The organism is Klebsiella sp. MISC125, from assembly GCF_051131775.1.
In the GTDB taxonomy this organism is placed as follows: Bacteria; Pseudomonadota; Gammaproteobacteria; order Enterobacterales; family Enterobacteriaceae; genus Klebsiella.
The window spans coordinates 970261-1431633 of sequence record NZ_CP180448.1 but is presented as its reverse complement, the minus strand read 5'-3'; the positions used below and the strand labels follow the sequence as shown (position 1 = coordinate 1431633).

The window sequence follows — 461373 nt, the reverse complement described above, 5'->3', positions numbered from 1 at the left end:
GCGCTGCTCAAGCAGTTGGTGAGTTAGCCTGTATGGACTGACGTTATCCCCGGAGGCGGCGCGTTGCGCCTGTCCGGGCTACCCCACCGTACGATTCCTCTGCTCCGGTAGCCGTTGGGATTTGGTAGATACTGTGAGCATCGGCAACCATTTTTAGTTGCGGGGCTCTCTCCGGTTTCTGGATGACAGACACACCACCGACAGCACCCTCTGGGTGCTGTTTTTCTATTCCCGCAGTCTTTTCGTCCCTACGCTACCGCTATTCCATGTTGTGACGCATCGAACGGCTCCCCTGACTTCAGCACTCCGTACGCCACCTGCGCCAGCTTGCGCATCATCGCCCCTATGATAACTTTCGCGCGTTTGCCATTCCCTTCCAGTCTCTTTCTGAACGCTTTTCCCCACGCCGTGTGATACAGCGCTGATATTGCTGGCATATATAATGCTCTGCGCAACTGAACCGGACCCGCTTTACTCATCCGGCTCGCCCGCATCACGCTACTGCCTGACTCATGCTGCACCGGCGTCAGCCCTGCATACGCGGCGAACTGCCGCGCTGTGGCAAACCTCAGCTTCAGTCCCGTATACGCCAGCAGGACCGCCGCCGTTTTCTCGCCGATACCCGGGATGCTGTTCAGCAGCTTCCGCCGTTGCTTCATATCCGGGTCGTTGTCCGTCAGGTCTTTTATCTGTTTTTCGATACGTTTCAGTTCAGCACTCAGGCACTCCAGGAGCACATCGATGCTCGCTAACTGGACCTCCGGGGCTGTTTCCTGACGGTTTTTCTCCTGCGTCTGCATCTCTGTCAGCGCCTGATGCCGTAACACCAGCGCTTTCAGGGCTCGCTCTGTCGGGTGCGGTGCCTCCCATGCTGACGGACGTTTCTCCCGGCAGAAGTGCGCCAGCATACGGGCATCGACTTTGTCGGTTTTACTGCGCAACCCTTCACTACGGGCGAAGGCGGCACTCAGGGCGGGGTTGATAATGGAGACGGTATAACCGGCATCACTCAGATACGCGGCAGCCTCTTCCATGTAGGTACTGGTGGACTCCATGCAGACATGGGCATGGTTCACATCATGGCTGCGAAGCCAGCGGACAAGCGCTTCATGTCCGGAGGGCGTATTTTCGAATTTTTTACCGCGATGCCGACCATCAGGGCGCAGGATATCAACATCGAGCTTAGCTTTGGCTACATCAATGCCGATGAAGTACAGTTTATTTTCCATAGTGAAACCAACCTTGCGAATACGGGTTACCGGTGAAAGCCGGTCCATGATACTGTCCGGTTTATCACATGAGAAAGAACGGCAGTCCGGTGCAAAGATCTACGGAACAGGCGCGAAAGCCTAAGCCCGGACACGGCATCCGGACCGCCATCAGAGAGAACTGGCCGGTTCTTTCTGATGGAGTCATCATACAAGCCCGGACAGATGCGCAGCATCGCCTCCGGGACAATATTCCGCACCGCTGCCCTGGTAGCCCAGCTAAGCGCAGCGCAAGCCGGGGATCCCAGAAAAGACATCTTACGTTAACCTTGTGGGATGCTATTATCCATATGTTGGGTGATGTCAAATAAAAGGACAGCTAAATCAATATGGAATTTAAAAAAAATAAAGTCATAATTTTCAATCTATTGCTCGCTTTGCTCAGTTGCGCCGTTATTATTTTAATCCACAATGCAGGATATGAATGGTATATCGCACACTTCCATCCCCGCAGTAGAGGTGTTGGTTTAGTTTTTGTCAGGTTTTATATCCTGGGAATAATCATTCCGGCAGTTTTCATATCTGTATTTATTAGAATGAAATGGTCATTAATTATGATGGCGGCAATATTTGGCTATATGTTTATCACCTGGTACAGTGGCAACCCACTAAGAGTCATATTGATGTCTATCTCCGCCTGCGCAGGGTATGGAGTCGTTATATCAGGAATGCTTTTAAAACGGAGTTTCAGGTCGTTAACCTGATATATCCGGCTGATGCTTCATCCCGGGTCGCGGCGTAAACGCCTTACCCGGGCTACTCAACCGCACGATTCCTCTGCCTGGTAGCCGTTGGGGTTTGGTAGCCCGGACAGATGCGCAGCATCGCCTCCGGGACAATATTCCGCAATGCTGCCCTGGTAGCCCGGCTAAGCGCAGCGCGAGCCGGGAAAAACGCCAACCTACCGCGCCAGATTATCGTACCCGCGCCAGCGGTAGTTGAGCACCGACAGCACCCAGCAGGCAACAAACAGCCCGACCACCACAAAACCAGCGTTGCCAAGATTGTCGTTCAACGCGCCAACCCAGCGCCAGACCCCACCGCTCAGAGAAAACTTATCCATCAACAGCCCCAGCGCTTCCAGCCCGCCGATAAACAGCGCCACCACCACCGACGTCTCGGTAATGGTCATATTGTAATAGAGCTTGCGCTGCGGCTTGCTGAACGCCCAACCGTAAGCGCCGACCATCAGCACGTTATCGAGCGTATCCACCAGCGCCATGCCGCTGGCAAACAGCGCCGGAAAAACCATAATCGACCAGATTGACATCCCGCTCGATGCGCTGGCAGCGGAGATCCCCAATACGCCAATCTCCGTCGCCGTATCAAAGCCGAGACCAAACAGAAAGCCCACCAGGTACATCTGCCAGCTACGGCTAATCAGGCGGAAGGTCTTACCAAACAGCCAGCTCATCATGCCGCCGCCGGTCGCCATCTCATCACTCACCTTTTCACCCTGCTTCCACGCCTGAAAGCTGCGCCAGACGCTGCGCAAAATCACCAGGTTGATAAACGCCATCGCCAGCAAAAATAGCGCCGACACGGCGGTGCCGATCACGCTGCCGGTATCGTGAAACCAACTCATCTGTTGACCAAACGCGGTGGCGGTCGCGGCAATCGCCGCCGAAGCGAGCACCACAATTGACGAGTGGCCCAGCGAAAACCACGCGCCAACACCGAAAGGCCGTCGCCCCTGCTGCATCATTTTGCGGGTCACGTTATCAATTGCTGCGATATGATCGGCATCCACCGCATGGCGCAGGCCGTAACCCCAGGCCAGCAGGCTGGCAGCCATTAGCGCGCCGCTGCCGCCGAACGCGACAAACGCCCAGCCCCAGGCCAGCAAATTGGCCGCAATTAATGCCAGCACCAGCGCCGCTGCGCGCGGCTGCTGGCGCAAAATCATCATTATCATATTGGTGTCCTTTAAGCCTGAAGACGGGCCGCAGCGATAACCGCCTGGCCGAGGGCGAGCGCCCCATCGCCTGCGGGTAGTTGCTGCGGAAACAACAGAGTAAAATCATGAAGATAAAAGGCTAATCGCGCCGCCAGCAGCCGGTTATGCAGTACTCCGCCACCAAAAGCCAGGGTGTGAATGTCCCGCGCGTTCGCACAATCACGCATCATCGCCGCCAGCCCGCAGGCCAGAGCATCGTGAAAAGCCCAGGCTTTTTGCGCCGGATTGGCCTGCCAGCCGAGCCACTGCTGCCAGAACATCGCCAGGTCCAGCGCGCCGTCGCGCCACGGTAACATCACCGGGTGATCAACGCTCTCGCAGGTTGCCGCCAGCGCCTCCAGTCGACAGGCCGCCTCGCCCTCATAGCTCAGGGTTTGCGGCGCGCAGCCCAACGCGCAGGCGACGGCGTCAAACAGACGTCCGCACGACGACGCTTTAGGCACATTAATGCCGCGCTCAATGGCCCGCGCCAGCAGTGGCCAGTTTTGCTGACGCAGCACGGCGGTTTCGACATAGCTCTGCCAGTCAGACACAAACGCCAGGCACTGAGCGAGCAGATTGCGCCACGGCTGACGGGCGGCGAAGTCACCGCCGGGCAGCGCCACCGCGGGCAAACCGCCAAGCCGTTCGCACTCGCGATAATTAACCCGCAGGCACTCGCCGCCCCACAGTTCGCCATTCTCCCCCATCCCGATGCCGTCGAGCGTCAGGGCAATCACGTCGCCGCCGTCCAGCGGCCAGCGATGCTCGGCCAGGCACGCGGCAGCGTGGGCATGATGATGCAACACCCGCTCAACCGGCAGCATAAGCGACGCCGCCCACTGCGAGGCGCGATAGCCGGGATGGGCATCAGCCACCACCCGCTGCGGCGTAAAAGCGTAGATCTCCTGCATCAAATGCAGCGCCTGTCGCCACTGCCCTTCTACGCCTTCCTCACCGAGGTCGCCAAAATGCTGACTGAGCACCGCTTCATCGCCGCGCAGCAGGCAAAAGGTATTTTTCATATCCGCGCCGAGGGCCAGCAGCGGCGGTACATCGTGGAATCCCGGCGGAAGCGGCAGCGCGTCCGGCACATAGCCGCGAGCGCGGCGCAGCATCTCGCCGCTTTGCCGCACCACGGAATCATCCATCCGCTGCACAATCTCGCGATTATGCAGCAGAAAACCGTCGGCAATCCCGGCGAGATCCGCCAGCGCCTGGTCGTTGGTCAACGCGGGCGGGCGACCGCTAAGGTTACCAGAGGTCATCACTAAAGGACGCGCCAGCGCCTGCGAAAGTAAATGCTGCAATGGATTAGACGGCAACATCCCCCCTACTTCCGCAAGCCCTGGCGCAATTTGGTCGCACAGGCCAGCAACCTGCGCTTTATTCAGCAGCACGATCGGCGCGGCGGGGGATGTCAGCAGCTTAAGCGCCTGTTCGGGCAGTCCCGTCGTTGTCGCCAGCATCACCGCCAGCGGTTTTGCCGGACGATGCTTGCGCGCCCGCAGCGTCGCCACCGCATCACGATTTCCGGCATCGCATACCAGATGAAAACCGCCCAGCCCTTTCACCGCCACGATGTCCCCCGCCATCAGACGGGCAATTGCCGTTTCTAAAGCGGCATCGCCAAGCAGGTTCTCCGCCGCGCCACGCCATTCCAGCTGCGGCCCGCACTCGGCGCAGGCCACCGGCTGAGCATGAAAACGGCGATCGGCAGGATTACCGTACTCCGCCGCACAGGACGAACAAAGAGGAAACGGAGACATGGAGGTCAGCGGGCGGTCATAGGGCATGGCGCGAATAATAGTAAAGCGCGGCCCGCAGTGGGTGCAGTTGATAAACGGGTAGCGGTAGCGGCGCTCCTGCGGGTTATTCATCTCCGCAAGGCACGCCGGGCAGGTGGCGGCATCGGGCACAATCTGCGTACGCATGCTCCCGGCTCCGCTTTGTCGGATGGTGAAACCCGACGGCGCGATGGCCCAGGCAAACGGCTGACCTTGCGTGCTGTCGATCCGCGCCAGCGGCGGGCAGCGCTGGGTTAAAGCGGCGAGGAACGCCGCATCACCGCCACCAAGCCGCACCAGTACGCCATCGCCGTCGTTGCATACGTCGCCACATAGCCCCAGCTCCTGCGCCAGCTGCCAGACAAAGGGGCGGAATCCCACCCCCTGCACTTTACCGCGAATGCGAATTTGCACCCCGTTCATCGCGCGGCCAAATTACCAGGCCAGCGCCGTGCGGCGGCGTTTTTCGATATTCATCTGTTCGAGCTTGTTACGGTCGACGCAAATCAGCGCGTGAGTTGGGCAGGCATCCATACAGGCCGGGCCTTCCTCACGGTGATAGCACAGGTCGCACTTATTAGCTTCGGCTTTTTCCGCCAGCACGTTCAGACCCGCGCCGCTGTTGCGGATAACCGGGCGCACTACCACTTCCATCGCGCCATACGGGCAGGCCACCACGCAGGTTTTACAGCCAATACAGCGTTCTTGCATCACGTGGACAAAACCCTTTTCGCGGCTGATTGCGCCGTTCGGGCAGACGTTAGCGCACGGCGCGTCTTCGCACTGACGACAGGCGGTGGCCGTCGACACATTGACGCCTTTAATCACGTGAATACGCGGTAAAAAGTTTTTTGGCGTCAGCGCGGCGCAGTCCTGATGTTCCTGATGAGAGACCACGCAGGCCACTTCACAGGTGCGGCAGCCGATGCATTTGCTCGCGTCGGCGATAATGAAACGGTTCATCCATTTCTCCAGCTGTAAGAAGGTTATGCGCCGGAGTATGCATAATACGTTCCAATTTTTATTGCATTGATAATAAAGGGAATAAATAACAGGAACAATGTCATCGTCACAACTGACGATGACAGATGACGACGTCAGGCATGCGGGCCGGGAACCATCGAGTCGCGTTCAATCAGCTCGCCGGGGAAGGTTTGCTGATATTTTAAATCACCGCCGTCGAGCATAAAAATCAGCCGGTTAATGCTCTCTTTGATCATCTCCGTGACCGGTACTTTCACGCTGGAGAGCGATGGCACCATATAGGGTGCCAGCACAATATCATCAAAACCGACTACCGATACCTGCTCCGGCACCTTAACACCGTGCAGATGCAGCTGCTTCATCGCACCGATCGCCATATCGTCGTTGCTCGCCACCAGCGCGCTGTAGCGGGCGTTACGCTGGCGCAGCGTCTCCACCCCGGCGGCACCGGTTTCCGGCGTCCACCTTCCTTCAACAATCAAATCGTTGTTCAGGTCGATGCCGTGGCGAGACAACGCATCTTTATAGCCCGAGAGACGCTCAACGCCGGTTGGCGAATCCAGCGAACCGGTAATAAAGGCGATGTCGCGATGACCCAGTTCAATGAGCTTTTCCACCGTCATCATCGCTGAGGCCTTTTGATCGGACCAGACGCAATGGCTGGCGTTGCGGCGCAGGCGGCGGTTGAGCACCATAATCGGCTGCTCATGGCTCTCGATAATCTCATCCATCTCATCAACGCTAAGAAAGCGCGGATAGATAATAATCGCGTCGCAGCGCAGGTCGAGCAGATACTGAATCGCCTCGCGCTCTTCCTCCGCGCTGTGTTTGCCGTCGGCGAGGATCAGCTGCCGCCCTTTGTCTTCGGTCATCCGCGCCACGTGATAGAGCAACTCGCTGAAGTAGACGCCGTGATAGAGGGTATTGGTCACCACCAGCCCAAGGGTCTGCGTCTTTTTGGTCGCCAGGTTACGCGCCAGCAGATTAGGCCGATAGCCGCTTTCAGCCACCGCCTGGAACACGCGGTCTTTGGTCTCCTGACTGACATAGCCGTTCCCCGACAGCACCCGCGAAACGGTGGCTTTCGACACCCCCGCGCGCTTCGCGACCTCCAGCATTGTTGCCATGTGGTTATTCCTGTTGCCAATGTTGCCCGCAGTGTACTGCACGCGCGGCGCTTTTTCAGCATTTGCACACATCTCTCCCTTTGCTGACAAAGCGATCAAAATCACAAAATTCAGATCTTAATTTTTTATATCTTGTAACTACAAATGAAACTATTGATGATTATGTGGAACCGGTTTCCTATGTATGCATGATACCGCTCCGTTTACGGCGCGATGACAAGCCAGTACCCCATTGATAAACAGGATAAAATCCGATGTCTAAAAACTATGCAGCCCTGGCGCAGCAGATCATCACGGCGATAGGTGGCGTAGATAACGTCGCCGCCATTACTCACTGTATGACACGCCTGCGTTTCGTGGTCAAAGACAGCGAGCAGGTTGATAGCGCCACTTTGAAAGGGCTAAAAGGCGTACTCGGCGTGGTGCGTAGCGACAACCAGTGTCAGGTGATCATCGGTAATACCGTCTCCCAGGCGTATCGCGAGGTGGTAGCCCTGCTGCCGGGGGATCTGCGCCCTGCCGAACCGCAAGGGAAACCGCCTATCACCTTAAAACGCATCGGAGCAGGGATCCTTGATGCGCTGATCGGCACCATGTCGCCGCTGATCCCGGCGATTATCGGCGGATCGATGGTTAAGCTGCTGGCGATGATCCTCGAGATGACCGGCGTGCTGCCCAAAGGGGCGCCAACGCTGACCATTTTGACGGTAATCGGCGACGGCGCGTTCTTCTTCCTGCCACTAATGGTGGCAGCTTCCGCGGCGGTGAAATTCAAAACCAATATGTCGCTGGCGATTGCAATTGCCGGGGTGCTGGTGCACCCGAGCTTTATCGAGCTGATGGCGAAAGCCGCTCAGGGCGAGCACGTTGAGTTCGCTTTTATTCCGGTGACGGCGGTGAAATACACCTATACCGTGATCCCGGCGCTGGTGATGACCTGGTGTCTCTCTTATATCGAACGCTGGGTCGACCGTATCACCCCGGCGGTCACCAAAAACTTCCTTAAACCCATGCTCATCGTGCTGATTGCCGCCCCGTTGTCGATTCTGCTGATTGGCCCGCTCGGCATCTGGATTGGTAGCGCCATTTCCGCGCTGGTTTATACCATTCATAGCTACCTGGGCTGGCTGTCGGTGGCGATTATGGGCGCACTGTGGCCACTGCTGGTGATGACCGGAATGCACCGCGTCTTTACCCCGACCATCATTCAAACCATTGCCGAAACCGGCAAAGAGGGCATGGTCATGCCGTCTGAAATCGGCGCGAACCTGTCGCTGGGTGGCTCATCGCTGGCGGTGGCGTGGAAAACCAAAAACCCGGAATTGCGCCAGACGGCGCTGGCGGCCGCGGCTTCTGCCATTCTGGCGGGGATTTCCGAACCCGCGCTGTACGGCGTGGCGGTGCGCCTGAAGCGACCGCTGATTGCCAGCCTGATCAGCGGCTTTATCTGCGGCGCGGTGGCCGGGATTGCCGGGCTCGCCAGCCACTCAATGGCGGCGCCGGGCCTGTTTACCAGCGTCCAGTTCTTCGACCCGGCTAATCCGATGACTATCGTCTGGGTCTTTGGCGTCATGGCGCTGGCGGTAGTGCTGTCGTTTGTCCTGACCCTGCTGCTCGGCTTTGAAGATATTCCAGTTGAAGAGGCCGCTGCTGACGCCAGACAGCGCCAGGCCACGGCTCAAACATCACACGCCTGAACACAATTTTGATAATGAGGTAACGCATGGCGACTTTTCCACAGGGATTTTTATGGGGCGGCGCACTGGCCGCCAACCAGTCCGAAGGGGCATATCTGGAGGGCGGTAAAGGGCTGACCACCGTCGATACCATTCCCCACGGCGCTCACCGCCTGCCGGTCAAGCTGGGGCTGGAAAAGCGTTTTGAGCTGCGCGACGATGAATTTTACCCGAGCCACGAGGCCATCGATTTTTATCATCGTTATAAAGAAGATATCGCCCTGATGGCGGAGATGGGTTTTAGCGTATTTCGCACCTCTATCGCCTGGAGCCGCCTGTTTCCGAAAGGTGATGAACAAGAGCCGAATCAAGAAGGGATCGCCTTCTACCGTTCGCTGTTCGAGGAGTGCAAAAAGCACCATATCGAGCCGCTGGTGACGCTGTGCCATTTCGACGTGCCGATGCATCTGGTGACGGAATATGGCTCCTGGCGCAATCGTAAAATGGTGGAATTTTTCACCCGCTATGCCCGCACCTGCTTTGAAGCTTTTGATGGTTTAGTGAAATACTGGCTCACCTTCAATGAAATCAATATTATGCTGCATAGCCCGTTCTCCGGAGCCGGGCTGGTGTTTGAAGAGGGCGAGAATCAGGATCAGGTGAAATACCAGGCCGCGCATCATGAACTGATAGCCAGCGCCTTAGCCACCAAAATCGCCCATGAGGTAAACCCGCAAAATCAGGTCGGCTGTATGCTGGCGGGCGGCAATTTCTATCCTTACTCCTGTAAGCCGCAAGACGTGTGGATGGCGTTAGAGAAAGACCGCGAGAATCTGTTCTTTATCGATGTGCAGGCGCGCGGTGCGTATCCGGTATGGGCCGCACGGGTATTTCGCGAGAAAGGCGTGACGGTTGTGAAAGAAGCGGGTGATGATGAAATCCTGCAAAATACCGTCGATTTCGTCTCTTTTAGCTACTACGCCTCGCGTTGCGCCTCGGCGGAGATGAACGCCAATAACACCAATGCCGCCAATATCGTTAAGTCGCTGAAGAATCCGCATATTCAGGCCAGCGAATGGGGCTGGGGTATCGACCCGCTCGGCCTGCGCATCACCATGAATATGATGTATGACCGCTATCAGAAGCCGCTGTTCCTGGTGGAGAACGGCCTCGGCGCGCGCGATGAGATTGACGCCAACGGCGAGATTAACGACGACTATCGTATTAGCTATCTGCGCGAGCATATTAAAGCGATGGGCGACGCCATCGAAGACGGCATTCCGGTGATGGGTTACACCAGTTGGGGCTGTATCGATCTGGTTTCTGCTTCTACCGGCGAGATGAGTAAGCGCTACGGCTTTGTCTACGTTGACCGCGACGACGCAGGCCACGGCACGCTGGCGCGCAAACGCAAAAAATCGTTCTGGTGGTATAAAAAGGTAATAGCCAGCAACGGAGAAGATTTGGCGTAGTTTGCCCCACAGGCTGAGGGATCCTCAGCCTCACAAACACCTGCAACACGGAAATTTTCCCGGCTCGCGCTGCGCTTGTTCATCAACGTCTGCGGGCCGGTAGCCCGAACAGATGCACAGCATCGCCTCCGGGAATGGCACCCGGCAGCCCCAATATTCCATACAGAATATTTTACACGACCCATTTCACGTCACTATTATTACCCTGAATAAAACAACCTAAAAAATCTTATTCGAGTTAGTCATAACCTAATATTTCCAGTTTCATTTTTTGCATTTTATTTTGTCGAGCTTGCCTCCAGTTTCAGGTTTGCCATTCTGTTTTTTTACTGGCATTTTATTCAGTAGTTTTTAAACGCAAAATAGAGTTTCACAACATATCGCTTGCCCAGTGACAAATAAATAAAATGTGGAGAAAACCATGACAGAAGAAAACAATAAAACGGAGTCGCTTATTACCAGGCCCTTTCGTCATTTAAAAGTGGGTTATATCAGGCGCAAAACCCGGCAAAGTCAACGCGGTCAGCAGCATTCATCGTTGAATCTCAATGGCGACTGGCTGGAAGCGGCGGGATTTCCTATAGGTACGACGGTAAAGGTATTGGTGATGCAAGGGAAGTTAATTATCCAGGCTGAAGGTTGAATTGAATAATTGCGGCGCTCTGGCTTTGCTGAGGCCGGGCGCACTGCTGACAAATCCTTCAGTGAAGCTCAGTACACCAGTCTGCTATCTCATTTTCATCTATTCCGTCCAGTATTTCAGATACCGAACGGCAACCCCGTGCGCGGTGTTTTATCAGGGTCATACATACCGTATCGCCGTCTGCTTTAACGCTCAGCGGTGGTCCCACTCTCCAGCCCATCATTGATGCAATCTTTCCAGGTATAGTCACGACTACCGCCCCTCCCCCTGCTGTCAAAGTTTAGTGAATGGCATATATTCTCCGATAAGTGTAACAATGCCTCACCAGAGTATAGTGCGAATTTATTTACTCTATCCTAATTATTATTTTATTTTTCCATTTTCATTGTTTGCATTTTATTTTGTGGAGCATCATTCCAGTTTTCGGTTGGCATTTTTTATTTTATTCTGGCAATTTACTCATCAGAAAAGAAGATTTAGCTCCCCAAGTAATAAAACTCAAGGATTGGAGGTGAATTTGTATCACTGGACCTGGCATGATTTTGAAGATCAAACAGAAGCGAATAACACTAGTGAGGATGACCCTTATGATTTCTCTACAGGAAATAAAAATTTCGAATATATAACCAGAGATTTTTGGGCAGGATCGCTCAGGAATGGTTACCGCTATACCATCGGTTTTCTACGCATGACTGGTCAATCAACTCTGGAAGGTATGGTCGGTACTTTGGTGCACGATGGAAATCCAGTTACGCTTCCTGATAGTGGAGGATGGATAGTGAGCTTTGACCTTTCCGAGGATCGAAATGAGTTTGAGCATGTCAGGCTCAATCATCGAGCAAGCAGAGAATTATGCGCCGCTGTTTCCAGTGCAATATACGACCATTACAATATTTCTAAAGCAGGTATATATTGTTGGTATGCTGCCCGCCCCAGATTACTGGGTTTGTATGACAGGGCATTAGGCTTTACCGTTGATGTAGAACTTAAACAAAAAGTTATTCCATTAACAACTAATTATAATCGCTCGGGCGATACAGGGAGGGGCTATGCCATCATCACGCAATACTATTCATATTCTAACCGGCGATCAGATATCAGCCGTACTGGATCGTAAGTTAAAACAAGCCGCCAAAAATACCGCAGAACGCAAACTCGCTACCGGGGAATATGTGATGTATGAAGGCAGGGTTGTGCCAGCCAGTATGCTGGCCGAAGCACAAACCAGACAGAAGCGTCGATAACGTTATTCCAGCCTGGCTTTTTGAAGCGAATCTTGCCGGAGAGTATCGGCTCTCCGACATTAATCTTACTCTTCCACCGCCTCCAACTGCGAAAACCCACCGCTCCCCTGCCAGCCGTTCAGCTTTTGATATACCACCTCGACCGCATCCTTAATCGGCTGGGTCATTGGATAGTAGAAGCCGACGATATCCGGCTGAATGCCTAAGAAGATCACCTCGCCGATATCCTCTTTCAGCTGATCGATAAGATAGTTAAGCGGCATATTGTGGGTGGTCATCATAAACATCTCGGCGATATCGTCCGGGTCGACGATGCGGATTTCGCCTGGATTGAGCCCCATATCGGTGGCATCGACGATCAGCAGCCGGTCGGGGCGCAGTTCACGAATAGCGACGATGTCGTTTTCCGGGGCGCTGCCGCCGTCAATCACTACCCAATCGCCAACCGGATTAGCGGTGCACATCTCCGCCAGCAGCGGGCCTGCGCCGTCGTCACCCATCATGCTGTTGCCAACACAGAGTAAAACGTCAGTCACGGAGTCTCCTTACCATCAGGTAGATGGCGCTTTCCTGGTGAATATCATGCAGCATGCTGAGCATAATTTTGCTCCACGCCTGCTGCTCAGGGGTTTGCCCGGCCTGCGCTTTATCGAAGGCGTTGGCGAGCATGGCCACGTGATTGCTGTCGATGACAATCTCGCCGTATTTCGGCACGCCTTCCATTTTGCGCCGCGCGGTACTGCCCTCTTCGAGGGTGGCAATCCACGCCAGATACGCCTCCCACGGACAGCTCAGCGCCGCCTCCAGGCAGTCGATCACGCCGAGGTGGTGGCCAATCGCCAGGCTGTAATAGACCACCTGCTGCGCCTGATCGGGCGTGGCATCGTTCTCATCAATAAATTTACGGCTCAGCTGACTGAACACCACCGTTTCGCTCATCGGATACGCGCTCCCTCTACCACCTGGTTAAGATGGGTGACGATCTCGGTCAGACGCGGATCTTTCTCCGCCTCCAGCCAGCGAACCACCTGATTATCGCCCTGTCCGAGCAGGCGCATATAGTCGTCGGCAATCTGGCGACCGTAGCGATAGCCCGCCAGGCGGCGCGCTTCGCGGTCGATACGTACGCGCAGCGGCTGCACCATGTCCGGGTGAAGAATCTCAGCCGCTTGTTCGTCCTGTTCGCCAGGCAGGCGAGCGTGGATTTTCTGCTCCAGCAGGCCCAGCGCCATGGCGAAGCCGTACAGCGTCGCGGCTGGCGTCGGCGGGCAGCCGGGAATATAAACATCTACCGGCACGATTTTGTCGGTCCCGCCCCACACGCAGTAGAGGTCATGGAAGATGCCGCCGCTGTTGCCGCATGCGCCGTAGGAGATACAAATTTTCGGGTCCGGCGCAGACTGCCAGGCGCGTAATGCAGGCGAACGCATCGCGCGGGTCACCGCCCCGGTAAACAGCAGAATATCGGCATGTCGCGGCGAAGGGACCACTTTGATCCCAAAACGCTCGGCATCAAACAGCGGCGACAGGGTGGCGAAAATCTCGATTTCGCAGCCGTTACAACCGCCGCAGTCCACGCGGTAGACATAGGCGGAGCGCTTAATTTTCTTCAGCAACGCGGTTTTCATGCTGGCGATGGATTCATCCACCGTCATCGGCACCGGGATGCCGTTGTCGTCGCGCGGGCCTAATAAATTGCTCATCAGCTGGCCTCTCTCATATGGCGAGTCAGTTCAATACGATCGGACGGCACCAGACATTTCTGGCGTTTGCACTCCGGGCAGGTCTCAAAGCTTTCGCGATGCAGCTCGGCACGGGTGTCGCCGTTGTGCTTAAGCAGCGCGATGGCGTAGTCGATCTCTTTTTGCACGGCGAACGGGCGTTCGCACACCCGGCAGTGGCAGATGTCGAAACGCGATTGCTGGAGAAAATCCTCTTTCTTCCACACCGCCAGCTCGTACTCCTGAGAGAGCTTGATTGCCGCCGTCGGGCAAACTTCTTCACAGCGTCCGCAGAAAATGCAGCGCCCAAGGTTGAACTGCCACGCCAGCTGGTTGGTGCTCAGATCGGTCTCGACCGTCAAGGCGTTCGATGGGCAGGCGTTAACGCAGGCCGCACAACCAATGCACTGCTGCGGATTGTGCTCCGGCTTGCCGCGGAAATTTTTATCCACCGGCATCGGCTCCAGCGGGTATGAATGCGTCGCGGTGCCGGTCTTAATAACTTTTTTAATAAAGGTAAACATTAATTAGTTGCTCCCAGCTTACGTGCGGTGTTTTTACCCTCACCCCGGCCCTCTTCCCAAAGGGAGAGGGAGAAGTACAGACGGCGTTCGGACTTGCCCACAGCGCCAATCTGTCCCCTCATCCTCCCAGGGAGAGGGTGAGGGTCGGAAAACCCCACGCAATGGCTCAATTATTTCAGCGGCGAGTTCTTACGCTCGATGCTGTAGCGCTCCAGCTCTTTGTACGGCACCACTTTGCTCTTCTTCTTGCGCACATCGACCACGGTCATGCGGTCAGTACAGGAGTAGCAAGGGTCGAGGCTACCGATAATCAGCGGCGCATCGGACACGGTGTTGCCGCGCAGCATATAGCGCAGAGTCGGCCAGTTGGCGTAGGTCGCCGCCCGGCAGCGCCAGCGGTATAGCTTCTGGTTGTCGCCGGTCATGCTCCAGTGGATATCATCCCCGCGCGGCGCTTCCGAGAAACCCAGCGCGAAGCGGTGCGGAATATAGGTGAAACCTTCTACCGCTAGTGGGCCGCCCGGCAAGTTATCGAGGCCGAAGTCGATCATGTTTAGCGCGGTATAGACTTCGTTGATGCGCACCTTCAGGCGCGAAATCACGTCGCAGCCCTGCTCGCTGTGCACTTCCATCGGCAGCAGGCCGTAACCGACAAACGGGTGATCGGCGCGGGTGTCGCGGGCATGACCGCTGGCACGCACCATCGGGCCGACGTTGCTGAAATCGCGGGCGATCTGTGGGTCGAGACGACCAATGCCCACAGTGCGCTGTTCCATATTCGGCGTGCTGAGCAGCATATCCACCAGCTCCTGCACGTCGCGGCGCATCTGCTGCGCCAGCTGACGGGTCTGGATCATGTCCTCTTTCAGCAGGTCGCGACGGATGCCGCCAATCAGGTTCAGGCCGTAGGTTTTGCGCGCCCCGGTGAGAATTTCCGCCATCTTCATCGACGTTTCGCGAACGCGGAAGAACTGCATAAACCCGGAGTCGAAGCCGGTGAAGTGGCAGGCCAGGCCGAGGTTGAGCAGGTGCGAGTGCAGACGCTCAACTTCCAGCAGAATGGCGCGGATCATCTGCGCACGTTCCGGCACCACGATGCCCATCGCGTTCTCGACGGAGGTGGTGTAGGCGGTACTGTGGGCAAAGCCGCAGATGCCGCACACGCGATCCGACAGGAAGGTGACTTCGTTGTAGCCCATGCGGGTTTCCGCCAGCTTTTCCATACCGCGATGGACGTAGAACAGGCGATAGTCGGCGTCGATAATATTTTCGCCGTCAACGAACAGGCGGAAGTGGCCCGGTTCATCGGAAGTCACGTGCAGCGGGCCAATCGGCACCACGTTGTTCTTTTTCGTACCCAGTTCATTAATGAATTCATAGGTTTCAGCATCGGTGGTCGGTGCCGGGCGCTGACGGTAATCCATGCTGTCTTTACGCAGCGGATACAGCTCATCCGGCCAATCGTCCGGCAGCACCAGGCGACGTTCGTCCGGCAGCCCCACCGGCACCAGGCCGTACATATCGCGCACTTCGCGCTCGCCCCAAACGGCGGCGGGCACGCGCGGCGTGACGGACGGATATTCCGGCTTATTGGCATCCACTTCCACGCGCACGGTGATCCAGCACTTCGTCCCCTGCTCCATCGACAGCACGTAGTAGACGGCGTAGTGGCCGTTCAGCTTGCGTTCGTCGTTGCCAAACAGCACCGACAGCCAGCCGCCCTGCTTGTAGTAAAGGAACTCGACCACTTCCGGTAAATAGTTGACCTTCACCGTCACGGTAAGCTGGTCTTTGGTCTGCCAGGCTTCATCCAGCACCACGCCCGGAAAGGCCTGATGCAGTGCGGCGAGATAGTGTTGACCGATTTTTTCTTCAGACATGCTCAAACTCTCTTAAATCACGCCACCAGCAAGGAGACGAAGGCTAAAAAGGCTAAACCGAACCCGGCCCAGGTAATGCGCCCGGTGATATCCAGGCGCAGACGCGCCATGCTGTTTTCGAACAGGGCGATAATCAGTACGCCAGCCACCAGCTTGACGACGGCAACCACTAACGCCAGCAGCAGACCGCCGACGCTAAAACTGGTCATCTGCCCCCACGGGATAAACACGCCGACAAACATCTGCAACACCACCAGCTGTTTAAGGCTGATGCCCCACTTCAGCACGCCGAAGCCGCTTCCGCTGTATTCTGAGAGCGGGCCTTCCTGAAGCTCCTGCTCCGCTTCTGCCAGGTCGAACGGCAACTTGCCCATTTCGATAAAGGTGGCGAAGGCGCAGGCGCACAGCGCCAGAATCAGCGGAATGCTGCGCGCGGCAGGCCAGTGGTAAATGGTGTCGGTGATGCTGCTGATATGGGTAGAACCCGCGACCTGCGCCGCAACCCACAGGCCGAGCAGCAGAATCGGCTCCACCAGCACGCCGAGCATCGCCTCGCGGCTGGCTCCGATAGCGGTAAACGGGCTGCCGGTATCCAGGCCGGAAATGGCAAAGAAGAAGCGGGCGATGGCGAACAGGTAGATCAGGGTAATCAGGTCACCCAACCCCGTCATTGGCGAGTCAACGGTCACCACCGGCAGCGCGGTGGCGATGGTCAGCATCACGCCGACCATCACGTACGGCGTCAGGCGGAACACCCAGCCGGAGGCATCAGGGCCAATGCTCTGACGGCCCAGCAGTTTGATGATGTCGCGATACTCCTGCAACACGCCGGGACCACGGCGGTTATGCAGACGCGCGCGCGCAACGCGAGTGATCCCGGACAACAGCGGCGCGGCGGCAAACAACACCAGCGCCTGCAACAATGCAATTAATACGCTCATTCTCAGGCTCCTCGCGAAATCACAATCACCACCAGCACCGCCAGCTCAACCAGCGCCACGCCGCGAAACAGCGCGGGTGCAGAAGCGCTCTGCCAGCCGGGGACCAGGCGCACCGGATTCAGCCAGTGGCGCAGCTTCAGCATCGGCGCAAAGGCTTCTTTCACCGGCATGGCGAAACCGTGGGCGGTGATGACCATTGATTTTTCATGGTCGTAGCCGCAGACCCAGGCCGCGCCGCGAGAGCGCGCTGGCAGGCGGTCGCCTTTGAAGAAGATCATCAGCAGCAGCGGCAGCAGCGGGCAGGCAATCAGCAGAATGGCGATCAGCGGCTGGGAGACAACGCTGGAAACTTCCGCCTGAACCGGGAACGCCCCGCTCACCAGCGGCAGCAACCACGGCGCGGCAATCCCGCCAATCACGCAGCAGACCGCAGCCAGCACCACGCTAAAGGTCATCAGCCACGGCGCGCAGGTGGCATTTTCCGCCTCTTTGCTGCGCGGTGCGCCAAGGAAGGTGACGCCGTAGACTTTCGCCATGCACATCACCGCCAGCGCGCCGGTAATCGCCAGCCCCACCGCCAGCAGTGGCCCCAGCAGACGACCAATAAAGGCATCGCCAGTACTTAGCTTGAAGAAGGATTGATAGATAACCCACTCCCCAGCAAAACCGTTCAGCGGCGGCAGCGCGGCCATCGCCATCAGCCCCACCAGCATAGAGAGCGAAATCAGCGGCATTTTTTTGCCAATTCCGCCGAGTTTCTCGATATCACGATGACCGGTGCGGAACCACACCGCCCCCGCGCCGAGAAACAGCGTAGTTTTAAACAAACTATGGTTGATCAGGTGATACATGCCGCCGATAAATCCCAGCACCATCAGGGTCGGGTTATGGGTAGCGACGCCGGTGACGAACGCCCCGAGACCGAGCAGAATAATGCCGATGTTTTCCAGGGTGTGGTACGCCAGCAGGCGCTGAATATTGTGCTCCATCAGCGCGTACAATCCGCCGATAAACGCGGTGATCATCCCCAGCACCAGCAGCATTACGCCCCACCACAGCGGCGGTACGCTTCCGGCCAGCGACACCGTCAGGATGCCGTAGAGACCGACCTTCATCACCACCGTCGAGAACAGCGCGGCAGCCGGAGCGCCCGCGCCCGCGTGAGCCTGCGGTGCCCAGCCGTGCAGCGGGATAACCCCGGCCAGCAGCGCAAAACCCACCAGACCCGGCAACCACAGCAGCGCGTTTTGCGGCGCTTCCATCGCCAGTTGGGTAATCTGCGCCAGCTCAAGGGTGCCGTAGAACGACCACACCAGCCAGCAGCTCCATGCCATCAGCAGCGTGCCGAGACGTCCCAGCGCAAACCACAGCTTGCCGGACTGCGCGCAGCCGGTAAGAAAGGCGGCGCAGAGCGCCATAATCTCCGCCATCACCACCAGCGCGCCGAAGTTCGTCACCACCACCGCGCAGGTCGCAGCGGCCAGCAACAGGTTCACCAGCAGGCCGTTCGCTTTGACCTGCGGATGGCGATGCCAGGAAATATTGAACAGTGAAATCGGCAGCGCCGACAAGCCAATCGCCAGCAGCCACAGCGCGTTAACGCCGCCAACCCGCATGGTCAAATGCAGCATCTGCAACATGCCGCCGCTGATGCGTTCCGGCATCAGTAGCGCCGTTCCGCCCGCCAGCACCAGCATTACGCTGGCGACTGCGCCGCCAATCCCGGCAATCGCCCCGCTCAGCGGTTTACGCATGGTGAACAGAAATGCCAGCACCGCGCTGGCGGCGTACCAGACCACCGCCTGATTCACTAATGAAATCACACTCATTTCACGTCCCCTTGTTGCGCCTGAAACAGCGACAGATCGCCGAGGTCGGTATTAAAAGTCAGCTGTCGCTTACGCTTGCTGGCCTGGGCGATGTCGCGGATATCCACCAGCAGCAGCGCTTTGGTCGGACAGGTACGCACGCACGCCGGCCCCTGTTCGTCGAAGTAACACAGGTCGCATTTGACGGCGATAGCGCGCACGCCGGGTACCCAGTCGAGCAGCGAGCTGACGCGGGCCGGGGCCGGTGGCGCAGCGGGTGCCAGCGGCGTATTGGCGTTGGCCGGAATATCCAGTGGACGGCTGCCGGAAAACTCAATCGCGCCGAACGGACAGGCGATGCCGCACAATTTGCAGCTTACGCACAGGCTCTCGTTGAGCTGCACTGCGCCATCGACGCGATTAATCGCATTAACCGGGCAGACGGCGGCGCAGGGGGCGTCTTCGCAGTGGTGGCACATTTGCGGCGCGGATTCTTTTTCATTGCGCATTAATTGCAGCCGGGGCATAGATTGCAGGCCCTGCTGGCGGTGAGTCTCAGCGCAGGCGGCTTCGCAGGTGCGACAGCCGATACAGACGGTGGAGTCAGCAATTACAAAACGGTTCACCGGGTCATCCTCGGGTGAAAGTCATTTTTGACGAAAACAGGTTGCGCAGGTGTCAGCTTCGACACTTGTCGACACCTGACGATTAACGGGCCTGCGTCAGGTGGTTTAAATCCACCGGCAGGCCTTGTTCCATAGCTTCATACAGGCGGTCATACACGGTGGCGATGGCCGCCAGATAGTGCTCGAGAACCTGCTCGCGGTCGCGGTTGCTAATACGGCCATCAATGGTGCCGTCTGAACCCAGCGTTGCCTGCGCAATCAAGCGCTTATCGTCACCCGTTTTGGTTTCGACGTAATATTCAATGGTATGGCTGTTAAAGCCTTCTGCCAGCGCGACGTAGACCTGAAAATGGCCAAACAGGACGAAGCACAACTCTTTGTCCGGCGCACAGCTCATGGCGTGATGCAGACGCGCTTTCGACAGCGTTATCCCCTGAACCAGCGAGTTGCAGTAGGTGTGCCACTGCTCCTGATGCTGGCGGTGACGATCGGCGATGTAGTCCGCCTTTTCACTTAATTCCCAAATAGTCATCCCGGCTCCCCCGTTGTATGAGATGCACCGTTTAAGCATTTTCCGTGCCAAACTTTAATTAATTGATATTTAACGAATTTAATATAAACAAACCGTTAAAATGACATGTCGATGACGATGTCAGACGGCTGTCATCGTCATTTATCCGACATTAGCTATGACCTGGCATCGTTATTGCATTAATGGGCCATCGCGATACGGAGGCACCATGCACGAAATCACTCTTAGCCAGCGGGCGCTGGAAATTATCGAACAGCAGGCGCAGCAGGCCGGCGCGCGTCGGGTCACCGGCGTGTGGTTGAAGGTCGGGGCGTTCTCCTGCGTGGAAGCCAGCGCGTTGACCTTCTGCTTTGAACTGGTGTGCCGCGGCACGCTGGCGGAAGGCTGCGAACTGCATATCGCCGAACAACAGGCTGAATGCTGGTGTGAAACCTGCCAGCAGTACGTGCATCTTATCTCACAGCACGTGCGCCGCTGCCCGCAGTGTCAGAGCGACCAGCTACAGATCGTGGCGGACGATGGCTTACAGATTCAGCGAATAGAAGTAGATCAGGAGTAAATTATGTGTACAACCTGCGGCTGCGGCGAAGGCAACCTTTATATAGAAGGCGACGAACATAACCCGCATTCGGCGTTTCGCAGCGCCCCCTTCGCGCCAGCCCCGCGCCCGATGATGAACATTACCGGCGTCAAAACCGATAACTTCGCCCCAACCCGCTCGGAGGCTGGCGACCTGCACTACGGTCACGGCGAAGCGGGAACCCATGCGCCGGGCCAGAGCCAGCGGCGGATGTTAGAAGTCGAAATCGACGTGCTGGATAAAAACAACCGTCTGGCCGCCCGCAACCGCGCGCGCTTCGCCGCCAAAGGCCAGCTGGTGCTCAACCTGGTCTCCAGCCCCGGCTCCGGCAAAACCACCCTGTTAACCGAAACCCTGGTGCGGCTGAAAGAGAAAACTGCCTGCGCGGTGATCGAAGGCGATCAGCAGACGGTGAACGATGCCGCGCGCATTCGCGCCACCGGTACCCCGGCGATTCAGGTCAACACCGGTAAGGGTTGCCACCTCGACGCGCAGATGATTGCCGACGCCGCCCCGCGCCTGCCGCTTGCCGACAACGGCATTCTGTTTATTGAAAATGTCGGCAACCTGGTGTGCCCGGCGAGCTTCGACCTCGGCGAGCGCCATAAAGTGGCGGTGCTGTCGGTGACCGAAGGCGAAGACAAACCACTGAAGTACCCGCACATGTTCGCCGCCGCCAGCCTGATGCTGCTCAACAAAGTTGACCTGCTGCCGTATCTCAACTTTGACGTTGAACAGTGCCTCGCCTGCGCCCGCGAGGTGAACCCGAATATTGAAATCATCCTGCTTTCCGCCACCAGCGGCGAAGGCATGGACCAGTGGCTTAACTGGCTGGAGGCGCAGCAATGTGCATAGGCATTCCAGGACAAATCTGCGCCATTGACGGCAATCTGGCGAAGGTCGAAGTGTGCGGCATTCAGCGCGAAGTCGATCTCACCTTAGTCGGCGCGGTCGACGACCAGGGCCAGCCGCGCCTGGGCCAGTGGGTGCTGGTGCACGTCGGCTTCGCCATGAGCATCATTAATGAAGCCGAGGCCCGCGACACCCTGGAGGCGCTACAAAATATGTTTGAAGTCGAGCCGGACGTCGGTGCGCTGCTGTACGGCGAGGAGCGGTAATGCGTTTTGTTGATGAATACCGCGCCCCGGAACAGGTGATGCAGCTGGTGGAGCACCTCCAGCAGCGGGCGCACCTGTTGCCGCATACCGCCGAGCGTCCCCTGCGCATAATGGAAGTGTGCGGTGGCCATACTCACGCCATTTTTAAGTTTGGCCTCGACCAGCTGCTGCCGGAAAATATCGAGTTTATTCACGGCCCCGGTTGCCCGGTGTGCGTCTTGCCGATGGGACGCATCGACGCCTGCATCGATATCGCCAGCCGCCCGGGGGTGATTTTCTGTACCTTCGGCGACGCCATGCGCGTGCCGGGGAAAAACGGTTCGCTGCTGCAGGCAAAATCGCGCGGGGCCGACGTGCGGATTGTCTATTCACCAATGGACGCCCTGAAGCTGGCGCAGCAGAACCCTGAGCGTGAAGTGGTGTTCTTTGGTCTCGGCTTCGAAACCACCATGCCCGCCACCGCCCTGACCCTGCGTCAGGCCCGCGAGCGCGGCGTATCCAACTTCTACTTTTTCTGCCAGCACATCACCCTGCTGCCGACCCTGCGCAGCCTGCTCGATCAACCGAATAACGGGATCGACGCCTTTCTCGCCCCCGGTCACGTCAGCATGGTCATCGGTACCGAAGCCTACGGATTTATCGCCAGCGACTATCATCGTCCATTAGTGGTGGCAGGATTCGAACCGCTTGATCTACTGCAAGGCGCGGTGATGCTGGTTGAGCAGACAATAGCGCGGCACAGCGAGGTGGAGAATCAGTACCGCCGGGTGGTGCCCGATGAAGGCAACCCGCTGGCGCAGTCAGCCATCGCCGACGTTTTCTGCCTCAGCGGCGACAGCGAGTGGCGCGGTCTGGGGGTGATTAGCGATTCCGGCGTGCATCTGACGCCCGCTTATCAACGCTTTGACGCCGAGGCACATTTCCGCCCGGCACCGCAGCGCGTTTGCGACGATCCGCGCGCCCGCTGCGGCGAGGTGCTGACCGGTCGTTGTAAACCTCATCAGTGCCCGCTGTTCGGCAATACCTGCAACCCGCAAAGCGCGTTCGGCGCGCTGATGGTCTCATCGGAAGGCGCTTGCGCCGCCTGGTATCAATATCGCAGTCAGGAAATCGAAGCATGAAAAGCGTCCAGTTAGCCCACGGTAGCGGCGGTCAGGCGATGCAACAGTTGATCGGCTCCCTGTTTATGCAGGCTTTCGCCAATCCCTGGCTGGCGGAGCAGGAGGATCAGGCGCGTCTCGATCTCGCTCAACTTACCGCTCAGGGCGACAGGCTCGCCTTCTCCACCGACAGCTACGTCATCGATCCGCTATTTTTCCCCGGCGGCAATATCGGCAAGCTGGCGGTCTGCGGCACCGCCAACGATGTGGCGGTGAGCGGCGCGATCCCACGCTATCTCTCCTGCGGATTTATTCTTGAAGAGGGGCTGGAGATGGCCACTCTCGAAGCGGTGGTGAGTAGCATGGCGCAGACCGCGCGGGAAGCGGGTATCGCTATTGTCACCGGCGATACCAAAGTGGTACCGCGCGGGGCGGCGGATAAGCTGTTTATTAACACCGCCGGGATCGGCGTCATCCCCACCGGTATTCGCTGGGGGGCGCAACAGATTAGCGCCGGCGATGTCCTGCTGGTCAGCGGCACGCTTGGCGATCATGGCGCGACGATTCTCAACCTGCGCGAGCAGATGGGGCTGGACGGCGCGCTGTCCAGCGACTGCGCGGTGTTGACGCCATTAATTCAGGCCCTACGCGATGTGCCTGGCGTCAAAGCGTTGCGCGATGCGACCCGCGGCGGAGTAAACGCGGTGGCCCATGAGTTCGCCGCCGCCAGCGGCTGCGGGATTGAGCTGCACGAACAGAAGCTGCCGGTTAACGATACCGTGCGCGGGGTGTGCGAGCTGCTCGGGCTGGACGCGCTAAATTTTGCCAATGAAGGTAAGCTGGTCATTGCCGTCACCCGCGAGGCGGCGGAAAGCGTACTTGCGCATTTACGGTCTCACCCGTTAGGGCGAGATGCGGCGATAATTGGCGACGTTGTTGAGCGCCGGGGAGTGCGATCCATTGGCCTGTACGGCGTGAAGCGCACGCTCGACCTTCCCCACGCCGAGCCGCTGCCGCGCATTTGTTAACGGAGTACGGGAGAGTTCCCGGAGGCGGCGCGTTGCGCCTGTCCGGGCTACAAAACCCAGACCGGTAGCCCGGACAGATGCGCAGCATCGCCTCCGGGGAAAACATCGGGCCACTACGGATGGCTAACAGCGGCAACAACCGCTTTATTAACATACTATTATTTGTGTCATCACTTTCTTCTGCGCCGCGTTGTGGTGCTTTTTGGACTTAAGCAATGTCGTATACACCGATGGGCGATCTTGGGCAGCAGGGTCTGTTCGATATCACCCGTATTTTATTACAGCAGCCGGACCTGGCCGCGCTGAGCGAAACGCTGACCCGCCTGGTGCAGCAATCCGCGCTCGCCGACCGGGCAGCAATTATTCTGTGGCAAGCGGGTAACCATCGCGCAGTCCGCCACGCCTGCGATGACACAGGCCATCCGGTCAGTTACGAAGATGAAACCGTCCTCGCTAACGGCCCGGTACGACGCCTGCTGTCGCGCCCGGACGCGCTGCATTGCGATAGCACCACCTTCGCCGAAACCTGGCCGCAGCTCGCCAAAAGCGGGCTCTATCCCGCTTTTGGCTACTACTGCCTGCTGCCGCTGGCGGCAGAAGGCCGCATCTTCGGCGGCTGCGAGTTTATTCGCGATGACAACCGTCCGTGGACGGAAAAAGAGTACCAACGGCTGCATACCTTCACGCAAATCGTTGCCGTAGTGACCGAGCAGATCCAAAGCCGGGTCAGCAATAACGTTGACTACGACCTGCTGTGCCACGAGCGCGATAATTTCCGTATTCTGGTGGCCATCACCAACGCAGTACTCTCGCGGCTGGATATCGACGAGCTGGTCAGCGAAGTGGCAAAAGAGATCCACCGCTACTTCCGCATTGACGCTATCAGCGTGGTGCTGCGCAGCAACCGCAAGGGCAAGCTCAACATCTATTCCACCCACTATCTCGACGCCAGCCATCCGGTGCACGACCAGAGCGAAGTGGACGAGGCCGGCACCCTGACCGAGCGGGTGTTCAAAAGCAAAGAGATGCTGCTGCTTAACCTGCACGAACATGACCCGCTGGCGCCGTACGAAAAAATGCTCTTCGAGATGTGGGATAACAAAATTCAGACCCTGTGCCTGCTGCCGTTGATGTCCGGCAATACCCTGCTTGGCGTGCTGAAGCTGGCGCAGTGCGATGAAAAAGTGTTTACCACCACCAACCTTAAGCTGCTGCGGCAAATCGCCGAGCGCGTATCGATTGCCGTCGATAACGCCCTCGCTTATCGCGAAATCCAGCGTCTGAAGGAGCGTCTGGTCGATGAAAACCTCGCCCTGACCGAACAGCTCAATAACGTTGAAAGCGAGTTTGGTGAAATCATCGGACGCAGCGAAGCGATGAACAGCGTGCTCAAGCAGGTCGAAATGGTGGCGCACAGCGACAGCACCGTGCTGATCCTCGGCGAAACCGGCACCGGTAAAGAACTAATTGCCCGCGCCATTCATAACCTCAGCGGGCGCAATAGCCGTCGGATGGTCAAAATGAACTGCGCGGCAATGCCCGCCGGGCTGCTGGAAAGCGACCTCTTTGGTCACGAACGCGGTGCCTTCACCGGTGCCAGCGCCCAGCGTATCGGCCGCTTCGAACTGGCGGACAAAAGTTCGCTGTTCCTTGATGAAGTGGGCGACATGCCGGTAGAGCTGCAGCCGAAGCTGCTGCGCGTGTTGCAGGAGCAGGAGTTCGAGCGCCTCGGCAGCAATAAGTTGATTCACACCGACGTACGCCTGATCGCCGCGACCAACCGCGATCTTAAGCAGATGGTCGCCGATCGCGAATTCCGTAGCGATCTCTACTACCGCCTGAACGTCTTCCCGATCCACTTGCCGCCGCTGCGCGAGCGCCCGGACGATATTCCGCTGCTGGTAAAAGCCTTCACCTTTAAAATCGCCCGTCGTCTGGGACGTAATATTGACAGCATTCCGGCAGAAACCCTGCGCACCCTCAGCCGCATGGAGTGGCCAGGTAACGTACGCGAACTGGAGAACGTCATTGAGCGTGCGGTGCTGCTGACCCGCGGCAACGTGCTGCAACTATCACTGCCGGAAATGAGTATCGAGCAGGAACCGCTGGCCGCAGAAGTGCTGCCGGAAGACGGCGAAGATGAATACCAGCTGATTATCCGGGTACTGAAAGAGAGCAATGGCGTGGTCGCCGGACCGAAAGGCGCGGCCCAGCGGCTGGGGCTAAAGCGCACAACATTGCTTTCAAGAATGAAACGGCTGGGTATTAACAAAGACGATCTGCTATAACCATTGGAGTCATTAATAACACATTGAATGGAGGCATTATGGCGGTATCAGCACGTAACCAACTCATCGGCACGGTCAGCGCAGTCGCAACCGGCGCGGTCAACGATGAAATCGAACTGACGTTAGCGGGCGGCGCAAAGCTGGTAGCAATCGTTACTCACAGCAGTAAGGAAGCTCTGGGGCTGGCGACCGATAAAGAAGCCATTGCGCTGATTAAAGCACCGTGGGTCACTCTGGCGACGGAAGATTGCGGTCTGAAGTTCTCCGCCCGCAACCAGTTTGCCGGTAGCGTAAGCCGGGTGACTGAAGGCGCGGTAAACGCCACCGTACATATTCAGGCCGACGCGGGCTTTGAAATCATTGCCGTCGTCACCAATGAAAGCCAGGAAGAGATGAAGCTGGCACAGGGCAGCCGCGTGATTGCGCTCGTTAAGGCTTCCGCCATTCTTATCGCCACCCGCGCTTAAGCGATGGGCCACGCAGCTCGCGTGGGATGTGACTTCCCGGAGGCGATGCTGCGCATCTGTCCGGGCTACAAATTCGTGCGGTTTGGTAGCCCGGACAGGCGCGTCAAGCGCCGCCTCCGGGGGATTTTGCGAAGCTATTTATCAGAACTGAAGCCGTTGCTGGTCGCCAGTTCGGCAAACCACAGCGCGTTGCGTTTTATCTGCCGCTCGCCGGTTTGCAGGTTGAGCCGCCAGAAACCATAGCGCCGCTTGAACGAGTTAATCCACGACCAGTTATCGATAAAGGTCCACTGGTGCACGCCAAAGCAGTTGGCACCGTCGGCAATGGCGCGATGCAGCTGCACTAGATGCTCTTCCATCAGGCTGATACGGAACGAATCATCAATCACTCCATCTTCACCCGGCTCGCCTTCCGACTCAATATCCATCGCGATACCAATCTCGGCGAGGAACCACTTTATATTGCCGTAGTTATCGCGAATATTGGCGGCAATGTCGTAAATCGCCTGCGGCAGAATTTCATTGTTATCGCGATACGGGTTAAAGCGCCCTTCTGGATTCACGTAGTTTTCGAAGTAAAACTCTGGCGTGAAATAGTCCAGCGTATAGTCGCTTTCGCGCGCCTTCACCCGCCGCGGCACGTAGTAGTTGACGCCAAGAAAGTCGACGTGCGAGCCGGTAATGAGCTCAACATCGGCTTTCGTCACCACCGGCAGGCAATCGTGAACGGCCAGAATTTCGCACAGCTCTTTCGGGAACTGATGTTTCACCAGCGGGTCGAGGAAGCTGCGGTTAAAAAACAGATCCGCATACCACGCCGCCTTTTTGTCCTCCGCGCTGTCGTTGCGGGTATAGGACGGCGTCAGGTTCAGCACCACGCCAATCTCGCTTTTCAGCGCCAACGCACGAAACTCGCGGACCGCTTTGGCGTGGGCCAACATAATGTTGAACGCCACCTGCGCCGCCAGCTTGCCGTCTTTTTTACACGGATAGTGGAAGTCATACAGATAGCCCCCCTCTACCGGCACAATCGGCTCGTTGAAGGTAATCCAGTATTTCACCTTGTGGCCAAATAGCTCAAAAGCGGTGCGGGCGAAACGAGCGAAAAGATCCGTCACATGCGCCGACTCAAAGCCGCCGTACTGCTTTTGCAGGGCTTCCGGCATGTCGAAATGATAGAGGTTGATCATCGGCTCAATGCCGTTTTCAATCATTTCATCCAGGTAATCGTTATAGAAACGCACCGCGTCCGCATTGGGCGCGCCGGTTTCGAAGTCGTCAATGAGCCGCGACCATTGAATCGATGTCCGAAAGGAGTTGAAGCCGGTCTGCTTCATCAACGCCACATCCTGCGGATATTGATGATAAGTGTCGCAGACGGTTTGCGGCCCAATCTGCTGATAAAAACGCTCCGGCTGTTCGGCAAACCAGCTATCCCAAATTGAACGGTGCGGCTTGTTGCTTATGCCCTCCGTTTGCGGGCCTGATGCCGCCGCGCCCCAAAAAAAGCCTTCCGGAAACTGATACCGGGTCATAACGCCTCCTGTAAGTTAAAAAAGGCTGCACCCAACGAGCGCAGCCAATAAGCACTACTCTGCAACCACTTCAATTGACTTGATAAACATATAGCCCCAGTCACCGGCGAATTTACCGAAGTCGACGCGGTTATCACCGGCCTTCAGCTCAACGGGCACCAGCAGCTGCTGGCCCTGCTCATCGGTCTGCGGGAATTCCACCGCGATTGGCGCGCCGCCGTTAACGATAAACGAGTTTTTCTTACCGCCCCATTTGCCGTTGAACGTCACCCGCAGCTGATACTTTCCGGCCCACGGCGCGGCAACCTGCCAGCTCACCTTATCGCCATCGTTGGCGAACGGTCCGAGGAAGCCATCGTCGCCCAACGTCAGCGCATCTTTCTCGCTTTTAGCCGCCTCAATCTTGCCCTGGCTAACGTTAAACACCCCACCGCCAAAACGGCAGTAATCGGCAGGCGCTTTACCAACAGCTTGCGTCACCGTCACCTTGACGGTTTTGCTGCTTTTGAGCAGGCCGTCATCGGCTGTAAAGGTCAGGTCATATTCACCGGGCGCGCTAAACCAGGCGCGGGTTTCGGCTTTATCCGTGGCACAAAAATGGGCCTGCGCGTTGCCGCCATTGCTCCAGCCCACCTTCACGTTACGGTCCGGTAACGCATCATCGCGCCAGCTCGCGGTTAATTGCACGCCCTGATCCTGAGTCGTGGTGAGCTTATCGACCAGCGTTACCACCGGAGCCTGATTCTGCTGGATATGCTTGACGCTAATCACGTTCGAAGGCACCGAACTACCGCTCTCGTTTTTGGCGATGGCGCGGTAATAATACGTATTCCCCAGCTGCAGACTGCGATAGTCATCGCGGAACAGATCCATCGTCTGCGGGTTCCACTCGTTAACGCCGTCGGAGATATCGCGCCCCACCACTTTCCACGGCCCTTTTGCCGAATCAGCGCGCTCCACGTCATAAGTGCGTCCTACCGCCGCCCCCAGCCAGTTGATGGCAAACGGCGAATCCGTTTCCCGCAGCTTCGGCGCGTCCGGCTTCGGCAGCGGCGGCGCTTTCTCCTGGCCGTTCATCTGCGCCGCCGCGGTCCGCACCAGGTCAACCACGTCTATTTCCTGGTTGGCTTTACCCTCTACCGGAAAGCCCGGCAAGTGGTAGCTGTAGTGGCCAGTGGACTCTTTATGCCAGTAGAAACCACCCTCGTGACGATGGCCACGGAAGCCCCAAATCAGCCCGCCCGCCGCCTGCGCGCCTTTGACCTCGCTATGCACAATCGACTGCATAATGGCGTTGAGCTGCTTCGCGTCCAGCAGACCGAATTCGCCCACCATGTACACTTTCTTGCCCGCAGCCGCCGTCAGATCTTTTTTTACCTGATCGGGATGGTTGTTATCGGCATTGGTGTAGTAGTGGTTGCTGACGATATCGACGTTCGGATCGTTGAGTGCAAACGCATTGATTTTCTTATAGGTGCCGTCAATCACCAGCTGATGCGGCGCCCACTTTTTGATCCACGCGGCGGTCTGCTGAAGGAATGCGGCATTGGTATCCTCCAGCTCGTTGCCGGTCTCCCAGGCCATAATCGCTTTTTCGTCATAATACGGGCGACCGGTCACGCTGTTGGTGCGGGTGATCACCTGGCGAATCACGTCGAGATAGGCCTTGAAGGTTTTGCTGCCGGTCCGATAAAAATCCTCCGGCTTTTCATGATAGAACGCCGCCAACTGCTCGCGGCCGCCCCACCACCACCAGTGATCGATAAACGGCAGGATCAGGCGCAGTCCCTGTTTGTCCGCCTCGGCGATCATATTGTCGTAAACCCGCATCGCCTTTTCGTTGAGGCGCGGCATGCCGTCGGCGCTTTCCGGGGCCAGAATATGGGTTTCGCGACCGCAGGCCTGGTCAAACTCCTGCTGCACCGAGAGCACATACACTCGCTGCGCTTTGGCTCCGGTTTGCACCTGCGCCTTAATCCAGTTTTCCTGTTCGTCCGCCGTCGGCCAGCGGAAGTATTGCCCCCAACCGCGCGAGTCGGCTTTGCAGGTGCCGCGCGCATCGTCTTCAATACGGTGCAGCTCCGGCGCGTGGATGCCCGCAAAGCGGAAGACCTTGTCGCCGTCTTTTAGCATTGCGCCGTCGCGGGTAATAAAGTGTTCAAAGTGCGACTGCTCTGCGGCCATCGCCCCTGCGCTTCCCAGCGCCGAAAGCAGCGCCACGAGCATCAGTTTTTTTACCGGCTTGATCATTGTTATCTCTCCTTAGAACCAGACTTCGGCCTGCACGCCAAAGTTCAGCGTGTCGGTGTCACCGCTACGCGAGTAGCCGCCTGCGGAAATGGTATTGGTGCTCCAGTCGTAGTTGCCATCCAGCGCATCGGAGACACCTTTGTCCCACTTGGCGTAGGTAACGAAGAAGCGCAGCTGTGGGCGAGTCCAGAAGCCGGAGTCAAAGGTCAGGGTCGGCGCAACGGTGATTTTGGTCAGACCGCCTTTGCCTTTGCCGTCTACGCCTTTGTAGTTTTTATCGTCGAGATATTCGTAGCCCAGTTCATACTGCATGGCGAAGTTTTTGGTGATCTGCTGGTACGGACGGATCCCGGCCACCCAGCTGGAGCGTCCCCAGCCGTCGGCATCTTCCGTCCACCAGCGGTAGTTTTTGTCTTTCTGGTAATAAGCGAAAGTCGATATTTCCCAGTCGCCCAGGGAAGCCATGTTGTCCAGCACCACGCGCCAGGATTGGGTGTCTTCGAGGTTAGCCCAACCCCAGCCGTTTTTACCCAGCGAGTCCCCTGCCGCCAGGCCGCGCCCGTACTGGAAGACCACGCGAGAGTAGCCGCCGGTCAGGCCGTAAAAACCGTCAAAGTTGTAGACCCCGGTCACGCCGTAGCCCTTTTCCGCCGAGGTCGGGTGATTCTCGTTGCGGTTCATGTGGTGACCAATCAGCTCCAGATCGAAGCCGGTGCCGCCGATCTTTTTCAACCACAGGTTGAGCGAGTAGTCATCCGGATAACCCTGATCGCCTTTATCGACCGGGTAGGCTTTGGTTTCGTCCGTCGGCGAGAAGGCGTAAACCCCGGCGTCGAAGCGGGCGAAGCCGAGATCCATGTTATCGAAGCCGCCGCCGGTACCGTTGTACTGAATGTACTCCCAGTCAAACTGGTGGCTGGAGGTGTTAGAGCTGCTGTAGCGCTTACCGGCCCAGAAGGTCATTTCCGGGGCGAAGTCGAGATTCGACAGCTCGGCAAAGCCTTCGCGGAACTGAACATCATGCCCGTCATCATCCTGACAGTTCCAGTCAGAGGTACATTTTGACTGGTGGGTGATGTTGGCCTGGACTTTCGCCACTACGCCGCTGTCTGAGGTTAACGTCACCGTCGGGATCAGTTCGATCTTGGTGTCCTCTTCGTTGCCCAGACGCCATTTGCCGTCCGGCATCAGGCCAACGGAGTCGGCGCGGTTGCCATCGGAGTTAGCGAGGATCCCCGAACGGATATAGCCATGGAGCATGAAATCGTATTTCTGCTCGGCGCTGGCGCAGTCGCTCATCACCATGAGGGCGAGTAAAGACAGAGGTATTGAATGATTTAGCCTGATCATTTTTTTTCCTTGGTTATTTTTTTATTAACACTGCCTGAGAACGGAAGGAAATTTACGGATCAAAAACGGAAATGTACATCCATTAACGGAAAGCGCTTTCCGTAATTGCCGGATGAGTTCACAAATTTGACGATAGAGGGCAAATATTCGTGATGAAGTTCACATAACCAGGCGGAAATAAAAAAGCCCGCACGCGGCGGGCCGATTCAGGCAGGGGAAAAGCTTAGCGTTCGGCGTCGGCGAGCTGGCGTTCGTAGACTTTGAAGAACGGGCGATAGAGCATCCACGCGTTAAAAATAGCGAACAGGCACATACATAAATTTTTCCAGCTACCGTTGGCTGACCAGGCCGCGCCGAGCGGCGACGGCATCGACCACGGCAGCATCGCCACCGCCCGGTCGAGAATCCCAAGCTGAGTTAAATACCAGGCGATACAGGCATTTATCAGCGGAACAAAAATAAACGGCAGCAGAAAAACCGGGTTCATGATGATGGGGAAGCCAAATAATATCGGCTCGTTGATATTAAAAAGCGAAGGCAACAGGCCAATTTTTCCCACGCTTTTTAGCTGCCGCGAACGGCTGCGCATCGCCATAAAGACCAGCGGCAGGGTGGAGCCGATACCGCCAATCAGCAAGTAAAAATCCCAGAATCCCTGGAGGTAGATATGCGGCAGAGTGGCGGAACCGGTGGCCAGCGCCTGCTGGTTTTCAAACAGATAGGTCATCCAGAACGGGTTCATAATCCCGGTGATAATCAGCGCGCCGTGAATACCAACAAACCAAAGTAAATTACAGATAAATAACGAGATTAATACCGCTGTTAGCGTATCGGAGGCCACCACCAGCGGGCGTACCGCTTCGCTAATCAGTTCCGGTAAAATGCGCCCGGTGCTTTGCAACAGTAACGCATTGATAACGCTGATAGAGAGCATTACCACCAGCAGCGGGATCAGCAGTTGGAAACCGTTGCGGGTCATCACCGGCACCTCTTCCGGCAGACGGATACACCAGCCTTTCTTGTAGAAAAAACGGATAATTTCAATCGAGTAGGTGCTTGAAATCAGCGCGGTAAAAATCCCCATCCCGCCGAGAAAAATATTAGTCGCCCCGTTATCACGAAAGCCGATAAACAGCAAAAAAGCCAGACAGCCGGTTAACCCGCAGAGCCGCTCCGGCAGCCGGTACTGCTTGGCAAGGCTGGCGCTGGCACCGAAGGCCACAATCAGCGCCACCAGCCCGATGGTGAGTTCGAAGGTCGGCAGCAGAATGGGCCGCAGCTGGAGATAGAACTGGCCGAAAGCCGATGCGCCGTCAATGGAAACGGGCGGAAACAAAATTGGCACCAGCAAACTTCCGACAATCACAAACGGCATCGCCAGCGCAAAGCTGTCGCGCATCGCCGTAATGTGGTTATTGCGCGTCAGAACGTTGGCCAGCGGCGCCAGCCGCTGTTCGATGATATCGACGACAACATTCATCAACTGAATGTTCATAGTCCTGCCTTATAGGAATAGTTTTATCGCCGGGATGATCGCGCACTCCTGAGTAAAGTAAAAGCCCGCCATAGGTGATCGTGGTCACAATAAATAAATCCACAAACGGAAAGCGCTTTCCGTTTTATATCCACTATGACTATAGTCGGCACATCCAACTCATCAGGAGCGGTTTATGAAAAAGATAATGTTGTGTTGTTCTGCGGGCATGTCCACCAGCCTGCTGGTGAAAAAAATGGTCGCCGAAGCCGAGCAGCGCGGGCTGCCGGTAGAGATCAACGCCTTTGGCGTCGCGGAATTCGATCAGCAGGTCGGTCATTACCAGGTGGTACTGCTGGGACCGCAGGTGAAATACATGCAGAAAGACCTGCAAAAACAGGCCGATAAATACGGGATCCGCGTGGAACCCATCAACATGATGGATTACGGCATGCAAAAAGGCGGTGCCGTACTGGATTTCGCGCTTTCCCTTATTGATAACAAAAACTAAGGAAAGATCATGAGCTCTCTGTACGCTAAGTTGATCACCGTAATTGAACAGAAGATCACCCCCATGGCGGGGGCGATCGGCCAGCAAAAATATGTCACCTCGATCCGCGACGGCTTTATTACCGCCCTGCCCTTTATGATCGTCGGCTCGTTTTTACTGGTATTCATCTTCCCGCCGTTTTCCCCGGATACCACCTGGGGCTTTGCCCGCGCCTGGCTGCAATTTTCTCTCGATCATCGCGACGCGCTGATGCTGCCGTTTAATTTCAGCATGGGGGTGATGACGCTGTTTATCGCCGTCGGAATCGCCGCGAGCCTGGCGAAGCACCACAATCTGGACCCGCTAACCGCCGGGATGCTGTCGCTGATGTCGTTTCTGCTGGTGGCCGCGCCGCTGAAAGATGGGCAGATCTCCACTGCCTATTTCTCCGGTCAGGGGATCTTCACCGCCATTCTGGTGGCGATTTACTCCACCGAACTGTACGCCTTTCTCAAGCGTCACAACATTACCATTCGTCTGCCGCCGGAAGTGCCGGCTGGCGTGGCGCGCTCGTTTGAAATCCTGATTCCGGTGTTGGCGATCGTGCTGACGCTGCACCCGTTGAACCTGTTTATTGAAGCGCAACTGGGGATGATCATTCCGGAAGCGATCATGTCGCTGGTGAAACCGCTGGTGGCGGCCTCCGATACCTTACCAGCGATCCTGCTGTCGGTACTGGTGTGCCAGGTGTTGTGGTTTGCCGGGATCCACGGAGCGCTGATCGTCACCGGGATTATGAACCCGTTCTGGATGGCTAACCTGTCGATCAACCAGGCGGCGATGGCCGCAGGGACGGCGATCCCGCATATCTACGTGCAGGGTTTCTGGGATCACTATCTGCTGATTGGCGGCGTTGGCTCCACGCTGCCGCTGGCGCTAATGCTGATGCGCAGCAAGGCTATTCACCTGCGCACTATTGGCCGTATGGGCGTGGTACCAGGCGTATTTAACATCAACGAACCGATTCTGTTCGGCGCGCCAATCATTATGAACCCGCTGTTCTTCCTGCCGTTTGTACTGGTACCGATGATCAACGCAACGCTGGCGTACTTCGCGCTGAAGCTGGATCTGGTGAGCCGCGTGGTGTCGATGACGCCGTGGACGACTCCGGCCCCTATTGGTGCCTCCTGGGCGGCGAACTGGAGCTTTAGCCCGGTGATCATGTGCCTGATTTGTATGGCGACTGCGATGGTGATGTATCTGCCGTTCCTCAAAGCCTACGAAAAACAGCTGCTGGAGCAAGAACACGCTAACGCCGTTGCGCAGGCCGAAGGCGCGCCGCAATCCGCATAATTCATACTATTCAGAGGTTTGTCATGGAATTAGAAGACCAGGTGATGGGTATCATCATCAACGCCGGGCAGTCACGTAGCCTGTGCTACGAAGCGCTGAGCTGCGCGAAAGAGGGCGATTTCGCCGCCGCCGACGAGAAGATGAAAGAAGCGGCGCATTTTGCCCGCGAGGCGCATCTGGTGCAGACGCAGCTGATTGAAGCCGACGAGGGCGAGGGAAAGACCAAAATGACGCTGGTGATGGTTCACGCCCAGGATCATTTGATGACTTCGATTCTGGCGAAAGAGCTGATCGGCGAGCTGATTGCGATTTACCGCTCGCGACCGCTGCACGTGTAGAGCTGCCCCCTCACCCCGGCCCTCTCCCCAAAAGGGAGAGGGAGAAAAGCAGGCGACCGCTGCACGTGTAGAGCTACCCCCTCACCCCGGCCCTCTCCCCAAAAGGGAGAGGGAGAAAAGCAGGCGGTGGCGCGGGCTGATTGCCAGTTCTGGCAAGCGCTGAAGGCCGCTGGCGATAGACACTTTTTTCAGCAGATATGCTAAGCTAGGCGAAAATATTCAGACAGAAAATGCCATGCCAACCATTGATGATGTTTCAAGATTAGCGAATGTCTCCCGAGCGACGGTATCCCGCGTGCTGACCGGCACACGTGGCGTGCGCGAAGAGAGCCGCGAGGCCGTTTTACGGGCAGTAGAAGAACTCAACTACCGCCCGAGCTTTGCCGCGCAAAACCTCGCCAGTCAGACATCCAATCACGTGGGGCTGGTGATTCCGGCGAACGACGAAAGCAGCGGCGCACGCCTGCTGCCGATGCTGTCATTAGCGCTGAAGGGGCTGAACAAAAACCTGATCGTGCAGTACGTGACGGATGCGGCTGAACAGGCGGCGGTGGTTGATGATTTACAGCGTCAGTGCGTCGCGGTAGTGGTGCTCGGCGCCGTCGCTGCCGATACCCCACGCAACGTTATCTCCTTCGACAGGTTTAGCGTCGCCGGGGTGAATAATCAGGGCTACGACTACGCATTTGCCACCGAGAGCGCCTGCCGCTACGTGATTGGCAAAGGCCACCGCAATATCGCCCTGCTGACCGATAACGACGGCGATGACGCCAGCCGCCAGATGCTCGAAGGCTATCGCAACGTTCTGCAAAACTACTCTATCCCGTTTAACCGACAGCTGATGCTGGCGGCCAACGATAACGTCGAGCAGGCGCTGCTGACGCTGATTAATAGCTTCAGCAAATATTCGGTGATTATCGTTAAACGCGACCGCTACGCTGCGGAAGCGATGCGTCTGCTGCGCGAATTTAACGTCGCCGTGCCGCAGGAGGTCTCGCTGCTAAGCCTTGAGGATTCTCCCCTCGCCTCGCTGCTGAACCCGCCGCTGACGTGCATTTCCTGGCCGCTGGAGCAGTTGATGGAAAACTGCATTCAGCGCATCCGCAGCCTGATCGATGAGCGGCCTACCTTCTCCTTCGAAGGACGCACGCTGACGGGTCGCCTGATCCCACGCCAGTCGGTGGCTGATTTATCTTAATCTTTGCCCCGGTCTCTCTTCTGACCGGGTCTTCCTCCCATATCGCTTTATTCCCATGCTAATCATTTCCCTCACATCTAAATAAGAATTATTTTCATTTATAAATAGCTTGTGCTATATAACATAGCAATGGCTATAAATGATGATTAATTAACCACAACATTATGAGGGACCTTATGCTGCATCTGCCACCTCTGAAGCACCTGATGTTTGCCGCGACTCTGGCTCTGCTTGCCATCGCCCCGGCGCAGGCGAAAGACAAATTCAAAGTCATCACCACCTTCACCGTGATCGCCGATATGGCGCAGAACATCGCGGGTGACGCCGCCGACGTCAGCTCAATTACCAAACCGGGAGCCGAAATTCATGAATATCAGCCTACTCCCGGCGATATTAAACGCGCACAGGGCGCTCAGTTGATCCTCACCAACGGCCTGAACCTTGAGCTGTGGTTTGCCCGTTTTTATCAACACCTGAACGGTGTGCCGGAAGTGGTGGTCAGCAGCGGGATTCAGCCGATGGGCATCAGTGATGGCCCGTATAACGGCAAGCCTAACCCGCACGCCTGGATGTCGGCGGATAACGCGCTGATCTATGTTGATAATATTCGCGACGCGCTGGTGAAATACGATCCTGTCAATGCCGATACCTATCGCCAGAACGCCGAAGCCTACAAACAGAAGATCCGCCAGACCATGGCGCCGCTGAAGGCGGAACTGGCGAAGCTGCCGCAGGATAAGCGCTGGCTGGTGACTAGCGAAGGTGCGTTCTCCTATCTGGCCCGCGATAACGGCCTGCAGGAACTCTATCTGTGGCCGATCAACGCCGACCAGCAGGGCACGCCGCAGCAGGTGCGCAAAACCATCGACACCATGAAGAAAGAGCGTATCCCGACTATCTTTAGCGAAAGCACCATCTCCGATAAACCCGCACGTCAGGTGGCACGGGAAGCGGGTGCCCACTATGGCGGCGTCCTGTACGTCGACTCCCTGAGCGCCGCCGACGGTCCGGTTCCAACCTACCTCGACCTGCTGCGCGTCACCACAGAAACCATCGTCCAGGGTATCAATGACGGACTAAGGAAACAGGCATGAGTCACGAGCTGCCGGGCCTCGCGGTCAATAACGTCAGCGTAACCTATCGCAACGGGCATACCGCCCTGCGCGATGCTTCATTTAGCGTCCCGCGCAGCTCAATTGCCGCGCTGGTCGGGGTGAACGGTTCGGGAAAATCGACGCTGTTTAAAGCGCTGATGGGCTTCGTGCGCGTGGGCCGTGGCGATATCGCCATTCTTGGTCAACCGGTTAACCGCGCCCTGCGCCAGAACCTCGTGGCCTATGTTCCGCAGTCAGAAGAGGTGGACTGGTCCTTCCCGGTGCTGGTGGAAGATGTGGTGATGATGGGCCGCTACGGCCATATGGGCTGGCTGCGGCGGGCCAAACCACGCGACCATGAGATTGTCGATGCCGCGCTGGAGCGGGTCGGCATGAGCGAGTATCGCCATCGGCAGATAGGCGAACTCTCCGGAGGACAGAAAAAGCGCGTGTTTCTCGCCCGCGCTATCGCCCAACAGGGGAAAGTCATTCTGCTGGATGAGCCCTTTACCGGCGTCGATGTACAGACCGAAGCGCGCATTATCACCTTGCTGCGGGAGCTACGCGACGAAGGTTGCACCATGCTGGTTTCAACGCATAACCTCGGTTCGGTAAGCGAGTTCTGCGACTACACGGTGATGGTAAAAGGCACCGTGCTGGCTAGCGGCCCGACGGAAACCACCTTTACCGCCGAAAACCTCGAACTCGCCTTTAGCGGCGTGCTGCGCCACGTGGTGCTGAGCGGGGCGGAAGAGAGGATCATTACCGACGATGAGCGCCCGTTTATCAGCCGCCGGGCGGCGGGAGGCGAAAGATGAGCTGGCTGCTGGAGCCGTTTGGTTATCAATACATGCTCAATGCGATGTGGGTTTCGGCGCTGGTGGGCGGGGTGTGCGCATTTCTCTCCTGCTATCTGATGCTCAAGGGCTGGTCGCTGATTGGCGATGCCCTCTCCCACTCCATCGTACCCGGCGTGGCGGGCGCTTATATGCTCGGCCTGCCCTTCGCGCTGGGGGCGTTTCTTTCCGGCGGGCTGGCGGCAGGCAGCATGCTGTTTCTTAACCAGCGCTCGAAGCTGAAGGAAGACGCGATTATCGGCCTGATCTTCTCTTCATTTTTCGGTATCGGCCTGTTTATGGTGTCGCTTAACCCGACCTCGGTGAATATCCAGACCATTATTCTTGGCAATATTTTGGCCATTGCCCCGGAGGATATTATTCAGCTGGCAGCAATTGGCTTTATTTCGATGGCGATTCTGCTGCTGAAGTGGAAAGACCTGATGGTGACCTTTTTCGATGAGAACCACGCCCGCTCGATTGGCCTGAACACCACCGGGCTGAAGCTGCTGTTTTTCACCCTGCTGGCGGCCTGTACCGTCGCGGCATTGCAAACCGTCGGCGCATTTCTGGTGATTTGCCTGGTCGTCACGCCCGGCGCCACTGCCTGGCTGCTGACCGACCGCTTTCCGCGCCTGCTGGCGATCGCCGTGGCTATCGGCAGCCTGACCAGCTTTTTCGGCGCGTGGCTGAGTTACTATCTGGACGGGGCAACCGGCGGGATTATCGTTGTGGCCCAGACGCTGCTGTTTTTAGTCGCTTTCGTTTTCGCGCCGAAGCACGGCCTGCTCGCCAGCCGTCGCCGCGCCAGGGAGGCCACATGCTGACCGCTCTGCTCGAACCGTTCCAGTTCTCTTTTATGATTAACGCCATGCTGGTGGCGATTATCGTTGCCATTCCCTGCGCGCTGCTGTCGGTATTTTTGGTGTTAAAAGGCTGGGCGCTGATGGGCGACGCCATGAGTCACGCGGTTTTTCCGGGCGTGGTGGTGGCGTATATCATCGGCATCCCGTTCGCTATCGGCGCGTTTATCGCCGGGCTATTCTGCGCCATCGCCACCGGTTATCTCGACGATAACAGCCGCATCAAGCGCGATACGATTATGGGGATTGTGTTTTCCGGGATGTTTGGCGCAGGGCTGGTGCTGTACGTGTCGATTCAGTCGGAGGTGCATCTCGACCATATTCTGTTTGGCGACATGCTGGGTATTTCCGCCAGCGACATTGTGCAAACGTCGCTGATTGCGCTGGCGATCGCGCTGATTATCGGCCTGAAGTGGCGCGATTTTCTGCTGCACGCCTTCGACCCGAACCAGGCGAAAGCCAGCGGTTTGCGCTGCGGGCTGCTGCATTACGGGCTGCTGTGCATGATTGCGCTGACCATTGTGGCGACGCTAAAAGCTGTGGGGATTATTTTGTCGATTTCGCTGCTAATAGCCCCGGGGGCGATCGCGCTGCTGCTGACGCGGCGGTTTGTCAGCGCCCTGCTGCTGGCGGTGGCGATTGCGGTGAGCTGTTCGCTGGGCGGCGTGTGGTTGTCGTTTTATCTCGACAGCGCCCCGGCACCGACCATCGTAGTGTTGTTTACCCTGTTGTTTATTATCGCGTTTGTCTGTACATCGGTTCGCGATAGTCAAACCCAAGCCGATTCCGACGAGGCCCCGGGTCGCGGCTAGCGCCTTACTCGGGCTACCTGGCTGGCATTCTTCCCGGAGGCGGCGCGTTGCGCCTGTCCGGGCTACCTCTACCCCAGGACGTAGCCCGGACAGATGCGCAGCATCGCCTCCGGGGAAAAGTCGCTATTTTTTGGGTCGGTATTTTTCCGGTAACTCCGGCACCGGGCGCCTGTCATCAATCAAATGGCGAATGGTCAAAATCGGGTGCCGCCAGAGCATCCGTGGCCCCGCCCAGCGCATAATCTGCTTCATCTCTTCGCGTTTGGCTGCCTGGTAGCAGTGCACCGGACACTGCTTGCAGGCGGGCTTTTCTTCACCAAATACGCACTTATCCAGGCGCTTATCGGCGTAGGCGTTAAGCGCCTGATAATGTTCCGCATCTTCATGAGCATCCGGGCAGCGGCGCTGGTAGAGCGTAATCATGCTGCTAATGGTCTTTTTTTCCCGCGCAATACGTTTGCCCGCCATCGCCTGTTCCTCATCGATAAAGATGCGTTAATAATACACCTTTAAAGAGTGCGGCGCAGCCGGTTACCTCCTGAGGATTATGCCGGCTTGTCCACGTGCCCCAGAGGTTTCTCCGGGAAGCAAACGTCGCGAACCCGACGCTTCAGCTCCGCCGCATCGGGGAAACCACCATCCTGCTTGCGCTCCCAAATTTGCACATCGTCAACGGTCACCACGAAGATCCCCCCGGTTCCCGGCACCAGGGTCACTGAGCCAATATCGGTGCTGAAACTATGCAGTAGTTCCTGGGCCATCCAGCTGGCGCGCAGCATCCAGTTGCACTGCGAACAGTAGGTAATGGTAATAGCGGCTTTGTGACTCATCGGTTTCTCACTGTCAATAAAAGGATGAATTGTAAACAACTTGCAGATTAATTGAGGAATAAATGATTATTTTGTTGCAAACGATAATACCTATCATTACCATTCGCAATCAATAAGCATGGAGTAAAAAACGTCCAGTAACGGAATAACGGGACACACCTGCACTCTGGAAGTAACGCGTGAGCCGATACTAATAATTATCAAGGCGTGGCTACTATGTATAACTCCACTCAATCAACAGCATGGTTCAAGAAAAGCCTGCTGGTGACTTCTTTGCTTGCAGCAATCTATCAGACCTCCGCCGGGGCGGCTGATACCACCAACAATTCATCATCCGACGATAGTTCAGAACAGATGACCGTGACCGCGCCAGCCCCCGTGCTGAAAGCGGGCAGCGAGCATTCCATCAGCGCTCAGGAACTACAGGATAAAGGGGCCAACGACTTTGGCTCCATCATGCGCTACGAACCGTTGATTGGCGCGACTGGCGCCAGCGGCGGTTCCGGCAACGGCAAAAGCGGCTTCGACCGGGGCGGCTATACCGGCTACAACATTCGCGGCATGGAGAGCAACCGCGTCGGTATCGACGTCGACGGCATCGCTCAGCCGAACGCCACCGGGCGCAGCTACGCCAGCCGCGCGGGACTCAATACTTTCGGTATGGGCCGCGACTATATTGACCCGTACATGTACGGCAGCATCGATATTCAGTCCGGGGCCACCTCGACCGAAACCGCCAACAGCTCCATCGGCGGTAACGTCTCCTTCCGTCCTAAATCCGCAGATGACTATCTGCACCCGGGCAAAACCAGCGCCTTCGGCTACCGCAGCGGCTATGATTCCTCGAACCGCAGCTGGCACAACGGCGTCACCGTCGCCGGCGGCGACGAAACCCTGCGCGGGATCTTCGTCTACAGCCGCCGTGACGGCCAGGAAACGGAAAATAACAGCGGGACCGTCGATTCATACCCGGCCAACTGGCACTCCGACGCCTTTTTGGCCTCCGGGATCTGGCAGCCGAATGACGAACATAAGCTGACCAGCACCTTCGATTATTACCATAAAACTAATCACACCCATTACGACGCCTGGGACACCAGCGGCAACAGCGTTATCGGCACCTCTAACCAGACCAGCCAGACCCGCCGCTGGGGCCTGAGCCTGAAAGATGACTGGACACCGATGAACGACTATATCGACAGCGTGTCGACCAAAGTCTACTACCAGCACACTGAGTCCCATGACTGGACTTATATGCCGGACAGCATCACCCGCGCGATGCAAACGGTAAGCTCCGACTACGATACCGATACCTGGGGTATTCAGAGTACGCTGGCGAAATCCATTGGCCGCCACGACCTGAGCGCCGGCTTTAACGCCAGCACCACCAAAACCCAGCGGCCATTAACCCAGTCGCCAACCCCGAGTGCCTTTAGCGAAATCATGCAGCCGGACGCCGACAGCCGAGGCTATATCGTTGCAGGCTTCATGCAGGACAAGATTAACTTTGACCTCGACAGCCATAACTTCGCGGTGATCCCGGGCATTCGCGTGGTGCATCAGTCGACCAAGCCGGAGAGCGTCTCCGACCTGGCCAACAACAGCAGCGTGCTGACCGGCTCTGCCGTCTCTAATCTGTACGGTAAGAACTCCGATACCCAGGCGCTGCCGTCGCTGGCCTTCCAGTACGACATCACTCCGCGCCTGATGACTTACCTGCAGTACCAGCGCGGGGCGCAGTTCCCGAACGCCAGCCAGCTGTATGGATCCTGGAACCTCGGTTCAAGCTATGCCGGACGCCAACAGTACGCGCTGATCGGCAACACCGATCTGAAAACCGAAACCAGCGATAACTTCGAGTGGGGGATGAAGGGCGAAGTGACGGAAGGCATCACTATGCGCACCGCCCTGTTCTACAACAGCTACAAGAATTTTATCGCCTATACCCGCTACACTCGCGCCAATAATCCGGTTCAGTTCGCTAACGTACCGTCGAACATCTATACCATTTACCAAGCGGAGAACCGCGATAAAGCCTATATCTACGGCGGCGAAATCAGCGCCAAATTCAACTTTGGCACCTGGTTTGAAGAGGTTAACGGCCTGAGTGCCACCCTCGCCTACGGCTATAGCGAAGGGCAATCGAAATCCAGCTACAGCGGCGACAAGTACGTCGACCTCGATAGCGTCGCGCCAATGAAGGCTATCGTCGGCGTGGCATGGGACGATCCGGCCAAAGTGTACGGTACCGCGCTGACCGCCACCTTTGTTAAGGGCAAACGTGCGACCACCACCAACCGCGAAAGCTACACCAACACCGGCTCGGCGATTACCGATTCGACCAGCGAATATATGCGCGTTCCGGGCTACGGCATGCTGGACTGGACCGCTTACTGGCAGGTGGCGAAGAACGTGCGCGTGAACGGCGGCGTGTACAACATCACCGACCGTAAATACTGGGATTATCTGAGCAGCCGTAATATCGAAACGGCAACCAATCAGGATGCCAACGATAAAGCGCTGTCAGTGATGCCTGGGCGTACCTGGCAATTAGGCGTTAACGTCGATTTCTGATAGGCCAAATAATAAGAAACCTGCTCCCCGGCCGCACGCCGGGGATACTCATCGTCGAGAAGGATGTGAATTATGCAAAACACCCAACCGCAACATGCTCCGCTGTGGCAACGCTATCTGACCACAAAAGCGCAATCTTCCGCAAAATACGCCCGCGATATCGCCGCCGAAATGGGGATTAGCGAAGCTGAGCTGACCGAAGCTCGCCTCGGCCACGATGCCGTACGTCTGATTGACGATGCGCGCGCCATTCTGGCGGCGCTGGAAGCCGTGGGCGAAACCAAATGTATCTGCCGCAACGAATACGCGGTGCATGAACAGGTCGGCGAATTTACCCACCAGCATCTGAGCGGCCACGCCGGGCTGGTACTCAACCCGCGCGCCCTCGACCTGCGCCTGTTCCTCAGCCAGTGGGCCAGCGCCTTCCGCCTGACCGATAACGGCCGCCAGAGCATTCAGTTCTTCGACCCGCACGGCGATGCGCTGCTCAAGGTTTACACCACCGGGAACACGGACATGGCAGTCTGGGATACGCTGATCGCCGAACATACGCAAGATTCCCCCGCTCCGCTGACCGTTCGCCCGGCCGATCCGGTGAAATATGCCGATTCTGCCGACGGCGCGACGCTGGAAAACGAATGGCGCGCCATGACCGACGTCCACCAGTTCTTTGGCCTGTTGAGAAAACATAACCTGTCGCGCCAGCAGGCGTTCCGTCTGGTCAGCGACGACCTCGCCTGCCGTATCGAGAAAGAGGCGCTGCCGGGCCTGCTGGATACTATTCATCAGGATGGCAACGAGATCATGATTTTCGTCGGCAACCGCGGCTGCGTGCAGATCTTCACCGGCGCGCTGGAAAAAGTTGCGCCGATGCGCGGCTGGCTGAATATCTTCAACACCGCCTTTACCCTGCATCTGCGCGAGGACAGCGTGGATGAGATTTGGGTCACCCGTAAACCGACCTCAGACGGTCACGTCACCAGCGTCGAGCTGTTTGCCAAAGACGGCACGCAGATTGCCCAGCTGTACGGTCAACGTACCGAAGGCCACCCGGAGCAGGCGCAGTGGCGCGCGCAGGTCGACCGTTTGACCACCGAAGGGCTGATCGCATGAAACGTTGGCTGATGTTACTCATGGCGTTTCCGCTGTTTGCCAGCGCCGCCGCCGAGCGGATTGTCTCTCTCGGCGGCGACGTCACGGAAGTGGTTTATGCGCTTGATGCCCAGCAGCAACTGGTGGCGAAAGACAGCACCAGTACCTGGCCTGCCGCCGCGCAGAACCTGCCGGATGTCGGCTATATCCGCCAGCTAAACGCTGAAGGGATCCTTTCTCTACGCCCGACGCTGGTGCTGGCCAGCGCCCAGGCGCAGCCTTCGCTGGTGCTGAAAAAGGTCGAAGAGAACAAGGTTAAGGTGGTCAACGTACCGGGCGGCTACGACTTTCCGGCAATCGAGAAAAAGATTGGCGTGATTGCCGCTGCCCTCGGTAAACAGAGTGAAGGTGAAGCCCTGCGCCAGAAGGTCCACCAGCAGATCGCGCAAATCCCTTCGCAACCCATTAACAAGCGAGTACTGTTTATCCTCAGCCACGGCGGTATGAACACCATGGTGGCCGGTAAGCAAACGGCGGCGGATGGAGCCATCCGAGCCGCCGGATTGCAGAATGCGATGCAGGACTTCGACCATTATCGCAGCATGTCCCAGGAAGGCGTTATCGCAAGCCGACCGGACCTGGTGGTGATCTCCGCCGATGGCCTGAAAGGTATGGGTGGTGAAGCCGGACTGTGGAAGCTACCGGGACTGGCGCAGACGCCCGCAGGGCGCAATAAGCAGGTGCAGGTTATTGATGATATGGCTCTGCTCGGCTTTGGCCCGCGCACGCCGCAGGCGGTACTCGCGCTACGGCAAAAAGCGGAGTTACTGCCCTGATGCGTTGCCACCTTACTCGTCATCTGTGGTTAATGACGCTGCTGTTGGTCATCCTGACGCTACTTGCTACTACCCTTGGGGCGATGCGCCTGCCGCTGGCCAGCCTGCTGCCTTCCGGCGATGAGATCCTGAGAAACATCTGGCTGACCATTCGCCTGCCGCGGGTGCTGCTGGCGCTGCTGGTCGGCGCTGCTCTGGCGCTCTCCGGCTGCGTGATGCAGGGGCTGTTTCGCAATCCGCTCGCTGACCCAGGGCTTTTAGGTATCAGTAGCGGTGCGGCGCTGGCGGTAGCCTGCTGGCTGGTGCTGCCGCTGTCGGTACCGGTTCTTGTGGCGCTGTACGCCCCGATGCTGGCAGCGTTTATCGGTAGTATGGCGGTGATGGTGGTGATTTTTATCCTCAGCCGGGCGGGAGACGCTTCGCTCTCGCGCCTGCTGCTGGTCGGCATCGCGATTAACGCCCTTTGCAGCGCGCTGGTCGGGGTGCTGGCGTGGATAAGCAACGATGCCCAATTGCGCCAGCTTTCCTTGTGGGGCATGGGCAGCCTCGGCCAGGCGGAGTGGTCCACCCTGCTGGTGGCGGCCACGCTGATAATCCCGGCTTCTATCTTGATATGGGCGATGGCTTCACGCCTTAATCTGCTGCAATTGGGTGATGAAGAGGCGCATTACCTCGGCGTTAACGTTCGTGCGCTGCAGCGGCTATTGCTGCTGTGCAGCGCCCTACTGGTGGCGTCGGCTGTGGCGATCAGCGGCATTATTGGTTTTATTGGCCTGGTGGTACCACATCTGATGCGAATGTGGCTGGGGCCGGACCATCGCGGTCTGATCCCCGGTTCGCTGCTGTGTGGCGCAATTTTGCTGCTGCTGGCCGATACGCTGGCACGCACCGTCGCCGCACCCGCCGAGATGCCGGTTGGTCTGTTGACCAGCGTCCTCGGCGCGCCGTGGTTCCTGTGGCTAATTTTCCGCCGGGAGAGAGAAACGCATGGATAACCGCTATAGCGCGCGTTCGCTTTCGCTGCGCATGGGCAAGCGCCAGATTATTAATGATGTCTCTCTCCAGTTGCGCGGCGGCGAGATGACGGCGCTGATTGGCCCCAACGGCGCGGGTAAATCGACCCTGTTGCGCCTGTTAACCGGTTTTTTAACGCCGGACAGCGGCGAACGGTTGGTGGAAGGCCGTCCGCTGGAAGCCTGGTCAGCAGACGCACTCTCCCGCCGCCGGGCGGTGATGCTGCAACGCACCCAGCTTCATGCCGACTGGCCGATTGAAACGGTGATCGCCATGGGCCGTTCGCCGTGGGGCAGCACGCCGAACGCGGAGATGATCCGTCAGGTCATGGAGGAGACCGGCTGCGATCATCTGGCCGGGAGACGCTACCCTTCCCTCTCCGGCGGCGAACAGCAGCGGGTTCAATTGGCACGCTGTCTGGCGCAGCTGTGGCGCGATGGCGCGCCTGAGGGCTGGCTGTTTCTCGACGAGCCTACGTCGGCGCTGGATTTGTACTACCAGCAGCACCTTCTGCGCCTGCTCAAGCGCCTGACCCGCAGCAGCCAGCTGCACGTCTGCGTGGTGCTGCATGACCTGAACCTCGCAGCGCTGTGGGCCGATCGCATTCTGCTGTTGCATCAGGGAAAGCTGGTGGCGCAGGGCACGCCGCAGGAGGTGGTTCAGCAGCCAATTATTAGCCGCTGGTACGGCGCGGAAGTAAGAATGGGCGAGCACCCGGATACCGCCGCCCCGCAGGTGTATTTGGTGCCATAATTCGTACGGTCTGACGATTTCCCCGGAGGCGATGTTGCGCATCTGTCCGGGCTACTGATTCATCTGCTCAGGTAGCCCGGGTAAGGCGTTAGCCGCGACCCGGGGATTACAAGCGGGCGCTCGTAGTCAGCAAGACGTTTACGCCCTTTTAGTGGGTACTAGCCACTTACGGTCTTGAAGCGGTGCCATCCGGTGTCCGCGCCATTGTCCAGGATGGGATCCCACCTTCGCACGGATACTTCGCCGCTTTGGCTTCATCGATATCAATACCCAACCCTGGCTTATCGTTCAGATACGCATAACCGTGGTCTATTTCCGGGCAACCCGGGAAGACGTCGCGCAGTGCGTCATTCATCGGCGTGTACTCCTGAATACCGAAGTTTGGCGAACTCAGGTCAAGATGCATATTCGCGCAGACGCCGACCGGTGAGATATCGCCAGGCCCGTGCCATGCGGTACGCACGCCGTTCAGCTCGCTGTAAACCGCCAGTTTCTTCGCTGGCGTAATACCGCCGATGGTACTGACGTGGCAGCGAATGTAATCGATAAGCTTGTTGTCGATCAGCGGTTTCCACTCATTTACATTCACAAACAGTTCCCCCATGGAGATCGGCGTGGAGGATTGTTGGCGAAGCATTTTAAGCCAGTCGATATTTTCCGGTGCCACCGGATCTTCAAGATAAAAGAGCTGATATTGCTCAAGCGTTTTGGCCAGGTTAATCGCGGTGACCGGGGTTACGCGTTCATGCACGTCATGAATGAACTCAATGCCAAATCCCAGCTTGTTGCGAAGATGATCAAACAGGCGGGGAACGCTTTTCGCATAGGCGTCGGGGTCAAAATAGATCCCCGGCGTTTTGCTCCGTGGAGAACGTTTGGGCTGGATATTCTTCGCCCGCGCCAGTTGGGTCGCAATCAGTTTGAGATCATCAGTACCTGCACCGCCGTACATCCCCATCTGACAGCGTACGTACTGGTATCCCTCCTCCATTCGGGCGCGGATATTGTCCTCAACTTCCACTTCGTCGCCACCATCGGTATGGCAATACAAAGGAATACCGTCGCGGCATTTACCGCCCAGTAAATCATAAACCGGCATCCCCGCCAGCTTACCTTTGATATCCCACAGCGCCATATCAACGCCCGATAGCGCGTTGTTCATAATCGGCCCATTACGCCAGTAGCCGCTGACCGCGCCAGACTGCCAAATATCTTCAATACGCGTCGGGTCTTTGCCAATGAGAAAAGGTGCCATGTACTCATCAATGGCGCTTTTAACCGCGAAGATACGCTGTGTAAATGTCGCACAGCCCAGACCGTACAGCCCTGGCTCATTGGTTTCGACCTTCACCACGGCCAGATCAATGCCACCCGGTGCCGTCAGAATCGTTTTCACATTAGTGATTTTCAGGTTACTCACTTTAACTCCTCAGTTTTGCGAACTAACTGCCTGCCATGCTGCAAGCGAATGACGATTCATAATTTGTAGGTTGTCCTACAACTTTGCGATGTTATATCACGCTTAATCCGTGAGCGTCTCTGGAATATTACATTCTGTGATCGCGATCAAGCCAGCGAAGCCAAACACAATAAAAACAAATAAATACAATCACATATAAACATAACAATATGATCAACTCCTTGTATTTGTGATCCGTATTGCAAATTTATTTTTAGGATGTTGCTTTTTATCATTCAAAAAATCAACCTTAAATAAGACAGTCGTCATACAAATTAAACCACTGAGGAAATGAAATGAGCGCATTATTCGATTTAACGGGGAAAACGGCACTGGTCACCGGATCGGCACGTGGGTTGGGATTTGCCTATGCCGAAGGGCTCGCCGCTGCGGGTGCCAGGGTCGTTCTGAACGACATTCGCGACACGCTGCTGGCCGAGTCCGTAAATGCGTTGGCAAGTAAAGGGTATCGCGCACACGGCGTGGCATTTGACGTGACAAACGAGGAGGCGATTGAAAAAGCCTTTGCAGAGCTTGATGCACAGGGTATCTACGTCGACATTTTGATAAACAACGCCGGTATTCAGTACCGTAAGCCGATGGTGGATCTGGAGCTGGAAAAGTGGCAAAAGGTGATTGATACCAACCTCACCAGCGCTTTCCTCGTTTCTCGTGCCGCCGCAAAACGGATGATTGCACGCAACTCCGGGGGCAAAATTATCAATATCGGTTCGCTGACCAGTCAGGCAGCCCGACCAACCGTGGCCCCCTACACGGCGGCAAAAGGCGGGATCAAAATGCTCACCTGCTCCATGGCAGCCGAATGGGCGCAATTTAATATCCAGAGCAACGCCATTGGGCCTGGCTACATTCTGACCGATATGAATACTGCGCTGATTGAAGATAAGCAGTTCGACAACTGGGTAAAAAGCAGCAATCCATCACAGCGCTGGGGCCGTCCGGATGAATTAATTGGCACCGCGGTCTTTCTGTCATCAAAAGCCTCTGACTATATCAACGGACAGATTATTTACGTCGATGGTGGTTGGCTGGCAGTGCTGTGATTCAATTCAATAACCGTCAGAAGATGCATAAAAAACCTACTCTGGAATAGAGATTATGATTGATAAAATACAAAGAAAACTGGCCCCTTTACGCTGGAAAAAACTTATTCCCCTGGCATTTATCACTTACAGCTTGGCCTATCTGGATCGTGCTAACTATGGATTTGGTGCCGCATCGGGTTTGGCAGAAGACCTCAATATTACCCCAGGAATATCATCGTTACTTGGCGCTTTATTCTTCCTGGGTTACTTTTTCTTTCAAGTTCCAGGAGGTATTTACGCTGAAAAACGTAGTGCGAAGAAATTGATATTCTGGAGTCTTATCCTGTGGGGTATTTTAGCAACAGCGACTGGCATGGTACATGATGTAAAAACGCTGGCGGTGATACGTTTTCTTCTTGGTGTCGCCGAAAGTGTCGTTATGCCCGCAATGCTTGTCTTCCTAAGTCACTGGTTTACTAAGAAAGAACGTTCAAAAGCCAATACATTTCTGTTCCTTGGTAACCCTATTACCGTATTGTGGATGTCCGTTCTGTCAGGTTATCTTGTTGATGCGTTCGGCTGGCGTGGAATGTTCATCATTGAAGGCGTACCCGCAATTATTTGGGCGGCAATATGGTGGTTTGTTTTTGTTGATCGCCCTGCTGATGCAAAATGGTTAACGCCACAAGAAAAAATCGATATTGAAGCTGCACTTGCCGCTGAGCAAACTAATATAAAAGAAATTAAAAACTACAGTGAGGCTTTTCGTTCAGGTAAAGTACTTTCCCTTTCCTTTATCCATTTTTTCTGGAATATCGGAATGTATGGTTTCATTATGTGGCTTCCGTCTATTTTAAAATCAGCATCAGGGCTAAGTATTGTCGCAACAGGTTGGTTATCCGCAGCACCTTATCTGCTCGCCGTTCCACTAATGTTGGGTGCTTCCTGGTATTCAGATAAATTTCTGAATCGTAAAATCATTGTTCTTCTCTTCTTAGGGCTTGGCGCGATCTGCTTTATCGGTTCCTTTACCATCGGTACCTCCAACTTCTGGTTATCCTATGTGCTACTGATGATTGCGGGTGGGGCGATGTATACGCCATACGGTCCATTTTTTGCAGCAATACCTGACATGATCCCAAGGAATGTGATGGCTGGAGCGATGGCGTTTATCGTCAGTTTCGGTGCGCTTGGCTCGTTCGTTGGTTCATGGATTGTCGGCTACCTCAATGGTTTGACCGGTGGTCCAGGCGCCTCTTACATTTTTATGGGCAGCTCGCTTGTCCTGGCAGTTTTACTGACATCAGTCACGGCTTTCACCAGTAAAGAGTCCAGCAGCACAAAAGTTCAGACCTGTTAATATTAGGCGCCCGAACGGGCGCTTTGTTTTTAAAAATGGTATATTGGCTGACGCTTTATAACTCACACGGACAGCGATCTTGAGCATAAAATCCATTCAAAAACAGAATGTTGTAAATGAAATTTATGATCAGATTAGCGCAAAGCTGCTGGATGGTAGCTGGCCGCCGGGTAGCCGCCTGCCATCTGAAGCGGAGCTGAGCACGTCCTTTAACGTTAGCCGGGTCAGCGTGCGCAGTGCGGTCCAGCGCTTTCGCGATCTCGGCATTGTCGTCACCCGCCAGGGGAGCGGCAGCTACGTTAGCGATCACTTCACACCGCAGATGCTGAGCAACGATCCTCGCCCTATCATGCATCTTAGCCGCGAAGAATTTCACGATATGATGATCTTCCGCCAGACCGTGGAGTTCAAATGCGTGGAGTTGGCCGTCACTCATGCCACCGATGAAGATATCCTCCAGCTTGAGCAAGCGCTCAACAATATGCTCATCAACAAGGGTGACTACAAAAAATATTCTGAAGCGGATTACGCGTTCCATTTGGCGATTGTCAGGGCATCGCACAATAGCGTCTTTTATAACGTAATGAATTCCATCAAAGATATTTATTACTACTACCTTGAAGAACTTAACCGCGCGCTGGGTATTACCCTTGAGAGCGTGGAAGCCCATATCAAAGTCTATATGTCGATTAAAAATCGCGATGCCAGCACGGCGGTGAAGGTCCTTAATGAAGCGATGTCGGAAAACGTCACCGCCATTGACAAGATTAAAGCTAAAACAGATAGAGATTGATGTCTGGGTGTAAACGAGTGCGGATATAGCGCACACGCCCAGCCTAAATAACACCGTAGCCTATAGAGAGTTCTACCGGCTACGGTTGAGATTGCTACCTTAGAAAATCGCCCGATACAGCGCTTTAATCTCTTCCAGATTCGTATCGCGCGGGTTACCGCCAGTGCACACATCCGCCAGCGCGGCGGCGGCGAGGGCATCGATATCCTCCTCTTTCATCCCCACATCGCGCAGACGCGCCGGGATATTAACGTCGCGGTTAAGCTGCGCCACGGCCTCAACGGCTGCCTTACGCGCTTCGGCAATCGGTAGGGTCGCCGCCTGTTTATTTCCCAGAGCCACCGCAATGTCGCGATACTTCTCACCGGTAAATTCAGCGTTGTAAGCCATAAGATGTGGCAACAGCACTGCGTTGGCGACACCATGCGGTGTACCGTAGAAAGCGCCCAACGGGTGCGCCATGCCGTGAACCAGCCCCAGTCCGACGTTAGAGAAGCCCATTCCGGCAATATATTGCCCCAGCGCCATTCCTTCCGCGCCCTGAGCATCGCCCTGCACTGAGGCGCGCAGCGAGCGGCCAATCACTTCGATAGCCTTCAGATGCAGCATGTCGGTTAATTCCCATGCGCCTTTAGTGATATAACCTTCGATCGCGTGAGTCAGCGCATCGACGCCGGTCGCCGCCTTCAGGCTGGCAGGCATGCTGGCCATCATTTCGGCATCGATAATCGCCACAACCGGGATATCGTGCGGGTCATAGCAAACAAACTTGCGGCGATTTTGTACGTCAGTGATGACGTAGTTGATGGTCACTTCAGCAGCCGTACCGGCGGTGGTTGGGATCGCAATCATCGGCACTGCGGCATTTTTGGTGTCGGCTCCTCCCTCCAGGCTACGAACATCGGCGAATTCAGGGTTATTAATGATAATCCCTACTGCCTTGCAGGTATCCTGCGGGGAACCGCCGCCGATGGCGATCAGATAATCTGCACCCGATTGTTTAAACGCTTCAACGCCCTGCTGTACAACTTCAATGGTCGGGTTAGGAATCACGCTATCAAAGACGCTGTAGGCCAGGCCAGCGCTGTCGAGGATATCGAATACCTTTGTCGCGACCTTAAAGCGGATCAGATCTTTATCAGTAACCACCAGCGCTTTTTTAAAGCCGCGCTTTTTGACTTCATCGACAATGCAGCTAATCGATCCCGCACCAAAATAAGAGGTTTCGTTTAAAATCATTCTGTAAGCCATTTTGTGCTCCCTTCAAGCTGAGTGTTTGATAACCATAATATTTGGCCCCACAGTAACGTGACTGATACGGACTTTTTATTATTTCATATCAAATAACACCTCAATTGCCCTGCACTCTGGCTCAGTTAACTAACGTACCTCCCATAATATGGGAATTTAGTCCAGTATACTGGACACCAGTCATCACCGTGCTTTACGCATGCTCATACGCAACGGTATCCAATATAAGCAGTCGGGAAATATTTATCTCACATAAGATATTATTGAACTGGATCACACTATTTTCTCTTTTATGGAAAACTCCAGGCAGGGAGTGCTAAAGCGAACATGATAGCGTCAGTGAACTGAAGTGGGTACGGAATAACAATGGCCTTAGATAATATTGCATTCTTTTTCTTATGCGACTTCTTAGCCAAATTACCCCTCGACGTTGATTGAATCAGATTGCCACGCCACAAAAGCAACAACTTAGAAACAAAAGCATCATTTCATCAACAAAACGATCGAGCGCTCGCCTGCCACCGCTTGCCGGATAAAATTAACGAATGAGAATTACCCAACATTAGTGATAAATACTTATCAACATATGAAATGCAAAACGCTCTATTTAAGAAGTGGTATATCACTTCGTTAAGAATATTCTCCATTATTTGCGAGATATTAATTCTAAAAAAACATTAAAAGATTGAAAAAGGCATCTAAAAGGCCTGTGTTTATTGCAAATTTACAGGCCTCTTGTTAGTATGACTCTCAATCAATATGTTTATTATAAATATACCACTTATGATGTTTTTTGATTTTTATTCTGTTCACCTGACCATACTTCTCCAAAGGCAGCAACAAATGTCTGACTTTATATATTGACATTTCACATCTGTCAGCTAATTCACGAGTAAGTAGCCCCTCAGGCTCATGTTCTTTTAATACAAAAAGAATATACTCCTGCTCTGGAACGTTCACTCCAGAGAATTTATTGATACCCATGGCGGTCATCAATGACCTTAAGCTTTCAACAGCAGCGCCAGAACCATGATGTAAATCAGGGATACGGGATGAAGTTACAATCTTCATGAGTCAGTTCCTTCTGTCATTCAATGAACTAGCAGTATGGATTGACCACACTAAAACGGCAACATTAGCTTTAAATTTCAATTTAAACAGTACATTTATCTGAAATTCACTTTTTTTTATGATAAAACTCCTGATATAAAGAGTGAATTTTTAATTCCGTGTGGAGATAAAAATGCGGTTCGATATAGAGGGATTTATTACTTTTGACACTGAGGAGGCCTCTCTGGTCAACTTGTTGACTGGCGATTGTATTGAACTATCAGCCACATCCACTCGCCTTCTTAGCTGTCTGCTGCAATATCGGGGAGATATTATCTCGCGTGTTGATATTTTTCAGACGGTATTTGAAAAATATGGTGCCAGACCTTCTAATAGTAATCTGAATCAATATATATCCACACTGCGTCGTAGCTTGTCTGACCTTGGCATTGAGAAAAATGTGATTATTACGGTGCCGCGAATCGGCTTTAAGATTTCTAATGAAATTATTATTACCACCGATAGTGATTATCACACATCTTTCTCTCTCCCGACTCTTTCCCCTGAAACCCCTAAGCCTATGACGATTGGGCAACATCGCAAAGCGATCATTTTATTTATCCTGATTGCTGCCGGCCTCATGCTCCTCTCTTACTTTTTTATCCATAAAAAACAATCACCTGGCATTCTCCTCACTCAAGATAAATGTACCATTTACGGCACAGGCAGCATACCTGCAACAGAAATACTCAGGAATCAAAAACTGCTCCCCTCCGGGCTCGATTGTTCTACGCCAAAGAAAATATACTTTTTCAATCGGCAGATGAGCGAAGAACAGGACTTAGGCATTTATATGGATATATTCATACTGGAATGCGATCTTAAGTACCAAAAATGCCATAGTTACTACTATAAGGAAATAAAAAATGCGTAAATATGTCTTAATATTTTCGATCTGTATACCAGCACTGATAGCATTATTAATTTTTTATATTCGCCTCAACAGTCATCCGCCTTTTTCCTGTGAGTCACAATACGATCTGACGGAGAACACCAATGAGAGTATTCTACGCTCACAAGGCTTGCTATCTGTAGAATATTCAAACGGTCGGTTTTTAATCAGCGTTGAAGGATTACTCACCAGTGATGGGGATAAATATATCATCTCACGCAGCATCACCTACACATTAAAAAAACATTCTGCCAGCAGCTCTCTTTTTCATATTGCTGATGCCAGGATAATTCGTCACAGCGCCGATAATACACCGGAAAACATTGCACAACAGACTCTCTTTGGCGGCCAAACTAATGATAGAATCATCTATATAAATCGAGTCAATGATGATACTATTTTATTCGGCAACCAAACGTTCCCGCAATATGGCTGCGAGCGCAAATAATAATCGACCGAGATTTGTCTCATAAATTGCATATTATAACGATATCATGAAGATACATTTACTTCCTACATTAGCCAGCATCGCAAATACCATTGATATGATTAATCCTAAGCTGAATCTGCATCATGTCAGAACTGCTTTTATCGTATCGCACCTGGCTAATTTAGTTCATTTCTCTTCGGCTCAGCGTCGTAAAACCGTTCTTGCGGCCCTCATCCATGATATCGGCGGATTGAATGAAAAATCGCGTCTTGAACCGCTTAGTTACATTGATGATGAACATAACAACCACGCACTTATTGGCAGCGAATTACTCAGCAGAATTCCTCTATTTCGCCCATTGAACAGGATTGTTCGCTATCACCACACCCATTGGCGAAAAGGCCTGGGGCATTACATCGAAGGGGAGCTGGTCCCCGAAGAAAGCCATCTGCTATTCTTTGCCGATCGACTGGATGTCCTTTATTGCCAGCACCGCACCAGTCATGTGCCCTTCTTAGGCAAGAAACTCCTCGAAATCGTGACTGCCGGGGCAAATATTCTCTATAAAGAAGAGTACATTCAGGCCTTCAGAACCCTCTCCAGCAATGAACACTTTTGGTCGGTGATGGCCTCCTCTGACTATCGGGATTACATTCAAGAAATCCCAAGAATTCATAACGATACTATTTCTTTACACAACCTACGTGATATTGCCGAATTGCTCTCGTTTATTATCGATCAGTTCAGCCAGCAGACACCATGGCACTCCTCTGCTGTCGGACATATTGCCGGTTATCTGGCGACAAAAATGGACATGAGCGCGATGCAAAGCCTAAAAGTTGAGATTGGTGGGTTATTGCATAATATTGCGTGTCTTGATCATAGCCCGCCGCATGAGGGTTCGGCTTCACCAGATAAAGCGCTGCATTCACGCGATCCAATTGAAGAAATTGATGATATTGCTGAGTGGGGTATCCTGCAAGATAGCCCCAATCCGTATGCGGCACTTATCGCAGTCAGTCGTCAGGTGGTCCATGCGCTAACCAACTCACGGGCAGAAGAGAAATCGCTGGCTCGCTTAATTAAACATAACCAGGGGGATGAAATACATCAGTTGGTTGTATCTCTGGTCGCACAAAACTCTTCGCAGATTATTCAAATTTATCGCGCGACCGCAACAGAGATAAAAGAGCTAGTGACGCGTATCGAACAACTCACGCCCCGCACTTAAGATCAGGCCAGCCGATCGTCCGGCCCGATCATATTCAGGCACTCAGTCCGCCGTCCAGCACCAGGGTCTGCCCGGTGATATATTGACTCCCCTCACCGATTAAAAACGCCACCGCCTGAAGCACATCATCCGTTTCACCCAATCTGCGCAGCGGTATCGACTGGCGCATCTCTTTTAATTTTTGTGCCGGGATCTCTTCAAGCATTTCAGTACGAATCAAGCCCGGCGCCAGGCAGTTCACCCGGATACCAAAACGCCCGACCTCCAGCGCCAGTGAACGCGCCATACCGCCCATCGCCGCTTTGCTGGCAGCATAGGCCGTCTGACCGACGTTGCCCTTGAGCGCACTGACTGAAGACATCATCACGATAGAACCACATCGTTGCATCAGCATCGCCGGCAGCAGAACCCGGTTCCAGTTCATCATTGCGATAACGTTGGTCTCCAGCACCTCGCGCCAGATTGCCGCATTCTGATGAATATGCAGGCCATCACGGGCCATCCCGGCATTGTGGATAATCGCCTCCGGTGCCCCCCACTCAGCCAGCAGCGACTGCGCAAGCTGTTCAACCCGCGCTTCGTCGTTGCCATCGCAGGCGTAACCTCGCACCCAATGGGATGAATCGTCTCCGCTCGCCTGCGCCTGGATGTCGTTGATCGCCGCTTCGTTGCGACCGGTAAACACCACATTCCAGCTTTGCGCCAGGCCCATCACCAGCGCCCGACCGATGCCGCGACTACCGCCGGTAACCAGTATCCATTTCTGCGCCATATCAGTTACCTGACTCTTTGCTGATGTGCTGGCACAGCTCGCCGAGAGTGATCCCCGGATTGTGAATAAACCAGTCCGCCTCCAGCGTGATGTTGAATTCACGTTTTGCCAGTACCATCAGCTCGACGTAGTCGAGGCTATCTAATTTCAGCTGCACAAGGGGCGTATTCTCATCGACCTCATCGGGCTCCAGGTCTTTGGCATCACAGATCATTTCACAGACTTTTTGCAGAACCTCATCATACTGAATCATAAAATTATCCTTAATTATCAATTATTAATTGGGCCAACTTTCAGCGTAATCACATTGGTCATAATCTGGTCATTGAGCTGTGCCGCTGCCGCGATACGCACCAGCGCACCCTGTTCAACCTGTCCGACCACCAGCGAAGGTAGCAGCCAGAGCGACAGGGATTCAGGCCAGATCGGTGCTCCTTTATCCGCAAATCGGGCATCGAAAATCACCTCCTGATGAGTTTGCAATACCGGATAGCGGGTAAAAATTTGCTGTAACGAGGTTTCCCCCTGGTCGAGCAGGGCCGCAATGTTCTCCTGATTCAGCAGCGCTTTATCGCTAATCAGCTGACGAAAGAGCAGTGCATCAAGAAATTGCCACTGCGCCAGGTCGGGCCAGGCGCTGTTGAAGTAGGATTGCAAAGCAAGCAGCGTCTTAGAATCAAGTTCGCTGGGCTGTTTCCCCACTAGCGATTCAGCTTCAGTCGCCAGGCTCATCTGGCATGACAGGCAGACTTCATCACTCTGTGGATGCATGACCGACGCGGCGGATAACACGCGGTTTTTTGCCGGTCCCGGCGTTAACAGCCAGTCGGCTTCGCACCACAGCGGCCTGCGCAGGCGTACCTGACATTTCAGATAACCTTCAGCGCGGGATGACGGATACACCAGCCGCGACTGAACATCACGTTTAACATCCAGCAGCGCGCGCATCCCGTGGACGCTCAACTGGCTCCCCCCCATCGCACGCGCAGCCGAAAGATCGAAGTGAATGGGGTTGTCATCGCCAGAAAATGCTGCCCACTGATGAGCATCGGCAAGGGTATAGCGCAGCCGCGTCACGCGTGTTTCTCCAGCACCAGCGCGGCGTTCGCGCCGCCAAAACCAAAGCTCAGATTCAACGCCCGGCGAATCTCTCCCTGACGATGCCCTTCGGCGATATAGTCGAGATCGCACAGCGGGTCGGGTTGGGTTAAATGCGCCGTGGCGGGCATAATCCCGGCCGCCATCGCCTGCAGGCAGACAATGGTCTCGAAGCTTCCCGCCGCCGCGATCAGATGCCCGGAGTAGGCTTTGGTGCTGGAAACCGGGATTCGATACGCCTCGTCACCCAGCGCCTTTTTCAGCGACTGCGTTTCGTTAATATCATTAAGCGGCGTGGAGGTGCCGTGGGCATTGATATAGTCGAGATCGGCGGGCTGGAGCTCCGCGCTGCGCAGCGCCCAGCGGATAGTCTGCTCGCGGGCCACGCAATCCTCCGCCGGGGAGGTAAAGTCCACCGCGTCGGAGAAATTGGCATAACCGGTGACTTCCGCGAGGATCGTCGCCCCACGTGCGATGGCATGCTCGCGCTCTTCCAGGCACAGCACCGCGCCCCCTTCCGAAAGCACAAACCCGCTGCGCTGCTGGCTGAACGGGCAGCTGGCCCGCTCCGGCGATTCCGTTTCCCGGCTCAGCGCCCCGAGCACATCGATATTCCAGATAGCGCAGACGCTATTTAACGCCTCCCCGGCGCCGGCAAGCATCATACTGGCGCGGCCAAAGCGAATCGCATCATAGGCCTCGCCGATAGCAATAGTGCCAGTAGCGCAGGCGGCAACAGGGGTATTTTGATATCCACGTAAATTCCACAGCTGGCTACAGGCTGCGGTAGTCACGTTCGGCATCGAAAAGAAGCAGCTAAAAGGTGAAGAGACGCCTTTTTTCTCAAACTCCGGCACCGCCAGGTAACTCTCATCCAGCCCCGCCCAGCCGGTGCCAATAATCGCACCGCACATCAGCGGATCGTAGAACGCGGCAGGCGATTCGCCGGCAAAGGCCATCGCCATGGCTTCACGCGCGGCGGCCAGCGCCAGGCGCGCATGGCGCGGCAGACGCCGACGGATAGCGGCAGGAACGCCCTTAAGGCTGGGTTCATTCTCCACCTGGCCAATAAAATGGGTGTGGATACCGTTAGCCGAGAGATCGACATAGCGGTAGCCGTGTCGATAATCCATGATCGCCTGCCAGCTTTCGGCGGCGCTGTCGCCAAGGGGAGTCACCGCGCCATAGCCGGTAATTACCACGCGATAAGGGGGTTTACTGTGACTCATTTTGGGATGTCCTCTGTTGCGGGTTACTGCCACCCTGCGCCAGCCAGAGCTGCAAAGTGGCATAAAGATAGTCGTACTGGTTTTGCGCAAGACTGTTCTGCACATCAAGCAGCGCATCCTGGGCGTTCAGCAGGGTCTGATAATCCACCGCGCCTGCACGATAGCGGCTTCCGGTGAGCGTCAGGCGCTGCTGGCCCAGTTGCAGAGATTGCAGCAAGCGATCGCGCTGCTCGTCGGCGTTTAGCCGCTTCTCCATGGCGTTGTCCACTTCCGACAGCGCGGTATAGGCCGTGCGGCGGAAGTTCACCGCCTCCTGCTGCACCTTTACGCTGGCCTGTTCCACGGTGAGCTGCACCGTATTCCACTGGATAAAGGGCGCACTCACGCTGCCGCCGACGGTCCGGAGCGGATCGTTAAACCATTGGTGAAAAATCTGGCTTCCGGCGCTAAGCGTTCCCTGCAACGAAAGCGTGGGATAGAAGCTCAGCCGCGCAGCATCTGAGCCCGCCAGCGCCGCACGCAGGCGTGATTCCGCGGCCTGAAGATCCGGACGGCTGGCGAGCGCGGCCAGCGGCGTGGCGTTGGCAATGGCGACGTGCTGGCGAACATCCAGCACATGGGCCTCATCGGTATGCTGCGACGGTGGGCGGTTGAGCAGCAGCGCCAGCGCGTTGCGCGAAATCGCTCGCTGCTGCTTCAGGGCGAGCAGCTGATTCTGGCGGCTGATAACCGTCTGCCGGGCCTGTAGAACATCAAGTAGTCCAACTTTCCCCGCCCGCTGCCAGGACTCAATCTGCGCTAGCGTCTGCCTGGCAATATCGAAACTCACCTCTTGATAAGCCATTTGCTGATTTAGCAGGGCGATGTTCCAGTAGAGCTGCGCGGTGGTATCAATCGTCGACAGGATCGTCGCGTGATAATCCTGCTCGCTGGCAACCGCTTCCCACTCACTTTGTTCGCGAATACGCGCCAGCTTGCCCCAGAGATCCAGTTCATAGCTCAGCGACAACGAGGTGCTGTAGCTCTCCTGCGAACGCCCGCTGTTTAACGGCTTCGAATTGCTGCCGGAGCCGTTGAGCGTCGCGTCGGGACTGATATTGGTCTGGGTTAGCCCGGCAGAAATGCGTGCCTGCTTGAGAGTTAATGCGGCAGCGGCCAGATCGTTATTGCTTTCCAGCACCTGACCTATCACGCGCGACAAACGCTCGTCGCCGAAGCGATCCCACCAGCGGCCGCTTTCCACCTGCGAAGGGGCGATATTCTGCCCTTCTGTTCGCTGCCAGTTTTCCGGCACCGACAACAGCGGCCGCTGATAATCGCTGCGGGTCAGGTTACCGCAGCCCGTGAGCAGCAGGATCAGCGGTATAAAAGTACCTAATTTCATTCGCGGGCCAGCGCCTCCGTCGGGTTGAGTCGCGCCGCTCGCCGCGCCGGGAAATAGCCGAACGTCAGGCCAATCAGAGCGGAAAAGCCGCAGGCCATCGCCACCGGGAGCCACGTAAAGACCATCGAGAACTCCTGCGTCAGCAGAGCAAACAGGTTCCCGGCGGCCCAGGAGCCAATGACCCCCGTCAGCCCGCCGAGCGCGCAGATCATCACCGCCTCAATCAAAAACTGATGCATGATGTCGGATGGACGCGCGCCGACCGAGAGTCGGATACCGATCTCATGGGTTCGCTCGGTAACGGAAACCAGCATGATATTCATCACCCCAACGCCGCCGACCAGTAGTGAAATAGCGGCAATCGCGGTGATCAGCAGCGACATTGAATCGGAGGTTTTTTGCAGCGCTTTGGCGAGCTGTTCATCGGTCTGGACAAAGAAATCTTTTTTGCCGTGCTCGCGAATAAGATGCCTTTCCGCACGCTGCGCGGCCTCTCTCGGCGACAGCGTCTCCTGAAAGCGCAGCGTTAGCGCCTCCAGCGGCTTATCGCCGGAAATCCGCTGTAATAGCGAGGTATAGGGGATCCACGCCGACATAAACCCGCTGACCACTTTCGGCCCCGGCTTGCTGGCAACGCCGATCACCCGCCACGGTGCACCGGCGATTTGCACGATTTTATCCAGCGGATCTTCATTACCGGGAAACAACGTCTCTTTACTGGTTTCATCCAGCACCAGTACCGGCTCCCGGTCGTTGACGTCGCGCAGGGTAAAGCCGTTGCCCTGAATAAAGCGAATCCCCTGCAACGAGAAATAGTCGGCGGAAACGCCGGAGAGGATCATCGAGGAATCCAGGCCCTGGCGCACTGCGGTGGTCATACTGGAGACAATCGGCGACACCCCCAGCACCCAGGGCTGCTTGCTAAGGCTGGTGATATCCTCCAGCGACAGCGCGCGCTCCATATCCGGGCGCTTGCTACCCCAACCGGTACCGGGGCGAATTTCGAGCGTGGTATTACCCAGTTTACCAATCTCGTTCATGATGGTCTGCCGGGCGCCTTCGCCTACCGCCATCGAAGAAACCACCGATGAGATACCGATGATAATCCCCAGCATCGACAGAAAGGCGCGCATCCGATGGCCCAGCAGCGCACGCCATGCCATTCGTACCGACTCGCCTACGCTGCGCGACAGCGAAGCCCGACCGTTATCCTGTACCGTCGGCAGCCGCTGAATATCACGTTTGTCCTGAGCACAATTCGTGCGATCGGCAACAATCTGCCCATCGCTGATCTCGACGATCCGCTGCGCCTGCTGCGCCACCTCGCGGTCATGGGTCACGATAATCACCGTGTGGCCATCAGCGTTCAACTGGTGCAGAACATCCATCAGCGCCCTGCCGCTGGCGCTATCCAGCGCCCCGGTGGGTTCATCAGCAAGAATAATCTGCGCGCCGTTGATCAGCGCCCGGCACACGCTGACCCGCTGCTGCTGCCCGCCGGAGAGCTGCGCGGGTTTATGCCCTAAACGCGTATCAATGCCCAACTTTCCCGCCAACAGCGCGATTCGCGCCTGACGTTCAATTGCAGGCATCGCGGTATATAAGGCGGGAATGGCGATGTTCTCTTCCGCCGTTAAATAAGGCATCAGGTGATAGCGCTGAAAAATAAACCCTAACCAGCGGCTACGCAGTTCGGCAAGCGCCGCGCTATCGGCCAGATGGGTAGCAATGCCGTTGATATAAACCTCGCCGCTGCTGGGTTTGTCCAGGCAGCCGATAATGTTCATCAACGTCGATTTACCCGAGCCGGAAGCGCCCATTATCGCCACCATTTCGCCGGGCATAATGGTCAGGGACACCGATTTCAGCACCGGTATCGTCTGCGTTCCGGCGATAAAAGAGCGGGTGACGTTATTAAGCTGGATTAACGGCTTCGCCATCAGATTGACCCTGCATCTTGCGGGATCACCACCCGCTCGCCGGGCTGCAAGCCTTCAAGGACCTGTGCGTACTGGCGGTCGTTAATGCCGATACGAACGGTGCGCTCCTCGCTGCCGTTCGCCTTCTGCACCACCACCCGATAGCGTTCATTGCCCAGCGAACGCCCCAGCGCAGCAACTGGAACCCGCAGCGCGTCTTTGGCCTGCGCAATGCGGATAAACACCTGCGCGGTCATCGAGGTTTTCAGCAGTCGCTGGCGGTTATCCACCTCAAAGGTGCCGTTGTAGTAAATGGCTGTGCTTTGCTGATTGCTGGCGGAAGCCCCGGAGTTTTGCTCTTCCAGCGCCTCCTGCGGCGCGGGCTGGACATAGCCAAGCTCCCCCTCATAACGCGTCTGCGGGTCGGCAATCACGTAAAACCACAGCGGCTGTCCGGGATGGATTTTCTGGATATCGGCTTCGGAAATGCGCGTTTGCACCTGCATTTTATCGAGATCAGCAAGCACCAGAATAGTCGGCGCGATTTGTGAGGAGACGATGGTTTGCCCTTCACGGGTGACAATACCCAGCACTTCGCCGTCCATAGGGGCGAGAATGCGCGTATAGCCGAGGTTGGCGTTGGCAGTTTGCACGCTCATTTCCGCTTGTACAATCTGCGCCTCATTGACTGCAATCTGCTGAACCTGCGCGGCATATTGCGCCTGCGCCTGTTCAAGGTCGCTGTTCACACCAGAGCCGTCGCGATTCATGGCCTGCTCGCGGGTCAGCGCTTTGCGGTACTGCACCAGCGTCGCTTCAGAGGCTAACTTCTGCGCTCTGGCGCTGGCCAACTGCGCGGTGGCGTTACGTAAGTCTGAAAGCTGTAAAGTCGGGTCGATTTCGGCCAGCAGTTGCCCTTTTTGCACCCGCTCCCCTTGACGAACAAACAGCTTGCGCAACTGCCCGCTGACCTGAGCGCCAACGCTCACCTGGACAGCTGGTTTGATGATACCGCTCGCCAGCACCACTTTTTCGATATCTCCACGCTCCAGGGCGACGGTATAGAGCGATTCGGCCTGTGCCGGCAGCGCGCGCTGATAAAAAACGGCGACGATGATGGCCACGATCGCGATCAGCGCAAACAACCACGTTTTGCGCTGGCGTAATAATCCTCGCATCATGAGTCCGGCGCTCCCTGCCCGATATCGCGCAGCTCGCCTTCGTTCAGGCGATATACTCGCGCAAAGTGGTTCACAATCAGCTCACTGTGGGTCACGACAATCAGCGTCTTGCCCTGTTCACGACAGTGCTGACACAGCGCGGCGATCACCGTCTCTGCGGTTTCATCATCAAGATTGGCGGTTGGCTCATCGAACAGTAAAATCGGCCGGGTACTGTAGAGCGCCCTCGCCAGCATCAGCCGCTGGCGCTGGCCTAAAGAGAGCGCGGAGTGGCTTTCGCGAATTAGCGCTTCCATTCCCCCAGGCAGCGCCTGTACCACCGGCCCCAGCGCCATTTTATCGATCAGCGCTTCCACTCGCCCACGGTCGCTGTCGCTGTACCACGGGTCAAACAGGGTGATGTTTTGCAGCACCGAGGCGTTAAACAGGATGTCTTCCTGACTTTGCAACCACACCTGCGAGGTCAGTTGTTGAGCACTCGCTTCAGCATTGTTCAGCAAAATTCGCCCATCCTGCGCGGAAAAAAGTCCGGTCATCAGCCGCAGCAAGGTGCTCTTTCCGGCTCCGGAATCGCCGACAATGGCTATCTGATCGCCAGGCTCAAGTACGAGATCCACCGCGTTTAATACTGGCCTTTGCGGGTTGTAATGAAAACTCACCCGCTCGAACGCCAGTCGCGGAACCGCTGTTCCGCTGAGCGGAGAAATCAGGGGAGAAGCAAGCTCATGCTTCGTAAACAATCCCTGCGCGCGGGTATCAATGACATGCAGTTGCGATTTACGGATAACGGCATAGAACATCCGCGTGACGTAGGAGGTAAAAATTTGCCGCAAAAAGCTGTAGGCAAAGAAGTCGCCCAGGGAGATCTGTTTTGCATGTACCAGCGGCAGCACTACCAGCATAAAAACCACCATTTCGAGGCTGCCGGTCAGTTGATACAGCCCTTCTTTCACCTGCTGATACACTTTCTGCCGTTGCAGGCAGGTAAAAAGGTCATGCGACAGGCGGGCAAACTGCGCTTTGCGCTGGGTTTCCAGCCCGGCGGTTTTAATGGTTAATACCCCCTGAAGGGTCTCCATAAAAAAGTCATTTAGCACCGCGCTCTTGAGCTGAAGCTGCTGCGTATACCAGCGGTCGCGAAATATCGCCCAGACGCTAATTAACCCCATCACCACAATGCCCACGGCGGAAATCAGCGCCAGCACCGGGGAGATCCAGAACATGATGCCGATGGCGATAACGCAAATAATCCAGTCCGAGCGCAGGCCGTTATCCAGCTCAATTTTTTGCAGCATGCCGCTCTGCCAGGCAATAAAGCGGCTGAAAACATCCCCCGGCGCGCGTTTTTCAAAAAAGCGCAGGGGATTATTCAGTAATCGCGAAAAACCAATATCGCTATTAAGCAACACAAAGCGGCGGATGAAACGCTCGCTAATCACCCGGACGCCCAGCGCTAACAGCGTGGAGACCACAAAGGCGAGGATGAACCACAGATATGGAAAATCCGTATTCTGCGCATCTGAGAACGCCTGATTAATCGCGCGGCTGACCATCGTCGGCATTAAAAACAGCGTTAACGCCACCAGGAATGTTAATAGCATCAGCTTGTAAATGCCCGGAACCGCCGCCGTCTCCTTCAGGCTCATAGCCCGCGGCATCTCCTGCTGCGCTTCGGCGATAACAGGGTTGGGGATGACTCCTGATGAGGGGGATTCTTCAAGGATCAGCGCATAGCCGCTGATCTCTTTTTTTAACGCTGAGAACGGCAACCACTGCTGACCAATTGCCGGGTTCATCACGCAGACGTAGTCCCCCTTGCGCCACGCCAGCAGGACATAGTGACTGGCACCGTAGTGCAAAATGGAGGGGAACGGCAGCCCATGTAGCTCGTCGTGATCGAAGAGCACTGGAGCAGTGGCAATGCCAACCTGTTGCAGGATGACGGATAAATCGCTCAACGATGTCCCATGATCGGACGCCGGGAAAATCTCCCGCAATGCCGGAAGAGAGCACTGAATATTCTGGGTTTGCGCCAGCATCGCAATACAGGAGAGGCCGCACTCATTGGTCTCTTCCTGAAAAACCATATCAGGGATAATATTTTTCATATTGATGCATCAGTGATTAATAAAATAGAGCGAATGGCTGTGCCACAAAAGCCAATCCTGCGGATAATCACGCAGGGTGTTTTCAATAATCGTCGGCAACGTTGCCGCGATCTCTTTTGGCGACAGCGGGGAATAGATTTTTATTTTTATCCCTTGCTGATAATAGAGGTGATAAAAAACCACCTGCGCCGACACGATGCGCGAAAACCGCTGTACGCCGTTGTGTAGTTTTGCCGGACGGCCAAATAGCCGACAGCTTATTTTTCCGGACTGTGCTTCATGGGTCTGAACGGTGTAATCGGCTGGAATATCGGGGAAAATAATCATATTTTCCCGCCCTTCAGAGACGTTAGTCATTAGCGCCATCAGCTCGCTGGCCAGCGACGTATTATCCTGGTGGATGGAGCAGTAGGAGAGCGCGACGCCGCCCATTGCGCGACTGGCTACGGTGTAGCTTTCCGCGCTGGATGAGACCACCACGCTGGCTTTGCCCGGCGTCACGCCGGCCCCGACCATCGCGGCTAAAATATCGGAAACGCAGTGCAGCGGCGCGAGGACCACCGGCGTCTTTTGCGCCACCAGTGGCGCAACCACCGCATCAAGCTCTTGCGTGCACACCTGCATTTGGCGCAACGTTGCTGGGTGCTGACCCCAGGTCGCGCCCATCTCCAGCAGCTGGCGGCGCATGGCGATCCACGCGGCGTCAACTCGTCCATCGCCACCAGTCAGGCAGCGATAGTTCTGCGTCGCCACGGCGGTACGCCCGCGATATTGTCTGCCCAACAGCCGCAGCGTGCACAGCGCGCGAACGGTTAGCAACAGCAGCGACATAGGGGTATAACGCATCGCTGCCCGCACCGCCTTTTGCCCATGGCCGGTAAAAGGACGGTGTCGCCAGGCAAGCTGCGCGGACCATTTTCTTACGCTAAAAACGCCCCAGACGATCAGAAAGCGCGTCACGCTTACTCCTTGTCCTGAGCTAACAGCTGACGCATATAGTCGGCAAATTCAGGAAATTGACGATCCTTCGCCACGACGTATTTTTTATTAACAATAAACAACGGCGTCGCGTTAATGTCATAGAGCTCGGTGATTTTCGCCATATATTCCAGCCGTTCGGCAACGGCTTTGCTTTGGCGTACCTGATGATATTTCGCCACATCAATATCGTTCTTTTTCAGCCAGGCATTCAGCGCTTCATCATCAGCTAAATTAATACCGCGAACCATTACCGCGTTAAATGCCGAGTCGCGCGTCTGACGCTCAAGGCCCATCACTTCAAGCGTCGCAAAAACCGGTGCATAAACCGCCAGACCATTTCTTTCAGCGGTGATATGGATAACTTCGAAGGTGCTATCTACCGGTAAGGTGGCGGCAAATTTTTCGATATCTTCCTCATTCGACGCGCAGTAGTGGCAGCCATAGGACAGCACTTCAATAATACTGCTCTCATGTTTTATTGGGCTACTGGCAACAATTGCCTCATCAATTTTCCGTAGCGCCGAAGGCTTACTGCTATCTAATGAAAAAGTATTAAATACAAAGATGTGATAACACAGAACAGTTATCAGCGACGAAATTAACGCCACCAGAAACGTGTAGCCAACAGCGGTAATAGGTTTTATTTTCATTTCGATACCAGGCTCGCGAAAAAGGCGTAAAAATATATGGAGGGTTTCCCCTCCATATACCACTGCAGAAATTACTGGCGAATGCGGTTCGGTACTACGCACATACCATCAGCAGCATCTTTCATGCTAACGGTTGAGTTGCCATGCTTATCTGTGCAGGTGGTTACTTCTTTACAAGAAGAAACACCGCCAACAACCACAGTTTCGTAAGAGCTGGTGCAAGTTTCCTTACAGGTCCCGCCAATAATACCCGCTGCTTCAATCATGCTTAATTTTTGCATTTGTTAGTTCCTTAACTATTTATATTGAAATGTATTTTCTTACACTTACCTACTGGCTTAGATACCTGCCAGTAATTTTGTCGATGTCATACGTTGCACGCTGCTATATGCAAGGCGTGGCGACGATACACTTGAAAATATTAAAAAGCTCAACGTTATTTTTGGCATTTAATTTTTTCATCAGCCCTCGTTTACTGCGGCTTAAGCGACGAACATCAATTTGTTGCTCAGAGGAAATTTGCGAAAGCGACTTTCCTTTGAATATTTCTTCCATTAACCACCAGTCATCACTGGAGATGCTGTTATTAAAATCTCTTGCCAACCATTTTTGCCGTGTGTAGTTAATCAACGAACGGCTAAAGAATATTTTTTTTGCTACTAATGCCTGAGAATCTTCGATAAAGCTAGAAAAGTTGCTCAGTGATTCATTCTTTAATAACCAACTGGCTTCCGGGAGAAGCGAATGCAGTGCAAAAAAAAGAGCGAGATTATTGCTATCTAACAAAATAACCAGTTGCTGATTTTCCCGGCAATAATGTTCTTTAATGGTATACAACGCATTAAAGCGTTCATCCGGTAAGCTGTCGACATCACAGAGGATCCAATGCAGCTCATTTCTCTTTTTTGGTGAACGCAGCGTGCTAATCAGCTGCGAAAAATGTTCGATCTTTGAGAAAGAGCAGTCCGGCTCGCGGGCAGTAAGATCGGCAACTGCGGAACGCACACCTTCAGAGAAAAAAATATTTTTATCGTAGAGAAAGAAATGGCGGCTCATTTTTAATCATCCTTGATCGGTTCTACTGGTAGTTTAGGGTGTAATTTGCCGTGGCCTGAAAGGCACCGGTTTGCAAGGTTTCGTTACTCAAGGCATCCGGTTCCCCTTCCACAAAAGCTTTAAAATTTAACTGCATGGTGACATCGGAAATGGCAACCGCGGTCGTCGGCGTATTCAGTGAAATAGCCGTACCGTTACTCTCTTCAAAGCCAATACCAATCCCGCTGGCGGAATTGGGCGCTACCGGCGTAATCGCCAGGCGATCGCTCATATTGGCATTTTCCGTCCCGCTAAAGGTCACAGTGACGGAATTAAAGACATCGGTACTGCAATCCTTTAACTCAATAACAAACGCTTTGGGCTGCGATTTCCCTTCGGCATACAGCGAGCGGGTTGAAATCTGGCCAAAATCCACGGCGATGTTTTTTGACGAAGGGACGATACTGCAGCCCTGGGCAACAACGGTTCCTTTGAAGTTTAAATCGCCGCCGATCAGCTCCCCGATGGCATACGCCGGGGTGACTGCCGGTAGCGAACATATGAGTATCATTGATGCGATTAATTGACGCATGCTGTCCCCTTACTGAAACTCAGCGACCACGGTGGCCGATGCCTGGAAATCCCCTTCAAGTACGTTGGTCCCGGCATTGGCAATCGGTGCGGCGGTCAGATTCCAGGTTCCCTGGTTATTATTAAAACCCGGGACGTCATAAAACTTATTCGCGGCCACTAAATTGCCGCCGGAATCCTTCAAGATAATGCCAAGGTTGGAGCGGTCGACGGCCCCGGTGGTACCTAAATAATCGCTATTGAAACTGGCGGTATTAGCCTGCTGAATTCCCAGGCGTATATTCAAGTTACCGGTCGCAAAACTTCCCCCTTCACACTTCACCTGAATCGGCACAGACTGGCTGTAGTTGTTGCCGTTAAGCAGTGATCCAGAGCTGGGGATAGTGTTAAAATCAACAGTGATCGGCGAGCCGGAGTTGACGATACATTTGTCCGGAACGGTAATAACTCCAGAGTTAATAGAGACAATAGACATTGGCGTGGTCCCCATCCCGGCGCTGTAATTGCCCAGGCGACCGTAAAGTTTAGCTATTTCGGTACCCAACAGGTTTACGCCGTTAACAATCGGCTTGGTGATCATGAACGTCACCCTCCCCTGAGCGCCGGACTCAAAGTTATTAAACTGAGTGGTTGGTGGTACGCATTTGTTCTGAAAAGCCTCGTTTGACTCATTATTAAAAGGGACCGGAAGATAGGCCATGCGCTGACCGCGAATGTAAATTTCAATTTTCACATCCATATAGTCATTGAGTTTTAAATACCCTGCCGAACTACCCTGCTGAAGTAACGAGGCAGTAGCAGAATAATAGATGGCCTGATTTTCCATGGTGATAGTACAGCTGGCTACACCAGAGTATTGGCCGCCTAATGCAAAAGTATAAGGAATGGTCGCCCCGATACTGTTGTTGGTAATATCCTGGTTGGCGACGTCAATATTATACATTTTAGGTCCGCCAACCGGCGTAATTTCCCCTTCAACTGCCGCTGCGGTTTCCCAGGACAGCAGGCCACCGCATAGCAAAATAGCGACGCGGGTTTTACGCCAGATAACCATAGCAGCCATTACAGATACTCCATTTTTAAACGCAGCAGTCCGCTAAAATTACCGGCGGTCACGTTTCGGCCGGTAGACTCCAGTACCGCAATAAACGTCAGGCTGCTGTCGCCGGTTTTCACAATAAACGGCGGCTGGGTTTGATTGATATCCAGCGCGCGCTCTTTGATATCCAGCAGACGAATACCGGCTCCGGAGGTGCTGCCAGTCAGGCGTAACAGTTGACGATTATTCTCGTCCGACTCGCCGATAAACGTCATCTGCACCGCCTGCTCGCCAGTGGTATAGAGGTGCTTGCTATTTCCCGTAGTCCTTGATGCAATGCTGTCTCGCGCCTGTGACGCCCCTTTCAGGCAATCTCGCAGTTCAACGCGAACCAGTACCGGTTGGCTACGATCGCCCGCCTGATGAAAACGGCGGGCGCTAATTTCACCCAGTTCGATGATTTGCAGACGGCTCTGCGGGGCAAGGACGCACGGCGAGGCGTAAACGGAGCCCTGAAATATCACGTTACCGCCATCTTCCCCCTGATGATCCTGGTTATAGTGCTGCGGCTGTAGCGGAATATCAGCGTCGGCCAGCGCTGGCATGCTGAGACCGAATACAAACAGTGCGAATAGCGATAAACGCGTTTTCATCATCAGGTTCCTCTCAATTACCCTTGCTGCGACGGCGGCAGAGCTTTACAGGTATTTCCCGCACAGCGATATTTCAGTTCCGGATGGCCGCCATAGTCATTCACGTACATCATGGAAAAATCACTAATTCCGCCATCTGTTACGCTGAACTCCAGACTGGATTTCGGTGCAATCATAATTCCCGGAAATTTCGTTATTTTTTCACCCTTCGTCCGCGACAGGCTAATAATGGTGATGTAATAAGGCGTCGGGTTTTGCGCGCTCATTTTATTGCCGCTTTTTTGAAAGACGACCTGATCCTGCCAAATCTCGCTTTTGCTTTTTGGGATAATGGCGGTTGGGCGGAAAAATAATTTAATCCGCGACTGCATCGCTAATTGCAGGACATTCGCTTTATCCGGCTTAGGCGGAATTTCACGCACGCTTAAATAAAACAGGCTTTCACGATCCTGCGGCAGCTGATTGATGCCATCAGTCTTGGTCACGCGCGCGACGCCTTTTTGCCCGCCGTTAATTCGCTGCAAAGGCGGCAGCACCACCAGCGGAGAGGTGATTTTATTGCCTTTGCTGTCCTCGACCCAGGACTGCGCCAGAAACGGAATATCCGGGCTGGTGTTGGTCAAATTCGCGCTTGCCGAGCTATCTTTACCGGTGATAATCAAGCGAGTGCGATCCAGTGAAACGCCCGCCTGAGCGGTACTGCTTACCGCTGTCAGCATCAGGGCGCCCATCCAGCAGAGTTTGTTACTTGTCATGCTCATTTTTGGCCTTTTATTACTGTCACTGTCATTTACACGGCAATAGCGCGGCTGTCGAACGACGCTCTATAGATGGCGGAATGGTTATCTGACACTGCTTTTTCCCGCTCCACATCACGCTTAGCGCCTCTTGTGGGTTCACCCCCGCCAGCCATCCCTGTCCGCCTTCCATAATCATCGACACGCTAACGCCATCGCCGTTAATAACCTCGGCGCCAAACGGAGGATAGGTACCGTCAGCCAGGCGAATAATGCCCATCATCTTCTCGCCCTTCGCCATGCCGAAGGTCTGATAGCCGATAGCGCCTTCGGTGAGCGTGGCGGTGCTGATGGCTTTTGCCGGTTCAATCGATTCCGACATCGCATCGACATCAACCCGGGTATCAAAGCTGTTGTAGCTCACGATGTCCGGAATCACGGCGATGCCGAAATTGTTAGTTCTTGATTTCCCGTCATTTAGCGGGACGTCGCCGATGCCGTTGGTATTCACCATCACGCGAGCGGTGTTGAGCGTCGCGCCGCTGTTGTGGATCGCCGCGCCATGTCGGGTGGCGGTAAAGCCGCCGCGCAGAGTGCTGCTCAGAGAGATATAGTGATCCTGCTGATAGCTGGCGTTGCTGTTGATTTCGGCATACTGCGAGCGGCGCTGATAATAGCCGTCGACGTTGGCATAACCGCTCTGGCTCGCCCCTGCACGCAGTCGCCACAGGTTGTTGTAGTCGCTGCTATCGGTATATGAGAGCATCGGGCTGGTTTTGCCGTTATTGGTCTGCACGTCCAGACCACTCCATTTGCTATCGCCAACCGGAACAGAAAGCGAAATAGCGATCGAGTCGTCTTTACGTCCTTCATAATCAGAACGATATGCTGAAATATTGGTGGTGATCCCGCGAATATTACCGACGTTAAACGAGCGCCCTAAAGAGATGCCGTAGCGATCCTGACTGCTGCGATTCCAGTAATTCTGGTGGGTATAGGTCAGGAATACGGTGGTCGCCTTGCCCGGCTCATCGGCCCAGAACGTTTTATTCCCGGTAATGGTATAAACTTCTTTTTCGCGCCCAAGGCTGTCATATCCCTCATAACGCTCGTTGAGATATTGCGAGAAAGAGCGGAAATCTTCCTGAGAAAAGCGATATCCGGCGAAGGTAATTGAACTGTTATATTCGTCGAAGGTTTTCGCATAGCTCAGCTTAAATGAGGTGCCTTTAAGTCGTTTCTTATTCGACTGCTGACTATAAGATTCTGTGGCATCCAGCGAGAGCGCGCCAAGAACGCTTAAATCACGACCAATACCAGCGGAAACCGCAGTATATTCAGCCCCCGCGCTTTGCAGCCCACCATATAGCGACCAGGCGTTGCTTATCCCCCAGGAGAAGTCGCCAGAAGCGAATCCCGGTCCCTGAATTTTATGGCTGTAGCGGGATGGCGCACCGATCGCCACGTTGTAGCGCACATAGCCCGGACGCGTGAGATAAGGAATATTGGCGGTGTTGACCTGGAAAGTGGAGATTGAACCATCCTGCTCTTCCACCTGTACATCCAGCGTACCGCGCACAGAACTACGTAAGTCCTGGATATTAAATGGCCCGGCAGGGACCGTGGTTTCATAAATAATGCGCCCGCTCTGCTTCACCGTCACTTTGGCGTTAGTCTTGGCCAGACCGCGAATTTCTGGCGCATAACCTTGCAAGTTCGGCGGCAATTGGCGCTCATCGCTGGCGAGATTAAGCCCGGTAAAACGTACGGTGTCGAAGACCTGAGAATCGAGGTAGATCTCCCCTGCCGTCAATTTTGCCGCCAGCATTGGCAGCGGACGATAGGCGTAGACCTGATTCATGTCGAAATCGAACTGGTGCGTCGAGCTGTAATAGCTGGTCTGGTATTCACCACGCAAACGCCAGCCACCGAGGTTGACCCCAGTCTGACCATAGCCGCTTAAGGTGCTGTAATCTTCGTGCATATCAAGCTGGCGGGTATATTGCCCGGTCAGGCTGTAGTCGAGTAGAAACCCACCAATTCCCTGGTCCCAACGCTCTGGTGGCACCCAGTTTGGATCATTGTATTTCATCCATGCCTGCGGGACGGTGATGTCCAGCACCCCGGCATAGTTACTCAGCGTGGCGCCGGGAAGACTCAGCAGGTCATAGCAATCCGCAAACGGCTGTGCAACCTTCTGTTGCGCTTCCTCTTTCAACGCTAATCTTGAGAGAATTTCGCCGTTAATACAGGCCTGGGTATGTTTCTCGTCTTTGGAGGCCAGATAACGAACTTTTTGCTGCCCCACTGCCTGGCCATTAATTTTAATGTCTAAGAGATATTCGCTTGGCGGAACATAGTTATCGGTAGCAAAACGGGTTAAATCAATATTGCCGCGGTCGGCGGCATCCAGTACGTCGGTATTGAATTCTACATCCGAGGAAGCGCAAGCCATAGAAGTGCAGCAGAAGAAAAGTATCTGAGAGAGGATTACGTTTATTTTTATTTTTTGTTCTGCTGACATGACTATTCATCCCGAATCATTCAGTAAAATATCGTGCGCGACAAACAAGCTAAAACAAGAATAACTGGCTTGTTTCTAGTTATAATCCATAAAGAAACGAGTGACGGCGTAGAAATCCCCTGCCTTAATATGTTGCTGAACCGGAACCAGTGAAGCGGTGAATTTCAGCGTATTATTCTCATCACTCAAAAGATATCCCGAAGAGGGTTCCCCAAAGGTTAAAACCTCTCCATGGCGATCGCGGATCTGTATACCAAACCCTTTTCCTTCGCCATCAGGTATTAATACCGTTGAATCTTGCGAAGAGGCGTTTCCTGTAAAGGTAATCGTGGCAAAAGCGCCTGGACTTGACTGATTATCACTGCCGAAAGACTCGCAGCCGATTAAGCGCACCAGAAAAGGCCGGGTAAGCTTGCCCTCTTGATCCATATTAATATCGCGAGCGGATATATTGCCAAAATCCACCCATAGCTCTCGCGAGTCAGGATCAATATCACATGCGGCGGCAACCAGCTCGCCAGAAAGCTCTAACTTTCCTGGGGTAAAATTAGTACTCAAAGCATGTCCGGAAAAGAGCAATACAGATACGAATAACCCTACCAGTCTCTTTTTCTCTGTATCCTTTACCATACTCAGAATTCCATATTATCTGGTATATAGCCAAATATCGCGGGGAGAAATCTCCCCGCGAACGATAACTCAAAATCGATTATTGATAATCGATAGTGAAATTGATCGTTGACTGGAATGCACCAGCGGTCACGGTAGTTGTAGAACCGGTTGCTGCTGCTTCTGCTTTCAGGAAGGCCACGAAAGGAATGGTGTTAGTTCCATCAACCAGAGTTACCGGAGTAGTCTGCGCGCCCCAGGTAACAGTCTGGCTAGCACTGTCTTTCAGGCCGATACCCGCACCAGATGCGGAACCAGAAGTGAATGCTGCCAGAGTAGGATCGTTCGGGTTAACCGAAGTCGGAGTGTAGGAAACAACGGCACTGCTGGCAATGGTGGTATCGCAGTACTGCAGTTCGATGTTTTTGGTTTCAGTTGCCTGACCACCGCCTTGCAGCAGGGAAACAGGAACCTGACCAAAATCAACGGTTACCGGGCTGGACGACGGGGCTAAACCGCAAGCGGTGTTGACCAGCTCACCCTGAAGTTCAATCTGACCGTTAGTTGTATCAGCCAGAGCAGACATAGAACCGAGAGCAGCAGTTAATGCCACAGCCATAGCAACTTTATTCAGTTTCATAGAAAATTCCTGCGTTATAAATTTTTATCCTAAAAAGTAAAGAGCGATAAAGTCGTGGTATTATATTTGCCCAACGACCTGCTGCCCTCCGCATTACCGAAAAATCCGTTTTAATAATTAAACCGCCACAATAAGATTTAATTACAGCCAGATCCCCTGGTCGACAAAAATATTATCAAATCATTTTCCATGTAAAAAGTAATACATTGAACAGGTAATTAAAAAAACATTTAACCTCGCGAACATTGTTAGCCCAGGAAATTAACTCGCAGAGCATTGAGATACATCCTAAAAACAAATTACGAAAGGTTATTAATAGATTAAAAACTATAAAAAGCCATCGTTGAATAATTGTAAATTATATTACATTTAATTAACATTAAAATAAATCCAATCCATGTCATGATAGAAAATCGCAAAACATATTGAAGAAACAATATGTTTCATGGCGTTTCTGAGACAGATAGCAGACATCGAACAAAGCTCGCCGCTACGCTGCCATAAGCACGCTATTCCTCATCTTTAACTTCACCATGCCACCCACTCTGGCCCCACCTCTTCCTTCTTGTTTTCCTGACATTCAGACTCCGTTATCATGCTGCCTATGTGCAGATGAAAAGAAATGCAGAGTTTCACAGGAACCAATGAGGCGGAGTGCGACGTAATGAGAACAATAAGCTCCGCTAACTCATTAAAACTTAAGAAAATGGACATCATAAACTGATGAGTACACTAGAGAATCTTGACGCCCATACCCCTATGATGCAGCAGTATCTCAAGCTGAAAGCCCAGCACCCGGAGATCCTGCTGTTTTACCGGATGGGGGACTTTTACGAGCTGTTCTATGATGATGCTAAACGCGCATCACAACTGCTTGATATCTCGCTGACCAAACGCGGAGCGTCGGCGGGCGAGCCGATCCCGATGGCCGGGATCCCGCACCACGCGGTGGAAAACTATCTCGCCAAGCTGGTTAATCAGGGTGAATCGGTCGCCATTTGCGAACAGATTGGCGACCCGGCCACCACCAAAGGGCCGGTCGAGCGTAAAGTGGTGCGCATTGTTACGCCCGGCACCATCAGCGATGAAGCGCTATTGCAGGAGCGTCAGGATAACCTGCTGGCCGCCATCTGGCAGGACAGCAAAGGCTTTGGCTATGCCACGCTGGATATCAGCTCCGGGCGTTTTCGCCTGAGCGAACCGGCTGACCGGGAAACCATGGCGGCAGAACTTCAGCGCACCAATCCCGCCGAACTGCTGTACGCTGAAGACTTCGCCGAATCCTCACTGATCGAAGGTCGCCGCGGACTACGCCGCCGCCCGCTGTGGGAGTTTGAAATCGACACTGCGCGCCAGCAGCTCAATATGCAATTCGGCACCCGCGATCTCATCGGCTTTGGTGTAGAAAATGCGCCACGCGGACTGTGTGCTGCTGGCTGTTTACTGCAATATGTCAAAGATACCCAACGTACCTCGCTGCCGCATATCCGCTCCATCACCATGGAGCGCCAGCAGGACAGCATCATTATGGATGCCGCCACTCGCCGTAATCTGGAGATCACCCAGAACCTGGCTGGCGGCATTGATAACACGCTAGCCGCGGTGCTCGACTGCACCGTCACCCCAATGGGCAGCCGTATGCTTAAGCGCTGGCTGCATATGCCAGCGCGTGATACCGATGTGCTGGTAGAACGCCAACAGACCATCGGCGCGCTGCAGGAACGTTACACTGAACTGCAGCCGATACTGCGCCAGGTTGGCGATCTCGAACGTATTCTGGCGCGTCTGGCCCTGCGCACCGCCCGTCCGCGCGACTTAGCACGTATGCGCCACGCGTTCCAACAACTGCCGGAACTACGCGCTATGCTGGCCGATGTTGACTGCGCACCGGTGCAACAGCTACGTGAGAAGATGGGCGAGTTTACCGAACTGCGCGAACTGCTGGAGCGGGCGATTATCGATGCGCCGCCGGTGCTGGTTCGCGACGGCGGCGTTATCGCTCCCGGCTACCATGAAGAACTCGACGAGTGGCGGGCGCTGGCTGATGGCGCGACGGACTACCTCGACAAGCTGGAGATCCGCGAACGCGAGCGCCTGGGGCTGGATACGCTGAAAGTAGGCTACAACGCCATTCACGGCTATTACATCCAGATTAGTCGCGGTCAGAGCCAGCATGCGCCGATTCACTACGTCCGTCGTCAAACCCTCAAGAACGCCGAGCGCTACATTATTCCTGAGCTGAAGGAGTATGAAGACAAGGTACTGACGTCGAAAGGGAAAGCCCTGGCACTGGAAAAACAGCTGTACGATCAATTATTCGATATGCTGCTGCCGCATCTTGGCGACCTGCAACAGAGCGCCAGCGCGCTGGCGGAGCTTGATGTGCTGGTTAACCTTGCCGAGCGCGCGGAAACCCTCAACTACTGTCGCCCAACCTTTAGCGATAAACCGGGTATTCGTATCAGTGAAGGCCGCCACCCGGTGGTTGAACAAGTGCTGAAAGAGCCGTTTATCGCTAACCCGCTAAACCTGACGCCACAGCGCCGAATGTTAATTATCACCGGTCCGAACATGGGCGGTAAAAGTACCTATATGCGCCAGACTGCGCTGATTGCGCTGCTGGCCTATATTGGCAGCTACGTCCCGGCACAAAAGGTCGAAATTGGCCCTATCGACCGTATCTTCACCCGCGTTGGCGCGGCGGATGACCTTGCCAGCGGTCGCTCGACCTTTATGGTAGAAATGACCGAAACCGCCAATATTTTGCATAACGCCACCGAGCACAGCCTGGTGCTGATGGATGAAATTGGCCGCGGTACTTCAACCTACGATGGCCTATCGCTGGCGTGGGCCTGTGCGGAAAATCTGGCGAACAAAATTAAAGCATTGACCCTGTTCGCTACCCACTACTTCGAGCTGACCCAACTGCCGGAAAAAATGGAAGGCGTCGCCAACGTCCATCTTGATGCGCTGGAGCATGGCGATACCATCGCCTTTATGCACAGCGTGCAGGATGGCGCGGCCAGCAAGAGCTACGGTCTGGCCGTCGCAGCACTGGCCGGAGTACCGAAAGAGGTGATTAAGCGCGCGCGACAGAAACTGCGCGAGCTGGAAAGCATTGCCCCGAGTACCGCCGCCACTCAAGTAGATGGTACGCAGATGTCGCTGCTTTCCGCTCCGGAAGAAACGTCGCCTGCGGTTGAGGCGCTGGAAAATCTCGACCCGGACTCACTGACCCCACGTCAGGCGCTGGAGTGGATTTATCGGCTGAAAAATCTGGTGTAGTTGATGTAGTCGTCTATACGGGTAGCTTCGGTTGCCCGTATAATGACAACCTCCATAAACAAAAACGATTAACGCCATATATATTGATATGGTGAACAACATCCTGACAATGAAAAAGAAATATTTATATATATTATTAATATGCATTGCGACATTAGTTATGTATATACTCCAACCAGCAGAAACCACTCGTCATGATAAAGCCACGTTAAATTATTTCGTTAGATTAATTAAATCCCCCTCCGTTGATAAAGGTATAAACACGCCAGGCATGTTTTTGGAAATTTCCGCGATTCGCGATGATCCAAAGTCCCAATATAAGCTCGGCGCATATTATCTGGAAAAGAAAGCGGGAAATATTTATGACCCGCAAACAGGGGAAAAATGGATGCGGCTGGCCGCCGGGCAAAACTACGCTCCAGCCCAGCTCTGGTTAGGCAATATGTACCATCTGGGCTATAGCGTAGCGAAAAATACCCGGGAGGCAGCTCTCTGGTATCTGAAAGCGGCAAACAACGGCAACTCCACCGCGCAAAGCAATCTTGGCGTCTTGTATATGACCGGAGATGGCGTCAAGCAAGACGTACAACAGGCGGTCAGTTGGTATAAGAAATCTGCGGCGCAGGGAGATGCAGCAGGTCAGCAAAATTTAGGCCGCAGTTATGAAAGAGGCATCGGTATCGCCCCTGATATTGAGCGAGCTATCTATTGGTATAAAAAATCGGCGGCGCAAAACTCTGCTTCCGCGCAGTTCGCCCTCGGCCAGCTCTATTACTTCGGTCAATACGTTCCGCAAAATTATGCTTTAGCCTGGGAGTGGTTTATGAAGGCGGCAAAACAGAACGATGTTAACGCCCTGTTTAATTTAGGCGTAATGTACAACGATGGTAACGGCGTAACAAAAAGCAAAGCGCAGGCCTTATCCTGGTTTCGCAAAGCCGCCGAACAAAATGATTCCGAGTCACAATATATTGTCGGAGAAATATACGACGAAGGAGATGGCGTTCCGGTAGATAAAAAACAGGCCGTATATTGGTATCAGCTCGCTGCCAATAATGGTCACCAGCAAGCCAAAAAAGCGCTGGAGAAATAGCGCGGCTGAAAGAATGGGTGCATGAGAATGAAACCTGACAACCAGTACGCGGGGTTACCCCCGCGTTGTTGCTACTTCTTCGATTCGTAAGCGAGAACAGCTTTAAACTCCATACTACGCTCTTTGATACTTAGCTCGCATAGCGAGTTACGTACCATCAGCGTAAATCCCAGCGCTGTGATACACAGCACAATGATTGCCACAAGGGCATATTTTGTCAGCATGTCTTGCCTCCCTGCAAAGAAGAGACTAACATCTGAATTGTCGATGTTCATACGCTAGCCTCAGTTGATAGAAATATCTCCTGGGGCTTTCGTCTATCTGAAATCTCACAAATGCTCAAAGCCAGATAGCCTCAAGCACCCGCGCTTATTCTATACCCGGCTGGCGTGATGTTTGCAAATGAAAAAAGAGTTTTACAGATATTTATTATAACTTGCGAGCACGCTCGTAGAACGCATATTACCTTACAGAGATAATTGCATTTTAAAATAGTAAACACACACTCACTTATCCGGAGTGAAAATGACGACAACGCGCTATTAAAAATAGAATCTCACCGTTACAATCATATATGGATGGCTGGAGATATTCATGGCTGTTATTCTTTTCTCAATCATCGACTAAAAGAGCTTTTTTCGTTATTTCGCACATGATAATCCGCCGAGGTAGATATAAAATGGGTGCTAGAGGATACGTCCTGACAACCAGTACGCGGGGTCGCCCCCGCGTTGTTGCTACTTCTTCGATTCGTAAGCGAGAACAGCTTTAAACTCCATACTACGCTCTTTGATACTTAGCTCGCATAGCGAGTTACGTACCATCAGCGTAAATCCCAGCGCTGTGATGCACAGCACAATGATTGCCACAAGGGCATATTTTGTCAGCATGTCTTGCCTCCCTGCAAAGAAGAGACTAACATCTGAATTGTCTAGGTTCATCCGTTAGCCTCAGTTGATAGAAATATCTCCTGGGGCTTTCGTCTATCTGGAACCTCAAAAATGCTCAAAGCCAGATAGCCTCAAGCACCCGCGTTTATTCTATACCCGCTGATGACGAAAATTACCTTGAGTAAGTTGAATTCCATCTTTTTATTGCAGGTTGCGATAATGCTCGCAAGAATTTATATCTATTAGTCCCAGCTTTAATTTATAAATCAAATATAAAACGGGCCCGACTTAGCGGGCCCGTTTCTTTTAGCGCTTATCTTCCGCCAGCAGCGGCGGAATACTCGGCACCATTGGCGATTCATCAATATCCTTCTGCGTCATGCGAAACGCTTCCGGATAGTGCTCGCGGCTGGTGCGGCGTAGCGGCTCGGTATCACGCCAGGTGTAGAAACAGTGTTGGCACTGAAATACCGTCCAGACATCTTTTACCGGCGACTTCGCCAGCACTTCAATATGTTCATCGACGCAACGTGGACAAATCATCTTTATCTCCTTATTAACGGTTGGCCAGCATGGCGGTCAGTTTTTCAACCCAGGCTTTGGTTTCAGGGAGGTCCTGTACCGGCTGGCTGTAGTGACCACGAAGATCCGGCGCAACCGGCGTAGTCGCGTCGATAACCAATTTGTCAGTGATCCCCGCCGGGCTTGAGCCTGGGTCAAGTTCCAGCACGGACATATTCGGCAACTGGACCAAATCCCCCGCCGGGTTCACTTTCGAAGACAGCGCCCACATCACCTGTGGCAGGTTGAACGGATCAACGTCCTCATCAACCATAATCACCATCTTCACATAGCCCAGACCGTGTGGCGTGGTCATCGCCCGCAGGCCAACCGCACGGGCAAATCCGCCGTAGCGTTTTTTAGTGGAGATAATCGCCAGCAGGCCGTGAGTGTACATGGCGTTGACGGCCTGCACTTCTGGGAATTCCGCTTTCAACTGCTGGTACAGCGGCACGCAGGTCGCCGGCCCCATCAGGTAGTCGATTTCTGTCCACGGCATACCGAGGTAGAGAGATTCAAAAATCGGTTTAGTGCGATAAGAGACTTTATCGATCCGCACCACCGTCATATTGCGCCCACCGGAGTAGTGACCGGTGAATTCACCAAACGGCCCTTCGATCTCGCGCTTGCGGCTCTCAATAACGCCCTCAAGAATCACTTCCGAGCCCCACGGCACGTCAAATCCGGTCAGCGGTGCGGTGGCAATCGGGTACGGACTTTCGCGCAGCGCGCCCGCCATCTCATATTCCGACTGATCGTACTTCAGCGGCGTGGCGCCCATCAGGGTGATAACCGGGTCATTACCGAGGGTGATAGCGATCGGCAGGTCTTCGCCGCGCTCTTCGGCTTTGTGCAGATGCAGTGCGATGTCATGCATGGGGATAGGTTGCAGGCCCAGCTTACGCTTGCCCTTCACTTCCATGCGATAGATACCAACGTTCTGCTTGCCAAAATTGTCCGGGTCCAGCGGATCGCGAGAAACCACGCAGGCTTTGTCGAGATAAAAACCGCCATCGCCATCGTTCAGACGAAACAGCGGCAGAATATCAAACAGATTAATGTCTTCACCGTCGACGGTATTTTCTGCCCACGCCGGGTTTGCCCGACGCTCCGGCGTTACCGGGAATTTATCCCAGCGACGAATAAACTCATCAATCTGTTTTCTCACCGGCGTGTTCGGCGGCAAACCCATCGAAATAGCGTGGTTCTGCCACGAACCGATAGTATTCATCGTCACACGGGCATCGATAAAACCACGAATATTGTCGAACCACAGCGCCGGTGCACCATCGCCAATACGTCCGGTGGCGTTAGCGGCGGCAGCAAGATCCGGCTCCGCGTTAACTTCTTCGCTAATTTTCAGCAGTTGCCCCTGGTCGTCCAGCGCCTGCAAGAAGCTGCGCAAATCATCAAAAGCCATTATTCATTCTCCTGTGAAAAATTCTCTTCCGTCCGTAACCCATTCCAGCGACGTGCTTTGTGATAATCCAGACCAAACTGATCCAGCACCCGCGCGACAACATGGTCAGTGACGTCTTCAATGGTTTCAGGGTGGTTGTAATAAGCGGGCATGGGCGGCACCATCGCAACGCCCATGCGGGACAGAGCCAGCATGTTTTCCAGATGGATGGTGCTCAGCGGCATTTCGCGCGCGACCAGCACCAGCTTGCGGCCCTCTTTCAGCACTACGTCAGCCGCTCGACCAACTAACCCTTCGGCATATCCAGCACGAATACCGGCCAGCGTCTTCATACTGCAAGGGATGACAATCATGCCGTCGGTACGAAATGAACCAGATGAGATGATGGCGGCCTGGTCGGCAGGGCTATGCGAGAAATCAGCCAGTTCAGACACTTCGCGCGCACTGTACGGCGTCTCCAGTTCTATCGTGGTTTTGGCCCATTTCGACATCACCAAATGGGTTTCCACTTCCGGCATCTCACGAAGCGCCTTAAGCAGCGCCACGCCCAGCGGAGCGCCCGTCGCCCCGGTCATCCCAACAATTAACTTCATCATCACCTCACATATTGTTCGTACACGAACATTTTTATTAACCCTACGCTTGCAAGGCCATCTACGCAAGGTTGTTTATATACGTCCGCATTTTTAATCAAAACAGGAAAAATGCGCAAAAGCGCTGCGAACGGCTATCATAGAGTCGACTGTTTTATTACGGAGTTGTCATGGAGTTAAGAAACGAGGCGTTCCATCTATTGCGCCAGCTTTTTCAACGGCACACCGCCCGCTGGCAGCACGAACTGCCGGATCTCACCAAACCACAGTATGCGGTGATGCGCTCGATTGCGGAGCATCCGGGCATTGAACAGGTGACGCTAACGGAGGCAGCGGTCAGCACCAAAGCGACTCTGGCGGAAATGCTGAGCCGCATGGAGAGCCGGGGACTGGTGCGTCGTGAGCACGATCCAGCCGACAAACGCCGCCGTTTTGTCTATTTAACCGAGGAAGGCCAGGCGTTGTTGGCAAACTCCATGCCGCTGGGAAACGCTGTTGATGAAGAGTTTTTGGGTCGTCTGAGCGACGAAGAGCGCCAGCAGTTTTCACATATTATCCATAAGCTGATCGCGCAAGAATAAAAAGATTAACCCTGGCGTTCGCGTAAAAAATCAATAAACGCCCGGACCTTAGTGGGTACATGCTGCGCATCCGGGTAGACCGCGAACACACCCTGATGCGGAAAAGTAAATTCCGGCACCACCTGAACCAGTTTTTGCTCTCTTAGCGCAGTCGCCACCAGCCACTCGGGTAACAATGCAACACCGCTACCCGCCAGCGCAAATGCCATCAGCGCACTGGCGCTGTCTGCCGACAGACGCGGTACCTTTTTAATGTCAAAAGCGATGCTCTCATTGCGCGGCCCAGTGAGCTGCCAGCGTAGCGGTGCGGACAGGCGCTCATGAATAATCCAATCCGCCTGAGCCAGCGCCTCAAGGGTTTTCAAAGGATGCTCAGCCAGCCATGCCGGGGCAGCTACCGGGATAATGGCAAAGCGGGATATCAACGCCGCCCGGTAACGTGAATCCGCCAGCGTTCCGAGACGAATCGCCACATCAAAACGTCCGGAGATTAAATCCGCGTGATGCGAAGAGGAAACGTGGCGCACGCGCAGCGCCGGGTGCCGCGCACTGAACTCCGCCAGCGCAGGAATAATCACCTGCGCACCATATTCTGGCGTCGTGGTCATCCGCAGTTCGCCGCTCAACCCCGAGTGGCTGGCCCGCACCTCATCTTGCAGGTTTTCAGCCGTTTTCAGTAACGCAACGCCGCGATGATAAAACAGCGAACCGGCCTCAGTCAGCGTCAGCCTGCGCGTGGATCGCAACAACAGCGTGACGCCAAGTTCGCTCTCCAGCTGTCGGACGTTAAAGCTGATCACCGCTTTGGTTTGCCCAAGCGCCGCTGCCGCAGCGGTAAAACTGCCGCTATCCACCACCGCCACAAACATGGTCATTCGCTGTAGATTCAGCATGCCATCACTTATTGTCAAAAAATTTTAGACAGTATATCCCCGAATGTCGCGTTTATCCGCCCCACCGACGAGGTTTAGAGTAGCGGCCTTCAGGGGGGATTTAAAATGACGTATCGCAGCAAGGTCGCAACCGTTTTTCTGCTTGGCTTCTTTCTCGACTTAATCAATATGTTTATCGCCAGCGTCGCCTTTCCAGCGATGAGTCAGGCGCTGCACGCATCGCTGGGCGAACTGGCGTGGGTGAGCAATGGCTATATCGCCGGACTCACCCTGGTACTGCCTTTCAGCGCCTGGCTCAGCCAGCGATTTGGTGCCCGGCGCATCTTTTTGCTTTCACTGGGCCTGTTCAGCGTCGGGGCGCTGGCCTCAGGACAGGCTGATTCACTAACAAGCCTCATTTTGTGGCGCGCGTTGCAGGGGATGGGCGGCGGGCTGTTGATTCCAATAGGTCAGGCGCTAACATGGCAGCAGTTTAAGCCTCACGAGCGGGCTAAACTCTCCGCCGCGGTGATGATGGTCGGCTTGTTGGCTCCGGCATGTTCTCCGGCCCTGGGCGGAGTATTAGTCCAATCACTTAGCTGGCGGTGGGTTTTCTTTGTCAGCCTGCCGCTCGCATTCATCACGCTTGGCCTGGCCGCACTGTGGCTGAAGGATGAGAACAACACCCCGCGAACGCGTCGTTTCCTGCATCTCCCTTTATTGCGCGATCCGCTGCTGCGTTTTTCAATGCTGGTGTATCTCTGCGTACCGGGGACGTTTATTGGCATTAACGTCGTCGGGATGTTTTATTTGCAAAACGTCACCGGATTGTCACCTTCCGCCATCGGCTCTCTGATGCTGCCGTGGTCGCTTGCCTCGTTTGCAGCTATCTCGGTAACCGGTCGTTATTTTAATCGTCTAGGACCGAGCCCGTTAATTGCTACGGGCTGCCTGCTACAGGCCGCAGGGATCTTCATATTGGTCGGCGTGGATTCACATACCGCCGGCAGTACGCTAATACTGGCATTTACCTTAATGGGCGCAGGCGGCAGCCTGTGCAGCAGTTCGGCGCAGAGCAGCGCGTTTCTTAACGTGGCGAACCCTGATATGCCGGACGCCAGCGCGCTGTGGAATATCAATCGCCAGCTTAGCTTTCTGATTGGCTCAGCAGTACTGGCTGCGTTGCTTAGCGCCCTTCTGCGTTACTACCCAACGGCGCTGGCCTGGCGCGGCGTATTTATCACCGCCGCCATGGTTACCCTCGTGCCGCTACTGAGCTGCCTGAGGTTTAATAACCGGGCGATAGTCATGCACCTACAGAGCAAAATGGAGAACCAATGAATCGCTATATCCAGGAAGTACTCGACGCGCACGTAGTCATCGAAAACTGGCTAAGTCAGGGCGAAGGGAGCATAGAGGCGTTAATGCTCCGTTTTAGCGCCGATTTTACGATGATCCCAACAAGCGGAATTCGGATGAACCGTCAGGAAGTTAGCGCCTTTTTCAAGAGTGCTCGCGCCAGACGACCGGGTTTAAAGATTGTCGTTGATAGTGCCGCCCTGCTCGCCGAATGGCACGATGGCGCAGCGGTTGAGTATCGTGAAACCCAATATCTACCGGGTAAAGAGAAGGCTGTGCGCTGGTCGACGGTTATCTTGCGCCTGCAAGAGGAGAAGGTTATCTGGCTGCGTCTGCACGAAACGGCTCAGGGGTAGCGGGCCGCTAAAAAGAAAAAGGCTCAATCAGATGATTGAGCCTTTTTTAGGAAAGGTATCTTACTCGCGGAATAGCGCTTCGATGTTCAGCCCCTGGCCTTGCAGAATTTCCCGCAGACGGCGCAGACCCTCAACCTGGATTTGACGCACGCGTTCGCGGGTCAGACCAATTTCACGGCCCACATCCTCAAGCGTTGCGGCTTCATAACCCAGCAGACCAAAGCGACGAGCCAGCACTTCACGCTGCTTGGCGTTCAGTTCGAACAGCCATTTGACGATGGATTGTTTCATGTCATCGTCCTGCGTGGTGTCTTCCGGGCCGTTGTCTTTTTCATCGGCCAGGATATCCAGCAGCGCTTTCTCCGAGTCACCACCCAGCGGCGTATCCACCGAGGTAATGCGCTCGTTCAGACGCAGCATCCTGCTCACGTCATCAACCGGCTTATCCAGCTGTTCGGCAATCTCTTCCGCGCTTGGCTCGTGGTCCAGCTTATGGGACAACTCGCGTGCGGTACGCAGATAGACGTTCAGCTCTTTAACAATATGGATAGGCAAGCGAATGGTACGGGTTTGGTTCATTATCGCCCGTTCAATCGTTTGACGAATCCACCAGGTCGCATAAGTCGAAAAACGGAACCCACGTTCCGGGTCAAACTTCTCAACTGCGCGAATCAGCCCCAGGTTACCTTCTTCAATCAGATCCAGCAGAGCTAAACCACGATTGCCGTAACGACGGGCTATCTTGACGACCAGACGCAGGTTACTTTCAATCATCCGGCGGCGTGACGCAACGTCACCACGCAGCGCGCGACGAGCAAAATAAACCTCTTCTTCGGCGGTCAGCAGTGGGGAATAACCAATCTCACCAAGGTAGAGTTGCGTCGCATCAAGCACCCGTTGGGTTGCTCCCTGCGAAAGAAGCTCTTCTTCAGCCAGATCGCTATCACTGGGTTCCTCTTCAACTAAGGCTTTCTCGTCAAAAACCTCGACTCCGTTCTCATCAAATTCCGCGTCTTCATTTAAATCATGAACTTTCAGCGTATTCTGACTCATAAAGATGGCTCCTACCCGTGATCCCTGAGCAAAGCACCTTCGCTAAACATCATTCAAACGACGCCCGGACGGTAATCTTTATATCTCCCGCCCTGACGCCTTTTCACTGATGCTACGCTTATGCGTACTTCGCCAAATTATCGCTGCGGTAAATACTGCAGCGGGTTGACGGATTTCCCCTTGTAACGAATTTCAAAATGCAAACGTGTCGAACTTGTACCTGTGCTACCCATGGTAGCGATTTTCTGCCCCGCTTTGATATCTTGTTGCTCTTTTACCAGCATCGTATCGTTATGAGCGTAGGCGCTCAGGTAATCATCGTTGTGTTTGATGATAATAAGATTACCGTAACCGCGCAGTGCGTTACCGGCATAGACGACGCGCCCATCTGCGGTCGCGACAATAGCCTGTCCTTTACTGCCTGCAATATCGATACCTTTGTTGCCTCCTTCGGAGCCACTAAAGTTCTCGATAACTTTGCCATCAGTCGGCCAGCGCCATGAAGAGATCGGCGAACTGGTTGACGTACTGCTTGCAGTCGATTGGGTTGTGCTGACAGCTGGAGCCGTAACTGGCGCGACGGTTGTAGTCGTCGTCGCAGGCTTGTTGTTCGGCAACATCTTATTAGCACTCTGTTCACCTGAAGATTCAGAATACGTAATAGTTGGTTGTGACGCAACCACCGCGGTCGATTTTTGTGCAGAATTTGCGGTCAGCATCCCACCGCTGCTGGCCTGCGCGCTAGCCTGGGCAACAGCGTTATCGCCGGTGATCGGCTGGCCTGACGCGTTGCCAACCTGAAGCGTCTGACCGACGTTCAAACCGTACGGTGCCGGGATATTATTACGCTGAGCCAGGTCGCGGAAGTCGTTCCCGGTGACCCATGCAATATAGAACAGCGTATCGCCGCGTTTAACCGTATAGGTACTGCCTCCGGTGTAGCTACCTTTAGGAATATCGCCATATTTTCGGTTGTAGACAATCTTGCCATCAACCGTTTGTACCGGCTGCTGGGCCATCGGCTGAATCTGGGTAGGCTGCGTCTGTACCGGTTGAGTTTGTACCGGGCGCGCCTGTGGAACGGTGGAAGAGCCAGTATTTGACGGCGGCGTGATCAGCATTCCGGAATTGGTACTGGAAGATGAAGCACCGCCAGCCGAACTAACCGGCGCTGGCGCATTATTGGAGCTGCTACAGCCTGCTAGCCAGAGTGACACCAGTGATAAAGCCGCAATGCGACTTAAGGTAAATTTTGGGCTTCCCGCGCTCATTTATCCCCCAGGAATATGTTAACTGCCAATATCTTGCTCACCGGGCAGCGCCCGGCCAGGACACGAAAAATGCGTCCACCCTATGCCTAAACTTAAGCAAAAAAACCTGGAATAATCCGGGTTCAGGCCAACTCCCCTTTGACAAGAGGAACAAAGCGCACGGCTTCGACAGTATCAATCACAAACTCGTTGCCGCGTCGACGGATCCGCTTCAGGAACTGATGCTCTTCGCCCACTGGCAAAACCAGCACGCCGCCATCATCCAGTTGCGCCAGCAGTGCGGCCGGAATTTCCGGCGGCGCAGCGGTAACGATAATCGCGTCGAACGGCGCACGCGCGTGCCAACCCTGCCACCCATCGCCGTGACGGGTTGAAACATTATGTAAATCAAGTTGTTTCAGGCGGCGGCGCGCATGCCACTGTAAACTCTTAATCCGCTCAACCGAGCAGACATGGTGCACCAAATGCGCCAGTATTGCCGTTTGATAGCCTGAACCAGTGCCAATCTCCAGCACCCTTGAGTCCGGCGTTAGCGTCAGAAGCTCGGTCATCCGCGCTACCATATAGGGTTGCGAGATAGTTTGCCCCTGACCAATCGGCAATGCCGTGTTTTCCCACGCTTTATGTTCAAAGGCTTCATCAACAAACTTTTCTCGCGGCACCTGAGCGATAGCGTCCAGTACGCGCTCGTCGACAATGCCCTGAGTGCGAAGCTGATTGAGAAGACTTTCAACACGTTTACTTACCATTGCGTATCAACCCCGACGCGTTCCAACCAGCCGCTAACCACTTCATGTGCGCTATGGGCGGTTAAATCAACATGCAGCGGAGTAACGGAAACGTAGCCTTCATCCACGGCCGCAAAGTCGGTATCCGGCCCGGCATCGTACTTTTCGCCTGGCGGACCAATCCAATACAACGTATTGCCGCGCGGATCTTTCTGCGGAATCACCTGATCGGAAGGATGACGACTGCCGCAGCGGGTCACGCGGATACCTTTAATCTGCTCAAGAGGCAGATCCGGTACGTTGATATTGAGAATGCGCCCGGTGCGCAACGGCTCGCGGCTTAATGCACGCAGAATAGAGCAGGTGACCGCGGCGGCGGTGTCATAATGCTGATAGCCGTTTAGCGACACGGCCAGCGCCGGAAAGCCCAGATGGCGGCCTTCCATTGCAGCGGCTACGGTACCGGAGTAAATAACGTCGTCGCCGAGGTTAGGCCCGGCGTTAATACCGGAAACGACGATATCCGGACGCGGGCGCATCAGGGCGTTAACGCCGAGATAAACGCAGTCCGTCGGCGTGCCCATTTGCACGGCGATATCGCCATTATCGAAAGTGAAGGTGCGTAGTGAGGATTCCAGCGTCAGGGAGTTCGATGCTCCGCTGCGGTTACGATCGGGTGCAACTATCTGAACCTCAGCGAATTCCCGTAAGGCCTTCGCCAGGGTCTGAATCCCTGGCGCATGAATCCCGTCATCGTTACTCAGCAATATTCGCATAATCACCCGTTGTATTGATAAGCTCCCTTACCACGCTGGTAGCGAAGCTGCCTGCTGGCAGCCAGAAACGCAGTTCCACGGTGACGTCATCCCACCAGTTCCAGCTCATCTGCTGCGGGTAGAGCAGCATCGCCCGGCGAGCCGCTTCCACTTTTTCACGCACCAGAAGCGCCTGTAACTGCGTCTCTTCGGCTACTGCCGCCTGCTCGGCGGCCAGCGCATCCCGTTGGCTTCCCCAATCGCCGCTACCCACAAGCGCAGCAGTGATCATCAGTTCACGGTTATCAACCCGTACCTGGAGTTCCGCGAATTCTTCAGAGGTCGCAACGAACCAGCTTCCGCGCCCCGCTAATTGTAGCGCATCGCCATCAACAACCTGATTAAATTCCGGTTTTTTTAATCTAATACCAACCTGTTGATTAAACAATGCACTGCGGGCCGCCGACAACCAAAAACTGCGTTTATTGCGATCGCGCACCGGCGCACCGCTCTCTGCCCAGCGCAGGGCGCCTTGCAAATTGCTACCGCCGATACCAAAGCGCTGAGCGCCAAAATAGTTCGGAACGCCCTGATCAGCAATCGCCTGCAGGCGCTTTTCGACATCATCACGAGCGCTAACTTCACGCAGCACCAGAGTGAACTGGTTGCCTTTCAGTGCCCCCAGACGCAGCTTGCGCTTGTGGCGCGCGTATTCGAGAACCTGGCAGCCTTCGAGCTGAAATTTGCTCAGGTCAGGCATCTCTTTACCCGGCACTCGGGCACACAGCCACTGCTCGGTGACCGCGTGTTTGTCCTTCTGTCCGGCAAAGCTCACTTCACGCGCATGAATTTTAAGGAATTTTGCCAGAGCTTCAGCAACAAAACGCGTATTGCAGCCATTTTTCAGAATCCGCACCAACACGTGCTCGCCTTCACCGTCAGGCTCAAAGCCGAGATCCTCAACCACCACAAAGTCTTCCGGGTTCGCTTTTAGCAGCCCCTGAGCCAGCGGTTTTCCATGCAGATAAGTGAGTTCGTCAAACGCAATCATTTGTCAGCCTTACGCAATAGCGCCACCGCTTCACAAGCGATGCCTTCGCCGCGCCCGGTAAAGCCCAGCTTTTCGGTCGTCGTGGCTTTGACGTTAACATCGTCCATATGGCAACCCAGATCTTCTGCGATAAAGACGCGCATCTGCGGGATATGCGGCAGCATTTTCGGTGCCTGGGCGATGATGGTGACGTCGACGTTGCCAAGGCTATAGCCCTTCGCCTGAATCCGCCGCCACGCTTCGCGCAGCAGCTCGCGGCTATCGGCCCCTTTAAAAGCCGGGTCAGTGTCCGGGAAGAGCTTGCCAATATCGCCTAGCGCAGCCGCGCCCAGTAGCGCGTCGGTCAGCGCATGCAGCGCCACATCGCCATCGGAATGTGCCAGCAGCCCTTTTTCATAAGGCACGCGCACGCCACCGATAATGATTGGGCCTTCACCGCCAAAAGCGTGTACGTCAAAACCATGTCCAATTCGCATTAAGCCTTCTCCTGGTGTCGGGAACGGGTAAGGTAAAATTCGGCCAGCGCCAGGTCTTCCGGGCGCGTCACTTTAATATTATCAGCTCGTCCGGCAACCAGTTCAGGATGGAAGCCGCAGTACTCCAGCGCCGAGGCTTCATCAGTAATGGTCGCCCCTTCATTGAGCGCGCGCGTCAGGCAATCAACAAGCAGCTCACGAGGGAAAAATTGCGGCGTCAGCGCATGCCATAAATCGTTGCGCTCGACGGTATGGGCGATAGCGACTTTGCCCGGCTCCGCGCGCTTCATGGTATCGCGAACCGGAGCGGCCAGAATGCCACCCACTCGGCTGGTTTCACACAGCTGAAGCAGGCGGCTGAGGTCGTCCTGATGCAGACAGGGGCGCGCGGCATCGTGCACCAGCACCCAATCGGCCTCATCCAGCGCCTTCAGGCCCGCGAGGACGGAGTCCGCGCGCTCGGTGCCGCCATCAACGACGGTAATTTGTGGGTGATTCGCTAACGGAAGTTGGCTAAAACGCACATCGCCGGGGCTGACGGCGATGACCACCCGCTGCACGCGCGGGTTCGCCAACAGCGCAGCAACCGCGTGTTCGAGAATCGTTTTGTTACCGATTGAGAGATATTGTTTCGGGCATTCCGTTTGCATGCGGCGGCCAAAACCGGCTGCCGGCACCACGGCGCAAACGCCCGGAAAAGTGGCTGCCATGTCGTAATCCTGGGCCTGTCTATCGATTATTCTGCTGTTGTCCCGCCGCCTGGTTGCGTTTTGACGCATCCGGCACCAGACGATAAAACGTTTCGCCCGGGCGGGTCATACTGAGTTCATTGCGCGCACGTTCTTCGATAGCTTCCTGGCCGCCATTGAGGTCGTCAATTTCGGCGAACAGCTGATCGTTGCGTGCTTTTAATTTGGCATTGGTTGCCTGCTGAGCGGAGACATCGTCATTAACCCGGCTATAGTCGTGCAGACCATTTTTGCCGAACCAAAGCGAGTACTGCAGCCAGACCAGCAAAGCCAATAATAGCAGCGTTAATTTACCCATCCTGCCCCCTGAAAAACGGCATCATCATCCCATAACTCGCCCGAGTACTCTACTCTGGCGCGCGGACGACGCCGCGTAACGCGGGGACTGTACCACATTTTTACCGTTGATACCCAGGCTAGATTCATTCGTAAAAAGGACTATCCCAGCAGCCAGAGGAACAGCAGACCGAACATCAGTCCGACGGTCAAAATCGTCGCACCAACGCTGTAGCGAAGTTTACCGTCCAATAGGGAATGCAGCGCGATCCCGACCACCACGGCAACCGGCATGATTGCCAGGAAGAAGGGCCAGGTATAGAGGAGGAAAAATAGCGTGTTACCGCCATAGATAAGGAAGGGAATACCCAGCGCCAGCAGCCATGAAATAAAGCCCACGGCAGCACCTGACAGAGACCAGGTGGTCTCGTCATTAGCCACGGGGGGCGGTTCTGAACGAAAAATAGTAATGTTCTGGGTATTACGCATATCGAATCCTGTTGACCGGGCGACCGGCACCCATCGATGCCGTCGCCGTTTCAGGATCTGATAATATCGCTCTGTCGGAGCAGGTCTAATAGTTGGTGCACCAAATTTGTTACCAATTGTTCACCGTCGAGATGGATTTCCGCTCTCTCCGGGGATTCATATACTGAATCAATCCCGGTAAAATTACGCAATTCCCCCGCCCGCGCCTTCTTGTATAAGCCTTTCGGGTCCCGCGCTTCGCAGATAGCCAGCGGCGTATCGACAAAAATCTCGATAAAGCGCCCTTCGCCTAGCCGCTCTCGCACCATTTGCCGCTCCGCACGATGCGGAGATATAAATGCCGTCAATACAACCAGCCCGGCATCGACCATCAGCTTCGCCACTTCACCCACGCGACGAATGTTTTCTTTGCGGTCATCATCGCTGAATCCAAGGTCGCTACACAGGCCATGACGCACGTTATCGCCATCCAGCAAATAAGTGCTCACACCAAGCTGATGCAGCGCCTCTTCCAGCGCACCGGCAACGGTGGATTTCCCCGAGCCCGAAAGCCCGGTGAACCACAGCACCACGCCGCGATGGCCGTGATGCTGCTCGCGCTGCTCCTGGGTCACCGGATGCGCATGCCAGACGACGTTTTCGTCATGCTGGGCCATTATTTGCCTCCCAGCAGGTCGCGAGCGTCCCAGTGCGGGAAGTGCTTGCGAACAAGCTGGTTCAGCTCAAGCTCAAACGCGCTGTACTGCGAAGCGCCCGTTTGCGCCTGCTCGTTCGGTTCGCGTACCATGCCCGCGCCAACGGTGACGTTAGTCAGACGGTCGATAAAGATAAGCCCTCCGGTCACCGGGTTATCCTGGTATTTATCCAGCACCAGCGGTTCGTCAAAGGTCAAATCCACCAGGCCAATACCGTTCAGCGGCAGCGATTCCACTTCTCGCTGGGTCAGGTTATTGATATCCGCCTGATAGCGAACGCCATCGATACGCGCGCGGGTTTTCTTACCGGCGATTTTAATGTCGTAGCTCTGGCCTGGGGTCAACGCTTGTTCCGCCATCCAAACCACGTCGATGCTGGCACTCTGCACCGCAGGCAGAGAGACCGCTGCATCAACCAGCAGATCGCCACGACTAATATCGATTTCGTCTTTCAGCACAATCGTGATCGCTTCCCCGGCACCCGCTTGCGGCAGGTCACCGTCAAAGGTGACGATACGCGCGACGCTGGATTCCACGCCCGACGGCAGCACCTTCAGGCGCTGACCGAGCGTCACGGTGCCGGACGCCACGGTACCAGAAAAGCCGCGGAAATCGAGGTTCGGACGGTTAACATACTGTACCGGGAAGCGCAGCGGCTGATTTTCGACCGCACGCTGAATTTCAACGGTTTCCAGCACCTCCAGCAGCGTCGGGCCGCTGTACCAGCGCATTTTGTCGCTCTGGTTGGCAACATTGTCCCCATCCAGGGCTGACAGCGGCACAAAGCGAATATCCAGATTGCCCGGCAGCTGTTCGGCGAAAGTCAGATACTCTTCGCGAATGCGGTTAAAGGTCTCTTCGCTAAAATCGACGAGATCCATTTTGTTCACCGCCACCACCAGGTGCTTGATCCCCAGCAGCGTAGAGATAAAACTGTGGCGACGGGTCTGATCCAGCACGCCTTTACGCGCGTCGATCAGCAAGATCGCCAGGTCGCAAGTCGATGCGCCGGTCGCCATATTACGGGTGTACTGCTCATGCCCCGGGGTGTCGGCGATAATAAATTTGCGCTTCTCGGTGGAGAAATAGCGGTAGGCCACGTCAATAGTAATGCCCTGCTCGCGCTCGGCTTGTAAGCCATCTACCAGCAACGCCAGATCGAGCTTCTCGCCCTGAGTACCGTGACGTTTGCTGTCATTGTGCAGCGAAGAGAGCTGATCTTCGTAAATTTGTCGGGTATCGTGCAGCAGCCGGCCAATCAGCGTACTTTTACCGTCATCGACGCTGCCGCAGGTCAGAAAACGCAGCAGGCTTTTGTGCTGCTGGGCATGCAGGTAGGCTTCGACTCCGCCTTCATCGGCAATTTGTTGTGCAATAGTGGTATTCATGGCGGCTCCTTAGAAATAACCCTGACGTTTCTTCAGCTCCATGGAGCCTGACTGGTCGCGGTCAATCACGCGCCCTTGTCGTTCGCTGGTGGTGGAGACCAGCATCTCTTCGATGATCTCCGGCAGCGTTTGCGCGTTGGATTCCACCGCGCCGGTCAGCGGCCAGCAGCCGAGGGTACGAAAGCGCACCATCTGTTTTTTGATCATCTCGCCGGGCTGTAAATTAATACGATCGTCGTCGATCATCATCAGCATGCCGTCACGTTCCAGCACCGGACGCTCTGCCGCCAGGTACAGCGGAACGATTTCAATATTTTCCAGATAGATGTACTGCCAGATATCCAGCTCGGTCCAGTTGGAGAGCGGGAACACGCGGATGCTTTCGCCTTTGTTAATCTGGCCGTTATAGTTATGCCACAGCTCCGGACGCTGGTTTTTCGGGTCCCAGCGGTGGAAACGATCGCGGAAAGAGTAGATACGCTCTTTAGCGCGGGATTTCTCTTCATCACGACGCGCGCCGCCGAATGCGGCATCAAAGCCGTATTTGTTCAGCGCCTGCTTAAGACCTTCGGTTTTCATAATGTCGGTGTGCTTAGCGCTGCCGTGCACGAATGGGCTAATGCCCATTGCTACCCCTTCCGGGTTTTTATGTACCAGCAGCTCACAGCCGTAGGCTTTAGCCGTACGATCGCGGAATTCGTACATCTCACGGAATTTCCAGCCGGTATCGACGTGCAGCAGCGGGAACGGCAGAGTGCCGGGATAAAACGCTTTACGCGCCAGATGCAGCATCACGCTGGAGTCTTTGCCGATGGAGTACATCATCACCGGGTTAGAGAATTCGGCGGCCACCTCACGAATGATATGGATGCTTTCCGCCTCCAGTTGCCGCAGGTGAGTGAGTCGTTTTTGGTCCATAACCGTTCCTTAAGCCAGATTTACCACAGAAGAGTTAAACCCCTCTGCTGTCGTTGTGTGTTGAAACCAGGCGAGCTGTTGATGTAATTGCACCACTTCACCCACCACCAACAGCGCGGGCATCGGGGCGTCTTTCGCCAGGTTTTCGAGTTGTTGTAATGTGCCGGTCTTCACTTGCTGATCGGCGCGAGTCCCGCGAGAGATGACCGCTACCGGAGTGTCGTGGTCGCGACCATGGGCGATCAACTGAGCGCTAATTTCCGCCGCCTTCAGGCTGCCCATATAAATCGCCAGAGTCTGACCGCTTTGCGCTAACTGCGCCCAGTCGAGCGGAGAGTTTTCCGCGTTGAAGTGTCCGGTGACGAAGGTCACGCTCTGGGCATAATCCCGATGAGTCAGCGGGATACCGGCATAGGCCGTTGCGCCCGCTGCCGCCGTGACGCCAGGAACGACCTGAAACGGAATGCCAGCTTCGGTCGCGGCCTGCAGCTCTTCGCCGCCGCGGCCAAAAATAAACGGGTCGCCGCCCTTCAGGCGAATCACCGTTTTGCCCTCTTTTGCCGCGTCCACCAGCATGCGGTTAATTTCCGGCTGGAGCACAGAATTGCCAGCAGCGCTTTTGCCAACGCAAATTAGCTCCGCATCGCGTCGCACCAGCTCGCGCACTTCCGGAGTAACCAGGTTGTCGTAAAACACCACATCAGCCTGCTGAATCGCCTGCAAACCACGCAGGGTTAACAGTCCGGCATCGCCCGGCCCTGCCCCAACAAGAATAATTTCTCCAGTGCGCTTTTCCGGCTGTTTAAGTTCTTCTTCCAGCGCCTTTTCCGCTTCGGCTTTGTTGCCTGCCAGCATCAGGCTGGCAAAACGGCCGGTAAACACGCGCTCCCAAAAACGGCGGCGTTCGGCGGTGGTTTTAAGGTGAGTTTTGATATGGTGACGCCAGTAGCTTGCCGCTTCCGCCATCCGCCCCAGGTTAGTCGGCAGCAGCGCCTCAATTTTTTCGCGCAAAATGCGCGACAGCACCGGCGCTTTCCCGCTCGAAGAGATAGCCACCATCAGCGGGGAGCGGTCGACGATTGATGGGAATACAAACGAGCACAGCGCCTGATTATCCACCACGTTGACCAGCCGATAGCGTGCGTTAGCCGCCGCAAAAACGCGCTGGTTCAGCTCGTCGTCTTCGGTTGCGGCAATCACCAGGAAAACATCATCAAGCTGCTGCTCTGCAAATTCGGTTGCCCGCCACTGGATTTCCTGGTGCTCAACCTTCCCGGCAAGTTCCGGTATCAGCGCTTCGGCGACAATCTGCACCTTCGCTGCGGCGCGCAGCAGGAAAGTAATCTTGCGTGCGGCAATCTCGCCACCGCCGATAACCAGTACGGGTCTGTCTTTCAATTCGGCAAATATCGGCAAGTAGTCCACAGCGCAACAACTCTCTTACAATCAGTCATAGAGCGACTATAGGGTGCGGGTTAGAGCAAATGAAATTACGAAATGGAATGAGTTGTTACTCAAAGGAATAACGCCCTGGAAAAGCAAATATCAAAAAGTGCTTAACACGCGGTTTTTCCGGGATTTAAGAGCGATTGAAATTGTTTAACCTCGGTCACAGTTTCATACTACGCGGGTAAAATTGTTTTGATCGTGTAAGGACCCCCTATGTTTTCCGCATTGTGCCGTCGCCTGCTTCCTCTGGCGTTGGGCGCAGGTTTTGTCTTCTCCGCCGCCCCGGCATTGAGCGCCCTGGGCGACACCGCCAATGCGCAGGCTCGTCACATCGCTACCGTTTTTCCCGGAAGAATGACCGGCTCGCCCGCCGAAATGCTGTCGGCAGATTATCTGCGCCAGCAGTTCACACAAATGGGCTATAAAAGCGATATTCGCAGCTTTAACACCCGGTACATTTACACCAACAACGATCAGCGCAAAAACTGGCAAAACGTTACCGGCAGCACGGTTATTGCCGCGCATGAAGGTAAAGATCGCCAACAGATTATTATCATGGCGCACCTTGATACCTACGCACCGCAGACCGATGCCGACGTCGAAAATAACCTTGGCGGCCTGACGTTGCAGGGTATCGATGATAACGCGCTGGGGCTGGGCATCATGCTGGAACTTGCCGAGCAGTTAAAGAACGTCCCTACCCGTTATGGGATCCGCTTCGTTGCGACCAGCGGCGAAGAAGAAGGTCGTCTCGGGGCGCAGAATATGCTCAAACGCATGAGCGAAGCCGAAAAGAAAAATACTCTGCTGGTGATTAATCTTGATAACCTGGTCGTCGGCGACAAACTCTATTTTAATAGCGGTCGCAGCACGCCAGCCTCGGTACGTAAACTAACCCGCGACCGGGCATTGACCATCGCCCGTAGCAAAGGGATTACCGCATCCAGCAATCCCGGTAAGAATCCGGACTATCCGCAGGGAACCGGCTGCTGTAATGATGCCAGCGTGTTTGATGAGGCGGGGATCCCGGTGCTATCCGTGGAAGCCACCAACTGGTCTCTTGGGCGCAAAGATGGCTACCAGCAGCGCGCGAAATCCCGTTCGTTCCCCGACGGCACCAGTTGGCACAACGTGCAACTGGATAACCAGCAATATATTGATAAAGCCCTGCCGGGCCGGATTGCGCAGCGCAGTCGCGATGTGATGAAGATTATGCTGCCGCTGGTTAAAGAGCTGGCGAAGGCGGAGAAGAAACTTCAATCAAAATAGGCTGTTATTAAAGCCAGGCCACAAGGATTGTCGCCATGATGCACGCTCGTTTTTTCATGCTGTTGTTTCTTTTACTGGCTGTCAGCGGGCATTCTGTTGCCGACAGCCAGGTCTATATCTGGCAGCGGGTCTGGAACGTCGGGCATGAAACGGCGTTGCGCCAAAGCCACGATCTTTTTTCCACTTTGCGCGTACTGGGGCTGCAAATCCATCCCCAGGAAGGTTCGCGCATTGCCCGGGTCGACACACCATTATTACAGCAGGATGGCCGCCCAGTGTGGCTGGTGGTTCGCCTCGACGGTAGCCTGACGCAGTTGGATGCGGTGGCGATTTTGCCGCAGATTCAAAGCATCATCACCCGCTGGCGCAGCGCTAGCGTGAACCTCACCGCGATAGAAATAGATTACGATGCGCCCACCTCGCGCCTCGTCGAATACCAGCGTCTACTTGCTGCATTACGCCAGGCGCTGCCTCCAGAGATGGCGCTCAGCGTGACCGCGCTGCCGACATGGCTCTCTTCGCCACAACTTCCTGCGCTACTGGCAACGGTCGACTGTTCCGTGCTGCAACTGCACAGCGTGCTGTCGCCGCAGCAGGGTTTGTTTGACCCGGTGCAAGCGCTGCGCTGGAGCGGACAATATGCACTGATCTCCCCACATCCGTACTACCTGGCGCTCCCGGCCTATGGTTCTGCGCTGGTTTCCACGCCCGGACAGCCCGCTCGGGTAGAAAGCGAGTCGCCGCTGGGCATCGCGGGCGAGAAACAAGAACTTAGCGTATCGCCGCCCCAAATCGACGCCTTTACCCGCGAACTCGAACAGCATCCGCCCAAAAACTTTGCGGGCATCGCCTGGTTCCGCCTGCCGCTGGAGAGCGACAGCCGCGCCTGGTCGCTTTCCACCCTGGAAGCGGTTATCCACCACCGGCCATTAAGCTCCCGCTGGCAGTGGCTGGCGGTTCCTGACAAAACGAGCGCCAGCGCAGACTCCACGCTCTACGAACTGGCGATAAAAAATGCGGGCGATATTGATGCGCAGCTCCCGGCAAGCATTACGTTACAGACTGAAGATTGCCTCGCCGCGGACGGTGTGGGCAGCTACCGCTTTGACGAGCAGACATTTTACCTGACCTCCCCGGCACTGCTGCGCGCCGGGCAGACGCGGGCCATCGGCTGGGCAAGATGCCCATCGCCACCACAAGGAGAGTTTCATGTTAACCCGTAAATTACCTCTGGCCGTGCTCCTGACCACCGCGCTGGCCGCCATCAATAGCCATGCCTGTGGGCCGTACTTCCCCAACTATTTACTGCAAAACCGTAACGCCAATCTGCTTTATCTCCCGGAGGGGAGCTTTGATTTAGAGAGTAGCCGCCTGGTGCCTGCCGATCCGCGTCTGCCGCAATGGCGTGATACGTCTGGCGATAAACCCGCACCGCCTTCCGCGCAGGACGTTTTAATCAAAGAGATCCGCGCCAGTGGCTCAGTAGACGCGGCAGAAAAGTTGGCAGTCAGCCTGCCGACAGCAGCACGTCTGTATGTGCTCGGGGCGGTAGCCTTTGCCACTTACGATAATCGGGCGCGCGACTACTTTCGCCAGGTGATAGCGCTTCCTGTAGATCAGCAGGGTGAATGGGGGCTAAAAGCGCGCTACTCGCTGGCCCGCGATTTAATGGGTGACTATCCTGCGCCTCGCTCTGAGAGCGGATATCCGCTTTCCAGCAAAGATAATTCTCATGGTAACGAGCAGGAGCTGCGTGAAGCTTTCGAGCTTTATCAGCAAATTATCGACGCTGTGCGCAATGGACAAGAAGACCCGGAGCTGCTCTCGCTGGCAAGCCTCGGTCAGCAGGGACGCATCAAACACTGGCAGAGCGAACCGCTTGCCGCGGCCCACCTCTACGCCCAGCAAGCGGCTCAGGGTTCGCCCACCGGCAGCCTCTCCTTACGCTATACCGCCGATATTCTGAGCCATCCGGAAAACGAGAACTTCCTGCAACCGGGCATTGACGATCCGGTTATTCAGCAACTGCTTATTGTGAGTTTTTTCACGCGCTCTTCCAATTCCTTGTTCGAGCCAGAACCCAGGCCCAATAACGAGAAAGAGATCAAAAATTACCATAATGAGGTGATAGCGAAGCTGGCGCAGAAAATAAAATACGACATGCCCGGCAGCGATCGTCTGATCGCCCTTGCCTACCGCAATGGTCAGTATCCTCTGGTGACCCTGCTGCTGAAAAATGCTAAAGAAAATGGGCTAACCGCATGGGTGCAAGCCAAAATGGCGCTGCGAGAGGGAGATGTAAAAGCCGCGACCGCATGGTATGCAAAAGCCGCCGCATCGTTTCCGGTAAACGAAGTATGGGGTCCCCAGCCTGATAATAGTGAGATTGTTGGCGATGAGTTTGTTATTCCGTCCTGTCGTATCAATGCCGAGCAGGCGATCCTGGCGTTAAACCGCAACGACTATCTGGAGGCGATGCGCTTAATGTACAAAGCCAAAGACAGCTACTGGCCGGACTTAGCGCAGATTGCCGAACAGGTGCTGACGGTAAAGGAGCTTATCGCGTTTGTGGATAAATATGTCCCCGCGCCGAATCCTCCTTTACTCAATCAGCCGGAAAATACCGTGCGCTATAGCGCTGACGTCAGGCTGCGCGCCCTGCTCGCCCGCCGTCTGATGCGTGAAGGTCAGTATCAAAAAGCGCTGACTTATTTTGCCATTCCCGAGGATCGAGAAAGGGCTCTCTCATTTATTAATACCGTGCCAAAAAAAGGGCAAGAAATAGCGACAGCGCAGGCCTGGTGGCAGGCCGCGCTAGTTCTACGCAATCAAGGAATGTGGCTGACTGGCTATGAGATGGCCCCGGATTTTGCACTCTTCGACGGCGGGTATTCCTGGCCATATTACGACTGGGGCCCGGAAGAAAATCCGGCGACCAAATCGTGGATTAGCGCTGGTGAGCGCTATCGCGTTCAGCTCTCGCAGCCCAAACAGGATAATCATTTTATGCACTATCGCTGGCAGGCGGTGAAGCTTGCAGAGAAAGCCGCCGATTTATTGCCGCGCAAATCACAGGCCTATGCCGCCGTACTGTGCAATGCGACAGGCTGGATATGGGCTCAGGACCCCCAATCAGCACGACGTCTGTACAAGCACTACGTGAAAAACGGCGCACCGTTCCCGTGGGCAGAAAATTTTGGTCAGAATTGCCCGAAGCCGGATTTTACCGCACTCAACAATAACGAAAAAATTTAGAAAGGCACCGAATAACTCATTAATCGTTTACGTAAAAAAATCCCGGCAGCGCCGGGATTCATATTAATCTTTCAACCTTCGTGCAACCCGCACTCTCTTTTCAACCCAAAGAACCGCGTTTCTTCTTCCGCCATTCCCGGTTCCCATTTGCGGGTGGTATGGGTATCTCCCACCGACAAATAACCCTGATCCCACAGCGGGTGGTATTTCAGGCCGTGTTTTTGCAGATACTGATAGACGGTGCGGTTGTCCCAGTCGATGATCGGCAGAATCTTAAATACGCCGCGTTGGATTGCCAGCACTGGTAAATGTGCGCGGCTACCGGACTGCTCGCGGCGCAGGCCCGCAAACCAGGTTTGCGCGTTCAGCTCTTCCAACGCCCGGTTCATCGGCTCAACCTTGTTGATGTCATTGTATTTCTCAATGCCTTCAACGCCCTGCTCCCACAGCTTGCCGTAGCGCGCTTCCTGCCAGGCGGCGCTCTCCTTTGCCCGGTAGACCTTCAGGTTCAGATTGAGTTTGTCCGTTAACTCGTCGATAAACTGGTAGGTTTCCGGGAACAGGTAGCCAGTGTCGGTCAGAATGACCGGAATATCCGGGCGAACCTGATTGACCAGATGCAGGCTTACCGCCGCCTGAATACCAAAGCTCGAAGAGAGCACGTATTCGCCCGGCAGGTTTTCCAGCGCCCACGCAACACGCTCTTCCGCGCTCAGCTTTTCCAGCTGGCTGTTGGTTTCCGCCAGTTGCAAAACGCGATCGACCTTCGGTAATTCGTTAAGCACGTTTAGATCGAGTACGGACATAAAGACCTCATTTGTTTGTTCCCCTCACCCCGGCCCTCTCCCCAAAGGGGCGAGGGAGAAAAGACGGCTCCGGTGGCCTACTAGCCCCGTAGGAACGGGGAGAGAAAAGACGGCACCGAACTATCCCCTCTCCCCCACGGAGAGAGGGTTGGGGTGAGGGGTGACGGTGTTATTCCCAGAAATCCCGGGCTGGGTCGAGCACCGGGCGAATGATGCCCGCACGCACCGTAAAGTCGCCGAAGCCTTCACCCGCTTCGCGCTCTTTCGCCCAGCGCCCTACCAGTTCGTCAAGGGAGTCGAGAATTTCCGACTCGGTAATATTTTCCCGATACATGCGCGGAATACGCGTCCCGCTGCGGTTGCCGCCAAGATGCAGGTTGTAGCGGCCCGGCGCTTTACCCACCAGACCCACCTCCGCCAGCATCGCGCGGCCGCAGCCGTTCGGGCAGCCGGTCACGCGGGTGACGATATGCTCATCAGCGACGCCATGCTTGCTCATCACTCCCTCAACTTTATCGGTGAACGATGGCAAGAAGCGTTCGGCTTCGGCCATCGCCAGCGGACAGGTCGGAAACGACACGCAGGCCATGGAGTTTTCACGCTGCGGCGTGACGGCATTCATCAGACCGTGATCGCGGGCCAGCTTCTCGATCTTCGCCTTCTGATCGTCAGGAACACCGGCAATGATCAGGTTCTGGTTGGCCGTAATGCGGAATTCACCTTTATGGATCTTCGCAATCTTCAACAGGCCGGTTTTCAACGGACGCCCCGGGTAATCAAGGATACGACCGTTTTCAATAAACAGCGTCAGGTGCCAGTTATTGTCGATACCTTTTACCCAACCGATGCGATCGCCGCGGCCGGTAAACTCGTACGGGCGAATCGGCTCAAACTTGATACCCGCCCGGCGTTCAACTTCCGCCTTAAAGGTCTCAACGCCAACGCGTTCCAGAGTATATTTGGTTTTCGCATTTTTACGGTCGGTACGGTTGCCCCAATCGCGCTGGGTGGTCACCACCGCTTCCGCCACCGCCAGAGTGTGCTCAATCGGCAGATAGCCGAATTCGCTCGCCGTGCGGGCGTAGGTTTTCTTGTTGCCGTGCTCGATGGATAAACCGCCGCCAACCAGCAGATTAAAGCCCACCAGCTTGCCGTTTTCGGCAATCGCTACGAAGTTCATATCGTTAGCGTGCAGATCGATATCGTTCTGCGGCGGGATCACCACGGTCGTTTTGAACTTACGCGGCAGATAGGTCTGACCGAGGATCGGCTCTTCATCGGTGGTGGCGACCTTCTTCTGATCCAACCAGATCTCTGCATAAGCGCGAGTACGCGGCAGCAGGTGCTCGGAGATCTTCTTCGCCCATTCATAGGCTTCAGCATGAAGCTGAGACTCGTTCGGGTTAGAGGTACACAGCACGTTACGGTTCATATCGTTGGCGGTCGCCAGCGCATCCAGCCCGACCGAATGCAGCATCTGGTGCACCGGCTTGACGTTCTTCTTCAGAATGCCGTGGAACTGGAAGGTCTGACGGTTGGTCAGACGGATGCTGCCATAAATAGTGTTATCGGCGGCGAATTTGTCAATCGCCTGCCACTGTTTAGTGGTGATCACCCCGCCCGGCAGACGGCAGCGCAGCAGCATCGCATGGCGCGGTTCCAGCTTCTGTGCCGCACGCTCGGCGCGAATATCGCGATCATCCTGCTGATACATGCCGTGAAAGCGGATCAGCAGGAAGTTATCGCCTTTAAAACCGCCGGTCAGACCGTCGTTCAGATCTTCCGCAATGGTGCCGCGCAGGTAGTTACTTTCGATCTTCATGCGCTCGGCATCGACCAGTTTACCTTCGACCACCAGCGGGCCTGGATGTTTTTCGCTCATTAGTAGACATCTCGCTGATAACGGCGCTCAACGCGCAGCTCACTTAAAAATTCGTCCGCCGCTTCGGCGTCCATCGCGCCAAATTCGGCAATCACTTCCAGCAACGTCTGCTCAACGTCTTTTGCCATACGATTGGCATCGCCGCAGACATAAATATGGGCACCGTCGTTAATCCAGCGCCACAGCTCTGCGCCCTGTTCGCGCAGTTTGTCTTGTACGTATACTTTTTCTTTTTGGTCGCGAGACCAGGCCAGGTCGATGCGGCTCAGTACGCCCTCTTTGACGTAGCTCTGCCACTCCACCTGGTAGAGGAAATCTTCGGTAAAGTGCGGGTTGCCGAAGAACAGCCAGTTCTTGCCTTCTGCGCCTTCTGCCGCGCGCTGCTGCATAAAGGCGCGGAACGGCGCGATGCCGGTACCCGGGCCAATCATGATAACTGGCGTCTCTGGGTTAGCAGGCAGACGGAAGTTATCGTTATGCTCGATAAAGACGCGAACTTCGCCATCTTCTTCGACGCGGTCGGCAAGGAAGCTGGAAGCGCCGCCGGTGCGGGCGCGGCCTTCGATGTCATAGCGGACAACGCCGACGGTGACGTGCACTTCGTTTTCGGTTTCCGCCTGTGACGAAGCGATAGAGTACAGGCGCGGCGTCAGCGGGCGCAGCAGGTCAATCACTACCTGAGCATCCAGTTGCGCCGGAGAGAAACGCACCATGTCGACGATCGGCGTGGTCGCGGCGTAATGCTGGAGCTGTGCCTTATCGCCCACCATCGGCAGCAGAGATTCGCTGCGGGTTAAGGTGGCGTAGTTCTCAACGATATTGCCGGTGTTAACCGTCAGCTCGAAGTGCCACTCCAGCGCTTCAGCAAGCGGCAGGGTTTTACCGTCAACCGTCACCGGTTCCGTGCCCTGCAGCCACAGCAGCTCCACCAGTTCTTTGACCAGAGCAGGGTCGTTCTGGTACCAAACGCCCAGCGCATCGCCCGGCTGATAGCGCAGGCCAGAGTCGCCGAGGTCAATTTCAATATGGCGCACATCTTTTTCTGAATCACGACCGGTGATTTTTTGATTCGCGGCGAGCGTCGCGGTCAGCGGCGCTTCTTTGGTATACGGGCTGGTGTGAATCTCATTCACCGCACCGCTGGTCACCAGTTGGGACGGCGCGGCAGCAGGCGCGCGGGCTTTCAGCGCCTCAACCACGCGGGCACGCCATTCAGCGGCGGCACCCTGGTATTCCACATCAGAGTCAACCCGGTCGAGCAGGCGTTCACCGCCCAGTTCGGCCAGTTTGTTATCAAAATCTTTACCGGACTGGCAGAAGAATTCATAGGAGGTATCGCCAAGGCCAAATACGGCAAACGCAGTATCGGTCAGCTTCGGCGCTTTTTTCGAAAACAGGAACTTATGCAGCGCGACGGCTTCTTCCGGCGGCTCACCTTCGCCTTGCGTTGACGTCACGACAACCAGCAGTTTCTCGGAGGCAATTTGTTTGAATTTATAGTCGCCTGCGTTAACCAGCTTCACGTTCAGTTGCGCGGCCTGCAAATCGTCACGCAGCGCTTCAGCGACGCGGCGGGCGTTGCCGGTTTGCGATGCCGAAATAAGGGTAATGGAAGGGACTTCAACTGCCTGGGCTGGAGCGACAACCGCCGCGCCGGGCTGCTGGTTCAGCACGCCCCAGAAATAGCCGGAAACCCAGGCCAGCTGGGTTGGCGTGAAGTCAGTCGTGGCCGCCTGAAGGCGCGCCATTTGCTCCGGGTTAAGCGGTAGCAAATTAGAAGGTGGGGCCTGTGTCGTCATGCGTCGTTATGTTCCAGTAAGCAAAGCTGTTAGTCGCAGCCTGTCAGCGCGATAAAACAAAAGAGAATGTGTTCACTCTAAATAATTCGAGTTGCAGGCAGGCGGCGACGCAGCGAATCCCCGGGAGCTTACATAAGTAAGTGACTGGGGTGAGCGAGTAAAGCCAACGCACATGCGGCTCGAAGTATGACGAGTGATAAGGGTAACGGTGCAGATAGTAACAATTAAAGAAGGGATGGAAATAACAAATAACCAAATGGACTAACCTGTTTTAGTTATAGTTATTAACAACAAAATCGATTAAATAACCCCATGATATATAATAATTTAATCCCAATAAACCAGATGAATATGTCCATTTTCTGTTCAGGGCCGTTTTAGTTAATGCGAAAAAAGGTGCTTTCCGGTACCCTACGGCGGTTTTTTTGCCATATTGAGAATAAAAGATGTCCACCACGCTGTTTAAAGATTTCACCTTCGAAGCCGCTCACCACCTGCCGCATGTACCGCAAGGGCATAAGTGCGGTCGCCTGCACGGTCACTCTTTTATGGTGCGCCTGGAGATTACCGGTGAAGTCGATCCCCATACCGGGTGGATCATGGATTTTGCCGAGCTTAAGGCCGCATTTAAGCCGACTTACGACAGGCTGGATCACTACTATCTGAACGATATTCCGGGACTAGAAAATCCTACCAGCGAAGTGCTGGCAAAATGGATTTGGGATCAGATGAAACCTCTGGTTCCGCTACTGAGCGCGGTGATGATTAAAGAGACCTGCACGGCGGGCTGCGTCTATCGCGGCGAGTGATTAAAGCGTTTGTGTCGACGGTCAATATTCCTTAAATAACGTCATGTTAGCTTATGCGCTCTGGATATCTGGGGCGCAATATGGCTGACGATTTTGATATTATTATCATTGGTGCAGGGATAGCTGGCACCGCTTGTGCTTTACGCTGTGCGCGGGCAGGACTTTCCGTTCTGTTGCTTGAACGCGGCGAACTTCCCGGCAGTAAAAATCTTTCCGGCGGGCGGCTGTATTGCCATGCGCTTGCCGAACTCCTTCCTCATTTTCAGCAATCCGCTCCGCTTGAACGCCGCATTACCCAGGAAAGTCTGGCCCTGATGACCGCAAACGGCGCAACGACATATTCCAGCCTGCAACCCAACGGCGACTCCTGGAGTCTCCTGCGCGCCCGCTTCGATCCGTGGTTTGTCGGCCAGGCCGAAGATGAAGGCGTCCAGTGTATTACCGGGGCGACGGTCGAGGCGCTGTATCGCGAAAATGGTCGGGTCTGCGGCGTTATTTGCGATAATGAAACCCTGCGCGCTCGCTATGTCGTACTGGCTGAAGGGGCTAACAGCGAGCTGGCGGAGCGGCATGGTTTAGTGCCTCGCCCTTCCCCATCGTCAATGGCGTTAGGGATTAAAGCGGTGCTGGCGCTGGAGCAAAAAACGCTGGAAGATCGCTTTCGCCTGGAAGGTAACGAGGGGGCGGCGATGCTCTTCACCGGCGGCGTCTGCGGGGATTTGCCCGGCGGCGCGTTTCTTTATACCAATCAGGATACCCTCTCATTCGGCATTGTTTGCCCGCTCTCCTCGCTGGGAAAAGGCGCGGCTCCGGCCTCTGAACTGCTGGATAATCTCAAATCACATCCGGCCCTGCGCCCTTTGCTACGAGGGAGTGAAACGCTGGAGTATGGTGCGCATCTGGTGCCCGAAGGCGGTCTGCATAGCATGCCCGTGCAGTACGGCGGAGACGGCTGGCTACTGGTTGGCGATGCGCTACGCACCTGTATCAATACCGGCTTTACCGTGCGCGGGATGGATATGGCGCTCATCGGTGCTCAGGCGGCAGCGCAAACGTTGATTCGAGCCTGTCAGCAAAGCGCGCCGCAAAACCTGTTTGCACAATATCACCAGGACGTTGAACGCAGCCTGCTGTGGGAGATTCTTCAGCGCTATCAGCATATGCCCACACTGCTGCAACGCCCCGGCTGGTATCGCCAGTGGCCTGCGTTAATGGAAGACATTTCCCGCGAACTTTGGCTGCAGGGCGCGAGCCCGGTTCCGCCGCTGCGCCAGATAGTCTGGCGTCAGCTTCGCCGTCACGGCCTGCGCCATCTGGCAGGCGATCTTGTCAGGAGTTTACGATGTCTGTAGCCCGCAACGTCTGGCGTCCCGCCGACAGCCCACATATTGTTCCATCCGCTTCACCGACTCCGGAAATCGCCGAGTTGCTGATTCAATCCTGCCCCGCCGGGATTTTCTCACGCACGGCGGAAGGTGAGCTGCGGGTCGACTATCGCGGCTGTCTGGAATGCGGCACCTGCCGGTTGTTATGCGATGAGGCAACGCTGAAAGAATGGCGCTATCCTGACTCTGGTTTTGGTATTACATTCCGTTTTGGGTAATAAAGCTGAAAGGCTAATACATTGTTATGTAATAAAAAACGCCAGCAGAACGGTCCCCTCTCCCCTTCGGGGAGAGGGAGAAAACCGTACCAGCAGCTTGAAGTATGACGAATAAAATACAAAGGACACACCATGCCCCTGCTACACCTGCTCCGACAAAATCCGGTTATTGCGGCCGTCAAAGATAACGCCAGCCTGCAATTAGCCATCGATTCCGAATGCCAGTTTATCTCCGTGCTGTACGGCAATATCTGCACCATCAGCAACATCGTCAAGAAGATCAAAAACGCCGGTAAATATGCGTTTATTCATGTCGACCTGCTGGAGGGAGCGTCTAATAAAGAGGTGGTGATTCAGTTTTTGAAGTTGGTTACCGAGGCGGACGGCATCATCAGCACCAAAGCGCCGATGCTCAAAGCGGCCAGAGCGGAAGGCTTCTTCTGCATTCATCGTCTGTTTATCGTCGACTCTATTTCCTTTCACAATATTGATAAGCAGGTGGCGCAGTCTAATCCGGATTGCATTGAAATCCTGCCGGGCTGTATGCCGAAAGTCCTGGGATGGGTAACGGAGAAAATTCGCCAGCCGCTGATCGCCGGGGGATTGGTTTGCGATGAGGAAGATGCGCGCAATGCGATGAAAGCGGGCGTCGCGGCTCTTTCAACCACCAATACCAACGTCTGGAAATTAGCAAAACAGCTTAATTAATTTATCGGCTTTGTTCCCGGGTCGCGGCGTAAACGCCTTACCCGGGCTACCGGACCTGTTTTAGATATTGTGCTCGCGTCTTTGCCGGGCGGCCACTATGCTTCTACGCAGGCGACCAGTTCCTCAAGCACCGGTAGCCAATCGTCAACAATACCAACATCCGCCTGAGAGAATACCGGCGCGCTGGCATCATGATTGATCGCCACAATAAACCGGCTATCCCGAACGCCTGCCATCAGCGCCGCCGCGCCCGATGCGCCCGCCACAATGCAGACATCCGCCGCCAGCAGATGACCGGAGATGCCAATCAGGCGATCGGCATCATAGCCGCCGTTCATCACCCGCGCACGGCTGTATCCCGCTTCCGCCCCCAGACGTTGCGCGATAGCCGCTATTTTTTCGGCATCAACGACCTCACCGCCCTGCCCGACAACCAGCACCTGATTCGCCTCCTGCAAGGGATGATCTCCCGAGCGCTCCACGCTTTCAACACTGATTAACCAGTTGGGTAAAACCGTCGGCGCAATATGGCGTGTCGTCAGATCGGCGGGAAAATCACCAGTCACGCTACCGCCGGCTTGCCGCGCCAGAGACAGGCACAGCGGTCGGGCGCTAAACCCCAGGGTAGCCGTCAATGCATTGCCCCAATGAGATTTGGTCACTCTACCCTCTTGCGCATTGACTGACAGCACCTGACATACGCTGCCGCCTTGTAAACGCCAGGCCAGCCTTGTTGCCAGCTCATCGCCCAAAATCCCGGCTGGAAATATCAACATATCGACCGGCGTCTGCCGCCACTGGACGACCAGCGCATCAAGAAGCTGCTCAGCAACTTCCGGTTCGGCATCAATAATCCAGCGTTCCACCTCCGCCTGACCAGGCTCATTTGTCGCCAGCCAGTGTCCCATCGCGGCGCGATCACCCGCTGTCATCACCATCGCTATCTTCATGGCTGTATCCTCTGACGTAGATAACTCTCCCATAGCATCCTGGCTTTCTCCTGCGCCGTTGCCCCGTCGACAATAACCGCGCTGCGCCGCGGTTCCGGGCGAGTCAGACGCAAGCACTGAACGGCGGGCATCACCTCAGCGCTGACCGCCTGACGCACGATATCCGCCTTTGCCGCCGCCAGACGTTGGCGCATACCGGGCACCGCAAGCGCTACCTCACCGCACTGCCTGACGGCAATGACCACCGGTAGCCGCACCTTGCAACGGCGGATACCGTGGGTTGTTCGCTGCTCGATAACGATAAAAGGCGGCTCAAGGGTAAAGCGCTCGACCTGGGTGAAACAGGGCCAGTCCAGCATTTCCGCCAGCAGAAACGGCGTCTGGCCATTCTGCCCTTCGCTGCTCTGACAGCCGGTGACGATCAGCTCAGCACCGTGGCTGCGCTGCCAGTCGGCAATTTGCCCGGCAATAAACGATGGCGCAAAGCGTAAATCCGCAGCCACCTCCAGCAGCACCCGCTGATCAAATCCCAGCGCTGCGAAGTAGCGCAGCCAGTGCAGCGCGCGTTCATCGCCAATGCTTAAGGCGGTCAGGTTCATCTCGCAGCCTGCATTGCGCTGGGCCAACAACAGCGCAGCCGCGGCCTGTTCATCGGCACCGATAGTGCAACGCAATAGCGAGACATCAGGGCCGCAGGTATCCCGCCCGGCGGCCTGCCAGTCCTTTTCAGCCAGCATGCTGGCATCAGGTTCCGGCTTAAACGCCAATAGAATGTTCATTTTTACCTCCTTGTCTTTGGTCGCCGCTTCCGGCCGCCACCAGCGGCAGCGCTTTGGTTTCAGGCGCCCACAGCCAGGTCACCACGAAGCCAACCAGCAATACCCCGGCCAATAGCAGCAGCGTCACCGTCATCCCCCATTGCGCCAGGGTCCAGGGCAGCAGGCCGGTGCTGATTGCGGCGCCAAGTCGGCTCATAGCGGTGGCGAATCCAACGCCCAGCGAGCGAATATCCGTCGGAAAACTTTCTGCGGGTAAAATCCCTACCAGGTTACTCACCGCCGAAATCGTGGTGCTGAATAAGACAAAAAGCAGCAACGTCCAGTGGCTGCCTTGAGGTAAGCAGGCCATCACGATTAATGTCGCCGCAAGCAGCAGAAAGCTGCCGAGCAGGAAATGGCGATGGGCCAGCAGATGGGTCAATACCAGGCCCAGCAGCGCGCCAACGATCAGCAGCGCATTTAGCATCAGGCTGGCGGTCAATGCATCTTCAAGGCCGATGGTTTCAGCAATGGTGGGAAGCCAGGTGTAGATAACGAACCATGGGATCACCAGACAGACAAAAAAGATGCTATTAAAAGCCGTGCGCCGCCAGTAGCGGGATGAGAACAGGGTTAGGATATGTTTATTCGTCTCTTTCGTTACCTCATCGCCCAGTTGTACGTGCATACCAAAACAGCGATGCACCACGGCATGGGCTTCAGCGAACCGCCCCTGACGCATCAACCAGCGTGGGGATTCCGGCGTTCCCCAGCGCAACAGTGTGATGAGCAGCGCTGGCAGGGCTGACGATGCCAGCAGCCAGCGCCATGCATCCGGGTTTTCACTAATAAAATGATGCCCGGCAAGGCTTGCCAGGACGTAACCGACGGTCCATACCACGCTAAACGAACCGAGCAAAATCCCTCGGTGTTTGCGCGGCGAGAACTCGGCCAGCAACGTGTGGCCCACGGAGTAATCTCCGCCGAGGCCGATCCCTATCAGGACTCGCAAACCAATCAGCTGTTCGGGCGTGGTAGCAAAAAATTGCAGAAATGAAGCGACGGTAATCAGCACAAAGCTGAAGTTGAAAATTTTTTGGCGGCCAATATGATCCGAAACCCATCCCAGAACCAGGCTGCCGATAAAAAGCCCAAGCAGCGCCGCCCCGCCAATCATCCCGGCCATAAAAGGCGTCAGATGCATAGCAGGGGTCAGTTGAATAATGGCGTAACCGATAACGCCCAGGACATAGCCGTCAACCAGATGTGCGCCGAAGGTCAGCGCGGCAATGCGGCAGTGAAAACCGTTAAGCGGTAAATCGTCCATTCGCACCGGTGAAGTATTCATTTCTATCCCTTCATGGTCCGATAAAAACGGCTTCCCGGTTGAGAAGCCGTGTCACTCTTATTTTTCAATCGGATAAATCGTTCCGGTATTCATGATACCGTTTGGATCAAACTGCTTCTTCAGCCCTTCCAGCAGCGGCCAGGCGCTACCGTGTTCCAGCTTGCTCCAGTGAACGCGATGTTTACCAATCCCGTGGTGATGCACCATCGAACCGCCGAGACGAATCGTCTCTTCGCAGATAATCTTGTTCAGCGGGTTGTGGTACTTATCGATTTCCTCTTCCGGCTTGCAGTCCACCACGTTGTAGTCGTAGACGAAGTACATGTTGGTGCCGTTCATGTAGCTATGTGAAGAGTGGCCGCCCAGCATGGTGATATCGTCCGCGTGAGGAAATTCGGTGCGGATGCGGTTGATCACGCTTTCATAGATTTCATGGATGCAGCTCCAGCAGCCGGAAACCTCGGTAGTGAAGCCCATATTGCCGGTTTTGAGGATCTGCACACGTTCAGCAGCCACTTTTTCCGGGCCCCAGTTCAGGTGATTAAACCAGGCTTCGATCAGCTTGCTGTCCACGCGCTGGCACTGTGGATAGCGCGCAACCACTTCCGCAATCCCTTCACCGGTCGCTTTCGCCATCAGCGGGTTGCCTTCCGCCATAAAGATCAGAACGCATTTGCCGTCGGCAAAATGGGTAAAGTGTTGGGTGCCATCTTCTGCATCGTAAAGGCGAGCAATTGACGGGCGATACCCTTCCACCATCACTTCGCGCAGGATATTGAACCCAACCTTCATGTCATCCAGGATATAGCCATAGAACAGGTTATTTTCCGGGGTAAACTTGAAGATTTTCACTGTGACTTCAGTGATATAGCACAGCGCACCTTCGTTGCCGATAATGATGTGGCGAATGTCCGGGCCGGCAGCACGACGCGGGACGTTTTTGATGCGGGTGACGGTGCCGTCCGGCAGCACGGCTTCCAGCCCGACCACCATATCTTCAATCGCCCCGTACAGCGTGGAAAACTGGCCGATACTGCGGGTTGCCACCAGGCCGCCCATCTGTGCCAGCGGTTTAGACTGCGGTGAGTGTCCGGTGGTATAGCCTTTAGCCCGCAGCGCGTTTTCCAGAATTTCGAGCGGTACGCCACACTGCGCGGTCGCCTGCATATTCTCAATATCAATATTGAGGATTTGGTTCATTCCAGCGCCGTCCAGCACCACGGAATTTTCCACCACGGTTTCCAGGCCGCCTTCGGTCGCGGATGCACCGGTACGCGGAACGCCGTTGATTTTATGCTGGTTCATAAACGCCAGCACGTTGGAAACCTGTTCGGTCGAGCCTAACTTAACCACTGCGGCAGGCAGCGGCAGTGTAAAAACGCCATGGATGTCCGCATATTTACGAAAACGGTCAATACTATTTCGCTTTAAAACGGTTTCATCAGTAATAACGCGATCGGAGCCAACAATTTCTTTTAATTGGTCAACAATCGCTTCACGGGATAGAGACATAGTAATTCCTTCCTGATAATTAATTCGGAATATACACGTCATCCTTCAAACTGCCTCTTTGTTGGCTGCGCTCATAAACCCCAGTCACATAGTCATCTATGCTCCTGGGGATTTAATTCCCTTGCCGCCTCGATGCATCTTGAATGATTTTGTGTAATATAATAAATGGAAACAGAAACCACCGGTTACAAATTAACGCACCAGATAACCACCATCGACGACCAACAGATGACCGTTAACATAATTTGATGCCTGACTGGCTAAAAATACGGCAGCCCCCATTAAGTCCTGAGTATCACCCCAGCGATTTGCCGGGATATGATCGAGCACCCGTTGATTAGTTTCAGGATTGCTACGGGTAGCCAGAGTAATATCGGTAGCGTAATAACCCGGAGCGATACCATTAACCTGAATATTATACTGCCCTAATTCATCACAATATGCTTTTGTGAAACCGGCAAGCGCATGTTTAGTTGCTGAATAAGCCGGAGACCACTGTCCGCCAAGGTAAGAGAATAAAGAACAAATATTGATTATTTTTCCGCTGTTTTGCGGAATCATAATTTTTGCCGCTTCATAGCTCAGCTCAAATGGCGCCGTCAGGTTAACGTCAATCATCGGATCCCAATCCGCACGACCGAAGTCCAGGACCTTGTTCAGCTTACAAATCCCGGCGTTGTTGACCAGGATATCTACCGTGCCAAAGCGCTCGCAACAGGCGGCGATGATCTGCTGCGGGGCACCTTTAGCGGTGATATCCACTTGCATGAATTCAACCTCAACACCCTGTTTTTCAATCATTTCTTTTGTTTCACCGTTATCCTTCACAAAGCTTGGGATAAACAGATTTGCTCCGGCTTTCGCCAGCGCCATGGCAAAGGCCTGACCCAGCCCGCTATTGCCGCCAGTGACAATCGCCGTTTTACCTTTCAGTGAGAAGAAATCCATTGAGAATGCATTAAGAGATTCGATCGACATAGTTAAGCTCCAAATTCCTTTAGGCAAAAAAAAAGAAAGGCAACTTCCCCCGCAAGAGGGAAGTCACCTTTCTCATTATCTCTGGTAACTGGGGTAAATTTTTAACACAACGCTTAAGCATCTAATGTGATCGTAATCACAGATAAATCTTTCACTTCACAATCGAGCGTAAAACTACGAATCGTGATTATTCTCACACTAAATGTCACGCTGACATGCTATTTCTAGTCACAATTACTAGAGACCTGAGAAAAGTAATCCACCTGAACAAGGCGGGTTTACTTTTCTCTTTTTTTCGTCTATACAAAATGAGATTACGATATGCAACAAACCTCATATCGCCGTTGGATAACGCTTGCCATTATTAGTTTCAGCGGTGGCGTCAGTTTCGACCTTGCCTATTTACGCTATATCTATCAAATTCCAATGGCTAAGTTTATGGGATTTAGCAATACCGAGATCGGCTTAATAATGAGCACATTCGGTATTGCCGCCATTATTCTTTACGCGCCCAGCGGGGTTATTGCCGATAAATTCTCCCATCGCAAAATGATTACTTCAGCGATGATTGTTACCGGACTACTGGGTTTATTAATGGCGACTTATCCGCCGCTGTGGGTCATGCTTTGTATTCAGGTCGCCTTTGCTATAACCACTATTCTGATGCTGTGGTCAGTGTCAATTAAAGCGGCCTCTCTGCTTGGCGATCATAGCGAGCAGGGGAAAATCATGGGCTGGATGGAGGGGCTGCGCGGCGTCGGCGTGATGTCGCTGGCGGTATTTACCATGTGGGCATTTTCCCGCTTCGAGCCTGATGACAGCAACAGCCTGAAGACGGTCATCATCATCTACAGCGTGGTCTATATCCTGTTGGGAATATTGTGCTGGTTCTTCGTTAGTGACGCTCCTCAGCACAGCAATGCGGAAAAAGAAGAGAAAAAAGCGTTCCAGCTCAGCGATATTCTCGCCGTTCTGCGTATTAGCACCACCTGGTACTGCAGCATGGTGATTTTTGGCGTCTTTACTATCTACGCCATTCTCAGCTACTCCACCAACTATCTGACGGAAATGTACGGTATGTCGCTGGTGGCCGCGAGCTATATGGGAATTGTGATCAACAAGATCTTCCGCGCCTTCTGCGGCCCGCTGGGCGGCATTATCACGACTTATAGCAAAGTAAAATCGCCGACCCGGGTCATTCAATTACTGTCAATTGTTGGAGTCGTAGCGCTGATCGCGCTGTTGGCAACCAACTCAAACCCACAATCCGTTGCCATGGGTATCGGCCTGATTCTGCTGCTGGGCTTCACCTGCTATGCCTCACGCGGACTCTATTGGGCCTGCCCTGGCGAAGCGAGAACGCCAAATTACATCATGGGAACCACCGTCGGTATCTGCTCGGTCATTGGCTTCCTGCCCGATGTTTTTGTCTATCCGATTATCGGCCACTGGCAGGACACCCTGCCCCCGACAGAAGCCTACCGCAATATGTGGTTGATGGGCTTAGTCGCACTATGCATGGTGATCCTCTTTACCTTCCTGTTGTTCAGAAAAATACGTAGCGCCGATGCCACACCAGAAAACGAAACATCGCTGGCCGCTAACGCTACTGGCGAGTGATGGTGAAAATTTAAAGGAGAATAATAATGTCAAAGAAATACATCATTGGAATTGATGGCGGAAGCCAGAGTACCAAGGTCGTGATGTACGATCTGCAGGGAAACGTGGTCTGCGAGGGAAAAGGCTTGTTGCAGCCGATGCACACCCCGGATGCCGATACGGCTGAGCACCCTGACGACGATTTATGGACCTCTTTATGTTTCGCCGGAAAGGAATTGATGAGTCAGTTCGCCGGTCATAAAGAAGATATTGTCGGCATCGGCCTGGGTTCTATTCGCTGCTGCCGCGCGTTACTGAAAGCCGACGGCACGCCCGCCGAGCCGCTTATTAGCTGGCAGGACGCCCGCGTCACCCGGCCCTATGAGCATACCAATCCCGATGTTGCCTGGGTTACTTCGTTTTCAGGCTATTTGTCGCACCGCTTAACCGGCGAGTTCAAAGACAACATCGCTAACTACTTTGGTCAATGGCCGGTGGATTATAAAACCTGGGCGTGGAGCGACGACGACGAGGTGGTGAAGAAGTTTAATATTCCGCGCAAGATGCTGTTCGATGTGCAGATGCCGGGCACCATCTTAGGCCATCTTACCGAGCAGGCTGCTCTCTCCACCGGCTTCCCGGCTGGGCTGCCGGTTATCTGCACTACCAGCGACAAACCGGTTGAAGCGCTCGGTGCAGGGTTACTGGATGACGAAACGGCGGTGATCTCATTGGGTACCTATATCGCCCTAATGATGAACGGCAAAGCGTTGCCGAAAGACCCCGTCGCCTATTGGCCAATTATGTCCTCCATCCCAGAGACTCTGCTGTACGAAGGATATGGCATTCGCAAGGGGATGTGGACGGTTAGCTGGCTACGGGACATGCTGGGTGAGTCCTTAATCCAGGATGCTCAAGCGCAGGGTCTGTCGCCGGAAGACTTGCTCAATAAAAAAGCCTCCGTCGTGCCTCCGGGCTGCAACGGTCTGATGACCGTGCTGGACTGGCTGACCAATCCCTGGGAGCCCTACAAACGCGGCATCATGATCGGCTTTGACTCCAGCATGGATTACGCGTGGATTTACCGCTCTATTCTGGAGAGCGTTGCTCTGACGTTGAAAAATAACTACGACAATATGTGCAATGAAATGAACCACTTCGCCAAACATATCATCATTACCGGCGGTGGTTCGAACAGCGACCTGTTTATGCAAATCTTTGCCGATGTGTTCAACCTGCCGGCCAGACGCAACGCCATTAACGGCTGCGCGAGCCTGGGGGCGGCAATCAACACGGCGGTTGCACTGGGCTTATATCCCTCTTATGAGAAGGCGATTGAAAACATGGTCCGGGTAAAAGATGTGTTTATGCCGATTGAGAACAATGCCAGCCGGTACGAGGCATTGAATAAGGGGATCTTCAGGGATTTAACTCAACACACCGATGTGATTTTGAAAAAATCATACGAAGTTACCCATGGCAATCTGGATAACGTCGACGCGATTCAAAGCTGGTCGAACGCGTAATGAGTACGCCGGGCGGATGATATCTACCCGGCGAAATATCTAAGCAATATTCAAATACTTATGCGTCTGCATGGAGAGACGCCAGTTGCGGGCGATACAGGTCTCAATGCACAACCGCGTCGCATCGTCTTTTTGGCTGATGGGCTGTAGCGCAATAATCCGCGGTTTGTCGTCAGCCAGCGTTTCCAGCAGTTCATCCAGCGCTTCGATATCGCGTACGCGCCCAACCGGATGTTTAATTTCATCCGCTCGCTGTAGCGCCTGAGACAGCACATCATAGCCACCGCGCATATTCACCTTTGGCGATACCGTCACCCAGGTATGGGGCGTACAGCGCACCTCGTGCGTGCCGCTGGTTTCTATCTGACAGCTAAACCCGTTTTGCTCCAGCAGCAAGGTTAATGGCGTTAAATCATGAATGCAGGGCTCACCGCCCGTAATCACCACGTGGCGGGCAGTCCAGCCCTGACGCCCGATGATCGCCAGCAGATCCTCGCCGCTTGCCGGACCCCACTTATCGCTCTCTTTGGTTTTTGCCAGAATGCTGAACAGCGACACTTCCCGATCGGCAAGCTTATCCCAGGTATGTTTGGTATCGCACCAGGCGCAACCTACCGGACATCCCTGTAGACGAATAAAAATGGCGGGAACGCCGGTGAAGTAACCCTCGCCTTGCAAGGTCTGGAACATCTCGTTAATCGGGTACTGCATAATCGTCTCTGTCTGGGGTTATGAGCGCGCATTATCGCAGATCGCGGATAGTCAGGCAAAACTGCTTTGCTTTGCCTCTGATACGCTCAGTATCTTTACAGATACATTTATTTGGACAATTACTCGCTAAAATTCAGAAAATAATTAGATAAAATTATAACCACCGCGCTTAATATAGTTTTACGGAGCAATAACTCAAAAGGATATGACATGCTCAGAATATTCGTTGTTTTTATATTTATAGTGAACTTATCCGGCTGCGGCTATAACGACATCCAGGCCTATGATGAACAAACCAACTCAGCCTGGTCGGAGGTTCTTAACCAGTATCAGCGCCGCGCAGACCTTATCCCCAACCTTGTTGCCAGCGTTAAGGGTTACGCCAGCCATGAAAGTGAGGTACTGGAGGCGGTTACGCTGGCTCGCGCTCAGGCCAATCTCGCCAGCGGAAAATTACAGCAGGCCCCCGACGACGCACAAAAATTAGCAGACTGGCAGCAGGCGCAAAGACAATTAACCCGCTCGCTTGGGCAATTAACCATTATCAGCGAACGTTATCCTGAATTAAAAGCACAAGAGTTATATAAGGATCTGATGACTCAACTGGAAGGCAGCGAAAACCGCATTGTTGTCGCCCGCGGTCGTTATATTAAAGCGATTGAAAAATATAACGTCACCATCCGCCAATTCCCTGCCGTCATGACGGCGAAGGTTATGGATTACCAGCCGAAGAAGAATTATCTGCCGGATGACGTTGTGACCATCAGCAAAGCGCCGACTGTTGATTTCAGCCAGCATTAACAGGAGGTTAAGCCGTGCGCGTCATCGTATTTTTATTGATTTTCTTTAGCTTTCAATCACTCGCTGTTCCTGTTCCGGAGCTGCGCTATCAGGTGACGGATTTAACCCACACGCTCAGCGAGGCGCAGACCAACGCTCTGACACAAGAGGTCCACGCGATACCCGGCCAGGTGGCCATTCTGGTGGTACCGACCAGCGGCGAAGAAACGATTGAGCAATATACCACGCGGGTTTTTGACGCCTGGAAACTGGGCGACCAAAAGCGCGATGACGGTATTTTACTGCTGGTCGCATGGCAGGATCATACGGTCCGTATCGAAGTGGGATACGGGTTGGAAGGCACCCTGACCGATGCGCAGGCTGGGCAAATCATCCGTCAGAAGATTATTCCGGCGTTTAAAAACGGCGACCTGATGGTGGGGCTGCAGCAAGGGGTTGCCGCTATTGGGGAACGTCTCGCCAACGGCGAACAGCCGCCGGTATCAACAAGTGCGCCAATGCCGTTCAGCGGGGGCTGGGCGCTACTAATTTGGGCGGTAGTGCTGTTATTCATTGCCATCAGAGGCGGGCTCAAAACGCTGGGGGTCATTTGTACGGTTGCCATTATTCTGGCGTTTGCGCTGCCCATTTCAGGTCATACCGCTGGCTGGGGAAAACTGTTCGCCCTGCTTAGCTTCGCCACGCCGTTTATCGTGTTTTTGATTCTTATGCTGACGCCGACCACCGCCGGAAAAGCCTTCAGGAAAATAGTACGGGCATCAAACACCGCGAAAGAACAAAAGAACGGTAGATCTTCAGGCCGTAGCGGCGTTCGTACCGGCCGCTCATCGCGTGATAATTTTCGCGGCGGCGGCGGGTCTTCAGGCGGCGGTGGCGCGTCCGGGCGCTGGTAACATTACTCCACGCAAGGGAATCATAATGCGTATTCTTCTTTTATTGCTGGCGCTGTGCGGATTGCCTGCGTTTGCTGACCAAACGCCGCCAATTTCCGATCTCACCAGTACGTTGGCGGCGGCAGAACAAATGCCCACTCGCCAGACTGAGATCGGGGGCGACATCTTTGAAGCATTAGCAGATCATTTGCTCGCTAAGCCGAAGCTGACCCTCCCCTGCTTCACCTTCACGCTGCTGATGATGGTTATCATCGTCGCCTTGTACCGATTCGGCTGTAGCAAAACGATTATTGCCGTGGTTTCACTGGTCACAATGTGTATGTGGTCCTTCGTTCTTCGAGAAGACGCTATCATGCGACAGATTGGGAACATTAGTTTCAGCCTGTTGATATTTATGCCATTGTTATCGCGTCTACATAATATTTTCGTTAACGGCCGCATAATAATCGCGTCAATAAGCGATGTCGTGAAGGGCAAAAAAAAGAAGAACCCCTCCAGGGCAGGAAAAAAATCTCATGCATCGTCACCCACTTCCGATTTAATTGAAAAGTCCAAAAGCAGAAAAAAAATAGCGGGCGTCGTGCTATTCATCGTAGTCGCATTAATTATCCTTGCCCTCTACCTGGATACCGAATGGTTAGCAAATGCCGCGAGTCGGTTCGTAGAATTTATCATCGCAGTCCTGGCGATTGTCGTCATTGTTCTCGGCGGTGGCTTTAAATCCGGAGGGGGCGGAGGCTCATCGTCCGGCGGTAGTTTTCGCGGTGGCGGCGGCTCTTCAGGGGGAGGCGGTGCATCCGGGCGCTGGTAGTCATGTCTTATTCAGGAGCAACAAATGCATATTAATCATTTTTTAGCCCAGCACCCCAGGCTATGTAAGTTTATTTTCGGTACACTCTATTTTGCTGCCAGTATTTTTCTGATCAAGGATATGGGCGCGAATCATTGGGGAACGCCTGTTCTGGCGATGCTGATATCGCTTATCGCTTTTGATGTACTTATTTACTTTTGTATTTATAGCTTAATCAACCCCACTCCCGAGAGAAAGGATCTCCGATGGGATTATAAGGTCTGGCAGCGAAAACGTATGAGCTTTCGCAATGTATCTCTCGACGACTTTGTCTCATATGTTACAAACGGTAGAAAATTCATCAGGATAATGATTATTGTGGGAATGGTGGTAATGAATATCGTGGTACTACGCGACCTGATGAAACAGTCCTTTTAATACCCGGGTATGCTGCTACCCCACTAAATATGACACCCCGCTGGCGCGGGGAACACCTAAATATATACCCTTTTTTATAATACTATTTTTACAAGACAACACTCTACCAACGTAATCATTACAAACATGCATTATTGAATAGCATCTAACCACATTATTTTAAATGATAAAAAATCAGACACTCATATTCTCGTGAAGTTTACCAAAATAGTGTACTTTCTGTACCAAAGTTGAAATTTCTGCATATCATCGGATAACAACAAAAGATACAAAAAATACGCCGAACCACCAGGGAGGATTTCCACGATATCGGTGTGCGCCTTCCAGAAGAAACGTTGTCATACATTACTCATACATTTAAGGAAAGGCAGTAGAAACATGTTAAATGCATTGCATGGTTAATCCAGACCCTAATTAGCTGAGTAATAGTTATTCTGACAACAAATTTAATATAGTTTTATTTTTGATGTAACAAAATATTAAAAAAAACAGAAATAGAAATAAATACCTCAAAAATAAAAAAGCTTACATATCACTATTATACAAATTGATACATGAAATTATGAATTTATTGTCATTACCCGAAGTCCAACTTGATCCACTGAATCACGCAAGCTTAAGATAACCTTAACAAACTGAAAAACATCTAATTTTTCATTTACCTTCCGTTTAATCCCCTGCACCTAGAATCCGTAAACCAACCATGACGAGATTGAACTCATGAATACATTGTTAATCACAGGCGTGACCGGATTTCTGGGCGGGGCAGTTTTAGAAAATATTCTTAATCAGGAAAATAGATTTAATCTGCTACTGCTTGTTCGCGCCAATGATGATGCAGCCGCACTTGAACGGGTAAAGGAAAACCTGCGTAAATTCAATATTGCAGAAGAGAAGCTGGCAGCACTGAATTCACGGAGCATTCTGCTGGGTGATTTGGCGGATCCGGAAGTATTTCTTACCGACCCTCGCCTGGATCAGGTCACTCACGTTATCAACTGCGCCGCCGTCGCCTCCTTTGGCAACAACCCGCTCATCTGGAAAGTGAATGTCGAGGGAACGCTTAAGTTTGTCCGGAGAATGGCGCAGGTCATCAGCCTTCAGCGCTTCCTGCATGTAGGCACGGCAATGTCGTGTTCACCTGAACAGGATTCACTGGTGTCGGAAAACGTAGAGTTCCGTGAACGCGCCGAGCATCTGGTCGAGTACACCCACTCTAAATCAACCATAGAACGCCTGATGCAGCAGGAGTGCCCAACGCTGCCACTGGTTATTGCCCGCCCCTCGATTGTGGTTGGTCACACTCATCACGGCTGTCAGCCTTCCAGCAGCATCTTCTGGGTATTCAGCATGGGTCTGATGCTACAAAAATTTATGTGTTCGATGGAAGACCGCATTGACGTTATCCCCGTCGATTACTGCGCCGATGCGCTGCTGATGCTTCTCAACAGCCCGCTTGCTCGCGGAGAGATAGTGCACATTTCGGCAGGTGAAGAAAATAGCGTGAGATTTGCGGATATCGACAGCGCTATGGCATCGGCGTTGGAACAGGCTCCGGTTGGCAATAAATACGCCCAGGTCAGCTATGAGACGCTGGTTAAAATGCGCCGCGAGCTGAAGGATATCTTTGGCCCCTGCAACGAGCGTCTGATGCTAAAAGCTATGCGCCTGTATGGTGCGTTCGCCACGCTTAACGTGCGATTCAGTAACGACAAGCTGCTGAGTATGGGGATGCCAAAACCGCCGCGCTTTACCGATTATATCGACCGCTGCGTGCAGACCACGCGCGGGCTTTCTATTCCGCAGCAAATGGCGGTAGATTTTAAGTAGCTGCTTTTGTAAAGGCAAAAAAATGCCAGCCCGAAGGCTGGCATTTTCATATCAGATAAAGACAGGCTTATGCCTGGCCTTTGATCTCTTTACGACCATTGTACGGTGCTTTTTCGCCCAGAGCTTCTTCGATACGAATCAGCTGGTTGTATTTAGCAACGCGGTCAGAACGGCTCATAGAACCGGTTTTGATCTGGCCTGCAGCGGTACCAACAGCCAGGTCAGCAATGGTAGCGTCTTCAGTTTCGCCTGAACGGTGAGAGATAACGGCAGTGTAGCCAGCGTCTTTCGCCATTTTGATCGCAGCCAGAGTTTCGGTCAGAGAACCGATCTGGTTGAATTTGATCAGGATGGAGTTAACGATGCCTTTGTCGATACCTTCTTTCAGGATCTTGGTGTTGGTTACGAACAGATCGTCACCAACCAGCTGGATTTTGTCGCCCAGTACTTTAGTCTGGTATGCGAAACCATCCCAATCAGATTCGTCCAGACCGTCTTCGATAGACACGATCGGATACTGTTTGGTCAGGTCTTCCAGGAAGTGAGTGAATTCTTCAGAGGTGAACGCTTTGTTACCTTCGCCAGCCAGAACGTATTTACCGTCTTTGTAGAATTCGGAAGCTGCACAGTCCATCGCCAGGGTGATGTCGGTGCCCAGCTCGTAGCCAGCAGCTTTAACAGCTTCAGCGATAACAGCCAGTGCTTCAGCGTTGGAACCCAGGTTCGGCGCGTAGCCGCCTTCGTCACCAACTGCAGTGTTCATACCTTTAGCTTTCAGAACTTTAGCCAGGTTGTGGAACACTTCAGAACCCATACGTACGGCTTCTTTCAGGGATTTAGCACCAACTGGCTGAATCATAAATTCCTGGATGTCGACGTTGTTGTCTGCGTGCTCGCCACCGTTGATGATGTTCATCATCGGAACCGGCATGGAGTATTTGCCCGGGGTGCCGTTCAGTTCAGCGATGTGCTCATACAGCGGCTGACCTTTAGAAGCAGCAGCGGCTTTGGCGTTAGCCAGAGATACGGCCAGGATTGCGTTCGCACCGAAGTTAGATTTGTTTTCAGTACCGTCCAGGTCGATCATGATTTTGTCGATGCCAGCCTGATCTTTGGCGTCTTTGCCAAGGATTGCCTGAGCGATCGGGCCGTTAACCGCGCCAACAGCTTTCAGTACGCCTTTACCCATGAAACGGGATTTGTCGCCATCACGCAGTTCCAGCGCTTCGCGGGAACCAGTAGAAGCACCTGACGGAGCAGCTGCCATACCGACGAAACCACCTTCCAGGTGTACTTCAGCTTCAACAGTCGGGTTACCACGGGAGTCGATGATTTCACGACCGATGACTTTAACGATTTTGGACATTAGGTTTTCCTCAGTACAAGTTAAACTAAAACTCCAGACAAACAATGCACCCGGATGGGTGCATTGCCGTTCTAACTCTTTTACTTCGCCTGACGCTTCTGGTACTCGGCTGCGGCTTTCACAAAGCCAGCAAACAGTGGGTGACCATCACGCGGCGTCGAAGTAAACTCCGGATGGAACTGACAGGCAACAAACCACGGATGATTCGGCACCTCGATGATCTCGACCAACTGATCATCCCCGGAACGTCCCGCAATACGCAGGCCCGCATTTTCAATCGGTTTCAACAGCATGTTGTTGACTTCATAGCGGTGGCGATGGCGTTCGGTAATGGTTGGTTCGCCGTACAGCTGGCGCACCAGACTATCGTCACCCAGTTGGCACTGCTGCGCTCCAAGGCGCATCGTGCCGCCGAGGTCGCTCTTATCAGAACGGACTTCGACATTACCTTCTTCATCACGCCATTCGGTAATAAGGGCCACAACCGGGTACTTACAGTCTGGCACAAATTCCGTGGAGTTGGCGTTTTCCATCCCCGCTACGTTGCGCGCGAACTCAATCAGCGCAACCTGCATACCCAGGCAAATTCCCAGATATGGAATATTGTTTTCACGTGCATAGCGCGCAGTGGCAATCTTACCTTCAACCCCGCGATAGCCGAAGCCACCAGGAATCAGGATAGCATCTAAATTTTTCAGAATTTCGACGCCGCGCGTTTCTACATCTTGCGAATCGATCAGCTTGATGTTGACGGTAACGCGGTTTTTCAGACCACCGTGCTTCAGCGCTTCAATCACCGATTTGTAGGCATCCGGCAGTTCAATGTACTTGCCGACCATACCAATGGTGACTTCACCTGCCGGATTGGCTTCTTCGTAAATAACCTGTTCCCATTCGGCCAGGTTCGCTTCCGGACAGCTTAAGCTGAATCGTTTACAAATATAATCGTCCAGCCCCTGAGATTTCAACAGGCCTGGAATTTTATAAATAGAATCGACGTCTTTCATCGAAATAACGGCTTTTTCTGGCACATTGCAGAACAATGCAATTTTGGCACGTTCGTTCGCCGGAATGGCGCGATCGGAACGGCAGACCAGAATATCAGGCTGAATACCGATGGAGAGCAGTTCTTTAACGGAGTGCTGGGTCGGCTTGGTTTTGACTTCACCCGCAGCGGCCAGGTACGGCACCAGAGTCAAATGCATAAACAGTGCGTTTTCACGACCGATATCCACCGCCAGCTGGCGAATCGCTTCGAGGAACGGCAGCGACTCGATATCGCCGACGGTACCACCAATTTCAACCAGCACCACATCATGGCCTTCGCCGCCCGCCAGCACGCGCTCTTTGATAGCGTTGGTGATATGCGGAATAACCTGTACGGTTGCGCCCAGATAATCGCCACGGCGCTCTTTACGCAGAACGTCGGAGTAGATACGACCCGTAGTGAAGTTGTTACGGCGGCTCATTTTGGTGCGAATGAAACGCTCATAGTGGCCAAGGTCCAGATCGGTTTCAGCGCCGTCTTCAGTAACGAACACTTCCCCGTGTTGGATTGGGCTCATGGTGCCCGGATCGACGTTGATGTACGGATCCAGTTTCATCATGGTCACGTTAAGCCCACGGGCTTCAAGAATGGCTGCCAGGGAAGCTGCGGCAATGCCTTTACCCAGAGAGGATACGACCCCGCCGGTCACAAAAATATAGTTCGTTGTCATGCTGAACCTGAGAAGTTAGGTTTAAAAGACGATGGAATAACCAAGACGGGAAAGCAGTATACCCGATCATGACTAACGCCACAAACTTTCATTATCCCTCCTTTTCATCAGGCCCACACAACGCAGGGAGTGAGAAAATAGCCGCTTTCGGCGAAATGTTTTTGACGTAAATCAAGCGCTTGTTATTTAAAAAATCACACAAATAGCGCTTGATCACGAAAACCCTTTAGAGATCAGTTTCCTGGCGTTTTACCTCTTGCCACACATCTTCCATGGTATCGAGGTCAACACCGGTCATTTCCAGGCCCCGCGCGGCGACAATCCGCTCAACTTCACGGAAACGGCGCTCAAACTTGAGGTTCGCTTTTTGCAGCGCAACTTCGGCTTTCACCCCTAAATGGCGGGATAAGTTGACCGTCGCGAACAGCAGGTCGCCGACTTCCTCCTCCAGTTTAGCTTCATCAATCACCGCCTGCTGCGCCTCGTGCATGACTTCATCAATCTCTTCGTGCACTTTGTCCAAAACCGGGCCAAGCGAAGTCCAGTCAAAACCTACTGCCGAGCAGCGTCGCTGGATTTTATGCGCGCGCATCAGCGCGGGCAGGCTATGCGGAATATCGTCCAGTGCAGAGTGCTGGGACTTTTCGGCTCTCTCTGCGCTTTTAATTTGTTCCCAACGCGCCAGTACTTCGCTGCTGTTACCCGCTGAAGCATCGCCGAAAATATGCGGGTGACGGCGCTCCAGCTTGTCGCTGATGGCGGCGCAAACATCATTAAAATCAAAACGCCCCTCTTCCTGTGCCATCTGAGCATAGAACACGACCTGGAATAGCAGATCGCCCAGCTCGCCGCGCAGATCGTCGAAATCTTCCCGGGCAATAGCATCAAGTACTTCATAGGTTTCTTCGAGGGTATAGGGGGCGATGGTGGCAAAAGTCTGCTCTTTGTCCCACGGGCAGCCGCTTTCCGGGTCGCGCAGGCGCTGCATTATGCCAAGCAGCCGGGTCATCTCATTGTTAACTATCGTATTCATCATTCTGAACTCTTTACATTATCAGTCGCGCCATTCGCGTCTGGGTTTCGGCAAGCCGCCGTGTATTACGAAAACATAAACTATGCCATGTAACAGTACAAACATCAGCGCCAGCATGCGTACCACGTCATCAATGTAGCGGGTTTGCGACACGAGGATGCCAAAAGGAAACTCTCCAGAGACTGCCACGAAAAACTGAAAAAATACTGCGAAGGCATTTCCAGCACGACAAATCAGATGAGAAACCAACGACCCGGCAGGTGAATAAACAACAAAAAATAGCCAGATTTGCACGGCGATCAGCGTGAGGGAGGAGAGGAGATAAAGCACGAAAAAACTGAAGCTCAGGTTCATCAATGAACGTCCCGTACACGGGCATCCCGCCAGTGCGCAATATTAAGGTAGCGATGTCTGCGCACAATGATAAAAAAACACGGGTCAAATTGCACCCGCGCTTTTTTTACCTGCTATACCAACGACAACATAGCGACGTCATTGATGCTCCACAACAATCGTCGCCGTGGCGGATAACGTCCCCGAGCGACTCTTATTTGGGTCGAAGACAAAGTACTTCGCACGAACAGGGATTTGCAGCGTTGCCGAAAGCGTGGCGGTTGTACTCTTCGGGATAATAGCCAGCTTAGTGACCGCTTCATTGATGGCATCGCCAGCACGAGCGAGAACAATGCGCTGCCCGGAGCCGTTTTCAAGGATAAACCCAACACCGTTATTCGCGTTGGCCTGCAGTATCGAAGGATCGCTGTCCAGTAAAGTGCTGCTTTTCAGATACACCGTCGCCGTGCGGTTCGCTTTCTGATTGGTCTGGCTGGCGTTGCAGTTCAGGGTGATATTACCCGCAGCGCTGCCCTCGCCGACCACGCCGTAAGTGCGAACTTTGCCAACAGGAATCGCCGTGAGATCCAGCTGTAGGTTTTCTGGTTTACAGGTCGTAGCGATACGGTTGTAGGTCACCACCAAATCGGAAGAAAACGCGCCGCCTGCTTTATACAGAGCCTGACTAAACCGTTCCCGACATGTTCCCCACTGCGAGGGGTTAAATATACACAAGAAAAAGGCAGTCCAGGCGCTATTGTAATCGCTGTTCGAGGCCGTCGAGGCCAACATCGCCCCCGGAATCGTCACGGTATTACCACTACTTGTATAGGTCGCGGTTCCAGTATCTCGAGTCGCCGACACGGTAAAGCCGATGTTAATGCTGTTATTGCTTGATTGCAGCGAACCGGGGTTGCCACTTTGCCAGGCGAATTTCAGTTTAAATTTATCCTCACCACCATTAAAACCAATGACCACATCGCTAAAACTGGGGTAGTTGACGGTGGTATTGTTGGTACATGACAGCCCGGAAAAATTGACCTGAATCGCCGATTGCGTCGTTGAGCCATCCACGTTGATCGTGAAATGGCTAGTTTGCGAAGCAGGCGAGTTGCAGGTTGCAAAAGACATTCCTGAAAAGAGAAGCAGCACGCCGCCAAATATATTTAAAACTCTGATCATGTCCCTATCCTCTTATCGGCAGACGTAAACACGTCCATCTTCCAGATGCTTCTCAAGAGCGATGGTGCAAAACTGCTGCAGCGCCTTATCCAGCTCAACGCGAATCTGCGGTGGAATTTCGTTCGCACGCATAAATAAAAGGCTTCCCTGCCCCACCAGGCCAATATACTCCCCGGCCTCATTCATCACTTCGTGACCAAAAGGCAACGGATCGCCGTTAGCCTGCTCGGCGCGCAAATACCACGGCTTACGGCTATCGGTTTCAAATTCCGTCAGCACAACCGCCCCACGATACGGTGCCAGCGACCGCCGATTGCCTAATAGCGACACATCGCTATCAGTATGCGAAAGATCAAGGGTCAGCGAGTTTTCCCGGTAAGGCGTTAAGCCGCTGTAAATCGCTTTGCCCTGGTTATCGGTCGTCAGATAACGATGGCCCTGCACCGCTGCGCCTTTTAACCCCGGAGCACGTACAATGGCAAAGGTATCGGAAAGCTGATTGCTCAGTTCAATCCCGCCGGACCAGGCAACGATTCCCCCCTGCATACTGGCGCTGGCCTGGTTATATTTATTCGACTGACTGAGGCTGCCGTTCAGGGTGGTAAATGGCGTGCGCCAGCCCAGATTGCCGCCAACAGCAGTTTCATGTCCCTGTTGTTGCTGGCTAAAATTAACGCCATAGCTGAACTGATCCCGGTTGCCGACAATCCCGCTAAGACTGGTGTTATTCGATTGATATTTATCTTCAAAGGTCGTTGAGTTAGTTAGCGATAAATGTCGACGTGGCGTGGTAATTCCGTCTCCCCAGTTGAAAGGGATAGAGAAAAACAGGTTGAGGCGATTGTCATGATTGCCATCATCATTCTGCGTACGGCTGGCCGAAAGGGTATAGCTTATTTGCCGCCAGCTATTGCTGTAGCTAAACTGATAGTCTTTTCCAGTGCCGCTGCGTTGCCAGTAATCGCGCCACAAGCCGCTCAGCGCCAAAGATCCCCAGGTATCCGGCAGCGTTTGACTCACATTGACTGAGAAACTGTTTTTACGGCCAAAATCCTCAGCGTAATAATCACCAATATCGTAGACATCATTGATATCCCGCTGGTATTCCTGCTTGTTATTCGCCCAGATATAATCATTAAAGGTACGAAACCCACGCGAAGAGTAGCGCCAGGCCGCCAGTGCAAAATGGGTGCCAGTAGCCTGCATATATTTATTCCAGGCGATTTGATAGCTCTGCCCATCAAAGACATCACCATTATCCTGTTTGCTATGGGAAAATGTGGCGTCAAATGACACTGCGCCAATCGGCGTATTCCAGCCGGTGCCAATAACTTCAGAATGATAACGATCCGCCGCCATCACCCCGCCATATAAGGTCAGAACGTTATTCAGACCATACTGATAGCTGGTCTGTAAAAAATCAGCCTGATTACTGGCGCCTTCTACATGGCTACGCCCAGCAACAAAATCGTACTTCGTGACCCCTGGCTGCAACATATTCGGCACCGAAGAATAGGGGACCAAATAATGACTGGTCGAGCCATCCGCTTCTTTTACCGTGACGTCGAGATCGGCTCCGCCGCCGGACAGATGCAGATCCTGAATCGCAAAAGGACCGGGAGGCACCTCTTTTTGATAAACGACAAACCCATTTTGCTCGATGGTGACCAGGGCGTTACTCTGCGCAATACCGCGCACCACTGGCGTAAAATTTTGCTGTGAATCCGGCAACATTTGCATATCACGAAACCAGCGCACGCCGCGAAAACGTAAAGAATCGAACATATCGGAAGAGGTATACATATCTCCCGCGCGAAATGTGCCAAGAACTTCCGCGATACCGCGCTCCAGATAGACTGTGTTGCTATGCCACTGCCCTGCACCATCGTTAGCCTGGGTAAAATTGGTCGTTGCCCGTAGCTGCCAGTCCAATAGATTCAGCCCGCTATTAAAGTTGAGATAACTATTTTTACTGTAACCGCCGTTTTTATAATCGCTGTAGTACTGGCTGGCATAATAAGATGTAAACAATGCATTAACGCCCCGATCCCAACTTTCCGGCGGCATATAGCCTGCTTCATATTCCCGGACATAGATCTGCGGCACGCTCAGAAAAAGATTAAACTGGCCAATATCATAATGTACTGAGCCACCCTGTACCGCTATCGTTAATGGCAGACAATCCTGTTTTTTTGCTGCCGAAATATTTTTAGTAATAATCCCCATCACCTCTATTTGCGCCAGGGACAAACAGGTCGCATCAACATCATCTTTTATATGAATCTCATAACGCCCGCGAAACTGATCGTTTAAGTAAACATCCAACTCATAATCGCCAGGCAAAGGTTTGGTTTCATCAAACCAGTATTCATCAACCTTTTCACCATTAAACCCACCAATCATAAAATGGGTATCAAAGCTTTCTTTTTCAGAATATGCTGGCCCGGCAGCAAGCGCAAAAAGAATAGCCATCGCGAGGATATTTATCTTTAACATAATCAGTCCTTGAGCTATTTTCTTACGTCAACCTTCTCACTCAAATAATTCCCATGGTCGTCAATCAGCGTCACGGTATAGCGGCTGACGAATGTTTTCACGGCAATCAATTGCTCTGAGCGCGGTGCCAATAATAAGGTTTGATTGTTTATCTTTCCGCCACCTTCGATAGTGGGGATAACTATCCAGTTGGCTGATTCATTTTTCACCTTTATACCGCCAGCTGTCGAATTCAGCTTAAGTCGTGAAAAAGATTTTTTGTCTACCCCGCTAATACCCTGCGGCCGATAAATGAGTTTAATCCGATTTTGCATCGCAAATTTAATACGATTTTTACCCTCACCCTCTGCAGAGTTCGGCGGTATATCAAGGACGTTAAGATAGAACAGGCTTTCACGATCGGTCGCCAGATGATTAACCAGACTCTTAATTTTCAGCTGTTGTCCGGCCCCCCCAGCTACGCGGACAACCGGAGGCGTGAGCATAAATGGAACCTTGATTTTTTCAGGCGGAATGCTGACATCGCCATCATCAATCCATGCCTGTACCAGCGAACTGCGTGAATCATCATTTAGTATCTGAACCGTAATATCCTTTTTCTGTGCGGGATAAATCACCCGTGTGCCGTAAATAATAATGCCGCCCCAGGCAGGCATAATCATACTTGCCAGTAATAATGCGATTAGACGTTTCATGGTGAGATTCCTGCGGGGGAAATGAGCCGACGGCCAGGCCGTCGGCTCAATTATTTAATCGGTGTTAACCTGCATAACAACGGTAGAATTCACGTTACCAGCCTGTATATTACCCGGCGCGGTAGTAATTGCATATTGTGCGGAGAAATTAAGATCATACTCCCCGGCCGTATTAGCCGTTAATTTTACACCCTCTCTTGGATTAACCGAATTACCATTCAGCTTCAACGTATAACCAACACCGCTTGCCCCGCCGGTTGCCGCAGTAATTGTTGGGTGGGTATCATCAAATCCGGTAGTGACAAATGAAATATGAGGAACTTTATCGCCTTCACACTTCAGCTTTAATTCCTGGTTCGCATCATTTGAATACCCGACATAGGACTGCCCGGCCGTTAATCCCGCAAACTGTGCTTTACCTACAGGGGCCATAGTAATTGTTGCCTAAGAATTCCCATCAACAAATTTACAGGTTGTCGGCAAAACAACGCCGTTAATTTGTAATGTTCCTTCTTCAGTATCAGCAGCTAAAGCATATTGCGCAGTAAACAGTGAAGACAGGACGACGGCTGCAATCATTGACTTTTTCATAAGATATTCCTTTATTAAATAATTCTAATTGTGTACTGGTGTTAGTCATTTCGTGAAAATGAAAATACATCAACAAAAACGTTGCCACAATGTAATAAAATGGTTTTATTGATTTAACTCAATTTAAAATAATTAACATAGCATCAGTAGATCTTTCAATTGAAATACATTCACCTGATAGATCAATAATGATTTTAATTCGACCACAAACATTCAACATGAATATATTTATAGGCAAATGATCGAAATTAAGAATAAATACAAAAATACCTGAATGTAAAAAGTAGATTAATTATTGCAGTGAACATATCGTTACCGTCGGCAAGGCAAAAAAAACCGCTGCGTTGGAATCCAACGCAGCGGTTTACGGCTACAGGAAGGGGAATTTACCCGCCGTGAAGACGACGGGCGTCAATCACATCCGGTACCTGATTCAACCGGCCAAGCACACGGCCCAGCACCTGCAGGTTGTAGATCTCAATGGTCATATCGATTGTGGCAAGCTGCTGTTTGGTATCACTGCGGCTGGCAACGCCCAGCACGTTGACCTTCTCGTTGGCAAGAATGGTGGTGATATCGCGCAGCAGGCCGCTACGATCGTTAGCCTGAACACGCACGACCAACGAGTAGCCCGCCGAGTAGCTTTCGCCCCACACCGCGTCCACAATGCGCTCCGGGGCATGTGATTGTAATTCCGCAAGCTGATCGCAATCCGCACGATGCACCGAGATCCCACGTCCCTGAGTAATAAAACCGACAATCTCATCGCCAGGAATCGGCTGACAGCAGCGCGCAATATGGTGCATCAGGTTACCAACGCCCTCAACCACCACCCGGCCGTTATCTTTGCTGCGGTTATTCTGTGGCGTATAGGTTTTCTGCTGCAGCTGTTTCAGCGCGGCGGCATCCTGCTCCTCGGCGCTCGGTTTATTGAACTGCGCTTGCAGGAAGTTGACCATTTGGTTAAGACGAATATCACCGCCGCCAATCGCTGCCAGCAGTTCGTCCTGCTCATTAAAGTTATAGCGCGGCAACAGATGTTTTTCCGCATCCTTCAGGCTGATACCCAGATGCTCGAGCTCGTCGTCGAGGATCTGCCGCCCGGCAAGAATATTCTTATCGCGATCCTGCTTGCGGAACCAGGCATGAATTTTGGAACGCCCACGGCTGGTCGTGACGTAGCCAAGGTTCGGGTTCAGCCAGTCGCGGCTCGGGTTCGGCTGTTTCTGGGTGATGATTTCAATCTGGTCGCCCATTTGCAGCTGATAGGTAAAAGGTACGATGCGCCCGCTGATTTTCGCCCCAATGCAGCGGTGTCCGACATCGCTGTGAATATGGTAGGCAAAATCAAGCGGCGTTGAGCCAGCAGGTAAATCCACAACGTCGCCCTTTGGCGTAAAGACGTAAACCCGGTCATCAAAGACCTGGCTGCGAACCTCATCCAGCATTTCGCCGGAATCCGCCATCTCTTCTTGCCAGGCGATCAGCTTACGCAGCCAGGCAATGCGATCTTCGTAACCGCGCGCGCCGCTGGCCCCCGCGCTGGCCCCCGCGCTGGCGCCCTCTTTATACTTCCAGTGCGCAGCCACGCCCAGCTCAGCATCTTCATGCATCTGTTTAGTACGAATTTGAATTTCTATCGTTTTGCCGCCGGGACCCAGCACCACAGTGTGAATCGACTGATAGCCATTGGGCTTAGGATTGGCAACATAGTCGTCAAACTCATCCGGCAGATGACGGTAGTGAGTATGTACAATGCCCAGCGCGGCATAACAATCCTGCAAACGCTCGGCGACAATGCGCACCGCGCGCACATCAAACAGCTCGTCAAATGCGAGGTGCTTTTTCTGCATTTTGCGCCAGATGCTATAGATATGTTTTGGTCGCCCGTACACTTCGGCTTTGACGCCCTCGGTTTTCATTTCCGAGCGTAAATGGCCCACAAACTCGTCGATGTAATGTTCACGATCGATACGCCGTTCATGCAGCAACTTAGCAATGCGTTTGTATTCCGCCGGATGCAGATAGCGGAAGCAGTAATCTTCCAGCTCCCACTTGAGCTGACCGATCCCCAGGCGGTTAGCCAGCGGCGCGTAGATATTGGTACACTCTTTCGCCGCCAGCACGCGCTCATCTTCCGGCGCATCTTTCACTTCGCGCAGATGGGCAATCCGCTCGGCAAGTTTGATAACCACGCAGCGGAAATCATCGACCATCGCCAGCAGCATGCGGCGAATGTTGTCCACCTGTTCAGAAGAGACCGAGTCGGTATGGGTGGCTTTAAGCTGGCGTATGGCGGCCATATCCCGCACGCCGTGAATGAGGGTAACGACGGATTTACCTACGCTCTCCTGCATGACTTCTTCGCTGACGACGTTGCCGTCCGCCAGCGGGAAAAGCAACGCAGCCCGCAGCGTGTCGATATCCATGCTGAGCATGGAGAGAATCTCCACCATCTCCACACCGCGCCACAGCAGCAGATCCGCCTGCGGGTGTCCCTGCGTTTTCTCTCGACAGTAATCCCAGGTTTCGGCTAAGCGTTCACACGACTGCTGGCTGGAAATTCCCAGACTCGCGATCCATTTCTTCGGGTCAAATTCACCAGCTTTATTTAGATGTGCACTTCTTACCGCAACCATTGTCCTCTCCTTAAGGGACCGGCCTGCCGAAGTCGGCAAGCCTCAACTAATCTTTATGCTCAAACAACACCATTGATTCCAGATGCCCGGTATGGGGGAACATATCCAGCATCGCCAGGCGTTGAATGGTATATCCCGCCTGTAATAAAACGTCGCTATCGCGCGCCAGCGTCGCCGGGTTACAAGAAACATACACCACCCGGCGCGGGGCTAACTTTATAATATGTAACATTACACCCGCAGCACCGGCTCGCGCCGGGTCGAGCAAAATTTTATCAAAACCGTGTTTCGCCCAGTCCTGGCGGGTGACATCCTCTTCCAGGTTTTCATGAAAGAACGTCACGTTGTGCAACCCGTTAAGCGCTGCGTTTTCACGGCCCTTTTCCACCAGCGCAGGAACCCCCTCAACGCCGACGACCTGCGCCGCGCGTTTCGCCAGCGGCAGAGTAAAGTTGCCCATTCCGCAAAACAGGTCCAGCACCCGGTCCTCTGGCTGAAGATCCAGCCACTCCAGCGCCGTGCGCACCATTAACTGGTTCACACCGTCGTTCACCTGGATGAAATCGCGCGGACTGAACACTAAGCGTAGACCGTCAGATGTGTACCAGGGAGATTCCCCGCTAATATGCTCCAGTATCTCGCTTTGCGGTGCCAGATACAGGGAAAGACCGTGAGATTGCGAAAAGCGTTCCAGTTTTTCTTTATCTGCCGCAGAAAAGGCGGCGGTGTGGCGCAATACCATCAGCGGGCCGTTATCCGCCAGCACCAGTTCGACATGACCAAGCTGACGAGCCGCCTTCAGCCCCGACAAACACTCACGGACGGCAGGCAATAACGCACCAAGATCGGGCACCAAAACAGGGCACTGCACCACATCGACAATTTCGTTAGAATTAGCCTTCCGGAAGCCTATCTGTAATTGTTGGGTCTTTGGCTGATAATTCAAGCTCAGCCGCGCCCGGCGACGGTAGCCCCAGGGTGAAGCGGCTATAATGTCATCGACATCGCGTTTCATTAGCCTGGCAAGTGCAGCACGTTTACTCTGCTGCTGCAGGTCGATGCTGGCGTGCTGTTGCTGGCATCCTCCGCAGACGCCAAAATGCGGGCAGCGCGGTGTTTGTCGTTGCGGGCTGTCGCTAAGACGGCGTTTAACCTGCGCGCGGGCATACTGTTTTTTATCTTCGACCAGGACAACTTCCGCCTGCTCTTGCGGTAATAAGCCGCTGACAAACAGCGCTTTACCCTGATGACGCGCAACGCCTTGACCAAAAGGGTCAAGGTCATTGACTGTAACGGTTATGATCTGGCGCGTCGTCACACGCCGTTTTGCAGAGTAGAATTGCGCCATCGTAGAGATTTGTCTCAATTAAATATAACGAGATCGTTCAGAGATGCGTCGGCGGCAAGCAAGTGCAGCCGACATGAAAGCAGCCTGAAGGATAATTTATATATTCTCCCATAATGGAACCGCATGACCAACTACAGCCTTCGTGCTCGCATGATGATTCTAATTCTGGCGCCCACCGTTCTGATCGGTTTGTTGCTCAGCATTTTCTTCGTCGCACACCGCTATAACGACCTTCAGCGCCAGCTGGAAGATGCTGGAGCCAGTATTATTGAGCCGCTGGCGGTTTCCAGTGAATATGGCATGAATCTGCAAAACCGCGAGTCAATCAGGCAGCTTATTAGCGTTTTGCACCGCCGCCATTCCGATATCGTGCGCGCAATTTCTATCTACGACTCGCATAACAAGCTGTTTGTCACCTCCAACTTTCAGCTTGATCCCGGCGAACTTCAGCTTCCCAAAGGGGCTCCTTTCCCTCGGCGCTTAAGCGTGATTCGCAATGGTGACTTGATGATTTTGCGCACCCCGATCGTCTCGGAAAGCTATTCACCAGATGAATCACCGGGAACTGACGCCAAAATGCCGGACAACATGCTGGGCTACGTGGCCCTTGAGCTGGATCTCAAATCGGTGCGATTGCAGCAGTACAAAGAGATTTTCATCTCCAGCGTGATGATGCTGTTCTGTATTGGTATTGCGTTAATTTTCGGCTGGCGTCTGATGCGCGATGTCACCGGCCCGATTCGCAATATGGTGAACACCGTCGACCGCATTCGCCGCGGTCAGCTTGATAGCCGCGTCGAGGGCTTTATGCTCGGCGAACTGGATATGCTCAAAAATGGCATTAACTCGATGGCCATGTCGCTGGCGGCCTATCATGAAGAGATGCAGCATAACGTCGATCAGGCCACGTCCGACCTACGTGAAACGCTTGAGCAGATGGAGATTCAGAACGTCGAACTGGACCTGGCGAAAAAGCGTGCTCAAGAAGCCGCGCGAATTAAATCCGAGTTTTTGGCCAATATGTCCCACGAGCTGCGCACCCCGCTCAACGGCGTAATCGGCTTCACGCGCCTGACGCTGAAAACCAACTTAAATACTACCCAGCGCGATCACCTGACCACTATTGAGCGTTCAGCCAACAATCTGCTGGCGATCATTAACGATGTTCTGGACTTCTCTAAGCTCGAAGCGGGCAAGCTGATTCTGGAAAGTATCCCATTCCTGCTGCGCAACTCGTTGGATGAAGTGGTCACATTATTGGCCCATTCGGCGCATGATAAAGGCCTGGAGCTGACGCTGAACATCAAAAATGATGTTCCGGATAACGTGATTGGCGACCCGCTGCGCCTGCAGCAAATTGTGACTAATCTGATGGGTAACGCCATTAAATTCACCGAGCACGGCAATATCGACGTCCTGGTGGAACAGCGCGCAATCAGCAACTCCAGAGTGCAGATTGAGGTACAAATTCACGATACCGGTATTGGTATTCCTGAGCGCGATCAATCACGCTTGTTCCAGGCTTTCCGTCAGGCCGACGCCAGTATTTCACGCCGCCACGGCGGCACCGGGTTGGGACTTGTCATCACCCAGCGCCTGGTGAAGGAGATGGGCGGCGATATTTCATTCCACAGCCAGCCGAATCGCGGCTCAACGTTCTGGTTCCATATCAGCCTCGATCTTAACCCCAACGCCGTCCCCGATAGCGTGTCAACCGACTGTCTGACAGGCAAAAAGCTGGCCTATATTGAAGCTAACGCCACGGCGTCGCAGTGCACCATGGAACTGCTGGCAACAACGCCGTTAGAGGTGGTCTATAGCCCAACCATGTCCGCTCTGCCTGATGCACATTACGATATCCTGTTGGTCGGAACCCCAGTGTCGGTGCGTGACCTGGGACTACATCGAGATAAACTTGCAAGGGCCTGCAAACTTGCGGATCACCTGCTGCTGGCGCTGCCGTGCCACGCCCAGGTCAGCGCCGAAGCGCTGAAACAAGATGGCATTACGGCCTGCCTACTCAAGCCGCTAACCTCAACGCGCTTGCTCCCCGCGCTGACGGCCACCTGTCAGGCGCAACCCACTATGTTACCGGCGTATTCAGACAGTAAAAAACTGCCGATGACGGTGATGGCGGTCGATGATAACCCGGCAAACCTGAAGCTCATCGGCGCGCTACTGGAAGACCTGGTTCAGCACGTCATCCTTTGCGACAGCGGCCAGCATGCCGTCGAAGAGGCTAAAGAAAAGCAGCAGGATCTGATTCTGATGGATATTCAGATGCCAGAAATGGACGGTATTCGCGCCTGCGAACTGATTCGCCAGCTTCCTCATCAACAGCAAACTCCAGTCATTGCCGTGACCGCGCACGCGCTGGAAGGCCAACGCGAAAAGCTCCTGAGCGCAGGAATGAATGATTATCTGGCGAAACCGATTGAAGAAGACAAGCTCTATAGCCTGCTGCTGCGCTATCAGCCGGGCAAGCATGTTGCACCGCTCGCGGTAAAAGAGCCTGACGAACTGCCGATCGATCATAACGTCACCCTGAACTGGCAGTTAGCGCTACGCCAGGCGGCAATGAAGCCAGATCTGGCGCAGGAAATGCTGCAAATGCTGATCGCCTTTATGCCGGAAGTTCGTAATAGAGTGGAAGAGCAACTGGTCGGCGAGCAGCCGGAAGGGTTGCTGGATTTGATTCATAAACTCCACGGCAGCTGTAGCTACAGCGGCGTTCCTCGCTTGAAGAAATTGTGTCAGACCATCGAAAGCCAGCTACGGGCGGGCACCGTCGCCGAGGAGCTGGAGCCGGAGTTTCTGGAACTGCTGGATGAAATGGATAACGTCGCACGCGAAGCGTGCAAGCTGATGGGCATTTAAAACGTTATCCCCGGTCTGCGCTGCACGACCGGGGATAACTTATATCACTTGCCCCATTTTCAGCACCGCGGCGACGTTTCTCGCCGTCATGCGCACGTTTTCAGCGGCATTTTCAAGTGCCTCATCAAGCGTGCAAATGGAATAAATCACGCTGAATACCGCATCCAGACCATGATCGTGCACCACGCCAACGTCCGCCGTCAGGCTGCCAGCAATGCCAATCACCGGAAGATTGTAACGTTTAGCCACCCTCGCCACGCCAACCGGCACTTTACCGTGAATCGTCTGGCTGTCGATACGCCCTTCACCGGTAATCACCAGGTCCGCATCCGCTACGATATCGGCAAGATGCAACGCATCGGTGACAATCTCAATTCCTGGTCGCAGCTTCGCACCGCAAAAGGCGTACAAGCCTGCGCCCATACCGCCCGCCGCGCCGCCACCTTCAAGGTTCAGCACGTCGAGATCTAAATCGCGGTGAATAATCCCGGCAAAATGGGCCAGCGCCTTATCCAGGCTGACAATCATTTCCGCCGTCGCCCCTTTCTGCGGACCAAATACCGCCGTTGCCCCTTGCGGGCCAGTCAGCGGATTAGTCACATCGCAGGCGACATCAATACGGCATTTAGCCAGACGTTCATCAAGCTCGCTGATGTCAATACGCGCCAGGCTATCCAGCGCACCGCCGCCGAGCGCAATCTGCTGGTTGTCGTGGGTCAGAAGCTTCGCCCCCAGCGCCTGTACCATTCCGGCTCCGCCATCGTTAGTGGCGCTGCCGCCGATGCCGATAATAATCTGCTTCACGCCTGCGTCCAGCGCATGACGAATAAGCTCTCCCGTCCCCCATGACGTAGTCAACAGGGGGTTACGTCGCGCCGACGGCACGCTCTCCAGACCGCTCGCCGCCGCCATTTCGATAAAAGCGCACTGCTTGTCGCCTGAAAGTCCGTAAAAAGCCGCGACAGGTTCACCAAGCGGCCCGGTGACGGTGACCTCAACCTGATACCCCTGAGTCGCTGCAACCATCGCTTCGACGGTTCCTTCACCACCGTCCGCAACCGGCAGTTTGACATACTCCGCGTCCGGATAAATTTCCCGAAAACCCTGCTCTATCGCGGTTGCAACATCCAGCGCACTCAGGCTCTCCTTGTATGAATCCGGTGCGATCACTATCTTCATAAGCTGTCCTTAAAATGAGCATTTACCCGGTAACGCGAAATAAGCCGGTCCCCGCAGGAACCGGCGTTTTCTTAGCGCACCATGCACGGACGCTTGTTGTCAAACGTCCAGTTTGGGATCAGATACTGCATCCCCATGGCGTCATCGCGCGCGCCCAGACCGTGTTTCTGATACAGCTCGTGGGCTTTCATCACCTGATCCATATCGAGCTCTACGCCCAGACCCGGTTTCGCCGGTACCTGCACCATGCCGCCTTTGATTTCAAACGGCTCTTTGGTCAGGCGTTGGTTGCCTTCCTGCCAAATCCAGTGGGTATCAATGGCGGTGATCTTACCCGGTGCCGCAGCCGCGACATGGGTGAACATCGCCAGCGAAATATCAAAGTGGTTGTTAGAATGCGAGCCCCAGGTCAAGCCGAACTCATGGCACATCTGCGCCACGCGAACTGAGCCCTGCATGGTCCAGAAGTGCGGGTCCGCCAGCGGGATATCAACCGATTGCAGCGACAGGGTATGCCCCATCTGACGCCAGTCGGTGGCGATCATATTGGTCGCGGTCGGCAGGCCGGTAGCACGACGGAATTCCGCCATCACTTCACGTCCGGAGAAGCCCTGCTCTGCACCACACGGATCTTCTGCGTAAGCCAGAGAGCCTTTCAGGTACTTACCAATTTTGATCGCTTCATTGAGCGACCACGCGCCGTTTGGATCCAGCGTCACACGCGCCTGTGGGAAGCGTTTCGCCAGCGCAACAATGGATTCCGCCTCTTCTTCCCCAGCCAACACACCGCCTTTCAGTTTAAAGTCGTTGAAACCATATTTCTCATACGCCGCTTCCGCCAGGCGCACCACCGAATCCGGGGTCATCGCTTCATCATGACGCAGGCGATACCAGTCACATTTCTCATCCGGCTGGCTCTGATACGGTAGCGGCGTCGCTTTGCGGTTGCCGACGAAGAACAGATAACCGAGCATTTCGACTTCGTTACGCTGCTGACCATCGCCCAACAGAGAAGCGACGTTTACGCCCAGATGCTGGCCGAGCAGGTCAAGCATTGCGGCTTCAATGCCAGTGACCACATGAATAGTGGTACGCAGATCGAAGGTCTGCAAACCGCGCCCACCGGCATCGCGATCGGCAAACTGGTTACGTACCGCGTTCAGCACATTTTTATATTCACCAAGCGTTTTACCCACTACCAGCGGAATCGCATCTTCCAGGGTCTGGCGAATTTTCTCGCCCCCGGGGATTTCGCCGACGCCGGTGTGCCCGGAGTTATCTTTGATAATCACAATATTACGCGTGAAGAACGGGGCATGTGCGCCGCTCAGGTTCATCAGCATACTGTCGTGGCCCGCAACGGGGATCACCTGCATCGCGGTAACAACTGGAGTCGTAAATTGAGTGCTCATAATTCAATCCTTATTGCGTAATCAGTGACGGCCGAAAACAGGGCGTTTACGGTCAAAAGTCCATCCAGGGATCAGATACTGCATCGGGCCCGCGTCATTACGCGCGCCGCCGGGCAGTCTCTTGTAGGCTTCATGAGCCTTGTTAATCTGATCCCAGTCCAGCTCCACGCCCAGTCCAGGCGCATCCGGAACAGCAATTTTCCCGTTCTTAATCTCCAGCGGATTTTTGGTCAGGCGGCAATCGCCCTCCTGCCAGATCCAGTGGGTATCGATAGCCGTAGGCTTACCGGGCGCTGCTGCACCAACATGGGTAAACATCGCCAGCGAAATATCAAAGTGGTTGTTCGAGTGGCAGCCCCAGGTCAGGCCCCAGTCATCGCACAACTGCGCCACGCGCACTGCGCCGGAAAGCGTCCAGAAGTGCGGATCGGCCAGCGGAATATCCACCGAGTTAAGCATCACCGCATGACCCATTTCGCGCCAGTTTGTGGCAATCATGTTGGTCGCCACGGGCAAACCGGTCGCACGGCGGAACTCCGCCATCACTTCGCGACCAGAGAAACCTTGTTCGGCACCGCAAGGATCTTCGGCGTAGGTCAGCACATCGTTTAGCCCTTTACACAGTGCGATAGCTTCATCCAGCAGCCAGGCGCCGTTGGGGTCAACCGTAATACGCGCGTCCGGGAAGCGTTTTTTCAGCGCACGGGCGGTTTCAATTTCCTGCTCGCCGGGCAGCACGCCGCCCTTGAGTTTGAAGTCTTTAAAGCCATAGCGATCCTGCGAGGCTTCCGCCAGACGCACTACCGCCTCGCTGTTCATCGCTTGCTGATGGCGCAGGTGATACCAGTCATGGTTGCCCGGCGTCGTCTCCAGATAAGGCAAATCAGTCTTCGTGCGATCGCCTACGTAGAACAGATAGCCCAGCACGGTGACCGCATCGCGCTGCTTGCCCGGCCCTAGCAGTTCGCAAACTGGCACGTTGAGCGCTTTGCCCAGCAGGTCGAGCAGCGCCGCTTCCAAAGCGGCTACCGCGTTCACCCGAAGCTCAAAGGTCCAGGCACCTTTGCCAAAGGTATCAAAGTCAGCGGCCTGATTACCTTTATGCACCTGCTGTACCACCTTATTCAGGCGGGCGACTTCCTGGCCTAATACCATCGGGATAGCATCAACTAGCGTCTGATAAATCACTTCACCGCCCGGCGCTTCACCGACGCCGGTATTCCCGGAATTATCGGTAAGTACCACGATATTGCGGGTAAAGTACGCGTTATGCGCGCCGCCGATGTTGAGCAACATGCTGTCATGCCCGGCCACCGGGATAACCTTCATGTCGGTGATAACGGGGCTCGATTGTGTTGTCATGATGATTGTCCTGCGACAGGTTTCAGTTCGATACGCTTAATATCGCCCACCAGCACCAGATAGCTCAGCACCGCAACCAGCGCATGGACACCGACGTAGATCAGCGCGCCGTTGAACGAACCGGTGGTGCCAACGATGTAGCCGATGGCAATCGGCGTGACGATACCGGAAATGTTACCGAACATATTGAACAGACCGCCGCTGAGGCCGCTGATCTCTTTCGGCGCGGTATCCGCCATGACTGCCCAGCCCAGCGCACCAATGCCTTTACCAAAGAAGGCCAGTGCCATAAAACCGATGATCATCCACTCCACGTTGACGTAGTTACAGAACACCATCACCATCGACAACAGCATCCCCATGACGATTGGCGTTTTACGCGCAATATTCAGCGAGCCGGTACGACGCATCAGCCAGTCGGAAATAATTCCGCCAAGCACGCCGCCGACGAAGCCACAGATAGCCGGCACCGAAGCGACAAAACCCGCTTTCAAAATCGACATCCCGCGCGCCTGCACCAGGTAGACCGGGAACCAGGTGATAAAGAAGTAGGTCAGAGCGTTAATACAGTACTGGCCGATATACACGCCAATCATCATGCGTGAACCCAGCAGTTGTTTGATTTGTCCCCACTTCACGCTAAACGGTACTTTGGCTTTGGCTGCAGCCTGATCCATGTTGATCAGCGCGCCGCCTGCAGCGATGTAATCCAGCTCTTTTTGGTTTACGCCTGGATGCTGGTTCGGTTCATGAATCACCTTCAGCCAGACAAAGCTGATAATGATCCCGAGGCCACCCATAAAGAAGAACACGTGCGACCAGCCCACTTCGTGAGTCAGCCAACCCATGATTGGCGCAAAGATAACGGTGGCAAAGTACTGAGCAGAGTTAAAAATCGATACCGCCGTGCCCCTCTCCTGTGCCGGGAACCACGCCGCGACTATGCGACTGTTGCCGGGGAAGGAAGGTGCTTCAGCTAAACCGACAAGGAATCGCAACGTAAACAGCGCGATGATAATGCCAAAGCCGCTAAAGATATCGACGAAGCCTTGCAGCAGGGTAAACATGGACCAAATAAAGATGGACCAGAAGTAGACGCGTTTTGAACCAAAGCGGTCGAGCAACCAGCCGCCGGGGATCTGGCCGATAACATAAGCCCATGAGAACGCAGAGAAAACGTACCCCATACCGACAGCATCAAGGCCAATATCTTTGGCCATCTCCGAACCGGCAATAGATAAGGTGGCGCGGTCACCGTAGTTGAAGGATGTGACGATAAACAGCATCACCACTATCCAGTAGCGAGCATTGGTGCGCTTTTCAGCGCCGCTCGCCGCCTGACTTAATGAACTCATTGTTGCACTCCTGAATCATAGCGTTAGCTACGTTCATTCTGAACAGCACAACCTGTAGGGTACTCAGAATGACGTGTTAGTGTTTTTTCATAATTGTCGTTATATCTGGCACTGCATTTGTAACTGGCAGGAAAAGTATAAAAAGAGGGGGTGACGGGCTCACCGTGCAAATACACAGCTTTCATCGCAGTAGTAAATCTGATTTGTGGCTTATGCCTAACGGGATGGGGGATAGTTCACGGAAATGAAAAGCAAAGCCTGTTCTGAAGGGGAAATAGCGGCACAAAAGACAGGAGTGTGAATCAACTCTCTTGACCCCGTGAAATAGCCCGGTAAAGACCCTGGTATGGTAGAGGTTTTAAGGCAAATGCCCGAAGCCGGAACGGCAGAGAATTGTTACGATCTTTTTGGCCGTTAATCCGGCACTGGCATTGAAAATAAGTAAAAAGGGACGCCCTCTGCGTAGGGAGAGGGCGAAACTTTTCAATCCAGCAGCGTCGCCCACTGCTCTACCCAAGGGTTAGAGACGCTTTCGGGCTCAGGATCTTCACTGGCATCAATCATTAGCATCTCGCCAATTCGCTTACCGCCCTGCTCCTGTAATAACGCATCAAACTTCATACCGCCGCCGCAAAAGTTGGCGTAGGTGCTATCGCCCAACGCGATAATTCCATAGCGCAAATGCGGCTGATACATGTCTTTGATGCCTTCGTACAATTGCACAATATTATCCGGTAAATCACCCTGCCCAGTGGTCGATGTCACAACCAGCGCGTATTTCCCGGTATATGATTCCCAGTCTTTGACCTCTGGATCTTCAAACACTTTTGCTTGATGCCCCAGTCCGCTCAGAATGGCCTGCGCCTCTTCAGCGACCAGGAGTGAATTTCCATACATCGTGCCGACAAAAATTCCGACTTCCGCCATGACTATCTCCCTGGATTATCCTCAACACTCTCATCCTGACCGCTGTCGTCGGCAAACTCAACCCTTTCATTTAGCGGGAGAAGGCCGCGCCAGCCAAACTGCGACAGCGCGCGCATCCAGACGTCGTCCAGACCAGCGCGAATCACCAGCGGCTCGCCGGTAAAGGGATGCGTTAACGATAGCTGGCTGGCGTGCAGCATCAGCCGTTCGCAGCCAAAATGCTCCGCCGCGCTGCGATTTTGCCGCAGATCGCCATGTTTACTATCGCCGATAATCGGATGGCGAAGATGGGAGAGGTGGCGGCGTAACTGGTGTTTACGCCCGGTTTTCGGTTCAAGCTCTACCAGACTATAGCGAGTCGTGGGATAGCGCCCGGTTGCCACCGGCATTTCTACCGTCGCCAGGCCACGATAATGTGTCACCGCTGGCTGCGGGTCTTTATTTTCGCGGGCGAATTTGTCGGCAATTTTATCCAGTTCCTCGACCAGCGGGTAATCAAGCACCGCTTCTTCACTCAGCCAGCCGCGAACTATCGCATGATAGCGTTTCTGCATTTGATGCTGCTCGAATTGCTGCGACAACAATCTTCCCGCTTCGCTCGATAGCCCCATCAGCAGCACGCCGGAGGTGGGTCGGTCGAGGCGGTGTGCGGTAAACACGTGCTGGCCTATCTGATCGCGCACGGTTTGCATCACCACCACTTTTTCATCGCGATCCAGCCAGCTACGATGCACCAGCCAGCCTGAAGGTTTGTTCACAGCCACCAGCCACTGGTCCTGATAGACGATCTCCAGCATCAGGCCTCACCGCCCGCAAACAGCATATCCAGCTGGACCAGTTCCGCCAGTACCTGCTCACGTACCGGATGGGCATTATCCAGAGCCATCTCATAATAGGGGGCGACGGCGAAATTCTGCGGTAGCGGCATCTCGCTTTCCAGAAGCTGATGCATACGCGGGATTAATACCCACTGCAACCACTCCAGCGGTTCCATGGTATCAAGGCAGAATGGTTGATCGCTGGCGAACGCACGGCTCTCTGGCGCATTTTCCTGCCAGTGTTCCGTTTCGCGCAGCAGCGCTTCAATGGCGAGCAGGCGCTCACGCACGCGATGGTGAAGAGTCATGGGGAACCTCAGTGAGTTGTAAACCGGCGCAGAATAGCAAATTCAGAAGAGAAATAAAAAAAGGGAGCACTGTATAAACAGTGCTCCCGGTTCGTTTTGCAGCAATCCAGCTACATTGGTGCTCCCTGCTCGTCCTTGAAAACTTTTCCTGAGGTCTCCTGACCATGTTCATCCGTAAACTGTTGCATCCTGCTTTCACACCACCCCGATGTGAAATAACTCATCCGTAAGTCTATCCTGATCTTCCTGATCCACCGAACATCCCGACCGGCTCTCGTTCTCCATCCTGGAGGTGTCCCTTTACGCTATCCTGCGTTATCCTGTGCTTCATCCTGAAGCCTGTCCTTGCTACGCCATCCCGGCGGGTCCTGTAGAAGTGTCATCATCCTGATGTTCACTTCATCTCTCGACTCCCTGTCGATGTGTATAGAATCCCTGATTCCGCCTCGTCTTACAACCCTTCTTGAGACAATATCTTAAGATTTATCGCTATTAGCAAGAATCAAAAAATCTATAATCACTTGAATAATATTGCTTTTATCAAAACAAGGGTGGTAACGGATCGGCTTAAATGATGACGATCTCTTACAGGTCTTGTAAGAGATCTCTCACAAAGTTTTGGGTAGTTTGGATTACAGACCAGGCTTAAGGGAATTAAGGAAACTCGCAAGCGAGGGAGAAAGGGTGGTCCGTTTACGGGTTCCGAGCGTTTCTTTGATCACTTCACCGCTCATATTACAAACCGAAATCACATCCAGTTCGCTGTCCAGCGTGGCGATAAACAATGTGGGCGACAGCTTCAAACGCTTTTGCACCAGCAGATGACCAATTAAATTCTCCTGCACCCGCTGGAAGTCATCCGGGCTCCAGGTTTGCAGCAGCGTCATGGCCTCATCGGCAAAGCGCGCCGTCATATCACCCGCAAACTGAGTGGTATAATAAGCATGAAGCGGCTGTTGTACCATAATATCCAGCGCCCGTTCAACTGCGCTAATGTTAGGCTCTAAAGAAAACGGCTGCGGCTGCCAGAAAACGCCGTCATCATCCGTCGCGCTAATGCACGGCGACGGGATGCCGTAAAGCTCCTCGCTACGCGGCAGGCTGGAATATTGCTGCTGCCACGCATCGCAATAACGTTGAGTAAATGCTTGCAGCGCTTCTGCGGTTTGATAGTCCACCGGTTTCTCTCTTCACGTTAGACAGGATACACTTGGCATATAGTGTAACCGCTTTAACTATGGTGAAACATGTCTTCTTACGATAATCATCAGGCGCTGGCTGGCCTGACGCTCGGTAAATCAACTGATTACCGCGATACCTACGACGCCAGCCTGCTTCAGGGCGTCCCGCGCAGCCTGAACCGCGATCCACTGGATCTGCACGCCGATAACCTGCCGTTTCACGGTGCCGATATCTGGACGCTGTATGAACTCTCCTGGCTGAACGCCAAAGGTCTGCCGCAGGTCGCCGTGGGCCACGTTGAGCTGAACGACACCACCGTGAATCTGGTGGAATCAAAGAGTTTTAAGCTTTATCTCAACAGCTTTAACCAGACCCGCTTCGCCGACTGGCAGGAAGTACAGGCGACGCTGGCGCGCGATCTTAGTGCCTGCGCACAGGGCGAAGTAAAGGTGTCGCTGTATCGCCTTGATGAACTCGAAGGCCAGCCGGTGGCGCATCTGCACGGCACCTGCATCGACAGTCAGGATATTGAAATCGACAACTACCAGTTTAACGCCGACTATCTACAGGGCGCGGCTTCCGGAAAAGTGGTCGAAGAGACGCTGGTTAGCCATCTGCTGAAGTCCAACTGCCTGATTACTCACCAGCCGGATTGGGGCTCGGTGCAGATTCAGTATCGTGGGGCGAAAATCGATCGCGAAAAGCTGCTGCGCTACCTGGTGTCATTCCGCCACCACAACGAGTTCCACGAGCAGTGCGTTGAGCGCATTTTCAACGATATTCAGCGTTTCTGCCAGCCGGAATCCCTTTCCGTTTATGCTCGCTACACGCGACGTGGTGGTCTGGATATCAACCCGTGGCGCAGCAATAGCGAATTTGTCCCGGCCATCGCTCGCCTCGCCCGTCAATAGTAAACATTTTCACAATTTGCGTGCGTTAACGCGCGCGCAAGGTTGTGAAAACGCCGTCAGCAGGGCTATTGTAATCACAGGAAGACGATAATCGTCCTGTAAGGAGTTCACTTGATTACACATGTTAGCCCGCTTGGTTCAATGGATATGCTGTCGCAGCTGGAAGTGGATATGCTTAAACGCACCGCCAGCAGTGACCTGTATCAACTCTTTCGCAACTGCTCGCTTGCTGTGCTCAACTCGGGGAGCCTGACCGATAACAGCAAAGAGCTCCTGTCTCGTTTTGAAAACTTCGATATTAACGTGCTGCGTCGCGAACGCGGCGTGAAGCTGGAACTGATCAACCCGCCGGAAGACGCTTTCGTTGACGGACGTATTATTCGTTCCCTGCAGGCCAACCTGTTTGCCGTACTGCGCGATATCCTGTTCGTCTACGGCCAAATCCACAACACCGTGCGCTTCCCAAATCTTGATCTGGAAAGCTCGGTGCATATCACCAACCTGGTCTTTTCTATTCTGCGTAACGCCCGTGCCCTGCACGTCGGCGAAGCGCCAAATATGATTGTCTGCTGGGGCGGCCACTCGATTAACGAAAATGAGTATCTGTACGCCCGCCGCGTCGGCACACAGCTGGGTCTGCGCGAGCTGAACATCTGCACCGGCTGCGGGCCGGGCGCGATGGAAGCGCCAATGAAAGGCGCCGCCGTCGGCCACGCACAGCAACGTTACAGAGACAGCCGCTTTATCGGCATGACCGAGCCGTCTATTATCGCCGCCGAGCCGCCGAACCCGCTGGTCAACGAGCTGATCATCATGCCGGATATCGAAAAACGCCTTGAGGCGTTCGTGCGTATCGCCCACGGCATCATCATCTTCCCGGGCGGTGTGGGGACGGCGGAAGAGCTGCTCTATCTACTCGGCATTTTGATGCATCCGTCGAACAAGTCGCAGGTGCTACCGTTGATCCTTACTGGACCAAAAGAGAGCGCCGATTATTTCCGCGTGCTGGATGAGTTTATCGTGCATACGCTGGGCGAATCCGCGCGCCGTCACTATCGCATTATCATTGACGACGCCGCAGAAGTGGCGCGGCAGATGAAAAAAGCGATGCCAATGGTGAAAGAGAATCGCCGCGAAACCGGCGATGCCTACAGCTTCAACTGGTCTATCCGCATCGCCCCGGATCTGCAAATGCCGTTCGAACCGACGCATGAAAACATGGCCAATCTCAAGCTCTACCCGGATCAGCCGGTGGAAGTGCTGGCCGCCGATCTCCGTCGTGCCTTCTCCGGTATCGTCGCCGGTAACGTAAAAGAAGTGGGCATTCAGGCTATCGAGAAGTTCGGTCCGTATAAAATTCATGGCGATCAGGCGATGATGCGCCGCATGGATGACCTGCTGCAGGGCTTTGTTGCTCAGCATCGTATGAAACTGCCTGGCGGTACCGCCTACATCCCCTGCTACGAAATCTGCTCCTGAGTTCTTTTATCCCGGACAGCGGCTAACGCCTTGTCCGGGCTAGCTTCCAGTAGATGGCTGTAAACCTGTAGTCCGGCTAAGCGCAGCGCGAGCCGGGAAGAAGCCGCGGTGATGTCTCAGGTCCGGCACATTTCCCGGAGGCGATGCTGCGCATCTGTCCGGGCTACCAGTCCGCAGACGCCGGTAGACCCGTAGCACCTGTAGCCTGGGCAGGCGCATCGCGCCGCCCCCGGGAGCAGAGCGCAGAGGGGCTGAGTTTCCCGAAGGTATCCGGGCTACCCTTCCTCACAAACCGGTAAAGCCTCACTCTGCACAAAAGCCCTGTTCTCTCGTCCATTAATCAGTCCGCATGCTTTCCAATAAATTCTATTTCTTTATGAATCTTTTAAAACATTTTTGCATAGCCAATCGTTTGCGTTTCCAAAAAAAGCAATAAATATCACTATAAAAAATACTTTTTAACGCAAAAACGTCGAGAACATCGTGTTTCCACAGTAAAAACCTCGTTATTACGCAAGCCTACTATTATCTCATATGCTGAAAATGATAGCCTCCGCGCCACAAATAACTAGCTGACAACCACAAACAGGCTGTTGAACTAAAAATACGCACATTAAAAGTGGATTATTGCATTTGGGATCGCGATCACTGATGAATTCACCATATAAATGTATCTTCCCGCACCAATTGTTACGGAGAAAATGCCTAAAAAACCGTAAACAAACGAATTTCATATTATTCAGTCGTTTTTCTTCATTAGATTTTGTTGCTTCCTCCAGGAGATACAGATGGAAACCACTCAAACCAGCACCATCGTTTCGGATGCTACCCGTAGCGGTTGGCGTAAAACGGACACCATGTGGATGCTGGGCCTGTACGGCACGGCTATCGGCGCGGGCGTACTTTTCCTGCCGATCAACGCGGGCGTAGGCGGTTTGATCCCGCTGATCATTATGGCGATTCTGGCCTTTCCGATGACCTTCTTCGCCCACCGCGGTATGACTCGTTTTGTGCTGTCCGGTAAAAATCCGGGTGAAGACATCACCGAAGTGGTCGAAGAGCACTTCGGCGTCGGCGCAGGCAAGCTGATTACCCTGCTCTACTTCTTCGCTATCTACCCGATTCTGCTGGTGTATAGCGTGGCGATCACCAATACCGTCGAGAGCTTTATGCTGCACCAGCTGCACATAACGCCGCCGCCGCGCGCCATTCTTTCCCTGATTCTGATTGTCGGCATGATGACCATTGTGCGCTTCGGCGAACATATGATCGTCAAAGCGATGAGCGTGCTGGTGTTCCCGTTCGTGGTGGCGCTGATGATTCTGGCTCTGTACCTGATCCCTCAGTGGAACGGCTCTGCGCTGGAAACTTTGTCCTTGAGTAGTGCAGCCTCTACCGGCAACGGTCTGTGGATGACCTTGTGGCTGGCGATTCCGGTGATGGTGTTCTCCTTTAACCACTCGCCGATCATCTCCTCCTTCGCCGTGGCAAAACGCGAAGAGTACGGCCAGGGCGCAGAGAAAAAATGTTCAAGCATTCTGGCGCGCGCGCACATCATGATGGTGCTGACCGTGATGTTCTTCGTCTTCAGCTGCGTACTGAGCCTCTCTCCGGCAGACCTGGCGGCAGCGAAAGATCAGAACATCTCCATCCTCTCTTACCTGGCAAACCACTTTAACGCGCCGGTTATCGCCTGGATGGCCCCGATCATTGCGATGATTGCTATCACCAAATCCTTCCTCGGCCACTATCTGGGCGCTCGTGAAGGCTTTAACGGCATGGTGATTAAATCCCTGCGCGGTAAAGGAAAATCCATCGAAATCACCAAACTGAACAAGATCACTGCTCTGTTCATGCTGGTTACCACCTGGATTGTGGCGACCCTGAACCCGAGCATCCTCGGGATGATCGAAACCCTTGGCGGCCCGATTATTGCGATGATTCTGTTCCTGATGCCGATGTACGCCATCCAGAAAGTCCCGGCAATGCGCAAATACAGCGGCCACATCAGTAACGTCTTCGTAGTGCTGATGGGCCTGATTGCTATCTCCGCGATTTTCTACTCCCTGTTTAGCTAATATCCCCTCGCGCCGCCTAACGGCGGCGCAGACAGCACTGGATGCATCATGATCAGCGTATTCGATATTTTTAAAATCGGCATTGGCCCTTCCAGCTCCCACACCGTTGGACCGATGAAAGCGGGCAAACAATTCACGGACGATCTTATTGAGCGCGGGCTACTTCCCGAGGTAACCAAAGTCATCGTCGACGTCTACGGCTCCCTTTCCCTGACCGGTAAAGGCCACCACACCGACATCGCGATTATTATGGGCCTGGCGGGCAACCTGCCGGATACCGTCGACATCGACGCTATCCCTGGCTTTATCCAGGACGTCAACACCCATGGCCGTCTGATGCTGGCAAACGGCCAGCAGGAAGTCGCGTTTCCGGTCGATCAATGCATGAATTTCCATGCCGACAACCTGTCGCTGCATGAGAACGGCATGCGGATTACCGCCCTGGGCGGCGACCAGGTTCTCTACAGCCAGACTTACTACTCTATCGGCGGCGGCTTTATCGTCGACGAAGACCATTTCGGCCTGACCAACGACGCGTCGGTCGCCGTCCCTTATCCCTACAAAAACGCCGCCGATTTACAGCGCCATTGCCAGGAAAGCGGGCTGTCGCTTTCTGGACTGATGATGCAAAACGAGCTGGCGCTGCACAGTAAAGAAGAGCTGGAACAGCACTTCACTGCGGTCTGGGAAGTGATGAGCGGCGGGATTGAACGCGGAATCACCACCGAAGGCGTCCTGCCGGGCAAGCTGCGCGTACCGCGTCGTGCCGCCGCGCTGCGCCGGATGCTGGTAAGTCAGGACAACACCAATAGCGACCCAATGGCGGTGGTGGACTGGATCAACATGTTCGCCCTGGCGGTCAACGAAGAGAACGCCGCCGGTGGCCGCGTGGTGACCGCGCCGACCAACGGTGCCTGCGGCATCGTGCCTGCGGTGCTGGCCTACTACGACAAGTTTATCCGCAAAGTGAATGCCAACTCGCTGGCGCGCTATCTACTGGTTACCAGCGCCATTGGCTCACTGTATAAAATGAACGCATCGATCTCCGGCGCTGAAGTAGGCTGCCAGGGTGAAGTCGGCGTGGCCTGCTCAATGGCTGCGGCCGGTCTGACCGAACTGCTGGGCGGCAGCCCCGGTCAGGTGTGCATCGCCGCAGAAATCGGCATGGAACACAACCTCGGCCTGACCTGCGACCCGGTGGCCGGGCAGGTGCAGGTGCCGTGCATCGAGCGTAACGCTATCGCTGCGGTTAAAGCCGTCAACGCCGCGCGTATGGCCCTGCGCCGCACCAGCGAGCCGCGCGTGTGCCTCGATAAAGTCATCGAAACCATGTACGAAACCGGCAAAGATATGAATGCCAAATACCGCGAAACCTCTCGCGGCGGCCTGGCGATGAAGATTGTCGCCTGCGATTAACGCTCACGCCCGGTATGCTGCAGCATACCGGGCCTCTCTCCTTCATTTACGTTATATAAATGAAAATTTAGTTATTTATTGGTTATAAAGACGATTTGTTACCTTACGCAAAACCGCTTAAGGAGAACGAATCATGCTCAAACTATCTCGCCCGGCCCTGCTGCTACTGCTTGCTGGCTTATCCACTTCCACGCTGGCGAAAACGCCGGAAACCGTCAATATCGGCTACCAGAAAGCCAATATCTTCGCCCTGCTGAAATACCGCGGCACTCTTGATGAGAACTTTAAAAAGCAGGGGATCGCCGTGCGCTGGATAGAGTTCCCGGCTGGGCCACAAATGCTCGAAGGGCTGAACGTCGGCAGCATCGACCTCGCCGCGACCGGTGATGCGCCACCGGCCTTCGCCCAGGCCGCACAGGCAGATCTGGTCTATCTGGCCCATTCACCGGCGAACCCGAAAACAGAAGCCATTGTGGTGGCGGAAAACTCAGCGATTAAGACTGTCGCCGATCTTAAAGGCAAGCGCGTGGGGTTAAACAAAGGCTCCGACGTGAACTACCTGCTGGTGGCCGCACTAGAAAAAGCCGGACTGAGCTATAAAGATATCACCCCGGTCTACCTACCGCCTGCCGACGCCCGCGCCGCCTTCCAGCGTGGTGCCATTGACGCGTGGGTTATCTGGGATCCGTTCCTGGCGGAAGTGGAAACCAATGCTAAAGCCCGACAGATCCGCAACGCCGAAGGGCTGGTGCCGCACTACACCTTCTATCTGGCAAGCCGTAAATTTGCCGATACTTATCCGGATACTGCGAAGCAAGTGGTTGATGAACTGGATAAACTCAGCGAATGGGCCAATAGCCATCAGGATGATGCCGCCGGGATCCTTTCCACCTCAACCGGGCTGGATAAGGCCATCTGGCTGAAGACGCTGGCCCGCCTGCCCTACGGTGCCGAGCGCATGACGCCAGCGGTCTACAACGAACAGCAGGCGCTGGCGGACACCTTCACCCGCATCGGCCTGCTGCCGGTGAAAGTCGATGTTCGCAGCGCCACCTGGTCGCTGGATAAACAGTAACTTAGCCTCCCATCCCCGGGTGGCGGCGCAAGCGCCTTACCCGGGCTACGAAACCGCAGACTGCACGGATCGGTAGCCCGGACAGGCGCGTCAAGCGCCACCTCCGGGAAAGCGCTCCGGCCCCACAAACCGCACGAGCCAGTCCCCCGCCCCTTTGGGGAGAGGGTTAGGGTGAGGGGAACCAACTGCACCATCTGTACTGGCCTGGTAAAACTCAACCCACCTTCTCTTCGCTCCCGACCGCGACCGGTGCGCCGTGGCGATAGCTGGCCCCCGGATGCGGCGCTGTCAGCCGTGGACCTGCGCCAAACAGCTTTTCACGCAGGGTTCCTTCGCGATACTCCTGCTTGAACACACCGCGCTTTTGCAGTTCAGGGATCAGCAGGTCGACCACGTCGCGGAAGGTTTCGTGCGTCACCGCATAGGCGAGGTTGAAGCCATCGACATCGGTCTCCTCCACCCAGGACTGCAATTCATCGGCAACCGTCTGCGGGCTACCGACCACCAGCGGGCCGAAGCCGCCGATCCCCGCCCAGTCCGCCAACTTCTGCACCGTCCACTGGCTATTCGGGTCAGCGGTAGAAAACGCCTCCACCATTGACTGAATCGCATTGGTATGCAGATACTCCAGAACCTGATCTGGCTGATACTGACCGAGGTCGATTCCGGTCCAGCCCGAGAGCAGCGCCAGCGCCCCTTCGTAGCTGACGTACGGTTTATACTCCTGCCATTTCGCCTGCGCTTCGCTGTCGGTCTCACCGACGATGACCGTCTGCATATTGAAGATCAGGATGCTGCGCGGATCGCGTCCGGCCTCTTCGGCACGACGGCGAATATCCGCCACCGTCTTTTTCAGCAACACTTTTGACGGCGCGCCAACGAACACGCACTCCGCATGCCCGGCGGCAAACTGCTTACCGCGGCTGGAAGCACCCGCCTGATAGAGCACCGGCGTGCGCTGCGGCGACGGTTCACATAGATGGATCCCCGGTACCGAAAAAAAGTTGCCCTGATGGTTGATCGGGTGAATTTTTCGCGGATCGCTGAAGATCTTACGCTCCCTGTCGCGCAGCACCGCACCATCTTCCCAGCTCCCCTCCAGCAGCTTATAGACCACCTCCAGATACTCATCGGCATAGTCGTAGCGGGCGTCGTGATCGGTCTGCGCTTTCTGGCCAATATTGCGCGCACCGCTCTCAAGGTATGAAGTCACAATATTCCAGCCGACCCGCCCTTTGGTCAGATGGTCGAGAGTCGACAGACGACGGGCAAACGGATACGGATGTTCAAAGGAGAGCGAAGCGGTCAGGCCGAATCCCAGATGCTCCGTCACCAGCGCCATCGGCGTAATCAGGGCCAGCGGATCGTTAACCGGCACCTGTGCCGCCTGGCGAAGCGCCGCATCGCTATTACCGTTCAGCACATCGTAAACGCCGAGCACATCGGCAATAAACAGGCCATCAAACTTACCGCGCTCCAGCAGTCGCGCCAGATCGACCCAATACTCAAGGTCTTTATACTGCCAGGAGCGGTCGCGCGGATGGGCCCATAGCCCCGGCGACTGGTGGCCGACGCAGTTCATATCAAAAGCATTCAGGCGGATTTCACGTTGTGATGACATAGCACTTCTCCACGGCGCGCCCCGGCAGCGGGACGCGCGCATAATCATTAAGGGAATCAGGGATAAAGGACGTTCAGAACGCCGGACATCGGGTGGCTTGTTTGATGCCCAGGATTAGCAGAGCTTCGGCGGCGACGTCGGCGGCATGGTCAGCCACCTGCGGCAGTCCCATCAGTTCACCAAAGAACCCCCGTGCGGCAGGCCCGGAGATCAGCAAGTTGGGCACGGCACGGCCCTCCCGATCAACGGCGCGGGAGCGCTCATCAACATCCAGCCCCAGCCCAAGGGCATCGGCACAAATCAGCCCGCGCTGGCTCAGTTGGCGCAGCAGCGGCTGGCTGTCGGTCAACGCGCCGTGCGCCGGGCCGGTGGTTAAAATGAAATGATCAACGCTCACTCGTTGCGGTTCACCGCGCCGAGGCGACAGGGTTAGCGTCAGCTTTTGCGCGTCGGCTTCCAGCGCCGTCAATCTCGCGGCCTGTACGCTCAGGTTGCCATCACGCTGGCGCTGTTCAAGCACCTCAGCCACCTGCGGGGCGATACGGTAGCGGTGAACATCCCAGTAGCTGCGCAAATGGCGCAGAAAGCGCTGACGATCGGCAACCGTCAGTCCCCGCCAAATGCGTTGCCCCTGGTTGCGCACCGCGTCCAGTACCACCTGCCAGGCCAATCCCTGCTCCGCTGCGCAGTCGATATCCTTGCGGATCTTCCGCAGCCGCTGGCGCAGCGAACCCTCGCCGTATTCAGCGGGCCAGCTCGCGCTGTTGCCGCTCAGGTTGCTGCGGGATAACAGCCCACGGCGTGAAAACGCGGTAATCGGCCCCCGATGACCCAGGCGCGTTAGGGTGGCAACGGTGTCCGCCATCGTCAGGCCAGTCCCCATAACCGCCACGCTCGCCTCTGGTGCGATATTTTCCAGAGCGCCCGCTCGCCAGGGGTTAGCGATTAACGCCGGATGTTTCTCAAACGGTTTAGCCAGCAGCGGTAAAGAAGGCGGCGGATGGCTTATCGCCAGTACCAGCAGATCGGCTGATAACCGACGACCACCGTCGGTGACCACCTCGCCATCATTAAAGCTCAGCGCCTGTTCGCGCAGATGTACCAGCCGTCCTTCGCTGGCACGCGCCGCCCCGGCAAAACGCTCAGCAACGTAACGGCCAAACTGCCCGCGCTGCGGATAAACCGTGCCGTCCGCAAGCTGGGCCTGCGGGTCGTCAGTACACGCTGGCTGGCGGCGGTACCAGCTATCGAACGCGCCCTCCTCTTCACCCTCAAGCTGCATCCGCGCGGCAGGAACGTTGATCCGATGGCTCGGCTCCGTCGTGGAATAGGCCACGCCCGCGCCGGGGATCTCGCGCGGTTCCAGTAGCGTCACCCGCACGCCAACCGGGGCCAGTCGCAGTAGATGAATAGCCACCGCCGCGCCGCTAAATCCGCCGCCGACAATCACCACATGGGGTTCAGTTTGCATAGTCCAGCGCCTTCAACATTTGGCCTCCTCTCAGCTTGCGCTGACCTGTTTTACCGGGCGCTTATCGCCGCCGATGGTTTCGCCAAACGGACCGGTATTCACGCTACGCGCTTTCGGCTGATCATGGCCAGCCAGCGGCAGTAGCGGCATTACCAGGTCTGCGAAGCGATGCGCCTCTTCCAGATGCGGATAGCCGGAGAAGATAAAGTTGGTGATACCGAGCGCCTGATATTCACGAATGCGTTCCGCCACCTGTTGTGGGTTGCCAACCAGCGCCGTCCCTGCCCCGCCTCGTACCAGCCCTACGCCCGCCCACAGGTTTGGCGCAATGCGCAGATTGTCGCGCGAACCTTTGTGCAGCGCGCTCATCCGCGACTGTCCGGTGGAGTCCATGCGGGCAAAAATTTTCTGCGCCTGGGCGATAGTCTCGTCATCAAGATGAGAAATCAGGCGATCGGCAGCTGCCCACGCTTCCTCTTCGGTTTCACGAACAATCACGTGCAGACGAATACCGTATTGCAACGTGCGTCCACGGGCGGCTGCGCGCTCGCGCACTACGGTCAGCTTTTCGGCCACCAGCGCGGGCGGCTCACCCCAGGTCAGGTAAGTATCGATTTGGCCAGCGGCAACTTCGATGGCATCTTCAGAAGAACCGCCAAAATAGAGCGGCGGGCCATTTTCCTGCACCGGGGGAAACAGTACTTCCGCGCCCTCAACATGGATATGCTCGCCGTGATAGTCCACCTTTTCACCTTTCAGTAGGCGCGAGTAAACGTCGAGAAATTCGCGGGTCACCTGATAGCGTTCGCCGTGGCTAAGGAAAATGCCGTCGCCTTTGTTCTCCACCGGATCGCCGCCGGTGACGACGTTAATCAGCAGCCGACCGCCAGACAGGCGATCGAGCGTCGCCGCCATTCTCGCCGCCAGCGTCGGCGGTTGCAGGCCTGGACGGACGGCGACCAGGTAGCGCAGACGGCGGGTCAGCGGCGCCAGCGCCGAGGCCACCAGCCAGGAATCTTCACAGCTTTTCCCGGTGGGGATCAGCACGCCGTAGTAGCCAAGGCTATCGGCCGCCAGCGCCACCTGCTGCAGGTAAGGCAAATCAACCGGGCGTCCCCCCTCTGCGGTGCCCAGGTAGCGGCCATCACCGTGGGTAGGCAGGAACCAGAACACATTGATTTTCTCGTCGGCTTTTTGCGTCATTATCTCTTTCCTATATAACCATATTCGATATTTATCGAAGTGTTGTTTTAATTTAGTTATATGAGTGTTAGCGATAATCATGCCAATGGTAAATAAAAAATTAACCAAACAAATTCAGTGTGTTGGCAGAGATTAAATTTCACCTTGCTGTTGCAAATGCGCCAGCCAATGCGACCAGACTGTCGCTTTTGCAACAGTCCGGCGAGTTTACCCTCTGGTTTCCGCCGTCGGCACAGGATAAGTTCAGGGCATCAACTACCGGAGATCCGCCATGCTGAACCCTGAATTCCCATCCGCTACGCCCGTACTAATCGACCCGGCGTCAAAAGCGTTTCAGAGTCTGCTGGATAAACTGGCCCCCACCGAAGCGACGGTGCTGATCATCGGCGAAACCGGCACCGGTAAAGAGGTTGTCGCCCGCTACCTGCATCACCACAGCCCGCGCCGTCACCGGCCGTTTCTGGCGGTCAACTGCGGCGCGCTCAGCGAAAGCCTGGCGGAAGCGGAGCTGTTTGGTCATGAAAAAGGGGCCTTTACCGGCGCGATACAAAGCCATCCTGGCTGGTTCGAGGCAGCGCAAGGCGGCACGCTGCTGCTCGATGAAATCGGCGAGCTGAGCCTGTCGCTACAGGTCAAGCTGCTGCGCGTCCTGCAGGAGCGCGAAATCACCCGCGTCGGCTCACGCAAAGCGATCAAGGTCGATGTGCGGGTGATCGCCGCCACCCACGTTGATCTGATGCAGGCCATCCGCGAACGTCGTTTCCGCGAAGACCTCTACTACCGGTTGAATATCGCCATCGTGCCGCTGCCACCATTGCGCCAGCGCCGTCAGGATATTCCCGTGCTGGCGGACCATTTCCTCTCGCTCTACGCCCATCGTCTGGGTCGCCCGGTTTGCCGTCTGGCCCCGGAAACCCTTGCAAGGCTGATGGATTACCCCTGGCCGGGCAATATCCGCGAGCTGGAGAACACCCTGCATAACGCGGTGCTACTCAGTAAAGAAGAGGTCATTAGCCCTGCCCAGCTACGGTTGACGACCCTAAGCAGTGCGCTACCGGCAGCCAGCGATAATGAACTGGACGACTTTATTCACCACCAGCTCTCCCTCCCGGGCGAGCCGCTGTGGGAGCGGGTCACCGGGGCGTTGATTCGCGGCGCGATGGCCCACTGCGACGATAACCAAAGCCAGGCCGCGGCGTTGCTGGGCATTAGTCGCCACACGCTGCGCACGCAGCTGGCGAATTTTGGCATGATTAAAGGCCGCCGCAGGCTGGAGCCGACTTATCGTCCGGCGGTAAATAGTGACAGTCATGACCGGGAACTGCGCATCGGTTTTCAGCGTTTCGGCAACCTCGGTATCCTGAAAGCGCGGCAAAGTCTGGAGAAAGCCTTTGCCAGCCACGGCGTCAGCGTGCTGTGGAGCGAGTTCCCCGCCGGGCCACAGTTGCTGCACGCGCTGGCCTGCGATGAGATAGATTTCGGTACCACTGGCGAAGCGCCTCCGGTCTTCGCTCAGGCCAACAACAGCGATCTGGTCTACGTCGCCTGGGAGCCGCCCGCACCGCAAAGCGTGGCGATGGTCGTCCCGCAGCACAGCGATATCCACACCATTGCCGACCTGCGCGGCAAGCGCATCGCGCTGAATAAAGGCTCTAACGTTCACTGGCTGCTGCTGCATATTCTGGAAGAGGCCGGGCTAGAGTTGAATGACGTCAAAGTGGTCTACATTCCACCGAAATACCCGCTAACCGCCAGCGATTATCTAACAGTTGATGCGTGGATGATGTGGGATCCGCTACTCAGCGATGCGGAATATAGCGGTGAATTACGGGTCGTCACCAGCGGCGAGGGGCGCGTCAACAACCACCATTTCTACCTCTCGCGCCGCGACTACGCCATCCGCAATAACGATATTATGCAGCGCCTGGTAGCCGAATTAACGCAGACCGGGCAGTTTATCGACCGGCACCGTGATGAAGCTGCAAACCTGCTCTCTGCGGAGCTGGGGATTAACGCCGCTTCGCTGACCCGAGCATTAGGCCGCCGCAGCCATCGTACACGCCCGATGGAACTCAACGTGATTCGCGCCCAGCAAAGTATCGCCGATCGTTTTTACGCCTTGGGGCTTATCAACAAACCGATTTCGGTGCGCGAAGCGGTCTGGTACGTCGACGCCACTAATAGCGAACCCAGCCTGCTGATGCACGTCGATTAGGTCGAAACTGCGAGTCATCTTCCTGATTCTCCTGGTGCCAATAGCCTCACCCGCGCGGCGATGTTACCCTAAAAGGCATTAAGAACAGGAGCCTATCTATGGGGACATCCGTGGCCGTTCATCTACTCATCGTCGACGCACTTAATCTCATTCGCCGCATCCACGCGGTGCAGGGGTCGCCCTGCGCCGATACCTGCCTGCACGCGCTTGAACAACTGGTTGTCCATAGCCAGCCGACTCACGTCGTGGCGGTGTTTGATGATGAAGACCGCGCTCACGGCTGGCGACATCAGCGCCTGCCGGACTATAAAGCCGGACGCGCACCGATGCCGGAAACCCTCGAAGCGGAGATGCCAGCACTGCGAGCGGCGTTCGAGCAGCGTGGGTTCCGCTGCTGGGCGATCTCCGGCAGCGAGGCCGACGACCTTGCCGCCACTCTGGCGGTGAAAGTGGCGCAGGCCGGGCATCAGGCCACCATTGTTTCCACCGATAAAGGCTACTGCCAGCTGCTGTCGCCAACTATCCGCATTCGCGATTATTTCCAGAAACGCTGGCTGGATGCGCCGTTTATCGCCAAAGAGTTCGGCGTCACGCCCGAGCAACTGCCTGATTACTGGGGGCTGGCGGGCATCAGCAGCTCAAAGGTTCCCGGCGTGGCGGGGATTGGGCCGAAAAGCGCCGCCCAACTGTTAACCGATTTTCAGGATCTTGAAGGGATCTACGCGCGACTGGCGGAAGTGCCGGATAAGTGGCGTAAGAAGCTGGAAGAACATAAAGAGATGGCGTTTACCTGCCGTGAGATTGCACGCCTGCAAACCGATTTGCAGCTGGATGGCAACCTGCAACAGCTGCGTCTGGCACGGTAGCGCTATCCGGCCCGCAGACGATGGTAAACCCGTTGCCCGGATGGCGCATCCTGCCCACAGACGGCGGCTACCCCGTAGCCCGGGCAGGCGCTTTGCGCCGCCCCCGGGAGCAGAGTGCAGAGGGGCAGAATTTCCCGGAGGCGATGCTGCGCATCTGTCCGGGCTACCATCCCGCAGACGGCGGTAAACCTGTTGCATCCTGCCCACAAAGCGGCATCAAACACAGGCTGGATAAGGCGATACGCCGCCAGCCGCCCCCGGGGAGAACACGTTCTCTTACAGCTTTATTCTTCGATACGTAATCCGTAGGTTTTGAATTTTTCCAGCACGATAGCGATCGCCTCGTCATCAAGCACCGGAACCGGATCGACAATAGCCAGCGTGCTGAGGTAGAGCTGCGCCAGCACTTCCACCTCATGCGCCAGCCACAGTGCTTTTTCCAGATTCGCTTCGCAGGCGATCAGGCCATGGTGCTGCAACAACGTCGCTTTACGGTTTTTAAGGGCTACGGCCACATATTCAGACAGCTCGCGGGTCCCAAAAGTGGCGTATGGCGCGCAGGGGATAGAATTACCGCCCGCCGCCGCAATCATGTAGTGAATAGCCGGAATAGGACGGTTGAGGATCGAAACCGCCGTGCAGTGAACCGCATGGTTATGCACCACCGCGTTAGCGTCAGAACGCGTCTGATAAGCCGCCATATGAAAACGCCACTCGCTGGACGGCAGTTTGCCCTGTTCATGCTGACCGTCGGCATCAATATAAACAATGTGCGCTTCGGTCAGTTTTTCATAAGCGATGCCCGTAGGCGTTATGAGCATTCCCCCTTGATAACGCACGCTCACATTACCTGCGGTTCCCTGGTTTAATCCCAGGCGGGTCATTTCCAGGCAGGTATCAATAATCTGCCGGGCCAGTCTATTTCGTTCCATTTCTTACCTCTCTTTATGATGCTCAATACGACAACAGACGACTCACCTGGCATGACGCCCTGGCGCTGTTGAATAATGCGAATAATTGTTCACCATCATCATCCTGAATAATGAGAAAGGAATTTACATCACCACGTTCTGTGATACCCCTCACTTATTTAAAGCTAAAAAAAACAGATAACTCATTTTAAATTTCTCAAAAATGCCCGTTATTACTGATACATTAAAAAACGGGCATTTTAGCGATAATTGTAACAACTGCCCGTTTTCCACATTATAAATTTAATCGGTCATTCTCTTTGTGGGTTTTAGAATTAACATTCTCAAACGGTCATGTTTTCCTGATTATTAAAGTGATGATAATCACATAAAATCACTCAATAGATGCTAAGTGTGACCACCATCATATTAAAAGACGTTTTTTATTTGAAAATGCATTCATGAGTTCATTCCGTGATGTTTATTTCACTGTTTACACCGTCACCGGAACTCCCCTGATTTTTGCGGTCTGGTGGGTATAACCAACCACACTTTAATGCTGCTGAACACGCTTCTGAACCAATGAGGATGCTATGGGAAACACAACAATACAAACGCAGAGTTTTCGTGCGGTAGATACAGGGCAAAGCAAGCGCTACATTATTCCCTTCGCCTTACTGTGCTCGCTATTTTTCCTTTGGGCGGTCGCCAATAACCTGAATGACATCTTATTACCCCAATTTCAACAAGCTTTTACGCTAACTAATTTTCAGGCCGGACTAATCCAATCCGCTTTTTATTTTGGCTACTTCGTCATTCCTATCCCTGCGGGGATTTTGATGAAAAAATTAAGTTACAAAGCAGGAATTATTACCGGATTATTCTTATATGCTTTAGGCGCAGCATTATTCTGGCCAGCCGCCGAAGTGATGAACTACACCTTATTCCTGATTGGATTATTTATTATCGCTGCAGGTTTAGGTTGTCTGGAAACGGCGGCGAATCCTTTTGTTACCGTTTTAGGGCCTGAAAGTGGTGGACACTTCCGACTTAATCTGGCGCAAACTTTTAACTCTTTTGGTGCCATTATTGCCGTCGTCTTTGGGCAAAGTCTTATTTTGTCTAACGTGCCGCATCAATCTCAGGAAGTGCTCGATAAAATGGCGCCCGAACAGCTCAGCGCCTATAAGCACAGCCTGGTGTTATCGGTACAAACCCCTTATATGATCATCGTCGCGGTCGTCTTACTGGTCGCTCTGCTGATTATGTTGACCAAATTCCCAGCCCTGCAAAGTGATGATCATAGTGATGTCGGACAGAGTTCATTTTCAGCATCGTTTTCCCGCCTGGTGCACATTCGCCACTGGCGCTGGGCGGTACTGGCGCAGTTCTGCTACGTCGGCGCGCAAACCGCCTGCTGGAGCTATCTGATTCGCTACGCTATCGAAGAGATCCCCGGTATGACCCCAGGCTTTGCCGCCAACTATCTGACCGGCACCATGGTGTGCTTCTTTATCGGTCGCTTCACCGGCACCTGGCTTGTCAGCCGCTTCGCGCCGCATAAAGTCCTGGCAGCCTACGCCCTGCTTGCCATGATCCTGTGCCTGATTTCAGCCTTCACGGGCGGCCAAATCGGCCTGTTGGCCCTGACGCTGTGCAGCGCATTTATGTCGATTCAGTATCCGACCATCTTCTCGCTGGGTATCAAAAATCTGGGACAGGACACCAAATACGGCTCCTCTTTCATCGTCATGACCATCATTGGCGGCGGCATCGTTACCCCGGTCATGGGTTTTGTCAGCGACGCCGCTGGCAGTATTACGACCGCAGAGCTCATCCCGGCGCTGTGCTTTGCCATCATCTTCATCTTTGCCCGTTTCCGTTCACAAACGGCAGCTAACTAAACATTTATCCGAATAACGTGAGGAATCTGTAATGAAAAAAATCAGCTTACCGAAAATTGGTATTCGCCCGGTGATTGATGGACGTCGCATGGGAGTGCGCGAGTCGCTGGAAGAGCAAACCATGAATATGGCGAAAGCCACCGCCGCGCTTATCACCGAGAAACTCCGCCACGCCTGCGGCGCACAAATTGAATGCGTGATCGCCGATAGCTGTATCGCGGGAATGGCCGAATCCGCCGCCTGTGAAGAGAAATTCAGCAGCCAAAACGTCGGCGTCACCATTACCGTCACTCCATGCTGGTGCTACGGCAGCGAGACGATCGACATGGACCCGCTGCGCCCGAAAGCCATCTGGGGCTTTAACGGCACCGAGCGCCCTGGCGCGGTGTATCTTGCGGCAGCGCTGGCGGCGCACAGCCAGAAAGGCATTCCGGCATTCTCCATTTACGGCCATGACGTGCAGGATGCCGATGACACCTCCATTCCGGCAGATGTCGAAGAAAAACTGCTGCGCTTTGCCCGCGCCGGTTTAGCGGTCGCCAGCATGAAAGGCAAAAGCTATCTTTCCGTCGGCGGCGTGTCGATGGGGATCGCCGGTTCCATTGTCGATCACAACTTCTTCGAATCCTGGCTGGGCATGAAGGTGCAAGCGGTGGATATGACCGAACTGCGCCGCCGTATCGATCAGAAAATCTATGACGAAGCCGAGCTGGAAATGGCGCTGGCGTGGGCGGATAAAAACTTCCGCTATGGCGAAGACCAGAACGCGCAGCAGTATAAGCGTAATGAAGAGCAGAGCCGCGCGGTGCTCAAAGAGAGCCTGCTGATGGCGATGTGCATCCGCGACATGATGCAGGGCAACAAGAAGCTGGCGGAAAAAGGGCTGGTGGAAGAGTCGCTGGGCTATAACGCCATCGCCGCCGGCTTCCAGGGCCAGCGTCACTGGACCGATCAATACCCCAACGGCGATACCGCCGAAGCGCTGCTCAATAGTTCATTCGACTGGAACGGCGTACGTGAGCCGTTTGTCGTCGCCACCGAGAATGACAGCCTCAACGGCGTGGCGATGCTGATGGGACATCAGCTAACCGGTACCGCTCAAGTGTTTGCCGACGTCCGCACCTACTGGTCGCCGGAAGCGGTAGAACGCGTCACCGGAAAACCGCTGACCGGGCTGGCTGAGCACGGCATCATCCACCTGATCAACTCCGGCTCGGCGGCGCTGGATGGATCTTGTAAACAGCGAGATGACAACGGCAAACCGACCATGAAACCACACTGGGAAATCAGCCAACAGGAGGCCGATGCCTGCCTGGCAGCCACCGAGTGGTGCCCGGCGATTCATGAATATTTCCGCGGCGGCGGCTTCTCTTCCCGCTTCCTGACCGAAGGCGGCGTGCCGTTCACTATGACCCGCGTGAATATCATCAAAGGCATTGGTCCGGTACTGCAAATCGCCGAAGGCTGGAGCGTTGAGCTGCCGAAAGAGATGCACGACCAGCTTGATGCCCGCACCAACTCCACCTGGCCTACCACGTGGTTTGCACCGCGCCTGACCGGTAAAGGCCCGTTCTCCGACGTCTATTCAGTGATGGCGAACTGGGGCGCTAACCACGGCGTGCTGACCATCGGCCACGTTGGCGCCGACTTTATCACCCTGGCGTCTATGCTGCGTATTCCGGTGTGCATGCATAACGTCGAAGAGGCGAAAATTTATCGCCCTTCCACCTGGTCTGCGCACGGCATGGACACAGAAGGCCAGGATTACCGCGCCTGCCAGAACTATGGCCCGCTGTATAAACGTTAATGCGGCTTTGCCCGGTGGCGCAAGCTTACCGGGCCTACGGGCGCGTGAACCGTAGGCCGGATAAGCGCAGCGCCATCCGGCGACGTTTATGGAGTTATATATGAAACAAGACGTCATCCTGGTCCTCGACTGCGGCGCCACCAACGTACGGGCGATTGCCGTTGACCGACAAGGGAAAATTATTGCCCGTGCCGCCACCGCAAACGCCAGCGATATTGCCGTGGAGAACAGCGCCTGGCACCAGTGGTCGCTGGAGGCCATTGTGCAACGCTTCGCACAGTGCTGTCGGCAGATTCGCAGCGAACTGTCCTCCTGTCGGGTTCGCGGCATCACGGTCACCACCTTCGGCGTCGATGGCGCGCTGGTTGATGAACACGGCGAGCTGCTCTATCCGGTGATCAGCTGGAAATGCCCGCGCACCGCGGCCGTTATGGAAAGTATCAGCCGTTTTATGCCCCCGCAGCAGCTCCAGCAAATCTCCGGCGTCGGCGCGTTTAGCTTCAACACCTTGTACAAGCTGATATGGCTGAAAGAGAACCACCCGCAGTTGCTGGAGCAGGCCCACGCCTGGCTGTTTATTTCCTCGCTCATCAACCACCGGCTGACCGGGGAATTCACCACCGATATCACGATGGCGGGCACCAGCCAGATGCTGGACATCCACCAGCGGGATTTCAGCACGGAAATCTTACAAGCCACCGGCCTGCCGCGCCGCCTCTTCCCCCGCCTGGTCGAAGCGGGCGAGAAAATAGGCACGTTGCAATCTGATGCCGCGAACTTACTGGGCTTACCCGCCGGTATTCCGGTTATCTCCGCCGGACACGACACGCAGTTTGCGCTGTTTGGCGCGGGCGCAGAGCAGGATGAACCGGTACTCTCATCCGGCACCTGGGAAATTCTGATGGTGCGCAGCGCCCAGGTCAACACGCCGCTGCTTAGCCACTACGCCGGCTCCACCTGCGAGCTGGATAGCCAGGTAGATCTCTATAATCCAGGCATGCAATGGCTGGCTTCCGGCGTGCTCGAATGGGTGCGCAAGCTGCTGTGGACGTCGGAAACGCCGTGGCAGACGCTGATTGAAGAGGCGCGAGTTATTCCTGAGGGTGCTGAAGGCGTGAAGATGCAATGCGACCTGCTCGCCTGCCAAAACGCGGGGTGGCAGGGCGTGACGCTCAACACCACTCGCGGTCATTTCTATCGCGCTGCGCTGGAAGGGTTAACGGAACAGCTTGCGCGCAACCTGCAAACGCTACAAAAAATTGGCCACTTTAAAGCGACCGAACTGCTGCTGGTCGGCGGCGGCAGCCGTAACGCGCTGTGGAATCAGATCAAAGCCAATATGCTCGATATTCCGATTAAGGTGCTGGATGATGCCGAAACCACCGTGGCCGGAGCGGCAATGTTCGGCTGGTACGGCGTCGGTGAATTTACCAGCCCGGAACGGGCCAGAGCGCAGGTGAGCTACGAATACCGTTATTTTTATCCGCAAACCGAACCCGAACTGATTGAGGGAATTTGAGATGCTAAAGACTATTTCACCGTTAATCTCCCCAGAACTGCTGAAAGTGCTGGCGGAAATGGGGCATGGGGATGAGATTATTTTTTCCGATGCCCACTTCCCGGCGCACAGCATGGGGCCGCAGGTGATTCGCGCCGACGGGCTGTTAGTTAGCGATCTGTTGAAAGCCATTATTCCGTTATTTGAACTCGACAGCTACGCCCCGCCGCTGGTGATGATGGCTGCGGTAGAAGGCGATACGCTCGACCCGCAGGTTGAAACGCGCTATCGCGATGCGCTTTCAGGCTCTGCACCCTGCCCGGATATCACCCGCATCGACCGCTTTGCCTTCTACGAGCGGGCGCAAAAAGCCTTTGCGATCGTTATCACAGGTGAGCGAGCCAAGTACGGGAATATTCTTTTAAAAAAAGGGGTAACGCCGTAATCTCATGCCGCAGCGCCCGACCAATGCGGGCGCTCATCGAACGCCAGGGTGAGAAAAATGAAAGCGGCACGACAGCAAGCGATTCTAGACCTGCTCATGAACCATACCAGCCTGACCACCGAAGTCTTATCGCTACAGCTTAACGTCAGCCGGGAAACCATTCGTCGCGACCTCAGCGAACTCCAGTCCCAGGGGAAAGTGCTGCGCAACCATGGTCGGGCAAAAGTGATTCATCGGGAAAACCAGGACAGCGGCGACCCTTTTCACATCCGTCTTAAAAGCCATTACGCCCACAAGGCAGATATCGCGCGTGAAGCCCTTGCGTGGATAGAAGAAGGGATGGTTATCGCCCTTGATGCCAGCTCAACCTGCTGGTATCTAGCCCGTCAACTGCCGGATATCGACCTTCATGTGTTTACCAATAGCCAGCCGATTTGCCAGGAATTGAGCAAGCGCGAAAATATTCAGCTCACCTGCTCCGGCGGTACGCTCCAGCGCAAATATGGCTGTTACGTCAGCTCGTCGCTTATCTCGCAGCTCAAATCGCTGGAAATCGACCTGTTTATTTTTTCGTGTGAAGGCATCGATAGCGACGGCGCGCTTTGGGACTCGAATACGGTCAATGCCGATTTTAAATCGCTGCTGCTGAAGCGGGCTTCGCAATCGTTACTGCTGATTGATAAGAGCAAATTTAATCGTTCGGGGGAGGCGCGGATCGGCCATCTGAATGATGTGACGCATATTGTTTCTGATGTATCGCAGTCATAACGGCTATTTGCAGCGCCGGATGGCGACTTAACGCTTTATCCGGCGTGCAAAATCGACAAAACTAGCGTTCGTCGCGACGACCACCGACGGCAGCCCACAGGCGGCGCACGTGAACGGTCACTTCTTCGCGATCGTGATACAGCTGGCGTGCCTGGATTTGCGCGTTAATGCCGTGCTCGTCCAGTTGCTCCTGAATATAAGCCAGGTTGCGCGATAGCTCTTCATAGCGTTTTTTCATCGGCAGCTTAAGGTTAAAGATAGTTTCACGACACCAGCCATTCACCAGCCACTGCGCCATTAGCGCCGACACTTTCGCCGGTTTTTCCACCATATCGCACACCATCCATGAGATGTTGTTGCGCGTCGGACGATATTTGAAGCCATCTTCACGCAGCCAGGTCACCTGCCCGGTATCCATCAGGCTTTGCGCCATCGGGCCGTTATCCACCGAGGAGACCCACATGTTGCGCTGCACCAGCTGATAGGTCCAGCCGCCGGGACAAGCCCCGAGATCTACCGCGTACATGCCGTTCGCCAGACGCTCATCCCACTCATCTGCCGGAATAAAGGTATGAAACGCCTCTTCCAGCTTGAGGGTTGAACGGCTCGGCGCGTCAGACGGGAATTTAAGGCGCGGAATACCCATATAGAACGGCGAGTTGTTATTGGACAACGAATAGCCGGTATAGCAGCAGCCGGGGGCGATAAAGAACACATGCACCACCGGGCGTTTCGGCGTTTCATAGTTGGTCAACACCCCCGCCTCGCGCAGCGCCGCACGCAGCGGTACTGTAAACTTACGGCAGAACTTCATCAGCTCTTTGCTTTCGTTGGTATCAGCGACCTCAACGCGCAGATCGCCGCCTTTTTCGACCACGCCCTGCAGCATCCCGACAATCGGAGTGATCCTGTCTTCCGGCGGCAGGTCGCGCAGCAGCTCGCTGACAACAAACATCTGACGAGCAAACACCAGCGAACTGAACGGCAGTTCACGCACCAGCTTTTCGCCGTCTTCAGCCTGATAGCACTCAAAAATTACATAGCCGGAGTCGTCTTTGACTCGGGCAAAACCAAATACCTCAAGGCGGCCAGCCTTATCGGTAATTTCTGCTGCGCACTCTTTCTCAAACCCAGGGCGACAATAGAGGACAACTTTATTCATGAACAACGCCCTTACGTTTCAGACGAATTGCACCAATTAACATTAATACCCAACCGGCAAGGAAGCAGACGCCTCCCACCGGCGTAACGAACGCCCACAGGCGTAAATGCGATAGCGCCAGACAGTACAGGCTGCCGCTAAAAAGAACGGTACCGAGCGCCATAAACACGCTGCTCCAGTAAAACCAGATGCTGATACGGCGCTGCATCGCCACCGCCAGACCAAAAATTGCCAGCGTGTGGAAAGCCTGATATTGCAGGCCGGTATGGATCCAGCCCATTTCCACAACGCCCATCGTTTTACTTAAAACATGCGCACCAAAAGCGCCCAGAGCCACAAAGATAAAACCGCTTATCGCGGCGAATATCAGCATAAAACGGCTGGTCATGTGATTACCCTACAATGATTTATTGTTCGTAACGAAAGCGAAATTTTTCTTGTTCATTAGCCGCTTTTGCCAGAATCCACTGGCGGAAGGCAGCTATTTTACCCAGTTCAGCCTGACTGTCATGACAAACGAGATAAAACGCATTCTTGCTGACCAGAACATCATTAAACGGGCAGACCAAACGGCCTGCCTCAATCTCGGACTGCGCCATCACGTTGTTGGCCAGAGCGACACCTTGTCCATGGATTGCGGCCTGCAGCACCATTGCGCTGTGGCTAAAAATCGGTCCCTGTTGCACATTAATATGGTTTAGACCCAACTGGCGGGTATAAGTTTGCCAGTCGCGACGGGAAGCATCGTGTAACAGCGTATGTTGCGCCAGATCGGCAGGTGTTTTCAACGCTTTGTCACCGGTAAGCAACAATGGCGAGCAAACCGGGAGCAGATATTCGGCGTATAATTTTTCAACGCGCAGCCCCGGCCAGTTGCCGCGGCCATAAAAAATCGCCACATCGACATCATCCGCCAGCTTGTCTTCCTGACGGTCTACCGCCTGGATTCTGACATCGATTCCCGGATAAGCTGAGTTAAAGCTTGTGAGTCTCGGCACCAGCCACTGTATGGCAAAACTGGGCAGCATACTGACGGTCAACGCCCCTTTTGCACTTCGTGCCTGAAGCTTGCGAGTCGCCTCGGTGAGCTGGGAAAAAATATCTTTAATATCCTGAAAATAGCTCTGTCCCTCTTCCGTCAAAAGAAGAGAACGATTGCGTCGACGGAACAGCTTGAGGCCGAGGAAATCCTCCAGGGACTTGATTTGGTGGCTGACTGCGGCCTGGGTCACAAAAAGCTCATCGGCGGCGCGAGTGAAGCTAAGATGACGTGCGGCTGCATCAAAAACACGTAATGCATTCAGAGGTGGCAAACGCTTTGACATAGTTATTCTGGCTTAGATGTTAAGGCAATTTAACAAACAGGAAACAACAGTTAACCTATTAGTTTTTTTTATCTGAGCCATTATAATTTGTCCGTTGAGGTTCTACCAGCAAATACCTATAGTGGCGGCACTTCCTGAGCCGGAACGAAGAGCTTTTTTTGGAATGCGTGTTCCAACAAGCTTTTGGCTTACGGTTGTGATGTTGTGTTGTTGTGTTTGCAATTGGTCTGTGTGTGCGGACCATGGTAGCTAAGCTACCCCTTTTTCACTTCCTGTACATTTACCCTGTCTGTCCATAGTGATTTAATGTAGCACCGCAATGCGCGGTGCTTTTTTTTGCCTGCTAAATGTCAATCACTTATCCAGTTCGCCCAACTGTTTTACATCTGAGCGATTAATCTGCTGCTTATTGCCCCAGGCATCTTTGTAGGAAATCATCCCGGTATCATTGTCCGTTTGCGGTTTCCCGTCCGTCACAATGGTGCGCCCGTCATTAGTGTGCATCACGTAGTTGGAAGAACAGGCGCTCAGACCGAAGGTCAGCACACAGGCAGAAATAATGGCGGCAGTCTTATTCATTTTCATCTTTCTCTCCTTACGACTATTTATACTGTTTATGATTCATTCATCACCAGGTTAAAACGCAAACCCAACACTATTTAGCATAACCATCTTTTACACCACCGAAGTCACATTCAGAAAATTCCACTCGTTAGCAGAAACCTTGTATCGCCAGCCGATTTGCGCGACGATCGCCGAATCAAAATGAGGAGCTCATGAACGCATTCAACCCCGTCCAATTTCGCGCCCAGTTTCCGGCGCTGGCCGATGCTGGCGTCTATCTTGATAGCGCAGCAACGGCGCTTAAGCCGCTGGCGGTGATCGAGGCCAGCGACCAGTTTTATCGGCTCAGCGCGGGTAACGTCCATCGCAGCCAGTTCGCCGCTGCCCAACGCTTAACCAAACGCTATGAAGACGCGCGCGAACGCGTGGCAGCGCTGCTTAACGCCCCTTCCGGCAAAGATATTGTCTGGACGCGCGGCACCACTGAGGCCATCAATATGGTGGCGCAGAGCTACGTCCGTCCGCGTCTGAAGCCGGGCGATGAAATTATCGTCAGCGAAGCTGAGCATCACGCCAATCTGGTTCCGTGGCTGATGGCCGCAGAGCAGACCGGAGCCCGGGTGGTGAAGCTTCCGCTTGCGGCCAATCGCCTGCCGGATGTGGCTCAACTGAGTTCCCTGATTACGCCGCGCAGCCGGGTGCTGGCTATCGGCCAGATGTCCAACGTCACCGGCGGCTGTCCGGATCTGGCGTTGGCGATTGGTCTGGCCCATGCTGCCGATATGGTAGTGATGGTGGATGGCGCACAGGGCGCGGTGCATTTCCCGGCGGACGTGCAGGCGCTAGATATCGACTTTTATGCCTTCTCGGGTCATAAGCTTTACGGGCCAACCGGTGTCGGCGCGCTGTATGGCAAAAGCGAACTGCTGGCTGAGATGTCGCCCTGGCTCGGCGGCGGGAAAATGATTACTGAAGTCACCTTCGACGGCTTCAAAACCCAGCCTGCGCCTTACCGCTTCGAAGCAGGAACGCCAAATATCGCCGGAGTAATTGGCCTGAGCGCGGCGCTGGAATGGCTGGAAGAAACCGATATTGCCCAGGCGGAAAACTGGAGCCGCAGCCTGGCAACGCTGGCGGAAGAGGAGCTGGCAAAGCGTCCGGGCTTCCGTTCCTTCCGCTGCCAGGACTCCAGCCTGCTGGCGTTTGATTTTGACGGCGTGCACCATAGCGACATGGTCACGCTACTGGCGGAGTCCGGCATCGCGCTGCGCGCCGGTCAACACTGTGCTCAGCCGCTGCTGGCGGCGCTCGGCGTCAGCGGTACCCTGCGGGCCTCGTTCGCGCCTTATAATACGCAAGACGATGTTTATGCGCTGGTGCACGCCGTTGACCGCGCCCTGCAAATACTGGTGGATTGATGACGACTTCTCACCCTTTTGGTACCCGCATTACTGAAGAGGTCTTGCGCCAGACCTTCGCTCCACTCACCCAGTGGGAGGATAAATACCGCCAGCTGATTTTACTCGGTAAGCAGCTTCCGGCGCTGCCGGACGATCTGAAAGCCCGTGCCAAAGAGATTGCCGGGTGTGAAAACCGCGTCTGGCTGGGCTATTTCATTGATGCCGAGGGCAAACTGCATTTCTACGGCGATAGCGAAGGCCGCATTGTGCGCGGCATGCTGGCGGTGTTATTAACCGCCATTGAGGGGAAAAACGCCGGGGAACTGCTGGCACGGGACCCGCTGACGCTGTTTGATGAGCTGGGACTACGCGGTCAGCTCAGCGCCTCGCGCAGCCAGGGGCTGAATGCGCTGAGCGAGGCGGTTCTCACCGCCGCCCGCGAGAGTTAATCTCCCTTATGGTTTTGTAGCCCGGACAGGTGCGCAGCACCGCCTCCGGGAATTTACGCCGTCAGCCGCGCCGCCTTCGCCAGCATTTTCTTCAATGCATGGGACACGGCGACAAAACCAAAGGTCGCGGTCACCATCGTTGCCGCGCCAAATCCGGATGCGCAATCCATCCGTTTTGGACCCTCGGCGGTGCTTTTCATCGCGCACACGCTGCCGTCTGCCTGCGGATACACCAGCGCTTCGGTGGAAAAGACGCAATCAATGCCCAGTTTACCTTTACTGTTCTTCACCACCCCAAACTGGCTTTTTAGCCGCTCGCGCAGCTTGGCTGCAAGCGGGTCCTGGATGGTTTTAGCCAGATCGGCGACCTGAATTTGCGTTGGGTCGATTTGCCCTCCCGCGCCACCGGTAGTCACCAGCGGCACCTTATTGCGGCGGCAGTAAGCGATCAACGCCGCTTTCGGGCGCACGCTGTCGATGGCGTCAATCACGTAGCTAAAGCCGACGCCGAGATACTCCGCGACGTTTTCCGGGGTGACAAAATCGTCCACCACCGTCACCCGACACTCGGGGTTGATCAGACGAATGCGTTCCGCCATCACTTCCGCTTTCGCCAGACCGACGTTACCGTCGAGCGCATGAACCTGGCGGTTAGTGTTGGTCACGCAGACATCATCCATATCGATAAGGGTAATCGCGCCAATCCCGGTTCTCGCCAGCGCTTCCGCCGCCCAGGAACCCACACCGCCGATGCCGACCACACAGACATGCGCATCGGCAAAACACTGCAGCGCTTTTTCACCATATAAACGCGCCGTACCGCCAAAACGCTGACGCCAGGCATCGCTGATTACAACAGACATAAAACCTCAGAATTAGTGGGCATTCCCGGGTCGCGGCGCAAGCGCCTTACCCGGGCTACAAAATATCGACCAGGTGCGCGTTAACCGCTAAAGACGTTGCCAGCGCCCGGCGCGTTTTTCAGCACCCATACGCGACCATAGTGGTTATACCAACCGGCACGATGCCCGGCATCTGCGCCAATGCCCTGGTAAATATCAAAGTGCTGACCCTTAATCGCACCGCCAACGTCCAGAGCAACCATTAAGCGTAGCTCGTACTGGCCGTTAAACTTACCGTTATTATCCAGTAGCGGCACTTCCGCCAGCAGCGTGGTTCCCGCAGGAATAATCGAACGGTCGGAGGCCACCGATGCACGACCAATCAACGGCACCGCGCTGGCGCCTTTCACCGGTGCGAAAGACTGCGGCTTAAAGAAGACGAACGACGGGTTCTGCTCCAGCAGTTCACGAACTTCCGCCTCGCTGTGCTTTTCACCCCATTCGCGGATCGCCTGCATCGACATATCTTCACGCTTCACTTCGCCGCGATCGATAAGCACCTTCCCGATGCTGTAATAGGACCAGCCGTTTTTCCCGGCATAGCTAAAGAAGTTCAGCGGCGAGCCGTCGCCAAAATCAATATAGCCGCTGCCCTGCACGTCCATTATAAAGTTGTCCATAAGCGAGTTGCTGTAGGCGAGGATGTAGTTGTCGCTCAGAGCGCCCGCGTAAATGCTGGCGCGGGACGGCAGCTTACCGCGCTTGGGCGGCATACGGTAAATCGGATACTGGAACTCGCCCTGGCGAGTATGGCGCGCCTGCACCACCGGCGTGTAGTAGCCAGTAAACTGGACGTTACCGTAGTTGTCCGTCCCCTGCATCTGCCAGGCATCGATACCAAACTGGCTCAGCGTGCGGGTATCACCGCCGGAGCGCAGCCAATCCTGCAACGCGTTGTAGACGTTGCTCTGACTATTATAGAGGCGCGGCGAGGCGCTACGGATTTTGCTCACCTGCTCGGAGAAGTCACCAGCGTTAATCGGTGAGCCGACCGCATCAGGTTGGTTAACCAATGAAAACGGCTGGGTGAGTTTGCCTTCATTATACTGCTGACCGCGATCGGTCGGTTTTGAGGAACAGGCGGCCAGCATTGCCAGCATTGCCCCTGTTACTGCGTATTTTGCCCAACGTCCTTTCATGGTATCTCTTCTTTATGCAACTAAGCCCGGGTGCGTGATGAAGATAACAAACCCCCAGGGCTAATGAAATGCGCTTAGGCACGGCAAAGACAGTTTTGCGCAAAAAACAGACTAACAATGCTTCCATATGCATCAATTCTTACAAAATTGACGATTTCTATCAAAAAGGGTTGCATCAAAACGTTAGCAGAGTATAGTGCGCTTCCACGGACGCGGGGTGGAGCAGCCTGGTAGCTCGTCGGGCTCATAACCCGAAGGTCGTCAGTTCAAATCTGGCCCCCGCAACCAATTAAAATCAGAGAAGTAACGTTACTCGATGGAAGAGTAATGACGGACGCGGGGTGGAGCAGCCTGGTAGCTCGTCGGGCTCATAACCCGAAGGTCGTCGGTTCAAATCCGGCCCCCGCAACCAATTAAAATCTGATGCAAGTTTACTCGATGAAGAGTAAAGACGGACGCGGGGTGGAGCAGCCTGGTAGCTCGTCGGGCTCATAACCCGAAGGTCGTCGGTTCAAATCCGGCCCCCGCAACCAACATCATAAACACCCTCAAGGGTGTTTTTTTGTTTCTGCGTTCCGCAAATCCCAGACCTTTCACGGGAACGGCTTAGCACCGTCCCCCGCAAATCTCCTCAGCCTTTTGGCAACACAATATTGCTCGCCGCCAGCATGCCCATATCGTGGTACATCGCACAGGCCGCTTCGACAATTGGCATGGCCAGCGCCGCGCCGCTGCCTTCTCCCAGGCGCATACCCATATTGAGATACGGATCCAGCTCCAGGTGCATCAGCGCCGTGCGTGCGCCCTTCTCTGCCGAATAGTGCGACGGTATCAGGTAGGGTTTCACTTCCGGCGCAATCCGACACGCTGCCAGCGCCGCCGCGTAAGACAGGAAGCCATCGAGCAGTACCGGCAACCCACAGGAAGCCGCGCCCAGCATCACGCCCGCCATCCCCAATAAATCAAAACCGCCTACTTTCGCCAGCACGTCCAGACCATCATTCGCGTCAGGCTGGTTAACGGCGATAGCTCGACGCACCACTTCCACTTTGTTACCGACTTTGGTCAGCGGTAAATTCGCGCCAATCCCCACCACCTCTTGCGCATCGCTACCGGTCAGAACGCTGACAATCGCCGCCGCCGGGGTAGTATTCGCCATCCCCAACTCACCAACGCCAAACAGCGTGACGCCATCTTCCGCCAGCCCACGGGTATAGCGAATCACCTCCAACAGCAGCTCTTCGGCCTGACCACGGCTCATTGCCGGGCCGACGGCGATATTTCCGCAACCACGCGCCACGCGCATATTGATAACGCCAGGAATCAGCTCGGCATCAATCCCGACGTCAATCACATGCATTTCCGCCCCTGCTTGCGCCGCCAGCACGCAAACGCCGGTCTTGCCCAGCGTCATATTCGCCGCCTGAATCGCAGTCACCACTTTGGGCGAAATCGCCACCCCTTCATCCCAAACGCCGTGGTCGGCACACATCACCAGCAGCGCCTTTTTTTTCACCTGCGGCACACCTTCAAGACCGGGCATTCCCGCGAGCTGAACGGCCAGGTCTTCAAGGCGTCCAAGGCTTCCCGGCGGCTTAAGTAGGCCATCAATATGGAGTTGCGCGCGCGCCATCGCATTTTCATCAAGCGCAGGGATCGCGCCCAGTAGAGAGGTTAAGCTTTGCATTGAAATTCTCGTCATGTTGGCTGGCTCATGGCAGAGCCAGCAGGAAGAATAACTCCCGGTACGGAGCGCCTGATTTATTTGATTTTTACGCCGATGCCCGACACCACCAGCCAGACTTCGTCCGCCGCCGCCGCAAGGCGCTGATTCACCCGCCCGGCGATATCGCGGAAATGGCGGGCCAGACGGTTTTCCGGCACGATCCCCATCCCCACCTCGTTGGTTACCAGCACCACGTGAGCCGGACAGCGCTGACAGGCGGCAATCAGCACGACGATTTCGGCGTCAATAGCCCGCTCCATCGCCGCGTAATCCCAGCCGTCCGGCGAACTGTCGCCGCCCAGCGCAAACAGCAAATTGGTGACCATGGTGGTAATACATTCCAACAAGATCGCTTCTTCGGGATGGTTATCCGGCGTTATCAGCTCATCAAGCTGCTGCCAGCGCTCAGCCGTGCGCCAGTGCGCGGGCCTGCCGTCGCGGTGGTGCTGGATCCGCGCCGCCATCTCATCATCAAAAATCTGCGAAGTGGCGATGTACAGCACCTGCGGCGAGTTGGCGATCAGCGCTTCGGCGTGACGACTTTTACCGCTGCGCGCCCCGCCGGTGACTAAAGTCAGCATACGGGCTCCTGATGCTGGCGCATGATGGCGTAGATTTTTTCGATATCAATATTCTGGCGCATCGCGTCGGCCAGTAGATCGAACTGCTGGGATTTGTACTGCGCATACTGGAAGTCACTATCGAGCGCCGCCAGACCTTTACGCTGGCGCAGGCCGTTGACCAGCGCGCGGGTGAATTCATCGCTATCAAACAAGCCGTGAAGATAGGTACCAAACGCCAGACCATCGTCGCTCACCGCGCCGTCCGCCACGCTCAGCCCGTTTTTATGTAATTGCATCAGTGAACGGCAGCCGTCGTGCAGCTCGGTCTCGCCCATATGAATTTCATAGCCGCGTACGGCAAGCCCTGCCGTTGCCGCCAGCCACTCCGGCAGCGCTGGAGCCAGTGTCGCCGTGACCTGAGTGGTGGTTTTGCGCTGTGCGAAGTGGGTCACGGTATTGAGCAACCCTAGCCCGGGCTGGGTGCCAAGTCCCGATTCCACCTCATCAATAATGGTTTCGCCGAGCATCTGGTAGCCGCCGCAAATCCCCAGCACCGGCACGCCCTGACGCCGGGCCTGCAGCACCGCGTGCGCCATCCCGCTTTCGCGCAGCCAGGCCAGATCGCCGAGCGTATTTTTGCTGCCCGGCAGGATCACCATATCAACCCCCGCCAGCTCCTGCGGCTGGCGAACATAGCGCACGCGAACGTCCGGCTGCGCCGCCAGCGCGTTGAAGTCGGTAAAGTTGGAAATATGCGGTACCTGGACCACGGCAATCTCAATATCACGCTTGTCGGTGCGCAGGTATTTGCCTTTTTGCAGCGCCACGCCGTCTTCGTCTTCGAGATCAACATCCAGCCACGGCATCACGCCGATCACCGGGACGTTGGTCAGCGCTTCTATCTGCTCGATACCCGAGTAAAGCAGCGTCACGTCGCCGCGAAATTTGTTAATGATCACCCCTTTGACCCGCGCGCGTTCGTGGTCGTGCAGCAGTGCGAGGGTGCCGTAAATGGAGGCGAAGACGCCACCGCGGTCGATATCCGCCACGAGGATCACCGGGCACTGCGCCATTTCGGCCATGCCCATATTGACGATGTCGCGGTCGCGCAGATTGATCTCCGCCGGGCTGCCCGCCCCTTCCAGCACCAGCACATCATGCTCGGCTGCCAGGCTGTTATAGACCGAAAGGATCTGCTCGCGCAGTCGCGGCTTGTATTCGTGATAGCTCACCGCGTCCATATCGGTCGCCACCTTGCCCATCACCACCACCTGGGCTTTGCGGTCGCTGGTCGGCTTGAGCAGCACCGGGTTCATACGCACATCCGGGGCAATGCCCGCTGCTTCAGCCTGGAAAATCTGCGCACGCCCCATCTCTTTGCCATCCGGCGTGATACCGGAATTGAGTGCCATATTCTGCGATTTAAACGGCGCGGTACGCTGCCCGTCCTGATAAAAAATACGGCACAGCCCCGCCACCAGCACGCTTTTACCGACGTCAGAAGCGGTACCCTGTAACATAATTGCCAGCGTCATGACGCCTCCTTCATTGCATGATTTCGCATCCGCTCAAAAAACTCGTCTTCGGTTTTGCACAACGGCAGCCCGAGCTGCGCATGCAGCTTCACCAGCCACGGTTGGGCGAGTCCAGCTTGCGTCATTAACTCGCTGCGGGAAAATACCTCGCCGGGTTCACCGTGCGCCAGCACTTCGCCACGGCGCAAAACGTAAACCGCATCGCTGACTTCATAAATCAGATCGATATCGTGGCTGGAGATCACCACGTGGTTGCCTTGATCGACAATGCGCTTAATGATGTCGATCATCTGCGCGCGCCCGGAGGGATCGAGGCCCGCCGTGGGTTCATCAAGCAGTAAATAGCGTGCCTGCAGCACCAGCGCTCCGGCAATCGCCACGCGCTTTTTCTGCCCGTGGCTCAGGCACTGAATCGGCTGCTGGCGAAAAGACTGCGCATCAACCAGGGTCAGCGCATCGTCCACCCGACGAGCGATTTCATCTTCCGCGACGCCCAGGTTACGCAGGCTAAAGGCGATATCACTGTCGATATCGGTATAAAAGATCTGCTGATCCGGATCCTGAAATACGGTCGCCACCTGTTGACGCAGCGCCAGCAGGCCGCGCTTGCCGTAATCCAGCGGCTTCCCTTGCCACAACACCGCCCCTTTTTGCGGGCGCAGCAGGCCGCTCAGGTTCATAAAAAGCGTGGATTTTCCGCAGCCGTTTGCCCCCACCAACCCGGTCACGGAGTGGTGAGAAAAATCCAGCGTCAGCCCCTTCAGCACCGGCTCATCCTGATAGCGAAACCAGAGATCGGTCGTGGCAAGCATACTTATCCTTAGAGGTGAAAATCACCCTGGTACAGTTTGATATCCAGCGTGGTGCTCATTTGTTGGTAGCGGATCATCACCCGGGTAAACAGCAACCCCACCAGCATCGCCAGCGAGCGATAACCTTTCGGCACGCTACGGTAGCCAAAACGCAAAGTTTGCGCACGGTGAATCGCCAGCGCTTCGTCCAACAGAATAAAAATAAAGCGCCAGGTCAGCAGGATTTGCTCGGTCAACAGTCTTGGTACCCGACCGCGCTTAAGCAGCAAAATCAGCTGCGGGAACGGCAGGTTCAGCACTAGCCAGAAGGTTGACGCCAGCGCCGCCAGGCTGCGCCAGAAGGTCTCATTAGCGGTATTCAGCCCCGCTGACGTGATGCCCAGCCAGTAGCTTCCCAGCGGAACGCTCACCAGCAGAGCATGCGGATCGCGGCTGATGCTAAACAGAATGGTCAGCACGCCGATCAACAGGAAGCCGAACGGCAGCGCCATCCAGCGGCACCAGCGCCATAACGAAACCCGCAGCAGCCAACAAGTTAAGGCGGCAATCAGCACCATTTCAATACCCTGCCCCAGCGGAGGCAGGGTAAAGGCCAGTACCATCAGCAGCAGCCAGAACAGAAACTTGCGCTCTGGCGCGACGTGGAACCAGCGGCTTTGATAGCTTAGTCTGTCAAACCCGGTCATCACGGCGTTGTCTGCCTTTGCTGTAGCCCAGAATATAGAAAATCACCGCCGCGCCAAGGGAGCCCTGGAGGGTAAACAGCAGACTTTCAATCTCCCCGCTTGCCGGTTCGTACAGCGGCTGGAACCATGGCTCATAGTGCGGTGCAACCACCTGAATCTGGCTCTCCGCTTCACCATCCGAACCGCCAAATTCACCGCCGTGATCGATAAAGAACGGCAGGATCACCAGCGCCACTACCATGGCTAACAATATCAGCGTCTTTTTCATGTTAATGCCCCTGTGCGGTCTGTGCGGTGATCAGTTGACGTTTGGTCAACTGGTCGTAGATCATGACGGTTAACAACCCTTCAGCGATGGCGATCGGGATCTGCGTCAGGCAGAAGATCCCCATGAATTTGACGATCGAGCCGGTTGCGCCCGCCGTCGGATCCGGGAAGGCCACGCCAAGCTGCACGGAGGTGACAAAGTAGGTCACCAGATCCGCCAGCATCGCGCAGAGAAATACCCCGACGTCGCGGCGAATCCCCGCGCGGCAGGCCATTTTCCACACCATATAGCCGACCACCGGCCCAATCACCGCCATCGACATGCCGTTAGCGCCGAGCGTTGTCAGCCCGCCGTGCGCCAGCAGCAGCGCCTGGAACAGCAGCACGATAGCGCCAAGGATCGCCACTACGCCCGGCCCGAACAGGATGACCGCCAGGCCGACGCCGGTCGGGTGCGAACAGCTGCCGGTAACGGAAGGAATTTTCAGCGCCGAGAGCACAAAAATAAACGCTCCGCACAGCGCCAGCAGTACCTTCTGATTGTTATCTTCCTGCACAATACGGCGCAGGCGCACCAGCCCGTACCACAGGCAAGGCAGAAACAGCAGCCACCATGCCAGGGCCCACATCGGGGGTAAAAATCCCTCCATGATGTGCATCGCGAAGGCCTTTTCGGGAACCACTATCAGCAATAGCGCCGCAGCTAACCCGCTGAAAGACAGCTGTTTTAGCTGTTGTTCAAGTTTCATTCTGCATACTCCCACTGTTTATTCACCAGGATGGTCGAAAAATAGGGCAGCGGCTGTTCGTCGCTGACATCATTCAGATGACGCCAGCACTGTTCGCCGGGCAGCGTGGCCTCGGACATCATCAGCGCGGCATCGAGCAGGCCGTTTTTGGCCAGCAGGGCTTTGATACGCGCAAAGCGGCCGTAGACCTTCATCAGCACCAGGCTTTCATGCTGGCGTAGTGCCTGTTCAATTTCTTCTTCCGGCGCGGTGCATGAGACCACCGCCAGCGACTGTTGCTCCATGGCCAGCGGCGTTTTCGAACGCGCGGCGATGGCGGCGAAAGAGGTGACGCCAGGAACAATTTCCAGCCAGTCCGCACAGCCGATACGCTGGAGTAAGAACACCCAGGTGCTGAACAGCATGGCGTCGCCGAGGGTAATAAACCCGACCTGTTTACCCGCCTCTACTTCATGCACCAGCGCGGCGGCAACTTCGTCCCAGACCGCCTCTTTTTCCGCACTGTCGGCGCTCATCGGAAAATGGCAGCAGCGTACTTCGGTCTGTTCGCCGATATATTCGCGCACGATGGAGAGCGCCAGGCTGTCGCCGCCTTTACGTCCAGCGGGGGCGTAGAGAATATCCAGTTTGCCAAGAATGCGCGCCGCGCGAACGGTAATCAGGTCAGACGCGCCCGGCCCGGTGCTCAGGGCATACAGTTTGCCGCTCATGCCGCCTCCTCCATTGCCAGATTCAGCGCCTGCTGTAGATGGGCGACGAACATCGCGCGCACCGCCGGGTTCTCTCCCAGCCCGCTAAGCCACGGCGTCGCCGGAATACCGGCGGCGTTGAACAACGTTTTCCAGGAGTCCTCTTCATCGGAGGCCATATCGTTGATGGCATGATCGCCCGCCACCAGCATCAACGGCATCAGGTGAACGCCGGTAACCTCCTGCTGGCGCAGGCTGTCGATAAGAATGTCGACTTCTGGATAACTTTCGACTGCCCCAACCCGCGCCGGAAAGCGCTGGGCGGTCATCATATGGTCCAGACAGGCGTAGGCGGCGAAGGCGTGATGACTGGCACCGTGCCCCATAAAGACCACCGTTTCTTTCTCAGCAAGCGGCGGCATCTGCTGACGCAGTGCGTGCATCAGTTGAACATAATCGTCATGGCTGCTCAGCAGCGGCGCGCCCAGCGTCAAGCGGGCGAATAGCGGGCGCATGCTTTGCACTTCGCGAACGATTTTTTCGTACTCATCGCCGTTAATGATATGCAGCGATTGAATCGCCACATCCTGATAGCCCTGTTCGGCGAGCTTCTGCAAAGCCTGCAACGGCGTATCAATCTCGATACCATCACGCTGCTTGAGCTTGCGAATAATCATCCCGGAGGTAAAGGCGCGAAACGTGTCGCGGTCAGGACAGCTGGCCGCCAGCTCACGCTCGCAGGCGACAATGTTCTTTTCACAGGTGTCGGGATAGCTGGTGCCAAAACTGATCACCAGAAGCGCTTTTTTCATTTCTGACTCCTTAAGCAGCGGCCAGCCAGCGCGCTAAGCGTTGGGCAAAGGCAGCCTGACTTTCCAGTAACTCTTCACCCGTCACCAGCGGTGCCGGGCGCGTAATCACGATGCAGGGGATACCGGCATCGAGACAGGGTTGTACTTTTTCCTGATAACCACCTTCCGCGCCGGAGGCCTTGGTGATCACCACATCGGCGCGGCACTGGCGGTAAAAAGCGGCGTTAAACTCGGCGCTGAACGGCCCGCATAGCGCGAAGATCTCGCCGACGCCAAAGCCAAGCTCAGCGCACTGCGCGATAACATCGGGTACGGGCAGTACGCGAGCCAGCAGCGTTTTTTCACCTAATCCTGCCCGCCAGCGCGCCAGATCTTTGCTTCCCGTGGTGAGCAGCACGCGCTGACCAAAGCCCCGCGCCACATCGCAGGCTTCTTCGATGCTCTGCACGGTATAAAGCTGTGGATGCGTCAGGTCGCTAAGCTGTTCCGGGCGCTGATAGCGGCTGAGCAACACGCCAGCGGTTTCACAGGCGCGGATGATGTTACGGCTCACCACTTCGGCGTAGGGATGCGAAGCGTCAATGACCCAGCGGGTACGGTTGGCCTTTAGCCAGGCAATCATCTCCTCCAGCTCAAGCCGCCCGCAGCGAACCTGTCCCTGAATATCGCCTGCCAGCTGCTGGCCGGTCGGCGTCGCCACCGACAGGGTGTATTTCACCTGCGCCGCGTCCAACTGCTGGCATAGCGCGCGCGCGTCGCTGGTTCCGCCCATCACCAGCACTTCGCCATAGTTCACAGCACGTAGCCTCGCGGAGTGATCATCAGGCCATCCTGTATATAGGTCGCTTTGTTGCCAACGATCACCAGGCTGGTCATATCGACCGGTTCAAAATCCATCTCCCCCAGGGTGGTCAGCCATTTTTCCTGTTTCTTACGTCCGGCGGACTTCACGATGCCCACCGGCGTTTGTGCGCTTTTGCTGGCAGAGAGTAGTTCGAAGGCTCGGGCCAGATGCCCTTCGCGACCGCGGCTGCGTGGGTTGTAAAAACAGATAACAAAATCGGCTTCGCCTGCGGCAACGATGCGTTTTTCAATCACCGGCCACGGCGTCAGCAAGTCGCTGAGGCTGATATGACAGAAGTCGTGCATCAGCGGCGCGCCCAGTAGCGAGGCGGCGGCGATGCTGGCGGTCATCCCTGGAATAAGGCGGACTTCTACGTCGAGCTTCTGTTTGCTCACCAGCTCCAGCACCAGTCCCGCCATGCCGTAAATACCGGCGTCGCCGCTGCTAATCAGCGCCACGTTATGCCCGGCCTGCGCCAGCTCAATCGCCGCCTGGCAGCGTTCAATCTCTTTGCACATCCCGGTTTTAATCACCTGCTTATCGCCGGTAAAGGCTTTCACCAAGTGGGTGTAGGTTTTATAACCCACGACGATTTCCGCCGCCTGTAACGCCTCAATCGCTTCCATAGTCATCATTGACTGTGAGCCAGGGCCAATCCCGATTACGCTTAACATCAGTGTGAAACTCCCAAAGTAATTGTGACGCCCTGTTCACGCAGGGTTTCGCCCAACAGTTGCCCATGGCTCAGCAGCCACGCCGCCGGACCCGATACGCTCCCAACCCCCACCGTTTGGCGAACAAACGAGGACGCAGGGAAATGATGTTCATGCTCACGCAGCGCGTCAGCGGTAAAGGTTTCAAACGGCACGCGACAGCAGGAGGCCAGTTGGATAAGCCCCTGCTCGTGTTTCTTCAGCGTGACGCTGCCGATGGCTTTCAGCGCCAGAGGATCGAGGCGCTGCGCTTCAAGCTGGCGCGCCAGCAGCGCCGCTAACAGCGGAAACGGCGTATCGCGACGGCAGCCGATGCCCGCAACGACGCGCTGCGGCACCAGCTTCCAGTGCGGCACGGCGATCTCCGGCAGCTCGTTGCGCAGAGAGATGCAAATAAGCGCATCCAGTTCGGGAAGCTGATTCAGGTCAGAAACGGTAATAAACCCACGCCGGTCGCAGTGATTGACGTCTTCATCCAGCTCTTCATCCCACCACAGGCCGACGCGCTGATGGCTAACCAGCATCTGGTTGATGATTTTCACCGCCGCGCGGAAGTCGGTCATCCGCGCGTTAAGCTGGAATGCCAGGGTATCGAGGGCCGCCATATCGTTAACGTCGGTGGCGGTGGTGATCACCGGGTCTGCACCCAGCATTCCCGCCAGATAGCGGCTCAGAGCATTAGCCCCGCCCGCGTGACCGGAGAGCAGGCTGATGACGTGCTGCCCGCGTTCATCGATCACCACCACCGCTGGATCGCTGAACTTGTCATTAACCAGCGGCGCCAGCACGCGCACCGCGATACCGGTCGCGCCGATGAAAATCAGCGCCGAGTAGCTGCTGAAGGCCTCGCGCGCGGCGTTGGCGAAGCCGTTTTCAAAGGGTAGAAACCCCTCCTCCAGCAGCTTCTCGCTGGTAAAGCAGGTTAACGGCAGCATTGCCGCCAACCTTTTCGCCAGCAAGACACCGCCTGGGGTCAGGCAGAAAAGAGCGATAGATTCAGGCTTTACGGTATTCATGGCTAAAGTCCGCCGCGTAGAGTTTTGAGTAGTGATACTCGTCCCCAAGGAAATTCCCGACCAGAATGAGCGCCGTTTTACGGATCCCTGCATCGCGGACCTTGTCGCCAATATCGGCCAACGTGCCGCGCACGGTCTGGCTTTCCGGCCAGGTCGCTTTATAGATAACCGCTACCGGCGTGGTGGCCGGATAGCCGCCTTCTATCAGGCGTTCCGCCACCCTATGAATGCGCTGCACCGAGAGATAAATCGCCATCGAGGTCTGGTGGCTGGCAAAGGATTCAAGCTGCTCGCGTTCCGGCACCGGCGTGCGCCCTTCAAGACGGGTAATAATCAGACTCTGAGAGACTTCCGGCACGGTGTACTCGACGCCCAACTCCGCCGCCGCGCCCAAAAATGCGCTGACGCCCGGCACCACCTGCCAGTCGATACCGCGTTTAGTCAGCTCTTCACCCTGCTCGCGTACCGAACCGTACAGCGAGACGTCTCCGGTCTGTAAACGCACCACCGTTTTCCCGGCTTTTACACCCGCTTCCATCAGGTCGAGAATTTGCTCCAGATGCAGTTCGGCGCTGTCGTGGCACTCAGCTCCTGCCGGGCAATACTCCAGTAATTCGGTATTTATCAGCGAACCGGCGTAGATCACCACCTGGGCCTGCTGCAACAAGCGGTAACCCTTGAGGGTAATCAGCTCACGGTCGCCCGGCCCTGCGCCAACGAACCACACACTACGGGGGTCAAATGTCTCAGCCATGGTTTTCTTCCTTCTGACAGGCGATAACAAAAACGGGATTATTCGGTTTGAAATAGTGGCCGCTGCCAAGCCGGGTCAGCGACGAAACGTTAAGCTGGAGGCAATCGACCTGTTCGATCCCCCGTTGTTGCAGGTAGTCGAGGGCGGAGTTCAGGTTCTCTTGCAGAATAAAGGTCATCACCAGACGGCCGCCGGGATAGAGCTGCTGCCAGGACCAGTCAATCAGTTCCCCAAGATGGCCGCCGCTGCCGCCCATAAAAATGGCGTCTGCCCGTTCAGTTATCACCATCGGCGCTTCGCCGGGCAAGATCTCAATGTTGCCGCAGGCGAAGTGCTGGCGATTTTCGTCCAGCAGTTGCAGAGCCGCCGGGTTGCGTTCGACCGCCGTCACCTGTAGCGAGGGGTATTGCAACGCCGCCTCAATCGACACGCTGCCGGTACCGGCGCCGATATCAATCAGGTGGCTTGCCCGGTACAGTTCAAGTTTGGCCAGCGCCAGCGCGCGAACCGCTTCTTTGGTCATCGGCACTTTCTCGCCGCGCAGAAAAAGCTCATCTTTCATCGAGGATCACCACCGCGTTCATTTCATATTCAGCGTCGACCTCACTAACCGGCAGCCAGTGAATGCGCTCATTTTCCATCGCCAGATTTTCGCCAATCACCATCCAGCGATACCCTTTTCCTCGCGCTGCCAGCTGGGCGGCGATTTCACGCGGCCCGCAGCGTCCGTCGGTCACCATCGCCACTTTGCTGTGGCGAGCCAGCTCATCGAAAGAGACCTCTCGCCCGTGGCTGCTGGTCAGCCAGATATCGTTCATGTCGATTCCGGCGCGGGCGCACAGGTATTGCACCGCACTAATACCGGGGATAATGCGCACGCGTTCGATGCCAAAGTGGGCAATCAGCCGCGTGCCGATGCCGTAAAACAGCGGGTCGCCGGAGGCCAGCACCACCACTTGCTGCGCTTCACGCTCTTCGAGCCATTCCAGCAGCTCGGCAATATTGGCGCCCAGCGCAAACTGCTCGCCGTGAAATTCAGGGAACTGCAATAGATGCCGCTTGCCGCCGACCAAAGCGTCTGCCGTCGCCACCGCCTCACGCGCCGCGGGCGTCATCAGATGCAGACCCGACGGCCCCATGCCGACAACCGTTAACATGACATCTCCCGAGCAATCTCTTCGACCGGGCGATTGCTGCCGAGAACCTTGTTATCAAAGGAGAACATGATGGCGTCGCAGGTGGGCGGCGCTTTGGTAAAGCGCAGCATCTGCATCACCCGCAGGCAGATGCGCTCGGCAAGATGGTCGTAGATATGCTGAAAACCGTACGCGTCAATATGTTCCATCGCTGCTTCGGTGGTATCGCATTCGCTGACCAGCCGCAGCAGCTCCAGCGGCGCGCCGAGCAGCGCCATGTGCGCGACGAGCGTTTCCATCCGCGCATCGGCAATATGGCTGTGGGTGTGGAAAATACCTGCGGCAATTTTAATCAGCTTGCCGGGATGGCCGATCAGCACAATCTGGCGGAAACCAAGGCGCACGGCCTCTTCAATCATGTAGCCGACAAAGTTGCTCATGGTGACCACCACCTGAGAATCAATCCCCATCTGCTCGCGAACAAAGCGCTCGCCGTGGTTACCCGGCACCAGCACCACGCGATCCAACCCCGCCGCGCGTTTGATCTCCAGCTCTAGCGACAGCGAACGCTTCCAGCTCTCCTCCGACATCGGCGTGACGATCCCGGTGGTGCCGATAATTGAGATGCCACCTAAAATACCGAGCCGTGAGTTGTAGGTTTTCTGCGCCCGCTCCTCGCCCTCCGGTGCGAAAATTTCTACCGCCGCCCCGCGCGATGGGCCAATCGCTTCGCGCACCGCTGACTCAATGGTGTGGCGCGGAGTACGGTTAATTGCCGGACTGCCGATGGGCAGGCCAATCCCTTTGCGCGTCACGGTGCCGACGCCTTCACCGCCGCGCAGGGTGATGTCGCCGGAGTCATCAAGAGTCACACGAGCAAAAATCATCATCCCGTGGGTGGCATCAACATCGTCGCCGCCGTCTTTACGAATCGCGGCAATCGCCTGCTGTCCTTCGACGTGCGGCGACTCGACGTTAAGACACAGCGTCACGCCGGACGGGGTAATAATCGAGACCTGATGAATCAGATGCTGGCGCATCACCATCAGCGCCGCGACTTTTGCCGCCGCCGTCGCGCAGGAGCCGGTGGTATAGCCTTTACGCAATGCCTTGCCGTTGTGCCACACCGGGGAGTCGAAGGATTGCTCGCTCATCGCGCCCCCTGCTGGTGATACAGAATGGCGTTGACGATAGCCGCGGCGACGTTGCTACCGCCTTTGCGACCCAGGGCTGCAATGGCTGGCAGGTTGCTTTGCGTCAGGGCCTCTTTCGATTCCGCCGCGCCGACGAAACCAACCGGCACGCCAATCACGCCGTTCACCGCGACATCATGCTCAAGCAAACGAAACAGCGCGGTGGGGGCATTGCCGAAAACAAACACCTTCTCGCCCTCTTCGGCCACCGCGATGTCAACCGCCGCCATCGAGCGGGTCATCCCCTGCGCTTTCGCCTCAGCCACTACGCGCGGATCGCTGATATAGCAGCGGCACTCGCCACCGGATTTAGCCAGCAGGGTTTTATTAATCCCGGAGAGCGCCATGGTGGTATCGGTATACAGGGTGCAGGGCTGGCTCAGGGCTGCGCTGAGGCGCTCAAGAACATCGGGTGAAAACCACAGAATATCCAGCCAGTCAAAATCGGCGGTGGTGTGGATCACCCGCTTGATAATGGCTTCATGCAGCGGGCTGGCAAAGCGGTAGTCCGGGCGAGTTTCTGCAATAATGTCGCCAATAATGTCGAAGCTTTTCGCCTCAATCGCCTGTGGTTGCTGGATATAGTGCATTTATTTGTCCTCAGGCCACGCCAACCAGCCAGTACCGCGTCGCCATAAACAGCGCCAGTGCCAGGGTCGAGGCTACCCACATCAGTCGAATCGTTCGGGAAATATCGTCTACGGCAATGTCGCGCGTCGCGTCGCCAATCCACGGCTTCTCCACGCGCTGACCAAAGTAATCATTGGGGCCGCCAAGCTGAATGCCGAGCGCCCCGGCAACCGCCGCCTCTGACCAGGCGCAGTTCGGGCTGCTGTGGTTGTAGCGATCGCGCCAGCCAATACGCAGCGCGCGGTCGCCCGCTTCACGGCAGAGGAAAGCGGCCAGACTGATAAGCAGCCAGCTCAGACGAGCAGGAATAAAATTGGCGACATCATCATGGCGGGCGCTGACCATACCGATGGCGCGGTATTTTTCATGTTTGTAGCCAACCATCGAGTCGAGGGTGTTGACCGCTTTATAAGCCATCGCCAGCGGCGCACCGCCCAGCAGCAGAAAGAAGAGCGGCGCGATAATGCCGTCAACGGCGTTTTCCGCCACCGTTTCCACCACCGCACGGTTAATCTGCTGCGGCTCAAGTTGCGAGGTGTCGCGCCCGACAATCCACGACAGCTTGACGCGGCTTTCCGCCAGATCGCCCGCGCGTAGCGGACGCTCAACGTCCCGCGCCGACTGCGCCAGACAGCGCCCGGCCAGCACGGTGAAGATCATCCACACCTCAACCACCCAGCCAAGCCACGGATGAATCATCTGCGCCAGCGTCAGCACGCCCCAGGAGATACCCCACGTGAGGCCGACCACGATGACCCACATCACCCCGCCGCCGACGCGTAAAGCAAAGTCGCTGTGGCAGTAGCGGCGCACGCTGCGCTGAACGGCGGAGATCAGGTTGCCTATCCAGCGCACCGGATGCGGCCAGCTCTGCGGGTCGCCAATGATAAAATCGAGGATCCAGGCCACGCCCCAGGCCAGCAGCGTCATTGGGCGCTCCTTGCGGCAGCCAGCCAGTGGTTGAGCATCGCCGGACGCTGGGCAAAATGCAGATGCAGGTAGCTGGCAAAAGTGTTGCCTACCTGCCAGCCCCCCGACCACTGCTGAAGCGTCAGGCCGTCGCGCACTTTACGGCAGGCCAGCACCGCCGGGTTTTCCGGGATAAAATCTGAGTAGTGAAACTCGTGCCCGCGTAGGGTTTCGCCGGGTGCTGCCAGCAGCGTTTGCCGCATCGCCCTCGCTTCGCAGTAGCCAAAGCGGGTGAGCCGTTTGCCCATCTTGCTGTGGCCGGGAATAAGATTGGCCATCGGGTAAATTTCACCGCCGGCGTCTTCAAGGGTGCTGCCGAGATACATCAGCCCGCCGCATTCGGCATAGATAGCCACTCCGCGCCGATGCGCATCCCGCAACTGCGCCAGCATGGCGGTATTGGCTGCCAGCGCGGCGGCATGAATTTCCGGATAACCACCGCCAAGCCAGATCATCTGGCACGGCGGGAGTTCGCTATCATGCAGCGGGCTGAAGCGCACAATATTCACTCCGCAACGTTCAAGCAGGGTGAGGTTATCCGGGTAGTAAAAGTTGAAGGCTTCGTCGTCTGCCAGCGCCAGAGTCAAACCTGCTCCGGCATCAGGCGACGGTAGCGCAGGCCACTCCCCGGTGGGTAAAGCAGTAAGCTGACTGAGGGTAAGAAGTTGTTCAATATCCAGAGTTTGCGCCAGCGTGTGGGCAAAATCACGCCACGGCTGCTGGTTGACCAGCGATTCGCGGGCGGTCACCAGCCCCAGATGGCGTTCGGGCAAGGCCACGCCTTCCACTCGCGGCACGTAGCCGAGAACCGGCAGCGCGCAGTAGCGTTCAATCGCGCTTTTCAGTAGCTGATAGTGGGATTCGCTGTTAACGCGATTGACGATAACGCCAGCGATATTCAGACTGGGATCGAAGTGCTGAAATCCCATCACCGTAGCGGCAATGGAGGTAGATACCGCTTTGCCATCGACCAGTAAAATCACCGGGCAGCCGAGCTGTTTGGCCATCGCGGCGGTGCTGCAATAATTCGGGTCGGTGCCGTAGCCGTCATAAAGACCCATGACGCCTTCAATAACCGCGATGTCTGCCTGCTGCATCTGTTCACAAAACAGCGCATTGAGAACCGGTTCCGGGAGCATGAAGCTGTCGAGGTTACGGGAAGCAACGCCGCTGACGGCGGTATGCCAGCCGGTATCGAGATAATCCGGGCCGACTTTACAGGGCTGAACCCGCATGCCGCGCTGTTTCAGCAGGCTGAGCAGACCGAGCGTAACGGTGGTTTTGCCACAACCGCTGCCGGTCCCTGCGAGAATAAATGCATGCTGCCTGGCTGCCATACCCTGATCCTGTTCAGGGTGGTAGGGCTGTAGAGGTGCGCGTAAACCCAGTCTTTCGACTGTACGCATCTGAGCAACCCACTTCCCACCGAAGTTGTTGGTAGTCACCGACAGGCAGGTCTTCTGGCTTAGCGTCGTCCTCTCCCATCCTTCCCAATCTCGCGATCAGTGGTCAAATATGGGTTCGTCAGCATCACAGCAGCGGGGGCTGCGGGGGATTTACACCCCCTTCCCTGGCACCTGTCGGTTTTCTCGAGCGGGATGAGTCCTCACTCGAATAATTTCTGGAACATCTTACGGAGGCTGGATGGCTTCCGTCGTCTCTAATATCTAATTGCAAAATCTTTTCATTACGCCTGCGGCGACCTGAAAGCAATTTCTGATAACACTCTATCCCATCAAATAAATAAAAACTGGTGCAGCTTAGCGCTCTCTCATTATTAATTTGTTGCGCTATGACAATTTATTGCTCTGGATGAGAGTTTTTCATTTTATAATGAGGCAGATACGGGGGCATATCAAAAATCGGCAATAACAAAATATTGTCATTTAAAATGGTTCAGTTTGTGATCTGGCATTAATTTGTTGGCGATAAGCCTGCGGAGTCACCTGATAGGCCTGGCGAAAAACTTTGCAAAAATAGCTGGTTTGAGAAAATCCTAAATTCCGCGCAATGCTGGCGATACTCCAGTCGCTGTGACACAGCAGCTCTTTGGCGCTCACCATACGCTGATGGTTAACCCACGCGTTAAAGCCAATCCCCTGATATTTCTTGAACAGCTTACTGAAGTAGTACGGGCTGAGATAAACATGGGCGGCAACGTCTTCCAGGCGAAGCTCATCAGACAAATGGGCATCGATATAGCGCAGCGCCTTCTTCATTTTACTGTCATGGGGGCTGACGGCCCGGCTGGCGCGCGCGGGTTCAGGCTGCTGCGGATTGTCTTTAATCACGACAAAATTGAGCTGTTTTTTAAGGCAATTTTCTACTATTAGCTTGAGTAAATCGGCGGAAGCAATGACGCGCGAGTAGTCCATCTCCGGTACGTCGCGGAACGCTTTGACCAGCTCAGGATCGGTCTGCCAACGGTCATCGATGTTCAAAATGTCGACGAGTTCAACATCGTTACTTAAGCGCACCTGCCCGCATAGCACAAAGCCCACCAGGTGCCCGGCAATAACTAAAGGGATGGAAAAATCGGTTAACCCGGCGTGGCAGCGGTAGATACAGAGCTGATCGGTTTTTGAAGCTTCCAGGCCACCGCAGCGGTCGCTCATCCGACAGCGGGTGCTGTGCTGGGGGTGTTGACGCATAAGCTGGCAGAAAGGAGTGAAATTAAACAGCTCAGAAATTTCATCACCGTGAATATTGACTACCACAACGGCCAGACTGGTGGCCTGCGCAAAATCCTGTGCGATTTTATTGATGAGTTCCGAGTTCAGTGTACTCGCAGAAATCATGATAAAACCTCTCAGTTAATTTTTTGTTATAAATAAAACATTTTATTAATATTTACGTCCTTTCATCATCATTCACCTGCAACGATAAAAGAATAGTACGATAGCAAAAGTCTCCCATCCGTGGGAGACATTTTGGGCGACTTCGTGATACCGGTTCATGAAAATTTTTAGTTATTTCAGCGGATACATCAATCCTCTAATTTACAGGTATTACAGGGTAAGTTATTACCAATCAGATAACGATAGATAGCCGCCCCCAGACAGGCCCCGATTAACGGTGCAACAATCGGCACAATAAAGTACGGAATATCCCGTCCGCCAGTCATCGCGATATCACCCCAGCCCGCCATCCACGTAAACAGCTTCGGTCCAAAATCACGCGCCGGATTCATCGCAAACCCGGTAAGCGGCCCGGTGGATGCGCCAATAACCGCGACCAGTAAACCAATCAGCAGCGGAGCCAGCGGCCCTTTTGGCACACCGTTACCGTCGTCAGTCAGTGCCATAATCATCCCCATCAGCATGGAGGTAATCACCACTTCGACCAGCGCCGCATGCCAGATGCTCAGCGATGCCGCCGGATAGGTACTAAAGATGCTTGCCAGCTGCAGGCTCTCTACGCTACCGCGCACGATATGGTGTGTGGCTTCAAACTCGGTAAACATTGTGCTGTAAAGCACGTAGGCCAGCACAGCTCCGCCAAAGGCGCCTGCGACCTGTGCAATGATGTAAGGAAAAACTTTTCGTCCCGGAAAACAAGCAAATAACCACAACGCGACGGTAACAGCAGGATTGAGATGGCCACCAGATATTCCTGAGGTCAGATAGACAGCGAGAGAGATCCCCAATCCCCATATGATGCAAATCTCCCACAACCCGAGGCTTGCTCCCGCCACCTTCACCGCGCTCAGGCAACCGATGCCGAAAAACAAAAACAGCCCGGTGCCCAAAAACTCGGCGGTACATTGCGCTTTTAGCGAATCATTCATTGTGACACCTTCTTAGCAGAGTTCGTGTCCTGACCAGCCAACATCCTGCTGGCAGTAGAGTACAGCGGGCACCACTATATGAATTCCTGTCTGCAAATTGTTGGCAACCTGCTGACGGCCACCCCGGAAAATTCGGGCATGGATAACAAATTATTGCCATTAAATAATTGCTGGCGGCATAGCACACGCGCGGCTTTCGCAATTAATCACCCCACCAGGCATGCAAAAATATTGCTATAACCAACTCGCTGTTTTCCAACAAGCATCACAAATCGTTTTTTTCGCATAGCAGATAAAATTAAAATCGTCATAAACAAATTTGTAAATATGGAATACACAAAACAAAATAATCACATCACAATAAATAAACAAAACCATAAAAATCAATAAATTAAATTATTAAATGGCAATTTTATATTATTGATAGCTCACTATTTTTTTATCATCAAATTCAAGTCAGCCATTCTTTTTCCTCGCATCTTCTTATAGTCCCAACTATCGGAACACTCCATGCGAGGTCTTTATGCAACAAGAAGCACTAGGAATGGTAGAAACCAAAGGCTTAACCGCAGCCATAGAGGCCGCTGATGCAATGGTTAAATCGGCCAATGTGATGTTAGTGGGCTATGAAAAGATTGGCTCCGGGCTGGTAACCGTCATCGTCCGCGGTGATGTCGGTGCGGTTAAAGCGGCAACCGATGCAGGTTCCGCCGCCGCACGCAACGTAGGTGAAGTGAAAGCCGTACACGTCATCCCACGTCCTCACTCCGATGTAGAAAAAATCTTACCGAAGGGAATTAGCCAATGAGCAGCAATGAGCTGGTTGAACAGATCATGGCGCAGGTGATTGCCCGAGTGGCAACGCCGGAACAGCAGGCCACCCCTACTCACCCCCACCCTATACGAGAGACGGCTATGGCAGAAAAAAGCTGCAGTTTAACGGAATTTGTCGGGACCGCCATTGGCGACACCCTGGGTCTGGTTATCGCTAACGTTGATACCGCCCTGCTGGACGCGATGAAGCTTGAAAAGCGCTATCGCTCCATCGGCATTCTTGGCGCACGTACCGGCGCAGGTCCGCACATTATGGCGGCGGACGAAGCGGTGAAAGCCACTAACACCGAAGTGGTCAGCATCGAACTTCCCCGCGATACCAAAGGCGGAGCAGGTCACGGTTCGCTGATTATTTTAGGCGGCAACGACGTTTCTGACGTCAAGCGCGGTATCGAAGTCGCGCTGAAAGAGCTCGATCGCACCTTCGGCGATGTTTACGGCAACGAAGCCGGGCATATCGAGCTGCAATACACCGCCCGCGCCAGCTACGCCCTTGAAAAAGCGTTCGGTGCGCCAATTGGTCGTGCCTGCGGCATCATCGTCGGCGCTCCGGCTTCCGTCGGTGTGTTAATGGCCGATACCGCTCTGAAATCAGCCAACGTTGAAGTGGTTGCTTACAGCTCTCCGGCGCACGGCACTAGCTTCAGTAACGAAGCCATTTTGGTGATTTCTGGCGACTCCGGCGCAGTCCGTCAGGCGGTCACCTCCGCCCGCGAAATTGGCAAAACCGTCCTTGCGACCCTCGGTTCTGAACCGAAAAACGATCGCCCGTCCTACATCTAAACCCCACGAGGCTGATTCATGAGATCGAAAAGATTTGAAGCACTCGCGAAACGCCCTGTGAATCAGGACGGCTTCGTTAAAGAGTGGATCGAAGAAGGCTTTATCGCGATGGAAAGCCCGAACGACCCGAAACCGTCGATTAAAATCGTCAACGGCACGGTGACCGAGCTGGACGGGAAACCGGTTAGCGAATTCGACCTGATCGACCACTTTATTGCCCGCTACGGTATTAACCTGAATCGTGCAGAAGAAGTCATGGCGATGGATTCGGTCAAGCTGGCGAACATGCTGTGCGATCCTAACGTAAAACGCAGCGACATCGTCCCCCTGACCACCGCCATGACCCCGGCGAAAATTGTCGAAGTGGTTTCGCATATGAACGTCGTCGAGATGATGATGTCGATGCAGAAAATGCGCGCACGCCGCACCCCTTCTCAACAGGCGCACGTCACCAACGTCAAAGATAACCCGGTGCAAATTGCCGCCGACGCCGCCGAAGGCGCATGGCGCGGGTTTGATGAGCAAGAGACGACGGTTGCGGTAGCGCGTTATGCCCCGTTCAACGCCATCGCGCTGCTGGTAGGTTCGCAGGTAGGCCGTCCGGGCGTGCTGACTCAGTGCTCCCTGGAAGAAGCCACCGAGCTGAAGCTCGGTATGTTAGGCCACACCTGCTATGCGGAAACTATTTCCGTATACGGTACTGAGCCGGTGTTTACCGACGGTGACGATACTCCGTGGTCGAAGGGCTTCCTGGCCTCGTCCTACGCCTCTCGCGGCCTGAAAATGCGCTTCACCTCCGGTTCTGGCTCTGAAGTACAGATGGGCTACGCCGAAGGTAAATCGATGCTTTATCTGGAAGCGCGCTGCATCTATATCACTAAAGCCGCTGGCGTTCAGGGTCTGCAAAATGGCTCCGTAAGCTGTATCGGCGTGCCGTCTGCCGTGCCATCTGGCATTCGTGCGGTGCTGGCGGAAAACCTGATTTGCTCATCGCTGGATCTGGAATGCGCCTCCAGCAATGACCAGACCTTCACCCACTCCGATATGCGTCGTACCGCACGCCTGCTGATGCAGTTCCTGCCGGGTACCGACTTTATCTCCTCCGGTTATTCCGCGGTGCCGAACTACGACAACATGTTCGCCGGCTCCAACGAAGATGCGGAAGACTTTGACGATTACAACGTTATCCAGCGCGACCTGAAAGTGGACGGCGGTCTGCGTCCGGTTCGCGAAGAAGACGTTATCGCTATTCGTAACAAAGCTGCTCGCGCCCTGCAGGCCGTGTTTGCCGGAATGGGTCTGCCGCCAATTACCGACGAAGAAGTCGAAGCCGCGACCTACGCCCATGGTTCGAAAGATATGCCGGAACGTAACATCGTTGAAGATATCAAGTTCGCACAGGAAATCATCAGCAAAAACCGTAACGGCCTGGAAGTGGTGAAAGCGCTGGCTCAGGGCGGGTTTACCGATGTTGCGCAAGACATGCTCAACATCCAGAAAGCCAAGCTGACCGGGGACTATTTGCACACCTCCGCCATTATCGTCGGCGACGGACAGGTGCTCTCTGCGGTTAATGACGTCAATGACTATGCCGGTCCGGCAACGGGTTATCGCCTGCAGGGAGAACGCTGGGAAGAGATTAAAAACATCCCTGGCGCTCTTGATCCCAACGAGATTGATTAAGGGGTGAGAAATGGAAATTAATGAAAAATTGCTGCGCCAGATAATTGAAGACGTGCTCCGCGATATGAAGGGCAGCGATAAACCCGTCTCGTTTAATGCGCCTGCGGCATCCACTGCACCACAGACCGCTGCGCCTGCGGGCGACGGCTTTCTGACCGAAGTGGGCGAAGCTCGCCAGGGCACTCAGCAGGACGAAGTGATTATCGCCGTCGGCCCGGCATTTGGCCTGGCGCAGACCGTCAATATCGTCGGCTTACCGCATAAGAGCATTTTGCGCGAAGTCATTGCCGGTATTGAAGAAGAAGGCGTCAAAGCGCGCGTGATTCGCTGCTTTAAATCCTCTGACGTGGCGTTTGTCGCCGTTGAAGGCAACCGTCTGAGCGGCTCGGGTATATCCATCGGCATCCAGTCGAAAGGCACCACAGTTATCCATCAACAGGGACTGCCGCCGCTCTCCAACCTGGAGCTGTTCCCGCAGGCCCCGCTGCTGACGCTGGAAACCTATCGGCAGATTGGTAAAAACGCCGCCCGCTATGCGAAGCGCGAATCACCGCAGCCGGTCCCTACGCTTAATGACCAGATGGCACGCCCGAAATACCAGGCGAAGTCGGCCATTTTGCACATTAAAGAGACCAAATACGTCGTGACGGGCAAAAACCCGCAGGAACTGCGCGTGGCGCTTTGATAAAGGATAACTCCATGAATACCGACGCAATTGAATCGATGGTTCGGGACGTATTGAGCCGCATGAACAGCCTGCAGGGCGATGCGCCAGCGGCGGCTCCTGCCGCTAGTGACGCGACCCGTAGCGCAAAAGTTAGCGATTATCCGCTGGCGAACAAACATCCGGAGTGGGTGAAAACCGCCACCAATAAAACGCTGGATGACTTCACGCTGGAAAACGTGCTGAGCAATAAAGTCACCGCTCAGGATATGCGTATTACCCCGGAAACCCTGCGTTTACAGGCATCTATCGCCAAAGATGCGGGTCGCGACAGGCTGGCGATGAACTTTGAACGCGCCGCCGAACTGACCGCAGTACCGGACGATCGCATTCTTGAAATCTACAACGCTCTTCGCCCGTATCGTTCCACCAAAGAAGAGCTGATAGCAATGGCTGACGATCTCGAAAGCCGCTATCAGGCAAAAATTTGCGCAGCTTTTGTTCGTGAAGCGGCAACGCTGTACGTCGAGCGCAAAAAACTCAAAGGCGACGATTAAGGATTGCGTATGCGATATATAGCTGGCATTGACATCGGCAACTCATCAACGGAAATCGCGCTGGCGACGCTTGATGGGGCAGACGCACTGACGATTACGCACAGTGCGCTGGCGGAAACCACAGGAATCAAAGGCACGTTACGTAACGTGTTCGGGATTCAGGAAGCACTTTCCCTCGTTGCAAAACGCGCGGGGATCAATGTCAGCGATATTTCGCTCATTCGCATTAACGAAGCCACGCCGGTCATTGGCGATGTGGCGATGGAGACGATTACCGAAACCATCATCACCGAATCGACAATGATCGGCCATAACCCGAAAACGCCGGGCGGAGTAGGCCTTGGTGTGGGTATCACGATTACGCCGGAGGAGCTGTTAACCCGCCCGGCGGACTCGTCCTATATTCTGGTGGTGTCATCGGCATTCGATTTTGCCGACATCGCCAACGTCATCAACGCCTCTATGCGCGCCGGATACCAGATTACCGGCGTCATTTTGCAGCGCGATGATGGCGTACTGGTCAGCAATCGGCTGGAAAAACCGCTGCCGATTGTTGATGAAGTTCTATACATCGACCGCATTCCGCTGGGGATGCTGGCGGCGATTGAAGTCGCCGTTCCGGGGAAGGTTATCGAAACCCTCTCCAACCCTTACGGCATCGCCACCGTATTTAACCTCACCGCCGATGAGACGAAAAATATCGTGCCGATGGCGCGTGCGCTGATCGGCAACCGCTCTGCGGTGGTGGTCAAAACGCCCTCTGGCGACGTCAAAGCGCGCGCCATACCGGCCGGTAATCTGGAACTGCTGGCTCAAGGACGTACCGTGCGCGTCGATGTTGCCGCCGGTGCCGAAGCCATCATGAAAGCGGTCGATGGTTGCAACAAACTCGATAACGTGACCGGCGAGGCCGGGACCAACATCGGCGGCATGCTGGAACACGTGCGCCAGACCATGGCCGAACTGACCAACAAGCCCAGCAGCGAGATTTTTATTCAGGATCTGCTGGCCGTTGATACTTCTGTACCCGTCAGCGTCACCGGTGGTCTTGCCGGGGAGTTCTCGCTGGAGCAGGCCGTCGGCATCGCTTCGATGGTGAAATCAGACCGTCTGCAAATGGCGATGATTGCCCGTGAAATCGAGCAAAAGCTCAATATCGACGTGCAAATCGGCGGCGCTGAGGCTGAAGCCGCCATTTTAGGCGCATTGACCACACCGGGCACTACTCGACCGCTGGCGATCCTCGATCTCGGCGCAGGTTCTACAGATGCGTCGATTATCAACCCCAAAGGCGAAATTATCGCCACCCACCTCGCCGGCGCAGGCGATATGGTCACGATGATCATTGCCCGCGAGCTGGGGCTGGAAGACCGCTATCTGGCGGAAGAGATCAAGAAATACCCGCTGGCCAAGGTCGAAAGCCTGTTCCATTTACGCCACGAGGACGGCAGCGTCCAGTTCTTTCCGACGCCGCTGCCTCCCGCCGTATTCGCCCGCGTCTGCGTGGTGAAACCCGATGGACTGGTGCCGCTTCCCGGCGATTTAGCGCTGGAGAAGGTGCGCGCCATTCGCCGCAGCGCTAAAGAACGCGTCTTCGTCACCAACGCCCTGCGCGCGCTGCGTCAGGTCAGCCCGACCGGCAACATTCGCGATATTCCGTTCGTGGTGCTGGTCGGCGGCTCGTCGCTGGATTTCGAAGTTCCGCAGCTGGTCACCGATGCGCTGGCGCACTACCGCCTTGTTGCCGGGCGAGGAAATATTCGCGGCAGCGAAGGCCCAAGAAACGCGGTGGCAACTGGCCTGATTCTCTCCTGGTATAAGGAGTTTGCTCATGGACAGTAACCACACCACTCCGGCAATTGTCATTACCGCTATCGACGACTGCGCCAGCCTCTGGGGCGAAGTGTTGCTGGGTATCGAAGAGGAAGGCATCCCTTTCCTGATTCAACATCACCCAGTTGGAGAAGTCGTAGACAGCGCCTGGCAGGCGGCGCGCAGTTCGCCGCTGCTGGTCGGCATTGCCTGCGATCGGCGCACGCTGGTCGTGCACTACAAAAATTTACCCGCATCCGCGCCGCTTTTTACGCTGATGCATCATCAGGACAGTCAAGCCCAACGCAATACAGGTAACAACGCGGCACGGCTCGTCAAAGGGATCCCTTTTCGGGATCTCCATGCTTAAACACAGGAGAACGGCAGTATGAATAACGCACTGGGACTGGTTGAAACAAAAGGGCTGGTCGGCGCCATTGAAGCCGCCGATGCGATGGTGAAATCCGCCAACGTGCAGCTGGTGGGCTACGAAAAAATTGGCTCTGGTCTGATTACCGTGATGGTTCGCGGCGATGTTGGCGCGGTTAAAGCGGCCGTAGACGCAGGCAGCGCGGCGGCAAGCGTAGTGGGTGAAGTGAAATCCTGCCACGTTATCCCGCGTCCGCACAGCGACGTTGAGGCCATTTTACCGAAAGCTTGATCGATGGCGAATAAGGAGCACCGCGTGAAGCAATCTCTTGGATTACTTGAAGTTTGTGGTCTGGCACTGGCTATCAGCTGCGCCGATATCATGGCGAAATCCGCTTCTATCACGCTGGTCGCCCTCGAAAAGACCAATGGTTCAGGCTGGACGGTTATTAAAGTGACCGGTGATGTCGCCTCCGTGCAGGCGGCGATCACCACCGGCGCACATTTTGCCGAACAGCGAAATGGCCTGGTGGCCCACAAGGTCATCGCCAGGCCCGGAGAAGGGATAATGCCCGCAGAAACTCCCCCGCCCTCCGTCATGGCACCTGAACCTGAAGAGCCAATCATGGCCGATGTCGTTTCTGAAGAGCCAGCAGATGAAGTACCACAGGAAGCCGGACTGGTCAGCTGCAACCTGTGCCTGGACCCGAAATGCCAGCGCCAGAAAGGCGATCCTCGTTCTCTTTGCCTTCATTCAGGCAAGCGAGGTGAAGCGTAATGGATAAACAGCTTCTGGAATCAACGGTCAGCAAAGTTCTTGATGAGATGCGCGAGCGCCCGATTCCGCTGGGCGTCTCGAATCGTCATATCCATCTGTCTGCGCAGGATTACGCGCAGCTTTTTCCCGGCCATCCCATCAGCGAGAAAAAAGCGCTGCTGCAGCCGGGGCAATATGCTGCGGAACAAACTGTCACCCTGGTGGGGCCAAAAGGGCAGCTCAAAAACGTACGCCTGCTTGGTCCACTGCGCTCAACAAGCCAGGTGGAAATATCGCGCACCGACGCAAGGACGCTGGGAGTGGCAGCACCGCTGAGAATGTCCGGCAACCTGAAAGGGACGCCGGGCATCCGTCTGGTCAGCCCCTTTGCCGAACTGGAATTATCTTCTGGGGTGATTGTCGCCCAGCGGCATATTCATATGTCGCCGTTGGATGCCCTGATCCTGCGGGTCTCCCACGGCGATAAGGTCTCCGTGGCAATCGAAGGCGACGATCGCGGGCTGATTTTCAACAACGTGGCGATTCGCGTTTCACCGGATATGCGCCTCGAAATGCATATCGATACCGATGAAGCCAACGCTGCTGGTGCCGATAACCCGCAGGCCTTTGCCCGGCTGGTGGCCCCACGATGAACGGCGAAATTCTGCAGCGCATTGTTGAGGAGATTGTCTCCCGGCTGCAGCGTCGCGCCCACAGCACGGCGACGCTGAGCGTTGCGCAGTTGCGTGAAGCAGACAGCCGAAGCCTGTTCTGTCAGCACGCGTCGTTGCGCATTCTGCTCATCGACCTGCCGCTGCTGGGCCAGCTTGCTGAAGCGGAAACCGATGACCCCGTCGCCGGGAAAATTCACGACGCCCTGGCTTTCGGCATCCGCGTACAGCTCTGCGTGCATAGCCAGCTACTGCCGGTTATCCCGGTAAAAAAACTGGCTCGTCTACCGGTGATGTTCACCGACGAGCACGGGCTGGCGCTGACTCTGCACGCCGGTTCGCTGCTGAGCTATCGCGATGTCGCAAGCCTGGGCAAAGGACGCCTGGTTCTCCATCGCAAATGCATCGTGACCGCACTGGCGCATGAAGCGGCAAGCGCGCGGAATATTCAATTAATTAAGCAGGAGTAAATCATGCATCTGGCACGAGTCACGGGCGCGGTTGTCTCCACGCAAAAATCGCCCTCCCTGGTAGGGAAAAAGCTGCTGCTGGTACGTCGGGTCAGCGCCGATGGCGAACTTCCCGCATCACCAACGTCAGGCGATGAAGTTGCCGTTGACTCCGTCGGCGCAGGCGTCGGCGAACTGGTGCTGCTTAGCGGCGGCTCCAGCGCCAGACATGTCTTTTCCGGGCCCAATGAGGCCATTGACCTCGCCGTTGTCGGCATTGTAGATACGCTTTCGCGTTAAGGGGCGATTATGGCGATTTATACCCGAACAGGTGACGCCGGCACCACATCGTTATTTACCGGCCAGCGGGTGAGCAAAACCCACCCGCGCGTCGAAGCCTACGGCACGCTGGATGAGCTGAACGCCGCGCTGAGCCTGTGCGCCTGCGCCGCTGCGGATGAAAGCCATCGCATCTTACTCGAGGCCATCCAGCAGCAAATTTTCTGGTTTAGCGCCGAATTGGCCAGCGACAGCGAGCAGCCGTCGCCCAAACAGCGCTACATCAGCAGCGAAGAGATTTCGGCTCTGGAAGCCGCTATCGATCGGGCGATGGCCCGCGTCGAGCCGCTGCACAGTTTTATTTTACCCGGTCGCTGCGAAGCCGCGAGCCGCCTACATTTTGCCCGTACGCTGGCTCGCCGGGCCGAACGCCGCCTAGTTGAGCTGGCCGCAGAAATCAACGTGCGCCAGGTGCTGATGCGTTACATCAACCGCTTATCAGACTGCCTGTACGCCCTGGCTCGCGCCGAAGATAGCGATGCGCACCAGAACGATATCATCCGTGAAATCAGCAAACGCTATCTGGCCGCCAGCCAGCCCCCCCGCCTCAAGGAGACGACGCCTATGGCTCTCTCGTTTCACGACCTCCACCAGTTGACTCGCTCCGCCGTAGAGCGCGCCCAGCAGCTACAGGTGCCGGTGGTGGTCAGCATTGTTGACGCGCATGGTACGGAAACCGTCACCTGGCGGATGCCGGACGCCCTGCTGGTCAGCAGCGAACTGGCACCGAAAAAAGCCTGGACTGCAGTCGCTATGAAAACGGCAACCCATGAACTGAGCGATGTCGTTCAGCCGGGCGCCGCGCTTTATGGCCTGGAAAGTCATTTACAGGGAAAAGTCGTTACCTTTGGCGGCGGTTACGCTCTGTGGCGTGACGGTCTGTTGATTGGGGGTCTGGGCATCAGCGGCGGCAGCGTTGAGCAGGACATGGATATAGCACTGGCTGCTATTGCGGCCATTAACGTGGGAACTCATCAATGAATACTTCTGAACTCGAAACCCTCATTCGCACCATTCTCAGCGAGCAACTGACCCCGGAGCAAACGCCGAGCCAGCCTCAGGGCAAAGGGATCTTCCAGTCCGTCAGCGAGGCAATCGACGTCGCGCACCAGGCGTTCTTACGTTACCAGCAGTGCCCGCTGAAAACGCGCAGCGCCATCATCAGCGCAATGCGTCAGGAGCTGACGCCGCTTCTCGCCTCGCTGGCGGAAGAGAGCGCCAATGAAACGGGCATGGGCAATAAAGAAGATAAATTTCTGAAAAACAAGGCCGCTCTGGACAACACGCCGGGCGTAGAAGATCTCACCACCACCGCGCTAACCGGCGACGGCGGCATGGTGTTATTTGAATACTCACCGTTTGGCGTCATCGGCTCAGTCGCCCCAAGTACCAACCCGACGGAAACCATCATCAACAACAGCATCAGCATGCTGGCGGCGGGCAACAGCGTCTACTTTAGCCCGCATCCGGGAGCGAAAAAGGTCTCTCTCAAGCTTATCAGCCTGATTGAAGAGATTGCTTTCCGCTGCTGCGGCATCCGCAACCTGGTGGTTACCGTCGCAGAGCCAACTTTCGAAGCCACCCAGCAGATGATGGCCCACCCGCGCATTGCGGTACTGGCGATTACCGGCGGACCGGGCATTGTGGCGATGGGTATGAAGAGCGGTAAGAAGGTGATTGGCGCAGGTGCGGGCAACCCGCCTTGTATCGTCGATGAAACAGCCGATCTGGTGAAAGCAGCAGAAGATATCATCAACGGCGCTTCGTTCGATTACAACCTGCCCTGTATTGCCGAGAAGAGCCTGATCGTAGTGGAGAGCGTCGCCGACCGGCTGGTACAGCAAATGCAAACCTTCGGTGCGCTGCTGCTAAGTCCTGCCGATACCGACAAACTCCGCGCCGCCTGTCTACCAGAAGGCCAGGCGAATAAAAAACTGGTCGGCAAGAGCCCATCAGCCATGCTGGAAGCCGCCGGGATCGCCGTTCCTGCCAAAGCGCCTCGTCTGCTGATTGGCATCGTCAACGCCGACGATCCGTGGGTGACCAGCGAACAGCTGATGCCGATGCTGCCGGTGGTAAAAGTCAGCGATTTCGATAGCGCGCTGACGCTGGCGCTGAAGGTTGAAGAGGGGCTGCATCACACCGCGATCATGCACTCGCAGAACGTGTCGCGCCTGAACCTCGCAGCGCGCACCCTGCAAACCTCAATATTCGTTAAAAATGGCCCATCCTATGCCGGGATTGGCGTCGGCGGTGAAGGGTTTACCACCTTCACTATCGCCACGCCAACCGGTGAAGGGACCACGTCGGCGCGAACCTTTGCTCGCTCACGGCGCTGCGTGCTGACCAACGGCTTCTCCATCCGCTAACCGAGGTCGCGATGAATACTTTCTCACTACAAACGCGGTTGTACAGCGGCCAGGGCAGTCTGGCGGTGCTTAAGCGCTTTACCAACAAGCACATCTGGATAATCTGCGATGGGTTTCTGGCGCGCTCGCCGCTGCTGGATACCCTGCGCAACGCGCTGCCCGCAGATAACCGCATCAGCGTCTTTAGCGAGATAACGCCGGACCCCACCATCCACACCGTGGTGCAGGGCATTGCGCAAATGCAGGCTCTGCAACCGCAGGTGGTGATCGGTTTTGGCGGCGGCTCGGCAATGGACGCGGCGAAGGCCATCGTCTGGTTTAGCCAGCAGAACGGGATCAACATCGAAACCTGCGTGGCGATCCCGACCACCAGCGGCACCGGTTCGGAAGTCACCAGCGCCTGCGTGATCAGCGATCCTGATAAAGGTATCAAGTACCCGCTATTCAACAATGCGCTGTATCCGGATATGGCGATCCTCGACCCGGAGCTGGTGGTCAGCGTTCCGCCGCAGATTACCGCCAACACCGGTATGGACGTGCTGACCCACGCCCTGGAGGCCTGGGTGTCACCGCACGCCAGCGACTTTACCGACGCGCTGGCGGAAAAAGCCGCCAAACTGGTGTTCCAGTATCTGCCCACGGCGGTGGAAAAAGGTGACTGCGTAGCGACGCGCGGGAAAATGCACAACGCTTCAACGCTGGCGGGGATGGCATTCAGTCAGGCGGGTTTGGGGCTTAATCACGCGATAGCTCACCAGCTCGGCGGACAGTTTCATCTGCCGCACGGGCTGGCCAATGCGCTGCTGCTCACGACGGTGATCCGCTTTAACGCGGGTGACCCGCGCGCCGCCAAACGCTACGCGCGGATGGCGAAGACCTGTGGTTTTTGCCCGGCAGAAGCTAATGATATCGCGGCGATCAATGCGCTGATTCAGCAAATCGAACTGCTTAAGCAACGCTGCGCCCTTCCCTCACTGGCCGCTGCGCTTAAAGAAGGAAAATCCAACTTTTCCACGCGCATTCCAGCGATGGTGCAGGCTGCGCTGGCTGACGTCACCCTACGCACCAACCCGCGTCCGGCTAATGCCGAAGCCATTCGGGAACTGCTGGAGGAACTGCTATGAGTACCGCCGTCAACGCCGTTGAAATGTCTCATAGCGCTGATGAAATTCGCGAGCGCGTTCGCGCAGCGGGCGTCGTCGGCGCAGGTGGCGCAGGCTTTCCCGCTCACGTAAAGCTGCAGGCGCAGGTGGAAATTTTCCTGGTTAACGCCGCCGAGTGTGAACCGATGCTCAAAGTTGACCAGCAGCTGATGTGGCAGCAGGCCGCGCGTCTGGTACGCGGTGTGCAATATGCGATGACGGCAACCGGCGCTCGCGAAGGGGTCATTGCCCTTAAAGAGAAGTATCACCGGGCTATTGAAGCATTAACCCCGCTGCTGCCTGCCGGTATCCGTCTGCATATCCTGCCGGATGTTTATCCGGCGGGTGATGAGGTGCTGACCATCTGGATGGCAACCGGCCGCCGGGTCGCTCCGGCGGCGCTACCAGCCAGCGTCGGCGTAGTCGTCAATAACGTGCAAACCGTCCTTAACGTTGCCCGGGCGGTCGAGCAGCAGTTTCCGGTTACTCGTCGCACGTTGACCGTGAACGGCGCGGTCGCCAGACCGTTGACCGTTACCGTCCCCATCGGCATGTCGCTGCGCGAAGTATTAGCGCTGGCGGGCGGCGCAACGGTTGACGACCCCGGTTTTATTAACGGCGGCCCGATGATGGGCGGCCTGATTACCTCGCTGGATAACCCGGTGACCAAAACCACCGGTGGTCTGCTGGTGCTACCGAAAAGCCATCCGCTTATCCAGCGGCGAATGCAGGACGAGCGCACGGTGCTTTCCGTCGCGCGTACCGTCTGCGAGCAGTGCCGTCTGTGCACCGATCTCTGCCCGCGGCATCTGATTGGCCACGAACTCTCCCCGCACCTGCTGGTTCGGGCAGTGAACTTTCACCAGGCCGCCACGCCGCAGCTGCTGCTGAGCGCCCTCACCTGCTCGGAATGCAACGTTTGTGAAAGCGTGGCCTGCCCGGTGGGGATCTCGCCGATGCGCATCAACCGGATGCTGAAACGCGAGCTGCGGGCGCAAAACCAGCGCTATGAAGGGCCGCTGTATCCGGCCGATGAGATGGCGAAATATCGCCTGGTGCCGGTGAAGAGGCTGATCGCCAAACTCGGGCTCAGCCTCTGGTATCAGGAAGCACCACTCTGCGCTGACGAGCCGTCAGTGGAAAAAGTGACCTTGCAGCTGCGCCAGCATATTGGTGCCAGCGCAGTGCCGAATGTCGTGCAAGGGGAACGCGTCACGCGCGGACAGTGCATTGCCGACGTTCCGGCAGGTGCATTAGGCGCGCCGATTCACGCCAGCATCGACGGCGTTGTATCGGCCATCAGCGAACAGGCCATCACGGTTGTAAGAGGTTAACCATGTCTCAGGCTATAGGAATTTTAGAACTCACCAGCATCGCCAAAGGCATGGAACTTGGTGATGCCATGCTGAAAAGCGCCAACGTCGATCTACTGGTCAGCAAGACCATCTGCCCAGGTAAGTTTTTACTGATGCTGGGCGGCGATATCGGCGCGCTCCAGCAGGCCATTGAAACCGGCACGTCGCTGGCGGGCGAGATGCTCGTCGACAGCATGGTGCTGGCGAACATCCATCCCAGCATTCTCCCGGCTATCAGCGGCCTGAACAGCGTCGAAAAACGCCAGGCGGTCGGCATCGTCGAAACCTGGAGCGTAGCGGCCTGCATCAGCGCCGCGGACCGGGCGGTGAAAGCCTCAAACGTCACCCTGGTAAGAGTGCATATGGCCTTCGGCATCGGCGGTAAGTGCTACATGGTGGTGGCGGGCGACGTTTCTGACGTCAATAACGCCGTGACGGTTGCCAGCGAAAGCGCGGGCGAAAAAGGGCTGCTGGTTTACCGTTCGGTTATTCCGCGCCCGCATGAAGCCATGTGGCGACAGATGGTGGAGGGATAATGGAAAGACAACCGACAACGGATCGCATGATTCAGGAATACGTGCCGGGGAAACAGGTCACCCTCGCGCACCTGATTGCCAATCCAGGCAAAGATCTCTTTAAGAAGCTGGGCCTGCCGGATGCGGTTTCCGCCATTGGCATCCTTACCATCACGCCAAGCGAAGCGTCGATTATCGCCTGCGATATCGCCACCAAATCCGGCGCGGTGGAGATTGGTTTTCTCGATCGCTTTACCGGCGCGGTGGTGTTGACCGGCGATGTTTCCGCCGTCGAATATGCCCTCAAGCAGGTGACGCGCACGCTGGGCGAAATGATGCAGTTCACCACCTGTTCGATCACCCGGACGTAAGCCAATGAAGCGTTTGATGTTTATCGGCCCCAGCCAGTGCGGAAAAACTTCGCTGACCCAAAGCCTGCACGGCGAAGCGCTCCATTATAAGAAAACTCAGGCCATTGAATGGTCGCCGATGGCCATCGACACGCCGGGCGAATATCTGGAGAACCGCTGCCTATATAGCGCCCTACTGACCAGCGCCTGCGAGGCCGACGTCATCGCGCTGGTGCTGAATGCCGACGCCCAGTGGTCGCCCTTTTCTCCGGGTTTTACCGCACCGATGAACCGACCGACGATTGGCCTGGTCACCAAGGCCGATCTGGCCGACCCGCAGCGTATTTCGCTGGTTGCGGAGTGGCTTACGCAGGCTGGCGCAGAGCAGATTTTTATTACCAGCGCGTTGAATAACTCGGGTCTCGACGCCGTGCTGGATTTTCTGAATTCGAAGGAACCTTTATGTCTTACAAAATAATGGCCATTAACGCCGGCAGCTCATCATTAAAATTCCAGTTGCTGGAAATGCCGCAGGGCGAGACGCTCTGTCAGGGACTGATTGAACGTATCGGCATGGCCAACGCCCAGGTAACAATAAAAACCCCTGCGCAAAAATGGCAGGAGTCGGCGCCGATCGCCGATCATCGCGAGGCTGTCACCCTGCTGCTGGAAAAGCTTCTTGGCTACCAGATTATTCAGAGCCTGCAGGATATCGACGGCGTCGGTCACCGCGTGGCGCACGGCGGGGAACGTTTTAAAGATTCGACACCGGTCACCGATGAAACCTTAGCGGAAATTGAGCGTCTGGCTGAACTGGCCCCGCTGCATAACCCGGTTAATGCGTTGGGGATCAAAGTGTTCCGCCAACTGCTGCCCGATACGCCGTCGGTCGCGGTATTTGATACCGCTTTTCACCAGACGCTGGACGAGCGCGCGTTTATTTATCCGCTGCCCTGGCGCTACTACAGTGAACTGGGCATTCGTCGCTATGGATTCCACGGCACCAGCCATAAGTACGTCAGCGCGACGCTGGCAGAAAAGCTGGGCGTGCCGCTGAGCGCGCTGCGCGTAGTGTGCTGCCATCTTGGTAACGGTAGCAGCGTTTGCGCCATCAAAGGCGGGCGTTCCGTGAACACTTCGATGGGCTTTACGCCGCAGTCCGGCGTGATGATGGGCACCCGCAGCGGCGATATCGACCCGTCGATTTTACCGTGGCTGGCGCTGCATGAGGGCAAAACGCCGGAGCAGCTCAACCTGTTGTTAAACAATGAATCGGGCCTGCTTGGCGTCTCCGGCGTCTCCCATGACTATCGCGATGTCGAACAGGCTGCTGACGGTGGCAATCAGCGAGCAGCCCTGGCGCTGACGCTGTTTGCCGAGCGCATTCGCGCCACCATCGGCAGCTATATCATGCAGATGGGCGGCCTGGACGCACTGATCTTTACCGGCGGCATCGGCGAAAACTCGGCCCGCGCCAGAAGTGCTATCTGCCACAACCTGAATTTTCTCGGGCTGTCGGTCGATGAAGAGAAAAACCAGCATAACGCCACCTTTATTCAGAGCGAAAACGCGGTCGTCAAAGTGGCAGTCATTAATACTAATGAAGAGTTGATGATTGCCCGCGACGTTATGCGTCTCGCGCTTCCCGAAGCGCAGACGTTAACCGTTTCAGCCTGAGTTCGCCGCCCGGCAAGTTGCGGTGAATCATGGAAATAGCGGGATCGGCATGACACTATGCGCCCTGGCAATCTGAGCAAAGGGTAGAAAAACGTGGCTGTTGCGCAATGCCCCGCCTCCTGTGGCGAACTCATCCAGGGCTGGATCCTCGGCAGCGAGAAGCTGGTCTCCTGCCCCGTTGACTGGTACAGCACCGTCGAGGTGGACTACGGTTCACCTCGCACGGATGAGCGTCCGCTTTCACGGGCAATGGTCGACAGGCTACTGAACTACTGGCGCTATCCGGCTGACCTCAGCAAAGAGATTCGTATCGACATTTGCTCCACCATTCCGGTCGCCAAAGGTATGGCCAGCAGCACTGCGGATATCGCCGCAACGGCGGTAGCTACCGCGCATCATCTCGGCCACCCGCTGGATGAAACCACCCTCGCCCAACTGTGCGTTTCTCTGGAACCGACCGACAGCACCCTGTTTCGACAACTGACGCTATTCGATCACAACACCGCCGAAACGCAAATAGCCTGCCATTCTCAGCCTCAGCTTGATCTACTGGTACTTGAAAGCCCCGCCACGCTGCTGACCACTGATTATCACCGCCTTCCCAGACTTGAAAAGCTGCAAGCTCATTCTGCCGCCCTGCAACAGGCTTGGGAGAAAATCCAGCAGGCCTGTCAGACGGATGACCCCCGTTGCATGGGAGAAGCAGCAACGCTCAGCGCTATCGCCAGCCAGCACCTGCTGCCTAAACCGGGGTTTGATACGCTGCTTGCGCTGGTAGAAGAGTGTGATTTATACGGCCTGAACGTGGCGCACAGCGGTAGCGTTGTTGGCCTGATGCTCGACCGTGAACGTCACGATATTGAGTATTTGCAGCGGCAACTGGTGGAAACACGGCTCAGTGAATACTGGCCAGAGCAACACCTGCTGCGCATGGTGCAGGGCGGCGTCGAATTGCGCTAGCGCCGACAATCATATTTCCCGGAGGCGGCGCTCGATGCGCCTTGTCCGGGCTACCGGCCCGCAGACGACTGTAAACTCGTAGCCCGGCTACCGCCCGCAGACGCCAGGAACATCTACCCGGTAAATACCTGCCTGAAAGCCGTTAGCAACTGGGTGTTTTCCTGCTGGCTGCGGATCGCGACGCGGAAGTAGCGCCCGTCCAGCCCGGGATAGTTGGCGCAGCTGCGGATCAGGATATGCTGTTGCAACATGGCATATTGCAGATCAAGGTCCGGCACGTCGCAACGCAAAAACAAATAGTTAGCCCGGCCAGGATAGACCGTCAGGCCGGGAATGTGGCGCAGTTGATGGTAAAAACGCTGCCCCTCTTCCTCCAGCCACAGCCAGGTTTTCTGCTGATAGTCGCTATCCTGAAGAATGATTTCACCCGCCAGCGCAGCAAAGGCGTTAATCGACCACGGCATCTGTCGCTCGCGCATTCGCGCCACCGCCCGTTCATCACCATTGACCAGATACCCCAGGCGCAGGCCGGGGATGGCATAAAACTTGGTGAGCGAACGCAATACCCATACGTGTGGATTATCGCGCAAAAGCGGAATAAATCCCGGCTCATCGGGAATAAAATCGATAAACGCTTCATCAAGGATCAGCGCGATTCCCAACGATTGACAACGCTGCGCAATTAATTCGAGCAGACGACGTTCGGGTAGCAGTCCGGTCGGATTATTTGGTGTACAGAGGAATAAGCAGTCCAGATCCGGCGTCAGGGCATCAAGGATAGCGCCAGTCAGCTGCCAACCATCCTCTTCATGCAGAAGAAACTCCCGCACCGCGCAGTCGACCGATTGCAGCGCCCGGCGATACTCGGCAAAACCCGGCGTGACGATCATCGCCTGACGCGGCTTCAAACCCTGAACGAGGGTGAAGATCGCTTCCGTTTCGCCATTTCCAGCGAGGATCCACGAAGCGGGAACCTGGTGATGTTCCGCCAGCGCGAGGTGCAGTTGCTGATACTCAACGTCCGGATAGCGTTCAGCGCAGGCCATATTATCGATGATGGCGCGCTTTACACTTTCCGGCATCCCCAGTGGATTAATATTGGCGCTAAAATCCAGCAGTTGTTCCGCAGAGATTCCCAATAGCGCGGCGGCCTCGCGGATATTTCCGCCGTGCGCGCTCTTCAATAGAGCCATTTACATTCCCGTTGCGTTACCCTCGCCTTGCCAGCGTCGCGCCGTCAGCGAAGTAGGCTTTAATCCCTGCCAGAATCGACTCTGCAACCTGCTGCTGGAATTTCGCCGTTTTCAATTTACGCTCTTCTTCGACGTTACTGATAAACGCGGTTTCCACCAGAATCGATGGAATATCCGGCGCTTTCAGCACCGCGAAGCCCGCCTGCTCAACGCGATTCTTGTGCAGGTTATTAATATTGCCCATCTTTTCCAACACCGCCTTGCCAAACTTCAGGCTATCGGCGATGGTCAGCGACTGCACCATGTCGAACATGGTGTGATCGACGTAGCGATCGCCGCTTTTGCTTACGCCGCCAATCAGATCCGAGGCGTTCTGGGTCTGGGCCAGAAACTTCGCCGCGGTACTGGTGGCCCCCTTGGTCGACAGCGCAAAGACCGAAGAGCCGCTGGGCTGTCGGCTGGTAAATGCATCGGCGTGAATAGAGACAAACAGGTCGGCACGCTGCTTCTGCGCCTTGGCAACGCGCACCTTCAGCGGGATAAAGACATCCTCGTTGCGAGTCATATAGACCTTCATATTGCCCTCTTTCTCGATCAGCGCGCGCAGCCGTCGGGCAATTTGTAGCACCACGTCTTTTTCGCGAGTGCGATATTTCCCCACCGCGCCAGAGTCTTCACCACCGTGGCCGGGGTCGAGCATAATCACGATCGGCCGATCGCGCCCGGCTTTACCCGGTTTCGGCCCGCTTTCCGCAGGGGGAACCTGACGCTGAAGATCACCTTTATTGTAATCCTCAAGCAGCGCCAGCAGCGGATCCTGCACATCGGTGGCATTGGAGGGGTAGAGATCCATCACCAGACGTTCTTTAAAACCAGCAACCGGGGCCAGCGCAAAGAGCTGAGGTTTCACGTTCTGTTTCAGCTCAAAGACCATACGCACGGTTTGCGGATCGAACTGACCCACGCGAGCAGACTGAATATAAGGATCGTCGCCGCGAATCTGCCCGCCCATTCCTTTTAACACCGAGTTGAGGTTAACGCCTTCCAGATCCACGACCAGTCGTTCAGGATTACTGAGCGCAAACTGCCGATACTTCAGAATATGATTGGACTCCACGGTGACGCGGGTGTAGGTCGATGATGGCCAGACTCGCACGGCAACAACCTGCGCCGCGGCAGCCAACCCAACCGGACTCACACTCATTAACCACATGGCGCCCGCCCCTTGTAAAAAACGGCGGCGGCTTAATTCTGACTTGTATCCCGACATGCCACTCCCAAGCAGTAAGAAATCATTGGTATTTAAAACAAACAGATTGACCAGAAACTTTAACGAAAGGCGTATAACCTGTCATCTATAAAAGGGTAAACAATCTTTGACACCCTGATTTAGCTCACACTGCTTTCTCAACTCAGCAACAAATTGGCGCTTGCGTTTACCGGCAAAACAGAATAAAAATACACTAATTACGAATAATCATGCATTGAGGTTGTGTCATGGTGAAGGAACGTCGCACCGAACTGGTAGAGGGATTCCGCCATTCTGTTCCCTATATTAACGCCCATCGGGGTAAAACGTTTGTCATCATGCTGGGCGGAGAAGCCATCGAGCATGATAATTTTTCTAGTATAGTCAATGACATTGGCCTTCTTCACAGCCTGGGTATTCGCCTGGTGGTGGTCTATGGCGCACGCCCGCAGATTGACGCCAACCTGGCGGAGCATCGTCACGAGCCGGTTTATCACAAACAGACCCGAGTGACTGACGCCAAAACGCTTGAGCTGGTTAAGCAAGCGGCGGGCATGCTGCAGCTGGAAATTACCGCTCGCCTGTCGATGAGCCTGAACAACACACCGTTGCAGGGTGCCCATATCAACGTGGTCAGCGGCAACTTCCTGATCGCGCAGCCGTTAGGGGTAGATGACGGCGTGGATTATTGCCACAGCGGACGCATTCGGCGCATTGATGAAGAAGCCATTCACCGCCAGTTGGATAACGGCGCGATTGTGTTGATGGGCCCAGTTGCGGTGTCGGTCACTGGCGAAAGCTTTAACCTCACTTCCGAAGAGATTGCCACTCAACTGGCGATTAAGCTGAAAGCCGAAAAAATGATCGGCTTCTGCTCGTCGCAAGGGGTCTACGACCAGAATGGCGATATCGTTCCCGAACTGTTCCCCAACGAAGCTCAGGCGCGGGTTGAGGAGCTGGAAGCAGACGAAGATTATAATTCCGGCACGGTGCGCTTCCTGCGCGGGGCGGTCAAAGCCTGCCGTAGCGGCGTGCGTCGCTGTCATCTGATCAGCTATCAGGAAGACGGCACGCTGTTGCAGGAACTGTTCTCACGCGACGGTATCGGTACCCAGATTGTGATGGAGAGCGCCGAACAGATCCGTCGCGCCACCATCAACGATATCGGCGGGATCCTTGAACTGATTAGCCCACTGGAGCAACAGGGCATCCTGGTACGGCGTTCGCGCGAACAGCTGGAGATGGAAATCGATAAATTCACCATCATTCAGCGTGACAACACCACGATCGCCTGCGCCGCCCTCTATCCGTTCCCGGAAGAGAAAATCGGTGAAATGGCCTGCGTGGCGGTGCATCCGGATTACCGTAGCTCATCGCGCGGAGAAGTGCTGCTCGAGCGTATTGCCGCTCAGGCGAGGCAAATGGGCCTGAGTAAGCTGTTCGTGCTGACGACCCGAAGCATTCACTGGTTCCAGGAGCGCGGCTTTACCCCAGTAGACGTCGACCTGCTGCCGGAGAGCAAGAAAGAGATGTACAACTATCAGCGCCGTTCAAAAGTGCTGATGGCGGACTTGAGTTAATGTCCTTCCCCGGTTCACGGTGTAAAACAGCCTCCGCACCAGATTTATAGCTCCAACGCCGGGAATATTCCCGGCGGCAATACGATGCGCCAAGCCTGGCTTCCGGCATATCTGATAAATAATTACACAGCGTTAATCTAAATGTATAATTTAGCCTGACTACAAAGGAAAGCAGGCTATTTATGGATAATTCTGGCAACTGGTTTACCCGCAATATCAGCATTATTGTTATCGTGCTCTCTTTATATCCCTGGCTGCTGCTATTAATTGCAAGCCTGAATGGCGCAAGTAAAGCAAGCTGGTTACTGAGAGCAGGTGCCGGAATAGCTATTTATTCCTTCGCGCTGTCTGTCATTAATCTGATTATTTCAATCATTTTTATTGTCTGTACTCATATAGTTACCCCCTCAGCAGCAAAAAACTCCGCAGGGCGTTTCTTTGCTATCAACTCCATTTCTGTCGTCTGGATATTGTTACTTTCACTTCTTGTTTCACAGGGATAACGACATAGCTATGGTTTATCCTGTCTATGAATTCAAATTAAGGAATATAGATTAATGGTGAATAACTCAGAAAACGGGTTTGTGAAAAATATAAAAATAATCGTCACCGTTATTTCACTCTACCCCTGGCTGCTCATTCTGCTGATGATGATGGGGAGCGGAGGCTCGTCAGGAAGCGCTTACGGTGCCGGGCTGTTTATTTTCTTTATCTTTATGATCCTCTCCGTTATTAACCTGGTGATTTCCGCCATTGTCCTCGTGGTGGCCAACGTCTCGACCCCACCGCTTGCAAAGGGTTCGGCGAAGTATTTCTTCGCCATGAACTCCATATCGCTGCTGTGGATAATGCCTTTAGTCGCCCCTTATTAGCGCCCGGCAGACTCAGAGATGCCCCTGCCCCGCAAAGATCTCCGTCAGCCCGCTGCGGCGTTCGGTACGTGCGACAACCGCCTGAGTCAGCACTTGCTCATCGGCATAAATCGACAGTTGCTGTTTGGCGCGCGTAATGGCGGTGTAAACCAGTTCACGTGTCAACAGCGGCACGCTGCGGGAAGGCAGGATCAGCGCCGCGTGATCGAACTCCGACCCTTGCGATTTGTGCACCGTCATCGCCCAGGCGGTATCGTGCTCCGGCAAGCGGCTCGGTTGTACCGACTTGATGCTGCCATCGGGCATCGGGAACCAGACGCGCAGGCCGTCACCTCTTTCCAGCGCAATGCCAATATCGCCATTAAACAGCCCCAGCGCGCTATCGTTGCGGGAGATCATCACCGGACGCCCTTCATACCAGCGCGAATGGCGCGGCAGGGCAATTGCCCGCTTGCGGTTTAGCATCTGCTCCAGCTGTTCATTCACGCCGCTAACGCCGTAGGGACCATCGCGCAGCGCGCACAGCAACTGGAACTCACCGAATGCGGCAATCATCTCTTCGGGTTCGGCTCGTTCGCGCAGCAACTGCAGGAAACGACCGTAGCCCGCCTGCGCCTGGATGAGCATCGCCTCGTACTCTTCGGTGGTACTCAGCGGATACAGAGTGATGTCGTCGAATGGTTGGCGCAGCGTCGCGCGTACTGCGCTACGTTCGCCGCTGTTCACCGCATAAGCCAGATTTCCAATGCCGGAATGGCGACCAAAACGGTAGCTTTTTTGCAGCAGGCACAGGCTGTCGCGCAGCGCGCCCGCCGCTTCGCTCTCGCCCGCAGGCACCGGCTGACCCGTTAATCGCCCCAACTGGGCCGCGCGTTCGGGGGTATATCCCGCATTAACCCAGGCACAAATATCACCGAGTACCGCTCCGGCTTCTACCGAGGCCAGCTGATCGCGGTCGCCAAGGAAAATGACCCGCCCATGTTCAGGTAGAGCGTCAATCAGACGCGACATCATCGGCAGGTCGATCATTGAGGCTTCATCGACCACCAGCACGTCAAGATGCAACGGGTTTCCGGCGTGATAGCGCAGCCGCTGACTCCCCGGCTGAGCGCCGAGCAGGCGATGGAGAGTGCTGGCTTCGGTCGGCACCAGCGCCTTTTGCTCGTCCGTTAACGGCAGACGGCGCAGCGCAGCGCCAAGGGATTCGGTCAGGCGCGCCGCGGCTTTGCCGGTTGGTGCCGCCAGGCGGATGCGACAGCGCGGGCTGGCGTGCGTCTGAATCAGCGCCGCCAACAGTTTGGCGACGGTGGTGGTTTTTCCGGTACCGGGGCCGCCGGAGATCACCGAAATCCGTCGGGTCAGAGCAACCGCTGCGGCCACTTTTTGCCAGTCAATATCATCCCCTGGCGGAAACAACGCGTCCAGCGTTGAAGCCAACCGGGCTTCATCAACATCCAGTACCTGATTGGCTTCGTTGAAAAAGCGCGCGACGGTCAGTTCATTGCGCCACATACGGTTGAGGTAAAGCCGTTCGCCGCAGAGAATGATGGGCGTCGGCCGCTCGCCGTGGCTGACCGCCTCAGAGCCAAGCAGCAGCGTTGACCAGTCGTCCGGGGTACCTGTCAGCTCAAGGATTTGCTCGCGCAGGCCCGCCGCTTTTCCGCTCAACAGCTCATCATCTTCGAGACGAGAGATCGGCAAGCAGACGTGCCCTTCACCCGCATCGCGGCTCAGGATCGCGGCGGCCAGTTTCACCGCCGGATGCGCTTCTTGCGCCACCATCAGCGCAAACTGGACATCCAGCGGGCGCAGCAGGCGCTGCTCAGCGGCCTCCAGCAACAGTTCGTCTATAGTCATAGCGCCACCTCCTGCGTTTCCCCGGCAAACAGCGCATCAAGGCCGTCAATCAACGGCAGCGCCGGGCGGGTGGTAAAGATCCCCTGACCGCCGGCCTGTCCGTCCATACCGCGTAAAAAGAGATAAATCACGCCGCCAAAATGGTGTTCATAGTCGTAGTCCGCAATACGATGGCGTAAATAACGGTGCAGCGCCAGGCTGTAGAGCTGATATTGCAAATCATAACGATGCGTGCGCATTGCCTGCATCATGGCGTCCTGGGTATAGGCCTCGCGATCTTGCCCCAGCCAGTTCGATTTGTAATCCAGCAGGTAATAGCGGTCATTATGGCGAAATACCAGGTCGATAAAGCCTTTCAACATGCCGCGTACCTGACGGAAATCGAGGGTTGGGGTATCAACGGAGAGCGGATCGTACTGACGGATTAGCGCGTCCAGACGCAGCGGATCCAGAGGCTGTTCGATGGGTAGATAAAAGGCCATCTCTACCTGTTTATCGGTTTCGCTAAGCTGATTCAGGGCGATCTCCGCCCCCGGCAAGCGGGTGCGCAGCACGCCGTCGAGCCATTCGGTCAGCACTGGCGTCCATTTCTCCTCGAACCCGCTCAGCTGTAGTTTCTCTGCCATCCAGTCGGCGGGCACCGGCTGGGTGAAATCAATATCTTCAAACAGGCTATGCAGAAACGTCCCCGGAGATGCGCCGCGCGGGAACTGGTGCGGCGTGAGCTGCGGCTCTTCCATTACTTCGCCAACGCCTGCGGCATCGACATCCAGGCGCGGCAGAAGATCCTGCGCCGCGCTGTGACCGTGCTGCTGTAAACCGGAATAGCTGGTGACTCGCCAGTCGTCGACCACCGTGCGCCCAAGCATACGCGCGCAAAGCGGCGGCAGTTCCGTCTGCGGAGCCTGCCAGGGCGTCGGATCCGTAAGCACAGGACGTTGCAGAGCAATATCATCGCAGCAGAAAGTCTGTAAACGAGCCGTTAGCCCTGCGGCATCCATCGCCTCCCCGCCCTGGAGCAGGCGGCCCAACGCACTGTGGTGAAAATCGCTGGTACCAGGTTTATCGCTACGCCGGGTACTGAGCGGCGCAACGCCAAGGCTACAGTGCCAGACCGCACGGGTCAGCGCCACGTACAGCAGGCGCAAATCTTCAGCCAGACGCTCGGCCTCCGCCAGCTCCATACTGCCGTCATCCTGCCCGAGGTCGAGGACCGCCGCAAAGGAACTTCTGTCGTGATAAAACGCCTGATCTTGTTTACGAAAACGCGCGATAAACGGCAACCAGACCAGCGGATATTCCAGACCTTTTGATTTGTGAATGGTGACAATCTGCACCAGGTGCTTGTCGCTTTCCAGGCGCATCTGCTGGCTGGAGGCATTGCTATCCGGCTCGGCGATATGCTGCGCCAGCCAGCGTACCAGCGCATGTTCACTTTCAAGCTGGTTGGCCGCTTCCTGAAGTAGCTCGCTGATATGCAGAATATCGGTCAGGCGTCGTTCGCCACCGTTTGTAGCGAGCAGATTTTCGGCGATACGTCGCGCGGTCATCAGCGCGCGTAGCATCGGCATGACCCCACGCTGACGCCAGATTTGCCGGTAGCCGCTAAACTCCTCAACCAGTTCATCCCACGCCCGTTCATCCTGATTGAGGTTTTCGATATCCCGAGCGTTCAGGCCGAACATTGAGGTTGCCAGCGCGCTGCGCAGGGTATTCTCGCGTTCGGGCGCCAGCACCGCCTGCAGCAACCATAGCAACTCCTGCGCTTCCGGCGTTTCAAACACGCTATCGCGGTTGGAAAGGTAGACGGAAGGTATCGACAACAGCTGGAGGGCGTCGCGGATCAGCGAGGCCTCCTGGCGGTTACGCACCAGCACCGTGATATCCGAGGCCTGAACCGGAGAGGATTTTTCACCACGCCATAGCAGCGCTTTGCCCTGCTGACCCGCGCTGAGCCAGTCGCGAATTTGCCCGGCGCAAATCTGCGCCATAAATGTTTGATAATCCCCCGAGCCAACGGCCTCGCCCGGCATCAGCCAGACGTTCATTGCGGGGATCACGGCATCATCAACAGTAAAGCGCAGCCCCTGGTTTTTATCCGCCGATTTGACCGGCAGGAACGGGATTTCGCGAAACATAAAGGGGTTATCGCTGAGGCTAAACAGGCGATTGACGCTTTCAACCATTCCCGGCGCGGAGCGCCAGTTAGTATCCAGCGTATAGTGGGCGCTCACATCGCCACGCGCTCTCATGTAGGTAAAAATGTCCGCGCCGCGGAAGGCATAAATCGCCTGCTTCGGGTCGCCAATCAACAGCAGCGCGGTGTCTGTCTGCTGTCGCCAGATACGACGAAAAATACGATACTGCTGCGGGTCGGTATCCTGGAATTCATCGATCATCGCTACCGGAAAACGCTGACGAATCGCGCAGGCCAACGCTTCTCCGCTATCACTACGAAGAGCATCATCAAGGCGACTGAGCATATCGTCAAAGCCCAGCTCGCCGCGGCGACGTTTCTCCCGGGCCACTGCTTCACGGATTTCGACCAAAGCCCTGGCGATAACCAGATCGGTCAACGTTAACGGTGAAGCCAACAGCTTCTCTACCGCGCTAAACAGCGGGTGTACAGGCGATTCACCGCCCGCTTTGGTGCGTTCAAGCAAGAAAGCCTGAGAGAACTTTTCCAGCGCGTCCGGAAGCTGATAGCTCAGGGTCTCTTCCTGTGCCCAGGCATTCACTTTCTCCAGCCACTTTCCCTGATTTCCGCGGTTGAACTTGCGCCGGTCGAGGCCTGAATTTTCCAGCACCGCCTCAATTTCGCCTGCCTGTTCCAGCCACTGCTGCTTAAGCGCATTAATGCGCCCGATGATTTGCTGATGGCGTTCGGCCAGCGTTTCTTCGGCAGGTGGTGGAGATTTTAGCTGCGGCGCTTCGCCCTGCAGCCAGCGGTCGATTGATTTCAGCAGGTCACGGGGGCCTTTCCACGCTTCATGAATAACCGCGGCGATATCGCGCGGCAGCGGATAGCAGTGGCGACGCCAGAAGTCGGCGCAGGCCTGATAGCGCAGGCGGGATTCATCTTCAATAAGCTGCTGTTCAAACAGCATGCCGGATTCAAAAGCGTTGAGGCTCAACATCCGCTGACAGAAGCCGTGAATGGTAAATACCGCCGCTTCGTCCATTTGGCGTTCCGCCAGCAGCAGCGTTTGCGCGGCGAGGTTTTTGTCAGGTATTTCCGCCAGCAGTCCGGCGTAGAGAGGGTTATCGGTACTGTCACGAAGGCAGGCGATGCGCAACTCGTGGATGTTGCTACGAATACGCCCGCGCAGCTCTTCGGTCGCCGCTTCGGTAAAGGTCACCACCAGCAGTTCTTCAACGCTGACCTGCCGGGGAAAGGCGGATTCACCGCCCAGCCCCAGCAGCAGCCGCAAATAGAGCGCGGCAATGGTAAAGGTTTTTCCGGTGCCCGCAGAGGCTTCTATCAGGCGCTCGCCCGTCAGGGGCAAGCGCAGGGGGTCAAGAGACTCGGCGGTTTCGGTCATTCATTCTCTCGCATCAGGGGTAAGGATTTCTGCAATGCGCTGACGTTTTCCCAGACTTTGCCATCCTGCGGATGTGCATATTCCGTCTTGCCGTTCTGGCTCCCGGAAACCTGGGAAAGTATCGCCATGCCTTGCGGATCCACTACCGTCTGATGGAAGAAGTCAGCAAGTTTTTGCGGCGTCAGCAGTTTAATCTGAGCCACTACTTTATCACGTGAATCAAAACGCATATTACCGCGATCGAAATCTTTGCTCAGCTTTGATGCCTCATCGCCCAGGGTCTGCGGTGCCTGCTGCATCTGGCTGATAACCGCCTGCTGGATCTGCGCAAACTCTTCCGGCTTCATCGCCCGCAATTTGGCTTCCGCCGTCGGGAAGAAGGCCTGGAAACGCTGCCACAGGAATTCAGGCTGCTTGTCGTTACTTTGCAGCAGGAAGCCCATTCCCCACTGGCGGCCAACATTCATTGAGAAGGCAAAAACCGCATAGCCCAATTGTTCTTCCGTGCGCAGTTGGTTGTAAAACCACGGCTGCACGATTTGCCCGAGAAGAGAACTCGCAGCAGAGCTGGTGTATTCATCCACGTTCGGCGGCGCGAAGACTGCAGCCAGCGCGGAATCGGTGCTGTTGCCCGCTTTTTCAAAAATAGCCAGCTGTTTGCTGTTTACCAGCACGTCTTTATTACGGCACCATTCGTTGCCGTCTGCCCCCAGCTGTTTTTGAATCTGCCGCGCCATAGCGGTTGATTGATCGGCGGTGAGATTACCAATCACCAACAGCTCCGGACGCCCTTTGGCTTTGAGATTATCACGGTACTCCAGCACCTCTTTAAGCGTAATCGAGGGCAGCAGCGCCCGGCGATCTTCGCGCTGGAAATACGGCACCTGTGAAACCATCTGAACCGGCATGATCGCCTGATCGTAGGCTTTGCCTTTATCCGCCGAGTCCATCATCTGGGCGTACCAGGATTTAGCCTGCTCCAGTTGTTCTTCGGTCGGCGTATAGCTGAAGTAACCATCCAGCAGCGCGTTAAAGAGTTCCGGAAGATGCTGCGTGTAGCCGTTGGCGTTAACCATCAGCCCATTGTTAGCACCGGTGGAGAAGCTGATGCCGCCGACCGCCGCCTGGTTGCTAAGCTGGTCAAGCGCGATACCCGCCAGATAATCATTAAGGGCAAACATCACCTGACGACGGGCGCTGTCCATGCCTTGCGGGTTACGCAGGACCAGCGAAATATCCGCCTTCGGTTCACTGGCGAAGTACTGGCTCGGCGCGTAAATCACACGTAGCGTCGGCTCATCAACGATCAGCTGTGGATGCGGATAAGCCTTGTCGCTTTTGATTAAGGTGAAATCATCAGGAATATAGGGGTTCAGCACCGGTAGCTTGAGGTCGATGGTGCTGGATTTCTGCTGCCAGTCGGCAAAGGTCTGCGCGCTGATTTTATCCACCTGATAAGGCGCGTTAACGAAGTAGGCCGTCTTGTTATGCGGTTCCTTCGGACTGATATACCAGATGCGGGCGTTTTGCGGCGTCATCATCGCCAGACGGTCTTTAATCGCCTGTGGGTTGTAACGGTCGGCAATGTTGACGACGTCCAGAGTATGCTCAACCGGCACGCGGATCATGGTGTCAGCCAGCCATTCGACGTAATCCATATCGCGATTAATTGATGGGTAGCGGAAATCGAGCGCCAGCACATGGGCCAGTTCATCGAAATAGCGCTTATCAATTCCCTGGCTACGCAGCAGATTGAGGTAGCTGAAAATGGCAGCCGTGACTTCATCACGATGCGCCAGGCCTTTATCCGTCAGGGTTGCGGAAATAGCCAGCACCCCGCTGTTGCCGTTAACCACCGGGTCGGAATCGGCACGGATGCTTTCGACCAGTCCTTGCTTTTGCAGCCAGTCAGAAAGCGTGCCCGGGCTACGGTTGCCGATCATATAGGTCACCAGTTCGTCGGTTTTACTGCGGAACTGGTCGCTATTGTTATCGATGCGGAACTCAACGCGCAGCACTTTACGCGGCATCGCCGGGACATAGTGAATGATGATGCCCTTTTGCGCATCGGTCACCACCGGCACGGTAATTTCCGGCTTGCTAATATTATGGTTCGGCACGCGACCATAGGTAGCTGCGGCGATGCTCGCCAGCTCCGGCAGAGGTTTGTTGCTGTAGATCACCGCTTTCATCAGGTTGGCGGAATACCAGCTATCGCGGAAGGTATGCAGCGCATCGAGCACCGGCTTGCCGGGCTTGTCGCTCAGCGTTTCGAGGTTACCGCCGGAAAAATGCGAGCCCGGGTGTGCCGGGTTGATGGTTTCAGCGCTAACCTGCGCCATCCGCATCCCGTCACGGGTTCGCGCCATCGTTAGCTCGGCGTTAACTGCATTACGCTCGCGGTCGGCATATTTTTTATCCAGCAGCGGCGCGGCAATAGCGTCAGCCAGACGGTCAACAGCGCCGTCCAGCGCATCGTTTTCCACTTCAAGATAGAACGCGGTGCGATACGGCGCGGTACTGGCGTTGTGGCTGCCGCCGTGCATTTTGAGGAACTCGGCGAGGCTGTCAGGCTGAGGATATTTCTGCGAGCCCATCAGCGTCATATGTTCCAGGAAGTGAGCCAGTCCCTGATGCTCCACGGGATCCTGTAGCGAACCCACAGGGACGACCAGCGCCGACAGCGATTTCACCGCTTGCGGATCGGAAACCAGCAGAACCACCATGCCATTATCCAGGCGAATCGCCTGATATTGACGGGTATCTTTTTCGCTTTTACGAATGGTTTCCTGAATCGGTTGCCATCCGGTGTCTGCCTGACTTAACGGTGCCCAAAGGGCGGCCAGAACTACAATAACCTTGAACCATAAACTGCGGGGCATTCACGGACCTCATCATTAACAAACCTGGCGCTGCACGGTATGCAGCCTTAATAAAACATCAGTCCGTGATTCGTTGCGCATCATAAATGAACAGCCATATATTGCGCAATTTTTATACTATTAAAATTTTATTCGGACTGATGGAAACGAAATACCGGCAGCAAATAGCGCTGCGTTTGCGCGATAATCTCTTCATAGTATTCCGGCTCCAGGGTGCGCCACAGGCGCTGATACCAAACGTCGGTACCCTCACCGCTGACCACCATGTTTCCTTCATAGGCCTGAAGAAATTTACTGCGCGCTTTCTGCTGCGTCTCTTCATCCATTAACATGACATCCTTTTCGGCGTCGTAACAGACTTTTAGCCATGCACCTCCGCTTTCTGGCAGCAGCAGTAGCGGTTTAGACATCCCTTGCAGATAACCGTCGACCAGTTCATTCAGATATCCTTGAGCCTGCTCTTGCGCCAGCGGAGGAAAATGCCACTCCCCGTCTTTGCGCACAAACAGTCGACTTTCGCCGATACCGCCACTTGCACAATAGACAAGATGCTCCAGCCAAAGTTGCATTCCCTGCGCCACGCTCAGCAGCGATGGCCGCCAGCGCAGCAAACCGTCGGATTGTACCTGCTGCAACCACCCAGTAATGTTGACTCCGTTACATTGCAGATCGATTTCCAGACTCTGCCCCGGTTTGCGGCTGGCAATGACCCGCTCCGCCAGGTTTTGCATCTCCTGACGCTGAGTCTCCCAGGCCAGTTCGCCGAAAGCGCCATAGGGTAACTCTCCGGCGGCACGAAAACGGCGATACATCACCGAGGCGTCCTGCTGCTCAATCAGCGTATTCAGCAGTTGCTGGTTCAGCTGATAGCGGCTCAGCCCTTCAAGGGTGAAAGGTTCATCGTCGGGGATTTCGCTCTCTTCCGAGCGGAAATTAACCCGCAGCCGCTGCTGGAAGAAGGCGCGAACCGGATGCTGCCAGAAACGCAGCAACTGTTCGAAAGGGAGGTGGTCAATTTCCGGGGCGGGTAGCGGCTGGATAAAATCACCGTGCGCCTCCCCCTGCTGGCTGGCGGCTGCCAGCCATTCCCGGGCATAGCTTTGATCTTCGTTGTCTTGAAAGTTGGCGGCATCAAAAGGCATGCGCGTATGCAGATGAGTGATGTGCTCTTTGACACGACGCTCGCTGGCGTCGCAATCCAACGACTCATCGCCCGCCAGACAGTGGCTTTGACCGATATAGTCCGCCAGCTCCTGGACCAGAACGGAAGGATAGCGCTCGCTATTATCCTGAATAGAGCGACCAATATAGCTGATATACAGCTTCTGCTCGGCCGACATCAGCGCTTCGAGGAACAGATAACGGTCATCATCACGACGGCTACGGTCGCCACGCTGCGGTTTCTGGCTCATTAAGTCAAAGCCCAGCGGTGCCAGAGTACGCGGATAAACGCCGTCGTTCATTCCCAGCAGGCAGACTACTTTAAAAGGAATCGAGCGCATGGGCATCAGGGTACAGATGTTCACCGGCCCGGCAAGGAAGCGCTGGCTGATGCGCTGCTGATCGAGGCGCTGGGAGAGTTCATCGCGAAGCAGCGACAGCGGCACCGCTTCGCCGTACTGGGCCTCAACGCCGCCATCAATCACCGCCTGCCACTGTTGTTCAATGAGCGCCAGAGCCGCCTCTGTTTCGCTATCTGGCAGGAAAAAGTCGTTCAGCACGTCGCGGCATACCGGCAGCCACTCCGCCAGAGGCCGCTCCTGAGCCAGCCCGCGACGCCAGAGATTAAGCTGCATTAGCAAGGATGCCAGGTTACCCACCAGTTCGGCGATAAGCCCGCTCGACTCATCGTATGGCAGAACCGCGCGCCACTCCCCCTCGCTGCTGTCCATTGCGTAGCCCAGCAGCATCCGCGTCAGGCCAAAGCGCCAGGTGTGCTGGCCGGTTGCCGGGAGATCCAACTCACGAACGTTGTCGTCATCCATCCCCCAACGCACACCGGATTCGTTAACCCACTGGCGTAGGTAGCGTAGCCCCTCTTCGTCAATATTAAACCGCGCCGCCAGCACAGGAACGTCCAGCAGCGCCAGCACGTCTTCGCTGGCAAAGCGGCTATCGGGCAGCGAAAGGAGGGTAATAAATGCCTGTAGCGCAGGATGCGATTCACGGGCGCGACGGTCGGAAATCGCCCATGGTAGCCAGCGTTCGCCGCTGGCGCTGCCGAAGACGGCCTGGATATAGGGACTGTAGCTATCGATATCCGCGACCATGACGATAATATCGCGCGGCGTCAGTTCGGGATTCTCTTCGAGCATCGCCAGCAGCCTGTCGTGCAGCACCTCGACCTCGCGCTGCGGGCTGTGGCAGACATGAATCATCAGGCTGCGATCGTCCAGCGCTAAAGGGCGCTTGCTGCGGCTGTTGGCGAACTCCTCGGCGCTGCGCCCGGCCACCGCGGCATTGCGCAGATCGAGGATGTCAGCCTGAAGATTATGCAGCAGGTTGTCAGGTACGATATCAACAAAAGCATCCAACTCTTCATAGCGTTCCAGACCTGCCAGTAAGTAGATATAGTCACGCCCCAGCTTGCCCCAGGAGGCCAGCATTGGGTTACCGACATCCTGCTCCCCGGAATCATTAAATAATCCGGGTGCCTGTTCAGTATCACGGAACAGCGGCAGCTCTCGGGTCGTTTCACGATGATGGCGACGCTGGCGGGACATCAGTCTGGCCAAAAATGCTGGATCTTTGATGTCACCCCAGTAGTAGCGGCAAGGGTTGGTGAAGAGGACGTAAACATCAACATGCTTACCCAGCGCCTGTAGCGCCTGCAGGTACACCGGCGGCAGCGCCGAAATCCCACAAATAAATACCCGCGACGGCAGCCCGGCAGGAGGCTCTTCAGCGGATTCAAGCGCGCTGATAAAGCGTTGATACAAGTTGGCGCGATGCCACAGCGGCTGACCCAGTTCCGCAGTGTACTCCACCAGCGCTTTCCACAACGGCGCTTGCCAATCCTGTGCCTCGCCAAGGCCGTCCACGCGCCCGTCAGCCTCCCAGCGCATTAGCCATTCAGGGCGATAAACCAGATACTGGTCATAGAGATCCGCCACCCTTGTCGCCAGTTGAAACAGTTTGCGCTTGTCACTGTCGTCGCTCAGATAGTGGCGCAGCAGCGTGAAGGCTTCATCGTCAAGACGCTGAGGCAGCAAGGTCATCAGCTTCCAGCTCATGCTCTGTTTGCTGAACGCGCTTTCCCCGGGGATATCTTTCAGCACCCGTACGAACATGTCCCAGATAAAACTGGCTGGCAGAGGGAATTCAATATTGGCCGCGATCCCGAATCGCTTCGCCAGCGTCATCTGTAGCCATTGCGCCATCCCGGTACTCTGCACCAGCACCATTTCAGGAATGAAAGGGTCATCCAGCCGCTGGCGTTCGACGATAAATTCCATCAACGCTTCAAGCACATCCAGACGGTTTGAGTGGTACACCCTTAACATATTCGCTCCTGGCTACTGACTGACCGGGCAATGCAGCCGGGTCATCTGCGCCCGCCTTGCGGTGGGCATCGTGATCGTTACCGTGATGCTGACACATCTTTGCACCGATGTCTGCATACGGGATACCTGTCGGTTTGCCGGAATCTCGGCAGGGCTAAGCTGCCCGAATCGCCATGCGTCACGCCACAGCTGGCGATACTGATTGAGCTGCATAAAACCATTAGCCAGCCCACGTTGATATCCCGCCAACGCGGTAACGGTCATGATCAGCAACACTAAAGCTAGCAGCGTTTCCGGCAGGCTAAAACCGCGTTGTCGCCTCAAGGCATCTGACATAAGCTCGCCTCCTTTAGCGGGCAAAAATCACTCCAGCCGTGGGGTGAAAAGCGCAGCTGGTTTTGTTCAACAACACCGGATTGCCACAACAGCATGGTGCCGCTACCGCCTATCAGCAATACCGATGCGTCGCTGAAAATGCGCATACAAGCGCGCCAACCAAATTCGCCATTCTGCTGGCAGTTCGCTGCATCCTGCAACGACCAGGAGAGCCCCTTTCCCCACTGTAGTGCGGAATGCGCACCAGCAGTATCGCGAAGCGCCTGCGTTTCGCTGGCCGTTTGCGCCAACAAAGAACGCTGCTGCTGGTTTAACCCCTGAAGCAGCAGACTACCAAGCGCTAACAGCAGGAGCACCATCAGCAGTGAAGAGAGACCGCGCTGGCGATTCACAGGTTATATCCCGTTACGCTGTATTCCGCCTGCGCGTGAATTCGCGAGTCAGCAACGGATTGCGCCGCCAGCGTTATCGATAGCTCAGGGGGATAATCCGTCCTGCCCTGCCGGGTAATCTGAAACGTGGTGACTTTAATCGCCGCCGGGTTGGTCATTCTCTCCCAGCCTTTTCCGCTACAGTCACTCGCCCCGCGCAAGGTTTCCAGCGCTCCGTCGCGTAGCCGAAAGCCTGTCGTATCAGATTCCGACGACGGATAGGCATTCCAGACCCCGTCGCTGTTGCCATCCCAGCGCAGGAGCACACAATCGCCGCTGCCTGTAATGTGTAGCGCTTCCCCGCTACAGAGACCACGGCAATAACCGGCGCGTTGCAAATGCTTCGCCACGGTATAGAGACGCTGCCAGAGTTCATTTTCCAGAGACTGCTGCTGGGTCTGGTTCAGAACCGCTCGCTGCAAAGAGGGCAAAAAGCGGGCGCTTCCGAGTAATAAAACGGAGCTAATTGCCATCGCTATCAGCGTTTCGGGGAGAGAAAAGCCACGATGAATTACTGACATGATGTCGTCTCCTCGCCGCGACACAGGCGGATTCTCCCCCAGTTGGAAACAATAATATTCCAGCCGCCCGCTGCGCTTTGCAGCCTTATATGCCCGGCCCAGGCGGTATTGCGCAGGCCGTAAAACCCAAGACCTGGTGTGATCGCACTGAGCGAAACGTCCGGCCACAGCGGTTGCAACGTGAAAGCGCTCTTTACGCTACAGTTGGCCGCCGCGCCGGTGGCACTCAGGCACCAACCCTCCACGCTTTGCCCGACGTTTAATATCCGGTCGCGGTTGTGCCAGTTGGCGTCGTCGCGCAACAGCACAAGATAGTCCCGGACCTGGCAAGCGGTTTGCCACAGGCGCTGCTGCTGTCGCCAGCTCTGCCATCCGTATAGCCCACTGGCGCTAAGAATGACAACCAGCATCATCGTTATCAGGGTTTCAATCAGGGTATAGCCATGTTCTCTGTTCATGGGCCGAGTATGCGTATCATTGATGACTGATACGAACGGCAAAGTGAGGGTTTGCGTCGCGCGTCGGAGAGTATTTAAAGCGTTGCAATGGGTTGCAAAGTTGCGGGAAACCAGCTCGCAAAAAGCGGGTTCTGATCACGGTTTATAGCCGTCGTTTAGCTGGGTTGGCGCATAAAAAAACCGCCTGCAGAATGAAGTGAACTCCATTCTGCAGGCGGTTTTCCAGGTCTCAGGATTCGCACACCGCGACTTTAATCGCCAGACCGCCTCGTGCTGTTTCACGATATTTGGCATTCATATCTTTGCCTGTCTCAAACATCGTTTCGATGACTTTATCCAGTGAGACTTTTGGATCGCTGGTACGATACATAGCCATGCTGGCCGAATTAATGGCCTTCACTGCCGCAATCGCGTTACGCTCAATGCACGGTACCTGAACCTGTCCGGCCACCGGATCGCAGGTCAGACCGAGGTTATGTTCCATGCCGATTTCCGCGGCAATGCATACCTTATCCGGACTGCCACCCAGCAGCTCTGCCAGTCCGGCAGACGCCATCGAGCAGGCCACCCCCACTTCCCCCTGGCAACCAACCTCTGCCCCGGAAATAGACGCATTCATCTTGTACAGAATGCCAATCGCACCCGCGGTCAGATAGTAGCGCATATAGATTTCCGGCGTCACCGCCTTGATAAAGCGATCGTAATAGGCCAGTACCGCCGGGATAATGCCGCAGGCACCGTTGGTCGGTGCGGTAACGACTCGCCCGCCCGCCGCGTTCTCTTCCCCTACCGCCATCGCGAACATATTGACCCAATCCATCGCACTCAGTGGTGTAATCGACTGGCTCTGCGGTGCCAGCACGCGGTGCAGCGCAGAAGCACGACGTGGCACTTTTAGTGGTCCAGGCAAAATGCCTTCCGTGTTCATACCCCGGTTAATAGCATTTCTCATGGTCTCCCAGATTTTCGCCATATTTTGCTCAACGCTATCCCTGCCGTGGCGGGCGATCTCGTTTTTCATCATCACCGCAGAAATTGACAGGCAGTTGTCCTGGCAGTGTGCCAGCAGGTTGCGGGCAGAATAGAACGGGAACGGAATATCGACCTCCGCGTCCTGATTCTTGCCAAAGTTTTCCTCCGTGACGATAAAACCGCCACCAATGGAATAGTAAGTCTGAAAATGGACGATTTTTCCGTCGCAAAACGCGGTAATACTCATGCCATTTTCATGCAGCGGCAGAAACTCATTGTGAAAACGCATGCATTCTGCCACCGGGAACTGAATTTCTCTCTGGCCTTCTTCAATAAACAGACGATGCATGGTGTTTACATCGCAAATAATGCCGGGAATGGCGTCGATATCAACGGTATCCGGTAAATACCCGGACAGCCCAAGAATAATTGCAATATCGGTATGGTGGCCTTTACCCGTTAATGACAGAGAGCCATACACATCCACCACCAGACGAGTCACTTTATGCAGCAGGCCTTTTTCCTGCAGGGTATCAACAAAATGTTTTCCTGCTTTCATCGGCCCAACAGTATGTGAGCTGGACGGCCCGATGCTGATTTTGAAAATATCGAAAACGCTAATCATGTGGCACCCATGCGGTTACAAAGCAAAACGGATGTGCCGCCTGCGACAGGCGGCGCTGAAAACTTAGCTGAACAGTGAGAAGAAGATGGCGGAGATGGCAATCAACCCCATCACAACCACAAACACGTTGCTGATGTGACCGCTGTATTTGCGCATGGCCGGCACTTTATTGATGGCATACATCGGCATCAGGAACAGAATCATCGCGATAACCGGGCCGCCCAGCGTTTCAATCATGCCCAGGATACTCGGGTTCAGTGTCGCTACAATCCAGGTGGTCACCAACATGAACAGCGCAGTGATCTTGTTCAGTTTGTTGATTTCTATTGATTTCCCTTTACCGCGCAGGGACTTAATCACCATGCCATTGAAACCTTCACGCGCACCGAGGTAGTGGCCGAGGAAGGATTTGGTAATCGCAATCATCGCGATGACAGGTGCCATCCAGGCAATCACCGGCGCATTAAAATGGTTCGCCAGGTAAGAGAGGATGGAGATGTTCTGTGCTTTCGCTTCCGCCAGGTTTTCCGGAGAGAGGCTCAGCACACAGCTGAACACGAAGAACATAACGGTCAGCACCATCATGATGTGGGCAAAGCCCAGGATACGGGAACACTTACGCTCAGCGTCCTGACCGTATTCTTCACGTTTTGCCACCGCAAAAGAGGAGATGATCGGCGAATGGTTGAAGGAGAAAACCATTACCGGGATAGCCAGCCACAGGGTCATCCACAGACCATTACCCGTTGCGGAAGCGCTGCTCAGCGACAGGGTATCCAGTACCGCACCATTCCATTGCGGGATCAAATACAGCGCCAGCAGCATCAACGCAAACACGAACGGAAACACCAGCACGCTCATGGCCTTAACAATCATTTTTTCGCCAAAGCGGACAATGCCCATCATGCCGATAATCAAAATCAGCGACAAAATAGCGCGCGGCGGAGACGCCAGGCCAAGCTGGTGAGTAATAAAGCTATCAACCGTGTTGGTAATTGCGACGCTATAGACCAGCAGAATAGGATAAATAGCGAAGAAGTAGAGCAGCGTAATAAGCTTACCCGCACCAGTGCCGAAATGCTCTTCAACCACTTCGGTAATATCTTCACCCGGATTTTTTCCCGAGAGAACAAAACGGGTTAAACCACGGTGGGCAAAAAACGTCATAGGGAATGCGATAATGGCCATGATTATCAGCGGCACTAAGCCCCCTACCCCGGCGTTAATCGGCAGGAAAAGTACCCCCGCGCCAATCGCAGTACCGTACAGACCCAGCATCCAGACGGTATCACTTTTTCTCCAGCCGCTGCTCTCGCGAGCAACGAGGGTATTTTGAACGGTTTCCATAGTATTGCCTCAGTAATATAGAGTAGTGTCAGATTTATTTGACTCTGATTCAGGTAATAAATGTGCTGTGTTTATTTGGCTATTTTATTAAATACAACTAAGCTGATTCACTAACCGCGATCACATAACCTGATTTATAGAGAGGACTTTTAACGCATCAAAAATAGCACCAAAAATTTAATATTTTTTAAAGTATCATTTTTAATACGTTATTATTTCGACACCCACTTCAATTAGCCATATATTTATATATTTTAATTCCAGAGATAACAAACGATATTTGTCATACAATTCATGAGAATCAAAAAACATTATCTCCAATTTAAATATGTCAGATTGCTGATGGCTGCCAAACTGAGCAATCGTGGCAGGTTTCCACACCGGGCGACACCACAACGGCGTCCCGATGAGCCGTTATCGAGCCAGGTTTCTGAGGAAATATCCTAATTTGAGCCTCTGCCAGTCCGGTAAACAGCATCAACATCGCCACGAGGGCAATGGACAGTAACCGTCGCCGCAGAAGTACCTTAAATAACTGAAGAATATAACAACATCCAACTATTTAAAGGCGCTACCAAAAAAACAATGTTGTGACTATCGCAAAAGAGAAATTATCTGCTTTATTTATAATTTAATATGCTAAATAATCTGTCAGGATTTATTACGCAGTAGAGGAATTGAAATGCGTTTCAGTACGATGCCCGACAGTGAAATTATTTCTGAATTGTGCCGCAGAATTAAAGAAACGCGTATACAGCTTGGGCTGTCACAGATTGAGCTGGCCGAGCGCGCACAGGTCGGCGCTGCAACCATCAAACGCGTTGAATTAGGCGAGTCTGTTACTCTCAGTACGCTTATTGGTATTTTACGCGGTCTGGATCGTCTGCATCAGTTGGAGTCTGTTTTATTCGACTCACACATTCGTACCTTTAACGCGCAAATCAATACCACGACACCTTCCCGTATCCGTATTCGGAAAAAAACACATCAGCCAAAAGAGAAATTTGCCACGACCGCACAGACCAACGAGGCAAACGCCACCATTAACGAATGGTACACCTCAGCGGCCTCTCACAGCGTGGTGTGGTCTTTCCAGCCGCCTGACGCAGAGAAAAAAGGGTAGTCAGCTTTGGGGAGCGGTGCCGTTGCCAGCGCCAAATAGCTTTGATGTCCCTCCGGTATCATCCTTTCCAGAGAGGAAATAAAGGGCAACAGATTGCTTGAATCTGACTGAATAGTTTTTGTGTCCCATAAACAACAAACCCCTACTTGCTGGATATCCAACTTTCGGGGTTCACTTCAAGTATCAGCGGTTTTTCGTCGTCACTTCCAGATCAAATCGCCACAGGCGCTTTAATCCCCGGATGCGGGTCATAGCCTTCAATTTCGAAGTCTTCAAAACGGTAGTCGAAAATCGACGCCGGTTTGCGTTTGATGACCAGCTTCGGCAGCGCGCGCGGTTCGCGGCTCAGCTGCAGATGCGTCTGCTCCATATGGTTGCTGTACAGGTGAGTGTCGCCGCCAGTCCAGACAAAATCGCCTACTTCGAGGTCGCATTGCTGTGCGACCATATGCACCAGCAGCGCGTAGCTGGCGATATTGAACGGCAGGCCGAGGAACACGTCGCAAGAGCGCTGATACAACTGGCAAGAGAGCTTGCCGTCCGCCACATAGAACTGGAAGAACGCGTGGCACGGTGCCAGCGCCATTTTGTTCAGCTCGCCGACGTTCCATGCCGAAACGATGATGCGGCGCGAATCCGGGTCGTTTTTCAGCTGTTCCATTACGGTGCTGATCTGATCGATATGACGGCCATCCGGCGCAGGCCATGAACGCCACTGTTTGCCGTAGACCGGTCCCAGATCGCCATTCTCATCCGCCCACTCGTCCCAGATGGTGACGTTGTTTTCGCGCAAATACGCAACGTTTGTATCACCTTGCAGGAACCACAGCAGTTCATGGATGATGGAGCGTAAATGACAGCGCTTGGTCGTCACCAACGGGAATCCTTCCTGCAGGTTAAAACGCATCTGATGGCCGAAGATAGAGACTGTGCCAGTTCCGGTGCGGTCATTTTTTTGCGTGCCCTCAGCGAGCACTTTCTGCATCAAATCAAGATACTGTTTCATGGTTCCTCAAGAGTTTTGTTGCTGCGGACGACAACGGTACGCCCAGACCATCATTATGATACCCGCAAGCACCATCGGGATGGAAAGAATCTGCCCCATGCTAATGTACTGTACCCAGCCGCCAGTGAACTGCGCGTCGGGCTGACGGAAGAATTCCACGATGATGCGGAACAGGCCGTAGCCAATCAGGAACAGGCCAGAGACCGAACCGGTTGGGCGCGGTTTGCGGATAAACAGGTTCAGGATCAGGAACAACACCACACCTTCCAGCGCCATTTCATAGAGCTGCGAAGCGTGACGCGGCAGCGCGCCGTAAGTGTCGAACAGCGATTGCCACTCAGGATGCGACGGCAGCAGCGCCAGATCTTCTGCACGGGAGCCGGGGAAAATCATCGAATAGTGAAAACTCGGATCGACGCGTCCCCACAGTTCACCGTTGATAAAGTTGCCCAGACGCCCGGCACCCAGGCCAAATGGAATCAGCGGCGCAATAAAATCAGAGACCTGGAAGAAAGTGCGCTTCGTGCGTTTGGCGAAGATGATCATCACCAGAATCACGCCGATGAGGCCGCCATGGAAGGACATCCCGCCGTCCCAGACGCGGAACAGATAGAGCGGATCGTCGAGGAATACCGGCAGGTTATAGAAAAATACATAGCCAATACGACCACCGAGGAAGACCCCGAGGAACCCGGCATACAGCAGGTTTTCAACTTCGTTTTTCGTCCAACCACTGCCCGGACGATTGGCCCGACGGGTGGCCAACCACATCGCAAAAATAAACCCGACCAGGTACATCATGCCGTACCAGTGGAGGGCGAGCGGTCCAATGGAAAATATTACCGGATCAAACTCCGGAAAATGCAGGTAGCCACTATTCATCTGTCACCATAAACACTTGTTATTCCGCCGAAAGTGGACAGCGGTTATCGTTCGCGCCCGCCAAAAACGGGCGCTCCAAAGGCTGCGAATGATAGCATAAGCGTTAAGGACGATCCGCGCCGGACATGTAAAAGATATGTATACGAATGCGAATACGTAGCTGAACATTCCCAGAGGCGGCGCGCTGCACCTGTCCGGGCTACCCAACCCGCAAACTGTAGCCCCCGCTAGCGGCCACCGCGAATCAGGCCGCCCAAACCGCGTCTCTCCATAAAGGCGGCAACCTGGTGGCGAACTTCCGCAGTCATTTGCGCTTCCAGACTGCGGTGAGAAAGCTCCTGAGCCTCGTTGATATCAATGCGGCGCAGCAGGTATTTCACCCTCGCCACCGAACGACCGTTCATCGACAGATGGCGATAACCAAGACCAATCAGGATCGTCACGCACATCGGATCACCCGCCATTTCCCCGCAAAGACGCAGGTCGATACCAAAACGCTCGGCATCACGGGCAATCATCGCCAGCGCCCGCAGTACCGCCGGGTGCAGGCTATCGTACATACTGGCGACTCGGGTATTGTTACGATCCACGGCGAGAAGATACTGCGTCAGGTCATTAGTGCCAACGGAGATAAAATCGACGCGGCTGGCCAGTTGCGGCAGCATAAAGACCATCGAGGGCACTTCCAGCATCACGCCAAGACGCGGACGTGGAATGGCATAACCGATCATCTCTTCCACTTCACGGCTGGCACGATCGATAAGACGGCGGGCCTCATCCACTTCATCCAGGCTGGTGACCATCGGTAGCAAAATGCTGAGATTGCCGGTCGCCGCGTTGGCACGCAGCATCGCGCGCACCTGAACCAGAAAGATCTCCGGCTGATCGAGCGTGATCCGAATGCCACGCCAGCCAAGGCACGGATTTTCTTCGCTAATCGGCATATATGGCAGCTGTTTATCCGCCCCGATATCCAGCGTGCGCAGGGTCACCGATTTCTCGTTGAACATCTGCAACATACCCTGATACTGCGCAACCTGCTCCTCTTCAGAGGGGAAACCGCTTTGCAGCATAAAGGGGATTTCAGTGCGATACAGACCAATGCCGTCGACAAAATTGCCAAGTTTTTCTTCGTGCTCAGGGCTCAGGCCCGCGTTGAGCATCACTTTTACCCGCTCACCGCTTTTCAGTTCGGATGCGCGCTCGAGATCGTCTTCAGCCAGGCGACTGAGCTCGTTTTCTTCGCTGATCAGGCGCTGATACTCTTGCAGCAGCACCGGCTCTGGGTCAACCAGCAGCTCGCCGCGATAGCCGTCGACGATCAGGGTATGTCCGTGCAGCAGCGAAGGCTGAATATCCGCCCCCATCACCGTCGGAATGCCCAGCGCACGGACCATAATCGCAGCATGTGAGTTCGCCGCGCCGTCGCGAACGACCACGCCCGCTAAACGCTCCTGGGGAACTTCCGCCAGAGTCGCCGCCGACAGCTCATCGGCCACCAGCACAATGCGCTCTGGCCAGGTATTCGGACCTTGAATACTGTCATCAAGATGGAAAAGCAGCCGCTGGCCTAGCGTACGCAGATCGCCCGCGCGCTCTTTCAGATAACCATCGCTGAGCGCGGCAAACTGTTCGGCGAACTTCTCGATAATCTTCTTCACCGCCCACTCAGCCACCGCGCCTTGATCGACTTCGGCGAACAGCTCACGGCGCAGGCGCGCATCGGAAAGCAGGTGTGAATAGAGATCAAAGATTGCCGCTGTCTCTTTCTGCGCCCCGGCAGAATAGCGCTTGCTATAGCGGCGAAATTCATTGGCCGCCTCTTCCAGCGCGCCGGTCAGCCGTTCGCGCTCGGAAGCCGTATCGAGCGTCGAGGCTTCGTAGACCTGCTCCATCAACGGCAGGCTGACGTCCATCCAGCCTTCGGCAATCGCGACGCCCGATGAAGCGGGCAGCGCGCGGATGCGGGTCTGACGATATTGACCGAACAACGCGGTCAGTTGAGATTGAGAGAGAATGCCGGCGATTTGCGTGGCCAGAGTGACAAGAAAAGACTCTTCGCTTTCATCGAACTGACGCAGCTCGCGCTGCTGTACTACCAGTACCCCCAGCAGTTGACGCCGCTGGATGATCGGTACACCAAGGAAGGCGCGAAAACGGCCCTCTTTTACCGCAGGAATATATTTAAAGCTGGGGTGCTTTTGCGCGTCGGCAAGGTTAATAGGTTCCGCCAGGCGACCAACCAAACCGACCAGGCCTTCATCAAAAGCGAGCGCAACAATGCGCCCGCGGGGCTTTTTCAACCCGCGAGTCGCCATCAGGTAATAGCAGCGTCGGTCGTTGTCAGCCAGATAAACCGAACAGACTTCCGTCTCCATCGCGGCGCAGATATCGGTTACCAGGATATCCAGCGCCTCGTTTAAACGCGGCGCACTCGCGACCTTCTCGACTATTTCTCGCAACCGAGTGAGCATAATGTGCGTGGCTTAACCTCTTTTACGTCGATATGCAGGCGCGCTTTGCGGCTTAGGCGCGCTCTCCGCTAGCGCCATAGTGACGCTGGCAAACTCTTTCATCACCCGGCGGTAAACGTCGCGCTTAAACGACACCACTTGGCGTACCGGGTACCAGTAACTTACCCATCGCCAGCCATCAAACTCAGGTGTACTGCTGGTTTGCATATTGACATCCGCATCACTGCCGATCAATTGCAGGAGAAACCACTTTTGTTTCTGGCCGATACATACCGGCTTTGTGTCCCAACGCACCAAACGCTTAGGTAATTTGTAACGCAACCAGTTACGGGTTGAAGCCAGGATCCGCACATCTTTGCGGCTTAACCCAACTTCTTCGAACAATTCCCGATACATCGCTTGCTCTGCTGATTCTCCTGGATTAATGCCCCCTTGCGGGAACTGCCACGAGTGCTGACCATAGCGCCTGGCCCACATGACCTGGCCCTGGCGATTACAGATTACAATGCCGACATTTGGGCGGTAGCCATCGTCATCAATCACCGGACTACCTCAAAATAAGCTTCAATGTGAATGATTGTTTCACACTCGCTGGAAACGGTAAACCACTCTGTTAGCACGATGAGATCGAATAACATTTGAATAACTCACAGTAATACCCCGAGTTATAAACAGCGACAGCCATCATCGGGCGATTTTATTCACTTTTTCTGTGGATAGAGTTGTGAAGAAGTATGGAATTAACCAGGGAAAACCCGGAGTAATCCGAACGGCGTAGTGATAACACAAATAAATAATGACATGTTTTTCATTAAGTTATAATGAAAAACTTTCATAAACCATAGCATAACGTGATGATCATCACATATGAGATCCTGGAACTGATGAAAGATCGAGCAATGTTGGTTTTATCCACAGCTTAAGCAAGCCAACTGAGCATATTTCGTCTAAAAACTCGATTTTACCCGCACGTCAAGGCTGTAAATGGAAACAGTAGTGGGGCTTTTCCCCAGTTATCCCAGTTTTCTGTGGATAACATGGTGTAAGATCCTGTTCATTGCCAGTGACCAGTTCTGGAAAACTCGTTTTAACAATTTTTAAAGCGGTAAAAAATAGAAAAAAAAGTCATACGAATCATCACATTGTCATACTTACCCCAGAAAAGGTAAACTCTATCCACAACGGATGAAATTACCGCTCATTTTTTAGACAGAGGTTTCATGTTATGCCAACCATTGCGCCGCTCCCATCACCACCGCAAAGCCAGGAGCAACTGCTGGCCCAGGCGCAGCAGTTAGCAGGTTATTCGTTAGGTGAATTGGCCGCACTGGCGGGCATTCCGATCCCACGCGATTTAAAACGTGATAAAGGGTGGATCGGCATTCTGCTGGAGATTTGGCTAGGAGCCAGCGCGGGCAGTAAACCCGAGCAGGATTTTGCCGCGCTGGGCGTTGAGCTTAAAACGATACCGGTCGACTTTCAGGGCCGTCCGCTGGAGACCACCTTCGTCTGCGTTGCACCGCTTACCGGCAATAGCGGCGTCACCTGGGAGAGTAGCCACGTGCGCCATAAGCTTAAGCGCGTATTGTGGGTACCCGTTGAAGGCGCGCGCACGATCCCACTTGCCGAGCGCCGCGTCGGAGCGCCGCTGCTGTGGAGCCCGAGCGAAGAGGAAGATCGCCAGCTGCGCATGGACTGGGAAGAGTTAATGGACCTGATCGTTCTGGGGCAGGTTGAGCGTATCACCGCTCGCCATGGCGAAGTACTGCAGTTGCGTCCAAAAGCCGCGAACAGTAAAGCGCTAACCGAAGCCATCGGTACTCACGGCGAGCCCATCCTTACTCTACCGCGCGGGTTTTATCTAAAGAAAAATTTCACCGCCGCCCTGCTGGCCCGCCATTTCCTTCTCTCCTCTAAATAACGACCAGAAGATGATTAATTTTTTGTTCTGCCGCAATGGTTGCATATAATTGCATCTTTCTATTTTGCAGGACTTTGAACGATGTTATTTGCATGGGTAACCGATCCTAACGCCTGGCTGGCGCTTGGTACGCTGACGCTGCTGGAGATAGTGCTTGGGATCGATAATATTATTTTCCTCTCTCTGGTTGTCGCAAAACTCCCCACCGCGCAACGGGCTCATGCCCGCCGCATCGGGTTAATGGGGGCGATGATCATGCGTCTGGCGCTGTTGGCGTCAATCGCATGGGTCGTCAAGCTCACCAATCCATTGTTTACTGTGTTCAGCCAGGAGGTCTCTTTTCGCGATCTGATTCTGCTGCTCGGCGGGCTGTTCCTTATCTGGAAGGCAAGTAAAGAGATTCACGAATCGATCGAAGGGGAAGAGGAAGGGCTGAAAACCAACGTCCATTCATTTATGGGCGCGATTGTGCAGATTATGCTGCTGGATATTATTTTCAGCCTCGATTCGGTGATCACCGCCGTTGGGCTGTCGGATCATCTGTTTATTATGATGGCTGCGGTCATTATCTCGGTGCTGGTGATGATGTTTGCCGCTCGTTCGATAGGCGATTTTGTTGACCGCCACCCTTCAGTCAAAATGCTGGCGCTGTCGTTTTTGATTCTCGTCGGCTTCACGCTGATGCTCGAAAGTTTCGACGTGCACGTGCCGAAAGGTTACATCTATTTCGCGATGTTCTTTTCCATTGCGGTTGAAAGCCTCAACCTGCTGCGAAATAAAAAAAACCCGCTGTAACCCGCTAAAATGCAGCCCTGAAACGGGCTGCAATCCTTTTTTAAGACTTAACTGCTTTTTATGTCTCACAAATCAGGCTATTAATATACTGGTACGAGGTGCGGCCATAAATAATAGAGGTAACAACAATGAAAAAATGGGCAGTATTGATTTCCGCCGTAGGACTAGCGTTCTCGGTTTCCGGTTGCAGCAGCGATTACGTGATGGCGACCAAAGATGGTCGTATGATTCTGACTGATGGTAAACCCGCAGTAGATGATGATACCGGTCTAATCAGTTACGAAGATCAGCAAGGTAACAAAATGCAGATCAATCGTGATGACGTTTCCCAGATTATTAAACGTTAAGGTATTTAGTTGACCAGCAGCTTGTCATTCATCGCGTGGCTGCGCTGCCTCTTCAACATCCTTCAGTTTTCAAAAAAGAGTCGGGAAAATCTGATGCATCCACAGGGATAAATCAGGCTACGTTTCGCAAGCCCGGCTTTTTTGATCTTTTTACTTCCTCTTTTTCTCCCCCTCTGCCATTTTTATATTCCTTTGTCGGGGAACGCCTGACCTTGTAGATAAAAAAGGAAGCTGGCTATGCAGTATCACCGTATCCCACACAGTTCTCTTGAAATCAGCACGCTGGGGCTGGGCACAATGACGTTTGGTGAGCAGAATAGCGAGGCCGACGCACACGAGCAGCTCGATTACGCCGTCAGTCAGGGTATCAATCTGATTGATGTCGCTGAAATGTATCCCGTCCCGCCTCGCCCGGAAACCCAGGGCCTGACGGAAACCTACGTCGGTAACTGGCTGGCTAAGCGCGGCAATCGCGAGAAGCTGGTTATCGCCTCTAAAGTTAGCGGCCCTTCTCGCAACAACGACAGCAGCATTCGTCCTGACCATAAGCTGGATCGTAAAAACATCCGCGAGGCGCTACACGACAGCCTGAAGCGCCTGCAAACCGATTACCTCGACCTCTACCAAGTCCACTGGCCACAGCGCCCAACCAACTGTTTTGGCAAGCTGGGCTATACCTGGGCCGACTCCGCTCCGGTCGTCACTCTATTGGATACGCTGGAGGCGCTCGCTGAGTTCCAGCGCGCCGGGAAGATTCGCTATATCGGCGTTTCTAACGAAACGGCGTTTGGCGTGATGCGTTATCTGCACCTGGCTGACAAACACGACCTGCCGCGCATTGTAACCATCCAGAATCCGTACAGTCTGGTGAACCGCAGCTATGAAGTGGGCCTGGCGGAAGTGAGTCAATATGAAGGTGTCGAGCTGCTGGCTTATTCCTGTCTGGCGTTCGGTACGCTGACCGGGAAATACCTTAATGGCGCGAAACCGGCCGGAGCGCGCAATACGCTGTTCAGCCGCTTTACGCGCTATAGCGGAGAGCAGACGCAGAAAGCGGTGGCAGCCTATGTCGATATCGCTAAGCGTCACAATATTGACCCGGCTCAGATGGCGCTGGCCTTCGTGCGTCGCCAACCGTTTGTCGCCAGCACTCTGCTTGGGGCGACGACCATGGAGCAGCTTAAGACTAACGTCGAGAGCCTCCATCTGGAGCTCAGCGCAGAGGTTTTAGCGGAGATTGAAGCGGTGCATCAGGTTTATACCTATCCGGCACCGTAAGACAGGAAAGCCCCGGGTCGCGGCGTAAACGCCTTACCCGGGCTACAAAATTCCAGAACCGCGCAGGCTTTTTTCCCGGAGGCGATGCTACGCATCTGTCCGGGCTACACGTTCGTGCGGTTTTGTAGCCCGGACAGGCGCAACGCGCCGCCTCCGGGAGATTATTTACGCCGTCCCCAAATCCACAGGGCGGCGATAGCCAGAGCAAACACCGTACCAAAGCCAATCCCTACGCCGACAACCGGAATACCGATGCTCACCGCCAGGGAATAGAGGCCCAGCATCAGCAGCATCGCCACGTTTTCGCCGAGGTTCTGCACCGCGATCGCGTTACCTGCGCCAACCGTATGCTTCCCGCGCTCCTGGAGCAGCGCATTCAACGGTACGATAAAGAAACCACCGAACGCGCCGAGCAGCAACAGCAAGCCAAACGCCGGTAACAAGGCTTGTTGAATGGCAAAGAAAACCACGACAATGCCAATTAAGAAACCGGCAGGCAGACAGCGGGATACCGTTTCCAGCGTCACCAGCTTCGCCGCCGCACCGGCACCCAGCACAATCCCTACTGCCACCATCGCGTTGAGATAAGTCGGCATCGCGTTGCTGGTGATCCCCAGCGCCACCGGTACCCACAACACCAGCAGGAAGCGCAGCGTAACGCCCGCGCCCCAAAATAAGCTGGTACCCACCAGCGAAAAGCGGGTTTCGCTGTTGCGCCATAGCGTGGTACAGGCGCTAAAGAAACTGTGAGTCATCGGCTTAAAGCGCCATGACTGCCCCGGACGCGCCGCGGGCAGCTTCGGGATCCACAGGTTGGCCACCACCGCTCCGGCATACACCACCGCGCAGACGCTGAGCGCCGCAACAACATGCCAGTCCGCCAGAACACCACCGGCCATTGAGCCAAGCAGTATCGCCGCAATGGTTGAGGACTCCATCAAGCCGTTAGCTTTCACTAACTTATCACCGGTCGTCAGCTCGCCGAGGATACCGTATTTGGCTGGAGAATAGGCGGCTGCGCCAATGCCCACTAACGTGTAGCCAATAAACGGGTTCACGCCGAAGCAGATGCAGCCTGCGCCGACAAGCTTCAGCCCGTTAGCGACCATCATCACCCGCCCTTTAGCGAAGCTATCGGCAAACTGCCCGACAAATGGCGCAAAAAGAATGTAAGCGCCCACAAACAGCATCTGCAATACCGGCTGACTCCACTCCGGGTAGAACAGCTGCTTCATCAGCGCCAGGGTAGCGAACAGCAGCGCGTTATCGCCAAATGCCGAGAGAAACTGGGCGCAGATAACCGCCACCATCCCTTTCGAGTACAGCGAATTGTTAGTGTGTACTGACTCACTCATGAGGATGTTCCGTCTGTTCTACCATACCTTTGAGGGTGACAAAGTCCGGCTTGCCGCTGCCCAATAACGGGAGCTGCTTAAGCCAGCGAATGTCGCGCGGTACCGCCAGCTCCGGCACGCCGTGTTCACGGGCATAGCGCAGCAGTTTTTCACGATTCAGTTCATTATCGGTGGTAAACAGCACCAGCGCCTCGCCCTTGCTGGCATCTTGTTTAATCGCCGTGCCGTGCATTTTGTCCGGCGAAATCGCCAGCGCCAGCTGCTCGACCATCTCCAGCGACACCATCTCACCGGCGATTTTGGCAAAGCGCTTGGCACGGCCCTGAATTCGCACATAGCCTTGCTCATCAAAGCCAACGATATCCCCGGTGTCATACCAGCCGGTTTCCACTTCGCCGTGCTGATTTTCCGCCGTCGGTGCTTCCAGCACGCCAGGGTTTTCTACCCGCAGATAGCCTTTCATGATATTCGGGCCTTTGAGCTGTAAACGGCCCCCCTCTTCAATACCAGGCATCGCCAGCAGACGGGCGTCCATGCCAGGCAGAATACGGCCAACGGTGCCCACTTTCGCCGCCATTGGCACGTTAATCGATACGACCGGCGCGCATTCGGTGACACCGTAGCCTTCAAGAATGCGCAGGCCGAACTTGTCCTGCCAGATCTGCTTCGTGCTTTCCTGCAGCTTCTCTGCCCCCGCGACAACGTAACGCAGGCGATAAAAATCATACGGATTGGCAAAGCGGGCGTAGTTGGCGAGGAATGTCGAGGTACCGAACAGCACCGTACAGTTGCGGTCGTACACCAGCTCCGGCACCACGCGATAATGCAGCGGGCTGGGATAGAGAAAGACTTCTGCGCCGGTAAACAACGGCGTCAGCAAGCCTACCGTCAGACCAAATGAGTGGAACAGCGGCAATGCCGACATAAAACGGTCGTTGGCGGTAAAGTCAGCGATGGTTTTAATTTGCTCAACGTTGGCCAGCAGGCTCTTGTGGCTATGCACCACACCTTTCGGGTGACCTTCCGAGCCAGAGGTAAACAGGACCATCGCCGCGTCTTCCGGCTGCTGCTTAACCTGCGCCAGCTTCGGCATCAGCAAACGACTGAAAATCCACAGTTTATCGGCAGCGGTGACGTCACCTTTTAAATCTTCGAGGAATACCCAGCGCACCTGAGTCAGTTGCTCCGGCAGATGCCAGAGTTTGCCTTTGTCGAGGAAGGTACGGGAAGTAAAGATGGTTTTGATTTCCGCAGCGGTAATCGCACTGCTCAGGCCTTTGATCCCGGCGGTGTAGTTCATCATCGCCGGAATGCGCCCACGGGCGACAGCGCCAAAAATCACCGCCGCGCTAATCCCGGCATTCGGTAACATCAGGCCGATTTTTTCGCCCTGCGCGCTGTATTTTTCCAGAATACGCGCCACAAACAGCGTTTTGGTCAGCAGCTTACGGTAAGTGTCCGGCTGAAAATTAATATCTTCCACGCAGTTTTTGCGCGCACCGTAACGGTCCTGAGCCGCCAGCAGCGCCTCGTACAGCGTTTCGCGCGGGCGCACCGCCATCCGCGCTTCCATCATGATTTGATGCAGCATTTCACCGGCGATTTTACGCCGGTCGCGGGCGCGCGGCGCATCCGGCATCACCAGATGCGTCGGCGGCAGCACATGCAGTTGAATACGCGGGAACAGGCGGCGCTTAACCAGCCCCTTCAGGCGACTAAAGGGCGTGAGTTCAGCACCTTCAATTCGCAGCGGCACAATCGTCGCCTGCGACTTCGCCGCCACAAAGGCTGCGCCGTCATAAATTTTCATCAACGAGCCGCTCACCGAGATCCGCCCTTCCGGGAAAATCACCACCGGACGCCCCTGTTCAATCAGGCGCACCAGATGCTTGATTGACATCGGTTTGGTCGGGTCCAGCGGGACGAAATCAATAATCGGCTTTAGCGCACGCATAAACCAGCGATCGGTAATCGAGGAGTACACCGCGAAGACGGGGCGCACTGGCAAGAAGAGAGCCAGCAGTACGCCATCAAGAAATGAGACGTGGTTTGGCGTAATCAGTACCTTTTGCTGGTACAGCGCCTGCGTGTCACCGGTTAGCTTTACCCGGTACAATCCTTTGAATAGCAGTCTAAAAAATCCTAAAAGCATAACAACTCCGTTTGACCGGTTAATCAGTCAAAGCAGGTTACACGAGAAGGCATGGAAAATGCAGTATAGGTAGCGGAATTCAGAGCAAAAAAAACCTGCGCATCTGCGCAGGTCGGTGCAAGATAATCAGTACGAAAAGCGTACTTAAAAAACTCACCTATCAATACCTCTGGGATCCTGATTGTCTCGTTTTTTCACCCGCCGATACCAGTTATAAAACGCAAGGGAATGAGCCTAAGTGCAACCAGTTATTGCTATTTTCGGTAACTGTAACAATGGCTAACGGTGGGCAAAAAAAAACCTGCGCATCTGCGCAGGCTGGTGTAATTAGAGTAGTCAACCTGAAGTCGACTCCACCTATCAATACCTCTGGGATAACCAGAATATCAATGCCCTGAATGGGTAAACCAGCGAACATTCGCAACAGCTAACCGCAAAGTGTAAGCAAAGGTGTGAATTATCCCTTCCTGTATCATTCTTCAGAATGCCTGTGGGTAACTTTTTCACCAGCAAGGCTAATCTGCATCACAATTGCGCTAACCCAATAGTACCGAGCCTTGAATCTGCCGCACTTTCCCGTAACATAACCGATATGTAAGCGTTTACCCTAAAAGGCCTGGTATGGCGACTATAAAGGATGTAGCCCGACTCGCAGGAGTTTCTGTCGCTACCGTCTCCCGCGTTATCAACAACTCACCAAAAGCCAGCGAAGCCTCTCGCCAGTCGGTAGGCGCGGCAATGGAAACGTTAAATTATCATCCAAACGCCAATGCCCGCGCGCTGGCGCAGCAGTCAACGGAAACCGTCGGTCTGGTGGTGGGCGATGTTTCCGACCCCTTTTTCGGCGCGATGGTCAAGGCCGTCGAACAGGTGGCCTACAATACCGGCAATTTTTTGCTGATCGGTAACGGCTATCACAGCGTCCATAAAGAGCGCCAGGCGATTGAACAACTGATTCGCCATCGCTGTGCCGCGCTGGTCGTTCACGCCAAAATCATCCCTGATGACGAACTGGCCTCGCTGATGAAACAAATTCCCGGCATGGTATTAATCAACCGTATTTTACCCGGCTTCGAGCAGCGCTGCGTGGCGTTGGACGACCGCTACGGCGCATGGCTGGCGACCCGCCATCTGATTCAACAAGGGCACACTCGCATTGGCTACCTGTGTTCCAACCACGCCATTTCTGATGCCGAAGATCGTCTGCAAGGGTATTACGATGCCTTAAAAGAGAGCGGTCTGCCGTGCAACGATCGGCTGGTGACGTTCGCTGAGCCTGACGAGAGCGGCGGCGAGCAGGCGATGACCGAGCTGATGGGCCGCGGGCGAAACTTTAGCGCCGTGGCCTGCTATAACGACTCAATGGCCGCCGGTGCGATGGGCGTGTTAAACGATAACGGTATTGATGTACCGCGTGAGATTTCGCTGATTGGCTTTGATGATGTGCTGATTTCACGCTACGTGCGCCCGCGTCTGACCACCGTGCGCTACCCGATAGTGACCATGGCGACTCAGGCTGCCGAACTGGCGCTAGCGCTGGCGGAACATCGTCCAGCACCGGAAATTACCCACCTTTTCAGCCCGACGCTGGTCCGCCGTCATTCGGTGATCGCGCCGCTTGATGGCGACAAATCGTAGCGGTATAAACTGACGGCGGTGGCCGGATAATCCAGGCCCTCGCCGATATATTGCCAGCCAAAACGCTCATAAAAATCGCGACAAGCGGAATAGAGAAACAGCTCGGAATAACCCAGCGTCCGGGCATACTCAATAACGTGCTGCTGTAGTTTTCCTGCCAACCCCTTCCCCCGCGCCTCTGGCGCAACGTACAGCGCCGCCATCCACGGATACAGGTCCTGACGGCTGATCAAGTCGCAACGCCACAGGCCAACGGTTCCCAGCAATTTCCCATCTTCGACGGCAATAAAGGTGATCGGCAGCGCGTTGGGCATCTGGCTGTATTCAACAATGCTGGCGAAAAAGGCCTGCGGCAGCGTATCGCCGCCAAACGCCTGCCATAGCCACTCCGTCACCTGCTCGGCGTGCTGCGCTCCGGCGTAAAGAGGCTGAATAATCACACCAGCTTTCCCTGAAAAATCGGCACCGACTCAAACAGATAGCCGTCAAAGTCCGGCGCGTCTTCATCAGAGAGCTCCAGCAGGCTATTTTTCACATTTTCAAGATGCTGCCACATCGCCTGCCAGGCCCCCATCACGTCGCGACGGCGCAGGGCGGCGAGGAGCGTTTGCCGCTCGCCAAGCCACTTCAGGCGATAAGCGCGGCTGGCGATATGCACATTGAACTGCTGCCACAGCGGGCTGCTGTCCATTTGCAGCCAGATGCGCTCAACCGTCGCCAGCAGCATCTGATTTTGCGTCGCCCCGGCCAGCACCAGGTGAAACAGTCGAGCGTTATCCTGGGTGGTATCATTGGCGGCGATAGCCCGCTGCTCCTGTTCGATAATCCTTTTCAGGTTATCGATATCGGCGCGGGTGGCCATTTTGGCGGCAAAAGCGGCGATATTGCTCTCCAGCAGCTGACGGGCCTGCAGGATTTCAAACGGCCCGACGTCGCTGCTCAGCATCTGTTCTTCCTCGCTATCGTCCTCATGCGGGATGCGCATAACGTACACCCCAGAGCCCTGGCGAATATCGACAGTCCCCTGCAGCTCCAGCATCAGCAGCGCTTCACGCACGATCGTCCGACTCACACCGTAGGTTTCGGCAATATTGCGTTCCGGCGGCAGGCGCGACCCGATGGGATAGCGCCCCTGCGCAATCTGTGCGCGTAAATCATCACCAATTTCCTGGTAGGGTTTCTTTTCCGGCGGAATGATAGCCTTCTCCACAATATCACCTGTGCGTTTTGAGCCTGCGAGTCAATATCGGCGCTATCTTAGCAAAATTTAAGCTCGGCTAGCGCCACTCATCGTCAATATCCAGCGTTAACTCACGACTCTCCCGTAGCTGACGGAACCAGCTGGCGGAAGCCTTCGGTCGTCGCGCCCGGTTATTTTGCAGATCGATTTCAATCAGCCCGTAGCGATTCTTAAAGGCGTTCATCGGCGAAACGTTGTCAGTAAACGCCCACAGCATATAGCCGTGACAGTTGGCCCCCGCTTCGCGCGCGCGCAGGGTTTGCCACAGATGCTCGCTGATAAATCGAATGCGGTAGTCGTCAGCGATGGTGCCTTCGCTGTTACGAAACTGCCCTTCGTTCTCAACGCCCATACCGCTTTCCGCCACAAACCACGGGATATTGCGATAATCCTGTTTGATGCGCATCGCCATATCAAAAACGATTTGCGGATAGATTTCCCAACCGCGGGAGCTGTTCATCTTCCGTCCCGGAAGTTCAAAAGGCTCATAATAGTAAGCCGGATGGAACGGCGTTTGCGGGTGCCAGGCGCGCGACGGGGCCTTAACGCGATGTGGGTAGTAGAGATTAATCCCCAACTCATCGACGGTGTTTTCACGGATAATCGCTAATTCTTCCGCGCAATAATCCCAGGCAACATCATGCTGTTCGAGCAGGGTAAGCAGCTCCGGCGGGTATTCGCCATGAACCAGCGGATCGAGGAATACCCGGTTATAAAACAGATCGTAGATTTCGGCGGCGCGCACGTCATGGAGCGCTCTGGAACGCGGATAAGTGACCTCCGGGTTGAGAATACAACCTACCGTGCCGCGATAACCCTTCTCGCGAAACAGCCTGACCACTTTCGCCGTCGCCAGCACTTTGTGGTGATTCCACTGCATCCAGGTACCGGTGTTCTGTTCGTAGGGCCAGCGCAGCGCATCCAGGTAAACCCGAGTCTGCACCACAATCGGCTCATTGAAGGTAAACCAGCGCGTCACCTTGTGGTGATAACGGGCAAAAACCTTCTCTGCGTACTGCACAAACAGCTCCACCACTTTTTTCGATGCCCAGCCGCCGTACTGCTCCAGCAAATAGCCCGGGAGTTCATAGTGCTCAAGGCAGATCATCGGCTCAATGCCGTTCGCCAGCAGCTCATCAAACAACTGGTCGTAATACGTCGCATACGCTTCATCGACAGTGACGTTTTCATAGTCGGTGAGAAAGCGCGACCAGTTGATTGAGGTCCGGTAATGAGTCAGGCCCGCCAGCTTCATCAACTGTACATCTTCGCGAAAGCGGTTGATAAAATCGGTCGCCACCGCCGGACCATAGCCGTTATGCCAGACGTAGCGGTCGTTCTTGTACCAGAGATCCGGCCAGGAATCCTGGCCCTCTTGCTTGCCGCTCCAGCCCTCGGTTTGCCACGCCGAAGCGGCAGCGCCGAGGATAAAGTCGTGGGGGATCGCCATCCTTACTGTACTCATAGTGTCCTCATGCGTTTTGGCTGACCTGCGCGTTTTCCGCCTGGCGCTGAGCGGTGTCCGCACGGCGGGAGGCAATTTTGACGAACGGCAGGTAGATAAGCACCGCGGTTACGATGCAGATAAGCTGCGTGACCACCGCGCCCATCGAGCCCGCCGTAGAGAGCCAGGCATTAATCAGCGGCGGCGTGGTCCACGGCACCATCACCACCGCTTTACCAGCAAAACCGGCGGCAGTCGCAAAGTAGCCGATGCTACCGGTCACCAGCGGAGTGATAATAAAGGGGATCGCGAGGATCGGGTTGAGCATAATCGGCATACCGAAAATCACCGGCTCGTTGATATTGAACAGTCCTGGACCAATCGACAGTTTGGCGATCTCCTTCATCTCTTTGCGTTTCGTGCCGATCATCACCGCAATCAGCAGGCCAATCGTCAGCCCTGAACCGCCGATGCTCATATAAACATCCCAGAACGGCATGGTAATGATATTCGGCACCTCTTTGCCCTGCTCAAAGGCGCTCATATTGACGGTGATCGCCCCCAGCAGCAGCGGCTCGCGGATCGGTTTGATCATCTGGTTACCGTGGATGCCGATAACCCAGAACAGCTGCGCAACGAACATCAGCAACAGGATCCCCGGCAGGCTTTGCACCACCCGCTCCAGCGGCTGCTGCACCACTTGATAAACCGCGTCATAGAGATACATGCCGGTGGTCTGATGAAAAATAAAGCCAAAGGTGGCAATCAGCGTAGTGGTGATAATTGATGGGATCAGAGCGGAAAACGACGCCGATACGTTGGGCGGTACGGTATCCGGCATCTTGATCTTCAGCCCCTTACGCCCTTCCAGCCAGCAGTAGATCTCCACCGACAGAATGGCGATAAACATGCCGAGGAACAGGCTGCGGGTATCGGAGAACTGGCGCAGCAGCACATCTTTCACTTCATGCATTTGCCCGTCGACCATCATTTCAACGGTGGTCGGCGTGACGCAGATAAAACAGATTACCGCCAGCAGCCCAGGAAACAGGCTCTTGATGCCGTTAATCCGCCCGAGCTCGATACCGATAAGAAAGACCGCGCCGATGTTGAGAAAGTTAAGCGTCGCGTAGTTAATCGCGCTGGTGATCGGTTTTAGCGCCGCCAGAAAAGAGAGCGACTGAAAACTGGCCAGTCCGTTTTTAGGATCCAGCACCATGTTGGAGATCAGCACCGAAAAGGCACCGACAATGATCACTGGCATCAGGGTAATAAAGGCGGACTTTATTGCCATGATGTAGCGATAGCTGTTGAATTTCGTGGCGAAACTCCCCAGAGAGTCGATCAATTTGTCCTGCAATGCCATAGAGGATACCTCAGGTTTAAGGGCTTTTAGCGCACCAGGTGTACAGCCAAACACCTATTGGCATACCAAAAATAATCACTGGTGAGAAAAAGTTCTGTGACTAAGCTCGCAACCTCTCTACTGGTATTCCAAATAACGCAAAATTGGCATACCGCATTTGCCATTTGATTTTTTCAGACGATCAATTCCTGTAAAAGCGTGATCGCGATAGTTTTTTACGCTGCCTTGAGGCCATATCCCCCTGAATGTCTGTGATAAACTGCGCGTTACCACGTGATATCAGGAATCGTAACAATGGCAACAATGCTGGATGTCTCAATTCGCGCAGGCGTCTCTAAAGCGACGGTTTCCCGCGTGTTGAACGGCACAGGTCAGGTGAAAGAGAGCACCCGCCAACAGGTTTTTAAAGCGATGGAAGAGCTGGGCTATCGGCCTAACTTTCTCGCCCGCTCGCTGGCGAACCGCACGAGCAACAGCATCGGTCTGGTGGTCTCCACCTTCGATGGCTTCTATTTCGGACGCTTGCTACAGCAGGCATCCCGACAAACGGAGGCCTGGGGCAAACAGCTGATCGTCACCGACGGCCACGATGCGCCGGAGCGTGAAGAAGAAGCGGTGCAGATGCTGGCCGATCGTCAGTGCGACGCCATCGTGCTCTACACCCGCCATATGAGCGAAAAGAAAATCATGTCGCTGATTGAGTCCATCGACATGCCGCTGGTGGTCATTAACCGCGACGTCAGCCAGGCGCGAGAGATCTGCGTGTTCTTCGAACAACAGGACGCGGCGTTTCAGGCCGTTGAGTACCTGATTACCCAGGGTCATCGCGATATCGCCTGTATTACCGTGCCGATGCACACGCCGACGGGTAAAGCCCGTCTGGAAGGTTATCGTAATGCGCTGAAAAAACACGGTATCGAGTGGGATCCGGCCAAAGTGAAGTACGGCGATTCCACCATGACCCGCGGTTATGAGCTGTGCCGTGAACTGTTAGAAGAGAAGACGCCGTTTAGCGCGCTGTTTTCCTGTAACGATGATATGGCGCTGGGCGCTTCGAAGGCGCTGTATCAGGCGGGGCTGCGGATCCCGCAGGATATTTCGCTGTTCGGTTTCGATGACGCGCCGAGCGCAAAATGGCTGGAACCGGGGCTGTCCACGGTCTATCTGCCGATCGATAACATGATAACCACCGCTATCGATCAGGCGATCAAGCTGGCGAACGATCAGCCGATTGAGACGATCCCACCGTTTACCGGTACGCTGGTGCTGCGCGAATCGGTGACGACCGGGCCGTATTACAAGTAATTAGCTGAAGTTGCAATTGCCCGGTGGCGGCTAACGCCTTACCGGGCCTACAAAATTCACAATCCCCGTCGGGTAAGGCGTCAGCCGCCACCCGACAGAAACGCGGGCACTATGGGCAAAACGCCTTCACATCAACTCACAGCAGCTCAAGCGCCAACAGCTCTTCAATCGTCTGACGACGACGGATCAGCCTCGCTTTGCCGTTGTCGAACAGCACTTCAGGTAACAGCGGACGGCTATTGTAGTTAGAAGACATCGATGCGCCGTAAGCGCCGGTGTCGTGCAGCACCAGGTAATCGCCCGGTACTACCGCTGGCAGCAACCGCGTTTCTACCTTTCCCCCTTCCTGCTGGGTAAAGACGTCGCCCGATTCGCATAGCGGCCCGGCAACCACGGTTTTAATCTCCCCAGCAGCGCTAAGGTCGCGGCCATCAGCAGCCAGAGCGGTGATGTGGTGATAGCTGCCGTACATTGACGGACGCATCAGATCGTTGAAACCGGCGTCAATTAGCACGAAGTGGCGACTGCCCATCTCTTTCACGCTGCGAACCTGAGAAACCAGCACCCCGGATTCCGCCACCAGGAAGCGACCCGGCTCGATTTCCAGTTTCACCGGATGACCCAAATGCTTCGCCACCTGCTCGCGCGCCGCATTCCACAATCCGAAGTAGTGATCGGTATCGATCGCCTCTTCATCTTCATGGTAGGGGATCGACAATCCACCGCCGGCAGAGATCGCCTGCAGATCCTGGCCGAACTCGATAACCTGACGCACCATCGCGCCGCATACCTGTTCCAGGTGGCCGTAATCGACGCCGGAACCGATATGCATATGAATACCCACCAGCTGTAGCTGGTAGCGGCGCATCACTTCCAGCGCCGCCGGTAAATGGCTGTACCAGATCCCGTGTTTACTGTTTTCGCCGCCGGTATTGGTTTTTTGACTGTGACCGTGGCCGAAGCCTGGATTCACGCGCAGCCAGACGCGGTGGCCCGGAGAGACTTCACCCAGTTGGCTTAGCATGTCGATAGACCCGGCGTTGACCGGGATCTGCAACTCTTTCACCCGCGCCAGCGTTGCATCGTCAATCAGGTCAGCGGTAAAAACGATATCTTCCGGATGCTGGTGCGGATCATATCCCGCCGCCAGCGCGCGCTCGATCTCGCCCAGCGACACCGAGTCCACTTTAACGCCCAGTTCACGCATCAGACGCAGAATATGAATATTTGAGCAGGCCTTCTGCGCAAAACGCACGACGTCGAACTGACTCAGTTGGGTAATCTGACGGCGAATAATCTGCGCGTCGTAGACCCAGACCGGGCAGCCAAATTCGGCAGGCAACCGCAGCAGGTTCTCTGCGGTCAGATCGGTATCAGTAGCGTAAAGCGAGCGTGGCATAAGGAACTCCGGTGCTGTGTGTGCGTTGTTTGTGTTTTTTTACGATTACGCCACAGCCTGTAAGGAATAAAAAATATCGTTTTATTGCCAGTCTATGCAAAAATGATATAGCTCACGTCACTTGAGGAACCCCCATGCCCGCCGTAAACCTGCGCCATATTGAAATTTTCCATGCGGTAATGACCACCGGCAATCTGACGGAAGCCGCGCGGATGCTGCATACCTCGCAGCCGACCGTCAGCCGCGAGCTGGCGCGCTTTGAAAAGGTATTGGGCCTGAAGCTGTTTGCCCGCGCCCGCGGTCGCCTGCAGCCAACGGTTCAGGGGTTACGCCTGTTTGAAGAAGTGCAGCGCTCGTGGTATGGCCTCGACAGAATCGTCAGCGCGGCAGAAAGCCTGCGCGAGTTCCGCCAGGGCGAGCTGTCGGTAGTATGTTTACCGGTTTTTTCCCAGTCGTTTTTACCCCTGTTGCTACAACCTTTTCTGGCGCGCTACCCGGACGTCAGCCTGCAAATCGTCCCCCAGGAGTCGCCGCTGCTGGAAGAGTGGCTTTCAGCTCAGCGTCACGATCTTGGTCTGACCGAAACCCTGCATACCCCCGCCGGAACCGAGCGCACGCCGCTACTAACGCTAAATGAAGTGTGCGTACTGCCGCAAGGCCACCCGCTTGCCGCTAAACAAGAGCTGACGCCTGCGGATTTTCACGGCGAAAACTATATCAGCCTGTCGCGAACGGATAGCTACCGTCAATTACTGGATGCTTTATTCCTCGATCATCAAGTCAAACGGCGAATGGTCGTCGAAACGCACAGCGCGGCCTCAATTTGCGCAATGGTACGCGCGGGGGTGGGGATCTCGGTGGTCAACCCACTCACCGCGCTGGATTACGCCGGGAACGGCGTAGTGGTGCGCCGCTTTAGTATTGAAGTGCCGTTTACCGTCAGCCTGGTTCGCCCGCTGCACCGCCCTGGCTCTGCGCTGGTCGATGCTTTCGCTCTGCATCTGCAAAATAGCCTGCCGCGCATCCTGACCCCGCTCGAAGCGGTGCTTACGAAAGCATAAACTCCACCGCATCCGCAGCATGAATCGCCGCGGTATCAAACACCGGCAGAGGACTGCTTTCTGCGGGTACCAGCAGACCGATTTCAGTACAACCGAAAATCACCCCTTCAGCCCCCTGCTCCGCCAGGGCGTCAATGACCTGCAGATAGTAGTCACGTGATTCTGCGCTAAAGGTGCCCAGGCACAGTTCATCAAAGATGATCTGGTTGATACGTTCACGGTCTTCAGCTTCAGGAATCAGCGTGTCGATGGCGAACTGCTGCTGTAAGCGGCCGCGATAAAAATCCTGCTCCATGGTATAGCGCGTCCCCAGCAGGGCAACGCGGCTCTGGCCTTTGGCAGTAATCGCCCGCCCGGTGGCATCGGCAATATGCAGGAACGGCACGTCGCAGCGCGTTTCAATGGCTTCGGCGACCTTATGCATGGTGTTAGTACACAGCACGATGCCTTCGGCCCCCGCTTGCTGTAGCCCGAAAGCCGCCTGTGCCAGGATCTCACCCGCACGGTCCCAATCGCCCGAGGACTGGCAGGCCTCGATTTCATGAAAATCCACGCTGTGCAGCAGCAGGCTGGCGGAGTGCAGACCGCCCAGGCGCGCTTTGATACCTTCATTAATCAGGCGATAGTAGGGAATCGTCGATTCCCAGCTCATCCCACCCAACAGGCCAATCGTTTTCATCATTCGCTCCTTATGTGAAGTCCTTCAGTGAACCAAACTTGTGATCAACTTTCCACCTTCTCCTGACGATCGTTTCCTTTTATAGGAATGTGGGATAAATTAAATAAAACACTGTTTCACTTAAACACAGGATGACCGGATGTTTATTTTTCATAAAGAGACCACCCTTGAAGATCTGGGCAATGGCGTCACCCGTCGCATTCTTGCGCATGATGGCAAGATGATGGCGGTCGAGGTGAACTTCGAAGCGGGTGCCATTGGGCCAATGCATAACCACCCTCACGAGCAGCTCACCTATGTGCTCTCCGGTGAGTTTGAATTCACCATTGGTGATGAAAAGCACGTGGTTAGCGCGGGCGATACGCTCTACAAGAAACCGGAAATCATGCACGGCTGTATCTGCCTGAAGCCGGGGACGCTGCTCGATACGTTTACCCCCGTCCGCCAGGATTTTCTGCAAAAATAGTTTCCCCTCACCAGGGCATGCCTCGCATGCCCACCATTTTTTGAACTTTTCCGCCAAAAATAATTGTCATAAAGTATGTTCAATAACAATCATTAGCAAAGCAATTAACCCCGCCAGACCAGCCTCAGCTCTCATTTTCACCCCCCTTCTCAATTCCCCGCTATCTCTGCAAAATGCGCGCGCTCGCATTTTTTGAAACATCGTTTCGACTTTGATCACATTTCCGAGATGAACTGAATGACTCTGTAATAAATCGCAATAAAATAAATTTAAAACGGTGTTTTACAAAATCAGGACACCAGGTAAGGCAAAATCAAAAAACACATGCTCTGTAGGGATTTTTTAGAGTGAAAAGAGCTCAGAAACTCAAAGCTAACAAGGGATGACTCATCGCTGACATACCAGGAACGCATTAACTTTCCGGCGACACTCCTCGCGGGAAAGGCACTAAACCCGAATCCGTATTACAAACTCGTAAGCCAGGTAGGTATGTATGAATGAAAACAGAATGCTGGGATTGGCATGGATATCGCCCTATATCATAGGGTTGATAATCTTCACCGCCTTTCCCTTTGTTTCATCTTTCTTTCTCAGTTTCACTGAGTACGATTTGATGAGTCCACCGGTGTTTAACGGCATCGAAAACTATCGCTACATGCTTACCGAAGATGGCCTCTTCTGGAAATCCATGGGCGTGACGTTTGCGTATGTCTTTTTAACCATCCCTTTAAAACTGGCTTTCGCGCTGGGGATTGCTTTCGTCCTCAACTTTAAACTGCGCGGCATCGGTTTTTTCCGTACCGCCTACTACATTCCGTCGATTCTCGGCAGCTCAGTCGCCATTGCCGTTCTGTGGCGTGCGCTGTTTGCCATCGACGGCCTGCTGAACAGCTTTATCGGTGTGCTCGGCTTCGACCCGGTTAACTGGCTCGGCGAACCGTCTCTGGCGCTGATGTCCGTCACCCTGCTGCGCGTCTGGCAGTTCGGTTCAGCGATGGTTATCTTCCTTGCCGCCTTGCAGAACGTTCCACAATCTCAATATGAAGCGGCGATGATCGATGGCGCTTCAAAATGGCAGATGTTTATGAAGGTCACGGTGCCGCTGATCACACCGGTTATTTTCTTCAACTTCATCATGCAGACCACTCAGGCGTTCCAGGAGTTTACCGGCCCGTACGTCATAACCGGCGGCGGCCCAACCTACTCCACCTATCTGTTCTCGCTCTACATCTACGACACCGCATTTAAGTACTTCGATATGGGTTACGGCGCGGCGCTGGCATGGGTGCTGTTCCTGGTCGTCGCGGTCTTTGCCGCCATTGCGTTTAAGTCTTCGAAATATTGGGTGTTCTACTCCGCCGATAAGGGAGGCAAAAATGGCTGATATCCAACAAATCTCGCAAGCAAGGGACATTGCCGAACGTGAAGTCGCACGGACTCTGCGTCGTGAGAAAATCAACGCCAGTATCCGCTATGTGATCCTGCTGTTCGTTGGCCTGCTGATGCTCTACCCGCTGGTATGGATGTTCTCGGCGTCGTTCAAACCGAACCACGAGATCTTCACCACCCTGAGCCTGTGGCCTGCCCACGCGACCTGGGATGGTTTTATCAACGGTTGGAAAACCGGCACCGAGTACAACTTCGGCCACTACATGCTGAACACCTTCAAGTATGTGATCCCGAAAGTACTGCTGACCATTATCTCCTCCACCATCGTGGCGTACGGCTTTGCCCGCTTCGAGATCCCATGGAAGAAGTTCTGGTTCGCAACGCTTATCACCACCATGCTGCTGCCAAGCACCGTGCTGTTGATTCCTCAGTACCTGATGTTCCGTGAAATGGGCATGCTGAACAGCTATCTGCCGCTGTACCTGCCGCTGGCGTTCGCCACCCAAGGGTTCTTCGTGTTCATGCTAATTCAGTTCCTGCGCGGCGTTCCGCGCGACATGGAAGAAGCAGCGCAAATTGACGGCTGTAACTCCATTCAGGTGCTGTGGTACGTGGTGGTACCGATTCTGAAACCGGCGATTATCTCAGTGGCACTGTTCCAGTTCATGTGGTCAATGAACGACTTTATCGGCCCGCTGATTTACGTCTACAGCGTCGACAAGTATCCAATCGCACTGGCGCTAAAAATGTCCATCGACGTCACGGAAGGCGCTCCGTGGAACGAAATTCTGGCAATGGCGAGCATCTCCATTCTGCCGTCCATCATCGTGTTCTTCCTGGCACAACGCTACTTTGTTCAAGGCGTTACCAGCAGCGGAATTAAAGGTTAAGAGGGAAATATCATGGCTGAAGTTATTTTCAACAAACTGGAAAAGGTCTACTCCAACGGCTTCAAAGCGGTACATGCTATCGACCTGAAAATCGCTGAAGGTGAATTCATGGTGATCGTCGGACCATCCGGCTGCGCCAAGTCAACCACCCTGCGCATGCTGGCTGGCCTGGAAACCATCAGCGGCGGCGAAGTACGCATCGGTGAAAAAATCGTTAACAACCTCGCGCCAAAAGAGCGCGGGATTGCGATGGTGTTCCAGAACTATGCGCTCTACCCACACATGACCGTGCGTGAAAACCTGGCCTTTGGCCTGAAGTTAAGCAAGCTGCCAAAAGCGCAGATCGAAGCCCAGGTTAACGAAGCGGCAAAAATCCTCGAGCTGGACGATTTGCTGGACAGACTACCGCGCCAGCTCTCCGGTGGTCAGGCTCAGCGTGTGGCCGTAGGCCGTGCGATTGTGAAAAAGCCAGACGTGTTCCTGTTTGATGAACCGTTATCTAACCTGGATGCCAAGCTGCGTGCTTCGATGCGTATTCGTATCTCTGACCTGCATAAGCAGTTGAAGGCATCCGGTAAACCGGCGACCACGGTTTACGTGACCCACGATCAGACCGAAGCGATGACCATGGGCGACCGCATTTGCGTAATGAAGCTGGGTCATATCATGCAGGTGGATACCCCGGACAACCTCTACCACAAACCGAAGAACATGTTTGTGGCCGGCTTTATCGGCTCGCCGGAAATGAACATCCGCGCCAGCAAACTGACAGAAGATAATGGCCAGCTATCCCTGACTATTGGCAATCAGACCATGCCGTTAAGCGCCGCGCTAAAAGAGAAAGTCGCCAGCTACGCCGGTCAGGATATGTTCTATGGTATTCGCCCTGATTTTGTCTCGCTCTCCGATGAGCCGTTCGCTGAAGGCGGTTGTATTGGTGAAATGGTTCGCGCCGAAAACATGGGACATGAATTCTTCATTTACCTGAAAGTTGGCGAGTATGAACTGACTGCACGAATTCCTTCTGATGAAGCTAAGCCCATGATCACCAAAGGACTTCATCGTAAGGTGTACTTTAAGTTTGATATGAATAAGTGCCATATCTTTGACGCTAAAACCGAACAGAACATCTCTCTGTGAACACTGGAGTATTAAAATGAAAAAAGTGCTTTTAAGCGCCGTAATCTCCGCAACTCTGGGCCTTACCGCGTTACCGTCAATGGCGAAGGATGTCGACCTGCGTATGTCATGGTGGGGCGGCAACGGCCGCCATCAGGTCACCCTGAAGGCGCTGGAGGAGTTCCACAAACAGAATCCAGACATCAACGTCAAAGCGGAATATACCGGCTGGGACGGTCACCTTTCGCGCCTGACCACGCAGATCGCGGGCGGCACCGAGCCTGACGTGATGCAGACCAACTGGAACTGGCTGCCGATCTTCTCGAAAAACGGCGAAGGCTTCTACGATCTGAATAAGATGAAGGACGTTATCGACCTGAGCCAGTTCGATGCCAAAGAGCTGCAAACCACCACGGTGGACGGCAAGCTTAACGGTATTCCCATTTCCGTCACCGCCCGCGTGTTCTACTTCAACGATGAGACCTGGAAAAAAGCTGGCGTCGAGTACCCGAAAACCTGGGACGAACTGATGGCGGCGGGCAAAACCTTCGAAAGCAAGCTGGGTAAACAGTATTACCCGGTGGTGCTGGAGCATCAGGACACCCTGGCGTTGCTGAATTCATATATGATTCAGAAATATAACCAGCCGGCTATCGACGAAAAAACCAAGAAGTTCTCCTACAGCAAAGAGCAGTGGGTTGAATTCTTCCAGATGTATAAAAAGCTTATCGACAGCCACGTGATGCCGGACACCAAGTACTACGCCTCGTTCGGCAAGAGCAATATGTATGAAATGAAGCCGTGGATTCAGGGCGAGTGGGCGGGGACCTATATGTGGAACTCCACCATCAACAAATACTCCGACAACCTGAAGCCGCCAGCGAAGCTGGATCTGGGTAACTATCCAATGCTGCCGGGCGCTACCGACGCGGGTCTGTTCTTTAAACCAGCACAGATGCTCTCCATCGGTAAATCGACCAAAAACCCGGAAGCAGCGGCGAAAGTCATTAACTTCCTGCTGAACAGCAAGGAAGGGGTTGATACCCTGGGCCTGGAGCGCGGCGTACCGCTGAGTAAAGTGGCGGTGCAATACCTGACCGAAGACGGCACCATTAAAGCCGATGACCCGGCGGTATCCGGCCTGAAGCTGGCGCAGTCTCTGCCAACCAAGCTTTCCGTGTCGCCATACTTCGATGACCCGCAGATCGTTGCCCAGTTCGGTACCTCTCTGCAGTACATCGATTACGGACAGAAAACGGTCGAAGAAACGGCTGCGGATTTCCAGCGTCAGTCTGACCGTATCCTGCGCCGCGCGATGCGCTAACGGCTCGTTATCAGTACCTACCCCGCAGCCCTGGCTGCGGGGTATTTTTTTAGCAAGGAGTCAATCATGAAAGGCAAAATCATCCCGCTGAACTTTCGGACCACGCAGGACAGCGAAACCGGTCACCAGGTGATCCGGATGACGCCATCGCATGTTATCTGTCACCGTAATTACTTCTATCAAAAATGCTTTACCCAGGACGGTAGCAAGCTGATTTTCGGCGGCGCGTTTGAAGGCCACTGGAACTACTATTTACTCGATATCGCCGCCCAGCAGGCCACTCAGATTACCGACGGGCCGGGCGATAATACCTTCGGCGGTTTTCTTTCTGCGGATGACCAGGCGCTGTGGTATGTCAAAAACAACCAACAGCTGCGCCGCGTGAGCCTGGCGACGCTGGAGGAACAGGTCGTTTATCAGGTGGACGACGAGTGGGTCGCTTACGGCACCTGGGTTGCTAATAGCGATTGCAGCCAACTGGTGGGAATTGAAATCAAAAAAAGCGACTGGCAGCCGCTGACCGACTGGAGCAAGTTCCGCGACTTTTACTTTACCGAACCGGAATGTCGTCTGATTAATATCGATCTACACAGCGGTGAACAGCGTGTGGTATTGCAGGAAAAACGCTGGCTCGGCCACCCGATTTATCGTCCGTTTGATGACAACACCATCGCCTTCTGCCACGAAGGCCCGCGCGATGCGATCGATGCCAGAATGTGGCTTATCGACGCTGACGGCAGCAATATGCATAAAGTTCGCCAACACCAACCGGGAGAGAGTTTTACCCATGAGTTCTGGGTGCCGGATGGTTCCGCGCTTTACTACGTCGCCCATCAGGAAAACGATCCGCATCGTTATCTGTATCGTGCCGATCCGGTAACGCTGGAAAACCAACAGCTGATGGCGATCCCCCCTTGTTCACATCTGATGAGCAATCATGATGGTTCTCTGGTGACCGGCGACGGCGCGCCGCACAGCACCGGTGATATTAGCCTGAACGATCCGTTTATCTGGGTATTTGATATTCGTAGCGGTGAGCAAAAAGCGATTTGCCGTCATGATTCGACCTGGAAAGTCATCGAAGGCGAGCGTCAGGCAACGCATCCGCATCCGTCATTTTCACCAGATAACCGCTGGGTGCTGTTTACTTCCGATAAAGAAGGCATGCCCGCGCTGTATCTGGCTGAGGTGTAGTCGCTCGGCAACGTCCCCGGCTGTGGGCCGGTAGCCCGGACTGATGCGCAGCATCGCCTCCGGGACATTCAGCTACTCTGCATTCTGATCCCGGGGCGGCGCAAAGCGCCTTGCCCGGGCTACGGGGCCGCAGACGGCTAAAAACGGGTAGCCCAGACTGATGCGCAGCATCGCCTCCGGGACATTCAGCCACTCAGCATCCTGATCCCGGGGGCGGCGCAAAGCGCCTGCCCGGGCTACGGGATCGCAGACGGCTGAAAACTTGTAGCCCGGACAGATGCGCAGCATCGCCTCCGGGACATTCAGCTACTCTGCATTCTGATCCCGGGGGCGGCGCAAAGCGCCTTGCCCGGGCTACGGGTCCGCCGCAAGCTTGCGATGGGGTAGCCCGGGTAAGGCGTTTACGCCGCAACCCGGGAAAACCGGTCAGAAGAAATACTTAAACCGCACCCGAGCGCCGTAGCGTTCATCGGTATTGCCGCTTTTCGCCGCCGACGAATCCAGCCACGACGCATAGGCTCCGAGGTAAATATTAAAGTTCGGCATATCCATAATATTCGGCAGCAGCCATGAAGTGTGAATAGTATGGATGTCGTAGCGCCCCGGCGTCAGGATCGCGCAATCGCCGTCACATTCCGCGCTGACACCGGACATATTAAACCTGTCGATTTTATTATGCGCATAGATATAGCCCAGCTCCACGCGGTGCCATAACGCATTGATACCGGCGCTGAAATCCTTTTCATCCGCCGCATCCAGATACGCGGTGCTCAGATTTACCACCGCCCCATCCTCGGCATCGGTTTTCAGCGTATTCCAGCTCAGCGTCATGCCGTAGCCGGTGCGGCTGGACTGATCGACCCAGCGACCGTTTTGATTCTGATAACCATAGGCGTTATTGACGAGGTTACTCTCCAGCGCCGCCGCTACCGACCACGCACCCGACTGCCACGCGGCCACCGGGCGCACGTAAACCACGTTTTTACGGTTATCCAGCGCGTTGCCGTGATAGTTCTGATCGACAAACAGAGAGCTGCCGTCTTCCACCAGCGTATTAACCTCAAAGTACCAATTATCAAGGTTTTTACTCAGCAGGAAGTTACCGCCGCTACTACTACGCCCACGCCCCTCTTTCATCATGTAAATATAGCCATAACCATCGCTATACAGATCGTTCGCCGTATTGCCGGAATATTCAATAAAGGTATCCTGATTCAGCGGGAACATATCGTAAGCTTCGAAGCGACCAATTTTTATTTTCCAGTCACTCTCCTGACCAAAGAAAAATGCCGCGTCATCAAGATTCATTTTACCATTCATATCCGCCAGCGGCTGGACGCTGAATCCAGCATATTTCCCGTTAGCGCCTTTGCGTAATCCATCAAAGCCCAGAAGAATACGTCCGTTAATATCCCAACGTTCTTTATCTCCCGGTGCCCAGTTTTTATTAGCGCTGGTTTTCACCGACGTTAAACTACCGGTGCGGCTGGCGCCGTCCATATTAAATTCAACGTCGCCATAGAATTTTAATTCACCATAATCATTAAGCTGCAAAGTGGGCTTAGCGGGTGCGGTACTGGCCACCGCCGTTGGCGTCTCCTGACGTTTTAGCGCTCGGATCTCCGCCTCCGCGCTGGATGCCCGCTGTTCCGTCGCTTTCAGCCGTTGCTCCATTTGCGCCAGCCGTTCTTCGAGTGTTAATGGCTCCTGCGCATTAGCCAGAGGGGTAAATAAAGACGTCAGAAAACACCCGACCCAGATTTTATTCATCGGCAAACCCTTTTATTAAATTAAGTTTTTATTTATAGGTAAAACACGACAATAATAACCCGCCCATCCTCGAAGACGGGTTATTAACGATAATGAAATAATGATTATTCGAGTTGCCAGGCTCCCGCTTCAGTTAAAAACGCCGAACCGCTCCAGGCAAATAAAGCCAATTCGCGATTGTCTGCATCCGGATATATACGACTACTGAGACAAGCCTCACCATCATTAACAAACACTTCGACGGAAGAGCTATCGAAGAATATCCTTAACTTCAGCTCTGCCCCTGCGGTCAACGGCACGCTACGTACCCCGCACAGACCATACTGCGGATAATGACGCTCCAGCACCAGGCGCTGCATCTGCGCGTCCACGTAAATACGCAGACCATCACCGAAGCTCAGACCATACTGCTCAGCGCTGCTGTTGGCGCAATCCCAGTTCAGGATGACCTCCATGGCTTCACAGTTTTCCACCATCATCGTCTGCTGGTTTTTCAGCGTTGTGACCGGCCACGGGAACCAGGCTCCGCGCATGCTCTCGACCTCTTTAGCCGGGCGCATTTGCAGACGGTTATCCGCGCTCAGGCTCAGCTCGCGCGGTAGCGAAAGCATACCCGACCAGCCATCCTGCTGCTCCGGCTGCGGCGATTCCCACATATCCAGCCAGCCAATCACGATACGGCGGCCATCGGGGGTGAGAAAGCTCTGCGGGGCATAAAAATCGTGCCCATGATCCATCTCAGCAAATTCCCCCTCGCGAACAAACGCCTGCCCCGGCCGCCAGTCGCCGAGCAGATAGCCGCTCTGGAAAAGGTTACGGTTCTGATAGCCTTTTGCCGCAATCCCCTGCGGGGAAAACATCAATATGTGTTTACCATTGAGAGTGAAAAAGTCCGGGCACTCCCACATATAACCCATCTCTTTCTCTGCCTCGTCGAGAACGCCCGCGTCGTGCCACTGGCGCAGATCGGCAGAACGATACAGCCGCACCTGCCCTGTGTCGCCATCGCGAGCGCCGACGATCATGTACCAGCACTCCCCTTCCCGCCACACTTTCGGGTCGCGGAAATGGTGCATGTCCGGCGGGGTATCGACCACGATCCCCTGGCGCTCAAAGTGAATACCGTCGCGGCTGGTCGCCAGACACTGCACCTGATAGAGATTAGCCTCATCGCTGGCGTCACCGTGGAATTTATGCCCGGTATAAATCAGCGCCAGCGTATCGCCATCAACGACCGCCGATCCGGAGAAACAGCCGTCTTTATCCTCCGGGCCTTCCGGGGCCAGCGCCACCGGCAGATGCTCCCAGTGAACCAGATCTTTACTGCGCGCATGCCCCCAGTGCATCGGCCCCCACTGGGTCGAGTACGGGTGATGCTGATAAAAAGCGTGATACCAGCCGTCGAACCACACCAGACCATTCGGGTCGTTGATCCAGCCCGCGCGGGCGGCCAGGTGGTAGCGCGGATACCAGCGCAAGTTCAGCGCCTCGCGTTTAGCCTGTAATTCCTGTTCAGCGTTGGCAATTGTGTACGTCATAGTCTTCACTCTTTTGATTCAGATAGCGGTGGGCTGCGAGACCAGCGGGTCCGAAGAGGACTTCGTGGAACGCAACAAGAAGATGGAGATAAAGGTGGTGCAGAACACCAGCAGTCCCATAATCAGATAGGACTGGGCAAAGCCGTATTTCTCGTAGCTATAGCCCGCCAGCGGCGACAGTATCGTGGCGATAACCGAACTGGTGCAGGCGAAGCCCACCAGATACAGCGTGGAAGAGAGGCGTTTATCGAAGTTTAAGCTGTTGTATTTAAAGATAGAGACCAGCAGTATCGGCAGCTCGACCGCGTGCAGCAGTTTGGTAATGGAGATAAGCAGCGGCCCTTCAACCAGCCCGGAAGCCACCATGCGCATCGCCATCACCATTCCGGCGAAGATCAGGCCGTTTTTCGCGCCAATGCGGTTAACCAACCACGGAGCGCAGAACATCCCCGCCGCTTCAAGAAAGACCTGGAACGAATTCAGATAGCCATACATCGCGTTCCCTTCCTGCAGCGTCGGGAACTGTGAGGAGAAATAGACCGGAAACTGCTGGTCGTAAACGCCGTAGATGCAGGTACCGATCACAAAGAATACCAGCGCCCAGAAACGCGGCAGGGTCAGCAGGCGCAGCGCATCCTCCAGCGTCACTTTACCGCCAGCCACCGCTTCATCCATCGCCTGTGACGCAGAGAAAACCCGCAGCCGCGCCAGTAAAATAAAGAACACCAGGCCGGAGCAGCTGGCTACCGCAAAGTTTAAATGCGGGTTGATGTTGAACAGTAAACCGGCAAAGAACGTCGCCACCGCCCAGCCCAGCGAACCCCACATCCGCGCCTTGCCGAATTCAAACTGGCTCTGGCGCGCTACACGTTCGGTATAAGATTCCAGCACGCCGATGCCGCCGTTAAAGGTCAGGCCGATATAAATCCCGCCAAAAATACTGCCGAGTAACACGTTAATTTTCAGCAGGTAGCCAAAAAGCATATAGGCCGGGCCTGAGAGGATCAGCAGAACGGTGATGTACCAGAGCAGATTCTTACGCAGGCCGAGCTTGTCCTGAATAAAGCCGTAGCAAACCTGCGCAAACAGCGCAGAGACGGAGAGCACCGCGTAAATAAAACCGGTGTCTCCCGGTTTCAGACCCACTTCCTGATGCAACCAGATAGAGAGCAGAGAGCCTGAAGAGGACCAGGTGACAAAAAAGAAGAACAGTAACGCACTGAGTAACGGGTAGCTTTGGGAGCGATGCGCTTTCATCATGACATTCTCATGTTGGAGTAATGCTGATATGGTAACGTTAACAAAAAGCGAAACTCATGTCGTTTTGCTGAGATTCATGATGTTAATCACAAAAGTTAACGTTAACATAATAAGAGTGCGATCGCGATCAAATATTCCTCGCCTGCGCACGCGCTACGTGTACGATAGAATATCGTATGATCCTTTTACATCAGTAACTTAGTTAAACCCCGTTGCGACGGCGAGGGTGGAGCACTCAATATGGCATCCCTGAAAGATGTGGCAAAGCTGGCGAATGTGTCGCTGATGACGGTTTCCCGCGCGCTGAATAGCCCGGAAAGGTTGAAACCAGAGACCCTGGCCCGCGTACAGGCGGCTATCGAACAGACCAACTATGTCCCCGATCTGTCAGCGAAAAAAATCCGCGGCGCTCACGCTACGCCAAACACCATCGGGGTACTGGCGCTGGATACCGTGACTACGCCGTTCTCGGTGGAGATTACGCTTTCTATCGAGGAAACTGCGCGTGCCCACGGCTGGAACAGTTTTGTGGTTAATATGTTCTCCGACGATAGCCCGGAAACCATTGTCGATCTGCTGCTCTCTCACCGTCCGGACGGGATCATTTACACCACTATGGGGCTGCGACAGGTGCCGCTTCCGGCCAAGCTGTTGACTCTCCCCTGCGTGCTGGCGAACTGCGAAAGCCTGCACGATCCGGTCGCCAGCTATATTCCGGATGATGAACAAGGGCAATACACCGCGGTGCAGGCCTTGCTGGCTGCGGGCTACCGTCGTCCGCTGTGTCTGCATCTACCGGCTAACCATCTCGCAACCGTCCGCCGCCGTCAGGGGCTGGAACGCGCCTGCCGGGAAGCGGGGATTGACCCGGACGCGCTCGATCACTGCTATATGGCCTACGGCGATGAACACTATCGCGATATTCCCGCCATCGTGTTAGCGCATATCCAACAGCAAAAGCCGCAGTTCGACTCGGTGATTTGCGGCAACGACCGTATTGCATTTATGGTTTATCAGACGCTGTTGGCGCAGGGGTTGCACATTCCGCAGGATGTAGCAGTCGTGGGTTACGATAATATGGTGGGGATCGGCGATCTGTTCTTACCGCCGCTGTCGACGGTACAGCTCCCGCATTATGACATCGGGCGCCTGAGCGCCCTGCATATCATTAACGGCGACAGCCATCGGGAAACGGTACGGGTTGCCAGCCCGTGGCTGCCGCGCGAGTCGCTGTAATTAATTGCCGATGTTGCGCAGCTTCTCGCCGGACATCAGCTTACGTTCGATATGCTCCAGGGTGACGTTTTTGGTTTCCGGAATCAGCCAGAAAGTCACACCGATAAAAGCGATGTTCAGCGCAGTGTAAAGCCAGAAGGTTCCCGCCGCGCCGATTGAATCAAGCAAGGTCAGGAATGTCGCGCCGATAATCATGTTCGACACCCAGTTGGTCGTGGTTGAACAGGTGATACCGAAGTCGCGGCATTTCAGCGGCTGAATTTCCGAACACAAAATCCACACTACCGGCGCGGCGCTCATCGCATAGCCCGCGATGCACATCATGGTCATGCCGACCGACAGCCAGGAAAGGCCGCTGGAGGCAGTGCCGTTATCAAACTGCATCAGGCAGTAGCCCAGCACCAACGTGCCGACAGCCATAACGCTAAAACCGATTTTCAGCGCCGGTTTACGTCCGGCCTTATCGACGGTGAAGACCGCGATAAAGGTGGCGAACATAAAGGTCAGGCCAACCACCAGCGTCGCCACCATCTGCTGCTCGGTGGTGGTGAAACCGGCCATTTTGAAGATACGCGGCGCGTAGTACATGATGATATTCATACCGGTAAACTGTTGCATGGCCTGCAACAACATGCCGAGAAATACCGCGCGGCGCACGTTGCGGTTGATTTTAAACAACGCCCAACCGCCCTGTTTTAGCTTCAGGCTTTCACGAATTTCGTTCAGCTCATCGCGGGCTTTTTCCGAGGTATCGCGCAGCATCCGCAGCACCTCTTCCGCCTCGACGTGACGCCCTTTTTCCGCCAGCCAGCGCGGGCTGTTGGGCAAGAAGACGACCAGAATGATCAGCACAACCGCCGGTAAGGCCAGCACCCCAAGCATCGCCCGCCAGTTACCGCTGTAGCTAAACGCGGTGTCAGAGAGAAATGCCATCACGATCCCCAGCGTTACCATCAGCTGGTACATACTGATCATCTTGCCGCGCACGTTTTCGCTGGCCATTTCAGACAGATACAGCGGTGCGGTATAGGAGGCGATACCTACGGCAACGCCGAGAATGACCCTCGCCGCCAACAGCATTTCGACGCTGGTCGCAAAAGCAGAGCCAATAGAGCCTGCGACAAACAGCACGGCGCCAACCATCAGACTGTATTTACGCCCGAGACGGAACGAGAGCCAGCCGTTAAATAACGCGCCGATCGCGGCACCCAGCATCATGCTGCTCACCACCCACTCCTGCATGCGGCTGGATAAGACAAAATGATCGGTAATAAAGGGCAGCGCCCCGGCAATCACCCCGATGTCGAGGCCAAACAACAATCCCGCCACTGCGGCGGCAATCGAAACAAACTGATTCATGCGCCGGGTATCGCGCTGCGTACGCGGCATTAACGTAGAGTCGTTATTAATTGAAGCCATTTTTTCCTGCCAGACGGAGTAAGACATGTGATGAAAGTACGATATCGGCGGACTAAGGTGTCAGGCAGGACGAGCCAAAGATATGGATTAATAAGCTACCAGTAGCCGTTTTGTGATGGACATTCAACTTTCAAAAGAACAGAAAAAAATCATCTCACTATCGAAAAACCCCATTACACATAGATAATCAGCTAAAAAACAAATAAACCATATGGACTATTCTAATTTCATGATATGGACAATTATTGTTAATACATAAAAAAACCCTGCCGAAGCAGGGTGAGATTGCTGACAAATGCGCTTGAAAGTGAAGAGGATTGGTTTTCTCCTTCTCCCTCCGGGAGAGGGCCGGGGTGAGGGCTTTTTGCACATTCTCCCCTCACCCTAACCCTCTCCCCACAGGGGAGAGGGGATCGTCCATGCTCTTTGATAACGCGGCGAAAATTAGCGCGCCAGCCAGCCGCCATCAACCGCCACGGTGTAGCCGTTGATGTAATCAGACGCGCTGGAAGCCAGAAATACCACCGGACCCATCAGGTCGCTCGGCAGTCCCCAACGTCCTGCCGGGATGCGGTCAAGGATTTCGCTGCTGCGCTGTTCATCAGCACGCAGCTGCTGGGTATTGTTGGTCGCCATATAGCCCGGCGCAAGCGCGTTCACGTTAATACCGTGCTTCGCCCACTCGTTGGCCAGCAGACGGGTCACGCCCATTACCGCACTTTTGGACGCGGTGTAAGACGGCACGCGTATCCCGCCCTGGAAAGAGAGCATGGACGCGATGTTAATGATCTTGCCGCCGTTACCCTGAGCGATAAAGTGCTTCGCCGCCGCCTGAGACATAAAGAACACGCTCTTAATGTTCAGGTTCATCACGTCGTCCCAGTTTTTCTCGCTAAACTCGATAGCGTCTTCACGACGAATCAGACCGGCGTTGTTCACCAGAATATCGATATGACCAAACTCAGCTACCGCACGCTCCAGCAGCTGCGGGATGCCGTCAATCTGGCGCAGGTCTGCGGTCAGGCTAAGAAAACGACGGCCCAGCGCGGTAACGCGTTCAATGGTTTCCGTCGGTTCAACAATATTGATACCCACGATATCGCAGCCGGCTTCCGCCAGGCCGACCGCCATGCCCTGGCCCAGACCTGTATCACAACCGCTGACAACAGCCACTTTGCCCTGTAGGGAGAATGCATCGAGAATCATACTTTGTTCCTTAATCTTTCAGAGCCTGTAGGCACAGGCAAGGTTCTATTGGTCCAGCCTGCTGCTTGCACAGACCCTTATGGTTTTAAGAACTCTATAGGGATTTACTCATAAAAATAAAACAGAGTTCCGTTTTACAGTGAGCACATCTTAGCCCTGGCTAAAGTCATTTTCAATTATTATTAAAACGTTGTTTCAATTTTAAGATAAGTAAATCATGAAAATGCAAAACAGATCACGAAGCGTTGCGCCACCGGCAAAATAAAATCAATTTAAATCGATAAAATACAATAAGTTACAACACCTTTGAAAAATGACGGTAGATCATAAAAAAACGACCATAAAACAAAGATGATCCCGGCATCTGCTGGACAGGCGACAAAAAAGTGCGATCCACCACGGGAAGTTGTTGCGAATTGCGTCCACCATCACAAATAATGAAACGATGTTTTGATAAATTGACACCTATCTTTTAAATCAACTTCCACTGACCAGCTCACGCAGGCTGGCGACATCTCAGGAAGGAAAAGGAGTACATCATGGCTAAAGGCATGCGGGTTAAATTGAATTATGAAGTCAGCCGCGATCCGGACACCGGCGCGGAAATCACCCGCTTAACCCCACCGGAAGTAACCTGTCATCGTAACTATTTCTATCAGAAGTGTTTTTTCAATGATGGCAGCCATTTGCTGTTTGCTGGTGAGTTCGATGGCCACTGGAACTACTATCTGCTGAATCTGGCGAAAGCCGAGGCGGTACAGTTAACGGAAGGTGCCGGTGATAACACCTTTGGTGGTTTCCTCTCTCCGGATGATAAATCCCTCTATTATGTGAAGAACGACCGCACGCTGCTGGAAGTCAACCTCACCACGCTGCAAGAGCGCGAAGTTTATCGCGTCGCCGATGATTGGGTTGGCTACGGTACCTGGGTGGCAAACAGCGATTGCACCAAACTGGTTGGGATCGAGATTGCCAAAAGCGACTGGACGCCGCTCAACGACTGGCAGATTTTCCACGACTTCTTCCATAAAGGCCCCCATTGCCGCCTGCTGCGCGTCGACCTACAAACCGGCGAAAGCAGTGTGATTCACGAAGAGAAAAAATGGCTGGGTCACCCGATTTATCGTCCTTTCGATGACAACACGGTCGCCTTCTGCCACGAAGGCCCGCACGACCTGGTCGATGCGCGGATGTGGATGGTTAATGAAGACGGCAGCAACGTGCGCAAAGTCAAAGAGCATGCACAAGGTGAAAGCTGCACTCATGAATTCTGGGTACCGAACGGTTCTTCGCTGATGTATGTTTCTTATCTGAAGGGCCAGCAGGGCCGGACAATTTATAGCTTCAACCCGGATACCGGCGTCAATGAAGCGGTGATGCAGATGCCAGCATGTTCGCATCTGATGAGTAACTTCGATGGCACGATGCTGGTGGGCGATGGTTCCGGTACGCCGGTCGATGTGAAAGATACCAGCGGCTACACTATCGATAACGACCCCTATCTGTACGCGTTTGATGTCGCGAAGCAGGCATATTTCCGCGTCGCACGCCACGACACCTCCTGGGCAACGGTGGCGAATAGCCGCCAGGTTACTCATCCGCATCCATCCTTTACGCCGGACGATAGCGCAATTCTGTTTAGTTCCGATAAAGACGGCAAGCCTGCTGTTTATATCGCGAAGCTATCGTCGCAGCCTGAGATGCTGAAAGCATAGAATTAGCCACTGTTTAGTTTGAGTTAGTGTTTCTGTAACTGGCCTTGCCCTCCTTTTGGAGGGCTTTTTTATGTCCGGAGTTTTCCCCGGGTCCTTCCAGACGCGGTCTTCCCGGAGGCGGCGCAATGCGCCTGTCCGGGCTTGTATGATGACTCCATCAGAAAGAACCGGCCAGTTCTCTCTGATGGCGGTCCGGATGCCGTGTCCGGGCTTAGGCTTTCGCGCCTGTTCCGTAGATCTTTGCACCGGACTGCCGTTCTTTCTCATGTGATAAACCGGACAGTATCATGGACCGGCTTTCACCGGTAACCCGTATTCGCAAGGTTGGTTTCACTATGGAAAATAAACTGTACTTCATCGGCATTGATGTAGCCAAAGCTAAGCTCGATGTTGATATCCTGCGCCCTGATGGTCGGCATCGCGGTAAAAAATTCGAAAATACGCCCTCCGGACATGAAGCGCTTGTCCGCTGGCTTCGCAGCCATGATGTGAACCATGCCCATGTCTGCATGGAGTCCACCAGTACCTACATGGAAGAGGCTGCCGCGTATCTGAGTGATGCCGGTTATACCGTCTCCATTATCAACCCCGCCCTGAGTGCCGCCTTCGCCCGTAGTGAAGGGTTGCGCAGTAAAACCGACAAAGTCGATGCCCGTATGCTGGCGCACTTCTGCCGGGAGAAACGTCCGTCAGCATGGGAGGCACCGCACCCGACAGAGCGGGCCCTGAAAGCGCTGGTGTTACGGCATCAGGCGCTGACAGAGATGCAGACGCAGGAGAAAAACCGTCAGGAAACAGCCCCGGAGGTCCAGTTAGCGAGCATCGATGTGCTCCTGGAGTGCCTGAGTGCTGAACTGAAACGTATCGAAAAACAGATAAAAGACCTGACGGACAACGACCCGGATATGAAGCAACGGCGGAAGCTGCTGAACAGCATCCCGGGTATCGGCGAGAAAAACGGCGGCGGTCCTGCTGGCGTATACGGGACTGAAGCTGAGGTTTGCCACAGCGCGGCAGTTCGCCGCGTATGCAGGGCTGACGCCGGTGCAGCATGAGTCAGGCAGTAGCGTGATGCGGGCGAGCCGGATGAGTAAAGCGGGTCCGGTTCAGTTGCGCAGAGCATTATATATGCCAGCAATATCAGCGCTGTATCACACGGCGTGGGGAAAAGCGTTCAGAAAGAGACTGGAAGGGAATGGCAAACGCGCGAAAGTTATCATAGGGGCGATGATGCGCAAGCTGGCGCAGGTGGCGTACGGAGTGCTGAAGTCAGGGGAGCCGTTCGATGCGTCACAACATGGAATAGCGGTAGCGTAGGGACGAAAAGACTGCGGGAATAGAAAAACAGCACCCAGAGGGTGCTGTCGCTGGTGTGTCTGTCATCCAGAAACCGGAGAGAGCCCCGCAACTAAAAATGGTTGCCGATGCTCACAGTATCTACATTATGTGCCAATGGGGTAGCCCGGACAGATGCGCAGTACCGCCTCCGGGAAGATAGGTTAATACAAACAGAAAACCCCGGCTGACTGCTCCGGGGAAAACGATGAGGAGGTTTTTTTAATTTAGAACGAGTAGGCAACACCGACGCGGAAACGGGTCTGGCGGTCGCTGCGGTCGTTGACACCGACGTTGCCGAGTTCGCCGTACGGCGCCCAGTTTTTATCCAGCTTATAGGCAACCTTGAGGTTGTATTCCTGAGAGTACGGTTTATTGTCGTTACGTTTCACACCTTCCGTACTGCGCGCATAAACGTAGTTCAGCTCAGCGCGCCAGTCGCCCAGGACGTAACCGGCCCATGCATCGCCACGGTTTACCTTATCATCGTCTTTACCTGCATTCGCCGGATAACGGGTGTAGTCATAACGGTAGCGGGCAGCAACATAGAAGCCGTTATCGAAGCTGTACTGTACGCGCAGGTTCGGTTTATAGATTGAGCGGCTATCGTTACTTTCAATCGCAAACCCGGGCGTTACTGAGAAGTTTTTATCCGCCTTCCACTGCCAGCTAATAGTCTCTTCATGACCATTACCAATGACATCAGAATAAGGCTGGCTGGCGCTATCACCACCTGATTTCCACTTCGCCTCGACGGAGAAGCCAAAACCATTAGCGAAACGATGGGAGACGGAAACGCGGTCAGCGTTGCTCTTGTCCGACTTCCCCCCATCGATAAATTCATGACGTAAATCGACGGTGACAGCTGAAGCCGCGAAAGACATGCCACAGAGTGCAGCAAGGGCCAGAGATTTTGCAAACATGAGGTACCCCTTATAATTTAAAATATCGTTTCTTTTTTATGAAACTGTATTTTATTTTTTAAGTAATAATGTTTTAGTGATCGAGATCGTAATTATTTGTTTCAAAAAAGATGGCACAGCAAGACGTGACCGAGCTCAACAAAATAGAGGGTTACGAGGGAATTTGCGGGGAAAAGTGCTCGATAATAAAAACAAAAAAGCCTCCGCGGGGAGGCTTAGAAAAATCACATCAGAATGGGCTTATACCCTAAATAATTCGAGTTGCTTAAAGGCGGCAAGGGCGTAAGTCCCCAGGAGCATAGATAACTATGTGACTGGGGTGAGCGCACGTAGCCAACACATAAGCAACTTGAAGTATGACGGGTATATTAGCGTTCAACTGCCAACGCTACGCCCTGACCGCCGCCAATACACAGCGTGGCAAGCCCTTTGCGGGCATCGCGTTTAATCATCTCGTGTACCAGGGAAACCAGGATGCGACAACCAGATGCGCCAATCGGGTGGCCGAGAGCAATCGCGCCGCCGTTCACGTTTACCCGTCGTTCATCCCACTCCAGCACCCTACCTACCGAAATGGCCTGGGCGGCAAAAGCTTCATTGGCTTCGATAAGATCGACCTCATCGAGCCTCCAGCCCGCACGCTCCAGACAGCGGCGGGTCGCATGTACCGGAGCTATCCCCATCAGCGCCGGATCGACGCCGACGCTGGCAAAGGCGCGGATCCGCGCCAGAATCGGCAGCCCAAGCTCCTCAGCTTTGGCTTCGCTCATCATCATCACCGCCGCCGCGCCATCATTAATACTCGACGCATTGCCTGCGGTGACCGATCCCAGTCGATCGAAGGTCGGGAGCAGGCTGGCCAGCCCTTCGGCGCTGGCATCAACCCGTGGCTGTTCATCGGTATCCACCAGCCGCGGGGTGCCGTTGAGCTCGGTCGCTATCGGCACAATTTCATCACGAAAGCGGCCAGAATCAATCGCCCGCCGCGCTTTATGCTGTGAGCTGAGCGCCCAGGCATCCTGCAACTCACGGCTGATGCCGTACTCTCGCGCCAGATTCTCTGCCGTGACGCCCATATGATAATCGTTAAACGCATCCCACAGGCCGTCGTGGACCAGGCTGTCAATAAGCTGGCTATTGCCTAACTGCGCACCGGTCCGGCTGTCGGTCAATACATGCGGGGCGCGGCTCATATTCTCCTGGCCGCCAGCAATCACCACATCCGCTTCACCGCACTGAATCGCCTGAGTTGCGAGGTGCAACGCCTTCAGTCCGGAGCCGCAGACGTCATTGATGGTAATAGCAGAAACGGTATTCGGCAGCCCACCGCGAATGGCCGACTGACGCGCCGGGTTTTGCCCGGTGCCCGCAGTCAGGACCTGACCGAGGATCACCTCATCAATACTTTGGGGATCGACACCGCTGCGCTCGACTAACGCTTTCACCACCACGCTGCCCAGTTCCACCGCCGAGTGGCGCGATAATGTGCCCTGAAAACAGCCTATTGGCGTTCGCAACGCGCCGACGATTACGACATCTTTCATCCTCTACCTCTGCTCCGCCCCTGCGCAAAGAAACAGCATCATAGTAGTGAATTGTTATCAAAAAATTTCGTAATTGTTTAAAAAAAGTGAGGGGAATCACAAAGATTATGGGCGATTTTAGCGCCAGGGGTCGCTGACAAACCTGTTTTACGCATCGTGCCCGCTTTTCTGTCAGGTGGCGGCTAGCGCCTTACCTGACCTACGAAAACCCAGCCCGGCCTCCTACCCGACCGACAATACGTTAATCCGCCACCGGGCAATTACGAAGGAGGCTTTCTATGCGCGCCCGTGCCCCTGCAGATGCTGACGCAGCCAGCTTCCCGCTTCTCCCGGCGGAGCTTTCTTGTTCCACAGTAAATCAATAGAAATCGCTCGCGGCCAGCCGGCAATGTCCAGCGTCACCAGGGTGCCGCTGCCGGCAAACTCCTCCACCAGCGCACAGGGCAAAATGCACCATCCCAGCCCCTGCGCCGCCATGCTGAACAGCAGCAGATAGTTCGGGGCCGACCAGACCTGCCCCCGCGCCGGTTCCGGAGTACTTTCCAGATAGGTACTTAAGCGCAGCTCCCGCCAGCTATGCAGTTCATCCCAGCTCACTCTGCCCCGGGCCGCCAGCCCGTGATCGGGAGCGACATAAATAGCCATCTCGGTTCGCATCGGCAGGCGGATACTGCCGATCTCCGTCGGATAGCTATCCCTGGCCTCAATCAGTCCCACCTGCGCCCGCTCTTTTTGCAGCAGGTCGACAACATCCTCATCTTCACCAATCAGGCACTCAAATTCGGTATGTGGAAAACGGCGGTCAAACTGCGCCAGCAGATCTTCAAGCACATCGGGATGCAGCGTATCGGAAAGCACAAAAGTCAGCCGTGCCTCCGTTTTACCGGAGAGCGAAATCGCCAGCTCATCCAGCCTGTCGCTGGCCGCCAGAATGGCTTTGACATAGCTCAGTACCTGTTCACCCTGCGGCGTGAGCGTCGGTTGCCGGGAGCTGCGATCGAAGAGCGTCACGCCAAGATCGGCTTCCAGGTTGGCAATCGCCGTACTGATGGTGGACTGACTTTTCCGCAGCCGCCGCGCCGCAGCAGAAAACGAACCGCAGGCGACGGTTTCGACAAAAGCGGTTAAGGCTTCGGGAGAATAGCGCATGAACTATCTACTTTATCGATGGATACTATCTTTTGTTTATCATATTTTTCCATAAAATGCCGGGTAAATTCTTATTAAGGCCAGAGGTAACAAGCCATGCAACAACATAACGTACAGCGTAAAACGCTGACGGAACGCGTCATCCACGCGATCAGCTTTGAAGGTCTCGCGACCCTGATTCTCGCCCCTACTGCCGCATGGCTGATGCAGCGTTCGGTCGTTGAGATGGGCGGACTGAGTATTCTGCTGGCGACCGTCGCGATGATCTGGAACATCATCTATAACGCCATTTTCGACCGCCTGTGGCCGGTGTCGCGCGTGGTGCGTAACCTGCGCGTCCGTGCACTACACGCTATCGGCTTTGAGTCGGGTTTTATCATCATCGGCGTAACCCTCGTCGCGCTGGTGCTCGGCGTCTCGCTGTTGCAGGCATTTATGCTGGAAATCGGCTTTATGCTGTTCTTCCTGCCCTACACCATGGCGTTTAACTGGGCCTGGGATACGCTGCGCGAGCGCGTCTTCAAGCATCGCCAGCAACGCATTATCGCCCGTAGCTAACCTTTTGGCGGATCGCCGGTACCTTAACCGACGATCCGCCGCTTCATTTATCCACCAGAAACTATCGCCGCAGACGAATCATAAATGTGATAAATTGCACTCCTTTTTGTTCGTTTTCTGGTTGATAAAGTCGCATAATGTCTAAAATTTGGTCTAAAGAAGAAACTCTTTGGAGTTTTGCCTTATATGGCACTGCTGTAGGCGCTGGCACGTTATTCTTGCCGATCCAACTGGGATCCGCTGGCGCTATCGTTCTGTTCATCACCGCACTGGTCGCCTGGCCGCTAACTTACTGGCCGCATAAAGCACTGAGCCAGTTCATTCTCTCCGCCAAAATCGCGCCAGGCGCTGGCATTACCGGGGCCGTTAATCACTATTACGGAAAAAAGATCGGTAACCTGATTACCGGGCTCTATTTCCTCGCCTTTTTCGTGGTCATCCTGATCTATGCCGTCGCCATCACTAACTCGCTGGCCGAGCAGTTAGCCAGGCATGTGCCCATTACGCCAGGCGTGCGCGCGCTGCTCAGCCTGAGCGTGGTGCTGGTGCTCAATCTGATCTTTTTGATGGGCCGCCATATCACTATCAAAGTGATGGGTTTTTTAGTGTTCCCGCTGATCGCCTGCTTCCTGTTCCTCTCCATCTATCTGATTGGCAGCTGGCAGCCGGAGTATCTGACCAGTCAAATGCAACTGACCTCGCACACGTTCCACCAAATCTGGATCTCCATTCCCGTGATGGTTTTCGCTTTTAGCCATACGCCAATTATTTCAACTTTTGCTATCGACCAGCAGGAGAAATATGGCGAGCAGGCCATGGGTAAATGCAAAAAAATCATGAAGGTGGCCTACACCCTCATCTGCGCCAGCGTACTGTTTTTCGTTTTTAGCTGCCTGCTGTCGATACCGACAACCTATATTGAAACCGCTCGTAACGAAGGGGTAACCATTCTCTCCGCGTTATCGATGATGCCGGGCTCCCCGGCATGGCTGGCGGTCACCGGGATTATCGTGGCGGTAGTGGCAATGTCGAAGTCGTTCCTCGGCACTTATTTTGGGGTGATTGAAGGGGCCAGTGAAATCGTCAAGACGTCGCTCGGCCAGATTGGCATTCGTAAAAGCCGCGCGTTTAATCGGGCGATGTCGATCCTGCTGGTTTCGACGCTGACCTTTGTCGTCTGCTTTATCAATCCCAACGCTATCTCGATGATTTATGCCATCAGCGGTCCGCTCATTGCGATGATTCTGTTTATCATGCCGACCCTGTCGACCTATCTTATTCCAGCGCTAAAGTCTTACCGCTCAGTGGGTAACTTTATTACCCTGGTCATCGGTTTGCTGTGCGTTTCGGTGATGTTCTTCAGTTGATCCTCCGTGCGGCGAAGGCTCTCTTTCGCCGCACTTTCTGCCAATATTCTTATCTCCCCAATCCTCCTGACGGGCATACACTTAGAGCCTGCACACCATCAGGGGGAGTTTCTATGTCCAGCGTAAAATTATCCGGAACCGGCACCTTAGGCGATCGTCAGGTTTATCGCCTGGGATACGGGGCAATGCAGCTTGCAGGACCGGGCGTCTTTGGTCCGCCAAAAGATCCTGAGACGGCTATCCGCGTGCTGCAAGAAGCCGTCGCCTCGGGGGTTAATCACATCGATACCTCCGATTTTTACGGCCCGCATGTCACTAATCAACTGATTCGCAAAGCGCTACATCCCTATTCTGACGAGCTATGCATCGTCACCAAAGTCAGCGCTCGCCGTGATGAAAAAGGCAATTGGTTGCCTGCGATGTCCCCCGCAGAACTGACCCAGGCGGTGGAAGATAACCTGCGCAATCTGGGCCTTGACGTTCTGGAGGTGGTGAATCTGCGCAGTATGCTCAGCGCTCATGGCCCGGTTGAAGGTTCGCTGGAAGGGCCATTAACCACGCTGCTGGAGCTTAAAGAGCGCGGGTTAATTCGCCATATCGGGCTAAGTAACGTCACCGCCAAACAGGTGGCGGATGCCCAAAAACTCACGCCCATCGTCTGCGTGCAGAACCAATATAATGTCGCAAATCGTCAGGATGACCCGCTTATCGATGCGCTTGCAGCGCAGAATATCGCCTGGGTGCCGTTCTTCCCGCTCGGCGGTTTCACGCCGCTGCAGGCGCAAGAGCTTAATGACGTCGCCGCCGCTCTGGACGCCACGCCAATGCAGGTTGCGCTGGCCTGGCTGCTACAACGTTCACCGAATATCCTGCTCATCCCCGGTACTTCTTCGCTACAACATCTGCGGGAAAACCTTGCCGCTGCTGAATTAATCCTGCCGGCCGATGCCCTGGCCACTCTGGATAACCTCCAACCGCAATCCTGATTTTCAGGCATCGGCAAATGAAAATTTGCCGATGCCTGCTCCTTAATATTTGCCTGGAATTACCTTAAAGCCACAGGCACTATACATCCTACAAATTAGCGTTATTCTCTGACGGATAACCCTATATACAGCATAGTTTCATACTTTTTTGACAAGCCTCCTTATTGGAGGCTTCTGTCGTTTTTGTCTCATCAAATTTTTCGAACTCTTGATTACAGGAAAAACAACATCTCATTCAAAGTTTATACAAATCAATTTAGCGATAAAGATAGCTAATAACATCAAATGCTCATAAAAACATCTGATTAACACAATCAGAATGTTTGTATTGCCATATAAAAAAATCAACCAGACACAATAACTTTCACAAGGATTTCACATGATAGAGGGAACGATAAAGACCAGTAAGTATGAAATTATTGCTATTTTCAGGGAAGAACTCCGAAAGCAAGCAGAGATAGAAGTATTTGTTAATAACAAAAGTACTATTACTCAGCTAACGCGCGTGGATTTTGCCGAATTCCATATCTCAACCACCAGCAAAATCCCTCCAGGGCATAAAGTTAAATTTATTTTGCATAGTGATTCAGGAAAAATCGAATTCAGCGCGGTGTTAAAGAAAAATTATGCGTATAGCGAGGGAAAATGCAATAAGGTCGCATTTACCTTACCCGAATGTATCCAGGTGGTGCAACGACGCCGCGATCCCCGGTTCCGTCTTCGCCACGAACATGAGTTTTTCTGCCATGGCCGACATAAGAATGGCGAAAACTATCTTTTCGAGATCAAAGACATTTCAGACGGCGGTTGCGCATTAATGACTAAAAACCCCAATCTGAAATTCCTCAGCCACAATGCCGTTCTCAAGAACGCCATTCTGGCACTCGCCGAATATGGTGAGATTACCGTAGATTTGGTTATAAAGAATGTCGTTATGGTGACTTTAGATGATAACGAGGAGCGGGAAAGCTACTACCAGATTTCTTGCCAATTTACATTTCGCCATCTTGATAACAAGAAGAGAATAGAGAAAATGCTGCTCGACTTGATTATGGAAGCCAAGAGAAAAAAGAGAGTCTAAAGACATTGGAAAGTATATTACTTTACACCGATGACAATATTATCGGGCGATCAATCCAGGATTACCTGGTTGATAATGAGAAATATGTCACCCCCCTAAGCCTCCAGGATATTGTTACGGGTGCCCATCTCCCTCTGGCGGGTACTGTTATTGTTAACCTCATCCATAAGGATATCTCTGTGGCCACGACGGTCGCATTACTCAACACGCTACGCGTGCACCTTGCACACTGCGCAATGCGGGTTCTGATTGTAAAAAACGAACTCGCCAGCTTATGTCGTGAGCTTATTGACCTGGAAAACTTATTGATTTTGACGGAAAAATCATCTTTATCGGATTTCTCAGCCATCATCAATCGTCCTGTAACTGCCAGCGACAGCCAGGGTTTATGCACTCAGCGAAAGCTGACAGCCAGGGAACTTCAGGTTCTGGAGTTAATTATTGCCTGCAACAACAATAAAAGAATCGCCGTACTTCTCAATATTGACCATAAAACGGTGCATAGCCATAAGGTTCACATTATGAAAAAACTCGGAATGAATAGCTCACGGATAATGCATGCCAGAATAGTCAACATGTATCATTGTTGAGAACAAAATATGCAGGTGACCAATCAAAATCCGATAATTCATTGGCAATCAGCCTTTAATAATCATTCCCATCGGTAGAAAGGTCACCTATAATAATCTGATCCTCTCTTTACCTCTGACCTGATTTCTAACGAGAGATAATGAACGCAACTCTGTTTTCCGACCATAATTTATCACGTAGCGATATAGCAGTTCGTTATGTCTTTCAGAAAATGTTCTCCCCACAAGGCGTACTTGTCGCCGTTGAGTGTCTGAGCCGTTTTGATCATATCCCTATTTCTCCTGAAAATTTCTTTCGCTATGCCAATTCGGGATTACGAGAAAGCATATTTATGGAGCAACTGGCACTAATCGAAAAACATAAGCAGTGGTTTCTCAAAAATGGTATTTCAGCCACAATTAATGTCGATGATCATATTCTCAACGTTTTACTAAGACCGGAGATTAAAGAAATTGTCGAACAACTCGGCTGCGTTCATTTCGAAGTCACGGAAAACTCCAACAAACTGTTGAATAATGCTCTCGCCTCCTGGAGCGATCCACAAAGCACCTCGCTATGGCTTGATGACTTCGGCTCTGGCTATGCCGGCATTAACGCTATCCGCGGTTATCATTTTGATTATGTCAAAATTGATAAAAACTTTTTCTGGCATTTAATGCAAAAAGATTCTGGTCGGCCTTTAATGGATGCGCTGGTGACCTTTCTTTCGCGTAATCACCATAATGTCATTATTGAAGGTGTCGAAACTGAGGCTCATAAAAAATGGCTACAAGGGATGGAGTGGTTTGCTATTCAGGGGCATTACTGGAAAGAAGTCAGCATTGAACAACTGGTTAAAGAAGATATTACGCTATAAAAAATGCACAGACGTATTTCCCTCACTCCGGCCCTCTCCCACAGGGAGAGGGAGAAAACCAGTCCGACTTTTACTTGCAGAATTAATTATAAACCAGCTCCCAGGTCGCCCAACTGGTTAGCAAACCACTGGTCGCTTTTTCGGGTGCGGGCGTCACGTAGCCGATGTAATACGTAAACACGCCGCCATTGACTGCTTTCTCCACCAGCGGCACCCGGTTTTGCTGTGGATCGGCCGGGACAATTTTATTGCTCTTATCCAGCGTATTATTATCGTTGGTCGCCAGCGCCAGAAAAATATGACTGGCCCCATCCGCCCGCGTATTAGCCAGATAACCGGCATTTTCATTGCTGACGGAATTGACCATAAATCCGTCAATCCAGCGCACGTTCACCATGCGAATTTCATTTTCATCCGCCGCGCCGCCATCATGGCGTAACTGGCAGTTCGATAACTCCAGGGTGAAGGGCTGCGGCTTCATAAATGCCCCCGCGCCGCGATCGTGCACTTCCGCAAGGCTGACCGGCGCCAGCCAGACGCTACCGCTGCCCGCATTGTTGCCGCCGTTGAGCGCCACGCTACAGGAGATATCGGTCACCCGACCGGCAAAATCTACCCGCCCTTGTTCATAATTCGTCTCAAATCCCCACGCCGAAGAGGCCACAAGCGCCCCGCCCATCAGAGTCAGTTGGATGAGTCTTTTGCTATTTTTATACTGTGCTGAATCACTCATTCCCGCCTCCCGAATTAATCGTACGTCAGGTTAAAGATCATGTGCGACTCCACCTCACCGGTACTGGTGGTCGGCCCATATTGATAGAACCGCGCATGGAGAGGCAGGGTGATATAGCGTGTCTCCTGCGTGCGCAGCGACCCGGTACTGTATTTCTTATTGAATTCCAGCGGCGCGCCATCCTTCAGGACCTGAATCCCAATCCCTTTCGCAAGCGATGTACCGGCTTTTTCATTCAGCAGCGCCCCACGGGTTAAGCTCGTGCCGGTCGCCAGGGAGCCGGAGAACGAAGTCTGGATATTGGCGTATCCCGACTCGCTTAAGCCACCGCTGCACTGCAGCTCAATATTAAAATCTTTGCCCCCGGCGGTAGTGCCCACGCCGTTGAGATCGCTGCGCTTGATGGTGCCGACATCAACGTTCATGTTTTTGCCGCTCAGAATGGTACACGAGGGCGAAACCACGGTGATGGCGTTGGCGCTGAGGCGCGTTTCCAGGATTGGGTTGTTGCCGCTCTCCCAGTCGTAAGAGGTATATTTACCCGCCGCCAGAGTACCGCTGCCGGTGACGGCGGCGGTTTTAATCACTTCAAGGGTAAAGCGAGAGCCTTCCAGTGAATAACTGGTGGTCCTGCTGGCGTAGTTGGAGAAGACATCAGGGTAGATAATATTCACCGTCGCGCCGCCGCGGCTAAAACGCAGGCCAATGCCCGGCACGTTGGTGGAATAGATTTTATTCCCCAGATCGGTCGCCCCGGTCGCAACGATTTTTGCCACAAAGCGGTTATTGCCGGTGGTACAGCTATAGCTTGCCCCACCCGGCGCCGACATCGTCCAGTCGCGGGAAACGATAACTGACCCCACCGGTAAATCCGGTGGAACAACGACTCGCCCGACGACCATATCCAGGCTCACCGTCGGCTGCGAAAGGCGCGAGCAGGATGCCCATGCCGACGTCGTCCCCAGCGCCATTAAGCCAATAAAAAGCGTCAGTTTTTTACTTAGCGACATAGCGTTTCCTTTGTTTTTTCCTGACTCAAATCCACCGAACATTGTCCACCACTCCACTTAACCGTGGCCTTCGGTGCGCTGGCGTCGCTGATAAACATCATGCTGCCCTGTCCTACCACGCCGATTTCCTTCCCGGTAGCGTCAAATATCGTGGCGCCGAACGGTAGAGGCTGACCATTCGCCTGACGCACCTGCAACGTAATGTTGTTTTGCACCGTGGTATCGAAAGAGACCTTGACCACGCTGCCTTCCCACGGCACCACCTGCGCCACGGTACGGTCAAAGGCGACATCGTCGTTGCTGCCTTTCGGGTCAATTTCAACGGAGTTAATCCGGTAAGGTCGCAGATACGGCAGAATGGCGTAGCCGTTGCTGTCAATGCGGGTCCCCGGCGAACCCGGCAACATCGCGCCTGCGGCATCCTTCGCTTCGATCAGCGCCATGGTGGTGCCGCTTTCCGGCGAGAACACCACGCCATGTTGGTGAGCAATCAGCGTCCCGCTAGCGCCCAGACCGCTCTGGCGATAACCCTCGCCCTGGCTATAGCTGCCGTTCAACGTGGTCCACGGGGTACGATAGCTGCCGTTCAGCGCCACATCATGCTGACCGCCGGTCGCCGTGGTTGTCGACACGCCGTAGTTGAGGTTGTTTTCGCTATCCAGCGAACCGTTGACGCCAATCTGCGAGCTGGCGAAGCGCGAATTATTAAACGAGGTATTTGACGTCAGGTTGGCGGTGCGATTTTCACCAAACCATAACGGATAGCTAAAGTTGAGCGAAACGCGATCGTCGCGGCGATGACCGGAGCTATCCGGGGTATAGACGCGCTGCGCGCTGACCGACCACGAGAGACGACCGTACATGTTGTTGTAACTAAACTGGTACTGCTTCTCGGTTCCGGAACGGTTCCAGTAATCTGCCACCCGGCCGCTCAGATAAAAACCGCCCCAGCCGTCCGGCAGGTTCTGGTTAACCGTGAAGGTCATACCGTTTTTCTGCCGCCACACGGTGTAGTTGCTGTTACGGTTCTTTTCCTGATCGACCGCATACAGCGCGTCGTTCAGGTTGTAATAGCCTTTGGTGGAGTAGCGATAAGCCGCCAGCACGATGCTGGTCTGGGTTTCGGTAAACATGCGGTTAAAAGTGGCGCGATAGCTTTGCCCCTGCTCGTCGAGGGTGTCGCTCTTCAGGCGTGAATGAGTAACGTCGAATGACAGCGCGCCGATGCCGGTGTTCATCCCGGTACCCAGCAGGAACGCCTGATAGTCATCAAAGCCGGTCACGCCGGTATAGCCGGTAAACAGGTTATTTAAACCGTGCTGCCAGGTTCCCTGGTAGAGCATCGGTTTATTGCGCAGCGAACTATCATCGACCTTACCGGCGGAGAGCGCATAGCGGGTCATCCCGGGACGCAGCAATTGCGCCACCGAAGCGTAAGGCACGCTAAACACCTCGACTGAACCATCGGCCTCTTTAACCGAAACTTCCAGGTCGCTACCGTAACCAGAGGGATAAACGTCCTGCAGAGTAAACGGCCCCGGCGGCACGGTGGTCTGATAGATAATATTGCTGCCCTGGCGTACCGTCACCAGGGCGTTACTTTGCGCCACGCCGCGGATTTCTGGCGCGTAGGAACGCATGCCGTCCGGGAACATATTGTCATCGGTCGCCAGGTTTACCCCACGCAGGCCGATGGTGTCGAAGAACTCGCCGTTGGTGAAAATCTGCCCGCCGCTGACAATCGAGTTAATCTGTGGAATCGGCCTTTGCAGGTAGGTCTGGTTACTGTTCCAGTGTGCTTTTCCCTGCTGCTGCTGCCAGTTCAGGTTACCGATGTGCTTAAGCAGCCACCCATCCCAGGAAAAACCCGCGTTGACGCCAAGATACGCGCTGTTGTTATCCGAGCTGTTTGCCGATGAGCTGTGGCTGTTCCAGGCGTTGGCCATCCAGCCTAAATTCAGCGCCGCAACGCCTTTATCCCAGAACTCCGGGCTGACAAAGTTTTTAAGGCGCTGATCTTCGTAAATTTGTGGTACGGAAATATCCAGTCTCAGGGAGGACTGAATCAGGCTATCCTTGACGTTTTCTTCGTTACGCCACTCTTGCAGACGGCCGCAGAAGCCCTCTTTTTCGCTCAGTTGCGGGTTGAACTTCTCCGGCGAGATACCGTATTGCATCAGCATCGCTTTGGTGTAACAGACGCCCATTTTGCCGTCTTTACCCGCGGTGACTTTCAGGTCGTAGCGACCTTTCCACTCGCCGTTGGTGTACACGTCCAGTGAATAGACGCCCTCGGAGATGGCGCTGGTCGAGAAGCGCGACAGATCGACCTTTTCGCGGCTGCCGACGATAAAACCATCGTTAAACTGATAGACCGTTCCCGGGTTTTCCTCTCCGCTGGAAAATGGCGGAAAGCAGCACAGCGCAACCGCAATGGCCGTGCTTAATCTTCCCGGGCAGATTGACCTCTGCTTCATGATCGTTTCCCTTATTTGACGGCAACTTTCACTGCGACATCTGCGCCATAGTCATTAATGTTGTTAACGGTCAGGGTCTCGCCTCTGTTCACCGCGGAAGAGAGGGCGATGGTCTGGCTAGACTGCGGGGCAAACATCACCGTTTTGCTGTTTAGCGCTTTGCCGCCGTCGCGGGAAATACGGCTTACGGTGACATAAAAAGGCGTCGGATTACTGACGGATAAATTGTTGCCATTTGCGGAAAGAACTAATTTCTCTGCTGCCGCGTCGCGGTTGCCTAATCCGTTGGGACGATAAATAAATTTAAAGCGCGAACGAATCGCCAGTTGCAGAATATTTTGCCCTTCATTTTTCTGGCTCGCCTCGACCGGCGGTATTTCCAGAAGGTTTAGCCACCACAGCATTTCTTTATCTTTAGCGAGTCCCGCGTTGCTGCCGAGCTTAATACGCAGGGTCTGGCCGCTTTTCGCGTCAACGCGGGAAATAGGTGGGGTGATAATAAATGGCGTCGTAATAGTATCCGGCGTCGCGTCGGCATTACCGTTATCCAGCCAGGCTTGCGCCAGCGCCGGACGGTCGGCGGTGTTGGAGAGCTGCACCGTTATTTCTTTTTCATTTCCTGGATAAATAAAGCGGGTGCCGTTAACAATAATATTATTGGCATGGGCCGCAAAACTAAAAATGAAACAGAAAAAAAGGGCAATACGCTTCATGCTGACCTCAGAATAAAAAATAAGCGGCAGCAGTGGCCGCTTTATAATTTGTTGTATACCCTAAGTAATTCGAATTGCAGAAAGGCGGCAAGAGAGTGAATCCCCGGGAGCTTACTCCAGTAAGTGACTGGGGTGAGCGAAAGTAGCCAACGCATATGCAATTTGAAGTATGACGGGTATATACCGCCCCGGCGCGAGGCGGTCTTATTTTTCAGTCGATATTACTGGTAGGTAATTTCGTAAGTCGCATAGCTGTTAACCACGCCGGTAGTGACAGTATCCGGAGTACTGGTGGCGTAACCAACGTAGTAAGTGAAACGTGCGCCATCCGCTACGGCAGCAGCATCGCCAACAGCTTTCGGTTGCTGATCACCGCTGCCCGGGATGATTTTGTTGGTCAGTGCGGTGGCGTTGTCGGTAGACAGAACCAGCTGGATATCCTGCGCGCCAGCCGCTTCGGTGTTCGCCAGGTAGCCCTGTTGTTTGGCGGTTGCGCCAGCCAGCAGGTTACCACCGGTCCAGTTCACGCCCAGTTTGCTCACGTCATCCAGTGCAGTTTTATCAGCAGCCTGGCAGTCAGAAACGTCGATAGTGAACGATTTTGGTTTCAGGTAGGTATCTGCGGCAGCTGCTTTAACTTCCGTTAAAGTCACCGGAGACAGATAAACGTTAGCATCGCTGCCCTGGCCGTTTACGGAAACAGTACAAGAGACGTCGGTAACTTTACCGAAGAAATTAACCTGACCGCCGCCTACATTGGTATCAGCAGCATTTGCCGCAGCCATACCAAAAAACGCAGTCGCCATTGCAGCAGAGAGAAGAACCTTTTTCATTGCCATTTCCTTGTCAGAGTGAATTAAGTATCAATGAGCAAACAGTTAATTCGCACAAAAGTCAGAAGCGATATGCGATGCTCACTTGTGCAACTGTTAATAGAAACTTCGACTGACCGGAAGCCGCAATATTTAAGGCGTCAGGAACGGATTCTATAAAGAATTCGTCGATGCTGTCGGCGTCAAAGAATGCTATTTTTCGCTGATAAATATACATTTGTTCATGAGGTGTTAATCAATGTAACAGATAGATTGCAACTATTAATGAACGAGAATTGATAGTAAAAAACAAAGTCATTGTTATTTACATCGAAGGGGAGAAAGCGATATGGAATTAACAAAATAGCTATTTATCTTGTCATAAAAGGCTATTTATCTACATAGAGAACAATCTGAATAAATCTGCCGCTACGGTCTTCCCACCAGTTGAAAATGCAGGTGCAAGGCACGCCATCCTTCTGGTGTTATCGTCACTTCGCGAAATCCTGCCGTGGTGGTAAACCATCCTTTTTGCTGACCATGCAGTAGCAGCGCCGCCCCAGCCGCACCGCCGAGGTGAAAGCGTCGTTCGCTCCAGTCCAGGCAGCCGCAGCATGCTTTGCGCCGCGATCCCAACGTCACCACAATCCCCAGGCGCGCAAAGTGCGCTTCCCCAATGGACGTCAAGGCCGTTCCATCAGGCGTTATCCAACCTTCGCGCAGGAGAAAATCATACAGCGATACCGCCACCTCCCCGGCCAGATGATCGTAACAGGTGCGTGCGACACGTAAACTGACCGGCGTGCGGGTGGACAACATCACGGCCTGCTTGCCAGCCATAGTCATCATATTCTCCAGCAGTCCGGCGACATCGCTCCCGGCGAGGCGATAGTAGCGGTGGCGACCCTGAGCAAGGCATACCAACAAGCGGCTACTGACCAGACGGCTAAGATGGGCGCTGGCGGTTGAGGGGGAAATGTCAGCAACGCTGGAGAGTTCGGTCGCCGTCCACGCCCGACCATCCATTAAGGCACAGAGCATTTTCAGCCGCGAAGCATCCGCCATCGCCGAGGCCAGTGCCGCCATGGCAATAGCGAGCGACTCATCGTCTTCAATTACCTCAACCGGTTTTAACATATCGCCTCATCTGGTTTCCCCAACGGTAAACCGCAACTTTATTATAGAAGATCGGGATTCTCTGAGCGGTACTCGCGCAGCACCTGAGCCACCCGAATCTGATAGCCAGAGAAGATATTCTCCCGCCCCTCTTTCTGCGCAGCCTGATGGCAAAGGTTGCGTTTCCAGGCCAGCACCGCTTCTTCATCCCGCCACCAGGAGAGCGACAGAATTTTCCCCGTCGTCGTCAGGCTTTGAAAACGTTCAATAGCGATGAAGCCGTCGATGGTGCAAAGCAGAGGCTTCAGTTCAGCCGCCAGCGCTAAGTAGCGTTCCTGCTTTGCAGGCGTGACTTCGGCTTCAAAGAGTACTGCGATCATGGTGTCATCCTCGCTTGATCAGTGTGAACCGCACTGTAGCTTGCACCAGAGGTTAATGCTTCGTCGGCGGGCGAAGTATGGCTCCTTGTTGCGCGCAAAAAACAGCCAATGCATTCACAAAAACAATAATCAATAACCTAAATCGAGAAAAACCTCGCCGTTAACGCAAATTTTCACTCACTGAAAAAACTGCATGAAAATTATTTATCACGTTGTTTTTATTGAGAATAAAAACCAAATGGCGAATTACACTGTCATCTTATGGTCATGAAAGTGTGATCTAAATCGCACTTTTTGCAACGCACGTTATAGTTAGCAGACTTATTATACATCCATCGAAAGCAACAACGCTTTCCACCATAAAAGTTAAAAGGATAAACACCATGAAAAACGTAAAATTACTTGCCGCTGCCGGTATGCTGTCTCTGGTCTCTTTCGCTAGCTTCGCTCAGCCGGTTAGCGTGACTTCAGATACGCTGGATAACGCAGAAGCTAAAATCGCGACCATCGCTAAAGACCAGGGCGCGTCCTACCACATTACCGAAGCTTATACTGGTAACCAGGTTCATATGACCGCTGAGCTGTCTAAATAACCAAATGGTTGCAGAGGGAGCTGCCGGACAGGTCGCCTGAAGGCGGCTAAGTCTGGCTCCCGCCACATAATAAGCACAGAGCAATGTCGAGCCCCTGATGGGGCTTTTTTGTTTTTGTCGATCTGGAAAAGCTCCCGGTGGCGCTGCGCTGACCGGGCTACAAGTGCCCAGCCGTCTGCAGGACGGTAGCCCGGACAGGCGCGACGCGCCGCCTCCGAGGAGGTTACCGACCAACAACCGTTCTCTTATTCGATAACGCCCTTTGAATCGACAACACGCTTAACAACACAATCACCAACCCCACCAGCGCCATTCCCTCTATTTTCTGTCCGAGGAAAATCCAGCCCAATATCACCGACGTTACCGGACTCAACAAACTCATCGCCGATACCGCCACCGGAGAAAGACGACCGATTCCGCGAAACCACAGGCCATACGCCAGCATTGCCCCGGCAAGACACAGCCACAAATAACCCGCAGCCTGAGTCAGCGTCACCTGATGCAGCGGCGGATCGACCAGCAACGCAATCGGTGCCAGAACAATGCCGCCGATCAGCAGCTGCCAGCCGGTCAGCGCAATGACGGGCAAAGAGATCGCCCAGCGCCGCGACAGCCAGGTCCCCAGCGCCATACTGATCGCCCCGAGGAACGCAGCCGCGATCCCCAGCGGATCGAGCGCCGTTTGCGGCGACAGCAGCAACATCGCCATCCCCACGATCCCAGCGCAGGCCGACAACACCGCCACCCAGGGCGATCGTTGGCGATCGACGCACCAGGCCAATAGCATCACCAGTAGCGGCTGAATAGCGCCAATCACCGCCGCCAGCCCACCGGGTAAACGATAAGCGGCAATGAATAGCAAGGCCTGGAACGCACCGATGTTGAGGATCCCGGTGATGATCAGCTTCCACCATTCGCTGCGCAGCGGAAAGCGGCGGCTCCAGAGAAGCAGAGCGATCCCGGCAGGCAGAACCCGCAGCAGCGCGGCGATAAACGGCCTGTCCGGCGGTAGAAACTGCGAGGTCACAATATAAGTGCTGCCCCAGATGGCGGGGGCCAGCGCGGTCAGCAGCAAATCAACAACGAGATTACGCGAAACAAAGGCCATGATTTTATCTTCACATCAAGGTAAATTGTGGTGTAAGTATGTATCGATAATTATCTTGATATCAAGACAGGTGGGCATTAATGGACAAATCACCACAGACCGACGCCGTGGATCGCATTCTTGAACAGTGGCAACGGGAACGCCCCGATCTCGATTGCAGCCCAATGGGGCCAATCGGCCGGCTGAAACGCTGCGCGATGCTGCTGGAGCCACGTATTGAAGCGGCCTTTATTCGTCACGACCTGGTGCGTTGGGAGTTTGATATGCTCGCGACCCTGCGGCGAGCAGGAGAGCCGTTTGTGCTGTCGCCAACGCAACTGTTTTCAACGTTGATGATCACTTCCGGCACCATGACGCACCGCCTTAAGGCGCTGGAAAAACGGGGTTTTATCAGCCGCCAGCCAAACCCGGAGGATGCACGCAGCCTGCTGGTCGCGCTTACGCCCGAAGGGAGAACGTTGATTGATAAAGCGGTGGAGAGCCACGTGGAGAATGAGCATCAGCTGTTGGAAGAACTTTCAGCGGCACAGCGCCAACACCTGGATGAGGTGCTAAAGGTTTTTATGCGCCTGCTGGAAAAGAGTTGATAGAACCTGTCGCCGTTATTTTCCCGGAGGCGATGCTGCGCATCTGTCCGGGCTACCGGCTCGCAGACGACGGTGCCCCCGTAGCCCGGGCAAGGCGCGTCGAGCGCCGCCCCCGGGAAAGCTATGCCAACGCAACTTCCGCTTTTCTCCCGGCTCGCGCTGCACTTAGCCGGACTACAGCATCTATTCGGGCTAACGGCCTGATTAACCATTACCCAGCGGAAACGGGCGATCCTGCACGACCGTCTTCATCACCAGCGTCGAGCGTAAGTGCTGCACGCCGGGCATCGCGGAAAGCTTGTCATCATAAAGTTTCTGGAACGCCGGGAGATCGCGTGTGACCACGTGCATCAGATAATCCGGGTCACCGAACAGGCGCTGAGCCAATACGATTTGCGGGATCTCTTCCACCGCCTCTTCGAAAGCGCTCACTGCTTTCTTATCGCCCTCTTTTAACGTCGCGAAGACAATCGCCAAAAAATTGAAACCCATTTTGGCGGGATCAAGATTCACCCGATAGCCGGTGATCACCCCTTCTTGTTCCAGCGCGCGCAGCCGTCGATGGCAAGGGGAGAGGCTTAAATTCACTCGTTCGGCAAGCTCAGTTATCGACAGTCGCCCGTCGGCCTGAAGCTCAGCAAGAATTTTTCGATCGATACTATCCATTTGGAAGATTCTCTCTTAAAAGAACGTTTAAGAGCATAACATTGAAAGCTCATTGCGCAATAAAGCCGATATTCTTTCCCTCAAATAGCCATAATTAATGAGGGAAACGACAATGGGAAATCGCCATTACCGCACAGAGGTGGGCTGTCCATGGAGATGAGCTTTATCGCCAGTTTCTGGCTGGTCTCTTTTCTACTGATCATCACCCCCGGTGCCGATTGGGCCTATGCTATCAGCGCGGGGATTAACGGACGTCGCGTGATACCGGCGGTCGCTGGACTCATGTCCGGTCACCTGTTGGCAACGCTTGTCGTGGTTGCTGGTATCGGGGTCTTAATTGCCAGCCATCCGCTGGCGCTATCGACGATTACCCTGCTGGGCGCGGGCTACCTGATGTGGCTGGGCATCGCTATTCTGCGCCACCCGCCAACGCCAAATGCCGAAGAACAAACAATGGGCACCTGGAATCGCTGGGCAGTTAAGGGGCTATGCATCAGCGGGCTGAACCCAAAGGTTTTCCTCCTGTTTCTGGCCCTGCTGCCGCAGTTTACCGATCCTAAAGGAAGCTGGTCGGTAGCGCAGCAAATGTCGACCCTTGGCGGCATTCATCTGGTGACCTGCACGCTGGTCTATTTACTGGTCGGCTACGGCGCAAAAACGCTATTGGCGACCCGGCCCCAGATGGCGCAAAAAGTCAGTATTGCTTCCGGCATGATTATGGTGGCAATAGCCGCCCTGCTGTTCTATGAACAGTTGAAATAGCGTTGGGTATAAGGCGTGGGCTAACTCTCACGCCACAGCATGTAGAAACCAGCACAGGACTGTTTTTACAAAATGATTCCCGCATTTAAAATAATCAGGCTCTATGCTCTGGTGCACTTATCAATTTTAATCGTTCCTCCGCAATAAGCATCTTATCGACAAGAAAGACTCATCTTAGTCGTATTCAAATTATTCCTGGCGACCATCAGAAATATTCACTTTCTTATTACTGCTATTCATAACAAGGTTTTTGCAGTATGGTTAACAACCTTATGATTTATGTATCTCTGAAAACATAGCCAAGGAGAAAAGAATGAGCAGGACACTATTTCCATCGAAAAAACTAAAACTCATCATAAATATAAAAATAAGCACCCCTCAACTAATAAAAATGACATCTTAAAACTATTATTAGAACCAGCATCAAAGATAATTAATTTAAATGCAGCCGAGCTTCATCATTTACCCGACGATGCTAAATAAAATGTACTATACGTCTGCATGCTAAAGGGAACATAATGAAAAATAATGTAATTTTAAGAAAAAGGAACTTCCTGACTCACAATGAAATTGAGTCATTGCTCAAAGCAGCGAATAGTGGACCTCACGCTACGCGTAACTATTGCCTGACATTATTGTGTTTCATTCACGGATTACGAGCTAGTGAAATATGCCGCCTGCAAATTTCCGATATCGATCTGGGATCTAAATGTATCTATATACACCGTCTTAAAAATGGATTTTCCACAACTCATCCTTTGCTGAATAAAGAGATCCGCGCGTTAAAAAACTGGCTGAATATCCGCAAGTCCTACCCTCAGTCTGACAGCGAGTGGTTATTTTTATCGCGAAAAGGTAATCCCCTTTCTCGCCAACAGTTTTATCAAATCATTTCCACATCAGGCGATTGTGCAGGGCTATCGCTTGAGATTCATCCGCATATGCTCCGCCACTCATGCGGATTCGCCTTAGCCAATATGGGCATTGATACCCGCCTCATACAGGACTACCTCGGTCACCGTAACATCCGCCATACCGTATGGTATACGGCCAGTAACGCTGGCCGTTTTTATGGCATCTGGGACGAAACGAAAGACAGGCAGCGGAGCCCTGTTTTACCGTAATACGCGATGCCATGGACGGCGTCAGAATTGTAGATATCCCTCGCCAAACATTAAGAAATATTAACCATGCTTTGATTATGATTATTGTTCCTGCAAGTTCATATTTCAAACATCTGCTGTCTTATTATCATATCCATCCGTTACCATGGATATAAATGCACTATTTTTCATCAGATTAAAATATCACCAGCAGTGATTTTTCCCTTTTAACTTTATATACCTGCTAAAGAGACAACCAGGTTATGTTGTAGTAACGAATAAAATCCGTAAGAATAAGATTTATCACGCATCAATATACTTGTCAGGCACGACTATAATGTCATCATTTAACCGTGATTAATCCCCTTCATATAATACGCCATTAACATTGCGGATTATTTGTGAGCTCCCCCTGTTTTTGAGCAGGGTCGTGTTATTTATCAAGATCATATCAGGAGTCATTTATTGTGAACCGACGTCGTTTTCTTACCGGTAGAGAAGTGCAGGCAATGATGCTGGCCGCCCGGCATGGGCAGACAGGAGAGAGAGATTATTGCCTTATCCTGCTCGCTTTCCGTCATGGTATGCGTATTAGCGAATTACTCGATCTTCACTATCGCGATCTCGATCTTGCTGAAGGTCGCATTAATATCCGTCGCCTGAAAAATGGATTTTCAACGATACACCCCTTGATGGTGGATGAATGTGAGGCAATCAAACGCTGGAGCCAAGTACGCACCGCCTGGAAAGGTGCAAAAAAAACCGATGCGTTGTTTATATCGCGACGTGGTACTCCGCTTTCCCGTCAGCAGGCCTACCGCATTATCCGCACTGCTGGCGTCGATGCAGGCACGGCAACGCACACTCACCCGCACATGCTACGTCATGCCTGTGGTTACGAGCTGGCGGAAAGAGGAGCGGATACTCGTCTTATTCAGGACTATCTTGGCCATAGAAACATTCGCCATACCGTGCGATATACCGCCAGCAACGCTGCTCGATTCGCGGGATTATGGGAACGAAACAATCTCATGGAAGTGAATTTACAAAATCAAAGGATACAGAGTAAGGAATTGATAAATAAGAAAAAATAAAAGAGTGAACAGGTCAATTGGGGCCAAACTGTGTGCATCATAAAAATATTCAGTAACCTTTTGCAACCATAGAATGCATCCCATACGGCAAAGATAGCAATATCACATTGATTATTAGGCATTTTTTATTTTCGTTATTTTCAAATAATCCCCTTCTTTTCACCGCATAGGCTCCACACCACGTTGTTCCAGATAGCCTTCCGTGGCTCATCCCCCCAACATCATCAATAGATTACATTAACAACAAACAATAATTAAGATTAAAACTCCAAATAAAAACAACAAAACCAGATTATTCAGTTAATTATTCTAACGAGTCAAAATGGCCCCAAATGTCTCATATTTTGGGTGAAAAACATGCAGAACCGCAGTCGAAAATCCCGACTGAATCATGGAATACCTGGAGGTCATGATGACGGCCAGATCGGTTCGTAATCCCGATATTGTACAAAGGAAAACAACATGAAAATCAAAACACTGGCAATCGTTGTACTGTCAGCTCTGTCTCTGAGCTCCGCAGCGGCTCTGGCCGATACCACGGTAAATGGCGGCACGGTGCATTTTAAAGGGGAAGTCGTCAACGCAGCATGCGCAATTGACGCAGGTTCAATCGATCAGACCGTTCCAATGGGCCAGGTTCGTTCGGCAAAACTCGCCACTCCAGGCAGCACCAGTACGGCTGTCGGCTTCAATATCCAGTTGAACGATTGTGATACTACCGTGGCCACCAAAGCATCCGTCGCGTTCACAGGTACCGCAATTGACAGTACCAACACCACCGTACTGGCGCTGCAAAGCTCAGCGGCAGGTAGCGCGACTAACGTTGGCGTACAGATCCTTGATCGTACAGGTACTCCGCTGGCGCTGGATGGCGCGACCTTCGGCGCGGCGTCCACTCTGAACGATGGCACCAATATCATCCCGTTCCAGGCTCGCTACTACGCGACCGCCGCAGCCACTGCCGGTACCGCTAACGCTGACGCGACCTTCAAAGTGCAATACCAGTAATTCATTCATCAAGCAGGGAAGCATGTCGGGCCAGGAAGGCCCGTTATCCATAACGGAACTCGGGTGATAACGATGCAAAGGATGAAGTCAGGTCTGTTGATTTTTTTGCTCCCCCCGCTGGCGATGGCCGGCAATCAGTGGAACGTCACTTTGCCCGGGGGAAATATGCGTTTTCAGGGCGTCATCATTGCCGAGTCCTGCCGTGTTGAAGCGGGTGACCAGCAGATGACAGTCAACATGGGACAGATCAGCAGTAATCGGTTTCATTCGGCCGGGGAAGATACCAATCCGATCCCTTTCGATATTCATCTGCAGGAGTGCAGCACCGCCGTCAGCCAACGCGTTGGCGTGACGTTTCACGGCGTCGCCGATGGTAAAAACCCGGACGTACTCTCGGTCGGCGAGGGCCCGGGGATCGCTACCGGTATTGGCGTTGCTCTGTTTGATAAAGAAGACCATCTGATCCCACTGAACAGTCCTCCCGCAGCCTGGACAAGATTGTATACCGGGCCAACTACATTGCACTTTGTGGCGAAATATCGGGCAACAGGGCATCAGGTTACCGGGGGAGCGGCTAACGCTCAGGCCTGGTTCTCCCTGACCTACCAGTAATTAACCAGCAGACGTACCAAAACAGGAAACGACGGTGAGTATAAAAGGAATAAGCGTGAGAAAAACACTGGCGATGACGCGCGGTTTACTGGCAGGAGTGCTGATGATAGCCGCTATCGGATTTACCGCTCAGGCCCAGGCAGGCGTGGCGCTGGGCGCGACCCGCGTTATTTACCCTTCCGGGCAGAAGCAGGTTCAGCTGGCGGTCACCAATAACGACGAAAAGAGCACATGGTTGATTCAATCATGGGTGGAAAATACCGATGGTGCAAAAGACGGGCGTTTTGTTATCACCCCGCCACTGTTTGCCATGCAGGGAAAAAAAGAGAACACCCTGCGCATCATTGATGCCACCAACAACCAGCTGCCGCAGGACCGGGAAACCCTGTTCTGGATGAACGTCAAAGCCATTCCGTCGATGGACAAGTCGAAACTTAGCGATAACACCCTGCAGCTGGCGATTATCAGCCGCATCAAGCTTTACTATCGCCCGGCAAAACTGGCGCTGCCGCCGGATCAGGCGCCGGAAAAGCTGAAGTTTCGCCGCGGCGCAGGCTCGCTCACGCTGATCAACCCCACCCCATATTACCTGACGGTCACCGAACTCAATGCCGGAACCCGGATACTGGAGAATGCCCTGGTTCCGCCAATGGGAGAAACCAGCGTCAAACTGCCTTCCGATGCAGGTAGCGAGATTACGTACCGGACCATTAACGACTACGGCGCACTGACCCCGAAAACGAAAGGCGCAATGCAATAACTGACGGGAGAACGCATTCTCCCGGAAATAAAAATAAGAACTGACAGCCGGGCGACTTTGGACCGGAGGGACTATGTCACATCTGAAATATGGACTCGACTACCTGGGCTCCGGGCGTATAAACAGCCATGGGCCGATAAATGTGCGCGCTTTCGCCCCAGTCACGCTGGCCCTTTTACTCTCCTCACCGATCTTTTCAGTGCAGGCAGAGCTCTATTTTAATCCGCGTTTTTTAGCGGACGACCCTGCCGCCGTGGCAGACTTATCAGGATTTGCCAGCGGCCAGGAGGTGCCTCCGGGAACCTATCGCGTCGATATTTATCTTAACGATGGTTTTATGGCCACTCGCGATGTCACTTTTAATGCAGGAAAGAGCGGCCATGCGCTGCTCCCCTGCCTGACCCGCGGGCAGCTTTCAGGAATGGGCGTGAATACCTCATCCGTTGAGGGGATCAACACCCTGGCGTCCGATGCCTGCGTGCCGATAACCGAGATTATCAAAGATGCCACCACCCGCTTTGATGTTGGCTTACAGCGGCTCTATCTGACCATTCCCCAGGCGTTCATGGGCAATCGCGCCCGTGGCTATATCCCGCCTGAGCTCTGGGACCACGGGATTAACGCCGGGCTGCTGAACTATAACTTCACCGGTAATAACGTCCACAACGACATCGGCGGCAGTAGTCACTACGCCTATCTGAATCTGCAAAGCGGGCTGAACCTCGGTGCGTGGCGTCTGCGTGACAACACCACCTGGAGCTACAGCAGCAGCGGCAGTTCTTCAACCAATGAAAACAAGTGGCAGCACGTCAATACCTGGCTTGAGCGCGACATCACCCCACTACGCTCACGCCTGACGCTTGGCGACAGCTACACCAACGGCGATGTCTTCGATGGCATTAACTTCCGCGGGGCGCAGTTAGCCTCCGACGACAATATGCTGCCGGACAGCCAGAAGGGATTTGCTCCGGTGATCCACGGTATTGCCCGCGGCACGGCGCAGGTTTCGGTGAAGCAGAACGGCTATGAGATCTACCAGAGCACGGTGCCGCCCGGCCCGTTCACCATTAACGATCTCTACTCCGCAGGCAACGGCGGCGATCTGCAGGTGACCATCAAAGAGGCCGACGGCAGCAGCCAGGTTTTCACCGTTCCCTACTCATCCGTCCCGGTGCTCCAGCGCGAGGGCCATACCCGCTATGCCGCCACCGCTGGGGAGTTTCGCAGCGGCAACGATCAGCAGGACAAACCGAAGTTTTTCCAGAGCACTCTTTTGCACGGTTTACCGGCTGGCTGGACGCTGTACGGCGGTACCCAGCTGGCAGACCGCTATCGCGCCTTTAATCTCGGCGTGGGGAAAAACCTCGGGCAGTTAGGTGCCTTGTCGCTGGATGTGACTCAGGCCAACGCGACCCTGCCCGATGACAGCAAGCATCAGGGACAGTCGGTGCGTTTCCTCTATAACAAGTCGCTGACGGATACCGGAACAAATATTCAACTGGTGGGCTACCGCTACTCTACGCGCGGCTATTTCAGCTTAGCTGACACCACCTATAACCGAATGAGCGGCTACAACGTCGACACTCAGGATGGCGTGATTGAAGTAAAGCCGAAGTTCACCGACTACTACAACCTCGCATATAACAAGCGCGGCAAAGTGCAGCTCAGCGTTACCCAGCAGTTAGGACGCACCGCCACCCTCTACCTCAGCGGCAGTCATCAAACCTACTGGGGAACCAGCAGCGCCGACCAACAGCTACAGGCCGGACTGAACGCCGCCATTGATGATATCAACTGGACGCTGAGCTACAGCCTGACCAAAAACGCCTGGCAGCAGGGCCGTGACCAGATGCTGGCGCTTAATTTTAGTATCCCGTTCAGCCACTGGATGCGCTCCGACAGTACCTCGGCCTGGAAAAATGGTAACGCCAGCTACAGCATGTCTAACGACCTGAATGGTCGAACCACCAGCCTCGCAGGCCTGTACGGCACGTTGCTGGAGGACAACAACCTGAGCTACAGCGTACAAACCGGCTACGCGGGCGGCGGGGAAGGTAACAGCGGCAGTACTGGCTACGCGGCGCTGAACTACCGCGGCGGCTACGGTAACGCCAACGTCGGCTACAGCCGTAGCGACGGCATTAAGCAGCTTTACTACGGCCTGAGCGGCGGCGTACTGGCCCACGCCGATGGCGTCACTCTCAGCCAGCCAATGAACGATACCGTGGTGCTGATCAAAGCTCCTGGAGCAGACGGGGTGAAGGTGGAAAACCAGACCGGTGTTCGTACCGACTGGCGCGGCTACGCCGTGCTGCCCTACGCCACCGAATACCGGGAAAACCGGGTGGCGCTGAATACCAATACGCTCGCCAACAATGTCGACCTTGATGATGCCGTGGTCAGTATTGTGCCGACCCACGGAGCGATAGCGCGTGCCGAATTTAAAGCCAGCGTCGGTATGAAGCTACTGATGAAGCTGACTCACAACGGTAAACCGGTTCCCTTTGGCGCAATGGTCGCCTCTGTGGGCAGCCAGAATAGCAGCATCGTTGCCGATGATGGCCTGGTCTATCTGAGCGGGATGCCGCTGACGGGCAAGGTGCGTGCGAAGTGGGGAGAAGGGCCGGATGCCAGTTGCGAAGCCGACTATCGTCTGCCGCCGGAAAGCCAGAACCAGGCGCTAAGTCAGCTGTCGGCAGTATGCCGCTAAGGAAGCAATGATGATGAGAAAAAACCTGTATCTGCTGGGCACCATACTCTCTCTGGTCTCCTTCAGCACGCCTGCCGCCGATAGCACCATCACGATTAGTGGATATGTGCGAGATAACACCTGCGCCGTTGCGGGGGAATCAAAGGATTTTACCGTCGACCTGATGAATAACGCCGCAAAGCAGTTTAATGCCATCGGCACGACCACGCCGCTGGTGCCTTTTCGCATCGTGCTGTCGCCCTGCGGCGGTTCCGTTACCGCGGTCAAAGTCGGTTTTACCGGCGTAGCGGACAGCGACAACACCAGTTTGCTTAAGCTCGATAGCGGAGTATCGGCGGCTTCCGGCATCGGCGTGCAGATCCTCAGCGGCAGCCGGGTACCTCTGGTTCTCAACTCCCCCTCGTCAAATATTACATGGACAACACTCAAGCCCGGTCAAACCAATACGCTGAGCTTTTATGCCCGATTGATGACCGCGCGCGTCCCGATAAGCGCAGGACACGTTAGTGCTACCGCGACGTTCACTCTTGAATTTCAGTAACCGGAGGCTGATATGAAATGGACTCATGCACGCTGGCTGCTGGCCGGTTTACTGGCCTTCGCCAGCACCTCCCATGCCGCCGATGTGACCATTACCGTTAACGGCAAAGTGGTGGCCAGGCCCTGCACCATATCTACGCCGAAGGCTACCGTCGATTTGGGTGATTTATACACCTTCAATATGCTTTCACCCGGAGCGGCATCGGGCTGGCATAACGTCACGCTCGATCTCAGCAACTGCCCGATTGGCACGTCACGAGTCACCGCCAGCTTCAGCGGCCCGGCGGATGCTACTGGCTACTACAAAAATCAGGGTACCGCCGGAAATATCCAGTTGGAACTGCAGGATGATGGTGGCGCCAGGTTGAATACCGGCACCGCGAAAGAGATAAAGGTGGACGACACAACCCAGACAGCCCGCTTCCCGCTACGGGTCAGAGCGCTGACGGTCAACGGTGGAGCCACCCAGGGAACGATTCAGGCGGTAATTAACGTCACCTACACCTACGCCTGAAAGGGAGAATACTATGTTGCAGAAATCAGTCTTAATAACTGGCGCCTTTTTTAAAATTACATTTTTTATCGCTGCACTTTTTATTTCGTTCTCATTTAACGCAAACGCATTCACATGCATTACGGCATCTGGCCAAAAATTAGGGGCGGACCAGTCAGGAGGAATGGTTCAAAGCGCTAATGTTGGTGTTTCCCTTGCACCAACCATTACAGCTAACAGTACCTTAGTTATTGATCTGGCAAATTATATATCATGTGCAAATCAGGCTGTACTTCCATCTTACGACGTCATCAGGGCTGAAAACGGTTCAGGATTTATCGACGTTCTTAACGGATTCACGGGAACATTCACGTATTATGGCAGCTCATACCCCTTCCCATTAACCAGCCCGACCAGCTATATCAAACCTGGGGATTATAATGTTTATCAACCCTGGAGGGCCGCTGTTTTTCTTACGCCAATTAGTGTTGCAGGCGGGAAAGTATTAAAAGCCGGAGAATACTTTGCATCGCTTAAACTGTATAAATTACTTCTTGATGGCTCTGGAGCGCCGTCTGGTGGAACTGGATATCCTGATGAATTTACCTGGAACCTGTATGCACTGAATGATGTTGTCATCCCGACGGGTGGGTGTGATGTTTCTGCTCGTGATGTGACGGTGAACCTCCCGGAATATCCCGCTTCAACGGCGATCCCGTTGACGGTTCACTGCGGACAAAACCAGAAGCTGGGCTACTACCTATCCGGCACCACGACAGATACCGCCAACTCGATCTTCGCCAATACCGCTTCGGCTTCTCCGGCGCAAGGGGTTGGCGTCCAGTTGACGCGTAATGGTACCGTCGTCCCTGCCAACAGCACGATATCCTTAGGAGTCGTGAGCACCTCCTCTGTCGACCTCGGCCTCACCGCGACCTATGCACGCACCAGCGGGCAGGTCACCGCGGGCAACGTCCAGTCAATTATCGGGGTGACCTTTGTTTACCAGTAGCGCGCCTGTCGCGCACGGCAGAGCGGGGATAGATTATATCCTCTCGCCCTGCTCGTTGGTGGCCGACGGGCTGGTAAAAGTCATGACGGCCTGTGGGATGCGGCCCGTGGTGCTGCCGCTGGACGCGACGACATTACCTGCCGGAGCTGATATTCGCCGCATCGTGGTATTTCTGCCCGAAGCTCCGGCCAGGCTGCTTATCACTCTGCAGCAAGTCGCCTCGATGCTGGAGCTGGCGGCCACGCCGCTACCGATGCTGATCCTCAGCCGTAGCCCGGCCAGCTGGCTGTGGCATACCCTGCTGCATCAGGTTATCGACCACCATCTGCTTTCTGAAGTGAGTGCCGCCGCCTCCGACCTGCCCGTCCCGAGTCTGACCACACTACTCCAGGACTATACTCTGGAAAGATATCCTTCGCTTAAACAGCTGGCGGACGAAGAGATGCGGATCGGCGGAAGAAAAGCTGGCGGACTCACCAGACAGGAGCTGAATGCTATTCTCGGTTTACTTAGCGGAGACAGTGTTAACGCCCAGGCAAAACACCGCGGTATTAGCCACAAAACGCTTTATACCCAGCGAACCGCAGGACTGAAAAAAATCGTCGAGCATCATCCTCAGTTGGCAACCCGTTTCCCCGGCAACCAGACAAAGAGACAGAAAATACAACCTAACGCTGCACTTTCCGCCTTCGAGCGTGAATTTGTCCATGCTGTCCACTGTCGGCAAATTTTCCCGGTTTTCCAGCCCATTACTGATGGTCGGATGCAGCTTAAAGGTCTGGAGCTCCTCTCTCGCTGGCGGCAAAACGGTCACGTTATTCTTCCGGGCGATTTTTTACCGCAGTTGCGCTCAGAGTACGCATGGCTGGTTTTGACGGCCTTTGTACTACGGGAGGCCGTGCAGAATATCAATCAGCATCCGGGAGAGTTTTATTTCTCGGTCAATATCCCCGCCGCCATCGCCAGCCATGAAAATCTGGTCAGTATGCTGGAAACGGCGCGTCAGCAACTGCATCAGCCACATGTATCTTGTCGGCTGGTACTGGAATTTGCTGAAACCATCGACATCAATCGCCAGAGCAAAGTGGCTGAAAACATCGCCCGATTACGCAAGCAGGGCTTCACCATTATGCTGGATGACTGCTTTTCACAAAGCAGCGTCATGTTTCCGGTGCGCTCCGTCAAATTCAGCGCATATAAGCTGGATATGAGTATTGTGAATGATATGCAGGGAGATCTACACGCGCTCGCGCTGATAAAAAGCCTGATCTACTATTGTCAGCTGACCGGCAGCCGCTGTATTGCTGAAGGGGTGGACAGTCTGGATAAATTCAATAAATTGAAAGCGCTGGGGATCGATCGGTTTCAGGGATACTTCATCTCAGCGCCGGTGGAGCGAGAAAACGTCGGCGATCTTATTCACCAGCGCTTGTCTGACCGTGCGCTTACCCTAATCACCGGGTAAGCCGGCTATCAGAGCTTAAAAATAAATGCGCCAGCGTACTGGCGCATTTATTTGAGACGGATGACAAACAAGGTTTAAAGATTGTGCTCGCGTTTCTGCCGGGCGGCGGCTGACGCCTTGCCCGGCCTACAAAATCCACAATATCAATAAATTATACATTTTTCGTAGGCCCGGTAAGGCGCTAGCCGCCACCGGGCAATTCCAGACAGGTGCTCTTTGTCAGCAATCTGATTTCAGGCGCGAATATCGTCGTACTCGCGGGTATTATCAAATTCATGTTTAGCAAACGGGCACAACGGAATAATTTTCCGCTGCTCGCCACGCATTTTTTCGACCACTTTCGCCACCAGCTTTTTCCCCACGCCCTGACCTTTCAGGCTGGGGTCCACGTCAGTGTGTTCAATAATACTGAGATGCTCGCCTGTCGGTACAAAAACGATTTCCGCCACCTGATTCCCTTCGGCGTCATTGACGTAAAACTTGTTGTGGCCTTCCAGTATTTCCATCATTTCCTCGCTTATTTGTGGCGATACTTCAATGCGCCGCTTGGGCAGGTATCGATAACCTTCATGACCGTGGTGACATCCACCTCATCGGGAACGATCCACGGTTTACGTTTCAGGTTGAAGAGCTTTGCGCTACCGCGCACGCAGTTTCCCGAGTGCTGGCAGAGAGCGGTATTGAAGTAGACATCAATCTGCTCCCCGGTATAGGCGCGATAGCCCGCTTCCAGTAGTTCCTTATCCATGACATTGCCTCAGCTGTTTTTATTGGTATGGTTGTAAGCATAGTCCCGGACGCTAACGCTGGCTATGGGGGATAAGGTCGCGTTAATTTAACAAACGCCACTCTCGCGCCTGATTTACCGCCTGAATACGTCCCTTCACCTGTAGCTTCTCGTAAAGCTGCTTGAGATGCCATTTGACGGTTTCCGCCGAAATGCCCAGCTCGCGCGCAACGCCTTTATTGGAATACCCCTCGGCGATCAAACGCAGCGTTTGCTGCTCCCGTTCGGTAAGACGCAACGCGGGCGGCTGCGGGCGATTCTCATCCGTGGCAATCCCGGCGGTCGCGAAATGCGATAACAGAGATGGGATATCAGCGGCCAGGTTGTCGTCCGGCCCACCACGTTTAAGTATCTCACTCAGTAGCGAAGCCATCTCCACCCCGCCCTCCAGCAGGCTGCGCAACAGTCCCTGGTGCAATGCGCGCGAAAGGGCCGGGCGGCAAACAAACACAGCCTGCTCCAGAGCCCCCGCGCGCCAAAGGGCGAGCGCCTGCATCAGCCGTAAACGCACGGCAAACAGCCACTCGCCGTTGTGTTCCCGGACGCTTGCCAGTTTATCCAGCTGCCGCGCGGCGGCCAGCGGATCGCCGGAAGCATAAAGTAAACGACTCTGGCTTAACGCGACATATCCGCCAACCGCATCCTGCTGTTGCGCCTGATTAAGCCCCTGTAGGCGGCACAGCAGCGCTTCGGCAGTTGATCTGTCACCCGCGTGGAGCGACATGGCGAGCCGTTCCGCCAGCAGTGGAGCCTGCGCCCGCAGCCAGCCGCGCTGGGCGGCCAACCCCTCGGCATGAAGCAATAACGACTCCGCCTTTTCCCGCTCGCCTGCCGCGCGAGCCTGACGGGCCAGCACGATGTAGCAGCGGCTAAGGCCGTCCGGCGGGCAAAAGTTATCAATCATCTCCAGGCGTGGGGCGAGCAGGCTCTGGACCTGCTCAATGTCGCCTTTTTCCCAGGCAATCTCCGCCAGTATGGGGGCCAGAGTCGCCCCGCTGCTGGAGTTAGCACCGGTATGCTGTTGCGCATAACGCAGCGCACGCGTGGCCTGCCGCTCCGCCTCGGCGAGATTCCCCTGGCGCAGATAACCCTGCGCCATTACGAACGCCCGGTAGACTTCAACAAAAAGGTTACGGTTGGCGACGCTCGCTCCCGCCACCCGCTGCTGAACATCCAGCGCCTGCTGTGGCCGTGAATCCGCGAGGTGGCAGTAGCTGAGGATGTTGCATACCAGGCCATCGACCCAAACATCGCCGCACGGCACCTCGCACAGCAGCGGCTCGACAATGGCAATGCTGCGCGAAATGTTGTCAGCAAAGGCTTCGCAAATCGCCCGCACAACCTGCAACTTTACCCGCGAACTGTGGGCCAGAACATCAGGCCTGGCAGCCGCCTGCATCTCAATGGCATCGAGCAGTTGGCGGGCATCACTAAAGCGGAAACGGTGCGCTAGCGCCCAGGCCAGATTGAGCTGAAGTTCAATGCGCGACGGATCAAGGTTGTCGGGTAGATAGCGGATCCAGCGCACGAGGGTATCAATATCCCCCTCTTCCGCCAGCGACTGCGCCCCGGCCTCGGCATCCTTCGTCGCCGATTTACCAGCAGCCAGCGCGTGGCGAATCGCCTCAGCCCAAAGCTGTTGTGAGGCAAACCAGCCGCTGGCGCGGTCGTGCAACTGGCGAATATCAATCTCGCTACTGTGCTGCAGGCGGTGCAGTAAGGCATCGCGCATCAGCGGATGATAGCGAAACCAGAGGCCGCCCTCATCCAGCGCCGACAGAAACAGGTTGTGCTGCCCAATCCACGCCAGCATCTCCCTGGCGTTATCTTTGCCGCTAACCGCATCGCATAACGCCGGGTGCAGGCGGTTAAGCAGTGAAGTGTGCAGAAGAAAATCAAATACCTCAGTTGGAAGCGGCGCAAAGATAACCTCTTCGAGATAGCGGGAGATTGACCGCGAGCTGGCGCTAAGCCCCATCGCCGCAGATGAAGAACCGGCGGCATCATGGGATAGCGCGGCCATTTTCATCCCCGCCACCCAACCTTCCGTCAGCGCAATCAGCCGGGGAATATCCTGCGCATTAAGCGCTGACGATGCAGCGAAATAGGCACTGGCTTCGCTGGGATTAAAACGCAGCTCCGGGTCATACACCTCCAGTAGCTGGTCCTGCATTTGCAGGCGACTTAGCGCTAAAGGCGGCTGGTGACGGCTGCCGATAATCAGATGCAAAGAAGACGGCGCATGGTTTAGCAGCCAGCTCATTCCCCGCTGAATCGCCGGGTCGGTAATGCACTGATAGTCGTCGAGAATAAGATAAAGCGGGTGCGGGCACTGATTGAGCTGATTGACGAGTTCGGCAAGGAACAGAGTGATATCGGCTGGAAGTTCCCCCTCCAGAGCATGTAGAAAAGGCGAGCTCCAGCCTTGCCACAGCGGTCGTAGCGCCTCCTGCAAATAGCGCATAAACAGCAGCGGCGCGCTGTCATCCTCATCAAGGCTCAGCCAGGCCAGCGCATCACCTTGTCGATGGCGATGCCGATACCACTGCGCCAGCAGGGTCGTTTTGCCAAATCCGGCGGGGGCGCAAACCAGCGTCAAGCGGCGGGATGTCGCGTCATCGAGGCGCTGGAGCAGGCGCTCCCGGGCCAATAGCGTTTCCGGCGAGCGGGGCGGCGTAAAGCGGGTGGCGATTAGCGGCAGCGCGCGCGTGAAGCGGAAAGGTTCCTGCTCAACAAAGGCCGCCAGTGAATCATCCTGTGAGGATAAAAAAGCCATACCGCGATTACCTCTTAATCCAGTCCGTTGGTCATTATCCCCCCCATCAGGGGGGTAGGCCATGCTTATCGTGCCAGATAGAGTAATTCAATTCACTACGTTGATATGACGTCAGTCGCAGAGATCCCAGGTTTATTAATCAGTACAAGGTGAGTACAGAATATGGCTATCGAAAATAAAGTTGCGCTGGTAACCGGCGCGGGTCAGGGTATTGGCCGCGGTATTGCGTTGCGTCTGGCCAAAGATGGCGCGTCGCTGATGTTGGTGGACGTGAATCCTGAAGGGATTGCCGCCGTCGCCGCCGAAGTCGAGGCGCTGGGCCGTAAAGCAGCCACCTTCGTCGCCAATATCGCCGACCGCGATCAGGTTTATGCCGCCATTGACGCGGCGGAAAAGGCGTTAGGCGGCTTTGATATTATCGTCAACAACGCCGGGATCGCGCAGGTACAGGCGCTGGCCGACGTGACTCCTGAAGAGGTTGATCGGATTATGCGTATCAACGTTCAGGGCACCTTGTGGGGCATTCAGGCGGCGGCGAAAAAATTCATCGACCGTCAGCAAAAAGGGAAAATCATCAACGCCTGCTCTATCGCCGGGCATGATGGCTTCGCGCTGCTGGGGATCTATTCCGCGACCAAATTTGCCGTGCGCGCCCTGACCCAGGCGGCGGCAAAAGAGTACGCCAGCCGCGGCATTACGGTTAACGCTTACTGCCCGGGGATTGTGGGTACCGGTATGTGGACTGAAATCGATAAACGCTTCGCAGAGATAACCGGCGCACCGGTTGGCGAAACCTATAAAAAGTATGTGGAAGGCATCGCGTTGGGTCGCGCTGAAACGCCGGACGATGTGGCAAGCCTGGTTTCGTATCTGGCAGGCCCGGATTCCGACTATGTTACCGGTCAATCGATCCTGATTGATGGCGGTATTGTTTACCGTTAAAAGTAAACCCGGCGCAGCACGGATCTGCGAAAAATTCGTCACGTGCTGATGTTGTGGCTTTTGTAGGCCGGGCCAGGCGCTAGCCGCCGCCCGGCAGACATGTGAGCACACTATCATCAGTCTGAAACCCGGCACAGCACGCGCCGGGTTTCAGAGGTATTACGCGTTAGCCGTCGGTTCCTGCGGCTTCTTGCTCTGGGTGTTTTCCAGCATCCGGCGAACCGGCACAATCAGCACACACAACACCGCGGCACAGATCAGCAGCGCAATGGAACAGCGGGCGAACAGGTCAGGCAGCATATCCAGCTGATCGGCCTTCACATGACCGCCAATCAGGCCTGCCGCCAGGTTCCCCAGCGCGCTGGCGCAGAACCACAGCCCCATCATCTGACCACGCATTCTTTCCGGTGCCAGCAGCGTCATGGTCGCCAGACCAATCGGGCTCAGGCACAGCTCGCCCAGCGTCAGCATCAGGATACTACCGACCAGCCACATCGGCGAGACGCCAGCCCCTTCGTTGCTCAGCACGTTTTGTGCCGCCAGCATCATCAGGCCAAAGCCCGCGGCGGCGCACAGAATGCCGATAACAAACTTGGTGATGCTGCTCAGACGCACGTTTTTACGCGCCAGCGCAGGCCACGCCCAGCTAAATACCGGTGCCAGCAAAATGATGAACAGAGCATTGATCGACTGGAACCATACCGCCGGGATTTCAAAAGAGCCGATCATACGGTTGGTGTAGTCGTTAGCGAACAGGTTGAATGAGGTTGGCTTCTGCTCGAACGCCGACCAGAAGAAGGCCGCCGAAACCAACAGGATAAAGCAGACCAGCAAGCGAGCGCGCTCTTTGCGGCTTAAGCCTGCGAAGGCAAACAGATAGATGAAGTACAGCACCACCGAGGCGGCAATGACGTAGACCAGCATGCTGGCAACCGCGACAGGGTTAATCACGATAACACCCTGGGCAATCAGCGTAATGACAATCGCCACGCCGACCGTCAGCGCCAGCAGCCATCCGCCCACGCCGTTTCTTTTCACGACCGGGCTATTCCAGGTTGAGTCGAGGCCGACTTCGCTGTCGTAGCGTTTCATCGCCGGAACGGCAAAGACGCGGAAGATAACCAGCGCGACCAGCATCCCGATACCGCCGATACCAAAGCCCCAGTGCCAACCGTGAGACTTAATCAGCCAACCGGAGATTAGCGGCGCAATGAACGACCCCATGTTGATGCCCATATAGAACAGCGAAAATCCACCGTCGCGGCGCGCATCGCCCTTCTTGTAGAGCGTCCCAACCATCACCGAAATACAGGTTTTGAACAGGCCGGAACCGAGCACGATAAACATCAGGCCGATAAAGAACAGCGTGTCGCCCATCACCGCCGACAGCGCGATAGACAGATGGCCCAGGGCAATCAGAATCGAACCGTACCAGACCGCCTTTTGTTGGCCAAGCCAGTTATCCGCCAGCCAGCCGCCCGGCAGCGCGGCAAGATACATCGCACCGGCAAAGATACCCACGATCGCCGAGGCGTTCTCACGCGCCAGCCCCATGCCGCCGTCATAAACGGTGGCCGCCATAAACAGGATCAGTAATGGACGAATGCCGTAGAACGAAAATCGCTCCCACATTTCGGTGAAAAACAGCGAACCAAGCGGATATGGATGACCAAAAAAGGTCCGACTTTCATTTTTATTCACAGAGGAATGCATAACTTCTCCCAAAAGATACCCGCAGCGATTTAAAACCACGGGAAGCGTGTTGACCTTTTATACACAAGGTCAATTATTCACATTTAATGTGATGATATTTAACCATTTGATAACCTAAAAATGGTCCTGTCTAGTCCCTTCCCCCAACTTTTTAGATGAAAATTCGACAAACGTCTACTTTTCTGGATTTAAAGTTGGCGAGAGGGGAAATGTGATTGACATAATCATTCATCATCAAAATGAATTTTTTATTTTAATAAACAAAAAGTTAAATATTCCTATTACGGATAAAAGCAAATAAAAGACCGGAACGAAAACCCGACTAAAATCAGGGAAAATGTGAAGTTAACCGACCTTCCGCAAGGTAAGCAGCATAAATCACACTCTTGATTTAGGGGATATATGCCAGCCATCGCTGTCGGCGAAGGTTAATCGATGCCGACAGCAGTAGCGGTGATGTAGAAGGAGTGATATGCCCGGGGTTCTGGTCAAAGCATTCTGACGCTGTTGTACGTCTTGTTCAGACAAGCCAAACAGGAGCAGTAAATTTTGTTATTCAAAAAAATAAACCGGCGGCGGACCAAATCGGTTCTCACACTCCTGGCTTTTTCTCACCATGAAAACGAACAGAACCAACCAGCCAATCACCGGCAGGAGTATCAATATTCCCCACCATCCGGAACGCCCCGTATCATGTAGGCGGCGAACCAGCACGGAATAAGAGGGACACAGCAGAACTAAAATGATGGTCGCGTATATCACTGGCATCACATCCTGCGGAGTATCGGACAATATGAATGACAGGAGTCCACTTCCGATCAAAATAACCATTACAACAAATTGATACCACCAGAACTCACGCCGACTGGCCCGCTCATTGAGATCCAAATAATGATGAAAGAACGCACAGTGAAACCATTTCATTGTTGGCTCCCTAGTTAATATTTCAGCGAAGAGAGGGCAACCTCACCTGCGGGTTTGTATTTACTCTCCAGAGAATTTGTCACGTTAAACATGAGTTTTATCTGCCGCCGGTGCCGCAACTGAAAAAATAAATCCAGCAGTACTAATTACCAGAGAGCTAAAAAGAGAAGCGTATTTCATCAATAATCACTCCATAATTAAGTTCAACATTAATCATTAGCCTTTTAGCACCAGCGGAGAATTATCCCAATTAATACTTCAGCGATGAGAGTGCTGCTTCACCTACTGTTTTATATTTACTCTCCAGATCGTTTGTCACGTTAAACGTCGAGTACATCATCGTTCCTTTAAAAGAGGAGAGCTGCATCAGGTTGTAGAGGTAGTTTCCTTCCTCATCAATCGGCATGTTAAATTCAACGCGTTCCATTTTATGACCATTGACTTTCACCTGTGAGACTGTTGGTGATAATACACTTAACTGATTTTTTAGAACCGCAGAAACTTTTGAAAGTTCAGATTCTTTAATCGCATTCGGGTTAATACTGAAGGCAAGCGTCACTTTACTGTCCACATTTTCCACATACCAGGCTTCCTGAGGGCGGTTTCTCTCCTCAGTATATTTCTCAGCAAGCAGGTTCTGCGGCATTTTGACAAATTCAACCGGCAGCTCTATCGTCGCCTTACCGCCCAAAATTTTAACAACCTGGGTTTTATCCGCTGCCTGCGCCGCAGCTGAAAAAGCCAATCCGGCAGAACTGATTAACAGGGCACTAAAAAGAGTTCCAAATTTCATGACTACATACTCCATAAATAACTAATTAAAGAAACATTAAATCGGCATGGTTTTTACATCAGATAGAGTCCTTCCCTGCCAAAGGAATATTCATAAACTGATTCACCGCACCCAGCAGAGGAAGTTCAACCAAAAAATTACTATATTCAACCTATTAACAAGAAACCTATCCCGCTTTAACTTTTAAACTCCAGCGAAGAAGGACCAAATTCATTATTTCCTGCATGGCTTTTCTTAATCATAAAGACTATCAGGATAATGGGGCCTACCAAAGGTATAAGAAGAATAAATGCCCATACCCCTCTCTTCCCTATATCATGTAATCTTCTAACCATCACACAGATCCCTGGGCACAGGAATATTAAGCTCACGATAGCGCTAATTGATAAATGGGCTGTACTATCGCGAGTAAAAACTATCGCTGATGCAATATCAATGATCAGCGATACAACACCAACAATAAGTACAAACATCCAATATTCACGTCGAGAAGCTCGCCCTTTCATGTTGAAATAATTTTCAAACATCACTTTTTTAAATTCATGCATAATTAAATCCCTTTGCGACTACTTAAATCACACGTTTAAGTCAACACTTATGAATGGCAGTACAAAGCCGTACTGCCAGAAAGCAGAGGTCATTCAAATAACGTTATATCCCAAATGAAAATACTCTCCGTTATTTCCTCCTCCCTTTCACCGGCGGTTTTTCTTCAACAACCGGCTCAGCTACCGCTACGGGAATATCCCGCAGGCTCAGATTAACAAAATGATCCTTGCCGAGGATCTTGCCGTTACCCAGCCACTCGATACCCCGATAGGTCAACCTTAGCCCGGCATCGCTGCGCCGCAGGATATTACCGGTCCCGTCAGACACCGCATATCCCGTTTCATTGAGCAAGTTCACGGTCATGGTCTGCGCCTGCGTATCGCGATACATCTGTTGTACGGAGTTCAGATAATCACCGGCCAGATCCGCCAGCGACTGCTTCACCCGCGCATCGACCATCGCCGCCGTCTGTGGCTGATTACCCAGATTCGTCGCCAGCAGCGCATACAGCTGGGCCGTCGCTTTCGCCAGCGCTACCTGCACCTTCACGTCCTGAGAAAATTTGGTCGTATCCCAGCTGGTGCTTTGACGTTCGGTGGTCACCGTTTCGCTTTTCTGCTCTTCCCACACTTTCCATTTTGCCGGTGCCGGCAGCAGCTTCTCTTCGCTAACCTTTTCTGTGGTCACGTTACGGTAGCGCAAGTTATCTGGCGCACTGAATAGCGACGTTGCCAGGTACGAAGCGCATACGCTCTGCTGCTGACGGATATTGCCGTGTACTAAAACGGATAACGGACTTCCCTGTACCGGTACGGCCGCCACGTTCACCTTGCTGTTCTCCAGCGCCCGGATGATATCCGAACGCACGCGGTCACCGCGCGCCATGTCGCACACCAGTCGCATCACCGGCTCGTTCACTTTGCCGTTAACCTTAGGCACCAGGCTGTCCAGTGAATCGGTGATCAATGTGTATGCCGGTATCGACATCACCGCAACCGTGGTTGTCGTTGCTGCCGGGCTTTCTGCCGCCGCCATCCCTGACGCTGACAGGGAAGCCAGCATCACCATCAGTGCACTACGCTTAAGCTTTCCTTTCATTCCTTTATCCTCTTTAAATGACACTCAGACCGATTACTGCACGTCTACCGTGATGCGCCGGTTCGGCGCCAGGCAGGCAATCGTTGCGGCTGACTTACCGCCTTCACACTGCACCCGCGGCATTGACGCCCCCATCCCTACAGAAGAGATGGCATTAGCCGACAAGCCGCTGGTGACCAGCACCCGCTTCACCGACTCCGCCCGGGCCTGCGACAGGCGCAGGTTGCTTTCCGCTGAGCCGAAGCGGTCGGTATGACCGGTAATCGTGATATGGCGAACGTCCATGCCGGACTGGCGAATATCCATCGCCATCTGGCGGATCTGCGCTTCCCCCTGAGCGCTTAACTGCGCGCTGGCAAAGGCAAACAGCGCTTCAGCATTCAGTTCCCGTTGCATGACAGCGGGCTTCGCCGGAGCCTGCTGTGACAGGCAGTTTTCCGGCAGGAAGTGCGTGTCACCCACCTTCAGATTGCTGTCGTACAGCACCTTATACTGGCAGGTAATTTCGGCCCCACCGGCCACCGGGAAGTGGAAGATATAATCCCACTCCTTAACCCGCATCACGCCTTCCTTAAAGTGCGGGACACCCAGCAGCTCATACACCTGGGCTTTGGTCATTCCTGGCTTGATTTTGGCCAGCGCACCCACATCCGGGTAGCTCCCCTCACCTCTGACCGCCGAGGCTTTGTCAGGGAATATCGGTTGTGTCGTCTTCCCTTGCGCATCCGGGTTACTCAGGCTCCGGGTACATCCTGTCAGCAGCAATACCGCACAGGCAGAGGCCAGCAGGCCTAACTTCATCTGTTTCATCATCATTTCTTCCTTTAAAGTCCGGGACAGTGCCCCGCCGTTACCGGCGGGGCCTCCTGCTGCCTGTTACCACTGATAGCCCACACCGATTGAAGCACCGAAGTCGCCCTGACTGTTCGTCGTACCGGACACCTTCGTCACCCACTTACCGTTGTCGGAGATGGTCGACACGCCAAACGCGACGGCCGACTGGCCCTGATAGGTCCCCCCCCCCCAGACCCACCATGCTTGCCCCTGGGGCATACGGCTGCGGCAGGCTGGACATCGCCATCGCACCCGCAATACCGGCGCTCAGCTTGTCCTTCTGGTCGTTAACCATGTTTTTCAACTGGTTAAACTGTTTGTTGGTGTAGTTAACCGATTCAGAGACACCCTGTTTCAGCTGACCGACGTTCACCGCATCGGTGGTTTCCGTACCCGCTGCCACGTTGGTTACCTGACGTTCACCACCGGAGTAGCCCATCGAGACGCTATTCTCACGGTTAGCCACGGAGTTAGTCCCCAGCGCCACCGAGTTTTTGGCCGTCGCCGATGAACCATTACCCAGTGCGACAGAGTTTTCCCCCGACGCCGACGACTTCGTACCGACTGCCATGCTGTTGCTGCCGCTGGCTGACGATCCGGCACCACCCGCGAGTGAATCGCTACCGGTCACGGTTGGTTTAGCGTAGTTACTGGTGTTATTCACCTGGAACATACCGTCCTTACCGTCACTGATATTGGTCACGTTGTTGGTGATATTGCCGGTGGCATCTTTCAGCTGCCCCACGTTCACCGCATCCGTATCTTCAGTACCCGCTGCCACGTTAGTGACCTGACGCTCGTTACCGGCGGAGCCCACGGAAACCGTGTTATCGCGGTCAGCAACGGAGCCACTACCCAGTGCCACAGAGTTGCTGGCGGTCACCGAAGCGTTATCACCGATGGCCACGCTGCCGGTGCCCGATGCGCTGGCATTGTTACCGGTGGCGATAGCGCCATTCCCGGAGGCCTGCGCACCATTACCCGTCGCAATACTGTTATCACCGCTGGCAACCGTACCCTGACCAAGCGCGATGGCATCTGTACCGCTTGCTACCGCGTCCGGTCCGGTAGAGTTCACCTTCAGGTAACGCATGGTCGGCAGTACCGTATTGGTGTAGTTCTCCTCAATATTGGTCACCCGGTAATCGAGGTTATCGACCTTCTTGTTGGTGGCATACAGCTGGCTACCGTTCACCGCATCGGTGCTCTTATCGCTCAGCTCGCCTGCCGCCACGTTGGTGATCTTGTTCACCGTTGTGGAACCATGACTTGCCGAGAACGCGCCCAGATTTTCATCCCACAGCAGGGCATCACCCTTCAGGTCATCAACATTGACAACGATGTTCTCCAGCGCTGTATTGGTCGCAAACAGCTGCGAGCCGTTCACCGCGTCGGTACTGGTCGACGACAGACGACCTGCCGCTACATTGGTGATGGTGCGCTCTGCCCCTTCACTGCCCACGCTCAGCGTGCTGGTCGGGTTCGCCCCGGCGAAGGCGTAGTCGGTGCCGCGCAGAGTCACCCCTGCTGTACCCACTGCCGCTTCCGTGAGGGAGTCAGCCCCGAGTGCGATATCACCGGCATTATTTGCCACCGCACCCATACCAATCGCCACTGAATCCAGCCCCAGCGCCTGCGAGTCTGCACCCGTCGAGTTCGCATGGAAGTACTTGATACCGGTGTTGTAGATGTTCTCCACCGTATCGCCCAGGTTGCTGATGTTAGTGGTGTTTGTCGACACCTGCTGATTGGTCGCAAACAGCTGCGAACCGTTCACCGCATCGGTACTCTTCTCACTCAACTCGCCCGCTGCCACATTGGTGATCTTGTTCACCGTAGTGTCGCCATGACTGGCCGAGAACGAACCGACATACTCGTCCCACAGCAGGGCATCCTTCTGCAGCCCGTCAACATCGATGTTCAGGTTCTCCATCGCCGTATTGGTGGCATACAGTTGCGAACCGTTCACCGCATCGGTGCTGGTCTCTGACAGACGACCCGCCGCGACGTTAGTGATGGTGCGTTCCGCCCCTTCACTGCCCACGCTCACGGTGCTGGTCGGATTCGCTCCGGCGAAGGCGTAGTCGGTGCCGCGCAGAGTCACCCCTGCTGTACCCACTGCCGCTTCCGTCAGAGAGCCCGCGCCCAGCGCGATATCCCCGGCGTTGTTCGCCACGGCACCCATACCAATGGCCACCGAATCCAGCCCCAGCGCCTGCGAGTCTGCACCCGTCGAGTTCGCATGGAAGTACTTGGTGCCGGTGGTGTAGATGTTCTCCACCGTATCGCCCAGGTTGCTGATGTTCTGCGTGTTCTGCGCAATATTGGTGGTGTTCGTCTCCACGTTCTGGTTAGTGGTGTACAGCTGCGAACCGTTCACCGCATCGGTACTCTTCTCACCCAGCTCGCCCGCCGCCACGTTGGTGATCTTGTTCACCGTCGTGTTGCCGTGACTCGCCGAGAAGGCCCCTTTATCCTCATCCCACTGCAGCGCATCCTGCTCCAGGCCGCCGACGCTGGTATGCAGGTTCTCTACCGCCGAGTTCGTGGCGTACAGCTGCGAGCCGTTCACCGCATCGGTGCTGGTCTCAGACAGACGACCCGCTGCGACGTTAGTGATGGTGCGTTCACTGCCCACATCCCCCACGCTCACGGTGCTGGTCGGGTTCGCCCCGGCAAACGCGTAGTCGGTACCGCGCAGCGTTACCCCTGCCGTGCCCACTACCGCGTCCGTTACCGAGTTTGCCCCCAGCGCCACATCGTTGGCGTTATTGGCGATAGCGCCCATCCCGATGGCCACCGAATCCAGCCCCAGCGCCTGCGAGTCTGCACCCGTTGAGTTGGCGTGGAAGTACTTGATACCGGTGTTGTAGATATTCTCCACCGAATCGCCCAGGTTGCTGATATTAGTGGTGTTCGTCTCCACCTGCTGATTGGTCGCAAACAGCTGCGAACCGTTCACCGCATCAGTACTCTTGGCACTCAGCTCACCCGCATCCACGTTGGTGATCTTGTTCACCGTCGTATCGCCATGACTCGCCGAGAAGGCCCCTTTATCCGCATCCCACAGCAGGGCATCGTTCTGCAGTCCGCCCACGCTGTTGTCCAGGTTCTCCAGCGCGGTATTGGTCGCAAACAGCTGCGAGCCGTTCACCGCGTCGGTGCTGGTTTTACTCAGCTCACCCGCTGCCACGTTGCTGATCGTGCGCTCCTGGCCTTCACTGCCCACACTCACCGTGCTGGTCGCGTTCGCCCCGGCGAAGGCGTAGGTTTCACCGTTGATCTCAACGCTGGCCTGCCCCTTCACATCCCCGGTCACGGACCCGGCACCCAGTGCCACATCGTTGGCGTTGTTGGCAACAGCGCCCATCCCGATGGCCACCGAATCCAGACCCGCTGCGTCGGAGTCTGCACCCGTCGAGTTGGCGTGGAAGTACTTGGTACCGGTGTTGTAGATGTTCTCCACCGAATCGCCCAGATTGCTGATGTTCTGCGTGTTCTTCGCGATATTAGTGGTGTTCGTCTCCACCTTCTGGTTAGTGGTGTACAGCTGCGAACCGTTCACCGCATCCGTACTCTTCTCACCCAGCTCGCCCGCCGCCACGTTGGTGATCTTGTTCACCGTTGTATCGCCGTGGCTCGCCGAGAAGGCCCCTTTACTCTTATCCCACAGCAGGGCATCGTCCTGCAGCCCGCCGACGCTGTTGTCCAGGTTCTCCAGTGCGGTATTGGTCGCAAACAGCTGCGAGCCGTTCACCGCGTCGGTGCTGGTTTTACTCAGTTCACCCGCAGCCACGTTAGAGATGGTGCGCTCCTGGCCTTCACTGCCCACGCTCACCGTACTGGTCGGGTTCGCCCCGGCGAAGGCGTAGGTTTCACCGTTGATCTCAACGCTGGCCTGCCCCTTCACATCCCCGGTCACGGACCCGGCACCCAGCGCCACATCGTTGGCGTTGTTGGCAATCGCACCCATACCGATAGCCACAGAGTCATCGCCCAGCGCCTGCGAGTCTGCACCCGTCGAGTTCGCATGGAAGTACTTGGTACCGGTGTTATAGATGTTCTCCACTGAATCGCCCAGATTGCTGATGTTCTGCGTGTTCTTCGCGATATTAGTGGTGTTCGTCTCCACCTTCTGGTTAGTGGTGTACAGCTGCGAACCGTTCACCGCATCCGTACTCTTCTCACCCAGCTCGCCCGCCGCCACGTTGGTGATCTTGTTCACCGTTGTATCGCCGTGGCTCGCCGAGAAGGCCCCTTTACTCTTATCCCACAGCAGGGCATCGTCCTGCAGCCCGCCGACGCTGTTGTCCAGGTTCTCCAGTGCGGTATTGGTCGCAAACAGCTGCGAACCGTTCACCGCGTCGGTGCTGGTTTTACTCAGCTCACCCGCTGCCACGTTAGAGATGGTGCGTTCACTGCCCACATCTCCCACGCTCACGGTGCTGGTCGGGTTCGCCCCGGCGAAGGCGTAGGTTTCACCGTTGATCTCAACGCTGGCCTGCCCCTTCACATCCCCGGTCACTGACCCGGCACCCAGCGCCACATCGTTAGCGTTGTGCGCGATAGCGCCCATACCGATGGCGACCGAATCCAGACCCGCTGCGTCGGAGTCATCTCCCTTAGAGTTAGCATTGAAGTATTTGGTACCCGCCTTCAGCTGGCTCAGGTTCACCGCATCCGAGTCTTTCACCCCGTCGGCGACATTACCTATGGTGTTGTTCGCGACATCAATCTCGCCCTTAGTGAACTTCGGCCCGTCCTTAATGGTCAGCCCGTCGTTGTTCATCACCGTGTTGCCAGTGGTCAGTGATTCAAACGTTGCGTTATCTGCCAGCTTGATGGTCAGGTCGCCCTTCTCATCCAGCTCCGTCAGGACGTTGCCCGCCGAGTAGGTCTCGCCGTTCTCCGTTGCCCCGCCGCCGAGGATACGCATCGTCTGGCCCAGCGTACGTTTGACATCGTCACCCTGGTTGGCCGCAAAGGTCAGCGGAGAGTCCGTCAGCTCGCCGACGCTGGTGTTCAGATCCTCCACCGCCGAGTTCGTGGCGAACAGCTGCGAACCGTTCACCGCGTCGGTGCTGGTTTTACTCAGCTCACCCGCTGCCACGTTAGAGATGGTGCGTTCACTGCCCACATCCCCCACGCTGACCGTGCTGGTCGGGTTCGCCCCGGCGAAATCATAAGGCTTACCGTTGATCTCAACGCTGGCCTGCCCCTTCACATCCCCGGTCACCGACCCGGCACCCAGCGCCACATCGTTAGCGTTGTTGGCGATAGCGCCCATACCGATAGCGACCGAATCCAGACCCGCTGCGTGAGCTTCTGTCCCCTCAGAGTTGGCCTTGAAGTACTTGACCTTGTTATTTAACTGGCTGACGTTCACCGCATCCTTGGCATCCACCCCGTCGGCGACATTACCGATGGTGTTGTTCGCGACATCAATCTCGCCCTTAGTGAACTTCGGCCCGTCCTTAATGGTCAGCCCGTCGTTGTTCATCACCGTGTTGCCAGTGGTCAGTGATTCAAACGTTGCGTTATCTGCCAGCTTGATGGTCAGGTCGCCCTTATCATCCAGCGCCGTCAGCACGTTGCCCGCCGAGTAGGTCTCGCCGTTCTCCGTTGCCCCGCCGCCGAGGATACGCATCGTCTGGCCCAGCTTGCGTTTGACATCGTCACCCTGGTTGGCCGCAAAGGTCAGCGGAGAGTCCGTCAGCTCGCCGACGCTGGTGTTCAGATCCTCCACCGCCGAGTTCGTGGCGAACAGCTGCGAACCGTTCACCGCGTCGGTGCTGGTTTTACTCAGCTCACCCGCTGCCACGTTAGAGATGGTGCGTTCACTGCCCACATCCCCCACGCTGACCGTACTGGTCGCATTTTTGCCAGCAAACTCATAGGTTTCACCGTTGATTTCAACGTCGTTCTGCCCCTTCACGTCCCCGGTCACCGAGTTCGCACCCAGCGCCACATCGTTGATATTGTGCGCAATCGCGCCCATACCGATGGCGACCGAATCCAGACCCGCAGCGTTAGCTTCATCCCCGGTAGAGTTGGCCTTGAAGTACTTGGTACGGTTATACAGCTGGGAGCCGTTCACCGCTTCCTTGCTCTCCGCACTCACGTCACCGTCCGCCACACCAGTGATGGTGTTGCCTGCCACATCCACCTTGTCTTTGGTGAACTTCGGCCCGTCCTTGATGGTCAGCCCGTCGTTGTTCATCACCGTGTTGCCGGTGGTCAGTGATTCAAACGTTGCGTTATCCGCCAGCTTGATGGTCAGGTCGCCCTTATCATCCAGCGCCGTCAGGACGTTGCCCGCCGAGTAGGTCTCGCCGTTCTCCGTTGCCCCGCCGCCGAGGATACTCATCGTGTCACCCAGCTTACGCTCAGCATCTTTACCCTGGTTGGCCGCAAACTTCAGCGACGTGTCCGCCAGCGTATCGATTGCCGTGTTGGTCGCAAACAGCTGCGAGCCGTTCACCGCCTCGGTGCTGTCCTTCGACAGCAGACCCGCCGCCACGTTAGAGATGGTGCGTTCGTTGTCTTTACTGCCCACGCTCACCGTGCTGGTAACGCCTTCCCCGGCCCCGGCAAAGGTGTAGGTTTCACCGTCAATCTCAACGCTGGCCTGCCCCTTCACGTCCCCGGTCACCGAGTTCGCACCCAGCGCCACATCGTTGATATTGTGCGCAATCGCGCCCATACCGATGGCGACCGAATCCAGACCCGCAGCGTTAGCTTCATCCCCGGTAGAGTTGGCCTTGAAGTACTTGGTACGGTTATACAGCTGGGAGCCGTTCACCGCTTCCTTGCTCTCCGCACTCACGTCACCGTCCGCCACACCAGTGATGGTGTTGCCTGCCACATCCACCTTGTCTTTGGTGAACTTCGGCCCGTCCTTGATGGTCAGCCCGTCGTTGTTCATCACCGTGTTGCCGGTGGTCAGTGATTCAAACGTTGCGTTATCCGCCAGCTTGATGGTCAGGTCGCCCTTATCATCCAGCGCCGTCAGGACGTTGCCCGCCGAGTAGGTCTCGCCGTTCTCCGTTGCCCCGCCGCCGAGGATACTCATCGTGTCACCCAGCTTACGCTCAGCATCTTTACCCTGGTTGGCCGCAAACTTCAGCGACGTGTCCGCCAGCGTATCGATTGCCGTGTTGGTCGCAAACAGCTGCGAGCCGTTCACCGCGTCAGTGCTGTCCTTCGACAGCAGACCCGCCGCCACGTTAGAGATGGTGCGTTCGTTGTCTTTACTGCCCACGCTCACCGTGCTGGTAACGCCTTCCCCGGCCCCGGCAAAGGTGTAGGTTTCACCGTCAATCTCAACGCTGGCCTGCCCCTTCACGTCCCCGGTCACCGAGTTCGCACCCAGCGCCACATCGTTGATATTGTGCGCAATCGCGCCCATACCGATGGCGACCGAATCCAGACCCGCAGCGTTAGCTTCATCCCCGGTAGAGTTGGCCTTGAAGTACTTGGTACGGTTATACAGCTGGGAGCCGTTCACCGCCTCAGAGCTGTCCGCACTCACTTTGCCGTCCGCCACGTTCGCGATGGTGGTCCCGCCAGTCTGGTCATCCGGGTTATAGGTGTCGCCGCCAAGGGTGATACGGTTGTAGTTGACGGTCTCCGTCCCGTCTTCCGCTTTTTCCACGTCATACCGCACCGCCTGGTCGCCCAGACGGTCCACCGCCGTGTTGGTCACAAACAGCTGCGAGCCGTTCACCGCGTCAGTGCTGTCCTTCGACAGCAGACCCGCCGCCACGTTAGAGATGGTGCGTTCGTTGTCTTTACTGCCCACGCTCACCGTGCTGGTAACGCCTTCCCCGGCCCCGGCAAACGCATACTCTTCACCGTCGAGCAGAACTTTATCCTGCCCGCCAACGGCCGCCGTCTCCGAGTTCGCACCCAGCGCCACGTCGTTGGTATTGTGCGCTTTCGCACCCATCCCGATGGCGACCGAATCCAGACCCGCAGCGTTAGCTTCATCGCCGGTAGAGTTGGCCTTGAAGTACTTGGTCCGGTTGTACAGTTGCGAGCCGTTCACCGCCTCAGAGCTGTCCGCACTCACTTTGCCGTCCGCCACGTTCGCGATGGTGGTTCCGCCGGTCTGGTCATCCGGGTTATAGGTGTCGCCACCAAGGGTGATACGGTTGTAGTTGACGGTCTCCGTCCCGTCTTCCGCTTTCTCCACGTCATACCGCACCGCCTGGTCGCCCAGACGGTCCACCGCCGTGTTGGTCACAAACAGCTGCGAACCGTTCACCGCGTCAGTGCTGTCCTTCGACAGCAGACCCGCCGCCACGTTAGAGATGGTGCGTTCGTTATCTTTACTGCCCACGCTCACCGTGCTGGTGACGCCTTCACCGGCCCCGGCAAACGTATACTCTTCACCGTCGAGCGTCAGGGTCTTCTGCCCCTGCACCTCACCGGTCTCCGAGTTCGCACCCAGAGCGACTGAATTTTCATGACGGGCGGTGGCACCATGACCTAACGCAAGGCTATTCTCTGCCTCCGCCTTGGCCGTATCACCCAGCGCCGTTGAAGAAGCACCCTTAGCAAAGCTGGACGTACCGACAGCCGTTGAGGAGGTACCTTCAGCTTTCGCACCTGCGCCAGCTGCAAATGCAGATTCACCCAGGGCTTCAGCTTCTGTACCAATTGCCGTGGCGTTCACAGCATCTACTATAGATTCAAGCCCGATTGCGATACCGCCTATCGCATCTTTGCTCGCAACAGCCAACGTACCCATCGCGATACTATCCAGCGCCTGAGCCGTCACCCCGCTACCTACAGCAACAGAGTATTTACCAGAGGCCGCTGTTGCGGTTCTATCACCAACTTCAACACCGTTTTCTTTTGTGGTTGTCAGGCGCGTCTTGCCGTCGGCCTTGCTCAGCACTACAGACTGCCCTAATGCGGTCGATCCTTCCTCTTTCGCTTCCACATAAGAGCCCAGCGCGATGCTTTCATGCCCTTCTGCTTTGGCAGCAACGCCACCAATAGCTACTGCGGTTTGACCAGTACTACTGGCCATTTGACCAATAGCTAACGACGACTTACCTGTGGCGTTGGAATGCGTTCCGATTACCACGCTGTTACTCCCTTCGGCAGTGACAGCGGCACCCAGAGCAATAGCACCATTACCCTTTGCGATTGTTTGAGTTCTTGATATTTCTACACCCGCACCATCATACACAGGAGTGCTAGAGCCTATAGCCACAGCCTGATAGCCGTCGGCCACAACCTCACGACCAATAGCGACAGAATCAACGCCAGCGCTGGCGTTATTTCCTATAGCCGTAGCATGATCCTCTGCAGCGCTCTGATACCCTAAAGCCGTGGATTTCAGGCCCGTAGCCGCAGCCTCAGTGCCAATCGCCGTTGCCAAATTTGTGGCTCTAGAGTAGTTACCCACAGCCACACTTTGCCCACGCTCCTCATCCACTTCGAGCAGCGTTGTATTCGCTATAGGCTTACCTTCTGAATCCAACAACACCTGCCCGTCCTTCAACGTGCCGGTACCCGCATAGCTCTGGCGGCCAATAGCGATACTTCCCTCGTCGAGGGTTCTGGAACTATTACCAATGGCTACTGAAGAGTCTGTTATTGCGCTTGCCAGCGTGCCTACAGCCACCGATCTTGTCGCTGACTTAGACTGGGCACCAAGAGCGGTACTGTTTTGACTCACTCCGTTAGTTGCTTCTTTTGTAGCTGCATCTGTGTTAGCCGTGGCCAGATAGCCAAAAGCCACACTGCTGTGGCCCTCAGTGGAGGCTAAATTACCAATGGCTGCAGAGTATGTGCCTTTAGATTTGGAATCCTGACCAATGGCAATTGTGGAGAGACCGTCAGATAGTGCTCTGGTTCCAATCGCGACGGCATTTGCTTTTGTAGCCTGAGCCTCAATACCAATCGCAATGGTATGCTCTTCAGTTGCTGAAGTCGGTGTAACACCTGTCGCCACTGTCTCATTCTCAGGATTATCTCCAAGATTAGTGACACCACCAATGGCTATTGAGCCCATACCAGAGCTAAGGGTTCTCGCGCCAATGGCAATCGCTGAACGACCGGAAGACTTAGCCTGAAGGCCCGCACTCAATCCCCATTGGCCCGTCGCTGACGCTTGATTACCCAGGGCTATCGCTCGTTTACCTGAAGAGTTAGCCGATGTACCAACAGCGATAGAACCTCGACCACTGCCAACAGCCTCAAAACCTGTTGCAACAGAATAAAGCCCTGTGGCTGCGGCGCTTCCACCAACTGCTGTTGAGGAATTAGTTCCCTTTGCAAATGATCCAATGACAGTACTACTACCAGTCTTAACTGTCTGACCGTCAAGTTGGACAGTCTTTTCAGGTACTGATGCCCCACTCCCTATAACTGTATTAGTAGCTTCGTCACTAGCATTTATCGCCGCTTCACCAGGATTAGCGATCGAAACAACACCTTGGTTATTTACATTTATCACGTTTATCACCCACGCATCCGCCGTCCCCGGTACTCCCACCAGGGTGACGCTCAGCAGGGCAACGGGCAGCGCCCGGCGCGCCCTTCTTAACCCGGACTTACCTTTACCTCTGGCCTTCGCCAGTTCACTCACCGCGACCCATATACCCAGGCTCGCGTTCCAGACTAAACGATATACTGTATTCATTATTTCCCCCCTGGTCTCTTAAATAAAAGACAGGTTTATTCCTTTAATTGTTATTGAGATATGCGCAGAGATTCCTGCTCTTTCAGAACCAGATTTCGCTCCAGAGAGCTTTTATTCAGATGCGATGCATAGTCGCGATATAATTTTTGCGCTTTCTGCGGCTGATTTATTACGTACTGATAATATCCGCCGACAAAAAATACCGCCTGAGTGACGGCATCCGCCTTTTCCTCTGCATGGCTGAAAGCAATACTATCGATTAGCTGAAACACGGTCTTCTCATTACCTTTCCCGGTGTAAATATCAGCAATGGCCGATTCATATGCCGAAAACCACTTATAATTAGCGGCTTTATCGGTGAGAGCTTTTTGCAGTGTTGTCGAACCTCCCTGCCATGTCCTGGCGGTTAACCATAAATCCCAGAGCAGGCCATAATCCCGCTCGCGTCCGTTACCGTTTTGTCGCAATACAGTGAATGCCCGACGGGCCTCGTCGTAGCGCTCCAGCGCCGCCAGGTTAACCGCAGAAGGTAAAACAATCATACCCGCCAGCATGCCGCCGTTCAGGGCATCATATTTCTGCCGGGCTTCGCGGTAGTGGCCTGCCAGGTCGTCATTAATCGCCTGCTGAAAGGTCGCCATCGGTGTTTTTTCGACAGAAGAGGGAGAGTGAGATGAATTCAGCGAAATATTTTCTACCGACGCGTAAATACCGTGGCTGAATAAAAATAAAAACAGAATGCTCAGCATTTTTTTCACTGAGTGAATATAGGTTAACCTGGACATAATGAGTTCCACCCTGGAATGCGCCGTCACGTAAACGTCAGCGACTTTTCTTTTAATCATTAAAAGAACGAAAGATCACCTGCTATTGAGGACTGATGTAATAATCAGACCGGGACTTTCATTCTCAGCATATCCTGGCAAACAAGAATGCCCTGAGAGTTACAGTTGAGTAGTCCATATTTCTGAAAGATATTGCGTTTAATGCGGTAAATAATCCTCATCGATATGCTGGAATCTGCAACCAGCGCTTGAGTTGAACACTCAGTGCTCAGCCGGTTAAAGATATCCAGTACCCGTTTTGATACTGTCCCTTGCGTAACGGGAACATTTTTCGCAAGACGCAAAAAACGAAGGAACTCCTGTGAGGATATCGTTTTTGATATCAGGCAAGGGAACTCAATCACACCGCTACGTTTTATTGGCATATCCAGCATCATCACCACCCTGCAAAAAGGCATGACCGATTTCTGCAGAATTTTCTTTCTGGTCTGATGATGGTTGATGGCCATAACTACCATGTCACCAGGTACAGGCTTAAATGCCTTCAAACTTCCCCTTTCATTCAGGTTAATAAAAACTGAAGATGCTGCCTCCCCCCCTGTAGCAACGGGAATTCCATAAAGTAAAAAAGTATCATCGGAAATAAAATAGCTTGTCATTTAAAACATCCTTTTCGATGAACATCCATTCATTAGCCAGTTCAACTCAGCTGTATTTAGAAATTCTCTTTTCTGAAAGACGTCTACTCCGGTTATTTAGATGAATATATTTTAGGCATCGCACAGGAAGAATTGATAATTGCTTTCACCATCAAAAACACCAATCACCAATAGATAAAAACTATCAAATAACAAAAATTTAACACGGTGCAATAATTTTTTATTGATATTTTTCAATCAGTTAATTGATATGCATAAAAAAAATGAATGCAAAGCGATGATCTATATATAAAAAAGCAAAAAACAAAGAGTAATCCCTTTAAAAACAACCATATAAATGAAAACAAAAATCACACAAGGAAATTATTGTAAAAGCACCCTAGCGATAAATCAGAGTTGGCTCCTTATTGAGGGAATATTCCTAAAACCTTAAAAAAAGACTTAAAAATAAAATACCTATCCCATCATACAGTTAAGGATAAATCCCGTTAAAATTTGTTTCTTTATTGTTAAATAAAAGATGTTTTTAGCAGTAAAAAGCACTGTAATTAATAAGATAATTCTCCACCCATCTTTTCCATGAGCACAATGCTCATTTTGAAATGCTGTTTCCCAAAGTCACCAATAACCTGCCAAGAACGCAGAACGAAGTACTTTGAGCAAATGCTCTACCTTACTCAGGGCCGAAAACTGAGCACCACTTCAAAGCCACCGGTCAGGCGATGCTGTCTGCTCACCTGAAATCCATGCTAGTAGGCAATTCGTTTATCGACAGACAATAACAGGGGGGAAGCCATCTCACCGGAGCCAGATCCTCAATACGGATGCTGACAGCACAGGAATCGTTAACGATCATTTTGCCTTCTATATTAGCGACAGCATCAATACCTGTCCTATTCGCGCCGAACATAAAATTATGGCTACTCTTAACAACCTGCAATTGATTACCATCTTCAAGCTGCTGACGTATTGGCTACGCTCGTTTGCCGCCTGCGGCAACGGCAATGTCCAACGCGGCCAGCATTACGCCCGCTACTTTATTCACATCAGCATTCACTGTTAGCGCGACAGTGTCTGACACACGGTCACACTGGCGCGCTGTTTCGCAATGAGTTAGTCGTCAATCTTAGTCAACATACATACTCATTTCTTATCCATGCCCAGAAATTTCAACAACTAGTTTTTCTTACAATAAAGGATCGGCAACCCATGTTGTTTTATTAGATAATCGCCGCCAGGTTGCACTTGAATCTCATAGGCATATTCAATATCCCGACTACTGAAAACCATAGGTAAAAGATACTGTATTTTTTTATTTACATCTGCAGAAGAGATAGAGGAATACTGCTGAACCAGCTTGAGGTACATTAACCTGCCATAGACATTATAATCAAACACAGAAGCAAGTTTAATATTTTTCACAGCATCGGCACTTTCCTGAAAGCTCCCGGCGATCGTTAAAATGCCTTTACCTTGTTCAAAATGCACACCCACATTTGCAATAAGTTTATTGGCATTAATGTGACTTTCAAAACCCCCTCTGCATTTGATATCCAATTTGTTATAGTGTTCAAACGTAAACAATAAAATGGCGATAGAGATCACCATAAAGATAGCCGAGAAATAAACCAAACGTTTCATTGCTCACCCCTTATAAATAATGATGTGCAATTTCTGGCTGAGCCTTTAGATTTATCACATGCAGTAACGAAAAAACTAACTGGTTTTGACACTATACTAATGTATCTGAAAGGATATAAGCTACACCCCGAAATAATTTCCTTATGTTTTGCTATGAAAATATCTATTTCTTTTTTATAGAGAGTAACAGGTTGACGTAAATATAAGTCACAGCGCTCCAGCTGCTGATAATAAGTGTAATCACGAGTAAAATCGTCCTGTTTAAATATGATGTACTTATATCCCGCGATTGATAATGAAATCACACCGACTATCATCATTATAGAGAACATCAAGATTGGTTTTATCTTTAGACGCAATAGCAAACGTTTTTGCCATATCTCTTTACTGTCAGAAGATGACGTAACACTTTCAGCTAATCGGTGTTCACTATCAGGGGTAGACACCACATCCTCAGCTTTCACCTGCATTTTTTCATTAAACACGAAACCTTTGCGTGGGACCGTTATAATGAAATCGTCGGTGCTTTCCGAAACAGCTTTGAGCGCCTTCCTAACCAACAGGATGGTCTGATACAGCGTGTTAGGCGATGTTTCAATCACGCTATTCTCCCATGCAGCATCGTATAACTGCTGGTGACTAACGATTGCACCAGGATCCTCAAGTATAATTTCCAGACAACGTGAGCTCGGTCTCCCCAGAATCTGTCTTTTTTCAACATAGCTAGTATTCACCAGCAGATTTTGTTCAGGATAAAAAGCAACCAACTCATTTATCAAAAATACCTTGCTCATGTGCCCCTCTGCACCTTAATCAATATTAAAAATGATAGCGCAACCTATAGTAGAGTGCGATGCAAGTTTCTTAAATTGATCTTATGCTCTAACTTAATAAAATAAAAACACTTAAAAATCAACAGGATAAAAAGTCAAGTATGAATTGACGTCTTAAGTTCTTAATTGAAATGTTGATCCCTTCCCAATCAGCATGATGATGGTAATCTTGTTGCCAACGGAGACAAAGACATGAAAAAAACCGAGGTCAATAAAACTTTATTCTAAAAAAAGGTGAAAATAGAATCTTACCACTTCATTGTTTTAATAAAAAAAACAACCTTTTTTATCAATGATAATCATTTAAATTGATTAAAAAAACCAGACCACTGACAAAAGGCAGTATTAAATGCTTAAAAAAAACAAAAAGACAAACTAAAACTCTTCACAAATAGCTATTGTTGATTATGTGTTTCATGTGAAGGTACTATTCCTACCTTTATGAGAATTCGATCATATTAGAATTATCTCATTAAGCATTTATAGATGCAGGGGTTAATTATGAAGATATTTGGTTACCTTCTTGGAAACGAGGCAGATGGCGTTCTTTTTTTCAAGGAAAAGCATATGCTATTACCACTAAATAGTCGGTACAGCCCTGTAAGGTTGAGAAGTACTATGTCACGGTTACTTTTATTTTTGCTGGAAAAAGGAAAGATAGGTTTAATTCGTGATGAACACATAATGAAAAACGTATGGGAAATTCATGGATTGAAAGCTTCTGGACCTCGGCTGTGGCAAGTTGTTAACGACCTTAAAAACAAGCTCGATAGAGTTGGCATCGATGACAATTTTATTATGCGCGTAGAGGGCCGCGGGTACCTTATCAACACCACATATTTTGAATCAATCTATATAAGAGCTGCATGGGTTATGTTAGACAGATTTGTACTTGAGAGTCAAAACACAGCCTCTTTTAAACTAGTTAAGAAATAGACATCTTTGTTCCCGCTCGGAACGGGTAATCAGTAAAAAGATGACGGTCATCGCTAAATTTTATTGTGGATAGTTCTGGCCATACCAGTTTTTGCACTTTGCTGTATATCATTCATTTTTACTCATTGAAAAATGTAGGAGAACTCATGCTTATATATTCATCTGACCAGTATTTTTCTCTTGCAATGAATGAGATACTGAGTGAATTTAAAAATAAAGAAACGAAAGATCTAATCCTTGTCGATTCAGGGATGAAAGATTTATATATTTTTGAAGTGAAGATGTTGTCTGGCATCCTGCATCAGGATTCATTTTCTGCGCTCATCAATAGTCAATATATTGCCTTGCCGAGGAATGCAGATATTGTTCAATTGCAGAATTGTATCTCAACTGGCGCTATACCATTGGGTAAGCGCGATAAGAAAATGGATATGACGCGTATGGAGGAGTCCGTTTTGCGTGCTCTCTATGCAGGGTTGAGTATGAATGATATTGCAGAGCACTATGGCATGAGTTCGAAAAGAGTCAGTTCGCTGAAGCGAGGGGCTTTAACCAAAATGGGCATCGAAAACATTCCGTTATTCTTTTCTCTTTTACGCTGCTGGAATTTTTTCTGGCCGTTTATTTCATGCTTTTATCCATCAGCAGCCAAATCTACAGAAAGAGCCATGATCGTGTCAAATGAACCTCTACTGAGATATTAGTAAATAATGCACTCTGAATTTTTATAATATTTTGAAAGAACTCAATCTTTTACCTTTGGGTAATCAAGATCCAAATATCAATGGATTGGATATTAAATCACCCCAAAGAGAAATGGCAACTGTTCACATTAATTATGTTGTTATCAACAAGGAGCTTCACCATGAAATGCCGTATGTTACTGAGTGCCTTAATCGTTTGCTGTACCCTGCCACTGACTGCCTGTGATGGCAAAAATGAAACATCATCAGAGGCGAACAGAACCCAAATTGCTGATGGTAAAGCGTCAATCGTGCTGCCTGAAGGCTATATTAAAATGTCTGACGAGTTGCTGGCGCAGAAATATCCTGATGCTAATAGACCTAAAGAGGCCTGGTACGTCGAAAAGGAAAATGGAAAGGTAACAATAGCCTTTAATATGACCAAAAACCCCATTAAAGAGTCTCAGCTCCCTGAGTTTGCGGATGTCATGAAGAATAATCTGGTAACCTTCTCTCCTGAAGTGATTTCCGTAGCTATCAATGGAAAAAGAATGCAGCGAATTCAAGTGACAACGCCGGACGCAGCAAACCCTAATGGTGGGATTTATAACATCATGCAGTTCGCATCTGTGGATGGTAAGTTGATGATTGCAACGTTCAATACGACCACTGAACTCAAAGATAAGTATGGCAGTGCAGGTCTGGAATCCCTGTCATCTATTCAATACTGATATGCGGCATGGGGCTGTTCAGCCAGCCCCAAACATTTTATCGTTTTAAAAATTCACCCACCCCAGTGCCGTTGTGGACGATTATTTAATCCAGCGATCTTTAATTTCGCTATATTCAGGAGAAGCCATCACCTTCTCCAGCGCCTGGTTTATCTCCGCCAGCAGCGGGTTCCCTTTACGCAGCGCAATGCCCAGGCCTTTACCATAATATTCAGGGTCGGTGGCGTGCTCATCCATAATGACGAAGTCCGGGTTCTCCTTCAGCCAGTTTTTCATCGCCGCCACATCGCCAAATACCCCGTCCAGACGTCCGTTTCGCAGGTCGATTAGCGCGTTCATATAGCTATCATAGGCTTGAGATTCAATCTCGCCATGGCGATCCTGGAGGTAGCGTTGATGCGAAGTCCCGTTTTCCAGGCCAAGCTTTTTACCTTTCAAATCGGCAAAAGTATGGAAGGTATCTTTGCGCACCACCGCAACCGCCGACAGTTCGTTGAAGTACGGAGTCGAGAAATCAACCTGCTTTTCACGCAGCGGTGTGATATCCATACCGGCAATCACCGCATCCATTTTCTTAAAACGCAGCGCCGGGATCAGGCTATCAAAACTCTGATTGGTGAAGTTGCAGGTCGCCTGCAGCTCCTTACACACTGCTCTGGCGATATCGATATCAAAACCAGCCACCTGGTTATTACCATCGACAAACTCAAACGGCGGATAGGTTGCGCTGGTACCAAAGTGAATCACCCGTTCAGCCGCCAGCGCCGAACAAGAAAATAAACCGAGCGCAATAGCGAGATAAGTACCTTTCATGTTAATGCTCCCTGTGATGCCCCTACAATAATTCAGCGGTCTGAAAGATGGTCGGGATCGTTATTTCCGTCAGGCACCGAATCAAATTCATCGCCCAAATAATTATCGTCATTGATAAACCGTCCAGGTTATGGCCTGCGAAATAGCAGGTGCAGCCCGTCCGGGGAGAACAATCATACTTGAACTGATGCGGGTTCTGTAGATTCCTGCCGCCTTATGGGAGATAAATTAATGAATCATATCCACAGGTTACGCGATAGATTACAGCATAATATATCAAGCTGAAGGTTATATTTCATATCAGCAAGAATAGTAATGGTTTAAGCAGAGATAAAAATTTCACCATAGGTGCAATACGCAAAATATCTAACCCCGACCTAAAAGTCGGGGGATTTATTTCCTAACTCAGACAGCCCAGCACCGACATCCGCAGCCATTTTCACGATAGTTGCTCAGTCAGCATCTGCCACAGAAACTCTTCTTTCATCGCCCGCTGAAATGCTCTTTGGCTATTTTCCGGTGAACTGCCGTGACCGGCTTCAGTTTCTTCATACAGCCAGACATTATCATGGCCCTGCTGCTGCATACGCGCGACCATTTTGCGCGCATGGGCTGGGCTAACGCGATCGTCTTGCGTGCCGGTAGTAAACAATGTCGGCGGATAATGCTTATCTGCACGAACCTTGTCGAAGGGCGAGTAGTTTTGCAGCCATTGCCACTCTTCTGCGTTCTCCGGGTCGCCGTATTCCGCTATCCAGGATGCCCCTGCCAGCCAGCGATGATAGTTACGCATATCCAGAAGCGGCACCTGGCAAACCAGCGCGCCAAAAAGCTCCGGGTAATCCGTTAGCATATTGCCGATCAGTAAGCCGCCGTTACTCCCTCCTTGCGCCGCAAGCCGTTTCGGGCAGGTTACACGACGCGCGATCAGGTCTTTCGCGACCGCAGCAAAATCTTCATAGGCACGGTGACGATGCTGCTTCAGCGCCGCCTGATGCCACAGTGGTCCGTATTCTCCTCCGCCGCGAATATTCGCGATGACGAAAACGCCTCCCTTTTGCAGCCAGGTTTCCCCCATCGCGCCCAAATAGTACGGAGACAAAGAAACCTCGAAACCGCCGTAACCATAAAGCAAAGTCGGGTTATCGCCGGCTAATGCCAGTCCTTTAGCGGAAATCTGGAAATACGGGATGCGCGTACCGTCCAGAGAAATAACAAAATGCTGAGTCACCTCGATACCCGAGGCATCAAAACAGGATGGGTCCTGTTTCACGGCAATAAGATTCCCGCTGTCCAGATCGCCAAGGCTCAGGCGGCAGGATTGCAAGAATCCATAGCTAACGACTCGATAGCGGTTGCTCTCTATATCAATGCCATATGCTGAAATACAGGTGAAATCGGGCAATTCCAGCGTGTTAACGTTGCGCCACTGACCGTGTTCAGGGCGGCAAAATGTCACTTTCTCGACCACATCCTGAGTCAGATTGAGTATCAGGTAGTCACGAGTCGTATCGTAGCCTTGCAGCGTAGTGTGGGCATCCGGCGTGAACAGAACGGTAAAATCGCGCTGGCCCTGCTGAAAAGCCGTAAAATCGGTCGCGATCAACGAGCCTGCGGGATAGGTTTTGTCGGCAATCTCCCAGGCCGAGGTCAGCATAACCAGAAGCCAGTTTTGCAGAAAACCGCATGATGCATCTTCAGGAATAGCAATGGGTTCCAGCTCATTTTGCGCGGTCAACAGCCAGGTGCGGCGGCGATAAAAATCCTCAGCGCGCTGCACCAGCGTTTTCTCAAAACCTGGGGTCGGATCGTGCCAGGCAAATACGCGCATATCCGACTCAGTTCCAGCATAAATGAGCGCGGCATCCTGCGCAGGTGTGCCACACTGCCAGCGGCTCACGCAGCGAGGATAGCCCGATTGGGTCAGCGTATCGCCCCCCGCATCAAGCGCTAAAAGAAGCGTATTTTCATCAAGCCAGCGAGCGGTGCTTTTGCTTTCGGGAAGATAAAACCCGCCGGCAATAAAAGTCTTGTTAACCAGATCAAACTCGCGGATTTCACATGCATCACCACCGCTCGACAGGTAAATCAGCGCCCGCGTGTAATCCGGATAGAGCAGGTCCGCCCCATGATAGCTCCAGCTTGCGCCCTCTTCTGCGTTCAGCCGATCGATATCCAGTACCGTTTCCCACTCAGGATTTTCCGTCAGATATGACGTTTCAGACGTTCGCCGCCAGATACCGCGCGGATGCTGGTCATCCTGCCAAAAGTTATAAACCGTTTCGCGATAGTGGCTAACCCAGGGAATATTCGATTGATCGTCCAGCGATTGCAAAACGGCCTTCTGCGTACGGTGAAAACGCTCACCCTGGGCGAATTTTGCGACGGTGCGGCTATTCTGCTCCGCCACCCAGCGCAGGGCGTCATCGTCCTGCGGTGTTTCCAGTTTGTTGAGCAGTTCCTGAACGTTTTGTCGCGTCATGATTATCTCGTCCTGATAAATGGGCAGAGTGTTGTCGATATGGCTGACTTCTTAGCCATGCGCAGATTTGTAGTGGAATGTATCAAAGTAAAGGTAAGGGCAATTTCTGTACTAACCAGACTAGCGAATTACACAATGAACGTGTAGATAAAAATACGCCTGGATGCTAGCAGCCGCTATCGTGAACACGAGGTTTTTTGTAGAAGATTTACGAAATCGGATCTCGTGCGTATGGGTATAAGATTTGAGTGTAACCGATGGATTTATAAGATAAAATAGATGGAGCGGGCGAAGGGATTAGAACAAGCTGCTCAATAACTTGAAAAATATATAATTTTCAAGTTATATCTTAACTTATACCCCCAAAGATACCCCCAAAGCACAGAGGCTTTGAATTCAAGTAATTACCTTTGTCGATAAATCAGCAGGAAGCGAGATGATAGCAAATGGCAGGCATACTCGAAAGCAGCGATACCGTTAGCATCAGACTAATTACGATTCATTAAACCCAGATCGCGACGGGCCCTCATGATATCAATAATCGTGAGATATGGCGTTTGTTCTTGCCAGCTAAACCCTCTGCGATCGATACGAACCAGTTCGTACTTTTCCACTAGAAAGTTAATGGCATTAGCGAGAGTGATACCGGCATCGATATGTTCCTGTATGACGGTTTCATCACAGAAAGGTGTATCGTTTAGTGTCAGGCCATAATGCTGTTCCAGCAGACGACTAAGTAGCATTTGCCAGATAGTCACGGGCGACAGGCATGGCTTCGCCGCCCGCATATTTGTTGTAGGTAGAAATTTCATTTTTTCTCTCGTGAAAGTAATTAACGTTGAGTGGGATAAATGGCGATGTATACGTAGCCACAACTACCAAGCGTATCGGCTTCGCAGGTGAGTCCGTTGTGATAGAGGGTGACACAGTGCTGATGGCGGGGGGAGAGTTCTCCGCTGGTGAGTGTCAGCTCCAGTTGTTTGAGAATCAACGGAAAGGCCTGATCCAGGTATAGCGCGTCATCGTCGCAGAAAGCACCGTTAAATCCGGCCCGATCAGCAAGAAAATGCAGGCGGTCTCCTTCTTGCACCAGCCGAGCTCCAAAACAGGGTGTGATCGTACTCTTTAGCCCCCAATGCTGGCAGGGGGGATTCTCCGGTATGGCACCGGATTCTGAGTGATAGTTCATTATTGTTCCTGATTAAAGTGAAGGATTAATTGAGAGTGACGCTTCGAAGAATGACATAGGGACCATTGCGGTCCTGACGACGTTCAGCAAACACGGCCAGAACGCCGCGTATGTCCTCCATCTCGCGGCCAGCATAATGGCAGATACTGCCTGACCATTTATATTTGCCCGTACTGAAGCGAAACAGTCGGGAGCCAGGATGTTGCCGGTACAGGGTCATTGCCTGGCGTTTGCTGATGATTTTCATATCCAGCCTCGCTCTGCAAACGACACTATGCCATCTGATCCGATAACCAGATGATCGAGCGTGTTCACATCAACCAGTGCTAACGCTTCTTTAAGCCTACCAGTAATGTTGCGGTCACATTGACTGGGCTCCGGATCGCCGGAGGGATGGTTGTGCGCCAGCACGACAGCTGCAGCATTGAAGCGAAGCGCTGACTTCACTACCTCTCGAGGATGGACCTGGACATGGTTAATCGAACCGGCAAATAGTGTTTCACTCTCCAGTAAACGGTGCTGGTTATCGAGATAGAGCACCATAAACACTTCCCGCTCCTGTCCGGCCAGCTGTAGCCGAAGCCAGTCACGAGCAGCAGTACTGGAGGTAAAGGATTTGCCGGGCTGACGCAGATATTTATCCAGTAGATTGATAGCGCGGCGAATGGTGCGTTGGGCATAGGGGGTTAATCCGGCGGTCGCAGGGAGCAAATAACCATGCGGGGCCATAATCAGTGGAAAGAGTTCAGGCTGCGTTGACACCGGGGATAATGCGGTATTCATGTCAGGTATTCCTCAGTCGATGAGATTCATAATGGCGCTGCATTCCGGATGGATTAGCGCGTAGTCGCGTAAGAGATAATAGTGTTCAGTCATCGCGTCACACTCGGTGCGACAGGCGTGGTGGTTGTAAGCCATCAGGCAGGCCGCTATACCGGCAGCCTCTCCGCTCATCTCCGCATCGTTTCCATTCATCGGGTTGAACAACGTCCACTTCTCACCGTCGGGCTCCGGAGCCATAAATGCGCCGCCGTTGCTGAGTGTGTAAAAGCTCCAGACGCCGCCGCTGTAATCAGCGCACAGACGATCCATCCAGCCAAATATTTGGGGCTCAAGGGTTATCCATTGTGGGATAGATCCAAAGCGCTTTGGCCAGAAGCCAATACGTAACTCGTCAGCGACTACCGAGGCAGTAATTGCTGCCTGCTCAGCAAACTCAGGGTTGTGGGTATCCATTAAACTATCTCCTTATGCCGGAACGGTTGTTTAACGCCCGAAAAATTCGAGCATGTTTTCTGCCATAACCCACAGGGCGCGATTGAGTTTCACATCGCCATCAATACCGGTAACAGCACGGGTGCGGCTGCTTTTCCCCTGAGCGGTTCGCCCTGACAGACCTCCTTTCATCAGGTTCTCCTGCACGCGCTGGTATACGGTCCACAGGTCATCGCTGTAGTCCTCCCGGCGACGTGGGGTCAGCAACTGCGATACCGTGACCGGCTGGTGGTCTTCACCAAAGCGATACTTCAGCGCGGCATTCGCCAGGGCGTTCCGGGCTGGTTCTGGCAGTGCCAGTGACTGCATTGCATCGCGCTTCTCCTCCACCCGGTCAAACACACCGAGCACTTCGTAAGCCCCTTCAATCACCTTCTCAACAACATTCCCTTTATGTGGTACCCGCACTTCGCCAAATGACTGTCCGCAGACCAGACCGTTGGTACAGACGCCTCGAAACAGCCCCGGCAGCATCTGGTAGCTTGATGAGCCGTCATGGCTGTTGAGCAAAATGATTTCCGGCACCTGATGTCCGGTCAGTTGACCGGCACGACGCAGGCGAAGCATGTGTTTGGTGTGTTCCCGCTTGCTCTGGTCGCGAACCTTTGTCTGGCAGGCAAAGAACGGCTCAAAACCTTCGCGCTGCAGGCTTTCGAGGATGGTAATGGTCGGGATGTAGGTGTACGTGCGACATGAAGTCGTTCGAAGAATTGCTTTACCCGCAAGTATCGCGGTGATAAAGCCCGCTGTTCCGTCAGCGGTAGCCTACTGATCCAGGCTCGATGGGTAACTGTTGGGTCTGAAGCGATCGGGACAATGTAGCAGGGGCTGCAAGTACCAATGCGGCTCAGGCGCTAGGCTTGATGGTACGGTTAACACAAGTGAACTGCTGATAAACGTCGTCAACATTAAGCAGCTAAAGGTACTGAAAGGCTGTAGCCAAAAGGCACAGTAGCTGGATATTCCTTTTTATACTGGGGATACGCGGACAACAGAGCTACCGGCGGAGAAGCAGAACCTAACCCATCGTGTTCTTCGAACGGAACATGGTAAATCCGTATTGCCGCCCGGTTGGGCAGGGGCCTCGTAAGGGAAACCGTTGGCGGTGCGGATAGAGGAGGACTGAGAAAGCGAAGGCCATTCTGTAATGGAATGGATAGAGGTTGCGTCGATAGGCAACATTACCTCACGCGAAAGCGGGCAAACTTCAGTCTGGTCTTTCATCACGAGAGAGTCTGGCGAACCTTTAAAGGAGGGAAAGCAAATGACGGCGCAGCTAAATAGCTCTGGTGCACTCTCCGATCAGGCGACGCACTGGCACAGTATTGACTGGGCAAGATGCCACCGCGAGGTCAGAAGGCTTCAGGCACGTATCGTGAAGGCAACGCAGGAAGGCAGACATGGCAGAGTGAAAGCCCTGCAATGGCTGCTCACCCACTCGTTCAGCGGCAAAGCTCTCGCCGTTAAGCGAGTGACAGAGAATCGCGGCAAACGAACTTCTGGCGTGGATGGGATTACGTGGTCTACGCCGAAGATCAAGCTCAAAGCAGTATTATCACTCAGGCGAAGGGGCTATCGTCCTCAGCCACTGAGGCGGATTTACATCCCAAAAGCCAACGGGAAGCAGCGGGCACTGGGCATTCCCTGCATGATCGACCGGGCGCAGCAGGCATTGCATTTGCTCGCTTTGGAACCGATAGCCGAAACAACCGCAGACCCGAACTCATATGGGTTCAGGTCTGCCCGATCAACGGCTGATGCAATTGAACAGTGCTTCAAGGCTCTTTCACACACCGATTGTGCGGAATGGATCCTTGAAGCTGACATCCGTAGCTGCTTTGACGAAATATCGCACGACTGGCTGGTCACCAATATCCCGATGGACAAGGCGATCTTGCGAATGTGGCTGAAAGCTGGCTACTTTCACCATAGTGTCCTTTATCCAACAGCGGCGGGCACACCCCAAGGGGGGATCATATCGCCAACGTTGATGAATATGACTCTTGATGGATTAGAACACTTGCTGCGACTTAAATATCGCAGGAGTACCCGCAATCCGTCAAAGGTCAATATTGTTCGATATGCAGACGACTTCATCATAACCGGTGTGACACGTGAAATGCTGGCAGAAGAAGTTATCCCTATGGTCGAGCAGTTTTTGGCGGAGCGAGGTCTCTCGATGTCACCAGAAAAGACCAGGATCACACATATCAGCGATGGATTCGACTTCCTCGGCATGAACGTACGCAAATATGGGGGCAAACTGTTAATCAAGCCAGCTCCTGTAAGTGTCCAACGTTTCCTGCGCAAAGTAAGGGGAGTGATTAAGGGTAATGCAATGGTGCGACACGATACACTGATAAAGAAACTCAACCCGATGTTACGTGGATGGGCAAATTACTATCGGCATGTTGTGGCGAAACAAACATTAAGTAAGGTCAGTTGCGCGATATGGCATAGCCTGTGGCGCTGGGTAAAACGTCGGCATCCCCACAAGGGAACTGGGTGGATTAGGAGGAAGTACTTCCGAATCATTGGATCCCGGCACTGGGTCTTTGCCACGGAAACCGGCAGGATACTCCAAACTGGAGTCCCCGAGCTTCTGGAGCTTTACAACATTGACAGTACGCCGATCAGGCGGCACAGGAAAATCCGTTCTGATGCCAATCCATTTGATCCTAAATGGGAAATCTACTTCGAAGAGCGATTGGCCCTTGCAATGCAGAGGTCAATCAAGGGACGAACCCGGCTGATTCGAATATGGTTGGCTCAGGAACGACATTGCCCTGTCTGCCAACAGATGATCGGAGAATCTACTGGGTGGCGTCTCTTCCACGTGAAACGAACGATCGACGGTGGGCGAGATACCAACAGTAATCTGATAATGTTACATCCAGACTGCTACCAGATAGCCCGCGCACGCCGATTCAAAGTGGTGAAACCGGCTCCTCCAGTGGGGCTTTGAAAGGCTTGAGCCGTGTGCGGGGAAACTCGCAAGCACGGTTCTTAGGGGAGGATGCGGTGGTAACACCGTGTCCTTACCCGACCTGTCTGAACGAGATTCATGCTTGTCACTCCCGAACACACTGGGGACATGACTCATCAGCTCTTCGTGGGTCAGAGGCCGGTCACGGCGTATCTGGTTTATACGACCAAAGCGGCTGGCTAATCGCATAGCTAACTCCTTATCTGATAATGAAATAAAAACAAAAAGGCCATGTTCCCGAAGGAGCATGGCCTGTTGCTATCTGGTGCTGGTGTGTTGCGAGGTGGAGAGGACTGAAATGTAAGTAACTAATCGCTGTAGTGTGTGGTCCGGCACTCACTGAGGTCAGACAGCTCTTTTTGCGTATTCTTCAGACCCGGACTAAAGGAGCCGACTTTGTTATTGTTGACGTAAACATCGAAATTAGACGACTGACCCAGCGCGTCAATAAATGACACCCAGGCATTGTCACCGTTTCGCCAGCCGAGGGAAGAAGGTAACGGATACTGACTGTTATCCATGACGACCGTTATTTCCGTCCCGTCGTCATGAGAACTTACTGATGTTCCATCAGGCAGGGTGAGATCAACACCGTGTTGCAGAATATTCTGCGCATCCGGATTGCCAGTACAGTTCAGATTAAACACCACCTTCTCCGGGCTGGTAATGATATATTCGGTCACGCCCATCCCAAAACCACTCGTCCACATATTGGGAATAGCCTGTGCTGTTGATACAGAAGCCAGCATAGCTAATGTAAATATTACGTAAGGCAGTCGCATAATGTTGTCCTCAAATCATGTAATAAAGCTTTTGTTGTTCAAAACAATAAAGTAATGAAAAAACAGTTGGATTATTTTATTTGTTTGTAGCGAAACGCTTCTTTTCCGGCATAAATCCCGACGAGATCGTCATAACGAGGGTCCTTTTTATTCGTGCGGAACGTTACTTTCATATCCGGACTGCACATATCCTTCATGGTGAGATTGAATTCTTTACCAGGCGTAATGGTATAGCCTGTTGCCACATCGTCTTTACTGGGAGTGATCCACCCCCATATGCCACCCGGACAATCTCTGGAAGGTTTCGAGCGAACAACAATAAACCATCCCATTGAATCCACTTCCGTCGCTGTGCACAGTTTTCTGACCTGTCGGTGGGCATCACACCAGAATATATTCCCACTCTTATTATTCACTGCCGCAGGCAGGAACCCGCTATAAGGACGTGCTGCGTGAGAATTACCTGCGATAAGCAGGGGGAACAACATGACTGGCAGTAAAGAAAACAATTTCAATTTTTTCATTAGATTAACCTTACATTTAATTATGGAGACTATCTCTTATCAGTGTGTCCGGATTGCCCCCGACTTTCTGATGGAGAAAATGAATTCAGCGACTGCTGAATAAAACGGAAATGAGGTAAGGCAGAGATAAAATGTTTATCTTCCGACAGCTGATAGAGAAGCTCACTGCGAATAAATGTTTCCCGGGATGGCCTTACCAGATGAATCTCATCCAGCCGGAAGACACGTAATTGCCTGTTATGTTCAGCGACCAGATACCAGTAACCGTCCAGAGCGATTAGCCGGTAAGGTGCAACGGCCTCATGACGATCCCCTTCAGTCAGAATGGTGATGCGCTGACATCCCGAAATAGCTCTGACCAGCCTGTAGAAGCAGAGTTTTCCTGCCGGGGGATGAGGTCTGTCCTGATGCCATACCAGACAGGGTCGATCATCACAGTCCAGCAGGCTGCTGACCAGTCGCCGGTCAAAGCCCGGGAAAACCCCGGCCAGCCCCGTGCGGTGAGCAAAGGTCAGAATATCTATTTCCTGCCGCGTACTGTGAATATCTGAACGCAGACTGCATTGTCCCTGGTAGTAATCCAGGTCGAGATACATCAGACGTTCCCGAAAGTCACGACGCAGCGTGCGCTCTGACACCCCGAATTCAGTTGCCAGTTTGCGAATGAACAGAGTTTCACCGGACACCAGGCGGCTGATAATCAACGACAACCTGACGGCAAGCCGGTCATGTCGCCGCTCCTGAAGCGTCATGAAAGATTTCTCCTGAGAAGTTAACTCTCTGAATTAATAATGATTACTTTAAAGGAAGGGGTGGACAGGGTATGGACAACATCGGAACTATTTTTTATGAGCAGCCCGGCCTTGTGAGCGCTCGTCTGACAGATAATGATGCTTCGCCTGATTTAGTTGATGATAAAACGCAATGGAAAGGACGTGTCCACAATCAACAAATCATTAACAACCAGTTCATCATTCGCAGAGAAAATTTCGATATCAGAAGAATATCCAGTCCCAGACGGCCCGTGCGACCGATACCACCGCATCACGCACGCTACGAATCACCGTTTTCAGCGATGCAGACAGGAACGAAGATGATTCTGCGGAATCGAAAACCCGGCACACAGCTTCACCGAAACTGTCACGGGCCTGCGACTTTACCGGCTCTGTGCAGAGTCTCCCGTGCAGTTGTGTCACTACCGGGCTGGTGGCGCGGTCAGGCAGACAGCGCATCATGGCTGCCACCATCTCCTCAATGCCCCATCCAGTGCTGGCGAACACCACACAGACCGGATGATGCGGTTTGAACATCGCCATAATCGCAGCCTGCTTCGCTTTAAGATTTCCCTGTTGGTGCGGCGAAGGTTTGCTGGTGAGGGTATCCCATTCATGACAGGGTTCGATTTTGTCGGCCTGGTTAATCACAAACAGCACCTTTTGCCTGTAAGATTGCATCACTTCGTGCCAGAACTGCTCGTCCACGATCAGTGCCCGATCATCGGCCTTAATGACCCACAGCACCAGGTCCAGCTCCGGCAGCATACGACGGTACAGGGCCCGGTATTCATGATCCCGTCGCCCGTTTTCACCTACCCCCGGTAAATCAACAATCACCAGACTGTGACGACCGCTGCGCAACCGGAAACGCAGTACGTCGCGAGTACAGGCGTTCACGTCACTCACCGGGGACACCTCGCCCCGGAAAAGTTCGTTGCAGAGAGAGGATTTACCTGCACCACTTTTGCCCATGATGCCAATCACCGGCTCGTAGTGGGTCAGGTTCTGGATACGTTCAAGAATAAGCTGGCGAAGCATGTACGGAAGCGACGCGAGCGGTTGTTCAAGGGCATGAAGGCCATCAGGTTTATTCATACAGTAGTCTCAGCGTGAAAAATTAAAAACCCCGCGATCCAGTCAGGAGGGCGGGGGTTCACTGAGATAATATCTGTCTGAAATAATTTGGGATTTTAGATTAACACGTAAAGGATCTTGTGCAGTATTGGATTGTACAATATCCGCTTGGTGTCAGCAGCGGACATTAACATACTTCGGGAATGCACTAACCTCACCTCAGTAGACATACCCTTTCTTCACTGTATGGGCTGATCAATGGACTGACCCCACGACATCAGACAAATTCTGTCCTCACGATGAGGGCTGTTCAAAGGCCTCCGGACTGACGCCGCCGAGATGACTGTGGCGCCGCAACTGTTTTGAGTTAGTCACGACTCTTATCATGCAGGCGGGTCGGGTAAATAAAAATTCGGATTACATAATGGCATGGTAGAGTGCGGGTCCCCCAGAGCGAATAAAGGTTACCGCTATGCAACAAATTGATTTTTACATGATTGATGCCTTTACCACCACCACGTTTGATGGCAATGCGGCTGCGGTATGTCCACTTACCGAATGGTTGCCTGATGAGACATTATTAAAATGTCGCAGCAACATAACCAGTCTGAAACAGCATTTTTTGTCGCAAATGATAATGGCTTTGAGTTGCGTTGGTTTACCACTCTGGGGGAAATTAACTTATGCGGGCATGCCACGCTTGCTGCTGCACACGTCATATTTGAACATCTTGACTACTCAGGCACAACAATCCATTTTGCTACTCGATTTGTCTGCCCATTAATGGTGACACGCAGCGGTGAATGGATGACGCTTGATTTTCCCTCCTGGGAAACTGAGCCAGTCATACCACCCGCCTTATTGCTGGAAGCGCTTGGCATCACAGAGTGCAAAGAAGTGCGTATGGCACGCGACTACATGGTCGTGATGGAGAATCAACAGCAGGTAGAAGCTGTACGCCCGAATATCAATGCAATGCTCCCCCTGGGAAAAATGGTGTGTATTACCGCTGCGGGCGAAGGGGAATATGATTTTGTCAGCCGTTTTTTCTGCCCTGGGGATGCTGTAGCAGAAGACCCTGTTACAGGTTCAACGCATAGTATGCTCATTCCTTATTGGTCTGAAAAATTGAAGAAAACACAAATGCTGGCGCATCAGGGAGCGGAGCGTGGCGGGGATTTACGCTGTCAGCTAGAGGGCGATCGCGTTTTAATCAGCGGACAAGCAGCAACTTATCTGATTGGCAAAGTACTGTTGCGCCAGGAATAGCGAAATACCGATCGTCATGAGTTTTCAAGTATAACGTCCACTTTTCGCTGTGAGTTTAACCGATGGATGCAACACATTGGTTAAAACGCTCTGGGGTGATTTTTTCTACCAGCGCTCTGGATATTTCCTCTCTTTCATCGAGTGAAAGAGCTAACGGATGTCGCTTACGGACAAGGGGGTGATATCCACCAGTCTGGTGGATAGTGGGCATAATAGAAGAATGATATCTGTCGAACATTCTGGCGATATCTTGCAGGGAATCACCTTGCTTATATCTGTCCCAGATAATCGCTTTCTGATCTGGCGTGTAATTAATACGCGTTCTTCGTTTCATGGCAATCCCTCCTTGATTAAGGATAGCGTTGCATCGCCCCATTGAACTCACAGCCAGAAGCGAACATTGTGGCAGCCTGGAAGCCCTTATCTGAAAGAAAAGAAATAATGTCGATGGGATGGTTTACTTTACAATGCCAGTTTTAAACAGCCTACAAAACAGGTGATCGCGTGCATACCAACATGATTGAATACCTAAATATTTTCATACAGGTTGTTGAGCAGGGGAGCTTCACAAAGGCTGCAGATGTACTGCAGATCCATCGCCCCACCGTGAGCAAAGCGATACAGCAGATAGAGCATGATCTGGGTGTAAAACTCATTCACCGCACAACCAGAAAGCTGAGTGTTACTGCTGAAGGGGATGAGTTCTATCATCATGCCAGGCATGTTCTGGCCGAAGTTAATGACATGATGGCCAGTTTTTCACCGACTCTTCCACCGCGAGGTCGCCTGAGACTTGATGTGCCCCTGGCGCTGGCGCATTCAATATTGATCCCTAATCTCAGGCATTTTCAGGCACTTTATCCGGATATTGAAGTTGTGCTGGTTTCATCGGATAAAAAAACGGATTTGATTACGGAAGGCGTAGATTGCCTTGTCCGCCTGGGCGCTCTTCAGGATTCAAGTTTTATATCCAGACGTCTTGGTGACATCCGGATGATAACCTGTGCAGCCCCGTCTTACCTGCAGCGGCATGAGCGGCCAGAAACACTTGCCGATCTGGATAAACATCAGGCTATTAACTTTTTTAGCGACCACAGTCGTGACGTCATGGAATGGAAGTTTATCGAAGACGGGAGCATTGTTTCGCTACGTCCTGCGGGCAGCCTGCTGGTTGATAATTCCGATATTCTGCTTTCCTGTGCTCTGGCTGGTCTGGGCATTATCCAGGCCACCTGTGATGCCGTTGCTCCGCATATTGCTTCCGGCGCTCTTGAAGTAATTCTGCCGCAATACCCGTCGGTGTCAAAGCCCGTGTCAGTGATGTATCCGGACAGGCGCTATCTTTCTCCAAAAGTGCGTGTCTTTATCGACTGGTTCAGTGATTTGCTGGCCACGCAGATCCAGTAAACCAGGCAGATTATTAATGGATAATTAATACAGAAGTTCCCTCTCAGCTATTTCTGGTGTGTTTGTAACAACGTAGATTGTTCACGAATGATTCGGGTATCCCTTCGGCATTATTCTGAAGGTGTGCCGTTAACTGAAGAGAGCTGAATATGTCTAAAGTTATTACCTTTAACCGCACCGGTGGCCCGGAAGTGCTGGAAGTTGTTGATGTGCAGGTGCCTGCGCCGACAGCGGGTGAAGTGCAGATTCGCGTACATGCGATAGGTATTAACCGTGCAGAAATCATGTACCGCAACGGCCAGTATGTTATTGAGCCGGAATTTCCGGCACGTCTTGGTTATGAAGCGGCCGGCGTTGTGCAGGCCGTAGGTGAGAATGTTGATGAGTTTACCACTGGAGATCTGGTCAGCGTGATCCCTTCATTTATGTTTAATGAATACGGCATGTACGGCGAAGTGGTCAACGCACCGGTTCACGCTGTCGTGAAGCATCCTGAAAACCTTTCCTTTGAGGAGGCCGCTGCAAGCTGGATGATGTATGTCACCGCCTATGGTGCGCTGGTTGAATATGGCAACCTTCAGGCTGGTCAGAATGTCGTGATCCGCGCAGCATCAAGCAGCGTGGGTCTGGCTGCCATACAGATAGCTAACATGCTGGGTGCAAATCCAATTGCACTCACACGGACCTCTGAAAAAAGCGAAATGCTCCTGAAAGCCGGTGCTGCCGCCGTCATTGCTACTGCGGAACAGGATATGGTTGCTGAAATCAATCGTGCAACAGATGGCGCAGGTGCCCATATTGTTTTTGATCCCGTCGGGGGCCCGGACGTGGCAAAACTGACGCAGGCGATGGTGCCACAGGGTATGTTTTTCCAGTATGGCGCACTCGACAGCCGTGACATGCTTGTGCCTGTATTTGATATTCTCGGTAAGCATCTCACTCTGCGTGGATATGAGCTGTTTGAAATCACGACGGACTCTGAAAAAATGGCGCGCGCAAAATCGTTCATCACTGAGGGTTTACGAGCCGGCAAACTGAAACCAGTCATCGATAAGACGTTCCCGTTCGCAGAGATTGCAGACGCCCAGCGTTATATGGAGGCTAATGGCCAGGTCGGCAAAATAGTCGTGACCGTTGAGTAATCCTTACCGCAGCATTTTATAAATGAGCCTGGTGCAGCCTGGATATTTTCCAGGCTTTTTATTGTTCGTGGTTTCGATACTATGGCTGCGGCAGGTACTGGCTTCGATTTCCACTACCTGAAAATAAAATGTGCTTTTCTCGCTCATAGCAGTCAGAAAGCGTTGTTGCTGGCTGCCCTGTGCCAGAAGCAGACGTATGTCCATACACACAGGGCTGCAAAGCGTTACACAGGGGCAACAATACAGGTAAGGGTTAACGCACAAATTACCAAGTGAATTTTCTTTGCCGGGCAATAATAAATGTCATAATTTATCTAGCACACTAGATTATCAACCAACATATATTACATATGGCCACTAACAAAGAACGACGTGAGATCGGTACTGAACTGTCATTCGCACTTTACGGTGCCGCGGGCAGGATGAACCGTATGCACAAGCCCTTTCTCGACCCACTTGGGCTGACCTTTCCGCAGTATCTGGTCATGCTTGAGCTGTTTGCCGGCACGCCCCGGTCGGTGGGAGAGCTGGGCAGTAGACTTGGAATGGATACTGGCACAATCACTCCTCTGCTGAAGCGGCTTGAAGCCTCGGGAAAGGTATTCCGTCAGCGTGATCCGGGCGACGAACGCAGGGTTCTGGTGACGCTTACCGAAAGCGGAGAAGCGCTGCGCGAAGAACTCTGGGCTGTGACAGACAAAATCCGCTCGGCCTGCCGACTCAGTAAGGATGAGCTTGCTCAGCTACGCGACACGCTTAACGATTTTGCCCACCCGGCGACAGAATAAACCATCAGTTATCAGTACAACGAGGAATAAAGAGATGAACATTAGCATTATCGGTGCAGGAAATATTGGTGCCACCCTGGCCACAAAGCTTTCAGCAGCAGGTTACACGGTAAAACTGGCTAACTCCAAAGGCCCAGAAACCATTGCTGATATCGCACGTAAGGCCGGCGCGACCGCTGTTACGAGTGAAGATGCCCTCAGGGACGCTGAACTTGTTATTCTTGCCATCCCGTTCACCGCACACAACAGCCTTGCCGGACTACTGAGCTCGCTGCCTGATACCGTGCCGGTTATCGATACATCCAACTATTATCCGTTCCGCGATGGGTCTATTGCAGAGGTTGAAAACGGGATGCCTGAAAGTGTCTGGGCCAGCGCGCGCCTCGGCCATCCCGTCATCAAGGCGTGGAATGCCCTGCTGGCTAAGACACTCTCTGATAAGGGTCTTCCGGAAAATGCCCCGGACCGGATAGCGATCCCTGTTGCAGGCGATGACGAAAGAGCCAAACGGGTTGCCATGGTACTGGTCAGCGAAACAGGGTTTGATGCTGTTGATGCTGGTTCCCTGAGTGAATCATGGCGTCAGCAGCCTGGTTCGCCTGCCTACTGCACTGAACTCAGCGTTGCGGAACTGAAGCTTGCCCTGACGGCTGCAGATAAAAAACAGGCTCAATTAAATCGCGACGCCCTCATGCAGGAGTTTATGTCTGCCAGTGCCCCCCTGAGCCATGAACATATTGTGGCCCGTAACCGGGCGGTCACGTCAAAGCAGGGCTGATTAAAAACGCAGCGTGAGCGCAGCCGTCTCATTAATGGCAGGTACGCCCATTTAATGGCTGGGCAGAGGTCATCTCAGGTATGCAATGACTCAGGAGAAAAATATGACTTATCCTTCCCCACTCAAAATAGGCATTCTCGGCACGGGCCATATAGGAAAAACGCTGACCCGCAGGCTCTCTGCAGCCGGACATCAGGTAAAAGTAGCTAACTCACGTGGCCCGGAGACAATCGCTCCCGAAACGCTGGCAACAGGCGCAACACCTGTAAAGGCGGTAGACGCGGTCAGCGATGTTGATGTGATTATTCTTTCCATGCCGCTCAGTCGCCTGCCTCAGATTGCCCCGGTAATCCGGCACCTTCCTGACAGCGTTATTGTGGCAGACACCTCAAACTACTATCCCCACCGGGACGGGAAAATTGATGAAATCGAAGCTGGCCAGCCAGAAAGCCTCTGGGTGTCTGATCTGCTGGGCCGGGGTGTGATAAAGGCCTGGAATGCGATTGGTTCCGGATCGTTTGCCTCCAAAGACAGGCAGCCCGGGGCCCCCGACCGGATCGCCATACCGGTAGCCGGGGATAATGAGGCAGATCGTAAATTGATAATGCAACTGGTCTCTGATACCGGCTTTGATGGATATGACGCCGGCACGCTGGCCCTGTCCTGGCGACAGCAGCCGGGCGCACCCGTTTACTGCACAGACCTGCACCATGACGAGATGTCGGCTGCGCTGGCATCAGCACAGGCCTCACGTTTACCAGTGAGAAGGGACCTTTCTGTTGCAGTGATCCAGGAGCGCGTCGGTGACAGCAAGACCAATCCTGATGCTGATTTTGGCGTCCGGTTATCGCGCATAATCTTTATGTGAATATATTATGAATAATTGCAAATCGCTTTGATAATCAGACTTCAAAAAACCTGTCTGGCTTCATGTTAAAGCATTCCGGGCAGGTTAGTTAAGCCCGGTATTCAACCTGCGAACCTTTGCGTTCCAAATGACTGCTTTTCGCTCACAGCGGACCTTCAGCTCAGTCAGCTTGTACGCTTCGAGCCAGAAGTAAAAGTTCTAACTTCCATGCCTCGGCTATGGTGATCTGTACGTAACGGGACAAAAGAGAGACAGCTAGCTATAGAACCTTGGTCGATTAAGATTCATAACAATACTGAGAAATCAGACGAAGAAACCACTGGGATCACAACGCTATTTAGCAGATCGCCGATAAGATTTTGATGACTGCCAGGCATGTTTCATTTTCTCAATAAACTCCAGCTTCTCTTCAGGCTGGACGTTCCACACATCTATAGCCGCAATAATCATGTCATAACGCATAGACGTATTATAAGGGCGAAGATAGCCCGCTATTCGTCCTTTTCCTTTCAGATAGTCCCAGAGATATACTAACTGAGTTTCATCATCACGCGACATCCAATCAAAATCTGTCAGAAAAAAATTGTATTGCTCAAGCCAGCGCTCATGCAGTTTTTTGAAATAAGAGATCTTATCTCCAAGTGAGCATGGAGCTTCATCAATGTACCTCATTATACCGTTGATCAGTTCACGCTCAGTTACCGGAGTGGGGTTGTACAGATAGGTACTTGCTCCCGCGTTCAGATAAAATCGGGAGAAAACACGTTTCGATTTTTTCGAAGCAGTAGCCTGTGGATTAGTTATCAGATCCCAATCAATATCGTCCAAATCAATATTCAAATTAGAGAAATCAAGATTTGTGAAGATATTATCGTCCATTAAAAGAGAATTAAAACCAGCTGAACAATCGAAGCCATTCCCCAGCCCACCAAGTGTCAACCCTACAGGTAATACTGGATATTCAAAAATATAATGGTGAGCAAACCACGATGCTCTTGGTGTACCTTTGAAACAATCAAAATAATCTTTATCAATTAGTAGCAGCTCAGCCCATTCTTTAAGCGTTTTCCGGCCAACTTTGATCCTGTCCTGATCGCCTAGGAAATGTCGTTCAAGGATCTGAGAGATCAAATGTCGAAACTGATCCGGCGTATCATAAGTACTGCACAGTAACGAGTGATCTGTATTGAAAAAGCTATCCAACATTTTTAGGTACATTATCTCGCAGCGGATCATATCGTAATGCAACATCGCCTTTCCCTCTGTTTCTGACTCCCAAAAACAGATTAGCATGAGTACCTTTTTGGTTGGTGGAGTCGGGTCACAGACCTGAAGGATGACTGATTTTTAACTGATATATTACTGATTTTATTGTGATAATACTCTGACGTTTTACTGCGTTATTCCTGTGATTTTTACTCTAGGATCCTCCTCTGTTCACCTCATTAGAATCGTTCACCAGCAGATATGAACATTTGGGTTTTTAGTATAATTAAGGGGCACTCCCTGTTTCTATACCACCCTGTTCATAGCTCCTTCCCCCCAACAAACAATCCTGCCTGTATTCCCCCAGACACACCATTACCTGTATCTGCCGTATCCCTGCTTCTCTTAAAAATTACATCTCATCCCAATCCTTTGTACTCCACCTGACAAAGGATAAATCAATGCACACACCTTACCCTTTTAATTCCAGATACACAATGAACTGGTTTCTACTGTCTCTGATCAATGACCACCTGAATCAGCTACTGAACCGGTACTCCCGAATACAGGCACTCAGACTCGATCTGTTCTATCAGAAAGGTACAGAGCGCTATAAACGTCATTCATGGAATGAAACCGAGCGAGAGGTGCGCATGCTGGTTGAACGCACCCTGCAGCACACAAATCTGTCAGGGTATTTCTGGGTGCTGGAGAGTTCTGCAGACCACGGATGCCATGCCCATATCGTGTTCTATCTCGACAGGCACCTTAACCAGGCTACCTACCCAATAGCAGAGCGAGCAGGAACAATATGGCGGGAAATAACGCAACGAGAAGGCTATTACAACCGCTGCGAATACAAACCTACTTATGACGTCAGTATTGATAAGCCGGTGAACTACGGTGATACCGAAGCCATCGATAACCTGCGCTACATCATCAGCTACCTTGCCAAAGAAGAGCAAAAGTACGGTCACTATCACTACGGAGCCAGTGAGGTACCGCCGCCCAGCGGACTGGGGCGTCCTCGCACGCTGTAACTCACGTTCTGCACTTTTTTACGTATCAATCCATTGATGTGGAAGGGCTGGTGGTAACGAGCAATCACCCACCAGCTCAGGATAATCCCATAATGGAAGACAGCATCATGACAGAACAAATTTCTTTGCTTGATGACCAACTGGTGGATATGCGCTTCATCACGAAGCTAACGGGGCTGACAGATAAGTGGTTCTACAAGCTTATAAAAGATGGCCAATTCCCAAAGCCCATTAAACTAGGTCGCAGTTCCCGCTGGAAGAAAAGTGAAGTCGAATTATGGTTACAGCAACGCATTGCCGATTCACGTGGCCACTGATATAGCCTACTCTTTCTGAGCTACTCCTTTCCCAATATCCCCATCGTTTAAAGTAGAGTTCAGTCCTAAAATAATTCACGCGATATTATTTATAATAACATAATCGCGACGGCTCTCAGTTCAGAATCTGAAAAGCAGGAGCCCACCTTATCCCTGGCCTATCCATTACTATGTTAAAGATCTGTCATACCGACATATATTACCTCGGGGTGAGCTTCTTATTTTTTAACAATGTGCCAGAACTATCCTGCGCTGAGCGAACAGTGTTGATACTCAATGTAATACTCTGATTCTGACTCGAGCAAAATTTCAGGAGGTGATGTACTCTTCCATCACCCTCTGCAATTCATCCGGTACGTCTAATCAATTAATTAGAGCTGCGCAAGTATCGCCTCTACGCTCGCTTTTGCATCACCAAACAGCATGGTGGTGTTTTCTTTAAAGAACAGGGGGTTCTGTACGCCTGCGTAGCCAGTATTCATCGAACGTTTGAACACCACCACCTGCTGTGCTTTCCACACTTCCAGTACCGGCATGCCTGCGATGGGGCTTCCGGGATCTTCCTGTGCAGCAGGGTTAACGGTGTCATTGGCGCCGATGACCAGCACCACGTCGGTAGCACTGAAGTCGTCATTAATCTCTTCCATCTCCAGCACTATATCGTAGGAGACTTTTGCTTCCGCCAGCAGCACGTTCATATGTCCCGGTAAACGCCCGGCTACTGGATGGATACCGAATCGTACCTTTACGCCTAGCGCAATCAGCCGACTGGTCAATTCCTGTACAGGATATTGCGCCTGGGCTACTGCCAGCCCGTAGCCGGGGGTAATAATGACTGAACGGGCGTTTTTCAGCGCTTCCGCTACCTCCGCAGCGCTGCATTCACGATGTTCGCCCTGTGGGGCACTACCGTCAGATGCCGCACCCTCGCTGCCAAAGCCGCCGGCGATGACGCTGATAAACGCGCGATTCATGGCCTTACACATAATGTAAGAAAGGATGGCCCCTGAAGAGCCAACCAGCGCACCGGTCACGATTAGCAGGTCGTTACTGAGCATAAAACCTGCCGCCGCCGCTGCCCAGCCGGAATAGGAGTTGAGCATTGAGACAACCACCGGCATATCTGCGCCGCCGATTGAAGCAACAAGATGCCAGCCAAACGCCAGTGCAATTAGCGTCATAACACTTAATGCCAGACTCTGCCACAGCAGGTTATTGCTGCACACGAATACGATCATTAAGGTAAAAGAGACCAGCAGAGCCGCGAGATTCATACCGTGTCGGCCTGGCAACATTAGCGGTTTTGACGCAAAGATCCCGCGCAGCTTACCGAACGCCACTACCGAACCGGTAAAGGTTATGGCTCCAATGAAGATCCCCAAAAAGACCTCCACAAGATGGATAACCTTCATGGCCGTGTCATCGAGCGGCGCGTGGTCAAGGTAGCTATTAATACCCACCAGCACAGCCGCGAGGCCGACAAAGCTGTGCAGAATCGCCACCAGCTCCGGCATTTCGGTCATTTCCACCCGCTGCGCGAGAAAGATACCGATGCCACCACCTGCCATCATCGCTACCAGGATCCATGCAAGATTGGCTGCCTGGGGACCGAGGATAGTCGCCGCCAGCGCAATTGCCATCCCGGCGATGCCGAAAACGATCCCTGCTCGCGACGTCTCATGCTTCGATAAGCCTGCAAGGCTAAAAATAAACAACAGCGCGGCAATAATGTAAGCCGCAGTAACAAGACCTCCAGACATAACAACTCCTTAGTTTCTGCGGAACATTTTCAGCATGCGACGGGTAACGTAAAAACCGCCGAAGATATTAATGCTGGCGATAAAAACGGCGATAAAAGCCAGTACGGAGATCCAGCCTCCAAGGCCAATTTGCAGGACCGCGCCGACGATAATGATCCCCGATACCGCATTGGTGACCGACATCAACGGCGTATGCAGGGAGTGATTGACGTTCCACACCACGTAATAGCCCACCACGCACGAGAGGGCAAAGACGGTAAAATGGGCAAGGAAGTCCGCCGGTGCGCGATGCGCAAGCCAGCCAAATAGTGCAATAACCAGCGCCAGAAAAAGGTATGGACGCCACGGTGAAGCGGGTGCGTTTTTTACCGTCTCGGTTGGTACGGTCTTAGGCTGCTGCGGCTGGGCCGAAACCTGAATTGGCGGCGCAGGCCAGGTGATTTCCCCCTCCCGAACCACAGTTACGCCGCGGATAACGACATCATTAAAATCGATGACGATATTGCCGTCTTTTTCTTTACACAAAAGCTTCAGCAGATTGACCAAATTGGTGCCGTAAAGCTGGGATGACTGGGCCGCCAGCCGTGCTGGCAGGTCGGTATAGCCGATGATCTTTACGCCATCATCGCTGGTGATACATTTGCCCTGTACCGTCAGCTCACAGTTGCCGCCGGTCTGAGCGGCAAGGTCGACGATAACGCTGCCGGGTTTCATGCTGGCGACCATCTCGCGGGTGATAAGCCGCGGCGCAGGTTTCCCGGGAATGAGTGCGGTAGTGATAATAATATCGACCTCTCTGGCCTGAGCGGCGAACAGGGCCATTTCTGCCTCAATAAACTCGGCAGACATCTGACGGGCATAACCATCCCCGCTGCCGCTCTGTTCTTCAAAATTAAGTTCCAGAAACTCCGCGCCCATGCTTTGGATCTGTTCTTTGACTTCCGGGCGGGTATCGAAGGCGCGTACAATGGCGCCGAGGCTGCTGGCGGCGCCAATTGCCGACAGCCCGGCAACGCCTGCGCCAATGACCAGCACTTTCGCCGGTGGAACTTTACCGGCAGCAGTGATCTGTCCAGTAAAGAAACGACCAAACTGGTGAGCAGCTTCCACTACTGCCCTGTATCCGGCAATATTAGCCATTGAGCTTAAGGCGTCCAGCGACTGGGCACGAGAAATGCGCGGTACGGCATCCATTGCCATCACCGTCACCCCGCGGGCGGCGAGTTTCGCCATTAGCTCGGGGTTCTGTGCAGGCCAGATGAAACTGATTAACGTGCAGCCTGGGCGCAAAAGAGGAATTTCATCCGCAAGAGGCGCATTAACTTTCAGGATAATATCGCTCTGCCAGACCTCATCCTGCGAACACAGCGTTGCACCTGCGGTCTGCCATGCATCATCAGTAATATTTGCCGCTGCACCCGCGCCGCGGGCGATGGAGATCGTAAAGCCCAGCTTCAGCATCTGTTCAACGGTAGCGGGTGTGGCGGCGACCCGCGTCTCACCCGCCAGCTGTTCCCGGGGAATCGAAATATTCATATAAGGGTTCTCGTTCAGATATCGATCGAAAGCGATCGCCTGCACATAAAGAGAGGCGATCGACATTCTGTAAGAAGCTGCGTAATCAGGCGCTAACTAGCTGCTGTCGTATCAGGCCAAGCATGGCGCGGGTCTCATCCGGCGTGGCGATGGTTTTATCCACTTCCGCCGCCAGCCGCTTAACGCGCTCAACGAACCAGGTATTGGATTGCGCCAGTTCACCTTTGCGATAGAGAATGTTGTCTTCCATGCCAACCCGAACGTTACCCCCCAGCGCCAGCGCGGCGAGGACAATCGGCAGGTGACCGCGACCAATGCCCAACGCCGACCAGGTGAAATTATCTCCTAAATGCTGTTTGCAGGTATCGAGCAAGAACATCAGGTTACGCACTTCCGCCGTCATTCCTCCCGGTGCACCGAGGACAAACTGAAAGTGTGGATTCCCCTCGATCAGCCCTTTCTTCATGTAGTACAGGACGTTGTAAATCATCCCGGCATCGAAGATTTCAAACTCCGGCTTCACCTGGCACTCGTTCATGCTGACAGCGAGTTTCTCCAGAAAGCGCGGGCTATTTTCGAATATTGTTGAGTGGGCCCAGTTCATAGTTCCGGCATCGAAAGAGCCCATTTCGGGCCGCAATAACTGGAATGGCTTCATGCGAATTTCGTCGCTCAGTCCAAGTCCGCCGGAGGTCGTCAGATTAATGACGATATCGCAACGCGCACGTACCAGGCGCACGGTCTCGGCGAATTGATCGAAATCCATCGAAGCCTGACTTTCCTCATCACGCACATGAATGTGAGCAATGGAGGCTCCGGCCTCGCAGCAGCGGACGATTTCATCGGCCTGCTCCTGCGGTGTGAGCGGAATATACGGGGTGTCGCTCTTCTGTGGCCAGGCCCCGGTGCAGGCGACGGTCAGAATAACGCGGTTTTCTACAGACATAATTAACTCCTTGATCCTTATTCTTTTTCAACCACCATGGCCAGTCCCATCCCGCCGCCGATACAGAGCGTAGCGAGACCATAACGAGCGTGGCGGCGCTGCATTTCATGAACCAGCGAGACCAGAATGCGTGCGCCGGAAGCGCCGATAGGGTGACCGAGGGCAATTGCGCCGCCGTTGACGTTGGTTTTCTGCGGATCCAGCCCCAGCCCTTTCATCACGCTCAGGCACTGGGAGGCGAAGGCTTCGTTGGCCTCAATGACGTCGAGGTCATCCACCTGTAAGCCCGCGCGGGATAAGGCCCGACGGGTTGCGGGTACCGGCCCGTAGCCCATGATATTGGGATCGACGCCGCCGCTGCCCCAGGCGCGGATCGTCGCCAGCGGCTGAAGCTGGAGGGCGGCGGCTTTTTCACGGCTCATCAGGACCAGCGCGGCGGCGCCGTCGTTAATGCCGGAAGCGTTGCCTGCGGTCACCACGCCGTCTGGCCGAAACGCCGGGCGTAGCCGGGCGAGGGTTTCTCGCGTGGTTCCGTGGCGGGGGAATTCATCGGCTTTGACGTAACGCTCTTCTTTGCGCGTGACGATTTTGATCGGCACGATTTCGTTGTCGAAACGACCGTTTTTCTGCGCCCATTCAGTGCGTTGCTGGCTTTCCGCCGCATAGGCGTCCAGCTCTTCCCGGGTGAGCTGGTATTTTTGCGCCAGGTTTTCGGCGGTGATCCCCATATGCTCACCGGAAAAGGCATCGGTCAGACCGTCGCTAATCAGGCTGTCAATCAGCGCACTGTCGCCCATGCGCTGTCCCCAGCGGGCCGCGGCGGATAAGTACATGGCGTTGCTCATACTTTCCGTCCCACCAGCCACCACGATTTCCGCATCGCCCAGCGCGATGGCCTGTGCGCCTAGAATGGTCGCCTTGAGCCCGGAACCGCATACTTTGCTGACGTTAAAGGCGCTTTTTTCTACCGGGATCCCGGCGGCGATAGCGACCTGACGAGCGACGTTCTGACCTAGCCCTGCCCCCAGTACGTTGCCCATAATCACTTCGTCAACATCGTCCGGTTTGATAGCGGCGCGAGCGATAGCGGCGGTGATTGCATGCTCGCCCAGTTGGATAGCCGAGAGATCCTTTAGCGCGCCGCCAAAGCAGCCGATGGGCGTACGGGCGGCGCTGACAATGACAACATCTTTTGTACTCATGTGGTTGCTCCTCCGATGCAGAGCGGCATTGATATTTAATAATGTAAAAATATCGCTATAAGATTATTTTGGCGTAAAAGTGTGATGCGCCCGGAATGAATGAAAATATTATTTCGGGCACAGATTACCTTTCGCTAAATAGCAAATTAGTCAGCTACGTTACTTATAAAAATAATTCAGGAGGAATTTAATTAAATGCAGCCTCCGTAGCTATAGGTTCTTTCCGGGACATTATTCATATCATCTTCATCAATTTCCGCCACGCAGCGCACCATCGAGCCATCGCCTAAATACCAGCGCAGTGGGAAACAGAAGAAACGGAAGCGCTTGCCGGAAACTTTATCCAGATTGCCGCCGAGGTTTTCAACGCCGACAATACCGTGGCCGAGCATCTGCTTATGGCAGGGTTCCCAGGTGCCCCAGCAGCCAATAGCCTCCAGATCGCCGAACTTTTCATCATAGGCGGCTTGGCCGTGGAGTTTGATATACAGCTCTTTATCAAATTCTGCATAGGCTTCTTCACCGAACTGTTCAGTATATTCTTCGGTAAGCGGGCGTCCGGATGCGCCAAGTAAATTCATACGCGTGGCGCCGTTATTCCCCATCGCAGTATGTAGCGGGTGATCTAATGCCTGCATATCCATCGCGACGCATTTAACTTTATTTTTAACAAACCATTTTCCGGCTTCCACGCCAGTACCGCAGGAGTAGTGATAATACTCTTTTGAGTCATCAAATTTACGATGCATACCGGTATTCAGGCATACCACCATTCCGGCTAACTCTTCCGGTTTGATATTTGCACGGAGACAGGCATCTTCCAGATGATGTGGCTGAATTAATTCCCAGCGCCCGACGTTAATTTCCAGGCATACCGCCTCACCAGTATAAGCATCGACCGGCATTTCATGCGTATAGCGCGCTCTTTTACCGTCGAATTCTATTTCCATCACATGACGCGGGGCATCGCAGTGGGTACCGGTGTGCATGGTGCAGGAAATACGCTGGGTTAACACGCCGCCTTTTGCCATAGTATGCGCACTGTCGATCAGCGGCTTATCGAAGTAAGGCCAGCGCGGAGTGTCGGCGCTAAATGGATGCGTTAAATCGACAAAAACTTTCTTACCCATAGTGTTACTCCTCAGGTTGCTGAGTGACGCGCTGCAGATAGCTCAGCAGTCGCTCACGGCTTTCGTTAATTGATGCGTCGTCCCAGGTCTGAAATCCGCCACCGGATTTGAAGCCCAGCTTGCCTTCGCTCACCAGTCGGCGTAGCAGAGGCGAGGGAGTTGTCGCGTTATTCAGATGCGGAAAAATATATTCATGAATCGCCAGAGTCAGGTCCGTCCCTACCATATCGGCGTTTTCCAGAGGGCCGAGGGCCGGCAGTCGGATACCAAAGCCATATCGGATGCCTTCGTCTACGGTGCGCGCGTCGGCGATGCCCTGCTCCACAAGGTAAATCGCTTCGCGCCATAGGGCGTGCTGTAGCCGGTTTACCAGGAACCCCGGCACATCTTTATTAACCCGTACCGGGCGTTTTCCTGCCCAGGCGAGGATGTCAAATGTGCGTTCGAATAGCGCATCGTCGGTCCAGCGTGTGCGAATGACCTCCACCAGCGGGATCAGAAAGGCCGGATTCCAGAAATGGGTGCCCAGTACGCGCTGTTTGTGGGTCACATCGCGGGCGATCTCGCTGATGCTGATGACCGACGTATTGGAGGCGAGAATCGTTTCCGGTGGACAAAGTGAGTCCAGCTCGCAAAACAGCCGCTGCTTAAGCGCCAGCTGTTCAGGCACGCATTCGAAGACGATTTGCGCCCCCTTAACGCTCTCCGCCAGGCGGTCGCAAAAAACGACGCGGCTAATAACCTCTTCGATGGTGGCGTCTTCCGCCTGCATCCGCTGCAGGTTGCTGCGGATGGTGTCCGGCGCGGTCCAGGCGCCAGCGTCGATATCATAAATCGTCACCTCCACACCGCGGGCGGCAAAGATCTGCGCGATACCGCTGCCCATCAGGCCGCCGCCGAGCACGGTGACCCGTGTGAGTGGATTGTTCATAGCCATCTCCTTAACCCGCGGTGCAGCCGCCGTCGATGTAAATAACCTGGCCGGTGATAAAGTTAGCGGCTGGGGAGCAGAGGTAAACGACGCTACCAACCATATCTTCCACTACGGCAGCCCGACCCATCGGAATGCGATCGAGGAAGATCTTTTTCAGCTTTTCGTCTTCCAGTACTTCCTGGGTCAGCGGCGTCCAGAAGATAGTCGGCGCGACGGCGTTAACGTTGATATTGTATTTCGCCCACTCGGTAGCCAGCTGTTTGGTTAATAAGTTGATGGCCCCTTTCGATGTACCGTAAGCCGCGTAGCCGCCGGGATGACCGGCAAAGGCGCGCACCGATGAGGTATTGACGATTTTCCCGAAGCCCTGGCGGATAAACAGCTCGCCAAACACTTTGCAGGGAATGAAGGTGCCGGTAATGTTGATATCCATCACTTTGCGGAAATCATTAATGTCGAACTCTTCAGCGGGGTGACGAATGGCGATGCCGGCAATATTGATCAGAAAGTCAACTTTCCCCCAGGCCGCGACCACTTTATCCGCCAGGTTTTTAACCGCCACTTCGTCGGTCATGTCACCAGCGATAGCAAGGGCCTCGCCGCCCGCTTCCTGCACCTGCTGAACGGTTTTTTCCAGGGTGGCAATGGTACGGCCGGTTACCGCGACTTTAACGCCGTAATTCGCCAGGCCACGGGCTACACCTTCACCGAGCGCGCCCGCACCGCCGGTGATAACCGCAACTTTGCCTTCAAGGTTGAACAGCGCTTTGACTTTTTTATCCCATGTTGTGTCCATAATGATCCCTTACTGGTTACGTATTGCTGGCGATGACCAGCATACTGGTCGGATAATTGGTGTGGTTAACCACTTCTCGCCCCTCAAACGGCGCGAGGAAAACGGCTTCCCCTTTGCTGACAACACGCGTTTCCTCTCTGGTACGAATGGTGATAGCGCCGTCCAGTACCACGTAGAGTTTTTCCGTCGGCGAATCGTCATAAGCCCACTCGGCGCCGCCTCCGGGTAAAAAATGCGACAGTCCGCACCAGAACTGTTGTGCGTTGCATAACGCGCCGTCGCAAAGCTTCAGCGCCACCATGGCGTGATGCAGTGGTGGGTTGTAAGGGCTAGCTTCACTAATCGGTATCACTTTCATTGATGGTGTCCTTTTTAGGAAAACTGGATTAATGTTTCAGAGATGCGTAGCGGTGCGGCGGTTTGCGCAACCACTTCCTCCACGCTGGTATCCGCGGCGATTTCGCGCAACATCAGGCCGTTATTGACTTCAATGACCGCTTTTTCCGTCACGATCAGATTGACCTGGCCGACTGCTGTCAGCGGAAGCTGGCAGCGGGGCAAAATTTTAGACTGGCCTCTTTTATCGCAGTGCTCCATGGCGATAATCACCCGTCGGGCGCCGTTCACGAGGTCCATCGCCCCGCCCATTCCGGGCACCATCTTGCCGGGGATGATCCAGTTGGCGAGATTGCCCTCCTGATCCACTTCCAGCGCCCCCAGCACGGTAACGTCAACGTGGCCGCCGCGGATGATGGCGAATGACAGGGCGCTATCGAAAAACGCCGCGCCGGGTACAGCGGTGACCGGTTGACCGCCGGCGTTAGTTAAATCGGCGTCGATACTGTCGCTATCCGGCGTGGGGCCGAGCCCCACCAGGCCATTTTCAGACTGGAAGATGACGCCAAGATCGTCGGCGACGTAGTTGGCGACCTGCGTCGGCAGGCCAATCCCCAGATTCACCAGGTCCCCTTTGTGAAGCTCTTTTGCAACCCGGCGCGCAATGCGTTCTCTCATGGCGTTTTTATCCATGGTGATCTTCCCCCTTAACCAGGTAGTCGATAAAAATGCCGGGCGTGTTGTAACGGTCGGCGGCGGCGCAATCCATTGGTACGATGGATTCGCACTCGGCGATGACCAGGCGCGCGGCAGTAGCCATCACTGGGTTAAAGTTTTTGGTGGTTTTATTGAACATCGCATTACCGGCGGTATCGGCAATGGAGCAGTGAATCAGAGCGATATCTGCCTGCAGGGGGTGTTCCAGCAACCAGGGCTGACCGTCAATAATGATCTGCTGTTTGCTATCCTCCACGACCGTGCCAAGCCCGGTGCGGGTGAGTACACCGCCTAGTCCGGCGCCTCCAGCGCGGATACGCTCAACCAGCGTTCCCTGGGGAACCAGTTCCGCTTCAAGCTCACCACAGGACATCTGGCGTCCGGTTTCCGGGTTCAGGCCAATATGGGAGGAAATAATCTTGTGTACCTGTTTATTGACTACCAATTTGCCGATCCCTCGATCGATAAAACCAGTGTCATTAGCGATAATTGTTAAATTACCCACGCCTTTTTCCACCAGCGCATCGATAATTTTTTCTGGCGTTCCTACCGCCATAAATCCGCCAATCATAATGGTCATTCCTTCTTCCACCATGGCGGCAACGCGTTGCGGCGAAATAATCTCTTTTTCCAGCATGGCATGACTTCCTGAATAAGTGACGTTAATACTCGTGAACCGGCGGTTTACGAAGACGTTATTCCCTGGTGCGGAACTGTAAAATATTTACACGGTGACAACAGAATCTGTTTTGCCTTTGCATTTATCGTTAATCATGAAAATTAACAGGGCCGCAATAATATCCAGGGCGATAAAAGAGATATAAGCTCCATCATAATCACCGGTATATTTCAGACTGACGGCAACAACTGCAAAACAGCTAACCCGGAATAAACAGGCAATAGTTGAAACCAGACGGTTAGCGGCGGAAAAGTCGTAGCGGCCATACACTGTCCCAACCATCGATGTACATAGCTCTTTGATACCAGCGATACTGGCGCCAACCATTAATAGTGTGAAGTAGGTGAAGTAGTCGTTACCGCGTACCAGCAGACAAGCGTGGGTCACAGCAAAGAAAAAGGCGTAAGCGATACTGGCTTTTCGGGTGCCAACTTTCACATCTACCCAACCCCAGAAGTAGCTGAAAATAGCGCAAATCAGCGCGGCGGAGGTGAACATCCAGACGGCGGTTTCTTTATCATAGCCAACAGAAATCAGTCGCGGGATCAACTGGCTGACGACGCCAATATCCACCAGCCACAGCAGGCCGAAGCCGACGGAAATCAGCCACATTTCGCGGTCGCGGAACAGTACGCGGTAGGTAAAGGGGCTCTGATAGTCGGTCTGGGCCGCAAGGTTTGCCGCCTGCTGTTCACGAGAAATCGGTTCATTGTCCGGGTACAAACCCATTTCTTCCGGGGTATTGCGGATCCAGAATATGGAGATGATGCCAAGGGTGATTAACGTCCCGCCGACGACGGCATAAGCGCCGGGTACGCCGAAGCGGTCAAAGAGGAAAAACATAATGGGGATCAGCGTCGCGGTACAGAACGACATTCCCATGGTCGCCCAGCCGAGCGCGAGGCCTTTTTTCCTTGGAAACCAGCTATTCAGTAAAGTGGCGGGGACGTTGAAACAGCAGCCAGTAGCCAGCAGATTCATCAGCGCCAGGCCAATAGCGTATTCGGCGTAAGAGGTGACGCGGCCAAACCAGATCATCGTCAATCCCAGCGCCAGCAGGCCAAGAATAGCGACGATTTTTGCCCCTTTGCGCTTGATCATTTCAGCGATCACCAGCGCGCCGATAACGCCAATCCATCCGGCGGGCGTTGAGAAAGAGAGAAGCGTGGCGAAGTCCCAGCCGTGGAGATCGACAAAGCTTTGGACGATAACGTTCAGGCCGTCAGCGGTCCAGGCGGCGAAGTTGTAGTACATCAACATACTGAAGCCGACCATGCTCCAGCCCCAGCCGCCGAAATTACTCCGGGTGCTGGAATGATTAGCCGTTTTATCGGCAATGTTATTGGTATTTTGCATAATTCTCACCCAGTTAATAAATTTAATTACCCCCTTATCAACCGATTTATGTAATAAGGGGCGATGCTTCATAAAACATCTGCGACGGGTAATGTAATTATTGTGAAAACAAACTAACTGAAATAAGATTAACAATACGACTATAGAGATTGAAGACTAAAAATAAAAAGTGTGTTTGCAAATATGAAAAGGTTCACCGGCGTATTTTTAATGATTCGCCGCCCGTATTTGCTCAAAGGTAACAGTGTGTTGCTCAATCAAAAAATGTTTAAAAGAGGATACGCATTCGGTTATCTGACTACGGGCTGGATAATAGAGGTTTAACAACCATTGTGATGTTTTCATCTCTTTAAACAAGCAGGTCAGTTTGCCATTGCGAATATCTCGCTGCACAACATATTCCGGCAGGTAGGCTATTCCGGCCCCTGAAAGCACCGATTTTCGTAACAGGGTGCTGTCACACACCTCAAGAGATTTGGGAATTTTGAAAAAGTGACGTTCGTTATTGATCTCATAGGCCCAGTCGTTGCTGCCGGTCAGCGAGCTGGCGAACAGGCAGCGATGGTGCACCAGCTCGGATGGGTGCTGTGGCATGCCGTTCATCAGCAAATACTGCGGTGAGGCAACGGTCACGAAAGGTTCAGCGATCAGATTACGTTTCACCAGAGGGAGTTCCTGGTCCTGCTGGTGGCTTAAGGCATTGACGGCGCCGATGATGATATCGTGATCTTTCCAGCTCTGAATGCCGAAGGCGGAGACATGGACGGCGATATTTACCTGACGGTTTCCGGCCAGATAGTTGGCGACGATGGGCATCAGATATTGTTCGGCATACACCGGTGTACAGCAGATGCGAATCGTTCCCCGACGCTGGGTGGAAAAATGAGTCAGCTCATTTTTTAGCTGGCCGACCTTCTCGCCGATCAGACAGAAATTCCGATATAAATAATCACCGGCATCGGTCAGCGGCATGGCTTTGTTGTTGCGCCGATAAAGAGGACAGCCGATCTCTTTTTCCAGGTCAGACAGCCATCGTGAGCCAGAAGAAATGGATATTCCCATACGCTCTGCCGCAGATGAAATGGAACCAGTAGTGACCAGGTTTACGAAGAACATCATTCTGGTCATGATATGCGGATCGGAAAGAGCGACATCCTGCGACAAGGTGGGGGGTGACTCATCATAACGATAATCGTCACAGTACATGGTCGGTGTCTCGCTTCAGATTTGCCTGGATTTATCCTGGCAGGTAACCTGATAAGCAAATGGAAAGAATTAACATTTGCCGCGCGCCGTAGTTCACAATTCACATAATCTCACGGCTGGCGACCTGCCTCAGTCCATCAAGATCGAGCACTTCGATATTGCCGTAGTTGAGCGCCACCATCTGGCGGTCAGCGAAATGCCTGAGCGTTTTGGCAACAAAAGGACGAGAGAGGCGCAGGCATTCGGCCATAAACTGCATCGTAAAGGGAATGTGACGCTCGCGACGCGGTCCCTTTTGGCCTTCTTCACAATCCACCAGAAAAGCCGCCACGCAGGCTTCCCTTGAGGCCACTTTATGGGTGTACAGCACCCGATCCAGATCGTTAAGCCTCTCGGTGAGTGAATCTATTACTTGCATTTTGAATTCATCAAATTGAGCTAGCAACTGCGTCGCGCTGGCCCGGGGGAGAATAAGTAATTCGACATCGGTCATGGCGATGAAGTTGCGGTCTAAGGGGGTGTGCTTCCAGACAAAGTTAAACAAGATCATACGTCCTACAGGCACGTGGGTGAGCAGCGTCTGGTTGCCGTTTGCATGATGAACATTAGCAAAGAGATGACCTTTCAGCGTCCAGGCAATTGCCTCTACTTCGGCTCCCTGATGAAAGACAATACTGCCGGCTTTTTCGCTGCGAACGCGCGACTGACGCAGTAAAGCCTGCTGGAGTGCCTGTGGAAATGCGTTCCAGCCGGGAATCATCATGATGGCTTCTTCGGCGAACATAAACGCTCCTGTCCGTGAGGGGGAGGCGTTATTGTCAGCAAACAGGATGTAGTTTTTAAGCCGGGAATGCACAAGATGTGATAACTATCAAAGAGAACCGTCAGGAGCAGAAAACGTGGTCTCTTCCTGCTCCTGACAACCTGACGTATTACGCCCGGATAATAAAGGGGGAGATATTGCATGACTAAAGCGGCATCGAAACCCCGATATGGAAAAAGGTCATTCCGGCATCATTTTCGCTGTGCAAATTAAACAATAGTCGGCCGGTAACGGTGACACCGCTGACGCTATAGCTCATCATCGGACCAGCTTTGATATGTTCGACGCGTTTGCCGGCAGAATAAATACCCTCTACCCCCTGTACCGTTCTACCGTTAATCTTGTCGTCAGTCACCTGCTTAGTCCAGTTACCGATAAGCCCGGCGGTGAGGCTATTGTTGATACGATGGGTGGCAGTAACATCCAGATACCAGGTGCTACCAGAGCGGTAGTCGGTTTCGTTATTTTTCGTATTGAAGTCAAAAATATTATTAAGCGTAATCCCCCAATCGTCGGTCAGATAGCTGATGGCGATATTGGGTTCAAACGACCAATATTCCCATGAGACGTTATCCCCGGAGGTCTCTTTACGCCCGGTTGCCGCATTGCGGGTATAGGCCGTTTTGCCATCCGGTAAATAGACGGCTAACCCGGCGCCAACGTGGAAATTGTTGTGTAAATCCCAGGAAAGAGCGAGGGGGGTAATACTGGTCCCCAGCAGGCCGCTGGTATGGTCGGTGGTGTGCTGGCCGGTATTTTTTACCTGAATAAACTTATAGGGCTGTACGACCATCGCCGCATAGCGGGCACCGAGAAATTCCCAGCCGGGAACCCAGGTGGCGGCCATCACCAGCCCGACGTTTGAGAGCTTATTTTTCCCTCCGGCGATTTTCGCCGTGTCGCCGCTACCGTTTCGCACGACGCCGGTTTCATAGGTGGATGTCATTGACATATACAGCCCATCGGGCGGAAATGCGCCAGTATGGGTACCGGTGGTCGCACCGGGCTGTAACGGCGTCAGCCCTTCGGCGGCAAAAAGCTGGCAAGAAAAAGCAAGAGAAGAGGTAAAGGCTAAGGTAAGAGATAGCGTTCTGATTTTCATTTTAATCGTCCATTTTATGACCAGTGCTGGAACGATTAAAATCAAAAAAGGTACTATCCGGAATAGCATAAATAAGAACATCTTTTCGGAATATGCAAACGTAGTCAGAAATGTTAATTCGAGCTACTTTTAAATGGCTGTACTAGAAAATCTAACGTGAAACTCGAATGGTCGGCGACCATTTTCACTTGCGATACAGTGCCGATTAATCACGCTACTTAAACCCGGGAATACCCTGACCGGGGTGTGATTCCATTGTGGCTCACCAGAAAGAATTATCTCTCCAGTTCTCATGAGCGCCTGTCAATTAGCAAGACTGGATAGTCCCGTCTTGTTTATTATTTGAGTGCGTATTATTTGAATGGCATTATTTAAATAAACGCTAAACAACCATTTACTTAGTATGGATATACTAATTTTATTCGTTAACCTGTTCTGGCTAACAAACGAACAGCTCCCCAGCAGGAAACTGTCAACTCGGAAGGAAAACGTTTAGCCGCTTGTGGCTTGTTCTTACCGCCTTAACCGTTACGTTAGCTCCAGAGCAACTAACCTTGCTCATAAGTGCCTTGCTTGTGGAATGATTCTTTTTTCATTGTGTAGCAGCCTGTGCAGGCGGCTCTTTTTCAGGAGGCAGCATGCCACTCAATAAAATGAAGCGTCATGCCATACTCCACACGCTCTCTATACCTGAACGTAAACTACGCCCCTTAAAATGGCTTGCTCTTATCTCATCCCTGCTCGTTATATTACAACTGGCAATTGAGAGCCTGGTCATAAGCGAATAACGGAATAGCAATTCCTGTACAAAGACCAAATCTGGAATGATTTTCTGATATCTGTCGGGTTCAGAGCACAAAACTTAATGTATTTTTTTTCCAACAACACAATCATTACGTAGAGTTGTGCCTCTGTTGAGTTTCATAGGTAAAGACCTGACTGACAGAATCTGAATAAGGAAATGAACCATGGATAACTATACGCTGCATCGTGGCAGACTTATCGACCATATCCAGCTCGTGGTAAACGACTTTGCCGCAAGCAAAGCGTTTTACACAGCTGTTCTGGCGGAACTTAAGATCCCCCTGGTTATCACCGATGACGATTATATCTGGGCTGACGAACTGGTCATTTCGTCCGTAAAAAGTTCGGAGTCTGGAGGGGTGTCTACAGGACGGCACCATCTGGCCTTTCAGGCCGCAGACCGTGAATCGGTGAACGCGTTTTACCACGCAGCACTAAATCATGGCGGACGTGATAACGGCGCACCTGCCGAACGAACCTATCATCCCGGATACTATGCCGCTTTTGTTCTGGATCCGGACGGTAACAACATCGAAGCTGTTTACCATGGTGAGGGCGATCGCAGTGCCCGCTCTGTAGAAATCAGCTTCACTGTCTGAGAAAACAGGGAGCATATTTTCCCCTGTAGCTCCCGGTAACCGCAATGGAGAGCTTTATCTATGACCGTTATTCCGGTATCAGCCCTTGAATTGTAGTGGTTTACTGAATTTGGCCACCTGAACAGAGGTGATATGCTCATCTCAGAACAATACAGGTGTCCCAATGAAAAAAAGAAATTTCAGCGCAGAGTTTAAACGCGAATCCGCTCAACTGGTCCTTGATCAGAACTACACCGTTGCAGCTGCGGCCAGTGCTATGGACGTGGGGCTTTCTACCATGACGCGACGGGTAAAGCAGTTACGGGAGGAACGACAGGGCAAAATACCTAAAGCCTCTCCTTTAACCCCGGAACAGATTGAAATACGTGAGCTAAAGAAAAAGCTACAACGCATTGAAATGGAAAACGACATATTAAAAAAGGCTACCGCGCTCTTGATGTCAGACTCCCTGAACAGTTCTCGTTAATCGAGAAACTCAGAGCGCAGTATCCTGTGGTCACACTCTGCCACGTGTTCGGGGTTCATCGCAGCAGCTACAAATACTGGGTAAAAAGCCCCGAAAAGCCAGACGGCAAGCGGGCTGTATTACGTAGTCAGGTTCTGGAGCTGCATAACATTAGCCATGGCTCTGCTGGCGCGAGAAGTATCGCCATCATGGCAACCCTGAGAGGCTTCAGAATGGGACGCTGGCTTGCCGGCAGGCTCATGAAAGAACTGGGACTGGTGAGTTGTCAGCAACCCACCGGTATAAACGTGGTGGCCATGAACACATCGCTATCCCGAATCACCTTGAGCGACAGTTCGCAGTGACAGAGCCTAATCAGGTATGGTGCGGCGATGTGACGTATATCTGGACAGGCAGGCGCTGGGCTTACCTTGCCGTCGTTCTCGATTTGTTCGCCAGGAAACCGGTAGGCTGGGCAATGTCATTCTCACCGGACAGCAAGCTAACCATGAAAGCGCTGGAAATGGCGTGGGAAACCCGAGGCAAACCAGCGGGAGTGATGTTCCATAGTGACCAGGGTAGCCACTACACAAGCAGGCCGTTCCGGCAGTTATTGTGGCGTTACCGGATCAGGCAAAGTATGAGCCGACGCGGAAACTGCTGGGATAACAGCTCGATGGAACGCTTCTTCAGAAGTCTGAAAAACGAGTGGGTGCCAGTGACAGGCTATATAAACTTTAGCCAAGCAGCTCATGCGATCACAAACTATATCGTCGGGTATTACAGCTCGCTAAGGCCGCATGACTATAACGGTGGGTTACCTCCAAACGAGTCGGAAAACCGATACTGGAAAAACTCTAAAGCCGTGGCCAGTTTTAGTTGACCACTACAAAGACATCATCGATGAGATAACAAAATGGATTGATTCAAATTTAAACAAACCGCTGAAGATAGAGGATGTTGCTGCGCGGGCAGGATACTCCAAGTGGCATCTTCAGCGGATTTTTTTGCAGGTAAAGGAAGTTAGCCTTGGGAAGTACATAAGAGATACGAAACTTAGACTTGCAGCAAAAGATCTTATCGGGACTAATGAGGCCGTAATGGTTATTGCCTTAAAATATGGATTCGATTCTCAACAGACTTTTACTCGGGTTTTCTCTAAAAAATATAAATTACCACCATTAAGATATAGAAATACCGAAAAGAGAAAAAAATATTAACAGTTTAAAGTTATCAACCTTACGTAACATAACCAAAATAATAATTTATTCCAGCATCAAAAGTTGACGGTCATTTGGTCTAGAAGCGTCTTGTTCGGAACAAAGCTCTGCCTAGTTTTTAACATACAATGTCTAGACCATGACCTTCAGCCATTACACATCAGCCAAAATATCGACCAGAACCAGATGGATATCTCAACCATATATCCATCGTGGAAAACCATTAACATTTAGATATCTTATTTACCCTTGCAGTCGATTCATGGCACTGAGCGGAAAAGCTAACAGAGCTAAAGGTCCGCTGTGAGCGAAAAACGGACCTTCAAATGCGAACCGGTTCAATTGATTAACCTTGGCTGTCAGTCAAGCCATCGTTAACATGAATCCGATCGAAAATTCCTTATCGCATTTTTACAAATACGCAGTGGCAAGAAAGATAGATTCTGGCTCATGACAAGTAGAGTTGTTCATTTGTATAAAGAGACTTCGCCTTCAGGACGCGTTTTAAACCTGCGATGCATCCACAGGTATTGCTCAGGGGCACGGAGAATTTCACGCTCGATGACCTTGTTCATATAAGCCGCTGCGGCGACCTTGTCTTCCCCTGGATAGCCTGCCAACGGATTGCTGATATACATGTGATAACCTTTTTTATCGCTACGTCTAATCATGCTAAGTGTGATCAAGTGTGCACCAGCGAGTTTTGACAGAGCATACGTTCCGTTCGTCGTGGCTGCTTTTTTTACCGAGAAAAAAGGTGCAAAAACGCTTCCCTTAGACCCATAATCCTGGTCTGGTGCAAACCAAACGGCTTCACCTGCTTTTAGCGCATGAACAAAACCAGATAAATTACGTCGATTAATCATAGCTTTATTTGAACGCATACGCCCTTTTGTCTGTACCCATTCCATTAATGGATCATTGTGTGGGCGATACGTTGCCATCATAGGATGGCATAACCCCATTACTCTTCCACACAACTCAAGGGACATAAAATGAATCCCGACAACCATTACTCCTCTTGTCGCACCGGTCAGGTTTTCAAGCCCTTCGACATCAAACCATTTTTTGACTCTCGCATCGCTCCAGAACCAGGCCATTCCTGTTTCCATCAGTCCCAGCCCGAGAGAAACAAAGTTTTTATTGACCATCTGGCTCCGGGCAAACGGTGTCATCTCGGGAAAGCACAGTTCGATATTTCTAATCGCAATCCGTTCCCGGCGTTTCAGAAAGGGTCTGGATATTTTTCCAAGGCCAGAGCCCAGAATATGTAAAACCGGGTAAGGAAGTTGAACGAGAAGCCACAGCAGACCCAAACCAGACCAGGTAAGCCAGTGGCGAGGATGAAGTAAATTATGAGTAAAAGTCTGTGCCATAAATTTCCTTAATGCTAATGAAGGTTATAACGCAAAAGGAAAACAATGAGGCAATTCGTCTTTAGCGATACATTTTGTTTTAGATAATTTAAATTCATCTAAATTCAGGAAAAAATATTTTTCAATGACTGGTGAATAATTTAAAGAGCCAAGGGTGAATTGTAAGCCAGCAAATTTATTCTGTTATAAATCCATGGTTTTATCATTGATACTCAAGGAATTGTCTTCTTGATTCATCATCATCAAGGTACTCAAAAGAAAGAAGCCGAATTTTGGTAAGTTTATAAAACCACTCACAATCGTTTCGTTGAATAATTTCGCCTGGTTTGAAACATATCCCGGATTCCACCCGAATAATCGCATATTTACCATTACTAAACCTGACCCGGTGAATACAGAAAGGTTGGCCAGGCTGTCCGTGACAGCTGTTCGACATGATATGCCCTTCAATAAAAACAGATTTTTTAGATTTCATTATCATACCCTCGACAACAGCAGTACAGGAGGAATGTTGTCATTTTCCGACATCACTGACGTTAAGTGATCAGCCGCCGATACACCAGCATTCTGAAGGTCTGAACAACAGTCCGCAGGCAGGGCACTCAAGAACCGCATCTTTTCTTAGTTTACCTGCTTTCTGATCGGCTCTGTGTGCACATACCGGGCAGGCAACATGAACCGGTCTTTCTTTAAAATACCTGAGCCCATTTGTATAAGACATAAATAATTCTCTGAGGAATACAGTAATTATTATACGCTTTAATATAAAAATAACTGGCATAAGTTATGTTAAGTTGTGTCTGAATCAGGATATCAGATATTGAAAATTGAACGTCTTATTTATGATACACTACCCTTCCGTGAGAAATTTAAGATGAAATCAGAAGACACCCTTGACTGGTATCCGGCACAACTACCGCCTGTGAAAATTATTCTTGGCGAAGCCGTGCTGGCTGTGGGTAAACAGGGCCGACCGATTAATACCCGCACCTTGCTGGAATACCTTCAGGTCATGCAGGACAAACAAAAAAGGCGGGATGACAAAATCGCCATGCAGACTGCGATTGATGTTCTCAGGGATAATCAGCGCATTAACGGCAGACGTTAATGCACCTCCGGGATCAGTGTCAGTTCTGAATGATCTCAACCGTATGGTTTTGTCCATCATCCTTCAGCGGTATTCTGTCATCAGGGAGGAGAACACCATCCAGCGTCACGCAATATTCTGCATCGCCGCGTGAAACACTAATCTGATAATGGCTTTCACCATATTGATATGCCATAGAAAAAGACGACCACTCATCCGGTAACCTGGCATGAACACTAAAGTCAGTGCCGGAACGTTTTATCCCCAGTAATTCCTCGGTAAGTAAACGCCAGGCCCAGCCTGCGGAACCGGTATACCAGCTCCACCCTGCACGTCCGGTATGGGGAGCGACGCTGTAGACATCAGCACTCATGACATAAGGCTCAGCTTTATAAATCCCGACAGAGTCCGCATTCAGGGTATGATTTACAGGGTTGAGCATTGACCAGAGTTGCCAGGCTCGTCCGGCATTCCCCATTCGGGCAAAGGCCATCACTGCCCAGATGGCGCCATGCGTATACTGCCCTCCGTTTTCCCGCACGCCGGGCAGGTACCCCTGTATGTAGCCCGGATTTGGACCGTGTCCGTCGAAAGGAGGCGTTAACAGTTTGATCAGCCCTCCTTCGTTATCCACAAGGTGCTTATCCAGCGCCTGCATGGCCTTTGCGCACCGTCCCAGGCTCGCGGCGCCGGACAATACAGACCAGCTCTGCGCAATCGCATCAATCCGGCAGTCCTGTGAGGTTTTCGATCCCAGGGGAGTACCATCGTCAAAATACCCGCGCCGGTACCATTCCCCATCCCAGGCGTGGGCTTCGAGATTACTTTGCAGGCGCAGAGCCTGTGAACGGCACATCGCGGCGACGCTTTCATCCAGCCTGCGCTCCGCCAGCGCTGCAAACCGCTGCAAAATGTCGTACAGGAAGAAGCCCAGCCAGACGCTTTCACCTTTGCCTTCGATACCCACCCGGTTCATCCCGTCATTCCAGTCACCAGCCCCCATCAGCGGCAGGCCATGCTCCCCGAAGCGAAGTCCATAGTGAATAGCTTTGACGCAGTGTAACCAGAGTGTCTCTTCGGTGCCGCTGATGACCGGCGTGTCATAGACAGACTCTTCACCAGGCTGAAGCGAGCGTCCCTCCAGATAAGGAATGCGTATTTCCAGTGCATCCATATCCCCCGTCGTTTCAACATAGTGGCAAACAGCAAGCGGCAGCCAAAGATAGTCATCGGAACAGCGGGTACGCACACCGTTGCCGTGTGGCGGGTGCCACCAGTGCTGCACATCCCCCTCGATAAACTGCCGTGATGCACAGAGTATTATCTGTTCACGCATCCGGTCCGGAGCAGCGTGGCTCAGAGCCAGCGTATCCTGCAGCTGATCGCGAAAACCAAATGCACCGCCAGACTGATAGTAGCCACTCCGGGCCATAAGACGGCAGGCGACCGTCTGATACAACAGCCAGCCATTAACCAGTAAATTTACGGACGTGTCGGGGGTGTTAACTACGATTTTATCGAGAACATTGTGCCAGTGATTATGAATCCGGTTCAGCTCCTGGCGGACCGTATCCTCGTTCATGTAGCGGGCCAGCGTCTCCTGAGCACAAACATCATTCTCCTCTGCGCCGAGGATAAAAATAAACGTCCTCTGGTCCCCGTCAATTAATGTAACCGCCGATTGCACCGCTCCGCAGGGATCCAGACCGGCCCCCGTCTTACCAGAAAGCTTTTGCAGTTTCATAGCCGAAGGGGCGTGAAGGGAACCATTACGGCCAATAAACTCCCGGCGGTCCCCTGTCAGAGAACAGTCATTACCGCTGACGGCAAAAAATGTAGTTCGGCCGCCACCATTATCACCATAAAAGTTATTCGCAAGTATCCCGCAGCCGCCGGGCGTTCTGGCCACATGTGTCACAATGTGAGGGGCTGAGCGCGTTAGTGTTTCTCCGAGCGTCCACTCTACATAGCCTGTGACGGAAAGTTGACGTGTCCGTCCCGAAGAGTTACTGAGCGTCAGGAGCACCAGTTTAACCGGATCTTCTTCAGCAACCAGGACCGTCAACTCGCTGTCTATACCACTCTCACGATGGGCAAAAACGCTGTAGCCAAAACCATGGCGGGTCAGGTAATCACCGTGTCCGCGAACAGGTAAAGCCGTCGGCGACCAGCACTCCCCGCTCTCTTCATCGCGCAGGTAAAATGCCTCGCCGCTGCGATCGCTCACCGGATCGTTCTCCCACGGCGTCAACCGGTATTCATGGGCATTCTCATACCAGGTATAGGCCTGCCCTGCCTCTGAGATCACACTGCCAAAACGAGAATTTGCCAGTATGTTCGACCAGGGAGCCGGTGTAAGCGCATTTTCCCGAAGGACGATCTGATACTCCCGCCCATCCTGAGAAAATCCACCGTACCCATTGAAATGGCATAACTGACTGGTATCAGGGCTCCAGTCCGTATGTTGATTACGCTCGCGCACAGCACGCGGAATGAATGCCCTTGCCGGCGATTTCAGGGTATGAATACGCTGGTTAAGCTGCTCATTAATCCCCCCTGCGCGGTCATCAAGATAAAGACAGGCCACGCTCATCAAAAGCAACTTATCCTCAGCGGAGAGATGCTCACCGTTGCGGACAAAAAGCCCGCCCTTTTTATCCAGCAGACTGGCTTCAGACCCGGCATAAATTAACTCCATAATCTGATTTTGTAATCCCTGCTGGTAGCCGCCGGGGCTGTTATTCAGGATAACTAAATCAACATCCAGCCCTTTCTGTCTCCAGTAACGGTGTGCCTGAATCAGTGTGGTCACTGAGGTGATACTTTCCTCGCTGGTTATACTCAGCAGCACTATCGGCAGATCCCCTGAAATTGCCCAGCCCCACAGTCCGGACTGGCCACGCCGGTTGCGGCCGATCGCCTGGCCTTCGGCGCGCAGCTCCTGGACAGGGTAAAGCACAGCGCTGGCGAGACTATTGAACAACGTGGCATCATCTTCACTGGCGTTCATCTGGCGCAATACCACCAGACTGTGAGACCAGGCCAGTTCAAAGACGCGATCGGCGATAGGGTAATCGCGATATTTCTCCAGCAACGCCAGGCTCTGCTGACGGGTCTCGCTGATGCCATAAATGATATCAATCGTAACCGGCTGCCCCGGCTGCAGAATAATGGCGTTGCGAATTGCCAGTATCGGATCCAGCACCGAGCCCGACGTGTTGCCTAGCATCCCTCCCGTCTCTATTGCCTGTGCATTCGCAGGGTTTCTGCCACGTCCAATAAACCTTGCCCTGTCCGTTTCAAACGACACGTTATGTCGGTTATCGCCGTGCACCACCATCATGTGAAACAGGCAAGGGCCCGGTTCATCCGGTGAGCGCGGGCGCCGGTGGCAAAGAATAGCGTCACGCTCAGGAGCCAGCTCAGTCTGAATAAACAAATTGCTGAATGCCGGGTGTGCCAGATCGCTGGCATCAGGTGCCAGTACCACTTCAGCATAGGTTGTCAGCTCCAGAGAGCGAGGCTTGCGACCACGATGAATCAGTGTGAGCCGTCGCAATTCAACATCATCCTCCGGAGAGATCACCACCTGAGTTTTGACGCTGAGTCCCCCTAAGCTGCGTCTGAATTCTGCCCCCGCATCGGTGAACAACACTTCCTCGTCTTGTCCGCTGGTGTAGCCTGTTGGTTGCCAGGTATTGCTCCACACATCTCCCGTCTGGGTATCGCGGATGTAGCAGAATGCTCCCCAGTTATCACGGGTGGTATCACTGCGCCAGCGCGTTAGTGCAATATCATTCCAGCGACTGTAACCGCCGCCGCCCGCGGTCAACATCAGATGATAATGGCCGTTGGACAGGAGTTGAATATCCGGGGCGGGGGTATCCACGCTATAGAAAATACGGGGTTCATAGCGAACGGGTTTGACCATGCCCTCATGAGATTCAAAATGACGGCGCGGACTGTACAGATCGACCGCATCCGGCACGCGCTCCTGTAACAGCAGACTCGCTGACCGGAATACCGTACTGGACATAAAGCGTTCAGTCATGGGGGCATCAAGCAGCACATGAGCCAGCGCCTGAAATGCCATACCCTGGTGATGCGCCATCCAGGACTGTACCACCGCATAGAGCTGACCGGTTGCAAGACGTGAGGGGGTATAGTCCAGCGCTTCATAAAAACCGTATTCTCCGCATGCACCATTTTTTTGCAGCCTGAACAGATTCTCACAAGCTTTCTGCGGGGAAACCATCAGCGCCAGCAGCGTGGCGTAAGGAGCGACAACCATGTCATCGGCAAGTCCCCTGCGTAGACCGAGCCCCGGTACGCCAAATGCCTGATACTGATAATTATGCTGAACATCAAAAGCATGATAGCCAGACTCTGAAACACCCCATGGTACCCCGCGTTCTTTCCCCCAGTGAATCTGGCGCATAACCGCCGACTGACTCATTTCATCGAGCAGGCTGCCGGGCCAGGTGGGCATCACCAGATTCGGCATCAGATATTCAAACATGGATCCGCTCCATGACATCAGGGCAGTTTCATTATCAATCGTGGTAAACAATCGACCCAGCGCGTACCAGCTTTTAAGAGGCAGCTGATTAGTCGCAATGGCAAGAAAACTGGTCAGGCGGATTTCAGACGGCAGGAGATCGTAGTGGCTCTTGTCAGGCATATTGGTGTCACAGTTATAACCGACGCTGAGCAGACTGGTCGCTTCACTGTACAGAAAGGCGAAATCCATCCGGGCATGCTCATCCAGCCGCTGTTCCAGCTCGGTGATAATATTGAGTCGCATTCGGGCCTGCTCCGCCACTGACGCCGGAGGCGTTCCTGTACCGGTTAATGTCGGACGGGCAAGCTCGCTCAGCGTCGGCAGCGTCTGTTCATTCCAGGATGCAGGCAACCAGCCAAGCAACAGAGACCACTCATGGCAAAGCTGAACCAGTTGATGCTCCAGATGTCCAGCCCAGCGCATCTGAAGAGGAGATCCCTGATGACATGCGCTGGTCAGATGGTTGCACTGGGTGCGCATGCTTTTCAGTTCGCTGAAAAGCGCCTGCGGAGAGAGCGACACCGCGTTCAGGCAATGCTTGCGCAGCAGTCTCAGGCTGTCAGGTGGGTTCTTACCCCACTGTTTTTCCAGAATATCCAGCGTATCGTTCAGTCCTGCCAGTATCTGTTGGTTGCTTAAAACAGGCTGATGACGCATGGCGGACAGGCCTGCACGCAGGGTCAATAAATGCCCGGCCATATTGCCGCTGTCGACGCTGGAGATATAGCGTGGACTGAGGGGGACCAGCGTACGGGTGTCATACCAGTTGTAGAGATGGCCCCGGTAGTGCTCCATTTTATCCATCGTGTCGAGCGTGAGCGACACGCGCCGGAGCACCTCTCCGCCAGGCAGGTAGCCAAAGTCCCATGCCGTCAGGTTAGCCATAAGTGAAAGACCAATATTGGTAGGAGAAGTTCGGTGTGCCACCGTCGGTTGTGGTATTTCCTGATAATTATCAGGCGGAAGCCAGTTCTCTTTTGCTGTGGCAAATGTTTCAAAAAAAGCCCAGATTTCACGGCTTGTCTGGCGTAACAGCTGTTTTTGTTCCTGATTAGGCGAAAAAACCTTTCGCACGGGCTGGCGACTCAGCCAGCTCATCAGCAGCGGTGCCACACACCATACCAAACCGATCGGTAACGCAATCCCCAGCAGCTGTGGGGCAAATTGTCCGGTCAGTATTGTCAGCGCCACGCCACCGGCAGCGTTCAGCCACATCGCCTGATAAAAACGTGCAACAGTGGGTCTGGCCTGACTGCTGTCCTGGCTGTGGCTGACCCACTGGCTGAGGTGACGCCTGCTTATCCCCAGTCGCCATAGCGTCACGGCGATCGCTTTCAGCGAATATCCGGCTTCGTGCGGCAGTATCGCAAAATTAAGGCTGATACCTGACAGACGCTTTAGCGCGCCCGCCCCCACCAGTAACAGATGCGACTTCACGCGGCGACGCAGAGGTTTATGCAGAAGGTCGTGGCTAATGCAGAGGATGGCTGGCAACAACCATATCAGCAACAGTATGCCCAGCCAGTAAACCGGATTGGGTACCCAAAGCAGAGTGAAGAACAGCAATATCAGTAAGGAGGGGGCGACCAGACTGCGACGTAGATTATCGAGTAATTTCCAGTAAGAAAGCGCGGTCAGCGGATTCCTGCCCCGGGTTCCATCGGCTTTTCTGACGCGTGGTTTTAGCCAGTTAAGCAGTTGCCAGTCACCCCGGATCCAGCGTGAACGTCGTGCAACATCCGACAGATAATTATTAGGGTACTGTTCGTACAGTAACACCTCGCTCAGCAGACCCGAACGTGCATAGCATCCTTCAAGCAGATCGTGGCTGAGTACCAGATTTTCCGGGCAGATGTTCGTAGTGGCCTGCATAAAAATATCAACATCGTAAATCCCTTTGCCCACAAACGAGCCTTCCCCAAAGAGATCCTGATAGATATCCGAAGACATCATCGAATAAGGGTTATTGCCCGGTACGCTGCTGCGCAGGGCTGCGTAACGCCCCTGACCGTTGCGTGGTATCTCCTCCGCAAGACCGGGCTGTAAAATACCGAATCCTTTGACAACCCTCTGGCGTACCGGATCATACACAGGCGTATTCAGCGGATGCGCCATCGTCGCGACGAGTTTGTGTGCCGTATCGCGCGGGAGCACCGTATCGCTGTCCAGGGTAATGACGTATTTTATGTGGCCCGGTAAAAGATGGGCAGGCATGTCTGCAACGCTGACGAATTGCGTTCCGGGATGGCGCAACCAGCTGTTCAGTAACGCCAGTTTTCCCCGCTTGCGTTCATAGCCCATCCACGCTCCTTCCGAGGGGTTCCATTCAGGCTGACGATGTAACAGATAAAAACGTGGTCGGCCGGAGGGGTAGCGGCGATTAAGCGCCTGCGTATCGGCGATAGCCTTTCTGAGCAGCGCGTGACTTTCCGGCGAGGGTTCATTTTCAGAATCAGCGAAGTCTGTGAGCAGCGCGAACCTGAGATTTTCGTTTTCATTCCCCAACCAGCAAACTTCAAGACTGGTGAGGAGCTGACTGAAACTTTCGTGGCTGGTCAACATGCAGGGAATGACTAACATGGTGGCACTGTCAGCGGGAATACCGGCTGAAAAATCCATCCCCGGCAAGGGTCGAGGAACGCGAAAACGGGTGGTTGCATCACTGAGCAAATCGCTCATTAACTGAGTTAAAGCGATAATCAGAGGTAATATCATCGCGATCAATAGCCAGTCTGCGCCCTGCATGGCGGTTTCGTGCAATATTGCTGCGGTCGCTGCGGTTGTCAGCAACGCCAGGCTTCCAAGCCATGACAGCAGGGTTATTCTGTTGAAACTGTGCCGCAAGCGTATGAGCCCTGAAGTGTCTGCCAGGAGATGAATATCCAGCGCCTGTCGACCTTCGCCCGCAAGATAATAACCAACATGATGTTCCGGTGTATCGGGCGCTTTTTCCTCTGAAAACGCCAGCGCCTTCTCAGCAACCTCAGGCTCGCTGAGACCGCTGTCTCTGGCCAGAACCTCAACTACGTGCCGGTAATGATCCCGGGTATTAAAGTGCATCCGGGGATAGATGCCGGCAGGATCATTGCGTAATGCCTGTTCGACAACGCTTATCGTTTCGGCGAAATCAGCCCAGTCCGTTTCACTCAATAAACGCAGGCCCGCGATGCTGTTACTGACGGACAGCTGGCTGGCGGCAAGCTGCTGATTGAAACTATGTATGAGAACGTCAGTGGTGATCCCCTGTTCCCGAAGGCACTGATCAACCCAGGTCAGAGGTAACGACAGCGCGTTGCCATGCCCCTGCAGGCGCCGCACCAGCTCTGCGACAAACGCACTGGTTAACGGAGGTCGGGAGCGCGCCATATCGGCAACCACCATGATTAAATCACCAGGCGCACTCTCTGCGCATTCGACAATCCTTGTTATCCACGTATCGGCAAGGTTTCTGTCCTGCTGCGCTTTTATCACTTCCATACTGATACGACGAAGATTTTCAATCAGCGCCAGGCGCAGCATTCCCGGTAACGCCCAGACTTCACCCAGCGTCAGCGGTGTCACCTGTTGATAGGCAGTGAGATAGCTGGTCAGGCTGGCGGCATCCCAGCGGCCATCGCCGTGAGCAATGGCCTCTGATGCAATATGATAAATTCGTGGACAATTCAGCGGCGATACCAGCGACGGGAGACCTTTTCCAAAACTTTTCGGCAGATGCTGGCGGACAGTGCGGATTTGTTCCTCAATCAGATAATAATTGTCCAGCAGCCATTCACCGGCGGGCATGATACTGGTCTTTTTACCCGCGTTAAGCTCATAGCAGTTTTGGGTAATGACGGCCTCATTGTCGCCAAGCCGTTTCAGAAGATGATAAGGATGCTTATCCGGTGATACTTTATGAGTCCGCGCCAGCTTCTGGCCGTAGCGTTCCATCTGTACGGTCGAAAAGAGTTCTGACCGCAGCGAGCTTTCACCGGCAGGATCGTTCGCCGAAAACGTTATGTTTTCGGCAGCATTCATCAGAATACGGGAGCGGTTAAACCACGCTCTGGGGTTCATTTTCATAGCATTGCTCTGATGCGACGTTAGCGCGCAGGAGCAGTTGCGAAATCAGTTCAGAAACGTTCTCTCAGGATGGGCGTCAGGCATCAGGGATTTAACAGCTGCCGGAATCTAACATAAGTATAGGACATGAGCTCTGTTCTGCGGTTTTGGTCGAGCTAGCGTCGGGAAATAAACAGAGCCTTACATCCGGGGCAAAGCATGGTCTGATTGCGCCGGATTTTTGACAACGGTTGTGCTGATTTTAAGCCACAAACAGGACAGGCAGCAGTGGCAGTAGACGCACTGCTGAAGAATTTCATTGCGTAATTGATAACAGACATAACCATTAACCTTTCAATGAATGAGCTTCACCGTACCACATGTGGTCAATTTTTAATCTATTTATTTTGACACAATAAAAATCAGGAAAGATAAATGTTCGCAGCCACAGGCCCCCTGAGACCGTTTATCCGGCAAAACTCTATGCGCCTTCCAGGGATGAGTAATTCTGATTCGCGGGAGTTAACGGCTGAAATGTGAAGCAGAACGTCTTTTCGTCCATCAGATGGGATGATGAGGCCTTTACCACTAAGAATATCAAAGCTTTTGACAATTCCTGTCATTTTACGGGACAAGTCAATTCCTTATTGAAAACACGCAAAGACTATACATTGAAAATGGCATTCAGCCACTTTTATTTTCCCTGCAGGACCTCTGGACGGCTAAAAGATAATTTGCTTATATCGATTCCCTGTGCCTTAATGAATCCCATCAGTTCGATGTACTAATGAAAGTTAGAAATTTTCCGGGCAGTTCTCATTACCAGGCGCTATCGTTGATATCCCCTCTTTTTGAGTCCATACGTTTACTATCAATACAATGATGTATAACAGGAGTCAGTATGACCTCTAGAATTACAGGCCTGGTAAAATGGTTTAACGAAGACAAAGGTTTTGGCTTCATCTCTCCTCTTGATGGCAGCAAAGATATCGTTGTCCATTTTTCTGCGCTTAATGGCGACAACTTTAAAACTTTATTTGAAGGACAGAAAGTTGAATTCGCCATTCAGATCGGAGACAAAGGTCCTGCTGCTGCATACGTAATACTTTGCGATAAATAAATCAATGTGGATCTGCGATAACGATGAAGAATTATCCCTGAGTAGACAGACCCATAACTTAAATCAGTGAAAAATCGTTTATTCTTAATATCTAATCAGCATATTTTTCACAATTATGAGTGCACTGACCGATGTAATGAAGTGCAGGACTACTGCATAAAAATTTTAAAAGCACAAACTAACTGCTTGTTAAATAAGAAGTGCGTAATGAGCGAGGCTATCTCCGAAAGCACCACGTAATGGCTTTGACCTTAATGGCATCTGCCAGTTAACACCCACGAGAGAACAGGGTAATAGAATATGATTAAAGTCCTTGTTTTCTTTAATGCTGAATCCTGTAAAGTCATGACCGTTCTGGAAGGTATATCCTCTGTCAGGCAGGAATATCCAAACGGTGAAGAAACACATCTTCGGATTATGTCTGCAGGTTTTCCTTCCTTAACTGGCGATCATGGTATTGTTTACGTGGCTACTGACAGGGAGTTAACGTCACAGGAGATACTTGATGCGGCCAGGAAATATTTATAGCATTTTTGTCATGCTCTCTGCTCCACGTTTAATTGCATGCTTACCCTATTTATCAGAATCGAACAAAAAATGAGTTAAAAATATTTATGGCCTGCTAACAGCAGGCTTTTTTTACATTATACTTTTTTAGAAACACCTCTGTAAAGAGAGAGTAATTCGCTACCCTCTGACAAAATGCAGGTGTCTCTCCCCTGCGTGCCATCTTGCCATTTGTGAAAAACCTTGCTAAGTGGCGGCGCTAATTCACTATATGTCTCTCCTGATTTAAAGCTCATCAGGTATGACTGAAGCAATAAGTTATGAGGGTATAAAAAGGCTCTCCGGATGGCTCCTGGCATCATAGTTTTAAGTACCTTTAAAAATGCAGGGGCATTTCGTAGGAGTTAGAATTTAGTTCTTGCACATTCTTCTTAGTTTTGTCTTGCGATAAGAGATTTATATAAGTAGTCTAAACCTCGTTAATAACAATATGTACCAATCGGATTAAAATGCTCAGTAAGAAAAATCGGGTTGATGAGCAACCGTCGACATTGGTATTTGCTGAACAACGAAAAAACTTTAAAAGGTCTCTTTATGTCAGATGCTCTTACACAGTTAAACAATATCCGTACCTTACGTTCTCAGACTCGTGAAATGTCATTAGATGTACTGGAAGATGTTCTGGAAAAGTTTAAAATTATTCTTATAGAACGACGAGAAGAAGAGACATTACGTCTTGCAAATGAAAGTCAGCGCCGCGATAAACTGGAAACACTTCGTCAGATGATGCTTGATGAGGGTATCGACCCCTCCGAACTTTTAGCTGCTATTGGCTCTCCGGGTAAGGCTAAAAGGACGCGCTCCCCCCGCCCCGCGAAGTATCGATATACTGACGAAACTGGAGAGTCAAAAACATGGTCAGGTCAGGGGCGAATGCCGAAGCGGATCTCAAATCTGATTGCTGAAGGTGGGGAATTAAGAGATTTTGAAATCAGCTAAAAAGAGCCGGGTATAACCCGGCTCTTTTTTGTATAGGCCGCAAGTTGCCTTAGAGAATAGTCGAGAAACATTTAGTTCCGTCGATGTAGCCGAGGAGCTGTTTAAAATCACAGTGCTGCTTAAGGGACAAACCGGTTATCTTGCAGATCGTTACAGCGAGCAAAAAGAGAACCATCAGGAGCTTTCATCCCGTGTCAATCAGGGCAAAATATAACTTCTGTTCTTCGTTAATCCATACTGCATGAGCTTAACAACGTCCGCTCCTGGCACAAAGCAGACCTCCTGAAGTATTGCGAGGCCTGCTATGAGCGAAAGGCAGGCACCCACATAGCGTTAACAGGCGTCCGAAATTTTGAAGTGGGAAAATTACTTAACACGCTTCCCCGTTTCGTCAATGACCTTCTCACCATCCTCTTTGGTAAACGCTCCTTTCTGACTTTCCGGAAGAATATCCAGTACCTCTTCGGAAGGCCGGCACAGACGCGTTCCCAGCGGTGTCATCACTATCGGGCGATTAATCAGGATCGGATGCTGCAGCATAAAGTCGATTAGCTGGTCGTCAGTAAATTTATCTTCGGCAAGTCCCAGTTCTTCATAAGGCTCGACATTTTTACGCAGCAGCGCCCGTACTGTAATCCCCATATCCGCAATAAGTTTGACCAGTTCATCGCGAGACGGTGGATTTTCAAGGTAATGAATAACGGTCGGCTCATTACCACTGTTGCGGATCATCTCAAGCGTGTTACGCGACGTACCGCAGGCCGGGTTGTGATATATGGTGATGTTGCTCATATCAGTATCTCATTACAAAGTGAAAGAGAGACGTAGCGCCAGCGCTGCCAGCGTTACAAACAGCACAGGCAGAGTCATGACGATCCCGGTACGGAAATAATATCCCCATGTGATGGTCATGTTCTTCTGTGAAAGTACATGTAGCCAGAGCAGCGTTGCCAGGCTACCAATAGGTGTAATTTTCGGCCCCAGATCGCAGCCAATCACGTTGGCGTAGATCATCGCCTCTTTAATAACGCCAGTTGCGGCGCTTCCATCGATAGAGAGAGCGCCAACCAGCACGGTAGGCATGTTGTTCATGATGGAAGACAGGAAAGCCGTCAGGAAACCAGTACCCAGCGTCGCGGCCCAGAGTCCTTTATCCGCCAGTACATTCAGCACACCAGAAAGGTATTCGGTTAGCCCGGCGTTGCGCAGACCGTAGACCACCAGATACATCCCCAGCGAGAAAATAACGATCTGCCAGGGTGCCCCACGCAGCACTTTACCGGTGTTAATGGCATGACCTCGTTTAGCCACTGCAAACAGGATCACAGCGCCAACAGCCGCAATCGCGCTAACGGGAATACCCAGCGGCTCAAGGACAAAGAACCCAACCAGCAGAAGAATTAAAACTATCCAGCCGGTTCTGAAGGTTGCCAGATCTTTAATCGCCTTTGCCGGTGCTTTCAGGAGAGCCAGGTCGTAAGTCGGCGGAATATCTTTGCGGAAGAAAAGATGCAGCATAACAAGAGTGGCAGCAATGGCTGCAATATCCACCGGCACCATTACCGACGCATATTCGGTGAAGCCCAGACCAAAGAAGTCCGCCGAGACGATATTCACCAGGTTCGACACGATAAGCGGCAGGCTGGCCGTATCGGCAATAAAACCGGCAGCCATGACGAATGCCAGCGTGGTGCCTTTGCTGAACCCTAATGCCAGCAGCATGGCGATGACTATCGGCGTCAGAATCAGTGCCGCACCATCGTTGGCAAACAGTGCCGCCACCGCCGCACCGAGCAGAACGATATACGTAAAGAGCAAACGTCCACGACCGTTACCCCAGCGGGAAACGTGCAGCGCTGCCCATTCGAAAAAACCGGATTCATCGAGCAGCAGGCTGATAATAATTACGGCAATAAAGGTCGCCGTCGCGTTCCAGACGATATTCCACACCACCGGAATATCCCCCACATGCACAACGCCAGATATCAGAGCCAGTCCCGCGCCCAGCATTGCACTCCAGCCGATCCCTAATCCCTTCGGTTGCCAGATAACCAAAACAATGGTCAGGACAAAAATAGCGCCTGCCAGTAACATAAAACCTCCCGACAGGGCGACTTTGCCGCCCTGTATATGCCAAAAAATTAACTCATCAACTCTCTGAGCTTTTCAATACCGGCGGGCTCTGACGCCAGCACCGGAACAAGCGCTATACGGTCAGCGTGCTGATTCTTAACAGCCTCAATCTGAGGCAGTTCTTGATGAGCGCGCTGGCAAAGCAACGGAGAACGCGTATCCGCAATGGAAAGGCTGTTATTGATAATCCAGCCCCACGGATGAATCCCCGCTCTTTCAAGGTCAGCCTGCAGGTTTGCCGCTTCCAGTACAGGTGTGGTTTCAGGAAGCGTAACAAGCAGGACTTTGGTTCTATCCGGATCCTGAAGCTGCATCATTGGGGTAGTAAAATGACCTTTGCTCCCCATTTTTTTGCCAATCTCTCGGTGGTAAGCCCCGGTCGCATCCAGCAGCAACAGCGTGTGTCCCGTAGGGGCGGTATCCATAATAACAAACCGTTTACCCGCTTCACGAATCACCCGGGAAAAGGCCTGAAACACGGCAATTTCTTCAGTACAGGGAGAACGTAAATCCTCTTCCAGTAGCCGTTTTCGTGCTTCGTCCAGATCTCTCCCCTTCGTCTCCAGGACATGCTGGCGATAACGTTCGGTTTCATCGCGTGGGTTGATGCGGCTGACCTGCAGGTTTTTGAGGCTGCCATTCAGCGTTGTACTCAGGTGCGCAGCAGGATCAGAGGTCGTGAGATGCACGTCAAATCCCATATCCGTCAGCCTGACGGCGATAGCAGCAGCCATCGTGGTTTTACCTACGCCACCTTTGCCCATCAGCATAATCAGGCCGTGCTCACTGCGAGCGATATCCTCGACCAGGCCAGAGAGCGATAAGTTTTCAGGCGTGTACTGGATGTTCGTTACCGGGAGCGGTAATGCCTCAGAGCGGGTATCAAGCAGTCCCTTCAATGCAGACACGCCAACCATATTGACGGGTTGGAGTAATAAGGTATCTGTCGGTAGCCCGGATAAACCGGCAGGAAGATTTGCCAGCGCCTCCTGCTCACGTTGCCATATCGCAGCGGCCAGGGCGTCATATTCAGCTTCGACTTTAGGCAGCACACCATTAATCACCAGGTACTGGTTTTTCAGGCCAATTGCAGCCAGTTCTTCATGGGTGCGGGCAACTTCCTGCAGCGTAGATTTTTGCAGTCGTGCAACCAGAACCAGTCGGGTACGATCAGGATCGGATAACACCTCTACTGCATGAGCATACTGCTCACGCTGCTTTTCCAGCCCGGCCATTGGGCCAAGACAGGAAGCACCATCTGGATTGCTTTCAATGAAGCTACTCCAGGCACCGGGAAGTTGGAGAAGGCGAATCGTGTGGCCCGTCGGCGCTGTATCAAAAATGATGTGATCAAAGCGGGTCAGCAGAGAAGCGTCGGTCAGTAAGCCAGTAAACTCATCGAACGCCGCAATCTCAGTGGTACAGGCTCCTGAAAGCTGTTCGCTGATACTGTTAACAACGTCATTAGGCAGAAGACCTTTGATAGGATCAACGATTCTGGAGCGGTATTGTTGGGCGGCTTCCTGCGGGTCAATCTCCAGAGCAGAAAGCCCAGGAACTGCTGTCACAGGGCGAATGGTGTTACCGATAGCCTGGTCAAATACCTGGCCGATATTCGAGGCAGGATCGGTACTGACTAGCAAAACCCGCTTACCCTGTTCAGCAAGACGGATAGCCGTCGCACAGGAAATAGACGTTTTTCCTACGCCTCCCTTACCGGTAAAAAACAGATAAGGCGGGATGTTCTGTAAGAATTTCATATGTCCTCCTGACATATCAGCAACAGGAAGTATTACCACCACAGCAGCTGGTGGGAGCTAACCCTACCCTCTCTAGCGGTATACCAAACCAGCGAGCTATCTCAGCACGTTTTGGGTATCGCCCTGCCATCACCGTTTCGCCATCCAACAGCAGTAGCGGAAGACCTTCTGCCCCAGATGCTTCTAGGAATGCTTTCGCTTTCTCGTTCTGAACAAAGCTCATAGGCTGCTGTGCCAGATTGTAACGTTCAACCTGTACGCCACGTCCTTTCAGCCACTGCACATCTGCAGAGAAATCAACCAGAACCTGATCGACATCTGAGCCACATACGCCGGTACTGCAGCACATTGCCGGGTCAAACACCGTTAACGTTTTCATTCCAAACACCTCGCATTCGAAAAATCATATATGTTAAGGCAAATTTTTTAGATACAAACAGCCTTACCGCTACCAGAGCAGTTTGCCGATGCCAGCTTACGGGCGATGGCCTGTACGTCGTCCTGTTGGCTTAACCAGGCCTGCTCAATCACCTGAGCAGCCCAGGAAGGAATATGCGGGGATAAGCGGTAGTGAACCCACTTGCCCTGTTTGCGATCCAGCAATAAACCACTTTCCCGAAGCATTGCAAGATGGCGAGAGATTTTGGGCTGTGACTGTTCCAGCGCCGTACAGAGATCGCACACGCACAGCTCTCCCATCTCTCTCAACAGCAACACGATACCCAAGCGGGTTTCATCGGAGAGGTTTTTGAAGAGTTTTAAGGATGTTAGTGACATCTGGCCTCCTGTTCTATTGAAGTTAGGATACTCCCAAAAGGAGCAAAATCAATATTCACATTCGAAAAAACACATGTGTTATTTAGAAGGATTTTTTTGCTAACGATCAATAATTACGGCTAACACACTAAAATCTAGTGAATTAAAGTGTTATACAAAGAAGATGATCTCTCCAAAAGCTTAACGCGAGCTAATATCAAAAAAAATCACTGTCAGTACCTCCATTTTGGAGGTACCAAACTTAAGATTGTGATCCTTTCTTTCCGCTTAACCAGTTGTATTGAAAGAAGCAATTATGAATCCAGATAATCCAATACTACCAATGTAATCCGCATACCACTGCATCATCTCCCGCCGACCTTCCAAATATTGAGCATGATTATACGTTCCACGGATCGAGTTCTTATCGACATGAGCCAGTTGTATCTCAATCCAGGCCGAGTTGAATCCCTGCTCATGCAAAATAGTACTCATCGTGTGGCGGAATCCATGCCCTGTAACGCGCCCGGCATAGCCGATACGCCTTACCAACACAGTTAATGCCATATCACTCATCGGTTTCTTAGGATCATTACGTCCTGGGAACAGCAACGTTCCTGCTCCAGTCATGGGTTTAAGCTGATTAAGCAGGTCAATTGCCTGGCTTGATAACGGAACCAGATGAGGTCGGCGCATTTTCATTCGCTCTGCTGGCACGTTCCAAACCTTCCGCTCAAAATCAAATTCCTGCCACTCCGCTTGCCTCAACTCCCCAGGCCTTACTCCTGTCAGAATAAGTAATTGCATCGCAATCTTAACAAGCACACTACCGGCATAGGTGTTCAGAGTCCGAAGAAACTCTGGCAATTCATCCTGGGTTAAAAAAGCATAGTGCTCTTTCTCATGAGGAGTTACGGCGCTGGCTAGATCAGGTGCTGGATTGTACTCGGCCCTGCCAGTCACAACGGCATACTTCCAGACCTCTCCACAACGCTGGCGAACCTTACGGACCTTCTCAGTTGCTCCTCGAGCTTCTATCTTTGAAAGAACAGCAAGCAACTCCATCGGTTTGATATCTTTGATTGGTCGGTGGCCGATATAAGGAAATACATCCTTCTCAAAGGTTCTCATCATCTCTTCACGATAGGAGACAGACCAGCGATCATAGCGACGCTGATACCACTCGCGAGTGATAGCCTCAAACGAATTTTCAGCGTCTTGTTGACGACTAAGTTTCTCAATTTTCCGTTCAAGAGAAGGATCGTTGCCAGCCGCTAATGTCCTTTTTGCATCCTCACGCTTATTTCTGGCTTCAGCTAAAGAAACATCGGGGTAAACGCCAATAGCGAGCAGCTTCTCTTTACCTAGGGAACGGTATTTGAGACGCCAGTATCTTTTACCGTTGGGATTAACCAGCAGGTAAAGACCACCACCATCAGCCAGTTTGTAGGGCTTATCTTTAGGTTTTGCAGTTTCAACCTGACGAGCAGTCAGCTTCATTGGGGGTACCTCTCAGCAGGGGGTACAATTATACCCCCACCCATACCCCCACATTGAGCTTGACCCAGGGGGAGTACTATTGAGTTCAATAGACTAATAGAATGCTATAACTGCTGATTTATCAAGGAGAAATTGAGTTTGGTAGACTTCAGGGGAGTTGAGTTTGGAGCGGGCGAAGGGAATCGAACCCTCGTATAGAGCTTGGGAAGCTCTCGTTCTACCATTGAACTACGCCCGCAAAGAAGTGCGAGGGCCATTATAGACCTTACGCACTCGCTGACAAGCCCAAACTGCGCTAACTGCCGATAAAATAACCTTTTAGCACTTAGGCTTACTGCCCTGCGGCGGCAAATAGCGCAGCGGGTCGATAGCCGTTGCGCGATAGCGAATCTGGAAATGCAGGCGTACGGAATCAGCATCCGTACTGCCCATAGTGGCGATCTGCTGGCCAATCTTCACGCTCTGACCGTTATTCACCATCAGCTTATCGTTGTGCGCATAGGCGCTGATGTAGTCCTCATTATGTTTAATCATAATCAGGTTACCGTAGCCGCGCAGTTGATTGCCCACGTACACCACTTTGCCCGCACCAGACGCATAAACCGGCTGGCCGCGCTTCCCGGCGATATCAATACCTTTATTACCGCCATCGCTTAATGAATACGGCAACACCACTTTGCCGCTGGTTGGCCAGCGCCAGCAGCGTTGTCCGACCGGAGGCCAGGATGATTGCGGTACCGCCGAGGATGGCGTCACGGCAGCGGTGCGGCTGGCTGATGATTTTTTGCTGGATGATCCCGATTTCGCAGTGGTTCCTGAACTGCTGTTCAGCTTCAGCTTCTGCCCTACTTCAATGGTATAGGGCGGTGAAATATTGTTGAGTCGGGCCAGATCCCTGACGCTGGTACCGGTGGTGCGCGAAATGGCGTATAGCGTGTCGCCGCGCTTCACGGTATACGTGGAACCGGAATCAGATGAACTGGAGCACCCTGCGACGATCAGGCTGCTCACCAACATTATGGTGATAAAAAAACGTTTTCTCATCAGGCGTCCTGCGCTCAACACGAACTCTCACCTCGAAACCAGGGGCGATTATCATACCAGCCCGTAGGACGATCCCCAATCTCAACCCTTCATCCAGAAGTATTAAATGGATATCCCTGGGCGATAATATCCATTAGTGCGGGCAGATAAGACATAGATGGCAATTTCACCAGCGACGGATAGAATATTTGCGGCGAGGGGAATACCTCCACCACGTAGCACTGGCTAAGTTTGTCAGCATCAACTTCGGAAGACGGCAGCAGCGTTGCAGCCTCAAGGCCAGATTCGAGCCAGTCGAGGATCACCCCCGGCTGGGTAATATGCATAATCACCTTCGCATTTACCCCGGACTTACGAAACAGATCCATCAGCATCTCGTAAGTCCCTGAATCCTTTGCCCGATGCAGCAACACCAGCGGCAACGCCGCCAGTGAAGTGTAACTGTACGGATTTGACGGCGGCCCAGACAGGCATTTTTTATTAATCACCGCCACCAGCTTGATCGGGTCAAAAGAGACATAATCAAAGCCTTCGCTGCGATAGGGCCGCTGTATTAACGCCAGGTCGATTGCGCCTTCTGTTAATAATGTCTCAAGATGGCTGGAGTCGGTAACGGAGATATTTATCGATGTTTCAGGGTTACGCCGATATAGCTCCATTAAGAGCGGTTTAAAATAATTCTGATAAAGATGCGTTAAGCCAATTCGCAATTCAGTTCTGTTTTTCTGTGCGATATCCGTTGTTTCACGGGCGGTATCTTCTACCTGGCGCAGTATTTCGCAGCCTTTACGATAAAGAAAAAAGCCGGCTTCAGTCGGTTCAATGCGGTTACCACGACGCACAAAAAGCGATACCTGAAGCTCCTCTTCCAGCTCCTGAATCCGCTTGCTGAGCGGCGGCTGAGCCATATTCAGTGATTTCGCCGCCTGGCTGAAGGAACCGTGCTCCACCACCCGACAAAAGTAACGTAAGCGCTTTAAATCCATCATTGCCACCCATGATTTATCTTCTTATCAGTATCACACTTACGCAGCTAAATAAAAAGCCAGCGCCGCTTCACCTCATATTGATTAATCATCCGTTAACACATTCTTAAAATAAACTTTTTTGATCTACTGAGCCTCCGCTAAACGGTATTTGTTTAAAAGGGCGATGAAAAATATTGTGCCGGTAGCAAAACTGCTTTTCTGAAGGAACATCCCATGGCAAATACTGATAACAAAACAGTACATGATTTACGCTCAGCGCTCGAACTCCTGAAAACCCTTCCCGGCGAATACGTCGAAACCGATACTGAAGTTGACCCGCACGCGGAGCTCTCCGGGGTTTATCGCTACGTTGGCGCAGGCGGCACCTGCCAGCGTCCGACTCGCAAAAACGGCCCGGTGATGGTGTTTAACAAAATCAAAGGATTTCACGATATCAGCGTGGCGATTGGCCTCAACGGCTCCCGCCAGCGCGTCAGCCATTTTCTCCAGTGCGAATCAGCAAAGCTGGGGCATCTGCTTAAAGATTCGGTAGAAAACGCAATAGCGCCGGTGATGGCTCAAGGTCCAGCGGTATGTCAGGAAGTGGTACATCTGGCAAGCGATGCCGATTTCGATCTGCGCAAGCTGCTGCCCGCGCCAACCAACACCGAAGAGGACGCCGGACCGTATATCACCATGGGCCTGTGCTACGCCTCCGACCCGGAAACCCACGAGTCCGACATCACCATCCACCGCCTGTGCGTACAGAGCCGCGACGAACTCTCCATGTGGCTGACGCCGGGCCGCCATATCGACGCCTTCCGCATGAAGGCAGAGGCCGCTGGCCAACCGTTGCCGATTTCGATCAGCATCGGTGTCGATCCGGCCATTGAGATTGCCGCCTGCTTCGAGCCGCCGACCACGCCGCTGGGCTTCAACGAACTGAGCATTGCGGGCGCGCTGCGCGGCAAAGCGGTTGAAATGGTGCAGTGTAAAACCATCAACGAAAAAGCCATCGCCCACGCCGAGATCGTCATTGAAGGCGAACTGCTGCCAAACGTGCGCGTACGTGAAGATCAGAACACCAATACCGGCCGCGCGATGCCGGAATTCCCGGGCTATACCGGCGAAGCCAAAGAGGCTATCCCGGTGATTAAAGTGAAAGCGGTCACCCATCGCATCAACCCTATCTGGCGCACCACCGTCGGGCCGGGCGAAGAACATGTGAATATGGCAGGTATTCCGACGGAAGCCAGCATTCTGGATATGGTGGAACGCGCGATGCCGGGCAAACTGCTGAACGTTTTCGCCCACACCGCTGGCGGCGGCAAACTACTGGCAGTGCTGCAATTTAAAAAATTCTCCCCAGCCGATGAAGGGCGTCAGCGCCAGGCGGCCCTGCTGGCCTTCTCCGCCTTCCCGGAACTGAAGCACGTGATTCTGGTAGATGAAGACGTGGATATTTTCGATAGCGACGACGTACTGTGGGCGATGCAAACCCGCTATCAGGGCGATGTCGACACCATTACCATCCCCGGCGTGCGCTGCCACCCGCTCGACCCATCCCAGGTGCCGGAGTACAGCCCGAGCATCCTGCAACAGGGGATGTCCTGCAAAACCATTTTCGACTGTACGGTACCGTTCCACCTGAAGCACAACTTCCAGCGCTCCAAATTTAAAGACGTGGACGTGAAGCGCTTCCTGCCGGATTTCGAATAAAGGAGACCCCCATGACGGCACGCATCATCATTGGTATCAGCGGAGCATCAGGATTTCAGTACGGTGTGAAGGCGCTGGAGTTACTTCGCCCTCTTCCCGTTGAAGTCCATCTGGTGGTCTCAAAAGGCGCGGAGAAAACCTGCGAACTGGAGACGGATTATCGGCTGGACGAGGTGATGGCGCTGGCTGACGTGGTGCATCCCATTGGCAATCTGGGGGCATCCATCTCCAGCGGTTCATTCAAAACGCTGGGGATGCTGGTCGCCCCTTGCTCAATGCGCTCTTTGGGTGCCATTGCCCACTGTCTAACCGACAACCTGCTCACCCGGGCGGCGGACGTGGTGCTAAAAGAGCGCCGCCGTCTGGTGCTGCTGGCCCGCGAAACGCCGCTCAACCTCGGTCATATTCGCAATATGCTGGCGGTGACGGAAATGGGCGGGATTGTGTTCCCACCGGTTCCGGCGCTTTATCAACGCCCGCAAACGGCAGACGACATCATCACCCATAGCGTTAATCGCGCGCTCGACCTGTTTGACCTTGAGGTCAACAACATCCCTCGCTGGGGCGAGGGCGAGCTAAGTTTTAATTAACAGGAAATTATTCAATGTTAATCGGCCCATATGTAAATGGAGCCGCCGTGATTATTGGCGGACTTATTGGCGCAGCGGCGGGCGGTAAGCTCCCCGATCGCGTAAAAACGGCGCTGCCGATGACCTTCGGCCTGTGCTCCGTCGGTCTTGGCATTACGTTGGTTTTGAAAGTGAAATATATGCCCGCCGTGGTGCTGGCGATGGTGATCGGCGCAATTCTCGGCGAACTGCTGCATCTGGAAAAGGGCATCGGTAAAGCGGCAGGCTCAACGCGTGGCTTTATCAATAAAGTGCTTCCCCCGGTGCAGGGCCTGAGCCACGAAGAGTTCACTGAGAAATTTGTCGCTATCCTGGTACTGTTTTGCGCCAGCGGCACCGGCATTTTCGGGGCGATGACGGAAGGGATGAGCGGCGACCCGTCAATCTTGTACATCAAAACGATTCTCGATCTGTTCACCGCCGGGATCTTCGCCACGCTGCTGGGTTACGCGGTGATGACTATCGCTATCCCGCAGGTCATTATTCAGGTGGCGTTAGCGATGCTGGCGGTGGTTATCCTGCCGATGATCTCGCCTGAAATGATGGCGGATTTCTCCTGCGCAGGCGGGCTGCTGATGGTAGCGACAGGATTGCGTATCTGTAACATCAAGCTGTTCCCGGTCGCCAATATGCTGCCCGGACTGGTTCTGGTGATGCCATTCTCCCATTTATGGGCGACGCTGGTTGCCTGATAGAATCTATCGTCGCGTATCATAATGATTTGATTAAGCTCATAATGATACGCGGCGCGCGGCTTTTTTTCTCCCTCCCCTCCCCATACCGGCCACAACTTTTAACGTCATCACAGTTCCTTGACTTACCCACCGTAATTTCCGCTTCTGGCGTAATTCTTGCCTGTTTTAGGTATTGGCTTGCGAGCCAAATCTTCATTTCAGGGGGACGACTATGGAATCGCGAGAAGCGACCGTTACCGGTGAGTCATGTATGCGCGTGGATGCCATTGCCAAGGTGACCGGGCGGGCCAGATACACCGATGATTACGTGATGGCAGGCATGTGTTATGCCAAATATGTTCGCAGCCCCATCGCGCATGGCTTTGCCAACAGCATCAATTGCGACGATGCCAAAAATGTGCCCGGCGTGCTGGCGGTATTTACCTGGGAAGATGTACCGGATATTGCGTTTGCCACCGCAGGCCACGCCTGGACGCTGGAGGCGGGTAAACGCGACGCCGCCGACCGCTATCTGCTGACCCGTCACGTCCGTCATCACGGTGACGCGGTGGCAATTGTGGTGGCCAGGGACGAACTGACCGCCGAGAAAGCGGCGCTGCTGGTTAAGGTCGACTGGCAGCCATTGCCGGTGATAACCACCCCGGAGGCCGCGCTGGCTGAAGGAGCCGTCGAAATCCATCCCGGCGGCAATCTGCTCAAACAGAGTGAAATGGCCGCCGGAGACGTTGCCGGGGCGATTGAAACCGCAGACCTGCAGATTCAGGGGCACTATCAAACGCCGGTCATCCAGCATTGTCATATGGAGACCGTCACCTCATTTGCCTGGATGGAAGAGGATTCCCGCATCTCCATCGTCACCAGCACCCAGATCCCCCACATCGTGCGCCGAGTCGTCGGTCAGGCGCTCGGCATTCCGTGGTCCTGCGTGCGGGTTATTAAGCCCTATGTCGGCGGTGGTTTTGGCAATAAACAGGATGTGTTAGAAGAGCCTATGGCGGCCTTCCTGACCAGCAAGCTCGGCGGCATTCCGGTGAAGGTCTCGCTCAGCCGCGAAGAGTGCTTTCTCGCCTCCCGCACGCGACATGCGTTTACCATCGACGGACGGATGGGCATCAATCGCGACGGCATCTTAAAAGGCTACAGTCTCGACGTGCTGTCTAACACCGGGGCGTATGCTTCGCACGGCCACTCCATCGCCTCGGCGGGCGGCAACAAAGTGGCGTATCTCTATCCACGCAGCGCCTACGGGTACCGCTCCACCACCTGCTATACCAACCTGCCCTCGGCGGGCGCGATGCGCGGATACGGCGCGCCGCAGGTCGTCTTTGCGGTGGAAGCAATGATCGATGATGCCGCTACCGCGTTGGGGCTGGACCCGATAGATGTCCGCTTACTCAACGTCGCCCGCGAAGGGGACGCCAACCCGCTCACCGGCAAAATTATCTACAGCGCCGGGCTGCCGGAGTGCCTGCAAAAAGGCCGCGAGCTGTTTGAATGGGATAAACGCCGCGCTGAATATCAGAATCAGCAGGGCGATATCCGTCGCGGCGTCGGCGTCGCCTGCTTTAGCTATACCTCCAACACCTGGCCGGTCGGCGTTGAAATTGCCGGGGTTCGCCTGCTGATGAATCAGGACGGGACGATCAACGTCCAGAGCGGCGCGACGGAAATTGGTCAGGGAGCCGATACCGTGTTTGCGCAGATGGTGGCGGAAACCGTCGGCGTCCCGGTGAGCAATGTCCACGTGATTTCGACCCAGGATACCGATGTCACCCCGTTCGATCCCGGCGCGTTTGCTTCGCGGCAAAGCTATACCACCGCGCCCGCCCTGCGCAAAGCGGCGCTGGAATTGAAAGAAAAAATCCTCACTCACGCTGCCGTCATGCTGCATCAGTCGGCCATGAGCCTGACGCTTATCGGCGGCAATATCGTCCTTATCGATCGCCCCACACGCCCGCTGCTGTCGTTGAAAGACCTGGCCATGGACGCGTTTTATCATCCGGAACGCGGCGGTCAGCTGTCGGCGGAAAGCTCGGTGAAAACCACCACCAATCCCCCAGCCTTCGGCTGCACGTTTGTTGACCTGAGCGTCGATCTTGCCCTGTGTAAAGTCACGATTAACCGGATCCTTAACGTCCACGACTCTGGTCATATTTTGAATCCACAGCTGGCGGAAGGCCAGGTGCACGGCGGAATGGGGATGGGCATCGGCTGGTCGCTGTTTGAAGAGATGATTATCGATGCCGACAGCGGCGTGGTGCGTAATCCCAACCTGCTGGATTACAAAATGCCGACCATGCTCGATCTCCCGGAACTGGAGAGCGCGTTCGTTGAAACGCTGGAGCCGCAATCCGCCTACGGGCATAAATCGCTCGGCGAGCCGCCGATTATTCCCATTGCCGCCGCCATTCGTAACGCGGTCAAAATGGCGACGGGCGTCGCTGTCGATACGCTGCCGCTGACGCCAAAACGGCTGTTCGAGGCGTTTCACGAAGCGGGTTTGATTAAAGGATAAGACTATGTTTGATATCGCGACCTACCATCGCGCCCCGGATATCGCCGGGGCCATCGCGCTGCTGGCAAACAATCCGCAGGCGAAACTGCTCGCGGGCGGCACTGACGTTTTAATTCAGCTTCACCATCACAACGCTCGTTATCGCCATATTGTGGACATCAACGCCTTAGTGGAGCTGCGCGGCATTACCCTCACTGAGCACGGCGGGATTCGCATCGGCTCCGCCACCACCTTTAGCGAGCTTATCGACAATCCCTTAGTCCAGCGCCATCTTCCCGCTCTCAGCGCGGCTTCCGCGTCAATCGCCGGACCGCAAATTCGTAACGTCGCCACCTACGGCGGCAATATTTGCAACGGAGCGACCAGCGCCGACTCTGCCACCCCGACGCTGATTTACGAGGCCTCGCTGGAGATCCATTCGTCGAAAGGCGTGCGCTTTACGCCGATCAACGGCTTCCACACCGGCCCCGGCAAGGTATCCCTTGAGCACGACGAGCTGGTGGTGGCGTTTCACTTTCCTGCCCAGCCCGCCGAGTTTACCGGCAGCGCACACTATAAATATGCCATGCGCGATGCCATGGATATTTCCACCATCGGCTGTGCCGCACGCTGTTGTCTGGAAGAGGGTCGCATTCGCGAGCTGCGGCTGGCCTTCGGAGTCGCCGCCCCCACGCCCATCCGCTGCCAACACGCTGAACAGAGCGCGCAAAACGCCCCGTTAACCCGGCAAACCCTCGAGACACTCGGCGAAGCGGTATTGCAGGACGTCACCCCGCGCTCCTCCTGGCGCGCCAGCAAAGAATTTCGTCTGCACCTTATCCAGACGATGACAAAAAAAGTGGTCAGCGAAGCCGTGATCGCGGCGGGAGGAGAATGGCAATGAATCACAGCGACGGAATCACCATCGAATGTCGAATCAACGGAATGGCCTTTCAGCTAAGCGTCTCGCCGGGTATGCCGCTCTCCGAGCTGCTGCGCGAACAGGGGTTATTGAGCGTGAAACACGGCTGCTGCGTCGGGGAGTGCGGCGCGTGCACCGTTTTGATTGATGGAACGGCGATAGACAGCTGCCTGTATCTCGCCGTCTGGGCCGCAGGCAAGGAGATTCGCACGCTGGAGGGAGAGCAGCAGGCCGGGCAGCTGTCACCGGTGCAAAAAGCCTATGCAGAATCGGGGGCCGTTCAGTGTGGGTTCTGCACGCCGGGATTGATTATGGCGACCACCGCCATGCTCGCCAAGCCGCGCAGTCAACCGCTAACCGTGCTGGAGATCCGCCGGGGGCTGGCGGGAAACCTGTGCCGCTGCACCGGCTATCAGATGATCCTCCAGGCCGTACAGGCCTGCGAGAAACAGGAATAACGCGCGTCGGATATCGCCTCCGGGAAATACAGGTTCGTGCGCTCTGCGAGTTTGGTAGCCCGGACAGATGCGCAGCATCGCCTCCGGGAAATGTGCCAGATCTGATGCCTCTGCGTGGCTTCATCCCGGGGGCGGCGCTCAACGCGCCTTGCCCGGGCTACGGGTCTGTGCGTTCTGCGGGTTTGGTAGCCCGGACAGATGCGCAGCATCGCCTCCAGGAAATGTGCCAGATCTGATGCCTCTGCGTGGCTTCATCCCGGGGGCGGCGCTCGACGCGCCTTGCCCGGGCTACGGGTCTGTGCGCTCTGCGAGTTTGGTAGCCCGGACAGATGCGCAGCATCGCCTCCGGGAAATGTGCCAGATCTGATGCCTCTGCGTGGCTTCATCCCGGGGGCGGCGCTCGACGCGCCTTGCCCGGGCTACGGGTCTGTGCGTTCTGCGGGTTTGGTAGATACTGTGAGCATCGGCAACCATTTTTAGTTGCGGGGCTCTCTCCGGTTTCTGGATGACAGACACACCAGCGACAGCACCCTCTGGGTGCTGTTTTTCTATTCCCGCAGTCTTTTCGTCCCTACGCTACCGCTATTCCATGTTGTGACGCATCGAACGGCTCCCCTGACTTCAGCACTCCGTACGCCACCTGCGCCAGCTTGCGCATCATCGCCCCTATGATAACTTTCGCGCGTTTGCCATTCCCTTCCAGTCTCTTTCTGAACGCTTTTCCCCACGCCGTGTGATACAGCGCTGATATTGCTGGCATATATAATGCTCTGCGCAACTGAACCGGACCCGCTTTACTCATCCGGCTCGCCCGCATCACGCTACTGCCTGACTCATGCTGCACCGGCGTCAGCCCTGCATACGCGGCGAACTGCCGCGCTGTGGCAAACCTCAGCTTCAGTCCCGTATACGCCAGCAGGACCGCCGCCGTTTTCTCGCCGATACCCGGGATGCTGTTCAGCAGCTTCCGCCGTTGCTTCATATCCGGGTCGTTGTCCGTCAGGTCTTTTATCTGTTTTTCGATACGTTTCAGTTCAGCACTCAGGCACTCCAGGAGCACATCGATGCTCGCTAACTGGACCTCCGGGGCTGTTTCCTGACGGTTTTTCTCCTGCGTCTGCATCTCTGTCAGCGCCTGATGCCGTAACACCAGCGCTTTCAGGGCCCGCTCTGTCGGGTGCGGTGCCTCCCATGCTGACGGACGTTTCTCCCGGCAGAAGTGCGCCAGCATACGGGCATCGACTTTGTCGGTTTTACTGCGCAACCCTTCACTACGGGCGAAGGCGGCACTCAGGGCGGGGTTGATAATGGAGACGGTATAACCGGCATCACTCAGATACGCGGCAGCCTCTTCCATGTAGGTACTGGTGGACTCCATGCAGACATGGGCATGGTTCACATCATGGCTGCGAAGCCAGCGGACAAGCGCTTCATGTCCGGAGGGCGTATTTTCGAATTTTTTACCGCGATGTCGACCATCAGGGCGCAGGATATCAACATCGAGCTTAGCTTTGGCAACATCAATGCCGATGAAGTACAGTTCATTTTCCATAGTGAAACCAACCTTGCGAATACGGGTTACCGGTGAAAGCCGGTCCATGATACTGTCCGGTTTATCACATGAGAAAGAACGGCAGTCCGGTGCAAAGATCTACGGAACAGGCGCGAAAGCCTAAGCCCGGACACGGCATCCGGACCGCCATCAGAGAGAACTGGCCGGTTCTTTCTGATGGAGTCATCATACAAGCCCGGACAGATGCGCAGCATCGCCTCCGGGAAATGTGCCGTTCAGACGTTCAGCAATTCATATTTCTTAATCTTGCGATAGAGCGTGGCAATACCGATGCCCAGCTCGTCCGCCGCTTGTTTTTTATTGTGATGCCGGGACAGCGCTTCGCGGATCATCTGTTTCTCCATCTCCTCAAGCGCGGTGCCTCCGGCGTCGTCGGCCAGCACGTGCAGCACCTCAGCGGGCGCGATATCACGCTCGGGCGCTTTGCCGTTATTGAGCAGATTCGGCGGCAGCAGCGTGCTATCAATCACCTCTCCCGAGGGGACAACGTTAACCAGATACTCCATCAGGTTGCTCAATTCTCGCAGATTGCCCGGCCAGCGATGATACTTCAGCAACGTCACCACATCCGGGGCGATGCCGGGGTAAACCAGGCCAAGCCGACGGGTATGCAGATGCAGAAAGTAGTGCACCAGCAACTCGATATCATCCTGACGTTCACGCAGTGGCGGCAGGGTTAACGGGATGACGTTAAGCCTGTAGAAAAGATCTTCGCGGAATTTACCCTCGGCAATAAACAGCCCGAGGTTCTGATTGGTGGCGGAGATTATGCGGATATCCACTTGCACCGGACTACTGGCACCGAGAGGCAGAATTTCCCGAGCCTCAATAGCCCGCAGCAGCTTCGCCTGGAGCACCAACGGCATATCGCCAATCTCATCAAGAAATAGCGTCCCGCTATTGGCTGCCTGAATCAGACCGGTTTTACCGTTGGCGGACGCCCCGGTAAATGCGCCTTTCACATAGCCAAACAGTTCGCTTTCCAGCAACTGCTCCGGAATAGCGGCGCAGTTGATAGCGATAAAAGGTTTATTTTTGCGATCGCTGAGCTTATGAATTGCCCGGGCGACCACCTCTTTCCCGGTACCGCTTTCGCCGACAATCATCACGCTGGAAGGGCTCGGGGCAATACGACCAATCAACTGCTTAAGCTGGCGCATCACCCGACACTCACCGACCAGTTGCTCAATATGCGGTTCATTATCGGCTAACGCCACGACGGTACTGGTATGCGACTGATGAAAGGCCATCAGGAATAATTGCCGCCCCTGAACATTATGCAGCTGACCAATAATGAGTTCGCTTTTATCATCCCACGAAACAATATGTTGCATATGCCCGTGCGTAAAATTACTTTCAAAGGTGAGCGGTCTGAAGCGCACGGATTTACCCGTCATGGTGTTTTGCATCACCCCGAGTATTTTTAGTGCCGTTTGATTAGCAAACTGCACTCGATTATCTTCATCAATAACCAGCACCCCTTGATCCATATTCTCGATCATCGTCGCGAATATTTTACTGATGCTGTCATTGCCTCCCTGATCTTGCAGAAGTTTCGAAACAAAAATGGTCGATATATGGCGAACGTAATCGGAGAATTCGCGCAGATTATCGTTAATATGCTCCTGCTGTTCATGGGTAACGGCAATCAAACTTATCACCCCCACGCAGCGGTCTTGTAAAATAACCGGCGTGCCCAAAAAGGCTTTCTCACGGCAGTTGTCTTTACTGTCACATCCTTCACAGAGCGGATCGTGGCGAGAATGGGTGACCACCTTTTCCTGCTGGGTTTCCAGAACAAAGCGCAATAGCCTTGAATTGCTGCTTAGCGGACGCCCCAGAAACTTGCCGTAGGCGCCGGTACCCGCCACGCGGCACAGGTGTTCGTCGACAATCTCTACCTCAAGTTGCAAAACGCTGGCCAGCATTCTGGCAAAGCGCTGAATAGTCGGTTGAATCTGCATCAAAACGGATTGCGTTGTTGCGAGGACCATAGACTTACCTTCCGGCATCACTTAAGCGGTAGATCGTTGAGGATATCGATGACTGCAAGAGGATATGATACTAACTCAGAAAAAAACGGCTTTGATAAAAAGCGGGTTGTTTATCATTTTGTCATGATAATTATGCAAGAGGTGTCACATTTCTATATCAATATGAGAATTACCCCAGCTTATTTATCAATATGACGATTTACTCCCCGTCCCTTAATATTATTCCCATTTTCTTTATAAAGATGAAAAATGATATTTAAAAAGCCAAACGTTTACGTCGATTAATTCCCGCCAATAACATTGTTAATTTGTGATCGCAGCCACAAATAACCGCCCTAAAATAGGACTAACGCCGCCTTGAATTAATCCTGGCACACTTATTGTTAGTTGATGGTATCGCTGTGATATCGCGCAGTCACAGCCGTTAAGCCACCTTGCCGTCATTCCACTACCGGGACCTTATAATGAAAACTGTTAATGAGCTGATAAAGGATATCAATTCGCTGACCTCGCACCTTCACGAGAAGGATTTTTTATTAACATGGGAGCAGACGCCGGATGAACTGAAGCAAGTCCTCGACGTCGCCGCCGCGCTGAAGATGCTACGCGCTGAGAATATCGCGACCAAAGTCTTCAACAGCGGATTAGGGATTTCTGTTTTCCGCGATAACTCCACCCGTACCCGCTTCTCTTATGCCTCGGCCCTCAACCTGCTCGGCCTCGCCCAGCAGGATCTCGATGAAGGCAAATCGCAAATCGCCCACGGCGAAACCGTCCGCGAAACGGCCAACATGATCTCGTTTTGCGCCGATGCGATCGGCATTCGCGACGACATGTATCTCGGCGCGGGCAACGCCTATATGCGTGAAGTCGGCGCAGCGCTTGACGACGGTTACAAGCAGGGCGTCCTGCCGCAGCGTCCAGCGTTAGTTAACCTGCAATGTGATATCGACCACCCGACGCAGGCGATGGCAGATCTGGCCTGGCTACGCGAGCACTTTGGCTCGCTGGAAAACCTCAAAGGCAAAAAAATCGCCATGACCTGGGCGTATTCCCCGAGCTACGGTAAACCGCTCTCCGTGCCGCAGGGGATTATCGGCCTGATGACCCGCTTCGGTATGGACGTCACGCTGGCGCATCCGGAAGGCTATGACCTGATTCCCGATGTTATCGAAGTGGCAAAAAGCAACGCCAACGCCTCCGGCGGCAGCTTCCGCCAGGTGACCAGCATGGAAGAGGCCTTTAAGGATGCCGACATCGTCTATCCGAAGTCATGGGCCCCTTACAAAGTGATGGAAGAGCGTACCGAGTTACTGCGCGCTAACGACCACGCGGCGCTGAAAGAACTGGAAAGACAGTGTCTGGAGCAGAACGCGAAGCATAAAGACTGGCACTGCACCGAAGAGATGATGGAGCTAACCCGCGACGGCGAAGCGCTGTATATGCACTGCCTGCCCGCCGATATCAGCGGCGTCTCCTGTAAAGAAGGGGAAGTCACCGAAGGTGTGTTCGAAAAATACCGCATCGCCACTTATAAAGAGGCCAGCTGGAAGCCTTACATCATCGCCGCGATGATCCTCGCCCGCAAATATCCGAAGCCCGGCGTCCTGCTGGAACAACTGTTGAAAGAAGCGCAACAGCGCATGAAATAACCCCCGAGCCGACCCGCCGGTCGGCTTTCCCTTCCGGAGGCCAATAAGGATAGGATATGTCCGTTTTCACACTGAAGATCGATATTGCCGACAACCATTTTTATAACGGTGAAACGTCGCCCCTCTTTTCACAAAAACAGGCCAAAGTGGCGCGCCAGTTCCATCAAAAAATCGCGGGCTATCGCCCAACGCCGCTCTGCGCGCTGGACAGTCTGGCCAGCTTGTTTGGCGTGAAAAAAATTCTCGTCAAAGATGAATCAAAACGCTTTGGGCTGAACGCCTTCAAAATGCTCGGCGGTGCCTATGCCATCGCCCGCCTGCTGTGCGAGAAATATCACCTTGATATCGAGACGCTCTCGTTCGCGCAGCTGAAAAACGCCATCGGCGAAAAGATGACCTTTGCCACCACCACCGATGGCAACCACGGTCGCGGCATCGCCTGGGCCGCGCAGCAGCTCGGGCAACATGCGGTGATTTATATGCCGAAAGGCTCCGCTCAGGAGCGCGTCGACGCCATTCTCAACCTCGGCGCTGAATGCATCGTTACCGATATGAACTATGACGACACCGTTCGTCTGACCATGCAACATGCGCAGCAAAACGGCTGGGAGGTGGTGCAGGATACCGCCTGGGAAGGTTACACCAAAATTCCGACCTGGATTATGCAGGGCTACGCGACGCTTGCCGATGAAGCCGTAGAGCAGATGCGCGAAATGGGCGTCACGCCAACTCACGTACTGTTGCAGGCGGGTGTCGGCGCGATGGCGGGCGGCGTGCTGGGCTACCTGGTGGATGTTTATGGCCCGCAAAACCTGCGCAGCATTATCGTTGAGCCGGATAAGGCCGACTGCATTTATCGCTCGGGCGTCAAGGGCGACATCGTCAACGTCGGCGGCGATATGGCAACCATCATGGCCGGTCTGGCCTGTGGCGAACCTAACCCGCTCGGCTGGGAAATTCTGCGCAACTGCGCCACGCAGTTTATCTCCTGCCAGGACAGCGCCGCTGCGCTGGGCATGCGCGTGCTGGGTAACCCATACGGCGACGATCCGCGAGTGATCTCCGGCGAGTCCGGTGCCGTAGGTCTGGGCGTACTGGCGGCAGTACACCATCACCCGCAACGTCAGGCCCTGATGGAAAAACTGGCGCTGGATAAAGACGCCATCGTGCTGGTTATCAGCACCGAAGGCGACACCGACGTGAAGCACTATCGCGAAGTGGTCTGGGAAGGCAAACATCCGGTCACCCCGTAATCCCCTAATGAGAACAGGCTCCCAAGGAGATACGGGAGTGAAAACTGGAGAACAATAATGGCTAAGCACATTCCCTTTAAACTGATTCTGGAAAAAGCACACGACTACCAGGCCGACATGACGCGCTTCCTGCGCGATATGGTCGCCATCCCCAGCGAGAGCTGCGATGAAAAACGCGTGGTTCACCGCATCAAACAGGAGATGGAAAAAGTCGGCTTCGATAAAGTCGAGATCGACCCGATGGGCAACATTCTCGGTTATATCGGTCATGGCCCGCGGCTGGTGGCGATGGACGCCCATATCGATACCGTAGGCGTCGGCAATATTAAGAACTGGGAATTTGATCCGTATGAAGGCATGGAAACCGATGAGCTGATCGGCGGACGCGGCACTTCCGATCAGGAAGGCGGCATGGCATCGATGGTGTATGCCGGGAAGATCATCAAAGACCTCGGCCTGGAAGATGAGTACACCCTGCTGGTGACCGGTACCGTGCAGGAAGAGGACTGCGACGGCCTGTGCTGGCAGTACATTATCGAACAGTCCGGCATTCGCCCGGAATTTGTCGTCAGCACCGAGCCGACCGATTGTCAGGTGTATCGCGGACAGCGCGGGCGTATGGAAATCCGTATTGATGTACAGGGCGTCAGCTGTCACGGCTCTGCACCAGAGCGCGGCGATAACGCGATCTTCAAGATGGGGCCGATTCTCAATGAATTGCAGGATTTGTCGCAGCATCTGGCTTACGACGAATTCCTCGGCAAGGGCACGTTGACGGTTTCCGAGATCTTCTTCACCTCGCCGAGCCGCTGCGCGGTGGCGGATAGCTGCGCCGTCTCTATCGACCGCCGTCTGACCTGGGGCGAAACCTGGGAAGGTGCGCTGGACGAAATCCGCGCCCTGCCCGCCGTGCAAAAAGCCAATGCGGTGGTGTCGATGTACAACTATGACCGCCCATCCTGGACCGGATTAGTTTATCCGACCGAATGCTACTTCCCGACCTGGAAAGTCGAAGAGGATCACTTCACCGTCAAAGCGCTGGTCAATGCTTATGAAGGGCTGTTCGGCAAAGCGCCGGTGGTCGATAAGTGGACCTTCTCCACCAACGGCGTCTCGATTATGGGACGTCACGGCATTCCAGTGATCGGCTTTGGTCCGGGTAAAGAGCCGGAAGCGCATGCGCCAAACGAGAAAACCTGGAAATCGCATCTGGTCACCTGCGCCGCCATGTACGCCGCCATCCCGCTGAGCTGGCTGGCAACAAAATAATCATCCCTCTGCATCCCCCGGCTTACCGGGGGATTTCTGGAGTCTGCTATGCGCGTACTGATTAAAAACGGAATCGTCGTTAACGCTGACGGACAGGCAAAACAGGATTTGCTGATAGAAAACGGTATTGTTCGTCAGCTCGGCGACAATATTACGCCACAGTTACCTTGCGAGATCGTCGATGCGGCCGGCTGCTACGTCATGCCCGGCGGCGTGGACGTGCACACCCATTTCAACATTGACGTCGGCATTGCCCGTAGCTGTGATGATTTTTTTACCGGCACCCGCGCGGCGGCGTGTGGCGGTACAACAACCATTATCGACCATATGGGGTTTGGCCCGACAGGCTGCCGGTTACGCCATCAGTTGGAGGTTTACCACGGTTACGCCGCGCATAAGGCGGTGGTCGATTACAGCTTCCACGGGGTCATCCAGCATATCAATCACGCCATCCTTGATGAAATTCCGATGATGGTTGAAGAGGGGATCAGCAGCTTTAAGCTCTACCTGACCTATCAGTACAAGCTCAACGACGATGATGTGCTGCAAGCGCTGCGCCGCCTGCACATCTCCGGCGCGCTGACGACAGTCCATCCGGAGAATGATGCCGCCATTGCCTGCAAGCGCGCCGAGTTTCTTGCCGCCGGGCTGACCGCGCCGCGCTATCACGCCCTGAGCCGCCCGCTGGAGTGCGAGGCCGAGGCCATTGCCCGGATGATCAATCTGGCGCAGCTCGCCGGGAATGCGCCGCTGTATATCGTCCATCTCTCCAACGGTCTGGGGCTGGATTATTTACGCCTGGCAAGAGCTAACCACCAGCCGGTGTGGGTAGAGACCTGCCCGCAATATCTATTGCTGGATGAGCGCCGTTATGACGCACCTGACGGGCTGAATTTTATTCTCAGCCCGCCTCTGCGCAACGTCCGCGAGCAGGACAAACTCTGGTGCGGCATCAGCGACGGCGCAATCGACGTGGTCGCCACCGACCACTGCAACTTTTCTATAGCCCAGCGCCAGCAGCTCTCTGGCGGCGATTTCAACCGCTGCCCGAACGGTCTGCCCGGCGTGGAAAACCGCCTGCTGCTGCTCTTTTCCAGCGCTGTGATGAGCGGGCGCATCACGCCAGAACGCTTTGTCGATATGACCAGCGCCATGCCGTCCAGGCTGTTCGGCCTGTGGCCGCAGAAAGGTCGGCTGGCCCCGGGTTCCGATGGCGATGTGGTGATTATCGACCCGAATCAAACGACGGAAATTCGTCACGCCGAGCTGCATGACAACGCCGACTACTCCCCGTGGGAGGGCTTTCGCTGTACCGGGGCGATCGTCAGAACCCTTTCGCGCGGTGAAACCCTCTTTTGCAAAGGGGAATTTAACGCCAGAGCGGGCCGGGGCCGCTTCCTGAGACGCAAACCGTTTAGCCATCCCTGGCATACTGAATAAGTGAGGAAAAATGAGTAAGAAAATTGTTCTCGCCCTCGGCGGGAATGCGCTGGGAGAGGATCTGGCCGGGCAGATGCAGGCCGTCAAAATGACCTCTCAGGCGATCGTCGATTTAATCGCCCAGGGCCATCAGGTAGTGGTCACCCACGGCAACGGGCCGCAAGTCGGGATGATCAACCTGGCCTTTGAGGCGGCGGCGAAAACCGAAGCTCACACGCCGATGCTGCCGATGTCGGTATGCGTGGCGTTGAGCCAGGGCTATATCGGTTACGATCTGCAAAACGCGCTGCGCGAAGAGCTACTGTCGCGCGGGATGCATAAGCCGGTAGTGACGCTGGTGACCCAGGTGGAAGTTGATGCCCTAGATCCCGCGTTCCTTAATCCGACCAAACCTATCGGTTCATTCTTCACTCAGCAGGAGGCTGAACAGCTGGAGAAACAGGGCTATACGCTGAAAGAAGATGCTGGTCGCGGCTATCGTCGCGTCGTCGCGTCGCCTAAACCGGTAGACATCATTGAGAAAGAGACGGTCAAAACTCTGCTGGATGCCGGGCAGGTAGTGATTACCGTTGGCGGCGGCGGCATTCCGGTGATCCGCGAAGGCAACCATCTGCGCGGCGCCAGCGCGGTGATCGATAAGGACTGGGCCAGCGCCCGGCTCGCCGAAATGATCGATGCGGATATGCTGATCATCCTGACGGCGGTGGAAAAAGTGGCTATCAACTTCGGTAAACCTAACGAACAGTGGCTGGATCGCTTGTCATTAAGCGATGCGGAGCGCTTTATCAACGAAGGGCATTTCGCCAAAGGTTCCATGCTGCCGAAAGTCGAAGCCGCCGCCTCGTTCGCCCGTTCCCGCCCAGGACGCGAATCTCTGATTACCGTGTTGAGCAAAGCGAAAGAAGGAATAGAAGGTAAAACCGGCACCGTGATTTGCCAGTAGCCGGATAAGGCGTTGGCCGCTTAGTCGGGAGGGCGGGTATTTTCCCCGGAGGCGATGCTACGCATCTGTCCGGGCTACGGGTTCACAACCGTCTGCGGGCCGGTAGCCCGGACAAGGCGCTTCTGGCGCCGCCTCCGGGAAATGCGCCGGACCTGATGGTTCGGCGCAGTTACTTCCCGGCTCACGCTACGCTTAGCCGGGCTACAAGTTCACAGTCGTATGCAGGTAAGTAGCCCGGTAGCCCACTCTATGCGACTTCCAGCACCTCGTTAGTCGATTTCACGCCCTGATGCATCAGCATCATCAGCGCTTCCAGCACGCCGCCGCCAATCGCCCTCGCTTTATCAGAAACGCTGGTAAAATCAGCGGTCTCGCCGCGCGGGTCGATATCGCCAATCTTAAAACCGCCGACCACCGCCAGACCATCGCTTAACAAGCCGCGCACCATGCCCGATAGCGGCGCTTTAATTTCGCTTTCGCCAATCCAGGCCACGACATCACCCTCTTCTACCAGATCGCCTAGCTTCACGTTGGCACGCATGATGCCTGCGGCGGGCGCGCGAATCACCCGACGCGCTGTGTGGCCCATAATATTGCCGGGTACGCCGGTATTTTCCTGCGCGCAGCCCGAGTAAATCACCTGCCCCAGCCAGTGACCGCGATTGGTCTCAATCACCGCACGGCAATCCTCACCCGCACGGAACCCTGGCCCCAGCGCGATAGTCACCGGCGCCATTTCAATATGAGTGCCCAGATTCTGTTTCGCCAGAATCGCATCGACCACGCAGACGGGCTTCAGCGCCTCAAGCGATGAACAGAAAGGGTCGACCAGTATCGGGATAATACCGCGCTCAGCCAGCGCAATCGCCTCTGTCGTCGTGCTCGCCAGCCGGGCGGTTACGCCTTCGACCACCATTTCGCCGTCAAACGCGGCCTGGGCAAAAGCCACGCTGCGGCGGATAACCGTCGGTTTCTCAACCTCCAGCATGAACACTTTGAATCCGGCATGAAACAGACGCAGCGCCACGCCGCTGGCGATATCCCCCGCGCCGCGAACCACCACGCGCTGGTGTCCGGACGGGTGCGCCGCTCGCATCATCAAGCCGCCGGGAGCATTGTTTTTAACCTGTAAGATTTCAGCCAGCACGCTCACCGCAATCTCCTGCGGCGTTTCGGCACCAATGTTATAGCCCACCGGCGCATGCAGGCGCGCGAGATGCTCTTCATCAACCCCCTTCTCCCGCAGCTGGCGCATGAAAAGCTGAACCTTGCGGCGGCTCGCCAGCAACCCCAGCCATGCCACCGGGCGCTCCACCAGCTTATCCAGCGCCTCGCGATCCTGATTATTGGTGGCGATCAGCACAAAGTTATCGGGGCGGATCTCCAGCGCATCCACCGCTGCGGCAAACGAGTCGGCACAAAGTAGCTGTACCGAAGGAGGAAAAGAGGCCGGATTTAAGCTTTCACGATGGATATCCGCCACGGCAATATCAAAACCCAATAGCGCCGCGCTCTGGGCAATAGCCCGATTCACATGCCCCGCGCCAATCAACACCAGCCGGGGCCGCAGACCGTGGACGCTAATAAATACCGTCATCGCGCCGCCGCAATCTGAACCCACGGCATCGGTGCCGTTGCGCGCCATTCGCCCATGAAACAGGCGCGGCTTTCGCTCCTCTAATGCCTGTAGCGCCTCGTCGATCACCTTACGCTCCACCATGCCGCCGCCAATGGTGCCGACGATAGTTCCATCCTGATGGACAAGCATTTCTGCTGAATGTCGCGGCGTTGAGCCACGGCTATCCACAATTTGCGCCAGCGCAAATGGACTGTTTTGTTCTTCGAGTCTTGCAGCTTCTGTGAAAATATTCATAAAAACCTCAATGGATATCCGTTCGGTAGATCCGGTCTCCCGGCGTCGCTATCTCACAAATCTGCGCATAATCGGCGGGCGTTCCAGTATCGCGCCCAGCCAGATGGCATCCATATCCCCATTGCGCAAGAGCGAGTTCAGTTCGTCTTCAGCCAGGCGATTCTCAGATTGAGAAAACTGGTTGAGAAACCAGATCCGTCGGCTGTCCGGCGGTACGTTTTTAAACGCGCCCTGCGGATGGCGAATGAGCCGGAGAAGGTGCCCGAACGTCAGCGGCTCATCCGCTGTCAGGCCAGTGATATCAGCAAACAACGGCCAGCGATGGACATTTTCCGCTCCCGTTTTCTCCCCCAACATATGCCCGCCCGTTACGGCAATCACGCAGCAACTGCTTTCAGGTATGCAAGGTTCATGCTCATCCGGCGCTTTCAGCGGCAATCCGTGAGCGCCGTCAGCTTCCACTAATATAACGTCGCATTCCTCACGCGCCGCCAGCGCATCAATGGCGCTCGCCGAAAAACCTCGCGCTTTGCCCTCCTGCGCTTTCCAAGAGTGAAAACAGGTTAAAATGGGCAGATTGAGATAGTGGGAAGGCAGAGCGGCAGCCTCCCGACAAAAGATCACCGGATAAGCAGCATCAGGCAGGAACATTTGAGTCGTCGTCGTCACCACGACGCGCCGTCCGCTGGCATGGAATAACTGAGCCAGCCAGAAAATGGTGCTGGTTTTGCCTCCGGCCCCCACGACTGAAATAACCGAGGGACGACTCTGCGCACCTAAGTCAAAGAACAATTCGGCGTTATCCTTTATATTTTCCTTGGTAACCATCAATCACCTTAAATAATGGACGCGCAATGCCAGCTATCGACTGTATTATTACCGCCGCAGGGCTTTCATCACGGATGGGAGAATGGAAAATGATGTTACCCTGGCAAGGAGGGACAATTCTTGATGCAAGTATCAAAAACGCCCTGCAATTTTGCAGTCGGATTATTTTAGTCACGGGGTATCGTGGCAATGAACTGCATCAACGTTATGCCAATATGCGTAATATTATTATTATCCACAACTCAGATTATGCTGACGGTTTATACTCTTCCGTGAAGGCTGCCGCCGCCGCCGTTGAGAGCGAATACTGCTTCATCACCCACGGTGACATGCCCTGCCTCACCGTTGAAATATTCAATAAAATGTGGTCGTTACGTAACACTGGCGCGCTCATACCTTACTATCACGGCGTCCCTGGACACCCTATTTTGCTCACCAGAGAGTGCCTGCAGCAAGCTATCTCCCGGCCACATAAAAATATGCGTCAGGCACTGCTGGCGGGCGCGCATAATAGAGTAGAAATAAACAATCGCGAAATCACTTTAGATATCGATACACCAGAAGATTTTATTAACCTGCATCATCGTCAATAAAATAGCTTATCTGCCGAGTTAAACGATTGCGTTCAAATAATCAAACCAGGCGTCTTCCGCACTTATCATAATGATACAAACTCACCCTTTTTGAGAAAATAAGATACTTTCGAGAAACGCTGACTTCATCAACAACCAGGACTGATTTTAATTCTCATTTACGCAATGTGAGATCTTTCACAAAGCAGACATAACTTTAGAAGCGCTTCACAAAAAATTATATTTATGCCGCTCGCCAGCAAGAGTGGTGCGAATGTTGCTCTATCTCTCCTATACCACCGGTTTATTTGTACCGGCTAATTAATGATAAAGGAGAGGGTTATGGGGGATATTATGCGTCCCGTTCCGTTCGAGGAACTCTTGACGCGCATATTTGATGAATACCAACAGCAGCGCTCCATCTTTGGTATTCCCGAGCAACAATTTTACTCACCTGCCAAAGATAAATCGGTCAGCGTCTTTGGTGAAACCTGCGCTACCCCCGTTGGCCCCGCTGCTGGCCCACACACCCAGCTGGCGCAAAATATTGTCACCTCCTGGCTCACCGGCGGCCGCTTTATCGAGCTGAAAACGGTACAAATCCTTGACCGGCTGGAGCTGGAAAAACCCTGTATCGATGCCGAAGATGAGTGCTTCAATACCGAATGGTCCACCGAATTTACCCTGCAAAAAGCGTGGGATGAGTACCTGAAAGCGTGGTTCGTTCTGCATCTGTTAGAGCAGGTTTTCCAGCCCTCGGGCGCGGAAAAGTCTTTTATCTTCAATATGAGCGTCGGCTACAACCTGGACGGCATCAAGCAGCCGCCGATGCAGCAATTTATTGACTCAATGACAGACGCCTCCACGCAGCCGAAATTTGCGCAATATCGCGACACGCTTAGCCGTTGGCTGCACGACGACGCCTTCCTTGAGCGCCACGGCCTGAGCGGGCAGCGGGAAAACCTGCGCGCGCTACCCGCGCGCATTCCTGCCACCCTGGTTCACGGCGTCACGCTCTCCACCATGCACGGCTGCCCGCCGCACGAAATCGAAGCTATCTGCCAGTACATGCTGGAAGAAAAAGCGTTGAACACCTTCGTGAAGCTGAACCCGACGCTGCTGGGCTATGCGCGCGTTCGCGAGATTCTGGATAGCTGCGGCTTTGCGTATATCGGCCTGAAAGAGGAGTCGTTCGAGCACGATCTCAAACTGGCCCAGGCGCTGGAAATGCTGCAACGCCTGATGGCGCTGGCAAAACAGAAATCGCTCGGTTTCGGCGTGAAGCTGACCAACACCCTTGGCACCATCAATAATAAAGGCGCGCTTCCCGGCGATGAGATGTATATGTCTGGCCGCGCGCTGTTCCCACTCGCCATCAACGTGGCGGCGGTGCTGTCCCGCGCTTTTGACGGCAAATTACCCATTTCTTATTCCGGCGGCGCCAGCCAGCTGACCATTCGCGACATTTTCGACACCGGTATCCGCCCTATTACGATGGCAACCGATCTGCTCAAGCCCGGCGGCTACCTGCGCCTTAGCGCCTGCATGCGCGAACTGGAATCATCGGATGCGTGGGGCATGACCCACGTCGACGTCGAGCGGCTAAACCGGCTGGCAGAAGACGCCGTCACCATGGCCTACACGCAGAAACACTGGAAGCCAGAAGAGCGCATCGAGGTTGCTGAAGACCTGCCGCTGACCGACTGCTACGTCGCACCTTGTATTACGGCCTGCGCGATCAAACAGGATATTCCGGAATACATTCGCCTGATGGGCGAGCAGCGCTACGCCGACGCGCTGGAGCTTATCTATCAGCGCAACGCCCTGCCCGCTATTACCGGGCATATCTGCGATCATCAGTGCCAGTACAACTGTACGCGCCTGGACTACGACAGCGCGCTGAACATCCGTGAACTCAAAAAAATCGCCCTGGAAAAAGGCTGGGACGAGTACAAGCAGCGCTGGCATAAACCGGCAGGATCCGGCTCACGCCATCCGGTTGCGGTCATTGGCGCAGGCCCGGCGGGGCTTGCCGCAGGCTATTTTCTGGCGCGCGCGGGGCATCCGGTTACCGTGTTTGAGCGAGAAGCCAACGCCGGCGGCGTCGTCAAAAACATCATTCCGCAGTTCCGCATTCCGGCGGAGCTCATCCAGCACGATATTGATTTTGTCGCCGACCACGGCGTGAAATTTGAGTACGGCTGCGATGCGCATCTGACGGTCGAACAGCTAAAAAATCAGGGCTATCAGTATGTGCTGATCGCTACCGGTACCGATAAAAACAGCGGCGTCACGCTGCACGGCGATAACCCGCACGTCTGGAAATCACTGCCTTTCCTGCGGGAATACAACCTGGGTTCCACGCTCAATCTGGGTAAACACGTGGTGGTGGTTGGTGCGGGGAATACCGCGATGGACTGCGCCCGCGCAGCGTTACGCGTACCCGGCGTGGAGAAAGCCACCATTGTATATCGCCGTTCGCTTCAGGAAATGCCCGCCTGGCGTGAAGAGTACGAAGAGGCGCTGCACGACGGCGTTGAGTTCCGCTTCCTCAATAATCCGCAGCGCTTTGATGCCGATGGCACATTGACCCTGCGGGTGATGTCGCTGGGTGAACCGGACGCCAAAGGCCGCCGCCGCCCTGTTGAAACCGATGAAACCGTGACGCTCCATGCCGACAGCCTGATCACCGCCATCGGCGAGCAACAGGATACCGACGCCCTAAGCGCCATGGGTATTCCGCTGGATGAAAAAGGCTGGCCGGAGGTCAATGCCAGCGGCGAAACCCGCCTTGCCAACGTCTTTATGATTGGCGATGTTCAGCGCGGCCCCTCTTCCATCGTCGCCGCTATCGGCTCAGCCCGTCGAGCAAGCGATACCATCCTCTATCGGGAAAATATCCGCTCCCACCACGCGGATAAACGCTGGAACAACGTCAACCCAGCCGAAATTTACCAGCGCAAGGGGGAAATATCGGTCGCGATAGTCGATAAAGACGACCGCGATGCCTTCGTCGCTCAGGAAGCCGAACGCTGCCTTGAATGCAACTATGTGTGCAGCAAGTGCGTGGACGTCTGTCCGAACCGCGCCAACATCTCTATTGCGGTCCCTGGCTTCCAGAATCGCTTCCAGACGCTGCATCTGGATGCTTACTGCAACGAATGCGGCAACTGCGCCCAGTTCTGCCCGTGGTTGGGCAAACCCTACAAAGACAAAATCACCGTCTTCAGCCTGGCACAGGATTTTGACTCCAGCAGCAACCCCGGCTTCCTGGTGGAAGATGACCGCGTGCGCGTGCGTCTCGATAGCCAAAGCTGGGTACTGAATATCGACAACGACGGCCAGTTCGCCAGCATCCCTCCGGGGCTGGATGAGATGTGTCGCATCATCAGCCATGTCCACCAGCAGCATCACTATCTGCTGGGCCGGGTGGAGGTATAACGATGTTAATTCTAAAGAATGTGACCGCCGTACAGCTCTATCCGGCAAAAGTGCAGGAAGGCGTTGATATCGCTATCGAAAATGACGTTATTGTTGAGGTTGGAGATGCGCTGACCCGCCGCTATCCACAGGCTGACTGGAAGGAGATGCACGGGCGTATCGTGATGCCCGGACTGGTGTGCGCGCACAACCATTTCTACTCCGGATTGTCGCGCGGCATTATGGCCAACATCGCCCCCAGCCCGGATTTTATTTCGACGCTGAAAAATCTGTGGTGGCGGCTGGACCGCGCGCTGGACGAAGAGTCGCTCTACTACAGCGGGCTGATTTGCTCAATGGAAGCCATTAAGAGCGGATGCTCTGCGGTCATCGACCATCACGCTTCTCCGGCGTATATCGATGGCTCGCTCTCTACGCTGCGCAATGCCTTTTTGAAGATTGGCCTGCGCGGGATGACCTGCTTTGAAACCACCGACCGCAACGGTGGAGTCGATGAATTGCAGGCAGGCGTAGAGGAAAATATCCGCTTCGCCCGCCAGATAGACCATGCGCGGGCGACGGGCACGGAGCCCTATCTGGTGGAAGCGCATATCGGCGCTCATGCCCCCTTTACCGTGCCGGATGCCGGGCTATCCATGCTCAGCGAGGCCCTCAAGGTTACCGGGCGCGGGCTGCATATCCACGCGGCGGAAGACCTCTATGATGTCTCCCACAGCCACCATCTTTATGGCAAAGACCTGCTGGTCAGGCTGGCGGAATACGACCTTATCAACAGCAAAACGCTGGTGGCGCACGGGCTGTATTTGTCGACAGACGATATCGCCCTACTCAACGAACAGGATGCTTTTCTGGTGCACAACGCCCGTTCCAACATGAACAACCATGTGGGCTACAACCATCACCTCACCGATATCCGCAACCTGGCGCTGGGTACCGACGGTATCGGCTCCGACATGCTGGAAGAGATGAAGTTTGCCTTCTTTAAGCATCGCGATGCTGGTGGCCCGCTGTGGCCGGACAGCTTCGCCCGCGCGCTGACCAGCGGTAACGAACTGCTGAGCCGCAACTTTAGCGCCCGCTTTGGGCAGCTAGAGGCTGGTTATAAAGCCGACCTGACCATTTGCGATTATGCCGCGCCGACGCCGCTGCTGGCAGACAATATTGCCGGACATATCGCCTTTGGCCTCGGTTCCGCCAGCGTTCATAGCGTGATGGTCAACGGCGTAATGGTCTACGAAGACCGGCAGTTCACCTTTGATTGCGATTCGATTTACGCCCAGGCCCGAAAAGTCGCCGCAGATATGTGGCGGCGTATGGACTCGCTGGCATAGCCCACGCCCTCTTTCGTGCTGAAAGGGGGATTGATGAGGAAAGATTATGATCGAGCAATTTTTCAAACCAGACTCTGTAGAGCAGGCGCTGGAGCTCAAATCGCGCTACCAGGATGATGCCGTCTGGTTTGCCGGGGGCAGTAAGATCAATGCCACCCCGACGCGACCGGATAAGCGAATCGCCATTTCGTTACAGGACCTTGAGCTGGAATGGGTGGATTGGGATAACGGCGCGCTGCGCGTTGGCGCGATGACGCGTCTGCAAACCCTGCGTGATGCACACTTCATTCCCACCGCACTACACGATGCGCTGGGCTTCGTCTACTCCCGCCACCTGCGCAACCAGTCAACCCTCGGCGGCGAAATCGCCGCCCGCCAGGAAGAGTCGGTGCTGCTGCCCGTTCTGCTGGCGCTGGACGCGCATCTGGTATTTGGCGACGGCAAGTGCCTGTCGCTGGAGAGCTATCTCGCCGATCCCGGCGCACGGCTGATCACGGAAATTGTCATTAAAGACCCCTTCCGCCCCTGCGCCACGCGCAAAATCAGCCGCTCACAGGCGGGGTTAACCGTCGTCACCGCGGCGGTTGCCATCTCAGAGCACGACGGCGTACATATCGCGCTGGACGGCGTGGCCGATGGCCCCCTGCGCCTGCGGGACGTGGAGTCGCAGCAACTGGAAGGCAGCGCGCTGGAGCAGGCCGTCGCCGCCGCAATTTTCCCTCAGCAGGATGTTCGGGGCAGCGTGGCCTATAAACGCTATATCACCGGCGTGGTTGTCGCAGACCTGTATGCCGACTGCCAGCAGATGGGCGAGGAGGTCGTATGATGATTCACTTTACCTTGAACGGCGCTGCGCGCGAGATGAAGGTCAATCCCGGCACTAACGTACAGGCGCTGCTTTTCGGCCTCGGGATGCACTCGGTGCGCAACAGCGACGATGGGTTCGGCTTCGCGGGATCCGACGCGATTCTGTTTAACGGCCGCATCGTTAACGCCTCCCTGCTTATCGCCGCTCAGTTGGAACAGGCGGAGATCCGCACCAGCGAATCGCTGGGCAAATGGAATCAGCTCAGTCTGGTGCAGCAGGCGATGGTCGATGTCGGCGTGGTGCAATCGGGCTATAACGATCCCGCCGCCGCGCTGATTATCAGCGATCTGCTGGATCGCATCGCCGCCCCGACGCGCGATGAGATCGATGACGCGCTCTCCGGATTATTTAGCCGTGACGCGGGCTGGCAGCAATATTATCAAGTGATCGAACTGGCGGTGGCGCGTAAAGGCGACCCGCAGATCGCTATCGATAGCGCCCCGACCTTCCGCGACGATCTGGCGGTCGTCGGCAAGCTATATCCAAAAACCGATGCGGCAACCATGGTGCAGGCCAAGCCCTGCTACGTGGAGGACCGCGTCACGCCGGACGCCTGCATTATTAAAATGCTGCGCAGCCCGCATCCCCATGCGCTGATCACCCATCTCGACGTTAGCAAGGCCGAGGCGCTGCCCGGCGTAGTTCACGTGATCACCCATCTTAACTGCCCTGATATCTATTACACCCCCGGCGGGCAGAGCGCACCGGAGCCATCACCGCTCGACCGGCGGATGTTCGGTAAGAAGCTGCGCCACGTCGGCGATCGCGTCGCGGCGGTTGTCGCTGAAAGTGAAGATATTGCATTGGCCGCGCTGAAGCTTATCGACGTCAAATATGAAGTGCTTAAGCCGGTGATGTCGATTGATGAGGCGATGGCCGATGACGCGCCGGTGGTTCACGATGAACCGGTGGTGTACGTCGCTGGCGCGCCGGATACGCTGGAAGAAGATAACAGCCACGCCACCCAGCGCGGCGAACATATGATTATCAATTTCCCCATTGGCTCGCGCCCGCGCAAGAATATCGCCGCCAGCATTCACGGCCATATTGGCGATATGGAGAAAGGTTTCGCTGAAGCCGATGTGGTTATCGAGCGCACCTACTCCTCCACTCAGGCTCAGCAGTGCCCGACGGAACCGCATCTTTGTTTTACCCGCATGGATGGCGATCGTCTGGTTATTCACGCCTCGACCCAGGTTCCGTGGCACCTTCGCCGCCAGGTGGCGCGTCTGGTCGGCATGAAGCAGCACAAGGTTCACGTGATTAAAGAGCGCGTGGGCGGCGGTTTCGGCTCCAAGCAGGACATCCTGTTGGAAGAGGTCTGCGCCTGGGCCACCTGCGTCACCGGACGCCCGGTCTATTTCCGCTATACCCGTGAAGAGGAGTTTATCGCCAATACCTCTCGCCACGTCGCCAAGGTGACGGTGAAGCTGGGGGCGAAGAAAGATGGTCGCCTGACGGCGGTGAAGATGGATTTCCGCGCCAACACCGGCCCCTACGGCAACCATTCGCTGACCGTGCCATCCAACGGACCGGCGCTGTCGCTGCCGCTGTATCCCTGCGATAACGTCGATTTCAAAGTGACCACCTACTACAGCAATATCTGCCCAACCGGCGCATATCAGGGCTATGGCGCGCCGAAGGGCAACTTCGCCATCACCATGGCGCTAGCGGAACTGGCGGAGCAGTTGCAGATCGATCAACTGGAGATTATCGAGCGCAACCGCGTGCATGAAGGGCAGGAGCTGAAGATCCTTGGCGCGATTGGCGAAGGTAAAGCGCCAACGTCGGTGCCAACCGCTGCCAGCTGTGCGCTGGAGGAAATCCTGCGTCAGGGCCGCGAGATGATCCAATGGTCGTCACCGAAACCGCACGCGGGCGACTGGCGGACAGGTCGCGGCGTGGCAATCATTATGCAGAAGTCGGGGATCCCGGACATCGACCAGGCTAACTGCATGATCAAGCTCGAATCCGATGGCACCTTTATCGTCCACTCCGGCGGCGCGGATATCGGCACCGGACTGGATACGGTGGTCACCAAGCTGGCGGCGGAAGTGCTGCACTGCCCACCGCAGGAGGTGCATGTCATTTCCGGTGATACCGATCATGCGTTGTTCGACAAAGGCGCTTATGCCTCGTCCGGCACCTGTTTCTCTGGTAATGCGGCGCGTAAGGCGGCAGAAAATCTGCGGGAAAAAATACGCTTCCACGGCGCAGAGATGCTCGGGGAACCGCTAAGCGACGTTGAGCTGGTAGCCCCTGGCGTGGTGCGCGGTAAGCAGGGGGAAGTGAGCTATGCCGATATCGCCCACAAGGCCGAGACCGGCACCGGCTTCGGTACGTTAGTCGCCACCGCCAGCTATATCACCGCTGATTTCGCCTTCCCGTATGGAGCCAACTTCGCCGAAGTGGCGGTGAATACCCGTACCGGTGAAATCCGCCTCGACAAGTTCTATGCGCTGCTGGACTGCGGCACGCCGGTTAACCCGGAGCTGGCGCTGGGGCAAATTTACGGGGCGTCGATGCGCGCCATTGGTCATAGCCTGACGGAAGAGATTCTTTACGACGCACAGGGCCATCCGCTTACCCGCGATCTGCGCAGCTATGGCGCGCCGAAAATCTGCGATATTCCGCATGATTTCCGCGCGGTGCTGGTGCCAAGCGATGACAAGGTCGGCCCGTTTGGCGCGAAATCAATCTCCGAAATCGGCGTCAACGGCGCGGCTCCGGCGATTGCCACCGCCATTCACGATGCCTGCGGCGTCTGGCTACGCGAATGGCATTTCACGCCGGAGAAAATACTGAGCGCGTTAGGAAAACTGTAACCATGAACATTCCCGGATTGCGGCTAACGCCTTATCCGGGCTACGGGATCGCAGACGACTGAAAGCTCGTAGCCCGGACAGATGCGCAGCATCGCCTCCGGGAAGATTCTGCGGTCTTCCTCCCGGGGGCGGCGCAAAGCGCCTTGCCCGGGCTACGGGATCTCAGACGACTTAAGTGATTCAATCAATATTAAATGCCGTCTGTGGATTGAGAACCGCCTTTCTCAGGGCCTCCTGCGCCCAAAATTCGCAGAATTTAATTTCACTGATTCAGATGATCAAATTTGCTTATACCCAAATAGAGGGAGTAAAGGGATGTCTGATATAAACCGCACAGGTTCCGATCTGATTTATGAACTGGAGGATCGCCCCCCTTTTCACCAGACGATTGTGGGAGCGATTACCCATCTGTTGGCCATTTTCGTTCCCATGGTCACCCCCGCTCTGATCGTAGGGGCAACGCTACAACTCTCTGCGGAAACCACCGCCTATCTGGTTTCGATGGCGATGATCGCCTCCGGGATCGGCACCTGGCTACAGGTGAACCGCTACGGCATCGTCGGCTCCGGATTACTGTCGATACAGTCGGTGAACTTCTCGTTTGTCACCGTGATGATCGCGCTTGGCAGCGGGATGAAAAGTGACGGTTTTCATGAAGAGCTGATTATGTCCTCGCTGCTCGGCGTGTCGTTTGTCGGCGCGTTTCTGGTGGTCGGCTCCTCTTTTATCCTCCCCTATCTGCGCCGGGTCATTACACCTACCGTCAGCGGTATTGTGGTGCTGATGATTGGCCTGAGCCTGATTAAAGTCGGCATTATTGATTTCGGCGGCGGCTTCGCGGCAAAGAGCAGCGGCACCTACGGTAATTACGAAAATCTCGGTGTGGGTTTACTGGTCCTGATGGTGGTGATTGGCTTCAACTGCTGCCGTAGCCCGCTACTGCGCATGGGGGGGATCGCCATCGGCCTGGGCGTGGGCTACGTGGTGTCGCTGTGCCTGGGAATGGTCGATTTCAGCGGCATGAAAAACCTGCCGCTGGTGACTATCCCAATCCCCTTTAAATACGGTTTTCATTTCAGCCTGCATCACTTTCTGGTCGTCGGCACCATTTACCTGCTGAGCGTGCTGGAAGCGGTTGGCGATATCACCGCTACGGCGATGGTGTCGAGACGCCCCATCCAGGGTGATGAGTACCAGTCGCGCCTGAAAGGCGGCGTGCTGGCGGACGGGCTGGTCTCGGTCATCGCCTCCGCGCTTGGCTCCCTGCCGCTCACCACCTTCGCGCAAAACAACGGGGTTATCCAGATGACCGGCGTCGCCTCGCGCTATATCGGGCGCACTATCGCCGTCATGCTGGTGATCCTCGGCCTGTTCCCGACCATTGGCGGCTTCTTCACCACCATCCCCTCGGCGGTACTGGGCGGTGCGATGACGCTGATGTTCTCGATGATCGCTATCGCCGGGATCCGCATCATTATTTCCAATGGCCTGAAGCGCCGTGAAACGCTGATCGTCGCCACCTCTCTCGGGCTGGGGCTTGGCGTCTCTTACGATCCGGAAATCTTCAAAATCTTACCCGCCTCAATTTATGTGCTGGTGGAAAACCCCATCTGCGCAGGCGGACTGACCGCAATCCTGTTGAATATCATTCTTCCGGGCGGCTATCGGCAAGAGGACGTCTTGCCCGCAGCCGATTCATTGGAAGAAGCGGATTAACTGTAAGGAGTTCACATGTCAGGAGAACACACGCTAAAAGCCGTGCGTGGTAGCTTTATCGATATCACGCGCACCATCGAACATCCCGAGGAGCTCGAATCGGCGCTGCGGTTTATCGAGGATGGATTGCTGTTGATTCGCGAGGGCAAAGTCGAATGGTTTGGCGAATGGGAAAAGGGAAAACATCGGGTTCCTGAGGCCATCCGGGTCCGCGATTATCGCGGCAAGCTGGTGATTCCGGGATTTGTCGATACCCATATTCACTACCCGCAGAGCGAGATGGTTGGTGCCTATGGCGAACAGCTGTTGGAGTGGCTGAACAAGCACACCTTCCCCACCGAACGGCGCTATCAGGACCTGGAATATGCGCGCGAAATGTCCTCTTTTTTCCTCAAGCAGCTACTGCGTAACGGCACCACCACCGCGCTGGTCTTCGGCACCGTGCATCCGCAGTCGGTAGACGCCCTGTTTGAAGCCGCCAGCCATATCAACATGCGCATGATTGCCGGCAAAGTGATGATGGACCGCAACGCGCCAGAGTATCTGCTGGATGATGCCGAAAGCAGCTACCAGCAAAGCAAAGCGCTGATTGAACGCTGGCACAAAAATGGTCGCCTGCTGTATGCCATCACCCCGCGCTTCGCCCCAACCTCAACGCCGCAACAGCTGGCGATGGCGCAACGTCTGCGCCAGGAGTATCCCGACACCTGGGTACATACGCATCTGTGTGAAAACAAAGATGAAATTGCCTGGGTTAAAGAGCTCTATCCCGATCATGATGGCTACCTTGACGTCTATCACCAGTATGGTTTGACCGGTAAAAACTGCGTTTTCGCCCACTGCGTACATCTGGAAGAGAAAGAGTGGGATCGCCTGAGCGAAACCGACTCCAGCATCGCTTTTTGCCCCACCTCAAATCTGTACCTCGGCAGCGGGCTGTTCAATTTGCAAAAAGCCTGGCGTAAGAAAATCAAGGTCGGGCTGGGCACCGACATCGGCGCAGGCACCACCTTCAACATGCTACAAACGCTAAACGAAGCCTACAAAGTGGTGCAGTTACAGGGATATCGGCTCTCGGCCTATGAGGCGTTCTACCTGGCGACTCTCGGCGGCGCGAAAGCGCTGGGGCTTGACCACCTGATTGGTAATTTCACACCGGGCAAAGAGGCCGACTTTGTGGTGCTGGAGCCGACGGCGACGCCGTTGCAGCAGCTACGCTACGACAACTCGGTGTCCCTGGTCGACAAGCTGTTCGTGATGATGACGCTGGGCGACGATCGTTCTATTTATCGTACCTATATTGATGGCCGCCTGGTGTATGAGCGCACCTGACGAAACCCTTCTATTCTGCTGAGGACATGACTATGTCTGGAGATACTCTGCCTACCCCGGATGCATCGCAGCCCCGCGGTGCGCTGGATACCTGGTTCAAAATTTCGGCTCGCGGCAGTACGGTTCGCCAGGAAGTGCTGGCGGGACTCACCACCTTTCTGGCGATGGTCTATTCGGTCATCGTGGTGCCCGGCATGTTGGGAAAAGCGGGTTTCCCGCCTGCCGCCGTGTTTGTCGCCACTTGCCTGGTCGCAGGCTTCGGTTCACTGCTGATGGGGCTGTGGGCAAACCTGCCAATGGCCATCGGCTGCGCCATTTCCCTGACCGCCTTTACCGCCTTTAGCCTGGTGCTGGGGCAGCACATCAGCATTCCCGTCGCATTGGGCGCGGTTTTTCTGATGGGGGTAATTTTCACCGCCATTTCGGTCACCGGGGTGCGCACCTGGATCTTGCGTAACCTGCCGATGGGTATCGCTCACGGTACCGGCATCGGTATTGGGCTGTTTCTGCTGCTCATTGCAGCGAACGGTGTCGGCATGGTGATAAAAAACCCACTGGAAGGGCTGCCGGTGGCGCTCGGATCGTTTACTTCCTTTCCGGTGATCATGAGCCTGTTGGGTCTGGCGGTAATTTTTGGTCTGGAAAAAAATCGCGTCCCCGGGGGGATCCTACTGGTCATTATTGCCATTTCAATTATCGGCCTGATTTTCGATCCCGCCGTTCAGTATCACGGCCTGGTCGCGATGCCCAGCCTGAGCGGTGAAGATGGTAAGTCACTGATTTTTAGTCTCGATATCATGGGGGCGCTACAGCCCACCGTACTTCCCAGCGTTCTGGCTCTGGTAATGACCGCCGTATTCGACGCCACTGGCACTATCCGCGCCGTGGCCGGGCAGGCAAATCTGCTGGATAAAGACAACCAGATTATCAACGGCGGCAAAGCGCTGACCAGCGACTCCATTAGCTCCGTATTCTCCGGCCTGGTCGGTGCCGCCCCTGCCGCGGTCTATATTGAATCCGCCGCAGGAACCGCCGCCGGAGGGAAAACCGGCCTGACGGCGACCATCGTCGGCCTCCTGTTCCTGTTAATTCTGTTTTTATCGCCGCTGTCGTATTTGATCCCCGGCTACGCCACCGCGCCCGCGCTGATGTACGTGGGGTTATTGATGCTAAGTAACGTCTCGAAGCTCGATTTTGATGACTTTATTGATGCGATGTCCGGGCTGGTCTGCGCGGTATTTATCGTCCTGACCTGCAATATCGTCACCGGCATTATGCTGGGTTTTGTCACCCTGGTTGTCGGGCGCGTCTTCGCTCGCGAGTGGCAAAAACTGAATATCGGCACCGTGATTATCACCCTCGCCCTGGTGGCATTCTATGCCGGAGGGTGGGCGATTTAAGTGCCAGATGTGATGGGTCGAAAGGTTCACCATTTTACCGCCCGGTAACCGATTTTGGCGCGTGCCGGGTTCAAGGAGAAATACACATGAGCGCCATAGATTCTCAACTTCCACCTCCCGCCGAACCCGGCGGCACCATCGACGAGGTTGACCGCATCTTATCGCCGGGAAAGCTGGTCGTCCTCGGGCTACAGCATGTACTGGTGATGTATGCGGGCGCAGTGGCAGTGCCGCTGATGATCGGCGACCGGCTCGGGTTGAATAAAGAGGCCGTCGCGCTGCTGATTAGCTCCGATCTGTTTTGCTGCGGCGTGGTTACGCTGCTGCAATGCATTGGGATTGGTCGCTTTATGGGCATTCGTCTGCCAGTGATTATGTCGGTGACGTTTGCCGCCGTAACGCCGATGATCGCCATAGGGATGAATCCGGACATTGGCCTGCTGGGGATTTTTGGCGCAACCATTGCTGCAGGCATCATCACCACCTTACTGGCACCGCTTATCGGGCGCTTAATCCCGCTGTTTCCTCCGCTGGTTACCGGTGTGGTGATTACCTCTATCGGCCTGAGCATTATCCAGGTCGGCATCGACTGGGCCGCAGGGGGAAAAGGGAATCCGCAGTACGGCGATCCGGTTTATTTGGGTATTTCATTTGCCGTGCTCGTTTTTATCTTATTAATCACCCGCTTTGCCAAAGGTTTTCTGTCCAACGTCGCCGTATTGTTAGGCATTATTTTCGGCTTTGCGCTGTCGTGGATGATGAATGAGGTTAACCTCTCCGGTCTGCAGGACGCCTCGTGGTTTGCCATCGTCACGCCTATGGCCTTCGGTATGCCGGTGTTTGATCCGGTATCGATTCTGACCATGACGGCGGTGTTAATCATCGTCTTTATCGAATCGATGGGCATGTTCCTCGCCCTCGGGGAGATTGTCGGTCGCAAACTGTCTTCGCAGGATATTATCCGCGGACTGCGCGTTGATGGCGTGGGCTCGCTGATTGGCGGCTTATTTAATAGCTTTCCCCATACGTCATTTTCACAAAACGTCGGACTGGTCAGCGTGACCCGGGTATACAGCCGCTGGGTGTGTATTGCCTCTGGGGTGATTTTGATTCTGTTTGGCATGGTGCCCAAAATGGCTGTGCTGGTGGCATCGATCCCGCAGTTTGTTCTGGGCGGAGCCGGTCTGGTGATGTTTGGCATGGTGCTGGCGACGGGGATTCGCATTCTGTCGCGCTGTAACTACACCACCAATCGCTACAACCTCTATATTGTGGCGATCAGCCTCGGCGTGGGCATGACGCCAACATTGTCACACGATTTCTTTTCTAAACTACCTGCCGTACTCCAGCCGCTGCTGCATAGCGGTATTATGCTGGCCACCGTTAGCGCCGTGGTGCTTAACCTCTTCTTCAATGGTTATCGCCACCATACGGAACTGGCGCAAGAAACGGCATCCTCGGGTGGAAAAGTCCGTACGGTACGCATGTGGTTGCTGCTGCGAAAGCTAAAAAAGAGCCAGCGGGAGGAGTGATATGAATATCTTACTGCGCTGTATGATTAGCCTTTTCTTACTGATGCTGATGGCGATCCCTGCCGTTTCTGACGGTATTGCGTTAGGCATTGAAAGCCGATTTCACTTTCTGCTGCTTTTTTAAGCATCTCACTTCAAGCAGTTCCGTTTCTGTTACGGGACTGCTTCCCCCTATCGGTTAAATAGTCCGAAGTGTTAATTATTCCGTCGCATTAAGGCTTATAATAGCGAGTGCTTAAGATTCTTGGTGGACACTATGCGACAGGAACATGTCATCTTGCTGGATGAGCAAGATAAGCCTTCAGGTATGCTGGAGAAGTATACCGCTCACACCCTCGACACCCCGCTACACCTCGCGTTTTCCTGCTGGTTGTTTAATGAACATAGTCAGCTGCTGGTCACCCGACGTTCGCTGGCTAAAAAAGCCTGGCCCGGCGTGTGGACTAACTCGGTTTGCGGGCACCCGCAAACGGGCGAAACGTTTGAGCAGGCCGTTGCGCGCCGCTGCCGCTTTGAGCTGGGCGTCGATATCCACAGCATAACGCCTGTTTATCCTGAATTTCGCTATCGGGCCGTGGCGCCAAACGGTATTGTCGAAAATGAAGTCTGCCCGGTGTATGCCGCCCGAAGAGCCAGCCCGCTACAGATAAATCCTGATGAAGTGATGGATTTCCAGTGGTGCAATCTTGAAGATGTTTTCAGCGGGATCCGCGCCACGCCGTGGGCTTTCAGCCCGTGGATGGTGATGCAGGCTGCGGATGATAATGCGCGTAACGCATTGATAAATTTTAGCCGTCAGGCATAAAAAACCCCAGCTCTGCTGGGGTTTCGTTTATTACGGTAATGCTTATTTTACCGGACGCATCGCCGGGAACAGGATCACGTCGCGGATGGTGTGGCTGTTGGTAAACAGCATGACCATACGGTCGATACCAATACCCAGACCCGCAGTCGGCGGCAGGCCGTGCTCCAGCGCGGTCACGTAGTCTTCGTCGTAGAACATCGCTTCGTCATCACCAGCGGCTTTCGCGTTTACCTGATCCAGGAAGCGCTGCGCCTGGTCTTCTGCGTCGTTCAGTTCGCTGAAGCCGTTACCGATTTCACGCCCGCCGATAAAGAATTCAAAGCGGTCGGTGATTTCCGGGTTCTCGTCGTTACGACGCGCCAGCGGAGAGACTTCTGCCGGGTATTCAGTAATGAAAGTCGGCTGAATCAGGTGCGCTTCCGCTACTTCTTCGAAGATTTCGGTCACGATACGGCCCAGGCCCCAGCTCTTCTCAACGTGAACGCCGATAGATTCAGCAATGGCTTTCGCAGAGTCGAAGTTATCCAGGTCCGCCATCTCGGTTTCCGGGCGATATTTCTTAATCGCTTCGCGCATGGTCAGTTTTTCAAACGGCTTGCCGAAATCGAAGGTCTGATCGCCATAAGGCACCGCAGTGTTGCCGAGGATATTCTGCGCCAGGGTGCGGAACAGGGATTCGGTCAGCTCGATCAGATCTTTATAGTCCGCATAAGCCATATAGAGTTCCATCATGGTGAACTCTGGGTTATGACGAACGGAGATGCCTTCGTTACGGAAGTTACGGTTGATTTCGAATACGCGCTCGAAGCCGCCGACCACCAGACGCTTCAGGTACAGTTCCGGCGCGATACGCAGGTACATGTCCATATCCAGGGCATTGTGATGAGTGACAAACGGACGGGCAGATGCGCCGCCAGGGATCACCTGCATCATCGGGGTTTCCACTTCCATAAAGTTGCGGCCAACCATGAACTGACGGATGCCAGCCAGGATCTGCGAACGAACTTTAAACGTGTTGCGGGATTCATCGTTGGAGATCAGGTCCAGGTAGCGCTGACGATAGCGCGCTTCCTGATCCTGCAGGCCGTGGAATTTGTCCGGCAGCGGGCGCAGGGCTTTGGTCAGCAAACGCAACTCGGTGCAATGGATAGAGAGTTCACCGGTTTTGGTTTTGAACAGCTTACCGCGTGCAGCGATGATGTCCCCGAGGTCCCATTTCTTGAACTGCTCGTTGTAGACGCCTTCCGCCAGATCGTCACGCGCAACGTACAGCTGAATGCGGCCACCAACGTCCTGCAGCGTAACGAAAGAGGCTTTACCCATGATACGACGGGTCATCATGCGGCCAGCAACGGCGACTTCAACGTTCAGCGCTTCCAGCTCTTCGTTTTCTTTCGCATCGAAGTCAGCGTGCAGTTGATCAGAGGTGTGGTCACGACGGAAATCATTCGGGAACGGGAGACCCTGCTCACGCAGTGCGGCCAGCTTCTCACGACGGGCTTTCAGTTCATTATTAAGGTCAATTGCCGCGTCAGCGCCCTGTGCTTGTTGTTCAGACATGTTGGTTCCTCATAACCCTGCTTTCAAACTTGCTTCGATAAATTGATCCAGGCTGCCGTCCAGCACTGCCTGAGTGTTGCGGGTTTCCACCCCGGTGCGCAGATCTTTAATGCGGGAATCGTCCAGCACGTAAGAACGGATCTGGCTGCCCCAGCCGATGTCGGATTTGGTATCTTCCATCGCCTGCTTCTCGGCATTTTTCTTCTGCATTTCCAGTTCATAAAGCTTGGCTTTCATCTGCTTCATGGCCTGGTCTTTGTTCTTGTGCTGTGAACGGTCGTTCTGGCATTGGGTGACCGTATTGGTTGGAATATGGGTGATACGCACCGCAGATTCCGTACGGTTAACGTGCTGACCGCCCGCACCGGATGCGCGGTAAACGTCGATACGCAGATCCGCCGGGTTGATTTCGATATCAATATCGTCATCCACTTCCGGGTAAACGAACGCAGAGCTGAAAGAGGTGTGGCGGCGGCCGCCGGAATCGAACGGGCTCTTACGCACCAGGCGATGGACGCCGGTTTCGGTACGCAACCAGCCGTAGGCGTAATCGCCGATAATCTTAATGGTGACGGACTTAATGCCCGCCACTTCGCCTTCAGACTCTTCGATAATCTCGGTTTTAAAGCCGCGCGCTTCGGCCCAGCGCAGATACATACGCGTCAGCATGCTGGCCCAGTCCTGCGCTTCTGTACCGCCGGAACCGGCCTGGATATCCAGATAGCAATCGGCGCTGTCGTATTCACCGGAGAACATGCGGCGGAATTCCAACTGCGCGAGTTTCTCTTCCAGCACGTCGAGTTCAGCAACGGCTTCGTTGAAGGTCTCTTCGTCGTCGGCTTCAACGGCCAGCTCCAGCAGACCGGAAACGTCTTCCAGACCCTGGGACATCTGATCCAGCGTATCCACGATGGCTTCCAGCGAGGAACGTTCTTTGCCCAGCGCCTGTGCGCGCTCTGGCTCGTTCCACACGTCCGGCTGTTCCAGCTCGGCGTTTACTTCTTCGAGACGCTCTTTCTTAGCATCGTAGTCAAAGATACCCCCTAAGAACGTTCGAGCGCTCTGTGAGGTCCTGAATGCGGTTATTTACCGGATTTATTTCAAACATGGTCGGTTTCTTTTAATGGATTCGTCAAAATGCGGTGATAAGAGCGGAATTCTACCGGATTCGCGCTCCCATTAATATACTGTTGTCAATTTGGCCAGAGGTGGTCAATGATCAGCTGCAGGCTGCGGTTGCCGCGGAACTCATTGATATCAAGCTTGTAGGCAAGCTGGACTTCGCGCACGCCGTTATCTGGCCAAATGGAAGTATCGACATTAAACGCGATACCATCCAGCAGCGGGCCGCCGCCAACCGGTTCAACCATCACTTTCAGGTGACGTTCGCCGACCAGGCGCTGCTGCAAAATGCGAAAATGACCATCAAACAGCGGTTCGGGGAACATTTGCCCCCAGGGGCCCGCATCGCGCAGCATTTGAGCGACTTCCATGCTCATTTCAGCCGCTGCTAACGGGCCGTCGGAAACCACTTCCCCTTGCAATAGCGCGGGGTCGAGCCACTCGGTCACCAGTTCGCCAAAGCGCTGCTGAAACTCATCAAAGCGCGCCTCTTCCAGCGACAGTCCTGCCGCCATGGCGTGACCGCCGAACTTCAAAATCATGCCAGGATAGAGCGTATCCAGGCGCTCCAGCGCATCGCGCATATGTAGCCCCTGAATCGACCGACCGGAGCCTTTTAGCAGTCCGTCTCCGGTGGGCGCAAAAGCGATGACCGGGCGGTGAAAACGCTCTTTAATACGTGAAGCCAGGATGCCGACCACGCCCTGGTGCCACTGCGGGTGGTACATCGCCAGCCCGCCGGGCAGCGTCTCGCTGCTGCGCTCCAGCTTTTCACATAAGGTCAGCGCTTCCGCCTGCATCCCCTGTTCAATCTCTTTGCGCGTCTGGTTTAGCGCATCCAGTTCATTCGCCAGCACCCGCGCTTCGCCGGTACTCTCGCACAGCAGCAATGCGACGCCGACGGACATATCATCCAGCCGTCCGGCCGCATTAAGGCGTGGACCGAGAGCAAAACCGAGATCGCTGGCCGCCAGCTTTTGCGGGTCGCGATTAGAGATTTCCAGCAGCGCCTTAATACCCGGACGGCATTTACCCGCCCGAATGCGGCTCAACCCCTGCCAGGTCAAAATACGGTTGTTGGCATCCAGCGGCACCACATCCGCCACGGTGCCAAGCGCCACCAGGTCGAGTAAGTCAGCCAGATTCGGCGGCGCGATGCCGCGTTCCTCAAACCAGCCTTTATCACGCAGGAAAGTGCGCAGCGCCAGCATCAGATAAAAAGCTACGCCAACCCCGGCCAGCGATTTCGATGGGAACTCACAGTCACGCAGGTTTGGGTTAATGATTGCTTCCGCTGCTGGCAGCGTGTCGCCAGGCAGGTGGTGATCGGTCACCAGCACCGGAATGCCCAGAGCATGGGCATGATCGACGCCAGCATGTGATGAGATACCGTTATCAACGGTCATAATCATCTGCGCGCCGCGGGCATGAGCCTGATCGACCACTTCCGGGCTCAGGCCGTAACCGTCTTCAAAGCGGTTAGGCACCAGATAGGAAACGTTGCCGTAACCCAGCGCGCGCAAGGCGAGCACGCTCAACGCCGTACTGGTGGCGCCATCGGCGTCAAAATCGCCAACTACCACGATGTGCAGTTGTTGCTTAAATGCGCCGTAGAGCATTTCTACCGCTTTTTCGACGCCGGTCAGTTGCGCCCACGGCAGCATGCCTTTCACGCCGCGTTCCAGCTCCTGCGCACTGCGCACGCCCCGGCTGGCGTACAGCCGTTGCAGGAGCGGAGGAAGGTCTGGAGGTAAGTCGACGTCGTCAGCCGCCTCTCGGCGGCGTAGTTGTATCTGTTGTTTCACGCGAATCAGTTACCGCTTGTCTGTTTTTGATGCTCATCGAGGAGCGCTTTCAGGTCTTTAGGATCGCGATAGCCCGGCATAAGGGTCCCGTCGCTCAACACCATCGCAGGGGTGCCGTTAACACCAAGCTGCACGCCAAGCGTGTAGTGTTTAGCGATATCAACATCGCAGCTGGCAGCCTCTACGGCTTTGCCGCTCATGGCGTTATCCAGCGCTTTGTTAGGATCTTTGGCGCACCAGATAGCCTTCATATTCTGCTCGGCTTCGCTTTGCAGTCCCTGGCGCGGGAAGGCCAGGTAGCGCACGGTGATACCCAGCGCGTTGTAGTCGCTCATCTGCTCATGCAGCTTGTGACAATAGCCACAGGTAATGTCGGTGAAGACGGTGATGACGTGTTTTTCCTGCGGCGCTTTGTAGACAATCATCTCTTTTTCCAGCGCGTTGAGCTTACCGGCCAGCAACGTGTTGGTAACGTTTACCGGCTGCGCGCCGCTGACATCGTACATCGGCCCCTGGATGATGTGCTTACCATCATCGGTGACGTACAGAACGCCGCTATCCGTCAACACGGTGCTGATGCCCTTGACCGGAGAAGGTTGCACGTCCGTGCTCTGCACACCCAGCTTTGCCAGCAGCTGCTTAATCGCCGCGCTATCGGCATGTGCTGCACCGGATAAGGTGGTCGCCAGCAGGGTGAACATCAGTAAACCTTTTTTCATACTCAATCCTTTTTATTCAGCGCTCACGCACGCGGGTGATGCTGTTGATGAAGTTGTCGCAGACGCTCGGTCGCCACGTGGGTGTAGATCTGCGTTGTGGAGAGATCGCTGTGTCCTAACAGCATCTGCACCACGCGTAAGTCCGCGCCATGGTTAAGTAAATGCGTGGCGAACGCATGGCGTAACACGTGCGGGGAGAGCTTTGCGCTGTCAATCCCCGCCAGTACGGAATAGTGTTTAATCCGATGCCAGAACGTCTGGCGCGTCATCTGCTGCGCGCGCTGGCTGGGAAAAAGCACATCGGACGCCACGCCGTTCAGCAGCCAGGGACGCCCGTACTCAAGGTAATTCTCAACCCACAGTACCGCCTCTTCGCCTAACGGTACCAGTCGTTCTTTATTGCCTTTACCAATCACGCGCACAACACCCTGGCGCAGGCTGATGTCGCTCATGGTCAGACCCACCAGTTCTGAGACGCGCAGACCCGTCGCGTACAGTACTTCCAGCATCGCTTTATCGCGCAGCTCCAGCGGTTGCTCCACCAGCGGTGCCTGCAGCAGGCGTTCAACCTGGGCTTCGCTCAGATCCTTGGGCAAACGCTGCGGCAGCTTTGGCGATGCCAGCAGCGCGCTTGGATCATCCGGGCGGATTTTTTCCCGATAAAGATGCTGAAAGAAACGACGTACGGCGCTCAGTAAGCGCGCAGTACTGGTGGCTTTATAGCCGCCGGTCTGGCGCTCCGCCAACAGCGACTGGAGATCCTCGCCGCTAACGCTGGCAAGCGACAGCTCGCGATGATGCAGCCATTCGACCACCATCGTCAGATCCCGGCGGTAGGCGCTTAGCGTGTTCTCCGCCAGATTACGCTCCAGCCATAAAGCATCGAGAAACTGCTCGATTTGTGCGAGATCCTGTTTCACATCGGCCTCTTTGCTTATCAAAACGGCGTCATTATACCCTAAATAATTCGAGTTGCAGGCTGGCGCAGCCTTTCTGGTAGACTAAGCACAAAGTCACAACAAGAATTGAGACATTTTTGCGATGAACATAGGTCTTTTTTACGGTTCCAGCACCTGCTACACCGAAATGGCGGCGGAAAAAATCCGCGATATCATCGGCCCTGAACTGGTGACGCTGCACAACCTGAAAGATGATTCCCCTGCCCTGATGACGCAATATGACGTGCTGATCCTCGGCATTCCAACCTGGGATTTCGGTGAAATCCAGGAAGATTGGGAGGCCGTCTGGCAACAGCTCGATACGCTGGATCTGCAAGATAAGATCGTCGCGCTATACGGTATGGGCGACCAATTAGGCTACGGCGAATGGTTCCTTGATGCACTGGGTATGCTGCACGACAAGCTGGCAACCAAAGGCGTGAAGTTCATCGGCTATTGGCCAACTGAAGGCTATGAGTTTACCAGTCCGAAACCGGTTATCGCCGACGGGCAGCTGTTTGTTGGGCTGGCGCTGGATGAAACTAACCAGTACGACCTGAGCGATGAACGCATCCAGAGTTGGTGCGAGCAAATCCTCGGCGAAATGGCTGAGCAGTTCGCCTGAGGCTTGACTTAATCTTGCGCCGATTTCTGTAACACCAGTCGGCGCAGGTCGCGCCACTCTCCCGCGTCCATACTATCTGCTGCGACCCACAGATGCTGGGTACGGTGGTTTTTTATATCCCGCAGACGCAGCAGCATTCCGCTATTGATCACCCATGGGGTACCGACGATTTCCCACTCCGCTTTTTGCCAGCGCAGTCGGGAGTCCATCAGCAGTTTTATTTCGCCCTGACGGGCGTGAATCCGCCTCTGGCTGCGCACGCAGTCAAACACCACCAGCGACAGCAGTATCAGCCATAACGGGGTGTAGCTGAGCGGCCAGGGCATCAGCAGCACGAGTGCCGCCACAACACCATGCAGCAGCAGTGAGAACCACTGCGCTCGCCATGAGATGCGTAAATCAGATTGCCACAGGACCACGTTCCCGATTCCGTATCTGAATTAATTTTACCATCCGTTGCAGTTCCGCATCAGCCGGTTCACCATGGTTCATTAACCAGTTGAACAGGTCCGGATCGTCGTTTTCCAGCAGGCGGATGAACAACAGCTTGTCGCCATCGCTGAGCGTATCGTACTCGTACTCAAAAAACGGCATGATGGAGATATCGAGTTCACGCATCCCCCGGCGACACGCCCAGTGGATACGAGCTTTATTGTTAATATCCATGTTTTACTTCCTACTTATAAATATTTCTTAGTTTAACCCGTTTTCGCCACTGACTTCACAGGAATATCAAGATTCGCGAGCGCGCCTCCATGAAAACCCTAAAATTATCAGGTCTTTCATTATTTCCTGCGGTATAGCTTCCCACCATTGAGGGCACAAATGGCTTGCCGAAAGCGCTTGCATTGCACTCTAGCTCTTTTACCATTAGTCACACACTCTGCGTTAAGCTATTCGGGATATGACTATGGCTTTTACACCTTTTCCTCCGCGTCAGCCTTCCTCTTGCGCGCGTCTTCCGTTAACGCTGATGACGCTGGATGACTGGGCGCTGGCGACGATTACCGGTGCGGATGGCGAAAAATATCTGCAAGGGCAGATTACCGCTGATATCAGTCAACTAACCAACGAGCAGCACCTGCTTGCCGCGCATTGCGATGCTAAAGGCAAGATGTGGAGCAATCTGCGCGTTTTCCGCCGTAACGAGGGGTTTGCGTGGATTGAACGCCGCAGCCTGCGCGACGCGCAATTGACTGAACTGAAAAAATACGCGGTGTTCTCTAAAGTGACGATCGCCGCCGATGATGAACTGGTGCTGCTGGGCGTCGCCGGTTTCCAGGCCCGTGCCGCGCTGGCACCGCTGTTTAGCGAACTGCCGAATGCCGATAAACAGGTTGTCAGTGAAGGATCCACCAGCCTGCTGTGGTTTGAGCATCCGGCCGAGCGTTTCCTGCTGGTGACCGATGAGGCAACCGCCACCCGCGTCACCGAGGCCCTACGCGGTGAAGCGCAGCTTAACAACAGCCAGCAGTGGCTGGCGCTGAATATTGAAGCCGGACTGCCGGTTATCGACAGCGCCAACAGCGCACAGTTTATTCCGCAAGCGACTAACCTTCAGGCATTGGGCGGCATCAGCTTTAAGAAAGGCTGCTACACCGGTCAGGAAATGGTTGCCCGCGCAAAATTCCGCGGTGCCAACAAGCGTGCTCTGTGGTCCCTGGCGGGGAAAGCCAGCCGCGTGCCGGAAGCCGGGGAGGATCTTGAGCTGAAAATGGGTGAAAACTGGCGTCGTACCGGCACCGTTTTAGCCGCCGTGCAGTTAGACGATGGTCGCCTGCTGGTGCAGGTGGTGATGAATAACGATATGGAGCCGGACAGCGTATTCCGTGTGCGCGATGATGCCGGTAGCCTGAGCATCGAACCGCTGCCGTATTCGCTGGAAGAAGGTTAAGCCTCAATTAAGCCGTCTCCCCGGAGGCGGCGCAATGCGCCTGTCCGGGCTACCGGACAGCAGACAGCTGTGAACTTGTAGCCGGCCATAATAGTAGCTCCACCGGGGAATCTCCCGAAAACGATACCGCCTCCCTGCAGTCTCTCAACGGCCATATCCGTCTTTGAGCTAATGCACCATCTCTGGCCCCAGGCCACTTTCATGCATAGCAGAATAGTGTATGTTCTGAACAATCATTTATTTCTTAAGCGGTAAAGAGAATGAGACGGATTGAGGTAATACAGGGAGAGCTGGCGCGGCTGACGAGCGGCTTGAGTCTTGCAGATTTAGCGCAGGAGACGGCGTTTACGGCAGAAGCCATCGGCTTTAACCTTGGGCTGGCGCGTAACTCAGTGAGTAAAGATCTCAATCAGTTGTGGAGCGACGGTTTGGTCATTAAGAGCCGTGGCCGTCCGGTATTCTTCCTGCACCGTCAAGCGGTAGAAACGCTGCTAGGACGCACGCTGGAGGAGTCCGAGCGTGAAGTGCGCACGGTTGCCGATCTGCTCCCCCATCAGGAAGACCACTCGACTGATGACCCTTTTAGCGGCCTGATTGGTTATGACCGTAGTCTGCGTGACGCGGTGGAAAAAGGCCGCGCTGCGGTACTTTATCCCCACGGGTTGCATGTGCTGTTGACCGGCCCTTCCGGCGTTGGCAAAACCTTCTTTGCCGAACTGATGCATCGCTTTGCCTGCGAACATGCAACGGGAACTGCGCCGCCGCTGGTCTACTTTAACTGTGCAGAATATGCCCATAACCCGGAACTGCTCTCCTCGCACCTGTTTGGTCACCGTCAGGGCGCATTTACCGGAGCAAACGAGAATAAACCCGGTTTGGTTGAACAGGCCGATGGTGGCTATCTACTGCTTGATGAGGTCCACCGTCTGCCGTATGAAGGGCAGGAAAAGCTATTCTCCATTCTCGACAAAGGCCAGTATCGCCCTCTCGGCTCAAGCGCCACTGCGCGCTCAATTTCGGTACGCCTGATTTGTGCAACGACTGAACCGGTCAGCTCGGCGCTGTTGCGCACCTTCCAGCGGCGTATTCAGGTCTGCATCGATCTGCCCGGTATTCGCCAGCGCTCGGTGGAAGAGCAGGTTGAATTGATTGTCGGTTTCTTACAGCGTGAGAGCCGTAAAATCGAGCGCACAATAAGCATCGACAAAACGCTGCTGCTCTGGCTGTTAAATAAACCGCTGGAAGGCAATATTGGCCAGCTCAAAAGTGATATTCAGTTCCTGTGTGCCCAGGCGTGGGCATCAGGGATGACGGAGCATAGCGATACGCTACAGTTGGATAAACGGCTGGCGGAGATGCCGTTTAACGCCACGCCGGAGCAGCGTCTGCTGGTCGATACGCTATTTGACGGTAAAGAGCGGCTAAGTGTTGATGCGCGCACGCTGCCGGCGTTGAAAACCTCGCTGGCGACGGGAGCGGAGATTGAAGAGAGCGATCTCTTTTACAGCTTCCTGACTCGCGAATATGTCAATCTGCGCAACAGCAACGTTCCGCCAGCTGAAACGCTGGCAATCCTGAAAAACAAGCTCAGTTCAATTTTTGAATATGGTCTCTACAGCCGCGACAATATTGCCCATCCGCCGCGCTATGGCGATCAGATTGAGGAGCGCGTGACGCTGCTGATTGGCTGCGTAGAGCAGGTACTGGGTTTTACGCTGCCTGAAAACCTGGTGAATCCGCTGCGTAAGCACTTTCTGGCGCTGATTGGCTACGTGCAGCGTGGTCTTATCCCGCAGCTTTACTCCTCCAGCCTGATCCTCGACCGCTGTAAAGATGAATACGACAACGCCACGCTGCTGTGTCGAAAAATCAACGAGCTACTGCATATCCAGTGCCCGGCGACGGAAGTGGTCTGGCTATGCCTGTTCCTGAAGGAGTGTCGACATTACCGCCAGCGCATCGACGCCAGCCCGGACTGCGGGGTGATTTTGATTGCCCATGGTTCGACGACGGCCACCAGCCAGGCGCAGTACGTGAACCGGGTGCTGGAGCGCGAGCTGTTTAGCGCCATTGACATGCCGTTTGAGCAGTCGGTGCATGACACCCTCGAAACGTTAATCCAGATGATCCAGGCCCGACGCTGGCAGCGGCTGATATTGATGGTAGATATCGGTTCACTGGTGCATTTTGGCAGTACTATCAGCAAGCTATTTCAGATTGATGTACTGCTGATGCCCAATATCACGCTGACCAGCCTGCTGGAGTTAGGGCTGGATTTAAGCTATGAAACCAGCGAGTTACCACAGTTGGCGGCGTTAATGCAGAGTAAAGATATCCCCTGCCAGCTCTGCACGCCGCAGCAGGAGAACGGCGGTAAAGTACTGGTAATCTCCTGCATTACCGGCATGGGCACGGCGGAGAAAATCAAAAAGGTGCTGGAGGAAAGCTTTGGCGAACTGATGTCAGAGGACACGCGGATGGTGATCCTCGACTACAACGAGGTGCGCAGTCTGGAGCGGGTCCAGCAGGCGATTAACCCCAGCGAACGGCTGGCGGGAATTGTCGGCACCTTCCAGCCCGGTCTGCCGGATATTCCGTTTATCTCGCTGGAAGAATTGTTCTCCGAACAGGGGCCGGAGCTGGTGCTAAGCCTGCTGACACCGGATCTCTCAAGCAGCGAACGCCGCCTGGAGATGGAGCGCAGCGCGATGCGTTTTATCAGCGCGCTAACCATGGAAAGCATCATCAACCATATTTCGGTGCTCAATCCTCAGCGCATTCTCAAAGAGATGGAAGGCGTGCTCAACCATCTGACCACCTCGCTTTCGCTGAAACCGAGCCGCCAGGTGACACTGCGCTTCCTGATCCACTGCTGCTGTATGGTCGAGCGTATCGTGATTAACCGCAAACCGTTACAGATGTCGCTGGAGAACAAGCCCGATCTGGATGCCCGGGCGTTTAGTGTCATTAAATCCGCCTTCCTGCCGATCGAAGAGGCTTATGCCATCCGTTTATCCGACGCGGAATATTTTTATATCTACGAACTGTTGTATCGCTAACCCCTTATCTGGCGTGGCTCTGCGCCTCGCCAGCCCTCTCTTCTCCCCCACGTGACACAAATTCTGGCACAGCCTTTGCTCTTACTACGTGTGTAAACGTAATAGAGCCAGGAGGCCATTTTGACTACCACTGAACCCTTGTCCCAAATCCTGCTGCTGACGCATGGCGGCTGGGGGCAACAGCTTTGCAACAGCCTGTGCATGGTGACGGGCGAAATCAAAGGCGTGACGGAAATTGCGCTGATGCCCGTCGATACGCTGGGCGAATTTTACCAGCGTGTCGAAGCCGTTGTGAAAACCATGCCGGAAGGCTCACTCATTCTGACCGATTTTGTTGGCGGTACCACCTCAAACGTGGCGGCGCGACTGAGTGCAGATTATCCGGTGGCGGTGGTTTCCGGGCTAAATGCCTCGCTGTTGCTGGAGGCGCTGGACAGGCGTGAAGAGGGGCCGCTCTCTGCCTGCGTGGCCGAGCTGGTGGAAGCCGCACGCAGCAGCTGTCTGGACGTTGTCGCCCACGTTCGTCAATTACAACAACCACAATAAGGGAAAAATATTATGGCTAACATCGTGTTATGTCGCATCGACAGCCGCCTGATTCATGGACAGGTGGTGACAAAGTGGGTCGGACAATCTCAGGCCAACCGGATTGCGGTAGTCAGTGATGAGCTGGACGCCGATCCGTTTATGAAAAACATCTATCTGATGGCCGCGCCGCCAAACATTAAAGTGGATTGCTACAGCAATCAGAGCTTTGCGGCATCGTGGAAAGAAAATCAGCTTGGCGATGGCAATGTGCTGGTGCTGTTCCCTTCTCTGGCGGCGATTCAGGAAGCCGTACAGCTGGGGGTTGATGTCTCCGCCATTCAGGTGGGTGGTTTAGGCGGCGGACCAAACCGCAAAGTCGTTTTCCAGAACATCACGCTGGATGAAAAAGACGTTGGCATTCTTAACGACCTGAAAAGTCGCGGGATTAAGGCAGTATTCCAGACCATTCCGGAAGATAAGCCGCAGTCTCTGGACGATATCCTGAAAAAATTCTAACCATTTAACATACACAAAATCATTCTGGATGCATCGAGGCGGCAACTGAGTGAATCCCCTGGAGCTTACTAAAGTAAGTGACTGGGGTGAGCGAAGGTAGACAACAAAGAGGCAGCCTGAAGGATGAAGTGTATAGGAAAATATTATGGATACTTTAGTCTTTGCAAGCCTGATGGGATTGTATTACTGGTTTGCCCGATTACGCCTTGGCTACACCTTCTCCGCCATGCTGCTTCAGCCGGTGGTTATCGCCGTCTTCGTCGGCTTGCTGCTCGGCAATATGCAAACGGCAATGATTATTGGTGCGGGCATGCAGCTCGTTTATCTCGGCGTAACTTCGACGCCGGGCGGTAACGTACCGTCGGACCCGGCGCTGGCCGCCTGTATTGCTATTCCCATTGCCGTGAAGGCCGGGATGGATCCGAACCTGGCGATAGCGCTGGCGATTCCGTTTGGCGTGATCGGCGTGTTCCTCGACCAGTTGCGTCGTACGCTGAACGCCGCCTGGGTGCATATGGCGGATAAACATGCGGAAACGGCGAATATGGCGGGCATTATGCGCTGCGCCTTCCTCTACCCGGCACTGCTTGGGCTGGTACTGCGCTTCCCGGTGGTATTTGCCGCCAACTATTTCGGCCAGAACGTTGTGGAAAGTTTCCTCAAGCTGATGCCGCACTGGCTGACCCACTCCTTTGAAATCATGGGCGGGATCCTCCCGGCTCTGGGTTTCGCCATCACCATTATGGTGATCGGTAAAAAGAGCCTGCTGCCGTGGTTCATTGGTGGATTCTTCGCGGTGCTCTATCTGAAGGTAGACATCATGGCGATGGCCATCTTCGGTACCTGCGTGGCCTTCCTGATTAAAGGCCTGGCGAAAAATGAAGGAGCAGCATGATGAGCAGCGACGTAATGCAGAATGAACTGGTCGAACGCGCACGAGTAAGCGGCACACTGACCAAAGCCGATATCACTAAAGCCTGGTTTATCTACTGGTTGGGTGCGGAAGTTTCCAGCTCCTATGAGCGTTTGCAAAGCCTGATTTTCTGCGCCTCGATGACGCCGATCATCAAAAAGCTTTACCCGCAAAAAGAGGAGCAGGTAGAGGCGCTAAAACGTCATCTGAACTTCTTCAACTCGGAACAGACCTTTGGTGCGGTGATTCAGGGGATCTCCATTGCGATGGAGGAGCAAAAAACCCGCGGCGAGCCGATTAGCGATGCTTCAATCACCGGGATTAAAACCGGCCTGATGGGGCCGCTGGCCGGGATGGGCGACTCCATTATCTGGGCCGCCGTGATGCCGCTGCTGATTGCTATTTTTATTCCGTTCGCCGCCAACGGCAGCGCAATGGGCGGTATTGTGCCCTTAATTCTCTACCCGGCGATTACGCTGGCGATTAGCTACGGCATGGTGCACAAAGGCTACACGCTGGGGCGCGACTCAATAATCGGCCTGCTGCAAGGGGGGCGAATCAAAGAACTGATCTACGGCGCGAACGTGCTCGGTTTGATCATGATGGGCGCGCTTTCGGCGAGCTACGTCAAAATTACCACGCCGTTAAAAATCAGCGCCCTGAAAGGTTCTGAGGTGGTCGTCCAGCAGATCCTCGACTCCATCGCACCGGGCCTGCTGCCGCTAGCGGCGGTATTCGCGGTCTACTTCTATCTGCTGAAGAAAGGGCCGCGTTACACCACTATTTTGCTGTCGATTGTCGCGCTGAGCGTGGTCTGTTCGCTGTTGGGAGTACTGTAAGCCATGACGCAGAACATCTATCAACAGCTGGGGCTAAAGCAAGTTATTAACGCCTGCGGCAAGATGACGATTCTGGGCGTCTCCAGCGTCGCGCCACAGGTGATGCAGGCCACGGCTCGGGCGGCTTCAGCCTTTGTGGAAATCGACAGACTGGTGGACCGTACTGGCGAGCTGGTTTCCCGCTTTACCGGCGCTGAGGACAGTTACGTCACTTCCTGCGCTTCGGCGGGCATCGCCATTGCCGTCGCCGCCGCCATTACTCGTGGTGACCAGGCCAGGGTCACGCTGATGCCGGACAGCTCCGGTATGGCCAACGAAGTAGTGATGCTGCGCGGGCATAACGTCGACTACGGTGCGCCGATTACCAGCGCCATTCGCCTCGGCGGCGGGCGTGTGGTAGAGGTGGGTTCGAGCAACCTGGCGGCCCGCTGGCAACTGGAGAGCGCGATTACTGACAACACCGCCGCGCTGCTGTATGTGAAATCACACCACTGCGTGCAGAAAGGGATGTTGAGCATTGAAGACTTTGTGCAGGTCGCACAGGTTCGCAACCTGCCGCTGATTGTTGATGCCGCCGCCGAGGAGGATTTGCACGCCTGGGTGGCGAGCGGAGCGGATATGGTTGTCTACAGCGGGGCAAAAGCCTTTAACGCGCCCACCTCCGGGTTTATCACCGGTAAGAAACCGTGGATCGCTGCCTGTAAAGCACAGCACCACGGCATCGCCAGGGCGATGAAAATCGGTAAGGAGAATATGGTTGGGCTGGTGTACGCGCTGGAAAATTATCATCAGGAGCAGGCGGTAGTGACTGCCGAACAACTGAAGCCAGTGGCGGAGGCAATTTCCGCGATTCGCGGGCTGAGCGCCGATATTGAGCAGGATGAAGCAGGGCGCGCCATCTGGCGTATTCGTATCCGGGTGAATGCGCAGGCGTTAGGCATTGACGCCTGTGAAGTGGAAGCGCAACTGCGCGGCGGCGATATCGCCATTTATGCCCGACGCTATAACCTTCATCAGGGCGTATTTAGCCTCGATCCGCGGACGGTCGCAGAAGGGGAAATGGCGTTAATCGTGGCGCGACTCAAGGAGATTGCAGACCATGCAGCAGATTAATTTTTATCGCCAACGAGTGGCGATCAACGTGCTGGCGAAAGATATTGCCAATGCCAGGGAAATCTATGATGCCGCAGAGGGCCATGCGGTAATCGGCGTGCTCTCCGCGCAGTTTGCCTCAGTGGAAGACGGCGTTCAGGAGGTCAAACGCTGGATGGTGGAGGTACCGTCCATTTCGGTAGGGCTGGGGGCCGGGGATCCGGCACAGTATTACAAGGCAGCGATGATTGCGTCAGCGGTTCATCCGGCGCACGTCAACCAGACCTTTACCGGCTGCGGTTTCGCGGCAGGGGCGCTGGCGGCGACGGGCGGCGAACAGACGCACATTAACGCGCTGGTCAGCCCGACGGGAACGCCGGGCGAGGTGCTGATTTCAACAGGAGTCAGCAGTAGTCAGGGAACGCCCGCCCGCGTTTCCTGCGATGCGGCGGTACGTATGATGCAGGATTCAGGGGCGCATGCGGCGAAGTTTTTCCCAATGGGCGGTGAGAAGTCGCTACCGGAGCTGTATGTGCTGGCGACCACCGCTGCGCGCAACGGGATGACGCTGATAGAACCAACCGGCGGAATCGATCTCGATAACTTTGGCATTATTTTGCAAAGCTGTCTGGAAGCAGGCGTACCTCGCGTGATGCCTCATGTTTACAGCTCGATAATCGACCCGAAAACCGGCAATACACGACCAGAAGATATCCGCAGATTAATGGATATCGTGAAAGCCGTAGTCTAAATAAAAAAACAATCCGTAGCCCTGGCAAGCAAGCTATCACCAACGGAGAATGTCCCGGAGGCGGCGCTGGCGCGCCTGTCCGGGCTACCGGACAGCAGACGTCTGTGAACTTGTAGCCCAGTCAGCGCAGCGCCACCGGGAAGATGGCCGCAGGAGATTGGGAACCGTGGAAATTCCCGGAGGCGGCGCTGGCGCGCCTGTCTGGGCTACCGGACAGGCGCCGGGAGATTTCTCGAAATTTAAACCTGTCCGACGTACAGATAAATCGCCAGGAAGTGGCACACGCTGCCGCCAAGCACAAACCCATGCCAGATTGCATGATTGTACGGAATGCGCTTGCAGACGTAGAAAATTACCCCCAGCGAATAGACCACTCCGCCGACCGCCAGCAGCGTGACGCCGCCCACCGCCAGCTTAATCGCCAGCTGATAAACCACGATAAGCGACAGCCAGCCCATCGTCAGGTAGGTCACCAGTGAGAGGATCTTAAAGCGATGCGCGATGGTCAGCTTGAACAGGATCCCCAGCAGCGCCAGGCTCCAGATAACAATCATCAGCCCGCGCGATAGCGGTGAATTTAGCCCCACCAGCAGGAACGGCGTGTAGGTCCCGGCAATCAGCAGATAGATGGCGCAGTGGTCAAACTTTTTCAGCCACAGCTTAGCCCGCTGATGCGGAATCGCGTGATAGAGAGTGGAGGCGAGGAACAGCAAAATCATGCTGCCGCCGTACAGGCTGTAGCTGGTGATAGCCGTTGCGCCAGCGTTGCTATCTACCGCCTGCACCAACAACAACACCAGACCGACGATACCAAACACCAGCCCGATCCCGTGGCTGATGCTGTTGGCAATTTCCTCTGCCAGAGAATATCCCTGAGTGATTAATGGTTTGCGAACCATATTTGACTCCGAAAACAAGTACGCTTTTTGTGCTCACTTAGGTTAACTGAGAATGATTCCAGTGAACACCTGTTAGCTAAAATAAAAAGATGAATATTTATGAACACTATAAAATCATAGTGTTACAGTTAAATTTCAACTAACAGTCGTTCACTATTTTATTAAAGCGTTTCGAATTCAATGACATAAAACTGCTGTTCACCCGGATAGATCTCCGCAATCACGTCTCGTAGTTGCGTCAGCGTCATATTCTCCTGCTGCGCATGGAGATCGGTCAGCGTCTCCAGGGTTACCGTTGAGGTCGCCACTACGCGGATGGTGCAAAAATAGCCGTTATCTTCGTAACGTCCAACGCGCAGGATATCGCCCACTTTAAAGTGCGATTCGGCTGCATTGCGGATAGTAATGGTTTTACGCCCGGCAAGGATGTCGTCCTGAAAGCGCTGAAAAAAGGTAATGTCATTCTGCTGCATGATATAATTCCGTCCTGGTCATTATGAATTGTGAGTTTGCCACTGTGAGTATCTTCTCCCACGCTGCTATCGCCAGTCTCAACAATCTTGAGATGATGGTCTATCACTACGTTATTAAGAATCGTGACAAAGTGATGTATATGACCATCCGCGAACTGGCGGAAGCCGTCGGAGTCTCTACGACAACCGTCCTGCGCTTCTGCCGTAAGCTGCAGTGCGAAGGCTACTCAGAGTTTCGCGTACGCTTTAAATTATATCTGGAGCAGAATGAGCCTCAACAGGCAAATATCGGTGCCAGTGAAATAATGAGCTTTTTCAAAAGCGTCAATAACGATGAATTTGATGGCTTACTGGAACAGGCCGTCGATATTATCCTCTCTTCTGAGCGTATTATTTTCGTTGGCGCGGGGACTTCCGGCGCACTGGCGAAATATGGTGCCCGCTTCTTTTCTAACGTTGGGAAATTCAGCAATCATATCGATGACCCTTATTTCCCGGTCACCAATGATATGGCGCGCAATGCGCTGGCGATCGTGCTGTCGGTCTCCGGCGAAACCGAAGAGATCCTGCGTTTCGCTAGCCAGTTCAGCCTGCACCGCTGCAAAGTGATGTCCATCACCAGCCACGAACACTCGCGACTGGCAAAGCTTGCGGACTTTAATCTCTCGTGGCACGTCCCGCAAACGCGTATCGGCGGCGTCTACGATATTACGACGCAGATCCCGGTTATTTATATTCTTGAAAGTCTCGGGCGTAAATTAGCGCGTAAACTCAGCTAAAAATAACACCCTGTTTTTTCGATGTAACAAATTCCACAACTGGCAAATTGTTATATCGTGACATTTATATCCCCTTTGCTAGACTCGAAACCAACAAGTAATTATGACGAGATCAGCAAAGATGAAAAAAATACCTTTACCGAAAGACTTTTTATGGGGTGGCGCGGTAGCTGCGCACCAGGTTGAAGGCGGCTGGAATAAAGGCGGCAAAGGCCCAAGCATCTGTGATGTGCTGACCGGTGGCGCGCACGGCGTACCACGCGAGATAACCCAGCAGGTTGAGCCGGGTAAATACTACCCGAACCACGAAGCCATCGACTTCCACGGCCACTATAAAGAAGACATCAAGCTGTTTGCCGAGATGGGCTTTAAGTGTTTCCGTACCTCTATCGCCTGGACCCGCATCTTCCCGTTAGGCGACGAAACCCAGCCGAATGAAGAAGGCCTGAAGTTTTACGATGACATGTTCGATGAACTGTTGAAGTACAACATCGAGCCGGTTATCACCCTCTCCCACTTTGAGATGCCGCTGCATCTGGTTCAGCAATATGGTGGCTGGACCAACCGTAAAGTGGTCGATTTCTTTGCGCGCTTCGCCGAAGTGGTCTTCGAGCGCTATAAGCACAAAGTGAAATACTGGATGACCTTTAACGAGATCAACAACCAGCGCAACTGGCGTGCGCCGCTGTTTGGCTACTGCTGCTCGGGCGTGGTCTATACCGATCATGAAAACCCGGAAGAGACCATGTACCAGGTGCTACACCACCAGTTCGTGGCCAGCGCGCTGGCGGTAAAAGCGGCGCGTCAAATCAACCCGGATATGCAGGTTGGCTGCATGCTGGCGATGGTTCCCCTCTATCCGTTCTCCTGTAAGCCGGAAGACATCATGTTCGCTCAGGAGTCAATGCGCGAGCGCTATGTCTTTACCGATGTCCAGCTACGCGGTTACTACCCAAGCTACGTCCTGAACGAATGGGAACGTCGCGGCTTTAACATCAAAATGGAAGACGGCGATGCGCAGATCCTGCGTGAAGGGACCTGTGCTTACCTCGGCTTCAGCTACTACATGACCAACGCGGTGAAAGCGGAAGGCGGCACCGGCGACGCGATTTCTGGCTTTGAAGGCAGCGTACCGAACCCGCACGTCAAAGCCTCCGACTGGGGCTGGCAAATCGACCCGGTAGGCCTGCGCTATGCGCTGTGCGAACTGTATGAACGCTATCAAAAACCGCTGTTCATTGTGGAAAACGGTTTTGGCGCTTATGACAAAGTCGAAGAAGACGGCAGCATCAACGACGACTACCGTATCGACTACCTGCGCGCACACGTCGAAGAGATGATCAAAGCGGTCACTTACGACGGCGTTGAGCTGATGGGCTACACCCCGTGGGGCTGCATCGACTGCGTCTCCTTCACCACCGGCCAGTACAGCAAACGTTACGGCTTTATCTACGTCAATAAACACGACGACGGCACCGGCGATATGTCGCGCTCGCGTAAGAAAAGTTTCAACTGGTACAAAGAGGTTATCGCCAGCAACGGTGAAAAACTGTAATGCTTTCGCCCTCTCCCGGCCGGGAGGGGGCAAAAAGCCCCTCGATATATACCCTAAGTAATTCGAGTTGCAGGACAAGGCACTTGTACCTTGAACAGCGCTTGCGCTGGCCCCGAAGGGGCGAGGCCGTAGGCCGAGTAACGCGGCAAGAGAGTGAATCCCGATGAGCTTACTTTGGTAAGTGATTCGGGTGAACGAACGCAGTCAACACACCTGCAACTTGAAGTACGACGGGTACAGACACTTCTTTACAGCATTAACATTGCCAAAACGCTTTCGCCCGATAAGATAGGCCACGTGAATAATTGAGGCGATCATGATCAAGCGACAACGCAAAGCCATCCTTCTTGTAGCCCTTGCCTGTCTGGTGGTGCTGATATGCACCGCGCAGCGTATGGCCGGGATGTATGCGCTTGTCATAAATGCGACTGCCGCCACTCAATTGGTACAGCAGGGTCAGAGTAATAGCGATGAGCCTGTGACGCCCTGCGAGCTGAGCGCCAAATCGCTGATGGCCGTTCCGCCGATACTATTCGAAGGCGCGCTATTTGCCATCACCCTGCTGCTGGCGGTACTGGCGGCAAACCCTGCGCGTATTGAGCGCCTCTGGCCTCCCCGCGAAATTTCTCCTCCCCGGTTACGGGTGCATCTCCGATTATGCGTTTTCCGTGAATGAGCACTGGCCTGACGGTTCAGGTTAATCATTCATTTACGGAGAAAATTTATGTTTATGGTATTCAGGCGACTGCTGGTCTGCCTGCTTTGGCTATGGCTGCCCGTCAGCCAGGCCGCCGACAGCGGCTGGTTACGCGCCGCCGATAATCAACACGCCAGCGTCAGGCTGCGCGCGCAAAATGAGAGCAGCGGCGAAACGCGCTTGCTGCTGGACGTCGCTCTGGAAAAGGGCTGGAAAACCTACTGGCGCTCACCGGGTGAAGGGGGAATTGCTCCGGCAATAACCTGGTCAAAACCGCTTGATGTCAGTTGGTACTGGCCAACGCCGCAGCGCTTTGACGTCGCCGGGATTTCTACTCAGGGCTATCACGGCAACGTCAGCTTCCCACTGGAGATTCGCGGCCCACTGCCGGAAACCCTGCACGGCGTGCTGACGCTATCAACCTGTAGCAACGTCTGTATTCTCACCGACTATCCCTTCTCGCTGGATATGACCTCCCCCGCAGGAAGCGATTTTCGCTACGACTTCACGCGGGCGATGGGCACTCTACCGCTGACGGACGGCCTGACCTCGCAGCGTAGCGCCAGCTATATCAGCGGTAAGTTAACGGTCACCGCCGTTCGCGAAGCGGGCTGGCAGCAGCCCTCGCTATTTATCGACAGTATGGATGACGTGGATTTCGGCAAGCCCGCCTTCGCCATCAAGGGGAATACGCTTATCGCCACGCTGCCGGTCACCGATAGCTGGGGCGATGCTGCGCCAAACCTCAGCGGTAAGACTTTGTCGCTGGTGCTTACCGAGGGCGGTCAGGCCGAGGAGAGCCGGGTTGCCATTGTTCAGGGGACTGCCGCACCGGAGCTGTCTCTGTGGTGGGTGCTGCTGATGGCGCTGGCCGGGGGCCTGATCCTCAACGTGATGCCCTGCGTGCTGCCGGTACTGGCCATGAAGCTGGGCACGCTGGTGCAAAGCGCTAACCAGCAGCGCGGGGTAATAAGACGTCAGTTCCTGGCATCCGTTGGCGGGATTATCGCCTCTTTCCTCGCTCTGGCGCTGATGATGACCCTGTTAAGGCTGGGCAATCAGGCGCTGGGCTGGGGCATTCAGTTCCAGAATCCGTGGTTTATCGGTGCGATAGCGCTGGTGATGGTGCTTTTCAGCGCCAGCCTGATGGGGCTGTTTGAGTTTCGCCTCTCCTCTAACACCAGCACGTTTCTGGCCACCCGCGGCGGAAGCGGTTTATTGGGCCACTTCTGGCAAGGGGCATTCGCCACGCTTCTCGCCACACCGTGTACCGCGCCGTTTCTCGGCACTGCCGTATCGGTGGCGCTCGTTGCGCCACTGCCGCTGCTGTGGGGGATCTTCTTCGCGATGGGTCTGGGAATGAGCCTGCCGTGGTTGCTGATTGTCGCCTGGCCCGGTTTCGCCCGACATCTTCCTCGCCCAGGCCGCTGGATGAACCGCGTTCGGGTCATTCTCGGGCTGATGATGCTCGCCTCGTCGCTGTGGCTGGTAAGTCTGCTGACGGTGCACATAGGTCGCCTGCCGGTGCTCGCACTGTTGGTGATTCTGACTCTCGTTCTGCTGCTGGCGACGGCCTGGCGCTACCGCTGGCGTACGGCGCTACAGGCCGCAGCGCTGGCCCTGGTGATTGCGGTCGCGGTGGCTTTGATTTCACCACCGGAAAGCCAGGGTTCGCGCCACGATCGCGTCAACTGGCAACCGCTCAGTGAACAGGCGATTGCCGACGCACTGGCCAATCATCAGCGAGTGTTTGTCGATGTAACCGCCGACTGGTGCGTGACCTGTAAAGCCAATAAATACAACGTATTGCTTCGTGATGAGGTACAGGAGGCGCTCTCAGCCCCGGATGTGGTGGCGCTGCGCGGCGACTGGAGTCGACCGTCGGACACCATTAGCCAGTTTCTGACCGCTCGCGGCAGCGCCGCCGTACCGTTCAATCAGATTTATGGACCGGCGTTACCGCAGGGCCAGACGCTGCCTGCGCTATTAAATCGAGAAGAGCTTCTCGCCACCCTATCCGCTGCGAAAGGAAAATAATCATGAGAATCATCACCGCATTACTGCTGCTGTGCATAGCAACATTTAGCATGGCCGCGCCGGAATCTTCCACCGATGACCAGCTCGCCAGGCTGCTGTTTAACGATCCCTTAAGCCCGCGTATGGGAGCCAAAGAGCCGAAACTGACCATCGTCTCATTCACGGATTACAACTGCCCTTACTGCAAGCAGTTCGACCCAATGCTGGAGAAAATCGTCCATGATAATCCTGACGTTTTACTGATTGTGAAGCTACTGCCGTTTAAGGGGCAAAGTTCGGTCAACGCCGCCAAAGCCGCGCTCTCAACCTGGCAGCAGCAGCCAGATAAGTTTTGGGCGCTGCATCAGCGGCTGATGGCGAAAAAGGGCTATCACGATGATGCCAGCATTCACGCCGCGCAGCAGAAGACCGCCACTGACGGGGTGAAGATCGATGAGAAAACCATGGAATCGCTAAAGATGAACCTGATTTTGTCGCAGGTGCTGAATATTCAGGGCACGCCGGCCACCATTATCGGCGACGAGATGGTAGCGGGCGCAATCCCCGAAGCAGATCTGGAGGGGCTGGTGAAAGAACAGCTGGCGAAAGCGGATGCGCAGTAAATTAACGCGCTGGCTGCGCGAGGGGATCGTCTTGCTATTGATTGGGGTGGCGATAAGCCTGGCGGTGGATTACGTACGTAAACCCGCATTGCCGCAAAATTTCACCAGCACGCCGCTGCAAACCCTTGATGGCCGGACGGTCGATCTGGCGGCAATGAGCCACGAACGTCCGCTGCTGCTGTACGTCTGGGCCACATGGTGCGGCATATGTCGTTACACCACGCCATCGGTGGCCGCGTTGGCTGACGATGGCGGTAACGTTATAACCGTGGCGCTGCGCTCCGGCGATAACGCCGCCCTGGAGAAATGGCTGGCGCATAAAAAGATGGCGTTACCGACGATCAACGACGCCAGCGGTCAGCTCTCACGGCAGTGGGATGTGCAGGTGACGCCAACTCTGGTCGTGATTTCGCGCGGCGAGGTGAAGTCGGTCACCAGCGGCTGGACCAGCGGTTGGGGGATGCGCCTGCGGCTGTGGATGGCGTCGTAGCGCATCTCCCCCGCTCGCTGAGCTACGGGTCGATGCGGTCTGAAGGTCTGGCAACCCGGAAATCCACAGTGTAATGGATCACAAAACTCCCGGTGGCGCTGCGCTGACCGGGCTACAAGTTCACAGTTGTCTGCGGGCTGGTAGCCCGGACAGGTGCGCAGCGCCGCCTCCGGGAAAGATTTACGGATTACCTCCCGCCCGCCAGCTCCAGAAAGCTGCCGGTCACGTAGGAGGCTTTGTCGCTCAGCAGCCAGACGATGGCCTGGGCGACCTCTTCCGGCTGACCGCCGCGCTGCATCGGCAACATCGACTTCACGCGATCCACGCGCCCCGGTTCACCGCCGCTGGCGTGCATTTCAGTATAAATTAGGCCAGGACGAACCCCGTTGACCCGAATTCCCTGCGCCGCAACCTCTAGCGACAGGCCAGTGGTCAGGGTATCTACCGCGCCTTTTGACGCGGCATAGTCCACATATTCCCCCGGCGCGCCCAGGCGCGAGGCCGCTGATGAAACGTTAACAATCGCCCCACCCTTACCGCCGTGCTTGTGTGACATCCGCTTTACCGCTTCCCGGCAGCAAAGAAAATAGCCAGTGACGTTGGTCGCCAGCACCCGGTTAATCCGCTCGGCGCAAAGGCTTTCAATCGTCCCTTGGGTAAACAAAATGCCAGCGTTATTGACCAGCGCCGAGAGCGGTTCGCCAAGGCGATCGATAGCCTCAAACATCGCCACCACCTGCCTTTCATCACTGACGTCCGCTTGCAGCGCAACGGCCTTTCCGCCGCAGGCGATAATTTCGTTCACCACGCCGGTCGCAGCTTCACTGTTCTGGTGATAATTCACCACCACGGTATAACCTTCCTGCGCCAACAGCAGCGCCGTCGCTTTACCTATTCCGCGGCTGCCGCCGGTCACTAATGCTATCGTCATGCCATTCCCCCAAAAAATAAAGGCGCCGCAGCGCCTTTAAAAGATAGTCTAATCAGCAGATTACTGGTATTCGCTCATCGGGACGCAAGAGCAGAAGAGATTACGGTCGCCGTAAACATCGTCCAGACGCTTCACGGTCGGCCAGTATTTATTGTTCAGCCCTGCCGGGAATACCGCCAGCTCACGAGTGTACGGGTGGTTCCACTCGCTCACCAGTTCGCCCTGGGTATGCGGAGCGTTAACCAGCGGGTTGTCTTCCAGCGGCCACTCACCGGCTTTCACACGGTCAATCTCGCCGCGAATCGCCAGCATCGCATCGATAAAACGGTCCAGCTCGGCTTTGCCTTCCGATTCGGTCGGCTCAACCATCAGCGTACCCGCTACCGGGAAGGACATCGTCGGCGCGTGGAAACCAAAGTCAATCAGGCGCTTAGCGATGTCCAGTTCACTGATGCCGGTCTCTTCTTTCAGCGGACGAATATCAAGAATGCATTCGTGCGCCACGCGACCGTCGCGTCCGGTATACAGCACCGGGAACGCGTCTTTCAGGCGGGTGGCGATGTAGTTGGCATTCAAAATCGCCATCTGGCTCGCCTGTTTCAGCCCTTCTGAGCCCATCATGCGGATATACATCCAGCTGATCGGCAGAATCGAGGCGCTGCCGAACGGGGCGGCGGAAACTGCGCCCTGACGGGTCAGCATACCTTCGATTTGCACCACGCTATGGCCCGGAACAAACGGCGCCAGATGTGATTTCACGCCAATCGGTCCCATACCCGGGCCGCCGCCGCCGTGCGGAATGCAGAAGGTTTTATGCAGATTGAGATGCGATACGTCTGCGCCGATAAAGCCTGGAGAGGTAATGCCGACCTGCGCGTTCATGTTCGCACCGTCGAGGTAAACCTGGCCGCCGAACTGATGCACGATTTCACACACTTCGCGGATCGTCTCTTCGTAGACGCCGTGGGTGGACGGATAGGTGACCATAATGCAGGAGAGGTTGTCAGCGTGCTGCTCCGCTTTTGCCCGCAGATCTGCCAGATCGATGTTGCCATTTTTATCACAGGCCACCACGACCACCTGCATCCCCGCCATCTGCGCGGAAGCCGGGTTGGTGCCGTGGGCAGAGGCCGGGATCAGGCAGATATCGCGATGCCCTTCGTGACGGCTCTCATGGTAATGACGGATCGCCAGCAGGCCCGCGTACTCGCCCTGTGCGCCAGAGTTCGGCTGCATACAGACGCTGTCGTAACCGGTCAAGGTCACCAGCCAGTCGGCAAGCTGGGCGATCATTTGATGATAACCTTCCGCCTGATCGATCGGGCAGAACGGGTGCAGCTCGGCAAATTCCGGCCAGGTGATCGGGATCATTTCAGCGGCGGCGTTGAGCTTCATGGTGCAGGAGCCCAGCGGGATCATCGCCTGATTCAGCGCCAGATCCTTGCGTTCCAGCGAGTGCATATAGCGCATCATTTCGGTTTCGCTGTGATAGCGATTAAATACCGGATGGGTCAGGATCGCATCGTCACGCAGCATGCTGGCCGGGATCGAGCGGCTATCAAGCGCCACGTCTTTATCCAGGGTGTCGATATCCAGACCATGATCATCGCCAACGATGGCACGGAACAGGTTCTGCACATCTTCGCGGGTGGTGGCTTCATCCAGCGTGATGCCGACGGCGTTGTGAATATCGCTGCGCAGGTTGATCTGCAGCGCTTGCGCCCGCGCCAGTACCGCAGCTTTATCAGCAACTTCCACGCACAGGGTATCGAAGTAATGCGCGTGACGCAGCTTGAGGCCTTTTTTCTGCAGACCATCGGCCAGAATATCGGTCAGGCGATGAATACGGCTGGCAATACGCTTCAGGCCTACCGGGCCGTGGAATACGGCGTACAGGCTGGCGATGTTAGCCAGTAGCACCTGGGAAGTACAGATATTGGAGTTCGCTTTCTCGCGGCGAATATGCTGCTCACGAGTCTGCATCGCCATGCGCAACGCAATATTGCCCGCCGCATCTTTCGATACGCCGATAATACGGCCCGGCATGGAGCGTTTGAATTCATCTTTTGCGGCAAAGAAGGCCGCGTGCGGGCCGCCGTAGCCCATCGGTACGCCGAAGCGCTGAGCGGAGCCGAAGACAATGTCCGCGCCCTGCTTGCCCGGAGCGGTCAGCAGAACCAGCGTCATAAAATCGGCGGCGACGCTGACAATCACTTTGCGCGCTTTCAGTTCCGCGATCAGCTTGCTGTAATCATGCACTTCACCCGTGGTTCCGACCTGTTGCAGCAGTACGCCGAAGACATCCTGGTGGTCGAGGACTTTATCAGCATCATCGACAATCACGTCAAAGCCAAAGGTTTCCGCACGAGTACGCACCACGTCCAGCGTTTGCGGATGAACATCGGCGGCAACGAAGAAACGGTTGGCGTTTTTCAGTTTGCTGACGCGTTTAGCCATCGCCATCGCTTCTGCCGCGGCGGTAGCTTCGTCCAGCAGCGAGGCCGAAGCGATATCCAGACCGGTCAGGTCGAGCGTCACCTGCTGGAAGTTCAGCAGTGACTCCAGACGCCCCTGGGAAACTTCCGGCTGATAAGGCGTATAGGCGGTATACCAGCCCGGATTTTCCAGCATGTTGCGCTGAATAACCGGCGGCAGCTGCACGGCGCTGTAGCCCATGCCAATGTACGACTTGAAGCGCTTGTTACGACCGGCAATCGCCTTCAGCTCCGCCAGCGCGGCGAATTCAGTCGTTGCTTCGCCCACCTGCGGCGGCGTCGCCAGCTGGATATCCTGCGGCACAATCTGGCCAATCAGGGCGTTAAGCGAGTCGGCGCCAACGGTTTTCAGCATCTCCTGCTGTTGCTGGGCATCCGGGCCGATGTGACGTTCAATAAAGGCGTCACGGTTTTCAAGCTGGCCTAAAGTCTGGGTCATGAGCGATGGTTCCTGAAACGTGCGGTGAATCGTAGGTGTCTCTACTTATCTGAATACGCAAAATAATTCGCGTTGCAGGCAGGCGGCAAGTCAGTGAATCCCCAGGAGCGTACATAAGTACGTGACTGGGGTGAGCGAGCGCAGCCAACACACCTGCAACGTGAAGAATGAAGCGTATTTATTCGTCTTCTAACAGGGCTTCGTATGCAGTGGCATCCAGCAGAGCGGCAACCTGAGCTTCGTCGCTGGCTTTGATTTTGAAGATCCAGCCGTCGGTGTACGGCTCGCTGTTCACTAGCTCAGGAGAGTCATTCAGCTCTTCGTTAACGGCAACGATTTCACCGCTAATAGGTGCATAGATATCGGAAGCCGCTTTCACAGACTCGGCAACCGCGCAGTCAGCACCTGCTTCGACGATGGCGCCCACTTCCGGAAGGTCAACGAAGACCATATCGCCAAGCAGCTCCTGTGCGTGTTCGGTGATCCCGACGGTATAGGTGCCGTCAGCTTCTTTACGCAGCCATTCGTGTTCTTTGCTGTATTTCAGTTCTGCTGGTACGTTGCTCATCAATTCATCTCCAAAAGGGGAAATCACACCACGGCTTTGCCGTTGCGTACAAAAACAGGTTTAGTCACTTTTACCGGCATTTCACGGTTACGAATCTGCACCACGGCGGTTTCGCCGATGCCTTCCGGTACGCGTGCCAGCGCAATACTGTAGCCCAGCGTTGGGGAGAAGGTGCCGCTGGTGATAATGCCTTCTTTCTGATTACCCTCGGCATCGCTAAAGCGCACCGGCAAGCCACCGCGCAGGACGCCTTTCTCGGTCATCACCAGGCCAACAAGCTGCTCAGTGCCTTTTTCACGCTGTAACTCCAGCGCTTCGCGGCCGATAAAATTACGCTCTGCGGGCTCCCATGCAATGGTCCAGCCCATGTTCGCCGCCAGCGGAGAAACGCCTTCGTCCATCTCCTGGCCGTACAGGTTCATCCCCGCTTCCAGACGCAGCGTGTCGCGCGCGCCCAAACCGCATGGCTTAACGCCTGCATCCAGAAGACCGCGCCAGAAATCCACCGCCTGTTCGTTCGGCAGCGCAATTTCATAACCCGCTTCGCCGGTATAGCCGGTGGTGGCGATAAACAGGTCGCCCGTCTGCACGCCAAAGAACGGCTTCATGCCTGCAACCGCCTGGCGCTGCTCATCGGTAAACAGCGTCGCTGCTTTTTCTTTCGCTTTCGAACCCTGTACGGCAATCAGTGAAAGATCGTCACGCACGGTCATTTCAAGGCCATAAGATTCAGATTGCTGAGTTATCCAGGCAAGGTCCTTTTCACGGGTGGCGGAGTTAACAACGAGGCGGAAATAATCTTCAGAAAGGAAATAGACAATCAAGTCATCGATGACGCCGCCAGAAGCGGTTAGCATCCCACTGTAGAGCGCTTTGCCCGGCGTGGTGAGCTTACTCACGTCGTTAGCCAGCAAATAACGCAGGAATTCACGGATGCGGCTGCCGTGGAAATCAACGATGGTCATGTGCGACACATCGAACATTCCGGCATCGCCGCGCACCGCGTGATGCTCATCAATCTGGGATCCGTAATGCAGCGGCATCATCCAGCCATGGAAATCCACCATGCGCGCGCCGCATAGCGTGTGTTGTTCAAACAACGGAGTCTGTTGAGCCATCTTTTCCTCATCGAATAAAACGGAACCAGCCACTATTTTTGGCGATTTTGCGCCACGAAATCCGCCGTCGACATCGCTGACGGACGTCGACGCAAACGTTCTCTTTGGCCAGAACTTACCACCGATACCGGGAGTAAACCATAAGCTGAATCAGGACATCACATTAGCTTATGACTAAAATCCGTCGATGAGCCTACAGAGTTATCAACTGAATTAAAGCGATAGATGCCACATAAAAACAATGTCATGAACCTTATAGGCAGATGGTAATGATATTTTATGCGAAATTACGTACCTAATTTCTATAACAAAAAAAAGGTAACATTAATAAAACTAATGCGAAAAAAGAGGTGAGATTAGATTATTTCAAATGAGTGGGGAGACCCGGCGCGATGGCCGGGAGAGAGAAGTGTGATGGGCTTAACGTAACCAGGCAGGAAGGTCGTTTAGTCCCATTGCCTGACGGATAAGCTGCGGCTTCACACCGGGCAGCGTGTCCGCCAGCTTAAGGCCGATATCGCGCAGCAGCTTCTTCGCCGGATTGCTGCCGGAGAACATCTCGCGAAAACCCTGCATTCCTGCCAGCATCACTGCGGCGCTATGCTTGCGGCTGCGCTCATAGCGACGCAGATACAAATGCTGACCAATATCTTTTCCCTGCGCATGCAGGCGTTTGAGCTCGTCAATCAGCTCGGCGGCATCCATAAAGCCAAGATTGACACCCTGCCCCGCTAACGGATGAATGGTGTGAGCAGCATCGCCAACCAGCGCCAGACGATGGGCGGCGAACTGACGCGCATAGCGGCCCGTCAGCGGGAAAACCTGGCGTTCGCTTTCCACCGAGCACAGGCCAAGGCGGTTATCGAAAGCAATATTCAGCGCCTGGTTGAAAGCGGCTTTGTCCGCCTGCTGCATCCGCTTCGCGTCTTCAGGAGATAGCGACCAGACAATAGAGCAGAGATGCGGATCGCTGAGCGGCAAGAACGCCAGAATTCCTTCGCCGTGAAACGCCTGACGCGCAATCGCTT

At 54.2% G+C, this 461373-nt stretch carries 415 protein-coding genes, 4 tRNA genes, 10 pseudogenes and 1 riboswitch (2 of these 430 cut by a window edge); of the genes and pseudogenes, 188 read left to right on the top strand and 241 right to left on the bottom strand.

The window, feature by feature from the left end:
* Positions 1–27, top strand: partial view of an NADH:flavorubredoxin reductase NorW gene (gene norW, locus ACMYSL_RS06805; RefSeq protein ID WP_434661927.1) — the 3' end only. The gene continues 1107 nt to the left of window position 1, outside the view; only the last 27 of its 1134 coding nucleotides appear in the window; its start codon lies off the left edge, out of view; its stop codon occupies positions 25–27.
* A gap of 221 nt (positions 28–248) precedes the next feature.
* On the opposite strand, the gene ACMYSL_RS06800 is transcribed toward norW, so the two are convergent.
* From ACMYSL_RS06800 to ACMYSL_RS06780, 5 genes are all read right to left on the bottom strand, one after another.
* Positions 249–1229 (bottom strand): IS110 family transposase, encoded by a 981-nt coding sequence (locus ACMYSL_RS06800; RefSeq protein WP_434663972.1) that lies wholly within the window; start codon positions 1227–1229, stop codon positions 249–251.
* Positions 1230–2169: 940 nt separating this feature from the next.
* Positions 2170–3183: a HoxN/HupN/NixA family nickel/cobalt transporter gene (locus ACMYSL_RS06795; protein ID WP_434661925.1), complete on the bottom strand. Its 1014-nt coding sequence runs from the start codon at positions 3181–3183 to the stop codon at positions 2170–2172.
* Between the two features lie 11 nt (positions 3184–3194).
* Complete coding sequence (gene hypF / locus ACMYSL_RS06790; RefSeq protein WP_434661923.1) at positions 3195–5414, bottom strand: carbamoyltransferase HypF; 2220 nt, start codon at positions 5412–5414, stop codon at positions 3195–3197.
* A 12-nt stretch (positions 5415–5426) separates the two neighbouring features.
* Complete coding sequence (hydN, locus tag ACMYSL_RS06785; RefSeq protein ID WP_110277002.1) at positions 5427–5954, bottom strand: electron transport protein HydN; 528 nt, start codon at positions 5952–5954, stop codon at positions 5427–5429.
* A 134-nt stretch (positions 5955–6088) separates the two neighbouring features.
* On the bottom strand, positions 6089–7102 hold the full coding sequence (locus ACMYSL_RS06780; RefSeq protein WP_181485185.1) for a LacI family DNA-binding transcriptional regulator: 1014 nt from the start codon (positions 7100–7102) through the stop codon (positions 6089–6091).
* A 254-nt stretch (positions 7103–7356) separates the two neighbouring features.
* Between ACMYSL_RS06780 and ascF the strand changes: the two genes are divergently transcribed.
* From ascF to ACMYSL_RS06760, 4 genes are all read left to right on the top strand, one after another.
* Complete coding sequence (gene ascF / locus ACMYSL_RS06775) at positions 7357–8799, top strand: PTS cellobiose/arbutin/salicin transporter subunit IIBC (RefSeq protein WP_434661920.1); 1443 nt, start codon at positions 7357–7359, stop codon at positions 8797–8799.
* 26 nt (positions 8800–8825) lie between these two features.
* Positions 8826–10250 carry a 6-phospho-beta-glucosidase gene (locus tag ACMYSL_RS06770; protein ID WP_182234379.1) on the top strand — a complete coding sequence of 475 codons (1425 nt, stop codon included), beginning with the start codon at positions 8826–8828 and terminating at the stop codon, positions 10248–10250.
* A 421-nt stretch (positions 10251–10671) separates the two neighbouring features.
* The gene (locus ACMYSL_RS06765; RefSeq protein ID WP_304253044.1) at positions 10672–10893 is read left to right on the top strand and encodes a SymE family type I addiction module toxin; all 222 of its coding nucleotides are present in this window, start codon (positions 10672–10674) and stop codon (positions 10891–10893) included.
* A 316-nt stretch (positions 10894–11209) separates the two neighbouring features.
* A complete protein-coding gene (locus ACMYSL_RS06760; RefSeq protein ID WP_434661918.1) occupies positions 11210–12010 on the top strand; it encodes a hypothetical protein in 801 nt (266 codons plus the stop codon).
* 192 nt (positions 12011–12202) lie between these two features.
* Here ACMYSL_RS06760 and hycI read toward each other — a convergent pair whose 3' ends face one another.
* From hycI to hycA, 9 genes are all read right to left on the bottom strand, one after another.
* Positions 12203–12673, bottom strand: coding sequence for a hydrogenase maturation peptidase HycI (gene hycI, locus ACMYSL_RS06755; protein ID WP_434661916.1), 471 nt, complete (start codon positions 12671–12673; stop codon positions 12203–12205).
* Entirely contained in the window at positions 12666–13076 is a 411-nt protein-coding gene (locus ACMYSL_RS06750) for a formate hydrogenlyase maturation HycH family protein (RefSeq protein ID WP_182234386.1), read from the bottom strand. The genes hycI and ACMYSL_RS06750 overlap by 8 nt, the downstream gene beginning before the upstream one ends.
* Entirely contained in the window at positions 13073–13840 is a 768-nt protein-coding gene (locus ACMYSL_RS06745; protein ID WP_434661913.1) for an NADH-quinone oxidoreductase subunit B family protein, read from the bottom strand. Before ACMYSL_RS06745 ends, ACMYSL_RS06750 begins: the two co-directional genes overlap by 4 nt.
* Positions 13840–14382, bottom strand: a complete 543-nt coding sequence (locus ACMYSL_RS06740) for a formate hydrogenlyase complex iron-sulfur subunit (protein ID WP_139539505.1) — start codon at positions 14380–14382, stop codon at positions 13840–13842. Before ACMYSL_RS06740 ends, ACMYSL_RS06745 begins: the two co-directional genes overlap by 1 nt.
* Positions 14383–14552: 170 nt before the next feature.
* A complete protein-coding gene (gene hycE / locus ACMYSL_RS06735) occupies positions 14553–16262 on the bottom strand; it encodes a formate hydrogenlyase subunit HycE (RefSeq protein ID WP_182234396.1) in 1710 nt (569 codons plus the stop codon).
* Between the two features lie 17 nt (positions 16263–16279).
* Positions 16280–17203, bottom strand: coding sequence for a respiratory chain complex I subunit 1 family protein (locus tag ACMYSL_RS06730; protein WP_434661911.1), 924 nt, complete (start codon positions 17201–17203; stop codon positions 16280–16282).
* 2 nt (positions 17204–17205) lie between these two features.
* Positions 17206–19032: a formate hydrogenlyase subunit 3 gene (hycC, locus tag ACMYSL_RS06725; protein WP_434661909.1), complete on the bottom strand. Its 1827-nt coding sequence runs from the start codon at positions 19030–19032 to the stop codon at positions 17206–17208.
* Positions 19029–19637, bottom strand: coding sequence for a 4Fe-4S dicluster domain-containing protein (locus tag ACMYSL_RS06720; protein ID WP_110275777.1), 609 nt, complete (start codon positions 19635–19637; stop codon positions 19029–19031). Before ACMYSL_RS06720 ends, hycC begins: the two co-directional genes overlap by 4 nt.
* Before the next feature lie 82 nt (positions 19638–19719).
* Positions 19720–20169, bottom strand: coding sequence for a formate hydrogenlyase regulator HycA (hycA, locus tag ACMYSL_RS06715; RefSeq protein ID WP_110275778.1), 450 nt, complete (start codon positions 20167–20169; stop codon positions 19720–19722).
* Positions 20170–20377: 208 nt separating this feature from the next.
* Here hycA and hypA point away from each other — a divergent pair, with 208 nt between their 5' ends.
* The 7 genes from hypA (at position 20378) to ACMYSL_RS06680 (ending at position 26750) form a co-directional block, all read left to right on the top strand.
* The gene (hypA, locus tag ACMYSL_RS06710) at positions 20378–20728 is read left to right on the top strand and encodes a hydrogenase maturation nickel metallochaperone HypA (RefSeq protein WP_182234412.1); all 351 of its coding nucleotides are present in this window, start codon (positions 20378–20380) and stop codon (positions 20726–20728) included.
* Between the two features lie 3 nt (positions 20729–20731).
* Complete coding sequence (gene hypB / locus ACMYSL_RS06705; RefSeq protein ID WP_434661907.1) at positions 20732–21604, top strand: hydrogenase nickel incorporation protein HypB; 873 nt, start codon at positions 20732–20734, stop codon at positions 21602–21604.
* Positions 21595–21867: a HypC/HybG/HupF family hydrogenase formation chaperone gene (locus tag ACMYSL_RS06700; RefSeq protein WP_181485173.1), complete on the top strand. Its 273-nt coding sequence runs from the start codon at positions 21595–21597 to the stop codon at positions 21865–21867. Before hypB ends, ACMYSL_RS06700 begins: the two co-directional genes overlap by 10 nt.
* The gene (hypD, locus tag ACMYSL_RS06695) at positions 21867–22988 is read left to right on the top strand and encodes a hydrogenase formation protein HypD (RefSeq protein WP_434661905.1); all 1122 of its coding nucleotides are present in this window, start codon (positions 21867–21869) and stop codon (positions 22986–22988) included. The genes ACMYSL_RS06700 and hypD overlap by 1 nt, the downstream gene beginning before the upstream one ends.
* Positions 22985–23995 carry a hydrogenase expression/formation protein HypE gene (gene hypE / locus ACMYSL_RS06690; RefSeq protein WP_434661903.1) on the top strand — a complete coding sequence of 337 codons (1011 nt, stop codon included), beginning with the start codon at positions 22985–22987 and terminating at the stop codon, positions 23993–23995. The genes hypD and hypE overlap by 4 nt, the downstream gene beginning before the upstream one ends.
* Before the next feature lie 215 nt (positions 23996–24210).
* Entirely contained in the window at positions 24211–26283 is a 2073-nt protein-coding gene (flhA, locus tag ACMYSL_RS06685; RefSeq protein WP_434661901.1) for a formate hydrogenlyase transcriptional activator FlhA, read from the top strand.
* A gap of 38 nt (positions 26284–26321) precedes the next feature.
* Positions 26322–26750, top strand: a complete 429-nt coding sequence (locus tag ACMYSL_RS06680; protein ID WP_434661900.1) for a TOBE domain-containing protein — start codon at positions 26322–26324, stop codon at positions 26748–26750.
* 134 nt (positions 26751–26884) lie between these two features.
* Here the strand turns inward: ACMYSL_RS06680 and ACMYSL_RS06675 are convergent, their stop codons facing one another.
* The 4 genes from ACMYSL_RS06675 to ACMYSL_RS06660 all read right to left on the bottom strand — a co-directional run bounded on the left by ACMYSL_RS06675 (position 26885) and on the right by ACMYSL_RS06660 (position 33380).
* The gene (locus tag ACMYSL_RS06675; RefSeq protein ID WP_434661898.1) at positions 26885–28285 is read right to left on the bottom strand and encodes a glycoside hydrolase family 1 protein; all 1401 of its coding nucleotides are present in this window, start codon (positions 28283–28285) and stop codon (positions 26885–26887) included.
* A gap of 54 nt (positions 28286–28339) precedes the next feature.
* Positions 28340–30532, bottom strand: coding sequence for a CBM35 domain-containing protein (locus ACMYSL_RS06670; RefSeq protein ID WP_434663970.1), 2193 nt, complete (start codon positions 30530–30532; stop codon positions 28340–28342).
* Between the two features lie 15 nt (positions 30533–30547).
* Positions 30548–31885: a maltoporin gene (locus tag ACMYSL_RS06665; protein ID WP_434661896.1), complete on the bottom strand. Its 1338-nt coding sequence runs from the start codon at positions 31883–31885 to the stop codon at positions 30548–30550.
* Positions 31886–32108: 223 nt separating this feature from the next.
* Entirely contained in the window at positions 32109–33380 is a 1272-nt protein-coding gene (locus ACMYSL_RS06660) for a PTS sugar transporter subunit IIC (protein ID WP_434661894.1), read from the bottom strand.
* 175 nt (positions 33381–33555) lie between these two features.
* Between ACMYSL_RS06660 and ACMYSL_RS06655 the strand changes: the two genes are divergently transcribed.
* From ACMYSL_RS06655 to sitD, 8 genes are all read left to right on the top strand, one after another.
* Positions 33556–33870, top strand: coding sequence for a PTS sugar transporter subunit IIB (locus ACMYSL_RS06655; RefSeq protein ID WP_182234430.1), 315 nt, complete (start codon positions 33556–33558; stop codon positions 33868–33870).
* A gap of 9 nt (positions 33871–33879) precedes the next feature.
* Positions 33880–35202 carry a PTS sugar transporter subunit IIC gene (locus tag ACMYSL_RS06650; RefSeq protein WP_434661892.1) on the top strand — a complete coding sequence of 441 codons (1323 nt, stop codon included), beginning with the start codon at positions 33880–33882 and terminating at the stop codon, positions 35200–35202.
* Positions 35203–35225: 23 nt separating this feature from the next.
* Positions 35226–35540, top strand: coding sequence for a PTS lactose/cellobiose transporter subunit IIA (locus ACMYSL_RS06645; protein ID WP_434661890.1), 315 nt, complete (start codon positions 35226–35228; stop codon positions 35538–35540).
* A 235-nt stretch (positions 35541–35775) separates the two neighbouring features.
* Positions 35776–36738, top strand: coding sequence for a LacI family DNA-binding transcriptional regulator (locus ACMYSL_RS06640; RefSeq protein ID WP_182234434.1), 963 nt, complete (start codon positions 35776–35778; stop codon positions 36736–36738).
* A gap of 176 nt (positions 36739–36914) precedes the next feature.
* Complete coding sequence (locus ACMYSL_RS06635) at positions 36915–37832, top strand: metal ABC transporter substrate-binding protein (RefSeq protein WP_434661888.1); 918 nt, start codon at positions 36915–36917, stop codon at positions 37830–37832.
* Positions 37829–38650, top strand: coding sequence for a manganese/iron ABC transporter ATP-binding protein (locus ACMYSL_RS06630; RefSeq protein ID WP_304253083.1), 822 nt, complete (start codon positions 37829–37831; stop codon positions 38648–38650). The genes ACMYSL_RS06635 and ACMYSL_RS06630 overlap by 4 nt, the downstream gene beginning before the upstream one ends.
* On the top strand, positions 38647–39495 hold the full coding sequence (gene sitC / locus ACMYSL_RS06625) for an iron/manganese ABC transporter permease subunit SitC (protein ID WP_181485161.1): 849 nt from the start codon (positions 38647–38649) through the stop codon (positions 39493–39495). The genes ACMYSL_RS06630 and sitC overlap by 4 nt, the downstream gene beginning before the upstream one ends.
* On the top strand, positions 39489–40343 hold the full coding sequence (gene sitD, locus ACMYSL_RS06620; protein ID WP_434661885.1) for an iron/manganese ABC transporter permease subunit SitD: 855 nt from the start codon (positions 39489–39491) through the stop codon (positions 40341–40343). The genes sitC and sitD overlap by 7 nt, the downstream gene beginning before the upstream one ends.
* A 123-nt stretch (positions 40344–40466) precedes the next feature.
* Here sitD and ACMYSL_RS06615 read toward each other — a convergent pair whose 3' ends face one another.
* A complete protein-coding gene (locus ACMYSL_RS06615) occupies positions 40467–40811 on the bottom strand; it encodes a nitrous oxide-stimulated promoter family protein (protein WP_434661883.1) in 345 nt (114 codons plus the stop codon).
* A 77-nt stretch (positions 40812–40888) separates the two neighbouring features.
* Entirely contained in the window at positions 40889–41173 is a 285-nt protein-coding gene (locus ACMYSL_RS06610) for a SelT/SelW/SelH family protein (protein ID WP_110275799.1), read from the bottom strand.
* Positions 41174–41389: 216 nt separating this feature from the next.
* Here ACMYSL_RS06610 and ACMYSL_RS06605 point away from each other — a divergent pair, with 216 nt between their 5' ends.
* From ACMYSL_RS06605 to ACMYSL_RS06585, 5 genes are all read left to right on the top strand, one after another.
* A complete protein-coding gene (locus tag ACMYSL_RS06605; RefSeq protein WP_434661880.1) occupies positions 41390–43747 on the top strand; it encodes a TonB-dependent receptor domain-containing protein in 2358 nt (785 codons plus the stop codon).
* A 72-nt stretch (positions 43748–43819) separates the two neighbouring features.
* The gene (locus ACMYSL_RS06600) at positions 43820–44860 is read left to right on the top strand and encodes a hemin-degrading factor (RefSeq protein ID WP_434661878.1); all 1041 of its coding nucleotides are present in this window, start codon (positions 43820–43822) and stop codon (positions 44858–44860) included.
* Positions 44857–45675, top strand: a complete 819-nt coding sequence (locus ACMYSL_RS06595) for a heme/hemin ABC transporter substrate-binding protein (protein ID WP_434661876.1) — start codon at positions 44857–44859, stop codon at positions 45673–45675. The genes ACMYSL_RS06600 and ACMYSL_RS06595 overlap by 4 nt, the downstream gene beginning before the upstream one ends.
* Positions 45675–46670, top strand: coding sequence for a FecCD family ABC transporter permease (locus tag ACMYSL_RS06590; protein ID WP_142463398.1), 996 nt, complete (start codon positions 45675–45677; stop codon positions 46668–46670). Before ACMYSL_RS06595 ends, ACMYSL_RS06590 begins: the two co-directional genes overlap by 1 nt.
* A complete protein-coding gene (locus ACMYSL_RS06585; protein ID WP_142514924.1) occupies positions 46663–47442 on the top strand; it encodes a heme ABC transporter ATP-binding protein in 780 nt (259 codons plus the stop codon). Before ACMYSL_RS06590 ends, ACMYSL_RS06585 begins: the two co-directional genes overlap by 8 nt.
* Positions 47443–47608: 166 nt before the next feature.
* On the opposite strand, the gene ACMYSL_RS06580 is transcribed toward ACMYSL_RS06585, so the two are convergent.
* A complete protein-coding gene (locus ACMYSL_RS06580) occupies positions 47609–48862 on the bottom strand; it encodes an enolase C-terminal domain-like protein (RefSeq protein ID WP_015057125.1) in 1254 nt (417 codons plus the stop codon).
* Between the two features lie 335 nt (positions 48863–49197).
* Here ACMYSL_RS06580 and ACMYSL_RS06575 point away from each other — a divergent pair, with 335 nt between their 5' ends.
* The 3 genes from ACMYSL_RS06575 to ACMYSL_RS06565 all read left to right on the top strand — a co-directional run bounded on the left by ACMYSL_RS06575 (position 49198) and on the right by ACMYSL_RS06565 (position 52100).
* Entirely contained in the window at positions 49198–49965 is a 768-nt protein-coding gene (locus ACMYSL_RS06575) for an SDR family oxidoreductase (protein ID WP_434661873.1), read from the top strand.
* 55 nt (positions 49966–50020) lie between these two features.
* Entirely contained in the window at positions 50021–51307 is a 1287-nt protein-coding gene (locus tag ACMYSL_RS06570) for an MFS transporter (protein ID WP_181485152.1), read from the top strand.
* Positions 51308–51386: 79 nt separating this feature from the next.
* Positions 51387–52100: a FadR/GntR family transcriptional regulator gene (locus tag ACMYSL_RS06565; RefSeq protein WP_182234454.1), complete on the top strand. Its 714-nt coding sequence runs from the start codon at positions 51387–51389 to the stop codon at positions 52098–52100.
* Between the two features lie 99 nt (positions 52101–52199).
* Here the strand turns inward: ACMYSL_RS06565 and fucO are convergent, their stop codons facing one another.
* Together fucO and ACMYSL_RS06555 are read right to left on the bottom strand one after the other, a co-directional pair.
* Positions 52200–53351 (bottom strand): lactaldehyde reductase, encoded by a 1152-nt coding sequence (gene fucO / locus ACMYSL_RS06560; RefSeq protein WP_331329337.1) that lies wholly within the window; start codon positions 53349–53351, stop codon positions 52200–52202.
* A gap of 750 nt (positions 53352–54101) precedes the next feature.
* Positions 54102–54422, bottom strand: coding sequence for a FaeA/PapI family transcriptional regulator (locus ACMYSL_RS06555; RefSeq protein ID WP_181485148.1), 321 nt, complete (start codon positions 54420–54422; stop codon positions 54102–54104).
* 172 nt (positions 54423–54594) lie between these two features.
* On the opposite strand from ACMYSL_RS06555, the gene ACMYSL_RS06550 reads away from it, so the two are divergent.
* Genes ACMYSL_RS06550 through ACMYSL_RS06540 form a run of 3 tightly spaced genes read left to right on the top strand, consistent with a single transcriptional unit; the run spans position 54595 to position 57014 of the window.
* On the top strand, positions 54595–55335 hold the full coding sequence (locus ACMYSL_RS06550; RefSeq protein ID WP_434661869.1) for a winged helix-turn-helix domain-containing protein: 741 nt from the start codon (positions 54595–54597) through the stop codon (positions 55333–55335).
* A complete protein-coding gene (locus tag ACMYSL_RS06545) occupies positions 55328–55801 on the top strand; it encodes a hypothetical protein (RefSeq protein WP_434661867.1) in 474 nt (157 codons plus the stop codon). Before ACMYSL_RS06550 ends, ACMYSL_RS06545 begins: the two co-directional genes overlap by 8 nt.
* A gap of 46 nt (positions 55802–55847) precedes the next feature.
* Positions 55848–57014 (top strand): HD domain-containing protein, encoded by a 1167-nt coding sequence (locus tag ACMYSL_RS06540; protein WP_182234460.1) that lies wholly within the window; start codon positions 55848–55850, stop codon positions 57012–57014.
* 34 nt (positions 57015–57048) lie between these two features.
* Here ACMYSL_RS06540 and ACMYSL_RS06535 read toward each other — a convergent pair whose 3' ends face one another.
* The 19 genes from ACMYSL_RS06535 to ACMYSL_RS06445 all read right to left on the bottom strand — a co-directional run bounded on the left by ACMYSL_RS06535 (position 57049) and on the right by ACMYSL_RS06445 (position 76164).
* Positions 57049–57786: an SDR family NAD(P)-dependent oxidoreductase gene (locus tag ACMYSL_RS06535; protein WP_434661865.1), complete on the bottom strand. Its 738-nt coding sequence runs from the start codon at positions 57784–57786 to the stop codon at positions 57049–57051.
* 1 nt (position 57787) lies between these two features.
* Complete coding sequence (locus ACMYSL_RS06530) at positions 57788–58039, bottom strand: acyl carrier protein (protein WP_182234464.1); 252 nt, start codon at positions 58037–58039, stop codon at positions 57788–57790.
* Positions 58040–58056: 17 nt separating this feature from the next.
* Complete coding sequence (locus ACMYSL_RS06525; protein ID WP_434661862.1) at positions 58057–58863, bottom strand: acyl dehydratase; 807 nt, start codon at positions 58861–58863, stop codon at positions 58057–58059.
* Positions 58860–60113, bottom strand: coding sequence for a beta-ketoacyl-[acyl-carrier-protein] synthase family protein (locus ACMYSL_RS06520; RefSeq protein WP_182234468.1), 1254 nt, complete (start codon positions 60111–60113; stop codon positions 58860–58862). Before ACMYSL_RS06520 ends, ACMYSL_RS06525 begins: the two co-directional genes overlap by 4 nt.
* Positions 60100–61497 carry a TolC family protein gene (locus ACMYSL_RS06515; protein ID WP_434661860.1) on the bottom strand — a complete coding sequence of 466 codons (1398 nt, stop codon included), beginning with the start codon at positions 61495–61497 and terminating at the stop codon, positions 60100–60102. Before ACMYSL_RS06515 ends, ACMYSL_RS06520 begins: the two co-directional genes overlap by 14 nt.
* Complete coding sequence (locus ACMYSL_RS06510) at positions 61494–63437, bottom strand: ABC transporter permease (protein WP_434661858.1); 1944 nt, start codon at positions 63435–63437, stop codon at positions 61494–61496. The genes ACMYSL_RS06515 and ACMYSL_RS06510 overlap by 4 nt, the downstream gene beginning before the upstream one ends.
* Complete coding sequence (locus tag ACMYSL_RS06505) at positions 63437–64597, bottom strand: efflux RND transporter periplasmic adaptor subunit (protein ID WP_434661856.1); 1161 nt, start codon at positions 64595–64597, stop codon at positions 63437–63439. Before ACMYSL_RS06505 ends, ACMYSL_RS06510 begins: the two co-directional genes overlap by 1 nt.
* Positions 64594–66705 (bottom strand): peptidase domain-containing ABC transporter, encoded by a 2112-nt coding sequence (locus ACMYSL_RS06500; RefSeq protein WP_434661855.1) that lies wholly within the window; start codon positions 66703–66705, stop codon positions 64594–64596. Before ACMYSL_RS06500 ends, ACMYSL_RS06505 begins: the two co-directional genes overlap by 4 nt.
* Before the next feature lie 9 nt (positions 66706–66714).
* A complete protein-coding gene (locus ACMYSL_RS06495) occupies positions 66715–67665 on the bottom strand; it encodes an ABC transporter (protein WP_434661853.1) in 951 nt (316 codons plus the stop codon).
* 2 nt (positions 67666–67667) lie between these two features.
* Positions 67668–68336 (bottom strand): DsbA family protein, encoded by a 669-nt coding sequence (locus ACMYSL_RS06490; RefSeq protein WP_434661851.1) that lies wholly within the window; start codon positions 68334–68336, stop codon positions 67668–67670.
* A gap of 71 nt (positions 68337–68407) precedes the next feature.
* Positions 68408–68617, bottom strand: coding sequence for a DUF4762 family protein (locus ACMYSL_RS06485; protein WP_110275820.1), 210 nt, complete (start codon positions 68615–68617; stop codon positions 68408–68410).
* Between the two features lie 103 nt (positions 68618–68720).
* Entirely contained in the window at positions 68721–69392 is a 672-nt protein-coding gene (locus ACMYSL_RS06480; RefSeq protein WP_110275821.1) for a DNA-binding response regulator, read from the bottom strand.
* 22 nt (positions 69393–69414) lie between these two features.
* The gene (locus tag ACMYSL_RS06475; protein WP_434661848.1) at positions 69415–69963 is read right to left on the bottom strand and encodes a fimbrial protein; all 549 of its coding nucleotides are present in this window, start codon (positions 69961–69963) and stop codon (positions 69415–69417) included.
* A 9-nt stretch (positions 69964–69972) separates the two neighbouring features.
* Positions 69973–71025, bottom strand: a complete 1053-nt coding sequence (locus ACMYSL_RS06470; RefSeq protein ID WP_434661846.1) for a fimbrial protein — start codon at positions 71023–71025, stop codon at positions 69973–69975.
* Positions 71025–71654, bottom strand: a complete 630-nt coding sequence (locus ACMYSL_RS06465) for a fimbrial protein (RefSeq protein WP_112213839.1) — start codon at positions 71652–71654, stop codon at positions 71025–71027. The genes ACMYSL_RS06470 and ACMYSL_RS06465 overlap by 1 nt, the downstream gene beginning before the upstream one ends.
* A gap of 17 nt (positions 71655–71671) precedes the next feature.
* Positions 71672–72415, bottom strand: coding sequence for a fimbrial biogenesis chaperone (locus ACMYSL_RS06460; protein ID WP_112213840.1), 744 nt, complete (start codon positions 72413–72415; stop codon positions 71672–71674).
* A 25-nt stretch (positions 72416–72440) separates the two neighbouring features.
* Positions 72441–74915: a fimbria/pilus outer membrane usher protein gene (locus tag ACMYSL_RS06455; RefSeq protein ID WP_434661844.1), complete on the bottom strand. Its 2475-nt coding sequence runs from the start codon at positions 74913–74915 to the stop codon at positions 72441–72443.
* A gap of 75 nt (positions 74916–74990) precedes the next feature.
* Positions 74991–75545, bottom strand: coding sequence for a fimbrial protein (locus ACMYSL_RS06450; RefSeq protein WP_434661842.1), 555 nt, complete (start codon positions 75543–75545; stop codon positions 74991–74993).
* Between the two features lie 79 nt (positions 75546–75624).
* Entirely contained in the window at positions 75625–76164 is a 540-nt protein-coding gene (locus tag ACMYSL_RS06445; RefSeq protein WP_181485128.1) for a fimbrial protein, read from the bottom strand.
* 723 nt (positions 76165–76887) lie between these two features.
* Between ACMYSL_RS06445 and mutS the strand changes: the two genes are divergently transcribed.
* Both mutS and ACMYSL_RS06435 read left to right on the top strand, forming a co-directional pair.
* A complete protein-coding gene (gene mutS / locus ACMYSL_RS06440; RefSeq protein WP_182234494.1) occupies positions 76888–79449 on the top strand; it encodes a DNA mismatch repair protein MutS in 2562 nt (853 codons plus the stop codon).
* An 88-nt stretch (positions 79450–79537) separates the two neighbouring features.
* Positions 79538–80542 carry a tetratricopeptide repeat protein gene (locus ACMYSL_RS06435; RefSeq protein WP_434661839.1) on the top strand — a complete coding sequence of 335 codons (1005 nt, stop codon included), beginning with the start codon at positions 79538–79540 and terminating at the stop codon, positions 80540–80542.
* Between the two features lie 71 nt (positions 80543–80613).
* Here the strand turns inward: ACMYSL_RS06435 and ACMYSL_RS06430 are convergent, their stop codons facing one another.
* The 5 genes from ACMYSL_RS06430 to ACMYSL_RS06410 all read right to left on the bottom strand — a co-directional run bounded on the left by ACMYSL_RS06430 (position 80614) and on the right by ACMYSL_RS06410 (position 84006).
* Positions 80614–80766, bottom strand: coding sequence for a Hok/Gef family protein (locus tag ACMYSL_RS06430; RefSeq protein WP_182234498.1), 153 nt, complete (start codon positions 80764–80766; stop codon positions 80614–80616).
* Between the two features lie 513 nt (positions 80767–81279).
* Positions 81280–81432, bottom strand: coding sequence for a Hok/Gef family protein (locus ACMYSL_RS06425; RefSeq protein WP_182234498.1), 153 nt, complete (start codon positions 81430–81432; stop codon positions 81280–81282).
* Positions 81433–81738: 306 nt separating this feature from the next.
* Positions 81739–81975, bottom strand: coding sequence for a non-oxidative hydroxyarylic acid decarboxylases subunit D (locus ACMYSL_RS06420; protein ID WP_112213845.1), 237 nt, complete (start codon positions 81973–81975; stop codon positions 81739–81741).
* A 13-nt stretch (positions 81976–81988) separates the two neighbouring features.
* Entirely contained in the window at positions 81989–83413 is a 1425-nt protein-coding gene (locus ACMYSL_RS06415) for a non-oxidative hydroxyarylic acid decarboxylases subunit C (protein ID WP_182234500.1), read from the bottom strand.
* Positions 83413–84006 (bottom strand): non-oxidative hydroxyarylic acid decarboxylases subunit B, encoded by a 594-nt coding sequence (locus ACMYSL_RS06410; protein ID WP_181486348.1) that lies wholly within the window; start codon positions 84004–84006, stop codon positions 83413–83415. The genes ACMYSL_RS06415 and ACMYSL_RS06410 overlap by 1 nt, the downstream gene beginning before the upstream one ends.
* Positions 84007–84176: 170 nt before the next feature.
* Here ACMYSL_RS06410 and ACMYSL_RS06405 point away from each other — a divergent pair, with 170 nt between their 5' ends.
* Positions 84177–84587, top strand: a complete 411-nt coding sequence (locus ACMYSL_RS06405; protein ID WP_434661836.1) for a MarR family winged helix-turn-helix transcriptional regulator — start codon at positions 84177–84179, stop codon at positions 84585–84587.
* 5 nt (positions 84588–84592) lie between these two features.
* On the opposite strand, the gene ACMYSL_RS06400 is transcribed toward ACMYSL_RS06405, so the two are convergent.
* On the bottom strand, positions 84593–85480 hold the full coding sequence (locus ACMYSL_RS06400; RefSeq protein ID WP_434661834.1) for a LysR substrate-binding domain-containing protein: 888 nt from the start codon (positions 85478–85480) through the stop codon (positions 84593–84595).
* A 105-nt stretch (positions 85481–85585) separates the two neighbouring features.
* Between ACMYSL_RS06400 and ACMYSL_RS06395 the strand changes: the two genes are divergently transcribed.
* Both ACMYSL_RS06395 and ACMYSL_RS06390 read left to right on the top strand, forming a co-directional pair.
* Positions 85586–86800, top strand: a complete 1215-nt coding sequence (locus ACMYSL_RS06395) for an MFS transporter (protein ID WP_434661832.1) — start codon at positions 85586–85588, stop codon at positions 86798–86800.
* Positions 86797–87174, top strand: a complete 378-nt coding sequence (locus ACMYSL_RS06390) for a DUF4440 domain-containing protein (RefSeq protein ID WP_434661830.1) — start codon at positions 86797–86799, stop codon at positions 87172–87174. The genes ACMYSL_RS06395 and ACMYSL_RS06390 overlap by 4 nt, the downstream gene beginning before the upstream one ends.
* 60 nt (positions 87175–87234) lie before the next feature.
* Here the strand turns inward: ACMYSL_RS06390 and rpoS are convergent, their stop codons facing one another.
* The 13 genes from rpoS to cysG form a co-directional block, all read right to left on the bottom strand.
* Positions 87235–88227 carry an RNA polymerase sigma factor RpoS gene (rpoS, locus tag ACMYSL_RS06385; RefSeq protein WP_110275838.1) on the bottom strand — a complete coding sequence of 331 codons (993 nt, stop codon included), beginning with the start codon at positions 88225–88227 and terminating at the stop codon, positions 87235–87237.
* A gap of 137 nt (positions 88228–88364) precedes the next feature.
* Complete coding sequence (gene nlpD, locus ACMYSL_RS06380; RefSeq protein ID WP_142514522.1) at positions 88365–89498, bottom strand: murein hydrolase activator NlpD; 1134 nt, start codon at positions 89496–89498, stop codon at positions 88365–88367.
* A gap of 122 nt (positions 89499–89620) precedes the next feature.
* Positions 89621–90247 (bottom strand): protein-L-isoaspartate(D-aspartate) O-methyltransferase, encoded by a 627-nt coding sequence (locus ACMYSL_RS06375; protein WP_110275840.1) that lies wholly within the window; start codon positions 90245–90247, stop codon positions 89621–89623.
* Positions 90241–91002, bottom strand: coding sequence for a 5'/3'-nucleotidase SurE (gene surE / locus ACMYSL_RS06370; RefSeq protein ID WP_110275841.1), 762 nt, complete (start codon positions 91000–91002; stop codon positions 90241–90243). The genes ACMYSL_RS06375 and surE overlap by 7 nt, the downstream gene beginning before the upstream one ends.
* Positions 90983–92032 (bottom strand): tRNA pseudouridine(13) synthase TruD, encoded by a 1050-nt coding sequence (truD, locus tag ACMYSL_RS06365; protein ID WP_142514523.1) that lies wholly within the window; start codon positions 92030–92032, stop codon positions 90983–90985. Before truD ends, surE begins: the two co-directional genes overlap by 20 nt.
* Entirely contained in the window at positions 92029–92508 is a 480-nt protein-coding gene (gene ispF, locus ACMYSL_RS06360) for a 2-C-methyl-D-erythritol 2,4-cyclodiphosphate synthase (RefSeq protein WP_110275843.1), read from the bottom strand. Before ispF ends, truD begins: the two co-directional genes overlap by 4 nt.
* Positions 92508–93218 carry a 2-C-methyl-D-erythritol 4-phosphate cytidylyltransferase gene (gene ispD, locus ACMYSL_RS06355; protein WP_110275844.1) on the bottom strand — a complete coding sequence of 237 codons (711 nt, stop codon included), beginning with the start codon at positions 93216–93218 and terminating at the stop codon, positions 92508–92510. The genes ispF and ispD overlap by 1 nt, the downstream gene beginning before the upstream one ends.
* A gap of 19 nt (positions 93219–93237) precedes the next feature.
* A complete protein-coding gene (gene ftsB, locus ACMYSL_RS06350; protein ID WP_004104977.1) occupies positions 93238–93555 on the bottom strand; it encodes a cell division protein FtsB in 318 nt (105 codons plus the stop codon).
* A 140-nt stretch (positions 93556–93695) separates the two neighbouring features.
* Entirely contained in the window at positions 93696–94022 is a 327-nt protein-coding gene (locus ACMYSL_RS06345) for a DUF3561 family protein (protein WP_110275845.1), read from the bottom strand.
* Between the two features lie 50 nt (positions 94023–94072).
* On the bottom strand, positions 94073–94678 hold the full coding sequence (gene cysC, locus ACMYSL_RS06340) for an adenylyl-sulfate kinase (RefSeq protein WP_434661825.1): 606 nt from the start codon (positions 94676–94678) through the stop codon (positions 94073–94075).
* Entirely contained in the window at positions 94678–96105 is a 1428-nt protein-coding gene (cysN, locus tag ACMYSL_RS06335; RefSeq protein ID WP_434661823.1) for a sulfate adenylyltransferase subunit CysN, read from the bottom strand. The genes cysC and cysN overlap by 1 nt, the downstream gene beginning before the upstream one ends.
* Before the next feature lie 9 nt (positions 96106–96114).
* Positions 96115–97023, bottom strand: a complete 909-nt coding sequence (gene cysD / locus ACMYSL_RS06330; RefSeq protein WP_112213858.1) for a sulfate adenylyltransferase subunit CysD — start codon at positions 97021–97023, stop codon at positions 96115–96117.
* 9 nt (positions 97024–97032) lie between these two features.
* Positions 97033–98439 carry a siroheme synthase CysG gene (gene cysG, locus ACMYSL_RS06325; RefSeq protein ID WP_434663969.1) on the bottom strand — a complete coding sequence of 469 codons (1407 nt, stop codon included), beginning with the start codon at positions 98437–98439 and terminating at the stop codon, positions 97033–97035.
* Positions 98440–98685: 246 nt separating this feature from the next.
* Between cysG and ACMYSL_RS06320 the strand changes: the two genes are divergently transcribed.
* Genes ACMYSL_RS06320 through ACMYSL_RS06310 form a run of 3 tightly spaced genes read left to right on the top strand, consistent with a single transcriptional unit; the run spans position 98686 to position 102996 of the window.
* Positions 98686–99741, top strand: coding sequence for an aminopeptidase (locus tag ACMYSL_RS06320; protein WP_434661821.1), 1056 nt, complete (start codon positions 98686–98688; stop codon positions 99739–99741).
* A gap of 35 nt (positions 99742–99776) precedes the next feature.
* Positions 99777–100964, top strand: coding sequence for a DUF3142 domain-containing protein (locus tag ACMYSL_RS06315; RefSeq protein WP_434661819.1), 1188 nt, complete (start codon positions 99777–99779; stop codon positions 100962–100964).
* Positions 100951–102996 (top strand): hypothetical protein, encoded by a 2046-nt coding sequence (locus tag ACMYSL_RS06310; RefSeq protein ID WP_434661817.1) that lies wholly within the window; start codon positions 100951–100953, stop codon positions 102994–102996. The genes ACMYSL_RS06315 and ACMYSL_RS06310 overlap by 14 nt, the downstream gene beginning before the upstream one ends.
* Positions 102997–103067: 71 nt before the next feature.
* Here the strand turns inward: ACMYSL_RS06310 and cysH are convergent, their stop codons facing one another.
* The 3 genes from cysH to cysJ form a co-directional block, all read right to left on the bottom strand.
* Complete coding sequence (cysH, locus tag ACMYSL_RS06305) at positions 103068–103802, bottom strand: phosphoadenosine phosphosulfate reductase (RefSeq protein WP_304253237.1); 735 nt, start codon at positions 103800–103802, stop codon at positions 103068–103070.
* A 169-nt stretch (positions 103803–103971) separates the two neighbouring features.
* The gene (gene cysI / locus ACMYSL_RS06300) at positions 103972–105684 is read right to left on the bottom strand and encodes an assimilatory sulfite reductase (NADPH) hemoprotein subunit (protein WP_182234526.1); all 1713 of its coding nucleotides are present in this window, start codon (positions 105682–105684) and stop codon (positions 103972–103974) included.
* Positions 105684–107483: an NADPH-dependent assimilatory sulfite reductase flavoprotein subunit gene (cysJ, locus tag ACMYSL_RS06295; protein WP_434661814.1), complete on the bottom strand. Its 1800-nt coding sequence runs from the start codon at positions 107481–107483 to the stop codon at positions 105684–105686. Before cysJ ends, cysI begins: the two co-directional genes overlap by 1 nt.
* A 446-nt stretch (positions 107484–107929) precedes the next feature.
* Between cysJ and queD the strand changes: the two genes are divergently transcribed.
* The 4 genes from queD to ACMYSL_RS06275 all read left to right on the top strand — a co-directional run bounded on the left by queD (position 107930) and on the right by ACMYSL_RS06275 (position 110603).
* Positions 107930–108292: a 6-carboxytetrahydropterin synthase QueD gene (queD, locus tag ACMYSL_RS06290; protein ID WP_182234530.1), complete on the top strand. Its 363-nt coding sequence runs from the start codon at positions 107930–107932 to the stop codon at positions 108290–108292.
* Between the two features lie 80 nt (positions 108293–108372).
* Positions 108373–109644 (top strand): FAD-dependent oxidoreductase, encoded by a 1272-nt coding sequence (locus ACMYSL_RS06285; RefSeq protein ID WP_434661811.1) that lies wholly within the window; start codon positions 108373–108375, stop codon positions 109642–109644.
* The gene (locus tag ACMYSL_RS06280) at positions 109635–109895 is read left to right on the top strand and encodes a ferredoxin family protein (RefSeq protein ID WP_434661809.1); all 261 of its coding nucleotides are present in this window, start codon (positions 109635–109637) and stop codon (positions 109893–109895) included. The genes ACMYSL_RS06285 and ACMYSL_RS06280 overlap by 10 nt, the downstream gene beginning before the upstream one ends.
* Positions 109896–110027: 132 nt before the next feature.
* Complete coding sequence (locus ACMYSL_RS06275) at positions 110028–110603, top strand: glycerol-3-phosphate responsive antiterminator (protein WP_181485107.1); 576 nt, start codon at positions 110028–110030, stop codon at positions 110601–110603.
* A gap of 95 nt (positions 110604–110698) precedes the next feature.
* Here the strand turns inward: ACMYSL_RS06275 and ACMYSL_RS06270 are convergent, their stop codons facing one another.
* From ACMYSL_RS06270 to ACMYSL_RS06250, 5 genes are all read right to left on the bottom strand, one after another.
* Positions 110699–111553 carry an FAD-binding protein gene (locus ACMYSL_RS06270; protein ID WP_434661807.1) on the bottom strand — a complete coding sequence of 285 codons (855 nt, stop codon included), beginning with the start codon at positions 111551–111553 and terminating at the stop codon, positions 110699–110701.
* The gene (locus ACMYSL_RS06265; protein ID WP_434661805.1) at positions 111550–112332 is read right to left on the bottom strand and encodes an electron transfer flavoprotein subunit beta/FixA family protein; all 783 of its coding nucleotides are present in this window, start codon (positions 112330–112332) and stop codon (positions 111550–111552) included. The genes ACMYSL_RS06270 and ACMYSL_RS06265 overlap by 4 nt, the downstream gene beginning before the upstream one ends.
* Positions 112310–113659, bottom strand: coding sequence for an MFS transporter (locus ACMYSL_RS06260; protein WP_434661803.1), 1350 nt, complete (start codon positions 113657–113659; stop codon positions 112310–112312). The genes ACMYSL_RS06265 and ACMYSL_RS06260 overlap by 23 nt, the downstream gene beginning before the upstream one ends.
* 57 nt (positions 113660–113716) lie before the next feature.
* Positions 113717–115171: an FAD-binding oxidoreductase gene (locus ACMYSL_RS06255; RefSeq protein WP_434661801.1), complete on the bottom strand. Its 1455-nt coding sequence runs from the start codon at positions 115169–115171 to the stop codon at positions 113717–113719.
* A 192-nt stretch (positions 115172–115363) separates the two neighbouring features.
* Complete coding sequence (locus ACMYSL_RS06250; protein WP_110275863.1) at positions 115364–116149, bottom strand: SDR family oxidoreductase; 786 nt, start codon at positions 116147–116149, stop codon at positions 115364–115366.
* Between the two features lie 321 nt (positions 116150–116470).
* Here ACMYSL_RS06250 and ACMYSL_RS06245 point away from each other — a divergent pair, with 321 nt between their 5' ends.
* Together ACMYSL_RS06245 and ACMYSL_RS06240 are read left to right on the top strand one after the other, a co-directional pair.
* On the top strand, positions 116471–117769 hold the full coding sequence (locus ACMYSL_RS06245) for an MFS transporter (RefSeq protein ID WP_434661798.1): 1299 nt from the start codon (positions 116471–116473) through the stop codon (positions 117767–117769).
* Between the two features lie 26 nt (positions 117770–117795).
* Entirely contained in the window at positions 117796–119274 is a 1479-nt protein-coding gene (locus ACMYSL_RS06240) for an FGGY-family carbohydrate kinase (RefSeq protein ID WP_434661796.1), read from the top strand.
* Between the two features lie 39 nt (positions 119275–119313).
* Here ACMYSL_RS06240 and queE read toward each other — a convergent pair whose 3' ends face one another.
* Positions 119314–119985 (bottom strand): 7-carboxy-7-deazaguanine synthase QueE, encoded by a 672-nt coding sequence (queE, locus tag ACMYSL_RS06235; RefSeq protein WP_434661794.1) that lies wholly within the window; start codon positions 119983–119985, stop codon positions 119314–119316.
* Between the two features lie 210 nt (positions 119986–120195).
* Here queE and ACMYSL_RS06230 point away from each other — a divergent pair, with 210 nt between their 5' ends.
* The 5 genes from ACMYSL_RS06230 to ACMYSL_RS06210 all read left to right on the top strand — a co-directional run bounded on the left by ACMYSL_RS06230 (position 120196) and on the right by ACMYSL_RS06210 (position 124737).
* Positions 120196–120786 (top strand): LemA family protein, encoded by a 591-nt coding sequence (locus tag ACMYSL_RS06230; protein WP_434661792.1) that lies wholly within the window; start codon positions 120196–120198, stop codon positions 120784–120786.
* 14 nt (positions 120787–120800) lie between these two features.
* Positions 120801–121679, top strand: coding sequence for a TPM domain-containing protein (locus ACMYSL_RS06225; RefSeq protein WP_434661790.1), 879 nt, complete (start codon positions 120801–120803; stop codon positions 121677–121679).
* Positions 121680–121704: 25 nt separating this feature from the next.
* Complete coding sequence (locus ACMYSL_RS06220; protein ID WP_434661788.1) at positions 121705–122490, top strand: hypothetical protein; 786 nt, start codon at positions 121705–121707, stop codon at positions 122488–122490.
* A 24-nt stretch (positions 122491–122514) separates the two neighbouring features.
* Positions 122515–122907 carry a hypothetical protein gene (locus tag ACMYSL_RS06215; protein WP_434661786.1) on the top strand — a complete coding sequence of 131 codons (393 nt, stop codon included), beginning with the start codon at positions 122515–122517 and terminating at the stop codon, positions 122905–122907.
* Between the two features lie 720 nt (positions 122908–123627).
* The gene (locus tag ACMYSL_RS06210; protein WP_434661784.1) at positions 123628–124737 is read left to right on the top strand and encodes an SDR family oxidoreductase; all 1110 of its coding nucleotides are present in this window, start codon (positions 123628–123630) and stop codon (positions 124735–124737) included.
* 67 nt (positions 124738–124804) lie between these two features.
* Here ACMYSL_RS06210 and eno read toward each other — a convergent pair whose 3' ends face one another.
* The 11 genes from eno to rlmD form a co-directional block, all read right to left on the bottom strand.
* Positions 124805–126103, bottom strand: a complete 1299-nt coding sequence (eno, locus tag ACMYSL_RS06205; RefSeq protein WP_110275870.1) for a phosphopyruvate hydratase — start codon at positions 126101–126103, stop codon at positions 124805–124807.
* 80 nt (positions 126104–126183) lie between these two features.
* Positions 126184–127821, bottom strand: a complete 1638-nt coding sequence (gene pyrG / locus ACMYSL_RS06200) for a glutamine hydrolyzing CTP synthase (protein ID WP_182234552.1) — start codon at positions 127819–127821, stop codon at positions 126184–126186.
* A 226-nt stretch (positions 127822–128047) separates the two neighbouring features.
* Positions 128048–128854, bottom strand: a complete 807-nt coding sequence (mazG, locus tag ACMYSL_RS06195; protein WP_434663967.1) for a nucleoside triphosphate pyrophosphohydrolase — start codon at positions 128852–128854, stop codon at positions 128048–128050.
* Positions 128855–128875: 21 nt separating this feature from the next.
* Entirely contained in the window at positions 128876–129208 is a 333-nt protein-coding gene (locus ACMYSL_RS06190; protein WP_434661782.1) for a hypothetical protein, read from the bottom strand.
* A gap of 138 nt (positions 129209–129346) precedes the next feature.
* A complete protein-coding gene (locus ACMYSL_RS06185; protein WP_434661780.1) occupies positions 129347–130369 on the bottom strand; it encodes a fimbrial protein in 1023 nt (340 codons plus the stop codon).
* Between the two features lie 12 nt (positions 130370–130381).
* Positions 130382–132865 (bottom strand): fimbrial biogenesis outer membrane usher protein, encoded by a 2484-nt coding sequence (locus ACMYSL_RS06180; RefSeq protein WP_434661778.1) that lies wholly within the window; start codon positions 132863–132865, stop codon positions 130382–130384.
* A gap of 14 nt (positions 132866–132879) precedes the next feature.
* Positions 132880–133560, bottom strand: a complete 681-nt coding sequence (locus tag ACMYSL_RS06175) for a fimbrial assembly chaperone (protein ID WP_434661776.1) — start codon at positions 133558–133560, stop codon at positions 132880–132882.
* Between the two features lie 54 nt (positions 133561–133614).
* Entirely contained in the window at positions 133615–133992 is a 378-nt protein-coding gene (locus tag ACMYSL_RS06170) for a hypothetical protein (RefSeq protein ID WP_434661774.1), read from the bottom strand.
* A 12-nt stretch (positions 133993–134004) separates the two neighbouring features.
* Positions 134005–134151 carry a hypothetical protein gene (locus ACMYSL_RS06165; RefSeq protein ID WP_434661772.1) on the bottom strand — a complete coding sequence of 49 codons (147 nt, stop codon included), beginning with the start codon at positions 134149–134151 and terminating at the stop codon, positions 134005–134007.
* Between the two features lie 386 nt (positions 134152–134537).
* Positions 134538–136790: a GTP diphosphokinase gene (relA, locus tag ACMYSL_RS06160; protein WP_434661770.1), complete on the bottom strand. Its 2253-nt coding sequence runs from the start codon at positions 136788–136790 to the stop codon at positions 134538–134540.
* 46 nt (positions 136791–136836) lie between these two features.
* A complete protein-coding gene (gene rlmD, locus ACMYSL_RS06155) occupies positions 136837–138138 on the bottom strand; it encodes a 23S rRNA (uracil(1939)-C(5))-methyltransferase RlmD (protein WP_434661768.1) in 1302 nt (433 codons plus the stop codon).
* Between the two features lie 123 nt (positions 138139–138261).
* On the opposite strand from rlmD, the gene barA reads away from it, so the two are divergent.
* Positions 138262–141015: a two-component sensor histidine kinase BarA gene (barA, locus tag ACMYSL_RS06150; RefSeq protein WP_434661766.1), complete on the top strand. Its 2754-nt coding sequence runs from the start codon at positions 138262–138264 to the stop codon at positions 141013–141015.
* Positions 141016–141054: 39 nt separating this feature from the next.
* On the opposite strand, the gene ACMYSL_RS06145 is transcribed toward barA, so the two are convergent.
* The 8 genes from ACMYSL_RS06145 to syd form a co-directional block, all read right to left on the bottom strand.
* A complete protein-coding gene (locus ACMYSL_RS06145) occupies positions 141055–142194 on the bottom strand; it encodes a glycerate kinase (protein WP_182234562.1) in 1140 nt (379 codons plus the stop codon).
* 71 nt (positions 142195–142265) lie between these two features.
* Positions 142266–143606 (bottom strand): glucarate dehydratase, encoded by a 1341-nt coding sequence (gene gudD / locus ACMYSL_RS06140; protein ID WP_182234564.1) that lies wholly within the window; start codon positions 143604–143606, stop codon positions 142266–142268.
* Positions 143607–143627: 21 nt separating this feature from the next.
* The gene (locus ACMYSL_RS06135) at positions 143628–144968 is read right to left on the bottom strand and encodes an enolase C-terminal domain-like protein (RefSeq protein WP_434661763.1); all 1341 of its coding nucleotides are present in this window, start codon (positions 144966–144968) and stop codon (positions 143628–143630) included.
* Positions 144965–146323, bottom strand: coding sequence for a galactarate/glucarate/glycerate transporter GudP (gene gudP / locus ACMYSL_RS06130; protein ID WP_434661761.1), 1359 nt, complete (start codon positions 146321–146323; stop codon positions 144965–144967). Before gudP ends, ACMYSL_RS06135 begins: the two co-directional genes overlap by 4 nt.
* Before the next feature lie 483 nt (positions 146324–146806).
* Complete coding sequence (locus ACMYSL_RS06125; protein WP_181485085.1) at positions 146807–147250, bottom strand: flavodoxin; 444 nt, start codon at positions 147248–147250, stop codon at positions 146807–146809.
* 2 nt (positions 147251–147252) lie between these two features.
* Entirely contained in the window at positions 147253–148047 is a 795-nt protein-coding gene (truC, locus tag ACMYSL_RS06120; protein ID WP_182234570.1) for a tRNA pseudouridine(65) synthase TruC, read from the bottom strand.
* Positions 148047–148376, bottom strand: a complete 330-nt coding sequence (locus ACMYSL_RS06115) for a YqcC family protein (protein WP_434661758.1) — start codon at positions 148374–148376, stop codon at positions 148047–148049. The genes truC and ACMYSL_RS06115 overlap by 1 nt, the downstream gene beginning before the upstream one ends.
* Positions 148377–149008: 632 nt before the next feature.
* Complete coding sequence (syd, locus tag ACMYSL_RS06110; RefSeq protein WP_434661756.1) at positions 149009–149554, bottom strand: SecY-interacting protein; 546 nt, start codon at positions 149552–149554, stop codon at positions 149009–149011.
* Between the two features lie 69 nt (positions 149555–149623).
* Between syd and queF the strand changes: the two genes are divergently transcribed.
* The 5 genes from queF to ACMYSL_RS06085 all read left to right on the top strand — a co-directional run bounded on the left by queF (position 149624) and on the right by ACMYSL_RS06085 (position 156517).
* Positions 149624–150469, top strand: coding sequence for an NADPH-dependent 7-cyano-7-deazaguanine reductase QueF (gene queF / locus ACMYSL_RS06105; RefSeq protein WP_112213893.1), 846 nt, complete (start codon positions 149624–149626; stop codon positions 150467–150469).
* A 111-nt stretch (positions 150470–150580) separates the two neighbouring features.
* Complete coding sequence (gene ppnN, locus ACMYSL_RS06100) at positions 150581–151948, top strand: nucleotide 5'-monophosphate nucleosidase PpnN (RefSeq protein WP_110275885.1); 1368 nt, start codon at positions 150581–150583, stop codon at positions 151946–151948.
* A 788-nt stretch (positions 151949–152736) separates the two neighbouring features.
* Positions 152737–154026, top strand: a complete 1290-nt coding sequence (locus ACMYSL_RS06095) for an HAAAP family serine/threonine permease (RefSeq protein WP_304253279.1) — start codon at positions 152737–152739, stop codon at positions 154024–154026.
* A gap of 48 nt (positions 154027–154074) precedes the next feature.
* Entirely contained in the window at positions 154075–155442 is a 1368-nt protein-coding gene (locus tag ACMYSL_RS06090; protein WP_434661753.1) for an L-serine ammonia-lyase, read from the top strand.
* 133 nt (positions 155443–155575) lie between these two features.
* Positions 155576–156517 carry an aliphatic sulfonate ABC transporter substrate-binding protein gene (locus tag ACMYSL_RS06085; RefSeq protein WP_434661751.1) on the top strand — a complete coding sequence of 314 codons (942 nt, stop codon included), beginning with the start codon at positions 155576–155578 and terminating at the stop codon, positions 156515–156517.
* A 214-nt stretch (positions 156518–156731) separates the two neighbouring features.
* Here ACMYSL_RS06085 and ACMYSL_RS06080 read toward each other — a convergent pair whose 3' ends face one another.
* The 3 genes from ACMYSL_RS06080 to ssuD form a co-directional block, all read right to left on the bottom strand.
* The gene (locus tag ACMYSL_RS06080) at positions 156732–158138 is read right to left on the bottom strand and encodes an LLM class flavin-dependent oxidoreductase (RefSeq protein ID WP_434661749.1); all 1407 of its coding nucleotides are present in this window, start codon (positions 158136–158138) and stop codon (positions 156732–156734) included.
* Between the two features lie 73 nt (positions 158139–158211).
* Positions 158212–159609, bottom strand: coding sequence for an FAD/NAD(P)-binding protein (locus ACMYSL_RS06075; protein ID WP_434661747.1), 1398 nt, complete (start codon positions 159607–159609; stop codon positions 158212–158214).
* Positions 159610–159639: 30 nt separating this feature from the next.
* On the bottom strand, positions 159640–160812 hold the full coding sequence (gene ssuD / locus ACMYSL_RS06070) for an FMNH2-dependent alkanesulfonate monooxygenase (RefSeq protein ID WP_434661745.1): 1173 nt from the start codon (positions 160810–160812) through the stop codon (positions 159640–159642).
* A gap of 271 nt (positions 160813–161083) precedes the next feature.
* Here ssuD and ACMYSL_RS06065 point away from each other — a divergent pair, with 271 nt between their 5' ends.
* The gene (locus tag ACMYSL_RS06065; RefSeq protein ID WP_434661743.1) at positions 161084–163027 is read left to right on the top strand and encodes an aliphatic sulfonate ABC transporter substrate-binding protein; all 1944 of its coding nucleotides are present in this window, start codon (positions 161084–161086) and stop codon (positions 163025–163027) included.
* 110 nt (positions 163028–163137) lie between these two features.
* Positions 163138–163893, top strand: a complete 756-nt coding sequence (xni, locus tag ACMYSL_RS06060) for a flap endonuclease Xni (RefSeq protein WP_434663964.1) — start codon at positions 163138–163140, stop codon at positions 163891–163893.
* A gap of 284 nt (positions 163894–164177) precedes the next feature.
* Here the strand turns inward: xni and fucA are convergent, their stop codons facing one another.
* Positions 164178–164825, bottom strand: coding sequence for an L-fuculose-phosphate aldolase (gene fucA, locus ACMYSL_RS06055; RefSeq protein WP_304253292.1), 648 nt, complete (start codon positions 164823–164825; stop codon positions 164178–164180).
* Between the two features lie 572 nt (positions 164826–165397).
* On the opposite strand from fucA, the gene fucP reads away from it, so the two are divergent.
* The 5 genes from fucP to fucR all read left to right on the top strand — a co-directional run bounded on the left by fucP (position 165398) and on the right by fucR (position 171226).
* Complete coding sequence (fucP, locus tag ACMYSL_RS06050) at positions 165398–166708, top strand: L-fucose:H+ symporter permease (RefSeq protein ID WP_434661741.1); 1311 nt, start codon at positions 165398–165400, stop codon at positions 166706–166708.
* Positions 166709–166739: 31 nt separating this feature from the next.
* A complete protein-coding gene (gene fucI, locus ACMYSL_RS06045) occupies positions 166740–168515 on the top strand; it encodes an L-fucose isomerase (RefSeq protein ID WP_434661739.1) in 1776 nt (591 codons plus the stop codon).
* A 100-nt stretch (positions 168516–168615) separates the two neighbouring features.
* A complete protein-coding gene (gene fucK / locus ACMYSL_RS06040) occupies positions 168616–170034 on the top strand; it encodes an L-fuculokinase (protein WP_434661737.1) in 1419 nt (472 codons plus the stop codon).
* Between the two features lies 1 nt (position 170035).
* A complete protein-coding gene (gene fucU, locus ACMYSL_RS06035) occupies positions 170036–170458 on the top strand; it encodes an L-fucose mutarotase (RefSeq protein WP_112213906.1) in 423 nt (140 codons plus the stop codon).
* A 57-nt stretch (positions 170459–170515) separates the two neighbouring features.
* Positions 170516–171226 carry an L-fucose operon activator gene (gene fucR, locus ACMYSL_RS06030; protein ID WP_434661734.1) on the top strand — a complete coding sequence of 237 codons (711 nt, stop codon included), beginning with the start codon at positions 170516–170518 and terminating at the stop codon, positions 171224–171226.
* A 61-nt stretch (positions 171227–171287) separates the two neighbouring features.
* Here the strand turns inward: fucR and rlmM are convergent, their stop codons facing one another.
* From rlmM to ACMYSL_RS06010, 4 genes are all read right to left on the bottom strand, one after another.
* Complete coding sequence (gene rlmM, locus ACMYSL_RS06025) at positions 171288–172388, bottom strand: 23S rRNA (cytidine(2498)-2'-O)-methyltransferase RlmM (RefSeq protein WP_110275899.1); 1101 nt, start codon at positions 172386–172388, stop codon at positions 171288–171290.
* Entirely contained in the window at positions 172381–172776 is a 396-nt protein-coding gene (locus ACMYSL_RS06020) for a DUF423 domain-containing protein (protein ID WP_112213909.1), read from the bottom strand. The genes rlmM and ACMYSL_RS06020 overlap by 8 nt, the downstream gene beginning before the upstream one ends.
* A 19-nt stretch (positions 172777–172795) precedes the next feature.
* Positions 172796–173713, bottom strand: coding sequence for a glycine cleavage system transcriptional regulator GcvA (gcvA, locus tag ACMYSL_RS06015; protein WP_181485065.1), 918 nt, complete (start codon positions 173711–173713; stop codon positions 172796–172798).
* A gap of 354 nt (positions 173714–174067) precedes the next feature.
* Complete coding sequence (locus tag ACMYSL_RS06010; RefSeq protein ID WP_014226620.1) at positions 174068–174292, bottom strand: YgdI/YgdR family lipoprotein; 225 nt, start codon at positions 174290–174292, stop codon at positions 174068–174070.
* A gap of 197 nt (positions 174293–174489) precedes the next feature.
* On the opposite strand from ACMYSL_RS06010, the gene csdA reads away from it, so the two are divergent.
* Together csdA and csdE are read left to right on the top strand one after the other, a co-directional pair.
* Entirely contained in the window at positions 174490–175695 is a 1206-nt protein-coding gene (csdA, locus tag ACMYSL_RS06005; protein ID WP_434661732.1) for a cysteine desulfurase CsdA, read from the top strand.
* Complete coding sequence (gene csdE, locus ACMYSL_RS06000) at positions 175695–176126, top strand: cysteine desulfurase sulfur acceptor subunit CsdE (RefSeq protein ID WP_434661730.1); 432 nt, start codon at positions 175695–175697, stop codon at positions 176124–176126. The genes csdA and csdE overlap by 1 nt, the downstream gene beginning before the upstream one ends.
* 53 nt (positions 176127–176179) lie before the next feature.
* On the opposite strand, the gene tcdA is transcribed toward csdE, so the two are convergent.
* Together tcdA and mltA are read right to left on the bottom strand one after the other, a co-directional pair.
* Entirely contained in the window at positions 176180–176989 is an 810-nt protein-coding gene (gene tcdA / locus ACMYSL_RS05995; protein ID WP_434661729.1) for a tRNA cyclic N6-threonylcarbamoyladenosine(37) synthase TcdA, read from the bottom strand.
* A gap of 80 nt (positions 176990–177069) precedes the next feature.
* Positions 177070–178167, bottom strand: a complete 1098-nt coding sequence (mltA, locus tag ACMYSL_RS05990; protein ID WP_304253308.1) for a murein transglycosylase A — start codon at positions 178165–178167, stop codon at positions 177070–177072.
* 211 nt (positions 178168–178378) lie between these two features.
* Here mltA and ACMYSL_RS05985 point away from each other — a divergent pair.
* The 3 genes from ACMYSL_RS05985 (at position 178379) to ACMYSL_RS05975 (ending at position 178700) form a co-directional block, all read left to right on the top strand.
* Positions 178379–178455 (top strand) — tRNA-Met (locus ACMYSL_RS05985).
* A gap of 47 nt (positions 178456–178502) precedes the next feature.
* Positions 178503–178579 (top strand) — tRNA-Met (locus ACMYSL_RS05980).
* A gap of 44 nt (positions 178580–178623) precedes the next feature.
* Positions 178624–178700: transfer RNA gene (locus tag ACMYSL_RS05975), tRNA-Met, on the top strand.
* A 98-nt stretch (positions 178701–178798) separates the two neighbouring features.
* Here ACMYSL_RS05975 and cobT read toward each other — a convergent pair.
* The 21 genes from cobT to pduF all read right to left on the bottom strand — a co-directional run bounded on the left by cobT (position 178799) and on the right by pduF (position 197048).
* Positions 178799–179854: a nicotinate-nucleotide--dimethylbenzimidazole phosphoribosyltransferase gene (gene cobT, locus ACMYSL_RS05970; RefSeq protein WP_182234610.1), complete on the bottom strand. Its 1056-nt coding sequence runs from the start codon at positions 179852–179854 to the stop codon at positions 178799–178801.
* 74 nt (positions 179855–179928) lie between these two features.
* Positions 179929–180474 (bottom strand): bifunctional adenosylcobinamide kinase/adenosylcobinamide-phosphate guanylyltransferase, encoded by a 546-nt coding sequence (gene cobU, locus ACMYSL_RS05965; RefSeq protein WP_434661728.1) that lies wholly within the window; start codon positions 180472–180474, stop codon positions 179929–179931.
* On the bottom strand, positions 180468–181991 hold the full coding sequence (locus tag ACMYSL_RS05960) for a cobyric acid synthase (protein ID WP_434661727.1): 1524 nt from the start codon (positions 181989–181991) through the stop codon (positions 180468–180470). Before ACMYSL_RS05960 ends, cobU begins: the two co-directional genes overlap by 7 nt.
* On the bottom strand, positions 181988–182803 hold the full coding sequence (locus ACMYSL_RS05955; protein WP_434661726.1) for an energy-coupling factor ABC transporter ATP-binding protein: 816 nt from the start codon (positions 182801–182803) through the stop codon (positions 181988–181990). Before ACMYSL_RS05955 ends, ACMYSL_RS05960 begins: the two co-directional genes overlap by 4 nt.
* Positions 182804–182811: 8 nt before the next feature.
* The gene (locus tag ACMYSL_RS05950; protein ID WP_142982688.1) at positions 182812–183489 is read right to left on the bottom strand and encodes an energy-coupling factor ABC transporter transmembrane protein; all 678 of its coding nucleotides are present in this window, start codon (positions 183487–183489) and stop codon (positions 182812–182814) included.
* Positions 183476–183757 carry an energy-coupling factor ABC transporter substrate-binding protein gene (locus tag ACMYSL_RS05945; protein WP_109212485.1) on the bottom strand — a complete coding sequence of 94 codons (282 nt, stop codon included), beginning with the start codon at positions 183755–183757 and terminating at the stop codon, positions 183476–183478. The genes ACMYSL_RS05950 and ACMYSL_RS05945 overlap by 14 nt, the downstream gene beginning before the upstream one ends.
* A gap of 1 nt (position 183758) precedes the next feature.
* Positions 183759–184505 (bottom strand): cobalt ECF transporter S component CbiM, encoded by a 747-nt coding sequence (cbiM, locus tag ACMYSL_RS05940; RefSeq protein WP_110275912.1) that lies wholly within the window; start codon positions 184503–184505, stop codon positions 183759–183761.
* Positions 184502–185215, bottom strand: a complete 714-nt coding sequence (locus tag ACMYSL_RS05935) for a cobalt-factor II C(20)-methyltransferase (protein ID WP_142463328.1) — start codon at positions 185213–185215, stop codon at positions 184502–184504. The genes cbiM and ACMYSL_RS05935 overlap by 4 nt, the downstream gene beginning before the upstream one ends.
* On the bottom strand, positions 185212–186006 hold the full coding sequence (gene cbiK / locus ACMYSL_RS05930; RefSeq protein ID WP_182234618.1) for a sirohydrochlorin cobaltochelatase: 795 nt from the start codon (positions 186004–186006) through the stop codon (positions 185212–185214). Before cbiK ends, ACMYSL_RS05935 begins: the two co-directional genes overlap by 4 nt.
* Positions 186007–186016: 10 nt before the next feature.
* Complete coding sequence (locus tag ACMYSL_RS05925; protein ID WP_434661724.1) at positions 186017–186802, bottom strand: cobalt-precorrin-6A reductase; 786 nt, start codon at positions 186800–186802, stop codon at positions 186017–186019.
* Positions 186799–187524, bottom strand: coding sequence for a precorrin-3B C(17)-methyltransferase (locus ACMYSL_RS05920; RefSeq protein ID WP_110275916.1), 726 nt, complete (start codon positions 187522–187524; stop codon positions 186799–186801). The genes ACMYSL_RS05925 and ACMYSL_RS05920 overlap by 4 nt, the downstream gene beginning before the upstream one ends.
* Positions 187524–188579, bottom strand: coding sequence for a cobalt-precorrin 5A hydrolase (gene cbiG / locus ACMYSL_RS05915; protein ID WP_304253318.1), 1056 nt, complete (start codon positions 188577–188579; stop codon positions 187524–187526). The genes ACMYSL_RS05920 and cbiG overlap by 1 nt, the downstream gene beginning before the upstream one ends.
* A complete protein-coding gene (locus ACMYSL_RS05910; RefSeq protein ID WP_105274013.1) occupies positions 188560–189333 on the bottom strand; it encodes a cobalt-precorrin-4 methyltransferase in 774 nt (257 codons plus the stop codon). The genes cbiG and ACMYSL_RS05910 overlap by 20 nt, the downstream gene beginning before the upstream one ends.
* Complete coding sequence (locus ACMYSL_RS05905) at positions 189326–189895, bottom strand: decarboxylating cobalt-precorrin-6B (C(15))-methyltransferase (RefSeq protein WP_434661721.1); 570 nt, start codon at positions 189893–189895, stop codon at positions 189326–189328. Before ACMYSL_RS05905 ends, ACMYSL_RS05910 begins: the two co-directional genes overlap by 8 nt.
* Positions 189885–190490, bottom strand: coding sequence for a cobalt-precorrin-7 (C(5))-methyltransferase (locus tag ACMYSL_RS05900; RefSeq protein ID WP_112213925.1), 606 nt, complete (start codon positions 190488–190490; stop codon positions 189885–189887). The genes ACMYSL_RS05905 and ACMYSL_RS05900 overlap by 11 nt, the downstream gene beginning before the upstream one ends.
* The gene (gene cbiD / locus ACMYSL_RS05895) at positions 190484–191623 is read right to left on the bottom strand and encodes a cobalt-precorrin-5B (C(1))-methyltransferase CbiD (protein ID WP_434661720.1); all 1140 of its coding nucleotides are present in this window, start codon (positions 191621–191623) and stop codon (positions 190484–190486) included. Before cbiD ends, ACMYSL_RS05900 begins: the two co-directional genes overlap by 7 nt.
* Positions 191620–192252, bottom strand: a complete 633-nt coding sequence (locus tag ACMYSL_RS05890) for a cobalt-precorrin-8 methylmutase (RefSeq protein ID WP_304253324.1) — start codon at positions 192250–192252, stop codon at positions 191620–191622. Before ACMYSL_RS05890 ends, cbiD begins: the two co-directional genes overlap by 4 nt.
* Before the next feature lie 10 nt (positions 192253–192262).
* Positions 192263–193222, bottom strand: a complete 960-nt coding sequence (gene cbiB, locus ACMYSL_RS05885; RefSeq protein WP_434661719.1) for an adenosylcobinamide-phosphate synthase CbiB — start codon at positions 193220–193222, stop codon at positions 192263–192265.
* Positions 193219–194598, bottom strand: coding sequence for a cobyrinate a,c-diamide synthase (locus ACMYSL_RS05880; protein ID WP_434661717.1), 1380 nt, complete (start codon positions 194596–194598; stop codon positions 193219–193221). Before ACMYSL_RS05880 ends, cbiB begins: the two co-directional genes overlap by 4 nt.
* Before the next feature lie 96 nt (positions 194599–194694).
* A riboswitch (cobalamin riboswitch) is annotated at positions 194695–194857 on the bottom strand.
* Between the two features lie 290 nt (positions 194858–195147).
* The gene (pocR, locus tag ACMYSL_RS05875) at positions 195148–196059 is read right to left on the bottom strand and encodes a transcriptional regulator PocR (RefSeq protein WP_434661716.1); all 912 of its coding nucleotides are present in this window, start codon (positions 196057–196059) and stop codon (positions 195148–195150) included.
* Between the two features lie 188 nt (positions 196060–196247).
* The gene (pduF, locus tag ACMYSL_RS05870; protein ID WP_434661715.1) at positions 196248–197048 is read right to left on the bottom strand and encodes a propanediol diffusion facilitator PduF; all 801 of its coding nucleotides are present in this window, start codon (positions 197046–197048) and stop codon (positions 196248–196250) included.
* Positions 197049–197571: 523 nt separating this feature from the next.
* On the opposite strand from pduF, the gene pduA reads away from it, so the two are divergent.
* The 21 genes from pduA to ACMYSL_RS05765 all read left to right on the top strand — a co-directional run bounded on the left by pduA (position 197572) and on the right by ACMYSL_RS05765 (position 214334).
* Complete coding sequence (gene pduA, locus ACMYSL_RS05865; RefSeq protein ID WP_110276481.1) at positions 197572–197856, top strand: propanediol utilization microcompartment protein PduA; 285 nt, start codon at positions 197572–197574, stop codon at positions 197854–197856.
* Complete coding sequence (gene pduB, locus ACMYSL_RS05860) at positions 197853–198665, top strand: propanediol utilization microcompartment protein PduB (protein WP_110276480.1); 813 nt, start codon at positions 197853–197855, stop codon at positions 198663–198665. The genes pduA and pduB overlap by 4 nt, the downstream gene beginning before the upstream one ends.
* 18 nt (positions 198666–198683) lie before the next feature.
* Entirely contained in the window at positions 198684–200348 is a 1665-nt protein-coding gene (gene pduC / locus ACMYSL_RS05855; protein WP_434661713.1) for a propanediol dehydratase large subunit PduC, read from the top strand.
* Between the two features lie 10 nt (positions 200349–200358).
* Positions 200359–201033: a propanediol dehydratase medium subunit PduD gene (pduD, locus tag ACMYSL_RS05850; protein ID WP_112213932.1), complete on the top strand. Its 675-nt coding sequence runs from the start codon at positions 200359–200361 to the stop codon at positions 201031–201033.
* Between the two features lie 14 nt (positions 201034–201047).
* A complete protein-coding gene (gene pduE / locus ACMYSL_RS05845; RefSeq protein ID WP_110276477.1) occupies positions 201048–201569 on the top strand; it encodes a propanediol dehydratase small subunit PduE in 522 nt (173 codons plus the stop codon).
* Between the two features lie 9 nt (positions 201570–201578).
* A complete protein-coding gene (pduG, locus tag ACMYSL_RS05840; RefSeq protein ID WP_434661712.1) occupies positions 201579–203411 on the top strand; it encodes a propanediol dehydratase reactivase alpha subunit PduG in 1833 nt (610 codons plus the stop codon).
* A complete protein-coding gene (gene pduH, locus ACMYSL_RS05835) occupies positions 203401–203751 on the top strand; it encodes a propanediol dehydratase reactivase beta subunit PduH (protein WP_304253335.1) in 351 nt (116 codons plus the stop codon). The genes pduG and pduH overlap by 11 nt, the downstream gene beginning before the upstream one ends.
* A gap of 18 nt (positions 203752–203769) precedes the next feature.
* Entirely contained in the window at positions 203770–204042 is a 273-nt protein-coding gene (gene pduJ, locus ACMYSL_RS05830) for a propanediol utilization microcompartment protein PduJ (protein WP_110276474.1), read from the top strand.
* 3 nt (positions 204043–204045) lie between these two features.
* Positions 204046–204528 (top strand): BMC domain-containing protein, encoded by a 483-nt coding sequence (locus tag ACMYSL_RS05825; protein ID WP_110276473.1) that lies wholly within the window; start codon positions 204046–204048, stop codon positions 204526–204528.
* Entirely contained in the window at positions 204528–205160 is a 633-nt protein-coding gene (locus tag ACMYSL_RS05820) for a phosphate propanoyltransferase (protein WP_434661710.1), read from the top strand. The genes ACMYSL_RS05825 and ACMYSL_RS05820 overlap by 1 nt, the downstream gene beginning before the upstream one ends.
* Positions 205157–205648, top strand: a complete 492-nt coding sequence (gene pduM / locus ACMYSL_RS05815; protein WP_434661709.1) for a microcompartment protein PduM — start codon at positions 205157–205159, stop codon at positions 205646–205648. Before ACMYSL_RS05820 ends, pduM begins: the two co-directional genes overlap by 4 nt.
* A gap of 3 nt (positions 205649–205651) precedes the next feature.
* Positions 205652–205927 (top strand): propanediol utilization microcompartment protein PduN, encoded by a 276-nt coding sequence (pduN, locus tag ACMYSL_RS05810; RefSeq protein ID WP_004133641.1) that lies wholly within the window; start codon positions 205652–205654, stop codon positions 205925–205927.
* A gap of 9 nt (positions 205928–205936) precedes the next feature.
* Positions 205937–206947, top strand: a complete 1011-nt coding sequence (pduO, locus tag ACMYSL_RS05805; RefSeq protein ID WP_112213939.1) for a two-domain cob(I)yrinic acid a,c-diamide adenosyltransferase PduO — start codon at positions 205937–205939, stop codon at positions 206945–206947.
* Positions 206944–208335, top strand: a complete 1392-nt coding sequence (gene pduP / locus ACMYSL_RS05800; protein WP_434661708.1) for a CoA-acylating propionaldehyde dehydrogenase PduP — start codon at positions 206944–206946, stop codon at positions 208333–208335. The genes pduO and pduP overlap by 4 nt, the downstream gene beginning before the upstream one ends.
* A gap of 11 nt (positions 208336–208346) precedes the next feature.
* Complete coding sequence (pduQ, locus tag ACMYSL_RS05795; protein WP_434661706.1) at positions 208347–209459, top strand: 1-propanol dehydrogenase PduQ; 1113 nt, start codon at positions 208347–208349, stop codon at positions 209457–209459.
* A complete protein-coding gene (gene pduS, locus ACMYSL_RS05790; RefSeq protein WP_434661705.1) occupies positions 209456–210811 on the top strand; it encodes a cobalamin reductase PduS in 1356 nt (451 codons plus the stop codon). Before pduQ ends, pduS begins: the two co-directional genes overlap by 4 nt.
* A gap of 2 nt (positions 210812–210813) precedes the next feature.
* A complete protein-coding gene (gene pduT, locus ACMYSL_RS05785) occupies positions 210814–211368 on the top strand; it encodes a propanediol utilization microcompartment protein PduT (protein WP_110276466.1) in 555 nt (184 codons plus the stop codon).
* Positions 211368–211718 carry a propanediol utilization microcompartment protein PduU gene (gene pduU / locus ACMYSL_RS05780; RefSeq protein ID WP_000441100.1) on the top strand — a complete coding sequence of 117 codons (351 nt, stop codon included), beginning with the start codon at positions 211368–211370 and terminating at the stop codon, positions 211716–211718. The genes pduT and pduU overlap by 1 nt, the downstream gene beginning before the upstream one ends.
* 4 nt (positions 211719–211722) lie before the next feature.
* Entirely contained in the window at positions 211723–212175 is a 453-nt protein-coding gene (gene pduV / locus ACMYSL_RS05775; protein WP_434661701.1) for a propanediol utilization protein PduV, read from the top strand.
* The gene (locus tag ACMYSL_RS05770; RefSeq protein ID WP_434661699.1) at positions 212160–213374 is read left to right on the top strand and encodes an acetate/propionate family kinase; all 1215 of its coding nucleotides are present in this window, start codon (positions 212160–212162) and stop codon (positions 213372–213374) included. Before pduV ends, ACMYSL_RS05770 begins: the two co-directional genes overlap by 16 nt.
* A gap of 93 nt (positions 213375–213467) precedes the next feature.
* Positions 213468–214334: an L-threonine kinase gene (locus ACMYSL_RS05765; protein WP_434661698.1), complete on the top strand. Its 867-nt coding sequence runs from the start codon at positions 213468–213470 to the stop codon at positions 214332–214334.
* 113 nt (positions 214335–214447) lie between these two features.
* Here ACMYSL_RS05765 and cobD read toward each other — a convergent pair whose 3' ends face one another.
* Both cobD and amiC read right to left on the bottom strand, forming a co-directional pair.
* The gene (gene cobD / locus ACMYSL_RS05760) at positions 214448–215527 is read right to left on the bottom strand and encodes a threonine-phosphate decarboxylase CobD (RefSeq protein WP_434661696.1); all 1080 of its coding nucleotides are present in this window, start codon (positions 215525–215527) and stop codon (positions 214448–214450) included.
* Positions 215528–215543: 16 nt separating this feature from the next.
* A complete protein-coding gene (amiC, locus tag ACMYSL_RS05755; RefSeq protein WP_112213947.1) occupies positions 215544–216797 on the bottom strand; it encodes an N-acetylmuramoyl-L-alanine amidase AmiC in 1254 nt (417 codons plus the stop codon).
* A gap of 227 nt (positions 216798–217024) precedes the next feature.
* On the opposite strand from amiC, the gene argA reads away from it, so the two are divergent.
* From argA to ACMYSL_RS05740, 3 genes are all read left to right on the top strand, one after another.
* Complete coding sequence (argA, locus tag ACMYSL_RS05750; protein WP_110276460.1) at positions 217025–218356, top strand: amino-acid N-acetyltransferase; 1332 nt, start codon at positions 217025–217027, stop codon at positions 218354–218356.
* A 182-nt stretch (positions 218357–218538) separates the two neighbouring features.
* On the top strand, positions 218539–218859 hold the full coding sequence (locus ACMYSL_RS05745; protein ID WP_434661694.1) for a hypothetical protein: 321 nt from the start codon (positions 218539–218541) through the stop codon (positions 218857–218859).
* Positions 218860–218913: 54 nt separating this feature from the next.
* Positions 218914–219228 carry a hypothetical protein gene (locus ACMYSL_RS05740; protein ID WP_434661692.1) on the top strand — a complete coding sequence of 105 codons (315 nt, stop codon included), beginning with the start codon at positions 218914–218916 and terminating at the stop codon, positions 219226–219228.
* A 12-nt stretch (positions 219229–219240) separates the two neighbouring features.
* On the opposite strand, the gene recD is transcribed toward ACMYSL_RS05740, so the two are convergent.
* The 11 genes and pseudogenes from recD to ACMYSL_RS05685 form a co-directional block, all read right to left on the bottom strand.
* Positions 219241–221085 (bottom strand): exodeoxyribonuclease V subunit alpha, encoded by a 1845-nt coding sequence (recD, locus tag ACMYSL_RS05735; protein ID WP_434661690.1) that lies wholly within the window; start codon positions 221083–221085, stop codon positions 219241–219243.
* The gene (recB, locus tag ACMYSL_RS05730) at positions 221082–224627 is read right to left on the bottom strand and encodes an exodeoxyribonuclease V subunit beta (RefSeq protein WP_434661689.1); all 3546 of its coding nucleotides are present in this window, start codon (positions 224625–224627) and stop codon (positions 221082–221084) included. Before recB ends, recD begins: the two co-directional genes overlap by 4 nt.
* Positions 224624–227509 (bottom strand): pitrilysin, encoded by a 2886-nt coding sequence (gene ptrA, locus ACMYSL_RS05725; protein ID WP_434661687.1) that lies wholly within the window; start codon positions 227507–227509, stop codon positions 224624–224626. The genes recB and ptrA overlap by 4 nt, the downstream gene beginning before the upstream one ends.
* Before the next feature lie 128 nt (positions 227510–227637).
* The gene (recC, locus tag ACMYSL_RS05720) at positions 227638–231012 is read right to left on the bottom strand and encodes an exodeoxyribonuclease V subunit gamma (protein WP_434661685.1); all 3375 of its coding nucleotides are present in this window, start codon (positions 231010–231012) and stop codon (positions 227638–227640) included.
* Positions 231013–231024: 12 nt separating this feature from the next.
* On the bottom strand, positions 231025–231348 hold the full coding sequence (locus ACMYSL_RS05715; protein ID WP_434661683.1) for a prepilin-type N-terminal cleavage/methylation domain-containing protein: 324 nt from the start codon (positions 231346–231348) through the stop codon (positions 231025–231027).
* Positions 231333–231740, bottom strand: a complete 408-nt coding sequence (locus tag ACMYSL_RS05710) for a DUF2509 family protein (protein ID WP_434661682.1) — start codon at positions 231738–231740, stop codon at positions 231333–231335. The genes ACMYSL_RS05715 and ACMYSL_RS05710 overlap by 16 nt, the downstream gene beginning before the upstream one ends.
* Positions 231737–232300 (bottom strand): prepilin peptidase-dependent protein, encoded by a 564-nt coding sequence (locus tag ACMYSL_RS05705; protein ID WP_434661680.1) that lies wholly within the window; start codon positions 232298–232300, stop codon positions 231737–231739. The genes ACMYSL_RS05710 and ACMYSL_RS05705 overlap by 4 nt, the downstream gene beginning before the upstream one ends.
* A complete protein-coding gene (locus ACMYSL_RS05700) occupies positions 232291–232758 on the bottom strand; it encodes a prepilin peptidase-dependent protein (RefSeq protein ID WP_434661678.1) in 468 nt (155 codons plus the stop codon). Before ACMYSL_RS05700 ends, ACMYSL_RS05705 begins: the two co-directional genes overlap by 10 nt.
* Positions 232759–232987: 229 nt before the next feature.
* Positions 232988–234355, bottom strand: a complete 1368-nt coding sequence (locus tag ACMYSL_RS05695; protein ID WP_304253369.1) for an L-serine ammonia-lyase — start codon at positions 234353–234355, stop codon at positions 232988–232990.
* A gap of 63 nt (positions 234356–234418) precedes the next feature.
* A complete protein-coding gene (locus tag ACMYSL_RS05690) occupies positions 234419–235702 on the bottom strand; it encodes an HAAAP family serine/threonine permease (RefSeq protein WP_112213957.1) in 1284 nt (427 codons plus the stop codon).
* Positions 235703–236145: 443 nt separating this feature from the next.
* Positions 236146–236190 (bottom strand): annotated as a pseudogene (locus tag ACMYSL_RS05685) (hypothetical protein); the annotation flags it as partial.
* A 194-nt stretch (positions 236191–236384) separates the two neighbouring features.
* Here ACMYSL_RS05685 and ACMYSL_RS05680 point away from each other — a divergent pair.
* On the top strand, positions 236385–236825 hold the full coding sequence (locus ACMYSL_RS05680) for a helix-turn-helix domain-containing protein (protein WP_434661677.1): 441 nt from the start codon (positions 236385–236387) through the stop codon (positions 236823–236825).
* A 211-nt stretch (positions 236826–237036) separates the two neighbouring features.
* Here the strand turns inward: ACMYSL_RS05680 and thyA are convergent, their stop codons facing one another.
* From thyA to ACMYSL_RS05655, 5 genes and pseudogenes are all read right to left on the bottom strand, one after another.
* Positions 237037–237831: a thymidylate synthase gene (thyA, locus tag ACMYSL_RS05675; protein ID WP_182234691.1), complete on the bottom strand. Its 795-nt coding sequence runs from the start codon at positions 237829–237831 to the stop codon at positions 237037–237039.
* A 6-nt stretch (positions 237832–237837) separates the two neighbouring features.
* Positions 237838–238713 carry a prolipoprotein diacylglyceryl transferase gene (gene lgt / locus ACMYSL_RS05670; protein ID WP_110276449.1) on the bottom strand — a complete coding sequence of 292 codons (876 nt, stop codon included), beginning with the start codon at positions 238711–238713 and terminating at the stop codon, positions 237838–237840.
* A gap of 227 nt (positions 238714–238940) precedes the next feature.
* Positions 238941–241187, bottom strand: a complete 2247-nt coding sequence (gene ptsP, locus ACMYSL_RS05665) for a phosphoenolpyruvate--protein phosphotransferase (RefSeq protein ID WP_181485015.1) — start codon at positions 241185–241187, stop codon at positions 238941–238943.
* A 12-nt stretch (positions 241188–241199) separates the two neighbouring features.
* On the bottom strand, positions 241200–241730 hold the full coding sequence (gene rppH, locus ACMYSL_RS05660) for an RNA pyrophosphohydrolase (RefSeq protein ID WP_112213962.1): 531 nt from the start codon (positions 241728–241730) through the stop codon (positions 241200–241202).
* A gap of 424 nt (positions 241731–242154) precedes the next feature.
* A pseudogene (locus ACMYSL_RS05655) lies at positions 242155–242226 on the bottom strand (hypothetical protein); the annotation flags it as partial.
* Between ACMYSL_RS05655 and ACMYSL_RS05650 the strand changes: the two are divergent.
* The 5 genes from ACMYSL_RS05650 (at position 242214) to ACMYSL_RS05630 (ending at position 245528) form a co-directional block, all read left to right on the top strand.
* Positions 242214–242288, top strand: coding sequence for a hypothetical protein (locus ACMYSL_RS05650; RefSeq protein ID WP_275944292.1), 75 nt, complete (start codon positions 242214–242216; stop codon positions 242286–242288). The pseudogene ACMYSL_RS05655 and the gene ACMYSL_RS05650 sit on opposite strands and share 13 nt — an antisense overlap.
* A 124-nt stretch (positions 242289–242412) precedes the next feature.
* Positions 242413–243108: a DNA mismatch repair endonuclease MutH gene (mutH, locus tag ACMYSL_RS05645; RefSeq protein ID WP_182234695.1), complete on the top strand. Its 696-nt coding sequence runs from the start codon at positions 242413–242415 to the stop codon at positions 243106–243108.
* A gap of 81 nt (positions 243109–243189) precedes the next feature.
* Positions 243190–243903: a TerC family protein gene (locus ACMYSL_RS05640; RefSeq protein ID WP_112213964.1), complete on the top strand. Its 714-nt coding sequence runs from the start codon at positions 243190–243192 to the stop codon at positions 243901–243903.
* 128 nt (positions 243904–244031) lie between these two features.
* Positions 244032–244250, top strand: coding sequence for a YgdI/YgdR family lipoprotein (locus ACMYSL_RS05635; RefSeq protein ID WP_004867116.1), 219 nt, complete (start codon positions 244032–244034; stop codon positions 244248–244250).
* 237 nt (positions 244251–244487) lie between these two features.
* Positions 244488–245528 (top strand): NADP(H)-dependent aldo-keto reductase, encoded by a 1041-nt coding sequence (locus ACMYSL_RS05630; RefSeq protein WP_434661674.1) that lies wholly within the window; start codon positions 244488–244490, stop codon positions 245526–245528.
* A gap of 161 nt (positions 245529–245689) precedes the next feature.
* On the opposite strand, the gene lplT is transcribed toward ACMYSL_RS05630, so the two are convergent.
* Positions 245690–246883 carry a lysophospholipid transporter LplT gene (gene lplT / locus ACMYSL_RS05625; RefSeq protein ID WP_434661672.1) on the bottom strand — a complete coding sequence of 398 codons (1194 nt, stop codon included), beginning with the start codon at positions 246881–246883 and terminating at the stop codon, positions 245690–245692.
* Complete coding sequence (gene aas, locus ACMYSL_RS05620; RefSeq protein WP_434661670.1) at positions 246876–249035, bottom strand: bifunctional acyl-ACP--phospholipid O-acyltransferase/long-chain-fatty-acid--ACP ligase; 2160 nt, start codon at positions 249033–249035, stop codon at positions 246876–246878. The genes lplT and aas overlap by 8 nt, the downstream gene beginning before the upstream one ends.
* 621 nt (positions 249036–249656) lie before the next feature.
* Here aas and galR point away from each other — a divergent pair.
* Entirely contained in the window at positions 249657–250673 is a 1017-nt protein-coding gene (galR, locus tag ACMYSL_RS05615) for an HTH-type transcriptional regulator GalR (RefSeq protein ID WP_112213968.1), read from the top strand.
* Here galR and ACMYSL_RS05610 read toward each other — a convergent pair.
* The 4 genes from ACMYSL_RS05610 to ACMYSL_RS05595 all read right to left on the bottom strand — a co-directional run bounded on the left by ACMYSL_RS05610 (position 250634) and on the right by ACMYSL_RS05595 (position 254723).
* Positions 250634–251113 (bottom strand): GNAT family N-acetyltransferase, encoded by a 480-nt coding sequence (locus ACMYSL_RS05610; RefSeq protein ID WP_434661668.1) that lies wholly within the window; start codon positions 251111–251113, stop codon positions 250634–250636. The genes galR and ACMYSL_RS05610 overlap by 40 nt on opposite strands.
* The gene (locus ACMYSL_RS05605; RefSeq protein WP_434661666.1) at positions 251110–251883 is read right to left on the bottom strand and encodes a GntR family transcriptional regulator; all 774 of its coding nucleotides are present in this window, start codon (positions 251881–251883) and stop codon (positions 251110–251112) included. The genes ACMYSL_RS05610 and ACMYSL_RS05605 overlap by 4 nt, the downstream gene beginning before the upstream one ends.
* Before the next feature lie 67 nt (positions 251884–251950).
* On the bottom strand, positions 251951–253378 hold the full coding sequence (locus ACMYSL_RS05600; RefSeq protein ID WP_434661664.1) for a glycoside hydrolase family 1 protein: 1428 nt from the start codon (positions 253376–253378) through the stop codon (positions 251951–251953).
* A 7-nt stretch (positions 253379–253385) separates the two neighbouring features.
* Entirely contained in the window at positions 253386–254723 is a 1338-nt protein-coding gene (locus ACMYSL_RS05595; RefSeq protein WP_110276437.1) for a PTS sugar transporter subunit IIC, read from the bottom strand.
* Between the two features lie 303 nt (positions 254724–255026).
* On the opposite strand from ACMYSL_RS05595, the gene ACMYSL_RS05590 reads away from it, so the two are divergent.
* Positions 255027–256028 carry a LacI family DNA-binding transcriptional regulator gene (locus ACMYSL_RS05590; protein ID WP_182240523.1) on the top strand — a complete coding sequence of 334 codons (1002 nt, stop codon included), beginning with the start codon at positions 255027–255029 and terminating at the stop codon, positions 256026–256028.
* Positions 256029–256164: 136 nt separating this feature from the next.
* On the opposite strand, the gene lysA is transcribed toward ACMYSL_RS05590, so the two are convergent.
* On the bottom strand, positions 256165–257427 hold the full coding sequence (lysA, locus tag ACMYSL_RS05585; protein WP_434661663.1) for a diaminopimelate decarboxylase: 1263 nt from the start codon (positions 257425–257427) through the stop codon (positions 256165–256167).
* Between the two features lie 134 nt (positions 257428–257561).
* Here lysA and ACMYSL_RS05580 point away from each other — a divergent pair, with 134 nt between their 5' ends.
* Entirely contained in the window at positions 257562–258488 is a 927-nt protein-coding gene (locus ACMYSL_RS05580) for a LysR family transcriptional regulator (RefSeq protein WP_182234721.1), read from the top strand.
* On the opposite strand, the gene ACMYSL_RS05575 is transcribed toward ACMYSL_RS05580, so the two are convergent.
* Complete coding sequence (locus tag ACMYSL_RS05575; protein ID WP_434663963.1) at positions 258475–259167, bottom strand: aspartate/glutamate racemase; 693 nt, start codon at positions 259165–259167, stop codon at positions 258475–258477. The two genes, ACMYSL_RS05580 and ACMYSL_RS05575, sit on opposite strands and share 14 nt — an antisense overlap.
* Positions 259168–259306: 139 nt before the next feature.
* On the opposite strand from ACMYSL_RS05575, the gene ACMYSL_RS05570 reads away from it, so the two are divergent.
* The 6 genes from ACMYSL_RS05570 to ACMYSL_RS05545 all read left to right on the top strand — a co-directional run bounded on the left by ACMYSL_RS05570 (position 259307) and on the right by ACMYSL_RS05545 (position 265549).
* Positions 259307–259633 carry a cupin domain-containing protein gene (locus ACMYSL_RS05570; RefSeq protein ID WP_110276432.1) on the top strand — a complete coding sequence of 109 codons (327 nt, stop codon included), beginning with the start codon at positions 259307–259309 and terminating at the stop codon, positions 259631–259633.
* Positions 259634–260126: 493 nt separating this feature from the next.
* On the top strand, positions 260127–261017 hold the full coding sequence (locus ACMYSL_RS05565; protein WP_110276431.1) for a carbohydrate ABC transporter permease: 891 nt from the start codon (positions 260127–260129) through the stop codon (positions 261015–261017).
* Entirely contained in the window at positions 261010–261912 is a 903-nt protein-coding gene (locus ACMYSL_RS05560; RefSeq protein WP_304253390.1) for a carbohydrate ABC transporter permease, read from the top strand. Before ACMYSL_RS05565 ends, ACMYSL_RS05560 begins: the two co-directional genes overlap by 8 nt.
* Positions 261913–261924: 12 nt before the next feature.
* Positions 261925–263052 (top strand): ABC transporter ATP-binding protein, encoded by a 1128-nt coding sequence (locus ACMYSL_RS05555; RefSeq protein ID WP_182234725.1) that lies wholly within the window; start codon positions 261925–261927, stop codon positions 263050–263052.
* 16 nt (positions 263053–263068) lie between these two features.
* Positions 263069–264355 (top strand): ABC transporter substrate-binding protein, encoded by a 1287-nt coding sequence (locus ACMYSL_RS05550; RefSeq protein ID WP_110276428.1) that lies wholly within the window; start codon positions 263069–263071, stop codon positions 264353–264355.
* Positions 264356–264418: 63 nt separating this feature from the next.
* Positions 264419–265549, top strand: a complete 1131-nt coding sequence (locus ACMYSL_RS05545) for an oligogalacturonate lyase family protein (protein WP_434663962.1) — start codon at positions 264419–264421, stop codon at positions 265547–265549.
* A 426-nt stretch (positions 265550–265975) separates the two neighbouring features.
* On the opposite strand, the gene ACMYSL_RS05540 is transcribed toward ACMYSL_RS05545, so the two are convergent.
* From ACMYSL_RS05540 to ACMYSL_RS05530, 3 genes are all read right to left on the bottom strand, one after another.
* Positions 265976–267319, bottom strand: coding sequence for a carbohydrate porin (locus ACMYSL_RS05540; RefSeq protein ID WP_434661660.1), 1344 nt, complete (start codon positions 267317–267319; stop codon positions 265976–265978).
* Between the two features lie 104 nt (positions 267320–267423).
* On the bottom strand, positions 267424–268857 hold the full coding sequence (locus ACMYSL_RS05535; protein ID WP_434661658.1) for a glycoside hydrolase family 32 protein: 1434 nt from the start codon (positions 268855–268857) through the stop codon (positions 267424–267426).
* Between the two features lie 18 nt (positions 268858–268875).
* A complete protein-coding gene (locus ACMYSL_RS05530) occupies positions 268876–270117 on the bottom strand; it encodes an MFS transporter (RefSeq protein ID WP_304253395.1) in 1242 nt (413 codons plus the stop codon).
* 240 nt (positions 270118–270357) lie between these two features.
* Here ACMYSL_RS05530 and ACMYSL_RS05525 point away from each other — a divergent pair, with 240 nt between their 5' ends.
* Positions 270358–271353, top strand: coding sequence for a LacI family DNA-binding transcriptional regulator (locus tag ACMYSL_RS05525; protein ID WP_434661656.1), 996 nt, complete (start codon positions 270358–270360; stop codon positions 271351–271353).
* Here ACMYSL_RS05525 and araE read toward each other — a convergent pair whose 3' ends face one another.
* Positions 271354–272772 (bottom strand): arabinose-proton symporter AraE, encoded by a 1419-nt coding sequence (araE, locus tag ACMYSL_RS05520; RefSeq protein ID WP_181484998.1) that lies wholly within the window; start codon positions 272770–272772, stop codon positions 271354–271356.
* A gap of 444 nt (positions 272773–273216) precedes the next feature.
* On the bottom strand, positions 273217–273978 hold the full coding sequence (kduD, locus tag ACMYSL_RS05515) for a 2-dehydro-3-deoxy-D-gluconate 5-dehydrogenase KduD (protein ID WP_110276421.1): 762 nt from the start codon (positions 273976–273978) through the stop codon (positions 273217–273219).
* A 539-nt stretch (positions 273979–274517) separates the two neighbouring features.
* Between kduD and ACMYSL_RS05510 the strand changes: the two genes are divergently transcribed.
* Together ACMYSL_RS05510 and ACMYSL_RS05505 are read left to right on the top strand one after the other, a co-directional pair.
* Positions 274518–275693 carry an oligogalacturonate lyase family protein gene (locus tag ACMYSL_RS05510; RefSeq protein WP_434661653.1) on the top strand — a complete coding sequence of 392 codons (1176 nt, stop codon included), beginning with the start codon at positions 274518–274520 and terminating at the stop codon, positions 275691–275693.
* 335 nt (positions 275694–276028) lie between these two features.
* Positions 276029–277010 (top strand): annotated as a pseudogene (locus ACMYSL_RS05505) (IS110 family transposase).
* 245 nt (positions 277011–277255) lie between these two features.
* Here the strand turns inward: ACMYSL_RS05505 and ACMYSL_RS05500 are convergent.
* From ACMYSL_RS05500 to ACMYSL_RS05490, 3 genes are all read right to left on the bottom strand, one after another.
* Positions 277256–277951, bottom strand: coding sequence for an oligogalacturonate-specific porin KdgM family protein (locus ACMYSL_RS05500; RefSeq protein ID WP_182234737.1), 696 nt, complete (start codon positions 277949–277951; stop codon positions 277256–277258).
* Positions 277952–278319: 368 nt separating this feature from the next.
* On the bottom strand, positions 278320–279495 hold the full coding sequence (locus tag ACMYSL_RS05495; RefSeq protein WP_182234739.1) for an acetyl-CoA C-acetyltransferase: 1176 nt from the start codon (positions 279493–279495) through the stop codon (positions 278320–278322).
* A gap of 276 nt (positions 279496–279771) precedes the next feature.
* A complete protein-coding gene (locus ACMYSL_RS05490) occupies positions 279772–280644 on the bottom strand; it encodes a LysR family transcriptional regulator (RefSeq protein ID WP_434661651.1) in 873 nt (290 codons plus the stop codon).
* Positions 280645–280740: 96 nt separating this feature from the next.
* On the opposite strand from ACMYSL_RS05490, the gene ACMYSL_RS05485 reads away from it, so the two are divergent.
* From ACMYSL_RS05485 to mrkJ, 6 genes are all read left to right on the top strand, one after another.
* Complete coding sequence (locus ACMYSL_RS05485) at positions 280741–281202, top strand: multidrug/biocide efflux PACE transporter (RefSeq protein ID WP_182234743.1); 462 nt, start codon at positions 280741–280743, stop codon at positions 281200–281202.
* A gap of 137 nt (positions 281203–281339) precedes the next feature.
* Positions 281340–282569 (top strand): amino acid permease, encoded by a 1230-nt coding sequence (locus ACMYSL_RS05480; RefSeq protein WP_434661650.1) that lies wholly within the window; start codon positions 281340–281342, stop codon positions 282567–282569.
* Between the two features lie 113 nt (positions 282570–282682).
* Entirely contained in the window at positions 282683–283555 is an 873-nt protein-coding gene (locus ACMYSL_RS05475) for an aldo/keto reductase family oxidoreductase (RefSeq protein WP_434661649.1), read from the top strand.
* A 379-nt stretch (positions 283556–283934) separates the two neighbouring features.
* Positions 283935–284636, top strand: coding sequence for a flagellar brake protein (locus ACMYSL_RS05470; protein ID WP_112213990.1), 702 nt, complete (start codon positions 283935–283937; stop codon positions 284634–284636).
* Positions 284637–284641: 5 nt separating this feature from the next.
* A complete protein-coding gene (locus ACMYSL_RS05465; protein ID WP_182234750.1) occupies positions 284642–285226 on the top strand; it encodes a helix-turn-helix transcriptional regulator in 585 nt (194 codons plus the stop codon).
* 140 nt (positions 285227–285366) lie between these two features.
* Entirely contained in the window at positions 285367–286083 is a 717-nt protein-coding gene (gene mrkJ / locus ACMYSL_RS05460; RefSeq protein ID WP_181484988.1) for a cyclic-di-GMP phosphodiesterase MrkJ, read from the top strand.
* A gap of 82 nt (positions 286084–286165) precedes the next feature.
* On the opposite strand, the gene ACMYSL_RS05455 is transcribed toward mrkJ, so the two are convergent.
* The 7 genes from ACMYSL_RS05455 to ACMYSL_RS05425 all read right to left on the bottom strand — a co-directional run bounded on the left by ACMYSL_RS05455 (position 286166) and on the right by ACMYSL_RS05425 (position 293324).
* On the bottom strand, positions 286166–286816 hold the full coding sequence (locus tag ACMYSL_RS05455; protein WP_112217401.1) for a fimbrial protein: 651 nt from the start codon (positions 286814–286816) through the stop codon (positions 286166–286168).
* 14 nt (positions 286817–286830) lie between these two features.
* On the bottom strand, positions 286831–287826 hold the full coding sequence (locus tag ACMYSL_RS05450) for a fimbrial protein (RefSeq protein WP_434661647.1): 996 nt from the start codon (positions 287824–287826) through the stop codon (positions 286831–286833).
* On the bottom strand, positions 287817–290303 hold the full coding sequence (locus ACMYSL_RS05445; RefSeq protein ID WP_182234756.1) for a fimbria/pilus outer membrane usher protein: 2487 nt from the start codon (positions 290301–290303) through the stop codon (positions 287817–287819). Before ACMYSL_RS05445 ends, ACMYSL_RS05450 begins: the two co-directional genes overlap by 10 nt.
* Before the next feature lie 11 nt (positions 290304–290314).
* Positions 290315–291016 carry a fimbrial biogenesis chaperone gene (locus tag ACMYSL_RS05440; RefSeq protein ID WP_434661645.1) on the bottom strand — a complete coding sequence of 234 codons (702 nt, stop codon included), beginning with the start codon at positions 291014–291016 and terminating at the stop codon, positions 290315–290317.
* A gap of 221 nt (positions 291017–291237) precedes the next feature.
* On the bottom strand, positions 291238–291849 hold the full coding sequence (locus ACMYSL_RS05435; protein ID WP_434661644.1) for a fimbrial protein: 612 nt from the start codon (positions 291847–291849) through the stop codon (positions 291238–291240).
* Positions 291850–292257: 408 nt separating this feature from the next.
* Positions 292258–292965, bottom strand: a complete 708-nt coding sequence (locus tag ACMYSL_RS05430) for an ArsR/SmtB family transcription factor (protein WP_434661643.1) — start codon at positions 292963–292965, stop codon at positions 292258–292260.
* Positions 292966–293006: 41 nt separating this feature from the next.
* Positions 293007–293324 carry an antibiotic biosynthesis monooxygenase family protein gene (locus tag ACMYSL_RS05425; protein ID WP_182234760.1) on the bottom strand — a complete coding sequence of 106 codons (318 nt, stop codon included), beginning with the start codon at positions 293322–293324 and terminating at the stop codon, positions 293007–293009.
* Between the two features lie 383 nt (positions 293325–293707).
* Between ACMYSL_RS05425 and ACMYSL_RS05420 the strand changes: the two genes are divergently transcribed.
* A complete protein-coding gene (locus ACMYSL_RS05420) occupies positions 293708–293917 on the top strand; it encodes a YdgH/BhsA/McbA-like domain containing protein (protein ID WP_181484981.1) in 210 nt (69 codons plus the stop codon).
* Between the two features lie 223 nt (positions 293918–294140).
* Here the strand turns inward: ACMYSL_RS05420 and ACMYSL_RS05415 are convergent, their stop codons facing one another.
* A complete protein-coding gene (locus tag ACMYSL_RS05415; protein WP_434661642.1) occupies positions 294141–295025 on the bottom strand; it encodes an EamA family transporter in 885 nt (294 codons plus the stop codon).
* 80 nt (positions 295026–295105) lie between these two features.
* On the opposite strand from ACMYSL_RS05415, the gene ACMYSL_RS05410 reads away from it, so the two are divergent.
* Entirely contained in the window at positions 295106–295612 is a 507-nt protein-coding gene (locus ACMYSL_RS05410) for a MarR family winged helix-turn-helix transcriptional regulator (RefSeq protein ID WP_434661641.1), read from the top strand.
* A 204-nt stretch (positions 295613–295816) separates the two neighbouring features.
* Here ACMYSL_RS05410 and ACMYSL_RS05405 read toward each other — a convergent pair whose 3' ends face one another.
* Entirely contained in the window at positions 295817–296278 is a 462-nt protein-coding gene (locus ACMYSL_RS05405; protein WP_142466879.1) for an Lrp/AsnC family transcriptional regulator, read from the bottom strand.
* A gap of 150 nt (positions 296279–296428) precedes the next feature.
* Here ACMYSL_RS05405 and ACMYSL_RS05400 point away from each other — a divergent pair, with 150 nt between their 5' ends.
* The 11 genes from ACMYSL_RS05400 (at position 296429) to ACMYSL_RS05350 (ending at position 307837) form a co-directional block, all read left to right on the top strand.
* Entirely contained in the window at positions 296429–297040 is a 612-nt protein-coding gene (locus ACMYSL_RS05400; protein WP_304253411.1) for a LysE family translocator, read from the top strand.
* A gap of 518 nt (positions 297041–297558) precedes the next feature.
* Positions 297559–298164 carry a tyrosine-type DNA invertase gene (locus ACMYSL_RS05395; RefSeq protein WP_434661639.1) on the top strand — a complete coding sequence of 202 codons (606 nt, stop codon included), beginning with the start codon at positions 297559–297561 and terminating at the stop codon, positions 298162–298164.
* A gap of 446 nt (positions 298165–298610) precedes the next feature.
* On the top strand, positions 298611–299237 hold the full coding sequence (locus ACMYSL_RS05390) for a tyrosine-type DNA invertase (protein WP_182234770.1): 627 nt from the start codon (positions 298611–298613) through the stop codon (positions 299235–299237).
* Positions 299238–299699: 462 nt separating this feature from the next.
* Positions 299700–300245: a type 1 fimbrial major subunit FimA gene (fimA, locus tag ACMYSL_RS05385; protein ID WP_112217156.1), complete on the top strand. Its 546-nt coding sequence runs from the start codon at positions 299700–299702 to the stop codon at positions 300243–300245.
* 72 nt (positions 300246–300317) lie between these two features.
* Positions 300318–300857: a fimbrial protein gene (locus ACMYSL_RS05380; RefSeq protein ID WP_130624348.1), complete on the top strand. Its 540-nt coding sequence runs from the start codon at positions 300318–300320 to the stop codon at positions 300855–300857.
* A 73-nt stretch (positions 300858–300930) separates the two neighbouring features.
* Entirely contained in the window at positions 300931–301617 is a 687-nt protein-coding gene (locus tag ACMYSL_RS05375) for a fimbria/pilus periplasmic chaperone (RefSeq protein ID WP_434663961.1), read from the top strand.
* Positions 301618–301690: 73 nt separating this feature from the next.
* Positions 301691–304327 carry a fimbrial biogenesis usher protein gene (locus tag ACMYSL_RS05370; protein ID WP_434661637.1) on the top strand — a complete coding sequence of 879 codons (2637 nt, stop codon included), beginning with the start codon at positions 301691–301693 and terminating at the stop codon, positions 304325–304327.
* Positions 304328–304337: 10 nt separating this feature from the next.
* The gene (locus ACMYSL_RS05365) at positions 304338–304868 is read left to right on the top strand and encodes a fimbrial protein (RefSeq protein ID WP_434663959.1); all 531 of its coding nucleotides are present in this window, start codon (positions 304338–304340) and stop codon (positions 304866–304868) included.
* 12 nt (positions 304869–304880) lie between these two features.
* The gene (locus ACMYSL_RS05360; protein ID WP_434661636.1) at positions 304881–305381 is read left to right on the top strand and encodes a fimbrial protein; all 501 of its coding nucleotides are present in this window, start codon (positions 304881–304883) and stop codon (positions 305379–305381) included.
* Positions 305382–305394: 13 nt separating this feature from the next.
* On the top strand, positions 305395–306372 hold the full coding sequence (locus ACMYSL_RS05355) for a fimbrial protein (protein WP_434661635.1): 978 nt from the start codon (positions 305395–305397) through the stop codon (positions 306370–306372).
* A gap of 28 nt (positions 306373–306400) precedes the next feature.
* Positions 306401–307837 (top strand): EAL domain-containing protein, encoded by a 1437-nt coding sequence (locus tag ACMYSL_RS05350; protein ID WP_434663956.1) that lies wholly within the window; start codon positions 306401–306403, stop codon positions 307835–307837.
* A gap of 233 nt (positions 307838–308070) precedes the next feature.
* On the opposite strand, the gene ACMYSL_RS05345 is transcribed toward ACMYSL_RS05350, so the two are convergent.
* From ACMYSL_RS05345 to ACMYSL_RS05335, 3 genes are all read right to left on the bottom strand, one after another.
* Positions 308071–308343, bottom strand: coding sequence for a GNAT family N-acetyltransferase (locus ACMYSL_RS05345; RefSeq protein WP_110276387.1), 273 nt, complete (start codon positions 308341–308343; stop codon positions 308071–308073).
* A gap of 11 nt (positions 308344–308354) precedes the next feature.
* Positions 308355–308585 carry a 4Fe-4S mono-cluster protein YjdI gene (gene yjdI, locus ACMYSL_RS05340; RefSeq protein WP_182234780.1) on the bottom strand — a complete coding sequence of 77 codons (231 nt, stop codon included), beginning with the start codon at positions 308583–308585 and terminating at the stop codon, positions 308355–308357.
* 82 nt (positions 308586–308667) lie between these two features.
* Positions 308668–311400, bottom strand: a complete 2733-nt coding sequence (locus ACMYSL_RS05335; RefSeq protein ID WP_434661634.1) for a LuxR C-terminal-related transcriptional regulator — start codon at positions 311398–311400, stop codon at positions 308668–308670.
* 162 nt (positions 311401–311562) lie between these two features.
* Here ACMYSL_RS05335 and ACMYSL_RS05330 point away from each other — a divergent pair, with 162 nt between their 5' ends.
* Positions 311563–312342, top strand: coding sequence for an acetoin reductase (locus tag ACMYSL_RS05330; RefSeq protein ID WP_110276384.1), 780 nt, complete (start codon positions 311563–311565; stop codon positions 312340–312342).
* Positions 312343–312501: 159 nt separating this feature from the next.
* Here ACMYSL_RS05330 and ACMYSL_RS05325 read toward each other — a convergent pair whose 3' ends face one another.
* From ACMYSL_RS05325 to ACMYSL_RS05275, 11 genes and pseudogenes are all read right to left on the bottom strand, one after another.
* Positions 312502–314055 (bottom strand): peptide MFS transporter, encoded by a 1554-nt coding sequence (locus ACMYSL_RS05325; RefSeq protein WP_434661633.1) that lies wholly within the window; start codon positions 314053–314055, stop codon positions 312502–312504.
* Between the two features lie 552 nt (positions 314056–314607).
* Positions 314608–314979: a DUF805 domain-containing protein gene (locus ACMYSL_RS05320; RefSeq protein ID WP_434661632.1), complete on the bottom strand. Its 372-nt coding sequence runs from the start codon at positions 314977–314979 to the stop codon at positions 314608–314610.
* Positions 314980–315229: 250 nt separating this feature from the next.
* Entirely contained in the window at positions 315230–315772 is a 543-nt protein-coding gene (locus tag ACMYSL_RS05315; protein ID WP_434661631.1) for a hypothetical protein, read from the bottom strand.
* Between the two features lie 176 nt (positions 315773–315948).
* Complete coding sequence (locus ACMYSL_RS05310) at positions 315949–316320, bottom strand: DUF805 domain-containing protein (RefSeq protein WP_434661629.1); 372 nt, start codon at positions 316318–316320, stop codon at positions 315949–315951.
* A 130-nt stretch (positions 316321–316450) separates the two neighbouring features.
* A complete protein-coding gene (locus ACMYSL_RS05305) occupies positions 316451–317419 on the bottom strand; it encodes a hypothetical protein (protein ID WP_434661627.1) in 969 nt (322 codons plus the stop codon).
* A gap of 33 nt (positions 317420–317452) precedes the next feature.
* Positions 317453–318235: an OmpA family protein gene (locus ACMYSL_RS05300; RefSeq protein ID WP_434661626.1), complete on the bottom strand. Its 783-nt coding sequence runs from the start codon at positions 318233–318235 to the stop codon at positions 317453–317455.
* Between the two features lie 60 nt (positions 318236–318295).
* Positions 318296–318400, bottom strand: coding sequence for a YadA-like family protein (locus tag ACMYSL_RS05295; protein WP_434661625.1), 105 nt, complete (start codon positions 318398–318400; stop codon positions 318296–318298).
* On the bottom strand, positions 318375–328355 hold the full coding sequence (locus ACMYSL_RS05290; RefSeq protein WP_434663953.1) for a hypothetical protein: 9981 nt from the start codon (positions 328353–328355) through the stop codon (positions 318375–318377). Before ACMYSL_RS05290 ends, ACMYSL_RS05295 begins: the two co-directional genes overlap by 26 nt.
* Before the next feature lie 57 nt (positions 328356–328412).
* Positions 328413–328910, bottom strand: a pseudogene (locus ACMYSL_RS05285) (ESPR-type extended signal peptide-containing protein); the annotation flags it as partial.
* 50 nt (positions 328911–328960) lie between these two features.
* Positions 328961–329695: a hypothetical protein gene (locus tag ACMYSL_RS05280; RefSeq protein ID WP_434661624.1), complete on the bottom strand. Its 735-nt coding sequence runs from the start codon at positions 329693–329695 to the stop codon at positions 328961–328963.
* 104 nt (positions 329696–329799) lie between these two features.
* Positions 329800–330354, bottom strand: a complete 555-nt coding sequence (locus tag ACMYSL_RS05275; protein ID WP_434661623.1) for a hypothetical protein — start codon at positions 330352–330354, stop codon at positions 329800–329802.
* 916 nt (positions 330355–331270) lie between these two features.
* Between ACMYSL_RS05275 and ACMYSL_RS05270 the strand changes: the two genes are divergently transcribed.
* Entirely contained in the window at positions 331271–331417 is a 147-nt protein-coding gene (locus tag ACMYSL_RS05270; protein WP_434661622.1) for a hypothetical protein, read from the top strand.
* A 113-nt stretch (positions 331418–331530) separates the two neighbouring features.
* Here ACMYSL_RS05270 and ACMYSL_RS05265 read toward each other — a convergent pair whose 3' ends face one another.
* Both ACMYSL_RS05265 and ACMYSL_RS05260 read right to left on the bottom strand, forming a co-directional pair.
* Positions 331531–331995, bottom strand: a complete 465-nt coding sequence (locus tag ACMYSL_RS05265) for a hypothetical protein (protein WP_434661621.1) — start codon at positions 331993–331995, stop codon at positions 331531–331533.
* Entirely contained in the window at positions 331992–332789 is a 798-nt protein-coding gene (locus ACMYSL_RS05260; protein WP_434661620.1) for a winged helix-turn-helix domain-containing protein, read from the bottom strand. The genes ACMYSL_RS05265 and ACMYSL_RS05260 overlap by 4 nt, the downstream gene beginning before the upstream one ends.
* A gap of 540 nt (positions 332790–333329) precedes the next feature.
* Between ACMYSL_RS05260 and ACMYSL_RS05255 the strand changes: the two genes are divergently transcribed.
* The 3 genes from ACMYSL_RS05255 to ACMYSL_RS05245 all read left to right on the top strand — a co-directional run bounded on the left by ACMYSL_RS05255 (position 333330) and on the right by ACMYSL_RS05245 (position 335178).
* Positions 333330–333764, top strand: coding sequence for a winged helix-turn-helix domain-containing protein (locus ACMYSL_RS05255; RefSeq protein ID WP_434661619.1), 435 nt, complete (start codon positions 333330–333332; stop codon positions 333762–333764).
* Between the two features lie 146 nt (positions 333765–333910).
* Positions 333911–334468, top strand: coding sequence for a LuxR C-terminal-related transcriptional regulator (locus tag ACMYSL_RS05250; RefSeq protein WP_434661618.1), 558 nt, complete (start codon positions 333911–333913; stop codon positions 334466–334468).
* 161 nt (positions 334469–334629) lie between these two features.
* A complete protein-coding gene (locus ACMYSL_RS05245; RefSeq protein WP_434661617.1) occupies positions 334630–335178 on the top strand; it encodes a hypothetical protein in 549 nt (182 codons plus the stop codon).
* 81 nt (positions 335179–335259) lie between these two features.
* On the opposite strand, the gene ACMYSL_RS05240 is transcribed toward ACMYSL_RS05245, so the two are convergent.
* The 8 genes and pseudogenes from ACMYSL_RS05240 to ACMYSL_RS05205 all read right to left on the bottom strand — a co-directional run.
* Positions 335260–335991 (bottom strand): arginine ABC transporter substrate-binding protein, encoded by a 732-nt coding sequence (locus tag ACMYSL_RS05240; RefSeq protein WP_434661616.1) that lies wholly within the window; start codon positions 335989–335991, stop codon positions 335260–335262.
* 439 nt (positions 335992–336430) lie between these two features.
* A complete protein-coding gene (locus ACMYSL_RS05235) occupies positions 336431–338473 on the bottom strand; it encodes a prolyl oligopeptidase family serine peptidase (protein WP_434661614.1) in 2043 nt (680 codons plus the stop codon).
* A gap of 488 nt (positions 338474–338961) precedes the next feature.
* Positions 338962–339285 carry a TA system toxin CbtA family protein gene (locus ACMYSL_RS05230; protein ID WP_001546951.1) on the bottom strand — a complete coding sequence of 108 codons (324 nt, stop codon included), beginning with the start codon at positions 339283–339285 and terminating at the stop codon, positions 338962–338964.
* Between the two features lie 20 nt (positions 339286–339305).
* Positions 339306–339662: a type IV toxin-antitoxin system YeeU family antitoxin gene (locus ACMYSL_RS05225; protein WP_045333559.1), complete on the bottom strand. Its 357-nt coding sequence runs from the start codon at positions 339660–339662 to the stop codon at positions 339306–339308.
* Between the two features lie 25 nt (positions 339663–339687).
* Complete coding sequence (locus ACMYSL_RS05220) at positions 339688–339909, bottom strand: DUF987 domain-containing protein (protein WP_138110057.1); 222 nt, start codon at positions 339907–339909, stop codon at positions 339688–339690.
* Positions 339906–340445, bottom strand: coding sequence for a RadC family protein (gene radC, locus ACMYSL_RS05215; protein ID WP_064360220.1), 540 nt, complete (start codon positions 340443–340445; stop codon positions 339906–339908). The genes ACMYSL_RS05220 and radC overlap by 4 nt, the downstream gene beginning before the upstream one ends.
* A 12-nt stretch (positions 340446–340457) precedes the next feature.
* On the bottom strand, positions 340458–340898 hold the full coding sequence (locus tag ACMYSL_RS05210) for an antirestriction protein (protein ID WP_224257213.1): 441 nt from the start codon (positions 340896–340898) through the stop codon (positions 340458–340460).
* Between the two features lie 30 nt (positions 340899–340928).
* Positions 340929–341621: pseudogene (locus ACMYSL_RS05205) on the bottom strand (DUF932 domain-containing protein); the annotation flags it as partial.
* Between the two features lie 580 nt (positions 341622–342201).
* On the opposite strand from ACMYSL_RS05205, the gene ltrA reads away from it, so the two are divergent.
* Positions 342202–343902 (top strand): group II intron reverse transcriptase/maturase, encoded by a 1701-nt coding sequence (ltrA, locus tag ACMYSL_RS05200; RefSeq protein WP_434659184.1) that lies wholly within the window; start codon positions 342202–342204, stop codon positions 343900–343902.
* An 81-nt stretch (positions 343903–343983) separates the two neighbouring features.
* Here ltrA and ACMYSL_RS05195 read toward each other — a convergent pair.
* The 5 genes and pseudogenes from ACMYSL_RS05195 to ACMYSL_RS05175 form a co-directional block, all read right to left on the bottom strand.
* Positions 343984–344112: pseudogene (locus ACMYSL_RS05195) on the bottom strand (DUF932 domain-containing protein); the annotation flags it as partial.
* A 119-nt stretch (positions 344113–344231) separates the two neighbouring features.
* The gene (locus ACMYSL_RS05190) at positions 344232–344705 is read right to left on the bottom strand and encodes a hypothetical protein (RefSeq protein ID WP_138110055.1); all 474 of its coding nucleotides are present in this window, start codon (positions 344703–344705) and stop codon (positions 344232–344234) included.
* Positions 344706–344776: 71 nt separating this feature from the next.
* Positions 344777–345229 (bottom strand): hypothetical protein, encoded by a 453-nt coding sequence (locus tag ACMYSL_RS05185; protein WP_138110054.1) that lies wholly within the window; start codon positions 345227–345229, stop codon positions 344777–344779.
* A 29-nt stretch (positions 345230–345258) separates the two neighbouring features.
* Complete coding sequence (locus ACMYSL_RS05180) at positions 345259–345981, bottom strand: helix-turn-helix transcriptional regulator (protein WP_138110053.1); 723 nt, start codon at positions 345979–345981, stop codon at positions 345259–345261.
* Between the two features lie 243 nt (positions 345982–346224).
* Positions 346225–347100 carry a GTPase family protein gene (locus ACMYSL_RS05175; RefSeq protein ID WP_434661613.1) on the bottom strand — a complete coding sequence of 292 codons (876 nt, stop codon included), beginning with the start codon at positions 347098–347100 and terminating at the stop codon, positions 346225–346227.
* Positions 347101–347551: 451 nt separating this feature from the next.
* Between ACMYSL_RS05175 and ACMYSL_RS05170 the strand changes: the two are divergent.
* Positions 347552–348348 (top strand): annotated as a pseudogene (locus tag ACMYSL_RS05170) (PhzF family phenazine biosynthesis protein).
* Positions 348349–348442: 94 nt separating this feature from the next.
* On the opposite strand, the pseudogene ACMYSL_RS05165 reads toward ACMYSL_RS05170, so the two are convergent.
* Positions 348443–348682 (bottom strand): annotated as a pseudogene (locus ACMYSL_RS05165) (IS30 family transposase); the annotation flags it as partial.
* 182 nt (positions 348683–348864) lie between these two features.
* Between ACMYSL_RS05165 and ACMYSL_RS05160 the strand changes: the two are divergent.
* The 5 genes from ACMYSL_RS05160 to ACMYSL_RS05140 all read left to right on the top strand — a co-directional run bounded on the left by ACMYSL_RS05160 (position 348865) and on the right by ACMYSL_RS05140 (position 353331).
* Positions 348865–349755, top strand: a complete 891-nt coding sequence (locus ACMYSL_RS05160) for a LysR family transcriptional regulator (protein ID WP_138110318.1) — start codon at positions 348865–348867, stop codon at positions 349753–349755.
* 149 nt (positions 349756–349904) lie between these two features.
* Positions 349905–350897 carry a zinc-dependent alcohol dehydrogenase family protein gene (locus ACMYSL_RS05155; RefSeq protein ID WP_138110051.1) on the top strand — a complete coding sequence of 331 codons (993 nt, stop codon included), beginning with the start codon at positions 349905–349907 and terminating at the stop codon, positions 350895–350897.
* Between the two features lie 431 nt (positions 350898–351328).
* On the top strand, positions 351329–351685 hold the full coding sequence (locus ACMYSL_RS05150) for a MarR family winged helix-turn-helix transcriptional regulator (RefSeq protein WP_224257214.1): 357 nt from the start codon (positions 351329–351331) through the stop codon (positions 351683–351685).
* A gap of 34 nt (positions 351686–351719) precedes the next feature.
* Positions 351720–352463 carry an NADPH-dependent F420 reductase gene (locus ACMYSL_RS05145; protein WP_434661611.1) on the top strand — a complete coding sequence of 248 codons (744 nt, stop codon included), beginning with the start codon at positions 351720–351722 and terminating at the stop codon, positions 352461–352463.
* Between the two features lie 103 nt (positions 352464–352566).
* Positions 352567–353331, top strand: coding sequence for an NADPH-dependent F420 reductase (locus ACMYSL_RS05140; RefSeq protein WP_193937842.1), 765 nt, complete (start codon positions 352567–352569; stop codon positions 353329–353331).
* A gap of 333 nt (positions 353332–353664) precedes the next feature.
* Here the strand turns inward: ACMYSL_RS05140 and ACMYSL_RS05135 are convergent, their stop codons facing one another.
* Complete coding sequence (locus ACMYSL_RS05135; RefSeq protein ID WP_103848019.1) at positions 353665–354582, bottom strand: hypothetical protein; 918 nt, start codon at positions 354580–354582, stop codon at positions 353665–353667.
* Between the two features lie 416 nt (positions 354583–354998).
* Here ACMYSL_RS05135 and ACMYSL_RS05130 point away from each other — a divergent pair, with 416 nt between their 5' ends.
* Positions 354999–355577 carry a YagK/YfjJ domain-containing protein gene (locus tag ACMYSL_RS05130; RefSeq protein WP_138110049.1) on the top strand — a complete coding sequence of 193 codons (579 nt, stop codon included), beginning with the start codon at positions 354999–355001 and terminating at the stop codon, positions 355575–355577.
* Between the two features lie 107 nt (positions 355578–355684).
* On the top strand, positions 355685–355894 hold the full coding sequence (locus tag ACMYSL_RS05125) for a helix-turn-helix transcriptional regulator (protein WP_138110312.1): 210 nt from the start codon (positions 355685–355687) through the stop codon (positions 355892–355894).
* Positions 355895–356265: 371 nt separating this feature from the next.
* Here ACMYSL_RS05125 and pntB read toward each other — a convergent pair whose 3' ends face one another.
* The 14 genes from pntB to ACMYSL_RS05055 all read right to left on the bottom strand — a co-directional run bounded on the left by pntB (position 356266) and on the right by ACMYSL_RS05055 (position 370417).
* Positions 356266–357654, bottom strand: coding sequence for a Re/Si-specific NAD(P)(+) transhydrogenase subunit beta (gene pntB / locus ACMYSL_RS05120; RefSeq protein ID WP_136455106.1), 1389 nt, complete (start codon positions 357652–357654; stop codon positions 356266–356268).
* A gap of 9 nt (positions 357655–357663) precedes the next feature.
* Positions 357664–359190 carry a Re/Si-specific NAD(P)(+) transhydrogenase subunit alpha gene (gene pntA / locus ACMYSL_RS05115; protein ID WP_136455108.1) on the bottom strand — a complete coding sequence of 509 codons (1527 nt, stop codon included), beginning with the start codon at positions 359188–359190 and terminating at the stop codon, positions 357664–357666.
* Between the two features lie 85 nt (positions 359191–359275).
* Positions 359276–360136: a 3-keto-5-aminohexanoate cleavage protein gene (locus ACMYSL_RS05110; protein ID WP_171016400.1), complete on the bottom strand. Its 861-nt coding sequence runs from the start codon at positions 360134–360136 to the stop codon at positions 359276–359278.
* Between the two features lie 17 nt (positions 360137–360153).
* A complete protein-coding gene (locus ACMYSL_RS05105; protein WP_044264539.1) occupies positions 360154–361338 on the bottom strand; it encodes an acetyl-CoA C-acetyltransferase in 1185 nt (394 codons plus the stop codon).
* Positions 361339–361529: 191 nt separating this feature from the next.
* Complete coding sequence (locus ACMYSL_RS05100; protein ID WP_044264540.1) at positions 361530–362468, bottom strand: cyclase family protein; 939 nt, start codon at positions 362466–362468, stop codon at positions 361530–361532.
* A gap of 4 nt (positions 362469–362472) precedes the next feature.
* Complete coding sequence (locus ACMYSL_RS05095; RefSeq protein ID WP_136455116.1) at positions 362473–363399, bottom strand: 3-hydroxyacyl-CoA dehydrogenase family protein; 927 nt, start codon at positions 363397–363399, stop codon at positions 362473–362475.
* Positions 363400–363409: 10 nt separating this feature from the next.
* On the bottom strand, positions 363410–364198 hold the full coding sequence (locus tag ACMYSL_RS05090) for an SDR family NAD(P)-dependent oxidoreductase (RefSeq protein WP_136455118.1): 789 nt from the start codon (positions 364196–364198) through the stop codon (positions 363410–363412).
* A gap of 16 nt (positions 364199–364214) precedes the next feature.
* Complete coding sequence (locus tag ACMYSL_RS05085; protein WP_136455121.1) at positions 364215–364556, bottom strand: cupin domain-containing protein; 342 nt, start codon at positions 364554–364556, stop codon at positions 364215–364217.
* Between the two features lie 14 nt (positions 364557–364570).
* Positions 364571–365227, bottom strand: a complete 657-nt coding sequence (locus tag ACMYSL_RS05080; RefSeq protein WP_136455124.1) for a 3-oxoacid CoA-transferase subunit B — start codon at positions 365225–365227, stop codon at positions 364571–364573.
* A complete protein-coding gene (locus ACMYSL_RS05075; RefSeq protein WP_434663951.1) occupies positions 365220–365885 on the bottom strand; it encodes a 3-oxoacid CoA-transferase subunit A in 666 nt (221 codons plus the stop codon). Before ACMYSL_RS05075 ends, ACMYSL_RS05080 begins: the two co-directional genes overlap by 8 nt.
* Positions 365886–365975: 90 nt before the next feature.
* On the bottom strand, positions 365976–367286 hold the full coding sequence (locus tag ACMYSL_RS05070) for an MFS transporter (RefSeq protein ID WP_162178928.1): 1311 nt from the start codon (positions 367284–367286) through the stop codon (positions 365976–365978).
* Between the two features lie 207 nt (positions 367287–367493).
* Positions 367494–368492 carry a LysR family transcriptional regulator gene (locus ACMYSL_RS05065; protein ID WP_434661606.1) on the bottom strand — a complete coding sequence of 333 codons (999 nt, stop codon included), beginning with the start codon at positions 368490–368492 and terminating at the stop codon, positions 367494–367496.
* Positions 368493–368592: 100 nt separating this feature from the next.
* On the bottom strand, positions 368593–369276 hold the full coding sequence (locus tag ACMYSL_RS05060; protein ID WP_136455132.1) for a Crp/Fnr family transcriptional regulator: 684 nt from the start codon (positions 369274–369276) through the stop codon (positions 368593–368595).
* A 184-nt stretch (positions 369277–369460) separates the two neighbouring features.
* Complete coding sequence (locus ACMYSL_RS05055) at positions 369461–370417, bottom strand: SphA family protein (RefSeq protein WP_172425397.1); 957 nt, start codon at positions 370415–370417, stop codon at positions 369461–369463.
* A gap of 968 nt (positions 370418–371385) precedes the next feature.
* Between ACMYSL_RS05055 and ACMYSL_RS05050 the strand changes: the two genes are divergently transcribed.
* The 3 genes and pseudogenes from ACMYSL_RS05050 (at position 371386) to ACMYSL_RS05040 (ending at position 373485) form a co-directional block, all read left to right on the top strand.
* Entirely contained in the window at positions 371386–371820 is a 435-nt protein-coding gene (locus tag ACMYSL_RS05050) for a VOC family protein (RefSeq protein ID WP_138110046.1), read from the top strand.
* A 163-nt stretch (positions 371821–371983) separates the two neighbouring features.
* Positions 371984–373148, top strand: a pseudogene (locus ACMYSL_RS05045) (IS3 family transposase).
* Positions 373066–373485, top strand: a complete 420-nt coding sequence (locus tag ACMYSL_RS05040) for a helix-turn-helix domain-containing protein (RefSeq protein ID WP_138110045.1) — start codon at positions 373066–373068, stop codon at positions 373483–373485. Before ACMYSL_RS05045 ends, ACMYSL_RS05040 begins: the two are co-directional and overlap by 83 nt.
* Positions 373486–373952: 467 nt before the next feature.
* Here ACMYSL_RS05040 and lpxP read toward each other — a convergent pair whose 3' ends face one another.
* The 3 genes from lpxP to ACMYSL_RS05025 form a co-directional block, all read right to left on the bottom strand.
* On the bottom strand, positions 373953–374861 hold the full coding sequence (gene lpxP / locus ACMYSL_RS05035) for a kdo(2)-lipid IV(A) palmitoleoyltransferase (RefSeq protein ID WP_138110044.1): 909 nt from the start codon (positions 374859–374861) through the stop codon (positions 373953–373955).
* Positions 374862–375063: 202 nt separating this feature from the next.
* A complete protein-coding gene (locus tag ACMYSL_RS05030; RefSeq protein ID WP_434661604.1) occupies positions 375064–375336 on the bottom strand; it encodes a hypothetical protein in 273 nt (90 codons plus the stop codon).
* A gap of 69 nt (positions 375337–375405) precedes the next feature.
* Complete coding sequence (locus tag ACMYSL_RS05025; RefSeq protein WP_213076229.1) at positions 375406–375582, bottom strand: YnfU family zinc-binding protein; 177 nt, start codon at positions 375580–375582, stop codon at positions 375406–375408.
* A gap of 153 nt (positions 375583–375735) precedes the next feature.
* On the opposite strand from ACMYSL_RS05025, the gene ACMYSL_RS05020 reads away from it, so the two are divergent.
* A complete protein-coding gene (locus ACMYSL_RS05020; RefSeq protein WP_004132711.1) occupies positions 375736–375969 on the top strand; it encodes a hypothetical protein in 234 nt (77 codons plus the stop codon).
* Between the two features lie 19 nt (positions 375970–375988).
* Here ACMYSL_RS05020 and ACMYSL_RS05015 read toward each other — a convergent pair whose 3' ends face one another.
* The 3 genes from ACMYSL_RS05015 to cspF all read right to left on the bottom strand — a co-directional run bounded on the left by ACMYSL_RS05015 (position 375989) and on the right by cspF (position 385185).
* Positions 375989–384571, bottom strand: a complete 8583-nt coding sequence (locus ACMYSL_RS05015) for a GH36-type glycosyl hydrolase domain-containing protein (protein ID WP_434661603.1) — start codon at positions 384569–384571, stop codon at positions 375989–375991.
* A gap of 155 nt (positions 384572–384726) precedes the next feature.
* Positions 384727–384870 carry a YnfU family zinc-binding protein gene (locus ACMYSL_RS05010; RefSeq protein ID WP_434663949.1) on the bottom strand — a complete coding sequence of 48 codons (144 nt, stop codon included), beginning with the start codon at positions 384868–384870 and terminating at the stop codon, positions 384727–384729.
* Positions 384871–384972: 102 nt separating this feature from the next.
* Positions 384973–385185 (bottom strand): cold shock-like protein CspF, encoded by a 213-nt coding sequence (gene cspF, locus ACMYSL_RS05005; RefSeq protein WP_138110042.1) that lies wholly within the window; start codon positions 385183–385185, stop codon positions 384973–384975.
* 266 nt (positions 385186–385451) lie between these two features.
* On the opposite strand from cspF, the gene ACMYSL_RS05000 reads away from it, so the two are divergent.
* The 4 genes and pseudogenes from ACMYSL_RS05000 to ACMYSL_RS04985 form a co-directional block, all read left to right on the top strand.
* Positions 385452–385670, top strand: a complete 219-nt coding sequence (locus tag ACMYSL_RS05000) for a cold shock domain-containing protein (RefSeq protein ID WP_138110041.1) — start codon at positions 385452–385454, stop codon at positions 385668–385670.
* Between the two features lie 300 nt (positions 385671–385970).
* Positions 385971–386198 carry a hypothetical protein gene (locus ACMYSL_RS04995; RefSeq protein ID WP_049094912.1) on the top strand — a complete coding sequence of 76 codons (228 nt, stop codon included), beginning with the start codon at positions 385971–385973 and terminating at the stop codon, positions 386196–386198.
* A gap of 573 nt (positions 386199–386771) precedes the next feature.
* Positions 386772–387176, top strand: a complete 405-nt coding sequence (locus ACMYSL_RS04990; RefSeq protein WP_171016419.1) for an H-NS family histone-like protein — start codon at positions 386772–386774, stop codon at positions 387174–387176.
* A gap of 52 nt (positions 387177–387228) precedes the next feature.
* Positions 387229–387390, top strand: a pseudogene (locus tag ACMYSL_RS04985) (arsenical resistance protein ArsH); the annotation flags it as partial.
* A gap of 152 nt (positions 387391–387542) precedes the next feature.
* Here the strand turns inward: ACMYSL_RS04985 and arsC are convergent.
* The 9 genes from arsC to ACMYSL_RS04940 all read right to left on the bottom strand — a co-directional run bounded on the left by arsC (position 387543) and on the right by ACMYSL_RS04940 (position 395355).
* Positions 387543–387968: a glutaredoxin-dependent arsenate reductase gene (gene arsC / locus ACMYSL_RS04980; protein ID WP_138110039.1), complete on the bottom strand. Its 426-nt coding sequence runs from the start codon at positions 387966–387968 to the stop codon at positions 387543–387545.
* A gap of 12 nt (positions 387969–387980) precedes the next feature.
* Positions 387981–389270 carry an arsenite efflux transporter membrane subunit ArsB gene (gene arsB, locus ACMYSL_RS04975; protein ID WP_138110038.1) on the bottom strand — a complete coding sequence of 430 codons (1290 nt, stop codon included), beginning with the start codon at positions 389268–389270 and terminating at the stop codon, positions 387981–387983.
* Positions 389271–389317: 47 nt separating this feature from the next.
* Positions 389318–391069 (bottom strand): arsenite efflux transporter ATPase subunit ArsA, encoded by a 1752-nt coding sequence (arsA, locus tag ACMYSL_RS04970; protein WP_138110037.1) that lies wholly within the window; start codon positions 391067–391069, stop codon positions 389318–389320.
* 16 nt (positions 391070–391085) lie between these two features.
* Positions 391086–391448 (bottom strand): arsenite efflux transporter metallochaperone ArsD, encoded by a 363-nt coding sequence (gene arsD, locus ACMYSL_RS04965; RefSeq protein WP_047660533.1) that lies wholly within the window; start codon positions 391446–391448, stop codon positions 391086–391088.
* A 47-nt stretch (positions 391449–391495) separates the two neighbouring features.
* A complete protein-coding gene (arsR, locus tag ACMYSL_RS04960) occupies positions 391496–391846 on the bottom strand; it encodes an As(III)-sensing metalloregulatory transcriptional repressor ArsR (protein WP_138110036.1) in 351 nt (116 codons plus the stop codon).
* A gap of 267 nt (positions 391847–392113) precedes the next feature.
* Positions 392114–393325, bottom strand: coding sequence for a tyrosine-type recombinase/integrase (locus tag ACMYSL_RS04955; protein ID WP_138110035.1), 1212 nt, complete (start codon positions 393323–393325; stop codon positions 392114–392116).
* Positions 393326–393489: 164 nt separating this feature from the next.
* Positions 393490–393563, bottom strand: a tRNA-Gly gene (locus tag ACMYSL_RS04950).
* 80 nt (positions 393564–393643) lie between these two features.
* Complete coding sequence (actS, locus tag ACMYSL_RS04945; RefSeq protein ID WP_110276670.1) at positions 393644–394369, bottom strand: amidase activator ActS; 726 nt, start codon at positions 394367–394369, stop codon at positions 393644–393646.
* Positions 394370–394458: 89 nt separating this feature from the next.
* On the bottom strand, positions 394459–395355 hold the full coding sequence (locus tag ACMYSL_RS04940) for a LysR family transcriptional regulator (RefSeq protein ID WP_434663946.1): 897 nt from the start codon (positions 395353–395355) through the stop codon (positions 394459–394461).
* Positions 395356–395571: 216 nt separating this feature from the next.
* On the opposite strand from ACMYSL_RS04940, the gene ACMYSL_RS04935 reads away from it, so the two are divergent.
* The 6 genes from ACMYSL_RS04935 to xdhC all read left to right on the top strand — a co-directional run bounded on the left by ACMYSL_RS04935 (position 395572) and on the right by xdhC (position 402254).
* Positions 395572–397056 (top strand): UbiD family decarboxylase, encoded by a 1485-nt coding sequence (locus ACMYSL_RS04935; protein ID WP_434661600.1) that lies wholly within the window; start codon positions 395572–395574, stop codon positions 397054–397056.
* 11 nt (positions 397057–397067) lie between these two features.
* Positions 397068–397646 (top strand): UbiX family flavin prenyltransferase, encoded by a 579-nt coding sequence (locus ACMYSL_RS04930; protein WP_182234806.1) that lies wholly within the window; start codon positions 397068–397070, stop codon positions 397644–397646.
* A gap of 14 nt (positions 397647–397660) precedes the next feature.
* Positions 397661–398377: a DUF554 domain-containing protein gene (locus ACMYSL_RS04925; protein ID WP_304253469.1), complete on the top strand. Its 717-nt coding sequence runs from the start codon at positions 397661–397663 to the stop codon at positions 398375–398377.
* Positions 398378–398591: 214 nt separating this feature from the next.
* A complete protein-coding gene (xdhA, locus tag ACMYSL_RS04920; RefSeq protein WP_434661598.1) occupies positions 398592–400895 on the top strand; it encodes a xanthine dehydrogenase molybdenum-binding subunit XdhA in 2304 nt (767 codons plus the stop codon).
* A gap of 4 nt (positions 400896–400899) precedes the next feature.
* On the top strand, positions 400900–401778 hold the full coding sequence (gene xdhB / locus ACMYSL_RS04915) for a xanthine dehydrogenase FAD-binding subunit XdhB (RefSeq protein WP_434661597.1): 879 nt from the start codon (positions 400900–400902) through the stop codon (positions 401776–401778).
* Positions 401775–402254, top strand: a complete 480-nt coding sequence (gene xdhC, locus ACMYSL_RS04910) for a xanthine dehydrogenase iron sulfur-binding subunit XdhC (RefSeq protein WP_434661596.1) — start codon at positions 401775–401777, stop codon at positions 402252–402254. Before xdhB ends, xdhC begins: the two co-directional genes overlap by 4 nt.
* Positions 402255–402825: 571 nt before the next feature.
* Here the strand turns inward: xdhC and ACMYSL_RS04905 are convergent.
* Positions 402826–403806: an IS110 family transposase gene (locus ACMYSL_RS04905; protein WP_434663922.1), complete on the bottom strand. Its 981-nt coding sequence runs from the start codon at positions 403804–403806 to the stop codon at positions 402826–402828.
* Positions 403807–404042: 236 nt separating this feature from the next.
* Positions 404043–405821, bottom strand: a complete 1779-nt coding sequence (locus tag ACMYSL_RS04900; RefSeq protein ID WP_304253476.1) for a sigma-54 interaction domain-containing protein — start codon at positions 405819–405821, stop codon at positions 404043–404045.
* A gap of 464 nt (positions 405822–406285) precedes the next feature.
* Between ACMYSL_RS04900 and ygeW the strand changes: the two genes are divergently transcribed.
* The 5 genes from ygeW to arcC are packed head-to-tail and all read left to right on the top strand — an operon-like array spanning position 406286 to position 412378.
* Positions 406286–407473, top strand: coding sequence for a knotted carbamoyltransferase YgeW (gene ygeW, locus ACMYSL_RS04895; protein ID WP_130624347.1), 1188 nt, complete (start codon positions 406286–406288; stop codon positions 407471–407473).
* Between the two features lie 56 nt (positions 407474–407529).
* Positions 407530–408726 carry a diaminopropionate ammonia-lyase gene (dpaL, locus tag ACMYSL_RS04890; RefSeq protein WP_434661595.1) on the top strand — a complete coding sequence of 399 codons (1197 nt, stop codon included), beginning with the start codon at positions 407530–407532 and terminating at the stop codon, positions 408724–408726.
* Positions 408727–408783: 57 nt separating this feature from the next.
* Entirely contained in the window at positions 408784–409995 is a 1212-nt protein-coding gene (locus ACMYSL_RS04885) for a YgeY family selenium metabolism-linked hydrolase (protein ID WP_434661594.1), read from the top strand.
* A gap of 48 nt (positions 409996–410043) precedes the next feature.
* Entirely contained in the window at positions 410044–411435 is a 1392-nt protein-coding gene (gene hydA / locus ACMYSL_RS04880) for a dihydropyrimidinase (RefSeq protein WP_112217319.1), read from the top strand.
* 10 nt (positions 411436–411445) lie between these two features.
* Entirely contained in the window at positions 411446–412378 is a 933-nt protein-coding gene (gene arcC, locus ACMYSL_RS04875; protein ID WP_434661592.1) for a carbamate kinase, read from the top strand.
* 247 nt (positions 412379–412625) lie between these two features.
* Here arcC and yqeB read toward each other — a convergent pair whose 3' ends face one another.
* Positions 412626–414251 carry a selenium-dependent molybdenum cofactor biosynthesis protein YqeB gene (yqeB, locus tag ACMYSL_RS04870; protein WP_434661591.1) on the bottom strand — a complete coding sequence of 542 codons (1626 nt, stop codon included), beginning with the start codon at positions 414249–414251 and terminating at the stop codon, positions 412626–412628.
* Positions 414252–414299: 48 nt separating this feature from the next.
* Positions 414300–415079 (bottom strand): selenium cofactor biosynthesis protein YqeC, encoded by a 780-nt coding sequence (gene yqeC / locus ACMYSL_RS04865; RefSeq protein WP_304253485.1) that lies wholly within the window; start codon positions 415077–415079, stop codon positions 414300–414302.
* 26 nt (positions 415080–415105) lie between these two features.
* On the opposite strand from yqeC, the gene mocA reads away from it, so the two are divergent.
* The 11 genes from mocA (at position 415106) to idi (ending at position 430901) form a co-directional block, all read left to right on the top strand.
* The gene (mocA, locus tag ACMYSL_RS04860; RefSeq protein ID WP_304253486.1) at positions 415106–415672 is read left to right on the top strand and encodes a molybdenum cofactor cytidylyltransferase; all 567 of its coding nucleotides are present in this window, start codon (positions 415106–415108) and stop codon (positions 415670–415672) included.
* Between the two features lie 321 nt (positions 415673–415993).
* Entirely contained in the window at positions 415994–419092 is a 3099-nt protein-coding gene (gene ygfK, locus ACMYSL_RS04855) for a putative selenate reductase subunit YgfK (RefSeq protein WP_182234832.1), read from the top strand.
* Between the two features lie 2 nt (positions 419093–419094).
* Entirely contained in the window at positions 419095–420423 is a 1329-nt protein-coding gene (ssnA, locus tag ACMYSL_RS04850; RefSeq protein ID WP_434661590.1) for a putative aminohydrolase SsnA, read from the top strand.
* A 46-nt stretch (positions 420424–420469) separates the two neighbouring features.
* Entirely contained in the window at positions 420470–421249 is a 780-nt protein-coding gene (ygfM, locus tag ACMYSL_RS04845) for a molybdopterin-dependent oxidoreductase FAD-binding subunit (protein WP_434661589.1), read from the top strand.
* Complete coding sequence (locus tag ACMYSL_RS04840) at positions 421246–424116, top strand: molybdopterin-dependent oxidoreductase Mo/Fe-S-binding subunit (protein ID WP_434661588.1); 2871 nt, start codon at positions 421246–421248, stop codon at positions 424114–424116. Before ygfM ends, ACMYSL_RS04840 begins: the two co-directional genes overlap by 4 nt.
* Before the next feature lie 315 nt (positions 424117–424431).
* Positions 424432–425832 (top strand): nucleobase:cation symporter-2 family protein, encoded by a 1401-nt coding sequence (locus tag ACMYSL_RS04835; protein WP_181484949.1) that lies wholly within the window; start codon positions 424432–424434, stop codon positions 425830–425832.
* 15 nt (positions 425833–425847) lie between these two features.
* The gene (guaD, locus tag ACMYSL_RS04830) at positions 425848–427164 is read left to right on the top strand and encodes a guanine deaminase (RefSeq protein ID WP_112216520.1); all 1317 of its coding nucleotides are present in this window, start codon (positions 425848–425850) and stop codon (positions 427162–427164) included.
* A gap of 32 nt (positions 427165–427196) precedes the next feature.
* Positions 427197–428564 carry a guanine/hypoxanthine transporter GhxQ gene (gene ghxQ, locus ACMYSL_RS04825; RefSeq protein WP_434661587.1) on the top strand — a complete coding sequence of 456 codons (1368 nt, stop codon included), beginning with the start codon at positions 427197–427199 and terminating at the stop codon, positions 428562–428564.
* A gap of 86 nt (positions 428565–428650) precedes the next feature.
* A complete protein-coding gene (locus ACMYSL_RS04820; RefSeq protein ID WP_181484947.1) occupies positions 428651–430096 on the top strand; it encodes a nucleobase:cation symporter-2 family protein in 1446 nt (481 codons plus the stop codon).
* 1 nt (position 430097) lies between these two features.
* Positions 430098–430220: a hypothetical protein gene (locus ACMYSL_RS04815; RefSeq protein WP_228288593.1), complete on the top strand. Its 123-nt coding sequence runs from the start codon at positions 430098–430100 to the stop codon at positions 430218–430220.
* A 132-nt stretch (positions 430221–430352) separates the two neighbouring features.
* Positions 430353–430901, top strand: coding sequence for an isopentenyl-diphosphate Delta-isomerase (idi, locus tag ACMYSL_RS04810; protein WP_182234844.1), 549 nt, complete (start codon positions 430353–430355; stop codon positions 430899–430901).
* Between the two features lie 42 nt (positions 430902–430943).
* Here idi and lysS read toward each other — a convergent pair whose 3' ends face one another.
* From lysS to xerD, 5 genes are all read right to left on the bottom strand, one after another.
* Positions 430944–432461 (bottom strand): lysine--tRNA ligase, encoded by a 1518-nt coding sequence (lysS, locus tag ACMYSL_RS04805; RefSeq protein ID WP_434661585.1) that lies wholly within the window; start codon positions 432459–432461, stop codon positions 430944–430946.
* A gap of 9 nt (positions 432462–432470) precedes the next feature.
* Positions 432471–433569, bottom strand: a protein-coding gene (prfB, locus tag ACMYSL_RS04800) for a peptide chain release factor 2 (RefSeq protein WP_181484944.1) whose coding sequence is annotated in 2 segments (ribosomal slippage) — positions 432471–433493 and positions 433495–433569 — 1098 coding nt in all. Because the reading frame shifts where the segments join, the coding sequence is not laid out codon by codon here.
* Between the two features lie 85 nt (positions 433570–433654).
* Complete coding sequence (gene recJ, locus ACMYSL_RS04795) at positions 433655–435388, bottom strand: single-stranded-DNA-specific exonuclease RecJ (protein WP_434661584.1); 1734 nt, start codon at positions 435386–435388, stop codon at positions 433655–433657.
* A gap of 5 nt (positions 435389–435393) precedes the next feature.
* Positions 435394–436107 carry a bifunctional protein-disulfide isomerase/oxidoreductase DsbC gene (gene dsbC, locus ACMYSL_RS04790; protein WP_181484942.1) on the bottom strand — a complete coding sequence of 238 codons (714 nt, stop codon included), beginning with the start codon at positions 436105–436107 and terminating at the stop codon, positions 435394–435396.
* Positions 436108–436130: 23 nt separating this feature from the next.
* Positions 436131–437027 (bottom strand): site-specific tyrosine recombinase XerD, encoded by an 897-nt coding sequence (gene xerD / locus ACMYSL_RS04785; protein ID WP_181484941.1) that lies wholly within the window; start codon positions 437025–437027, stop codon positions 436131–436133.
* 121 nt (positions 437028–437148) lie between these two features.
* On the opposite strand from xerD, the gene fldB reads away from it, so the two are divergent.
* Positions 437149–437670 carry a flavodoxin FldB gene (gene fldB, locus ACMYSL_RS04780; protein ID WP_182234854.1) on the top strand — a complete coding sequence of 174 codons (522 nt, stop codon included), beginning with the start codon at positions 437149–437151 and terminating at the stop codon, positions 437668–437670.
* A gap of 8 nt (positions 437671–437678) precedes the next feature.
* Here fldB and ACMYSL_RS04775 read toward each other — a convergent pair whose 3' ends face one another.
* On the bottom strand, positions 437679–438089 hold the full coding sequence (locus ACMYSL_RS04775) for a protein YgfX (protein ID WP_434661583.1): 411 nt from the start codon (positions 438087–438089) through the stop codon (positions 437679–437681).
* Positions 438070–438336 carry an FAD assembly factor SdhE gene (gene sdhE / locus ACMYSL_RS04770; protein ID WP_110276703.1) on the bottom strand — a complete coding sequence of 89 codons (267 nt, stop codon included), beginning with the start codon at positions 438334–438336 and terminating at the stop codon, positions 438070–438072. The genes ACMYSL_RS04775 and sdhE overlap by 20 nt, the downstream gene beginning before the upstream one ends.
* A gap of 244 nt (positions 438337–438580) precedes the next feature.
* Between sdhE and ygfZ the strand changes: the two genes are divergently transcribed.
* The 8 genes from ygfZ to dagF all read left to right on the top strand — a co-directional run bounded on the left by ygfZ (position 438581) and on the right by dagF (position 447262).
* Entirely contained in the window at positions 438581–439564 is a 984-nt protein-coding gene (gene ygfZ, locus ACMYSL_RS04765) for a tRNA-modifying protein YgfZ (RefSeq protein ID WP_182234856.1), read from the top strand.
* 260 nt (positions 439565–439824) lie between these two features.
* Positions 439825–442623: a transcriptional regulator DagR gene (gene dagR, locus ACMYSL_RS04760; RefSeq protein ID WP_434661581.1), complete on the top strand. Its 2799-nt coding sequence runs from the start codon at positions 439825–439827 to the stop codon at positions 442621–442623.
* A gap of 120 nt (positions 442624–442743) precedes the next feature.
* The gene (locus ACMYSL_RS04755; RefSeq protein ID WP_182234860.1) at positions 442744–443169 is read left to right on the top strand and encodes a PTS sugar transporter subunit IIA; all 426 of its coding nucleotides are present in this window, start codon (positions 442744–442746) and stop codon (positions 443167–443169) included.
* Between the two features lie 12 nt (positions 443170–443181).
* Positions 443182–443667 (top strand): PTS system mannose/fructose/N-acetylgalactosamine-transporter subunit IIB, encoded by a 486-nt coding sequence (locus tag ACMYSL_RS04750; RefSeq protein WP_434661580.1) that lies wholly within the window; start codon positions 443182–443184, stop codon positions 443665–443667.
* A gap of 145 nt (positions 443668–443812) precedes the next feature.
* On the top strand, positions 443813–444562 hold the full coding sequence (locus ACMYSL_RS04745) for a PTS mannose/fructose/sorbose/N-acetylgalactosamine transporter subunit IIC (RefSeq protein ID WP_110276708.1): 750 nt from the start codon (positions 443813–443815) through the stop codon (positions 444560–444562).
* On the top strand, positions 444559–445419 hold the full coding sequence (locus ACMYSL_RS04740) for a PTS system mannose/fructose/sorbose family transporter subunit IID (protein ID WP_167492726.1): 861 nt from the start codon (positions 444559–444561) through the stop codon (positions 445417–445419). Before ACMYSL_RS04745 ends, ACMYSL_RS04740 begins: the two co-directional genes overlap by 4 nt.
* A gap of 3 nt (positions 445420–445422) precedes the next feature.
* Complete coding sequence (gene dgaE / locus ACMYSL_RS04735; protein ID WP_434661578.1) at positions 445423–446532, top strand: D-glucosaminate-6-phosphate ammonia lyase; 1110 nt, start codon at positions 445423–445425, stop codon at positions 446530–446532.
* Positions 446519–447262: a 2-dehydro-3-deoxy-phosphogluconate aldolase gene (gene dagF, locus ACMYSL_RS04730; protein ID WP_434661577.1), complete on the top strand. Its 744-nt coding sequence runs from the start codon at positions 446519–446521 to the stop codon at positions 447260–447262. The genes dgaE and dagF overlap by 14 nt, the downstream gene beginning before the upstream one ends.
* A gap of 239 nt (positions 447263–447501) precedes the next feature.
* Here the strand turns inward: dagF and trhA are convergent, their stop codons facing one another.
* Both trhA and yqfB read right to left on the bottom strand, forming a co-directional pair.
* Entirely contained in the window at positions 447502–448161 is a 660-nt protein-coding gene (gene trhA, locus ACMYSL_RS04725; protein ID WP_112216534.1) for a PAQR family membrane homeostasis protein TrhA, read from the bottom strand.
* A 161-nt stretch (positions 448162–448322) separates the two neighbouring features.
* Entirely contained in the window at positions 448323–448634 is a 312-nt protein-coding gene (yqfB, locus tag ACMYSL_RS04720; protein ID WP_434661575.1) for a N(4)-acetylcytidine aminohydrolase, read from the bottom strand.
* Between the two features lie 50 nt (positions 448635–448684).
* Between yqfB and ACMYSL_RS04715 the strand changes: the two genes are divergently transcribed.
* The 6 genes from ACMYSL_RS04715 (at position 448685) to ACMYSL_RS04690 (ending at position 454794) form a co-directional block, all read left to right on the top strand.
* Positions 448685–449413, top strand: a complete 729-nt coding sequence (locus ACMYSL_RS04715) for a MurR/RpiR family transcriptional regulator (protein WP_182240537.1) — start codon at positions 448685–448687, stop codon at positions 449411–449413.
* Positions 449414–449534: 121 nt separating this feature from the next.
* On the top strand, positions 449535–450968 hold the full coding sequence (gene bglA, locus ACMYSL_RS04710) for a 6-phospho-beta-glucosidase BglA (protein ID WP_434661574.1): 1434 nt from the start codon (positions 449535–449537) through the stop codon (positions 450966–450968).
* 316 nt (positions 450969–451284) lie between these two features.
* Entirely contained in the window at positions 451285–451644 is a 360-nt protein-coding gene (locus ACMYSL_RS04705) for a copper resistance protein (protein WP_434661573.1), read from the top strand.
* A gap of 48 nt (positions 451645–451692) precedes the next feature.
* Entirely contained in the window at positions 451693–453702 is a 2010-nt protein-coding gene (locus ACMYSL_RS04700) for a protein-disulfide reductase DsbD family protein (RefSeq protein WP_434661572.1), read from the top strand.
* Between the two features lie 2 nt (positions 453703–453704).
* Positions 453705–454304, top strand: a complete 600-nt coding sequence (locus ACMYSL_RS04695) for a DsbA family protein (RefSeq protein WP_434661570.1) — start codon at positions 453705–453707, stop codon at positions 454302–454304.
* On the top strand, positions 454294–454794 hold the full coding sequence (locus ACMYSL_RS04690) for a protein disulfide oxidoreductase (RefSeq protein WP_434661569.1): 501 nt from the start codon (positions 454294–454296) through the stop codon (positions 454792–454794). The genes ACMYSL_RS04695 and ACMYSL_RS04690 overlap by 11 nt, the downstream gene beginning before the upstream one ends.
* 187 nt (positions 454795–454981) lie before the next feature.
* On the opposite strand, the gene ACMYSL_RS04685 is transcribed toward ACMYSL_RS04690, so the two are convergent.
* The 5 genes from ACMYSL_RS04685 to ubiI form a co-directional block, all read right to left on the bottom strand.
* On the bottom strand, positions 454982–455725 hold the full coding sequence (locus tag ACMYSL_RS04685) for an SDR family oxidoreductase (RefSeq protein ID WP_434661568.1): 744 nt from the start codon (positions 455723–455725) through the stop codon (positions 454982–454984).
* Between the two features lie 60 nt (positions 455726–455785).
* Entirely contained in the window at positions 455786–458659 is a 2874-nt protein-coding gene (gene gcvP, locus ACMYSL_RS04680) for an aminomethyl-transferring glycine dehydrogenase (RefSeq protein WP_434661566.1), read from the bottom strand.
* Positions 458660–458837: 178 nt separating this feature from the next.
* A complete protein-coding gene (gene gcvH / locus ACMYSL_RS04675; protein WP_110276721.1) occupies positions 458838–459227 on the bottom strand; it encodes a glycine cleavage system protein GcvH in 390 nt (129 codons plus the stop codon).
* A gap of 23 nt (positions 459228–459250) precedes the next feature.
* The gene (gene gcvT / locus ACMYSL_RS04670) at positions 459251–460345 is read right to left on the bottom strand and encodes a glycine cleavage system aminomethyltransferase GcvT (RefSeq protein ID WP_434661565.1); all 1095 of its coding nucleotides are present in this window, start codon (positions 460343–460345) and stop codon (positions 459251–459253) included.
* 420 nt (positions 460346–460765) lie between these two features.
* Positions 460766–461373, bottom strand: the 3' portion of a protein-coding gene (ubiI, locus tag ACMYSL_RS04665; protein ID WP_304253523.1) for an FAD-dependent 2-octaprenylphenol hydroxylase. 595 nt of this gene lie beyond the right edge of the window; 608 of the gene's 1203 nt are visible here — the last part of the coding sequence; its start codon lies off the right edge, out of view; the stop codon is at positions 460766–460768.

Coding starts and splice junctions, on each gene's coding strand:
- ACMYSL_RS04705 (WP_434661573.1), top strand. CDS start 451,285: ATGATCAAGCGACAACGCAAAGCCATCCTTCTTGTAGCCCTTGCCTGT.
- ACMYSL_RS06610 (WP_110275799.1), bottom strand. CDS start 41,173: ATGAGTCACAAAGCCGCTATTACCATTACCTACTGTTCGCAGTGCAAC.
- bglA (WP_434661574.1), top strand. CDS start 449,535: ATGAAAAAAATACCTTTACCGAAAGACTTTTTATGGGGTGGCGCGGTA.
- ACMYSL_RS06125 (WP_181485085.1), bottom strand. CDS start 147,250: ATGGCGGAAGTCGGAATTTTTGTCGGCACGATGTATGGAAATTCACTC.
- ACMYSL_RS06190 (WP_434661782.1), bottom strand. CDS start 129,208: ATGAACCTGAGCTTCAGTTTTTTCGTGCTTTATCTCCTCTCCTCCCTC.
- ACMYSL_RS05105 (WP_044264539.1), bottom strand. CDS start 361,338: ATGAGTACAAAAGATGTTGTCATTGTCAGCGCCGCCCGTACGCCCATC.
- ygfM (WP_434661589.1), top strand. CDS start 420,470: ATGATCGAGCAATTTTTCAAACCAGACTCTGTAGAGCAGGCGCTGGAG.
- ACMYSL_RS05360 (WP_434661636.1), top strand. CDS start 304,881: ATGAAATGGACTCATGCACGCTGGCTGCTGGCCGGTTTACTGGCCTTC.
- ACMYSL_RS06280 (WP_434661809.1), top strand. CDS start 109,635: ATGTCTGTAGCCCGCAACGTCTGGCGTCCCGCCGACAGCCCACATATT.
- amiC (WP_112213947.1), bottom strand. CDS start 216,797: ATGTCGGGATACAAGTCAGAATTAAGCCGCCGCCGTTTTTTACAAGGG.
- ACMYSL_RS05100 (WP_044264540.1), bottom strand. CDS start 362,468: ATGGGTAAGAAAGTTTTTGTCGATTTAACGCATCCATTTAGCGCCGAC.
- hypA (WP_182234412.1), top strand. CDS start 20,378: ATGCACGAAATCACTCTTAGCCAGCGGGCGCTGGAAATTATCGAACAG.
- truC (WP_182234570.1), bottom strand. CDS start 148,047: ATGCTGGAGATCGTCTATCAGGACCAGTGGCTGGTGGCTGTGAACAAA.
- ACMYSL_RS05695 (WP_304253369.1), bottom strand. CDS start 234,355: ATGATTAGCGTTTTCGATATTTTCAAAATCAGCATCGGGCCGTCCAGC.
- ACMYSL_RS05430 (WP_434661643.1), bottom strand. CDS start 292,965: ATGTTAAAACCGGTTGAGGTAATTGAAGACGATGAGTCGCTCGCTATT.
- ACMYSL_RS05230 (WP_001546951.1), bottom strand. CDS start 339,285: ATGAAATTTCTACCTACAACAAATATGCGGGCGGCGAAGCCATGCCTG.
- ACMYSL_RS05110 (WP_171016400.1), bottom strand. CDS start 360,136: ATGTCTGTAGAAAACCGCGTTATTCTGACCGTCGCCTGCACCGGGGCC.
- pntA (WP_136455108.1), bottom strand. CDS start 359,190: ATGAATATTTCGATTCCCCGGGAACAGCTGGCGGGTGAGACGCGGGTC.
- ACMYSL_RS05320 (WP_434661632.1), bottom strand. CDS start 314,979: ATGAAATGGTTTCACTGTGCGTTCTTTCATCATTATTTGGATCTCAAT.
- ACMYSL_RS05265 (WP_434661621.1), bottom strand. CDS start 331,995: ATGAAACGTTTGGTTTATTTCTCGGCTATCTTTATGGTGATCTCTATC.
- cbiK (WP_182234618.1), bottom strand. CDS start 186,006: ATGAAAAAAGCGCTTCTGGTGATCAGTTTTGGCACCAGCTATCCCGAC.
- ACMYSL_RS05220 (WP_138110057.1), bottom strand. CDS start 339,909: ATGAAAATCATCAGCAAACGCCAGGCAATGACCCTGTACCGGCAACAT.
- ACMYSL_RS05715 (WP_434661683.1), bottom strand. CDS start 231,348: ATGTCAGATGCCTTGAGGCGACAACGCGGTTTTAGCCTGCCGGAAACG.
- ACMYSL_RS05900 (WP_112213925.1), bottom strand. CDS start 190,490: ATGTTAACGGTTGTCGGCATGGGGCCGTCGGGTCTGCATCTGATGACG.
- cbiD (WP_434661720.1), bottom strand. CDS start 191,623: ATGAGCGAGCAATCCTTCGACTCCCCGGTGTGGCACAACGGCAAGGCA.
- ACMYSL_RS06285 (WP_434661811.1), top strand. CDS start 108,373: ATGGCTGACGATTTTGATATTATTATCATTGGTGCAGGGATAGCTGGC.
- pduG (WP_434661712.1), top strand. CDS start 201,579: ATGCGATATATAGCTGGCATTGACATCGGCAACTCATCAACGGAAATC.
- ACMYSL_RS05565 (WP_110276431.1), top strand. CDS start 260,127: ATGAATGAAAACAGAATGCTGGGATTGGCATGGATATCGCCCTATATC.
- ACMYSL_RS04685 (WP_434661568.1), bottom strand. CDS start 455,725: ATGACGATAGCATTAGTGACCGGCGGCAGCCGCGGAATAGGTAAAGCG.
- fucA (WP_304253292.1), bottom strand. CDS start 164,825: ATGGAACGAAATAGACTGGCCCGGCAGATTATTGATACCTGCCTGGAA.
- pduN (WP_004133641.1), top strand. CDS start 205,652: ATGCATCTGGCACGAGTCACGGGCGCGGTTGTCTCCACGCAAAAATCG.
- hypE (WP_434661903.1), top strand. CDS start 22,985: ATGAAAAGCGTCCAGTTAGCCCACGGTAGCGGCGGTCAGGCGATGCAA.
- ACMYSL_RS05490 (WP_434661651.1), bottom strand. CDS start 280,644: ATGCGCTATTCTCCCGAAGCCTTAACCGCTTTTGTCGAAACCGTCGCC.
- ACMYSL_RS06585 (WP_142514924.1), top strand. CDS start 46,663: ATGGATAACCGCTATAGCGCGCGTTCGCTTTCGCTGCGCATGGGCAAG.
- dpaL (WP_434661595.1), top strand. CDS start 407,530: ATGTCCGTTTTCACACTGAAGATCGATATTGCCGACAACCATTTTTAT.
- ACMYSL_RS05910 (WP_105274013.1), bottom strand. CDS start 189,333: ATGGCTGAGACATTTGACCCCCGTAGTGTGTGGTTCGTTGGCGCAGGG.
- ACMYSL_RS05145 (WP_434661611.1), top strand. CDS start 351,720: ATGAACATTAGCATTATCGGTGCAGGAAATATTGGTGCCACCCTGGCC.
- ACMYSL_RS05280 (WP_434661624.1), bottom strand. CDS start 329,695: ATGTCCAGGTTAACCTATATTCACTCAGTGAAAAAAATGCTGAGCATT.
- gcvA (WP_181485065.1), bottom strand. CDS start 173,713: ATGTCAAAGCGTTTGCCACCTCTGAATGCATTACGTGTTTTTGATGCA.
- dagF (WP_434661577.1), top strand. CDS start 446,519: ATGCAGCAGATTAATTTTTATCGCCAACGAGTGGCGATCAACGTGCTG.
- ACMYSL_RS05395 (WP_434661639.1), top strand. CDS start 297,559: ATGAAAAATAATGTAATTTTAAGAAAAAGGAACTTCCTGACTCACAAT.
- cbiG (WP_304253318.1), bottom strand. CDS start 188,579: ATGAATACCGTAAAGCCTGAATCTATCGCTCTTTTCTGCCTGACCCCA.
- ACMYSL_RS06740 (WP_139539505.1), bottom strand. CDS start 14,382: ATGTTTACCTTTATTAAAAAAGTTATTAAGACCGGCACCGCGACGCAT.
- ACMYSL_RS05025 (WP_213076229.1), bottom strand. CDS start 375,582: ATGTCTTATACAAATGGGCTCAGGTATTTTAAAGAAAGACCGGTTCAT.
- pduU (WP_000441100.1), top strand. CDS start 211,368: ATGGAAAGACAACCGACAACGGATCGCATGATTCAGGAATACGTGCCG.
- lysA (WP_434661663.1), bottom strand. CDS start 257,427: ATGCCACGCTCGCTTTACGCTACTGATACCGATCTGACCGCAGAGAAC.
- ACMYSL_RS04690 (WP_434661569.1), top strand. CDS start 454,294: ATGCGCAGTAAATTAACGCGCTGGCTGCGCGAGGGGATCGTCTTGCTA.
- ACMYSL_RS06475 (WP_434661848.1), bottom strand. CDS start 69,963: ATGCGTCAATTAATCGCATCAATGATACTCATATGTTCGCTACCGGCA.
- ACMYSL_RS06450 (WP_434661842.1), bottom strand. CDS start 75,545: ATGGTAAAGGATACAGAGAAAAAGAGACTGGTAGGGTTATTCGTATCT.
- ACMYSL_RS05555 (WP_182234725.1), top strand. CDS start 261,925: ATGGCTGAAGTTATTTTCAACAAACTGGAAAAGGTCTACTCCAACGGC.
- ACMYSL_RS05310 (WP_434661629.1), bottom strand. CDS start 316,320: ATGCATGAATTTAAAAAAGTGATGTTTGAAAATTATTTCAACATGAAA.
- hypD (WP_434661905.1), top strand. CDS start 21,867: ATGCGTTTTGTTGATGAATACCGCGCCCCGGAACAGGTGATGCAGCTG.
- hycA (WP_110275778.1), bottom strand. CDS start 20,169: ATGACTATTTGGGAATTAAGTGAAAAGGCGGACTACATCGCCGATCGT.
- sdhE (WP_110276703.1), bottom strand. CDS start 438,336: ATGGATATTAACAATAAAGCTCGTATCCACTGGGCGTGTCGCCGGGGG.
- ACMYSL_RS05380 (WP_130624348.1), top strand. CDS start 300,318: ATGCAAAGGATGAAGTCAGGTCTGTTGATTTTTTTGCTCCCCCCGCTG.
- ACMYSL_RS06375 (WP_110275840.1), bottom strand. CDS start 90,247: ATGGTAAGTAAACGTGTTGAAAGTCTTCTCAATCAGCTTCGCACTCAG.
- ACMYSL_RS06615 (WP_434661883.1), bottom strand. CDS start 40,811: ATGGCGGGCAAACGTATTGCGCGGGAAAAAAAGACCATTAGCAGCATG.
- ACMYSL_RS06655 (WP_182234430.1), top strand. CDS start 33,556: ATGAAAAAGATAATGTTGTGTTGTTCTGCGGGCATGTCCACCAGCCTG.
- ACMYSL_RS06090 (WP_434661753.1), top strand. CDS start 154,075: ATGATCAGCGTATTCGATATTTTTAAAATCGGCATTGGCCCTTCCAGC.
- ACMYSL_RS05510 (WP_434661653.1), top strand. CDS start 274,518: ATGGCTAAAGGCATGCGGGTTAAATTGAATTATGAAGTCAGCCGCGAT.
- queE (WP_434661794.1), bottom strand. CDS start 119,985: ATGCAGTACCCGATTAACGAGATGTTCCAGACCTTGCAAGGCGAGGGT.
- ACMYSL_RS05270 (WP_434661622.1), top strand. CDS start 331,271: ATGGCTACTCTTAACAACCTGCAATTGATTACCATCTTCAAGCTGCTG.
- ACMYSL_RS06460 (WP_112213840.1), bottom strand. CDS start 72,415: ATGAGCATGACAAGTAACAAACTCTGCTGGATGGGCGCCCTGATGCTG.
- cbiB (WP_434661719.1), bottom strand. CDS start 193,222: ATGACGCTGCTGGCCTGGGGCGTGGCCTGGATCCTCGATTTTATCATT.
- ACMYSL_RS05770 (WP_434661699.1), top strand. CDS start 212,160: ATGTCTTACAAAATAATGGCCATTAACGCCGGCAGCTCATCATTAAAA.
- queD (WP_182234530.1), top strand. CDS start 107,930: ATGTCCACCACGCTGTTTAAAGATTTCACCTTCGAAGCCGCTCACCAC.
- ACMYSL_RS05640 (WP_112213964.1), top strand. CDS start 243,190: ATGTTATTTGCATGGGTAACCGATCCTAACGCCTGGCTGGCGCTTGGT.
- ACMYSL_RS05425 (WP_182234760.1), bottom strand. CDS start 293,324: ATGATCGCAGTACTCTTTGAAGCCGAAGTCACGCCTGCAAAGCAGGAA.
- ACMYSL_RS05260 (WP_434661620.1), bottom strand. CDS start 332,789: ATGAGCAAGGTATTTTTGATAAATGAGTTGGTTGCTTTTTATCCTGAA.
- ACMYSL_RS06395 (WP_434661832.1), top strand. CDS start 85,586: ATGACGTATCGCAGCAAGGTCGCAACCGTTTTTCTGCTTGGCTTCTTT.
- ACMYSL_RS05245 (WP_434661617.1), top strand. CDS start 334,630: ATGAAATGCCGTATGTTACTGAGTGCCTTAATCGTTTGCTGTACCCTG.
- aas (WP_434661670.1), bottom strand. CDS start 249,035: ATGCTTTTAGGATTTTTTAGACTGCTATTCAAAGGATTGTACCGGGTA.
- ACMYSL_RS05235 (WP_434661614.1), bottom strand. CDS start 338,473: ATGACGCGACAAAACGTTCAGGAACTGCTCAACAAACTGGAAACACCG.
- ACMYSL_RS06240 (WP_434661796.1), top strand. CDS start 117,796: ATGTCAAAGAAATACATCATTGGAATTGATGGCGGAAGCCAGAGTACC.
- ACMYSL_RS05130 (WP_138110049.1), top strand. CDS start 354,999: ATGCACACACCTTACCCTTTTAATTCCAGATACACAATGAACTGGTTT.
- ACMYSL_RS04840 (WP_434661588.1), top strand. CDS start 421,246: ATGATGATTCACTTTACCTTGAACGGCGCTGCGCGCGAGATGAAGGTC.
- fucR (WP_434661734.1), top strand. CDS start 170,516: ATGAAAGCGGCACGACAGCAAGCGATTCTAGACCTGCTCATGAACCAT.
- ACMYSL_RS05330 (WP_110276384.1), top strand. CDS start 311,563: ATGGCTATCGAAAATAAAGTTGCGCTGGTAACCGGCGCGGGTCAGGGT.
- ACMYSL_RS06425 (WP_182234498.1), bottom strand. CDS start 81,432: ATGCTGACAAAATATGCCCTTGTGGCAATCATTGTGCTGTGCATCACA.
- rlmM (WP_110275899.1), bottom strand. CDS start 172,388: ATGAATAAAGTTGTCCTCTATTGTCGCCCTGGGTTTGAGAAAGAGTGC.
- ACMYSL_RS06765 (WP_304253044.1), top strand. CDS start 10,672: ATGACAGAAGAAAACAATAAAACGGAGTCGCTTATTACCAGGCCCTTT.
- ACMYSL_RS05960 (WP_434661727.1), bottom strand. CDS start 181,991: ATGACGCTGGCAATTATGTTACAGGGTACCGCTTCTGACGTCGGTAAA.
- ACMYSL_RS06165 (WP_434661772.1), bottom strand. CDS start 134,151: ATGAAAAAGTCAATGATTGCAGCCGTCGTCCTGTCTTCACTGTTTACT.
- ACMYSL_RS06730 (WP_434661911.1), bottom strand. CDS start 17,203: ATGAGCGTATTAATTGCATTGTTGCAGGCGCTGGTGTTGTTTGCCGCC.
- rpoS (WP_110275838.1), bottom strand. CDS start 88,227: ATGAGTCAGAATACGCTGAAAGTTCATGATTTAAATGAAGACGCGGAA.
- ACMYSL_RS05905 (WP_434661721.1), bottom strand. CDS start 189,895: ATGAAAGATGAGCTTTTTCTGCGCGGCGAGAAAGTGCCGATGACCAAA.
- ftsB (WP_004104977.1), bottom strand. CDS start 93,555: ATGGGTAAATTAACGCTGCTATTATTGGCTTTGCTGGTCTGGCTGCAG.
- tcdA (WP_434661729.1), bottom strand. CDS start 176,989: ATGTCTGTTGTAATCAGCGATGCCTGGCGTCAGCGTTTTGGCGGTACG.
- ACMYSL_RS04885 (WP_434661594.1), top strand. CDS start 408,784: ATGGCTAAGCACATTCCCTTTAAACTGATTCTGGAAAAAGCACACGAC.
- ACMYSL_RS05040 (WP_138110045.1), top strand. CDS start 373,066: ATGACTATAACGGTGGGTTACCTCCAAACGAGTCGGAAAACCGATACT.
- dagR (WP_434661581.1), top strand. CDS start 439,825: ATGAGACGGATTGAGGTAATACAGGGAGAGCTGGCGCGGCTGACGAGC.
- ACMYSL_RS05405 (WP_142466879.1), bottom strand. CDS start 296,278: ATGGATAGTATCGATCGAAAAATTCTTGCTGAGCTTCAGGCCGACGGG.
- ACMYSL_RS06135 (WP_434661763.1), bottom strand. CDS start 144,968: ATGACAACACAATCGAGCCCCGTTATCACCGACATGAAGGTTATCCCG.
- ACMYSL_RS04995 (WP_049094912.1), top strand. CDS start 385,971: ATGATTAAAGTCCTTGTTTTCTTTAATGCTGAATCCTGTAAAGTCATG.
- csdA (WP_434661732.1), top strand. CDS start 174,490: ATGAACGCATTCAACCCCGTCCAATTTCGCGCCCAGTTTCCGGCGCTG.
- ACMYSL_RS05415 (WP_434661642.1), bottom strand. CDS start 295,025: ATGGCCTTTGTTTCGCGTAATCTCGTTGTTGATTTGCTGCTGACCGCG.
- ACMYSL_RS06430 (WP_182234498.1), bottom strand. CDS start 80,766: ATGCTGACAAAATATGCCCTTGTGGCAATCATTGTGCTGTGTATCACA.
- ACMYSL_RS06570 (WP_181485152.1), top strand. CDS start 50,021: ATGATTGATAAAATACAAAGAAAACTGGCCCCTTTACGCTGGAAAAAA.
- ACMYSL_RS06510 (WP_434661858.1), bottom strand. CDS start 63,437: ATGGCGAAGCCGTTAATCCAGCTTAATAACGTCACCCGCTCTTTTATC.
- ACMYSL_RS06600 (WP_434661878.1), top strand. CDS start 43,820: ATGCAAAACACCCAACCGCAACATGCTCCGCTGTGGCAACGCTATCTG.
- fucU (WP_112213906.1), top strand. CDS start 170,036: ATGCTAAAGACTATTTCACCGTTAATCTCCCCAGAACTGCTGAAAGTG.
- cobD (WP_434661696.1), bottom strand. CDS start 215,527: ATGGCTCTATTGAAGAGCGCGCACGGCGGAAATATCCGCGAGGCCGCC.
- ACMYSL_RS05240 (WP_434661616.1), bottom strand. CDS start 335,991: ATGAAAGGTACTTATCTCGCTATTGCGCTCGGTTTATTTTCTTGTTCG.
- csdE (WP_434661730.1), top strand. CDS start 175,695: ATGACGACTTCTCACCCTTTTGGTACCCGCATTACTGAAGAGGTCTTG.
- ACMYSL_RS05210 (WP_224257213.1), bottom strand. CDS start 340,898: ATGGATACCCACAACCCTGAGTTTGCTGAGCAGGCAGCAATTACTGCC.
- ptsP (WP_181485015.1), bottom strand. CDS start 241,187: ATGCTCACTCGGTTGCGAGAAATAGTCGAGAAGGTCGCGAGTGCGCCG.
- ACMYSL_RS06265 (WP_434661805.1), bottom strand. CDS start 112,332: ATGAACATTCTATTGGCGTTTAAGCCGGAACCTGATGCCAGCATGCTG.
- pduA (WP_110276481.1), top strand. CDS start 197,572: ATGCAACAAGAAGCACTAGGAATGGTAGAAACCAAAGGCTTAACCGCA.
- hydN (WP_110277002.1), bottom strand. CDS start 5,954: ATGAACCGTTTCATTATCGCCGACGCGAGCAAATGCATCGGCTGCCGC.
- ACMYSL_RS06210 (WP_434661784.1), top strand. CDS start 123,628: ATGAATACATTGTTAATCACAGGCGTGACCGGATTTCTGGGCGGGGCA.
- ACMYSL_RS06400 (WP_434661834.1), bottom strand. CDS start 85,480: ATGCTGAATCTACAGCGAATGACCATGTTTGTGGCGGTGGTGGATAGC.
- ACMYSL_RS05150 (WP_224257214.1), top strand. CDS start 351,329: ATGCACAAGCCCTTTCTCGACCCACTTGGGCTGACCTTTCCGCAGTAT.
- ACMYSL_RS05190 (WP_138110055.1), bottom strand. CDS start 344,705: ATGCGACTGCCTTACGTAATATTTACATTAGCTATGCTGGCTTCTGTA.
- cbiM (WP_110275912.1), bottom strand. CDS start 184,505: ATGAAACTTGAACAACAGCTAAAACAGCTGTCTTTCAGCGGGTTAGCT.
- pduM (WP_434661709.1), top strand. CDS start 205,157: ATGAACGGCGAAATTCTGCAGCGCATTGTTGAGGAGATTGTCTCCCGG.
- ACMYSL_RS06230 (WP_434661792.1), top strand. CDS start 120,196: ATGCTCAGAATATTCGTTGTTTTTATATTTATAGTGAACTTATCCGGC.
- ACMYSL_RS06630 (WP_304253083.1), top strand. CDS start 37,829: ATGAGTCACGAGCTGCCGGGCCTCGCGGTCAATAACGTCAGCGTAACC.
- ACMYSL_RS05370 (WP_434661637.1), top strand. CDS start 301,691: ATGTCACATCTGAAATATGGACTCGACTACCTGGGCTCCGGGCGTATA.
- ACMYSL_RS05635 (WP_004867116.1), top strand. CDS start 244,032: ATGAAAAAATGGGCAGTATTGATTTCCGCCGTAGGACTAGCGTTCTCG.
- ACMYSL_RS05015 (WP_434661603.1), bottom strand. CDS start 384,571: ATGAAAATGAACCCCAGAGCGTGGTTTAACCGCTCCCGTATTCTGATG.
- lysS (WP_434661585.1), bottom strand. CDS start 432,461: ATGTCTGAACAACAAGCACAGGGCGCTGACGCGGCAATTGACCTTAAT.
- ACMYSL_RS05880 (WP_434661717.1), bottom strand. CDS start 194,598: ATGGCAGCCAGGCAGCATGCATTTATTCTCGCAGGGACCGGCAGCGGT.
- ACMYSL_RS06665 (WP_434661896.1), bottom strand. CDS start 31,885: ATGATCAGGCTAAATCATTCAATACCTCTGTCTTTACTCGCCCTCATG.
- ACMYSL_RS05180 (WP_138110053.1), bottom strand. CDS start 345,981: ATGACGCTTCAGGAGCGGCGACATGACCGGCTTGCCGTCAGGTTGTCG.
- ACMYSL_RS05175 (WP_434661613.1), bottom strand. CDS start 347,100: ATGAATAAACCTGATGGCCTTCATGCCCTTGAACAACCGCTCGCGTCG.
- ptrA (WP_434661687.1), bottom strand. CDS start 227,509: ATGCCCCGCAGTTTATGGTTCAAGGTTATTGTAGTTCTGGCCGCCCTT.
- cysN (WP_434661823.1), bottom strand. CDS start 96,105: ATGAATACCACTATTGCACAACAAATTGCCGATGAAGGCGGAGTCGAA.
- ACMYSL_RS05030 (WP_434661604.1), bottom strand. CDS start 375,336: ATGAAATCTAAAAAATCTGTTTTTATTGAAGGGCATATCATGTCGAAC.
- ACMYSL_RS05575 (WP_434663963.1), bottom strand. CDS start 259,167: ATGAAAACGATTGGCCTGTTGGGTGGGATGAGCTGGGAATCGACGATT.
- recB (WP_434661689.1), bottom strand. CDS start 224,627: ATGACCGAAACCGCCGAGTCTCTTGACCCCCTGCGCTTGCCCCTGACG.
- ACMYSL_RS05825 (WP_110276473.1), top strand. CDS start 204,046: ATGGCGAATAAGGAGCACCGCGTGAAGCAATCTCTTGGATTACTTGAA.
- ACMYSL_RS06255 (WP_434661801.1), bottom strand. CDS start 115,171: ATGTCTCTATCCCGTGAAGCGATTGTTGACCAATTAAAAGAAATTGTT.
- ACMYSL_RS06215 (WP_434661786.1), top strand. CDS start 122,515: ATGCATATTAATCATTTTTTAGCCCAGCACCCCAGGCTATGTAAGTTT.
- ACMYSL_RS05050 (WP_138110046.1), top strand. CDS start 371,386: ATGGATAACTATACGCTGCATCGTGGCAGACTTATCGACCATATCCAG.
- ACMYSL_RS06505 (WP_434661856.1), bottom strand. CDS start 64,597: ATGATGCGAGGATTATTACGCCAGCGCAAAACGTGGTTGTTTGCGCTG.
- ACMYSL_RS05185 (WP_138110054.1), bottom strand. CDS start 345,229: ATGAAAAAATTGAAATTGTTTTCTTTACTGCCAGTCATGTTGTTCCCC.
- ACMYSL_RS06760 (WP_434661918.1), top strand. CDS start 11,210: ATGCCTCACCAGAGTATAGTGCGAATTTATTTACTCTATCCTAATTAT.
- ACMYSL_RS06605 (WP_434661880.1), top strand. CDS start 41,390: ATGTATAACTCCACTCAATCAACAGCATGGTTCAAGAAAAGCCTGCTG.
- ACMYSL_RS05155 (WP_138110051.1), top strand. CDS start 349,905: ATGTCTAAAGTTATTACCTTTAACCGCACCGGTGGCCCGGAAGTGCTG.
- lpxP (WP_138110044.1), bottom strand. CDS start 374,861: ATGGCACAGACTTTTACTCATAATTTACTTCATCCTCGCCACTGGCTT.
- mutH (WP_182234695.1), top strand. CDS start 242,413: ATGCCAACCATTGCGCCGCTCCCATCACCACCGCAAAGCCAGGAGCAA.
- hycC (WP_434661909.1), bottom strand. CDS start 19,032: ATGAGTGTGATTTCATTAGTGAATCAGGCGGTGGTCTGGTACGCCGCC.
- ACMYSL_RS06345 (WP_110275845.1), bottom strand. CDS start 94,022: ATGCGTAATACCCAGAACATTACTATTTTTCGTTCAGAACCGCCCCCC.
- ACMYSL_RS05500 (WP_182234737.1), bottom strand. CDS start 277,951: ATGTTTGCAAAATCTCTGGCCCTTGCTGCACTCTGTGGCATGTCTTTC.
- ACMYSL_RS04700 (WP_434661572.1), top strand. CDS start 451,693: ATGTTTATGGTATTCAGGCGACTGCTGGTCTGCCTGCTTTGGCTATGG.
- ACMYSL_RS06480 (WP_110275821.1), bottom strand. CDS start 69,392: ATGAGCCGCCATTTCTTTCTCTACGATAAAAATATTTTTTTCTCTGAA.
- ACMYSL_RS05485 (WP_182234743.1), top strand. CDS start 280,741: ATGCAACAACATAACGTACAGCGTAAAACGCTGACGGAACGCGTCATC.
- yjdI (WP_182234780.1), bottom strand. CDS start 308,585: ATGGATAAGGAACTACTGGAAGCGGGCTATCGCGCCTATACCGGGGAG.
- ACMYSL_RS06250 (WP_110275863.1), bottom strand. CDS start 116,149: ATGTCGATCGAATCTCTTAATGCATTCTCAATGGATTTCTTCTCACTG.
- yqeC (WP_304253485.1), bottom strand. CDS start 415,079: ATGGTTACCAAGGAAAATATAAAGGATAACGCCGAATTGTTCTTTGAC.
- ACMYSL_RS06550 (WP_434661869.1), top strand. CDS start 54,595: ATGCGGTTCGATATAGAGGGATTTATTACTTTTGACACTGAGGAGGCC.
- nlpD (WP_142514522.1), bottom strand. CDS start 89,498: ATGAGCGCGGGAAGCCCAAAATTTACCTTAAGTCGCATTGCGGCTTTA.
- ACMYSL_RS06520 (WP_182234468.1), bottom strand. CDS start 60,113: ATGAGTCACAGTAAACCCCCTTATCGCGTGGTAATTACCGGCTATGGC.
- relA (WP_434661770.1), bottom strand. CDS start 136,790: ATGGTTGCGGTAAGAAGTGCACATCTAAATAAAGCTGGTGAATTTGAC.
- hycE (WP_182234396.1), bottom strand. CDS start 16,262: ATGTCTGAAGAAAAAATCGGTCAACACTATCTCGCCGCACTGCATCAG.
- ACMYSL_RS05000 (WP_138110041.1), top strand. CDS start 385,452: ATGACCTCTAGAATTACAGGCCTGGTAAAATGGTTTAACGAAGACAAA.
- cysJ (WP_434661814.1), bottom strand. CDS start 107,483: ATGACGACACAGGCCCCACCTTCTAATTTGCTACCGCTTAACCCGGAG.
- pduT (WP_110276466.1), top strand. CDS start 210,814: ATGTCTCAGGCTATAGGAATTTTAGAACTCACCAGCATCGCCAAAGGC.
- ACMYSL_RS05820 (WP_434661710.1), top strand. CDS start 204,528: ATGGATAAACAGCTTCTGGAATCAACGGTCAGCAAAGTTCTTGATGAG.
- ACMYSL_RS04835 (WP_181484949.1), top strand. CDS start 424,432: ATGTCTGATATAAACCGCACAGGTTCCGATCTGATTTATGAACTGGAG.
- pntB (WP_136455106.1), bottom strand. CDS start 357,654: ATGTCTGGAGGTCTTGTTACTGCGGCTTACATTATTGCCGCGCTGTTG.
- ACMYSL_RS05705 (WP_434661680.1), bottom strand. CDS start 232,300: ATGTCAGTAATTCATCGTGGCTTTTCTCTCCCCGAAACGCTGATAGCG.
- ACMYSL_RS05935 (WP_142463328.1), bottom strand. CDS start 185,215: ATGAGCGGCAAACTGTATGCCCTGAGCACCGGGCCGGGCGCGTCTGAC.
- ACMYSL_RS06575 (WP_434661873.1), top strand. CDS start 49,198: ATGAGCGCATTATTCGATTTAACGGGGAAAACGGCACTGGTCACCGGA.
- ACMYSL_RS06800 (WP_434663972.1), bottom strand. CDS start 1,229: ATGGAAAATAAACTGTACTTCATCGGCATTGATGTAGCCAAAGCTAAG.
- radC (WP_064360220.1), bottom strand. CDS start 340,445: ATGAATACCGCATTATCCCCGGTGTCAACGCAGCCTGAACTCTTTCCA.
- ACMYSL_RS06700 (WP_181485173.1), top strand. CDS start 21,595: ATGTGCATAGGCATTCCAGGACAAATCTGCGCCATTGACGGCAATCTG.
- ACMYSL_RS05700 (WP_434661678.1), bottom strand. CDS start 232,758: ATGAACAGAGAACATGGCTATACCCTGATTGAAACCCTGATAACGATG.
- ACMYSL_RS04925 (WP_304253469.1), top strand. CDS start 397,661: ATGTTAATCGGCCCATATGTAAATGGAGCCGCCGTGATTATTGGCGGA.
- ACMYSL_RS06795 (WP_434661925.1), bottom strand. CDS start 3,183: ATGATAATGATGATTTTGCGCCAGCAGCCGCGCGCAGCGGCGCTGGTG.
- ACMYSL_RS05480 (WP_434661650.1), top strand. CDS start 281,340: ATGTCTAAAATTTGGTCTAAAGAAGAAACTCTTTGGAGTTTTGCCTTA.
- hypB (WP_434661907.1), top strand. CDS start 20,732: ATGTGTACAACCTGCGGCTGCGGCGAAGGCAACCTTTATATAGAAGGC.
- ACMYSL_RS06675 (WP_434661898.1), bottom strand. CDS start 28,285: ATGACCCGGTATCAGTTTCCGGAAGGCTTTTTTTGGGGCGCGGCGGCA.
- fucI (WP_434661739.1), top strand. CDS start 166,740: ATGAAAAAAATCAGCTTACCGAAAATTGGTATTCGCCCGGTGATTGAT.
- pduH (WP_304253335.1), top strand. CDS start 203,401: ATGGACAGTAACCACACCACTCCGGCAATTGTCATTACCGCTATCGAC.
- ACMYSL_RS05250 (WP_434661618.1), top strand. CDS start 333,911: ATGCTTATATATTCATCTGACCAGTATTTTTCTCTTGCAATGAATGAG.
- ACMYSL_RS05740 (WP_434661692.1), top strand. CDS start 218,914: ATGGTGAATAACTCAGAAAACGGGTTTGTGAAAAATATAAAAATAATC.
- pduF (WP_434661715.1), bottom strand. CDS start 197,048: ATGAATGATTCGCTAAAAGCGCAATGTACCGCCGAGTTTTTGGGCACC.
- ACMYSL_RS05300 (WP_434661626.1), bottom strand. CDS start 318,235: ATGATGATGAAACAGATGAAGTTAGGCCTGCTGGCCTCTGCCTGTGCG.
- guaD (WP_112216520.1), top strand. CDS start 425,848: ATGTCAGGAGAACACACGCTAAAAGCCGTGCGTGGTAGCTTTATCGAT.
- fimA (WP_112217156.1), top strand. CDS start 299,700: ATGAAAATCAAAACACTGGCAATCGTTGTACTGTCAGCTCTGTCTCTG.
- ACMYSL_RS06645 (WP_434661890.1), top strand. CDS start 35,226: ATGGAATTAGAAGACCAGGTGATGGGTATCATCATCAACGCCGGGCAG.
- cobU (WP_434661728.1), bottom strand. CDS start 180,474: ATGCTGACTTTAGTCACCGGCGGGGCGCGCAGCGGTAAAAGTCGTCAC.
- arcC (WP_434661592.1), top strand. CDS start 411,446: ATGAGTAAGAAAATTGTTCTCGCCCTCGGCGGGAATGCGCTGGGAGAG.
- pduJ (WP_110276474.1), top strand. CDS start 203,770: ATGAATAACGCACTGGGACTGGTTGAAACAAAAGGGCTGGTCGGCGCC.
- ACMYSL_RS05890 (WP_304253324.1), bottom strand. CDS start 192,252: ATGCACTATATCCAGCAACCACAGGCGATTGAGGCGAAAAGCTTCGAC.
- ACMYSL_RS04955 (WP_138110035.1), bottom strand. CDS start 393,325: ATGAAGCTGACTGCTCGTCAGGTTGAAACTGCAAAACCTAAAGATAAG.
- ACMYSL_RS06680 (WP_434661900.1), top strand. CDS start 26,322: ATGGCGGTATCAGCACGTAACCAACTCATCGGCACGGTCAGCGCAGTC.
- ltrA (WP_434659184.1), top strand. CDS start 342,202: ATGACGGCGCAGCTAAATAGCTCTGGTGCACTCTCCGATCAGGCGACG.
- ACMYSL_RS05445 (WP_182234756.1), bottom strand. CDS start 290,303: ATGAAGCAGAGGTCAATCTGCCCGGGAAGATTAAGCACGGCCATTGCG.
- ACMYSL_RS06660 (WP_434661894.1), bottom strand. CDS start 33,380: ATGAACATTCAGTTGATGAATGTTGTCGTCGATATCATCGAACAGCGG.
- ACMYSL_RS05945 (WP_109212485.1), bottom strand. CDS start 183,757: ATGAAAAAGACGCTGATATTGTTAGCCATGGTAGTGGCGCTGGTGATC.
- mazG (WP_434663967.1), bottom strand. CDS start 128,854: ATGAATACGATAGTTAACAATGAGATGACCCGGCTGCTTGGCATAATG.
- flhA (WP_434661901.1), top strand. CDS start 24,211: ATGTCGTATACACCGATGGGCGATCTTGGGCAGCAGGGTCTGTTCGAT.
- pduV (WP_434661701.1), top strand. CDS start 211,723: ATGAAGCGTTTGATGTTTATCGGCCCCAGCCAGTGCGGAAAAACTTCG.
- sitD (WP_434661885.1), top strand. CDS start 39,489: ATGCTGACCGCTCTGCTCGAACCGTTCCAGTTCTCTTTTATGATTAAC.
- ACMYSL_RS05680 (WP_434661677.1), top strand. CDS start 236,385: ATGCGTTTCAGTACGATGCCCGACAGTGAAATTATTTCTGAATTGTGC.
- xdhB (WP_434661597.1), top strand. CDS start 400,900: ATGTTTGATATCGCGACCTACCATCGCGCCCCGGATATCGCCGGGGCC.
- ACMYSL_RS05070 (WP_162178928.1), bottom strand. CDS start 367,286: ATGCAAAATACCAATAACATTGCCGATAAAACGGCTAATCATTCCAGC.
- ACMYSL_RS04930 (WP_182234806.1), top strand. CDS start 397,068: ATGACGGCACGCATCATCATTGGTATCAGCGGAGCATCAGGATTTCAG.
- pduB (WP_110276480.1), top strand. CDS start 197,853: ATGAGCAGCAATGAGCTGGTTGAACAGATCATGGCGCAGGTGATTGCC.
- recC (WP_434661685.1), bottom strand. CDS start 231,012: ATGTTAAGGGTGTACCACTCAAACCGTCTGGATGTGCTTGAAGCGTTG.
- ACMYSL_RS05530 (WP_304253395.1), bottom strand. CDS start 270,117: ATGATGAAAGCGCATCGCTCCCAAAGCTACCCGTTACTCAGTGCGTTA.
- eno (WP_110275870.1), bottom strand. CDS start 126,103: ATGTCCAAAATCGTTAAAGTCATCGGTCGTGAAATCATCGACTCCCGT.
- ssnA (WP_434661590.1), top strand. CDS start 419,095: ATGTTAATTCTAAAGAATGTGACCGCCGTACAGCTCTATCCGGCAAAA.
- ACMYSL_RS06220 (WP_434661788.1), top strand. CDS start 121,705: ATGCGTATTCTTCTTTTATTGCTGGCGCTGTGCGGATTGCCTGCGTTT.
- ACMYSL_RS06390 (WP_434661830.1), top strand. CDS start 86,797: ATGAATCGCTATATCCAGGAAGTACTCGACGCGCACGTAGTCATCGAA.
- ygfZ (WP_182234856.1), top strand. CDS start 438,581: ATGGCTTTTACACCTTTTCCTCCGCGTCAGCCTTCCTCTTGCGCGCGT.
- thyA (WP_182234691.1), bottom strand. CDS start 237,831: ATGAAACAGTATCTTGATTTGATGCAGAAAGTGCTCGCTGAGGGCACG.
- ACMYSL_RS05065 (WP_434661606.1), bottom strand. CDS start 368,492: ATGTACTGTGACGATTATCGTTATGATGAGTCACCCCCCACCTTGTCG.
- arsR (WP_138110036.1), bottom strand. CDS start 391,846: ATGTCACTAACATCCTTAAAACTCTTCAAAAACCTCTCCGATGAAACC.
- ACMYSL_RS05410 (WP_434661641.1), top strand. CDS start 295,106: ATGGACAAATCACCACAGACCGACGCCGTGGATCGCATTCTTGAACAG.
- ACMYSL_RS06075 (WP_434661747.1), bottom strand. CDS start 159,609: ATGCAAACTGAACCCCATGTGGTGATTGTCGGCGGCGGATTTAGCGGC.
- ACMYSL_RS05255 (WP_434661619.1), top strand. CDS start 333,330: ATGAAGATATTTGGTTACCTTCTTGGAAACGAGGCAGATGGCGTTCTT.
- ACMYSL_RS05325 (WP_434661633.1), bottom strand. CDS start 314,055: ATGCATTCCTCTGTGAATAAAAATGAAAGTCGGACCTTTTTTGGTCAT.
- ACMYSL_RS06595 (WP_434661876.1), top strand. CDS start 44,857: ATGAAACGTTGGCTGATGTTACTCATGGCGTTTCCGCTGTTTGCCAGC.
- cysD (WP_112213858.1), bottom strand. CDS start 97,023: ATGGACCAAAAACGACTCACTCACCTGCGGCAACTGGAGGCGGAAAGC.
- ACMYSL_RS06750 (WP_182234386.1), bottom strand. CDS start 13,076: ATGAGCGAAACGGTGGTGTTCAGTCAGCTGAGCCGTAAATTTATTGAT.
- ACMYSL_RS05580 (WP_182234721.1), top strand. CDS start 257,562: ATGCCCGCCGTAAACCTGCGCCATATTGAAATTTTCCATGCGGTAATG.
- ACMYSL_RS04695 (WP_434661570.1), top strand. CDS start 453,705: ATGAGAATCATCACCGCATTACTGCTGCTGTGCATAGCAACATTTAGC.
- ACMYSL_RS06470 (WP_434661846.1), bottom strand. CDS start 71,025: ATGGCTGCTATGGTTATCTGGCGTAAAACCCGCGTCGCTATTTTGCTA.
- ACMYSL_RS05595 (WP_110276437.1), bottom strand. CDS start 254,723: ATGGCATTGCAGGACAAATTGATCGACTCTCTGGGGAGTTTCGCCACG.
- pduS (WP_434661705.1), top strand. CDS start 209,456: ATGAGTACCGCCGTCAACGCCGTTGAAATGTCTCATAGCGCTGATGAA.
- fldB (WP_182234854.1), top strand. CDS start 437,149: ATGAACATAGGTCTTTTTTACGGTTCCAGCACCTGCTACACCGAAATG.
- araE (WP_181484998.1), bottom strand. CDS start 272,772: ATGGCTTCAATTAATAACGACTCTACGTTAATGCCGCGTACGCAGCGC.
- ACMYSL_RS06745 (WP_434661913.1), bottom strand. CDS start 13,840: ATGAGCAATTTATTAGGCCCGCGCGACGACAACGGCATCCCGGTGCCG.
- dgaE (WP_434661578.1), top strand. CDS start 445,423: ATGACGCAGAACATCTATCAACAGCTGGGGCTAAAGCAAGTTATTAAC.
- ACMYSL_RS06640 (WP_182234434.1), top strand. CDS start 35,776: ATGCCAACCATTGATGATGTTTCAAGATTAGCGAATGTCTCCCGAGCG.
- ACMYSL_RS05420 (WP_181484981.1), top strand. CDS start 293,708: ATGAAAAACGTAAAATTACTTGCCGCTGCCGGTATGCTGTCTCTGGTC.
- ACMYSL_RS05920 (WP_110275916.1), bottom strand. CDS start 187,524: ATGTTAAGCGTAATCGGGATTGGCCCTGGCTCACAGTCAATGATGACT.
- ACMYSL_RS06170 (WP_434661774.1), bottom strand. CDS start 133,992: ATGGCCCCTGTAGGTAAAGCACAGTTTGCGGGATTAACGGCCGGGCAG.
- mocA (WP_304253486.1), top strand. CDS start 415,106: ATGCCAGCTATCGACTGTATTATTACCGCCGCAGGGCTTTCATCACGG.
- trhA (WP_112216534.1), bottom strand. CDS start 448,161: ATGGTTCGCAAACCATTAATCACTCAGGGATATTCTCTGGCAGAGGAA.
- barA (WP_434661766.1), top strand. CDS start 138,262: ATGACCAACTACAGCCTTCGTGCTCGCATGATGATTCTAATTCTGGCG.
- ACMYSL_RS05525 (WP_434661656.1), top strand. CDS start 270,358: ATGGCATCCCTGAAAGATGTGGCAAAGCTGGCGAATGTGTCGCTGATG.
- ACMYSL_RS06315 (WP_434661819.1), top strand. CDS start 99,777: ATGATGCACGCTCGTTTTTTCATGCTGTTGTTTCTTTTACTGGCTGTC.
- cysC (WP_434661825.1), bottom strand. CDS start 94,678: ATGGCCCAGCATGACGAAAACGTCGTCTGGCATGCGCATCCGGTGACC.
- arsB (WP_138110038.1), bottom strand. CDS start 389,270: ATGTTACTGGCAGGCGCTATTTTTGTCCTGACCATTGTTTTGGTTATC.
- ACMYSL_RS06515 (WP_434661860.1), bottom strand. CDS start 61,497: ATGAAATTAGGTACTTTTATACCGCTGATCCTGCTGCTCACGGGCTGC.
- queF (WP_112213893.1), top strand. CDS start 149,624: ATGTCTTCTTACGATAATCATCAGGCGCTGGCTGGCCTGACGCTCGGT.
- pocR (WP_434661716.1), bottom strand. CDS start 196,059: ATGATTTCTGCGAGTACACTGAACTCGGAACTCATCAATAAAATCGCA.
- ACMYSL_RS05335 (WP_434661634.1), bottom strand. CDS start 311,400: ATGGCTTTTTTATCCTCACAGGATGATTCACTGGCGGCCTTTGTTGAG.
- ACMYSL_RS05125 (WP_138110312.1), top strand. CDS start 355,685: ATGACAGAACAAATTTCTTTGCTTGATGACCAACTGGTGGATATGCGC.
- arsA (WP_138110037.1), bottom strand. CDS start 391,069: ATGAAATTCTTACAGAACATCCCGCCTTATCTGTTTTTTACCGGTAAG.
- ACMYSL_RS04935 (WP_434661600.1), top strand. CDS start 395,572: ATGGCAAATACTGATAACAAAACAGTACATGATTTACGCTCAGCGCTC.
- ACMYSL_RS06490 (WP_434661851.1), bottom strand. CDS start 68,336: ATGAAAATAAAACCTATTACCGCTGTTGGCTACACGTTTCTGGTGGCG.
- ACMYSL_RS05470 (WP_112213990.1), top strand. CDS start 283,935: ATGATAGAGGGAACGATAAAGACCAGTAAGTATGAAATTATTGCTATT.
- truD (WP_142514523.1), bottom strand. CDS start 92,032: ATGATTGCGTTTGACGAACTCACTTATCTGCATGGAAAACCGCTGGCT.
- ACMYSL_RS06180 (WP_434661778.1), bottom strand. CDS start 132,865: ATGTTAAAGATAAATATCCTCGCGATGGCTATTCTTTTTGCGCTTGCT.
- ACMYSL_RS05550 (WP_110276428.1), top strand. CDS start 263,069: ATGAAAAAAGTGCTTTTAAGCGCCGTAATCTCCGCAACTCTGGGCCTT.
- fucK (WP_434661737.1), top strand. CDS start 168,616: ATGAAACAAGACGTCATCCTGGTCCTCGACTGCGGCGCCACCAACGTA.
- ACMYSL_RS06080 (WP_434661749.1), bottom strand. CDS start 158,138: ATGTCATCACAACGTGAAATCCGCCTGAATGCTTTTGATATGAACTGC.
- ghxQ (WP_434661587.1), top strand. CDS start 427,197: ATGTCTGGAGATACTCTGCCTACCCCGGATGCATCGCAGCCCCGCGGT.
- sitC (WP_181485161.1), top strand. CDS start 38,647: ATGAGCTGGCTGCTGGAGCCGTTTGGTTATCAATACATGCTCAATGCG.
- ACMYSL_RS06405 (WP_434661836.1), top strand. CDS start 84,177: ATGGAGTTAAGAAACGAGGCGTTCCATCTATTGCGCCAGCTTTTTCAA.
- ACMYSL_RS06545 (WP_434661867.1), top strand. CDS start 55,328: ATGCGTAAATATGTCTTAATATTTTCGATCTGTATACCAGCACTGATA.
- xdhC (WP_434661596.1), top strand. CDS start 401,775: ATGAATCACAGCGACGGAATCACCATCGAATGTCGAATCAACGGAATG.
- ACMYSL_RS05135 (WP_103848019.1), bottom strand. CDS start 354,582: ATGTTGCATTACGATATGATCCGCTGCGAGATAATGTACCTAAAAATG.
- ACMYSL_RS06435 (WP_434661839.1), top strand. CDS start 79,538: ATGGTGAACAACATCCTGACAATGAAAAAGAAATATTTATATATATTA.
- ACMYSL_RS06770 (WP_182234379.1), top strand. CDS start 8,826: ATGGCGACTTTTCCACAGGGATTTTTATGGGGCGGCGCACTGGCCGCC.
- ACMYSL_RS06270 (WP_434661807.1), bottom strand. CDS start 111,553: ATGAAGATAGCGATGGTGATGACAGCGGGTGATCGCGCCGCGATGGGA.
- ACMYSL_RS05275 (WP_434661623.1), bottom strand. CDS start 330,354: ATGACAAGCTATTTTATTTCCGATGATACTTTTTTACTTTATGGAATT.
- pduO (WP_112213939.1), top strand. CDS start 205,937: ATGGCGATTTATACCCGAACAGGTGACGCCGGCACCACATCGTTATTT.
- ACMYSL_RS06310 (WP_434661817.1), top strand. CDS start 100,951: ATGTTAACCCGTAAATTACCTCTGGCCGTGCTCCTGACCACCGCGCTG.
- gcvP (WP_434661566.1), bottom strand. CDS start 458,659: ATGACCCAGACTTTAGGCCAGCTTGAAAACCGTGACGCCTTTATTGAA.
- ACMYSL_RS06175 (WP_434661776.1), bottom strand. CDS start 133,560: ATGAAACGTCTAATCGCATTATTACTGGCAAGTATGATTATGCCTGCC.
- ygeW (WP_130624347.1), top strand. CDS start 406,286: ATGAAAACTGTTAATGAGCTGATAAAGGATATCAATTCGCTGACCTCG.
- ACMYSL_RS05375 (WP_434663961.1), top strand. CDS start 300,931: ATGACGCGCGGTTTACTGGCAGGAGTGCTGATGATAGCCGCTATCGGA.
- ACMYSL_RS05560 (WP_304253390.1), top strand. CDS start 261,010: ATGGCTGATATCCAACAAATCTCGCAAGCAAGGGACATTGCCGAACGT.
- hypF (WP_434661923.1), bottom strand. CDS start 5,414: ATGAACGGGGTGCAAATTCGCATTCGCGGTAAAGTGCAGGGGGTGGGA.
- ACMYSL_RS05600 (WP_434661664.1), bottom strand. CDS start 253,378: ATGAGTACAGTAAGGATGGCGATCCCCCACGACTTTATCCTCGGCGCT.
- gudP (WP_434661761.1), bottom strand. CDS start 146,323: ATGAGTTCATTAAGTCAGGCGGCGAGCGGCGCTGAAAAGCGCACCAAT.
- ACMYSL_RS04900 (WP_304253476.1), bottom strand. CDS start 405,821: ATGGTCCTCGCAACAACGCAATCCGTTTTGATGCAGATTCAACCGACT.
- pduP (WP_434661708.1), top strand. CDS start 206,944: ATGAATACTTCTGAACTCGAAACCCTCATTCGCACCATTCTCAGCGAG.
- kduD (WP_110276421.1), bottom strand. CDS start 273,978: ATGATTCTCGATGCATTCTCCCTACAGGGCAAAGTGGCTGTTGTCAGC.
- ACMYSL_RS06465 (WP_112213839.1), bottom strand. CDS start 71,654: ATGAAAACGCGTTTATCGCTATTCGCACTGTTTGTATTCGGTCTCAGC.
- ACMYSL_RS05495 (WP_182234739.1), bottom strand. CDS start 279,495: ATGAAAGATGTCGTAATCGTCGGCGCGTTGCGAACGCCAATAGGCTGT.
- ACMYSL_RS05435 (WP_434661644.1), bottom strand. CDS start 291,849: ATGAAAAAGGTTCTTCTCTCTGCTGCAATGGCGACTGCGTTTTTTGGT.
- galR (WP_112213968.1), top strand. CDS start 249,657: ATGGCGACTATAAAGGATGTAGCCCGACTCGCAGGAGTTTCTGTCGCT.
- argA (WP_110276460.1), top strand. CDS start 217,025: ATGGTGAAGGAACGTCGCACCGAACTGGTAGAGGGATTCCGCCATTCT.
- ACMYSL_RS06410 (WP_181486348.1), bottom strand. CDS start 84,006: ATGAAGTTAATTGTTGGGATGACCGGGGCGACGGGCGCTCCGCTGGGC.
- ACMYSL_RS05305 (WP_434661627.1), bottom strand. CDS start 317,419: ATGAAAGGAAAGCTTAAGCGTAGTGCACTGATGGTGATGCTGGCTTCC.
- ssuD (WP_434661745.1), bottom strand. CDS start 160,812: ATGACGCAAAAAGCCGACGAGAAAATCAATGTGTTCTGGTTCCTGCCT.
- ACMYSL_RS06065 (WP_434661743.1), top strand. CDS start 161,084: ATGCTGAACCCTGAATTCCCATCCGCTACGCCCGTACTAATCGACCCG.
- cysH (WP_304253237.1), bottom strand. CDS start 103,802: ATGTCCGTACTCGATCTAAACGTGCTTAACGAATTACCGAAGGTCGAT.
- ACMYSL_RS04745 (WP_110276708.1), top strand. CDS start 443,813: ATGGATACTTTAGTCTTTGCAAGCCTGATGGGATTGTATTACTGGTTT.
- ACMYSL_RS06415 (WP_182234500.1), bottom strand. CDS start 83,413: ATGGCTTTTGATGATTTGCGCAGCTTCTTGCAGGCGCTGGACGACCAG.
- recD (WP_434661690.1), bottom strand. CDS start 221,085: ATGACTATAGACGAACTGTTGCTGGAGGCCGCTGAGCAGCGCCTGCTG.
- pduD (WP_112213932.1), top strand. CDS start 200,359: ATGGAAATTAATGAAAAATTGCTGCGCCAGATAATTGAAGACGTGCTC.
- actS (WP_110276670.1), bottom strand. CDS start 394,369: ATGAGAAAACGTTTTTTTATCACCATAATGTTGGTGAGCAGCCTGATC.
- ACMYSL_RS05365 (WP_434663959.1), top strand. CDS start 304,338: ATGATGAGAAAAAACCTGTATCTGCTGGGCACCATACTCTCTCTGGTC.
- idi (WP_182234844.1), top strand. CDS start 430,353: ATGCGACAGGAACATGTCATCTTGCTGGATGAGCAAGATAAGCCTTCA.
- lplT (WP_434661672.1), bottom strand. CDS start 246,883: ATGAGTGAGTCAGTACACACTAACAATTCGCTGTACTCGAAAGGGATG.
- ACMYSL_RS05085 (WP_136455121.1), bottom strand. CDS start 364,556: ATGAAAGTGATACCGATTAGTGAAGCTAGCCCTTACAACCCACCACTG.
- ACMYSL_RS04740 (WP_167492726.1), top strand. CDS start 444,559: ATGATGAGCAGCGACGTAATGCAGAATGAACTGGTCGAACGCGCACGA.
- ACMYSL_RS05570 (WP_110276432.1), top strand. CDS start 259,307: ATGTTTATTTTTCATAAAGAGACCACCCTTGAAGATCTGGGCAATGGC.
- ACMYSL_RS05400 (WP_304253411.1), top strand. CDS start 296,429: ATGGAGATGAGCTTTATCGCCAGTTTCTGGCTGGTCTCTTTTCTACTG.
- xdhA (WP_434661598.1), top strand. CDS start 398,592: ATGGAATCGCGAGAAGCGACCGTTACCGGTGAGTCATGTATGCGCGTG.
- ACMYSL_RS05345 (WP_110276387.1), bottom strand. CDS start 308,343: ATGGAAATACTGGAAGGCCACAACAAGTTTTACGTCAATGACGCCGAA.
- ACMYSL_RS05315 (WP_434661631.1), bottom strand. CDS start 315,772: ATGAAATTTGGAACTCTTTTTAGTGCCCTGTTAATCAGTTCTGCCGGA.
- pduE (WP_110276477.1), top strand. CDS start 201,048: ATGAATACCGACGCAATTGAATCGATGGTTCGGGACGTATTGAGCCGC.
- ACMYSL_RS05630 (WP_434661674.1), top strand. CDS start 244,488: ATGCAGTATCACCGTATCCCACACAGTTCTCTTGAAATCAGCACGCTG.
- ACMYSL_RS04940 (WP_434663946.1), bottom strand. CDS start 395,355: ATGGATTTAAAGCGCTTACGTTACTTTTGTCGGGTGGTGGAGCACGGT.
- ACMYSL_RS06650 (WP_434661892.1), top strand. CDS start 33,880: ATGAGCTCTCTGTACGCTAAGTTGATCACCGTAATTGAACAGAAGATC.
- ACMYSL_RS05225 (WP_045333559.1), bottom strand. CDS start 339,662: ATGAACTATCACTCAGAATCCGGTGCCATACCGGAGAATCCCCCCTGC.
- ACMYSL_RS06095 (WP_304253279.1), top strand. CDS start 152,737: ATGGAAACCACTCAAACCAGCACCATCGTTTCGGATGCTACCCGTAGC.
- dsbC (WP_181484942.1), bottom strand. CDS start 436,107: ATGAAAAAAGGTTTACTGATGTTCACCCTGCTGGCGACCACCTTATCC.
- ACMYSL_RS05140 (WP_193937842.1), top strand. CDS start 352,567: ATGACTTATCCTTCCCCACTCAAAATAGGCATTCTCGGCACGGGCCAT.
- gcvT (WP_434661565.1), bottom strand. CDS start 460,345: ATGGCTCAACAGACTCCGTTGTTTGAACAACACACGCTATGCGGCGCG.
- ACMYSL_RS05440 (WP_434661645.1), bottom strand. CDS start 291,016: ATGAAGCGTATTGCCCTTTTTTTCTGTTTCATTTTTAGTTTTGCGGCC.
- mrkJ (WP_181484988.1), top strand. CDS start 285,367: ATGAACGCAACTCTGTTTTCCGACCATAATTTATCACGTAGCGATATA.
- gudD (WP_182234564.1), bottom strand. CDS start 143,606: ATGAGCACTCAATTTACGACTCCAGTTGTTACCGCGATGCAGGTGATC.
- ACMYSL_RS06245 (WP_434661798.1), top strand. CDS start 116,471: ATGCAACAAACCTCATATCGCCGTTGGATAACGCTTGCCATTATTAGT.
- ACMYSL_RS04990 (WP_171016419.1), top strand. CDS start 386,772: ATGTCAGATGCTCTTACACAGTTAAACAATATCCGTACCTTACGTTCT.
- ACMYSL_RS05060 (WP_136455132.1), bottom strand. CDS start 369,276: ATGTTCGCCGAAGAAGCCATCATGATGATTCCCGGCTGGAACGCATTT.
- ACMYSL_RS05475 (WP_434661649.1), top strand. CDS start 282,683: ATGTCCAGCGTAAAATTATCCGGAACCGGCACCTTAGGCGATCGTCAG.
- ACMYSL_RS06115 (WP_434661758.1), bottom strand. CDS start 148,376: ATGACTCTTCACCATCGCGTGCGTGAGCGCCTGCTCGCCATTGAAGCG.
- surE (WP_110275841.1), bottom strand. CDS start 91,002: ATGCGAATATTGCTGAGTAACGATGACGGGATTCATGCGCCAGGGATT.
- ACMYSL_RS05160 (WP_138110318.1), top strand. CDS start 348,865: ATGATTGAATACCTAAATATTTTCATACAGGTTGTTGAGCAGGGGAGC.
- ygfK (WP_182234832.1), top strand. CDS start 415,994: ATGGGGGATATTATGCGTCCCGTTCCGTTCGAGGAACTCTTGACGCGC.
- yqeB (WP_434661591.1), bottom strand. CDS start 414,251: ATGAATATTTTCACAGAAGCTGCAAGACTCGAAGAACAAAACAGTCCA.
- arsC (WP_138110039.1), bottom strand. CDS start 387,968: ATGAGCAACATCACCATATATCACAACCCGGCCTGCGGTACGTCGCGT.
- ACMYSL_RS06635 (WP_434661888.1), top strand. CDS start 36,915: ATGCTGCATCTGCCACCTCTGAAGCACCTGATGTTTGCCGCGACTCTG.
- ACMYSL_RS06500 (WP_434661855.1), bottom strand. CDS start 66,705: ATGAAAAATATTATCCCTGATATGGTTTTTCAGGAAGAGACCAATGAG.
- ACMYSL_RS04750 (WP_434661580.1), top strand. CDS start 443,182: ATGGCTAACATCGTGTTATGTCGCATCGACAGCCGCCTGATTCATGGA.
- ACMYSL_RS05010 (WP_434663949.1), bottom strand. CDS start 384,870: ATGAAATTCTTCAGCAGTGCGTCTACTGCCACTGCTGCCTGTCCTGTT.
- ACMYSL_RS05080 (WP_136455124.1), bottom strand. CDS start 365,227: ATGGATAAAAACGCCATGAGAGAACGCATTGCGCGCCGGGTTGCAAAA.
- rlmD (WP_434661768.1), bottom strand. CDS start 138,138: ATGGCGCAATTCTACTCTGCAAAACGGCGTGTGACGACGCGCCAGATC.
- ACMYSL_RS05955 (WP_434661726.1), bottom strand. CDS start 182,803: ATGCTTGCCACGACCGATCTCTGGTTTCGCTATCAGGATGAGCCGGTG.
- ACMYSL_RS05020 (WP_004132711.1), top strand. CDS start 375,736: ATGAAATCAGAAGACACCCTTGACTGGTATCCGGCACAACTACCGCCT.
- hydA (WP_112217319.1), top strand. CDS start 410,044: ATGCGCGTACTGATTAAAAACGGAATCGTCGTTAACGCTGACGGACAG.
- ACMYSL_RS06420 (WP_112213845.1), bottom strand. CDS start 81,975: ATGATTTGTCCACGTTGCGTCGATGAACATATTGAAGTGCTGGCGAAG.
- mutS (WP_182234494.1), top strand. CDS start 76,888: ATGAGTACACTAGAGAATCTTGACGCCCATACCCCTATGATGCAGCAG.
- ACMYSL_RS06010 (WP_014226620.1), bottom strand. CDS start 174,292: ATGAATAAGACTGCCGCCATTATTTCTGCCTGTGTGCTGACCTTCGGT.
- ACMYSL_RS06260 (WP_434661803.1), bottom strand. CDS start 113,659: ATGAATACTTCACCGGTGCGAATGGACGATTTACCGCTTAACGGTTTT.
- ACMYSL_RS06445 (WP_181485128.1), bottom strand. CDS start 76,164: ATGAAACTGAATAAAGTTGCTATGGCTGTGGCATTAACTGCTGCTCTC.
- ispD (WP_110275844.1), bottom strand. CDS start 93,218: ATGGCAGCCACTTTTCCGGGCGTTTGCGCCGTGGTGCCGGCAGCCGGT.
- ACMYSL_RS05690 (WP_112213957.1), bottom strand. CDS start 235,702: ATGGAAACCGTTCAAAATACCCTCGTTGCTCGCGAGAGCAGCGGCTGG.
- ACMYSL_RS05090 (WP_136455118.1), bottom strand. CDS start 364,198: ATGGACACAACATGGGATAAAAAAGTCAAAGCGCTGTTCAACCTTGAA.
- ACMYSL_RS05540 (WP_434661660.1), bottom strand. CDS start 267,319: ATGAATAAAATCTGGGTCGGGTGTTTTCTGACGTCTTTATTTACCCCT.
- ACMYSL_RS05095 (WP_136455116.1), bottom strand. CDS start 363,399: ATGAACAATCCACTCACACGGGTCACCGTGCTCGGCGGCGGCCTGATG.
- lgt (WP_110276449.1), bottom strand. CDS start 238,713: ATGAATAGTGGCTACCTGCATTTTCCGGAGTTTGATCCGGTAATATTT.
- ACMYSL_RS06085 (WP_434661751.1), top strand. CDS start 155,576: ATGCTCAAACTATCTCGCCCGGCCCTGCTGCTACTGCTTGCTGGCTTA.
- fucP (WP_434661741.1), top strand. CDS start 165,398: ATGGGAAACACAACAATACAAACGCAGAGTTTTCGTGCGGTAGATACA.
- ACMYSL_RS06455 (WP_434661844.1), bottom strand. CDS start 74,915: ATGTCAGCAGAACAAAAAATAAAAATAAACGTAATCCTCTCTCAGATA.
- ACMYSL_RS06020 (WP_112213909.1), bottom strand. CDS start 172,776: ATGACCAGCCGTTTTATGCTGATATTCGCCGCGATAAGCGGTTTTATC.
- ACMYSL_RS06540 (WP_182234460.1), top strand. CDS start 55,848: ATGAAGATACATTTACTTCCTACATTAGCCAGCATCGCAAATACCATT.
- ACMYSL_RS06780 (WP_181485185.1), bottom strand. CDS start 7,102: ATGGCAACAATGCTGGAGGTCGCGAAGCGCGCGGGGGTGTCGAAAGCC.
- ACMYSL_RS05590 (WP_182240523.1), top strand. CDS start 255,027: ATGCTGGATGTCTCAATTCGCGCAGGCGTCTCTAAAGCGACGGTTTCC.
- ACMYSL_RS06485 (WP_110275820.1), bottom strand. CDS start 68,617: ATGCAAAAATTAAGCATGATTGAAGCAGCGGGTATTATTGGCGGGACC.
- ACMYSL_RS05355 (WP_434661635.1), top strand. CDS start 305,395: ATGTTGCAGAAATCAGTCTTAATAACTGGCGCCTTTTTTAAAATTACA.
- yqfB (WP_434661575.1), bottom strand. CDS start 448,634: ATGCAGCAGAATGACATTACCTTTTTTCAGCGCTTTCAGGACGACATC.
- cysI (WP_182234526.1), bottom strand. CDS start 105,684: ATGAGCGAAAAACATCCAGGCCCGCTGGTGGTCGAAGGTAAACTGGTC.
- ispF (WP_110275843.1), bottom strand. CDS start 92,508: ATGCGAATTGGACATGGTTTTGACGTACACGCTTTTGGCGGTGAAGGC.
- ACMYSL_RS05455 (WP_112217401.1), bottom strand. CDS start 286,816: ATGAGTGATTCAGCACAGTATAAAAATAGCAAAAGACTCATCCAACTG.
- pduC (WP_434661713.1), top strand. CDS start 198,684: ATGAGATCGAAAAGATTTGAAGCACTCGCGAAACGCCCTGTGAATCAG.
- gcvH (WP_110276721.1), bottom strand. CDS start 459,227: ATGAGCAACGTACCAGCAGAACTGAAATACAGCAAAGAACACGAATGG.
- ACMYSL_RS05745 (WP_434661694.1), top strand. CDS start 218,539: ATGGATAATTCTGGCAACTGGTTTACCCGCAATATCAGCATTATTGTT.
- ACMYSL_RS04815 (WP_228288593.1), top strand. CDS start 430,098: ATGAATATCTTACTGCGCTGTATGATTAGCCTTTTCTTACTGATGCTG.
- ACMYSL_RS04820 (WP_181484947.1), top strand. CDS start 428,651: ATGAGCGCCATAGATTCTCAACTTCCACCTCCCGCCGAACCCGGCGGC.
- pduQ (WP_434661706.1), top strand. CDS start 208,347: ATGAATACTTTCTCACTACAAACGCGGTTGTACAGCGGCCAGGGCAGT.
- ACMYSL_RS06275 (WP_181485107.1), top strand. CDS start 110,028: ATGCCCCTGCTACACCTGCTCCGACAAAATCCGGTTATTGCGGCCGTC.
- ACMYSL_RS05535 (WP_434661658.1), bottom strand. CDS start 268,857: ATGACGTACACAATTGCCAACGCTGAACAGGAATTACAGGCTAAACGC.
- ACMYSL_RS06590 (WP_142463398.1), top strand. CDS start 45,675: ATGCGTTGCCACCTTACTCGTCATCTGTGGTTAATGACGCTGCTGTTG.
- mltA (WP_304253308.1), bottom strand. CDS start 178,167: ATGAAAGGACGTTGGGCAAAATACGCAGTAACAGGGGCAATGCTGGCA.
- ACMYSL_RS06555 (WP_181485148.1), bottom strand. CDS start 54,422: ATGAAGATTGTAACTTCATCCCGTATCCCTGATTTACATCATGGTTCT.
- pyrG (WP_182234552.1), bottom strand. CDS start 127,821: ATGACAACGAACTATATTTTTGTGACCGGCGGGGTCGTATCCTCTCTG.
- ACMYSL_RS05450 (WP_434661647.1), bottom strand. CDS start 287,826: ATGTCGCTAAGTAAAAAACTGACGCTTTTTATTGGCTTAATGGCGCTG.
- ACMYSL_RS05950 (WP_142982688.1), bottom strand. CDS start 183,489: ATGACCGGGTTTGACAGACTAAGCTATCAAAGCCGCTGGTTCCACGTC.
- ACMYSL_RS06535 (WP_434661865.1), bottom strand. CDS start 57,786: ATGGCGCAGAAATGGATACTGGTTACCGGCGGTAGTCGCGGCATCGGT.
- ACMYSL_RS06320 (WP_434661821.1), top strand. CDS start 98,686: ATGTTTTCCGCATTGTGCCGTCGCCTGCTTCCTCTGGCGTTGGGCGCA.
- fucO (WP_331329337.1), bottom strand. CDS start 53,351: ATGGCTTACAGAATGATTTTAAACGAAACCTCTTATTTTGGTGCGGGA.
- ACMYSL_RS06530 (WP_182234464.1), bottom strand. CDS start 58,039: ATGATTCAGTATGATGAGGTTCTGCAAAAAGTCTGTGAAATGATCTGT.
- ascF (WP_434661920.1), top strand. CDS start 7,357: ATGTCTAAAAACTATGCAGCCCTGGCGCAGCAGATCATCACGGCGATA.
- ACMYSL_RS06185 (WP_434661780.1), bottom strand. CDS start 130,369: ATGATCAGAGTTTTAAATATATTTGGCGGCGTGCTGCTTCTCTTTTCA.
- ACMYSL_RS05055 (WP_172425397.1), bottom strand. CDS start 370,417: ATGAAAATCAGAACGCTATCTCTTACCTTAGCCTTTACCTCTTCTCTT.
- ACMYSL_RS04905 (WP_434663922.1), bottom strand. CDS start 403,806: ATGGAAAATGAACTGTACTTCATCGGCATTGATGTTGCCAAAGCTAAG.
- cobT (WP_182234610.1), bottom strand. CDS start 179,854: ATGCAAAGCTTAACCTCTCTACTGGGCGCGATCCCTGCGCTTGATGAA.
- ACMYSL_RS06145 (WP_182234562.1), bottom strand. CDS start 142,194: ATGAAGATAGTGATCGCACCGGATTCATACAAGGAGAGCCTGAGTGCG.
- arsD (WP_047660533.1), bottom strand. CDS start 391,448: ATGAAAACGTTAACGGTGTTTGACCCGGCAATGTGCTGCAGTACCGGC.